Source organism: Fibrobacter sp. UWH5 (assembly GCF_900142505.1).
GTDB lineage: Bacteria > Fibrobacterota > Fibrobacteria > Fibrobacterales > Fibrobacteraceae > Fibrobacter.
In genome coordinates, this window is sequence record NZ_FRBB01000001.1 from 115,344 (window position 1) to 576,716 (window position 461,373).

Consider the following 461,373-nt stretch of genomic DNA (forward strand, 5'->3'; position numbering starts at 1 on the left):
TGTGACTTCGATAAACGAGATTGAACACCCTGAGGTCTATCACGAGCTGATTGAGGGAGTGTTGAAGTTGCCTGTTCGGCCTTGACAGTGTTTGCTGTGGATTGTTTTATCGTCGCTTTGATGTCGGAAAATGAGGTTATCGTCGCTTTTGTCGTCGGTTTATGTTTGATGAAATTCGCGTTAGGGATCGAAGTGGCGAAGCCATTCGGACTCGCGAAGCGAGGCTGAACGGAAAAATTTTCGTGTAAGATGTTCTGGCTAGATGTTTGCGAAAATTTTATAACGCGAGAGCCCGCCCCGGCTTGCCGGGGAACGCCCAAAGTCTCGCCACCATCATATTATGACCCTTCTTGAATGGATACAATGCGTTTACACCTACCCAAACAAATCGTCCAAAACAACCTCGTTTTGCACTACTCCGGAATGGGAATTTTTCATAACGCCGAATGTTGTTACAAAAGTATTGAGCAAGGCCATTTTGCACTTAGAGGCAACCCTAAATATTTCTATGCGGTTGCGGAGTTTGGTCTCGTAACTTTTATCGATGATGAATTCGCCCTGCGAGAATTTCATTTCACAGACATTAATAACACGGTCGGCCCGCTTAATCAGAAGGTCTATTTGTGCTCCATCAGTATTGCAATCAATTGTGCGGCTGGTACATCTCCAGGCGGAACACTCCGTTGCAATGCCGTTTATTCCCAGCGATTTCTTTATCTGGTCTAAATGAGCAAAACAAACCTGCTCAAATGAAATTCCCTGCCAAGATACAATGCCGGGATTCATCAGGTTGTGTTGCCAATATTCCTTGTCCTTGGACTTCTGTTTTTCGCAAAAATGCAAATGGAACAGTGTAAAGAAATCTGTCAAACGATATGTCCCGTTATTACTCTTGGAGCCAAACTGGGAAAAGCATTCTACGAAATCGCAACGCTCCAAGTTGGCAAGCATGCGCGTCAATGTTCCCCCAGAAATTTTCGTTATTCTAGCAAGTTCTTGCCTACTCATTCCGCTCTGTTTTTTAGACAACTTTTCGACAATCCTTATGTAACTGTCAGCTCCGGAAAAAAGCGCGTTGTATAGTTCATTAAATTCATCATGCAAGGCACCGTCTTTGTCGAAATAAAGCCGGTCAATATTTTGCGCAAGGCTATTGTTAACATCTAGCAGATCCAGATAAAAGGGGACTCCGCCGAGAACCATGTAACATTGCGTAATCTGGAACCGATCCCAATAACAGTTCTTGTTTTTCAGGAACAGTTCGCATTCCCGTAGGGAGAATGGGTGCAGATTTATTTTTCGGGTAATCCTGTTATGAAGTCCTCCCTGATTCTCAATTAACTTGTCGACCATCCAGGAAGTTGCGCTTCCACAGGCAATGAACAGAATGTCGTCACGATTTGCTGCCCAAGAATTCCAGAAGTATTCGAAGGCGGATACAAAATCAGACTTGAAGGTATCAATCCAGGGCATTTCATCGAAAAAGACGATCTTGCGTTTTGCACGGCTTGTGCACAAAAGCTTTTCTAGGGCAGAAAACGCCTCATTCCAATTTTTCAGTGTAGGTGCAAAGGTGGATTTGCTGTACTCCTTAAGACATTCTGCGAAATTCTGAAGTTGCTCCGCTTGGGATTTGTTATGAGCACCAGTGTAGGAAAACGAGAAGCGTTCCCTAAAAACACTTTGAATCAAGAATGTCTTCCCGATTCTTCTTCTGCCGTAAACCACAGCCAGTTCAGACTTGCCGGAAGAATACGCTTCTTCAAGCAACTTTATCTCTTTTTCTCTACCAACCATCTTTTTCATATACCCAAAATATACAAATTTATTGTTGTTTTGGGTAAGGAAAGGATTTGTTGTTTACCCAAAAAGTGTGTTTTTATGTCTATTTTGGACACGTTTTCAAATACGAGTTGATTGAGGATGTGCTGGGTGGTTGAGTTTAGTTTGCGGTGCAAAAGTTACGATTATTCCCGTACGGGAATAATTTGCCGCAATTCTTGCTGTTTGACGTTGATTTTCCCGTACGGGAAAGTTATATTTGAGGTATGCAGGTGCAACAGGTAAATGATATCTCGATTTCCGTAAAAAAAAGAAGAAATCAGCTCAAATTGACGCAAGCGGATTGTGCGGCCTTTTGTGGTGTCGGAGTTCGTTTCTTCTCGGAACTGGAAAATGGCAAGGAAACGCTACAGCTTGATAAAGTATTGCATGTTTTGCAAATGCTTGGATTAAACCTTCATGTTGTGGAAAGGGAAAATGATCGATGAAGTTAAAGGTTTATTTTGCAAATAAGCTTGCTGGTAGTTTGTTTTCTACTCCCGATAAAGGGATTGTGTTTGCTTACGAAGATTCCTATGTTAGGCAAAATGGAAATTCTCTTTCGATTTCGCTTCCTGTAAGATCTGATGATTTTTCGCAAAAGGAATGTTTGCCGTTTTTCTCGGGAGTTCTTCCGGAAGGAGATGTAAAACGCCGGATTTCTGAGTATCTTCATGTTTCTGAATCGAGTACGCTCAAGTTGCTGCAGGAACTTGGGGGTGAATGTGCCGGTATGATTTCGGTATTGCCAGAAGATGCCGAACCTAATCAGAAGTTGATTTATAGACTGGATTCTGACAATTACGAGGAACTGTCAGAAGATGTTTTACTTGGTTATATAAAGAACGCAGAAACGAGACCTTTGCTGAAGGCTAATGAAGAGCTGAGACTTTCTTTGGCTGGGGCTCAGGAAAAGTTGCCTCTGGCATATTTTGACGGAAAATTTCATTTTCCAAAGAATGGTGCTCTATCGACACATGTCATCAAACCAACGGGCAAGGGAGAATTGTCGTCGCTTGCTGTAAATGAATATGTGTGCATGAAACTTGCTAAATATTCGGGCCTCAGCGTGCCTGATGTGGCTTTGAAGAAAATTCAGGATGAAACGTTCATGATGGTGGAGCGCTATGATAGAATCAAAAGAGGTGATTCTGTTGTTCGTTTACATCAGGAGGATATGTGCCAGGCGTTGGGAATTCTTAGCGATCGAAAATACCAGAATGATGGTGGTCCGGGCATTGCGGATATTTTTCAGCTGATTAGTCGAAGAACTTCAGTTCCACTTTTGGACGCACGGGCATTTATTCAGTACGTCCTGTTTAATCTCGTTATTGGCAACTGCGACGCTCACGGGAAAAATTATTCTTTGCTCTATGATGGCGGTGTCTTGAAACTATCTCCGATTTACGATGCCGTCTGTACGCTTTTGTATCCGACTCTAACAAGAAAGGTTTCCATGAAAATTGGAAGCCATTATGAGATTGATAAAATCAGAAAGGTAGATCTCGTTCTCCTGGCGGAACAACTGAAATTAAGACAGTCCGTGATTCTGAATTTGTATTCGGATTTGAGAAAGAAAGTTCTTCTTGGTTTTGCTTCAATCCGTGAAGATGAATGTCTTGACGGCTGCACAGAAACGATTGATGAAATCGAAAAAATCGTGCAAGAAAGAGATATAACAAGTGATTGCTAGGCTTTCTTGGCCTTACACCGTATCCATAAAGGTCTTCTGGATTCTATTGAACACGATAATGCCCAATGCCAACAGGACAATCATAAATCCTGCGCTGTAACCTAATGCTTGCCAGCTGAATTCGCCTACGCCGAGCCCTGCAAGAATCATAATCAACACGGGGGTGAGTAGCAAAAACTCAGCCAATAAAAAATCGATCCCGGTGGGCCGGAATCGATTTTTCACGTTAAATTGGTGTTAGCCTCTGGTTACCCTGAACATGAAGCTGATTACGTTCGAGTCAAAGGTGTTTTCACTATCATCACTGGCGCCAAACGTATACAAATAGCCGATGCTCAATCCGACGGACCATGTGTCAGAGATCCACCAGTCCTTGCCGATTTCTACTTGCATTTCGTAGTCGAGCATTTCGAATGTTTGATGGAGGTTCTCTTTGTTGTGGTTTATGTCTTCACCGAAGAATGCAAACCCATTTGCGATGCTAAAGAAGGCGCCGTTCATTACGGAATGGGGATTTCTAAAGGGGTAGAATGTAAATCCTACTCCTACAAAACTATAAAAGCCATAGGCATCGTCATCCTTGCTGTTTTTTTCTTTAAGGTTTTGTGGCGAAGATCCTAAGACCGAATATTGATTATCGAAGTTACGTTCGTAAGAAGTTTCACTATACTTGCCTTCGCCTATCAGCATGGCAAAGTCTAGTTCAAAGAACAGCGCCACGAGGTTCCCAAAGGATCTACCGAATCTCAAGCCGAGAGTCGGTATGGCGAAATCGTTGAATTCATAAACTTCCTCTACTACTCTTTCGTACGAATATGAATAGTCGTTGTTATTATAGTCATAATGATGTTTGTATTGGTAATCGGATTGCTTGTAATTAAAACCTACATAGGTTGCGCCAAGGCTTGCGTTAAAGTAGAATCCACGATGCTCCCTTGGCGGTCGATAAAGTTTTACCGGCTTTTGGAGGGTAACGGTTTCTTCGACTGTTTCTGCGGGATTTTCTTCGGATTCCTGTGCAAAGACTGTGGTCGCTGCAAGCATTCCGGCAAGAACCATCTGGACGAAGTGACTATGAAAATTTTTCATATTCGTCTCTTAGCCTCTTGTCAAGCGGAACGAAAGGGTGTACACTGTTTCTGTACCTTTAGCTTCATCAAAATTTGTTGAAGAATGGTTGTATGAAAATCCAATACCTATGGACAAGTGGTTGCTTACCCACCATTCCTTGCCAATTTCTGCGATAAAGCTTCTTCCAAAGGAGGCGATGTTTCCTGCGGAGTAGTCGTCCGCTACAAAACATGCATAAATAACGTAACCAAAAGATCCGCCGATAAAGAAACCGTTCATGGCTGAATTTGGATTTCGGAACGGGTAGATTGTCGTGCCGAAGCCAACGAAGGTTCTTAAATTTACTGCATCGCCCGAAAATCCTTCGGAATCGTAAGCTCTCCAATCTTCCGCGTAAACCTTATCCCCTTGTTTGTCATAGAGCGGATTGCCGTTCTCGTTTTGGGCGATCTCTCTATCGTAGTTAACCTCTTCGTAGTCCATAACGCCTGAATAGATCGCGAAATTGAATGTTGTATGAAAGGCAATCAGGTTTGCAATGGCTGTACCGAACTTAAAGTCGAATGAAGGGGTTGTGATTCCCCAAAAATCAAATGATGCGATATCTTTTTTATCAATTCTGGAGTTGTCCAGATCTTCCCATGTACTTTTGGCGCTGATTTTGTTGTAGCCAATGCCAAAGCCTACGCTATTGTAGAAACCGCGATGTTCCCTTGGGACAAAAGATGAAGTAAGATCTTCGGCGAAAATGCCAGAAACAAGAATTGCAAAAATAAAAAGGAATGTATTTTTTAACATAGCGCGAATAAAATAAAAAATTATTATGTTTTTGTGTAGACGCGTGTAAATGGGTCTACATTTGGTTTTAGGATTAGATATGAAATTTGGCATTTTTCTTTTTGTGGCAGGTGTGTCCTGCGCGGTGGCCGCAGAAGCGGATAGTACTCTTCGTCAGTTGGCGGAGGCTCGTGGCCGCATGGTGGGTTCCATTCTGAATTCCAATTGGTTTAGCTATGGTCTTGGGGACGATGCCGAGGTTTATGAGAATACTCATAAGTCTCAGTTTAATATTGTGGTGGCTGAAAACGAAATGAAGTTTGACGCCACGGAGCCGGCCCGAAATTCCTTCAACTTCAAGAATGGCGACAAGCTGATGGCGTACGCCGCAAAGAATGGCATGCAGGTTCGCGGTCATGCGCTGGCCTGGCATAGTCAGGTTCCTCAGTGGGTGCCTGATCTGGCAGCGAGTGTGGCTGCTGCGGGCGGCTCTGCCAAGGACACCTTGCTTGCGGTTTTGAAGAATCATATCGAAAATGTGGTAGGGCACTACAAGGGCAAGGTCCGCGAGTGGGACGTGGTAAACGAAGCTATCTCCGATGGTACTCCTGCGGCTTGGCGTGATGGCGCTTCTTCTGTCTGGTACAAGTATATCGGTCGCGAGTTTATTGACTCAGCCTTTGTGTGGGCCCATAAGGCGGACCCGGAGGCGAAGCTTTATTATAACGATTATTCCCTGGAGTGGGGGGTGGCTGCAGGGGCGAAGGGTAAGTTCGCTGTGGATTCCGTGGCAAAGCGCCTGAAGGCTGCGGGCATTTACATTACGGGTCTTGGGACGCAGACTCATATTTCTGATTACCATGTGACGACGCCACCTAACGTAAAGGCCTTGGCTCAGGCTCTTGAAGCGGAAGGCTTGACTTTGCAGATTACTGAGTTGGACATTGGCTTTGATAAGAAGGACGTGTCCAAGGCAGATTTTGAAGCACAGGGAAGCTTGTACCGTCAGTTTATGGATGTGTTCCTGGAGGCTCCCAACATGGAGGCTTTTGTTATCTGGGGATTTTCTGATAAGTATAGTTGGCTTGCTGATTTGTATAAGTATAATGGTCTGGTTTTCGATTCCAGTTTTGCAAAGAAGTCTGCTTACGATAGTTTGGTTGCTAGTTTGAAGGCTCATAGTGCAGACAAGGTTTCCAAGGTTAAGGATATTGTCCCCCTGGTTTGGGAGGATGCTTCGCCTTTTGGAAACGGTTCCTACGTGATTGTGGATTACAGCCAGGCCGGTGCTGAATCTCGTGGAGAGTGGTCTGGCGATGTTAAGAATGGCAATGGCAAGTTTGAATCAGAACCGCTGGCTGGCAAGACGGGCTACATGAATGTTCCGTTGGCGGGTTGCGACCAGAATGCGGATTATTGCGGCTACCAGCATGCGATTTACACGTTGCCTCAGGATGTGGTGGATTCCAATTTCCTGTCGAAGTGCGAGGCTCTTGTATTTACCGCCTATGGGCCTACGGGGAGTACCGCCTACGTGAATATTGGAACTGGCGATCCCAAGATGACTTTGCAGAATGGGCGGCCCTTGAGCGCCAAGGTCTGGAGCGGTATGACGGTGGACCTGCAGGCTGTTCGCGATGCTATGGCCGGTGATGCCGCTGTTAGGCCCACGCAGTTGACTTTCAACAGCAGCAATACTTCTGCCATGTACATTGCAAAGATCGAGGCCGTGGGCTGCCCTGATGGTTCCGAACGTCCGGCTGCGATCCGTGGTGTTTCTGCTAGGGACGAATTGAAGGTCGTGATGAGTGACCGCACCTTGAATCTTGTAGGTGTAGCGTCTGCTCGTGTGGACGTGATGGATTTGCAGGGACGTCCGGTATTTTCCGCTAATGATGTTCGGGGCTCGCAGAACCTGGAGGGGCTTGCAAGTGGAACTTACATCGTTCGCGTTCAGAGTGGGGGTCTGCAGCGTGTTGGTCGCATGACTTTGAAGTAGCTGAAAAAGGCGTCCTTTCATGGACGCCTTTGCTTTGACTGTAATCCGCATTTTTTGGGGGAGCTACTAACCAAATAATCCTGTTTGTGGAATTTGGTTAGTAATATTTGCCTCAAAAATCCCGTTTTACACTCGAATTACTAACCAGGTTGGCTAATGGAGCTTGATTGGTTAGTATATTGCTTGTTAATTTGTATTAAATTAGGCGTTTTTTACTAACCAAAATTCCCTTTTTAAGCGGCTTGGTTAGTAACACCTGTAGCCTTTTATTTAATTCGCAGGCGGGCGTACTCGTACAATCCTAGGGACAGTGCCACGGAAGCGTTGTAGGAGTGGGCTTCGGGCATCATGGGAATGCGGAGGATGGAGTCGCACTGCTTCTTGATGAAGGGAGGCAGACCTACGTCTTCGCCACCGACTGCAATAACGGCCTGATCGCTGAACTGGAAGTCAGCCAGGTTGGTTTCGGTGTCGGCATCCAGACCGAGAATCTGGTAACCGGCCTGCTTCAGTTCGCCAACGGCAGCTTCCAGGTTGTTGGGGCGGCAGATGCGCATTTTTTCAAGAGCGCCTGCGGAGGTGCGGGCTACACTGGGTGTAATGCCGCACATGCCCTTGGCGGGGAGCAGCAAGATGTCGCAGCCCAAAGCCAGACAGCTACGGATGCAGGCGCCCAGGTTGCGGGGGTCTTCGATGTTGGTTGCGACGGCGATCAGTTTCTTTTCGCCCTTTTCCTTGGCGGCAAAGAGTTCGCCACGGACGTCTTCCCAGACCAGCAGTTCCTTTTCGTTCATGAGGGCGACCACGCCGTGGTTGGGGGTGGCGTAGCTGTTCAGGATCTTGGAGTCCACCTGCTGTACGTGTACGTGTACGCGCTTGGCCAGCTTCTGCAGTTCATAGAGCTTGGGGTTGCCGGACTTGTGCATGAAGAGCACGCGGTGAACCTGCATGGGGCTCTTGGTCAGGAGTTCGGTGACTTCCTTGATGCCGCCTACGGCGACCTGGGGTGCTGCGTCTGCGTCGCCTACTGCGGGGATCACGCCGTCTTCATAGGCGCGGGCGGTGTCCTGGGGACGTTCTTCAAAGCGGGGCTTAAAATCGCGGCGGTCATTGAAGTCGCGACGGTCATTGTTGCGGAAACCTTGAGTAAAGTCGCGGGGGCCATCGCCCTGGGGGCGTGCGGGGCGGAACTCGTTGTCTTCGCGGACGCGGTAGTTCTGACGGGGAGCGCGGCCGAAGCCTCGGCGTTCGCTTGTTTCGCGACGATCGTTAAAATCGCGGCTTGATTCACGGCGGTCACCAAAATTTTTGTTGTCTCTATCAAATGCCATGGTTGTTTCCTTTCTTCTTGTTTAAAAGTATGCGTTCCCTTTTTGCGAACCCATTATTCTTTCGCTCTGCACACAATTACCTGGTTCATACGGATGTCGGTTTCCTTTTGTTCCAGAGGCTCCACCTGGATTTGTTTCGGGGTGGCGATGCCTGCCTTGTAGGCGTCGGGGTGTTTTGCTAAAAAGCGGTCGTAGTAGCCCTTGCCGTGTCCTTGGCGCTGGCCTGTTACGTTAAACTTTGTACCGGGGACCAGGAATACGGTGAAGGGGCCGGTATAGGGTTCCAGTCCTTCTCGGGGTTCCATGATGCCGAAACGTCCGGGGGCCAGGTCCTTTTTCAGATTGTCGATGGGGTAGAACTCCATGGTGGTCTCGCCGGTCACTCGGGGCAGGAGCAGACGGTTTTCGCGGACCAGCTGTTCCAGGACGGGAGTGATGTTGGGTTCACCTTTCAGGGGGTAGAAGGCTGCAACTTTACGGGATTCCTTGTAGCCAGGTATGGCGTGGATTTCTTCCCAGGGGTTGTTGATCAGCTCTTCGCCGGGGCGCTTTCTTTTGGCCGGGTCAAAGAACCCGCGGGCGCCCAGGACCACGATGAAGAGGAGTATGAGGAGTGCTGCTTCCATAATTTTTTTGCAGGCGCTGTGCCCGCTGTTGAGTTAGTCGGGATCGCCTACGCGCTTGGCCTTGGGAAGGTTTTCCTGGAGGATTTCGTTCCAGATTTTCTTCTGCCAGTTCATGAGGTGGGCTTCTTCGTAACGTTCTTCCCAGGGCATGGTTCCGGGGGCGGCCAGCCAGATGAGTTGCGCCCTGTTGCCCAGCATGGAGGGGTCCAGGTTCAGGGTGGCTGCCTTTTCGTCGCGCCAGGTCTTGAGTACCGAGAGCAGGTCGGAATTGGGGACTACGGGCGGGGGCGGTGCCTTGGGGAGGCGTTCGGGCCAGTCGCTTTCGGGGGTGGCCATGGCGGTTTCCATCATGTTGACGAAGGAATCCAGGCGTTCGTCCCTGAAGTTGCGGGGGAGGCGGGGCAGGTGGTCCAGCAGTACCTGGGGGTAGGTGTCGACGGCGTGGCGTACGATGGCTAGCATCAGGTCGCCGGGCATCACCTTGTAGGGCGGGCGGTCCATTTCTTCGGCCTGTTTTTCGCGCCATTCCCAAAGGTACTTCAGGATGTTCAGGGCGCAGGGGCTAAAGACGCTGCTGCCGGTAATGCGCCAGGGATCCTTTTTGGGCGGGGCCGGATTACGGGAATGCTCGATAAGGGCGTCACACTGTTCGGTGAGCCAGCTCATGCGTCCGGCGGCCTGCAGTTTTTCTACCAGGATGGCGCAAAGTTCATGAAGGTAAAAGGTGTCGTGGATGGCGTATTCGCACATTTCCAGGGGCAGGGGACGAGTGGTCCAGTCGGCACGCTGGTTTTCTTTTTTCAGTTCGTCGCCAAAATATTCGCGGACCAGGTCGGCCAGGCCTAAATGGGGTTCGCCCAGGATCTTTGCGGCAAGCATGGTGTCGAAGATGTGGGTGGGGCTAAACTGGTAAGTCTGCCAGAGCAGTCGCAGGTCGTAGTCGGCCCCATGGAAAATCAGGGTCTGCATGGCGCGTGCCTTGAACAGGGGGGCCAGATCCAGGCCGCAGAGGGGGTCTACGATATAATGGTGGTCGCCAATGGTGATTTGAATAAGGCAAAGGCGTGCTGTGTAGTGATACATGGAGTCAGCCTCGGTGTCCACCGCGGCCATGTCATAATTCTCCAGGTCCAATAGAAGGTTGGCTAGTGTCTCCTCGCTATCCACCAATATGTACTTTTCGTCTTGCATCATTTGGGTAGAAAATGTAATAAATGTATTTGTCATTACGAAAATGTTTCTAAATTTGCGCCTATGAAAAAGATTTCTCTTACCGGTATCAAGCCGACTGGCACTCCGCACCTCGGCAACTATGTGGGCGCAATCCGCCCGGCTCTCGAACTTACTAAGACTTACGATGCAGTCTACTTCATTGCAGACTATCACGCTCTGACCACCGTGCAGAACGGCGCCGAAATGCGCGACAACATCTACAAGGTGGCCGCCACTTGGCTGGCTCTTGGCCTGAACCCGGAAGAGACTTTGTTCTATAAGCAGAGTGACATTCCCGAAATCTTTGAACTTAGCTGGGCTCTCAGCTGCTTTACCCCCAAGGGCTTCATGAACCGCGCCCACGCCTATAAGGACAAGGTGGCAAAGAATGAAGCCGCCGGCGAAGATGTTGACGCAAACGTGAACATGGGTCTTTACTGCTACCCCTGCCTCATGGATGCCGACATTTTGATGTTCAATGCAGACATCGTTCCCGTTGGCAAGGACCAGAAGCAGCATGTGGAATTTGCCCGCGATATCGCCATCAAGTTCAACAAGCATTTTGGCGAAGATGTGTTCACCGTTCCTGAACCGGTTTTCCAGGAATCCACCGGCGTGATCCCGGGTCTGGATGGCCGTAAGATGAGTAAGTCCTACGACAACTACATCGACATCTTCCTGGATTCCAAGGCTCTCAAGAAGCGCCTGGGCAAGATCGTGACCAACTCCCAGGGTATTGAAGAACCCAAGGATCCGGATACCTGCAACGTGTTCAAGCTGTACAAGCTTTTCGCAACTCCGGAACAGTGCGACGCGCTGGCTGCCCGCTACCGCGCAGGTGGCCTGGGCTGGGGCCACGCCAAGCAGGAACTGCAGAACGTCCTCGAAGAACATCTGGGCGCCGCTCGCGAAAAGTACTTCGACCTTCTGGCCCACACCGAAGAAATCGACAAGATTCTCGCCTACGGTAAGGAAAAGGCCCGCGTCAAGTCCAAGGCAATGATGGACAAGGTCCGCTCCTTGCTGGGTACTTACTAGTCGGCGACTCCGGCTCACAGTAATCCTTAGAAGCATTTTTACAACAGCCCCCGGCAATACGCCGAGGGCTTTTGTGTTATACTTTTTATTATAATTATCCACGATATGAAATCAGTCCTGTCCGTCATCCTTTTTTTAGTACTGAATGCGTTTGCAGTATCCGCAAATGGTTCTTTTGGGGTGACTGCAGATGGCTCGATAAGTCCCTTGGGAATGGTGCTGATGGGAGCTGCCACGGGATCGTTTAATGCGGATTCGGTCATGGCGGCTGAAGCGGAAGGTGCAGAATCTTGCGAAGGCGATGACTGCGAAGATGATGACGATGACTGCGAGGGCGAAGATTGTGAAGAATCGGAAGATTGCTCCGAAGAGGACTCTGAAGATTGTCTGGATTCCGCTGCGGTTGCCGCCCGCAATATGAAAAATGTTCCTCTTCCACGTCAGACTGCCTATACTGGCAAGGGCCTGTCTATTGGTCTTGGTGGTGGAATTTACAATCCTACGGAAGATTGTGATTGCATGGGTATTTGGCAAGGACAGCTGGAATACTTTTATGCCGATTGGATTAGTGGCGGTATCGATGTCCGTTTCTTTGGGGGCGACCTGGATAGCGATGTGATGGTCATGTACCAGCGCTACCGTACGAACCTCAGGTTCCATAAGGCCTGGCAGAAATTGGATATTTACCTGGAATCGGTGTTGGCCTTTGAAAATACAAGCATTTCTGAATTGCGTGACCAGATCAATAGCCGCGGAAAGTATTCTACGGAGGTCGTTGGCGATTTTACCGATGATATGCCGGATTGGGTTGTTGGCGTTACCACGGATACAATTCTCGTTGAAGACACGACCTTTGTGAAAGACAAGGAAGCTTGTGAACGGATGCTGTCGCTGGATGGTTTTTCTGTGGGCGTGGGTGCTGGTTTTGGTTTGAATCTGACTCGCCTCTGGGGTGTGACTGGAAGTGTTCTTTTCGAATACAATTTCTCGAAGGTTATGGAACTCTCCTTGGTGCCCGGTGTGGCCTTCAATTTGCGCGAAGTTTGGGGTTGGGCCAAGAAAAATCTGCTTTCTACCTGGATTATGGTGGAATTTGGCGCCCAGCGATACTTCAATAATGGTGTAAAGGATTGGGCGAATTACGGTCTTGTGGGCATCCAGTTGGGCATTTAACCCTTGGACTGCCCCTTCCAGTTTGACAAAACGGTTTGATTTTCTATATTTGAGCCACCGATTTTTATCGGAACCCTCCCGGGGCCAATGTTGGTAACCTGGGCGAAAGACCAAAGGGATCTCATTATGAGACAGTATGAAACTATGGTGATCATCGACGCTATGATCTCCGACGACGCCATCAAGGCTGAAATCGAGACCATCGCCGCTGCAATCACTAAGGGTGGCGAAATTGTTCGTCGCGATGATTGGGGCAAGCGTAAGCTCGCTTATTCTATCAACAAGCGCCAGCACGGCTTCTATGTTATCTTCTACTACAAGGCAGAAGTTGCAACTGTTGCCGCTATGGAAGCAGCTCTCAAGCTCAATGAAAACGTTCTCCGTTGGATGACCCTCGCTGATTATCCGATGTCCGAAATCGTTTACAATGCAGACATGGCTCAGTCTACCGAAGAAATCGTTCCGGTTGACGCAGAAGAAGGGGAGGCTGAATAATGGCTTTTGAAGATAAGAAGCAGGCAACCCGTATTCGTCGCAAGAAGACTTGCTGGTTCACCGAAAACAACGTTCAGTTCATTGACTACAAGGATGAAAAGACTCTCCGTCGCTTCATCTCTGAACGCGGTAAGATTATTCCTCGCCGTATTTCTGGCACCTCTGCTAAGTATCAGCGTATGCTGAACGAAGCTATCAAGCGTGCTCGTCAGATGGCTATCCTTCCGTTTGTCTCTGACAGCATGCGCTAATAAGGAGGAACTAGACTATGGAAATTATTCTTAAGGCTAACGTACCTCACCTCGGTAAGATGCTCGACGTTGTGAAGGTTAAGAATGGTTATGCAAATAACTACCTCTTCCCCCGCAAGCTCGCTGTTCGCGCTACCAAGGAAGCTATCGCTGAAATCGAAAACAACCGCGCTGCTGTTGAAGCTGCATTCCAGAAGGAATTGGCTGCTGCAGGCGACGTAGCTGCAAAGCTCTCTCAGATTTCTGTGAACATGGAACGCCGCGTTGTTGAAGGCGAACGTCTGTACGGTTCTGTATCCGCATCTGACATCGCTGACGCAATCACCAAGCAGGGTGTCAAGGTGACCCGTGCTCAGGTCGAACTGGCTGAACCCATCAAGCAGCTGGGTGTCTACACCGTGACCATCAAGGTCTTCGGTGACGTCGAAGCTCAGGTTAAGGTTTGGGTCGTTAAGGAACAGGCTTAAGTCAATCCTTAAAGACTAGATCTTTCGGACCGCTCCCCTCCTAATCGGGGGGGGGGCGGTTCTTTTTTTGTTGGAAAATAGTTGGTTGGAAAAGGCGGTGGAAATATTTGAAAAAGAGGGTTTTACACCGCCTTTTTATTATGTTGTATAAAAAAATAGACGGTTTTGGAAGTACTTTTTGGGCTTTTGACCTCCGTAAAAGCCTAATTTTGCGATTTGTTATGGACACTCTCCCCCTAAAAAGATGTTTTATTGTAGGCAAACTAACGAAAAGGCGGTGGCGGGGCGGCTGTTTTCGGCTTTTCCACTGCCTTTTTTCTGAATTTTTGCGGAAAAACATATTTATAGGCCGTTGCGGCCGCCTGAGGTTTGGTTTATGGTGGGTGAGTTTTCTATTTTTGGGGCATGCGCAAGATTTCGTTGATGTCTTTTGTTAAGATTATGGCCTGTGCGGCCAGTTTGTTGGCTGTTCAATCTTTTGCACAGCCCCGTGATTTATTTGCTGAATTTGAGGAAGAAGCCGCTGTGGCCGATAAGGCCGCCGCTGATTCTGTAGAGGCTGCCAAGAAGGCCGAGGCGGATAAGAAAGCCGCCGAAGAAAAAGTCGCCGCCGAGAAGGCCGCTGCCGAAGAAAAGGCCGAGGCGGATAAGAAAGCCGCCGAAGAAAAAGTCGCCGCCGAGAAGGCCGCTGCCGAAGAAAAAGCCGAGGCGGAACGCGTAGCCGCCGAAAAGCAAGCCGCCGAAGAAAAGGCCGCCGCCGAGAAGGCTGCAGAGAAGGCCGCCGCTGATAGCGCCGCTGCTGCCCAGGCTGCTGCTGCCGCTCCCGCAAAGACCGAAGAAGAATTGGCTGCTGAACAGGCTGCAAAAAGAGCTGCTGCAGAAAAGGCGGCTAACATCATGCGCTCAACGGCAGAAGGTGCCGCTGCCGAAGCAGAAAAGGCTAGGGCTGCGTCCGATTCCTCCGCTGCCTCGCAGGACCCCTACGAAGGTGTAGACCGCAACGAACTTTACGCCCGCGAAATGCAGCGCATCAGTGATTCCCTGCAGTATATCAGCGATTCTATCGCTCTTGCTCAAATGACTGCCGATAGCATTGCCGCTGTCGAAAAGGCTAGGAACGATAGCATCCAGGCTTATAACGATTCTATTCAGGCAGCCAGCGCCAGTTCTACAGCAATTCCCTCTTCCAGCTCCATGAGCCGTCGCGACATTCTTGGCCCCGTCAAGGTTTCCAAGGTGAATGGCCTCGACGATATGAAGGGTAAGTACAGGAGCCCCCGCAAGGCCATGTTCATGTCTCTGGTGGTGCCGGGCGCCGGTCAGCTGTATGTGGGCGGATCCACCTTTACCAAGGTCCGCGGTGGTGTTTATCTAGCTCTCGAAGCCGCTCTCTGGGGTAGCTGGTATTACTATTCCGTGTACAAGTATGATCGACAGGTAAACAGATACAAGAACTTTGCCAACGACCATTTCTCCATTGGTACCTACGAAACGAAGATGCGTAAACTGTATAAGGATGTTTCTGAGAATGGGGCTGAATTCCGTTCCCGTTACCTCGGTTCTCGTGAGTCCTTCTGCGAAGCCATTTTTGGTGATGCGAATAGAGAAGGTTGCTACAACGATTCTTACGTCTACTACAAGGATACTGACTATAGAAATCGTTTTGTTAATAATCCTAAGTCGCTGGGTGATGATCGCAAGAAGAACGGCTTCTACGATGAATCTGCTGTGTACCAGCATGTGTCCGATGGCTCTTACGTGCTGGGCTGGGACGACGTGAAGGATGAAGCTGTTGCTGCAAGCCTTGATCTTGAAACTAACGGTTCCGAAGTTGTGGCCCTAGGTACATCCTCCAATCAGGACACCTACCGCAGCATGCGCAACAAGGCTAACGACTATGCCGATATGCAGGCCTGGTTCTTTGGCGGCATCATCCTGAACCACATTGTGTCTGCCGTTGATGCTGCCTTTACGGCCCACGCTCATAACAAGGCTCTGTATCAGGAAGATCTTTCCTGGTATGACCGTCTCCACTTTGACGGTGGTGTAGTTCTTGGTGAATCTGTTGGCGTAAATGTAATGGCTAGCTGGGGATTCTAATGAAGACTTTTGGAAAGGTCCTTCAAGTTCTACTTCTTGCCGCCGCGGTCGCTTTTTCGCAGGTGGTCATCTCTGTTGATGACAATGTTTCTAAGAATAGCGACAAGAGCTGGTGGAAAGCCATGGGTGCTTCGGCACTCCTTCCGGGTATGGGCGAACTGTACCTGGGCGAGCAGGAATTTGTGCGGCCTTTCGTGTGGACCGACGTTGCCCTGTGGGTGACTGCCATTGGATCCTATTTTATTGGTGAACGCTATGTGACATCCGCTCACGGATATGCGGTTCGTCACGCAGGGCTTAATACTTCCAGCAAGAACGTCGATATGCTGAATACCGTGGGCGATTATCGTAGCCGTGGCGGTGTTGACGGTCAGAACTCTTCACCTGATATGGATGAAGATTACAATCAGGCCATGATTCGTGCTGGCAAGAAAATCGATGAAGACCTGTCGGCTGAAATCCAGTGGGACTGGGGTAGCTCCGACAATCCCGAAACTTCGGAACACATTGATGAATATAAAAGTCGCTTGCGCCATTATCGTGTGAGCCGCATCGTTTTCCAGGCTAGTGTTGGTGCGTTGGTCTTGAATCGTGTGGTTTCTATGCTGAACACGATCCGTGTTTATCGACGTACTTCTTCTAAGGCCTTCTCGGAACGGATTGAGTTTGTTCCCGAGTTCTATGAAGATGGAAGCGGCTTGTTGATGAACGTTAAATTTTAGGCGGATTTAGGCAGCTGTTTGAGACCGCGGAGCACCTAAACAACATTATAGGATTGAACAAATGCATGCAGGTACTTCTAATTTTTTAAAGGCATTCCCCATAAAGTTTGCGATTCTAATTGCGACGTTCATTTCGTTGTTGTTAGTGGGGTGTAGCGATGAAGCTCCTGGTGCAAAGGTGCCTGCTTTCAAGGCTCCTGATTCCAAGGCTGCGGCCAAGAGTGGTGCGCCCGGTGGTAAGGGGCCCGGTGGCCCTGGTGGTCGTGGCAACAAGACTTTCGCCGTTGAAGGTTATATTGCAGAATTCCACAAGCCCAGTGGATCTTTCCAGACAATGGCTACCTTGGAAGCTTTGAACCGTGTGGAGTTGTCCGCTGCCGCCAACGGTCGTCTGGTGAATCTTTATGCAAAGGATGGCGCTTCTGTACAGAAGGGTTCGCTCCTTGCCAAGATTGATGATTCCGAATTGAAGGCACAGTTGAAGCAGGCTGAATCCAGTCTGCATCTGGCTCAGCAGAAAATGGAACGTACCAAGGGTTTGGTCGAAAAGAACGCCGCGACGACGACGGATATGGAAGCTGCTGAAGCCTCCCTCAAGTCTGCCGAGGCCAGCGTCGAATTGATAAAGGCTCAGATTGCAAAGACTGAAGTCCGTGCCCCCTTTAGCGGTAAACTCGGTTTTGTGAATGTTTCTGTGGGCGCCTGGGTGACCACGGGCACTTCCATTGCGACTTTAAGTGAAGTGACGAAATTGAAGGCCAAGTTCGCCTTGCCGCAACGATATGCGACTACCTTGAAGGTGGGCAATCCCATTACCTTGATTGACGAAGAACGGGCCATCCAGAAAGTGGGGAAGGTGACAGCCCTTGACGCCACGATTTCGGAAAGCAGCCGTACCCGCCAGATTATGGTGACCGTGGATAATTCCAAGGGCGAATTGATTGCTGGCGGTTATGCCAAGGTTAGCGTTGAATTGCAGTCTGGCCGAACCCAGACAATTCCCGTTCCCGCCGAAGCTCTTACGCTGGACAAGGATGGCGCCTATATCTTTGTGGTGCAGGATGGCAAGGCTTCTATGCGCCGTGTGGAGACGGGCCTTCGCACTCCCATTGCAGTTGATGTAATTTCTGGACTGAATGAAGGCGATACCGTTATTACTTCGGGCTTGATTAGCATCCGTCAGGGAAGTTCTGTTCGTATCCGAGAAATCCGTAACAACACCGATTACGAAGTGGATTAGACGAGAGACGAAAGAAAAATGAGTGTTGCAAATCTATCTGTTCGTAGACCTGTCCTAATGACGGTGATGGCCTTGGTCATCATCTTGCTTGGCGCCTTCGGTATGAGTGAGTTGGGTATTCGTGAATACCCGAACGTAGACTATCCCATTATTCAGGTTAGAACTTCTTATCCTGGCGCAAACGCTGCCGTGGTGGAAGCCGAAGTTACCGAAGTCCTGGAATCATCCATTAACAGTGCCCCGGGTATTAAGGCCCTGACCTCTACCAGCTCCGATGGCTTTTCTTATATCAGTGTGGAGTTTGAAACGGGCATGGATCTGGAGGATGCCGCCAACGATATCCGTGACCGTGTAAGCCGTGTCCGCCGTAAATTGCCTGACGATGTGGACGAACCGACGGTGAACAAGAGCGACTCCGATTCCGACCCCATCTTGATGATCAGCTTGGTCAGCGATAAGCTGGACGCCATGGACGTTTCTGAAATCGCACGCAATCATGTGAAGGAACGTCTGCAGACCATTAACGGTGTTTCCGAAGTGGTTATCTGGGGTGAAAAGCAGCCTACAGTGCGTCTGTGGATTGACCCCATCCGTATGCAGGCCATGGGCGTTACCGGAAGCGAAATGAGTGCCGCCCTTTCCAAGGGCAACCTGGAACTTCCCGCAGGCTCTATCGAAGGTTCCGAAACAACCCTTTCTATTCGTACTCTGGGCCGAATTTCTGACCCGGAAGCTTTTGCAAACATTGCGGTAAAAACTGCGGCCGATGGCACTGTAATTCGCGTGTCCGACGTTGCTAACATCCATTACGAACCGCTGGATACCCGTAAGGGATTTAGACGTAACGGCAAGAACACGGTGACCTGCGCTCTGGTGGCTCAGCCTGGCAGTAACCATGTGAACATCGCTGACGAATTCTACAAGCGTGTGGAAGAACTCCGCCGGGAATTGCCTGAGGGTGTCGAGATGCTTTATGGCCGCGACACTTCCATTAATATCCGCGCTTCCATCAAGGAAGTGGTGGAGACCATCTTTGTGGCGTTCCTTCTGGTGATTGCCATTATCTTTGCATTCCTGCGTGAAGGCCGTACGACGATTATCCCCATGGTGGTGGTGCCGGTGGCTGTGATTGGAAGTTTCTTTGTGCTGTACCTTTGCGGCTTTAGCATTAACGTTCTGACGCTTCTGGCCATGGTGCTTGCTATTGGCCTTGTGGTGGATGATGCTATCGTGATTGTGGAAAACATTTACGACAAGATTGAAAAGGGCATGACACCTAAGCAGGCTGCCGTGGCGGGAACAAATGAAATCTTCTTTGCCGTGATTGCAACGTCTGTGGTCTTGATGGCTGTGTTCATTCCGGTGCTAGCCCTGGGCGGTACCACGGGTCTTCTATTCCGCGAATTTGTGGCGGTGATGATCGGGACGGTCTTCCTTTCTACCACTTGCGCCTTGACGCTTTCTCCCATGCTCTGTTCGAAGTTCTTGCGTCATCAGAAGAAGGGATCGTTCTACAAGATAACGGAACCGTTCTTTGAAGGTCTGAATAAAATTTATGCCGTGCTTCTGGGTGGCTTCCTTAGATTGCGTTTCTTGTTGTTCCCGGTGGTAGCCGGGCTCCTGTTTGCGGCTTATTTCTGCTTCAACAACATGAGCTCTGAAATGGCTCCCACAGAAGATTCGGGCTCTGTCATGGTGAACGTGAATATGCCCGAAGGTGTGACCCTTACCCGTACCAAGCGCATGGCCGATGCGTTTGTGGATGAGGTCATGACCATTCTGGATAGCGGTGAGTATAAGGAAGTGCAGGCTGGCGCCTGGAATGCCGGTAACTCCAGAATTCGTTTGTCCTTGAATGACGACAAGACGGCTCGTCGCCCCCAGAGCGAAATTGCCCATGCCATCCAGATTCTGGGTAACGAATACCCGGACTTGCGCGTGATGGTGTTTGAACCTCAGAGCATCAGTACCCAGCGAGGTGGTCTGCCGGTGCAGTTCGTGTTGCAGGCGGGGTCCATCGAAACTTTGCGTACCTTGGTTCCCAAGTTCATGGAAGCGGCTAGCAAGAGCCCCATATTCAGCGTGGTGAACACCAACCTGAAATTTACCAAGCCTGAATTACATATTGAAATCCTGCGAGACAAGGCTGACGAGGAAGGGGTATCCGTAAATGATATAGCCCAGGCTGTTCAGCTTTCTATCAGCGAAAAGAGCTATGGTGAATATTATCGTGAAGGCCGCCAGTACGACGTGATTGGTGCCGTGGGTTATCAGTACCGCAGCTCTCCCCAGAATCTTTCTCTGTTGACGGTGAAGAACCGCAAGGGGGAGGCCGTTAGCCTGGATAACTTCATCACTTATAAGGAACGTTCTGCATCTCCGTCGTTGCCCCGTTACAACCGATTCAGTTCTGCGACCATTCAGGCAGGGCTTGTTCCCGGGATGACCATCGGCGATGGCGTTGAAGAAATGCGCAGAATCGCAAAGGATGTACTGAAGGAATACCCCAACGTGAGCACGACCCTTAGCGGTGCTTCCAAGGAATTCGAGGAAAGTTCTTCGGGATTGTATATCGTGTTCTTGCTGGCTCTGGCGCTGGTGTTCCTGGTGCTGGCGGGTCAGTTTGAAAGTTTCCGCGCTCCCCTGGTGATTTTCTTTACGGTGCCCCTGGCTTTGGCCGGTGCGTTGGCTTGCCTCTACCTGACAGGTCAGACCTTGAATATCTTCAGTGAGATTGCCTTGATTCTGTTGATTGCCCTTGTGACCAAGAACGGCATCCTGATTGTGGAATTTGCAAATCAGATTGCGGCGGCTACCGGATGTACAAAGCTTGAGGCGGCTAGGCAGGCGGCGACCCGCCGCTTCCGCCCAATCCTTATGACGAGCCTTTCTACGGTATTGGGCGCAGTGCCCCTGATCCTCACGGGCACGCCTAGCCGTATCGCAATGGGTATTGCCATTGCGGGCGGTCTCACCTTTGCGACCTTCATGACGCTCTTTGTGGTGCCTGCGGCCTACAGCTACTTCGCCGGCAAGGTGGAGCACGTCAGCTCTACTGACGCAAGTAAGATGGCTTAAAATTATTCAACTAGCTGGAAGACGACTTCACCCTTGCGGCTCATGCCATAGCGTGTGCGGAGAAGCCCTTCCTTGTAGAGGGAGTCGGTCTTCAGTTGCTGAATCTGCACTTTGCGCTTGTCGATCACCATCTGCAGCGAATCAATCTGATGCTGGTAGCTGGCGATCTCGCGGTTGATTCTACGCTGCTGTCTGATGCTGTTCTTTCCGAACATCATCTGGGCCACTACGATGATGGCGAAGATAAACAGTGCGAGAATGACTAAGTGCTTCTTCAAGCTCAAAACTAAAGGCTCCCATTAAAGTAGAACTGCATATTGTCCTTCGTCTGGACCAATCCTGCAATCTCAAGTTCCGTTAATATAGCTAAAATGTTGCCAGTCTTAAAGTTACAATCCGCCTGAATTTCTGAAAAAGTCTTGCGGAATCCGTTGAACTTTGTAAAAATCATGGTGGCCTCCTGGGAAAGCTGGCAGCCGGTGTGGGCGAGATTCTGCAAAGAGGGAGCTTCCTGGCTATGGGCGGTCAAGGGAATTCCTGCCTGCACTCTCAGACTTTCCGGTAAAAAAATTGGCTTTGCCTTGCCGCAGTCCAAATAAAGATTGGGGCCGCAGGCCACTTCGCTGTCAAAATCTCCCGGCACGGCTAATAGCAACTTGCCCTCGCCAAGGCAGTAATCCGCCGTGATCAGGGCCCCGCCCTTGTTCTTGCTCTGTACCAGTACCGTAGCGCGGCTAAGACCGCTGATGATGCGGTTACGGGCCGGAAACATGCCCTTCAGGGAGGCCTGGTCGCCGGCGTACTCGCTAAGGATGGCGCCTCCGGATTCCAGGATGCGGCGGGCCAGGTCGGCGCGTTCTCCGGGGATTCTTGCGTCGATTCCCTGGGCGATGACGGCGATGGTGGGGAGGCCCGCCTCCAGGGCGGCTTCGTGGCAGTAGCTGTCGATGCCTTGAGCGAGCCCCGAGACGATGACCGCCTTGGTGCCTTTCAGGGAATGTACCAGCCTGCGGCAAAGTTCTGGGGCGGAACTGCCTGGACGTCGGGTGCCTACCATGGCAATTCCAATGGAGTCTTTTTCTGGCAGTGCGCCCTTGTAGAATAGGCGCTTTGGCCTCAAAGACGATTCGCCCAGCAGTAGCGGAAACAGTTTCGGTTCTAATTCCTGGCTGACGTACTCTTCGGCTTTTCTATTTTTACCCATATGAAGTATTCCTTTCAAGATCTTGTGAATATCATGGCCACCCTCCGCTCGGAAAATGGCTGCCCCTGGGACCGTAAGCAGACGCACCAGTCCCTGCTCCCCTACTTGGTGGAAGAATCCCACGAATATATCGACGCAGCCCAGGCCAACGACAAGGTTCACATGGCCGAGGAACTGGGAGATGTGCTCTTCCAGGTGGTATTCCATTCACAGGTCGCGAAGGACAATGGCGATTTCTGTATCGACGACGTTGTGCAGGGAATCTGCGAAAAAATGGTCCGACGTCATCCTCATGTGTTTGGCGATGCCAAGGTGGATGATGCCTCCGAGGTGACCCGTAGATGGGAACGCATCAAGGCTGCGGAAAAGAACAATCAGGACATGGTCGGCAAGTCCGCTATGGATAAAGTAAGCAAGAGCATGCCCACGCTGGCCCGTGCCCAGGAAATCCAGCGGCGTGCCGCCAAGGTCGGATTTGATTGGGTCGAGGCAGAACCTGTATTCAACAAAGCTGTGGAGGAATTTAGCGAATTCCGTGCCGAAATGCAAGCCTCCTCTGCGGAATGCAACAACATCGACCGCATGGAAGATGAGTTCGGCGATATCTTGTTCAGCCTGGTGAACGTGGCCCGCCATTGCGGCTTCAATGCGGCCCTGGCACTGGAACGGGCCAACACCAAGTTCGAAAAGCGCTTCCGTATCGTGGAACAGATGGCTCGCGACGAAGGCAAGGAAATGAAGGAGGAAACTCCTGAACGTCTGCAGGAATTCTGGCGCGCTGCCAAGAAGGCCACAAAGGTGCTGCCCTAGGCCGCCGATTTAATACAAATTGGAACGTTCTTTTTGGGAATAGGGGTTTAGCAGAAAAAGCTTCCGCTAACCGTTTTGCGAGGTATATTATTATCGTGCTTCCAATCTATTTCTGGTTCTAGAGAAGGGATGCCGGATCGAACCATACGGGTAGGAATAGATAGGAAGCACACTTGTTCTCTTCTAATTCCACTGAGTCCCGCGGGCTTGTCCCGCGGGGCTCTTGTGTATTTATGGGAGGGTGTCGGTAAAACACCCTTCCTTGTGTTGTGTACATGTGAAAAAGTCCCGCGGTTTCCCGCGGGACTTCTTCTAATTCTGAGTTGAACTCAATTAAACGTTTGGGGCCGTGAGCAAAAAAAGACCTCGGTATTAACCGAGGTCTTTTCAGCGAGAGTGAGGGCCTGCCAGAACTTGCATTCTGAATGGGCCCGAACGGTCTCCCTGTGAGCAAAAAGACCTCGGTATTAACCGAGGTCTTTTTAGCGAGAGTGAGGGCCTGCCGGAACTTGCATTCTGAATGGGCTCGAACGGTCTCCCTGTGAGCAAAAAGACCTCGGTATTAACCGAGGTCTTTTCAGCGAGAGTGAGGGCCTGCCAGAACTTGCATTCTGAATGGGCCCGAACGGTCTCGTTAAGCGCGTGCGCCAGCCTTGTCGCCGTACTTCTTGATGAGTTCTTCCTGGATGTTCTTGGGAACCGGAGAGTACTTGCAGAATTCCATGGTGAATTCTGCCTTACCCTGGGTCATAGAACGCAGGTCAGTTGCGTAGCCGAACATTTCGGACAGCGGAACTTCAGCGGTGATGGTGGTCATGCCCAGTTCTTCGTTAGTACCAGCGATGGTACCACGACGCTGAGAAACGTTACCAACAACGGAACCCTGGAATTCGGTCGGGGTCTGGATTTCAACCTTCATGATCGGTTCGAGGATCTGAGCGCCGGCCTTAGCGAAAGCTTCGCGGAAAGCCATACGAGCAGCAACCTGGAAGGCCATATCAGAGGAGTCAACCGGGTGGAATGCACCATCCTGAACGTCCATTTCGATACCCACAACCGGGAAGCCGATCAAGGAACCTGCTTCCATGCAGCTCTGGAAACCCTTATCGCAGGACGGGATGTATTCCTTAGGAATACGGCCGCCAACGACGGAGTTAACGAAGTTGTAAACCTTTTCGGAGTCGCCTTCGACAGCCATCGGACGCATTTCGCCGACAACCTTAGCGTACTGACCGCTACCACCGGTCTGCTTCTTATGAGTGTAGTCGAACTTGGAAGAACGAGTGATGGTTTCGCGGTATGCAACCTGCGGAGCACCAGTCTGGACGTCAACCTTGTATTCACGACGCATACGTTCGATGTAAACGTCAAGATGAAGTTCGCCCATACCCTTGATGATGGTTTCGCCAGATTCCTTGTTAACTTCAACCTGGAAGGTGGGGTCTTCCTTGGTGAAGCGGTTCAGGGCCTTAGACATGTTGTCCAGGTCGTCACGGTTCTTAGCTTCGATCACCAGTTCGATAACCGGGTTAGGAACGTGCATGGAGGTCATATTGTAGTGGTTCTTGCCATCGGTAAAGGTAGTACCGGATGCGCAGTCAATACCGAACAGAGCAACGATGTCGCCTGCACCAGCTTCGGTGATATCCACCATTTCATCAGCGTGCATACGAACGAGACGGCCAACGGAAACCTTCTTGGTGGTTGCCATGTTGGTGATCATGTCGCCCTTCTTGATGGTACCCTGGTAAACGCGGATGTAGGTCAGCTGACCATAGCGGTCGTTGACCAGCTTGAATGCGTAGCAAACCAGCGGTTCAGCATCTTCGGACTTCAGGACAACTTCTGCTTCGTTGTTGTCGATGTCCAGAGCCTTGTTTTCAACTTCGGTCGGGTTCGGGAGGTAGTCCACAACACCGTCGAGGAGCTTCTGGATACCAATGTTCTTGTGAGCGGAACCCATGAACACCGGAGTGATTTCGAGAGAAATGGTAGCTTCGCGGATGGTCTTCTTGATGAGATCCTTGTCGATTTCATCAACGCCATACATGCCTTCCATAGCCTTTTCCATGATTTCGTCGTTGTAGTCTGCGCAGCAGTCAACGAGCTTTTCACGGTATTCCTGAGCCTGGTCAACCAGTTCAGCCGGAATTTCCTTTTCGATCATGTCGTCGCCGTTGGCGCCTTCGAAGTAGTAGGCCTTCATTTCAACCAGGTCGACCACACCCTTCAGTTGGTCTTCGAGACCGATAGGAATCTGCATAACGCAGGGCTTGTGGTTCAGCTTTTCCTTGAGCATAACTGCAACGCGGAGCGGATTTGCACCGGAACGGTCGCACTTGTTGACAAACACAACGCGGGGCACATGATAGCGGCGCATCTGGCGGTCAACGGTAATAGACTGAGACTGAACGCCTTCCACGCCGGTAAGAACGAGGATAGCACCGTCAAGCACACGGAGAGAACGTTCAACTTCGATAGTGAAGTCCACGTGCCCCGGGGTATCGATGATGTTGATGGTGTCAGCTTCGCCAGACTTGGTGTGAGTCCAGCTTGCGAAGGTAGCAGCAGACTGAATGGTAATGCCGCGTTCGCGTTCGAGTTCCATGGAGTCCATCGTGGCACCGACGCCGTCCTTACCACGAACTTCGTGGATAGCGTGAATACGCTTGGTGTAGTAGAGGATACGTTCGGTAAGAGTGGTCTTACCGGAGTCGATGTGGGCAGAAATACCAATGTTTCTGTGAGTTGCAATGTTTTTCATTTTTTATTCCACAAATGGAGTTGATGTTATTTGAGTTGCGCGCAAAGATAGAAAAAAAAGGGGGTGGGGTCAAGGGCGGGGTATTTTTGGGGCCATTAAACAGCGAAATCCAGGCCTTTTTGACCCGGATTTCTTGAAATTTTTAAAAATAAAAGGTTTTTTATAGGTTTGCGGGACCGACCTGCTAACCCTATATATTAATCTTGGGGCTCGGCAGGTTCTGCATCCTGAACTTCCGGATCCTGGTCCGAAAGGGCCTTGAAGTAGGCAGCAGCCGTTTTTCCCACCTCGTTGGTGTCGTAGAAGGTGTAGGCTCCATTGCCGATGGCGCCGATGGCTGGGATGGCTCGGAGGGCCACTCGACCAAGCATCTTGGTAGAAACTTTCAGACCGATTTTCTGGAGGATCTTTTCCAGAGCGCTGAGGGAAAGCTTTTGCACGATAATGCGACTGCCGGTGCGGACTGCCAGGTCGCGGAGGAGGGAGGCGGCGCTGTGGCGGAAGAGGCACCAGACCATGGCTTCGCGGCTGAGGAGGGCTACCTTGCCATAAGTAGCGGCAATGTCGGAGACCAGCTGGGCCTGTATACGCCAGACGGAGGCAATGTCGGGGATGGAGGTCAGGACTCCGGTAAAGCCAGCGGGGATAGAAAGTGTGGCACTGACGGCTGCTGCCTTGATGGCTGCCTGCTGGGTCAGTTTCTTCACTTTTTCGCCGGGGTCGGCTGTTTCGACATAGAGGGATTCGGGAATCTCGGTAATCAGTTCGAAAAGAAGCTTGGAAAATTTATCCTTAAGCATGTCGGCGGTCTTGTCGTTTATTTCCATAGAGTCCTCTTGAATCCTTCTGGTGCAAAAAAATGTGAGTGCCCTTGAAATATACAATAGAATTTGAGGATCGTTCATGAAATGCGCAAACATCAGTGTCTTATTTTGCGGAGGTTTTCGTTTCGTTCTACGATTATCGGAATTCTGGAAAGTAATCTAATGGCGGTTTGACAGCGAAGTGGAAAGATTGCTCGTGAAGTGATGATTCTCACGTTTGTGAGAGTTCCCTTTAAGAATTTTCGTTTTGTACGATATATCTAAAAGAATGATTGATAGGACCCTTGTAGACATGATGCAACCTATAAACTGACTTTCAAAAAGGAAGATGGTTCACCCGACAATGCCATGGCAGAAAAGGTTTTTGACTGGTGCCGGAGCGAATACGACTGGTTCCTAGAGTGGGGCGATGCTCCTTTTGGCAGATCTTGATATTGAGAAAAGCTTTAGTAATTGTCCCGATGTTAAGGGGATGAAATTCCTTGGGATTATATTCGGGGCCTTAGAAAAGCCGATTTTCCTTGAAGAATGGGAGAAAGGTGCGAAGCCTGCTGCCAAGAAACCTGCAGAAAAGAAGGTGACAGCGAAAAAAGGTAACAGCAAAGAAATCGACTGCTGCGAAACCAAAAACCGCAAAAAAGAAATAATGGCTTAAACTGAAAAATCTCCGCCTCACTGGGGCGGAGATTTTTTTTGAATGTCTCGTTTTCGGATCTATTTATTGATGGACTAGAACAATACCTTGGCCAGGCCTCCGGCTAATCCAGGAAGTGTATAGCGCAGAGTCTTATCGCCCAGCCAGTATTCCAGGGCTTCATCAATCCACTGTCGTTCGCTGGTAATCTTGCGGATCACGATGTCGGTACCTTTATCGGTATCATCAAAGTAATAGTAACCGCGGAACTTGATTGGGAAGATTTCTCCATGGAGCAACACGGAAACGTCTGCAGTTCCTTTGTCTGAATCTATAGACACGGACTGGACATCACCGAACTTCTTGACTAGTTCGTGATTCTTGACGAAGGCTACCACAGCTTTGTCGCGGAGATTACTGAGCAGAGACATTGTTGTGAAGAGTGAATAGTGAACAGTGAATAGTTGTGAGCGATGAGTAATGAGCTGTGAGCTAAAGTTAGGCGCCTTTGTCGCGATTATCTAGCTGAAAGGAGCCGAAGGCTCCGTCCTCATACCTTGCGCCTCACACCTTTTCGATTAGCGGGGGAGGGTCAGAATTTCGATGCCGTCCTTGGTCTTGACCACGGTGTGTTCCCACTGGGCGCTGAGGGTGCCATCGCGGGTCACTGCTGTCCAACCGTCAGACAGAGTCTTGGTGCCGGGCTTGCCTGCGTTTAGCATGGGCTCGACGGTGAACACGTTGCCGGGTTCAATGAAACTGGTCAGTTCGTTGTTGCGGAAGTGGAACACCAGGGGCTCTTCGTGGAAACCACGGCCGATACCATGACCGCAGTAGTCTTGAACCACGCTGAAACCGTGTTCGTCGGCAATGTCATTGATGGCGTAACCGATGTCGTTCCAGCGGGCACCCTGTTCGCCTGCAACGCGGATGCCTTCTTCCATGGCGAACTTGGCGGTGTCCACCAGTTCCTGTGCTAGCTTGCTGACCTTGCCTACGGTAAACATGGCGGAAGTGTCGCCGTGATAACCTTGGAGGATGGTGGTGATGTCGATGTTTACGATGTCGCCTTCCTTAAGGATGGTCTTGGCGTCGGGGATGCCGTGGCAGATAACTTCATTGATACTGATGCAGGCATAGCGGGGGTAACCGTGGTAACCCTTACAGGCGGAAATGCCCTTGTGCTGACGGGTGTAATCACCGATGAATTCATCGATTTCCAGGGTGCAGACACCGGGCTTGCACATTTCGCCTGCGCGAATCAGGGTTTCAGCTGCCAGAGCGCCTGCGTCGCGGATCAGTTCAATTTCTCTTGCGTTCTTTACTTTAATCTTAGCCATTTTGAGGTGTGAGCTCGCGCTTCGCGCTTTGAGGTATGAGGTCGCTCGCGTTGCTCGCTTTGAGGTGAGATTTTAAGGAACTATGTGGTAGAGTTTTTGGATATACCTCAGAGGCTCCTTTAGGAGCCGACCTCATACCTCATAGCCCAAGACCTATTTTTTCCAAACATACCGGTCCAGCAGGTAGGCTAGGAGCATCTGCTGATCCTGGGTTCCGTTAGCCAGTTCCTTGGCCAGGGGGATGAAGTGGCTGATGCGTTCCTTGGCCTTCTGTCCACCGAAGTGCTTGCTAACCTCTTGCAGTTGCTTGAGGGTGCGTTCGCCAACCTTCTTGGCGATGGCTTCGTTGGTCAGAGGTTCCTGCTTGATGAAATTGATACCGAAGTCTGCTGCAGTCTTCTTGATTTCAATTTCTTCCACCGGGGTAATCAGGGAAATGCAGACTCCGCTACGGCCTGCACGGGCGGTACGTCCACTACGGTGTACGTAAACTTCATGATCGTCCGGGTGGTCGTAAACGATAACGTGGGTGACGTGGTCCACGTCAATACCGCGGGCGGCAACGTCTGTACAAATCAAGATGCGCAATTTCTTTTCGCGGAAGGCGTTTAGGGTCTTTTCGCGGAGAGACTGGCTAACGTCGCCAGACAATGCGCCAACGTTAAAACCGTAACCGGAAAGAACCTGTTCCAGATAGCTGACGTCGCATTTCTTGTTGCAGAAAATCATGCAACTTTCGGGGTTCTCATATTCCAGAACCTTGATGGTCATGGAATCCTTATCCATTACGTCGCAGGAATACCAGCGGTGTTCAAGATTGTTTGCGATAACCTTGTCATAAGACAGAGAAAGGAACTCTGCGGAGGGTCGCTGGAATTCGCGGGCCAGGCTCTTGACGGTCTGGGGAATGGTGGCACTGAACATGGTACAGGCCAACTGCTTGGGAAGATACTTGCGGATCTTCTGCATGTCGGGGTAGAAACCCATGGAAAGCATTTCGTCGGCTTCGTCCAGAACCAAGTCGCGGATGTCCAAAAAGTCTACGTTACCGCGCTGCACATGGTCCATCAGACGGCCCGGTGTGGCTACGATAATATGCACGCCTTCCTTAAGAGCCTTCAGCTGGGGTTCGTAAGAAACGCCACCGAAGATGGCCACAGACTTGATGCCTGTCCCTGCAGAAAGTTTCTGAACTTCGTCCTGCACCTGAATTGCCAATTCGCGGGTGGGCACCAGAATCAATGCCTGGGGAAACAGGTGGTCACGAACGATGACCTGCAAAAGGGGCAGCACGTATGCGCCGGTCTTGCCGGAACCTGTCTTGGACTGCACCAGCATATCGCGGGCGGCCAGCATATAGGGCATGGTCTTACGCTGGACGGGCATCAGGTCGGTCCAGCCGTGGCTTGCGAGAATGGCCTTCTGTTCGGCCGGCAGCATGTCAAAAGTATAGTCGGGGAGCTTGTGCTCGGGCTCAATAATATTAATCGGAGTCAAAAACGGATTGACTTTTGTTTCCTTGGAAACGTTTTCTTCTTTTACTTCTTCGCTCATAATGAGCGCAAAGTTAGAAAATTTTGTTCCAGTGGTATTCAATACCGAAGCTGATGAACCAGTCTACAGTGGATGCGCCAACTGTTGTGGGCTCCGCCGCAGCCTCGGGAGAGGGGTCTGTGTAGACATCGCGTCCGCGGCTAGAAATTCCTGTACGGACACTAAATCCATAATGGTCGAGGAATACGAATTGCCCACCAAAACCTAGTAGGGCTCCCTTATAGGCGTCTTCAAACTTGACTCGGGATTCGTAAGATCTAGAAGGCTTGCTGACCGTATTCTTGACCGCGATATCTTCGGAGTAGAAACTGTATTGGAAACCCAGGAAGGCAAAACTGTGAATGTCGAGCCATTTGAAAGGATCGAAGGATTTAGAAAACATGACGTTTAGACCGACTTCGTGTTGCGTAAAGTCCCAGTGGTCCAACTCGTTATATATGGTATCCCTATCATCTGTTTTTGCGGCGTGTTTGGAATAACGATAGAATATTTCGCCGCCGATAAAGCCGTACCAAGTTCCGCCTGCGTACAAAGTAAATAATGGTGTGGAGTCGTCAATGAAATTCCACAGAGAAACGGAATCCTTGGTGGTGCGGTAATTGTGAATGCGACTTCTTGTGTGGCTGTTGTACCAGCTGTCCGGAGTAAAGGGAATTTGGGCCTGGGCGTAACCGGCTGAAATACCGGCCCATGCTCTGAAATCGGGAACTTCCTTGTAGAAGTCATCGGGTTCGGTTAGCTTCTTGGCCCGTTCTTCCTTGCTGAGCCTGCGGGTTGTATTGCGGTCGAAAAAGGTGCCTGCAATGTCGTCGCCAAGGGCGATCTTGTCGGCTTTCTTTGGTACTGTTCCCGCAGATCTTGGTTCAGAAGAGGTCTCGTCAAAAATGGCAATCAGGAGCTCGCTACCCTTGTCCGAAATGAACATGACGATCTTGTCTTCGACAGACTGAATCTTTGCACTCATGGAAGGGTGTCGTGCCTTGAGGTGGCCCGACGTTAGACCCGGCTCGATGTTGGCGCTGAGCCAGCTTCCGTAACGGACCGCGATAGAGTCTCGTTCCCATTCGCCTAGGGTACGGCATTTGGGTTCGCCGATGCCCATGTTGGTTCTGCGGAGGGAAAGGCAGAACTCCTTGGGGTCGATGGGAAGTTCCTTATCGATGTTCCAGATAAGAATGTCTGCATTCTGCCAGAGGGTCCACCTGGAATCGAAGTAGACGTTGCCTGCATTGGCGATGGTTATGAAGACGAATAACAGCAAACCGATTAAAGAACGGAAGGACTTCATTTATTCACTCCCGTATAAAGGTTGCTGCGAATCTGTCGCACGGAGGCTCGAACAAGAAGCTCCAGGTCCTGCAAACTGAACTTGACAATGGGGTGCTGAATTTCATCGACGGCGCTAAACAGCGGACGTTGCTTCAGATTGTCCCATAAAGTGTAGGATACGATGGCGCTGATATTCTGGACTACGGATTTTTCCTGACTTTCATTGTGGATCAGGGCGTAATCAAAGTAGTCTTCCCGCTTCAGGTCGGTTCCGACGATAACTTCATGAATCAGTAAAATCTCGGGCGGCACTTTGCCTGCGCTGTCCTTGACGACGACTCCCTGTTCAGGAAGTTTGCCCTTCATGAAAATGCGGTCGTCCAGTTTCTGACTTTCTTCGGGGAAGCCGGCGAGGACTTTTTCCGAAAGGACATTCAGCTTGCTATATCCGCCGCGAAGTTCGTCCAGCATAATCTGGGCGCAGAATTCCGTTGACTTGATCTGGGTGCTGTCTCCAAAGTCAAGTCGCTTGGCAAACCAGCTGGTGCGTGTCAGGACAAATGCGTCCTGTACGCCGGCAACGGCCAGTTCCCCGTAGGGGGCCTTATGGTATGCGGGATGAGACTTGGTCCAATGATAACTTTGGCTGCACCCTACAAGAGTGCAAACCAGAATAGCTATCATCAGAACAAGAACATTTCTCATAGCGATATTAGCGTAAAGCGTAAAGGTTAAAGTGTAAAGAAAATCTTTCTCCTTTAACCTTCATTCTTTAACCTTTATCCTAAACAGCGCCCCACTGTTCACGGTAGGCGTAAACCTTTTCCAGGATGCCTTCCGGAGCGTTGATGGCCTTGCGGTTTTCTTCCTTTTCCAGGAAGGCGATGATGTCGTTGATGTTCACGATGGAGTGAGCTTCAATTCCGTATTCTTCCTGAACGGTCTGCAGGGCAGACTTGCCGTTGTCCAACTTTTCCTTGCGGTCCACGGAAATCAGAAGACCGATCACATTTGCGTTTTCGATGTTCTTGAGGATCTGGAGGGTTTCGTTCACGGAAGTACCAGCGGTAATCACATCTTCGATAATGACTACGTTGGTCTTTTCAGCATACTTGTAGCCTACCAAGGAGCCGCCTTCACCGTGGTCCTTCACTTCCTTACGATTGTAGGTGAAGGTCAGGTTCTTGGCGTACACGTCGGAAAGCTTCATGGCGGTAGCTGCGCACAGGGGGATGCCCTTGTAGGCGGGACCATAGAGGTTGGTTGCCTTGCCGTCAAAATGTTCGACGAAAGCGGCGGCGTAGAATTCTGCCAGCTTGGAAAGGGATGCGCCGGTACGGAATTCTCCGGTGTTGATGAAATACGGGGTGTTACGGCCGCTCTTGGTTACGAAGTCGCCGAACTTGAGGGCGCCGGATTCTACCAGAAAATGGACGAATGCATCAGTCTTTGTCATTTTAAAACTCGCTGTTTTTTATGGATATACAAAATTTGGGTTCTATGCGTTTGCCCCGGTCAGCATGGCGGCGATATTTGCAAAGACGCCAGTCTGTTCGGTCAGGATTTCTGCGGCAATCAGGATGGCTACCACCAGCACGCAGACTCCGATATAAACGTAGAAGGATTTCTTGAAACCCTTAATCTTAAGCTTGAAGATCAACCAGACTACAACGCTCAGCACGGCGCTGAAAACCCATGCGGCCATGGCGCCCAGGCTTACGCCGGGAATCATGTTGATGACATAGGTGAGGGCGATGCCCGGTGCGAAGTAGAAGAGGATGCACAGGACGCACAACAGGGCGAAACCCACATAGTGGGAAAATCCGCGTTCCCTCTGGACGATGACCTGAGGTTGTGTCATGGAGGGGTCGTAAGTCGGTTCTGCAACAGGTTCGGCAACCGGTTCCACGGGAGCAGTTGCGGCCTGGATTTCGGCTTCCTGATTTTCAACTTCCTGATTGTTCTGTTCTTCGGACATAATTCCTCCTTAGAGAATAAAGGTACGGCCGTTATAAACGAATACGCGATGTTCCAGCCAGAGCTTCAGGGCCTGGGACAGGGTGCGCTTTTCGATATCCTTACCCAGTTCCACCAGTTCATTGATGCTGGCGGTTTCGGGCACGCGCTGGATGTCCTGGGCGATAATGGGGCCCTGGTCCAGGTCTTCGGTTGCGAAGTGGGCGGTGGCACCGATAATCTTCACACCCTTGTTCCATGCCTGATGGTAGGGCTTGGCACCCTTGAATGCGGGCAGGAAGCCGTGGTGGATGTTGATGATGCGGTACTTGAATTCTTCGGTAAAGGCGGCAGAAAGAATCTGCATGTAGCGGGCGAGCACCACGGTGTCGGTCTTGGTTTCTTCGATAATTTCGCGGAAACGGTTTTCCGGAATGTTCTTGTCGGGATTAGACGGAACATAGTAGAAAGGCACGCCGAAGGAGCCGCCTACAGCTGCCAAGTCAGTGTGGTTGCCTACGATACAGCTGAATTCGCAGGGGAGATCACCGTCGCGGTGCTTCAGGAGCAGGTCGTAAAGGCAGTGGTCTGTCTTGGAAACGAAAATAGCGACGCGTTCCACCTTGGTGGTGTCGAAAAGTTTCCAGTTCAGCTGGAGGTGACCTTCCAAGGTTTCCAGATGCTTGCGGACTTCTTCGATATTTTCTGAATCTGCTTCGAAAACTGCACGGAGGAAGAACGTTTCGATGTCCTTGGCGGTATGCTGCTGGAGATCGATGATGTTTGCACCGGCCTTGGCAAGAACTTGCGTGGTGCCGGCAATAAGGCCCTTTTGGTCAGGGCAATGAATTTGCAAAATGTAACGTGTGATAGCCATGGATAAAAAGTTAAAAAATCCCTGTTGACTTTATTGTTTTGTTTACAAAAAACAGGCCCTTTTAGGCCGTTGTTTATTTTGGGTCCTTGTTGATTTTAGTTTATAAAAAGATGGTTTGAAAGTGTACCGAAAAATGCTATAATTATATCACAAATCTCTTTTGGAAAAGAAGGAACAATGAATTTCAATCGCATGATCAAGAGCGCTGTCTTTATGGCATTTGGCATGGCTGCAGTCTGCTCTTTTGCAATTCCTCCCAAGACTTGGGACGCTATTTACAACGCAGAAAACGAAGGTGATTACACTTCTGCAAAAATCGAAGGCGATATCCGCTTTGGCAAGTACACCCATTACAAGGCTGTGCAGCCGGTGTCCTTCAAGGTTGAAGAAGGTCCGTTCGCATTCTCTGTAGCCGGTAATCTGACTGTCGTTGCAGATAAAATTGAAAAAGAAAATTTCTATGAAGTCTGCGGCGAAACCAAGGAAGCCTGGATTTCCTATTTCAACAAGCCTCGTACTTTTGTAACTGGCAAAGGTAAGGAAAAGTCTGAAGTAGAACAGATTATCAATATTGCCGGTGTGGATCTGGCTTGCGGTAATGAGCTGTTTGCTGTGTCCGATCTTCGCATCAAGTTTACCAACGAAGCTGCCCAGGAAGCCTGGAAGAAGGAACTGGAAGGCCGCGAAAAGTACCGCCGCGAAAAGGTGGCTGAATTCCGCCTGGCCGAACAGGAAAAGCGTGCTTCCCTCCGCGAAGTTTCTGGTATGTTTACCGACCCCCGCGATGGTCAGGTTTATCGTACCATTAAGGTGGAAGGCCGTGAATGGTTTGCCCAGAACGTGAACTTCAACGTAGATGGTCATTCCTGGTGCTACGAAGATAAGGAATCCTACTGCATGCGTGGTGGCCGCCTCTACGATCTGGAAGGCGCTCGTAAGGCTTGCCCCGAGGGCTGGCATCTGCCCCGTGACCGCGAATGGCAGGACATGATTACTGGCCTTACCCACTGCTATGATGGTGTTGACAAGTGCGAAGCTTTTGCCAAGAAGATGAAAGCTACCACTGGCTGGCAGGGCGGTGGCGGTACCGATGAATATGGCTTCTCCGTATTCTCTTCCGGTTACCGTAAGATGATTGGTAAGTCTACCGTTCGTTACGAAGACATGGGTGAATACGCCGGTTTCTGGTCAGCTCAGAATGGTCGTAACGAAACCATCTGGATTTGGGCTATGGGCCGCATGAGTGACCAGATGGTCCGTCAGCTGGTTCCCAGCAAGACCAACGCCTACTCTGTCCGCTGCATCAACGGAAACTAGTATTGAGTTTTGAACAACGAGCGATGAGCCGTTGTTGCGAATAAAAAAAGAACCGCGGTTTGATCGCGGTTCTTTTTTGTTGAAGGTGCCGCAGGTTTTGGCTGCGGCTTCTGTATTACATGGAGCGAATCGGGAAGAGGCCCAGGAGGTCCAGGACGTTTTCCAGGACGATCTGGGTGGACTGCACCAGGAACAGACGGGACTTTTCTTCGGCGCTGCCGAGAACTCGGTCTTCGTGGATGAACTTGTGGGCGGCTTCTGCGATTTCCAATGCATACTGGGCGAGAACGCTGGGTTCGTCAGCGGCGACAGCGCCGAGAATCTTGTCGGCCTTCTTGGAAAGAAGGTTGATCAAGCTATAGGCGGCATCGTCTGCCAGCTGGTCGTAGTTCACGTCGGAAACGGGAACGGTGTAGCCGGCCTTGCGCATGATGCTGCAGAGACGGACGTGTGCGTTCTGGACATAAGGACCAGTGTCGCCTTCAAAGCTCATGACGGCATCCCAATCAAAACGGACGTCCTTCACGCGGCTGTTCTTCAGGTCGTTGAAGGTCAGTGCGGAAATACCGATCTGGCGGGCAATCAGTTCCTTGTTTTCCAGTTCCGGATTCTTGGCGTCGATGAATTCAAGAATCTTCTTCTGTGCGGCTTCAATGACGTCACGCAAAAGGCTTGCGGTACCTGTACGAGTCTTACCCTTTTCCCACTTGCCGTCCACCAGCTGGAGGATCACGCCAAAGGGAATGTGGTACATATTGGTGTACCATTCGCGGCCCATCTTCTTAAGAACATGGAATACCTGCTTGAAGTGCAGGGCCTGGCCCAGGTCGACCACATAGAGGCACTTGTCGAAGTTGTATTCCTTCATGCGGTAGTCGGCTGCGGCCAAGTCGCGGGTTGCGTACAAGGTAGAACCGTCGCTCTTGCGGATCAGGCAGGGATTCAGGTCGAATTCGTCCAGCATCACCACGTCCAGATCCTGGCTCTTGATCATCAGGTTCTTTTCGCGGAGTTCGTCGAGGATCGCGGGAATCTTGTCTTCGAAGAAGGATTCGCCAGTGTAATGGTCAAAGCCGACGCCCATCATGTCGTAGATGCGCATCAGTTCCTTCAGGGTTGCGGCCTTAAAGGCAGACCACAGGGTGCGGTAGAATTCATCGCCCTGTTCCAGCTTGGTAAATGCGGCGCGTGCTTCGTCTTCGAGACCCGGCTCTTCCTTGCATGCCTTGGAGAAGGCTGCATAAAGGATGTTCAATTCCTTGACTGTCAGGGAATCCAGGGTGGCCTGGTCGGTGGGACGATTTTCGCGGAGGTACATCACGATCAGCTTGCCGAATGCGGTACCCCAGTCGCCCAGGTGGTTGATTCGTTCGACCTTGTAACCGGCGGCCTTGTAAATACGGCTCAGGGAGTTACCGATCATGGTGGAACGGAGGTGGTGGAAAGCCAGTTCCTTACCGATGTTGGGGGAGCTGAAGTCAATGCACACGACCTTGCCGTTGGATTCCTGGTGGCCGTAGGCGAGACCCTTTTCGGCGATAGCTTCGAGAGTGGACTTTGCCAGGAAGTTGCGGTCGATAAAGAAGTTCAGGTAACCGTTCACGGCTTCCACCTTGGAAAGGCCGGCGGGCAGCTTTACCTGACCAGCCAATTCTTCGGCGATAATCTTCGGAGCCTTGCGCATGGTCTTTGCCAGCGAGAAACAGGGAAGGGTGAAGTTGCCGTGGGTGGTATCAGGCGGCACAGAGATAAGCTTCAGGGCGGCGTCGGCTTCGAATGCGCCGGTGGCTGCCAGGGCGTTTGCAATTTCTTGCTCAAACGAGTTCATTGTCGTCTCCAGACTTCTTGGTGGCTTCGCGAACGAAGTCGGCTTCATTCAGTTCTTCAATCTTGCCGTCGGCATACAGACGGTCCAAAGAAATTTCGGCGCGCTTTTCTTCTTCGAACAGGTGTACCATCAGGTCCAGGCCTGCGTCGAATACGGCCCAACGAACACCTTCCTTGTATTCCACACCAAGGGATGAAAGCTTGTTGGCCTTGAATTCCTTGTGGAGTTCATTGAGGATAGCCTGCATCTGGGCTTCGCTTTCGCAAGTAGCAACCAGGAAAAAGTCGGTTACGTCCTTGATGCCGCGAAGGTCGATAAGTTGCACGTTCTGGGCGCGCAGTTCAAAAAGAATGCTTGCTCCCAGCTGGATGGATTCCGGCAGGTCATTTCTTGTTGTCATTTTGTATTTCCCTCTTCGGGTTCGATGATTTGTTTAAAGTCTTTTCCGATATATACCGCTGCGTCTACCACGGCTCGCTTACTTGCCACAACCAGCACGTTGTCGGTCTTGAGCGCCCTGGCCAATGCCTGCGCGCCTTCCCATTCCGGATTTCGCAGCACGATGATCGTCTCGTCGTAATTCTGCAACCGGTCATTGCGGGAACTGACCACGTCAAAACCATTCTGTCTCAGGTAATTTCTCATGGAGGCAGCAGCACCCTGCATACCACAGCTGTTCAGGACTTCTACGTCGCCCTTGTAAGAGCGGACTTCCTGAACTTTCGGGGCTTCAACTTCTTCCTTGCACCCGAAAATTGCCAAACACGCAATGAGACAAAAAGGTATTCTTGCCAGTGATAATCGCATCAGTGACAAAAAATAGAATTTCTCCAGGGGGAGCAGGGACCGTCGTAGTATCTGTGAGGCCCATAAGCCTTAACTGCATCGTTTTCGTTTACCAGCATCAGGCGGACGCGGGTATTTTCGCTGGGTTTATACTCCAGGGCCACGTCGGGAAGGATGAAATCCACCTTTCCCTGACGCAAATCTTCCTTGGCGATGGGCATCCCGAAACGCAAATTGCTGTATAGCGGCATCCAAAGGCCAAGGTCGGCGTAAAGGTGCAGATCCGGGGTGAATTCGTATGCCAGGTGGGCCATGTAGGTCTGCTGGGCGAAACTGCCGAAGCTGCCGCCCACGAAGCTGACGGAGTAGCTGTAGCCCACAGACAGGGCCGGATCCAGCGAGGAATGGCGGAGCAGACGGTCACGGTCGAAACGTTCCCGATTCCAGGGGATGCCGCTTCGTGAGGCCTCCACGGGCAATTCTTCCACATAGACGGTGTCCACGATGGTATCCCTGGAAACCTCCACCGGCGAACTTGCTGCGGACGATAAGGCGAGCTGGCTCGCGACAATGGCGGTTAGGATACCCACATCCAGAATATAGAAAAGCTTGGAGGGGAGGCTTGGCTTTTATATAAGCAGAAAAGCACCCGCCAAGGCGAGTGCTCACAGCCATATGGTAAAAAGAAAGAAATTACTTCTGGACGATTTCGTTCTTTTCGTTCACGTGAACCACGGTGGGAGTCCAGCTCTTTGCTTCTTCAGGGCTCATGGTGGCGTAGGCGACGATAATCACCAGGTCGCCTGGCTGAACCAGTCGGGCGGCGGCGCCGTTCAGGCAAATCACGCCAGACTTGGCGGGGCCTTCAATGACATAAGTATCCAGACGGGAACCGTTGTTCACGTCAAGAACGCCGACTTTTTCGAAAGGGAGGATTCCTGCAGCATCCATCAAGTCGCGGGCAATAGTGATGGAACCTTCGTAATTGAGGTTGGCATCGGTAACTGTTGCGCGATGAATTTTGCTTTTGAGTAATTCTAGCTGCATTTTAAGCGCTTAGAACTTTACGCCGAAGAAACCTACAACACCCTGATCCGGAGTGGGGAGGATTCCATAGCTGAAACGGTTTGCGTCGGGATTGTTTTCCCATTGAGTGCTGAAGAATGCGTCTGCGAAAGACCAGATGTGTGCGCCGGCGACAGCCAGCAAGCCATACCACCAGTCAGAAGCGCCATCAGCTGCAAGATAAACGGTAACACCAATGCCAACTACTTCGAGAGCGTCCATCCAGATGGCCTTCATGGACTGATCGGTCTTCCACTGGTACAGGGACGGGAGCAGGAGGGAGAGGTAAGCATACTGCTGATCGCCAGAGTGATTGCGGTAGGAACGGTCGATATCTGCATCTTCCATGCCACCAGTACGCTGGTTCAGCCATTCTTCTTCGGAAACGCCCAGCTTTTCCCACGGCTTCTGGAGGTATTCAGAGGGGCGAACGCCAGTTTCAACCAGGTGGGTCAGCTTATCGCGAGACAGGCCTTCTTTCTTAGCCTGCTGGAATTCCCACTGGGTGAGACCAATTTCTTCGTAATTAAAACCAGCCCATTCATCGCTGGATGCGGTTGCTTCACCGACTTCTTCGGTGTCATCGGAGCCATAAGAGTAGGATTCTTCGTCGTCGGACTGTGCAAAAACAAGTCCTCCGCAGAGAAGCAGCATACTTGCAATTTTACACAATTTTGACATTTTCCAATCCTTTCTTAGCCCATTCACTCGAATTTAATGCCGGGGGAGGGAATCGAACCCTCACACTCTCGCGAGTACCGGATTTTGAGTCCGGCGCGTCTACCAATTTCACCACCCCGGCTAGGGGTACAACAAATATAGAACACTTTTCTTTTTTTGGGAGGCAGAAAAGCTAAAAAACCGCGATTTTATGTAAAATTATTTTCTCAAAAGGGGCTGGTACTCGATTTTTTGCTTTACCAGTTTGTCTGCGGCGAAGTCAATGGCCGCTTCCTTTGTCGCAAAGTGACCTGTATGCACCAGGTACAGGATCTTTTCGCCGCGGGGCTGCTCCACGATAGTGCAGGCAATTTTCTGCTTTTTCAGGTTGTTCACCATCAAGTCCGCATAGGCCTTTACGCTGTAGGCGCCCAACTGGAGGATCCAGTATTCTTCGGAAGGCTTGTCGGCTGCCGGGGCTGCAGCGGGTGCTGGAGTTGCTGCGGGGGCTACAGCCGGAGCGCTTGCTTGAACTGCAGGTGCCGGCTGGGCGGCAACAGGTGCTGCGGGCTTGGTTGCTTCCACTGCGGGTTTAGGAGCTTCTGCAGGCTTCGGACTTTCTGCCGCGGGTTTTACTTCTGCAGTCTGAGTTGCCGGAGCGGGTTGCGCCGCAGGCTGGGTGGTCGGCTGTGCAGGAGCCGCAGCTTGTACAGGGGCGGTGGCTTGCGTCGGGGCAGGTGCTGCAGCCTGTGCTGGAACGGCAGGTGCTGTTGTGGCGGGTTGTGCCTGTGCGGGAGCTTCGGCGGCTTCAGTCTTTGCCTTCTGCATGGCGGCCAGGGAATCAGGATTCTTCAGCAGTTCGCAACGTTCCTTCAAGTCTTCGTTGCTGCTCTTTGCCTTTACTGCGGTACAAACCTTCTGGAGTACCACGTTGTGGTGGGGCTTGGATGTCTCGATGGCGTGGATCAGGTCCTGGGCGGCCAACTCGTACTTGCCCAGGTAAAGGCGGAACTGGGCGCTGGTCATCATCAGGTCCGCGTACAGGGATTCCTGGGGGCTAACCTTCTGGACCAGACTATCAAGGCGCTTGCCTGCCTTCTTGAAAGAGGCTGCATCGCCGGTTTGAGAAAGGGCGAGGATGTTCCACAAAAGGCATTCTGCCTGCTTTTCCTTGGGCTGCATGGGGCATGCCTTTTCGTAGGCGCTTGCCGCTTCTTTCCAGTTGCCGGAAACATAGGACTTCTGTGCGTTTGCCAGGGCTGTTGCTGCGTCCTGTGCGCTAACGCTAATTGCGGATAAAAGAATTGCTGCTAGGGTTAAATGCTTGCTAATGTAATTCATCCTGATGCCTTTTTTAGTCCAATAAAATCTTAATCGTCCAACAAGGTGCCGCGAAGGGTCCAGCCCTTCATGTCGTCAATTTTCACCTTCACGTAGTCGCCGGGCTTCACGATGCGGGTGGGCTTGAAGATGACCTTCTTGAAGTTGTCGGTCTTGCCCATCAGTTCATTTTCGTCACGGCTGGAGCTTCCCTCCACAAGGAGGGTTTCGGTGCGGCCGATCATGAGCTGGTTACGCTTGGCGGTAATCTCGTTCTGCAAGGCTACCAGGCGGGTGTGACGTGCCAATTTTTCTTCGGCGGTCAGAGTTTCCGTTTCCTTGTAGGATTCAGTTCCCTTGCGGGGGCTGTAGATAAACATGTAGGCGCTGTCAAACTGGCAGGCCTCAAAGGCCTTCATGGTGTCTTCGAAGTCTTCGTCGGTTTCGCCAACGAAACCGCAAATCACGTCGGTAGAAATGCCGTACAGCGGGTCCTTGCTGCGAAGCTGCTCAATAACGCTCATGTACTGTTCCATGTTGTGCTGGCGACGCATCTTCTTCAGCATGGCGTCGCTACCACTCTGGATAGGAATGTGGGCGTAGTGGCAAACCTTGGGATTGTTCAGCAGTACGTCGATTAGTTCGTTGGTGTAGTGCCTCGGATGGGGGCTGGTAAAGCGGATTCGCTGAATGCCGCCAATCTCGGACACGCGGGTGAGCAGGTCTGCAAAATTGTGGTCGCCATTCTTGTAGGCGTTTACCGTCTGGCCCAGAAGCATGACTTCCGTAATGCCCTTGTCTGCGGCCTTCTGAACTTCCGCCAGAACGTCGTCCATGTCGCGGTACTTTTCGGGGCCGCGGAGGTAGGGCACAATGCAGTAGCTGCAGCGCTTGTTGCATCCACGCTGGATGGTAACGAAGGTACTGAAGTCGTGCTTTACCTTGGCGTAATCGCCGATGTAGTTCTGGGTGATGTCTTCGTCCAGGAACATGCGGTGATGGGTCTTGTGCAGCGGGCTATCGGGACCTGCCAGCAATAGCTCGGGAATATTCTTGTATTGGTCCGGACCTACGACGTAGTTTACCACCTTCAGTCGCTTGAGAATTTCCGGGCCGCGGTTCTTGGCCATGCAGCCGCAAACCACCACCTTCAAGTCTGGGTTGGCTTTCTTCAGCTTGCGGTACTTGCTGATGTTGGCGAATGCGGTGTCTTCTGCCTTTTCGCGTACGGAGCAGGTGTTGACGATGATGAAATCGGCTTCGGTAATGTCGCCGGTTTCCATACAGCCTTCCATGTCCAGCTTCTGGGCTATGAGGGCCGAGTCATATTCGTTCATCTGGCAGCCGTAAGTGGCCAAGTAATATTTCTTCATGAGGATTGCAGTCTGCTTATGGTTTTAACGGCGGGTAAGATAGAAAAATTCAGTGTGTGGGCTGCTGCGCGGGGTGCTTGCGAGGGACTTTTCTGCGGAGGATGAGGTGTTTTCCCGAAAAATGGGCTCCATTGGGAGGGAAAGTGGTGATTTGGAGTCCATGATTTTGAATAAATTAGTTGAAAATGGGGCGGTTGAGTAAACTGTAGGCCGGACATTGGACTCCAATATGACCAATATTGTTTATTTGGAGTCTATATAAATACCCATAACACAAAATCTACTATAGACAAAGTAATTTTATGGGCTCCATTTGCCTACTAACTGACTATTTGGAGTCCAAAAATCATCGAAAACTCATTTTGCAACCGTGAAAAAGCTGTTTTTACGAGGCGATTTTTGTAAATTCGTTTTGTGCGTGAGTGCGCACTATTTTGTATATGGCCCATAACCAAAGGTATTTATGAAGACTTTGGAACTTTTACCGCCAGATACAATTCTGGCGTCAGTCCAGAAACGTGCAGAAGAACTGCTCATTATTATAGAGGAAAAGATGCGCTCTTTAAGTAAGGCGCCAGCGGGGCGAATCAAACTGATTCGTCGTGGCGGGAACATTCACTGCTATCATGTGACAAGTTCAGCAAAACCTGCCGGTAAGTACATTCCCGTTTCGGAGCAAAAATTCATCAAGGCGCTTATTCAGAAGGAATACGATCAGACGGTTTTAGCGGAACTGCAATACCAGCTAAAACTGATAGATAATTTCATAAAGAAGTATAATCCTTCTATGGTGCGGGAATTATTCGGATCCCGCGGAGAATTGCGTCGCGGTTATATCTCTCCGGTAACGCTATCCGATGAGGATTATGCGGCCCGCTGGCTTGCCCAATCATACAAGTGCAAATCATTTCGTGAAGGGGAGCCTGAATTTCTCACCAGCCGCGGGGAACGTGTCCGCTCCAAGTCTGAGATGATTATTGCAGACATCCTGGCGAAAAACAACATTCCTTACAAGTACGAGCTCCCTCAGCAAATGAAGGCCGCGGGCGGCAAGCTGATTCCGGTCTATCCCGATTTCACCTGCGTGAATCTCCGGACTCGTCAGGAGTTTTTGTGGGAGCATTTAGGACGTATGGATGATTCGGACTACTCGATGAAAACGGTGATGAAATTGCGCACCTACAGCAAGAACGATTTTATTCCTGGCAAGAATCTGATTCTGACCATGGAATGCGATGGCATCCCGCTGGATCGTAAGGAAGTGGAAGCCCTTGTAAAAACCTTTTTGCGGTAGACCGCGGCTCTCGTCGTCCGAGCTTTCTTATATTATGGACATGGCCCGTTTCTTCTACAAATGCTTAGGTCGTTTTGCCCTTATGACTGCAGCCGCCCTGTGGGCAGGTTGCGACAATGCTGAGAAGAGAGAATCTGTAAAGGAGGAGCCTGCAAGGGACATTTCTTCTAGCTCCTTGCTGAAAAAAGAAATCAAGGATTCCAAGTATCTTCCAAAACAAGAAAGTATTGTTGTCCAGGGAACTACTGTTCTCTACGGAACGATGCCTGTTGTTGGGGATTGTCTTTATGGTTGTCATACACCGATTGGCGAATCAAAAGCGAAAGGGCTAGTGAAGAAATTGACTGAACGGGATCTTAAATTTGAGGGATCTCTTTCTGGTGAGCATCTATCTAAAATTGTATGTCCACGAACACAAGGTCTTCGCCATATCTACAATAAGTTCTTAAAAAAGAAGCCTGGATTTGAAGGCCGCTTGGTGTTGCAGCTGACCATTGCTCCTGACGGCTCGATAACCAATGCTGTCGTAAAATCATCAACCACTGGTTATGACGATTTTGACGCAGAAATAAAGACGGCTGTAAGTCGTTGGAAATTTGAAAAATCCGACGGAATCACCTCTGTGACCGTTCCGTTTGAATTTTCGGAATCGTCGGATAAATAGGGCTGAGCGGCCTATTATACCAGCTTCAGCAAGTCCTTGATGTGCCTAATGGTATAGCGGGGCTCCAGGGGCAAAAGATTTTCGGGACGGCCGAAACCTTCCAGGCAAATAATGCTGTCGATGCCGGCGTTCTTGGCGGCCATTACATCGGGAGTGTCGTCCCCGATCATTATGGCTTTTTCCGGGGCGACGCCCAACTTCTCCAAAATCGCGTAAATGCCGCCGGGGCCGGGCTTGCGTTCCGGTGTGGTGTCTCCGCAGAGGTAAGTGACAATTTTGTCCGCGGCGTCCCCCTGCACGGAATCCCCGTTCCCAATTAATCCAAATTTTTCCAAAATCTTCTTTGCCGGTGCCACGGGCTTGTTGGTCAGCATGGCGGCGATTTTCTTACCTTCGCCGCGACTTTCGCTGCTACAAATCCAGTCTATAAATTCAAGCACACCTTCGTAGGGTTCCGTGTCGATGGTGCAGTGATCCCAGTAATAAGCGGAGTAAACTTTCAGCACTTCATCGATTTTAGCTTCGTCAAAACCTGCGCCTTCTAAAATCGCATTTACCGCTTCCTTGTCGCGAACGTCCAAATGTTCGGCGCTGCTCTTACCTGCAATGGGTTCGCCGGCGGTTTTGCCCGCACCGAACATAATGCCCGACGCTACAGACCTGCGAATCAAATTCCTGGATCCGTTGCCGATGCAACTTCTTACATTGTCCTTTGAAATTTCCTGAATGCCGAACTGCTTTAAGGCGAAATTCACCGCCGGAGCCAAATCCCCCAAGCTATTGAACATGGTGCCGTCCAAGTCGAAAATGAACAGTTCCTTGCGGGCCAATAATTCTTTCAGTTCTTCGCTGCTAGTCATTTCAAAAGCTCTTTGATTTTTTCTTTGACGATTTCGAGATTGTTGTTGGTAAGAATGGGTATCAAACTATTGATTTCTTCAATGGATTTGTCCCACCATTTCCATTCTAGCATCAGGTTGATGAGTTCGTCGTCAAAACGTTTGCGGATGGGTTTTGCTGGGTTCCCTGCGACAATGGTGTAGGGGTCTACGATTCCTGAAACAACACTGCAAGCTCCGATGATTGCGCCATCCCCAATTTGTGTTCCCGGGAGGATTGTCGCATTCTGACCAATCCAAACGTCGTTGCCGATGACTGTATTCCCCTTGAAGGGCATGTCCTCTGGCTTTGGCGGAGCCATATCCCACCCTTCAAGAGTGTAGAAGGGGAATGTGGACACGGAGTTCATTTGATGATTGGCGTCGTTCATGACAAACTCAACACCCGCTGCAATCTGGCAGAATTTTCCGATAATCAGCTTATCTTTGCTCCATGGGTAAAAATGGGTGACATGACTTTCGAATTCAGAATCAGCTATATAAGTAAAATCCCCAACGATGATGTTTGGATTTTTGATGGAGGGTTTTACGTAGATTTCTTTATCGTATCCGGCGATGGGATGAATATTGTTTGGATTCGGATTCATATCAGCTATCAAAAATAAAAAACTATTTTTGCATCCATCAAAAGCTGCTTGGTTTATGTCTAAATTCATAGATTATATAGCCTTCCAGTTCGGAAATCCCCGAGGTTTTGTGGGAAAGGCTTGCTGCCGTTTCATCCGTCAACAGGTGGATTTTGAGAATCACCAGGTCAAGAATATTGTAAAAGACAAAAGCTTTGTGGTTATTTACACCAAGACGTAAAAAGTTTGTATATTCATGCCATGAAGAAATTTTTTAATACCCGCGCAATTATCGGCGCATCCATTTTTGCTTCGGCCCTTGCGGCCCAGGCTTTTGCTATTGATCCCGTTGTCTTTACCCCGGCCGTTTACCCTATCGGTGAAGTGAACCAGGGCGACGTCAAGCATTTTGTCTTGAAGGGGGCTAATGTCTCCGGCAAGGAAATCAAACTAGAAAATGTAATGTGCCAGGGGAATGGCTGCTCCAATTTCAAGTTCCCGGCATCCATTGCCAATAAGGGACCGGTGGTTGTAGAATTCGACATGGACTTCTCTGAAATGGAAGGCCCTATTAGCCCCACCGTCGTGCTGGTGGGCACCGATGGCAAACCCTATACTGCCGCTATGGAAGGTACCGTTAAGGCTCCTTTCTTCTTTAGCGAAAAGATGTTTGACGCTGGTTACTATACCGCCGGCGAGAAGCGTGAATGGTCCTTCTACGTGTGGGAGACCGACAAGAAGGCTCGCCCGGATCTGACCCTTTCAGATGAAGCCGCCAAGGATTTCTCCATCAAGACCAAGAACGTAAAGGTTAAGGTGGACGAAAACGGCAAGGTCACCGAAGGCGGCAAGATTCCGGCCCTCAAGATTACCCTCTCCACTAAGGGGCTATCCCGTGAGGGCTGGGAACAAAAGCAGCAGAGTATCCGCAAATTTGTGGGCTTTAAGAGCAAAAAATACCCCAAGGCCACCCCCGAAGTGCTGGTTGTTGGCTTCTGGAAGTAAAAATTTGAACTTTTTTCGGCGTATTGCCTTGCAAATTTTCAAATATTAACTACCTTTGGTTCACTCTTAATTGAGACCTCGGGATGTAGCTCAGCCTGGTAGAGCGCTTGAATGGGGTTCAAGAGGTCGCTGATTCGAATTCAGTCATCCCGATAGAAAAACCACAACGAAAGTTGTGGTTTTTCTTTTTTTGTGCCTAGTGCGATTATGGGCGTTTAGAAAAGTTCTAATCAGCGTTCAAATGAAAAAGGCCTTGGCTTTTGCCAAGGTCTTCTATAAAGTTTGCGGGACTATTAAGCTTTATTAATATCTTCGTCTGTGAAGTTCAGACCATTTCCCGCAGCGCGTTCCCCAAAATCGGTAACTACGGTCGGGACGCCATTCTTTGAAATTTCATTCATTTCGATGGCTGCCGCTTCGTAGTCTGACTCGGTGGTCCATTCGGGTTGCCATACCACAACCTTGTTTCTGCCGGATTCCTTGCCCTGGTACAGAGCCTTATCGGCCAGCTGGATGCTACGGTCGGCTCCGAGACGGTGGTCAAACTGGGAGACGCCCAGGGTGATGGTAATGTTGATGGTGTAGTCGGCGTAATGGACTGTCATCATCTCGATTTGACGGCGGAAGCGTTCTGCAACGGCGGTTGCCCCTTCCAGATCTGTTTCGGGCAGGAGGGTCAGGAATTCTTCGCCACCATAGCGGGCAAAGACGTCGTACTTGCGTAATAGTCCGCGGATAGTCTGCGATACGGATTTTAGGATGACGTCACCGCAAGCGTGGCCGTAGGTGTCGTTAATTACCTTGAAATGGTCAATGTCCACGAAGATGAAACAGAATGGCTTTCGACTGCGCAGGGTCCTTTCGATTTCATTGGCTATAGTCTCATTCATGTCACGGCGGTTGGGGAGTCCGGTCAGTTCGTCTGTTCTTGAAATCAGGTCCAGTTTCTTGTTGGCGATTTTCAATTCCTTGGTTCGTTCGGAAACTTCCTGTTCCAAGCTCTTACGATGGGCTTCCAATTCGCGGATTTGTCGCTGGATTGTTGAAATCATGACGTTAAAGGCTTTGGACAGCATGCCGATTTCGTCATTGCGGTTACCCACATGAATCTGCTCCATTTCCTTGCCTTCGACGATTTCGTAGATATGGTAGGTCAGATTGTTCAGAGGCAGGCCCATCTTGGCAAACATCCAGGCGGCCAGGAAGAAAATGATGAACATGGAAGCTACCAGGATGACCCAGTTGCCCACGGAAGACGATGTCACCATGTTGTCAATTTCGCTCTTGGGCTGGAAGGAGAATAGGGCGAAGTCGTAGGCAGAATCATATCTGAAATTGGTCAGATAAGTGACTCCATCGGCCAGGGTGTGGTATTCTGCACTCTTCGTGTCAAAATTTTTGGGGTCAATATTTAGTCCCAATTCTGCAATCTTGTGGGTTCCCGTGAGCCATTGTTTCAAGTCCGGATGGTAGAGGATTTCGCCTAGGCTATTGACTGCCATAACGAAACCATTCTTGCCGACCTTATACTCTACCAGGTGCTTCCAGATGCGGCGCAGAGAGAAGGTGGCTACCAGGCTACCGTCACCGGCAGCGCGGTTGACGATACCGATTGCAAAGATCCTCTGGGGAGGGGCGTCTTGTGACGTTCTAAACCAGGGGGTAATGTAGGGGCGGTGGGGGGTTATTCTGGAAAATTCAATGGGGTAGGGGGATTCCGTGGGGGAACTGACCATGGCGTTGTCGCATACGAACTTGTCTTCGCGGTCGTAAACGGTAACTGTTTCTCCTGAGATAAACAGGGACGAAACGCTGTAGCTTTTAAGGAAGCTTGCCGCTGTTGTCGGCTCCATGCCCTGCAATTCGGACGTCTTGGTCAAGAGCGAAAGCCTGTCACCGAACTGTCGCATTTCGGTTGTGGCTGTGTTCATGATCTGGGCTAGCTGGGCTTCGTTATTGTTGAAGTTCCACTCTAGCATCAGGTCGTTCTGTTTGTCGTTCATGAAGAACGTACTTCCCGTGACCACAATGGTCATGGAAACTAGCAGGACCAGGATCACCTTGAAGATGATACTTCTGGAAAACCTTGTTGCCAGGGACTCGTTCATAAGTTCAGTTATCTCTTTGTTTTTCTACGGAAATTAAAGGCGAAACCAAGGGCTATCATAACGATAAATACCAGGGGTGCCTTTTTAAGATTGTCGTTGACGATGTTGTTTTCTGCAGTGTTTGTGTCCGCGGTTGCGGTGGCGGACGGATCTTCTTTTTTCTTGTTCAGTTTTCCCCACAAATCCATGAACTCGGCCTGGGTCATGATATTGTTGGACGGGTAGTTAAGCTTTCTGTCGATTTCGATGGTGTACTGCTTGAAAACATCGTACAGCTTTTCTTCGGAGTACAGGGAAGGAATTTCAACCTGTTCCCAGACGGAACTGAACATGGCGACAAATAACTGTTCCAGATCGCCCCATTCAGGGATGGCGACGTAAGTTTTGCCGGTTGCGAGTGCGTTTATCAGTTCGCGGTAGTCTTCGTCTTCGGACCACTTTTCAAGCACTTTCTTGGAAGTGGGCAGGAAGCCGATCTGCTTGGTATAGGCGTCCTGATTTTCGTCTTCGACCAGGAACTTTAGCAGGGCCTTTGCCTCTTTACGTTCGTTTTTGGCGGGAATGGCCAGGTTGCTTCCGCCGATGAAGCTGACAGAACCAGCGGAACCTCTGGGGATAGGAACCACCATGACGCTATCTGTGCCGATGCGGGCGTTGGATAGACCGCCTTGGGTGCCGTGGATTCGGGTCTGCATCACGATTTCGGAAGTGCTGATGATAAAGGCCAATTCGCTATTGTTGAACTGCTGGGCGATTTGGGCTGTGTTGGCCTGAAGGGCTTCGGTTTGGACCAGGCTGTCCAAGATGAAGTTCAGATAGAGGGAAATGCCGTGGAGAGTTTCCTTTGAGAGAATATTGGCGTGCCACTTGCCGTTATTGTCTTTTTCGATGAACGATCCGCCGTTGCTCCAGATCCAGGGGGCGAAGTTGTGGGGGATGTTCCAGTCGCTCTTGCCCGGGAAGGCGTAGCCGCGGATGGTGGAGCCGTCGTCCTGCACTTCCTTGGCGGCATTGACTTCACGGATTGCCTTGACAAAGCCATCGTAAGTGGCTAAGTCGTTCTTGGAAATGTTGTGCTCCTTGAGGATGCGCTTGTTGGCGAGAATGGGGCGAATATCGATAAACCAGGGCACGGAATAGATGGTGGTATCACCGTCTATATGGGTGGTATTCCAGCTAACAGAAACGAAACGGCTAGGGTCTACTTCGTTAATCCAGTCGTTTAGGGGCTTGATTTCGTTGCGGGAGGCAAAATAGGGAATCCAGGTGGTGCCCAACTGAAGTACGTCGGGGGCATCCTGACCGGTTGCCAGAGCCTGTGAAATGCGGTTCCAGGCTTCTCCCCAGTCTAGAACCTGAACTTTTGTGGGAATACCGGTTTTCTTGGTGAACTGTTCAAGTCGTTGCTCAAGTTTTTCCTGAGGGGTGGCTCCGTTCGGCATAATCCACACGGTAAGGGGCTGATTAGCGGCCCAGACTGCGGTAGATGTTACCATTGCCATGATCGTGGCTGTAACGGTTTTTTTGAGATAATTGAACATTCCAACTCCTTGACAAACACTCAAAAACGGGGGGTGTGTGTACCACCCGCAATGTTAAAAGTATATTATTTTTATAATAAAATGGGCGCTTTGTGCATAAAAATGGATTTTTTCGCCGGTTCTTCGAGGTCCTCTCCGTGAGCCAAATCAAGGTGAAAAAAAAATACCGGACTGATGACGAAAATCTTATTTTTTTTACCTATATTTTCTTATGTCGAACCTAACCGACAATTTCTTTACTAAGGAGTATACAATGAAAAAAGGTCTCATTACCCTTCTCTGCGCAGGCATGATCGTTCTTACCGGTTGCTATGGCAAGAATGCTTGCTTCAACAAGATTCACCAGTGGAACGGCACCCTCGGTGACAAGTGGATCAACTCCATCGTCCACTTCTTCCTGATGGTTATCCCGGTTTACGGTATCGCTCTCGGCCTGGTTGACGGTCTCGTTCTTAACACTGTTGAATTCTGGACTGGCTCCAACCCCCTCGCTGCTGACGACAACTACTATGAAAAGGATGCTCAGGGCAACGAAATTGCTGCTGTGAAGAACGCAGACGGCACCATGTCTGTTGAAATCACCACCGCTAAGGGTGAAAAGGCTAACCTCATGCTCCAGCGCGATGAAAACGTTGTCCGCGCTCTCGATGCAGAAGGCGACTTGGTTGCTCAGTACGATATCGCTAAGTAATTCTTAGTTATAACGAGCTTAAAAGGCCTCCCGCCATGGCGGGGGGCTTTGCTTTTATTATCTTAGAGCTATAATGTTAGGGCGTGTTCATAAAAATGCAGGTTGGGTGTCTGCAGTTCTTGCCATGGTCGCTTTGTATCTGGCGGCCTGCGTGGACGATTATGTCGCCCGCGGCAATGCGGCCCTGCGTATCGGCGACTTTGAACGGGCCATTTCCAATTTTTCGAAGGCTCTTGACGAAGATCCGGCTAATCGGGATGCCCGTTATGGCCTGGCTCTATCTTATTATACTACAGCTGAAGATGGGGAGCGTCTGCGGCTTCCGTCTTTTGACCTGTGGAGTCGAGCCGCCCGTGAATTCAAGATCCTTTCTAGAGTGGATAGCAGCGGACGGATTAACGCTAACTATTCGACCTGCCTTTTTTACCTGGCCCGTGCGACCTTGGCCCAAAACGAGGGGGCCAATGTGCTTCCGTTGTTGGACCAGTCGATTCAGCTGGATAGCGTCAACTACTTCAGCTACAATCTGAAGGGGCTGATACTTTCCCATCGGGGACGGGGGAACGATTTGGAACAGGCCAAGAAGATTTTTATCCATATCGTGACACACGACCCGGATTTTATTTCGGCCTATGTGAACCTGGGCAATGTCTACTGGGAAGAGGGCGATGTGGAATCGGCCTGGGATATCTGGTCTATGGGGCTGGAGAAGGCTCCCAATCATGAGGATTTGCTGCGCTGGACCCGGGTGGCTGAAGACTCTCTGAAGGCCATGGTCTTGTCTGGGGAACTATGACCGAGGTGAGGTTCCCTAAAAAGTCCCTGTTGGATTCGGCGACCAGGTGCTTCTTGCTTCATGAGGGCGGGGAGGCCTGCGTCTATGGGCTTTCGGTGGAGGGCCGCGGCAACCTTGTGCTGAAATGGTACAAGTCCCATGCCCGCTTTGACGGGAGCGTGATTTCTTCGATTGCAAACAGTCCTGTGGACGGTCTTTACCGGATTCTGGAGTTTGGAGAGCGGGAGGGTACGCCCTATGTTCTCTATGAATTTATTGATGGGGTGGCATCGGCGGAGTTTGATGTAATTCCTGTGGCGGAGTCGCTAGTGGCCCTGCGGCAGGTGGCAAAAACCTTGTCTGCGTTAAGCGAAAAAGGCTCCCATCATGGAGACCTGAGTCCGTCTAACGTTCTTTTGACTGCAACTGGAGATACTGTCCTTATTGACTTTGGGCTGGTGGGTCTTGGGGCGTATGCCTATGCGGCGCCCGAACGGTTCCGCGGTCGAACCTCAGATGCCCGATCCGACATGTATAGTCTTGGCTTGCTGCTGTACCACTGGATCTGCGGAAGGGACTTGGTTGAGACGGATGTTGTCTTGAAGACGACAGGAAAGTTGGACAGTCTCGATCCATTTGTTGAGTTGAAACCTACCGAAAAACTTTATGAGACCGGGATTTTTTTTCCTGGAGAACTGGCGGCTCTCGAACCGATCTGGACGGGACTTTTGCGGAATAGTCCGGAGGAACGCTTTGAGGATTTTGACGAACTGGACGAAGTCCTTGAGATTGCCCTTTATAAGGTATGCGGTGGTGAAATTGCGATCCTAAAGAACAAGCAGAATCTTGCCGGACGAGTTGAAAAAATGCTACAAAATGTTCCGGCCTTTTCGGAACCCTCGGATTTTTGCCCATTTCCCTATCATGTTGCCCAGGGAGTGGGAAAAAAATTCCCAGTGAAACTATCGGTTTTGTGCGGCTTAGGACTTATATTATTGATTGTAGTGGCTGTCCTTGTTTTTGGGGACCGGAATCCAGATATCGATGATGTGGCTTCCATGGTTCTTGAAAATTCCAGGAATCTGGAACTGAAGGATCTGCCTGCTTCGGAAGTTAATCCATAGCTTATTGAGGTGCTCATGAAATCTGAATCGATGCTTGCCACGGAAAAAATGTTGGATGTGGTGAAGACTCTTTTAGATGAGGAGCAGCCCGAGAGTCTTTTCCCGAAAATTCTTGAAGTGGCCCGCGGGGTCCTTCATGCCGATGCCGCTGTGCTGGATATTGGTGGCGAAAAGCCGCTCCACCTGAGCAACCCGGAATCGGTGGCTATTTCTATTTCTGCCGTAAGGCTGGCCAAGGCCGAAAAGCGGGCCGTGGTGTGGAACCAGCTGGATGACGAAAACGCTGACCTTTCCAAGTCCATTGTGCAGAATCAGCTGACCAGCATTATGGTGTCGCCGTTCCGCACGCCTGAATCCGAGGCGGGATATCTGTACTTGCAGCGTGCCGCCCGCGAGGAACCTTTTACGGAAGACGACAGTCAACTTTTTGACTCCTTTGTGGCGGTGTGCGAAAAGTTTGCCTTTGCCATGTTTGACAGGCTCCGCGATAAGGAATCGCTGGATGTCTTGAAGAATGTTGTTCACAAGGACGGGGTGGTGTACTCCAGCAAGGTCATGTCGGACCTGATTGCCCTGGCCGATAAATTGGCCACTTTGCCGTTGCCCGTGATTGTCCGTGGCGAAACGGGTACAGGGAAGGAGGTCGTTGCCCGCTATATCCATAAGCATAGCCCCCGCAGCGACAAGCCCTTTATTGCAGTGAACTGCGGCGCCATTCCGGAACACTTGATGGAATCTTTGCTGTTTGGACATGCCAAGGGTTCCTTTACCGGAGCTATTGAAACTCGCAAGGGTTTCTTCGAAGAGGCTGACGGCGGCACGATTTTCCTGGATGAGATTGGCGAGTTGCCTATGAACATGCAGGTTAAACTTTTACGCGTTCTGCAGGAAAAGCATATTACCCGTGTAGGTGACAATCGCGAAATTCCTGTAAATGTCCGCGTGATCAGTGCGACCCACGTAGACCTGGAAACAGCCGTCAAGGAAAAGCGCTTTAGGGAAGACTTGTATTTTAGAATCCAGGTGATGCCTGTGGTGATGCCCGCCTTGCGTGACCGCGAACAGGATGTGGTTCTGCTGGCACAGGAATTTCTGACCCGATATGGTGCGGAATATGGCCGCGGTAAGTTCCGTCTGAGCCGTAATGCAGAAAAGGCCATGCTCAGTTATTACTGGCCGGGCAATGTCCGCGAACTGGAAAACAAGATTCAGAAGGCCTTGGTGCAGGCTGTTCATGGCGTGGTGCAGCCTAAGGACCTGGGATTGGACGACATGCAGGCTCAAGTCAAGGATTCCCCCAGATCTCTGAAGGAGGCCCGCGAGGCGGTGGATCGTGAAGTTATTGGCAGGGCCCTGCGGGATAGTAACGCAAACCTTACCCTGGCCGCATCCATTTTGGGAATTGACCGCAAGGTGTTGCGCGAAATTATGGAACGTCTGGGAATGCATAAGGAAGACTTCAAGAACTAGTTGTTATATTTTGGCAGACCTATGAAAGGGTTTTGCCTAAACGGATAGTTGGCACGGATATTGCGAAAGTAGGATGATGAATAAGAACACTTTCATTTCGATACTGATGATGGCTGCGGCGCTGAGTTTCGGTGCCGAGTCTTCGATGCGTCCGATGTCTTCTGTCCCGACCCCCGCCGAAAGAGCTGAAATTTCGAAAGAAACGCCAGATTTGGGTGCGAAGGAAAGTGAAGACTGGCAGAAGATGCGTGCCGAAAGACGTAAGGCCCGTGAACAGATTCTCTCTGATTTGCGAGGTCGTTCTGCAATGGAAAAACAAAATTTCCGTCAGAACACGGTGAAAAAGCGGGACGAAAATGCTCACTTTGAGGGGGAATTCCCAAAAAATCAATCTCGCGAGCGCAACCCTTTTTATGAGCGTCCTGAGTCTCAGTACGGTTATCCTCAGCGAGAAAATCGCGGTCCCGGTTTTGAGGGGGATCGCCACCGCTATTAATGCGTTCGCTGGCAGTAGTTGTTCTATTGCTTGTGTCTGCGCTTTGGGCCGAGACTCAGCAGGCGGCATATTACCGTGCCATGCAGGCTGAGGAGGCTGGTAATCTAACCGAAGCCTTGACAGCCTTTGAAGAGGCCGTACTTATACCTGGTCCCTATACCGAAGAAATCCAGGAAATTATAAATCAGTATAAACTGGCGCTGGACTTTACTGATTCGTCGGAAGTACTTGTTTCTGACAGAAGTTCTTCTTTGTCGTTCCGTTTTTTGGGAGACCTTGGTTTTTACGGTCTTCATTACACAGAGAGTGGCTGGGTCGAAAAAATAAGCGAAGATGGCGGTGACCTGTTCTTTACCCTTTCCTCTTTTGCCGATTATGCGGTTGGCGATTATATCCATTCCCTTGGCGTTTCCGCTATGACGGACTGGTTCTTTGATAATGAGGATATGCCCGCTCTGGATACCAGCGACTGGAAACTGACTCTTGGCTTGGAATATGTGTTGGTGGCGCCAACTTTTGTTCTTGATATGGGCGTGGATTTTAATACGGCCCCAAATGAAAGTTTTTCCCCTTCTTTTTATTCCTGGTTAGAAAAGGATTTCTTTAAGTTTGAAAAACAGCGGGTAGGGGCGGCTCTCTGGGGATACTACGATACAGATGGTCCCCTATCTTTCGCCGTGTATGGATCTTGGCATCGTTCTTCTGTGTACGGATGGAATGGAAATGTCTACCTGGGCGTGCGACTTGAGGCAGACTCCGTTGTGGACGTCAAACGTTACATGGCTGATTACGAGGCGGCGTACAATGCTGCTTACGATGAGATGGACGGTTTCAATAATGAGGTCCCCTTTAATGGCGGATTCAATAATTGGGAATCTTCTGATGGGTGGAATGCTCCGTCTTATATGGGAGGCTATGGCGGTTATAACGGTTATGGCGGATTTTATGACAATGAAAATCCTTGGGGGAATAATCCCTTCAATGGAAACCCCAATGGATGGGGGGCGTTCGAGGAAAACTTGGGGGACTCCTCTTCTACGGTATCTATTGATGTTCCCATGTACAAGTCTTATGGCAAGTGGATTGGACCTTCCCTGCGTTCAAAATTATCCTATAAGTTCCGCACAAAAATTACGCTGGAAGGCGTAATGAACCTGTACTATGGTGTTGTGGTTGCCGGTCCAGACGATGATTACGAACAACTTAAAAAGTTCAGTGGCGTATGGGGAGCGACCTTGTCTTGGACTCCCAGTTGGCTTACGGTCTACCTAGGTATGGAAATGCTTTACCGTTGGTATGACTTGCCGATCTACTATAAAGGCATTTACGCCAAGAGCGGTTTCCTTTCAGAAATCAAGACTGGCGTTAAATGGAATTTCTAATGGAGATAGTGGGAGTCGAACCCATGACCTACTGATTGCGAACCAGTTGCTCTACCAACTGAGCTATATCCCCAGGTTTTGCACAAGATAAAATTATTTCTTCTTGCGTGATTTGAAGTCTTCGACAATCGGTCTGATGATCGAGGCTAGATTCATTGCCGTTCCGATAAGAATCAGGGCTGATGCTGCATGAAGGCCGATTCCCGGTTCTACCTTAAGTAGGGGAATGCCCATGGCTGCGTTTAGTTTACTTAGCTGGGCGACAAAGGCCCACGAGGCGACCATGGTAAGCATGCCGATTGTGATGGAGCCTAGCGGGGTAATCAAGGCGAACGCTGCTGCCAGGACCGCTCCGACTAATAAGGCGTAAAGTACTGGCATGGTAGGTAACTTTGGAAACTCGGGTATGGTCTCCTTGAACTTGTCCATAGCCTTGGGATTACCGGCCTGCATTTTCTTCAGGGTGCCAAGAGCCGGTTCTTTCAGTTCTTGTTCCAGGTCGAGACCTGTGGCAAGCTCATAGAGGGTCGGCTCTGCGATGACCTTGTCGTCATTGCAGGATACGTTAGCCATAGGCATCAGAAAGGCAAGGATCACCAGCAGGTAGGGGATGGCTGTGATCTTCTTGAAGAATCTCATCTCTCTGCTGTTGCGAGTTTCAGACTTTGTCATTTACTACCTGCGAAAGGTGTCCAGGAGGTTTCTCCGCCTAGAGCGTTATTCATGGTCTTTTCGGGTTCGGTTGCGGCGGGGGCTGCATCGACTTCGCGCATATCGAAGATGCTTCTGGAAAATGCGCAACGGAAACCGATTGCGTCAGACCAGTAACGGGGGTCTTCATCATCGCGTTCGGTCAGGTTCAGAACGGATTCCTTGTCTTTCCAGGAACCACCCTTGTAAACCTTGTTGGAGCCCATCATGGAACCGGTGGGGTTAGAATCCTCAACCCAGAACGAGAACATGGAGTAGCTGTCGAGAGTCCATTCTGCCACGTTACCGGACATGTCGTAGAGTCCCCATTGATTGGGCTTCTTGGAACTGACCGGCTGGGGACCGTAGTCAAAACTGCTCTTGCCTTTCTTGTAGGAATTGTCGCGATAGACAGCATAGATGTTCACGTTGGGATTTTCATCTAGATTCCACAGGGAGCCCTCGTTGTTGTCGGCTCGGCCTGCAAATTCCCACTGGGCTTCAGTGGGCAGGTCACCACCAATAGCCTGGCAGAACTTGCGGGCGTCTTCCCAGTTGATGTTGTGTACCGGTTTGCGGGGGGCCAGGAAGGTGGAACGGTCTTCAATTCTCTGGGTGGAGTCGATCTTGGCCATGACTTCCTTGAACATCTGCTGCGTCACTTCAGTGGTGTGGATGGCGAAAGGAGACATGCTAACGACTTTGCCGTAATAACGAAAGGCCCCCGAGTCAATGAGTGCCACGGAGCCACGGATCTTGTCTCTGATAATGCGGGGAGCGTTGGCGTTGACTTCTAGATGGAAGCCTTCGTCGGCCTTGGCGGTTTCAACCTTGCGTTCCTCGCTGATTTCCTGAGGAGGAGGTTCTATGGGGCGGTTGAGCCAGTCCTGGACTTCGGTCATATCGTAGATGTAGCCCGGCAGTTCAAAACTACCGTGGCTGGGCAGGATGTTCTTATCTACTTCCAGTTCCAGCTTTGAGTAGCGATACTGGTAGCGACCTTTGAGCAGGCCTTCCTGGTAATGCCAGACGGGCTTGTTGTTTTCGAGGGTGATGATGGCGCGGACGCTGGCGCCTGCAACGATCATGGCGTAAAGAGAATCGGGAGTGTATCCGTCTACATAGCCGTTCCAGGAAACGTCGTAACGTTCATGGTCCTTGCCCAGAAAAACTCGGATGCCCACGACGGCCTTTTCGTTTGTTGCAGGGTCAATTCCGTAAACCGGTTCCATTTTCGAAGGGATCATGGCTCCTCGAAGAGGGAGGGCCTGCAGGCTGTCCAGCTTACGACGGAGGGCCTTGTTTACCAGTCTAGCGGGACCCATCTTGCTGGAACGCCATAAGTCTAGAGCTTCAAGACGCTTCTGCTTGAATCTTACCATGTAGTCGTGGTAGGGCTGTTCGTCTTCGGCGATGTTCAAGGTCAGGGGACGCCTGGGGGTGGGGTAAATCTTTGAAAATTCGTTTGTGTCTACCAGGTCTACGTTACGCTGCAGTTCGTATGTGAGCTTATCGTACAGGTATTCAGTCTGTTCCAGAGTCCTGGCTGCGGCAACGCTATCTAGGGTGACGGTTGTCTTGGGCGGATTGATGGCTGTGGTATCAACTGCGATCAATTCCGGTTTCAGTTCCACAACACTTCCGCTAGGAACATAAACGGCGTCTACATAGGGGAGGTAGTCCGGAGCGCTAAAGGCGAAGGCGTACATACCCGGCTTGACAGGGTAGATTCTGGAAGGTACCGAGTCCACCATCTTGATGGTGATGGATGTGGTCTGCAGGTCCTTTATTGGAGAGCTGATATTGATTACGCCGGGAAGGTCCGTTTCCTTGAGCATCTGCCAGCGGTCATTCTTGCGGAAGAACAGCTTGGGGACGCGGGGAGAGTATATGTATTCCTTGTCAAAGTAGATGTCTGATTCATCCTGGAATGCCTTGGTGTTGGAAGAACCGTAAAAACGCATACCGATGACTTCGGAGGATTTCAGGTAATTTTCCTTAAGGCTGAAAGCGTGGAGTCGGGTAAAGTTGTTGACATCCAGCTGACCAGAGAACCAGTGGTATTCCTTGGGACCCTTTTTCTGACGGAGGTAGATGGTGTTGGACTTAAGAGGAATGGTCGGCGTTTCAGAAATGGAGAGCCCGCCTTCACGCACGATGGGCATGTCTGCCACTTCATGCATTCCTACGCCTTTCTTGAACAGGTTGGGAGCAATCTTGTAGTTGCGGTCACTGTCTGCCATGGAGAGTGCTGGGAGCAGCATCAAGAGCGGCAAACAGCGGGCGCACAGGTGTGAAAACTTCATATTTTCTCCTCTAATCAAAGCTCTTTTAGGGATGTTCTAAAACATCGCAATTTTATTACATAAAAATAACTTTTTTGTGTAAAATCATAAAATGAGAGCTCTAATTTCTATTCATTAATGCCCATTTCCAACAAATGTCCGCCTTCAGATCCGCCTACGGGGCCCAATTCCACCTTCCAGTCGGCCAGACGGATAATGTCGGGGTGGTGCTCGATGACGATTACCGTGTCGCCACGGGCAGAAAGTCTGCGTAGCAGGTTCCATAGAATCTGGATATCTTTTAGGTGGAGGCCGGTGGTGGGTTCGTCTAACAGGTACACCATTTCGGTGGCGGGACGTTTGGCCAGTTCCGCTGCCAGTTTTAGGCGTTGTGACTCGCCGCCGCTGAGGGTGGTTACGGGCTGTCCTAACTTGACGTAGGGTAAGCCCACATCACGGAGGCATTCCAGCTTGGGCAAAATCTTGGGTTGGTCCTTGAAGAATTCACAGGCTTCAACCACGCGCATGTCCAGGACGTCGGCGATGTTCTTCCCCTTGAAAGTGACGGTTAGGGTTTCCTGGTTGTAACGCTTGCCACCGCAAACTTCGCAGGGTTCCCAGATGTCTGAAAGGAAGTGCATTTCTACGGAGATGGCGCCTCGCCCTTCGCAGGCTTCGCAGCGGCCTCTGGCCAGGTTATAGCTGAATCGGCCATAGTCAAAGCCCTTGACCTTGGACTGTTCCAGCTTGGCGAACAGTTTGCGGATATCGTCGAATACGCCGGTAAAGCTGGCGGGGGTACTGCGGGGAGTGCCCGAAATGGGGCTCTGGTCTACCAGAAGTACTTCACCAGTTTGCTTTTTCTTTCCGCGGGCCTGGAATTTTTTCTTGAGGGCGGGGTAAATCTCGTCCATGACCAGGGAACTCTTGCCGGAACCGGAAACTCCGCAGACCACGCTGACGGCGCTCTTGGGGAACTTTACGGAAAGGTTCTTGAGGTTGTTGTGGCAGAGACCGCTAAATGTATAGAATTCCGTGGAGTCGGTAATGCGGATGGGGGCCACTTCGTTGGCCACGGGGGTTTGGTGGGTTAGGAACTTTACGGTTTCACTGCGGGGGAATTGCTGCAGGGCGTAAGGCTTGGCCAGCAAGGTGGGGGAACCTTCGGCTACCACTTCGCCACCGAAGTCGCCTGCGCCAGGACCCATATCGATAATGTGGTCGGCGGCTTCCATCATCTTCTGGTCGTGTTCAACAACCACCAATGTGTTGCCCAGGTCGCGGAGTCGGTACAAGGTGTCTAGCAGTTTTGCGGTGTCACTTTCGTGAAGACCGACGGTGGGTTCGTCCAGAACGTATAGCACACCTTCTAGGCCGCTGCCGATCTGGCTTGCTAGGCGGATACGCTGGGATTCGCCACCGCTCAGGGTGTCGCCGGCGCGGTCCAGGCCGATGTATCCCAGACCCACAGATTTCAGGAAGTCCAGGCGGCCGATGATTTCGCGGAGCAAGGGCTCTGCTACGGTGCGCTTGCCTTCGGCGTTCTTGTCGTTGTCGAAGTTCACGTTGGCGAACCAGTCACGGGCATTGGCGATACTCATGTGATGAACGTCCATGATGTTCTTGCCGTTGATTCGTACGGCAAGATATTCCGGCTTTAGACGTTCTCCATGGCAGCTGGGGCATTCCTTGGGGGAGTCCTTCTTGCCGTCTTTTAGGTAACCAAGGCCAAGGCAGGTTTCGCAGGCACCCCAGTGGGTGTTGAAACTGAAGAACTTGGGATTCAGGGCGTTGTCCATGTACCAGCCGCATTCAGGGCAACCCGGTTTTTCGCTGGCGGAAAGACGTTCTTCCCCTTCGCAGTCCATGTACAGGATGCCGTTCCCGTCGCGGTAAGCCCTTTCAAAGGCTTCGACCAGTCGGGCTCGGTTATCTTCCTTGACGACAACCTGGTCCACAATGGCCAGCACCTGTTTTTCGCGGGTGGGAATCTTGGGCAGCGGCAATTCTACCAGCTGGTCGCCCATGTACACCTTGCGGTATCCCTTTTCTGTCAAAATTTTTGAAAGTTTCAGGATGTCCTTTACCTGGAAGGGGGCGAGGACGGTAACCATCTTGTTCAGGTCGCGGCTGAAGGCCAATTGGATCAAGTCGCCGGCGGCATAGGAATCCACGGGCTTGCCGCAATGGAGGCAGTGGGGCGTACCTGCGCGGGACCAGAAAATACGGAAGTAATCGTAGATTTCGGTGAGGGTGGCCACGGTGCTGCGAGGGCTCTTGCTGGCGCTTTTCTGGTCGATGGCGATGGCGGGGGCGAGACCTGTAATGGAATCGATGCTTCCGCGGTCGGGGCGGCCCAGGAATCGTCGGGCGTAAGTGCTGAGGGTTTCCACAAAGCGGCGCTGGCCTTCGTTGAACAAAGTATGGAATGCCAGGCTGGATTTTCCGGAGCCGCTAACGCCTGTTACCACCGTCAGTTTGTGGCGGGGAATGGTAACGTCAATGTTCTTGAGGTTGTGCTTGCGGGCGCCTCGAACTTCGATGTCAAGGGAAGGGCCGTCAACTCCCGCCTTCTTGGCGGCTGCGTTATAGATGGCGCGGTTTTCGGCAACGGCTCCCATCTGGCTGACAGGAACGTTCTCGCCGTGTTTTTTTGCCAGTACCGGAGCCAGGTAGCGGCCTGTTTCTGACTTCTTGCATTTGGCGATTTGTTCCGGTGTGCCGGTGGCGATAATCTTTCCGCCGTGAATGCCTGCATCGGGGCCCAGGTCGATAATCCAGTCGGCGCACTTGATTACGTCAAGATTGTGTTCGATAATGATGACGCTGTTGCCCAGGCTGCGCAAGCGGTTCAGACATTCCATGAGCTTGCGGATGTCTTCGAAATGGAGACCTGTGGTCGGTTCGTCTAACAGATAAAGGGTCTTGCCGGTACCGGGCCTGCGCAGTTCAGAAGCGATCTTGATACGTTGTGCTTCGCCGCCGCTCAAGGTTGTGGAGGGCTGTCCTAAGGTCAGGTAACCAAGGCCCACTTCGCAAAGCAGATTCAGCGGCTGGGCGATTTTGGAAATGTCCTTGAAAAATTCTGCGGCTTCGCTGATGCTCATGTCTAGAATTTCGGAAACATTCTTGCCCTTATAATAAACTTCGCGGGTGGCGTCATTAAAACGCTTGCCGTTACAGACTTCGCAGGTCACCTGGACAGAAGGCAGAATGTGCATGTCCACTACTTTTACGCCGGCACCTTCGCAGGCATCGCAGCGGCCGCCTTTCACGTTAAAGCTGAATCGGCTCTTGCTGTAACCGCGGATCTTGCTTTCTTCCATGCTGGCGAAAAGGTCGCGGATGTCGTCCCAGATTTTTGTGTAGGTGGCAGGATTGCTGCGGGGGGTGCGGCCAATGGGTGTCTGGTCGATTTCAATGACCTTGTCGATATTTTCGAGGCCTTCCATGTGGTCGAACTTTCCCACAGGTTCTTCGGAGTTGAAGAATACGCGGGCCAGTTCACGACGCAAAATCTGATTAACCAAGGTGCTCTTGCCGGAACCCGAAACGCCGGTTACCACCGTGAGGGCGCCGTCCAGCGGAAATTCCACATCGATGTTTTTCAGGTTGTTCTCGGCGGCTCCGCACACCTTCAGTTTCGGGGTGTCCTTGGTAATTTTCTTCCGTTCTGCAGGAATCTCGATTGCCTTACGTCCGCTCAGGTATGCGCCTGTGAGAGAAGCTTTATTCTTTTCTAGTTCATCAACGGTTCCTGCGGCGATGATTCGTCCGCCTTCTACACCGGCGCCGGGGCCCACGTCAATGACGCAATCGGCGTGACGCATGGTGTCTTCGTCGTGTTCCACCACAATCAGGCTGTTGCCCTGGGCTCTCAAATGTTCCAGCATTCCCAGCAGCTTGTCGTTGTCGCGGGGGTGCAAACCGATACTGGGTTCGTCAAGAACGTACAGCACACCTTGAAGCCCGGCGCCCACAGCACTGGCCAGGCGAATTCGCTGTGCCTCGCCACCGCTCAAGGTAGAGGCCTTGCGAGAAATGTTCAGGTAACCAAGACCCACCGCATTCAAGAAACTCAGACGGCCGCGAATCTCCTTCAGCACTTCCTTGCCGATTCGCAATTCCTTTTCGCTCAACTTCAAATTGTCGAAAAATTCTACAGACTTTTCTACAGACCAGTCGGTCAGTTCCGTAATGTTATGACCGTGAAAATCTACGGCGTTGGCGATGGGGTTAATGCGGGTGCCCTTGCATTCGGGGCAGACTCCAATTTCCATGAACTTGCGGAAGTGGAAAATATGCCACATGTCCCACAGTTCCTGCATGATGCTGATGACGCCTCGTTCGCTGCCGCTAGGAGTGCCGTACAGAATGGCATCCTGCTGTTCCTTTTTCAGCTTGTTCCAAGGCGTGTCAAACGTAAACTTCATTTCGTTGGCGATGGTTCGCAAGTTGCGCCAGCCGAAATCGCTAAAGATGATATTGCCATCGTCCTTCTTCTGGCAGGCTAGGGCTCCCTGCTTCAAGGACAATGTCTTGTCGGGAACTACCAGATTTACGTCGAACTTGCAGCTTTCTCCGAGACCGCGGCAAGCGGGGCATTGCCCCTTGGGATCGTTAAAACTGAAGAATCGCGGTTCCAGTTCCGGGATGGAGATGTTGCACTTGGGGCAAGCTAGCAGCGTACCCTGCAGACGGTATTCCTCGGCGCCGTTCGCACCAGAAACTTCTGCAGAACCCGTTGCACCGGTAGCACCGAACAAGAAACTCACCAGTTTACCTTCGGTCAACTTTAACGCCCCTTCCAGGGCTTCGCGGAGGCGGCTCATGTTCTTGCGTTCTAGAACTAGGCGGTCAATCACCGCTTCGATGGTATGCTTCTCGTATCGCACCAATTGCGGCACTTCTTCAATTCTATAAATCACCCCGTCTACACGGGCGCGAACAAAGCCCTTCTCCTTAAGCTCTGCCAGCTCCTTGCGGTATTCGCCCTTACGTTCCTGTACAATGGGGGCCATGACTGTCAGCTGTTTTCCTTCGTCCCCGGCATAGAGATTATCAACAATCTGGTCTACCGTTTGCGCCTGGATTACGCGTCCACACTTAGGGCAATGAGGCACGCCAAGGCGTGCAAAAAGTAGGCGGTAATGGTCCAGGATTTCTACCACTGTTCCCACGGTACTACGTGGGTTTCGGTTCACCGTTTTCTGGTCGATGCTGATGGTGGGAGAAATGCCGCGGACACTTTCCACTTCGGGGCGCTTCATCCGTCCAATAAACTGGCGGGCATAAGCTGAAAGGGATTCCACGAAACGACGCTGCCCTTCCTGGAACACCGTATCGAAGGCCAGGCTGGATTTTCCCGAGCCCGAAACGCCGGTGACGACTACGATGGAGTCGCGGGGAATGGATAGACTTACATGTCGGAGGTTATGCTCGTGAGCGTCGCGGATGTCGATGGACTTTGTCATACCTCAAATATAGTGAACATTTGAATAGAAATCAATGACTTGTGGGCTAAATAAGCCATATTGGATAATGGAAATTGAAGACTTGATGGATCATTTTAATTGTTTGAATGTATCATTAGTATTATGGATAATGTAGAGCAGAACAACGAACGTGAAATGCTGGAGCTGGTCTTGCAGGCGACGGCGTCTTCTTACGTGTCGATGCATATCTTGAACATGCTGGACTTTACCTTTGAACCGGTTAAGACCACGCCGAATATTGATGCCATTATTCAAAAATTCGGTAATCAAGATATTCGAAGACTCCTTCCCTTTGTTCTGGGTATTTTGACAGACCCGATTTCTAGGAACGAGGTGTCACTGTTTAGTGATATTGAAACCCTAGATGAAAGGTTGAAGGACGTCAATCAGATTGCTCTTGAGTTTCTTAGCTGTACCATGGGTTGGTGCCGTTGTCGATTTATTGCGGTGACCAGGCAGGCTAACGGACTTCTGGAAAAGGTTCTGTGTGTTGTAGAAAATATCGACCAGACCCGAAGGGAAAGCTACCTGCAGGTAGGAATCATCAACGTTCTGGCTGAAAACTTTACCAATATCTTTACCGTAAATGCCAAAACCCGTGAGGCTCGAACCTTCCGATATTCTGAAAAGGCCGTGGGTGTTCAGCAGACCATACAGAATGCTCCCCTTTACGAAAACATTATGGGGGCTTACATCCAGAACAATGTTTATGAAGCAGATCGAGAAGACATGCTTAAGACATGCGAGTTCAGCAACCTGGTAAGAGTGATGCGTGAGGAGGGAACATTCTCCTATCATTATCGTATGGTGTTGAATGGGGAACCGCACTTCTACCTGTTCAAGGCGGTTCGACTTGGCAACGCCGAAAATTTTGAAGTGATTGTCATCGGTGTCGCTTGTGAAGACGAAGCAAAGAAGCAAGAGGCTTTGCTAGAAGAGTCCTTGAGAGTTGCAGAACAAGCCAACAAATCCAAGAGTACCTTCCTCTTCAACATGAGCCACGATATCCGAACGCCCATGAATGCCATTCTGGGTTTTGCAAACCTCCTGGAAAAACATAGCGACGATCCTGAATTGATCAAATCCTATGCCAATAAGATCAAGGGCGCTGGGTCCTATCTGCTGAACCTCATTAATGAAGTTCTTGAAATGGCGCGAATCGAAAGCGGAGCCACATCCGTGAACGAAAAACCGACAAATCTTTTCGACATTGCGTCGCAGATTAGAGCGGTCTTTGATGAAGAATATCGCAAGAAAAAGATTGTGGTGACAGATGAAATTTATCCCGATCATCCTTACGTTCTTTGCGATATGACCAAGATTCAGGGAATTCTGCTGAATGTGATCAGCAATGCCGTCAAGTATACTCCCGAAGGGGGCCGTATCAGGATTTCTGTCAGGGATTACCCCCATGAACAGGAAGGGATTCGCCTGTTTGAAACTATTGTGGAAGATTCAGGAATTGGAATTTCCGAGGATTTTATTCCTCATATTTTTGATAGTTTCTCTCGCGAAAAGAGCGTTACCGAAAACCGTATTTTGGGCACTGGCCTGGGAATGGGCATTACCAAGAAATTGGTTGACCTGATGAACGGATCCATCAACGTGGAAAGTCAATTAGGTAAGGGTACAAAAATATCGATCAAGGTACCTCTAAAGGTTATTGATAAATTTGAATGCTCGCAGAAAGAAAATGCAGACCTTGATGTATCTCGCCTAAAGGGAATGCGAATTCTTGTGGCTGAAGATAACGAACTGAACCGTGAAATTGCCGGTGAGCTGTTGCATGAAATGGGCTTCGAAGTTGATTTTGTAGAAGACGGAGTCAAGTGCGTTTCTGTTGTTCAGAACCTAGAGCCTTTTAATTACGATTTTATCTTGATGGATGTTCAGATGCCTCATATGGATGGCGTCGAGGCGACTCGACGTATCCGCAATATGACGAATCCTGCCAGGGCGAGCATCCCCATTATCGCTATGACCGCAAATGTCTTTGACGAAGACCGTAAAAAAGCCTATGATGCGGGTATGAACGGCTTTACCTCAAAACCCATTGAGTTGGATAAACTCTACAGAGAAATCGTAAGAGTTCTGGGCAAGTAAAAAATGAGGCTGGATTACCACCAGTCCTCATCATCGTCGTCATCTGAAGTTGTGTTGGCGGCAGTATTTACTGCTGGAATAGAACTTGCTGCAACGGGAGTGTGGGTTTCTGAGCTATCGGCTTCTTCGCTGTTGGTTGCGGTGTTGCCTGATTCCTCGTCGTTTTGCACTTCGTTATTCGTATCTTCGTCGTTGTCTTCTGTACTGGGAGTTTCTTGAGATTTCTCCGCTTCTCTTAGGGCACGGATTCTGGCAGCCTCGATTTTTTTACGGCGTCTTTCCCGGATTTTGGCCTTGACGAATTTCTTTGCCTTGTTGGCTTCTTCTATCTGGACTTCGCTGACGGTAGAGTCGGCCTTGGCTTGATCAACTTGTTCTATGGTGGACCTGGCGTTCTGACCAAAGTCTGGCTTGATGTTTCCTGAAATGGCGTGTACGCAGAAAATGATGAATAGGGTGGCTACCACGTAGAATACTAAGCTGTGTCTGTGGGGAATGTTTTCTGCATTCCTGCTTCTCTTGGTGGTAAAGATGTTCATGAATTCTGTAATCACGTCTAGGAACAGACTTTGGTGTTTGGCGTTGACTTCACGGCATCGCTTGTTCCAAACGAAACCGTCTAGGATGAGGGAGGCGAATACGGCGATGGGAATGACCCAGGTGGCTTTAGAATAATTGATGAATAGGGTGGTGAAGAGAACTGCCAAAGCGATCTTGATGCAGTTTAGGAACGCTACGAAATTTCGGTAGAAATCAGGAATGGAGGAGTCTGATTCTCGACGTAGAGCCCATTCTAATGTTGTGAGAGTGACTGTAAGAAATCCTAGAACCGCAATGACGCCTAAAATGGCGAAGTATAGGATTTCCATGGTGAAGCAGTAACCTACGGCGTTGGCGTCGCAGACGGCTCCAGTATTCTGGAAGATTAGTTTTCCCGTAGCATCGACAGTGTGCAGGAATACATAGGCCAGAACCATGAAGATGCTGAACAGAATGGCAAATAGCTTTAACAAAAGGGTGGAACCCTTTTCTTCTTTAATGAACACTCCGACTACCTCCAAACAGGTTTGTTTCAATGATAGCAAAAATACATATGAAATGTGATTTTTATCACTAGTTTATGCAAAACAAAAGTAATTTGTAAGAAATGGAGCCTAGGGGATGGATGTCAGATATAAGTTGCCAGATGTTAGATACAAGATGTGAGTTGTCATAATCGCGCCGGAGGCGCTAGAGATAGATATGAGTTATTAGATATGAGATATTGGATGTTTGGTATGAAACTGCTAACTATAAACGAATTGATGAATTCCATTAATTCATATTTCGTATTTCATAATTGAAAAAAGCCCGCAGTCGAGAAACTGCAGACTTCTTTAATCTTTCAGCTATGCGCTTTAAGCTAACTACACGTTGAAGCGGAACAGCATGATGTCGCCGTCTTGCACCACGTATTCCTTACCTTCGGTGCGGAGCACGCCTGCTTCCTTGGCGGCGTTCCAGCTGCCGTACTTTTCGAAGTCGGCGAAGGAGAGGGTTTCTGCACGGATGAAGCCGCGTTCGAAGTCGGAGTGGATGACTCCTGCGCACTGGGGAGCCTTGAAGCCAGCTTCAAAAGTCCATGCACGGCATTCCTTTTCGCCTGCGGTAAGGAAGGTACGGAGGCCGAGAATTTCGTAACCCTTACGGACAACGGCGTCCAAACCGGATTCCTGGAGACCCAGATCCTTCAGGAATTCCACCTTGTCGGCGGGATCCATCTGAGAAAGTTCTTCTTCGATCTTGCCGCTGATCATGATGACTTCGTGACCGTTCTTGGAGGCGTAATCCTTGAGGGCGTCCACGTAGGCGTTGCCGGTCAGGATGTCGTCTTCCTTCACGTTGGCACAATAGAACAGGGGCTTTGCTGTGAGGAGTGCCAGATCCTTGATGACCTGGTCCATTTCTTCGCTGTCGCCGATGAGACCGCGGGCGGCCTTACCTTCCTGGAAGGCGTCGCGGAGCTTTTCGCAAGCGGCCAGACGTGCCTTGGCTTCGGCACCGCCCATACGGGCGTTCTTGGCTTCGGTGGCCAGGCGTTTTTCAACGGATTCCAAATCCTTCAGGATCAGTTCGGTTTCGATGATTTCAACATCGCGGACCGGATCCACGGAACCATGGACGTGAACGATGTCGCCGTCGTCGAAGCAACGAATCACTTCCATGATAGCCTGGCATTCACGGATGTGGGTCAGGAACTGGTTGCCAAGGCCTTCACCCTGGGCGGCGCCCTTTACGAGACCTGCGATATCGACGAATTCGGTAACGGCGGGAACGATAGACTTGGGATTATAAACTTTTACCAGGGCGTCTAGACGTGCGTCGGGAACGTTCACCATACCTACGTTGGGATCGATGGTGCAGAAGGGGTAGTTGGCGGCTTCGGCGCCGGCGTTGGTGATTGCGTTAAAGATGGTGCTCTTGCCCACGTTGGGAAGACCTACGATACCACATTTAAAACCCATGATGATCTCCGTTTATAACTGCCGGAATGTTCCGGCTTAATTTTTTGCGATGTAAAGTTAGTAAAAAGGGGATGCCGAGAGGTGGTTAAAAAGCTAAATTTGCGGGCCGAAAAAGGTGATGTATGGCTACTGCTAAAAATATGGATTTGCTCTCGGGCTCGATTTGGGATAAGATCCTGAAGTTTGCCGTGCCCTTGGCTGCCAGTTCCATTTTCCAGCAACTTTTTAATTCTGCCGATGTGGCAGTTGTGGGTAAGTTCGCTGGCGATGCGGCCCTTGCCGCGGTGGGTGCCAATACCTTCGTCATCAACCTCATGGTGAACCTTTTCGTGGGCCTCTCTATCGGGGCCAACGTGGTGGTGGCCAACGCTCTTGGAGAACGCAGCTCCCGATCTGTTTCGCGAGGGGTTCACACCGCGGTGGCGGTTTCCGTGGTTTGCGGTATCCTGCTTGCCTTGATAGGGTTGTTCTTTGCCCGACCGATTCTTACGGCAATTTCTACTCCGTCAGACATCCTCGATGATGCCGTTTTGTATTTCCGGATTTATTTCGTGGGTATGCCCTTCATCATGCTGTACAATTTCTGTGCGGCGTTGCTCCGTAGCAAGGGGGATACCAAACGGCCCTTTTATGTGCTTCTGGTGGCCGGTGCCATTAACCTGCTTTTGAACATTGTGTTCGTGGTGGGGCTCCACATGGATGTGGATGGGGTGGCTATCGCAACGGTCATTTCCAACGTGATTAGTTCTGTTACGTTGTTGTATTTTTTGAAGACGGAAACGGGACCTTTCAGATTCCAATTCTGGAAACTTAGGGTGACTCCCTTTGTGCTCGGCCGCATGATCCGTATCGGGTTGCCGGCGGGTGTGCAGGGAGCGGTATTCTCCTTCAGCAATGTGTGTATCCAGTCGGCGATAAACACCTTGGGTTCTACGGCGGTGGCGGCTTCGGCGGTGGCCATGAATCCGGAGCTGATTGTGTATTTCTGGCTCAATTCCTTCGGCCATGCCTGCGTTACTTTCGTGGGACAGAATTACGGCGCCCGCAACTTGGATCGTATCCGCAAGACGGTTCGCTGGACCTTGTTGCTGTCGGGACTTTCCACTTTTACCCTTGGTGCCTTGGTTAGCATTTTTTATCACCCGATTCTTTCCATTTTTACCAATGACGAAAGTATTGTGGAAACGGGAGCCTTCCGCGTGTATATCGTAATTGGTCTGGAATTCATCAACGTGCTTATTGATGTGTGCTCCGGAGCCTTGCGTGGCATGGGCAAGTCCATGTTGCCTGCGCTAATTTGCGTGTTCGGTATTTGCGGTGTGCGTATTTTTTGGGTGTTCGCCATGTTCCCCAAGTTCGGTACTTTTGCCTCCCTTATGGTGTGCTATCCCTTGAGCTGGATCACTACGGGGACGATTTTAGTGCTTGTATACCTGCGTTTTATAAGGAAAACCAGACTAGAGTGGTCTAAGGATAAATAGGCAGTTTTATATATTTCTCCTTGATGAAGAAATTTATACTCACCGCATTTTCGGCCTTTATGGGCCTGACCGCCTGTGTATACGAGCCCGAACAATTTGACGGAGACTCGGGTAAGAAGTCGTCTACGGCAACTTCCGATATTGGAAATCTGTACCCTATTAACGAGGGAAAGCAAATCTGTAACGCCTCTGTTTCGCAGGATACCGTCAATTATCCAGGTTCCATGTTGTGGCTGAACTTTGGTGGCAAGCTGAACGTGATTGCGCCGGACTCCCAGTATACGACTTCAGGTGTGGTGCAGCACGACCGTCTTACGGTTTCCGATACGTCCAATACGGTTCGCTGGTACTTGATGCGTGATACCGCTGCAGGTGAATGCCAGTTTCAGGACCCCGAATGGAGTACCCATGCTAACTTTATCGTAGCTCTCCGCGCTTACGACAAGAGCGGTAGCAAGTCTTGCGAAAATCTAGATTACGGCATCTTTGCCGCCCGTATGCAAGACAAGAAAAAGTTCTGGTTCTACGAAAAGAATATCGGCGAATTTGCAACGCCCCATGTGTGGGTCTCTCCGGATGCCGTGGTAGATACTACTGCTGATGCATCTACGATAAAGGGATTCTTTGGCACCGACGATGTGCGTCTTGTCTATGTCAATGGCAACAACGAAATCGTATTTGTAGATCTGTCTTCTGGTGATTTGAAGAAGGCAGTTTCTAAGGCCAAGACCTTGAAGAAGCCCGCTGGTGTGGATGGCTGGATGATGGATAGCCCCCTGATTTCTCCGGATGGTCGCTTTGTCGTTTATAACGTAGTGAATTCTTCTATGAATGGTTGGAATTCCTATGTGCAGGAATTGTCTGAAGATTCTAAGCCTATCCAGATTCCTGTGACTGAAGGTATGATGGGTTCTCCCGCCCAACCTCATTGGTTCAAGTACGGAGAACGTGTTTTCGTGACTTGGGCAGAGTTCCCCCAGGGTGCTCAGTTTGTGAACAAGAATGACTTGACCGATGTTTCTGCCCAGGATGGTTCCGCAGGCCGTACAGCCATGCGCGAGGTTTCCTTGAATGCAGGCGCTCCTGCAGACTTGCAGATTTTGTGGGGTAATGACATTTACGAATTGACTTCGGTTCCCATGATTGGCGGTCGTTCTCCTGATGGCTACTTCCTGACTACAGGAACGAACCGTGCCTATGTCTTGCAGCTTCCGTAAGGGTTCCCTATGAAGATGAATTACAGAAACATTTGCGGAATGGCTTTTGCCGTGGTGGCGGGAATTGCCGCCTTTGGTCTTGGTTTTAGTGGACCTGTAGAAGTTGCTACCCCCTGGGAATCCATCGGCGGTTGCGGTGCTGGCGGTTCTGGCGGCGGCTCCGGTGATGGTATCAAGTGGATTGGCCAGGGAGTATCTGGTGGCTATCTTGAAACGGAAGTTTTTACCAAATATAATGTGGGACAGAACTTCTCCGGCATGACTGTGTCCCCTCACTTTTCCATTAAACCCACCTGGTCAACTAAGTTGGGTGTGACGGTTCCCTGGATGAGCCATCAGGGTGAAGTCCAGTATCGTAGCAACCAGATTCCGACGGACCGTACCACGGGTGGTATGGGTGACGTTTCCTTTGACTTTAGCAAGACGATTGGTAGTGGTGGTGCCGCTTCCCTAAGTGCAAGTCTTACGATTCCCACGGGGCAGTACGACATCAAGCGCGGTACCGATGCTTCTGAGGAAATTCTGCCTAGCAGTTTCCAGAAGGGTTCTGGCCTATACAGTCTGACCCTGGGCTGGGATTATAGCCGTGATACCGACAAGGGCATCTGGCTTTATGGTTTGAGTTATACTCATCCTTTTGCCATGCATCCCTTCTCCGGCGAAAATGAATTTAACGATACCTATTGGAAGGATCTGGATCATAGCGGAAAACGTTTTGATTATCGATTCAAGTTCTACGGTGAAAACGATCTGGGCGCCTATACACCGCCCTCTGTTGGAGGCTCTGTTGCCTATGGTTATCGTGGTCGCCCGGGAATTGTGCAGTCCTTCGGTATGAGTTTCTCTGTGCCTCTGGGCGTTGCCTGGATTTCTTCTGAAAAGGCAGGAACTTATGATCCTCGTCCCGATCCGGATCATCAGGCGTGGTCTGTGGCTTTTGCTTACGGCATTGAATTTTCGAACTCGGATTTCCCGGTGTATATCGGATTCTCCCTGCCGCTCCATGACAAGAGCAATGCTGCCGATCCCAAGGATGAATACGACGAGAGCCCTATGAAAAAGTGGGACGCCCCTGACTGGGATGACTTTGGACAGCAATGGACTATTGCTGTAGGCATTAAAGGAAGTTTCTTCTAAAAGACGCAAGGCAAACTTGCAAAACACCGATTTACAAAAGTCCGCGCAAGTGCTCGGGCTTTTTTTGTGTGAAAAAGTAAATTGCCTACCCGGAAATTTCTGAGTATTAAATGCCCCGATATTTTTGAATTACGCAAGGGGGAGTGCCCCCCTTGCATCATCTTACGCGCGTGGGTGTGTTTTTTTGAAGGCTTCGCGGAGGCGTTCTGCGCTAACGTGGGTGTAAACCTGGGTTGTGCTGATGCTTTCGTGCCCCAGCATTTCCTTGACGCTCATGATTTCGGCTCCGTTTTCCAGAAGGTGGGTGGCGAAACTGTGTCGCAATACGTGCGGGCTGGCCTTGCCTTCCCATCCGATGTCACGGAGCAAATCGTGAATGTCCTTGCGTAAGATTACCACATGGATGGCGCCGCCGTTCTTGGACTGGAATACAAATCCCGTAGGGGTAGGGGACATTCCGTTTTCAATTTCGGCTTGTTTGAACATTCCGATGTATTTGAGCAGAGATTCTGTGATGGGGACGATTCGTTCCTTGCTACCCTTACCGATGACGCGTACCGTATGCTCTGTTTCTGAAATCTGGTTCCAGTGCAAACTTTGACATTCGGAAATTCGCAGGCCGGAACCGTAAATCAGTTCCAATAAAAAACGGGCGCGAACTTGTTTGTAAGTCGGATTTTCAAGTTCAGGAAACTTGGTTTCGTCTAGATCTTTCTGACTCAGAAAATTTACCAGGCGTTTGGGCTTCTTGGGCATGGGTACATTTCCGGCAGGATTGGTCTTGAGGACCATGGAACGTACTAAGTATTTGCCGAAGCTTTTTAGGGCTGCGAGGTGTTCGCAGATGCTGGCGGGGGCTAGCCCCTGCTTCTGTTTCATGTCCCAGACGAACCCCTTGACGTTTATTTCTGTAAAGTCTTCTAGGGTAAGGTTTGCGTTTTTACCATTGGCGTCCAGGAACGTGCGAAATTTTTCTAGGGAATGACCGTAGGTTTCGACGGTCATCTTGGCGAACTTGCGCTGGTTTTCCAGATAATCCAAGAATTTGACGAAGTAATCCGAGAGGTTCATGCCCTTGTTGTCCTAATGATCCCATTAAAGTGAGAAGTTCTTTGTCCGCGACACAAAAATAATCTATCTTGTGTGTCAAGTTATGGCAATGGCAAAAAAATATTCGTTCCGTGGTCTGGTTAGTGCTCTCCTGGTTGTATTGGGGACGGTTTATTCCTATGCTGCGGATCGTGTCGTTGGGGCCAATGCCTCCCTGGATGTGGAGCCCGGAGCTCGTTCTGCGGCGTTGGGTTCTGCGACTATGGCTGTGGATGGCGACTACCTGGGTCTGCTTTCCAATCCGTACCAACTGGCCGACATGAATTATGCCTGGGGCAGTTTCTCCCATACGGAGTACTACGAAGATACCAAGTATGATTTCGCTTCTGCCACCATGCCCCTAGGGAATGGTCTTGGCCTGGGCGTGGCTTTTGCCCGCTATGGCGCAGATGACATTCCTTACATCAAGGATGGGGAACCGCTGCCTGAAGGTTCGGACTACAATACCCTTTCTATTGCCGACTACGTCTTTTCTGTTTCTGTGGGTAAGCGCCTGACGGATAGGCTTTCTCTTGGTGTAAGTTTCCATGGTCTGTACCGCGAACTGGACCAGACGGGCTATGGCTTCCGTGGTGACGCGGGACTCCGTTACCGGGTTGTAGACAACTTTGTTCTGTCTGGACTTTTAAAAGGATGGACTTCTTCGGCGGCCTCCTGGGAATCCGGAGAATTCGAATACAGTGCGCCTGAACTCTACCTGGCTGCCAGCTATGGCATTGACGTGCCTTACCTGTATGGCAAGCTGAACTTCTATTGGCAGGGGGCAGGACTTCTGCATCATGAAGCTCGCGAAATGGATTTTAACGAAGATAATGACGGCGATGGCCGTATCTGGGATGATCCTCTGGCTTGGCTCTCAGGTGGTCGCGGCGGTCTGGAATTTACCTTTGACTTCGGTCTTTCGTTGCGTGCAGGTCTTAGCAGCTTTACCACCTTCCAGAGTGTAACTGCTGGTGCAGGTCTTACAATTGCCAAGTTCCTTAAGGTGGACTACGCCTTTGAATCCCACCCGGTGCTTTCTCCTGTGCATCGAGTCAGCTTCAGCTTCAGCCCCTACCTGTTCTCTAGGAAGCCTAAGGACGGAACTCCCGAAGCCCAGATTCGCAAGCGCGCGGTCCTGACCGAGGAACCGGATGATTTTGTAGATGGTGCCGATGACGTGGAAGGTGCTGCCAGTGCTGAATCCTTGGCGGCGGAATCTGCGGGAACTGCAGTCGCTTCCGAGTCTCAGGGGGCGGGACTGACTGAAAAATCGTCGGAAGTATCTGGGCAAACTGCCGAGGAATCGTCTGCAGAAAAGCCTACAGAAAAAAGAGCTGGCGTTGAATCAAGGCCTGTTTTTGTAGAAACGGACGACGAAATTCTCGAATAGAGGGGTTCTAGGTATCATTTTTTAGTGAGTTAGCTCACGGGCGTTTAAATTTTAGGTTATATTTTCTGTCATGCCTCAGTTAAAGAATTATCGCGAAGTTGGAATTTTTGATTTGATCTCGGCCCCCTTGAATCCTATAGGGGCTTTTGACGCCGAACAATTCAAGAAAGACGTTCGTGCTCTCCTGGACCAGAAGAAGGATGAGCGGTTCCTTGCTGTGGATTTGACTGGCCTTGATTTCGTCTACAGCGATGCCTACAACGCCTTTATCCAGTTCCAGCAGGAAATGGCTTCCAATGGCGGTATGTTTGCAGTCCTTACTAGCAACCAGGTTATTGTAGATGGTCTGAAGAAGGCCGGTCTCGACAAGACAATCCGCGTTTTCGCCTTCGAAGCCGACATGATGTCCTTCTCCTTGCATAAGGATGTTCCCGAGGCTGATGCTGAACCGGTGGAAATGCTGGCCAAGCCCGCCCCTGTGGCTTCCCAGAACAATATTTCTCATATCGAGGTGCCCAGGACCGCTCCCCTGGATCGTCACACTGGCCCTCACCGTCGCTTTACCAAGAGCTTCAATGCTATTGTCAAGGACGATAAGGATAAGCCCAAGAAAGGTCTCGATGTTCCTTTCGATGATGAACCGTCTTCCGCAAAGACTGTGGTGATTGTGGTTCTCCTTATGCTGGCTGCCATTGGCGGTACCCTGGCTTTCTTTACCTTCTAGTTGGCTCTAGTTTAAGATGGCCGCTGACTTTCAAGAGTACAAGGGCAAGCAAAAGCCTATAAACTCTACCCACAAGTTTCCTCTGTTGCGACTGCTGCTGATTGCCGTGGCCGCCTTCTTTGTGTACTGGTCTGGCCTGGTGACGAAAATTGCCGACACCCTTTCCCAGATCGGCAACGAGAGTGAACCGGCGGAGCTGAGTTGGGATGAGAAATGTTTGGCCTATGGCGGTACATCCTTCAATTTGGAACGCGGCCTGGGACAGTGCTCCTGGGTGATTGACGATTCTACTGAAGTTAGTCGTCTGCCCAATTCCTTCCTGCGCTATGTGTCGCAGCTCCGCCATTCTTCCAAATCAAAATTGCACTGGATCGCTTCCCGCAAGAATTTTAGTGATGCTTCTCTGGTTGTTCACGACGATAGTACTCAGTCGATTTTTTTGCGTTACATGAAACCCGATTCCAGTTTTGTCTGGATTAACAAGGCCACCGGCTGCCGTTATCCGGGTGTGTGCCCCCGTCAGCCCTTGAAGTGGTCTGCTCTCCCCATTACCGAGGACTTCGACTTCGAAGGTCAGGAATCTCTGCTGGGAATGGACGTGTTCCGTGGTATTGGCGAGGCTCCTGTTCACCCGGTGCTTTCGGGTAAGGTCTTGGGAACGGGCAAGGATTCCCTGGGCTATTTCGTGGATATCGACCATGGCTACAATGTGATGAGTAGGACGTCTGGTCTAGGATCCCTAAACGATGAGGTCAAGGTCGGGAGCGAGGTATTCTTTGAAACCCGGTTGGGCAGTCTTCCTCCCCAGGATAGTGCAACCTTCTTTTTGACGGTTCGTCAGAACGGTCTGTTTGTTCGTTGGACGGACTTTTATGAGGCAACCCATCCCGTCCAGGATGAACATATTCGTGCTTTCGTGAAGAGTTTGGGTTTTTAGTTTATGAAGTGGTTGCGTTCGACAAAAATGTTGTTTGTAACCCTGTGTGCTATTTGGGTGCTGGGGTTCTATGTGGGTTGTGAAAAGGATACGGATGGCCCCCTGTCTGCAACCTACAGTGACGATGTCTTTGCGGGCAAGGGCTATTTCCTTTCGGCGTCCCTGGATTCCGGTAAGGCGATTCATCTGGTGGGGGATACCCTTTATTTGCAACTTGGAAAAATGTGGACTTTTTCTAATTGTGCATTAAAGTCTATCAATCTTGGTTTTTCTCGTACTGATTCTGTGGGCTGGATTAAGCCCGATATTGACATCCTGGTTACAGACAAGGATTGTTCCGCCCCCTACTACAGACCCGATACGCTCATTAAGCAGATTGTTCGCGATGAGGATGTTCGCGGGGTCGGTATGCTCAAGGTGCAGAACGATGCTGACTCCGTTTTGGATTCCATTCTGGTTCGTCGCGGATCGCTTTCCAAGGATACGTTCTTTATTTACATGGATTCCAGTTTTGCCGACGCCCACAATTATCCGCTACGTACCAAGGGCAAGGATAAGCTGGGACAGCCGACCATCATTCGTGTACTGGATTCCCTGACGCCTCGCGAATTTTATTGGCGTGCCATGAAATCGACTTGTACCTACCGCATCGACATGTGCAAGAACGTGGTGCCTGATACAATCTATCCCACCAGCTGGAATTTGTCTGATACTAACTTGGTGCCGGTGCATTACGCCTGTGCCGATACGGATTCCGTGTACTGCACCAAGAACAAGTGGGAAAACGATTCCACGGATCTTGGGGAACTTCAGGTACGCCCTGATACCATATGGCATTACAGCACTTACTATATGGAAAAGATCCCCAAGTGCGGAACCTTCGCCGCCTTTGCCACGGCCTACTATGGAGTGGGTCAGCGAGTCCGTTTTATTAGACAGTTGTTTAGCCCTGGGGAAGACGAAACGTTTTGCGGACCTTCTACCGGGAGTCAGTGGATGCTGTATAATTTGTCTGGAAACAAGATGGTGGTGGATTCCCTGGGTCGACTGGATAGTCTGATTAAGGTCTGGAAGAATGCCGATATTGCTCCTGATACCCTGATCGTGGATTCCGCCGCTTCAAAAAAGTAGGCTTTAGATGATCGAATATTCTTTTGCGGCAGAGATTGCCGAATCTGACAAGGAAGTTGTTCTTAATTCGAGAATTTATACGGACTGGCTTGCGGCTTCCGAAAAGAAGTTCAAGGTGGCCAAGGTCCATTTTGCTTCTGTGGATTTTCTGAGAAAGGGCCGTCAACCTTTATTTATAAAGCTGGAGGCTACTGCTTTCTTGCCGGATGGACGTCCGGTTCACGGGATCGTACTGGTGCGCGGTAACGCAGTGGGCGTTCTGATTGTGCTCCGCTGCGAAGGTAAGCCTTACCTGCTGTTGGTTCGTCAGCCCCGTTTTGCAATTTCGGAACAGGATTCTCTTGAAATTCCTGCAGGCATTCTGGACTGGACTGGGGATTACCGCAAGGTGGCCCTGTCTGAACTGGAAGAAGAAGCCCAGATCAAGGCAGACGATTCTGAACTGATTGACTTGATGGACTTCTGGTATAAGGGCAAGAGCGAAGGCTTTGCGGCCAGTTGCGGACTTCTGGACGAACGTATCCGCCTGTATGCCATTGAACGCGAGGTCACTCCCGAACAGCTGAAGGCCATGGACGGAAAGGACCAGCAGTATACCGAAGAAATCGAATGGATCCGTACTGAAGTTCTGCCTTACGAAGAGGCCGCCCATCAATTTATCGACGGTAAGAACTTTATCGCCATGTTCCTGTACGAACGTTGGCTGAAATCTCAGGGCCGAGAGGTTTAGCGTATAGCGTAAAGCGGAAAGGTTAAAGAAATTTCCTTTAACCTTTAACCTTTAAACTATGTTATTGATCGTGAGGCCGACGAAGAAGATAATCAGGTATCCGTACCACAGGCCGGTGAGGACGTAGTTCATGCCGCGCTTGTAGGCCTTGGGTTCATTCTTATTCTTTTCCTTGATGACAATGATGTTCTTGCGGAGATAGAATGCGCAGGCTGCCAGGCCAATCAGGGATGCGAGAATAAGGAGTACGTACGTCATAGTGGCCCTAAAATAGCTTTTTTTACTGGATCATTCACAATTAGCGGTGTTTTACCCGCTTTTTTTATCTTGGGTGGTTGAAACACCTCTTTAAAATTTCTCTATTTGTGCTGGTTTTAGACTATCCGTGGAAAACGCCTCGCCTCGAACTGAGTTTCTGTGCAAGGAGTCTTCCGTAAGCGGATGGCAATTTTTATATAAGAGGTCTATTTGGCAGCCCCGAACTTAAAGTTGGATGCACTGATCGCCGAAGCTTGCGCTGCAGCTGGCGTTACATTGGTGGAACAGGATTTGTTCCGCGCCGGAAAGAGAAAGACTCTCCGCCTTTACATTGACAAGCCCGAAGGCGTATCTATCGATGACTGCACTGCTGTCAGCCACCACCTCTCTGACGCTTTTGACTTGGATCCCGAGATTATTGAAGGTGCTTTCACCCTGGAAGTGTCTTCTCCCGGGTTGGACCGCCCCCTGAAGTCGGTCGCCGATTTTACCCGCAACAAGGGTCGCAATATCCGCGTAACACGCAGCACAGGTAAGCCTGTCGTTGGCACTCTGGTTGATGCGGATGAAGAAAATTTGACGCTAACCGTAAAAGGCAATCCCGAGAATGTGGTCATTCCTCGGTCCGAAGTGCTGGTAGCGAAAGTAGATGTACAAATATAATAGGAAGGTCATGTTATGAAGAACGAACCGAAAGTTAATTTGCTCGAAGTGCTGAAGGGCGTTGTCGAAGCCAAGGATATGGAAGATTCCGTTGTCCTGAATGCTCTCAAGGAAGCCCTGGTCACTGCAGCTCGCAAGTACCTGCATATCGAGAAGAAAATCGATGTGGACTTCGATATGGAAACCAACGAAGTTCATGTGTTCCTTCGCGTGGCCGTTGTTGACGACTATCCGGATTACGATCCTGAAATGACCGCTGACGAAGTGGAAGAACTGGACAAGGGTTACATGCTGGTTGAAGAAGCTCGTGAATTCAACGAAGACGCTCAGCCCGGTGACTCCCTGGAAATGGAAATTCCTATTTCCACCTTCGGCCGTCAGGCTATCCAGACTGCTAAGCAGCTCCTGAACCAGCAGATCCGCGACGTCGAACGTCAGAAGATTATGGATACCTATCGTAGCCGTATCGGCTCCATGGTCAGCGGCGAAGTTCTCCGTCTCGAACAGAGCAACATCATCGTCAAGCTGGGCAAGCAGACCGAAGCTATGATCCCGTTCCGCGAACAGATCAAGCGTGAACGCTGGACCCAGGGCGCTTCCATCAAGGCTGTTATCGCTCGCGTCGAAGAATCCTCCAAGACTGGCGCACAGGTAATCCTGTCCCGCGCTAACGGTGACTTCCTCAAGGAACTGTTCCGTCAGGAAGTTCCCGAAATTTACGAAGGCACTGTCGAAATGAAGGGTGTCGCCCGCGAACCGGGTTTCCGTGCTAAGATTGCCGTTTACTCCCGCGACGAAAAGATCGACCCCGTTGGCGCTTGCGTCGGCATGAAGGGTGCTCGCGTTCAGACTATCGTCCGCGAACTGGGCAACGAACGTATCGACATCGTTCAGTGGAATCCGGATCTGGATGTGTTCATCCAGCGCGCTCTCGCTCCGGCAAACGTCATTAAGTTGATTCACGTTCCTGAAACTCGCCGCACTGTCGTTATCATCAGCGACGAAAACCTGGCTCTGGCAATCGGTAAGAACGGCCAGAACGTCAAGCTGGCTGCAGAACTCGTTCAGCGTAACCTGGATGTGTTTGGCGAAAAGGAATGGTCCGAAAAGGACGATGAGACCAAGGCTAAGATCACTTCTCCCTCTATGGCCGATATGCACCAGGCTGCAGGCCGTAAGGGTCGCTAATCGAAGTTAGCGTAGATCGCTGAAGGTCAAAGGGGCCTGCACAAGGGGTGTAGGCTTGAAAGAATTGAAAAAAGGAATATGGAAAGCTAATTCATGGCAATTGAAGATCAAATTAAACCTACAGATTGGGCTGAATCCCACGGCGTCAAGGTTGACGTTGTTATGAAACTGCTTCGCGACGCGGGCGTAACTGTCCGTACTCACATGTCCAAGGTTGCCGCCGCAGACTATGAGAAGATCGAAGCCGCTGCCGAAGCTGAAAAGCAGAAGGCCGAAGCTCGTAACAAGAATTTGAAGAAGAATACGGCTGACCATGCTCCTAGCGCAAGCGCTGCCAAGAAGCCCGCTGCCCCCGCCGCTGGTGGTCGTACTCTGAAGGCAACTCTCATTAAGGGTGCCAAGGTCACCATCAAGAAGGGCGCTGCTACTCCTGCCGCTGCGGTTTCTAAGCCCGCTGCTGCCCCTGTTGCCGAAGCTCCCAAGGCTGAAGTTAAACCTGTGGCTCCTGCCGCACCTGCTGCAGTTAAGCCTGCTGCCCCTGCCGCTCCCGCAGCTCCCAAGGTCGAAGCCAAGCCGGTCGAAGCTCCCAAGGCCGAAGTTAAGCCTGCTGCTCCTGTCGCTTCCGCTGCTCCTAAGGTTGAAGCCAAGCCGGTCGAAGCTCCCAAGGCTGAAGTTAAGCCTGTGGCTCCTGCCGCTGTTAAGCCTGCTGCACCGGCTGCCGCTCCCAAGGCTGAGGCTCCCGCTGCCAAGCCGGCTCCTGTCGCTCCCGCAGCTGCCAAGCCTGCTGCAGAAGCTCCCGCCATGGTTACTCCGGGTATGGAACTGAAGCAGCCTCCTATGAAGGCTCAGGTCTTTAAACCCGATGCAGCAATTCTTGCTCGTATCGAAAAGTCTCGCCAGATGGCTCAGCAGAACCGCGGCGGACATCGTGGCCCCGGCGGTCCCCGTGGAAACGGCAATGCCCAGGGTTACACTGGAACTTTTGGCCGCCTGAACAACAATGGCGGTCAGGACAACCGCAATGGCGGTAACCGTCGTCCGGGCCAGGGTGGCCCCGGTGGTGATCGCAATAACAACAATGGCGGTCGTTCCTTTACTGGCCGCACCAGCGGCTTTACCGGCTCCTCTATGCAGGATGCCTTCAATGCAAGCAACAACCAGGCCTTTGGTGGCCAGGGTGGCTTTGGCGGTCAGAACCAGAATGGCAAGGGTGGAAAGCCCGGTCAGCAGAATGGTCGCCATGGTCAGAACGACAAGAACCGTCGTGGAAACAACGGTAAGGATCGCGACCAGCAGAAGGAACAGCAGCAGGAAGCCGTACGTCAGAACGTTTCTCGCGTGATGGCTGACCTTTCCAAGAAGCCTGTCAAGAAGGTTTACCGTAAGGAAAAGGCCGAAGGCGAAGTTTCTGAAGAAAAGAAGATTCTTAAGACTTCTGACTTCATCACCGTTGGCGAACTTGCCGGCCTGATGGAACAGATGCCTGCTCGCGTTATCGCAAAGTGCATGGAAATGGGCATGATGGTGACCATCAACGCTCGCCTTGACTTTGAAACCATCCAGCTCCTGGCCGACGAATTCGGTTTCGAAGCCCAGCTGATGGAAGAATACGAAGAAGAAGCACTGGGTGTTGAAGAAGAATCCACCGAAAATCTGCAGCCCCGCCATCCGGTGGTGACTGTGATGGGTCACGTTGACCACGGTAAGACTTCTCTCCTCGACTGGATCCGTAAGACTCACGTGGTCTCCGGCGAATCCGGCGGCATTACCCAGCACATCGGTGCTTATGAAGTTACCACCAGCCAGGGCAAGGTTACCTTCCTTGATACCCCGGGTCATGAAGCCTTCAGTGCTATGCGTGCTCGCGGTTCTCAGGTGACTGACGTTATCGTGCTGGTTGTGGCTGCTGACTCTATGGTCATGCCCCAGACTGTTGAATCTATCGAACTTGCAAAGCGCGAAAAGGTTCCCATGGTCGTGGCCATTACCAAGATCGACCTTCCCACTGCTAACCCCGACAAGATTCGTGCCCAGCTGGCCGAACGCGGCGTAGAAGTGGAACAGTGGGGTGGTACTACTAGCTGTATCGAAGTCTCTGCCCGTACCGGTCAGGGTATGGATCAGCTCCTCGAAACTCTGGCTCTTGAAGCCGAAGTTCTTGAACTTAAGGCTAACCCGGATGCTCACGCTCGCGGTGCTGTGGTTGAATCCAAGCTTGACGTGGGTAAGGGTTCCATGGCTACGATCCTCGTGCAGAACGGTACTCTCCATGTGGGTGACCCGTTTGTCTGCGGTATCTACGCTGGTCGTGTCCGTGCTATGTTCAACGAACGTGGCGAACAGCTCAAGGAAGTTCCGCCTTCTGCACCTTGCCAGGTGCTTGGCTTTGACGGTACCCCTCAGGCTGGTGATGACCTTATCGTTGTGGAAGACGAAAAGGCCGCACGAGAAATTGCTTCCAAGCGTCGTATGGCCGCCCGTGAACGCGACCTCCGCGCCCGTAAGACCGTTTCTCTTGAAAATACGTTTAACGAAAAGAAGGATGGTAAGCTCTCTGAACTCAACCTCATCGTCAAGGCTGACGTGGGTGGTTCTGCCGAAGCTCTTGCCGCATCCCTCGAAAAGCTTACCAATAAGGAAGTCCGCGTGAACATCATCCGTAAGGGTGTTGGTACTATCACGGAATCCGATATCTTGCTTGCTACTACCGCTCAGGCTATCATCGTTTCCTTCCACTTGATGCCGTCTCTCGCTGTCCGCGAAATGGCCCAGAAGGAAGGCATCGAAATCCGCAACTACCGCGTGATTTACGACTGTATCGAAGATATTACCAACGCTGTGGAAGGCTTGCTCAAGCCCACCATGCGCGAAGAACTCAGCGGCGAAGCCGAAATTCGCCAGGTCTTCAAGGTTCCCAAGGTCGGTCTCATCGCCGGCTGTATGGTTACCGATGGTTCCGTGGACCGCGAAAGCCATGTCCGCGTATACCGCAATGGTGTAGAACTGGGTACTACCGTGGTTCAGTCCCTCAAGCGTCTTAAGGACGATGTCAAGTCCGTTGCTCGTGGCTTCGAATGCGGTATCGGTCTTAAGGGTTACGACGATATTCGTGAAGGCGATAGCTTGATCTTCTTCAAGGAAGTCTCCGTTGCACGTACCTTGAAGGATGTGGCCCGCGAAGAAGCCGAAGAAAAAGCCAAGAAGCAGGCTGAATCTTCCGAAGCGTAAGCGATTACCATAAGGAATATAAATGAGTCGTAGAACCGACAGATTAGGCGAACAGTTCCGTGAGGAAATCTCCAAGCTCTTGCAGAAGGGCTTGAAGGATCCTCGCGTCAGTACGCTTTCTAGCATTACCCGTGTAACGATCACCGATGACCTGAGCTATGCAAAGATCATGGTATCTGTCATGGGTTCCGATAAGGAAAAGCGCGATTCCTTGATCGGCCTCAACAATTCCGCTGGCTTTATCCGCGGCGTTTTGGGCAAGGCCCTCAAGATTCGCAAGATTCCCGAATTGAACTTTGTGCTAGACGAGAACCTGGAACACGCCATGCATATCGAAAGCATTCTTGCCGACTTGAAGCAGAAAGGGGAACTCTAATTGTCCAATTCTGGCTTCGTCTTATTAGACAAGATTGCTGGTGAAACTTCTTTTAAGGCCCTTTTCCCTCTGAAAAGGGTCTTTTCTACGAAGCGTGTTGGTCATGCCGGTACGTTAGACCTACGTGCCTCCGGCCTGATTATTGCCGCTACGGGTCGCGTCACCCGTCTGCTGCCTTTTGTAGAGGCCAAGGACAAGTGTTACAGCTTTAGACTCCATCTGGGCTACCAGACCGATACCCTGGAATGGGACGGCGAAGTGGTGGAGAGTGAAGAGCTTAAAGCGGAAAGTTTAAAGGTTAAAGGGGTTTCCGTTGCGGATCTTGAGGCTGTGCTGCCTCAGTTCACTGGCAACATCGAGCAGATTCCTCCCAAGTACTGCGCCGTAAAGATCAACGGTGTCCGCGCCAGCGACCTGATGGAACGTGGCCGAGATATCGAACTGAAGCCCCGCAAGATTAACATCAGCTCCCTGAAGGTGCTGGGTGCTGTTGCCAACGATGCCACTGAAGGATGCTCTGGCAAGGCTTTTGCCACTTTCGACTTGATTTGTGAATGCTCCAAGGGGACTTATATCCGTGCCCTGGGCCGTGATATTGCCCGTGCCCTTGGAACTTTTGGCTGCGTTTCCCATATCCGACGTCATCGTATTGGCGAGGTTACCTTGGATAAGGCTGTCCGTGGCGATGATCTGACCCGCGAACACTTGCTGCCTGTGGACCAGGTGCTTGATTTCCCCGTGGTCCGTCTTGACGACGCGCAGCTGGCGGTCATCCGTCAGGGAAATTATCTGCCCTGGAAAACTCCCATTGAAGGTGTGGATGCCGAAGGCAACGTCTTTGTAGCCAACATGCAAGGCGAAGTCCTCAGTTTCTGTCACTATGAACCTGGCCGCATCAGGCCCAAGATCTACCTAGCCGAAGATGAATAAGAAACGTGCTGTTACCATGGGAAATTTTGATGGTTGCCATCTTGGCCACCAGGCTTTGTTCCGCTCCCTTAAGGCTGTGGCTGAAGCTAACGGTTTACTTCCTACGGTTATCAGTTTTGAACCTCATTCCAACTACGTACTTCGCGGCCCGGGAAATCCGCTCCTGCTGACTACGACTGCTGAAAAACGTGATTTTATCAAGAGCCTGGGATTGGATTTTGTGGTGATCCCTTTTACCCGCGACCTGATGCACTTGCCCTTTGATGAGTTTATTCGTACAGAGCTGATTGAAAAACTGGACGTGTGCTCCATGTTCTTCGGTCATGACCACTGCTTTGGCGCTGGTGGCAAGGGCAATTACGAATCCATTACGGCCGCCTTCCCGGAACTTTCTACCCAGATGCTTTCCATCGTGCTCCACAAGGGGGAACGCGTCAGTTCTTCTGCCGTGCGAACCGCTCTGGAAATGGGGGATGTTGATCGTGCCCAGACCTACCTGGGACGTCCCTATCGACTTTCCGGTCATATTGTTAGCGGTAAACGCCTGGGACATACCATTGGGTTCCCTACGGCAAACCTGCAGGTGGAACAGTACAAGTTCCTGCCTAAGCGCGGGGTCTATGTGGCGACGGCCCGACTTCCTGAAGAGGACGGCTCTGAACGTGTTTTCCGTGCTGTGGTGAATATTGGTATTCAGCCTTCTACGGGGAATCAGCCTCTGGCCATCGAGGCCTATTTATTGGATTTCAGCGAAGATATTTACGGCAAACCCATGTATCTGGATCTGATGGGCTATCTTCGTCCTGAGCAGAAATTTGCCAGTTTAGACGATCTTGTACGTCAAATTGGTATGGATGCCGATACGGCCCGCAATTACAACGGCAACCACTGGGCTGAATAGTCTCTCGTTGTAATGTTATCGTAAGATTTAAGTATGTTTCAAAGCCATTATAAAACAACTTTTTTGTGCTTAGTCACATTGTGTTTATAGGTGGTTGATAAAAGTTGCTAAACGCAGAAATATAACGTATCTTTGTTAAAGAGGTGTGTGAAGATGCGTAAATTAAACTTTACTTGGATTGCCGTTCTGGTGGCTACCGTCATGGCAGCTGCACAGGATGCCGGTCTTTATTTGAATTTCTCAGACGATGGCGCTGGAAATGGCGTCGTTTCTCAGTCTGTAGAGATGTGCGATCTCTGTACGACCTCTCGTCAGATTACCAATGGTAGTGTTTCCCATGAATTGAATGATATTCTTTCCACTCTGTGGAGTGGTAAGACCGCAGGAAGTGGTACGCTGACCTTCAAGTCCGATATCGATTTCCAGGAAATTGGCGAAAACGGTGAATGTGTTACTCAGCATGAACCCATCAAGATTCGCAATAAGGTCTCGATTGAGGGCAACGGCTACACCTTCAAGAATGTTTGCTACAAGAAGACCATAGACTATACCGATAGGACTACTCTTATGAGTGGCCATGTTGGTGTTTTTGATACCCTTTTCAATGCTACTGTTTCTAATATCAGGATCGAAAACGTCGATATTGAAATCAGCGCAAATGATACTGACAACATTCCTAGCGACGCCTTGAAATATTACTATGGCGTTGGAGCCTTGGTTGGTCATGTTGATAGCTCCGATATTTCTGGCATCACTCTGAAGAACGTCCGCGTTTCTAGCCTTGTTGTTGGTGGTGTTGCGGGTATTGCCCAGAGGGTAAACTTTGATGGCATTACAAGCGAAGATATGCTGGACATTTCCAACACCATCCTGATGGAAAGGAACACTGGTGCCGTCAAGGGTACGAATAGGTCAGGTCGTTATTATGCCTGTGTTGGCGGTCTTGTGGGTTATGGTCTGAACCTGTCTGCCAAGGATGTGGATATCTCTGCAGAACTGAATAGTTCCAAGGGTGCTTTTGTTGCCATGGGCGGCCTTGTGGGCCAGATGTTCATGGACAGCCGGAGGAGCAGCAAGGTTCTAAATTTCCATAATGTGAATGTCGGGGCCGGATCTTCTATTAAGGGCGGCGCTGTCATGGGTGGCCTCTTTGGTGGTTTCTTCCCCAGTGAAACTAGTTATGGCCTGGAATCCTCTTTTGATAAGGTTTCCTTTGACGGTTCAATTTCGAACTCTAGCGCTATTTCTGACTCTGTATATATTGGCGGTCTGATTGCCCGCTCCTATCAGATTATTCGCCCCCTGAAGATTTCTGAAAGTTTCGTAAAACTTTCTGTTGATGATACCCGTTCCTCTAAGGCTATCTACTATAACGCTGGTGGTCTTGTTGGTGGTATGGGTGGTAATGAAAAGGCTGTTGATACTACCGGCTATCTGTCTATCTATAATACCAAGGTCGATGGAAAAATCAAAGTTGTAGACAAGAACGCAAATAGCAGTTCTAATAAGGGCTATGTGGCTATGGGTGGCGTGGCTGGTGTGGGTTACCTTGCAGCAACAGAAAAAGCTTTTGCGAATAACACCGTCAGAGTTTCTATGGATGCAGCCCTGAATCTTTCTGAAGCAGATTCCCTGGATATGGGGGGCTTCTTTGGGTATGTGGGCATGCGTGATGAATCTAATGCGGGACTGCGGTTAAAGTCTTCTGCTTATTATGGTTTTATCAAGGTTACCGGTGTAAATAACGGAAATTATGTTGGTGGAGCCGTAGGTGAGTTCCGTAAGGGTGAAAGTGGTAATCATATTGTTTTTGATCGTATAAAGCTTTCTGCAGAAAACGCAACGTCTCTGATTTCTATTAATGCGGATGATGATGCCTCTATGAAGCGCACTGGTTATGTGGGGGGCGTTTGCGGCTACTGCAGAAGTCCGTCTATGGATAGGGTTGCCGTTCATGGCGATATTGATGTACTTGGAAACGTTGATAATGTGGATGCCCTTTATGTGGGTGGTTTTTTGGCTTACATTTCTACTGGTGCTCCTGACCGTGATTTTTACATTACGAATTCCTATCTCAAGGGAACAATCCATGTGTCGACGCCTGCTACCACAGATCATCCGTTCTATGTTGGCTATATGGGCGGCATGCTGTCCTTGAATAATTCTACTGCAGCACATACTATCATGTCTAACTATCATTTGGGTAGTGATGCTTACGATGCCTTTGGATCTTTCGTTAGCGTCACTATGAAAAGTTGGCTCGCCTCTGTTAAGTCCTGCTCTGGTGTAGAAAAAGTTTTTTGCTGGGATATTCAGTATAACGTTCGCAATGGTTCTAACAACCTGGACGAAAACGAAAACGGAACTCTTGCCGCTAGTGACATGAAGTCTTCCTTGCTCACCACATTGAATATGCCTTACCGTTTAGGTAAAGTGGATGAAAAGATCTGGACTATTGATGAAACCGGTGTAACCAACGAAGGTTATCCCTATTGGATTGGTGAACCCGAAGGTGACGTTCCCGTTGTACTTGAACCGGGAAGTTCCAGCTCCGAAGAAGTTGTTGAATCTTCCAGCAGCGCTGAACCTGAGTCTTCCAGCGAAGTTGAACAGTCTTCCTCTTCCGAAGAACCTGAATCTTCTAGTTCCAAGGAACCGGAAAGTTCCAGCTCTGTAGAAATCGTTGAATCTTCTAGCAGCGCTGAACCTGAGTCTTCCAGCGAAGCTGAACCTGAATCTTCTAGCGAAGTTGAACAGTCTTCCTCTTCCGAAGAACCTGAATCTTCTAGTTCCAAGGAACCGGAAAGCTCCAGCTCTGTAGAAATCGTTGAATCTTCTAGCAGTGTGGCCGAACCTGAGTCCTCTAGTGCAGTAGAACCCGAGTCTTCTAGTAGTGAAGTGGAAGAATCTTCTTCTTCTGTTATCGAGGTGGTTGAAGTGTCTTCTTCTAGCGAACCGCTGGTTTGGCGTGCTGGTGCCTGGAACATGGTTTCTCTGAAGGCTCTGAAGAAACATCAGATTATCCCCACGAAGGGCGATTACCTGTACTGGTGGGATGAAAGCGCTACCATTGGCGAATTCTGGCAATATCAGGCCTACGGATTCAAGGGTGATGAAAATGATGTTACTGGCTATTGGTATCAGAGCACCAAGGATATCGTAATCAATGGCAATGACCCGATTCCTGAAGGTGCAGAAATTGTTTGGGAAGTGGATAGCATCAATAGCGGTTGGAACATGGTTGCTAATCCCTATGGTCAGGCAATCGATCTTTCTTGCGATGAATTGAAGGATGTTGCTATCTGGCGTAGAAATGCTGAAGGCACAGACTATGATCCCGAGGTTAAGGTACTTGGCCCCTATGAAGGAGCTTGGATTAAGGTAAATTCTCCGAGAACGATTCGCTTTAGTGCAAAGCCGGTCGCTGCTAAAAAAGCATTGCAGAAGGCAAACTTTGCTGAAGCAGAAGGTTGGAGTCTGAAGGCAGTCCTGTCTGACGATTATGGTAGAGTTGATTCCTGGAATGTTATGGGTGTTGCCTCTCGTGAACAGAAGATGGAAGAACCTCCTGCCGGTATGGGTGGCTATGTTCGCCTGTCTATCGTTGAGGATAATGTCTTGCTGGCAAAGAGCCTCAAGTCTGAATCCGATGAAATGAGCTGGACTGTTCGACTGAGTGCATCCAATAACCATGAAGGAACTCTTCAGCTTGAAGGTGTCGAAAAGGTAAGAGCGCTGGGCAAGAAGGTCTTTGTATCTGTAGATGGTCGCACTACCGAAATGACGGAAGGTAAATCTATCAAGGTGGCTCTCAAGACCAGCTCCAAGACGGCTACGGTAACCGTAACTTCTGGCAATAAGCCTGTGGTTGCATCCAATGCCATTCGCAATATCCGCGGAATCCGTTCTGCTGAGGGGCTGAATGTGAACTTTGATGTGAACTCTGATCTGATGGGTCAGACGGCTCGAGTAGATGTGGTTAGCGTTTCTGGTAAGGTTGTGGCTACGGCTAAGTTTAACGCAAATGCCGGTGCCAACAGCGTAAACCTGAATGTCAAGGACCGTGGACTTTACATCGTCAGCGTCCGCGTGGGCAGCCAGAGTTCTGTGAAGAACATTGCCGTCAGGTAATTCAGTTTAATTAAAAATTAGACGTTATAAATCAGCGATTATACATCACTAGAATCTTCGGCGAACTTAGCAATTTGTTCGCCGATTTCGTCTGCAAGTCGGGGGTCTTCGTTATAGACCGCCACGATTTTTTTGCAACCCAATTCCAACAGTTTGCGGACCATGGCGTTGTCGCGCCTGGCTCGTAAATCGCGGATGGCCAGGTCTATCAGCTTGACGTCGGCCTGTACCGGGTAGCCCTTCATGAACTGGTAGAACTGCTTGATTTGCACTTCGTATTGTTCATCGGATTCCAGGGCTAGAAGGAACGGAATCACTCGGGTGTTTAGAAGTTTGCCCATGTCACCGACGAAGGTATTCAGGGTAACGCCCCTAGGGAACAGTTCCTCGGTGTCTTTCTGCAAATCGTCGGTATCCACAAATTCGCCAGTCTCGATCTGGGCCAGAGCTTCGTTCAGGAAATCCATTTCCTTGCGGCGGGCCTGTTCGCGGTAGACTGCCTGGTAATAGATGGGCAATGTGGTAAGGCAGTAATGAGCCTGACCTACTCCCATGAATTCGCCGATGTAGTAAATGTCGGCGTCCTCTTCCAGAATTTCGGATTCGCTAGTGAAATTTCCAATCCTTGCGGGAATGGGAATGACTTCCATGTTGGAAAGTTCGTGAAGGCGTTCGCGCATCTTATCTACGTCAACGTTTTCGGGAATCTCGATTCCTTCGGATTCCATACGTTCCAACATATTGTCAAACTTTTCGTCCATGGCGTCGGACAGGGCGCGGCGCTGGCTCTTGGTGGGCAGAGACTGTCTAAAGTCTCCTTCCAGAGTCAGGATGCCGTTCTTGATCATGTCATCAAAAGGCGAACCGCTAGTCTCGTTGTCGGGATTGGGTAAAATGCGGGCGTATGCGATCATGCGACCGCACAAGTTCTCATCATTGCCTTTTTTCTGTTCGATACCTAACATACAAGGCAAATATACAAAATGTCTTGTCTTGTAATGTCTAGGATGCGTTTTGTCGCGTCATTCATAACTTGTTTTTCCAAGTCTTCCTGAACGTGTTCGCCATATCATCTTGAACGTACCCAACGTCATCCTGAACATGTTTCAGGATCTCACTGCACACGGATAACTTGCAGTTTCTTATAACCGGGCGCTACAATGCGTACCAGATAATTGCCAGCCGGCATACCAGACACGAATTTAGAAAGTTCATGAATGTCGGAAACGTTCATATTGCGAATAAACTTTCCTTGAATGTTGTACAGCTGGACGTTAAACGTTCCGTTAACCAGATTCATCTGGTGGTTTGCTATGCCGAGGGTTGTATCCGCAGGTGTTTCGCCGCCGTTAGGATCCTCTGGATCTTCTTCCGTGATGGTTTCTACCTTCAGAGGCGTCAGCACAATCTGATCCAGGTTCGGGCCGTCATTGTTTCCTACTACAGCAAACAGGATGTAGCTTGCTCCGCGGGGCAGTTCAATTTCGATTTCCTTGGACGGGTAGGTTTTCCAGTCTGCGGTCTTTTTGAAAGTGACCTGCTGGGCCTCGGCAGGATCTGCTGCCTTGATAATTAAATCACGGTCTGCGGAACTTCCGTTGGCGTAATACATCTCCATCTTGTAGGTTCCGGCAGCTTCCACATAAACAGGAACGTTCACGTAGGAATTGCCTGCGCCGAAGTTGACATAGCCTGTACCAGCAAAGCCTGCATTGGTGCTTTCGTTGACGCCATTTTCGATAACGCCACTTTCGGCCTGGAATGTGTCTACGCCCTTTGCTGCAAAAGTGGCGCCGAGTTCAATATCGCCGGTGGCGGTAATCTCGAGGGGGTTGCTGGCAGAAGTGGCGGAAGCTCCGGTCCAGCCTTCAAAAGTCCAACCTTCGATGGGCTTGGCGGTGAATGTTGCCTTTTTGCCTTCTGCAACCTTGTTACCGCTGAGGGAACTTTCGATGGTTCCACCGATGCTGTTATTCAGGGAGACCTTGTAGTAAGTGGCATTGCTTTCTACAACGGAAACTTCGTTGGAGGTGGCGCCGAGACCGCCCATGGAGTTGGCTGCACGAACGGTAACTTTTGATCCTACAGAAACTCCCTCAAGATCAAAACTGTTGGAGGCGACGCTAGTCTTGAATTGTCCGTTTACGAATATGGCCCAGCAGCGAGCGTTTTCGTTGTCGTCCCAGACAATTTCATTTCCTTCCTGGGAAATTTTTGGGGCAGCCATTTGAACGGTCAACTTGTTGGGTTCCCAATTATCGGAACCGCCCATGACGTTTTTCAAGGTGTAATTTGCGGCATCACTGGCAGACCAAACTGTTTTCAGGGACTTGGCAGAGGAGGCATCCTTGCCGCCGTTGAAGTAAGTCTTGCGGCGGCTCACGTCAATGGCTCCGCCGTTGCCGTTCTTGCTGTTGTATTCACCGAAAACGGTGGGGGCAGAATTCATGTCGGCACCCCAACCTTCTGCTGTAGGCTGGGCGTACATGGTGGTGTTCAGGAAGGCCACCTTGGCGTGGTTCCAGGAACGTCCCAGATAGAAGGTGCCGTTATAGCTGCCATTGGAAACGTTAATCTTTGCGTTGTTGAAAACGTAGCCCCATTCGGTAGAGGTCTGTGCGGCTGTAATGTACCCGCCATTGCGAGTCATTACAAGATTCGTTCCTTCGAAAAAGACGTCTCCATTACCGCAAATGAAGTCTACGGTACCCTGGATTTCACCATCTTCCCAGTAGGTTCGGCCCTTGTTGGTATAATAGGTGTCCTGCCCACTGACCAGCTTGACGTTCTTGAAAATATTCTTGTCGCCGGAATTCTGCTGGATAGTCACCTGGCGGCATGCAGAGGATCCGCAATAGGTGCTCTTGTTCTGGATGGTCAGATCCTGCAGGTACATGCCCTTGTTTCCAGAGAGGTACAAGGTGGCTGTGTGGCCGATGCTTTCGGTATCGGTCTTGTTGGCAATAATTGCCTTGTCGCGGGTCTGGCCAATCAACGAAACGAATGAGGTGGAGAATGTGGTTTTTCCGTGACGGTCTGCCGTCACTTTGGTCAAGTCGTATTCACCATCAGGGAAGAATATGACAAAGCGTTTTGATTCGCTGGGGGAGGCGGCGCTGGCTGCGGCCATGGCGGCCTTGAAGTCTCCATCAACGCCCACAACGAAATCAAACTTTCTTTTTTCCACTGCCATGGCTGTAGAGGCAAGCCCCAGACACAACGGCGCGATAATAAAGGCGGAATTTCTTTTCATCTTTTATCCGTGTGTGAACTTGCAACTTTACTTGTTTACTCGTACCATGGAGTTCATCAGGACCTTTCCCTTTTGGGAAACTTTTACCAGGTAGGCTCCAGCCTTCATTCCCTGCATGTTCAGGTCGCGAGTTTCGCTAGTGTAGTTCTTGATAAGGTTGCCCTTAACATCGAGAATCTGGATGTTGTAAGAAGCAGATTTAACGTTCAGCAATAATGTGTTATTGATGGCCATTTCTTCCTCCTCATCGCTATCGTCATCTTCGTCAGGTTCTTCTTCAGAAATTTGTACCATGCCGGGCTTTAGATCGTCGCTCATCCAGCCGATCACATCGATATTGGCCATGCCATCCTTGCCAAGGCTGGTGAACTTGATTTCACTGTAGCCCACGGGCAATTCCACTTCGATAGGAATGGTCTTGTAGGTGGTCCATGCGCTGGTACTTTCCATGGATCCGCTTTCTACCAGAATATTGTCGCCGATGGAAAGTTGATAGTCTCTTGCAGCGGAGCCGCCGTTGGCGTAGCGGATGTATAGGGTGTATGTGCCTGCCTTGGTGGCGGTAACGCCGTAGGTCACGTAGCTTCCGATGGCGTTTGTAACGTTGGCGTATCCTTCTCCTACGAAACCTGCATTGGTTGTTTCCTTAACGCCATCGATGTCGATGAAGTTAACACCGTCAACAACAGTCTTGCAGGAATCGTCACCGCACATGGCTACGGGAGGGGGAGGCGGAACATAGGTGCCGTTCATCTTTTCGATGGCTTCCAGGTATGCCTTCTCGGTGCTGATTAATGCGGTGCCGTATTCGCCGGCCCATTGGTAACCCTTGCGGCGTTCTTCGCTAATTGCCATAAAGTTCTGGGTTTTGGTGCTGGCACCACCGCGGTCGCAGAAGAAGTAGTTGTCATTATTCACTTCGTAGAAACGATACCAAAGGACGTTGCCGGCTCGTTCTTCAAAAACGCCCTGCTTCTTGTTGAAGTAAAGTCCTGTGACCTTGGTTTTCTTGTACCAGTTAATGGCGCTGGTAATAGACTTCTGGATGGCTTCTGTCTGGTCGGGCCAGTTCATCAGGAACCATACAACGCCTGCAGATTCGCTGCCGGACTTGCTTTCCAGTTCGTAAGCGCGGGCGGGGCGAGGGGCGTAATTGGCGGTGTCATGCTGGGCGCACCAGACGGTGGGCGTGCCATTATTTATGATCTGGGCTTTCAGCAAGTAGTCGATGGCTTTTTCCAGAGCGCCTTGCATCTTGCTGCGGGTGGCGTCATCGATAATATCGGAATCGAAAGGAGCAACGCCGTTGGCGATGTCCATCATGGTCACCATGGCGCGAATCATGGCGTTGTCATTCAGGGTAATATGGTCGCTATAGTCGTTGCGCTTGGGCCAAACCTGAGGCAGACCACCGCTCTTGCGCTGCATAGTCAGCAGGAAGTTGACGGCTTTGTTAAAGCTGGACTTGAATGTGTTCTTGTAATTGCTGTTGGTGGTTTCCTTGTAACGTACAGCCAACAAGCGCATTTCCTGGACTGTAGCGTCGTTATCGATGGTGCCCACGTCGCCGCCGGTTGCAGAACGCCAACCGGATTTTTCACCGCCGGTGTAGGCACTCTTGTACTTGTCGGCCATAGCTTTGTAGAAACCGCCGTTGTCGATTTGCCAGGTGGTCATGTTATAGGCGTACTGGTCAATATCCATGCCCTTGGCGGCGGTGGTCAATTCAGAATAGCCACGGTAGCTATTCATCTTGCTCACGGCAGTTGACGGCGGCTCGTACGTGGCGCCAAATGCGCTGGTAACGCCTGCTGCAATGCCTGCAAATCCGATAAACTTCAAAACCCAATTCTTCATGCACACATCCTTTTTCTTTGTGGCAGCACCATCCTGCCGTCATGCTTAACCATTCCGCGTGGGCTGTATAACCCCAACCTACAATCTATACGTTTTTTGTAATGGTTAGCTTTTACACTCCGCGAAACCATTGTCTACAGACTACACTTCCAGGAAAATAAAACTATACCGATTTTTCGGCTTTTTTCATTGAAAAAACAGATTTCTCTTGTCAATTTATCAATGGAACGTGCTAACTGTTTTTGGTTCATTTTTGGCATGAAATTTGCGTTATCAAATATGATTCTTCAGACTTTATAAAGAACCTTAAATTTTCTAGATTTTTCGTCGAAAAATTTAACGAGGGAAACCATGAATCCTAAGATCTATTACACCATTACCGACGAGTCTCCGTTTTTGGCAACTCAGTCCCTCCTGCCCATCGTAAGCGCTTTCGCAAAGACTGCCAATATCGATGTGGAAACCAAGAATATTTCTCTGGCTGGCCGTATTTTGGCTGCTTTCGGCAAGGCCGAAGACGACCTGGCTTTCCTGGGTAAGCTCTCCCTGGATGCAAGCGCCAATATCATCAAGCTCCCCAACATTTCCGCTTCCGTTCCTCAGTTGAAGGCCGCTATCGCCGAACTGAAGGCTAACGGCTACGACCTGCCGGATTATCCGGATGCTCCTGCTACCGAAGAAGAAAAGGAAATCCGCGCCAAGTACGACAAGGTGAAGGGCTCCGCAGTGAACCCGGTGCTCCGTCAGGGTAACTCTGACCGTCGCGCTCCCAAGGCTGTTAAGAACTACGCCAAGAAGAACCCCCACAAGATGGGTGCCTGGACTGCCGACAGCAAGACTCATGTTTCTTACATGACCGCTGACGATTTCTACGGTAACGAAAAGTCTGTCACCATCGCTGACGCCGACACCTTCAAGATTGAATTTGTGGCTGCTGATGGTTCCGTTACTGAACTCCGCGCTGCAAAGCCCACTCTGGCTGGCGAAATCCTGGATGCTACCGTGCTCCGCATGGCTGCTCTCGAAAAGTTCGTTGCCGACCAGATGGCTGATGCCAAGGCTAAGGGCGTGCTCTTCTCCGTGCATCTGAAGGCTACCATGATGAAGGTTTCCGACCCCGTCATGTTTGGCGCTTTCGTTCGCGTGTTCTTCAAGGACGTTTTCACCAAGTATGCCGACCTGTTCAAGGAACTGGGCATCGACGCCAACAACGGTCTGGGCGACCTCTACAAGCGTCTGGAAGGCAATGCCAAGGAAGCTGAAGTCAAGGCTGCAATCGATGCTGCTCTGGCCAACGGCCCGGCTCTCGCCATGGTGGATTCCGACAAGGGTATTACCAACCTCCATGTTCCCAGCGACGTGATCATCGACGCTTCTATGCCGGCTATGATTCGCAACTCCGGTATGATGTGGAACAAGGAAGGCAAGCTCCAGGAAGTGAAGGCTTGCATTCCGGACCGCTGCTATGCAGGTATCTACGAAGCTACCGTTGATTTCCACAAGAAGAACGGCGCATTCGATCCCACTACTATGGGCTCTACCTCCAACGTGGGCCTCATGGCTCAGGGTGCCGAAGAATACGGCTCTCACGATAAGACCTTCATTGCCAAGGGCAAGGGCGTTATCCGTGCTGTGAACAGCAAGGGTGAAGTTCTCCTTTCTCAGGACGTTGAAGCTGGCGACATCTTCCGTATGTGCCAGGCCAAGGACGCTCCCATCAAGGACTGGGTCAAGCTGGCTGTGAACCGCGCCCGCGTTTCCAACACTCCCGCTATTTTCTGGCTGGACCCCCAGCGTGCCCACGACCGCGAAATCCAGAAGAAGGTGGAAGTCTACCTGAAGGATCACGACCTCTCCGGTCTCGACATCAAGATTATGGACCCCAAGTCCGCAGTTACCGAATCCCTGACCCGCGCCAAGGCCGGTCTCGATACCATCAGCGTTACCGGTAACGTCATGCGAGACTACCTCACTGACCTGTTCCCGATTTTGGAACTTGGTACCTCCGCTAAGATGTACTCCATCGTGCCGCTCATGGCTGGTGGTGGCCTCTTCGAAACTGGTGCAGGTGGCTCCGCTCCTAAGCAGGTCCAGCAGTTCCTTGCTGAAAACTACCTGCGTTGGGACTCCCTGGGTGAATACTTCGCCCTGGTTCCTTCCTTCGAACAGATTGCCTCTACTACCGGCAATAAGAAGGCTAAGGTCCTGGCTGACACTCTGGACGAAGCTAACGGTCGCATTCTCGAAAACAACCGCACTCCGGCCCGTAAGCTGGGCGACCTGGATAACCGCGGTTCTCACTTCTACCTGGCTATGTACTGGGCCGAAGCCCTTGCCGCACAGACTGCCGATGCAGAACTGGCTGCAAAGTTCGCTCCCGTAGCCGCAGCCCTTACCGCTGGCGAAAAGGACATCGTTGCCGCTTACGCTGCAGAACAAGGTAAGCCCGCTGACATCGGCGGTTACTACCTGCCCAAGGCTGAACTCCTCAAGAAGTGGATGCGCCCTGTGGAACAGTTCAACAAGGTCATCGACGCTATCTAATTAGCGGGCGGCGCGGCGAATCATTTCGCCGTCATCCTGAGAGGCGAAGCCGCGAAGGATCCAATGACGAAAAAAGAACCGGAATAGAATTCCGGTTCTTTTTTTACAAGGAGAGAGAGAATCTGCGTTTAAGTCCAACTTGAGCAATAGCCTTTGCCTTTCCAACTGTTATTACCGCATTCGCTGGCTCGACGCCATTGACTGCAACCGGCCTTGCCGGTGTTTTGACCGGCACAAAGGACATCCACGTATCCGAAGTATGCCTTGGCTTCTGCTTCAGAATTGGTATAGCAGATTTCCTTGGCAGCCGGTTCTTCAGAACTGTTGTAGGCCTCGGTGCTGATTTCTTCGCTGCTCTGGCTGATTACGTTTCCGTTGATGGTGACGTTCGTGCCGGACTTATTGACCTTGCAGTTGTTCTTGTTCTTGCAAGTCAGCAGTCCCTGGTCTGCGGCTTCCTGGATAAGGTCCTGTCTGGCGTTGTAGCATTCGTTCCACTTGTGGCCGGCTTTACTCCAGCCGCCATGGTTTGAACTGACGTTGCCGTTCAGCTTGCACCAGCTCGGCGGACACTTGTTTCCTCCGGTGGTATACATTACACCGCAAGAACCGTCATCTTCTTCAGTCCAGTTTTCATCGGCATCGTAGAAGGTATTGGCTGTCTGAGTGTTAGACGAACTTGACGGAGTATTCTCATTTCCGTTATTTCCACTATTGCCGTTGTTTCCGGTGTTTGTGGAGCTAGAGGAATTGCTGCCGGTATTGTTTGCCGGTGAGGACGGATTCGAGGAGGCGTCTGCTACGACCATATCGCTGGGCGGAGTGTCCATAGAAATGGTGCTCTGGAAAAAGGCCCAGTCGCCCGAAAGGGGGGCGCATTCGGCTGAAGTCTCCTTAGATTCGATATACGGCTTGAATTCAATTTCAGTGTCGCTGATTGCAATAGCCTTCAGTTTCCACTGGTTGCCTGCCTTGCATCCGCTCAGGCTTACAAAGTTTTCGGCCTGCCAGCTTACCTTGCCTGCACTCAGATCCTTGGAAATGTTGTCAGTTTTGATCGAGGAAATGACTTCGCCTCTGGTGTAGACGAAGGTGTCGGTCTTACCTCTTTTGCCCGGGGCTTCGTAACCGATCTTTTTCCAGGTGCCAAAGGACTTGTGTTCATACAGGTAGGCGGCCTGAAGCTTGGTGTAGGTTGCGGCGGCGGGAGTCAATTCGGTGGCCTTGGATTTGGAAATGGAGCTGGAAAGCTTAGGAACCGCCACGGCAGTAAGTAAGCCGGAGATGGAGATGGCTACCATCAATTCTGCGAGTGTGAAACCATGCTTTCTCATAAGAACCCCCAAAGCCTTATCAAAAGTCTTGTTGTAAGTTTTTTGTCATAATTTGAATGTAATATTGTATTCTTACAATTGTTCTTTTTTTCTTACAATTTGACTTCCACTTTGGATTAGACTAAGTGATTATGGGCATGCCCAGTAAGAAAGTCTGATTTTAATGGGAATTTAGAGCTATATTGTAAGGTATGAACAATCCTACCGCACATAGAAATGTTTCTGGAGCCAAAGGTTTTACCCTTGTAGAAGTATTGGTGGTTGTGGCCATCATGGGCATTCTTTCTGCTATGGGTGTGGCGGGCCTTCAGGGTGCCGTAGAAAATAACCGCGTCAAGGATGCCGCTCTAAACACAGCTGCCTTCCTAGAACGTGTGGCCAGTGATGCTAACAGAAGATCCGAGACGCTGTGCCTTAAGAAATCCGGCGATCGAAGGATTGAAGTGTACATCGGTGATGATTGTTCTAAGCCTACTGGTGATCCTGTTGACCATATGGATCTGGATCCGCCTTTGACGTTTGTTACTGACAAGACCTTTGATTTTACCAACGCGTTTGAGTGTGCGAGTTGCGAAGAAAATTGGCTGGCTGGTGCTGGTGTTTTTACACCTAGGCTTGGCCTTTCTGCGGCTCCCATTGCAGGATTTGTTGCCGCTCAGTATGGATCCACTTCGCACTATGCCATTGCATTAAAGTCTCCCACAAAGAATAAGATTATGGCCATAGATGCAGATGATGATGGTGGATTTGATTATAATGAACTCTAGGGTTCAAATCTAACGGTCTAGAGTGCCATCGTCCAGGCTATGGCGAATAAACCGTAATAGACGGCCAGACCGACAATATCGACGAATGTAACCGGCGTTCCCCAGCGGAGCGCCTTTTTCGTTGGAATCAGTCCGCAGAATAGGCCTGCGATGAATCCGTAGCCGTGTCCTAGAATGTCTGCATTTTCTCCTAGACCGAGAAATACGGCCAGGGAAGTGGCTCCACAGAGGGGTGCAAAACGGCGCAGGAGTCCGTGAGATTCCCTAGGCATCAGGCGGAACTCCATGACGGCGAGACAGCCGATGGCGGCGAAAACGAAGGTGGAAAATCCCAGGGCGCTGAAGTTTGTCTTGACGGTCATGGAAACGCAGATGTTGGCGACGGCACTGGAGATTGCCAAAAAGGGAGCTAGGCGCAACAGGGGGATGCGGTAGGTAATCATGTTCATGACAATGTATCCGCACAGGATGTTGGAGGCCAGGTGTCGCGCGTCGCCGTGGAGGGTGAGTGCGGTAAGGCTTCTCCACCATTGTCCTTTTAGAACTTTGCTTGCGTCGGATACGCCGGGTAAATGCAAGTTGACTACGTCGGCAAAATCAAGTAGGGTGGCGATGAGTACCGGAATAAAAATCCAGAGAGGCTGTAGGCTGAAACTCAGTGGCTGTGGCAGATTCTCTTCCTTGGGCGGATTTTCCTTTTGGTACAGGGCGATCTGGTCGCGGGCGAATTCTTCAAATTCCGGCAATACGAAAATCTGGAAGGGGCCTTCCTCGCTGCGATCTAGACGATGCTCTACGCCCTGGGAAAGAAGGACTAGGCTGTAATCGCGAATTTGTCTGAAAGTACCTTCGGCAATGCAACTGGATTCAGGGAAGGACTGCTCGGAGAGGGACTGCTCTTCGTTGGCGATTTGTTGTTCGTTGGAGTCCAGGGTGTTGTTGGCTGGGGGGTGTGCCGTGCTGGTTATGGACGTGATTTTTATATGGGGGTGAATTTCCGAGGAGTCCCGCAAGTATCTGGGGCGTAGTGGCGACATGAACCTTGACATTGAATCTCCTTGGAAAACCTCTGACATAATATACAAAGGTTTAGGTTTGATGCCTGAAGATTACGAATTGTTGCGGAAAGACTAGATGTTCTTTTTATGGATTGCCGCAGATGTTAACGCATACTTGTAACAAGAAGTAAGACATTCTGCACGGAGGTAAGCAAAGTCTTCGAAGGGGACCGTAATGTCTGTGGCGGGGCGGGCGGCCACCTGGCTTGCCAGGTGGAGCTCTTCCTTCGGAGCGAGCTTGCCGTTTAACAAACGGCGCCGCCCGTATATGCGGACATAGCGGAAGGCTTCACCTGTCTCGGGCGTGCTGCGGGCATGGAACGTTACAGCGGATTCGCCCCGGTCTGTCACGCGCTCCCACCAGAGGGCGGGTCCGTCAGTAATGTAACAGTTGTCGCCGCAGAAAGCTGCGTTCACGTCGTCAAGAGTCAAGGGCTGTTCCTTGTGGCATCCGTCTGCCTGGGGAATATTTTCTTCGGCGCTCGTCGGATTCTCGCAAGGCTTTTGCGCTAGGCGAACCACGGTTCTGACGTACCCGAATACGTGATGCCTGTTGTTCTTTAGTTCAATTAGCGGTAACCTGACTGCGGTCGTATCATTCATATCGCCGTGGGCATCGTTTCCGCCGATGGGCAACAGGTAGTTTTCCTTGCCCAGTTCCTGGATCCACCATTCTCGCCCCAGCTTGAATCCTTCGTCACGGATGCCGTTCCAGAATTGGATGCCGCGGATGGGGTGGGTGCTGCCGGTCTGCAAATCCACCGAGTGCCAGAAACCGCGCCGGAAGATGAACTTCTCCAGGCCGCTCATTTCCTGATAGGGGTGTGCCGCAAAGCAGTGGCTGCCTGTCATTTTCAGCAGGTCGGGAATCTTCAGGGTGGGGCGGTTCTGGAGCCAGTTTCGTCCGCAGTCCCCAAGGCCCGGCAAATAGCAGTCGGAGCCAAGGACGGTCATGTGGACATTCTCTCCCTTGGAATTGCCTGCGGAAACTTCTTCGCCGGCGATCATCAGGGGCTTGTCCTCGGCCCTGTTGCACAGGTCCACTTCCTTCTGCAAGGCTTCGAAGCGTGGCATGGGGGAGGGAGCTGCCTGGGTGTAGTCTTCGGTGAGGAAGGCGAAATCGTAGGCGTGGTCCGTTAGACTTACGAAATCCAGACCCACGGCCTTTGCTGCCTGCTGGAATACGGCGGGGGTTGCACCATGTTCTACGTGGTCGGCGGAGTAGTGGGTGTGGCAATGCATTTCGCCGGCGATGTAGCCCTCGGGCTTGGGCAAGTCCTGTGCCAGCACCTGGATTTTTAGGGGGGCGGGCTTTAGCAGGGGGTGGTTCCAGCGGGAGAATTTTTTGACCTTGCCGTTTTGCTTACTGCGGACGGTGACCTTGCAATGGATGCTGTAGGTCCCAGGTGCAAGGTCTCCCAAGTCTACGGGGTAGAATCCGAACTGCTGGTTGGCCTCGATTTGAAGGTTCTGCTGTCGCGGGGCGGATTCGTCTTGGGCGGTGGCAGGCTGGCAGTCTATTTCAATGTTTTCGATAACGACGGGGAACCGGTGGGCGTCCCTGACCACGATCCACAAGGTGGGCCTGGAACCCGGTACAAACTGGAAGGGGGCGTCTACAAGAATCTCTGGCCAGGGCCTGTAAAGCAGGGACCAGGGGAGTTTAAACTTGAAGTGGGTTTCTGCGTATTGCAGGGGCTCGCCGGGAATCAGACTCATTTTGCCTCGGGGGCGGGCTCTTCGGCGGGTGTGGCTTCAGCGGGCTCTATTTCTTTTTCTTTATCGTTTGCGGTCTCGTTTTCGACGTCCGTCCCTATCTTTGTGGATGCCTTGTTTTCGGTTTCCTCGACAGGTTCCGGTTCGTTCCACAAACCAAAGCTTACTCGTACCTGCATCATCAAGCCGCCGATGTTCCATTTAGCCTTTTCCTGGGGGCCGTCAGGTACGATGTCGGCGAAAGTCTTGTTGGATTCTACGGAGATACTGCTGAAGCCGATGTCTCCGTACACGTTAAAATTTTTCCAGCTGGCAATCAGGTAGCCGACTCCCACGCCGAATCCTGCACCGGTAACGGGTGTCTTGGCGTCTAGCTTGCCCCAGGTGGTGTAGATTTCCGTGCCGGGAAGTACCCAGTACCAACGGACCGAAATGCTGAAGAGGCTTTCGCCGGAAAGTGTCATCAGGTTTTTGGGGATGCCCAGACGGTATTCCAGGAACAGGGGCATGCCCTGGATGGTGTAGCTGTAGTTGTGGGTTCTGCCCTTGCGGTCGGTCAGCACCACGGATTCGTTATCGTAGATGAATCCGACACCTGCGCTAATGAACTGGTCCCTAAAAATCTGGAACTGCAGACCTGCGCTAACAGGGAAACAGAAGTTCACCTTCTGAAAATCCTGCTTGGCCACGTTCAGGGAATCGGTTTCGGTCTGGGCGTCTTCGCGGAAACTATAGTAGATGGTGTCGATGGCGTCCTGAAAGTATTTGCGCTGGTCAAAACTGAGGAACGATACGGAGGGCTGCAGGAACAGGGATAGCCTGGAACGGTCATGTTCCACCTTGTCTTCGTCTGCGAAGGCTGAGATTGCCATCAGCAAGATGGCCAGGGCTATATTCCGGTAGAACTTCATTATCAGTTCTGCATATCCTTTTCTTCTTTTTCGATTCGCTTACTTTCGGAATCCTTCTTCATGCGCTTGGCGAAGGCGACTTCGGCCTTGTCGATTTTACCTTCGATCTTTTCGATGTCCTTGCGGAAGTCCTTGTCGTCTTCCTTCAGTTCGTTGCGGGCGATGTTCAGGTAAAGTCTTGCGGTTTCAAACTGGTCCAGTTCGATATAGGACTTGGTCAGGAAAATCAAGGCTTCTTCGCGACGCTTGGCGGTGGGGTAGGTTTCCAGGAATTCCTTGAAGTAGATGACGGCGGCCTGGTACTTGTCCATGCGCCAGTAAAGGCGGCCCTTCTGGAATTCCTTTTCTGCCAGACGGTCAATAAGCAGCTGGTAGTAATAGTTCACGGAATCGCGGAGGGGGGATTCCGGATAGTTGGAAAGGTAACGTTCGAAGTCCCTCATGGCCACGTTGGTGTTGGCTTCGTCGCGGTCCACACGGAATTCCATGTTGAAGGAGGAAATGGCCTTGCGGAATTCTGCGGTCTCGATGAAGGGGGAGCCGGGGAAGTTCAGGATAAAGCTACCATATTCTCCACGGGCTTCAATCCAGTCTTCCTGATTGAAGTAGCTTTCTGCCAACAGGAATTGGGCCTGTTCCATGAATCCGGTACCGGCGCAGGTAGAGAGGATCTCTTCCAGCTTTTCTGTGGTACGGCCATACTTGCCTGCCTTGAACAATTCTTCTGCCTTGTCGTAGCGAACCTTACACCATTCTGTGTGTTTCATCTTGGGACCGCTGGAGGAACATCCGGCGATCAGTGCTGCGGTAGAAAAAATGCAGAGGAACAGGGGAATCTTTTTGAACAGCATCATTTTTTTTCTTTGGTTAATTCTAACTTTACCGCCGTAAATTAGCAAAAATTGGCAGTCCAGAAAAATGATTTTAGTCCGCTATGTCTTGAAAGAGCTGATCGCCCCCTTCCTGGCGTCTCTTTTTGGCATTACGTTTCTATTTGTAGTGGATTTTTTGGTCAAAATTCTAGACAGTGTCTTGTCCAAGGGGCTTCCCACTTCTACGGTGGTTGAAATCTTTGTACTGAACCTGGCCTGGATGCTTTCCCTTTCTATTCCCATGGCCGTTCTTGTGGCGAGCCTTATGGCCTTTGGCCGACTGTCCGGAGACCAGGAAATTACGGCCTGCAAGGCCGCCGGTATTTCTCCCCTTTCCCTGATGAGGCCAGTGCTGATTGTTTCGCTCCTGGTGTCGGTGCTGATGGTGGTGTTCAACAACTGGGTCTTGCCCGAGGCCAACCACCGTTCCGTGGAACTGATGAGTGCTGTGTCCCGCAAGAAGCCCCATGCCTTTATTGATGCGGGTCGACTGATTACCCAGTTCCCGGGGGTCCAGCTTTGGGTAAACCATATCGATCCCACTACGGGTACCCTGTATGGCATTCAAATTTTTGAAATGGAAAAGAAGGGGGCGCCTCGTATTGTCTATGCCGACAGTGCCTCCATGGAATACGCTGACAATGGAGCAACTCTTATGCTCCGCCTGCGCAGTGGCGAAAACCATATGACAGACCCGGATAATCCGGAAAACTATTTCCGCATCCGATTCTTCAGTCAGGATCTGGCCATGAAGAATGTGGATGACCGTCTGGAACGCCGCAACCGCAGTTATCGCAGCGACCGCGAAATGCCCATTGAGATGATGCAGGATGTGGTGGATGACGCGCGAAAGAAGTACGTGGAGTTCCGTAAGGACGCCCTGGAAAAACGTCTGAGTACGTTGGTGGCTCTCCAAAAGAATGTGGTCGGTGACTCCGTTGTCCCTGACATCAAGGAAAGTAATATCGAGATTGATTCCGTCCAACGCCGCCGGTCCCTGCAGCGCCTGCGAGTACAGGAGGTGTCTGCCCTCCGCACCACGGAACGTGCTTTTGGCCGTGTAGAGGCGGAATTGAAACGAGAGGCTCAATATACGGTCGAAATCCAGAAGAAAATCAGTACCGGCGTGGCCTGCTTTATCTTTATTCTGATTGGGGCGCCTTTGGGAATCATGGCTCGCAAGGGTGGTATTGGTACAGGTATCCTTTACAGTCTATCGTTCTTTGTGATTTACTGGATTTGCCTTATTGGTGGCGAAAATCTGGCTGACCGTCTGGTCGTCAGTCCTTATCTGGCCATGTGGGCTTCCAATATCATTATCGGAATTTTTGGTATCTTCATTACGATCGCCATGGTCCGTGACCGCTTCTCGGGAGACTCCAAGTTCTTCAGGGGTGTTCGTGCGGTCAAGGGCTTCTTTGGTAGGGGCTTCAAGAAAGTCTTCGGGAGGTTCGGGTGAAGTTTACAAGGTACATGCTATGGAACTTCTTCAAGATGTTCCTTATTGTGCTTCTTGGTGCAGTCCTCATGTTCGTGGTTATCGACTTTGTGGGAAACATCAAGACCTGGTCTACCCGCGAGACCAAGGATGCAGTGGACTATTACGTCTGCTACTTGCCGTACATGGTGTATTTGATTACTCCCGTGGCCTGTTTTATTTCAATCCTGGCTTCCGTAGGCAATATGGCTCGCCACCTGGAAATGAGCGCCATGCAGAGCTCTGGACAGAGCCCGCTCAAGACACTGTTCCCCATTTTTGTTTTTGGAATTCTTGTGTCGGTGGGTTCTTATGAAATGAGTGAATATTGGCTTCCTGACGCTAACCATAAACGTCTGGAAATTATGGAAACTAACGCCCAGAAAAAGAAGAATCCCCGCATCAAGGAAAAACAGGAATTTACCTTTATCGACAGTGAGAAGGCTAGCTGGTTCTTTAGACATTATTCTGGCAAGAGCAAACTGGGACGAGACGTGCTCCTTTTGCTGCGCGACGAAGGTCGCCTCCAGGAACGCTTTGATGCCAAGGTGGTCCGTTGGCTGGAGGATGAAGGATGCTGGCAGTTTGAACGGGGACATCGACGCGTCTTCCAGAAAGATGGCTCTGTGAAAGTCTACAAGTTCGTTCGCGAAAAGGCCTGTGACCAAGTTTCTACCCGTCCAGAAGACCTCATTAATGAACGTCAGGTTTCCGATGAAATGGATTCCAAAATGGTCAAGAAGAGGATCGAGGTATTGAAGCGCTCCGGTGAAGATACCCGTACCATGGAAACCGCACTGCACTTTAAGCGGTCTGCTCACTGGATGAACCTGATTGTGCTCCTGATTGGTGCCGCACTTTGCCATCGTTATAGCCGTTCTGGGGGGCTTTCCCAGAAATTTGGCATTGGTCTGTTGATTGTATTTAGCTATTATATTCTTGAACGAATAGGATTGAAAATGGGAGAAAATGGTGCGTTGTCGCCTTTCTGGGCGGCATGGATCAGCCACTTCGTCTATGGTGGCGTGGCGACAGTAATGTTGTACCGTTCCTTCCGATTATAGGGTGTCTATGTCTGTTGCCGAAATACTTTTTATCGTGGCAGGTCTTCTGCTTGGCTTGGCGTTCCATGGTGGAATGCTCCTGTTCCTGATTCCCTTTGCCATTGTGGCCTTTGTACTGGCCTGGTTGAATCGTCCTCGTCTGGCAGGTGGTCCTAACAGCCAGAATCCGACTAGCAATATTCCCATTATCTCTATCGGGCCCCGATCTACCAACACTAATCCTGTTGTGTCCCCCGATTTGATTTCCGAGTTCCGCAATGATCATGACAGGGCTAACGAACCTGAGGCCGCCTTCAAGGTGAGCCAGGTATGGGCCCGTGCCAATGCTGATATTAACCGTGCCATGACCGACATGCTTTGTGCGTTGAAGGTCATCGTTCCCGGAGTGAATACCGCCATTGTGTTTACCCAGCAGAATAACCCCAGGGAATGGGGTGTTCGCAATTATGTAAACGACAAGGAAATGTCCGTGAATCCCAGCACACGCCTTTCGGAAAGTGGAAGCCTGCTGAGTCAGATGTTCAGATCCGGTGTGAGCCGCATCCTCGAAGGCGATTTGCCTAGTAGCAAGGTTCTGTCGTTCTACCTGGACAATCCTCCGGTGAAGTCTGTGGTGGCTGTCCCTATGCTGGACCATAGCGGCAACCGCGTCGGTATCCTGGTTCTGGATTCCACTGCGCCTAACGCATTTACCGATAAGACGGCCCAGGCCCTGGTTTATATTGCCAAGGCGATTTCCATGCTTGATTACAAGGGCTTCTACTCTGCCCAGAAGCATATCGCCCTGCAGCAGTACGCTGGTCTTTACAACTATCAGCGTAAGTTCTTCCAGACCATGACTGTGAAGGACATCTATAAGCAGATTATCAACTACGTGAAGGCTAACGTGGCCTACGACCGTCTGACGATTCTTGCCATGAATAAGGTGAATGAAAGTGCTGGACGTGTGGTGTACTGCGATGGTATCGAATCCAGTCAGTTCTCCGAGAAGCGTTTTACCCTTTCTGACAAGGGTATCTTCGTGCTGGCCATGATGCGCAACCGTCCGGTGGAACGCAGCTTTACTCCGGGTTACAACGAATATGTGCCCCGCCTTAGCGATAACGAAAAGCGTAACTTGAATTTGCGTCAGCTGTTCGTGATGCCAGTGGCTACCGAAACAGATGCGGCTACTGCAGATATGGCCATCTGCCTTGAAAGCAGCAGCTCCAGACCGTATAGCGAACACGAAAAGGAACTGCTCAAGGCCTTCGCTGGCGTCGCAGGCTTCGCCTACGATCGCGCTCGAAAGTTCGAGCATGGCCGTGACCTGGCCATGCGCGACGGCCTCACCGGTCTTATCAACCACCGCACGCTCCACGAAAGTCTGCGCTCCGAAAAGGTTCGCGCCGACCGCAAGAAGTACAACATCGGCGTTCTCATGATGGACATCGACCACTTCAAGCGCGTCAACGACACCTACGGACATCCCATCGGTGACGTGGTTATCAAGAGCATCGCCGACACCGTCAGCTCCGAAATGCGAAAGGATATCGACGTGGTGGCCCGTTACGGTGGTGAAGAATTCGTGGTGGGCATGGTGGAAACCACGGCTGAAGGTATGATGGAAAAGGCTGAACGCATCCGCAAGGCTGTCGAAAAGCTGGCCATCGACGTCCATCAGACAAAGCCCCTCAAGGTTTCCGTCAGCATTGGCGCCTTCCTGGTCACTCCGGACTTCCACGACATGAAGAAGGCCGTGAACAACGCCGACCAGGCTCTGTATCGCGCCAAGGAAGGCGGCCGTAACCGCGTTGTCCGTTACGAACTTGACGAAGAATCCATGGCTCCCAAAGCATAAAGCCCTTCAGGAGGGAAGATGTTTACTTTAGTTGACTGGCTGGTCCTGGCCGCCTATTTGCTGTTTTCCCTCTTCATCGGCCTGTGGGTTTCCCGCGGCAACAAGAACTTGAAGGAGTACATGCTTGGCGGTGGATCCATGCCCTGGATTGCCGTTGGTATTAGCCTTATCGCCACCTCCGTCAGCGCCACCACATTCCTGGGGGCTCCTGCCGATGTGTATGGCGACAACATGACTTTCCTCATGTTCCAGATCGGCGCCTTCATCAGTATCTTCGTGGTGGGGAAGGTCTTCATTCCCCGATTCCAGAATTCCGGCATTAGTAGCGCCTACGAATTGTTTGAAGTTCGTTTCAGCAGACCGGTCCGTCGTCTGGCGGCCATCTTCTACTGCATGCACTTGTTGCTCCGCACAGGAATTCTGCTGTACGCTCCGTCCCTGGTGCTCGCTCAAATTTTGCACATTGACCTGAAGGTGGCGATTATCGTTTCTGCGGCAGTGGCCATTTTCTACACCTGGTTCGGCGGTATCAAGGCTGTCATCTGGACCGACGTGATGCAGTTCATCGTCTTCTTTGGCGGTGGCGCCTTGGTGCTTCTCATCATTTCCAATTCTGTAGGTGGCCTTGGCGAAATGGCCCGCATGGCAGGGGAGGCCGGCAAGACAAAGTGGTTCGACGGTAGCCTGGATATCTCCAATGCCCGCACCCTGATTTCCGCAGGCTTTGCCTACGCCGTTCTTGAAATCGCCATCCGCGGTTGCGACCAGCAGTTTGTACAACGCTACCTCAGTTGCAAGGACGTGAAGGCGGCTAACCGTTCCAGCGTGCTGTCCATGGTGCTGGGTGTTGTGGTTTCTATCCTATTCTACTGGGTTGGTGCCGCCCTTTATGTTTACTACCAGACGGCCCACGCGGCTCCTCTTCCTACAGGTCTCGGACAGAATGACGTCTTTCCTTACTTTATCGTAAATGGTCTGCCCCAGGGTGTAACCGGCTTGATTGTTGCCGCTATCTGTGCAGCCGCCATGAGCTCTCTTTCAGGCGCCATCAATTCTCTCAGCAATACTTCTGAAAGAGATTTCTTTGGCTGGAAGGAAAATGAAGGCCTGGGCGGTCTCAAGCGCGCAAAGCTTTGGACGGTGCTGTGGGGTGTTCTGGGCGTGTTCGGCGCACTCTTTGCCGCTACCCAGCAGGGGAGCCTTTTGAAGAACGCCGTGTTCTTTACGGGCCTCTTTACAGGACCGCTGCTGGGCATGTTCCTGCTGGCCTTTTTCGCCAATAAACTGTTCGGTGGCGACGAAAGTCCCAAGAAACTTCGTGGCTGGTGCGTCATCATTGCCGTTCTCTGCGGTATGGGTAGCCTGATTCTTGTTCAGGGAATCCCCGCTTTCGGTGTACCTGCAGTTCTCGGCGGAATCTTTAGCTGGCCCTGGATGCCCTTGATCAGCATGACCACTACCATTGTGGTAGCCGTAGGGGTAAATTTCCTGGCTAATATGTTGAATCGCAGGTAAAAAAAGCAAACTTTAAAAAAAAGTTGAAAAAATGGCCCATATCCCTTTACAAGTGAAAAATAAATAGCTATATATGGGCCATCCTCGCGGGAATAGCTCAGTTGGTAGAGCACGACCTTGCCAAGGTCGGGGTCGAGGGTCCGAGTCCCTTTTCCCGCTCTAAAACAAGAGAGCCACTCATTGAGTGGTTCTTTTTGTTTTATCGTAAGAATGGAGTCGGGCGCGAGACCCCTCGGAGACTGCGGACGAACATTCCCTTTTCCCGCCTACGGTGTCCGCGGCTGCGTTTCGTCATACGAAAAGAGGATTCCGTTGCCGGAATCCTCTTTCTATTCTTTAAAGTATGACTTTTTACTTCAGAAGGATCTTCTTGTTCATATTTACGGATTTGCCCGAAATACGAACCATGTAGATTCCTGCCTTGAGGCCTGCCAAGTTGATGGATGCTTCGACCTTGCCGCTCTTTACGACCTGGCCCTGGACGTTTGCAATTTCGTAAGAGGCGCTCTTGATTCCGCTAAAGGAAAGGATTCTGCCAGAAAGGCTTACGTTTGCTGCAGAGACTGCCTTCTGAGAAATGGCGTCTGGGTCTGCGTGATGGTCACAGGAGTTTGCAGACTTTTCTTTCTGGGAAACAGCCTTTTCTCCCTTACAAGTTCCCTTGGGACCGACCTCGAAAATGCGCAATGCGCCCTGGGCGTCGGAAGCCTGTCCGTCAATTTGGAATTTGACCGCGGTTGCCTTTGCAAAAGCTTCAGCACAACTGGAAGCCTTCTGTGCTGCAGGTGTCCACGTGGGTTGGCTGAATTTGCTGAAGTCCAGATCGACCAAAGTCGGGGTGGCTGTTTTGGTTAGCTTGGCTGAACAGGAGGCGTTGCCTGTGCCGTCTGCGTCAATCGTCAATGTGACGTCATTATCTGATGTGTATGTGGCGCAGAGACCCTCGGCGGAGGTTATGTCGAGGGGGGCCTGTGCTGCACCTACAAGGTTGAAGCCCATTCCGACGAAATTGTATGGGTATTCTTCATTTTGACCTGTGGTAGTTGGGTCCACAAGTACATACTTTACAAAGATGTAACCCAAACTGTCGATCATTGGCTGGATGAAAGAGCCGTAATTGCCAGTAGAATCGTAGAGGTACTTAATGTAGGAACCGCCTTTATCGTTGGCACGGTCGTCGTAATCATACCAGTAAGAGGAATTCTCGTAATTGGGTTCCAGGCTTTCTTTTGTGGTGTTGGCGATTTGACTTGTTCCGTTGAACCAGATATCGTTGTTGACGGTTTCTGCCATGGAAACGGCGGATAATGCTGCGACTGCAGCGACAATGATTTTTTTATTCATTTTTGTATCTCCTTAACCATCCCTAAGGTTATACCCTGAGTATACTCTATTTTTGAGAAAAAGCAAGACTTTTGTAAAGAAAAAGTTTAATTTTAGTTTGTAGAAAACTTACGAAAATATTACTTTAGTCTAACTACTTATGATATAAAGAGTTAGCGATTGATGCGTTAAAAATATGCTGTGTTTACAGATTGTTGATAGGCTTGCCGTTGAGGAAAACTCAGAAAATTTTTTGAAAATTTTAAGAAATAACATCCACAAGGGAGTTATGTTTTATTATCTTGTAGGCCACATCTTGTGGTTGGGTGTGGTGCTTGAACACAAGATGTAGTGAAATCGCGAAATAAAAAGTTTATTGTAAGAAATTGGCGTTTTGCTTGAGTATTCAGGAAAAAAGGCGGTTTTGGTAGACTGATTTCGGTGATTGACACGATAGGATTGAAGAGAATATTACGATTTTTGCGGGGCTAGATTCGATATTTTGTGTCGGCTGGCCGAAGGGATGACGATGATTGTTTCTGTTAAGAAGCGCGACGGCAGAGAAATGCCGTTTAATATCGAAAAGATTGCTGACGCCATTGTTAAGGCATTCCGTGCCTCCGGCGAACTTGATGATCAGATCAAGGCCGCGCAGAGCCAGATGAGCCTCCTCGGCAACGATGATATTCTTAACAGCACCGCTCTCAAGGTTTCCGCCGAAGCTGTTTCCCTTTTGGAAGCCAGCGGCAAGAGTTCCCCCGATATTGAAGAAATCCAGGATGCTGTAGAAAAGGCCCTTACAGAAGGCGGCTATGCCGATACCGTTAAGAGCTACATCCTATACCGTGCAGAACGTACCCGTGTTCGTGAAGTGAACACTCGCCTTATGCACACCCTCCGCGACATTACTTTCAGTTCTGCAAAGGAATCCGATCTCAAGCGCGAAAACGCAAATATCGATGGCGATACCGCCATGGGCACCATGCTCAAGTATGGTTCCGAATCTGCTAAGCATTTCTACACCATGATGATGCTGAAGCCGGAACACAGCCGTGCTCACTCCGAAGGCGATATCCATATCCACGATCTGGACTTCTACGCCCTCACCATGACTTGCTGCCAGATCGACCTGCTGAAGCTTTTCAAGAATGGCTTTAATACCGGTCATGGCCACCTCCGTGAACCCAAGGATATCCGTAGCTACGCCGCATTGGCTGCTATTGCCATTCAGTCTAACCAGAACGACCAGCATGGCGGTCAGGCTGTTCCTAACTTTGATTACGCCATGGCCGATGGCGTCCGCATTACTTATCGCAAGGCCTACCTGAACAACATGGTCAAGGCCCTTATGCTTCTGGCTGGCAAGAGCGAAGAAGAAGTTCGCCCCGTAGTCAAGAAGCTTCACGAAGAAATGGCTGAAATGGGAATGGTTGCAACTTTGGTTCCCAACGAACGCTTCGTTGAAACCGAAACACACGAACTTTCCAAGACCTACGGCGTTGAAACTACCATGCATGCCCAGAAGTTTGCCGAAAAGCAGGCTTACGAAGAAACGGACAAGGCTACCTTCCAGGCTATGGAAGCTTTCGTGCATAATTTGAACTCTATGCACAGCCGTGCCGGTGCCCAGACTCCGTTCTCCAGCATCAACTACGGTATGTGTACCGCTCCCGAAGCCCAGATGGTCATGCGCAACCTGCTCCTTACCACTGAAGAAGGTCTGGGTGGTGGCGAAACCGCAATCTTCCCCATCCAGATTTTCCGTGTCAAGGAAGGCGTCAGCATGAATCCGGGTGATCCCAACTATGACCTGTTCAAGTTGGCCTGCCGTGTTTCCGCAAAGAGACTTTTCCCCAACTTCAGCTTCCAGGATGCTCCGTACAATCTGCAGTACTACAAGCCGGGCCATCCCGAAACTGAAATTGCTTACATGGGGTGCCGTACCCGCGTTATCGGTAACTCTGCACGCCCCGATCACGAAATTACCTTCGGTCGTGGCAACCTGAGCTTTACTTCCATCAACCTTCCTCGCATCGCAATCAAGATGAAGAGCCTGGATCTGTTCTACAAGGAACTGGAACGTATGCTGGCTCTGGTCCGCGATCAGCTCCTGGAACGTATGGAAGTCCAGTGCCGCAAGCGCGTCAAGAACTTCCCCTTCCTCATGGGTCAGGGCATCTGGATTGGTTCCGATAAGCTTGGCTGGAACGACGAAGTTCGCGAAGTTCTTAAGGATGGCACGCTTTCTATCGGTTTTATCGGCCTTGCCGAAACTCTGGTGGCTCTCACCGGAAAGCACCACGGCGAATCTGAGGCTTCTCAGCGCCTGGGTCTCGAAATTGTACAGCACATGCGTGAATTCTGCGATAGCGAATCCAAGCGTCTGGGCGTGAACATCACCCTGTTCGCTACTCCCGCAGAAGGCCTCTCTGGCCGCTTCCTCCGTATGGACAAGAAGAAGTTTGGCGTTATTCCGGGCGTTACCGACCGCGATTACTATACCAACTCCTTCCATGTGCCGGTATACTACAAGATTAGCGCATTCAAGAAGATTGAACTTGAAGCTCCGTACCACGCCCTCACCAATGCGGGCCATATCAGCTACATCGAAATGGATGGCGATCCGACCCAGAATCTGGATGCTTTCGAAAAGATCGTTCGCTTTATGGCAAAGTCCGGCATTGGCTACGGCTCTATTAACCACCCGGTTGACCGTGACCCCGTTTGCGGTTACGTCGGCGTCATCAATGACTGCTGCCCCCGTTGCGGTCGCGCAGATGGTCACGCCATCGATCCTCAGAAGATCGAGGAACTTCGCAAGAAGTTCCCGGGCATGCCCGCATTCCTGGGAATTCGCTAGGGCGGTTTTTGGCACGGAATTGGCTATAATGGCCAAAGAGGTTTGAAGGGAACAAGATAAGAGGAAAACGAACTAGGCTTGAATTAGTCAAGGAGAAAAAAATGAGCGAAAAAGAAAAATCCATGTATGGCGAAGGCGTAAGCTTCGAACGTATCCGTCGCATTACCGGTTACCTGGTGGGTACCGTAGATCGTTTTAACAACGCAAAGCGCGCTGAAGTCGCTGACCGTGTCAAGCACGGCTGCTGCGGCGACGCCTAATTGAATGCCTGCGGCATTTCTTGCGTTTTGTAAGGGAACCCGTGGGCTTTTTTTGTATCTTTGAGATAGGGAGCCGTAAATTGTAAAGGCTCCCTGTTGAATATTCGTCGGATGTAAAGGTGCAAAGATGGACTATCAGGAAGAAGATCGTGAAGATTTGGGCTTGCCCGTGCCCGAAGGTTTTGAGGGCAAGAATCTCCGAATTGCTGGCATCGAGGCGGAATCCTTTGTAGACGGTCCCGGCATTCGTTTTTCCATCTTTACCCAGGGCTGTAAGCACCATTGTCTGGAATGCCACAATCCCCAGACCCATGATTTCAATGGCGGCCATTTGATTTCCCTGGCGGAAATCCTTTCCATGATCGAAGAGAACCCTCTGCTGGATGGTGTTACCTTTAGCGGTGGCGATCCTATGGAACAGGCGGCCACTCTGGTTCCCCTGGCCCGCGAAATCAAGGAACGTGGGCTGAATCTGGTCGTCTTCACCGGCTATACTTATGAGTACATCGTCGCGCACCAGGAACAGCGTCCGGATTGCATGGAACTGCTGACCTTTGCGGATATCCTGGTGGATGGGCCCTTCGTTTTGGCCCAACGCAGCCTTAGTCTCAAGTTCCGTGGTTCCAGGAATCAGCGCCTTATCGATGTCCAGAGCAGCTTGACTCAGGGCCGTGCCGTCCTTCATCAGATTCAGCTGGACGAAATGCAGGAACACCCGGATTTATTTGAATAGAAAACCCAGGATTAAATCCTGGGCTTTTTTATTAAGGCTGTGAGTTTAGTTTTCTTTAGTTGAGCTAATCTTGTATGCAGCGGACGGGGCATCCTCCGTTTTTGTCGTAGCTTCCTGTGGTTGCATCAGGGGTTCCAGGTCTACACCACCTTCGATCTTCAAAAGTCTTTCTTTAGAAACGATGATTCGGGATAGGGCTTCTGCACAGGCGTCAATTTGCTGGGTGCGCTGTTCCAAATTGTTCGACATGGTCATGGATCCTAGACGGATTTCTCCTGTCACTTCCATGTAATTCGCTTCGGATTCCGGGAGTTCCACTGCATAGAACTTGCCGCAACTATCATCGAGAATGTCGTTGATAGAAAGCATTTGGCATCGGTCGTTCATGATGCCGATACGGTTAGCCTGCTCAATTAACTTGTTGAGTGCTTCGTTTTCTTCTCCAAGGCATTCCTTTAGTTCAGAAAGGTCGGCTCTTAAGTTTTCAATTTCGGAAGCGTCCTTCACAAATATGGAAACTGTAGGATCGGCAAAAATCGAAATTGCAAAAAAGGCAAAAAGAACCACTCAATGAGTGGTTCTTTTGTTTTCGAGCGGGAAAAGGGACTCGGACCCTCGACCCCGACCTTGGCAAGGTCGTGCTCTACCAACTGAGCTATTCCCGCGGGGTGACCCATATATAGATATTTTTTTGAGGTTTGTAAAGGGATGTGGCGTTTTCTTTAAATTTTTTTTGAGTATTGTCTGCACCTCCGACCCCGAGGGGTCTCGCGCCCGATTCCACCTCATCACGACATAAAAAAGAAAAGACATCCATTCGGATGTCTTTTCACATTTTCGAGCGGGAAAAGGGACTCGGACCCTCGACCCCGACCTTGGCAAGGTCGTGCTCTACCAACTGAGCTATTCCCGCGGGGTGTGCCATATTTAACTATTTTTTTTTAGCTTGTAAAGGGTCTTTTCAGATTTTATTTAATTTTTTTTGAAAAATTATTCTTCCGTGATTTTAAAAGAGTCCGGCAGCTGCAAGGAGAATATCAAAGTGCCGTTTCTCTTTCCGCGAAGTTCAAAAAGACCTGCCTTGGAACACATGAAATTGTGAGGCAAGGGGAGGGGGAGCTTGGCGAACAGGTCTTCCGAAATCAGGAAATCCTGGCCTAACTTTGAACAGAGCGTCTGGATTCGGGCGGTCGTATTCAGAACGTCTCCATGGTATGCCATTTCACTTCCGAAGTTTCCCACCTCAGTGGCGATCACTTGTCCGCAATGGGCCGCAGCCTTAAAGTCTGGGGCAATTCCGTAGCGTCTCAAAAAGCGTCTTTTGGTGTTGTGTAGGCATTCCTTGAAGTCATAGAAGCAGTTCAATGGTCTTGCCCTGCTGCGACAAGCACTTGTTTTCCAGGTAATAAAGGCTCCATCGCCTGCAATCTGATAGATTTCTCCATGATTTTCTTCGCAACAGTTCGATAAAAGCTTGTAGTAGTCTCGAATAAAGTTGCTGTATTTGATGTTGCCCAGTTCTTCACAGATGGTGGTGGAATTCTTCAAGTCGATGAACATGAATACCAGGTCCTCTTCCACTGGATCCTGGTATTTGCCTAGGACCGTGTTGATGAAGACTCTAGATCCGAATTTTTTGTGGACAGAACGGACGAATGTAATCAAGTGGCCCAGGAGGAACAAGCCGACAATCAGAACCTGGTTACCGTGTTCCTTAAATGCGGCCTGTACCTGGCGCAGTGCATTCTCGTTAACAAGACCTTCGCGGCTGTCGATGTACCAGATTAGAATGCAGAGCATCAAGTTGACGCAAATGCTAGACAAGAAAAACCAGGAACGGATTAACAAGGACGTGGCCACGGGGCGGCTGTCCATTTCGTCCTGAAGAATCACCACGTCGTAGATGCCGTGGGACAGACCTGTGAACAGGGACAACTGCAACATGAATAGCAATCTGGTGGGGTCCATGCCGTCGATGTTTCCGTAGGTAGACAAGGCCGTCGCACCCATAGAAACTACAATCCACGACAGGATGTAGAAACAGATCGCCTTGAATTTACGCTGTGTCATGCGTGTCATTGCCATAGGAGTATCCCGGTCAATGAATGAATAACGGCAGGGCCCAGATCATGGCAATGATGACGATGTCTTTGTAGGAGTCGTCCAGCAGAAGGGTTGATGCCAAGAAGAAAATGACGGTAGAAAGCGTCAAAAAGAGAATGAGGGGAAGGCGCTTCCTCATTTTCTTTTTCCAATTCTTCTTTTCGTTATTCTCCATATACCTTATATAATCTAAATTTCAGTGAATGTTTCTCTAAAAGTAGTAGATTCTGTTGTAAAAAAAATGTTTGGACTGTATATTCACATCCCTTTTTGTGCGAAAATTTGCGATTATTGCGATTTTCACGTGATGCCTGCGTTTCCGAAGCTCTATCAGGAGTATACGGATCTACTTTGCCGTGAGGTTGAATTTTTTGATGCCGCCCATCCGGGATTGCTAAAGACGGCGCAAACCTTATACCTCGGTGGGGGAACCCCGTCGATTCTTCCGTTGGACTGCCTGAGCCAGATCTTTGGCTGTTTGAGGTCTTTGGGGGTGGATGTTGACTCCCTAAAAGAAGTTTCCATGGAATTTAACCCGGAATCTACCCGAAAGCATACGGTAGAGAAGGCTTTGGAACTTGGAGTTCGACGTTTTAGCCTGGGGTTACAGACATTTGACGGGAATTTGTTGACTACCATAGGCCGTTCCCACTCTGTGGAAGCGGGTATCCAGGCTCTTGACTTGTTGACTTCTTCCGGCGCTCAGGTTTCTGGGGATTTGATGTTCAATCTTCCCGGTCAGACTGTTAGAAGTTTCCTGAATGATGTGGATCGGCTGTCCGATTTTAACTTGAATCACATCAGTTTTTACGGTCTAACTGTTTCGCCTAGGTCTATGTTAGGGCAAAAGGTGTCAAAGGGGCTGCTGAATATCGATGAAGATTTGTATGAAGAAATGTACTTGAACGGCGTTGAACTTCTTGGTCGAAAAGGATTTGAACGTTACGAAGTCTCAAATTTTGCCCGCCCTGGTTACGAAAGCATCCATAACCGGAACTATTGGTCCCGGGGAGAATATGCCGGTTTTGGCCCGGGAGCCCATAGTTTTTTGGGAAACACCCGTTTCTATGCACCGGAGATGTACCCTCGATGGAGGGATTTTGTCCGTGAGGGGGCACCGGAATCCCGACTTACTACTGATAAATTAAATGATGAGGATGTGCTCATGGAACTCCTCTGGCTGTCATTAAGACAGTCGTCAGGCCTTGATCTTCAAGGATTTAGCTCATTTGGAGTGCGTCTGCCGCCCTCTTCATACGAAAAATGGCTTAAGAAGGGGTTCGTTTCGATGGAAAATCATGACCGCCTAAAGCTTTGCGGCCGAGGTTGGATTTTTATGGATGAAATCGTTACGGACTTGGCTAATTCCTATTCTGAATTGGAATAAATGAAACTGTAAAATAGCGTGAGATTCAAGTCACAAAGGCGTAAACCCCTTTTGCTTTTTCTTAAAAAAAACATATCTTTGTAAAAGAGAATTTGCATAAAGAAGGATGCCTTTTTCTCCTGTTATTGAATTTTGAATTGGATTAGAGGTTTAAGATGCAGTTGTTTAAGTCACATATCTCCGCTATGTGGGCGTTATTGCTCCTGTTGATTTGCTCGACAGCGGCCTTTGCCGAAAATGTAGACTGCGTCAACTACAACAAGAATGACCCCAAGGCAACACCGGACGTCCGCTGCAAGTACGCCCGAATCTGGTCTACCCGAACAGCAGTGCTTTATGTGGTGGATCCGGATTCTGCCATCATGAGAAAGAATGCTATCCCTTACAAGGACTTCCTGGTTTACATCCCTAAGGAAGTTAGCACTGACACTCTGATCGTTACCAAGGCTTCTGACTCCACTCAGATAAAAAATCTCACTCCTGTGAATTCCGGTGCGGATTCTGTTGTCGAAGTCAATATTTATGGCCACTACGCTTATGAGAACTTCCAACTGGGTACTGCAGTCTCCGAATCGGATATCGATCCCATTGTAAGTCTTGTCTATAACTTCTATGCCCCGGAACTGGAATACAGCATTGATGGTAAGGTCATAACCGATGTGTCTAAACTGGACTACAAGGTTGGCGATACTGTAAAAGTTGACGTGCGTGCTGTTATTCCCTATGGCCCCCAGGCTGACAGAACGGACTCCACTCTTGAAAGGACTTTCTTCTTCTCTGCTTTTGGCGATAGCAAATCCCTCAAGTTCCTGAGCCCCAGTGGTTCCGACCTGACCTTGAGTGATGGATCAGTCCGTCTGAAAATCGAAAACGGTAAGTCCAGCTTCCTGGTTGTGGCAACAAAGGCCGTTACCGATGGTTCCACCTTCACTCTTGGTGGCTTTGATGATGGTAAGGACTCCTCTGGCAAGACCAAGTTCCTTGTGGATGAGAAGTTCCCCGGCGAATTGCAGTTCAAGAATCCGGATATGCCTTCTCTGGACGGTGCTGCCATTTATGATACCGATGGTGATGGTATTGGCGATAGCATTGCTACCTGGTTCAGCGGCAATATGGATTCTGTATCTGTGGACAGCTTCTACTACAGCTGGCCTGATGATGAATCTTTCAAGAAGTATTCCGGCGATGTCAAGGAAAATAAGAATGGGGATATCTTTGGCCTGCCCGATGTGAGCGTGAAACTTCAGAAGGATTCCGCTACCGGTGCTGTTAAGGCCTATGTATGTTCCACCTTGGGCAACCGCTGCGATACCCTGAAGACCGATCTGAAGGATAGCATCGGCGCCGCCATCCAGTCTGCATCCCTGATCAAGGGCAATGGCAAGACTGACACCCTGGTTGTCCGTTTCAACAAGGACATGGATGAATCCTGGACTTCTGGTCGTGGCCTGGTCCTGAATGGAGAAGCCATTGATGTCAATGCCGTCAAGAAGGATGGCAATGTCTGGACCTTCGTTGTGAAGACTGGCGTGGTTGAAGTTGGTGACATGATCAAGATTGAAACCGTTTGCGGCAAGGATAAGTGCCCCGACGGCATCCTGACTTCAGCTGACGGTGTGCCTACGTCCAAGAACAATAAGGAAGTTCCTGTTGACAACGCTGGCCGTGTTTATGCAGACAACGAAAACAACGGCTTCTATGATCGAGATGGTGACGGCCGTATGGATAGTGTTTCTCTGGGCTTCAGCACTCCTATTACAGAAGATGACTTGAAGAATCTGGAATTGAAGTTCTACTGGTTGGATAAGGATGGTGATGTTGTTGAAATTGTTCCGACTAGCATCTATGACCTGGTCATTTCTGACGATGGACTGGTGGTTGGTTATGCCCTGGATCCAGATAAGTACAACATCAAGCCGATGCTGACTTCTATTGATTCCGTTTCTTCTAAGGGTAAGGAATATGGCTATGCCAAGCTGATCAATAAGGTTACTATTGACGGCGAAAAGACCGAAGAAGAAACACTCTGTGGAATGCACGACTATATGCCGCCTGTTATTTCCACGACCTTCCTGAATCCCGAGTCTTTCCAGGAAATGGAACCGGATCGCTTTACCGTTACCTTCTCTGAACCCATCGATTATAAGAACTTTAACTTGACCGATGACTGCCTCGCCTTCTATGTGGATGGGGAATGGGTCCATTACGACTTGAGTGACGCTCAGTGGAGTAACGATGGACGTACCGTTACCTTTATGATGGAAGCAGGAACTGATCTGACTAGCCGTATGAATCCTGCAGATTCTGTTCGCTTTGACAACTTCACTTCTGGCTTGAAGGATCTCGAGGGCAATAACGTTGCCGAAGTCACTCCTCCTGTGATGGTGAAGGGCGATCCTCGTGTGGTTATGAAGACAACCTCTATGGCAGACTTGAACCGCATGGAAGAACTGAGCGAAAGAGCAAAGCCCTTTACTCTTGACCATGTGGAATCTGAACTGAGCGAAGAACAGAAGGCTTCTCTGGGTGTCCTGATGGATGTCAGCTTTGCAACCATTATGAAGAATGGTTCTGATGGAGTATCCAAGGTGGATATCGATAAAATCGGATTGAAGTGGGAATTGTATGTGTATACAAACCTTGGCGCATATGTTGGACACGCCTCGGGCAAGATTGATTGCGACGATCCGTTCTTTGACGGCAATTGCCTTGAAAATCCGGATAAGTTGTATGTCCGCTGGAATATGCGTTCCGACAATGGCCGTAAGGTTGGCGTCGGTATCTATTTGGCAAAGTTTAATATTCGCGTGTACGGCGCAGAGGAAGATTTTAAAGTTGAAAGAGTCTTTAGATGGGGCGTTTCCGCAACTAAGCACTAGGGACGATTTCAGAGGGTAGTGATATGAAGAAGATTACAAGATACATAACAGCTATGCTCATGGCGGCTGGTTCCGCTGTGGCCGCAAATATGCCCGCCCCGGAAAATCCGGCGACCGGTATTTGGATTCAGCAGGTGGGTGACATTGTCCCTCATCCCTCTTCCAAGGCTACTCTGTACTACACAAAGTACCAGAATGATGGGGTCGGTGACCGTGTCAAGGGTATCAGCTATCAGTACAACGGTGCTGGCTACCTGCTAATGAAACCTTCTGATAAGAAGGTGGTTTGTTCTTACAATGATGGTGTTCATGGTGCCGACGGTATTGTTCAGCATCCTGATGGTGATTTGCTTGTTGCAGGTCAGGAACAGAAGACCATCTATAAGGTGAGCAAAACTGCTGGTAATGGAAACAACTGTGTTGTGAAATCAGGTACTCCTGCTCAGGAGACTTCTGGTATTTGGCACTTGATGATGGATCCTACCCAGAAGATTTTGTGGGGTTCGGGTATTCCTGGGCCTCTGTTTAGGTTCTCTACCGAAACGGATGTGACCGAGAAGAACTTCTCTTCTAAGGGTTATCACGTTGAACTTAGACCGAATGCTTCGAATCGCCGAAAGGATAAGAATCTTGCTACGATAGTTTGGGATGGTGATGGAACTGCGTTCTTTACCTATTCTGACTATATGGGTGGTGGTTGCGAACCGAATCACGAAAATTGTACTGCCGATAAAATTAAAGAGAGAAGGGGTGGCGCCTATTTCGGGTATTTCACTGATACAACCTATGTAACGGTAACTGAAGGAAATATCGGTACCTATGGTGGAAAGGTGGGCGAAAAGGTTATCAAATCCTTTGGCACGAAGATCTTGATTGACTCTTTGGAAGGTGCTCATGGTGCCACTTATGATGAATACTCCAAGACCATCTTCGTATTCGGTGGTTCCAAGATTGTTCAGATTCAGCCCTACCGTGAAAACGGTGCCTTGAAGGCCAAGGTGGTCGCCACCATCGATATGCGTGAATATTTCTTTGAGGAAACTCTTGAAAATTTGACTCTCCCGAGAACGAAGGATGGTGCTTATACCGGTTGGCGCCTTGACCAGGGTACTGTCGATGGCTATGGTCATTTGTTTGTTGCCAGTAACACAGGCCACATGGTCTTTGTGGACTATGTAGGCAATTCCCAAAAGCTGATCAAGGATAATATCCTTATCCATGTGCAGTGGATTGACAACTTTTTGGACGATTTGGCCCCTCTTAAAGGTGTTATTGTCGACCGCGCAGGTGGTACGTCTGGCGCAGACGAAGATCTTTCCGAAGAAACCAATCAGAGTAGTTCTGCTTTGATTACCTATAATGGATCTAGCAGTAGCCTGGGTGGAAGCAGCTCTTCTAAGGGTGGCTCCAGTACTTCTGGCAAGTCTAGCAATTCCAACGGAAGTTCTAACTCTAATGGTAGTTCCGGCTCTAACGGTGGCAATGGTTCCAGCGGTTCCAATGGTAATGGCAGCTCTGGTTCCAATGGTGGCAATGGCTCCAGCGGTTCCAACGGCGGCAATGGCAGCTCTGGTTCCAATGGTGGCAATGGCTCCAGCGGTTCCAATGGTAATGGCAGCTCTGGCTCCAATGGTGGCAATGGCTCCAGCGATTCCAACGGCGGCAATGGCTCTAGCGGCTCTAACGGTGGCAATGGTTCCAGCGGTTCCAATGGTGGCAATGGCAGCTCCGGCTCCAATGGCGGCAATGGCTCCAGCGGTTCCAATGGTAATGGCAGCTCCGGCTCCAATGGCGACAATGGCTCCAGCAATTCCATTGGCGGCAATGGCAGCTCTGGTTCCAATGGCGGTAATGGCGGCAATGGCTCCAGCGGTTCCAACGGCGGTAATTCCGGTAGCAATTCCTCTTCTAGCAGAAGTATCGGAGCCGGTGAAGATGTTGACGGAAAGTCCAGCTCCTCCAGAGTCTACTATGGTGCTGATGATTACATCCAGAATGAAGGTTCTGATTACGAAAGCTATCCTTCTGCAGATGACTTTGACAAGGGTGACTCGGCCGTGGCTAGCGTAATCGTCTTGAATCCCACGACTCCGGGTACTAAGAATTCCGTGGTAATTAATGGTAACAGTTACCTGCTGAATGATAAGCCCAAGGGTGATTCTCTGAATCTGGAATACAACTCTGGAAAGAATACCGCAAAGGTTGGACAGGTTCTGGCAATTACTCTGGACTCTTCTAAGGTGAAGGAATACTTCGGTGATGTGGATTCCCTGGAAATTATTTCTGAATCTGTAATCGCCTTGATCGATAAGGAAAATGGCGGTACCAAGACTCAGACCATCAAGGTTAACTCTGATGGTTCCGTGACCTTCTACGTAACTTCTGATAAGGTGGTTTCTGGTGGTGCCATTAAGGTTAGAGGTGGCGGTGAAATGATTATCATCGACAACATCACCTTCTACGATCCTATTCCTGATGCTCGTGTCGGTTACATCAAGGATACTGATGGCAACAATACCTTGGACTACATGGAAATTCTCCTGAACGATTCCCTCTCCGGCAACTATGATCTGGATAGCGTGAAGATCGTTCTGGGTAAGGATACTATCAAGTGCGCTAATCCGAAGCTTAATGATTCCAAGGATCGAATCCTGGTTGACGTAAGCAAGGTCAAGGGCTTGCCGGCCGTGGGCGAATTCCCGAAGGATGCAAAGGCTCTGATTTACTACGGTGATGGTAAGGGTGCTACTTATGGTAGAGAATCTTCCATTGTTGAAGTGGGTAGCTTTGTGATTAAGGATGCATATGCAATCCGCAATGCTAACGGTATGGACTCCCTGTTCCTGCAGTTCAGTATTGATCTGATTCCGGCTGACGTTGGTTCTCCTGAAATGCTGATTATGCTCAAGCAGGAAGCTGAACGTTATGGCTTCGACGTGGGTCAGATTAAGAAAGTGTACATGCCTACAAAGGATATCGTGATCCTGGTTGCAAAGACCTTTGATCTCAAGGGCGGCAAGAAGGATAGCGTGTCTCTGTATCCTAACGTGACCTTCAGCAGCTTGCCGTACATTACTTCTGATGAATACGATCGTGAAATCCCTGTGACGGTAACGGACCGCTTTGCTTCTGCAAAGAACTCGGAATACTGGGATACCGATGGAGACGGCGTTCTGGACCAGATTGTGACCGTGTTCGACAAGAAGCTGACGGCTGCAGATCTTGAGTCTGTGTACATGTCCTTCCCGTGGTATAGCAGCAGAGGCTTGCTGATTCAGCTGCAGGCTCAGCCTGGTGAACTGCGTATTGATCCTAAGGACTCTACCCGAGTCATCTGGGATGTTCATGCCGCAACTCCGCTGGCTTCTGGAGTTACCAGCATTCGCGAAGATCTGCCCGAGGCTACCATCTACACGTACTACAGCGTGTTTAATGAAACCTTCGTGAATGAAGAAACCGTGCCTCCGGTTGACAAGATGTCTCCTGTGGTTTCTCAGGCCTTCCTGAGCTATGGTTCCAAGGCTGACACCTTGATTGTGACCTTCTCTGAACCGATTCTTACCAAGAACCTCAAGGGCGAAGACTTCTTCTCCTATATTCATGGAGGAAAGACTATCGAGCTGGATCCCATGCGTATGGAATGGTCCTCTGATGGCTACTCTGTCAAGTTGATTCTGGATGGTGGCGTATCTACCATTATGCCGGGCGACTCCCTGATTGTCCGTAAGGGTGCCAAGGATGCCATTAAGGATAACTATGGCAACGTTGCTGGCGACGATCCTCAGCCGGTTATTATTGGTGGCTTGCTGAACCATTTGGTTGAGGCTACTAATATGGGTACCTTCGATGCCAATGATGATCGCGTCGTTGACGAAGATGGCGATAAGAGCTACACTCTCCAGACTGTAAGCTCCGTGAACCTCCGCTATGTGCCTGGGTCGACGACTAAGGAAGACCTGCAAAAGGAAGGCGCCTTGGGTCAGCTGGTTCAGTTGGGTGAACGCTTCGTGCCGCAGCTCCTGGATCGCGCTCAGGTCGGTGTAGATGGTTCCTACGATCCTTCTGTGCTGGATTCCCTGAAGCCTGAAGATGTCTACATCTCGTTCATCGTGAACTTCTTCGACCATTTGGGCCAGTATGTGAATGACACCATTATTACGGTTCCCTGTAACAGCCCCAAGTTTGGTGGCAACTGCCTGGAAACCGATAAGAAGGTCTTCGTGAACTGGAACTTCAAGGATCATAACGGCCGCTTTGTTGGAACTGGTGTGTACAACGTCCAGTTCAAGATGGTGGTCCGCTATGAAAACAAGAAGATCGAAGAAGAGATTAAGGATAAGTGGGGCGTTCGCCGCAAAAAGAGCAAGAAGAAATAATCCGCTATCCTAGAAAATTGAAAAGGCTTCCGCAAAAATCGCGGGAGCCTTTTCTGTTCAATGAGGTGGGCGGAGCCCCCTGCGTCAAAGCGATCGCCGGCAGTACCTACAAAAAACGCAGACGATAAAAATCGTCTGCCAAGGGGTCTAGGGCTAATGAACACTTGGCAACTTAGTTGCCTTAGTGAGAATTGTCCTCATAGGGGATGTGCAGGGGCCCCTGCATCTAAGCGGCCATTACTTGTTAATGGCTGCCAAAAATGCGTCTTTCTTTTCCTGGAGGAATTCCTTGCTGTTGTACTTGCGGATACGGCGGAGTGCCTGGTCACGCAACTGACGCACGCGTTCGTGGGAGATGTTCATGGATTCGCCCACTTCACGGAGGGTCTGAGGAGCTTCCTGGTTGATACCGAAGATGCCGGTAATAACCTTTGCTTCGCGTTCCGGCAGCTGTTCCATAAGGTCGCGAGCCAATGCTTCGACGCTCTGGATTTCGGATTCTGCTTCGGGATTGGAAGCGCCGCCATCGGGGAGCACTTCGGCGTAAGTTGCCTTGGAGTCTGCCTTCAGGGGGCTGTCGAAAGAAACGCCGCGCTGACCGATCTGGATAAGTTCGCGGATTTCTTCGTTGATTTCCTTACCGCGGGACTGTTCGTGCAATGCCTTACGCACACGTAGGTGCTGGTTTGCAGGGAGACGAATCAGGTTGCCCTGTTCGTTGATAGCGCGGGTAATATAAGCCTTGATCCACCACACGCCATAAGAAATGAACTTAAGGCCACGGGTGTGTTCGAAAGATTCGATTGCGCGGACGAGGCCCATAGCACCTTCGCTAACCAGGTCCGGCAGGGGGATGGGGCAACCGCGGTACTGGATTGCCACCTTCAAAACGAAACGCATATTTGCAGAGATCAGCTTTTTACGGGCGATTTTATCGCCTTCTTTTGCTTTCTGGAAAAGAATCTGTTCTTCATCTCTGGAGAGGGGAGCGGTGCGACGAATATCTTCTAGGTAACGCTTTAGAGTAGTATCAGTAGAATCAATATGCATGTTTAAACCTTACTCCTTTAATATCGCATTTTTTAAAGCAAGTTGCGTGCCAATAGTGTAAATTTTTGCGAAATAAAGGGCGAAAAGGGCATTTTATTTCACGACGTGTAACGAAATTTAGAAAAATTAGATGTTTTGTCTTGAAATTTAAACAAAATTTGTCATTATTTTATGACTTATGGCAGGATGTTCGTATTTGTTGCATTCGTAAATCGGGGGCCCACTTCTTTTTGACAAATTCGTATATTTAGCTCGTTATGTCAATTAAAGAACCCGATCAATCTGTCTGGAACAGGTTTTGGAAAAGAAAGAACGATATGGACAAGGTTTACCCTTCGTCCCCGTCGGTCATTGAAACGATTAAGAAGAATTTTAAGCTGGAAGGGCTGAAGGTTCTGGAAGTGGGGGCCGGTACTGGTCGCGATAGCGCGGAACTGGCCCGCCTGGGAGCCGAAGTCTATGTCCTGGATTTTGCCGAAAATAGCCTGAAGATTGTGAATTCCCTTCGTGAAAGGGAAAACCTGACCAATCTTCATCTGGTTCGCGGCGATGCGTTCAAGGCTCCCTTCCCGGATAATACCTTTGACCTGGTTTTCCATCAGGGTCTGGCTGAACATTTCAAGGATTCGCTGCCCCTGCTTAAGGAAAACTACCGCATTGTGAAGCATGGTGGGCATTGCCTTTGTGACGTGCCCCAGACGGTTCATCCTTACACTGTTATCAAGCATATCCTGATTGCTATGGATAAGTGGTTTGCCGGTTGGGAAAAACAGTTTACCATGCCCCAGCTGAAGAAGCTGATGAATGACGCCGGCTTTGAAAATGTCTACCAGTATGGCGACTGGATGCGTCCCAATCTGTATTATCGCATGGTTCGTGAACTGGGCTTTAAGGTGGGCATTGAACTGCCTAAGTATCCCTTGCAGGGTACGGCCTACCAGAAGATCAAGGATTCCTTGCTGGATTCCCTGGAAACCAATCCGCTTATGCATTACACTCAGCTTTGCATTGGAGTCTTGGGTCGTAAGCCCTAGCTGATGAACATACTTGTCGTTAACTATCGCGATCGACTGCACCCCGCTGCCGGGGGCGCCGAAAAGCACCTACACCGAATTTTTTCGTTAATTGCCCAGATGGGCCACAAGGTGGTCCTGTTTACGACCGCGTTCCCTGGATGTAAGTCCCGGGAAGAAGTGGACGGAATTACCGTAATCCGCAAGGGTGGCGATTTGCTGTTCCAGGTGAATACGGCGCTGAACTTAAAGAAGTTGGATCGGGAATTTGATTTTGATGTGGTGGTGGAAGACCTGAACAAGCTTCCCCTGTTTACACCTTATCTGACGAAGAAGCCTGTGCTGGTGCAGATGCATCACTTGTGGCGTGGTTCCATTTTCCATGAGGCGTCCTTCCCGGTTGCCTTGGGCGTGTGGCTCTTTGAGACCATCATTCCGTGGTTCTACCGAAAGGAACCCTTTGTGGTGGTGAGTCCCAGTACCAAGCGCGAACTGAACGAGATCGGCGTGGATGAGTCCCGTATTTCTGTAATTTATAACGGTTCCGATGATTGCCGCGTTGAGGATAGTTCTTCCGTTGGCAGCGTTGCCTCTGCGGGTATGGGCGTGCCTTATTTCTTGTGGCTGTCCCGCGTTCATCGCTATAAGGGAATCTGGACGGCTCTTGAGGCTTTTGAAAAGTTTGCCAAGAATCATCCGGATGTGAAACTTGTGGTGGCGGGTGATGGCCCGTTGTTGAAGAAACTTCCTGCTTGGTTGCAACAGCATAATCTTGAAAGTCAGGTGGACCTTCTTGGCTTTGTCAGTTCTAAAAGAAAACGTGAACTGCTTGCCGGAGCCACGGCCTTGCTGCAGACTAGCTATAAGGAAGGCTGGGGTCTTACGGTTGTGGAAGCGGCGAAGCTTGGTACGACGACCATTGCCTGCGATGTGCCTGGTCTTCGTGACAGTGTGCGTAATGGCGAGACGGGCCTGCTCTTTCAGGCGGGTGATACGGATGCCTGCGCTTCTGAGATGGATCGCCTGTATAGTAACGATGACTTGAGGACTCGCCTGGAGGCCGGTGCCGCTGCTTATGCCGATGAATTCCGCTGGGATATTGCGGCTGACATGACTTTGAACTTGATGCAGAATCTTGTGATCCAACATCAGGTTGGGGGTGACGATGAAGAATAATCGTATGAAGCCCTTTATGGTGTTCTGCCTGAAGCTGGTGGTGACGCTGGTTCCTGCTTACTTTGTGTATAGGAACATAGTGTTGGCGCCCGATTGGAACGTCGGGGACTTGTACGAATTGTTCAATGTCAAGAGCGTGCTCCCGTTTGTGCTGGCGCTTCTTTGTCTGGGTTTGTCCAACTTTACGGCTTGCTTGCAGTGGAAACTTTTGCTGGAGCGTCAGAATGTCCATCTTTCTTATGGACGTCTGTTGAAGTTGTATTATGTCGGCTTGTTCTTTAACAACTTCATGCCCGGTAATGTTGGTGGCGACGCCAAGAAGGTTTATGATATCCGCATGCAGGGCGGGCAGGATACTGTCGGGGCTGGACTTACGGCGACGTTCTTTGATCGTCTGTTTGGATTGTTCTTTATTACGTTGTTTGCACTCGCTGTCGGTTTTCTGTTCTTTATGCATGATGCGGAACAGCGTGCCTTTATGTGGCCTTCAGTCTGGATATGCCTTGGATTCTGCGCCTTATTCGCCTCCCTCTTTAGTCGTAGGCTCGGCCGACTGCTTTGTAAGATCATGGCGAAAGTTTTCCCGGAGAAGGTGAATGCTCGCATGCTCCGTATGTTTGAACGTTTTCAGCATTTCCGTTCTGTGAAACTCTGGGTTTCTATTAGCAGTTTGTCGGCGGTGACGCAGGCTTTGCGAATCCTTGTGCATTTCTTTTGCGGAATTGCAGTCGGTGTAGATCTTTCGATTTCCTGGTATTTCTACTACATCCCGCTGGTGGCGATTATTAGCGCCTTGCCTATTTCCATTGGCGGATTTGGCCCTCGTGAATTGCTGGCTCAATCTTTGTTTGCGAAAGCCGGTGTCCCTAACCTGGAATCGGTGGTGATCCAGCTCCTGGCTTACTTCGTAAGTTTGATTCTCAGCTTGTTTGGGGCTTTCGTTTTCTTGCTTGGTGGATCTGCGAAAAATGCGGATCCTGCCGAGAAGGCCGACTAGGGCTGTCTTAACTTGTCCGTTTATAGAACGGTTAGACGTTCTGTTATGCGGTCTTTTTATATACCGGTGGTGATTTACATGTAAATCATCCCATTCCATACGGGTTTGTATGGACATGAAATCTGCCGAAAGTCCGGCTGAAAAAATTCTCTCTGGTTTGAATTCTGACCAGAGGGCCGCTGTTTTGCATGATCACGAATCTGGGGCTCAGCTTTTGATTTTGGCTGGTGCGGGGTCGGGAAAGACATCCGTGTTGACCAAGCGCATCCAGTACCGCATACTTTGCGGTGTGGCTCCCGAAAAAATTCTAGCACTGACTTTTACGGCTAAGGCGGCTGCTGAAATGCGGGAGCGTGTACAGGCCTTGTTCCCTAATGCGGGGGTGCGCCTTTGCACGTTTCATTCTCTTGCGCTTTATATGTTGAAGTGTAAGGTTCCTGCAAATGGGGATGGTTCTTCGGGGGAGGTGTGTGCGTACGAGTTGCTGGGGTTTAAGAAGATTCCCTCTCCGACAGAATCTGCAGAGAGAAACTTTGCCCATCGGCTTATGGAACTTAAAATAAAAAGTGGAACAGTCCTTCGTGAAAATCTCTTTTCTTATGGGTTGTCGGCAAAACTGCAAAAGAAGTTGGCACCCCTCCGGGAGGAAGTCCATCAGACTGGTCGTGTGGTTTTTGAAGATTTGATATTTGAGGCGATTCGCCTGATCGAAGAGTTTCCCTTTGTTCGGGACTATTTTCAGAGTCTTTGGTCTGAAATTCTTGTTGATGAATATCAAGATATCAATCCGACTCAGTACCGTATGGTTAAAGGTCTGCTTGGAAATCGGAAATCCCTTTTTGTTGTGGGGGACGATGACCAGGCTATTTATGGTTTCCGCGGGGCTGATATCGGCAATATTAACCGCTTCCGAGACGATTTTAGGGAGAGCACGCTGATTCGCCTGGAATGGAATTACCGGTCCGTTCCCAATGTACTTCATTTGGCGAATCAGATTTTTACGAATAAGCCCATTCATTTGCGGAAGGTCCTGCGTGCTGGAAATCCTTCGGGCTCCAAGGGGAATCCCATCTTCAAGGAAAATCGGAAACCTGAAGTGTGGGTGTCCGATAATCCGGTGGAGGAAATGCAGAAGGTCGTTCAGTCCATTAAGGAACTTCGGATGGGCTATGACTTGGAATGGAAAAACTTTGCCATTCTTGTAAGGTATAACCGCCAGCGTCTTTATTATGAAGAGGCCCTGCGGGATTATAACATTCCCATTGCGGGAGGGCCTGCAGAAAATGGTGAGGAAGGGGCCGTCCTGGAAAACGGGGTGCATGTGGAAACTGTGCATGCGTCAAAGGGGTTGCAGTACGCGGTGGTCTATTATGCGGGGCTTGCCGAGGGGTTGACTCCTGGGGCGTGTACGGGATCTAGGTCTCAGCGGAAAAGGCAGTTGGAAGAGGAGCGTCGTCTGTACTATGTGGGGGTGACTCGTGCGGAGGCCTGTCTGATTTTGTTATATTGCAAACGTAGATTTTGGAAGGGGCAGTTGTGTAAGTTCAAACGTTCCAGTTTTTTACCGAAGGAAAGCTCCTGTAAGTCTAAAGGTTTGATGATGCCTCTCGTTTTTTTTAGAATTTATGTCGTCCTGATTGTTCTTGGCTACTTGTGTGTGCAGATGATTCGTGTGCCCTATGCCAAGTGGCGGCATGGCGGAGATATGACTCCTTGGGTCGATGGCCGTATCCAGTTCTTTTCTGCTTTCTGTTTGAAGATGCTCCGTGTGGAATTGAATATTGAAAATCAGGCTGCGCTCGGCAAAGTGGATTGGACTCGCCCCGTATTTGCGGTTGGAAACCATGGCTCATTTTCGGATATCCCTATGGTTTTTCTTGCCCTTCAGCGGACATTTGGTTTTGTGGCCAAGGAGTCTCTGGGCAAGGTGCCGTTCCTTCATTTTTGGATGAAGCAGATTGGCTGTGCCTTGGTGAACCGTTCCAAGGGTGGTGCCGCAGCCGCCGTACGACGTGTTATCGCGGAACGAGGAACTGCTCCCCGCTTGTTTATCTTCCCTGAAGGAACCCGCAGTAAAGACGGAGCTTTGGGTCCTTTTAAGAGTGGCACTTTCTATTTTGCCCACGAAAATGACGGCTTCATTCTTCCCTTGGTCATCAAGGGCTCTGCCGCTGTCTGGGAGAAACGAAAGAATGCCGGACCGTGCAAGGTGACGGTGAAAATTCTTGATCCTATTGACGTGAAGGCGTTGAAGGAATCCAATCCCGATATTGATCCGAAGCAGGATTTGTGTCCTATGGTTCATGATCGTATGGAAAGTGCATTGAGGTTGGGACTGCTATGATTGGTGTTTTTGATTCCGGTTTTGGCGGTCTAACTATTTTGCGGGATTTGCAAAAGGTGTTGCCGCAGTACGACTACCTGTATCTGGGGGATAATGCCCGCGCTCCCTATGGTTCCCGTAGCTTTGAAACCATTTACCGCTATACGTTGCAGGCGGTTCGTGAACTGTTTAGTCGTGGATGCCCCCTGGTGATCCTAGCTTGCAATACAGCTTCTGCACGAGCCCTTCGCAGTATCCAGCAGCAGGTGCTTCCTTTTGAATTTCCTGATCGCAGGGTACTGGGGATTATCCGTCCCACTGCAGAAGAAATTGGACGTGTCAGTAAGACGGGGCATATCGGGATTTTTGCGACGGCAGGAACGGTTTCTTCGGGAAGCTATCCCATCGAGATCAACCATTTTTATCCGGAGCTGAAAGTGACTCAGCATGCGTGCCCCATGTGGGTGCCCTTGGTTGAGTATGGCGAACGGGAATCCGATGGTGCTCGTTACTTTGTTAAAAAGGAAGTGGAGGCCGTTTTACGTGAGGATCCTGAAATCGACACCATCCTTTTAGCTTGTACCCACTATCCGCTGCTGGAAAAGGCTATCCGCGAATCTACTCCGCCGGGGGTGAACCTGGTGTTTCAGGGGAGTATCGTGGCGGACAAGACTGTCGACTATCTGAAACGTCACCCGGAAATAGAAAAACGACTTGCGAAAAACGGTAAAACCAGTTTTTTGACTACAGATACGGCCGAATTCTTTGAAAAAGGCGCCTTTTTCTTTGGAATGCAGGACATTTCTGCTGAATCGCTGACCTTTTAACCTACAAAATTAGTATCTTATACAAAAAACGACGAACCATCTAGGATGGTCCGCCCGTGAGAGTTTTAATTAAAGGGGGGACCTCGGGCCGTAGTCCGGGGTTCTCGAAGTCTAACCAAGTCGAATCTATTTCGAGTATAATTAACGGATTGTATAAAAATGCCGAAGACACAGATTAATCTCGATGGTTGGCAGGACTACCGCGGTAACGCCGCAGGCAGCTTGCTTTATGTAGAAACTAGCCACCAGTCTGAAATGCCGGTGCGCGACCAGCTCAACGAAAATGGCAAGGGCTTCCTTTCTGAACCGAACTACGAAACCAGCACCTATGGCCTCGTGAGCTGCTACAATGTGAAGGCTGTGAATGCTATCCTCAAGGCCAAGAGCCGCTACATTCTTTTCGGTACCCGCTACGAAGGTCTCAGCGATTCCGAAATGCGCAACAAGTACCTGATCATGGGTTATATGCGCATCGATAAGATCAAGGACGTTCGTACCCGCCACATCCAGCGCTACATGGCTAATCCGGAACTTCAGGAACCGGAATGCATGCAGATGGAACACAACTGGGCTGTTTATGGTCCCATGCGCTTTGTCTCCATGAACGATTCCTTTGTCGTTACCGACGAAATCCTCAAGGAATGGGGGTACCGCGGTCACGCTTCCCGTCAGCTGAAGGCTGTATTCCAGAAGGAACATCTTGAACAGATCCTTTCTTACCTGGATTCCAAGGAAGATATGATCGACGAATATATCGCTACCGTCGACGAATACAAGGAAGCTTTGGAAGAAGGTTAATCCTTTAAATTTTTATGCGAAAAAGGCCGTGGATGAAATCCACGGCCTTTTCTGTTTCTTTATTGTTAGACTTTATTTTTTGACGGCCCTAATAGAACTGGAGCTTGTCTTCAGGATGTATGTTCCCTGGCGGACGTCGAGGCGGAGAGTGCCGTTGTCGTTCAGTGCCTGGTTCTTTGTGCCTGTCCAGAGGAGGTTGCCGTTCAGGTCGAAGAGCTTGGCCTGCATGTGGTTGTCGTTGAAGGCGTACTTAAAGTTGGAATGGATGGATGTGGTGCCGCAGCCGACGGCTTCGATCTTGGCAATGTAAATGCCGGATCCGTTGCTGTTGAAGGTGAGGCTGTTGGAACCGAAGGGTGCGCCGGATTCATCTTTTTCGTTTGTTAGAGGAATGGTGACTTCGCTCCATTCGGAACCGCTTGCGTCGTTGCCGTACTGGTAGCTAGTCCATTCGGATCCGCCTGCGCCGCCGATGTTCACGGAGTTGGTGGAATCCACGCCGCGCATGGTGATGACGAGGTCGCTGCAGACCTGGAGAGGATCGTAGACGAGGGCCATGTCGCTCAGGGCGTAAACGCCGTGCTGGTAACCGCAGTCATCCTGATTGCAACCTGCCAAGGGAAGCTTGACGTACTGGGACACGCCGTCCAGCGGGGTGGTGACCAGGGTGCCTTCGAATTCGCCACTCCACTTACCGGCGGAGGTTTCCTTGCTGAAGTCTACGATGGTAATGCTGGAGGGAATGTTGCTGCCGCCATTGCCGCCTTCTTCAATGGGGGCGTCTTCGCAGTTGCCGATATTGGCGCCAGCACTCATGGTGTAGACCAAGGTGGTGATGGAACGGGCCGGAAGATTGTAGCTGACGCTAGTTGTGATTTCCTTGCTCTTGGCTCCGCTCTCTACAGACTGAACTGCGTAGATGGCGTTGTAGCCATTGATGCTGGGAGCGTTCAGGCTTACGGGGGCGTTGGCGGTGTTGATGGTGATGACGGAGATGGAATCGCAACCTACACTACGGAAGGCTACCACCTTGAGTTCATCCTGGTCGGAAGTACTGGTGATGACGCGTGCGTTGGGATTTACGAACTTGGAGTAGTGTCGCATGGCGTGGTACTCCGGTGCGATAACGATTTCGTCCTTGGTGCAGTTGCCCCAGTTGGCGGCGCAAACGCCGATGAACTGACCCTTTTCGCCCCAGTACAGTTCCCAGGCGATGTAGGCGTTGAGCTTGCCGCTGGTGAAACCGACTTGCATGATGTGGGCGAGGCCGACCATGTCTGCTTCGCGGATGTCATTTTCCATGGTGCAGAATTCGGTCATGATCAAGGGCTTGGTATCGCTACCCCAGCGGGAGGCGATGGAACTCATGGGCTTGCGGAAATTTTCCGGGTTCAGGTAGTTCTGTCCGGAGTTGTCGTTACCGTCGCCGGCGTGGTACAGATGGTAGGCGTAGCCTCCCAGCTTGCTGTCGTCCAGCTTGGCCATGTAGTTCTGGAAATTGTTGAAGCCGATGCCCAGCGGTTCGGGGCCGATAATCTTGGGCGGGTTGGCCAGGCTGTTCAGGGAGTCGCTCACTGCCTGAAGTGCTTTGTCGTAACCGGCGATGCCATCCTTTTCGGACGGTTCGAAAAGCGTTTCTTCGTACTCGGCGTTCATGTCCGGTTCGTTCTGCAGGGAGATGTAATCCGGTGCGATGCCCATGGCTTCGTAGGCCTGGTAGGAAGTTTTCCACCAGTGTGCGAAGTCGGCGTATACGAAGGCACCGTAGGGGTCGGTGGATGAAGTCTTGAGGGTGTTGTTCTTCTTGTCGCCGTTGCCTGCGCTACCATTGATGCTGTTGCTGGGCTTGAGGCTCGGAGGGGCGCTCCAGGAAGACATTTCGATTTTCAGCTTGTTGCCGAGGCGCTGTCTTGCTGCCTTGATGATCGCGGCGTCGTTGGCCAGGCTCTTTTCGCTGTCCTGCTTCCAGTTGCCGATACGCAGGATGGAAAGATTTAGACCGGTAAAGGCTGTATCGTAAAATGCTTGCTGGGTAGCATTACCCATGGCGGTAACCCAGTCCTGGTAGTAAACGCTACCGGCTCCGAAACCAAGAATTTTTTGCTTGGTGTCGGCAGGATCTATGGTAATCGTTGCGGCAGATGCAACTACAGCGGAAGCCAAAGCTGCGGGTACTAATTTCCTGATCATGTTGTTTCCTTTCTATACACCAAGACAAAAATAATTTTTTTGTATTTGCAATGGAAAAACGTTAAACTAAAAGTAAGAACGTAAAAAACGGCCCGTTATAAACGGACCGTCCTTTCGAGATTCCTGGTTCCAAATTTTTTTATAGGGCCCGTTTTTTCCTAAATAGGCTCCAGGAGCCAATTATTTAGGCCTACTTTTTAATAGGCTCCGTCGCCCTTGAACACGACCTTGAATGTCTTGAGGATGAGCTTGATGTCGTCGCCCAGCTTGCCGTCGCGGCGGATGTAGTCGTTGTCCAGGCGCATCTGACCTTCGAAGCTAATGTTGCTTCGACCGCTGACCTGCCAGATGCAGGTAAGGCCCGGTGTGACGGACAGACGCATACGGTGCCACGGTTCGTACTCTGCCACTTCCGAGGGAATAGGCGGTCGCGGACCGACGATACTCATGTCGCCCTTGATGATGTTGAAGAACTGAGGCAGTTCGTCGAGGCTGAACTTGCGGAGAACTCTGCCGAAGGGGTAGATTCTCGGGTCGTTCTTCATCTTGAAGGTCTTGCCGCCGGTTTCGTTCAGCTTCATCAGTTCCTTCTTGCGTTCTTCGGCGTCGGCGTACATGCTGCGGAACTTGTACATGGTAAACAGTTTGCCGTTCTTGCCTACGCGGACCTGCTTAAAGATGACAGGACCCTTGGGATCGCTGATCTTGACTGCGGCGGCGCAGAACAGAAGCAAGGGGGAACAGAGAACGATGGCTGCGCTGGTGCAGACCACATCCACGATGCGCTTGATAATGTGGCGGAAGCGGATGCGGTGGGGGTGCTGCCAGATATGGTCCAGGTTCAGGCGCTGCAACGAGAAGAAACTTCCGTTGGTGCTGTTGAACTCGTCAAGCTTGGCCTGCATTTCCAGGTTGTTCTTTTCCTGGGAACCCATATAGAGGTGGGCTTCGAAAATGGGCTTTCTGGGCTTGATTCGCAGGGACTGGATGAGGCCGGCGTCGTTCAGCTTATGGAGGATTTCCTTACGGATGGACTCCAGGGTTGACATGTCGGAGTTCAACAGGATGATACCAAGGCCGTTTCCGTCGGAGAGGTAGCCGAGGACATCAATGAACCTCAAATGGGAGAACATGGTGAGTATGCTGATTCGCCATGTGTTTTCTACGGTCTGGTTGGGGCTGCCCCAGCCAAAAAAATCGTACTGATGAGCGTAAATCTTGATGTAAAGGAATGGCTTGCAGGTTCGGTTTGCACGAAGGAATTCCTCGTTGAGACGGGCTCTGAACAATCGTGCTGGATACACGATGTTCTTCAATTTCTGCTCGTCGAGAATAGAACCGATTGCCGGATTTACAGATTGCTGATCCATGGACGCAAATATAAAAAAAGAAGAATTTACTTCGGTGTAGCAAAAAGGGGTAAGGGTTTGTAATTGGCTGTTTTAAGGAAAAAACTCCAAAAAACATTTTGTTAATTTGTATGAACATAAAGGTTTGCTGCAGAATAGGGACGTTATACCGGTAAAATAGGACGTTCGAAGGGCCTGCTTTCGTGAAGAAATGCGGAACTTTTCTAATTTTGGGCTGTATAATTTTAAAATGGAGACGCTCTATGTTGCGTATTGGTCTTATTGGTACAGGTACCGTCGGTGGCGGTGTTATTCAGATTTTGGAACAGAAGATTGCCGAATACAAGGAAAAGCTCGGTGTCGAAATGGAACTGGCTTGCATTTGCGCCAAGTCCGACGAAGAAGTGGCTCCCTTCAAGGCTAAGGGCTACAAGACCTCTACCAATGCCGACGAAATGATCGCTTCCAACGACATTGACGTGTTGGTGGAACTGGCTGGTGGCTACAATATGCCCCGCAAGTGGATCCTGGCTGCCCTGGAAAGTGGCAAGCATGTGGTTACCGCTAACAAGGCTTTGCTGGCTAAGTACGGTCACGAAATTTTCCCGCTGGCTGCAAAGAAGGGTTTGCATGTTCTGTTTGAAGCTGCTGTCGGTGGTGGCATTCCTATTATCCGTAGCCTCCAGGAAGGCCTGCTGGGCTCTACCGTCGAAAACCTGAGCTGCATCATTAACGGTACTTGTAACTATATCCTGTCCCGTATGGCTGAAGAAGGCCTGGACTTCGATGTGGTTCTTAAGGATGCTCAGCGTCTCGGTTTTGCTGAAGCCGATCCTACCTTTGATATTGAAGGTATCGACTCCGCTCACAAGACTGCTCTCCTGGCTTCTCTCTGCAGCGGCCACCGCGTAGACTTTGAAAAGATTCACGTGACCGGTATTTCCAAGATTACCGCCCAGGATATCGCCATCGCCAAGGAACTTGGCTGCTGCGTGAAGCTTCTGGGTATCTACCGCCGTGAAGGCGATCGCGTGGACGCCCGTGTCCATCCGTGCCTGGTTCCCATGGAACATCAGCTGTCTAGTGTGAACCGCGTTCTGAACGCTGTCTACCTGCAGTGCGACAATCTGGGTGAAACCCTCCAGACCGGTGCTGGTGCTGGTCGTCTGCCCACCGCTTCCGCTGTTGTGGCTGACCTGGTCTCTCTGGCCCGCTCTACCGACTGCGGTTCCCGCAAGGCTCTCCCCATGGGCTGGTTCAATGTTGAAAATTCTGCCACCCTGGTTCCCATTTCCGAAACCAGCGCCCGCTACTACCTGCGCTTCACTTCCCGTGATGCTTGCGGCGTTCTGGCTAAGATCACCAAGATCCTGGCCGATAATAACATTTCCATCGAAACCATCATCCAGAAGAACGTCAAGGATCCGGGTAAGGTTTCTGTGGTTGTCATTACCGAATGCACCCAGGACAGCAAGGCCCAGAAGGCAGTGGATGCCATCGACGCTCTCGCTGAAATCGTGGAAAAGAGCCAGGTTATCCGCTTCTTGGCTTAAACGCTTTAGGATGGTTCCCGTCACGGGTTGATGGGAACCTTTCCTCTTGTTTACTTCTTCCGTTGGATTGTGTATGATTCGAGCGACCACATTGGAACGTATGCTTGTTGTCCTGTCGGACTTTGTTGCGTTGTCCATTTGCTTTGGCTTGGCCTTCTGGGTGCAGTTCCACAGTGGGTGGATTGCTGACAAGTTTGATCCTAGCCGAGCTTTTGCTGATTACTACCACATGGGTATTGTGCTTAATGTGGGGTGGCTCTTTCTGTTTGTTTGCGCGGGACTTTATCGTTCCTGGCTTCTGCAGTCTAGGACTCATCAGATTTTGCGGGTGCTGCGTGCGGTGGTCCTTGGAATTATCCTGGTGATTCTTTGCCTGTTCGGTGCGGAATTCCTGGGCAAGGTTATGTCTAACGAACCCTTGAACAGCGGTTATCTGTATGGATCTCGCTTCCCCTGGATTTTTATATACGGTGGTTTTGCACTTTGCCTGGTGGTCAGTTTTAGAATGATCATCTACCAGTGCCTTCGCGGTCTGTTGCGTCTCGGTTATGGTGCCAATAACATTCTGGTACTTGGTGCAACCGAGGCAGGTCGCAAGATTGCCGAAGAACTCGCCAAGACGCCTCAGCGTGGTCAGCGTGTTATTGGTTTTGTCGATGAACGTTATCAGGTCATGGACAAGGAATTTGCCGGTGTCCCCGTTCTTGGTAAGTATTCTGACTTGCCCGCGTTGATTAAGAGTAAGAAGGTTTCTGGCATCATTATCGCCCATGATAGTACCTCTCCGCAGGAAATTATGCGAGTGCTTGTGTGGGTTTGCGAATGCGCTGTACACATCTACCTCGTTCCGGAACTTTATCAGGTGATTCATGGTCAGTTCAAGGCAAATCTGGTATATGGCTTTGAACTCCAGGAACTGCTGCCTTTTACCATGCCGCCCTGGCAGGTCCGCGTCAAACGTATGGTGGACATTTGCTTCGGTACCTTCCTTGGAATTTGTTCGTTGCCCATTTGCCTGCTTGCGGCTATCGCTATCAAGCTGGACGATCGTGGCCCGGTTTTCTATTCCCAGGAACGAATCGGTTTGTATGGAAAGCCTTTCTTTGTGTACAAGTTCCGTACCATGCGTACCGATGCCGAAAAGTTTGGCGCTCAGTGGGCTACCAAGAACGATCCGCGAATTACCCGCATTGGACGATTCCTGCGTAAGACCCGTATCGATGAACTTCCCCAGATTCTGTGCGTGCTGAAAGGTGATATGAGTATGGTGGGCCCCCGCCCCGAACGAGCTGTGTTTATCGGTAAGCTCCGTGAACAGATTCCCTTCTACATCAGCCGTCTGAAGATGAAGCCGGGGTTGACTGGTTGGGCTCAGGTCTGCCATCATTACGATACCAGCACCGAAGACGTGAAGATTAAATTGCAGTACGATATGTATTACTACGAGAATATGAGCCTCTTGCTGGATTTCCAGATTCTTGTACGTACTGTTTATGTTGTTTTAACAGGAAAAGGCGCTCAGTAGGTTTGAGGGCGTTCGCTCCGCTCACTTTGAGGGGTGAGGTCGGGCTACGCCCTAGAGGTTGTAAGTATCCTCATACCTCAGAGCGAATGAAATGAGCGACCCCATACCTCATACCAAAACGTTTATATAAGGACCTTGATTATGTACGGTGATAATTCTACTCCGGTGTTTCCCACAGAAGATGCTTTGACTATGATCCGTCTGGCTTTGGCTGAAGACGTTCGCACTGGTGACGTGACCAGCATGTGGACCATTCCTGCCGACCAGAAGCAGCATGCTCGTTTGATCGCTAAGGAAGATGGCGTTGTGGCTGGTCTTCCCATTATCGAACTGGTGTTCCAGGAAATGAAGGCTAATGCTACCGTGACCCTCCACAAGAAGGATGGTGACGTGGTAAAGAAGGGCGATCTGATTGCCGAACTGGATGGTACCACTCACGAACTTTTGACCGGTGAACGTACCTTGCTGAACTTCATCCAGCAGCTTTCCGGTGTGGCCACTGTGGCTCACACTTTCCAGGAAGCATTGAAGGGTGGTAAGACCAAGGTCCTGGATACCCGTAAGACTATTCCCGGTTTCCGTACCTTGCAGAAGTATGCTGTTCGCGTTGGCGGCGGATCCAACCACCGTATGGGCCTCTTTGACATGGTGCTGGTGAAGGACAACCACATTGCTGCCGCCGGTGGCGTGTTGGAAGCTCTGGCAGTTGTCAAGAAGAATAACACCCAGAACCTCATGGTTGAAATGGAAGTGGAAAATTTCGACCAGCTGCGCGCCTTGCTCAATAAGGGTGTTGACGTGATTATGCTGGACAACATGAGCAACGAAACCATGGCTGAAGCCTTGAAGATCATCAAGGAAAGCGGCGACAAGTGCCTGGTGGAAGGTTCCGGCAACATGACCCTGGAACGCGCCAAGGAAATCGCTACCCTCGGCCTGGACTTCATCTCCGTGGGTGCCCTTACTCATAGCGTGAAGGCTCTCGACATTTCCATGAGAATTTAAGCTTTGAGGTCGGGCTTCGCCCTTTTAGGTGTGAGGTCGCAGCAGAGCTGCTTAGAGGTATCGAATTGATTTCGTACCTCATACCTCAAAACGAACGAAGTGAGTGACCTCACTCCTCATACCCGGATAAAAGAGACTATGGCAGATTCTGTAACATTAGTTGTTGACGTAGGAAACACCCACACGGTTCTTGGCATTTTCAAGGGAACCAAGGTGGTGGATTACTGGCGCCTGACAACCCGTAAGGAAACCACTTCCGACGAGGTGATGAACCGTATCGGAGGTCTTCTCCGCTTTTCTAAGATTAATCCGGAAGAGATTACCCATGTGGGTCTTTCGACGGTGGTGCCCGCTCTTGAGCGCCCCTGGATCAAGGCTCTGGATTCTCTGCTGAAAAAGCACGTTCAGGTTGTCAATTCCAAGAACTGCCTCGGTTTGAAAATTGAATACCAGAATCCTTCCATGGCTGGTGCCGACCGCCTCTGCAATGTGATTGCGCTCCGTGAAGAAGGCCTGAAAAACGGTGTGGTGGTGGATATGGGAACTGCAACCACCTTTGATGTCATGAAGGATGGCGCTTTTGTTGGGGGCGTGATTATCCCCGGTATTAACGCTAGCCTGGATGCCCTTACCGAAAAGGCTGCTCGCTTGCTTCCGGTAACCATCGAATGGCCCGAAAACGTGGTGGCTGACAATACGGATGATGCTATTCGAGCTGGTCTTCTTTATGGTTTCCTGGCTCAGCTGGAAGTGCTGATCGGTAAGATCAAGAAGGAAGTGGGCTGCGAAGACCTGCCTGTCTATGCGACGGGCGGTTGGGGCAAGACCATTGCCCGCCGGACAACCCTTATTGACAAGTATGACCCTTTCCTAACTTTGCGAGGAATCCGTCTGGTGGCTGTCAAGGGAAATTCCGTTGCAGAAGTGGAACGGGATACCGAAGAAGAATAGCCAGAACATCTGTTTTTGAAAGCCTTATCCTGAGGAATAGGGCTTTTTTTTATGGGAAAAAAGCAGAAATGTGCTTATCGCAAATTAAACTTATTATATTATTACATAAGTTAAGAAGGTGAAAATCGTGCTGGCAAAATTCCTTAAGATGTTATCGCAGAACAGAACGTGGATCTTTTTGGTCATGTGTCTGTCTGTCCATATATTCAACGCAATCTATTTTTATTCCATTGGCTTAACTCCGCTGGTGGTGCTGAATATTGGTAGTTCTTGTCTGTATGTCTTGTTCCTGACCTTGTTCAGGAAGAATAGTGACCTGCAGATTGTATTTGCCTATTTCGAAATAATCATATTCTCGTTCTTTAGTGAAGTTGTGGCCGGCGGTCACTTTAGCTATGTGAACTTTATTATCGGCATGGTGGCTGTGGTGTTCTTTCTGCTGCCCTTTAGGAACAAGAAGAAACATATTTACCAGTTCATTGGTGTGGTGTCGGCCATTGGTGTAAGCCAAATTACGGTGTTCGAATATTCCATGTTCCCGGAATACTTACCTATTGTTCTTGAACATAAAGTATTCATTTCCTGTCTGAATCTTATCATTACCTTGTTTACCCTTTTCTATGTTTCCAACCTTTATTTGGTAGAGCTGAACGAGGCCAGGGCCAAACTGGATTATTCAAGTAATCATGACGTGCTGACCGGTCTTTATAACCGCCGCTTTTTTGAAGGCATCATGAAACGCAGCAAGGAAGAAAACGAGAATGCCTTTTCTGTGGCCATGGTGGATGTGGACGACTTTAAGCATATTAACGATACTTACGGTCACGAGGCCGGCGACAAGGTTCTGGAACGGGTGAGCCACCTGCTGGCCGATGTGCTTCCCAAGAATGCCATTGCCGTCCGTTGGGGTGGCGAGGAATTCGTGCTTTACCTGCCCATGATGAGTGTGGACAGTGCCCGTGGAGTCCTGGAAAATTTCATTACGAGACTTCGCGAAAGTTCCGTTATTTACCGGAATCAGGAAATCAGGATTTCTGCGACAATCGGCGTGTGTACCGGTGACAGTATTTCGGAATATGAGAATTACATCCGCCAGGCAGACGAAAAACTCTACTGGGGAAAGAAACACGGCAAAAACCAGATTGTGAGTTAGAAGTGTTCTACTCGTAAGTTTTGAAAACTTCAAAAAAAGTTATATTATCGGTGATTAAATATTGGAGCGTGTATGCGTTGTTTAGTTACCGGTGGTGCTGGATTTTTGGGTAGCCATCTCTGTGAACGTCTTCTGAATGATGGTCACGAGGTTATTTGTCTTGATAATTATTTCACTGGCCGAATGGCTAATGTGGCCCACCTCCGCGACAACAGGTGCTTCGAGCTGATCCGTCACGATGTAACGGAACCGATTCTTCTTGAAGTGGATCGTATTTTTAACTTGGCATGCCCTGCCAGCCCTGTGCATTACCAGTATAATCCGGTAAAGACCATCAAGACCAGCGTCATGGGTGCGATCAATATGCTGGGACTTGCCAAGCGTGTGAAAGCCCGCATTCTTCAGGCCAGCACCAGCGAAGTTTATGGCGACCCTGCTGTGCATCCGCAAACAGAAGACTATTGGGGAAACGTGAACCCCATCGGTATCCGTAGCTGTTACGACGAAGGCAAGCGTGTTGCCGAAACTCTCTTTATGGATTATCACCGTCAGAACAATGTGGATATCCGCATCGTTCGAATTTTCAATACTTACGGCCCTCGCATGCTTCCTAATGATGGTCGCGTCGTTAGCAACTTTATTGTGCAGGCCTTGAAGGGCGATGATATTACCATTTATGGTGATGGGTCCCAGACCCGTAGCTTCTGCTATGTAGACGACCTTATTGAAGGCTTTGTCCGCATGATGAGCCAGGACAAGATTATCGGACCGGTAAATATCGGCAATCCCGGTGAATTTACCATGCTGGAACTTGCAAGGGAAGTTCTGGACTTGACCGGTTCCAAGAGCAAGATTGTCTTCCAGCCGCTGCCGGGTGACGATCCCAAGATGCGCAGACCTAACATTGACCTGGCCAAGAGTGCCCTGGGTTGGGAACCGACGATTCCCTTGCGTCAGGGGCTTGAAAAGACTATCGTCTATTTTGATGAACTGCTGAAAGAATAAAGCAAACTTTTAAAGGCGAGCGGAAACGCTCGCTTATTTTGTTTTGCAACCGATGGTGCTGCAAATGGGACATTGATCCACTTTGTGTCCCATGGCCTTGCAGTAGGTTCGTCCGAAGAGAATTATTTGCAGATGCTTTCGTTCCCAGGATTCGGGAGGAAAGATTTTCTTTAAGTCTGCTTCAGTACGTTCTACGGAACTTCCGTCGCTTAAGCCCCAGCGGGCGGCCAGTCGATGGATGTGGGTGTCTACAGGAAAGGCCGGTATCTTGAAGGCGTGAATCATCATGACGCTGGCGGTCTTGTGGCCGACGCCAGGGAGGGCTTCTAGTTCTTCAAAGGTCTGCGGGACTTTGCCGTTGTATTTTTCAACGAGAATCTGGGACAGCTTGAAAATGTTCCTGCTTTTATTCTGGTAGAGTCCGCAGGGTTTGATGTATTCCGCAATTTTATCCACGCCGAGGGCTACCATTTTTGCGGGAGTGTCGGCAACTTTGAAGAGCTCTGCGGTCACCAGGTTTACTCGGGCGTCGGTACATTGGGCACTCAAGGCTACCGCGACTAACAAGGTGAAAGGATCGCGGTAGTTTAAGGGAATCGGCGGGTTTGGAAACAACTCGTCCAACTTCTGGTTGATGAATGTGATGCGATCTTTTTTGGTCATGCGTCGCGGGTGAAGTCCTGCTCCATGTTGAAGCTGGGCATTTCATCGTGGGGACGACCAACTTGAACGGCAGGCACTCCAGCGTACGTTGTGTGTGCAGGAACGTCGCTGACCACAACGGCACCCGCACCAATCTTGGCACCGTCGCCAATATGGATGTTTCCCAGAAGCTGTGCATGGGCGCCCAACATGACACCGTTACCAACCTTCGGATGACGGTCGCCGATTTCGTTACCAGTACCGCCTAAGGTGACTCCATGAAGGAAGGAAACGTTGTTGCCGACGACAGCGGTTTCGCCAATGACAATGTTTGTAGCGTGGTCAACAAGAATTCCGTATCCAATGTTTGCTGCAGGATGAATGTCCATGCCGAACTTGCGGCTGATGATGCTCTGCAACATTTTTGCGGGGAAGGTGCGTCCTTCGCTCCACAAAATGTGGGCAGCACGGAATGCCTGTAATCCTTGGAAACCCTTGAAGAACAGCAGCGGTTCCAGATAGCTGGTGCAGGCGGGGTCACGGAGCACGGTGGCGTGCAAATCCTTGGCGGCGCTCATCAGAAGTTCGGGGTACTTGCTGTAAAGCCCGCTGAACATCTTTTCCAGTTCAACTCTGTCGATGACTTCGCCTGCCAGCTGACAGGAAAGGGTGACACCCAACATTTCGCAGAAACTGTTACGACATAGAATTTGTTCGTTCAGCATCAATACAGAGAGGGGCTCCTTCTGTACCAGAATTTCGGCTTCGTCACGAATTGATTTTTCTATGTCTGCAATATTCATTTTTTATCCTTAGAGGGCTCGTCGTCGTCGAGGGTGGGAATAACCTTGTTTTCCTGGCAAAGGTTTTCTTCGCGGATTTTAAAGGTAAAGTCAACCAGATTGTTTTCGAACATTTTCTGGTAAGGCTTCTTCTTCTGCACGCTCTGCAGGGCGCAGGTACAGTAATTTATGCGCTGGATGAGGATGTTGTCGTTACGGGGAGCGCCCTGGGCGAACACGCATTCATGCATGATGGCGTATTCCATGGCGCGGTCGTAACGGTACTTGCACTTGTTTGGCAGATCAGGTTGGGCAGCAACTCTTTCGATTGTTCCCTTGGCAGGAACGTTGTGCATAATGCTGCTAGTGATGAATCCAGCGACAAATACCAGGAAGCATCCTACTAGGAGCAACAGGAACTTCTTGCCGCGGCTAATGTTGTTGTAGCTTCTGCCTACCGCCTCAAAGGCTTGGGTGGCGTGTAACTTGACGTCATCTAAATCTTTGTTTTTTGCCATATTACTCTCTCTTCACCTAATCCAAAACTAAACTTCTATCAGTGTCCAGACCTCGGGCAATGTTCTGTAGTCTTCGTTAAAGTCTAGTCCGTATCCCACGACGAATTCGTTGGCTATCTCGAATCCGACATAATCGGCGTGGAAATCAACAGTTCGACGTTCTTCCTTATTCATAAGAACGCAAGTACGTAACTCTGTAATTCCTGCTTCCTTTAACATGCCTACCAAGGTGAACATGGTGTTGCCTGTATCCAGGATGTCGTCCACAACCAGTACTCGCTTGCCCTTTAGTTCCTGCAAGTCCAGACCACTCACCTTCAGCTTGCCGCTGGATTCCATTCCGGAACCATAGCTAGAAGCCTTGATGAACTTAATCTGATGCTTGGGGTTGGCCATGGCGCGAACCAGGTCCGTGGTGAACATGAACGCTCCGGTGAGAGCCGAAAGGACAATGTCGAATTCAAAGGATCCGCCGACTTCTGTAGCCAGCTCCTTGACGCGGGTCTGGAGCTGCTGTGCAGAAATCATGGGCTTTGCGGACATCTTGTACATTTACACCTCGAAGTTCAGCCAGCTGAACATGGGCTTCAGGGCGGCAAGCTTGCCTTCGGGATTCTTGTTGTATTCCTGGAAGAAGGGGAATACCTTGTTCTCGAGGCTTGTCTTGTCGATGCCCAGACGGAGCCAGTCGGCCACGGTAATGAGGCCGGTGATGTGGCTGACGGACTTCTTATCCAGTTTGACGGAGACTGCATCAATCAGTTCCACCAACTTGGCGTGGAACATACGTCCGGTACCGCCGAAGGAGAAGTGGGTGTTCAATGCAGTAGCTTCTTCAACCAGGTCGTGGATTTCGTCAAAGACCTTCTTGTCGTCGGTTTCCATATAGGAAAGGGCGAGGTGGTGGATCTTGGAGTTGATTTCCAGAGACAGGATCTTGCGCATGGTGTCGGGCAGGGTATGGTCGGGGTCGGCCATGCTGTCGATGGAAAGACCATGGGACAAGGCGAAACTGCTGAAGGATTCCGTAAGACCGGAAAGGTACTTGCGGGTAGAAATCTGGTTGATACGCTTCAGGGAGTCGCTCATGAGGTTGCGCATGCGGACCACATAGGCGGTGGGGTACATTTCCTGGAGCTGTTCGGTTCCCATATTGGGATCTTCTACGAACTTAAGACCGTTCTGTTCGTTTTCGCCATCGGCAACCACCAGGTTGATTCGGCCCAACTGGTCGGTAATGGCAAGAACGGAGGATACTCGGGATTCGCCGACGAACTTGTCGTTGAATTCTGCACGGACCAGAGTCTGACGACGGCGGGAAGCAATCTTTGTCGCAGTGATGCGGGCATCCTTGTTGTCGTAACCGTCTTCCAGGTCCAGGTGGAAGATGGCGGCACGTTCTGCCATTTCCTTGACAACCACGGGAACCTGTTCTTCGGCATAGCGGGTAAAGACTTCGGCACCGTTCCACTTGTGTTCGTTACTGGTGGCGCGGGCGAGGATGCTAATGAACTCGTTACGGATATGGTGGCCGTAGGGCAGGAACGGTTCCAGCAGTTCCATGGCGCGGAGGGCGTAACGCATGTTCTGCACCGGTTCCAGACCTTCGATATCGTTGAAGAACCAACCGCAGCTGGTGAAGCTGAACAGGCAGAACTTCTGGATTTCGAGAAGGCGGATGGCGCGGGCGCACTGTGCTTCGTTGGAGGGGTTCTTTACTGTAGCTTTCAGGAAGGCTTCCACGCGGGATTTGTCTTCGGGAGCGACCAAGGTCTGTACGTAGTTGTTACGTGCGTCCCAGGGGTTTACGTCGGAAATCTTTTCGAATTCGCGGACAAAAACGTCGTCTGCCAGTTTCTTCAGATGGTTGAAGGCGTCGCGGAGAGGACCGCGCCACTTCTGGTTCCAATCGGGGCCACCGCCAGTGCAGCAACCGCAATCGCGGTACCAGCGGCCAACGCCGTGGGCGCAACTCCAGGCGCAACCTTCGCTATGGAAATTCTTCAGAAGGACTTCGTGCTGGGGTGGGAACTTTTCCAGGAACCAACCGTAGTTCACGGGAACCATGTTGTTCTCGGGTGCAAAGTGGTTATAGAGCCAGGCAGCGCACATGTCGCCGAACGGTTCGTGGTGTCCGTAGGATTCGCCATCGGTACCGATGCTTACCAACTGTGCGTCTTTGCGATTTTCATCCCAGGCGCTCTTGATCTTGTTGCCGAAGGTGCCTGCGTCACGGAGCAGGTGTTCGAAACCCACTGCAGAAGAAAGCCAGGGGTTGTAGAAAAATACATCCAGGTAGCCGTCGCACACCAGGTTGCCTTCCTTGTCGCGGGGGTAGATGCGGTAGGGGCGGGTGGTGTCGATATCGGTGTTGGAGCAACCTTGCCATTCTTCGCTGCCCAACTTGCGGAAGCTATCTGCCTGGGTGGGGGAGAGAATGGTGAACTTGATGCCGGCCTTGATGAGGGCCACAACCGTTTCGAAGTTGATGGCTGTTTCTGCCAGCCACATGGCTTCGGGCATACGTCCGAAATGGAACTTAAAGTCTTCGATACCCCATTCAATCTGGGTCTTCTTGTCTTGTTCGGAAGCAAGAGGCATGATGATGTGGTTGTACACCTGGGCGATGGCGTTACCGTGGCCCAAACGTTCAATGCTTCTCTTGTCAGCTTCCTGAATGCGCTTGTAGGTATCGGGAGTGTTGGTGCGGATCCAGCCCATCAGGGTGGGACCCATGTTGAAGCTCATGAAATCGTAGTTGTTGACGATATCTACGATGCGGCCGTTGGGGGAAAGAATACGGCTTGCGGAGTTGGGGCTATAGCACTGACTTGCAATGCGGTCATTCCAGTCGTGGAACGGACGGGCGCTGGGCTGGTTTTCGATGACTCCGGTCCAGGGGTTTTCACGGGGCGGCTGATAAAAGTGGCCGTGGATTGTAAAATACAGAGGATGTTTTTCAGACATAATTACACACCAAAAACGTTTTGGCGAAAGATAGAAATTTGCCATATGCAGCGTGGCTGCGTGGGCGTGTTGTAGGGGCTTTCAGATACGAAAAAACGCAGCGGTTAGGCTGCGTTGATTTGGGGTTCGCTTAAAAGGAATCGCTAATTGTTTTTATTTCAGCTTGATGACTCTGGAAACACTGTATTTTCCGGCAGATGCGCGGAGTACATAGCTTCCATGGGTCAGTGCACTCAGGTCAAAACGATGGCTTCCGGCAACGAGATTGCCTTGGGCAAGAGTTGCAATGCGATGGCCCATCATGTCGAACAGCGCCACCGTTCCTCGGCCTGCCTGGGGAATGTACAAAGACAAAGTTTTTTCTTGAACGGATGCCGTTATGTTGTTTGCGAAAGGTACAGTGTTGCGAATGGAACTGGGGGCGACGATGGCGCCTGCGCTATTGGTGTCTGCAACCACATTGTCCCAGCCCGGCATATTGTCCAAGGCGATTACTCGTTCGTCATCCAGGTTGCGCTTCCACATATCGGCGGGAGTCTTTTCCAGGAAGTTTCCGCTCCATGTCTGACTCCAGGTCATCCAATAGCTCCAATAGGACTTGTCTTCGGCGATGCTGTCGATGTCGGGAATGGCGCCGTTTTCGCTGAGGGCGATCATCTTATTGGTGCCCACTTCATCGATAATCTTGTTCCAGTAATCGGCTGCAGAATAATGGTTGTTCAGCGGGTCGTAAATGTCGACGGCAACGATATCCACGTATTCGTCTCCCGGATACCATTCTCCATTGAGGGCAGAATAGTCGTAACCAAACTTAGGATCGGTATTGATGTTCCAGACCCAGATCAGGTTCCTGTTCTTGTTTACATTAACCATGCGGTTGAATACAAGATGCCACAGCTGAACATAACATTCCGGAGAACCGACGCCCCACCAGAACCAGCCGCCACTTGCTTCGTGAAGAGGACGCCAAAGAACGGCAATACCCTTTTCTTCTAGCTGCTTGAAGTAACCGGAAACAATATCTACATCGGCGACGATGTCCTTGTATACCTCGGAAGTGGGGTCGGCGTCAAGGCATACTGTCTTGGTTGCTTTGCATTCGTTTTTGGTGGAGTCCATATCCGTACATACGGATTCCGTCTTGAATGCCTTGGTGTAGTTGAAACAGGTGTTGTTTTCTGCGGTTCCAGCAACGTCTTCGGTACAGCCTGCATTCTTGAAACCCTGCATCTGGGTGTAGAAAACGGTGTCTTCGCCCACCTTCCAATGCCAGGTGTATGTGGGGATGCCGCCCATGCTCCACAGGTCTTCGGTCATGACCAGATTGTTTTCTGTATAGCCCCGGAACCATCCTTCTTCGTGATGCCCGCCTGCAGCGAAGAGCATGTCAAAACCACCGATAGCAGGATAGTGGCCGGAACGCTTGTAAAATTCGTCGATGTCGGTCTGGCCTTTCCAGGTATCTTCACCATTCAAGAACTTACAGGAGTCTGCAGGAGTGCATTCTGCGGCGGAAAGCAACTTCATGTTGCCGTAATCGTAGTTGAAATTCTGGTCGCTGATCATCATGCCGCTGATAGTCTTCTTCATGAAGTTGTCGCGGAGGAAGGTCTTGACCTTCATGGCGCTTTCGGTGGCGCCGGGAGTTATGGGCAATGCACTAATCTTGAATTCCGGATCAGGAACCCGTTCCACGATAATGTAGTCTACGCCGATGGAGGCATTGCCGACGGTAACCGTATTCTCGCCAGCCTTCATCTTAGAAGTGGCGGATACGACGTAGGCGGAATCGCAGTTGCGGGGTGTGGTCAATTCAGAACCAGCCAGCTCCCCATTGACCATGATTTTGGAGGTGGTCCAGTCGTACTGTTTAATCAGAACCTGGGTGGTCACCTTATAGATGGCAGTTTCGTCAACCTTGATGGAGAACGTCATTCCGTCAGAACCGGGAACCACATACTTGCCACCAGAAAAACTGGCGTCTTCCTTGATGTCGGCGGCTGTTACGCCGGGCTGATCTTCGGCTTCATACTTGGTGGCTGTGGTTGCTGCAAAGCTTGCTGTGGCGAGCCCCATGAAGGCAACGAAAGAGAATGCGCTCTTGATGGCGCTGTTAAAATGTAATCCCATAAACACTCCTTAATTAAACCGCCTTAAATCTATATTTGAAAACCGAATTTTTAAATGGAAGATCGCCTCGAAAAGCTTAAATCGTTGAAAAGTTCGCATCAATTGATGCTTTTTTTTAATAAAGATTGCAGAAAAGGCCGCGTTTTTCGCGGCCTTCGATCGTCTAATTTTACAAGGAATTAGTTATTGGGAAATTTCTTTCCTGTAAGGTCAAAAATTTTGGGTTGATCCTTGTTTTGATCGACCTTGTGGACCTGAACTTTATTTCCCTTGATTATGAGTCTTGTTCCTGCAGATTTAAAGTTCGTTTTGGTCTCTTGCTTACCCTTAAGGCTTGCAATTTCAGACACGTCTGCCAATTCGTACTTGTCCCAACCCGGCATATCTTCCAGGGTGATTACGAAGTCGTTGTTCATGACGGTCTTCCAGGTTTCTGCCGTATTGTCGTTGGCCCAGCCTTCCATGGCGTAGTCACCGTACCAGGGCATGAACCAGCTCCAGTTGGCTCCATCGGCCTTCATTTCGTCGGGGAAGGGAACAGAACCATTTTCACTTAAGGCGATAATCTTCTTGCCGCCGTAAATATCCTTCACGGTTTCAAAACTGCCCACCAGGCTGGAGTGGTTTGCTTCGCGAGGATAGTAATAGTAATCGCGGCCCACAACGTCTACGTATTCGTCGCCAGGGTACCAATCGATGGCGTCCTTGGCTTCGTCGGTGGTCCAGACCCAAATGAGATTATGCAGGTCTTTTTTGTTGACGAAAATATCGAACATCAAACGATAAAGGGCGACGCAGGCTTCGGCACCATCGGTACCCCACCAGAACCACTTACCGGCGGCTTCGTGAAGGGGGCGCCACAATACGGCAACACCGGCTTCCTGTAAAGTGTGAAGGCTGTCGGCAATCATTTCCAGATCGCGGACAATGGCCTTGTATTCGTCGGATTCTGTTTTCCACTTTTTGGTAGTCAGGTCGTAAGCCTTGGTGACGCTGAATGTGGTGAATGGATCGTTTCCGCTGGATTCGGTGTAGAAGGCTTCCACATCCCACATGGGGTCTTTCCAGTGCCAGTTAAATTGAGGGATGCCTCCCTGCTTCCAGACGTACTTTGCCATTTCCAGGGTGGCGTGGGTGTAGCCCTGATGCCACATGCCGTCGGAGCCGCTGCCGCTGGCGTGCAAGAAGTCAAAACCTACCAGCACCACGTTCTTGCCGGAGGCATCTGCGATGTACTTCAATTCAGTCTGAGTTTCGTAAGTCTGAGGCGTGTACTTACCGTCATTTTCGAAGGGACGTTCCGTCATGACGCCGCTAATGACTCGCTTTCCAAAATTTGTCAGCAGGAAGTTATAGAGCTTCTGTGCGCTTTCGGTAGGTTCCGGTGTCACGGGACTTGCGCTCAGACTGAATGGGGCAGCTTCGTATTCGGTAAGCTCGATGTAGTCCAGATTCACCCAGCCCCAGGAATGTACAATACCGATGGTGTTGTCGCCCTTGTTCAGCTTGATTTTTCCTGCACCCTTGATGGTGGAAAACTCGTCGTTCATGCCGAAGGAAATTTGACCTGCGGAGATTCCGTTGATAGTCAAGTTCTGAATTTTGTCAGTCCCGTCGGTAGGGAGCATGTAATTGGCCCACAGGGTGTAATAACCTGTTTCAGGAACGTTCACCTTGAATTCCAAATTGCCCTCTTTCATAGCCACATAAGAGCCTCCAGAAACGCCTGCCTTGGAAACAACTTCAACTTTATGGTCGTCGGCGAGAACGGCGTCTTCGGCTTCTAGGCGAATTGCTGCGGCGTTGGCCGAAACCAGGGCGGCCAATCCAAAAAACGGGGCTTGTTTAAACATGTTCATTCCAAAACTCCATGTATACATATTCTTTTAGAAAAAAACGCCGCGGTGTCCCGCGACGTTTTCCCACACATCAAACTTGATGAATTACTTGATGATGATCGGCTGGGTTGCGGTGATGCCTGCGCCCTTGACGCGTACGATGTACTGACCCTTGGACATGTCGGTCATATCGAATGCGTGGGTGCCTGCAGACAGGGTTCCGCGATAGAGGGTGGCGACGCGCTTGCCGTTCATACCGAACACATCTACGTTAACCAGGCCCGCGGAAGCGGCAGTGAACATGATGCTGTTTCCGTTTACAGACATCTTTGTAGCAGGTGCTGCTGCGGTAGCCTTGATTGCTGTCGTTGCCGGAGTTCCGTCAAAGTAAGTTTCCACCTTGGTAATGGTGGCTTGTTCCGGGGAGAAGGTGTCGAATTCTGTATCGAAGTTGTTGATGACAATTGCGCCGTCGTCAACAACGACATTGTCGATTAGAACTTCGCCGCTGAAGGCATCCGTAGTCATCTTGATAATGACTTGACTGAGGTTGCCTAGATTGCTGGTGATGGGGAAGTCGTCTTCCCAGTAGGCGAACTTGTCGATGGGGAAGGTGCAAGTTGCGGTTTCGCCTGCTGCTACGTCGCAGTAACTGTTGGCATTGTACCAGCCCCATGCGGTATGAGTGTCGCTGGCGTTAGTCTTCAATGCCATGGTGTACTGAAGATCGCTGGTGGAGTTGTTCTTTACGGTAAAGGTAATAGCCTTTGCTGTTCCCAGGTTGGTTGTGAAATTGTATGTCAGGTTTGCTCCTTCAGAAGCGTCGACGCCAGCGTAGGTCACCTTCATCCAGCCGTTCTGTCCACCGGCGGATGCTGCAAAGTCAGAGAGCTTGACCTTGCTGGAATCTAACTTGTAGATGGTGGTTAGTGCTTCTGCGGAATTGGCTAAGCTCCACATCGCGTTCAGGTAGAAACTGTTGCCGGCTTCTTCATGGAGTGTCCAGCCCATGGCGCCAGAGTAGCCGTTTTCAAAGGCGTACTTGTAGGCGTTTGCAATAGTCATCTGGCGAGATCCAGCAGGGTCGCTGCTGAGGTTTCCGCCATTGGTGTTCACCTTAACCCAGTCGGCACCCGGGAGCTCGCCTACCACCATGGGCTTATCCAGCAGATAGTAGCTGTACGGATTGTGGAAGGGGCTTGCGCTGTTGGGATTCCATTCGGGATAGTAGTGAACTTGGTAGAAGTCCAGGGTTCCCTTGGGGTACTTGTTTTCGCCGGCGGCCAGGAGCATGGCGTCGGTATAGTAGTTCTTGCCGCACTTGTCGCTGGTCATAGTGAAGCGGGCGCTACCGTTAGAAACCAGGTTGTTGGGGGCTTCCTTGTGGATGGCGTCGGCAGTCATGTTGATGACGCGCTGGATGTACTTGATGTCCACCAGCTCGGTGCCCCAGCCGTTGCCGAAGTTCTCGGTGCTGGTCATGCCTTCCGGTTCATTGAATACTTCCCAGGCGAGGAGTGCGGGATGATTCTTGTATGTCTTTACCAGCGGAAGCACAGCCTTGTCAATGAAAGCCTGTGTGGCGGCTTCTTCCTTAAGAATCAATTCGTTGGCGGTAAAGTCAAAACGACCGCCCCAACTTGTTGTGCTTTCGTAGTCCTTCTTCATCATGTCGAAGGAAAGAAGGCAGAGGTCTACCACGATGCCGTATTCTTCGGCGATATCCAGAACCATACCGACGTTCTTGATGGTCTGTTCTTCGATGCCTGTGGCGTAATGGGTGGTGGGATCAAAGCTTGGGTCCATGGTGTTGTTGGTGAAAAGCCACCAACGAATGGAGTTACCGCCTGCAGCGCGAAGATCCTTCAAATCCTTACGGACTGCATTTTCGTCGATGGTCATCAGCTTGCCGTTGGCGTCCTTACCAACGTCCTGGCTGAAATTCCACCAGGCGATATTCATGCCGTTGAGAAATACTTCATTGCCGTTGTAGCAGAGCTTGCTCTTGTCGTTTGCGCAAATGCTCATTTTATAACCATCGCCGTTTGCGGCCATGGCTGAAGTTGCGAAAAAGGCGCCGCCCACCAGGGAAAGCGCTAAAGCTTTTTTTAAAATTTTGTTCATAAGTATACTCCAAACAAGCGTCTTCAGAGACGCAAAAATACCAAACAACAGAGTTAATATAATTTATTTTGGTAGTTTAAATCAAAGTGTTTTTTTTTTTTATCAAAACAAAAAATGCTTCGGAATTTTATCCCGAAGCATAAACTTTTACCTTTGTAGAAAAAGGGATTACTGTGCGCCACCGATAATGGCTGCGTCCATGAACTGTCCTTCCTGGACTTCAACTGTGGCGGGTTTGTTGAAATCGCTCAAAGCTGTTCCGTCGTCTGCGACAACATCGTCGTAGAAAATCGTTCCGTTTACACCCGGGGTGGAAATTTCCAGGAGGATTGTGGAAACGTCTGCGAGATAGGCTGTCAGTTCTTCACCTTCAAGAACGGTCTGGTTTGCGGCTGTTGTTGCAAGATCAATTTCACAGGCTTCCTTGGCGCCGCCGTTAATCCAGCAGCCGTCGGGCTGAGCCCATTTCCACTTGGAGTCCATGAAGGCGATGGTGAACCACAGACCGTCTCCGTTATTGGAATTGTCAACATTGAATGTGAGCTTGGTTGCCTTGGACAGGTCGACGACGGAACCTCCGTGGAGGACTACGTTGCCGCGAACGGTGTCTTCTGGAGAACTTGCTGTCATGACAACCTGCAAGTATCCATTGGTGGCGATGTCTTCAGGAAGCACGAGGGGTGCCTTTTCAACGGCGGTATCCAGGTCTGCAAGGGCGTATCCGACGACGCATGCTGCTGCAGGAGCGTTGCTGATGGTGTAATTGTCCCAACCGGGCATGTCTTCCAGGGCGAATACGCAAGGATCTGCCAGGTTTGCTGCCCAGACGGTGTTCTTGGTCTTGCTGACGTACTTGCCGTCCCAGCTTTCATACCAAGGCATGTTCCAGCTCCAGACGGCGTTGTCGGCGTGCATCAGGGATGCGTCAGGGATAGGACCATTTTCAGAGAGTGCGATGATCTTGTCGCCATGAATAGTCTTCATGTTGCTGAATACAGCTGCGTTGCTCTGATAGTCATAGGACTTGTTGTAGATGTCTACGGAGAACACGTCGTAATAGGCACTACCCGGATCCCACGTTGCATCGCTGAAGATTGTCTTTTCTGCATTCCACACCCATACCAGGTTCTTTACACCGTTGACCTTGACCATGCGGTCATATACAAGGCGGTAAAGGGCTGCGTATTCTGCGCCCTGGTGCATCTTGTCGGTGGCGCTCCACCAGAACCAGGCTCCACCGGATTCATGAAGGGGACGGAAGATTGCAGCTACGCCCTGTTCCTGAAGCTGGAGGAAGTATTCAGAAATTTCATCAATGTCGGCGACAATCTGCTGGTAGGCTTCGGATGTTTCATCCCATTCGGTGGTTCCTGCCTTAAAACCTGCAGCGTAGTCAAAAGTGGTAAATTCGCTGGCGTTACCCTTCTTGGTGTAGAAGGCGTCGATAGCGTGGCTGGGGTCCTTCCAGTGCCAGGAGAAGGCCGGAATACCGCCCTGCTTCCAAAGGTCCGCTGCTGCTTCCACAGCCATCTTTGTATAACTCTTGTACCATGCATCTCCGGCATTGACACCGTTTGCGAACAGGAAGTCAAAACCCACCAGCGCGGGATATTTGCCTGCGGCTTCGTATACGGCCTTGACGTCGATCATTTCCTTGACGGTGGCTGTGTTGACGTCACCGGTCTGAACACCGGAAACTGTACGAGAACCGAAGTTGGTGGCGAGGAAGTTGTAAAGCTTCTGGGCGCTAGCAGTAGCTCCTTCTGTAACCGGAGCGTAGCTGAAGGTTCCGGGCACGTTGGTAATCGGAGTGTTGTTTCCTTCGTTTCCGTTGTCAGATACTGCAGTGGTATCGATGGTCGTGTTAGATGTGTCGGTAGGAGTGCCAGAAGGTGTGCCGGTGCTGTCGCTAGGTGTGGCGGCGGGATCATCTCCCACAACGGTAGTCTGTTCTTCAGGACCGCTGCTAGAATCGTCTGAGCATGCTGTTGTCAGAATAGCTGCAGTTGCAGCCAAGCCAAATGCCAAGAGGGATTTCTTGATATTCATAAACACTCCATACAAAAAGATTTACTTGACTAAAATTATATTCCTGAGAGGAGAGAATTCTTTTTTTGATGTTCTATGTTGTAATAACGTTGAATGGAACACAACAAACTTTTTAATGAAAAAAATGGCGTTTTCTTTCGAAAAAAGCCATTTTCTTTAAGTGTGTTGCGAAATAGAAAAGCTATTTCTCAATAAAGTTGAAGCCGAACTCAAAAGTGCGGGATTCGCCCGGAGGAATCACGATGAGACCGCGGTGATGGTTCAGGGCATCCGGTTCCGTGGTCATGGGCTCGATGGCGATGCTCATGCGGTCGGGGGGAGTGTACATCTGGATGGCGTTATACTGTTCGATACCGGCGCGCTGCCAGATGTCCAGCAGGTACTTCTCGCTTTCCAGCAAAACGTGTGCGTTGTTGATGAAATCTGCATCGGCGGGAGTCTGGGCGAATTCCTTGCCCAGGCAGAAACAGTCATTGATGAATTCATCGGAAATCTTGCGAGACGGGACGAAACGGGTGTCTTCCTTGAAGTTGCCGGTGGGGAGGTCTGCGGAATCCAGCACGGCCAGATTTGTCACAGGCATGGAGAGGGTTAGTTCGTCAATCTTTTCGCCCAGGCTGAAGTAGGGGTGCCAACCTTCGGAATAGGGCATGTCCTTCTGGCCCAGGTTTTCGACCTTGGAGTAGATGGTCACCTTTTCACCTGTGTAGATGATGGTGTTGGTGGCGCGGAAGGGGAAGGGGAAGCCGGCGTAGGCGCCAGACCAGTCGCAAGTGAATACTGCTGTGCAGCAGTCGTTATCGCTTTCAAAACTCTGGAAAGTCCATTCCCTGTTCTGCAAGAAACCATGAAGGGCGTGGGGAGCCCAGCTAACGTTGTTTTCCAGCTGGTATTCGTTGCCGTTCCAGTTGAATTTGGCAAAACCGGTTCTTCCCGGGAAGGGGGCCAGTCGGCAGCCGGCGTTGGTATCAGGGCCCACCTGGTGGATGGTGGAACCGTCGCGGTAACCGAACAATAGATCAAGCAGTTCGCCGTGTTTTTCATTTACGGGTACGCGCCAGGCGTTAAGGCCTCCACCGTAGCCGCTAAGGATTTCGAATTCTGCACCGTCATCGCGCTGCAATACATAACACTGGACAGTACCCAGGGGGCGAGAAATAATCTTGAACTGACTCATATGTAGGGAATCTAGATAATAAAATCAGCATTCCAATAGTGAATATAGCCGAGTAATAAAAATGTATTAGTCTTGCCAATTTGTGGAAGTTTTTTGTAAGCATGATTTGCCGTAAATCACAGTTAACACAATTCCGTCAATGGTCCATTTTGTTGTATTGGACAGAGAAAAATGAATTTCTATTTTTCACACCATGGAAAAACAGACTATTGTAGCCCCGATGACCCCCAACGGCGTAAGTGCCGTGGCTGCCATTCGTGTCAGCGGCCCCCAGGTGAAATCCGTGGTGAAGACCCTCTTTGGTGAAAAGGCCGTGGCTGGGCTTAAATCCCACATGGCAAAACTGGGTACAGCCAAGTGGCCAGCTTCTGTTGAAGGTGGATGCCGTGCCGGGGCTGTGATTGATAGTCTGCTGTACTTGTATTTTGAAGGTCCCAATTCTTATACTGGCGAAGATGTCCTGGAACTTTACCCCCATGGCAATCCCCTAATTGTCCGTGACCTGCTTCAGGCTTGCCGAATGGTAGAGGGGGTGCGCCTGGCTGAACCGGGTGAATATACCCGTCGAGCTTTTTTGAACGGGAAGATGGACTTGACCCAGGCGGAGTCTGTGGCTGACGTGATTCACAGCGCAAACCGTTCCGAATTGGAAAACGCCCACCGTTTGCTGGGAGGCGCCCTTTCTAAAAAGGTTTCTGCCCTCACCGAGCAGGTGAAGGATATTTCTGCCCGCATGGAACTGGATGTGGATTTCGCCGAAGAAGAGGCGGATCCGGATTACGCTGGCTGGGAAACCCGCTTTGTGGCCATTCGCCAGTCGGTTCAGGGAATTCTGGATAGTTTCCGCGGCAAGGCTGAAGTGGGCCGCTTGCCTCTGGTGGTCTTGTATGGAGCCCCTAATGCAGGTAAGTCCAGCTTGGTAAATGCATTGCTAGGTGAAGACCGTATTCTTGTCAGTGACATTGCGGGAACCACCCGCGACTTCGTGGAAGTCCGTCTGTTCCTGGATGGTGGCGAAATCCGTCTGGTGGATACCGCTGGCCTTGCCGAAAAGGCTGCCGACGCTCTGGATGCCTTAAGCATGGAAAAGAGTAAGCAAATTTTGGCTGAAGCGGATATGAAAATCTTGTTAGTTGATGGAACAACTAGCGTCATCCTGAACCCCGAAGGGGTGAAGGATCCAGTAGGCATGAATGTTCATCCGGATCTTGTTCTGCAAACGAAGGCTGACCTTTCTAGGGATGTCGCTCTGAACTCGGTTCAGGGGCAACTTGCCATATCTTCAAAAACAGGCGCAGGTCTCGCTGAACTTAAATCCGCTCTCAACGCCCGCCTTTTCAAGAATCGCGAAAATTCCGAAGACCTCTGGATTACAAGCGAACGCGAAAAGGCCTGCCTCGAAGAAGCTCTTGCCGGCATCGATCGCGTGCTTCTACAGTTGCGTTCCAATCCCGCAGTAGAACTGCTGGCCTTTGAAATGCAAATCGTTCGCCGCGCCCTCCAGAGCATTACCGGCGAAATCTCATCTGAAGACGTTTTACAATCCATCTTTGCGGGGTTCTGCATTGGGAAATAGTTATATCGGCGCGCTGCTCGCCATTTTCATATTTGGCTCCTACATGGTGCCGCTGAAGAAATGGTCTTCCTATTCTTCCTGGTCCTTCCTTTCCATGATGACCACGGGGGCGTTAATTTGTTCCCTGGTGATTGCCTTTGTGACAGGATCTTTCAACTTGAACCCCATGGGCCTGCTTTGCGGTCTTTTGTGGGTGGCAGGCGGGGCTTTCTGCTTCTGGGCGGTTCAAGCCGAGGCTGACCTTGCTGGAGCAGGTGTCCGTGCCATGGGAGTGAGCATCCTGGCTTCCTTCCTTTCCGGTGTTCTGCTGTTTGGAGAACCTTCCAACTTTGCGTTGTCCATCCCGGCGATTGTATGCTTTCTGGTGGGCCTGTCCCGCTTGACGCCTTCCTCAGGAGGCTCCGTTTTTAAGAACTGGCGTTCTTTTTTGGGCGGTTTTGTTTTCGGTACTTACCTCATACCTTTCAAAATAGCGACTGCCCATGGCCTTCAGCTTTCCGACCTGGAATTTATGTGCCCCCTTTCTATCGGCATCTTTGTGGGAAGCCAGATTCTGGTGGGTATCCTCATGCTCAAACGTAAGAAGGCATTTGATTTCCCGCTGGTGCCAAGCCTCATTTGCGTGGGTACAGGTGCCCTTTGGACTTTTGGCATGCACGGTTGCTTCTGGGCTATCGCTCCTATTGCTGCAGGCGGTTCCTTGGGATATGCCGTTGGCTATCCCTTGACTCAGCTTAATTTGCTGGTGAACCTTTGCTGGGGTGTGATTGTCTTTGGCGAATACAAGACTGCCAAGGAACGCATCAAACTTCTGCTGGCGACATTTGTAATTCTCGCCGGCGCAGTGCTCTTGACCCTTTCCAAGGGGTAATTGAATCTTGGATGTACGCGAAAAAGGCGGTGGAAAACCATTGTTTGAAGCTCTTTCCACTGCCTTTTCTTTATTTTGTGTGTAAAAATCCTACGCGAATTTGGACCGTAGCGGTGAAAATTGCTCCTTTGGGAGCTATTTTTGTATGTGTTTTACCTTATTTTGTGGATAACGTAATAAAAAGGCGGTGGATTTCTCCTGTCTAGGACTCTTTCCACTGCCTTTTTGAGTGAGTACTCTTGAGCGACCTTACTTGACGGCAATCTTCTTTACGGTATTACCTACCTTCACCATATAAACGCCGCTCTTCAGAGTCTGCAGGTTCAGAGTGGCATGGCCTGCAACTGCCGGCTGGTTCATGACTTTGCGGCCCTTCAAGTCTGTCAACTGGATACTAGAAGACTTTGCATTCTGCAGGTTTACAATCAGGGTTCGGCCATTCAGGCTCATGTTGAAGCCTGTTGCGATTTGAGTAACGATTCCGTCCTTTGCGCCTGTTGCTTCTCGAGTCACTTCGTCATAGCGGGTGGCTAGTGCCATCAGGTACCAAGTGCTGTGGGGGAGCCACTGTTCAATCCAACGCCAGTTGTCCCAAGATTTTCCGTTAATGGCGTTGACGTCGTCCCACACGATTCCGCTACCGTCTGTGTTCAATCCGGAAATGCCGTTGGCGATACCGCCTTCGAGGGTGGCGTCGTAATTGGAAGATCCATCATAGATGGCGGGATTCTTCTTTCCCTTCTTGTACATCATGCACACGCCGTAAGGGTTCTTTCCCAAAATCCAGTCCAGCTGATCGGTAGCGTACTTGTTGATTTCTTTTTTGTTCGGGGTGTCTCCTAGAACTTTTGTTGCGTATACGGCTGCGGCAGAAAGGCTGGCCAATCGAGCGTCTTCGCCTTGCCACCAGTAATTACTTTCGTTATCGTGGGGGATAAAGAAGGTGTTCTTGATGGTGTTTTGTGTCTTGGCGGTTTGACGTGCGTAACCGAAGGGATTGCCCACTTCGTTTGTAACGGAGATAAGCCAGTTTAGATGCTTGCTGATAGCGTCTTTAACCACGGGAAGTTCGCGGGAGGCGCAACCGCCACCGGGGCACAAGTCCATTTCGTGTGCTAACTCTGCAAAACGGCATAGCGCGACTAGAGGAAGCCCTGCGTCGCTGGCGTGCCAGAAGGGACGAGTCTTAGCGTCATCGCTCCAGAAGAATCCTTCATCACTGAGTCGGTCAATCAGGTGTTCTGCGCGTTTGAGGGCTTCGTTGTAGTAGTCATGTTTTTCCGATGAAGCACCTGCGCTATATAGTTCCATTGCTGCCAACAGCGCGGTGTAATCGTCGATGATGTTTTCCTTGCCGTCGTCGCAATAGGCGCAGCTTCCGCCAATAGACTGCTTGGACTGCAAATGTTCAAAGCCCTTCTTTGCTGCGGCCAGGTATTGTTCGCTGGTGTAGTCGCCGTTCTTCTTCAGCATAGAGGCTCGGGCAAGGCCTGCAATCGCCATGCCGCCACCTTCGCGGAATGCGGTCTGGTACTTGGAACTTCTTGTGCCTTCGCTTCCGCTAAAGGCGCAGACGCTACGGTCGGCTTGTCCCCAGCTATCGAATACGGTCATGTAGAAGTAGCCTTCTTCGCTCAGCATGCGGACTAGGAAGTCTGCGCCGTAGATGGCTTCATCCACTGCGGTAACGGTAGACGGATTGGCGCTCAATGCGGCGGGCATTTTTTCTGCGGCGAATGCCAAGGCCCACACCGTTAGCGGAATTTGCTGCGGGTTCAAATAGTTTGCATAAGACAGGTGGCTAAGGTACTTACTCACGTCGCCGCTGGCGTCATACCAACCGCCGTGAACGTCCACCTTGGTGCCGCTCCCTTCCAGAGGAACGCTCTTGTCCCAGCCCACGATAGGATCCTTGTCGGCGCGATCCTTGTAGAAGTAATCCATCACGGACTTCAAGGTGTTGGCGGCCAGGGCGTTTTCTGCAACCACGAAATAATCTGATGTAGAAGGGGAGCCCTCGTTGACGCTGACGTAGTATGTGCCTGCTTTAAGGGAATCGCCCAAGTCGATGACATAGTATTTGCCGTTCTTGCTCCAGTTATCCGGATTGACGCCTGCGCCAAAAGTTCCGCCCTTGATGCTGCCGCCCAGCGTTCCATCGGAACCGCCGCCGAACAAAGTCCAGTTGACCCCTTCCAGGTTCTTGTCGCTTTCCACGATAACGGAAACGGGCTGACCTACGTCATAACCCACCTGGTTGTAGTAAAAGGCGTTGTCTGCGTTGGCGATGGAGGCCAGCGCTGCTAAAGTCGATACGGTAAAAATCTTTGTTCTCATGAGATAAAATTTAATTCCGTAGTTCAAGAAGATTAAAAGGGCATGGATGGACATCGGGAGAACAAAGCTAACCTTTTAGATTAATAATTACGCAAAAGTTGCGTTAAAATAAAGATGGGTTGGCCCGTCATAGGCTTGTTGACCTTGATGGATTCTATGGATTGTGTTGAAAATGAGGTGATTTTATGCTTTTGTAATGTCCTGAATACCATCAAAAATAGGGTGTTAGGGTGTTATTAACGCAAAAAATGCGTTTAAAATGCATAAAGTTCTTCTCTAGGTTAGCTGTCCCCTTGTGCGAACCCACCTATTAATCTACCTTTACCCTCATAAGAAATCGGGCCGCAGGCCCTTTAACTTTTACACTTTAACCTTTAACCTATAAGCTACTATGTACTACGAAAGCATTAAGGTTCTCGACTGCACCATCCGCGACGGTGGTCTCGTCAACAAGCACGACTTCTCCCTGGAATTCGTCCGTCGTCTTTACACCCTCCTGTCCGCCGCTGGCGTCGACTACATGGAAATGGGTTACAAGAACTCTCCGGAACTGTTCGACCCCAAGGAATACGGTCCGTGGAAGTTCTGCGATGACGATCTGCTGTGGAAGGTGAAGGACGGCATCGATTCCAAGATGAAGATGGCCGTGATGGCTGACGTGGGCCGCGTGAACATGGACGCTGTGAAGCCCGCTGACCAAAGCCCCTACCAGATGTTCCGCGTTGCTTCTTACGTGAAGAACATCGACAAGGGTATCGAAATGGTGAACGCCTTCAACCAGATGGGTTACGAAACCACTCTGAACATCATGGCTGTTAGCCGTGACCGCGGTCCGGAACTGGATGAAGCTCTGCACCAGGTGAACGAAGAATGTAAGGCTGACGTTCTGTACCTCGTAGACAGCTTCGGCGCCTTCTACCAGGAAGACATCGATAAGGAAATGGCTCGCTACCGTGGCATCGTGAAGAACAAGCAGTTCGGCTTCCATGGTCATAACAACCAGCAGCTGGCTTTCTCTAACACCATTCAGGCTATCATCAACCACGTTGACTTCCTGGACGGTTCCGTTTCCGGTATGGGCCGTGGCGCTGGCAACTGCACCACCGAACTTCTCCTTGGCTTCCTGAAGAACCCCAAGTACGATCTCCGTCCGGTTCTCGATGCTTACCAGGAACTGTTCCTCCCGCTCCAGGCCAAGTACGAATGGGGCTACATCATTCCGCAGATGATCACTGGTATGCTGAACCGTCACCCGCAGGATGCAATCGCCGTCCGCAAGACCGAAGACAAGGACAACTACTCCAAGTTCTACAACCATATGATGAACGACTAAAGAGGTTTTGGTGCGCAGGCAAGTAAACTTGCCTGGATAACAAAACCTTTGGCCGTAGACTCGCAGCCCGCGGGGCAAGAGTCCCACGATTAAGAGCCGAGAGTCGCTTCATAAAAAATCCCGAGTTCCGTTTTCATTCACGGACTCGGGATTTTTTGTTAGAAGGAGTAGATGAATTCTTGATTACTGCAGCTGCCACTGCTTCAGGAATGCCCAGGCAGATTTGCCGTCAGCATAGGAGTGGCCTGCGTTAGGATCGTTGCGGAATACAACCTTCACGCCGTCCATGCAGTTGGAGTATTCCTTCACGGTGACGTTGCCGTCTCGGCTTTCTGTGGGGTTGCCGGTACAGCCATTCTTCTGGCCCCAGAAGGTGAAGTTCTTTTCGGCGCCGAGGAAGTTCAGGCCGTCGCCGCGACCGCTGTCGCCACCCTGATAGACGCAGACGCCATCGCTAGTGCTGCGGTACATGATAATGGGAATGGGGCGAGCCGGGTTGCAGGATGCGCTGTTGACGGTATTCAGGTCCATTGCGGAAGGTGCCACGGCGGCCAGTTCATCGGCCAAGTTGCAAGCCAGATGATTGGTCATGCCACCGCCCATAGAGAAGCCGCTGGCGTACACGCGCTTCTTGTCGATGCAGGCGGATTCGCTGGCCGCCTTGATCATTTCGCGGGTGAACTTTACGTCGTCTGCGGTAGAGCAGCAGGGGCCTACGTTCCAGGCTGCGCTTGCTCCGTCGGGGTACAGGGAGATGACGCCTTCAGGATCAGTCTGAGCCCTCAATTGGGTTCCGCCCATCTGTCCCTGACCATTACCGCCGATACCGTGGAAGTCAATGACCAGAGGGACTGCCTTGTCGCCCTTGTAGGCGCTGGGAACGTGCATGATGAAGGTTCGGGTCTGTCCATCTACGTTTACGCTCATGGTCTGATCGCCGGCCTTTGCAGTCTTGCTGGCGCAATTTACAATCAGTTCGACGCTGGAGCTGGATCTTGCTGTGGAGGCGGAACTCTGGGATGCGGAACTTGCCGGTCCCCAAGTCATAGAAGAAGAGCTAGGCTGCTCCCAAGTCATAGAAGAACTGGATGCTGTCAAGTCCTGCTTTTCCAAGGTAAAGACTTTTCCAGTTTCCTCCTCTTCGGCCATGGTATAGCTGAAAATCTTGTATCCGGTAAGAGAGAATGCCAAGTAGGGCAGAGGGTCGCCAGCCTTCATCAAGGCACCGCGACTTACGATGTAGTTGTCGTTTACGCTATTGCTGGACACCTTCAGAATCATGAATTTCTGACCAGCGAATTTCTGAATGTCGATGGAGGTGTTCTGTGAATTGAACTCCTGCTGCATCATCATCTTGCCAAGAGCGTCCATCATAGAAACCTTGAAGGAATTACCGCTGGGGTTGGCAATGCTCAAGACGTTTCCATTTTTGGCTACGGCAATTTTGTTTTGAATAGAGGCGTCTGCAATTGCAGTCGTTATTTTATCGCCGATGGAAAATCTTCCTTGGGCGTCGCTTGTTGCGGTGTAGCCACCATAGTTGTAGCAGGTGATGTTAACGCCTTCCAGAGGCTCGTTGTCTGTGTTGACCACGGTACCGTCAAGGTTCCACGCGGAAGCTGCAATTGCGGTGACAAGAACGCCACCCAGGGCATGCTTCAAAAACATAAAATCTCCTTTAGAGTTTTATCCCGAACGCACCTTGATTTACAAAACCAAACTCAAGTTAGAATAATTACGCAGAGAATCCCCTGGAAAAAGATGATAAATAAAACTGACATTAAGAAAAAACGGGGTGGTTGTTCTCGTTTGCGTTTCCTTCGGGAATAATGTTCCCGAATAATAAAAAAGTCTCCGCCGTAGCGAAGACTTTCTCTCTCTCTTGCCGCGCAGATCCTGGTCTGCGTGGGATTATTTCTTCTTGCGTTTTCCCGGAGGGCCAGGCATAAAGGGGCTGCTTGCCTTTTCCTTTTCGGCCTTGACTTCGGTCTCGATTTTCTGGCCGGTAATCACGACGTCACCAACGCTTAGACCCTTCAGGATTTCCACGTTCACGCCGTCGCTAATGCCAATCTTGATGGGGCGGGGGGCAGCCTTCCCGTTGACGCTGACCCAGACCATGTTTCTGCCTTTCTGCTTGCCGGGCTTACGCTTTCCGCTAAAGCCACCCTTGCCGAATCCGCCAGGACCGCCGGGACCCATTCCCGGGGGAGGGCCGCCAGCACCAGGACCGCCAGGAGGAGGACCATCCATTCCCGGGGGCGGCGGGGGCATTTCGCCTTCCTTGAATCCTGGCGGCGGGCCGAAACCTTCGGGAGGCATAGGCGGGCGTGGCATATCCTTGAAGTCCGCCATGGGAGTGCTTTCGTTGGGTGTAAACTTCAATGCCTTTGCCGGAATGGAAATGGCGTCCTGAACTTCCTTCGTTACGATGGTACAGGTGGCGGTCATGCCCGGCAGCAATTTCTGATCCGGATTGTCGGCGGTAATAACCACGGTGTAAGTCACCACGTTGCTTGTGGTGGTGGGGTTCAGGCGTACTTCCTGAACCTTGCCGCTGAACTTGTCGTCCTGGAATGCGTCCACTGTAAATTCAACACGCTGGCCGGCTTTTACCTGTCCGATATCCGCTTCGTCTACGTCGGCCATAACCTTCATTTGGCTCAAGTCCTTTGCGATAATGAACAGGGTGGGGGTGCTCATGGAGGCGGCCACGGTCTGGCCCACGTCTACGGCGCGCTTCAAAACTACGCCGCTAATGGGGCTCTTGATGGTGGCGTAACTGAGATTCAGGCGGGCCTGGGCCACTTCGTTCTTGCGCTGTTCCATGGTGAACTTGGCTGCATTTACGCTGTACTCGGCAGATTCCAGTTCCACGGCGCTGGCGCTGTTGCTTTCGGCCAACTTCTTGGTACGTTCAAAAGTTTTTGTCTTGTAGTTAAAATCGTTTTCGGCTGACTTGTAGGCGATTTCGGCCTGGTTCAAGGTGGCCTGTAACTTGGACTTGTCCAGCTCCGCAATGACCTGTCCCTTTTTGACCTTGGAATTGAAATCCACGAAAAGCTTGCTGATATCGCCAGAAACCTGGGTGCCCACTTCCACCTGGTCTACGGGTTCCAGGGAACCTGTTGCAGAAATAGTGGTAGAAATGGTGGCCAGGGTAACTTCCGAAGTGACCAAGGTGGCAATCTTCGCTTCGGCCCCCTTGTCAAACACAAACGTCTTGACTCCATAGCCAACGCCCGCCAAAATGGCGATTACAATTAAGAATTTCAATAGCTTCATCATACTTTACGGAGAAAATTTAGAAAGTATTAGACTTTTTACAGCTATTTAGATGCGCTGGCAAGGGGATTCGTTGCAAAGAAAGACGCTGGCGGGAGACGCTTAATTGTCCCCTGAGGAACTAATTTGAAACATACCCGGTGTTTCCTTCTTTTGATGCGCAATTGCACAGATGCAAACCCGTGTAAAAGTTCTGCAAATTCACTATTGCACTTATGCATTGCCATGTATTCATGGGTTGAACCCGCTATTGCGTACACGTATACCCTGGTATTTATGGCTAGAAAGCAGATACGAGATACAAGATATGAAGTGTCATCTAGAGCGAAGCGAAGGATCTAGATATCGGATATGAGTTATTATAATCGTGCCGGAGGCGCCCTTACCAGCGGTGAGTTTTCAGTTGTGAGCTATGAGTTTTTATAGTCGCGCCAAAGGCGCCTTACTTTTAGCTCACTACTCACTACTCACCACTCACTACTCACAACTCATAACTCATAACTAAACTGCTCAAGGTCTCGTGCGTTTATGAGATTCTGAAACAAGTTCAGAATGACAGTTTGCGAATGTTCAGGACGACACCCCACTATCCATTGTTCACTCATATCTACCCCGCAGTTTATGTCCTTCCTTTCCCCTTAGTCCTAGTCTTTTTTTGAACAGGTTGCTAAATTAGGGGTATGACTCGCATCGTTAAGCAAGATGACAGCGCCGAAGTGCGCCATGTGACCTGGGTTGGCCTGGGTTGGAACGTGGCTCTGTCTGTGGGCAAGTTCTTCGCCGGTTTTATCGGTGGTTCTCAGGCCTTGATTGCCGATGCTATTCATAGTGCGTCTGACTTTTTGACGGATATTGCCGTTATTGCGGGTTCCAAGTTGTGGAACTGTCCGCCGGATGCTAACCACCCTTATGGCCACCGCCGTTTCGAGACCCTGATTTCTGTGGGGATCGGTGTGGCGGTTTGCGCTGTTGGCTTGGGGCTTGGGTACGATGCCATTCAGACCCTGCGATTGGGAGAAGAGGGCGCGTCTCATCCGGAATGGATTGCTGCTGTTATGGCGGCACTTTCCATTGCCATTAAAGAGGGCTTGTTTCGTTATACGCGCAAGGCGGGCAAGAACATCCGCAGTCAGGCTCTCGAAGCCAACGCCTGGCACCATCGCAGCGATGCCTACAGTTCTATTCCCGTGTTGATTGCGGTGGGGATCGGCATCCTGTTCCCGGAACTTTGGTTTGCGGATTCCGTGGGCGCTCTGATTGTGGCTTGCTTTATTCTGCATTCGGGCTACGAAATTGCCTGGCCTGGAATTCACCAGGTGGCAGATATTGGTGCCCCTGAGGAAACGGCGACGAAATTAAAAACGTTAGCCCTTGAAACTCCCGGCGTCATTAGTATCCATGGTTTCAGGACCCGCTTTGTGGGTAGTGACCTTCATGTGGACCTGCATATTGTGGTTCCTGCCGATATGACCCTCCTGGCTGCCCATGATCTTTCCGAAGAAGTGGAGCGCCGAATCCTGGAAGCGGGCGAAAATGTGGTGGATGCCATGGTCCACGTAGACCCCTTCGACCCCAAGAAGGCCTTCAAGTAAAAAATTTTTCTGTGCAAATTGCATATTGCCCCGAAATGGTATAGATTTCTCTAGAAAACTTGCCTTCAAAGGAGTCGTGCATGGTTTTAGATGAAGTTTTCAAACTGAGCAATGGTGCCCGTATTCCGAAAGTTGCCCTTGGCACTTGGCAAACCCCGAACGATGTTGCAGCCGACGCTGTTGTGGCCGCCATCGATGCAGGTTATAAGCATATCGATACCGCCGTTGTTTATGGTAACGAGGCTGGGGTTGGCGCCGGATTGAAGGCTGCCCTCGAAAAGACGGGAATCCACCGCGAAAGTATTTTCTTGACCACAAAGGTGCCCGCCGAAGTCAAGAGCTACAAGGGGGCGGAACAGTCTATTCAAGAAAGCTATGAACGTTTGGCTACGCCCCATATCGACATGATGCTGATCCATTGGCCCAAACCCTGGATCGAAATGAAGGACCCGAATGCGCCTTCTTACAATGCCGAGAATCTGGAAGTGTGGCGCGCCATGGAAGCCGCCTACGACGTGGGCAAAATCCGCTGCCTCGGTGTTTCTAACTTCAGCATTGACGATATCAAGAACATCCAGGATAACTGCAAGGTCCAGCCGGTGGTGAACCAGATTCGCGTTCACATTGGCCATGTGCCTCTGGAACTGATCGAGTATTGCCGCTACAACGGAATCCGCGTGGAGGCTTATTCGCCCAATGCGACGGGCCGCCTGATGAACGTTCCTGCGGTGTGCGAGATGGCCAAGAAGTATGGCGTGTCTGTGCCCCAGCTGGCAAACCGTTTCTGCCTGCAGTTGAACCTGGTGACGCTTCCCAAGTCTACCCACGCCGAACGCATCCGCGAAAACGGCGCCCTGGACTTTGAAATCAGTGCCGCCGATATGGAACAGCTGCTGGAAATGCCTGAAATTTAAAGAAACATCTTAACTTTTTCGGGATTTCAGTAAGTCGATATAATCCTCGGAATTGATTTTTGCTTCAAAGAATGACATGATAAGTATGCTATCATGGTCAAGGATTCTCAAGGGAATAAGCTTGGTTATGTTCCCCGGAAAAATAATGTTGTGGTGGCCAATTTGATGGATGCGGGAAAGATGGTTTATGCGTCTGTTCATGAAAATCGTTGGTACGCCATGACTCCGGATGTAACTATTGATTTGTATATGGAAGATTAGGGGGTATCTCTTTGGCGTATTCAATCAAAAATGCTATCTTCGGGGTATGAAGTTTTCTTTCAAGAATTTTGCCGTGTGCGCAGCCTTGGCTTGCTGCGTGTCCAGTGCTTTTGCCGAAGTGAATCTTGCCGTGCATAAGGAAGTTTTGCCTAACGGTCTGACGGTTCTTTTGCACCCCAATAAGCAGGCTCCTACGGTGAGCTGCCGCCTGTTCTATGTGACGGGTTCTGTCCACGAGGTTCCGGGAAAGTCTGGCCTGGCTCACCTGCTGGAACATGAACTGTTCAAGGGAACCAAAAAGGTAGGCATTACGGATAGCATCGCCGATGTCCGCTTTATGGAACTGCAGGATAGTCTGCAGGCCTTGATTCGTCCGGCAAAGAATGCAGGTGATACGGCCACGGTCCGCAAGTTGACTGCGGAGCACGATTCCATTGTGAACGAACACCGCAAGATTTTTGTGAAGGATGAATTGTGGGGCGCTTACCAGGCCGCCGGCGGTACTGGGCTGAACGCCTTTACCACGGACTTGATGACGGCTTACATTGTGACCTTGCCCAAGAACAAGATCGAACTGTTCATGTGGCTGGAAGCCGACCGTATGCAGAATGCGGTGCTCCGTGAATTCTATTCCGAACGTGATGTGGTCCGCGAAGAACGCCGCATGCGTTACGACGACAAGCCCACGGGCCGCTACTACGAAAGTCTGAATTCCCTGATTTACGAGGCCTTCCCCTATCGCGTGCCTACCATTGGCTGGCCCAGTGATATTGCCAACCTGACCCGCGAAATGGCCGACGAACATTACCGCAAGTATTACAAGCCCCGCAATGCCATCTTGGTGTTGGCTGGCGACCTGGATACCACCTCTACCATGGAAATGGTGAAGAAGTATTTTGCGGATATTCCTGCCGGCGAAGCTTTTCCGCCTTTGACCATCCGCGATCCGGAACAGGCTGGCGAAAAGCGCCTGACGGTAAAGCGCCCCGATGCTCCCAACCTGTTTACTCTGGTGTTCAAGACTCCCGAAGTGGGCGACCCGATTCTTTACCCTCTGGATATTGCCGAGGGCGTGCTGAATGGTCGCAGCGGCAAACTTTACAAGCGTCTGGTGGAACAGGAAAAGCTGGCGGTGAATGCTGGCGCAAGCAACAGCCCCAACAAGTATGTGTCTGAATTCAGCGTCACCGTGAACATGCGCCCCGATGCCGACCCCGCCAAGGTGGAAGCTATCGTTTGGGAAGAACTGGAAAAACTGAAGACCGAAACGGTTAGCGAACGTGAATTCCAGAAGGTGAAGAACCGTGCCTACGCTGGCCTGGTCCGTAGCCTTACCGACATGGAAAACGTGGCAACCAATCTGGCCTGGTATGAAATGTTCGGCGACTATCGCATGTACCTCACCTGGGCCGACGAACTGAACAAGGTTAGCGCCGCCTCTGTGCAGGAAGCCGCCCAGAAGACCTTCGTCCGCGATCACAGCGTTGCAGGCCTGCTGCTGAAAGAAAAGCCTGTGGCTGCAAAGCCAGCAGAAACGGCTGTGAAAACTGCAGAACCCACTGCTGTAAAAACGGTGGAACCTGCAGCAAAGGCTGCAAAAAAATCTGACAAAAAATAAAATGGGTTAAGTCGGAAATTAAAACCGCAAACCTGAAATAAAAAAAGAGGAAGTTCCTTGGGAACTTCCTCTTTTTCGCATTAAAGACCGCGTTGAATTACTTCAGCTCTTCAAGAGCTTTCTGGTTCTTAGCGATGATATCTTGCTGGGTTGCGAGCTTCACGCGTTCGGCGTTGACCACGGCTTCCGGGGCACCAGAAACAAACTTCTCATTGGAAAGTTTGCGTTCGATAGATGCGGCAAAGCTCTTGGCCTTTTCGATTTCCTTTTCGAGGCGTGCGATTTCTGCAGCCGGGTCAAGGATGCCTTCCAGCGGGATGAAGAGTTCGCCACCGGGCACAACGGCGCTGGCGCTGAACTTGGGCTTTTCAGCCTTAACGCCAACGGTAATGCTTTCAATGCCGCCCAGTTCGGTGATGATGGCGAGGCATGCATTCACGGAAGCTTCGGTTGCTGCGTCGTCCACAGAAACAACGGCCTTCAGCTTGGTTGCCGGAGAAACGCTGTAACGGCCACGGACACCGCGAACTGCTTCCACCACGGCGAATGCCTGGTCGAATGCAACTTCGATGTCCTTGTTGATGAGAGATTCATCAGCGGTGGGCCACGGGCGGCTGATCACCATTTCGGAACCCTGGAACAGGATGCTGTTCAGTTCTTCAGTGATGAAGGGCATTACCGGGTGGAGAAGGTCAAGCACATTCTTCAGCACGTAGCTGAGGATGGCCATGGCGTTCTTCTTTTCGGCGTCCAGAGTTTCCTGGTTGATCACAGCCTTCTTGATTTCCAGGTACTGGCTGCAAACGTCATCCCACACGAAGCGGTAGAGGAAGCCGGCAAGTTCTGCGAAGTGGTATTCTTCCAGCATGCGGGTAGCATCCTTGATGGTGGTCTGCAAACGGCTGAGGATCCACTTGTCTTCCAGTGCAAACAAATTCTTGTCCATGGGAAGTTCAGCGGCAAGAGCGCCAGCCTGTTCCAGCTGCGGGTAGAGGAAGCGGCAAGCGTTCCAAATCTTGTTAGAGAAGTTACGACCGATTTCGAACTTTTCGGAAGTGTTGATTTCGGTACCGTCTTCCTGCTTTTCCTTCTTCACCGGCAGACGAACGTCCTGGTTGTCGGTGCAGAGGCTGGCCATCACGAAGCGGAGCGCGTCAGTGCCGTACTTCTTTTCGATGTCCATGGGGTCCACGCCGTTACCCTTGGACTTACTCATGGTCATGCCATTGCCGTCCAAAATCTTCGGGTGGATGTAAACAGTGTGGAACGGAATAGTACCCATGTTTTCCTGGCTGAACAGCACCATGCGAGCCACCCAGAGGGTGATAATGTCGCGGCTGGTCACCAGCACGGAAGTGGGGTAGTACTTCTTAAGAGTGTCGGTGTTTTCTGGCCAACCCATGGTAGAGTGGGGCCAGAGGCCACTGGAGAACCAGGTGTCCAGAACGTCGTCTTCCTGCTTGAGAACGTGACCCGGAACTGCGTCTTCTGCAAGGTTTTCTTCCTGAGAGCAGACCAGGTAGCCGCCGTTTTCTGCCTTGTAGAAGAAAATGTCTTCGCGGTTGCCGAATACGGCCTTCAGTTCTTCTTCGCTTGCGTCGGTGTGCCAGATAGGAATGCGGTGGCCCCACCAGAGCTGACGGCTAATGCACCAGTCGCGCTTTTCGCCAAGCCAATCCAGATACTTGTTGGCGTAGCGTTCCGGAATAATCTTGATTTCGCCGGACTTCACAGCGTTCATTGCGTTTTCGGCAAGAACGTCCATCTTCACGAACCACTGGTCGCTGAGGTACGGTTCAATAACAGTCTTGGAACGGTCAGAGTGGCCCACGTCCATTTCGTGGTCTTCCACCTTGATGAGGAGGCCGAGTTCTTCGAGACCTGCAACCACAGCTTCACGAGCTGCCTGGCCTTTCATGCCCTGGAACTTGCCAGCGTTTTCGTTCAAGGTACCGTCGTCGTTCATGATGTTAATCATGGGGAGCTTGTGACGGAGGCCGGTAGCATAGTCGTTGGGGTCGTGTGCCGGAGTCACCTTCACGGAACCGGTACCAAAGTCTTTGTCCACGAGAATTGCGTCTGCGATCACCGGAATTTCACGGTCAACGAAAGGAACCTTCAGGGTCTTGCCGATGAACTGTGCATAGCGTTCGTCGCTGGGGTGCACGGCAAGAGCGGTATCGCCCATGATGGTTTCGGGACGGGTGGTAGAAACGGGAATAAAGCCCGAACCGTCGGCCAGAGGATACTTGAAGGTCCAGAAGTGACCCTTCACATGTTCGTAGTAGATTTCGTCGTCGGCAACGGCGGTCTGGAGCTTGGTATCCCAGTTCACCAGACGCTTGCCGCGGTAGATGAGGCCCTTCTTGAACAGGTTGAAGAATGCGTGGCGAACAGCCTTGGCACAGATGGGGTCCAAGGTGAAGCGCTGACGGCTCCAGTCGCAGCTCACGCCAAGGCTCTTCAGCTGCTTGGTGATGCGGGCTTCGTATTCTTCCTTCCACTTCCAGATGCGTTCAACGAGAGCGTCGCGGCCAATGTCGTGACGGGTCTTGTGTTCGTCCTGGAACAGGCGCTTTTCCACAACAGCCTGGGTTGCGATACCGGCGTGGTCCGTACCCGGAATCCACAGGGTGTCGCGACCGGTCTTACGGCGGTAGCGTACCAAAATATCCTGAAGGGTGTCGTTCAAGGCGTGGCCCAGGTGCAGGGCGCCGGTCACGTTAGGAGGCGGAATGACGACAGAGAACGGTTCGCCCTTACCGCTAGGTGCAAAGCTATTTTTTTCAGCCCAGGTCTCATGCCAGCGGGCTTCAACTTCTGAAGAATTATAACGTGTTTCCATAATACCTATTTCCACAAATAATTTCTTAATGCGGGCAAATTTAGATAATATCGCGTTTTTTGACATTAATGGCTGCACGTCATAAGCACAAAAATCCCTCCTAGAATAAGAAGAAATGGAATGACCTTGATTAATAAGGTGATCAGGCAGGCGTCTTCGGCGCTGCCAGCTCCGAGTAATGTTAGAATCCCAAGGACAATAAGGAATGTAGTAAGCATTGTGTCCCACCTTTTTTCTAAAAAAATAATTTGATTTGAATGACATATTTTGTCATTTTATAAATCTTGTAGTAAAGACAGAAAAAATCTATTTTTAACGCATGAAAACAATAGAAGTTGTAGCTGGCGTTATTCGTAAGATGGAACAGGACGGTTCCATAAAATTTTTTGCAACCCAGCGTGGTTACGGAGAGCAAAAGGGCGGGTGGGAATTCCCGGGTGGAAAAATGGAACCTGGCGAAACTCCTGAGCAGGCCCTGGTCCGCGAACTGAAAGAGGAACTGGCAATAGATGTGAAGGTGGGGGAGTTTATTACCACGGTTGAATTTGACTACCCCAAGTTCCACTTGACCATGCATTGTTTCTTCTGCGAAATCCTTGACGGGAATATTACTTTGTTGGAACACGAGGCGGCTAGGTGGCTTTCCCGTGGGGAACTTCGGGACGTGGGCTGGCTCCCTGCCGACAAACTCAAGCAGGGCGGCTACCTGGTGCTGCGCAACGGCAACGTGATTCTCAACTGGCAGATTTTCAAATAAAAAAAGATGGATCGAGATGAAACTTAAGTTGGTTTGTCTATTCTCAATTTTGCTTGCGGCCTTTTCCCTTACCTCTTGCATATTCGACGACGAGGGTGAAAGCTGGAGCGCCGAGAAGGTGTGCCCCGACATCGGCACGAACGCCTACGGCATGCCGAACCGCGGCACTTTCACCGACGAACGCGACGGCCGCGTTTACAAGTACACGACCATCGGAGACCAGGTGTGGATGGCCGAAAATTTAAAGTACGAACTGCCGTATCCGTACAGCATGTGCTATGGCAAAAAGACGTGTTATTGGAAACAAAGATGGCGTGGTGATTCTGTTGGTGATACAGTATGTGTTGAAGATACATCCAAGCTCGCCGAAATCGGCCAACGCATGAACACCACCTGCACAACAAACGAATGCATCGCCGACGAATTCTGCGAACGATTTGGGAGGTATTATAACCTTTATGAAAATGGGGAAAAGGAGGGGTTCTTGGACAGGGTTCTGTTGGATACGATATGTCCGCAGGGGTGGCGTGTGCCGTCCAAAGCAGAATGGGAAGTTTTGATGGAATCTGTTCAAAATGATGAGTTGAGACTTTTAGAAGAAGAATCCTATGATAGACTTGATTCGGAAACGAAAAAATGGTATAAAAGGCCAGATAATTCTTGTGGCTATTCGGTGCCACTTAATGGATACCTTTTTATGAATGGCGCAATGCAGCGATTTTCAATTACATCTGCATTTGCAACAACGACGGCTAAAAACGAACTCTTTGCGTGGAATATGATTATGGAATTTGGGAATATGGCTTTTACATCGCATAATTTTATCTCCATCCGTTGCCTCAAGGATTGATCATGCCAAAATTTTTGCTATCCATCCTTCTTTTTTCCGTTTCCTCCTTCGCTCTTACCCTTGACCAGGTGCGTGCCGACCTTAAATCCCGCGCCCTCTCGCAGGATTCTGTGGAAATGAGCATCCGCACCACGGTGAACACGCCGGCAGGCAGGCAGGTGGTTTCCATTTACATGGTTCAGAAGGGCCGTTCCAAGACCTACACCGAGATGAAGACGTCGTTCATGAACCAGCGCAGCATCGTAAACGGCTCTCGTATGAAGGTCATTGACTTGAACACGAATAAGTTCCAGATTTTGCCGTACAACGGAGAGGCTTTGGAGGCCCAGAAGTACACGAACTTCAACCCCCTCGACGCCGGCGAATGGAAATCCCCGGTGAGAGTGTCCGAAAACTTATACAAGATCGAGGGTGCCGAGGGTGCGCTTTACTACAATTCCCAGAAAAAACGCATCGAAAAGCTTGAAAACGATGATGCAGAAAAGTCCGTGCATACGACGTTCGCCTACGATTCCGAGAATAACCTGAAATCCATGGTGGTCTCCGTGATGGTTTCGGGTATCGAGACGAAGGTGGTAACGAAAATCCTCGCGCTCCGCAGCTCCGCCAAGTTTCCGGATAAGTTGTTTGAATTCTAGGAAACTGAAAAAAGGAAACTCTTATGAAAAAGGTAATGGCTTCGCTTTTGTTCGCCTTGCTGGCACTGTTTTTCTCTTCTTGCCTCACTGACTCCGACGAGGCATGGAGCGCCGAGAAGGTGTGCCCCGACATCGGCACGAACGCCTATGGCATGCCGAACCGCGGCACGTTTACCGACGAACGCGACAGCCGCGTTTACAAGTACACGACCATCGGAGACCAGGTGTGGATGGCCGAGAATCTGAATTACAAGACTGAGGCATGGAGCGTATGCTACTTTGAAGAGGATGGCTGTAATACTGTGGGGCGTTTTTACCTGTATGACAGTGCAAGCTGCCCACTTGGCTGGCATTTGCCATCTATGGATGAATGGCAGATTCTTGGGAAAAGTGTTGATGGATCAGGGAATGCCGCCTTGCATTTGAAAAGTGTGTCTGGCTGGATTCCTTTGAACCCTGGAGACTCTGCTAATGGGTATGATGATTGCGGTTTTAATATGCAACCATCTCTCGCCAAGAGAAGGGATGATGGCTTGTATGCGTACTTTTTGACGTCAACATTGGATTCTTCGATTCGAACAAATGACGTTCCCAATCACGTTTGGCGAGCGGTTTTTGCTTCTCAACGAACGTCTCTTCACTTTGGCTCAGTTCTACGTGAAGGCGATGTCTCCAATGTCCGTTGCGTAAAGGATTGACCTTTATTACATTTTTCTCATGAAAACAATAGAAGTTGTGGCCGGTGTTATTTGCGACGAATCCGCCGGGACGAAAAAGTTCTTTGCAACCCAGCGTGGCTACGGCGATCAAAAAGGCGGCTGGGAATTCCCCGGTGGAAAGATGGAACCTGGGGAAACGCCAGAACAGGCTCTGGCCCGAGAGCTAAAAGAGGAATTGGCCGTTGATGTGGAGGTGGGGCAGTTCATTACCACGGTGGAATATGATTACCCTAAATTTCACTTGACCATGCATTGCTTTTTCTGTTCCATTGTGAATGGAAGTGTTACTTTATTAGAACACCAAGCGTCTCGTTGGTTGGGGCCCCAGGAGCTTCATGGTCTGGATTGGCTTCCTGCGGATGTGGGGGTGGTGAAGGCCATATTGGCATTGTAGTACCTTAAGACAGGCGCATAAATATTCTATATTTCGCCTCATAATGAAGTTACCTATTGTATGTATCATTGGACGCCCCAACGTAGGCAAGTCCTCCCTGTTTAACCGCATTCTCGGCCGTCGTGCCGCCGTGGTTAGTGACCGTGATGGTGTTACCCGCGACCGTCATTACCAGAATGCCCGTTTCAAGGGTCATGAATTTACCGTGGTGGATACTGGCGGATTCCTGCCCGACGACACCATCGATGTGCTGGCCGATAGTGTCCGCACCCAGATTTTTAATGCAGTCAATGAATCCGACTTGGTGCTGTTCATGGTGGATGTCCGTGTGGGCATTACCAAGCTGGACCAGCAGTTCGCACGCCTGATCCGCAAGCTGGACAAGAGGGTGATTCTTGTGGCCAACAAGAGCGAAAACGGTGGCGACCGTCAGGAAAGCTATGAATTCCTGAAGCTGGGTTTTGGTCAGCCCCGCACTATCAGTGCCCTGACCGGTTACGCCTGCCTTTCCCTTCTCGATGAAATCATCGCTGTGCTTCCGACTCCGGTTCGCGGTGAACGTCGTGAAGAACGCCCCATCAAGTTTGCCATTCTCGGTCGACCCAACGCCGGCAAGAGCACCTTGCTCAACCGCCTGCTGAACGAAGAACGTGCCGTGGTCAGCGATATTCCGGGTACCACCCGCGATTCCATTGACTGCGACTTTGTTGTAGATGGCAAGAAGTTTGTTGTTACCGACACCGCTGGCCTCCGCAAGAAGGCCAAGGTCGACGACGAAGTGGAAATCTTCAGTAACATGCGCACTCTGGAAAGCATTCGCCGTTCCGACGTGTCTGTGCTGATGGTGGACTGCACCCGCGGTCTCGAAATTCAGGATTTCCGCATCATCACCGAAATTCGCAAGGCTGGCAAGGGCCTGGTCCTGTTGCTGAACAAGTGGGACATTCTCCCCAACAAGACCGAAAAGTCCTTTGACCACATGGTTAAGGAAATGATGGAACGCGAACCCATGCTGGAATACGTTCCCATTCTCTCTATCAGTGCCAAGGAAGGCCAGCGCATCAACCGCGTCATTCAGGCTATCCAGACCGTGTATGCCAACTGCCGCCGAGTTCTTGGCCGCGACAATGTTGCCCAGGCTTTCGCTAAGTTCATCGAAGAAAATCCGGTGCCTAGCCAGAACGCCCGTACGGTTCAGCTGACCCGTGCCTGCCAGATCATGGTGGAACCCCCTGTAATCGCTATCGAGACCCGCACCCCTGATTTGGTGGCCGAGTCTTACAAGCGCTACCTGATGAAGAAGTTCTTTGAGGAATTCCAGCTGCAAGGCGCTCCTCTCCGTTTGAACTTCGATATGAAATTAACCCTTAGAAAGGATGAAGAACTTGAACAGTTTACTGAGTCTTCCAATAGCGTACTTGCTGGGGTCGATACCCAGCGCCATATGGATCGCAAAAATCGCGAAAGGTAAGGACTTCGATATCCGCGAATACGGATCGAAGAATGCCGGCCTTACAAATACATTCCGCGTCTTGGGCTGGAAGCCCGCCCTGCCGGTTGTGTTCATGGACTTGCTGAAGGGTTTCTTTGGACCTTTCATTGCCGCTCTCATGTGCAAGGCCCAGGTTGAAGCCGGTGGTGCCGACTGGTCTAGCTGGGTTCCCCTGGTTGCTGGTCTTCTGGTGATTCTTGGCCATAGCTTCACTTGCTTTGCCGGTTTCCGCGGCGGTAAGGGTGTTCTGGCTGCACTGGGCGTGTTCCTTGCCATTAGCCCCATTACCGTGCTTATCGGTTTTGCCACCTGGATTATCCTGACCTTCTCTACAAAGTATGTGTCTGTGGGTAGCATTGGCGGCTGCGCCGTTCTGGGTCTTCTGTCTGTGTACGGCTACCTGGTTCCCGAACATTATCTGGAATCCATCAATCTCGGTCAGATGATTCTTGCCGTGATTGTTGCTGTCTTTGTGATTGTAAAGCATAAGTCCAACATCAAACGTTTGATGAATGGTACCGAAAACGGTTTTGGTAGCAAGCGCAAGACTCCCAAACAATAAACGTTAATTTTGTAGATTGTTTTGTAAACGAGGTTTTTATTATGAAAGTTACAGTTTTGGGTACCGGCGGCTGGGGTCTTACCCTGGGCCAGGTGATTTACGAAAATAAGAACGACATTACTTTTTGGACCAATTCCCAGGCTGAAGTCGATCTGCTTTCTACTGAACATCAGTACAAGGATAAGCTTCCCGGTGTAATTTTCCCCGCTGACTTTAAGTATACCACCGACATGAATGCCGCCCTCGAAGGCGCAGAAATGGTGATGATCGTGGTGCCTTCCCAGTTCATGGGCGGTGTTGCCAAGAATCTTGGTCAGTGGACCCCTGAAAAGGGTAAGGAACCGGTGGTGGTTTGCGCTACCAAGGGTATTCTCGAAGGTACCAATCAGCTCATGAGCGAAGTCCTTCTTGAAAATGTTCCTTGGCTCACCGACGACAAGATGGTTGCCTTTAGCGGTCCGTCTCACGCCGAAGAAGTTAGCCGCCATGTGCTTACTGCCATCGTTGCCGCTTCTACTAGCGAAGAGTCTGCAAAGCTGGTGCAGAAGGCTATGAGCTGCTCCTACCTCCGCGTGTACACCTCTACCGATATTATCGGTGTGGAACTTTGCGGTTCCGTGAAGAACGTGATTGCCATCGCATCTGGTGTGCTTTATGGTGTTGGCGCTGGCGACAATACTCGTGCAGCCCTCCTCACTCGCGGTCAGGCAGAAATGTGCCGCCTGGGTCGTGCCATGGGTGCCAATCCCGAAACCTTCGCTGGCCTTGCCGGTATGGGTGACTTGATTGTGACTTGCCTTTCTCAGCATAGCCGTAACCGTTATGTGGGTGAACACATCGGTAAGGGAGAAACTATTGATCAGGTTCTCGGCGGCATGAAGATGATTGCCGAAGGCGTCCCCACTTGCCGTAGCACCAAGGCTCTGGCCGACAAGCTTGGCGTCGAAATGCCTATCGTCAATGCAGTCTACGACCTTCTCTTTGGTGGCAAGACCGTGAAGGAAGTTTTCGACGAAATTTGGGGCCGTGACCTGAAGGCCGAAAACTGGAACTAACTTCCACCCTAAAGCTTAAGCAAAAAGTCCTGGTGAAATACCAGGACTTTTTTGCTTTGTTATGAATTACGAGTTATAAAACCAGGCGCCTCCGGCGCGATTATTTGTTCCCTTTGAGGACTGCAAATGCTACAGCCCCCTGCACGGCCTGGAAAATCATGGGGATGTAGCCGATCAGGGCCGCGGCCAGGACGATGTCTGCGGGAATTCCCAGCAGACCTGTAAACAGGCTGACGTTCACACTTTCGCGAAGTCCTATCCCATTGATGGAAATGGGCAACATGGAAACCGTTATGGTGATGGTCATGAATATGGTTATGGTGGCCAAGTCAACAGGGGAGCCTACGGCCTGGAAGTAGGCGTAGTGGATTAGAATCGAAGAAATCTGCAGCCAGATGGAATCCACACCCGAAAGGATGAAGGCTTTCTTGTAACCGCGGTAAATGCTGAAGGCGTTTTGCAGTTTCAGGAGGAATGGAATCTTCTGGCCTAGTGTGTCGGGAATCTTTATTTTGTCTGAAAATAGCCCGGCCGTAATGATCAGGATGCTGAGGAGGGCCACTCCGCAAACCGCTCCCGTGTAAATGGCGGGAATTTGCAGTCTGGTAATGACAAAGGGGAACATGGCGAAGAAGCAGAGGAACATGGCCAAAAGCCCCATCACTCTCGATATGACGACGGCGGCGACGGAATTTGCCGTGTTGCCGAAACGCTTGCCGAAGGCGATTGTCTTTACGGCATCCCCGCCAAATCCGCTGGGAAGCAAGTTGTTGAAGAAATAGCCCAGGGCGATGTAACCGTAAAAAATTCTGAAGGGGACTTTCTTGCCTTCGTCAAGAAGCAGACAACGCCATCGGTTGGCTTGGATTGCCATGCTAAAAACGGTGCAGATCAGGATAAGTCCAATCCAGGGGAGAGCCTGTTCCGTCCAATGGCTGCAGACCTTTGCGAAGGGAACCTTGTAAAAGATAAAGCCAAGGCCGCCCACACTTACAACGACCTTCAGCAGGTTCAGCAGTTTTTTCTTTAGGTTGGATTGGCTCTGCATGGATTATTTCCCTGCGACTTCTGCGGCAATTTCTGCAAGTTCCCTGGCGCTCTTTTCCCAGGTAAACTGGCTCACCCAGGCATCAATCTTGTCGTCAAACATTCCCTTGGAGTCAATGGATTTTTCGAGAGCCTGTGCTACGCTGGAAGGATCCTTGGGGTCAAAATAGGTGGCCACGTCACCGCCAACTTCAGGCAGCGAAGATGTGTTGGAACAGGCGACCGGAGTACCGCAGGCGAATGCCTCCAGAACGGGAAGGCCGAAACCTTCATACAGGGAGGGGAGCACAAAAAGGTCTGCCAGGTTGTACAGATTTACCAGGTCGTCCTGGCTTACCATGCCTGCGTGAATTGTCAGGTCAGCGATTCCCAAGTCAGATTCCTTGGTGGCGTTGGTGCGCCCGGCAAAGGCCTTGCCTACGAGAACGAGACGGCAATCTTCCTTGCCCTTCATCTGGGCGAAACCGTCAAGGAGTCCGTTCAAATTCTTGTGAGGAAGAAGGTTGCCTACATACAGGAGAATCTTCTTGTCGCGGGGAATGTTGAACTTTTCGTAAAGGTATTCCACGTCTTCCTTGGGCTTGCGGATGAATTCCTTACCGGCTGCCAGAAGAACCTTGGTAATCTTGCTTGTGTCTGCGTTGTAGAAACGGACCAGGTCGTTCTTTGTGCTTTCGGAATCGACAATGATACGGTTGGCGCGCTTGCAGACAAACCAGAAAATAAATTTAAAGTAGAGGTGGACAATTTTTGAGGGCAGGAATTCTGGATAGACCAGGTGGGTCAAATCGTGAATGGTGACCATCATTTTGCCGCGGTAGAACAGGGGCACATTGCAATGGGGAATGTGCAGGACGTCTGGCTTTTCACGGCGAAGTTTGCAATAGGGGAACTTCAACTGTTCCTTGTACCCGTAAATGCCGCTGATGAAAGGGATGTGCTTTGGAACTTCAGGATATTCTGCAAGTTCCTTGGGGTCGCCCAGAGCGATTTTGTAGCCGACGTCCTTCAGCCAATGCTGAATGCAGGTGCCAATGCCGGAACGGCTGACCATGCGTGCGTCAATTGCGATTTTAGGCATTTCTTTCATTGTCAAACATCCACTTCAAAGTTTCTTGGATGGGAGTGCCGCGCCAGTAGCCTGCGTTTACAATGCGGCTGTTATCCGCACATTGGTAGGGCATGTCGACAGGGCGCATCCTTTCGGGATCCTGTTCTACGTTGATCTTGACCGTTGCAAAACTCACGATGGTCTGTAGCAAGTCCTCGACCTTATGGGCCTTTCCGGACCCCACGTTATAGGTGTGGAATTCGTTCTTGTTTTCAAGAAGCAGACGGTAGGTTCGAACCACGTCGCGGACATCGGAAAAATCTCTGTAGGCGCTTAGGTTGCCCACCTTGATGGTTCCTTCCTGGCCGCTTTTTTCGATGCGGGCAGCCTGTCCGACGAAGCTAGGAATGGCGAAGGCTTCTACCTGTCCTACGCCAGTGTGGTTAAAGGAACGGGTACAGATAATCTGCATTCCGTATTTCTTGCGAAAAAGGTCTGCAAAATTTTCCTGGGCAATCTTGGAAATTCCATAGGGGTTTGATGCCTGCAGGGAATCGCTTTCCTTGAGGGGGGATTCCTGTTGGGCGTATTCCTCGGCGCTTCCGATCAGGAGGGTCTTGGCGTGGGGGGCCAGTTCCTGGATTGCTTCCAACAAGTACAGCGTACCTTTAACATTGACATCCATTGTCAAGGTCGGATTTTTCCAGGAGGCACCAACAGAACTGATGGCGGCCAAGTTTACGATGTAGTCGGGATTGCTCTTGCGGATGGCAGCTTCTAGGCTGGCCTTGTCAAGAAGGTTGACTTCGGGCATGTCCGTTGGAAAAACAGTGTGCCCGGCTTCTTCCAGTTCGCGGGTCAGGTATTTGCCCACGAAACCTGCTGCTCCGACAATGAGAGCCCTGCCCATTAAATTTTACCTTCGGCCAAAAGCTTGATGTCGCTTGCGACCATGCGGGAAACCAGGTCTTCGTAGCTGATTTCGGGTTTCCAACCGAGAACCTTGCGGGCCTTGCTGGAATCGCCGATGAGAAGGTCTACTTCTGCGGGGCGGAAGAACTGAGGGTTGACCTTGACCACGACTTTGCCGTTGTCTTTGCGGGTGGCGAATTCGTCGACGCCCTGTCCGTGCCAGGTCAATTCCATACCGGCAGCCTTGAAGGCCATAGTCACAAATTCGCGAACCGTATGAGTTACGCCCGAAGAAACGACGAAGTCGTCTGCAGTGGGCTGCTGGAGCATAAGCCACATGGCGCGTACATAGTCTGCGGAATGACCCCAGTCGCGGCTGGCGTCCATATTGCCCAATTCGACGCAATCCTGAAGGCCTGCCTTGATCTTGGCAACGGCGATGGTAATCTTACGGGTTACGAATTCGGCTCCGCGGCGTTCGGATTCGTGGTTGAAGAGAATGCCGGAGCAGGCGAACATTCCGTAGCTTTCGCGGTAGTTCTTGATAATCCAGTGTCCGTACAGCTTGGATACGCCATAAGGGCTGCGGGGGTAGAACGGCGTTTCTTCGTTTTGCGGAATGGCCTGGACCTTTCCGAACATTTCGCTGGTGCTTGCCTGGTACACGCGGGTGTCGGGCTTGCACAGACGTACCGCTTCCAGAAGCTTTGTAACACCGATGGCATTGATGTCTGCGGTAGAGAGGGGCGTTTCCCAGGATGTAGTCACGAAGGACTGTGCTGCCAGATTGTAGATTTCGTCGGGCTTGGCGATTTCCATGGCTCTCAGCAGGGAGGCGGAATCGGTCATATCACCGAAGATAAACGTTACCTTACCCTGGAGGTGCTCGGCGTTGTTAAAGTCCAGTTTGCTCTTGCGACGGACTAAACCGAAGACTTCGTAGCCTTTCTCCAAAAGAAACTCTGCCAAATAGGAGCCGTCCTGGCCAGTAATACCTGTAATCAATGCTCTTTTCATAGTTTTAAAGATAGTAATATTCGGCGAATTCCTTCGCGAAAGGGGAGGCTGCTTTTTTTATATTGCGGCTATGGCTTTTGTACATCTTCAGACCCATTCCGAATTTTCTGTTCTTCAGGCATCTGCCCGTCTTGATGATATTCTTGCTGCCGCAGCAAAAGATAACGCACCGGCTATCGCCCTTACCGACCATGGTGCCATGTTTGGTATTCTGGAATTCCAGACTCGTGGACAGGGGCTTAACAAAAAACGCAAGGGTGACGGCCAGCCTCCTCTGAAAACTCTGTACGGATGCCATGTCTATATTGATACCCCCAGCGCAACCAGCAAGGATAACCTGACATATGAACGCCTGACCCTTCTGGTTGAAAATGAAAAAGGGTATTATAACCTGCTCCGTATCGTCAGTTACCGTTACGAAGATGGTGACCGCTGGGCTGAAATTCCTTCTGTTCCCCTAGAGACGGTGGAAGAGTTCAAGGAAGGTATCATTGCCATCGCAGGTGACTTTTTCAGTAAGTACGGTCAAAGTGTTGCCGCAGGTCGTAATTCCGTTGCCCGCGAATACATGGAAAGTCTCGATAAGATTTTCGATCACGACCATCTGTATTTCGGGGTGTGCGACAACGGTGTTCCTCAACAAAAATTGGTAAACGATTTTACGGTTCAGCTGGCAAATGAATTAGGCCGTGAGGTTGTGGCCGTAGGCGATGTCCACTACATCAACAAGGAAGATGCCCAGGCTCATAAAATCCTTCGTTGCATTTCTACAAAGACGACTTTGAATGATGCCGGTGACAAGAGATTCCCTACCGATGGATTCTACTATCAGACCGAAGAAGAAATGGTGGCCAAGTTTGGCCATATTCCCGGTGCCATCGAAAATACCGTAAAGATTGCAGAACGTTGTAACTATACCGTCAAGACCGGTATCGGTGATGAATTCTGGCCTCGATTTGCCATTCCCAAGGACTTCCTGGAAGGTGAAGAATATCAGAACATCAAGGCCATCATGAAAGCCGAATACGATGCGGAATATCCCGTAGTTCGTGAACGCGAATTGAAGGGCGTCATCAAGGACAAGAAGAAAAAAGTCCAGGAACAGTATTGTGCCGAAAAGGGAATCGAACCTGACGCTCTAACTGATGATGACAAGGCTGAAATTGATCGTCTGTCGGCTCCCGAATTCTTTAACGAAGAGGATAACAAGGCTTGGGACAAGGCTGTTCATCGCTGGTGTAAGCCGGGCTCTGACTCTGACATTTATATCATCCATCTTTGTAATGGCTTCTTGAAGTGGCGCTTCCCTGAAGAAAATTTCAAGTTCCCCGAACATACGACGGACGTGGGCGCCCGTATGTACAAGGAGCTGAACTGTATCCGAAACATGAACGTGGCGGGCTACCTGCTCATTGTGTGGGACTTCATTAACTGGGCCCGTAACAACGGTATTCCCGTGGGCCCGGGTCGTGGTTCTGCTGCAGGTTCTCTTGTTACCTACATCATCGGTATTACGGACATTGACCCTCTAAAGTTTGACTTGCTCTTTGAACGATTCCTGAATCCGGAACGTGTGTCCATGCCCGATATCGATACGGACTTTGCCGACCGTGACCGTGGCCGCGTGATTGATTACGTGACCCAGAAGTACGGCAAGGAATGCGTGGGCCAGATTATTACTTACGGTATGCTGAAGTCCAAGGCGGTAATTACGGACGTGGCCCGTGTTCTTGGAATTGCTCCTGCCGATGCCAAGGCGGTTACGAAACTGTTCCCCCAGCGTACTTTGAACTTCAGTTTGAAGCAAGCCTGGACCGGTAAGGACAAGAAGGGTAACAACCTGGAAGATGATTATAGCCCGGAACCGCTGCAGGCTCTGATCAAGTCCCGCGCCATGTATCAGACCCTTTGGGATACGGCTCTGATGTTGGAAGATTTGCCCCGTCAGACAGGCGTTCACGCTTGCGGCGTTGTGATTACGCCGACCCCCATTTATAACTTGGCTCCCCTTTATCGCGCCGCCCCCGAAGATACTCCGGTGGTGATGTACGATAAGCATTACGCAGAAGACATCGGCCTTCTGAAAATGGACTTCCTTGGTCTGATCAACTTGTCCATCATTCAGGATACGGTCCGAATGGTCAAGCAGAATCGCCAGATTGAAGTGGACATGAGCCATATCCCTCTGGATGACAAGGCGACCTTCGACCTTTTGAGTAAGGGTATGACCACTACGGTGTTCCAGTTCGAATCTCCGGGTATGCAGAAATACCTCCGTGAACTGAAGCCCAACCGTATCGGTGACTTGATCGCTATGAACGCCCTGTATCGTCCGGGTCCTATCGATCAGATTCCCCACTTTATTGCCCGTAAGCTGGGTAACGAAGAAATCGACTGTTACCATCCGGACTTGGAAGAAGTTCTGGGTGAAACTTACGGCGTTATCGTGTATCAGGAACAGGTGATGAAGCTTGCCCAGATTCTGGGTGGCTACACGCTGGGTGGCGCTGACAATATCCGCCGTATCATGGCCAAGAAGATGCCCGAGAAGATGGCTAAACTTGAACCGGAATTCTTCGAAAAGTGCGTTAACAAGGGCTACGACAAGGCCATGATTCAGAAGGTCTGGAACGCCGTGCTTCCCTTCTGCGGATACGCCTTTAACAAGAGCCATGCTGCTGCCTACGCTTACGTTGCCTATCAGACCGCTTACCTGAAGACCCATTACGGCCCCGAATACATGGCCGCATCCATGACTTCCAAGATGGGTAAGACCGAAGATATCGTGACCATCATTTTGGAATGTAAACGCCTGGATATTGAAGTGGTTTCGCCTAATATCAACGCTTCTGTGGGTGAATTTATCGCTAATGAAAAAGGTCAAATTTTATTTGGCCTTGCAGGTATCCGCAATGTGGGTTCCGCTGTTGTGGAAGACATCGTTGCAGAACGTGAACGTGGCGGCAAGTATACCGATCTGTTCAGTTTCTGCAAACGCGTTGTAGAATATCAGGCTTCCCAGAAAGAAAAACGCCCGCCCATGAACAAACGCCTGATTGAAAGCCTTGTGATGGCTGGTGCGTTGGACGATTTCCCTGGAAGCCGCGCCGCCTTGATGGCCTCTGTAGACAAAGCTATGGACGTGGCTGCGAAAAAGCAGGAAGACCGTGACCGCGGTCAGATTTCCCTGTTCGATATGGGCGGTGGCGAACCGGCTATGGATAGTTCCGCCGAAGTTCTTGAAGAAGCGGAAGAATGGACCGCCATGGAAATGCTCAACAAGGAACGGGATATTCTGGGCTTGTTCCTGTCGGGCCACCCGCTGGATGAATTCCGTCCGGAACTTCAGGGCTTTAGCACCTGTTCCCTGGCTGAAGATGAGCTGAGCCATCATGTGGGTGATGCCGCCGTGGCCGTTGGCGGTGTGGTCATCAAGTTGAAGTCCATCGAAACGAAGAAGGGCGATACCATTGGTGTTGGCACCATTCAGGATTTCCACGGAGACCTGGATGTCTTCTTCAAGAAGGATATGTGGGAACAGTTCCGCGATACCGTGACCATCGATGACCGCGTTCTGATGAAAGGCTCCCTGGAACCGCAACGAATGTCTGATGGCCTCCAGCTTGTTGTGCAGGAAGTCATTCAGTTGGATCGTGTCCGCTTCGATATGGTGAAATACATCCATATGGCCATTCTCTCGAACATGGTGGATGAAGAATTTGCCGAGAAACTGCAGGACTTGATGGAACGTAACGCCCCCTTCGTAGAAGAAGGAGAACGGGGTTGTGACCTGATTTGTCATGTGGAATCTGAATCTGGCAACGTACATGTGCTTGCTCTTAAAAAGAGCAAGGTGGTTTATTCTCCGGAACTTCTTGGAAAACTTCGTAAAGAACTCGGCGCTATCAAGGTGTGGGTTTCTAGCAATGCAAGAAGGTAAACCGTACATCCTCTTTTGTGCGGGTGAAGATTCTGGAGACTGCATTGGTGAAAGCCTAGTCTCTGCCTTTTTCAAAAAAGGGGCGCATCAGTTTGATGCCTTGGGCTCAGGTGGCCCCCGCATGCAAGGGGCGGGTCTGCGCGCTCTTGTGGAATATGAGGATTTGCCGGTATCCGGTTTTGGCGATGTGCTTCCTAAGTATCTGAAACTTCGTCGAGACTATAAGACTCTGGAAACGGTGTTGGCTAATCCTGCCTGCAAGGGGCTGGTGGCCATTGACTATCCCGGGTTCAACATGAAGCTAGTCCAGCTGGCGGGGCGTCTCGGAAAACCAAGCCTTTATGTGGCGCCGCCCCAGGTGTGGGCCTGGAAGGCGAAACGTGCCAAGCAGTTGGCGGTTGTTCCTCAGACACGACTGGCTGTGTTTTTTGAATTTGAGAAAGCCCCTTATGAGATGGAAGGATGCTCCGTTTCTCGTTTGCGGCACCCTTTTGCAGAATCCACCCATGAAGAAGTGACGAACTCTTCCGAACAAAAAAATCTTCACGAAAAAATCCTGCTGATGCCGGGTAGCCGTAAGGGGCAGACTCTGCGCAATATTCCTGTTTTCCTGAAGATTGCATCGAAGTTCCAGGATCAAAATTTTGCTTTCGTCGCGGCCCGAAAAAGTTTGGTGGCCCTTATTCAAGACTGCCTAAACCGTTATTTCCACGGAAAGGTTCCCTCCTGGATTCAGGTGGTCGAGGCTCCCTCTCTGCCCCAGGAACGGTGTGCTTTCTATAGAAATTCCCAGGGGGCGATTTCTGCTCCGGGAACGGCTACCTTGGAACTTGCCTTGTCCGGGGTTCCCCTGGTCGTCTGTACCAAGCCGGATGCATTGACCTATGCCCTAGGGAAACGTCTTGTCAGGACGTCCTATTTTTCTCTCCCTAATATTGTTTTATCGCAAGCGAGTACTGCTGAATTTATAAAGTACCGTTGGAATGATTCGTCTTACGAACAGACCGCCGAAGCCTTAAAGTCGGCCATGTCATTACGCGAAAAAAAATCCGCAAAACTGGAATCAGAATTGCGGAATAATTTGTCTGAAGGACTGTCGTCAGAACAGTTAATGTCTGAATTTCTTGCTCAGTTCTTCTAATGTCAAACGCATCAGGGTCGGCGTTCCGTAGGGGGATTTCAACGGTTCGTCGGTGGTCATGAGCTGGCCCATCAATGTGGCCATTTCTTCAGGTTTCAACTTGTCTCCAGCCTGGTAGGCGTTGGTCTTTGCCCAGGCCTTGGCGATAATGTCTTGCACCTTTACCATGTCGCCTTCGCTGTTGCCGTCGATGCTGTCCAGAAAGTCTCGTACCGCCTTGATGGCTCGTGACAGCGGCAATGCGCTGGGGATAGAACGGATCTGGTAAGTGTCTCCGCCAAAGTGTTCGATGTAAAAGCCCAACTGCTGGAACTGGCTTTCGACAGAACTGAGAACCTGGGCCTCGATCTTGCTGAGTTCCAGATGTTCCGGGAACAGAAGTTCCTGGCTGTCCAGGGCGGAACCGTTTCGCAAAGTCTCCAGAGCCTGTTCGTACAGGATGCGGGAATGGGCGGCATGCTGGTCGATGATGAGCAAACCGTTGACGTCTTCGCCGGCAATGTAGGTGTTGGCGATCTGGAAAAAGGCAGGGGGATTCCAGACGGGAGGAGCCTTGACCTCGGCCTTCTTCTCTGTTTCCAGGGAGATGACCTTTCCTGCTTCGGGGGTGCTGAACAAGTCCTGGTTCAAGTCGTCTTCGCGCTGTTGCTTTACCGGCTTAGGAGAAATCCAGGACTTGCTGAACGAAGGGGGCGTGTAAGAGGGCGTGTAAGGCTGCTTAGGGCCAGGATCCTTGAAACTTGTAGGGGGTGTGGGTTCGCTGACAGGTGCCGCAAACTGTAAGGGAGGGGCAAAGGAACTGGTCGGTGCCGCAGTCTCCGCAAACGAAGACGCTGCGGGGGCGGGCGAACTCATTTCATCGCTCAAGTCGATAAACGGGGAATTTGCTTCCATGTCCTGCTTGAACGTTTCGCGGATGGCGTGGAGGACGACCAGAAAGACTAGGTTCCCGTTGGCAAAGCGGACTTCTCGCTTGGCCGGGTGAACGTTTACGTCGAACTCCATGTCGGGCATGTCCAGGAAGAGTACCGATACAGGTTTGCACTGGGCACCGTAAGGCTCGTAGGACTGGGTAACCGCCTTGCTGACCATCTTGCTTTCGATGGGGCGGTTGCGGATGAACAAATACTGGTTGTTGCGCTTGCCGTTTGTTTCGGTCGTGGGGGAGACAAAGCCTGTGACGTGGATGCCTGCTTCGGTGTAGTCCACGGGGAGCAGCGCCTTTGCAATTTTAGAACCGATGGCTTCGGCGATTCTGCTTCGGAGCTCTCCGGGGACGCCTGTAAATACGGATTTGCCTCCAACCTTATAATCGAAGCGGATCTCCGGGTGGGCGATCGCTGTCTTAAGGATGACGTCAAAAATTCGAGTGCTTTCTGAAGTTTCGCTACTCAGGAACGTTCGACGGACTGGAGTGTTGTAAAAAAGATCTTCTACCAGGAAGGTTGTTCCGCGACTTGCCTGAATATCCTGTTTTTCTACCAGTTCGCCTCCTTTAAGAATGAGACGTCCGCTTTCGCCATCGTCTGTGGCGCTGGTGATTGTCAGCTTAGAAATGGCGGCGATTGAAGCCACGGCTTCGCCTCGGAAACCGTTTGTTCTTAGATGAAAAAGATCGTCGGCATTGTTTAGTTTAGATGTAGTATGCCTCAGGTAGCAGATGTCCAGGTCGGCGCTGCTCATGCCCTTCCCGTTGTCCGAAACCTGGATTTTTTTCTTTCCGCCTTCTTCGATAGTGACTTGAATACGGGTGGCTCCCGCATCAATTGCGTTCTCGATGAGTTCCTTTACAGCGGATGCCGGACGCTCAATAACTTCACCTGCAGCGATTTTATTGATGATTTCGTCTGGCAAAAAGTGGATTTCGGCGGTTTTCATGCCCAAAATATAGCCATTTGTGTGATGAATCTTGTTTTTTTTGCTAATTTAGTGGAACCAACTGGAATTTTGTGCATCTAGTCGAAAGAAACCACTGGAGTGAGGTTAAAAGTGCTTTCAAATCTATTTTTGCAGTTTACTCATATCGAACTGTTGATTTCCTATCCTGTGAAGGATATTCTTACGCTCGTTAAGCGGGACTCTCGCTTTAACGTGAAGATGCTTAATGACATCTACTTTGAAGATTCCTTCGTAGATGAAAGTGCACATCGCCTGGTTATGAACAATGTGGTGAGCTGGCTGTACGAACGCGGTGAAAATCCGGATACCTTCGTTCAGCGCATCATCGACCGCTGCGCCGCCTTCGAAGCTGTTCCGGCTCGTAGCGTGCTCCGTTCCTACCTCCCGTACGTTTCCCAGTTCTACGCTACCGAAGATGTCCGTCAGCTCTGCCTCGACATCATTCCCAAGCGTTATCCGCTTTTGAACGAATCAAAGTTCCTGCGTCGTGAACTCGTTGATGGCAACCGCAAGGAATACTTCTCCTTCCGCTTTGACTCTCCGGGTGTTCTGGTGACCAACCCCATGCGCTGGTTTATCGGCCTCGTCCAGATTGGCCCCATCCTCCTGAACACTCCGGCTTACGAACACATTGAGTTCAAGGCTGCACAGACCTCCTTCATTGAAGCTCTTGAAAACCGTGCCACCGCAGAAATGCGCGATGATGGCTTTATCTACGTTTCTGGTATCAAGGTCGGTAAGTACATGACCTTTGGCGACTGCCTGTCCGAGTACGGACTGGAATGGGAAGTCGAAGCCGAAACTAAGATGGCTTGTATCAAGGCTATCGAAGACGTGGTGGACGAAAAGACTGGTGCTGTACTGATCCACAAGGGTTGCTACTACGGCTGTCCGGCAAGTGTGGTCTTCCTTGACTATAAGGCAAACGTTGTTGCACCGGAGCCTTTCAACAAGCTGATGAGCGCTGTTGTTAAGCAGGAATTTGATTCCTGGCAGCCCATCCAGCGCGCTCAGGAACAGCTCCTGGAAGCCATGAACGACTCCGTGACCATTATCTACTACAAGAGCGATGATTCCATTTCTGTGAACAGCAAGCACTTGATGCGTAACGTTCCTGCTCGAATCCTCCGCAACTTGCTTCGCGAATATACTGCTACCGGTCGTGAAGAATACGAAAACCGTGAATTCAAGCGAGATCCGGCAATCTGCATGGATCCGCTGCGCCCCAACTTTGAAAGCCGTCTGAACCGCGTGATTGCTCACATTAACGGTTCTGATGATCCGGATAAGCCGACTGAAGGCGTTAAGAAGTTCTTCGAAATTGAACGTCATCGCCGCGGCGGTTTCCGCTTTGTTCCGAAGTGCAAGATTATTTTCCGCGAAGAATAATCCTGTAGCGTAAACGATTCTTAAAATAAGCCGTGTACGACTAGTTTGTTGGAAACGGCTTATTTTTTATTGCAGTAAAGATGACTGAAAAAATATGCTTATTCTTAATAATTTTATGTAATTAAAAGTAAGATAATTGGTAGTTCTCTACTGCATAAAGAATGGTATATTTAGAATCGTGAACGGGAGAAGGGTAAATCCTCAAACAACTCTATCATTGCTCCCCTCCTGGTAAGTTCAAGGTTCCGGATTCCGCTCATATTTTCTCCTTCTTAGGAAAGGGTTCCCTTCGGGGAGCCCTTTCTTTTTTGATGGGGCTTGTAGCCCCATCAAAAAAGCTAACCCTCGGCTCGGAAATGAAAATGAGCAAGCTCATTTTCGCTTCGCTCGCCTTGCGGGTTAGTCTTTAACAAGACTAAGGGCCCAAATGGCCGAACCCCTCCAAAACAAGCTTGTTCTTCGCCTCGGTCCTGTGAGTCCGCAAGCGACCTCCCGCGACACTCGGCTGGTACGTATATTGGGAAATTTTTTAACATTGCACTCGTTTTTGTGTTTTTCTGGAAATGAATGTATTTTGGGTGCGTATAGGAGGATCATTATGCGAGTTTTTTTTGTTCGCTTTTCTTTTTGTTTCGTTGGTTTTTGCTCATGAGCAGAATGCGGTTGGGAGGAATGGACCATCTGTTTATCCCTCCGCAAAAGACACTTTGACGGATGAACAGGTGTTGGAACTCCCGCCAATGGACTGGAGCATTGATAGTACGGAAATTTATCGTCAGCTGGTTTTGAACGAAATTCCCGAAGCCCGCTATGGCCAGAATGTTTTTGGTATCTTTGGTTGCTTCTGTTCCGCTGTTGCTTGTTGGTGGCCCGATTTTAGGGTATAATATCTATTACTTGAATGAACATCGTGCTCATGCTAGACAACTTGATGAGTATTTGAAATCTGAAAATGCCTACAAGCGTCGTAGGGCTGCCGGAAATCCTAATGCAGTTAGTGTCAGTATTGTTCCTACCATAGACTTTGCTCATGCTGGTGGTGGAATGAATTTAATGGTGGCATTTTGATTCATCCATAGTGCGGTCTTTTTGCAACGTCTTTAGATAGAAAAGCCCCGGATTTTTTCCGAGGCTTCTTCAATTTTATTGTGTTGCGCGGAACCGGTCCGCGAAAAATTAGCGCTTTACTAAGCGCCATTTGCTCGGACTTCGTCCTTCGCCAATTAGCGCTTACGAGCAGCCATTTCCTTCTTCAGGATATCCATGACGGGGCCGATTTCGGCGGGAGCCTTGAAGATGGGGTTTGCGTACTTGCTGCAGATGCCTTCCAGCTTCTGTTCGTGGTAGCCCACCTTGAATTCGGTGAACTTGAGGCCATGAGCGGTGCTGATGACAACAACGTCTTCGTCCTTGTCGATCTTGCCTGCAGCGCAGAGTTTTTCCAGGGCGCCGAGAGCCACGCCAGTGTGGGGGCAGCAGTACAGACCGATGCGGTCGCCGCGGTGTGCTGCGTTTGCCAGTTCTTCTTCAGAGACGCTGACCACCATACCGTTGGTCTTCTGGATAGCGCGAACAGCCTTGGGGTAGCTGACCGGGTTGCCGATCTGGATGGCGGAAGCGAGAGTCTTCTTGGCCTGCATGGGAACCAGCTGGTCGAAACCGCGTTCGTAGGCCTGGTAGAAGGGATTTGCGTTTTCGGCCTGAGCCACGATAATGCGAGGAATGCGGTCGATGAGGCCCATGGCCTTGCAGTCTTCGAAGCCCTTGGCGAGAGCGGAAACGTTACCCAGGTTGCCGCCCGGAATGATTACGGTGTCGGGAACCTTCCAACCCATTTCCTGGCAGATTTCCGGAGAGATGGTCTTCTGACCTTCTACGCGGAGGCTGTTCATGGAGTTGGCGAGATAAATGCGGTTGTCCTTGGTGACTTCCTGAACGATCTTCATGCAGCCGTCGAAGTCGGTGTCCAAGGCGAGAACGATGCTGCCGTTGGAGATGGGCTGGATCAGCTGAGCAACGCTGGTCTTGCCGGCGGGCAGGAACACGATAGAGGGAATGCCTGCCTTGGCGCAGTAAGCGGAAAGGGCTGCAGAAGTATCACCGGTAGAAGCGCAAGCGACGGCGTCAATGGGGTGAATGTTCTTCTTGATGATGTGGTTCACCTGGCTTACCAGAACGGTCATGCCCAGGTCCTTGAAGGAACCGGTGTGGGAGTTGCCGCAAAGCTTGACCTTAAGGCTCTTGATGCCCAGTTCCTTGGCGATGGGAGCTGCGTCAAACAGGGGGCTCCAGCCTTCGCGCATGGTGACGATGTCTTCCACGGGCATGTCGGGGAGAACCATTTCGCGCTTGCTCCAGATACCGCTCTGGTCAGCCGGTTCAAAGCTCATGCGGCGTTCGGCAAACAGCTTCTTCCATTCTTCGGGGCTGCGTTCTGCCAGGGCCTTGCGGTCGTGTTCCACTTCCAGCAGGCTGTTGTCGACTTTGGAACGGTAAATAACGTCGGTTACCGGGTAGGTATCGTCGCCGTTGATGTTTCTAAAATGAGCGTTGAACTGAGTCATAATTTCCTCTAAATTTTAACGTATGCAAATTTAACAAATATTTGGTGCTGCGTACAGGATGTAGCCCCTTTATGGGTGCCTTGTATCGTTAGATGTTCTTATTTGCTTACCCTAAACTTGCTATATTTGGTCACGAAGTTTTAATAACCGATGTTATATAGATTGTATTCGGAGTTCCGAGTGAAAAAGAGAAAAAGCATTTTTGTTAGCGGATTGTTGGGTGTTCTTGCCCTTGTCTTGACGTCCTGCCTTTTTGAATCTGACGATAATGGGTTGAATAGCTGGTTGTCTGACCACGGAATGCCTTCTTCCTATAAGGTCAAGACTTTGAGCGTTGATGGCCTGTCCCCGGTGGCTTTCGAAACTTTTTTGGATACTTCTGCCCATTCAGCCAATACTTATGGCGTTCTGGGAAAACAGTCTAACCTGGTTCATGATCTGGTTTTTGATTTCGCTTTCCACAACAAGGAATTCTTTGCTGATTTGTATAAGTCGGATTCTGCAGCTTCCTTTATTGCGCTGTATCCCTTGCTTGAATTCTACAACAACAAGAATTTCCCGAAGGATTCCCTGCCGCTGAAGGAAAAATTGAACCTTGATGTCAGCTGGATTCTGCACAAGGGTTCTTCTGAAAAGTTTGTGGACAGCATCGGTGGAGTCTCTGCTTCCGTATGGTACGAAAACCTGGCCAGCTGGAATGCCGATACTACCGTCGACACGACTTATTCCATTTCTTTGGGCAAGAAGGATACCGTGTTGAAGATCGACCTGCCGATTGCCCTTGTGGAACGTCTGAAGAAGGTCGGCCCTGCCTGCCGCTTGCAGCTCCGTCTTTCTGCACCGGAAGCTTCCAGAATCTATCGTTTCTACGGTGCAAGCTCCTCTAAGCATGCTCCGATTTGGCGTATAAGGACCTTGTCTGATTCTGCATACAAGGATTTCTATCCCTTCCGAATGGCTTCTCTGATTTCTAACCTGGAAGATGAGGATGCCCTTGTGCTGCATGGCGGTGTTTTTGACTCGTTGGTGGTGGAATACCCCTCTACAGAAATTCTCAAGGCACTGTCTGAATTTTATGGTGACGAGTTCCCGTTTGTGACGGGGGACAGCAACGACGTCCGTCAAGCTGTTATTCTTGCCCGTATGACGTTCGCCCGTGATGACTCCAAGGGGAGCAGTGAACTAGGACTTCCTATTCAGGTTGTGGTTGGCTCCTATGTGGATAGTGCAGACGGCCAGGTTCGTCGAATGGAAGAATACCGTCTGGATTCTGCAACCATCAAGGACCGTGGTCACCAGAACTTGATTTTCCACGAAGGGGATTCCTTGACCTTGCAGATTTCCTATGGCGTTCGTGATTTCATCAATAAGGCCAGCGATGGCAGAACGCTCAAGATGATGATTCGTATGGGTTATCCGTTCCTGCAGGAAAAGGATCCCACTTACCTGGATTACTACAACAAGACTACAAAGGATACTTCCTTCAGGTATCTGCCTTACATGGATTACGCCCGCTACGATTTTGGAACTTCTATGAAGAGTCCTGCAACGCTGAAACTTTGGTTGGCTACTAAGCGGGGGGATGAATAATGAAAAAGCTTATTAGTACACTTTGCGTTTTGACAGGACTGTCCTTTGGTTCCATGATCGGTATGGATGCCCTGGGCGAAGAACAGGTTATGGGAGGAACAGCCTCCGCTGCTGGTCGTGGTTTTGCCGGCAATGCCAAAACGGGTGACGCCGAAGGCCTTTCTGTGGTGAACCCGGCCCGCCTTGCTTTCGATACCAAGGTTGTCTTCAACTTGAACTTCCTCCTGGAAATGGATGCCGCAAGTAACGACGGTGCCAGCTACATCGGCAGAAATCTTTCTATGCCCTCGTTCAATTTGTCTTTCCCCATGGGAGGCTTTGGCGCAATGGGCCTTTCTTTGTGGCAGCACTATGCCGCCACGATGAATGAAGAATATACGGATGATGATAAAAACACCGCGAAGATCGAGTACAAGGGTAGCGTGTATGAGCTGGTTCCCACTTATGCTCTTAGACTGCCTTTCCTGAGATCTATTTCTCTTGGTGGATCCGCTCACTTTGTTATGGGTAGCAACTCCCGCAGTCTAACCTTGAACACCGATACAGGTGACCTCGAAAAGAAGGATGTCTGGGGTGCTCGTGGTTATACCCTGACCGACTATGTCGAAGGCTCCTGGGAACTTAAGGATCATCCGGCCTATTACACGATGGCATTGCAGTATCGTGGTCGTGTCGCATCCTATTTCTTCTCTTATACGACCGGTTACACTTTGTCGAATGCATTGGAATATGATTTCAGATTCAATGAAAACGACACTTTGGCAACCACCCATTATACTCGCGAAATTGACGTGCCGGCTATGTTTGCCACGGGTATCAACTACCGTCTGAACAAGCGCCACAATATCATGTTCGACCTGCAGTGGCGCGCCTGGGATAGCGAAATTGAAAATCTTGCTGGCGGTTGGGACATGACTAAGGTTACCGATACCCAGAGTGATTTTATGGCATCGGTAGGTTATCAGTGTGATGGAAGTCCCTTGTTCTATGACCCGTATTGGACACGTATCAATTATCGTGTAGGTGCATGGTACAAGAGCTGGTACATTAAGGATGTTTATGAAGCAGGGGGCTCTCTGGGAGCAGGTTTCCCCCTGGGCCGCAAGGGAACGACTTTAGATTTGGCGTTCCAGGGTGGCATGCGATTTGCTGACTCCAATAACGAATGGGACGAAACGTTCTTTGCCATTCGAATTGGATTGACCGGTATTGGAAACTGGGGTCAGACTCGCAGATAGAAGTGTTTATGAAGGAGGCCGAAAATGGCAACTAAGAAAGAAACAGAAGTAAAGTCTAAGATCAAGAGCGCTGTGAAGAGCGTTGCTGAAAAGACTGCTGAAGTAGTTAAGAAAACTCGTACGACCAAGAAGGCTGCAGGGGAAAAGGCTGCCTCCAAGGCTACCGTCGATACCCTGAAGGAAGCTGAAGCCAAGGCTGAAAAGGTCGTGGCAAAGGTTTCCAAGGTGGCAAAGGCTGCTGCAACTAAGGTGAAGGCTGTTAAGGCTTCCGTTAAGGCAGAAAAGACTGAAAAGACTGAAAAGGCTACCAAGACTACCAAGGCTGCAACCGCCAAGACCGCTGCAAAGACTACTAAGGCCACTGCAAAGACTGCTAAGGCAACTAAGGCTGCCGCAGAAAGTGTAAAGGCCAAGGCCGCTTCTGCAGAAGTTGAAAACGCTTCTGAAAAGTCTGCTGACGTTGCTTCCATGGCTCAGTCCTTTGACGCTGAATACCTGGTTCTCATGCAGAAGGATCCTAACTGGATGCATGCCTTCTGGGAAGTTTCCGAAAACCGTATCAAGCAGGCCAAGAAGGGCAAGAGAAAGCTGGTCCTCCGTTTGTTCGACATTGCTTCCGACCTGACTGTCCAGCGTAGCAAGAAGCGCAAGTTCCGCGATATCGAAGTTCCTGCTGATGCTCGCAGCTGGTACGTGGAAAATCCGTCCAACAAGTCCTGCGTCGCCGTTCTTGGCGCTGTTCAGGGCAACAACTTTATGCCTATCGTGGAATCTGCTCCGGTCATGACTTTCGACAAGTCTGCAGCAGCTCCCGCTTCTGATGATGCTTTTGCCAAGGCTTCCCTGGGCGGCAATACTCTGGGCAACTTCATGAGTTCCGGCTTCTCTAGCCAGACTGCTGAATCCTGGCTCAAGTCCTTGAGCGAAAACTTTGGTAGCTCCTCTGAATCCATGTTCTCTGGCGCACTTTCCAGTGCTGCCCTCCAGAGCAACGGTTCTCTTTCCATTGCCGCTCCTAAGGATTCCGTTAGCTACGGTAAGGATTTCTTCCTGTGGGTAAAGACTCGTCTCATCGTTTACGGTGGCACTCGTCCCGACGCCCATCTCCAGGTTCGCGGCGAAGACTTCCCCCTGAATCCGGATGGAACCTTCAGCTTTGAAGAAGACCTGCCCGATGTGACCAAGGTTATTCCTGTCTTTGCTACCGATAAGGATGGCGATTTCCCCACAACAATCGTTCCTATCGTTGTAAAGCGCACGGAGTAAGCCTGCGGCTTAATTATGAATTAAGAAGTACGAATTATGAGATTTGTAACGGTGGTTTAGCCGCCTTATAAGATCTCGTAATTCATAACTTATAACTCGTACTTGTCTATGTCTGCTCCTGGTAAAATCCTTTTCTTGATGCATGCGCATTTACCTTATGTGCATCATCCTGAATACGATCGTTTTTTTGAAGAAAACTGGCTTTTTGAAGCTATGGCAGAAACGTATCTGCCATTGGTTCAGGCTATGCGTCGTCTTCTGGAAAAGGGGGTTCCCGGGACTTTGAACTTGAGTGTTTCGGCACCGCTGATCGAGATGCTTTCCAATGAACGTCTCATAGATAAGTTTTCGGAACATCTCAACAAGCAGTTGGAACTCATTCAGAAAGAAGTTCGCCTTAACGAAGGTAAACCCCAGGAATCGTTGTCGAAGTTCTATCTGGAACGTCAGAAAACTTTGATTGATACGTGGGAACGCCGTATTAACCGTAACTTGCTGGGTGAATTTCTTGAACTGGAAAATGCGGGCAAACTGAATTTGCTGACCTGCGTAGGAACGCATCCGTTCCTGCCGGCATACCAGAGCGATCCTGAATCGATTCGTCTACAGTTAGATGTTTCTGTTAGATGTTTTGAAAGGGCCTTTGGCCGTAAGCCGCAGGGTGTATGGCTTCCGGAATGTGGTTATTTCCCGGGACTGGATAAGTACCTGGCTGAATTCGGTATCCGCTATTTCTTCCTGGAAACTCACGGTGCCCTGCTTGCTTCTCCGCCTCCTAAGTATGGCGTTTTTACTCCGCTTAAAACCACTCAGGGCCTGTATTGTATGGGCCGCGAGCAGAAGAGCTCCATGGAAGTGTGGAGTCGCCGAACTGGTTATCCGGGGCATCCTGAATACCGCGAATTTTTTAAGGATATCGCTCAGGAACGTCCGAAGGATTATCTCGGGGATTATTTCTTTGCCGGTGAAACACCCATTGATTCCGGTTTTAAGTACAATCGAATTACGGGTTCCGAAAACAAGGAGCTTTATAGGCCTTGGAATGCCATGTGTCTGGCTCGCGATCATGCCCACCTTTTCGTAGTTAATCGAGAAACCACAATTTCTGAGTTGCTGGTGAACATGGAAGGAAATAAGGCTTGCATGCTTTGCCCCTACGATGCTGAACTTTTTGGCCATTGGTGGTTTGAAGGTCCCTTGTTCCTTGAAGCGATGCTGGAACGTGCCGCCTCGTCTAATGTGATTGAGTTTGCTGGTGCTGATCAGGTGATGACTTCGTCTGCAGATCCCGAAGTTCATGAACCGGCTTTTTCTAGCTGGGGTGAAGGAGGCTTTGGTTCCGTATGGATTAACGGCGAAACGGATCAGTATTATCCGCAGTCCTATCGTCTTCGCGCCATGATTCAGCATTTGAAATCTATTCAGGAACGAATGGGTGCCCTTGGTAAGAAGAACGGCAAATTGATGAGCCGTTATATCAAGCAGATGGAACGTGAACTGATGCTGTTCCAGTCTTCTGACTGGGCTTTCATGATCCACAATCATTCTGCGGAAGGCTATGCCCGCCGCCGTCTTGATGAACATTACAACAATGGGCATGCCCTGTTTGCAGAAGCCTGCAAGGCTGTGCTCAAGAATTCTGATAAGCTGGCGCCTTCGTCTATCCTTCCCAAGTTGGAAAAGGATGACTGCATCTTTAGCTGGCTTTAATTAATAGATTATAATAAAATCCTTTGTTTTCCCGCTGTTTCCGACTCTAAAGCGGTAAACTCCTGGAGCCATCAACTCTCTCACTCGGGATTCCTCGAGGCAGAGTGTTGAACCTTCATATTTTTCTCGGGAAATCAGGTTTCCGCGACGATTGCGGATTTCTATGAAGTGCTTGTCGTGGGGGAGCGGGGTAAAGCACAGATAACCTTCTCGCCAGGGAACAGGATAGGCTCGCAGGGTAGAATCCTTGAGGACGGTGGGGAGGTACTCTTGACTATTGAAATTGCTAAAGATCCATGCGATAGAATCGATGCTTGAATTTGCCGAGGCTTGGGCGTAGAATAGATCTGCATCGTTGGTTGTCTTAAAATTCTCAATTTGAGCGGACTTTCCCTGGTAAGCGACTGCAGAAACCTGCCCCAGAAAATCTTCTAAAATGGGGGAGCCATTGCTGTAAAATTTATAGGCTAGGTCGTTGATCGCGGGCTTTGCCGATTTGTTGTCGCCGTTGGTTTTTAACTGGATGTATGAGAATTCTGGCCACCTGGGTTCATCCTTGCAAATGAGTTCCGTGGAGTCTATGAATGTACTGCGGTTCCCTGCAAAAGAAAGTCTTGTCGCAAAGTCCTGAAACAAGGAATCTACAGAAAGTTTCTTTTGATCAATCACCGCTTTGAGCTGTTCGGGGAAAAGCTTGTTGGGATTTTTCTTGTAGTTTTCCCATATGGCCTTGTCAATTTTCTTGTCGACGAAATTATAGAGGTAAATCAGTAGAATGCCTGCGCCGTAGGGTTGGCCCATTTGGTTAAGTGGCGTTCCTACCTTGGTTGACATGGAGGAAAGGTAGCTGAAGTAATCATCGATATCGGGGTTTGCGATTTCTTCGATTCCCGATGCTGATGCTTCGAACCAAAAGGTTTCCTTTGTGAAAGGGTGATACCCGAGTTGTATGGCGTGGTACAGTTCATGAATGACGGTAACCCGGATGCCTTCTTTCCAATGTTCGGCATAGGAGTAACCGTGAGCCTTGTTTTCGAACTCGACGGTGGGACGGGGGTAGACGCAACCTTGATTGTCTTTTGAAATGGTGTCGTAAGCAACCTGGAGGGAAGGCTGATGACGGAAATCGTTTTCAATCATCAATTCGCTCTCGTTATTTTCTTCGGGAGAATATGTTGCTCCATAGCATTCATTACAGATTTGCCCGAAAACGGAATGTGAATTTCTCACAAGAGAAATGTCCAAAATTTCAACGGGATAGAGCCCCTCTTTTACGGGTTTCTGGTAATGATGCGTTTCTGAAATGCCTTGAGGGGGTTGCATCCCCATTTTTTCGGTGTGAAATTTTCGTGCTTCTTCCACATAACTCGCCAAGTAATCTACAAAGGCGGCTGTTGTTTTGTGGGGGCCAGAAAGGGTGTAGAAAATCTGGAAGTGGTCTGTCGTTCTTGTATAGACGCTGTCGTAGAGGTCTTCGCTGTTGCAGAGTGAAATTGATGTTGATTGAACAGACGGTTTTGCAAGGCTTTGACCATGACGATTTTTGATCATCAATTCTGTTCCGCAGACACTACGAGAATATGCAGATGTACAAAGCACCATTGCAATAAACAGAAGTGTTGCGATGTATCTAGCAATCATGTTAGAGTTCCTGCTTAAGAATTTCAGCTGCACGTTTTTTTATTTCGTTGGGAATCGTCAGACTTTTTTGGTGATGAGGTTTTACTCGGGCGTCTACGATTATCGGCGCATGACAACCCCAATGTTTATTTTGTATGAAACTTTGTAGGCCGAATATATCACGGGCCGGGTCTGAACGGGTGAACGTTAACCACAAGAAGTCGGGTAGCTTGCTTCCATCCAGACGTTCGTTGTCGATTTCGGATACCTGGTCGACAATTGAAATCCAGGGATAATTCTCTCTAAACTCCCATTTCTCCAGGGCGGATTCCAGTTGCATGAAAATGGCTTCTCTTTCATTTTCGTCAAACGCAGGCGCTTGAATGATAAGAACTCCTGCCATGGGCATCTTGATAAGATTTCTTGACGTCTTTCCTTGTGAATTGGTAAATGCATCCGGTAACTGCAGAATTTCTATGTCCTGCATATCATGGCGAAGATTCCTACGCTTTTCTCCGGCGGCAGCCATAATCAATTTGGAACCGTGGTTTAAACGTCCTCCTGTATAGTCCAATGTGTCGATTGTGGTGGCGGTCTGGAAATGCAGATCTCTGCTGAAATCCAGGCGCTCCAGCACATGGGCAAAGAAGGCGGGTACATCGTTGACGTTCAGGTTGGCGTTGTCTTCCTTGGCGGCGATTAAAAGGTATTTGCTGAGACTTGCCTGGTTGAACCCTAAAATGGCGTTGGCGGTTTTCAGCAGCTCCATGGGTTCCCGCTCCTTGGCGTAGGGCACGAATCGTTCACTGGCCAATGCTAGGCAAAGGGGATGAACTCCGGCGTCATCTACAGCGTGAATGGCGTGAAGCCCCGGAATCGATGCGGGAACCATAGGCTTTGTTATCTGATGGATAAAGCTGCCGAAAAGAGTGTCTTCCTTGGGGGGCCTGCCTACGACGGTAAAGGGGTAGATGGCGTTCTTCTTGCAAAGGACTTTTTTTACCTTAAGACAGGGGAAATCATGTTTGTCGGAATAGTATCCGATATGGTCGCCGAAAGGTCCCTCGGGTTTCAGCTCCGGTTCCATTTCGCCAAGAATGCAGAAGTCGGCATCAGAAGAAATCAAGTAACCATCGTGAATGAAATACCGGAAACGTCTACCCCCCAGCATCCCTGCAAAAACCAGCTCAGAAAGGTTTTCGGGCATGGGCATGACTGCGGCTACAGTTTGCGCCGGAGTGCCGCCTATAAAGATGCTGACTTTAAGGGGGCGATTTTCTTCAATGGCTTTCCGGTGGTGTCTGGCGATGTCGCGCTTGATTTGATAGTGAAGGCCGCATTCTTCGTTGGGAACGTACTCGTTTCCGGAAATCTGGATTCGGTACATGCCGACATTGGTGGTCATGACGCTTGCGTTTTCGCTAGGGCGGGTCGCTACCTGCGGTAACGTAATGAAGGCGCCGCCATCCAAAGGCCAGCTCTTGATTTGCGGAAGGTCCGCCAGGGTACATTCTTCAAAATCCTTGATGGATCCTCTGCGGCGGGGGAGGGCATTAATGCCTGTGCAGGCCGCTCTCAGCAATTTGACCGGATTGGGGTTCTTGAAGAACTGGACGGGGTTAGATTTGAACTGGACTGCCGTCTGGGTTCCCTTTATGGTTTTGCGGAATAGGAAGTCCAATCTTTCCTGGGTTCCGAAAATATTGCAGGCCGCTCTAAAAGGGCTTCCCTTGACCTTCTCAAAAAGAAGGGCGGGACCATTGTTTTCAAAAACCTGGCGGGCAATTTCTGCCATTTCTAGATTAGGGTCCACTTCCTGGTGGATGCGCTTCAACATGCCGGCCTTTTCTAAGTCCAGCAGAGCCTGCTCAAGGGATTTGTACATGGGAACCCCGATCTTCGGTATTAACCGGCGGTAGAGGATTGATTTAGTGCGCTGAAACTCTGGGTCTGCTTCTTGGCGACGATGGCTGCCTTGATGCTGATGGCTTCCTTGCGGCTAGCAACAGCATATACAAGGTTAGCCTTGTTTATCAGACCTGAAAAAACTTCTTCGGGACCGCCGATAAAACCCTGGAATTCAAAACTGTCGAAACAGCGGGTCAGACTTCCGTCTGCGACAAACTCATGCTTTGCCGTAAAACCACGGAAGGGACCGTTGCCCAGGCGAATCGTTAACTTGTTGTCGCTGAAGGCACTGATGAGGCCAGTCCAAGTGATTTTCTTGAATCCCACCATCATAGTGTACTTGACCACATCACCCTTTTCCAGAGTCTCGGGAAGGGTATAGTAGATGACGGGAGTGGTACCTACAGCCACTTTCATAGGGGCGCAACTAAGTGTCTCTAGCAGGTTTGCGAGAGAGTATTCTTGCCACGAAGTCTGACTGAATTGTACCATGACCCGTAATGTAGTAAATTTTTTGGCTCCGTTGGGAATTTCTCTTCAAAAAGCTATCTTGTACCTCCGAAATGAATTCTGTACAGACTGATCAAAAATTTTTACGTAAAAGTACCCTTTTTACCTTTGCCGGTTCCGCCTTGAAGGTTGCCGCTCCAGTCCTCACGATTGTGGTGGCACGAGTTTTTGGTAAGGAAATATTCGGAATATATGTTTCTACTCAGCTTTTGATCTTGAGCCTTAGTCGTGTTGCGGTGATTGGCCTTGATAAAGGTATGCTGCGATACATTCCGCAAAACAAGGTTTGCGGTCGTCCGGAGCATGAGGGTATTATTGAATCCTTGTGGCGTACGCTTTTCTTCGCCTTGGTGATTTCTGTGGTCATGTGGGGTGGTGCCGCCTTTGACCTGCAGCGGATTACCACGGGCCTGGCCATGCTTTCGTCGGCAGAAATCTCGCTTTATGTTCTTTCTATCATTCCCTACACGTCCTTGCTTTTGTTTGCTGCTTCATCCGAAGGGAACCGTCGTCCGCAATACAAGATTTTTATCAATGAGTTTGCTGTAACGACTCTCGCTCCTGTTATTGCCCTGGCTTTGCATTTTACCGGATTCCAGGATAAGCTGGCCCTGCCCTTGGGATTCTTTGTTTCTAACCTGTTTGGCGTTATAACCTACATCTTCCTGATCAATAGACAGTTTACCCAGATCCGCTGGTTTATCAAGGATAAGATTCCGTCGGAACTTCTGAAGTTTTCTATTCCCCTGGGTGTTACAGAAATTGTCGCTTCCTTCCTTTTGCGCATGGACTTGTGGATGGTGCTGGCCTTGATTGGACCTGAAGCCGCCGGTGTCTATGCGGTGATGGTTACCATTTCTAACGGCCTCAAGACAGTTCGCAGTAGTTACGATCCTATTTTGCAACCTGTGGTCGCGGGAATGTCCAAGGAACGCCTTGACACGGACTTAAAGCCGGTGTTTTCCTATTGCGTTTCCATGGTGACCTTGATCCAGTTGACCATTGGCTTTTTCATTGTGCTGTTCCCCGAGCAGACCATGATGATTGCGGGAAAGTCTTTTGTGACCGACGAAAACCCGGTTGCCGTACTAGGCATCCTGATTATCGGTAACTTGATAAATGGTTTCTTTGGCCTTACCGGATCTGTAATCAACGCCTTGGGCAAGAGCCGTTTTATGCTCTTCATGAATATGGTTTCCCTGGTGTTTGCCACGATCATGAACCGTATGTGTATTCCCATTTTTGGCATTGCTGGCGCCGCCATTTCTTCTATGGCCTATCAAATTCTGCAGAATGTCTGGATGTGTCTGTACCTGCGCAAAATGGGATATTGGCCCTTTAGGCTGAACCTGTTGATTCAGATTGCCTGGATCCTGCTCCTGATTGTTTCTTACGTTGTCTTGAATACGGTCTGGGCTCCTTCCCTTTGGATAAAGGCCGCCATTTATGTAGGCATCATTCTTTTGATTGTGTTGACCTTCTTTAAACAGGGTCTTGCTGGCGAAATGGGGTCTCGTAAGAAAAAGAAATCTTAGTCCACCTCGTGAATTAGGTATATTGTTGATATGATTCCGAAAAAGATACATTACATTTGGCTTTCTAACGATCCGCTGCCTCCTCTTGCAAAACTTTGCCTTGATAGCTGGAAGCGCCGTTGTCCCGATTATGAAATCATCCATTGGGATATGGCTCGTTGCCAAAAGATTATTGATACGGTTCCTTTTGTTCGCGAAGCGGTTAGCATGTCTAAGTGGGCTTTCGCAAGTGACTACATTCGACTTTATGCGGTTTATACAGAAGGTGGCGTGTATCTGGATAGTGACGTTTTTGTCTACCAGAGCTTTGATGAATTTTTAAGTAACGGCTACTTTACCAATATTGAATTTACGTCTCATTTTAAGAGAAATAAGTCTTGGAAGATGTTGAACGAAGATGGCACGAAAAAGGATCCCAACAAGATTCCCCTTCCGGGACTTGCCTTGCAGGCTGCCATTTTTGGTGCCGAGGCCAATCATCCCTTCTTGAAGAAGGCCATGGCTTACTATGAACGAGAAAAGTTCATCTTGCCTAACGGAAAGCTGAACATCGAAAATATTGCACCTTATGTGTATGCCCATACGGCGCAGGATTTCGGTTTTGTGTACAAGGATAAGTTGCAGCAGCTTGAAAATAACATGATGATTTTGCCCAGCAAGGTCTTCTTGCCCAGCTGCGATGAAACGAATTTTAAACCGTATGCGATTCATGTAACCAGTGGTAGCTGGAGACCTTTCACTCATCGTATCGTGCGATTCTTTAGACGTTTGCCGATTATTATTTGCAAGATCGGTAAAAAGAATAAGTCTCTCGAAGAAACCCTGAATGATTACGAATCTAAGAGCCTGATCAAGTATTAAGTCTATGACAAAGTATCTTTTTGTTTTGACCAGTTCCGAGAAGGATTTCTTCTGCGAACAGACTTTGGTGGCCATTGCATCTTTGCGTGTTCACAACCCGGGAGCATTTGTTACGCTTCTGACTGACGACAGAACTGCAGCGACTCTCGTTGGCCCCCGAGCCGCCCTGAAAGAGACTGTAGACGAACTGGTGGCTCTGGAAATCGATGAAAAATTTACTCCCATGATGCGTTCCCGTTATCTGAAGACGGTGATGCGTAACGTGGTGGATGGCGATTTCCTCTATATGGATTCTGACATCGCCATTGTGGGCGACCTTTCCATTCCTGATGAATGGCGCGGCGGAATTTATGCGGTGCTTGACTTCCACACCAATTTGCATAAGGCCATTAATCGCAAGAAGATTCTGAACAATGCCAAGATGCTGGGATTCTCTCCGATTCTGAACGATGAGATTTTCAACGGTGGCGTCATGTTTGCCAGCGATACGCCCGAGGCTCGAGCCTTCTTTGAAAAGTGGCATGAACTGTGGCTGTATTGCCTGACCAAGAACTTCCCCTATGACATGGCCTCTCTGGCCGAAGCCAACTTCAAGTTCAATTATGTCACCAAGAAAATGCCGGGTGAATGGAACTGCCAGATGGCTTATGCCCGCGATTACATTCCCACAGGAAAGGTGTTCCACTTTTTCGGATCTCGCATTATCAACACCTGTGGCCGTAAGGTTCCCGATAGCATGGACCTGTTCCTGCCCAAGATCCTGCGCAAGAACTTCTACACCGACCTGAAGAATATTCCCGTGAAGGTCAATGCCGACAAGAGCATTACCATCAACGAATATTACGATGACGTCATTGCCCATGCCAAGGATGCTTTCCTCTATCAGACAAAGCATGCCGGTAAATTGGGCGCCGATATTATCCGTTCCTACGCATTTGCCAAGTCTTTGGGTTTTGTGTACAAGAAGATGCCTTTTGTCTTGCCGTTGCTTTCCTTGATTGGTAAGATCCTATGAGTCTGCTTTTCAATCTGGAAGCGGTTCAGCCCATTCACAGCGCCAAGTTTCATGGCGGGGGCTCCTATGGCGAAGTGATTTTCTGGGCCATGGTGAATCGAGGTGCAAAATTCAGCTGTATTTATGACAGCCGTAAATACCTGTCTCCCGATATCCTTGCCGCCTGCGAATCTAATGGCGTTCCGCTTTATGATCTGAGCGTCAGCTCTCCTCAGCAGATTATCGACGAAAATAACATTACTGATTTTTACACTCCGCTCTATTCTCTGAGTCCGAAGTGGCAGGTGAATGTTAAACGTTTTGTGTTTACCTGGCACGGCGTTCGTGCATTGGAAATGCCTTACGAATGTCAGGGTGTCGCCTTTGCCAAGAAGTTGTCCCAGAAGGTAGAGGCCCTTTTCCGCTACCGTGAATGGTGGAAAAAGTACTACTATAAGCCTAAATATCAGGCCCTAGCTAAATGCATTGCCGAAGGCGGTGTCGATACCATAACCGTCAGCGAACACAGCCGTGCGTCTATCAAGTCCTTCTTCCCGGAACTGCTCCATAAGGAAATTCCCGTATTCTACAGCCCCATGACCGAATACGAACCGGAAGGATTCCTGCCGCCGAATGTTTTGCCCAAGAAGTATTTCTTGCTTACTAGTGGTGCCCGCTGGGAAAAGAATAACTTGCGTTCCGTAAAGGCTTTCGACCAGCTGGTTTCCATGATGGAATCGCAAGGGGAAGCTTTTGATTTCAAGCTTGTCATTACTGGAGCGACCAATCCTAAAGTCTATCTGAAAAATGTCAGGCACAAGGATCGCCTGGTACTCCTGGGTTACGTGGAATCCAAGGAACTGGAATTTTTACACAAGAATGCCTACGCCTTTATATTCCCCAGTTTGAACGAAGGCTTTGGCTATCCTCCCATGCAGTCTATGCGTTACGGCGTGCCTGTGGCAGCCAGCGGTTCTACGTCCATTCCCGAAATTTGCGACAATGCGGCTCTCTATTTCGATCCTTATTCTGTGAGCGAAATGAAAAACCGCATGATCCAACTTTTGGACGGATCCATTTACGGCCTTTATGCGGAGCGTGCCCTGAAGCGTTATGCCGAGGTGAGCAAACGTCAGAAAGATGATTTGCAAAAGGCTGTTTCCTGGATTTTGAAGTCAGAAACGTAAACCGCATACGGTAAAAAAGAACATAAAAAAGGAGCGCCCTAGGGCGCTCCCTTTACGTTTTATTTTCTGTATGCTTTATTCCTTGGGCTGCATCGTATCGTTGCGCAGCAGAGAACGTAAAACCTTGCTGGCTCCCACAGCTTTTGTTTTCCAGGCCAAATCGTTTTTGTCGGTGGTTTGTGCAAAGTGTTCCTTTTCGCCGCGATAAACTTCTTCGTTATCCAGGCCGCCCATAATCACATGGTCCCGGAATCCCAGATAGTAGGAGTTCTGGGAGAAGAACATAGACGGTTGATTTGCGGGGCGTTCCTGGGCCAGCAAATCGTAACCCCAGTAGTGGTTGGGCTTGCGAACTTGGGCCAAGTCCATAATGGTGGGGCCTACGTCATGTTGCGAGGCTACGTCTTCGCGAACGTTCAGACCCTGTACTAAGTTTGTGTCGGCAGAGAAAATTCCCATGAAAATTCGCGTGGTGGCAACGCCCAGAGGCTGGGGAACAGCGTAGTCAATGGAGTCCACCGGTGTGTCGTGGTCACCAAGAATGATTACGACGGTGTTTTCGTAATCCTCACGAGTTGCAAGCTTTTCAAAGAAACGTCCCAATTGCTGGTCGGTGTATCGCAAGGCGTTGCGGTAACGCTCCATGGCATCGTCAGGCTTCGGGGCGAATTCATCCGGGTAGCCAAAGAAGGGGATGTGGGTGGCGATGGTATTGAATGTCAGCAGCCAACGGGAATCTGTAGGAAGGCTGTCTAGAACTTCAATGGCCTTGTCTACGCCGAGGCTGTCTGTTGTTCCTGGGATTTTCGTGTCTTCGGGGAGTCTCCAGTTGTCGCCGAAGAATTTTTCTACAAAGGGTAGCGTGTGGTCAAAAACAGGGTTCGATACGGTGACGTAGTATCGGGTGTAGTTTTCCAGCAGTTCCGGGAATCCGGTAAAATGGTTTGAAGCGTAGAAACTGGGCAAGTCGCGGTTGGGGTGGGAGGGGAATCCCAGATAGGTTGCCATAGTTCCGCGAACGGTTGGGTAGCCACCGCTAAAGGCGTTCTTGAACCAGAAACTACCGCGATTGGCGAGATCCCAGAGGCTTGGGGCGAGTGTTGTATCCCCTTCTAACATCTGGTTGATGATGCGGCCCTTGAAGGATTCGCCGAATATGAAAACGATGTTGTAGGGGTGCTGGGCCTTGTAGGCGTGGGCTGGCGTCTTTCTATAGCCGGGGAATTCTGCATCTTGACGTGACTTGCTGAAATCTGCCGGCAAAAAGGAGTCCAGGTTATTGATGAGTTCGTCTGTAATGCTGTAGTTGTCGCGGACGAATTCAAAGGTTTCCACAGCGGCAATGTGAAGGATTGGTGCTGTTAATGTATGCTTGCCTAAGGTAAAGCGGATGTCCACCTTTGTATTGATGACGGGAATCGTGTATTCGCCGCGAGCCCCAGTCAGGAACAAGATGAGCGGTATAATCGAAAGAATCAGACCTGATGTAAGGAAACTGATAGGAAGTTTTTTTGTAAAACTGTATTCGACTAGCGTTCCCTGCTTCTTGGATTTCTTTCTTTTTAATGTTTCGTATATACAGTATGCGGTACCGCCCAGCACAATCAATAATAACAGACCTACCCACAGGATGGTTCCTTTTAGGTCGCCACCCAAGGTTGTGATTGTAGTTTCGTCAACGATGTTGGACAGGTGAAAATAAGTACGTATAAAGGAATAGGAAAGTCGCTGGTGTGAAAATCTGAAAACCTCGTAGTCGGCAATGGCTATGAAGAAATAGAACACGTAAAAGATCACCATTGCCCGGGGTTTCTTCAGGAAGGTGAAAATGGATGACATTACGAGAACGGCGCCAAATGCCATGCAGATCTGCCAAATGGTGCGACCCGAAAACATTTCCGAAAGGGAGAGTCCCAGCGGGTCGGGTAGGCTATAGAAAAGCACCAGCATGTAGCTCTGGATTACAAGAGCTATGGCTGTTATAATGACAAAGGGATTCAGTTTTTTCAAGTTAAATTCCATGTTCCAGAGAGTAGTCAGAAATTGTAATCAGGGAGTCCAGCATGGCTTTCAGTTTCGAAGTCGTCTGCGCTTCGGAATCGGCCAGGTTCTTTTCTTGATGGGTATCGCCTTCTGCAAAAAGGCCCTGTACGTCACCGGTGCCCAGGGGCAGTTTTTCGATAAGTCTGCGATTTTCGTAACCGACTGCAGCGACTCCTGCGTAGGCTCCAAGAGAAAGTCCGTCGCCGTAACCGCGAAGCAAGTTGTGTCCCATGAAAATATTTGGCGTTGCAATACCTGCCAATTCAAGAATGGTGGGGGCAATATCCATTTGTGCTGTCGTTGCCGTGTCTCTTGCCGGTTCGATGCCCTTGCCGTAAATGAGGAACGGAATCCAGGTGGCGTTAGAATAGGCTCCGCCATTCATTGTAGATACTCCGTTTTCGCCTAGGGGGAATCCATGGTCTGCCATGATGATGACATAGGTGTTTTCGAACCAGGGTTGCTTTTCTACGGCACGCATAAAATGGGACAGCTGACGGTCGGCGTAGTTCATGGTGACGTTGATGCGCTCGGTTAGAGGCAGCTGCTTTTGTTCATCCGTCATACCCGCTGCAAAATTGAAGGGGTAGTGGTTGGATCGAGTCATCAATGTGGCCAGGAAGGGCTTCCCTTGTTTTGAAAGTGTGTCCAGAACGTATTCCGTGGCGTGATCAAAGAAGGTGGAGTCGTCTTCGCGGTTTCTGTCGTAATGCTGTGCTGTGTACCACTTAGACATCCATACGCCCAGATTATCCCAGGCCGGGTCGGCTGCCGAGAAATAATGGGTTGCGTATCCGGAATCCGTCAGGGTCGAGGCGAAGCTAGGCAAGGTGATGTGTGCCAGATCTGTTGCCTGTGCTAGCGTTGAATGGTGGGGAATGCCGATGTGGGTTGTCAGTACGCCACCTGTCGTGGGAAGCCCGCTGGTGTGCATTCTTTCCCAAATGCGGGAGTGCTGTGCCAGGGAATCGTAATAGGGGGTAGGGGATGTTTTTCCCTGGTTCAGGAAACCGGTATTCCAACCACGGTGAGATTCCATAAAGACCAAGATGAAGTTTGGCTTTTGGGCTCGCTGGGATTGCAACTTTTCACTTTGTAGAAGTTCGTTAGAAGGGGTGCGGTAAAGGGGATTGCCCTTTTCGTCATTTGTGAAATTCCAGAGGGAATCGCCTTCTACCTGTGTCCATAAATTTTGATAGAACCTGCTGTAGGCCTTGATGTCATTGTACGTCAAACCTTGATGATGGTCCGAAACGATTTCGTTATAAATCAAGGTTACAACGGGGCGAAGTTTTGTCATGCGGGCGTTTCCTGTCCATATGACATTGATGAACAGGGAGGACATAATAAAGAATATCACCATTCCGATGGAAATGCCCTTTACCTTTTGTTCTGCCTTACGGCCTAGTATTTTGTAGATGACAAAAATGAATGGGATGATGGCGAAGGGGAGAATGAATTGCAAAAAGGGAATGGAATAGTCGTTGGCGACATAGTCCCAGAGCATGACCAGCGAAGATGTGTCCTTGTAGGTATTTGCGATGCCGAAAGTCAGGTGGCATCCAAGGAATCGTTGAACTTCGTTATCAAATAATGTCAGGTCAAAAAGCAGGTACTGAAAAACTGCGTAGATAACTAGCAGAACGTTTGAAAAATTCTTTTGAGGCTTGATCGCCTTTAGGATTCCTGCAATAACAAGGAATATGACAAGGGCTTTGGAAATCCAGATAAAGTCCAGACAAACGGCATGGAAAATGTACCAGTCCGGCTTGCTAACAAAAGGGAATCCGTAGGGGTTACTTCTAAACAGAAGTAAAACGCGTAGAATGATGTGAGCCACCCAAAAAGCCAGAGACAGGAATACGAGATTCCTGTGACTCTGGATATGGCTCTTTATCTTATTCAGTAAAGAAATGATAATTGCCATTTTTTATGAATTAATATTCGAAATCGACAGCGCGGCGTTCTACAACAACCTTCTTCACAAAGCCTACGATAGCCTGGTGATCCGGATGACCCTGGTAGAAGTCCAGAGCTTCCTTGGTGCGGAAGGTGGTATCCAGTGCGATATCGTATTCAATGTCGCCGTTGCCCAGTTCGCTCTTGTTGAAGTTCAAACCGGATTCGATGCTGACGAGACCGGGAATCTTACCTTCAAGGGCGTGGAAGGCGGCAACAAGCTTTTCGCCGTTTTCCTTAGCGGTTGCACCTTCAGCTTCGGCCTTCAACTTCCACCAAACGATATGTCTGATCATGTTATTTCCTTTTTTTAGTTGTTCTTATTTGTTGAAATTTCTTTATACAGGTCCAGCTGACGTTTAAAGCAATCGTTCCAGCTGAATTTTTCTGCGTACTGACGGGCCTTGAGTTTCTTGTCTGTCAGGTCAGACTTGTAAAGTTTGATAATCGCCTGGGCCAGCGCGTGAGGCGTTCTTTCTTCAAGAATGATTCCCGCTCCGGATTCCTTTACGTGCTCGCAAGCGGCTCCTGTAGCGGCTCCAATCTGGGCGTTCCCGCTGGCCATACTTTCAAGAATCGAGAGACCGAAGGTTTCCCAGCCAGAAAGGGCTAGGCCTAAATCAACGCTTGCATAATGGCGGGCCATTTCGTCGATAGACTTGATAAATCCCACGTAACGGATATGGGGGTGGGTCTTGACCGCTTCTTGCACCTGCGGCAAGTAGGGCCCTGTTCCTGCGAGGATCAATTCCGGTTCCACACCAAGTTCTGCGGTCAATTCGTCATAGGCACCAAGTAAAAGTTCGATTCCCTTTTCTTCGCAAAAACGGTGTGGGAAGAATATGGTCAGACGATCGGAATTGCCGCCTTTAAAATCGGCAGCTAACGTAGCGTCATGCTTCTCGGGAGAGAACATCCGGATGTCGCAACCAAGAGGAACCCAGTAGGGGTGCGGCAGATGGTTTCGTTCCAGTCGTTCCATTACTTCCTTGCAAGAAACTTCTACTGCGTCAAAGCGTGTGAATTCGCGGCGGGCGTACCAGAAGGCAATCTTTTCTGCAACGGAACCTAAAGCCTTGCCCAGTTTATTTGCGACGGGGCGGCCCACATAGGTAACGGGGAAGTCCGCATGCCAGAAACTGAGAAGGGCTGCCTTGGGGCAAATCTTTTTTGCGGCGTGGCGAACGACGGTGGGCAGTATGTAGGGGCTGCCAACTTCGATGACCTGGGGCATGTACTTCTTGAGTACGGGCTGAATCTGGCTCTGTCTCCACATGAAACGGTATTCCCAGTTGCCTGGGAATCTATAGGCTTCCACATGTTCGATAATCAGACTGTCGCTAACCTGTTCTGTATACGTTTTCCCATCGGGCATCACAAACACCAGAAGAACATCTTTCTGCTGCTTGTAGAATTCCATCTTCTGCAGATGGTAACGACGAACGCCGCCTCCCGAGGGACTCCAAAAGTTGTTGAAGTCGACTACAGTAAACACGGTTCCTCTTCCATACGGTTAGAAAGAGGGTCTATGTGCAGGTTGCCCTGATATAGCTTGTTGTTTCCGAGACGCTTGGAATCCACACTCAGTACCATGTCTGCACCCTTCTCTTCCAGCCAGTAGGTCGCATCGGAATCGCGGAGGTATGCGCGAGGGCCAACCAGTTCGCCATCGGAATCGATCAGCTCGCCGCCAAGGAACATGGGAATGTCCAATGTCTTGTACAGGTCCAGAATGACGGAGGAACGTCTCTGGTAAATATCCGACAGGTCCATATGGGTAGAAACCTTCAGGTGATCGATGCCGTCGATGATGACTACCAGGTTCGGGTGTTCCTTTACTTCGTCCTTAAGGATGTCTGCCAACTCGATGTTGTCGAGGGTAGGCTGGTCTTCCCAGATTTCCAGACGGTTGTTGCGGACGAATCCCATCAAGTCTCGTGTGGCTTCCAGAATCTTCTGGTTAATAGCTTCGTCTTCGTTTTGCTTACGAACGGTAAGGACTGATTCGCCAATCATCATGGCCACCATGCGGTCAAAAATCTGGCGGCGGGGCGTTTCCAGGGCGATATAAATCAACTTCAAGTTGGGGTTGCTCTGGAGCAGGTCTAGACCGATGCTGGAAAGCAGGGTGGTCTTCAAACCGAAGGGCTTAGAAGAAACGTAGAAGCAACCGGACTGGATACCGTCGATTTCTCTCGTCAGCTTGGGGAAGGTATTCAGCGTGTAGCCGACGGAGACCTCCGGCGGGCAACCCATGGCCGTATCAAAGTTTTCCTTGATGTCCTGCAGGAGCATGGAACGACGGTGGGTATGGACCGTATCTTCTTCAGTCTGGTCCACAAGAGAGATGAGCTGGTCGGCACCGTTCTTGCGTACCACCTGGTCTACAGTTTCGCCTGCAGGAAGGACGATGGACTTGAACTTCAAATTCAGTTCTTCGGCCATCTTCAGATACTTTTGAATTCGGAATTCCTGTTCGCGACGGTCTTGCTCACGACGGAGGATAACCGTAACGGCATCCGCACCACAAGCCTTCAACTTATAGAGGTGGCTTAGGCTCAGTTCCTGGTACATGGTGGACACGACGCCCGGAATGCCGGCCAAGTCTGCAGTCAGCGCGTCAAAGAATCCTTCGACAATGACGGGCTTAGAAATTTCCGACTGGATGTTGAAAGGAATGTCGCTGGGACCCGAGGCGTAGGACACATACGGGTGAGTAGCCTCTGCATCATCAATCAGACGGCCATAAACAGAATGGATCAGACCCTTGGAGTTGCGGGCCGGGATCGTGATGCGGGGTTCGTGGTAGGCTTCCAGATTGTCCAGGTAGAAACTAATCTGGTGTCTTTCGATACCGGAGAGCATACAGTAGCTGATGAACGGTTCCGGGTCGCCACTATAGTAACCGATACCATAGAGCTGGGCCTGTCCGATACTCCAGCCGCGGGAAGCTAAAAATTCTGCAGAAGAGGGACTCTTGCAAGCGGCCCAGTGACAGTATCGAACGAAATTTTCCAGAACCTTGGATTTCTCGCCACCGATTTCCTTGATCCATGGGTGTTCATCAGGCTGGGTTTCGTGCTCCTGTTCCAACGTACCTAAAAAGTCTAGCGCTTCAGTTCTGGCGGCCTGCTCATCCAAACCGTTAAAGCGGCTGCGCATTACAAATTCAACAAGGTCTCCTTCGCTACCGCATTGCAGGCAACGATAACGCCAATAACCCAAGGCATCGTAAAAGAACAGGGATGTCTCTTCCGGAGAATGGAAGGGGCAACAGGCGATAAGGTTCCTGCCCCAACGAGACAGGGGAATTCCTAGCTGGCGGGGATGAGTTTTCGCCCGCATAATCATACCCATGCGTTCTTGATCGATAAGCATTGTATACCTCTTACTTTCTAGAAAGACAATCTAGATTTTTTTAACTTTCAAGACATGATTATCCTTGGGATTGACCCCGGTTCTATCACTACCGGCTATGCTTTTTTAGATTCAGACGGCAAAAACTTGAAAGTTCTGGAATATGGAGTGCTTCATGCGCCTGCAGACCACGAACTAGAAGACCGCCTTTTGCATATTGTCTCTAAACTGGAAGTTCTTCTAGACAAATATCGCCCCGATGCGTTGAGCATGGAAGGCGTATTCTTTGCGAAAAATGCCCGCAGCGCCCTTGTCCTCGGCCACATCCGTGGCGCAATTTTGGTGGCCTGCCGCAAGCGTGGACTTTCCTACAGTGAATACCCGCCCAAGGTGGTTAAACAGGCCGTTACCGGAGATGGAAGTGCCGCAAAGGAACAGGTCGCAAACATGATTTTTGCCCGCCTGGGAATCTCTGGAAGTGACCTTCCCCTGGATGCGTCCGATGCCCTGGCCATTGCCTGGACCCACGCCAATCCGAGCCCCATGTCTACGGCGATCCTGAGTGCCGGCGGCAAGAAGAAATCCCTGACCAGCCGAAAGAAAAAGGCGACTACCAAACAGTGGATGGACCTGATTGAGAAAATGGGAGGCACGATCCAATGAGTTGTAAAAATGAAAATTTAATTTGTTATGGATTACGTGAGGCCGGTTCGTCTGACTTTATAGAAATGGAAGGATACATGATGGATAAGAACGTCCTTCCCGCTTACAATAAATTAAAAGAAACTCTGGCGAAGGAAGGCTTTTTACTCCGGTTGGAATCCGCATACCGCCCCTTTGAACGTCAGCTCAGCATTTGGAACCGCAAGGCCTCTGGCGAATTAAAGCTGTTAGACGCCAACGGAATCCCCATGGAACGCCCCCAGGATGAAGAACAGCTGATGTATGCCATCTTGACCTGGTCCGCCCTGCCGGGCGCCAGCCGCCATCACCTAGGCACCGACCTGGACGTTGTCGACGGTAACGCCTGCCCGCCAGGTTATGAAGTGGAGCTGACTCCTGCAGAATGTAACGGGATGTTCGCCCCCTTCCATAAACGTCTGACGGAATTGATGGACTCCGGGGAATCCGCCGGCTTCCAGCGGGTTTTCGTTCCCGGCCGCGGCAAGATTCAGCCCGAAATGTGGCATATCGCCCATTTGCCCACATCCAGACGCTACCTTGAAAATTTCTCCCTAGACCGCCTCAAGCAAATCTACGAGAAGACAGAAATCGCCTGCAAGTCCGCTCTTTTAGATAATCTGGATAAGCTGGCGCAAGAATATATCTACCCCTATTTTGTGTAGTGCTATGAATCTGGATGAACGGACTCGCGGTTTTTTCAGGCTACCGCTGGAAACCTACGGCAAATCAGTTCTGGGGACGGATCTTCGATATGTCCCTTGCAAAGGCAAATGCGAACTGCTTGTCATTGCGGGAATTCACGGTGAAGAACCTGAAACGACTTTTTTGCTCAGTCGTGTTTTGCGCTTGATAAGTGCGCCCCTGGAACGCGCCGCCTTTGTCCTCTGTGCCAATCCCGATGGCATGACCTTGGGCACCCGAGGGAATTATAACGGCGTGGACCTGAATCGAAACTTTCCCGTATCCGTAAAGCCGGAAGGCTATGTCTATTCCCGTTCCGTGTTGGAGGCTCCCCGAGATACGCTTTTACGTTCTTGCAGTGCGGATGGATTTCCCGTAGAACCTGAAGTCCTTGGCTTGCTGGATCTGCTAGAAAAGCTGAAACCGGAAGAAATCCTTTCGATGCATGCGCCCATTGGCTGCCTCGATGCACCTGAGCGCACTTCTCTGGTTGAAGGTCTGTGCAACGTTTTTAACCTTCCCTGGATGCCCGATATTGGCTATCCCACTCCCGGCAGCCTAGGAACCTGGTGCAAAGAAAATATGGCGTCTGGCGGCCCGAAACAATGCGTTACGCTGGAGTTGCCTAGAATGTCCCTGGAGGGACTTTTTGACCGGTTTGGAACGTCCCTTGCCGAATTTTTGGAAAGCAAATATTAAAAGTTAGATTGAAAAAAAACTGCGAGTCATTGACTCGCAGTTTTCGCATTAAACCTTTTATAAGAATTACTTCTGTGCTTCTGCTTCTGCAATAATCTTCTTGCGCTGCACAAGGCCAAGAGCAAAACCGATAATCATGTAGAGGCTCATCAAGAGCAACAGGTATTCGGTAATGAACGGAATCTTTTCAGAAACGAACAAGAAACCGCTAATGTAGGTGAGTACAATCAGAACTGCCTGGAACAAGTTGAGAGCGACGCTCTTGCGGGGCTGCAGCTTGGGGAGGAACAGGGGGCTCACCATCAGAAGACCGGTAACGAGCATAACCAGGATCGGCACGAAGATGAAAGCGCCGTTGGGATCTGCAAAAACGCCCTTAGACTTCAGGTAGACTACCAGGATGGCGTTAACAGCACCTGCGAAAGTGGAGGGAAGGCCAGAGAAGTGGTGGTGGAACGTGTCGGAGTCGCAAGCGTTGTACTTGGCCAGACGCATAGCGGCGCACAATACGTAAATAGAGAAAGTCACAATCAAAAGCACAGCGTTGGTCTGGAACCATTCCGGAGCGCAGTTCTTATAGGCAAAGAACACGGTGAATGCCGGGGCGACGCCGAAAGCGATAAGGTCTGCAAGGCTGTCGAACTGAGCGCCGAACTCGGAGCTGGCGTTAACCAGACGTGCGGCAAAACCGTCCAGCTTATCCAGCAGAACACAAAGAACGATAAAATAGCCACCCATACGGATAGGGTCTGCCGTGGTAAAGGAACTGAATGCACCCGTTGCCCAACAAACAGCGAATACTCCCAGCAAAAAATTCATACTGGTGAATGCGTTAGGCAAAATGAAACGAGTCTTTCCCATTATATCCTCCACTATAAAAGTGCTGGCTGAAAAATAGCTTATTTTTTATCCATTTTACGAAAAAAAACGTTCCCGAGGGAACGTTTTCTGAAAAAAATCGTATTTGACGCCTTATTTGGCGGGCTTGATTCCCCAAAGAGCCTTGACGCCTGCTGCAATCACCAGAATCTGGGGCGGAGCGTAGGGGTTTTCTTCGCTGGGGAAGTTGGTCCAGTGCTTTGTGGAGAATTGGTAGTACTGGGTCGGGCGGTACATAACCGGCAGGGCGGGAATGGTCTCCATAAAGATTTTGTTCAATTCTCTGTATGCCTCGGTCAGTTCCTTTTCGTCGGTCATTGCAGGAATAGCGCTAATTAACTTGTCTGCATCGGCGTTCTTGTAACGACCCTGGTTGGCGAAGGCTTCTTCTCCCACAGGCTTGTAAGAAACGCTACCCATAATCTGGTCGAATCGGTTCCAGGGGGAAGCTGCGGACATTTCTGCTGTCTGGGTCTTCATGGCCAGGTCGAAGGTTCCGAGACGGAGGTCCTTGTCCCAAGTGCTGTAGTCCACAAACTTTTCTTCTGCAGACAGACCCAGTTCCTTGAGGGATTCCACGGAAACCTTGATGACGTCTTCCCAGTCGGTCCAGCCTTGGGGGCATTCGATAGTGAAGTTTCTAAGGGGCTGACCGCTCTTGTCCAGTAACTTGCCGGAGTCGTCCCAGCTGTAACCAGCTTCTGCGAGAATGGCCTTGGCTTTTTCGATATCGTAGTAGTAACCGTACTTGTCGGCGTCTTCCTTGAAGAAATACTTAGATTCGGTGCCGAAAGGCAGGATGAAACCGGGCTGAACGGCGGGGGTATAGTTGGAAACTGCCCTGGACTTGATCTTTTCAAAGTTGATGGCGTGCATCATGGCACGGCGAAGTGCAACGTCGTTAAACGGAGCGCTTTGCTGCTGGATAAGGAGGGTAGTGATGGACCCGGGCTGGTGGTACGGTTCGTTTCTGCTCCAGGCACGGATGCTATCGCGGGCCTTATCCCAAATGCGCGGCAGGAACACAGACGAGATGTCCAGGTTGCCCTTGGTCATGGCGCTGTTGAAATGATTGTTGCCGTTGTAGAGGGAATGTATGATATAGCGAGGCGTGGGCTTCTGGTTGTTATACTTGGCGTTGCCCCAATAGTTGTCATTACGTTCCAGGACAATCTGGTCGGGAGAGTAGGCCTTCAGATTGTACGGTCCGGAAACAACAGGCTGATCATCATTCTTGAACTCGGTAATCTTGGCCATATCATAATCCTTGCCGGATTTAGCCGAGTTGATCAGAGGTTCGAATACGGACTTGGGAAGAATGGAGGTTTCCGCAATGGCGTTCAAGATGATGAGCGGGTTCTTGTTCTTGCCGAAGTGGAAGGTCACATTGTTCTTATCGTCTGCGGTAATCTTGCTCAGGAAGTTCCAGTTGCCGTGTCTAGGAGTGGGCAGCAGGGAGTCGATGCGGAACGTGAAGAGCACGTCATCGACTGTAACCGGTGTACCGTCGCTCCACTTGGCCCTGGGGTCCAGGTGAACAGAAATGGAATTTTCGCTGCTCTTATAGCTGTCGGCAAGCATGGCTTCCAGTTCGCCGCTAAGCTGGTTATAGGCTAGAAGGGCCTCGTAGGAAAGTCTGCAGTTTCCGTCAATCGGGAAGTTGGGGTCGTAATCCAGCGGATTGAAGGTGGACGGGGGGGCCCAGTCAAAGCCGCCGATATAGAGCGTTTCGCTGCGGGGGTATTCTGAGGATTCTGTTTCTACGACTTCATTCTTGTCTTCATTGCAGGCCACCAAACCGACCGCGGCGATTGCCATGATCGTTTTTGCGAATGCAGAGAAAACGCTAGTTTTTAAAAGTTTGCTCATCTTCCAATGCCCATAAGAAATATTCGTTAGAAATTTAGTGAGTTTTTTATGAAAAAGTTATCAAATTTTGTTTACAAGTCCTAAAATTTGGGCTATTTAGAGGATGTTTCTAAAAAATTTACAGAGAGAAACCGTATAATATGCGTTTCGGGGAGGCGCTGAACAGGGTTTGATTCATGACAAACGGGGTTCCTGCACCTCCGGGGGTATTGAATTTTCGGATGAATTTCCCGTCATTTAACGAAATAGAAACAATTTCATTTCCCTGGTCGATCCATATTTCTCCATCTTTGACAAATGGGGTCGTGAAAATGGAGTTTTCACCCTTGTATTTCCATATGGGTGCGCCCTCCTTGGAATAAAGCATTAGAGTCTGGTCTGACAAACCTATAATCAGTTTGCTTTCATCATTATGTCTTATCGATTGTAGCGAAACGATAGGGGCTTCCACCAAAATTTGGACAGGCTGTTTTTCTCCTTGATGGGGGTTGAAAAGGATCAGTTTATTGTTGCTAGAGGCTATTGCCATTATTGAATCGGCGGTGACCATATGGGAAACAGGTCCCTGGATCCGTCTGGAGAATCCACTGATGATTTGCCCCGATGCGTCATCCAAAGCGTTGAACTCGCCTTCCAGATTGCAGGTGTATAGGTAATTGTGATCCTTAACGGCAAAGAAGGGGGTGGAATAAATCTTTCTTGACCAGGCCAGCTTATTGTCGGGTTTCATTGCCTTGAGAATAAATCCGTTCCATGTAGTAATGTATGTTGCCTGGTCGAGAATCTTGGCTTCGAAGGCTTTTCCGGGAAGCTGGATGTTTGTGGGTACAGACTCCTTACTGAACTCGAAAAAGTTGACTGTATAGCCGGAGGCAACCACTAGGTTCCTATCATCGCTTGCGATGACAGGTGTATTTTCAAGATGGCTGATTTTCTTAGACCACTTCAGCTCCCCGTTTTCGGTGTTGATGCAGAATAGTCTATCGGCTGCAGGATCTATCGTAAATAGGTCCTTCTTGTTGCCGAAAAGTTGGGGGTAGCGGGTTTTCGGTGAAATCGGAAGCAGGTTGATGTGTTTTGCTCCAATGGATTTCCCGTACTGGCTCAGAATAAGGTTTGTAGCGCGAGGATTGCTGGCCGAAAGTCGTACTGCTTCTGACCAGGCTTTTTGCTTTTCCTTATTGCTGCTCTTCTTGTTTTCGAGGTAGAGGGCTTTTAGGAACCAACCTTCTGCGTTGCCGGGTTCCAGGCTGAATAGAGTGTCTAGCACGGGGGCCAGGGAATCCCACATGCCCCTTTCGTAAAGGCCGATGGCCTTGTTTGCGAATACTTCGGAACGAAGAATTTTCTTACCGTAGTAACGGGGTTGAATGGGGTACAGTTTTCGTTCGCCAAAGTAAAGGAAGATTCCGTCTTCAGTATGGACGGGGGGGGCGTCAATCGGGGTGGTGAAGCTAAAATTCCAAAGAGGGTACAACAAAGTGTCTACGGCTGTAATTGTACCTTCTTCGCTGAATAATCCTAAGGTTCCCTTGGCGAGGGGATAAATCTTGGTTGCGTCACTACGGATTGACGCCCGAGTGAAGCCGCTTAATTGGTCAAAAAGGGAAACCTTGCCTGAAGCTTCCAGTACGACAAGGTTGCGTTCAAAGCTGAACATGGACTCCACGTTGTTAATGGAGGTTTTCCAAATGGGATTGTTTCCTTTTTTGGGTACATAACAATAAAGGTTTCCGTTTGAAACGAGGAATAGCAAGTCCCTACTGATGATAGTCTGCTTAATAACGTCAAATTGGGCTATGCTGATGTTTTCATTTCCGGTTTCGGAAGACACAAAATGAAGCGCATTGTCGGCGCAGTTGAGTATGAAATCGTTTGTCGGTTTATAGAAGCCTTCAATAGTGCAGTTTGAGTATTTTTCAGCGATGTTGGCAACAATACCTTTTTTATTGATAATGTACAGTTGCGTATTGGTTTGAATGATGGCGTGATTGTCAAGGAACAGGTAGTCTGTTGCCTTGGCTATGCCGTAGCTGACTTGAGGCACGCTTGCGTGGAATTTCTGAAAATGCAGGCTGTCTCCATCTGCGGATTGATACCAAATACCCTTGCCGGTAATAAATAGTATCTGAGAGGCGCCGGGCAGTGTTGTCGGAATAGGGATTATCTTCCCGTTGTCTATTCTGCCAACCGTTTCGTCCTGGAATAGACAGTAAGTTGGCCCCTCTCCAAAAAACCTCTTGATGCGGGTTCTTAAGTTGATTGGGGTGAGTAGGAAACTTTCAATCTGTTTGCTGGTGGCCGCATCACGTTCGGCAAGCCAATAAGATTTAGTTGTTTCGTTGGTTCTTGATAGACTTTGCTTGTAATAGAAGTTCGACGAGGAATTGTTTCCGGACAATTCCTGGATTTTTCCCAAATAGAAGTAGGCGGATTCCTGATCTTCCTGATCACCTTCTGCGGCTACATTTTCCAATATGCGGATAGCTTCCGTCACGTCCCCTTTCATTTCAAACATGTAAACGGCTTCTTGTATCAAGCTTTCCATTTTACTTGCATGAGAAAAGACACTTAAGGTCAGTATGACCATAAGCTGCAGGATGAGTGCGGAACCGGCAAATTGTTTGAATCTATTCAACATCGAACTTGTAGCCTGCTCCTCGAACAGAAATTATGATTCTGGGGTCTGTCATGTCGTCTTCGATTTTCTTACGCAGGTTTCCAATATGGTTGTCGATCGTTCTTGTAGATGGCATGTTCTCATCTGTATAACCCCAGATGTCCTTGAGTAGGTCTTCTCGTTCAACAACTTCACCACGGTGCATCCAGAAATATTTAATAATCTGGTATTCCCTGGTTGTAAGGTCCAGGGGTACGCCCTTCTTGACGGCCGAGAATTTCTTGATATCCACTTTCAAGTCTGCAAATTCAAGAACGTCCGGCACCACATTTCCGTTACCGGCCTGGGGTTCGATTCGACGTCGGAAAGCCTTGACTCTAGCCAGCAATTCCAGAATAGAAAACGGCTTGGTCACGTAGTCATCTGCGCCCATTTCCAGGCCTGCAACTTTGCTGGCTTCTTCGGTTTTTGCCGTGAGCATGATGATATAGCATTCCGGATGCTTGTTGCGGATATAGCGGCATACTTCAAAGCCGCTTTTCTTGGGAATCATCAAATCAAGCAGAACCAACTGCGGCTGGAATGAATCAGTCTTTTCGATGGCCTCTTCTCCATCACAGGCTGTTTCTACTTCGTAATTTTCCATTTCGAAGTTGTCTTGCAAACCAAATCGGATAATCTCTTCATCCTCAACAATGAGAATTTTAAAATTTTGTGCCATTCTTACTCCGCCCTTTTAAATTTTATGGTGAATGTGGATCCTTTCCCTGGTTTGCTGACGAGAGAAATTGTGGCCCGATGAGTTTCTGCCACTCTTTTTACAATGGCAAGACCTAGGCCAGAGCCTTTGGTACTGCGAGTCATTTCGTCACCAACTCTATAGAAATCATTAAATATATTTTTTTGTTCTGAACTAGCGATGCCGACACCAGTATCTGCTACAGAAAAAACGGACCATGAATCTTCTGTGTAGGTTTTTATTGTGATGTCTCCGGGAGCGTTCGTATATTTGATTGCGTTTTCGATCAAGTTTTGTGCGAGACTATATAATGCGGTGTAGTCGCCCATGACGAATACGTTAGGGTCGAATATGGTGTGGAACGTAAGTCCCTTCTCGACTCCGATGTCTTCAACGGCGTCAAAGACTTTTCTGGCGCAAATAGAAAAGTCTAACCGTTCCCATTTGAATGCTCCGGTTCCATGTTCCATGCGGGTGTAGTTGAGAATAGCCCCAATGAGGTTTTCCAGTCGGGTCGCTTCCTTACCAATAAGGTTTGAGTATTCTTGTACCTTTTCCACTTTTTGAACTCGTCCCCTGGCCATCATTTCGGCAAACATCTTGATGGAGGTCAGCGGTGTTTTCAGTTCGTGAGAAACGCTGGAGAGAAAGTTTGCCTTCATGGACAGGAGTTTTCGTTCCTGTGTAATGAACTTAAACATGAAGAAAGATCCGAATATTACCGTAATCAGGGCGAATAGCATCAAACCATACATTAGGAACATCCGATGGCGGGTTTCCTTTCGAATATCCTGCATGTCTTTCTCGTAAAGGATCAACTCAAGACCGAGTGCGTCTTCCAGGTGTACTTGGTTGATTATCGTTGTGCTGTCGAGGGCGGTTCCCAGAAGGACAAGATCGTTTTTGTCAATAACGGAGAAGGGGATGTTCTTCCAGCTTTGAGCTACGCTTTTGAGTTTGCCGAGGATTCTGTCTTTGTAGGATTCCTTGTCAATTTTGGCAATGACGACCTGGTCCCCAGAAAGGTAGGGGTATGACATCTTGAAGAGAATGATATCTTCATTGGATTTGAACGATATGCCGTCCTTACTTGCGGGGGTATTCTCTAGGATGTCCTGGAACTGGTCCTTGTGCTTGTAGAGGATGTCCATGTATCCAAGTTGCCTGTTGAAATTTTCACGTAAATTCCAGAAGGCTTCGCGCTTGTCCTGGGGAAGTTTTTCAAATGACAGAATCTGTGTAAAGGCGGATTCAAAGAAAAATCTGGATGATGCAATATTTTCTAGACTGGACCCTTCAAAGAATTCTGCCAGCACGGCAAGGCAGTAGTCCTGGGCTTCCTGATGCTTTTTCTGTTTGACAAGAATCTCGAAGTGCAACAGTCGGACCGACCATGTAAGGTCGGCGTGAAGGTAGCCCTGCTGGTGGGGATTTTGTTCCAGAAACTCCACTAGCTTTAAGGCGTCGTCATATTTTTTTTCTTTGTAGTACAGTCGGATCAAACCCAATAAATCCTGGGTCTGTTCGGAGGGGTCGAACAAATAGAGGCTGGGCCTAAGCGATTTTGAACGCTTCTTGATGTAGTTCTTTCGGCTGTTTTCTTCTGTAAGTCCGGAGAATTCTTCGCTGAACAACTTTTTCTCTTTTAAGGTGGCGACCTTGTTTGAGAAATTTGTGGACTTGAAAAAGTGCCTTGACGAAATGTCGGGATAGATCAGCGCACCTTGATTGAAAAGGAATATGGCTTCAATTCCGTCGACAGACTTGAATTCGGACGCATGCCCAAAGTCTAGAAGTCGCTGGGGCTGTTCATAGAGAAAAAGTGATGCGTTCTTTGTTTCCAGAAAGACCTTGTGTTGCTCTTTTAGAACGCTTTCTTCAACGTCATTCTGAAATGCAGTCCTGTTTTCGTTGAAATTCTTTTGCGCCAGAAAGATTTCGTTTTGAATATTACGAAAACTGAGCACCGCCAGGATGGCGGTGGGTAGAATGATGCCTCCGACAAATAAGAGGATAAATAGCAGATTATTGCGGGAAACCTGCATAAGCTTCTTTTATAGCGGAAGGTATACTGACAATCCCGGGAACTGCAACACGACCAAGCTTCCTGCCATTAGCAGGAGCAGCAAGGCAATTGCAATAAGGGAGATGGACAATAGCGGACGAATCACTTGATTACGTTTGCCCTATGGGTAACAGAAACCTTATGTCCCATTTCGACGCGGCGATTGTTGGAATAAATTTCGCGAATCAGCACCGAGGACTCGTTTTCTGCTGCGCGAGCGATGACGCCTCTACCGAGAAGGCGAGGAGGCATGCTTGCATCAGACTTGTCTTCTTCCCAGATTGCCACAGCATCGCCGGTATTGTATCCCTTTGCGAAACCACCATCAATCAGAACGTAAGAATAAGCTCCGATAATCAGCATGGGGTCCATGGAATAACGAATAATGGCAAGGGAATCCATCTGGGCTGTCTTTTCTGCCGTATAACCTGTTACGTTAATGGGTGCAAGAGGCTGCTTCAGACGTGCTTTAGACTGGTTGATTTTGATTTCGCGGAAACTTTGTACAATCTGGGCGCGAGACAAGGTGTCGCCGATAGCGGTTATTCTTGCAATGCCTGACAGTCTCAACAAGGCGAACTTGTCAAAACTTCTTCCCTTGGATGCGGGAACGTCAATAGCCTTGGCATCGACAATTTCAATGAGGTCTCCCTTCTTGAGATTGCTATTGGTCTTTTTACCGATTCCTACGACAACTTCGCTTTCGGGAAGGTGGATCAGAGGTTCTTTCTTTTCTCCAGAACGGATAGAGAAGAAGGCGCTGTCCTTCTTAAGGGAGTCCAGGGTGTAGATCTCGGGTGCCAGAATCTGGTAGTATCCATTGAACAGCTTGGGTTCGGGGCGCTGCTTGTAGTAGTAGGAATCTGCAGGTTTCTGCTTCTTTTCCTTCTTGTTCTTGCTACGAAGATCGCCTAACATGCTTTCGAAGTCTGCGTTTCTTTCGTCACCGTCATCGCAGCCTGCAGAAGTAATTCCCTTCGGCAGGTTGGAGTCGGCCACTGCAGCGTCGCAGGGATACTTTTTCATTGCAGGGTCAATGTGGAGAACCGCTTCTTCGCGGGTGCTGTCGCCGAGGTAAATGGAGTCACCCGGGTAAATCCAGTGCGGGTCCTGGATGTGGCGGTTGTTTTCCCAGAGATCGGGCCATGCAAAGGGATCCTTCAGGAATTCGTCACTCAAGTCCCACAGGGTGTCGCCTTCCTTGACGATATAGGCGGATGCAACAAGGGCTGAAAATCCCAAGCCGATTGTTAGATACTTCAAAAGACGCATATTTGAAAAACGCATATAAAACCCTGCAGGCTGAAATAGCTTTTTATTGAAATTTAACCTTTTCTCTGTTTGAACGTGGGTGCACTTTGGGCAAAATGCGGCCTTTCTGCGCTATTTTGGCGGTTTACACGTTCCTGAGGACGCTGAACATTACGAGATTTTGCCTTTTGTGCCGGGTTCTGTCCAAGAATTCCGGCTCTGTCGGGCACAAACAGGAACAGTATCTCGAATTTACCGCTTCCCGGTTCAAGGTACAGCGGGATGCTCTTGCGAAGCATATAACCTTCACGACGGAAATGCTTGATTTCCTTGGTTGCCACTTCCAGGTTAGATGTTTGCAGAAGAATTCGTTCCGGCCTGGACTGGGCTGCCATCTGTTCCACATTGGAGGCCAGGGACTCGTCTCCGGGCAGGTTGAAATAGAACGTCCAACGACCTTCGTTTTCTTCCTTGTTAAAGAACTTGGTGAAAAAATCCGCATCCACATGACCGCGATAGAATCGCATGTTTTCGTCGGGGACGTTTCGACCATTCAAACGTGAAGACTGCATGGCGTATTCGCGGCAGTCCAGCGAGGCCACCTTCTTGAATCGGTTTGCCAGGGAGGCACTGACAAAGGAACAACCCGAGTAGAATTCAAAGAAACAGTCGTCCTGGTTCGGGTGAATGGCACTCTCGATTCGCATGGGAAGGCCGATCCATGCATTCCTTGCCTTGGGAGCCCAGTCGAGCACATGCATATAGATGCCGGTTCCGCCAATAGAAATGAAGTCGCTGCCGAAGGCGCTCTTGGCTTCAACTTTCATGGGGGTGGTTCCGGTGGGATCGAACATGTAATCCGGAGTGCACTGGACGTGGTGACAACTGATAATTTCCGGGCAGGAACGTTCCAGGAAGTCTACAAATGTCTTGTAGCCGTGTGCGGAATTTCTACCTCTGAGATTGACCTGGACCAAGAGGGCGAACTGGCCGTCTCCTGTAGCCCTAAAGCAAATTTGACGGAGGGCCTTGCCGAAAATACGGAGGTGGTCCTTTTTCAGCTGTTCATTAACTCGTGTAACGACTTCAGGACGTTCCATGTCCTTGACGGGAGCTTCAATAACGAGTTTTTCACTTGCGCCCTTGATGATTTTTACAATGCGCCAGTCGCAATTTTCTGCAGGAGTTTCCGCAGTATACCAGGCTTGGATTTTTCCAGGAATTTTTTCGGTTTCTGCCCAGGCGGCGAGTTGACGCTTAAGATCTTCGAAAGTTGGAATGACTCGTTCGACGGGTTTTGCCGGTTTTACTTCTTCGTCAACCGTGGCCTTGGCAGCAACACGTTTGTTGGCAAGAGGCGCGGCAGGACGTCTTACGGTTTCGCGTCTTTCATTTGTCTTAAAGGGCTTTCTTTGCGGCTTGTACATGTCAATATCTTTTTGTTAAATCTTTTCTATAAAGTATGGAGCTTATACCAGGAATCGCGGATAAATCCAGGAGCATTCGCGAGCGACCATCTTGGGGAATTCTCTGAAGTTTCCGTTAATCTGGTACAAGTTGAGGCTACCTTCAACCGGGGTCAGCTTCATGACAGAGTCTGCACGGGCTTCCAGGTATGGGAATTCGTCAATGTTGCAGCTGGATACAACGGCGCATCCGGTAAGTGCAATGATTGTATCGATCATCTGCATCAATATCTGATGGGGAGAGCCGCTCAGTCGGGTAGACTTGGGATTGTGCAACACAGAAGAAATCGGGTCGATCACGACAACGCGGTAATCGTGGTTTTCCAGTTTCTTGGCCCCCTGGATTCTCTTGGCAATCAGCTGTGCTGTTTCAATCGGAGAAAGTGCAGTTCCGCGAAGATTCAGGAAACCGAACTTCGGGGTGCTGGCATTCAGGTCACGCTTAGATCCCAACAGGTGAAGGCGGTTGAGGAACACCGATTTAGTAAGTTCGAAATTAATGAAGAGAACGTCACTGGATGTGGTGGTATTACCGAACCAGTCTTCCCCGTAGCAAATGGACAGACCAAGGTCCATCAATGCAAGAGACTTGCCGCTCTTGGGAGGTGCCGTAAAGAGGAAAAATTCGCCAGCGCGGAGCATGTTTTCCACGATGGTCTGGTCTTTTTTCGGCGCTTCTTCACTGTCGCTAGCCAGCTCAATCAGCGGCTTGCCATCCAGAGAATATTCCACCCATTCACGCCATTCCTTAAAGTTCTTGGCGCCCTGTTCCAGTCCGATAAGGTACTGCTGCTTACCGCCACGAAGTACGCCCGGCATGCGGACCATCATATGGGGATTTCGGTTGGACGAATCTACTTTAAAGCCCTGGGAATCCAAGGTCTTGAAGAGGAAGTCTACGCGTTCGTTATATTCTTCTTCGTCATTTGCAAAAATCTTGATCCAGGCCTGCACGGAGTTGGCGCCTGTGTTGACCAAGGCGGCACAAGGCAGGTTCAAGGCCTTGTAGTAAGCCAACTGCTTGGCAAGACTCATCTTGGGGTTGTCGACGACGACATAACGGTAATGCCAAGATTCATCGGAGGCATCTTCTCCACCCTTAACGGCATTGATGCACAGAAGAGCGCCTTCAGGACTGTCCAGGCTCTTCATTATTTTCTTAATGGCGTCATCCTGGCCAACGATGTTGGACACCAGTTCTTCGGTACTGTTGGAGGTGTTGGAAATCTTGAACTCGATGGTTTCATCTTGTTCGAAAGTAGATTCCAGCAACTTGGCCAAGTCTTTTCGCCAGTCGGCTGCAGGCCAGGGAATGGAAAGGGCTTCGGGGTCAATCTTGAAGTTTTGCAGAAGTTCAAGAGACTGGGTGTCCAGACCCATGGCGAGCATCTGTTCCATGGAAATCATTCCCGCCGAAAGGGGGGAGATTATGGGCATGGCTACAGTCTGGGGAGTGGCCGGTGCTGCTCCACCTTCCACTGCAGGGGCCTGTGCTACCGGAGCTGCTGCGGGTGCCGCTTCTGCGGGGCGTTCAGAGGAACGTTTTTCTGCAGAGAATGCTCGACGGAGCGTCTGTTCGACTTCGTCGCCATCCATGCCTTCATCGCGAGCTTTGCCACCCAATTGGAAACTGGCGTCCATAAAGGTCCATTCTTCTTCCATGGCGGCAACACCGGCCTTATACAGTTCGGCCTTTAGTTCGTTTCCGCTGAATTTACCTTTCAAAAACTGATTAATTATTTTTCTTGCGCTTTCCATAGGGCAGCCTCAAACTCAAAAAAATACTCAAAGTTAATGTAGCTTATTTTTTAACTAGAAATTTACAGAAAGTGATTGGTTAGACATTATAGGGTATTTTTCCATGAAAAATGGCTGAAGTACGGTTTCCTTTTCCAAAAATGCCGTTGTTTCTCCTTACAACGCGAAAACGAAATTCGATTAATCTTTTTTTTGTACAAACTTTAAATTTAGGGTAGGAATGTTGTTATTGGGAGAACATAATGAAAAAGGACTTCAAGAATCGAATTCTTGCAGGTATGTTTGGCTTGGTCGTTGCTAATGCGGCTATAGCCCAGACCTACGACTTGCCCATTATCTTTGTGGATACAAAGCAAAAATGTCTGGACAAGAACGTTTCCGAAAAAATTCCTGCCACTATGAGGGTTTTGGATGCTGCTACAAATTCTGTAGCTGATAGCGCCAAGGGAAAACTCTATGATATCGGAATTAAGGTGAGAGGGCAATCTTCCGCCCTGTTCCCAAAGCCGGGTTATAGTGTTGAAGTTCGTGATTCCATTGGTGGAGAAATCGATGTAAGCATGTTAGGTCTCCCCGCAGCAGACGACTGGGTGTTCCATGGTCCCTACGTGGACAAGAGCATGATGCGTAACTCCCTGGCCCATTGGCTTTTTAGGCAGGCCGGCCGCTATAGCCCCCGTACCATGCATTTTGACTTGTATATCAATGGTGTTTACCGCGGTGTGTATGTGCTAATTGAAAAAATCAAGCGTGGTAAGTACCGTGTGGATGTGGCCAAACTCAAGGAAGAAGACATTGAAGGTGATGAATTGACCGGTGGTTACATCTGGGCATTCGACAAGACCGGCACTAACACCGGCGGCGCAGGCAGCGGTGATGTCAATAACGAAGGTTTCAGTACTTCAGACGGTTTGAATGTCATTCTCCACTATCCTAAAAAAGACAATATCCAGGAGCAGCAGGAAAATTACCTGAAGAAGTACCTGAACGATCTTGAAGGTCTTTTCAAGGACGGAAAGAGTGGCTCTGGCTACGAGAACTACGTGGATGTAGGATCCGCTGTCGATTACGTCCTTCATCAAGAAGTTACGAACAATGCCGACTCCTACTGGTGTAGCTTCTTCTTGCATAAAGATAAGGATAGCAAGGGCGGCAAGGTCACTTTAGGTCCTCCCTGGGACTTCAACTTGGCGATGAGCAACGGTACCTCTCCCGAAGGCCAGAACAATGGCGGCGGTATGTGGGGCGGCTTTGGTGGCATGGGTGGTTTCGGTGGCATGGGTGGTTTCGGAAGTTCGGGAACCACGGGCTGGCAAATCGAAAACAGCAGTAAGCAAATTGCCGACGGAAATGGCGGTGGCGGCATGTGGGGTGGCTTCGGAGGAAGTTCCCTGAAGGCTCCTCGTTGGCTTACCAGCATGTGGAAAAATCAGAGTTACCAAAGCGAATTGAAAAAACGCTGGGCCGAATTGCGTAGTGGCGTATGGCATACCAAGACTATGGATGCCTATCTGGATTCCATGAAGGTCTACTTGAAAAATGCTGCCGACCGTAACTTTGAACGTTGGCCGAATTTAGGAAAGTCTAGCGGTCAGAACGATAATGATCCTCAGCCTATGAAGTACTGCAATCAATCTGGCGGAGGCATGGGAATGGCCATGGGTGGTTACAACGCTGACACTTGGGACGGTGAAGTGGAGCACCTTCGCAAGAAGATGAAGGAACGTATGGCCTGGATGGATGAACAGCTCGGTTTCACCGAGCCCGCCAATCCCATTGTGACGGAACCGGTGATTCATATTCCCACCATCGAAGATAAGAAGGATACTGTATCTTCGCAGACGTTGGCTGTGGATTACAGCCGGTTGTCTCCCACGAATTTCTTTGTCGTAAACGGATCAAACCTGGAAATTCAAACAGATATTGGCGGCACATTCGCCATTATGGATTTGAACGGAGCTATTCTTTACAAGACTAGAATTCAGGTGGGCTCTACATCCATGAAGGTTCCTGCCAAGGCTCAGAATAAGCATTGGATCGCTATCCTTAACGGGAAGATGCTTTCCAGATAATTTGTACGGATTTTTCTTCCAACAAAAAAAGTCCATCGGCAAAGCCGATGGACTTCTCTTATATTTTTTTTCAAGAACGTAGAATCGTTCCGCAAATTACTTTGCAGGATTGAAACTGTCCTTCAGGCCAACGGTGCGGTTGAATACCAACTTACCCGGCTTGGAATCGTCGGAATCCAGGCAGAAGTAGCCGAGACGCAGGAACTGGAAGCGGTCTTCCATCTTGGCGTCGGCCAGGCTGGGTTCCAGCTTAGCCTGCTTAATGACCATGGATTCAGGATTCAGGTAGTTGTGCCAATCTTCGCCTTCGGGAACATCAGACGGATCTTCAAGAGTGAACAGGTTGTCGATGAGACGGACTTCTGCATCTACAGCATGAGCGGCGCTCACCCAGTGGATGGTGCCCTTCACCTTACGACCGTCAGGAGATTCGCCACCCTTGGAGGCAGGATCGTATTCGCAGTGAATGACGGTCACCTTGCCGTCTGCGTCCTTTTCGACGCTCTTGCAAGTTACGAAGTAGGCGCCCTTCAAGCGAACTTCGCCTTCCGGCTTCAAGCGGAAATACTTCTTGGGAGGTTCTTCCATGAAGTCTTCGGCTTCGATGTAAAGTTCCTTGGAGAACGGAACCATGCGGGTGCCTGCGTTAGGATCGTTGGGGTTGTTTTCCACTTCCACCATTTCCACCTTGCCGTCTTCCCAGTTGTCGATGACAACCTTCACCGGATCAATCACAGCCATAGCACGCTTGGCGCTCTGGTTCAGTTCTTCACGGATGCAGAAGTAGAGCAAGTTTACGTCCACCATGGATTCTGCCTTGGACACGCCGATACGGCTGCAGAATTCGCGGATGGAGCTGGGAGTAAAACCACGACGGCGGAAACCGCAAACCGTGGGCATACGGGGGTCGTTCCAGCCAAGAACAGCCTTGGTTTCCACCAGTTCAAGAAGCTTACGCTTACTCATCATGGTGTAGGTAAGGTTCAAACGGGAGAATTCAATCTGCTGGGGGCGGTTTTCCAGACCCAGTTCAATGAGGAACCAATCGTACAGCGGGCGATGGGCTTCAAATTCCAAAGTACAGATAGAATGAGTAATGCCTTCGATCCAGTCGCTAATGGGGTGAGCGAAGTCGTACATGGGGTAGATGCACCACTTGTCGCCAGTGCGGTGGTGAGTGCAGTGCTTGGTACGGTAGATCACCGGGTCGCGCATGTTCATGTTGGGGCTAGAGAGGTCCACCTTTGCGCGGAGGCACTTTTCGCCATCGGCGTACTTGCCGTCACGCATTTCGCGGAACAGCTTCATATTTTCTTCAACGCTACGGTCGCGGTACGGAGACGGCTTGGAGGGCTTACCAGCATCGTTACCACGGTATTCCTGCATTTCGTCACGGGTCAGGTCTTCAACGTAGGCCTTGCCCATTTCGATCATCTTTTCGGCGAATGCATAAATCTGATCGTAGTAATCAGAAGCGAAGAATTCTTCCTTCCACTGGAAACCGAGCCACTTCACGTCTTCGCGGATAGAATCCACATATTCCACATCTTCCTTAGTGGGGTTGGTATCGTCGAAGCGGAGGTTGGTGAAACCGCCAAACTTCTGGGCGGTGCCGAAGTTCAGGCAGATAGACTTGGCATGGCCAATGTGAATGTAGCCGTTAGGTTCCGGCGGGAAACGGGTCAGCACCTTGTTGCGCTTGCCGGTCTGCAAGTCGTTGACGATAATGTCTTGAATAAAATTCGAAGATTCAGGAATGTCCATTTTCTAACCTTTTAGGTTTTTGCCATAATTTTACGGGAAAAATGTAGAAAAATCCCTTTACTTTTCTGTCCACAGCCAGGTGCTGAGGTAGCGTTCGCCGGTATCAGGGAGCAGGGCCACAATGCGTTTGCCCTTGAACTCAGGACGCTTTGCCACGGTAAGGGCACATTCCAGGGCTGCACCGGAAGAAATACCCACAAAAATTCCCTCTTCTGCCGCTGCATCGCGGGCGGCCTTGCCAGCCTTTTCGGTGCTGGTCAGGTAGACTTCGTCCACCACCTTGGGGTCATAAATCTTGGGGATGAAGTTTGCCCCGATACCCTGGATCTTATGGGGGCCAGCAACGCCCTTGGAAATCATGGGGGAGTCGTCGGGCTCGATAGCGATTACATGCAGGTTGGGATTCTTTTCCTTGAGGTACTTTGCGGTTCCGCTGACAGTTCCGCCTGTGCCTGCCGTAGCGATAAATACATCCACCTTGCCTTCGGTATCTCTCCAGATTTCGGGACCGGTGGTCTTGTAATGGGCGTCGGGATTGGCGGGGTTTTCAAACTGCTGGGGAATAAAGCTCCCAGGATTTGCTGCCGCAATTTCGTTTGCCTTTTCGATACAGCCGGCCATTCCCCTGGCACCTTCAGTAAGGACTACTTCTGCTCCCAGGGATTTCAGCAGCATGCGTCGTTCCATGCTCATGGAGTCGGGCATGGTAAGCACAACCTTGTAACCCTTTACGGCTCCAACATAGGCGAGGCCTACGCCGGTGTTTCCACTGGTGGGTTCGATAATCAGAGCGCCGGGTTTCAGTTTGCCTTCCTTTTCTGCGGCTTCAATCATTTCTAGAGCCACACGGTCCTTGGCGCTGCCCAGGGGGTTGAACATTTCAAGTTTGACGTAGACTTCGGCATCTCCCTTATTCAGTTTGTTTATGCGGACAAGGGGGGTATTACCGATAGTTTCAAGAATGCTGTTGTATAGTGACATCTGGTTACCAAGTGATAATTGGGAAAAAGGAAAATCTAACGACGAATGCTTCTGCGGAAACCGCCATTACCTTGGCTGTTTGATTCTCGTGAACGATCGTCTCCGTTGCGGCGATCGTCATATTTACGGTCGTCGTTATAGGTTGAACTCTGGGAAGAATTCGTCTTCTTGTTTCTTGTCAAGTTCTGCGGATTGCTGACAGGTCTATATTCTTCCTGAGGATGTACATTTTCTGTTTTCGTGTATGTAGGTCTTTGTTGTTCCTGCTTTGCAGGCTGCGGTTTTGTTGAAGGCTTGGGACTAGTTTCCCTAACAGGAAGGCGATGATGGCTCTGGGGCTGGGATGGGGCCGGTGCGTAGGAATGTCCGCCATGCCTTGGGGGCTGTGCATTGTAATGGTGGCGCGGTCTAGGTGGACGCGGATGGTGACGGATGGTGTGGCTATGCCATTCGAACCAGGTGTCGCCCCAAACCCAATCGTTATACCAGTATCCAGTCCAGACCACATGGCCATAGTGCATCGGTACATAACGGTCTGTGTGAACATAATACACTACAGAGGGGTTATAGACAGGAACATAAATGTATTCCTTTTTCACCGGTTCAATTGTAATGTATACATCCCGTTCGACTTTTATGTATTGGTCAGAGTTCAGATTCCCGTGGTCATAAGCAGCGTGGCGCATACGCTGGACTGCAAACATAACTTCGCCATTCTGATTCTTTACGGCTCTGCCCAGCTGAGATGTCCAGGTGGAGTATTTTGCCATGGTGGCAAGAATCGTCGGGAAGGGAATCAGGGCTAGAACACTGGCGTCGTAATCAAGGCCAGCGCGCTGCATTTCCGCCGTGAGTGCTTCACCTTTGAAACCCTTGTGGGCGTTTGCCCAGAGGCTTGCCGATGGAATTTCGTCATTGTGGGTTGATGCCGTTAAAACGTGGGCCAACAGCGGATCTGGATAAAGTGCGATGGTTGCGACCAATGTATCCAATTCCTCTGCGGAATAGTCTGCCGCCTTGGCGCTTCCCGAGAAGGTCATGAGTGCAAAGGTTATTGCCAGGAACCATTTGACTAAAATGTTTTTCTGAAAAGACTTTTCCATAAACAACTCCTGTACCTCAATTTACAAAAAAGGCCTCTTCATGGATTTAATCCGCGGGAGTTTTTGTGCTAGAGGTAATTTTTGACTCTTATTTCAGGATTCAGATTTTCTTTGGGTAATTTAGGCACGTATAGCTTTACCGCATAGGCGTAGGAGTCGTTTTCGGCAATGATATCACCTTCCTGCAGGTCTTCATAAACTTCAATTTCGATTTCTACTCCGTCCCTGGCGGTCTTGCGATTCATTCGCATCGACAGTTCTTCCTTGGTAAAGAGGACGTCGATGACTTTCTTATAGCTGCCGTGATGGGTTGTGCCTAAAATTCGGGTACATTTCATTGGGCAAAACTCGAATTACTTGGTGTCGAACTTTACTGTAGGAGCGGTGCTTGCGCCTGCGTCTGCAGAGAACTGCACTTTGGGGCTGGCTCCTGCAAATCCGGCAATCAGACTGTTGGGGAACATGCGGATGGTGGTGTTGTACTGCATGACCACTTCGTTGTAACGCTTACGTTCCACGGCAATGCGGTTTTCTGCACCTTCAAGCTGCACGCGCAGTTCCTGGAAACTGGTGTTGCTCTTCAAGTTCGGATAGTTTTCGCTGACAGCCATCAAACGCTGCAAGGCGCCGCCCAGGGTAGCCTGGGTTTCCTGAAAGCGCTTCATGGCCACTTCGTCGTTCAGGACGTTTTCGTCAACTTTAACGACGCCGCCCATATGGCTGCGGGCATCCACAACGGCAGTCAGGGTGCTCTTTTCAAAGTCGGCTTCACCCTGCACGGTAGCCACAAGATTGGGAACCAGGTCAAAACGGCGCTGGTAGGTGTTCTCGACTTGAGCCCACTGGGCCTTTACGCCTTCGTCCAAGGCGATAATACTGTTATAGACGCTAACGGACTTGCCAACAATGATTGCTGCAAGCAAGATGACGGAAACGAGAGTGCCGATAATTACCTTTTTCATACCACCTCCATGGTGTCGACGAGGTTGACTATTTCTGTGACGGTACTAATATAGCTATTCACGCTGTCCAGGAACAGTTTTTCGTTTTTGCTGCTGATGGGAGTCTGCAAGGCTGGGTAGTCGTTAAAGATCTGCTGGTGATTTTCGGGATATTCCCTGTGGTTCAGGTAGTATACTCCGTACATGGTAGGAAGCATGGTGGAACTTGCCCGTACGAAGAATCCCAGGGGGTTGCGATCTTCCTTGAGGTAGGTAAAGGCCCTGCGCAGATGGACTAGCAAACCGCGCAACTCGCGTTCGCATTCCAGACGCAGACATTCCATGTTGGGCTCGTAATTGGGGAGGGGAGCTGCACCGGCAATGACTGCGTTGCGATGGGCGATGTGCAGAAATTCCAACGGGAAGACGTCTTCTGAAGACTGGATTTCCTTTAGGGTGAAGTAATAGCGGAATTCAATATTTTCTTTCTTGGCCTTTTTCAGCAGGTTCTGCAGGGGGGCGATCTTTTCGCTGGAGTTGTCCCTCAGAATGAAGCTGATAGTCCAGGGGGATTCCATGGAATTGAAACCTTCCATCAGACAGTCGCCGTGGGCGAAAGCCGAAATCAGGTTGTCGCCTAAAGTTTCCTGCAGAAGGCGGGGCCAGTCGGAATTCTGTAGTTCGATGACGCTCAAGTTCTTTTTCATATATCAAATGCCTATTTAAAAATTCAAGTTATATCCATTTATGGATTGCAAAAATCATATGGGGCTTTTTGTTTGTGTTGCGCTAAATTATTACCAGCTTCCGCCGGAACCGCCGCCACCAAAGCCTCCACCTCCGAAGCCGCCACCAAAGCCTCCTCGACCGCCGAATCCTCCGCCAAAGCCACCGCGGCTTCCGCTGTTTCGGCTAGCGTTACCGATGGCATTGCCCAGCATAAACCAGAGGCAACCATTTCCGCGGCCTCCACTAAACTTGGCCATCATCAGCATAAAGGCGACAAACATGATGAACAGCACCATGCGTGCAGGAACTCCGCTTTCTTCGGGAACTGGGTTTTCGCCGATATTTAGCTGGATGTTCTTTTCTTTTGCGATGACTTGTGCAATTTCCCAGGCGAGAGCTAAAATTCCCGTTCCGTATTTTTGTTGCCTAAATGCAGGAACTAGTGTTGCCTGTTGCAACCTTTCTGCAAGGGCGTCAGGCAGGTATCCTTCGGCTCCATAACCGACTTCCACGCTACGTCGACGTTGCTTCTGGGCGACGAAAATCAAAATTCCTTCATTGGATTTTCCACCGACGCCCCAGTTCTGCGCCGTACGGACTGCGAAGTCCCTGTAGTCGTTGTTCCCAATGTCGTTCATAAGGGCGGCCGCTAACCCTACACCGGCCTTCCTGTATAATTCTTCTGCAATCAGATTGAACTGTTGCACTTCCTGTGCGCTCATTAAACGATTTTCGTCGTAGACATAGCTGTTTACAGGACGGGCTGGCAGTTCTTTATCGCTGCCGTTTTTTAAGCCGATCCCCGCAAAAGCAGTTGAGGCCAGGGCTATACATAAAAGTATCGCCCACATTGCTATTGATGAAACGGAACTCTTCTTTCTCATTGGTTTGAAAATAGAAAGTTCATGGACTGATGTTAGACCATGAACTTTTTTTTTCAAAAATGTAGGGTGTATTTTTGCGTTTAAATGTGTTTTTTATCTTATTTACAATAATCGTCTAATTGTTTCTTTAACGGCGTAAAGTTGATCTTCTTTATGACAGCAATAGTGGCATCCATTTCTCGTTTGCTGTTTTCATGGCCCGATGTAAGGAAAGTAATATTGTCTCCCTTTAGGGACAGATTCACGTCATAAGGTGTTGTGAACTTTCCCGGAACATATTCTATGGGTTTTCCTGCACTTGTTGAAATGTTTAATTTTAGAATGGGTGATTTTGCATCGGAATCAATAAAAATTGATTTTTTTGCCAACCCTTTTTCAAGGGCACTGCAAATCGTTGCGTCTTCCTTACATTGAACATTTATGTTGCAGCGGGTCTGGGAAACCTTGAAATCGATTTCAATTTTCTTGCGTAAGCCAGATGCGGTGAGGTAATCTTCAGGCAGGTTTGGCTCGATTACAATGACAAAGGGACCTTTGTCGATGTCAATGTTTTTTATGTTGAATCTTGCGGTTCCGTCCTTTTGAGTTTGTCTTTCATCTAGAACTGTTCGCCCCTGTTTTGCGACGAGCGTGAAACCTTCGATGAATTCTTTTTCGTTAGATACCGTTACTTCAAGGGGCGAAATTTCAGGTTTTGACAGTTGTAGCGGTTGACTAGGACCTTCAAATTTTAATTTGGAAAGTTCACGGACGATGTCTGATTTTATTCCCTGGAGGTCATGCTTTAAACGATGACTTTCGTTTATGGGGTATACCTTGCCCAGTTCATTGACCAGGACATTGTATTGCGCAGGAAGGGGTTTTGCTTTTTCGATGGCCTCGATTGCACTATCGAACCTTCCCTTGTTTAGTGCGTCCCTTGCCGTTTCTTCCAGTTTTGTAACGTCTAACTGGATAGATTTCATCTTGAATTGAATGTCTGCGGTGAATTCATCAAGGTCCAGTGTCGCCGTAGCCTTGAAACCTTTGGCGGCAGGTTCCTTTTTTACAACGACTCCCTTAACCTGGATGTCGCTGGAAACCTTGCTGTTAGAGAGAAAACTTTCGCTGAAGGAACTCTCTTTTCCAGATGTAATTTCTTCCTTGTTTAAAGTCTGATTGACTTTGACTTGTGCAGAAATTTGCTTTGCAACGCCTGCGATGGCGGCATTGTTTGCCTCTTCCTGGGATTCCTGCGAAGTGGCTGTATAGGTAATAATCTTGCCTGCCTGGGCGTAGGCGACAAGCATAGTACACAGCGCTACCATTTTAAGAGTCTTCATAGAACATCCATTATGATCAGCTTCTTGGTGATGTTGATCTTCTTTGTGGAGGCGGTTGATTTTACGGCTTTGCGAATTTGGCTATAGACGTCGTTTACGTCGTCAGAGTCGCTGTAGACAACCATGTCGATGGTTTTGGCAGTCATGGTGTTGACTTTTGCCTTTTTGAACTTGGCTTTCACGTTCTGGACAATGTCCTCTTCAACATCCTCAATTTGGCTGTCGTCGTAATCGCCGCGGATGTTCATGATGACCTTGTATTTATTGCCTTCTCGAAGGTCATCGGCCCAGTAGGCGTAAATTTTGGATTCCAGTCCGGGCATGGCTTTTTTCGCGGCTGTTTTCAAATTTGCCTGCTGGTCAATTTTCTCCATTCTGCCATGGCTGTCGATTGTGGAGTTCTGGGTTCCTAGAAGTCTAGCCGTTGAAGACTCGTAGGCGTTCAATTCTACGGTAACAATACCACGGCGGTCTACAGAGCCTGAAAACTTGATGTAGACATCGGCATTGAGCACGAGACTGGCCAAGTAGGCCAAATCCTCATCGGAACTGGCCAGACTGTTATGTACCTGGATGACTTTATCTAGCGCTTCATTTCCTTCTAGATACTTGACTTCATACCGACGTTGAGTCAAGTATTCGTTAATTCCGTCCATGGCCGCCCTGGCAAGGGGATTGTTTGTTACAACTTGAAGACCGCTTAGCCCCTTAGAATTTAAGGCGGGAATGACCATAATGACCGGATGTGGAAAATCTTCGGGAATGGATGTTATGACCTGGGGCTGACTCTGGGGTTGATCCTTGGGAGCGTATTTTCCCTCATATTGGGAATAGCGATCTGTATGCTTGATTTCTCCACCGCTTTTCTTGGCGGTTGAGGAGCCGTCTAATTCCTTATATGCGGAATTTGCGTTCTTACGTGTAGAAACCGTGCCGTTATCTGCTGCGGCAATCGATGCAAAAAGTACCAGAAATCCAATTGCGTAATTTACAAAGTTCATATGAATAAAATTACCCAATCATTTGGCATATGTCAAAGTGGAAGTAAACTTTTTTTAATGAACAATGCGTTTTTTTAATGACAAGTATACCATTCCCTAAAAACACTATATATTTAAAACAGGTTTAATGGTTTAATAAAGACGTTGCATGAGGATGCTATAATGGAAAAATGGTTTTGGCTTCCCGACTGGGCTTCGGATTTGAGTCTGTGGGAGGATGATCTTATCAGTGCAAATCCGGAGGCTGAACACGTCTTTGTCTCGTATGGAGACATGGTTTCCTGTTTAGACGGAATGTATGGCCTAAAGGGTCTTTCCGAGGCGACAACTGTTGTCGCTTGGGGGCTTGGCGCCTTGGCTTTGCTTAAGGATGCCAAGAATAAGCCTTGCGGTCAGAAGTGGATTCTTTTGTCGCCTTATGCAGATTTTTGTGATGAAGAAAGCAACTGGACCGATCAAACTTTGACTTTTATGGCCAGGCAGGTTCGAAATGCTGCTGAACCGACCTTGAATGCTTTTATGGAGTTCCTGGAAAATGAGTTTGGCGAATGGCAGGATGAATGGTTCAGTGCCGCCTTGAAAATGGATAAAAACGCACTTGGTGATGGCTTGAATTATCTTGTGCGAAATAAAATTGATTCAAAAATTGAAGATAACGGAGAAACAAAGGTCCTGTTTGGACGTATGAACCAGGCCGTCTTACCTAGTTTGACGTTGGGTTTGAAAGAATTCTTGCCCAATGCTGAATTTAAGGAACGCCCCAAGGCCGGCCATTGGCCTCCGATGCTTATGCTTTAATTTTACGAAAGCAACGGCAGTTTAATGTCAGGGCGATAATCAAGTACGCCAGGAAGAATATTAAAAGGCCTGTTTCTACATGATCGCCGATGTGGCTATATAAGGTATCTCTTGTCTTAAGAGGTACCTTTCTCTGTATGACGGCATCGGTGAAAAGTTTAGTGTTTAGATCGAAGTGCCCATATTGGTCGATGAATACAGAAACACCGCTGTTGGCCAATCTTGCTACGGGCATTCCATTTTCTATGGCGCGGTAGCGAACCAGGTTCAAGTGCTGGTAGGGGGCCGTACTTCTGCCGAACCAACCGTCATTGGTGATGTTCACCATAAGGCGGGAACCGCTGCGGATGGCTTCTCGAATTAAATCACCAAAAATGGCGTCATAGCAAATGTATGGAGTCCAGTCGTAAGGTCCGTATACGGGGGTTTCCTTGCCAGGAACAAAATCACCTTCGCCCAGGTCCACATAATTCAAAATGGGGAATATATCGTCAAAGGGGATTCTTTCGCTGAAAGGTACCAAATGCTTCTTGATATATCGGCTGTATCCCGATTCGCCGGGTCTGAACAGGAAAGAGGCGTTATAAATGTCAAACTTGCGAATGCTGCCAGGAGGGTTTCTTTTATAATCTAGGGCTCCGGTCATCAGTTGTGCGTTTTTCAGTGTGGCCGTCTTGTTGAGGAGTCGGATGACTGCGGGCTGCCTTCTGATGTGGTCGGGAATGGCGGTCTCTGCGAGGACGATAAGGTTTGCTCCCGCACGCACGCTGTCGTTTACCATGCCGATTGTCTTGTTGACGATGGAGTCAAAACGGTCCTTGCTCCATTTGGCACCTTGGGCGATACTGGGCTGGACCAGGGCAATTGATGGATTTTCGGGGGAATCAGCGTTGTTGAAAGGTTGGGCTTCCTTTGAAGAAAGAACAATTGAACCCTGAATTAGAAGCAGTATGAAAATGACTGCGGGAACCGAGAAAATGGGAAGTGCCTTTTTGAGATTTTTGCAGTTGGCCAAGGCATGGGCGACGGCCTGGTTGGAGGCAACGACCATGATCGTGTAACCAAAGATGCCGACCCAAGGGAGCATTTGCAGAAGTTCCAGATGGTTTCCGAAGGTGTAACCTAGGTGGCTCCATGGAAAACTGAAATCCCCTCGGGTACGAGTCATTTCAAGACCTGCGTAAAATACGGGGAAAAGGGGGAGCAGTAAACGATGGCCTTTGATGGAGGCCTTTGCTGCTAGAGTGTAGACGTACGCGGCAAGAACGTTGTATATGCTGAAGTAGGCGATGAGTAGGAACAGTCCGAACAATATCAATCCCGACGGAGCTGTTTCTACATGCATTACATTGTAAATCCAGTAGTAGTTGATTGTATTGTATAGGATGGCTGACCAGAATGTGGCGAACAGGGCCTGTTGCCTTCCGTAACGGTTAAGGACTATAAACCAGGGAACTAGCTGCAATAACGCTGCCGGGCCAAGGGGCATGGGTGGGTAGGCGAACGCATAAAGTCCCCAGGAGAAAGTACATAGCATCAAGGCGGTTCGTGAATCCTGTTCCTTGATTCTGCGTATGTTCCAGCGGAAAAAATTGACTAGCCAGAACAGGCCGACTGGGCAGAACGTCATGGCGATCTGGACGATACCAGCATGGCCGGCTCCATTATAGTTGGCAGTATTGTAGTCTATGGCCAGATTTAAAAAGGATAGGACGCTGTACGTGTAAATCCAACGAGTAAAGTTCTTTCGGATTGTTTTGACAAAAAGAAACGGAAGTGCCAATATAAAGGGAATACACTGGATGTTCTGGGTGTAGAGTCCAGGTTCGTCAGCCCTTGCTGCAAAAATAATGATTTCAGCAATGAAGGTTACCGCAGCGTAAAACTTGTAGGCTTTCGGCAATTCGCAAATATATCGTTTGACCTTTTCCATGAAAAAACTCGTTAAAGACCGCTCTTGTCCTGAGGGTTGAAAACTAATACGAATTCGCCTTTGGGCGGATGACTTTTAAAGTGGGCAGAAATTTCTGTCGGCGTCCCGATAAGATGTTCCTCGAACTTCTTGGTCAATTCTCGCATGAGGGCGATCTTGATGTCTCCGAATACGAGCTTGATTTCTTCGACGAACTTGTCGATGTTGTGGGGGCTGGCGTAAAAAATCTGGGTCGCTTCCTCATCCTTCAGTTTTTCTAGTAAGTGGATGCGCTGGGCGCTCTTCTTAGGGGAGAAATACTGGAATGCAAAATGGTCGGTAGGCATACCGCTACTGATCAGGGCGGTAATCATGGCGCAGGGGCCGGGGATGGCTCGAACGTCGATTCCTTCACGGACACATTCTCTAACTAGGTTAAATGCCGGGTCGGCTACGCCTGGGGTTCCTGCGTCGCTTATCAGCGCAATGTCGCCCTCGTTTTTTAGAAATTCAACGTACTTGGGCGTGACCTTTTCCTTGTTGAAATCGTGATAAGGTTCCATGGTCGTGTTGATGCCGTAGGCATCGAACAGGATTCGGCTGTGACGGGTATCTTCTGCCAGAACCAGAGGAACTTCCTTGAGAATACGGACTGCTCGATAGGTGATGTCTTCCATGTTGCCGATGGGAGTCGCGACAATGTATAGTGTATGAGCCATGGTAAAAATCTTTATAATGAGGTGTTGTAGCTGAGTACGGAATTTAAATCTGCCTGACGGGAACCCTGTAACTCGAAGCGGAGCCTCTGGATTAATTTGCGGTGCATTTCCTTGGCGGCGTTGTTAATCAGGTCGCTTCGCATGCGGCCGTATACGGTGGCCTTGATCTGTTCCTGTTCCGAAAATTCAACGTGCTTGACCAGAGTGCCATTGCAGAAAATGCGGGCGCGGAGGGTAAAGCTTAAGGTTTCATCTACAGGGAGGATTGGCCAAAAGGGGATAATCACGGCTCCCAAAGTCCATGAACTCGGGGCCGATTCCTGCTTGACTGATGCGATGATTTCGGCGTTACCTCGGCACGAATTTCTTGGATAATCCTCTGGCGTTGCCGCTGCCGTGTAAGCACGTAGCAAATCTTGGCTTAATTCCAGGCTGTCTCCGCCATAAACGAAGGGAATATTTCCAAAGAAACTGAACTTTTCCTGAGTTAAGGGAATGTTCTCTAGATTTCCTTGTTGCAGATTTACGGAACAGCCCGATAAAAAGGCCAACAGTATCGTAGCGATCAAAACGCTGATTTTTCTTTTGCTTCTCGTGTAAAACATCATTTGTAAAGATACAAAAGTATGGGAGTTCCTATTGTTTTATTAAATTGCGGATATGGATTTACCAGTAGTCTTTATATCTGATGCCCATCTGGGTGTGAACACTCCGTTCTGTGTTGCTAATCGCGAAGAGAAACTTGTGCAGTTTTTAAATCAGCTACGCGGTAAAATTTCTCACTTGGTCATTGCGGGCGACCTGTTTGAATTCTGGTTTGAGTATAGAGATTACGTTTGCCGAAACCATTTTGAACTGTATTTTTCTCTTCGGGAATTGGTGAAATCCGGTGTGGAAGTTCATCTTCTTCAGGGAAATCATGATTTTGCCTATGAGGATTTCTTCCCCAAAACGCTGGGCGTTCAAGTCCATAAGCAGGTTATTCTTGAGGTTCAGGGGAAAAGGGTCCTCTGTTGCCATGGCGATGGCGTTGCCAAGTCTGATAAGGGTTATCGCGTCATGCGAAAAATCCTTGATTTTCCGCTAAACCGCAAACTTTTTAAGTTGATCCATCCGGATTGGGGGATGAGTCTCGCTCGATTTGTTGGCAGTAGTAGCCGCAAGGCTGGCGAAACAAGAGTCATCAATATGGACGAGTATCTGGAATGGGCCGGCGGCGCTATGAAAAAGAACTGCTGTGACTACTGCGTTCTGGGGCATCACCATATAGCGGGAGTATGGCCTGTTAAGAATGGTGTTGTCGCTTCTGCCGGGGACTGGATGAAAAAACTCACCTACGTCCAGATGGAAGCAGGTGAGTTAGTTTTAAAGGATTTTTTGTAGGGGCTTAGTTCCCGTTGAAGGCGTCTGCGCGACTCTCTGTGGAATGCATCATCTTCTTGCTAGAGTTTGAACCCCAAATCTTGGCGACGAGATCCATGCTAGCAAAGCTATCCCAGTAAGCGTCTACCCAGCACCAATGGTGAACTTCGCCCTTGGCGTCGGTGATAGTCCAATTCTTGAGCGCTGAAAAAGTCATCACAATCGGATCGGGCTTGCTGGAAAATCCATAACTGTTGGTTTCTTCGGGAAGCTCTATAGTTATGGTCCAGGCGTTTCCGTCGGTCCTCTTGAAAATGAAAACATTCAGTGCGATAATAACCGCGAGGGCTATAAGTGCGCCTCTAAAGTTCTTTTTCGTGAGAAAAAAGATACAAAGAAGCGCGAGGAGCACGCAAATGGCTCCAAAGTTATAGTGTACGGTATAAAATGCCTTAAGAACATCTATCATGACGATCCCCTCACTTAAGGCTTACTTCTTGTTAGCCTTTGCTGCCGCTCTCTGTTCTGCGACCAGGGAGGCAACGCTGAAGGACAGGACCTTGCCTTCGATCTTGCATTCGGTGCGGTAGCTCTGTCTCGGGAGAGCGATTCCATGAGAAGAAAGAGTTCCCATGAAGGAGGCGTTTGCGTGGCTAGCGATAGTACGAACGTTGATGAATCCCTTGTCCTTGCTGAAAGTCAGGGAGAACACCTTCTTGGTCTTGTCGTATTCTGCAACCATGGTCTTGTTTACGGCCGTGTTGACTGCATTCTTGGAGTTGCGGTCGAAAATGATGGTTCCACGGGAGTCGATGGAGAGCATGGTCTTGTTTGCAACAGAGTTACGGCATGCGATAAGCTTCCATTCGCCCTTCTTCTTGGAGGAGGCGTTCTTGCTTGTGAAGATGTACTTGTTGCCTTCCTTTTCCAGGATGTAGGGGCCAGTTACGATCTTTTCGCCGATGGCGTTAAGGGCACCCTTGAAATACAGGAACTTGGACTTGGAACCGTTGACACCCAGAATGAAGCGGAAAGAAGTAGCCTTTGCTTCCTTAACGGGAGTGATAGCCACGCGCTTGCCTACCGGGTCAACTTCGATATCTGCATAGGGGCCAACATCGATTGTTTCGCCACGGGGGCCAGTTGTCTGCTTGGCCATTTTGTCGAGTTTCATGGTTCGAATAGCTTCTGCCGGGAAGCGGATGAAGCCACGAATGTCCATTTTAACAATAATTCCGTCCATTATTACACCTCTTTTATTTGTTGTTTTGCTTGTAAATTAACAATTTTTAAACCTTAAATGCAATGATTATAAGAAAAAAAACAATAATGCCTGTTGTGAAGGCTACATTATGTAAGGTAAATCACATAGATAACTGGGGAAAAATGCCTTTTTTTACCTTGTTTGGGCAGTAAGATGTTGTAAGGCTTGGTTTAATTTATTACTTAAGGGATTGCCTTGAGCCTTGATTTTTTTGAAATTGGGGTGTTCTTTTTCGAAAATCAAGTTGCTTTCTTGCCTATTTTGTCTATCCTGAATGAGAATAACCTGTTCTGGAATAGCTATTTCGTTCAAGTCGGGCATGTCGACTTTTGTCCGTATCAAAAATTTGGGATAAAGAAGTCTGTATTTTTCGTTGATCTTGTCGGCAATGCTGCTGATGGGGTCAATTAAAAATAAACTGCTTTTTTTTGTGTATTTAAGTTGTTCTGCGGCTAAAATAGCTCCGATTCCCCTTCCGGCGACTATTTCAGGCGCCCTGCCGGTAATTTGGCTTGCGCAAGCGGTGATTTGCCTGGCGTCATCTAGAAAATTCTCTGAGGAGGGGGTTCCCTTGTTGTTTCCGCTGCCTCTATAATTGAATGTGACTAGCGTGCTTTGTGCATTTTCTCCCGCTTCGGCGAGAAATTGGGCCCCATCTTCATCTGTGTCGGGGAAATAGAGCAGAATGGACTTGTTATCCGAACCGAGCTGCCAACCGCTTAAAATGTTGCCGTCTTCCAGCGTGCAGGAAATCTGTTTTGCCTTGCCCTGAATCGCTGCGTTGGCTTCTTTGTGGGTAATTGCCCGCGGAAATGCGATTTGGCGTTCTGTAAGTGCAAGGTAGAATACCATGCTGCAGTAAATGAGGGCGAGAGCACCTAAAAGTCGTAATATTCTAAGGAAAAAGCCCTTTATAGATGATGGATTGAACGAATTCATGTATACAAAGATAGAAAAATAAGGATGAAATAATAAAAGTAACTTATAAAGTTCTGTATACGGACGTGGACTGTTCCCGTATGGAATCTTACAAGGAAAATTATAAAGAAAAAAAGGACTTCCGCTTGGAGTGAAGCGGAAGTCCGAGGGATGGGATTGGGTGTTCCCTAAATATAGGCTAATTTTTTTAAGGTGGGTATAGGAAAAATGCATGGTGTTCACGAAAGTGTTCTCTAGGTGTTCTCTAGGCTGATACTAGTAGTAAAGCGGCTTTTTTTACATCGTCAAGGGGGTGCTTTTTACAAAGAAGGTGTTCCCAAAAATGTCCGAAAAAATTATATTTCCTGCTGATGAACGTTTATGCATATTACAATTACAGGAAGTACCTGCAGGACTATTATGACTACCGGAAGTCTGTCCAGCGGTATTTTTCCTATAGGTCTTTTGCCAAGAAGGCGGGGTATTCGTCTTCTGGATTCTATCTAGACCTGATTCGTGGCCGTAAGTCTCTTACGCCCCAGATGCTGCCGAAGTTTATTGCGGCGCTGGGACTGAACGAGAAGGAAGGCCGCTATTTTACCTTGATGGTTGATTTTACTCATGCTACTACTCCGGCATCCAAGCAGGCTATCTTCGAGCAGATGTCCGCTCTGTTGCCCAGTGCCATCAAGTCTTTGACCAAGAACCAGCAGGAATACTACAGCAAGTGGTATTATGTGGCTGTTCGCGAAGCCCTTTCCGTGCTGAATATTGGCGAGAAGAATATTCAGGAACTGGCGCTGTTCCTGAACCCGAAGATCACGCTCCCGCAGGCAAAACAGGCTATTCAGCTCCTGTTGAACCTGCAGTTGATCGAATTGGATATTACCGGTTGCTATCGTTCTGTGAACAAGGCCATCTTCAGTGGGTCCGAAATCGCTCCGCTGTTCGTTCATCAGTTCCAGAAACAGATGATTGATTTGGGTAAAGATGCCCTGGATCACTACAGCACCGAACGTAGAAATGTATCTTGCATGACAATGAGCGTGTCTGCCGAAGGTCTGGAACGTATTATCAGCAAGATTGACTTGTTCCGCAAGGAAGTTGTCGACATTGTCCGTTCCGACGAAGGCGAGACTATGATTGCCCAGATGAATATTCAGTTCTTTCCGCTGAGTAAGGAAAAGGTTGCCTTGCCTCCGGAACCTGATGAGGAGGATGCATGAGGACTCGCTTTTTGAATTGTTTGATGCTGGTGGCGTTTTGCGTCGCCGGGCTCGCTTTCGTGAGTGCCTGTTCCAGTGACTCCAGTACTGCAGGAACTGTGACTGATACGGGCAATACCATTGCTACAACTGAAGCTGAAGTGGCCGGCGTGGTCCATCGTGCCGATGGCTCTGTTGCCGTGAACGCTACTGTCAGGATGGCCAGGTTGGCAAGCTCTGAGGCAGATTCTTATGAAATCCCCGAGTCTAGGGATACTGTGACGGACTCTGCAGGTCGGTTCGCCTTTGCCGTTGCAATGGCTGACACCTTCCAGTTGGCTGTTTTTGATTCCTTGGCATCTGAAATTTTCTACCTGCCGTATACGACTTCGAAGTCTGACGATTACGATTCCATCAGGCTAGAAAAGGCCGCCTTGTTTAACGGCGTTCTCCTTTATGAAGAAGCCGATTCTGCAGTGAAGGTTGGCTCCCACTTTATTGTTAGCCTGACAGGAACGCCCTTCTTCCAGAGCGTATTTGCTGGCGATTCGTTCAGCTTGATGATTCCCGCTGGTACTGGCTGGATGTCGTTCTTCCCCTGGGACCCGGAGATTGTTGCCAAGCTGCAGGATTCCGGTGTCGCGGACAGCCTGATTTATCGCCGCTGGGAACTGAAGGACTCTGTTGCTGCCGGAGATACCGTTACACAGGGACCGTTCATCTGGAGCATTAAGTCTGACGTGGATTCCCTGATCAAGGAAGAGGAAGAAGTCGCTAAGGTCGTATCCCGTATTAGCGGTACCGTTATTTGCAAGAGCGGCAAGCCTTGTGACAGTGTGGAAGTCATGCTGATTACGGATCTGTACGGCTTTGACTTTGTCGAAGGTGATTCTGTTGAATTTGTTGTAAATGCGAAGACGGATAGCCTTGGCCGCTGGTGGTTGCCTGTTCCGGAATCCGTTCCCGAAGATTCCTTCAGAGTTGAATATCGATTGATGATGGATGGCTTCCCGGTCCAGGTTGGCGTGTCCCGCTATGTGATGGCTGGTGAAGTCAAGAATCTGAAGGACACGCTGGATGTCGGTGTAGACACGTTGAGCAAGCCGTCGGGACTGTCTTATGGTGTTGCCCTGGTTGTTGACCGCGAAGATACGACCCAGTCTAGTGACTGCATGCTGAATAGCGTTGTTGTGGGTATTAAGGGTACATCCCATTTTGTTCGCGACGTCACTTGCTACGATGAGGCTTCTCTAGTGGATCTGCCTATGGGCGTACAGGATGTGATTCTCTATTCCGGCGACCCCAAGGTCGTGGCAAAATTGCGTGAGATGGAGGTCCCCATGATGTACTATGTGACCCAGAATGCGGTGTCTTTGCCCGAGGGAAGTGTCCAACAGGTACAGTGGATGACCTATAGTCCAATCAATCTCAGCATTTTTTCTGAAAAAAATGAATAAAACCCCTTGCCAAGGTTAATTTTATTAGTTAACTTTGGCTCACCAACGATGAGTTATGGTGTAACGGTAGCACAACAGATTCTGACTCTGTTTGTCTAGGTTCGAATCCTGGTAACTCAACGAAAAAAAGAGAGATTCCCTTTGGGAGTCTCTTTTTTTGTATCCAAAAAGTTTGCGTTGTCCTTTTGAGGCTTCGTCTATATTTAAAGGGTGTAGGTAAAGCCTACGCCCCACAGTACATTTTGGGCGTCGTGATCCTTGAACTGGTAAAACGGCACGCTGATTTGTGTATATAGACCGTACATGTGGACCCACATTTCCATGGAAATGTCCAGTTCTTCCTTGTAGTTGAACGGGTACACGTACTTTTTCTTGTTGGCGTTGTTTATGGCCTGGTGCATCTTGTTGGGGGCTTCGGCGTATTCGTAGCCTGCGCCAATGCCGACATCGAATTTGAAGGGGAGTTCGCTAAAACAAGTCCAGAGGAGGCTTCCCCTGATGCTGGCCCAAAAATCATTTTCGCCGTAATGCATGCCCATGCCCTGCACTCTAAAGGCAAGGCTTCTGAAGTCAAGGCCTGCGACCAGTACCAATGGAGCCTGGTTCCGTGTGCCGATCCCAACTTCGATTTTTATATCGGAGGGCTGTTTGGGTGCTTCGGCAGCGCCTGAATGAACCGCCCCCAAAAGGGTTAATCCGAAAGGTATTATCATTTTGGGGAGGAGATTCATACTGACAATTATAGTAAACCTCGTGATTATTTGCACAAATGAGGGCGTTGATATAAAAAAATGGGGTTTATAATAAAAATAAAAGTTCTATCTTTTCGTTAACTTAACCGCCGCGGCGTATGCCAGGCTCAAAAAAAAGGAAAACATATGAAGTTGAAGAATTTCTTTATGTCTTGCGTTGCAGCATGTGCTTTGGCTGCTCCTGCTATGGCAGAAGGTGGCATGTTCGAAGGCGCTCTGCCCGAAAACTGGACTGCTGATGTTGTTGCCGGTGTCAAGTATAACTATTACAACTTCCACAACTGGCAGCAGGATGGTACTTCCAACTACACTTGGTTGGTGACCTTTGATGCAGACGTGCAGGGTAAGTGGAAGGTTGCCAACTGGCGTAACCTGGTGGATATCGATCTCGGACAGACTTGGACCGATGGCCAGGGCCGTCGTAAGTCCTCTGACCGTCTTTTCTGGGAATCCATGCTTGACTTCAACATGACCGAAGTGCTGAAGCCCTACGTCGGAAACCGTTTTGAAACTCAGATGATTGCCGGCTACACCTATAGCGAAGATGAAGATGGTAACGAAGTCAAGAAGGCTGTCTCCAGCTTTATGGACCCTGCTTACGAAACTCAGGTTGCCGGTCTTGCCTATATCCCCAATGATATGTTTAGCCAGCGTCTCGGTTTTGCAAACCGCATGACCATTTCTAACGGCTACGGCTACGCTGATGAACACGGTGCCGAAAAGATTGCTCGTGGCGAACGCGACCATCTTAAGACCGTGAAGGATGAACCGGGTCTGGAATCCGTTACTGAATTCAAGTACGGCTTTTCTGATGTGGTTAGCTTCAAGAGCCGTCTGTGGGCATTCACCAACTTTGAAGGTGTCAACGCAATTGACGGTCGTTGGGAAAACTTGCTGACTGTTCTGATTGCCCCGCTGATCGAACTGCAGGTTGGCTTCGATATGGCTTACGACCTGGATCAGGATGAAGATGCTCAGGTTAAGAACATGGTGCTCTTCGGTCTGACCTGGCGCTGGTTCTAATATTTAGAGAATCCGATAAATATAAGAAGAAGGCTCGCTTCGGCGAGCCTTCTTCTTATATAGTGCAAATTTTTTACGGTTCGTAATTTAATAATTCCTGAATCCAGGCGTCCTTAGCCTTGCGGATCTTTTCTAGGGAGGCGTCATCTGCGGCGCTGTTGTCTCTCAGTTCGGCTAATTCAGTGTACTGCCTTGCCAGGAGTTCCGCCTTAGGGTAGTGGGGGATGAGGCTTGATAGGCGTTCCTGGATTGCCTTGTCGGAATAGAGCCGGTTGATTCCTTCTAGCCAAAGGCAGATGTGTGCTTCCTTGTTGCCGTTCTGCCGTTCTTGGTCGGCTTCGCTGAATTCCGGGGGCGTTATCTGGTCTAGCCAGTCCGCTTCTTGCTCGAACAGTTGGTTGTCTTCTTCCAGGGCGTTTGCCTTATTTCGTAATTCCAGCTGCTTTTTTAGGAAGGGACGGTAAGACTCCACATCTTGGTCTAGACCGTTTTTTTTCAGAAAATTCCCAAGATTACGCAGATTTGATTCTGACGGATTGTTCAGGAGGCATTCCTTTAGCACGGCTAGCTGATCTTTAGAAGGCAACTTTTTGAAATTTTCGTTATGTGCGTTTGCTGCCTTGACGCGAAGCCAAAAAATTCTCAATAGAATTAGTGCGGTTATGATGGGTAAAATAATGGTAAATGACATAATGGGTGCTATTTTAGAAAAATGAAGGGGGAAAATGCCTTTTTTGAAACGAAAGTTCCTGCTGTGGGCGAAAAAAGGTGTGTTTTTATGGCTTTGAACGTTCCTTATTGCTTTTTTACAGATATTTTTCAATTTTCGTTTTTAATATATAGTCTAAAATGGTGTATATTTAGCGTTGAATATTCATAACCTGTGCACAGGTGGAGATTGGACTATATGAAATTGGATCGTTTTAAACGGATATCTCTTACCGCGATGATGTTTGGACTCGCTGGGGTGGTTTCGTCCTTTGCGGTTGTTGAAGATAACCAGAGAGAACTGGATATTGTTGTCCGCGACTTTGACGTGGGTCATCCCGACTTTGAAAACTTCCAGGAAGAAGCTTATTACAGCATCTTTTCTGGCAAGGATGATGCTAAGCCGAGTTCCTGGTTGGCTACATACAGCACGGATCCGACGTGGACTGGTCGTCGATCTAACTATGGTAAATATGGTTGCGGTAATACCCAGACTCCTGATTACGGTCTCCCCGTAGGTACCGAAGGCTATCCCAAGGCTAACGCCGATGGTTCCGTGATGACCAAGTCCGGTGCCGTTTCTACGGTTCCCGACTATATTACCGCTATTTCTAGAGTTACAAACCAGGGTTATGCCTGGTACGGTGAATTCAAGGATTGCTCTTACGATGCTAAGCTGAATCCCCTTAGCCTAAAGACTATGCGTGGTCTTGTGTCTGAATTGTGCTCCGACGCTTCTTCGACTTGGGCCGCCAATATGGCCGACAGCAAAAAGGAGTGTACCGCAGGTAAGGTCTGTAAGGGTCACTCCTGGTCACAGATTGTGTACGTGACTCCGGGCCTTGTTGAACGAAACCTGCAGTTCGTTCAGGATCCCAACGATCCTAACGGCGGTCTGGACATGTATTCTCCCATAATTTCCGCTAAGCGTGAAGGGTGTGATAACCAGTATTTCAACCAGTGGTATGCGGATGTAGATAATGTCAACCTGCGTACCAATACCACCTTGATCCTGGATCAGGATCCTAGTGATCCGAAGTACTTTGAAATCGATAAGAACTGGAACAATGGTGGTTACTTCCCGCTGGATTCCATTTCTGATGATGGCGAATTTACCTGGCTGGGACCCAAACCCCAGTATCCGAATCAGTACGGCGCTCAGTCTCTTTCCATTTTCTGCCCGCCTTATGAATATCGATATGCAAAGGACCAGACCGACTTTAAGGGTTCGAATACTGCAGAACTTTGCAATGCCTGGAAGCGTAATGGTGGTCCCAAGGTTGGTGCTGCCGCATATCAGGCTGCTGCCACTTCTGAAATTGGCCTGCGTCACCTGCGCAACTATGGCTTTACCATGATGGGTTACGCCGCATTTAAGTACAAGAAGGGTGCTGGTGAAGTGTTCGAATTCACTGGTGACGATGACATGTGGATTTACGTGGACGGCGTTCTGGTGGTTGACCTGGGTGGTACTCACTTGGCTGCAGCTGGTAAGGCTGACATGGACTACCTTTCTGGTCAGAAGTTTGGTGTCGCCGGTTTAGGTGGCTTTGCTCATGGTTGCTGGCCGGGCGATCCTCTGGAACAGGCTGACTCCTGCTCTATCAAGCTTGATGCTGATGGTACCTGGAAGGATGGCTCCTGGCATCATATCCACTTCTTCTATGCTGACCGTCAGACCGATGGTTCTAACCTCCGTATCCGCAGTTCTCTTTCTGAACTCGCTCCGTCTCGCTATGGTCAGCCCTCTGTAAGTAAGTCTGTGGTGACTACCGACAGTACTGGTAAGCAGACCGTCAGCGTGACCCTGAATACTACTCTGGATGAATCCTCCTTGATTAACATCAGAAACGCTGCCACAACAGGCACCGCTCCGGTCTTGCTGGTGATGAGAACGGTCTATGATTCTACCGGTGCTTCTTCTACTAAGGTTTATGGCTACTACATTACCTCTATTTCTGATGGTATTAACCTTGGTTCTTCTGGTATTCAGTACGATATGGAAGGTATCTTGGTCGATGCTGATGGTAATGTTATGACTTCTGGCATTTCCGGTAACGACAAGATTGCATTCAATTTCCGCGATCCTGAAAACGAAATTGCCAACGACGAAGAACTGAAGGCTGCTTATGTGTCTACCGTGGGTCTTGATGCTTGGAATCAGATGATTTCCTGGACCAAGAAGATGGACGCCGCTGGTTTCGATATCAAGTCTTCTTCTGGAAAGAAGGTGATTGGTTTCCCGGATACTCCTAGCGATTGGTCTGTTACTCAGTTCGTGGGTAACCCCAACGTCGAAACCTTCGTTCTTGACAAGAATATTGACCGTCCTGAATTTGATAAGCAGGCTGCTGTATTGACCGAAGTTGCCAAGAACAACAGTGGTGAATTGCCTGCTGACTTTACCGCTGACTTGATCATTACCTCTATCCCCACTTCTGCTGGTAATGGTAACCCGCTGGTGCTGTCCAACGAAGATAAGAGCTCCTTCTCTAAGGCTGGTGCTAATGGTACTGTTGGTGCCGGTTCTGTGGCTTACGTCGGTGGTAAGGCAAGCGCATCTTCTATGTGCTTCAGCGATGAATCTGGTGTTGAAAGCTGCACAAGTATTTCTTATCCGGTTTCTGGTCCGTTCCGCCTTAACGTTCGCGTGTTCGACCATATGGGCCATTTTGTTAGCCAGTACCAGAAGCGTATGAGTGCTGACGAAATTCATAAGGCTCTGGGTGGCGAAACTGCTAAGCTTGGCGCCTGCGGCGAGGAATATCCGCTGTACGGTTCTACTGGCTTGGGCTGGATGACTATCAAGATGTATCCTGTTTCTCAGAGCGGCCGTATGATTGCAACTGGCCCGTACATCTACCAGGTTACCTTCATTCAGGAAGACTACAAGTACTGCGTGAAGGGCGGCGATGCTGACGAAGCTGGTCAGATCAAGACCAACACTTACAAGCGTACCTCTGATACTTATCGTTTCGGTTACCGCCGTCATAAGAATAAGTAATAGCGGTTAGCAAAGTTTAAAAAGCCTCGGCTCAATGCCGAGGCTTTTTGTATAGAGAAAACTACCGGCGTAGCCGGTAGTTCCGTAAAAGCCTTCTGGCAGACATGCAAAAATGTTGGAATTAAACTATAGAACCAATGAGGGCGAATGGTTCGGCGGCCGTTATTTTGACTTGTAGGCGGGTGCCAGCTTTTATTGGTTGAAGACCTTCGCTCAGAGCAACTGGGCGGTAGGCGTCGTTGCGGGCGATGATGGTGCCTTGGCGATAGCCTGCTTTTTCTACGGTCACACGCTCTGTCTGACCAATCCAGCGGGCGTTATTTTCTGTAGCGATGGCCTGGAATGCGGCGGCCAGTTCTGCAGATCGACTGTGTTTAACGGTGTCGGGCACGATTGGCTCTAGACGGCTTGCTACCGTACCTGGGCGGCTGACGAAGCGGGTTATGTTGCAGACCGTAGGGTGTGTTTCCTGGAGGATGTTTAAGGTGTCCTTGAAGTCCTGGTCCGATTCGCCGGGAAAGCCGACAATAAGGTCTGTGCTGAGGGTGAACAAGCTGAATCGCTTGTTAAACTCGTTTGCCAGCTCCAGGTAATCCTTGGCGGTATGTTTGCGGTTCATCAACTGCAGAACGTGCTCGGATCCGCTCTGGACGGGAAGGTGGATGAATTTGTAGACACGGTCGTCCTGGAAGCATTCCATGAGCGGTTCCAGGTAGCTTTTGATGTGCCGCGGGTTGCCCATGCCTAGGCGGATGCGGTAATCGCCTGGAACTTTGACGAGTATCTGCTGAACCAGTTCAGCCAGGTTTTGGGCGGGAAATTCTGCGCGGGAGTTCCCTGCAAAATCAAATCCGTAGCAACCGCAATCCTGGCCTGTAAGCTGTATTTCGATGCAACCGTCAGAAACGAGTCGCTGTACCTGCTCTACGATAGATTCTGCAGAAAAACTACGCAGTCTCCCTTTGACTAGGCGGGTGGAACAGTAGGCACATGCGTCTAGGCAGCCTTCTTCGATGTTGACGATACCTACGAGAGGGGATTCGCGAAGAACGGTTCCCGGCTTGAGGATAAGTGTTTCTTGGGATGTTCTTTCTTTGCTTAATTCGTTGAGGCTTGTAAATCTGACGTCCTCAAAAAGTTTGCGAACCTCTTCCTGCAGATCCCTAGGGGCGCAGCCTGTTACAAAGAAAGTTGCCTGGGGTGCAATGGCTTTTGCCTCGCGCAGTAATTTTAGTGCCGTTGAATTCCCCTTGACCGTGCATACGTTCAGGATAAATGCGGCTGGTTCTAGGCCTTCTTTGGGGAGGCCAAAGGTGACGTTAAATTCGTTGTCAAAAAGTCGAGCGATTTTTTCGCCCTCTCCAAAATTTGCAGCACATCCCTGGCTAATGACGGAAAGGGTTGGTTTATCGGTCGAATTTTTCAAGGGTGATTCCCGGGTAGTAGTGGGTGAGGATTTCCTGGTAGGATTGTCCTGCCTGGGCACGGGCGCGGACTCCCATCTGACACATGCCGACTCCGTGGCCGAAGCCGGTACCTGTGAGGATCCATTCCTTGCCGCTTTGCTTGATGGTAAAGAATGATGAAGGGAGGATGGAGTTGTTCTTTTTAAAGAGCCAGCGGGTTCTGTCGGTAAGAACTTCGATGTCGCCCTTGTCGGTTTTTACAACCAAGGTCTGAATACGACCGCTTTTTAGTTTGTTCTTGACCGTGATTTCCTTGACTTTCTTGAAATCTTTGGTTGCGACGGAGGATAGCTTGGCTTTTGATTCGGTTAAATTGCGCTTGATTAGGTCGGCGATTTCTTTGTCTGCAAAACGGCGTTCCCATTTCATGTAGCTGGATTCGTTGCAGAAGGGGGTGCCATCGTTACGACGGTCTGGCTTGCTCTGGAGGTAGGGGAGGTTTGGACGATTCCAGGTGGCTAGGGTTTCTGTGGTTCCGCCGCAGGTGGAATGGTAATAGGCGATTATGAATTCTCCGTTGTACATCATGGTAACGCCTGCGGTGGCCTTGACGGCGGCGTCTGTAAGGGGGGTGGCGCCTTCTAGTCCTTTATAGACTTGGTCCTTGGTGTCGGCATAGACGTCAAACCCTTGGGCTTCGCGGCTATTGTAATGCTTGTAGGCGTATGTGCGGGCTGCGACAGCTTGGGCCTTCAGGGCTTCGATGCGACCGCTGTCAAGTTTGCCGATTTCGTAGGGAATGACGCCGCGTAGGTAATCTTCTACGTCTACGGAGTTGATAGCATCTACCTTGCCGTTGCTTGCCCTGAAAAGGACTGTACCCGGATAGCATGCCCGCTGAAGACTTTTGGTATCTGCTGCAAAGGCGATGCAGGATCCGTCTTCGTTGCCGAATTCACGGGATTCCATTTCCATGGACTGGCCCTTGCTGGAAAGTTTTATGCTTTTCCCGTTGGCGGTAATTTTGATAATTTCGTCGGCGTATTTTAGGTAGGCTTCCTTGGCTCCAATAAGCACCCCGACTCGGAGAGGGCGGTCTAAATCCTGGGGAACCTTGCGCTCTTCGAATTTTACCGCGGTCTCCTGAAGGGGATCTGTTCCTTCGGTGGAAATTGCGGAAATTGGGACGAATGGGGAACTTGTTGCTACGCTGGCGGAACTGCTGACGGCATTGGCTGAACTGGCCACCATGTTGGCTGAGCTGGCGATAGAATTTGCTGCGGAACTACCTGCCGAGTTGGCAGCGAGGCTTGAACTAGAAAATTGGGCTTCCGCAGTGTTGGAGGCTTCGATGGGAACAAAGCGTATGACTTCGGTTTCTTCTACATCTCCTGGCAGATCGAAACCGTCGGATACAGAAACAGCCTGCGGTTCCGCATAAACGGAACTTAGCAGGCTGGCTGCAAACCAGAGGGATGTCAACAGTCTGGCCAACAAACCCTCTGTTATTTAATGCTTGCCCTTGAGCTTTGCCTGGGTGTCCTTGGCCATCTTCTTCAGCTTGGACTGGGTCATGGTGCGGTCTGCTGTAGAAATCTTGTCTACGAACAGGTCGCCACTCAGGTGATCCACTTCGTGCTGGATGCAGCGTCCGAAAAGGCCGTCGCAGTTATGGATTTCCTGGGCTTCTCCATTGATGTCGAAGAAGCGGACACACACCTTGTTGGGGCGAACCACATTGCAGAAGATGTCGGGAACGGAGAGGCAACCTTCGTCATAGTCCACCATTTCTGCGTCAGGTTCGGCTTCCCATTCCGGGTTGAACATGATGTAGGGGTTGGGTTCCTCTTCGTCGGGAATGGACGTGTCGATAACCACCAGTCGGATGTTCAGACCGACCTGCGGTGCGGCAAGACCACAGCCGGGAGCCTTGTACATGGTTTCCAGCATGTCTTTTGCCAACTGGCGCAGCTCCGGAGTGATTTCGGTGATGGGGGTGCACTTCTTGCGAAGCACCGGATCGCCATAAGTTCTAATAGGGAGCAATGCCATAGATTACTTCTTTTCTTCGGTCTTTTCGACAGGCTTGGCTTCGGCGTTCAGAACGCGCATGATTGCTGCCTTTTCGAAGTCGATAAGGGTGGTGGAACCGGTACGTACGGTAACAGTGGTAGAGGTTTCGTCGATGTTGGTGACGACGCCGATGATACCTGCAGTGGTCATAACCTTGTCACCCTTCTTCAGAGCCTTGCGCATGGCTTCCATCTGCTTCATTTCCTTATTCTTGGGGCGGATGAAGAACAGCCACATTACGACGAAGAGAAGAATCAGGGGGAGGAAACCGGCGAGACCACCCTGCTGCTGTTCTGCAGCGGCGTCTTGTGCGAATGCGGCAACGGAAGCGAGGGTAACGAGAAGAGCAGAAATTTTCATTTTTGGAACCTTTCCTTGATGGTTGAATTATTCATTAAAAAGATAGTAAACTAAGAAACTAGATGTTTGTCTAGCATGGGGAAAATGCGGTTGAGTTCCAGTAAATCCAGAACCTTTTCGAAGTCCCCTCTAAAGGACTGGATGCTTTCCAGGGGGTCGTCGGAATTCGGGGAGGCTACCTGTGCAGAGGGAATGAGAAGACCGCGTTGAATCAAGGGCTGTATGGTCCGCAAGGTCAAGGTCAGATGAAGTGACTTCTTGGCGATAGACATCAGTGTTTCGGTCTGTATGGTGAATGTTCCGTTTTTCAGCGGGTCTCTGCTTTCCTGGACCGTCTTGGTAACTGCGGTAAGAACCATCTGTTCGGTCATGGATAGGATGCTAGGCGAAACCTTCTTATGGATGGCTCGGTAGCAGATGGTCTTATACAGCAGAGAAATGACGCGAGGGCTCTCAATACGAATTTCGTCGCCTAAGACCTTGAGGACATCTATGCTCTGCAGAGTCTGCAGTAGTCCCATTGTTTCGTCGTCATCGATATTGAAAAGCTGGTGGACTTCTTCGCAGATTTCCTGCACCGGTGTGACAGTACCTCGGGAACTTAGTAGATAAAGTAATGCGGGGAGAGCTTTTACCTTATTGCTCTTTATAAGGTTGTTCTTGGCGATGTGGGTTCTGCTGGCCAGGAAGGTGATGATGGACATAAGCCAGCTGGGTTCCTTGGCCAGGGCGTCCTGCAGTCCCGCAGGGTTGATGACCTGCAGTTCACACTGTGTTTTTGCCTTGAGGGTTTCCTTGGCTGCGGCTCCTTCCAACAGGCTGAATTCGCCAATGATAGAACCCGGTCCGTATAGCCGGATCTTGGGCTTTTTAGAAGACGATCCTTCCAATTCGCCGCTCTTGACAATGAAGAGGGTATTGTTCTTGTCGCCTTCGGTGCATAGATATTCGCCAGCGTTCAGAATCATTATAGAACTCCTCGAACATTGGTTTCGTATCGCAGGGCCTTCAGGTAGTATTTAATCGTCCCTAAATTGATGCTATACTGTTGATTGCCTGCAGGCTTGAACCAGCCTAACTTCTGCAGACGGATCCATTCCGAAACGTCGGCGTTGGTGTCGTGCTTTCTGATGAACGCAAGCCAGCCGGGGCTGTCCATAAGGGTGTCTTCGGACATGGCCGAAAGAAGAACCAGCATCTTTTTCTGGTACAGAGTCAGTTTATAGGGCTCAAATGGCTGACCTGCGTCACTTACTTCCTGGAAGTCTACGAATATCCTCAAAAGTTCGGCGTCTATAATCTTGCAGACGACGACTCCCTCTTTTTTGGAAATTTCAATGAGGTGGCGACGGAAGAGGCTCTTAAAGTCTAGCTGGACCGTGGTAAAGTCTAATTTTGTAATCCAGCAAAATTCCTGAATCAGTTCTGCAACGTTGTATAAAATAGGACCGTTGGAACTTTTTGATTTTTTCTTGCTTAGGAATAGGGCGAGACTCTTTATTGAGTTTTCGACGCGGGGCTGCTGGGCGGCCTGCTTAAGGCGTCGAGTCTTGCTTGACAGACTTTTGATTACGGCAAGGAGCCATAGGGGAAGGCGTTTTAGTTCTGATTCCATACACTCTTCGTTCACTAGAGTGATGTCGGACTTTTTGGTGGCGGCGATTTCGTATTTGAACGGTTCACGCTCCAAAAGGGCGGCCACGCCAACGAGGTCACCTGGATGCATTGTAAATACGATGTCTTCTGGGCTGTCCTTCTCTCTTGCGATAAGTTCCCCGTCATTGAGGATGACGATGCTCCTTTCGGGTTCCTTTTTAGGGTTTACGTCAGAAGAGCCTGCGGCAACGCTAACTTGATTGGGTCCGTTGGGAGTATATACAACAAATCCCGCCTCCACGTTTAAACGGGTGGGCGGGATGATTTGCTGTCGGGAATCTCCTGATTTCTTGGAATTCATGGAGAAAACCGCCTATACGCGCCTTAAATACGCCTTGCGATTACTGGCGTTCGTCGATACGAGCAGCCTTACCGCGGAGGTCGCGCATGTAGTAAATGCGAGCCTGGCGAACCTTACCCGGGCGATCCAGAAGGATGGAAGCGATACGGGGAGAGTTAACCGGGAAGATACGTTCAACGGCAACACCGTTGGACATCTTGCGGACGGTAATGGTCTTGGAGATACCAGAGTTCTTGACCTGGATGATGACGCCCTTGAACGGCTGGATACGTTCCTTGGTGCCTTCAATAACCTTGACGTTCACGGTGACGGTGTCGCCAGAGCGGAATGCCGGGAGGTCGGTCTTCACGTTTTCATTCTGGATTGCTTCGATATTCAGGGACATAATGTACCTCGTTAATTATTTGATGCCAAATTTAGTATCTCTTTCGAGATTTTTAAAGATGTCTGGGCGCCTTTCTTCCGTTCTTTTTAACGATTCTTGACGCCTCCAAGCCGCTATGTTCTTGTGATGGCCCGAGAGAAGCACATCTGGAACTCTTTTCCCTTCAAAAACTTCCGGACGCGTGTAAACCGGCCAGCCGAGGACTCCCTGGGCGAAAGAATCGGTGTCTCCGGATTCTCTGTTACCCAGTGCGCCGTCGATCAGGCGGACAACTGCGTCTGTTACCAGCATGGCGGGCAATTCACCACCACTGACAACGAAGTCGCCTATGGAAATTTCAAGATCCACTTCGGACTGGCGGATGCGGTCGTCGATTCCCTTGTAGTGTCCGCAGATCAGGACCAGGTGCTTTTCTTTCGAAAGTTCCTGGGCCATCTTGTGGTTAAAGGGAACGCCGTCTGCAGTCAAGTAAATGACCTTGCCGCCGTCTTCCTTGACGCCTGTACTGCGGATTGCGTTTGCCAGGGGTTCCGGTCGGATGACCATGCCCGGTTCGCCACCGTAGGGGACGTCGTCTACCTGACCATAATCGTTGATTGCGAAGTCTCGCAGGTAGACTGTATTGAATTCCATAAGCCCCTTATTCTGAGCCCTGCCCATGATAGAAGTTTTCATGGGGGTGAACATTTCCGGAAAAATGGTGATGCAGTCAATTTTCATAACTGGACTATTTTTCCCCCGGACACATGCTCTTGAGGTAGTCTGCGTCGCAGGTAATGCTCTCGTCCTCTTCGTCGACTTCTACAACACAGTCGTCGACCCAGGGGGCTAGAATGGGTTGAGCGGAAAACTCTTTCTGGTACTCCAGATCAAACTTGATCTGAAAGGCATAGACGGTGGGGAGTTCTTGAACCTCAATGACCTCGCCAACTTCTCTGCCATCTTCCAGTTTGACACGGAATCCTTCCAGGTCGTCAATGTAATATTCGCCCTCGGGGGCGGGAATGCGCTCGGATTCAGGAATCATCAAGTCGCCATTGACAAAGTGGGTAATGGATTCGGGGGTGTCGTACCCCTTGAATTTCAGCAACCACAAGTTGTTTGCCAGCTTGGAATCTTCCACCGTCAGTTTAACCAGTTCGCTATTGGTCTTTTTTAGCATCACATCCTTGAGCTTCTCGTGACGGGTAAGGTCGTGAGTCAGAGGCATCGCCTTGATATAGCCCTTTACGCCATGTGTGCGCATGAGCTGGCAGACGGTGATGAACTCTTCTTGTGCTTCGGATTCAGACATTAAAGACGTGGGTGGGAATCTGACTACAGTAAACTAAAAAGCGGATACTGTTTATGGAAGGTGATTGCAAAGGGGCTGGAACCTTTCGATTCCGTTTAAAAAAGCCTCGCGCAGGTTCACTGCACGAGACCCTTTCAAAATGCTTGAATTAAGCTTCTGCAGGTGCTTCTGCGGGTGCTTCAGCAGCGGCAGCGGCTTCAGCTTCGGCAGCAGCCTTGGCAGCCTTTTCAGCTTCGATCTTGGCGAGAGCCTTAGGACCGAGCTTTGCCTTCTTTTCCTTAACAGCCTTGGGAGCAGCAACCTTACCTTCGATGGAACGGCCAGCCTTCATTTCGTGGAAGAGTTCCATGATACCAGCCTGCTTCATCAGGTTACGAACGGTGTCAGAGGGCTGAGCACCAGTGGAGAGCCACTTGAGAGCCTTTTCCTGATCGAACTTGATTTCGGGGGTCTTGGTGTTGGGGTTGTAGAAACCGACCTGTTCGATAAAGCTATCGTCGCGTGCCTTACGGCTGTCGATAACGACTACGCGGTAGATCGGGTTGTGACGCTTACCAAAGCGAGAAAGACGGATAGCGGTTGCCATTTTAACCTCTTTAAATATTGTCTCGGGGATGAACCTGCCGAAACGGGGTTGTTCAATTGTTTTGGCCAAATATAGTAACATTGCTTTTGTGTGTAAAGGACGGCAACGAAAAAAAATCCGTTCTTTGCATACAAAGTATTTGTTGGATGGAGCTGATTTTGAGGCGTTTAAGCTGGTAATTGGCGAAATTCGCTCAAAAATTGGGTTTTTGTGTGGGAAAAACGCCTTGCTGTCGGACTAGCCGCAGGACTTCTTTTCAGACGTTTTTCTGTGCGTTTTCAGCATGTTTTTTATGGTTTGACCTTGCTTTTCTGACGAAAACCATTGTTCCAGGCTGGAATTTTCCATTGCGTAATATTACCCGGTGTAATATTCCAACGGTTAGTACTCGTTGATTTTTTATCAACAAGACATGGATTTGTCTGTGTGAAAATTCTCACACCAGTGGGTAAATTATAAGTGTAAGCGGGTGGTGCCGCGGTAAACTTTAAAACGAGGTTTTGGATATGGAAAAGAAAACTGTAAAGATGTATGCTCCTATTGTTGAAACCATTTGGGGAGCATTGGTCGTAGTGGGCTTCTGCTCCTACATCTTCCTTGTTTAATTAGACTCGCCTTTAGCCAAGTTTGGTGGTTGAGAAGAAAGGAAGTCGCCCTAGGCGACTTCCTTTTCACATAGTCAGACTTTAAAAGAAAAAGATTAGTGTTTTTTGGCCCTTCGGACCCAAAAACGTCGGCTCGGAAATGAAAATGAGTTACCTCATTTTCGCTTCTCTCACCTTAGTGCTTTTTTTTCTTCTTGTTCTTATCCTTGGGGGGAGTGTAGTTGGAGCCGATCTGGGCGCCGCCGTTCTGTCTCTTGGCGAATTCGCCAACCTTCTTGAACATTTCCTTCATGGTCTCGTACTGCTTGAGCACGGCGTTCACGCGACCGATTTCGGTGCCGGAACCCTTTGCCACGCGGTCCTTGCGGCTGCCGTTGAGGATGCTGGGGTTCTTGCGTTCCTTGGGGGTCATGGAACTGAGGACGGCTTCTACGTAGACAAGTTCCTTTTCGTCAATCTGGTCGATGGGCAGCTTGTTCAGGCCGGGGATCATGCCCAGGATGTCCTTGAGGCGGCCCAGCTTCTTGATGGTGCGGAGCTGGTTCAAGAAGTCATTCAGGTCGAAGGTGTTGTTCAGGATCTTCTTCTTGAGGTCCTTGGCGTCCTTTTCGTCGATGACCTGCTGTGCCTTTTCCACGAGAGAGACCACGTCGCCCATGCCGAGGATACGGCTAGCCATACGGTCCGGATGGAACAGTTCGATTTCGGGGAGTTTTTCGCCGACACCGATGAAGCAGATAGGTACGCCGGTCATCTTCTTGATGGACAGGGCTGCACCGCCGCGGGTGTCGCCATCCATCTTGGAAAGGCAGACGCCGGTGAACTTCAGTCGCTGCCAGAAGGTTTCGGCGACATTTACGGCTTCCTGACCGATCATGGCGTCGGCAACGAAGAGCACTTCGTCGGGGTGGACGGCTTCCTGGGCCTGTTCCAGTTCCTGCATCAGTTCTTCGTCGATCTGCAGACGGCCTGCGGTATCGTAGATTACCAGGTCAAAGCCGTTGTCCTTGGCGTACTGGTAACCATGCTTGATAATTTCTACGGGATTGCCCTGGCCTTCGTCGTAAACGGGAATGCCGATGGACTTGCCCAGCACCTGCAGCTGCTTGATAGCGGCGGGGCGGTATACGTCGGCTGCCACCAGGAGAGGCTTACGCTTCTTCTTGGTTCGCATCCACAGGGCGATCTTTCCTGCGAAGGTGGTCTTACCGGAACCCTGAAGGCCCACCATCATGATGCCCACGGGAGCGGGGGCGGAAAGGTTGATTTCCTTAGTTTCGCCACCCATGACGGCAACAAGTTCGTCGTGGATTATTTTCACAATCTGCTGACCCGGGGTCACGGAGGTAAGCACTTCGCTGCCGAGGGCCTTTTCCTTGACGGCCTTCACGAAGTCGCGGGTTACGTTAAAGTTTACGTCGGCTTCCAGGAAGGCGCGGCGGACTTCGCGAAGGGATTCCGCAACGTTTTCTTCGGTAAGCTTGCCCTGGCCACGCAGGTTCTTGAGGGTATTTTCTAGAGAATCAGTCAACTGTGAAAACATAGTGGGGGCAAATATAGTAATTATGAATTATGAGTTATGAATTATGAGATGAATTACGAGTTACGAATTACGAGAGAGGGGGAAGGTAAAATCTGATTTTTTAGAAAAAATATGGTTGGTTCAAAAGTTTATTGCTAAATTGTGCACCTGCTTTGAGACTGTCTCATGATTGATGAATTTACCGGACATATCGAAAAAACTCCAAAGATCAAGTTCAGAAAGAACGGCGACATCAAGGATGTGCTGGTGGTGGCGTTGCCCATGCTGCTTTCCATGTCCTTTGATACCTTGATGACCTTTGTAGACCGTCTTTTCTTGAGTCGGTTGGGTCCTGCCGAAATGAACGCCAGCCTTGGTGCGGGCGGCATGAATCTTGTCCTGATCACTTTTTTCACGGGTATGATCAGCTATACGACGGCAATGGTTGCCCAGCGTTTTGGTGCCGGAAAGAAGCAGGAATGCGCCAGCGTGTTCATGCAGGCCGTGTATTTATCCCTTGCCTGCGTGCCCTTTCTCTATTTGATGATCCCCCTGGGGCATTTGATTTTTGAACAGCAGGGATTGGCGGCGGACCAGCTGGCTTATCAGAAACTGTACTTTAATATTTTGATGATTGGCGGAATTGTTTCTCTGGTTCGAAATGCGGCTCCTTGTTTCTTTAGCGGAATCGGTGAGACGAAGATTATCATGAAGGCTGCCTTTTCGGGTATGCTGGTAAATATCGTCTGTAACTATTTCCTGATTTTCGGTGTGGGCCCGTGTCCGCGTCTAGGTGTGGCGGGAGCGGCCTATGGTACAGTCATTGGTAATATCGTCTCGACGGTGATGTTGTTTGTGGTCTATTTTGGCAAGCGGTACCATTCGCTTTACGGAACAAGGTCGAACCTAAAATTTAATCTGGCTCAGGTGAAGGAACTGCTTAAACGAGGCATGCCATCAGGCGTAGAAATGTTCCTGAATATGGCGGCGTTCCAGCTGATGATTTTGCTGTTCCACGGCCTTGGTGCCGAAGCGGCCACGGCGGCCTCCATCATGTTTAACTGGGATATGGTGGCCTATGTGCCATTGATGGGTCTGGAAGTAGCGTCTACCAGTTTGGTCGGACGTTATGTTGGTGCAAAAAGTGCTGCCGCGGCCTCCCGCTCTACGTATTCAGGTCTAAAGGTGGGGTGGGGGTATTCCCTGCTGATTGCTGTCCTTTTGATATTCTTGCCAGGCGTTCTGGCCGACGTGTTTAGGCCCGACGTGACCGCCTCTGCAGAGGCTATAGCCATATTCGAATCTGCCCGTCCCATGGGGATCTTTATGCTGCGTTTTGCAACATTGTATATCTTCGTGGAAGTACTGCTGGTAGTTTACTGTGGTGCCCTGCGCGGTGCTGGAGACACGGTGTGGGTCATGTGCGCCTGTGCCGTTATGAACTGGTTTAACACCATAGCCCTATACGTAGCGGCCTATATCATAAAAGTGCCGCCCCATTATGCGTGGATTATCGTGGTGTGCGTGTATAGCACGGCGCCAGTCCTGTTCTACTTGCGCTGGAAGAGCGGCAAGTGGCGGCGCCATGTGCTGGATAAGAATTAGAAAAGCCTAGTTGGTGCAACCGGCTGCGGTCATTCGTTCCATGAATCGGCCGGCGAACAGGTCCGGACTTGTCTGCATTAGCAAGGAGTTGTTGGCTTCCTTGCGGTAGGCGTCGTACTGTTCGCAAAGGTCGAAGTCGCAGGTCATGGTGACAGAAGCCTTGCCACTACCGCAAGTTTGCGTTCCAGTGGCAGATGCTGAAGAACTGGATTCGCTACATCCGCAAAGAAGAGCTAATCCCAATACTGCGATACAAAGTAAAGTTTTTCCCATAATCTTTTGTCCTCTTGACTCCCAAAACTATCTAATAATTTGTAGAAAAGCAAGTTTGTTGAAGTTAAAATGATTTTTCAGAGAGGTCGACCAACTCGAAACGGTATTTCTGCTTGACTTCCGGGTATTTTTCGTGGTCCACTTCGCTTAAAAACATGGACTTTTCGCGGATCCACATGGCGTTGTCGCCGTAAAGTTTGCGGTAAATGACGTAATCTTCCTGAGTTTCGGAATGCTTGGCCACCCCTTCTACGATGTAAAAACGGTTTTTGAAGTGCCTATAGATTCCGTGGACCTTGATTTCCCGAATTTCCTCTTTGTTTTCCATATTGTATGCAGTCCTTTTTTGCTTTCACCCATTTATAGGAAAAAATATGGGGAATGCGGGCCGGGAACGCAGATTTTAAAAAATAAAGTAGAGGAATCGGCTTGGAACGCCCAAAAAACGTAATGCTTTTTGCCGTATCACTCGCCTTTTATTATATTTACCCCCGTAAAAACTTTAAATACTACTCAAAAGAGGTTAAATAATCATGGGTATCAATTACTTCAATTCCATTCCTCTGCGTCGTCAGCTGGAAGAAATCGGTCACTGCCGTTTCATGGATTCTTCTGAATTTTCTCGCGGTGTAGAAGCCCTCAAGGGCAAGAAGATCGTGTTCGTCGGTTGCGGCGCTCAGGGTCTCCATCAGGGTCTCGACCTGCGTGATAGCGGTCTCGATGTTTCCTACACCCTCCGTCCGGAAGCAATCGCTGAAAAGCGTCAGTCCTGGAAGAACGCTACCGAAAACGGTTTCGCCGTCGGTACCTACGAAGAAATGATCCCCACTGCTGACCTGGTTTGCAACCTCACACCGGATAAGCAGCACCACAACGTGATCCCCGCTGTCATGAAGCTCATGAAGAAGGGCGCAGCTCTCTCCTACAGCCATGGCTTCAACATCGTTGAAGAAGGCCAGCAGATCCGTGAAGACATTACCGTTATCATGGTGGCTCCCAAGGGTCCGGGTTCCGAAGTCCGTTCTGAATACGTTCGCGGTTTCGGTATGCCCTGCTTGATCGCTGTCCACCCGGAAAACGACCCCGAAGGCAAGGGTTGGGACTATGCCAAGGCTTACGCCGCTGGTCTCCATGCCGACCGTCCGGGCGTTCTCGAAAGCTCTTTCGTCGCCGAAGTGAAGTCTGACCTCATGGGCGAACAGACCATCCTCTGCGGTATGCTCCAGACCGGCACCATCCTCTGCTACGACAAGATGGTTAAGGAATTCGGTGTTGAACCGGCATACGCAACCAAGCTCCTCCAGTACGGTTGGGAAACCATTTCCGAAGCCCTGAAGCACGGTGGTATCACCAATATGATGGACCGTCTCTCCAACCCGGCTAAGGTTCGTGCAAACGAACTCTCCGAAAAGATGAAGGTCATCATGCGCGGCCTCTATCAGGAACACCAGGACAACATCATCTCCGGTAAGTTCTCCTCTACCATGATGATCGACTGGGAAGCTGGTGACAAGGACCTCCTGGCATGGCGTGCAGCTACTGGCGAACTGGAATTCGAAAAGGTTGCAGCTACCGATAAGGCTATCTCTGAACAGGAATACTTCGACCGCGGCGTCCTCATGGTCGCTATGATCAAGGCCGGTGTGGAACTGGCATTCGAAACCATGTGCTCCGTCGGCATCAAGCCCATGAGCGCATACTACGAATCCCTCCACGAAACTCCGCTCATTGCAAACCTCATCGCTCGTAAGAAGCTGTTCGAAATGAACCGCGTTATCTCCGACACCGCAGAATACGGCTGCTACCTGTTCGCTAACAAGTGCGTGCCTCTGCTGAAGGACTTCATGGCTAAGGAAGTCACTAAGGAAGATATCGGCGCTATCTTCGGCGAAGGCAAGTCCACCGCTGTTGATAACGAAGAACTCATCAAGGTCAATGCAAGCATCCGCAAGCACCCGGTTGAAGAAATCGGTGCATGGCTGAGAGCCAGAATGAGTGGTATGACCCGCGTGGTGTAATACCAACATTCGTTTGTTAACGATTTTATGTCCCGTTAGGTTTTGCCTAGCGGGATTTTTTGTTTCGTTTTGGTTACGTATATTCCTGATTGGAATATAAAGAACCTTTAGAAAGTCCTTGTGCACTATTTTTTTTTAGGTGGGATTATTGTAGTTTAGACCATAGGGAATCTTTTGGGTTAAGTGCTATGATCAGTTCAAAAGAAATTTTGGAGAATCTGGACTCGGCTATAGCCGGCGAGGAGTTTCAAGTTTATTTTCAGCCGCAGTATAACCATTCTACTGGGATGCTGATTGGTGCGGAAGCGCTCGTTCGTTGGGCGTCCCCTAAGTTCGGTTTTGTTTCTCCTGCTGATTTTATTCCTGTTCTTGAAGAGCAGGGACGTATTCCCGAGATTGATCTCTATGTCTTTGAACGGGTCTGCAGATTTCTTCGCCATAGCATAGATTCTAATTTGCCTTTAGTTCGCATTTCGGTGAACATGTCCCGAAATGATATCTTGCGGGAGGATTACATCCAGAGAATGGAAGCCCTCCGTTGCAAGTATGATGTTCCTACAAAGCTCATTCATGTGGAATTGACAGAAACGGCTGCAATTTCGGGCTCCCAGATTATCATTGATACCATCGATAAATTGCATCGACTGGGATACACTGTCGAAATGGATGATTTTGGCAGTGGGTATTCTTCGCTGAATGTGCTGAAGGATATTGATTTTGACGTTCTCAAGTTGGACCTGAAATTTATTGCGGGAAGTATCGGTAACGAACGCGGCGGAACGATCTTGAGCTCCATTGTGCGTATGGCCAAGTGGCTGCAGCTTCCTGTAATTGCCGAAGGTGTTGAAACCGTTGAACAGGCCGATTTCTTGAAGAGTGTCGGTTGCGATTACGTACAAGGTTTTCTGTACTCCAAGCCTGTTCCTATCTCTGAATATGAGAAACTTTTGAATGGCAATTCTGTGGGCTCCATTGTACCGCAGATGAATTTGAACAGTGTCCTGGATGCGGGTAAATTCTGGGATCCTGATTCTCTTGAAACCTTGATTTTCAGCAACTTTGTGGGAGCCGCCGCTATTCTTGAACAGCGTGGCGATTCTCTGGAAGTTCTCCGGGTGAATCCTAAGTTCCTTCGCGAAATGGGTATGAACTTGTCTGAAAAAGACTTGGTGAACTCGAATCCGGTCAAGACGATGGATGCTTCTAACATGAAGATCTATATGGAGTGTCTGGAAAAGGCGGCAGAAAAGAGAGAGGAACAGGAATGTGAAACCTGGAGAAATGTGCGCTCGGCCTGCTGCGGCTTTGAACGGCTTTGCGTGCGTAGCTGCATTCAGTTGATTGGCGTGAGCAAGGTTAGCCGTCTCTTCTTTGTGACGATAAGAAACATTACAGTCGAAAAGAATATGCTGCTCCAGATGCAGGCTGCAGAGCGTCGCTTTAAGGCCGCCAGTGAACAGGCTAATATTTATTTCTGGGAGTACTCTGTGGCTACCAAGGAAATGCGCCCCTGTTTCCGCTGTCAGCGTGACCTTGGCTTGCCTCCCTTGGTTCGTAATTATCCGGAGCCTGTTATTGAAAATGGATTTTTCCCTGCGGATTTTGCGGATATGTACCGTGAATGGCATCGAAAGATTGACGCTGGCCTCGCTAGTGTGGAAGGCATCATTCCGTTGACCGAAAAGAGGATCCCGTTCCATGTCCGTTATACCACGGAATTTGATGAAAATGGTCGCCCTGTCAAGGCCTATGGATCTGCCACCATGGTGGTGGATTGATGACCGTGGGGAATAAGAAATAATTATTTCATTCTATGTAAAATGTCTGACCTTAAAGGCGCAATTCCTTGTGAATTGCGTCTTTTTTTTAGATTACAACCCTAGGGGAGACGGCTCCAATTTTTTATTTTTGACCCGATAAATTTTATGCATGTGGAGCATATATGTTCAAAGTTGGATTTGATAACGACGCGTACTTGAGAACGCAGTCCGAGAAGATTGCCGAACGTATTGCAAAGTTCGGTGGAAAGCTTTACCTTGAATTTGGCGGAAAGCTCTTTGATGACCACCACGCAAGCCGTGTACTGCCTGGCTTCGCCCCAGATTCCAAGATCCGCATGCTCGAAAAGCTGAAGGACAAGGCCGAAGTTATTATCGCCGTCAATGCCAACGATATCGAAAAGAACAAGGTCCGCGGTGACCTGGGCATTACCTACGATCAGGACGTTCTTCGTTTGATTGACGCCTTCCGCGGTTACGGTCTCTATGTGAGCAGCGTGGTGCTGACTCGTTGGCAGGACCAGCCTAGCGCCCTGGCTTACCAGAAGAAGTTGGAAGGTCTAGGTCTGAAGGTTTACCGCCATTATCCCATTGCCGGTTACCCCAACAACATTCCGCTGGTGGTGAGCGACGATGGTTATGGCAAGAACCAGTTTGTAGAAACCACCCGCGAACTTGTGGTGGTGACCGCCCCGGGTCCGGGAAGTGGAAAGATGGCTGTTTGCCTCTCCCAGATTTATCACGAAAATACCCGCGGCGTCAAGGCCGGTTACGCAAAGTTCGAAACGTTCCCCATCTGGAACATTCCTCTGAAGCATCCGGTGAACTTGGCTTACGAAGCTGCTACCGCAGACTTGAACGATGTGAACATGATTGACCCGTTCCATCTGGAAGCTTACGGCAAGACCACCATCAACTATAACCGTGATGTTGAAGTGTTCCCGGTTCTGAACGCTCTGTTCACCCGCATCCTTGGTGAATCTCCGTACAAGAGCCCCACTGACATGGGCGTGAACATGGCTGGTAACTGCATCATCGATGATGACGCTGTTAGCGAAGCCGCCAAGCAGGAAATCATCCGCCGCTACTACAACACCCTCTGCGATGTCCGTAAGGGCAACGCTGATCAGGATCAGGTTTACAAGCAGCAGCTGGTCATGGAACAGGCTCACATTAGCACCGCCGACCGTCCGGTTGTTGCCGCCGCTCTCAAGCGTGCCGCAGAAACTAACGGCCCCGCCGTTGCTATTGAACTTCAGGATGGCGCTGTGATTGCCGCAAAGACATCCTCCTTGCTGGGCGCATCCTCTGCCATGCTTCTGGATGCCCTCAAGCACCTGGCTGGTATTCCTGATGAAGTCCGTCTGCTTTCTCCCATGGTCATTGAACCTATTCAGAGCCTGAAGACCAAGCAACTGGGCCACACCAATCCTCGTCTCCATATGGACGAAGTGCTGGTGGCTCTGTCTGTCTGCGCCCTTACCGATTACAACGCAAAGATCGCTCTGGAAAAGCTTCCGGAACTCCGTCATTGCGAAGTCCACGCAAGCGTTATCCTGTCTCAGGTGGATGTTGGCGTGTTCCGCCGCCTGGGTGTGAACTTGACCTCTGAACCGAATTATCAGACATCCAAGTTGTACCACACCTAAGCAAGGTAATCCTTCGCTTTAAAGCTTCGGCTTACCGTCGCACAGATTTCAATTAAAAAAGTCCCGGAGTAATCCGAGACTTTTTAGTTACCATGAAAGTAAAACAATTCCTGTGGTACCAAGGGCGATTAGACCTGCTCCAGCTCCGATGCCTGTTGCACTACCACTGTTTAAACCTACGTCAACACCAATCACCATAATTCCGCCAAGTATTCCTGCGACAGAATAAAAGTAACCCATAAATCTCAAAAAAGGGCTGTGATCGGAATAATCACCGTCGTAATTTGTGTCGTGGACGTAATTCTCAATATTCGTTGGAATGGATTGCACAATTCTAGATTCATGCGTTACAATAGGGGTGGCCGCAAACGAATTTAATGCGAGTAGGAGAATCAACAAGATTGTGCTTACGGATTTCATGATAACCAATATAAAAAACGGCCGGCGCAAACCGGTCGTTCTTTAAAGCTTCGCTAGTCTGATATTACTTAGCCTTTTTCGGGGGGTGAGCTGCAATCTTCTTGGTGCCCTTTGCCTTTTCAGCTTCGAGTGCTGCCTTTTCTTCGGCTTCGGCTGCAGCTTCAGCTTCGTCGAATGCGGCCTGCATTTCTTCCAGAGCGCCAACGGGATCGTCTTCGATGATTTCGGAAGCTTCGTCTACCAGTTCGGCGAATTCGTCGTACCAGTCTGCGAAGATTTCCACTTCCAGGTGGTCAACACCGGGAACGGTGAGACGGACGCCGCAGCTTTCGCCAACGCGGTCCATGTAAGAAGCGATTTCCGGCTTCAGGAGGGACAGGTCCAGACCGTCCAGGTCTTCCGGTTCCAGCCATACGCCATCTTCTTCCTCTTCTTCAACCTTAGCGGCCTTCTTGGACTTCTTGTCTGCCTTCTTTTCGGCCTTGTCTTCGCAGCAGCAACCGCACTGGCAACCGCAATTGCAGTCGGCGCCGTAGGTTTCCAGATATTCTTCGTCATCCATACCGCTGTCATAGAAGAATTCGTCTTCTTCAAGGTACAGGGTTTCGACAAAGATGCTCTTTGCGCCCAGGGACTTTGCGGCTTCGATGAATTCCTTCAGGTCGCCACCAAAGTAGCGGGTTGCTTCCACTTCTTCGTTCAGGGTCTGAACGGGGATGGGGAGGAGCTTCTGCTTGCTGATGTAAGCGCAGACTTCGTCGCTAATGGACTTCTGAACTTTCTGATTCTTAGCCATGATATTCTCCTTGTGAGGTATGAGGTTCGAGGTCGCTCGCAGTGCTCGCTTGAGGTATGAGTCAAATGATCGCGGCTTTGCCGCCTTACTTTAACTCAAAGGTCCGAAGGACCGTCCTCAAACCTGAAAGCACCGAAGGTGCGCCCTCAAACCTATTAAACGTGATACTTCTTGAGGCTTTCTGCCTTTTCGTTGATGAGCTTCATGATGCGTTCTACGGCTTCTTCGCCGCGGGCGGTGTCCTTGACGCTGGTCATGGGCTGGAACAACGGGCTGTTGAACATGGTTCCCAGAGGAATGGGGTTCTTGCGGCAGAAGGTTGCTTCCACGTAGTCGCGGGCGGCGCTCTGCAGGTCCTTGGCCTTGGAGGAGTCGCCGGCTACATAAGCCTTGTAAAGGTCAGAGAAGATCTTTGCTGCTTCGGGGATGTTACCGGTTGCGGTAATGAGGCCCTGGCCACCCATTTCGAGCATGTCGATGAAGAAACCATCTTCGCCAGAGAGAACGGCAAAGTCGTTGTTCTTGGTTTCGTTGATGACGCGCTTGGTGTCTTCGTGGAACTTTTCGCCGATACGGAAGTCAACTGCCTGCTTGAGACCGATGATGTTCTTGTCTTCGGAAAGGGCGATGAGGGTGTCGGGGTGGACGTAGCTAGCGGTACGGCCCGGAACGTTATAGATGATGATCTTGGCGCCAGTTTCTTCGCTCAAGGTCTTGAAATGCTTTTCGATGCCTTCCTGGGACGGGTTGTTGTAGTAACCGGTCACGCAGAGCATGGGAACTTCAGCAATCTTCAGGATTTCCTGAATCATTTCCACAGATTCACGAGTGCAGTTGGAGCCTGCGCCTGCGATAACGGGAACGCGGCCGCCTACGTAGTCCAGAGTGAACTTGATGATGTCCAGATGCTGCTTGTGAGTGACGGTGGCGCTCTGACCAGTGGTGCCAACCGGGAGAATACCGGAAACGCCAGAGGCAATGAGGTCGTCAATCATCTTTTCCATCTTCTTGTAGTCGATGGAGTTGTTAAGGTTCTTAGGATCATCGTTCATCAGCGGAGTGAACAATGCGGGAAAAACACCAGTAAGTTGAGAAGCTTTTGTAATTTGCATGCCTTAAAAATAGCTATAAAATGAAGATTTGGACCTTGCAAATGTCGCTTTACCCCCATTATTTTTCGCGAAAATCGGTGTAAACGGGGGATTTGGTGCCTTTAAGGACGTAATGACCTGGATTTTTACCTTTCTTTTTACCGTATGCTGTTCTTTTTATGTCAAAAAATAACGTTAAAATATACAGGGGCGAGATAAGCCCCTTTTTGGTGGGGAGGGGTATCGTTTGTAACAAAATTTTTGTAAATTAATGCCCGAAAACTTTAAAATAGGAACCACTATGGAAAACATTACTCAGATTTGGAAGAAGATCCAGTCCCCCGAATTTAACCCCGCTACCGACATGGCTCTGGTAGAACAGGTCAAGCAGGTGGCTCTCACCTCTCAGGAACCGGCAAAGGTTAGCTTCGGCACTTCCGGCTGGCGTGGCGAAATCGGTTCTGAATTCACTCTCCGTAATCTGCAGGTCGTAGGCGCAGCTATCGTCCGCCTCTACAAGGAAGCTGATGCTGCTATGTTCGAAGCTCTTGGCGTCAAGGACTTCGCTGAACTTCAGAAGCGCGGCGTTGTGGTTGGCCACGACAACCGTCTCCTGGGTCACGAATTCTGCGAAGCTGTGGCTGACCAGTTCGCCAAGGCCGGTGTGAAGGTTTACTACGGCAACGAAATGCCGACTCCGGAATTCTCCGCTGCAATCGAAATGCTGGGTGCTGCCTGCTCCATCAACATGACTCCTAGCCACAACCCCAGCCACTACAACGGCATCAAGTTCAACCCCGCAGACGGCGGTCCTGCAGGTCCGGAAATCACCAACGTGATTACCAAGCTCTCTAACGAAATGATGAGCACCTGGAAGTTCGAACCGGTCTCCAAGGTTGACTGGGAAATCATCGACTCCCTGAAGATCTACAAGGAATTCCTGATCAAGCAGGGCACCATCAAGTTTGACCGTATCAAGGACTTCATCAAGAAGGATCGTCTGACTTTGGTCTGCGACCACGTTCACGGTTCTACCCGTCGTCGTCCGGCCGCTCTCCTGGACAATCCCCAGTGCCTCGTTACCATCCGTAACGAAGACGACAGCCTGTTCGGCGGTGTTGCTCCGGAACCGTCTTCCAAGAACCTGGAAATGGTCCGCAAGGCTCTGGACGAAAGCAAGTCCTTCTTCCGCCTGGGCGCAATCTTTGACCCGGATGGTGACCGTATCCGCTTCTACGATGGTTCTCGCGAAATCGACATGAACCAGTTCGGCGCAATCGCTTTCCACTACATGGCTACCTGGCGCAAGGAACAGGGCGTGGTTGCAAAGTCTGTTGCTACTTCTAACTTCGTGAACATCATTGCTGAAAAGCTGGGCGTTCCCGTTATGGAAACTCCGGTGGGCTTCAAGAACTTCCGCCCCTGGTTGTCTCGCAATGCCAAGGATAAGGCTCTGGTCGCCTTCGAAGAATCTGATGGTATTTCCGGCCTCAACAACACCCTGGAAAAGGATGCTCAGTTCGGCCTTCTCATCGCTCTCGAAATCATGGCTACCACCGGCAAGAACCTGGGTGAATACCTGGATGCCCTCTATGCTGAATATGGCCGCTTCTACCCCAGCCGCGCTGGTTTCGAAGTGGACAAGTCCCTGGTCGGTGCTCCGCTCATCGCCAAGGTGAACGCTGTTGCCGAAGCCGCACAGGTCGGTGCTAAGGTCATGGTTGGCAACACCGAAAAGACCGTTAAGCAGTTGCTCACTCTCGACGGCGTGAAGATCATTTTCGAAGACGATTCCTGGATGCTGGTTCGCCCGTCCGGTACCGAACCCAAGGTTCGTATCTATACCGAATGCCGCAACCCGGATGAAAAGGATCCCATGTTCGAAGCAGCCAAGGCTCTGTTCTACAAGAACTAAGTCTTGATTAGTGGATTGGGTTTCTAACCCGAATTAAAAGAGGATTAGAATTATGAAGAAGTTACTTGCATTTCTCTTTCTGGCCTTTGCAGTTGTTTGCTCTGCTCAGAACCTGAAGCCTGAATTCCAGGCTTTCTCTGGGGCGCTGCTTAAACTGAAGAAGGTTGAAAAGGGTTTCCACAAGTTCCAGTTGACGGTGGATGTCGCTCCGTGGGCCTTCCAGGCTACGGGTGAAGTCCAGGCTCCGGGTGGAGACGGCGATGTCTTGATTACCGGTCTCTTTGACGGTGAACTTTATGCGGTTCTCGCATACGTTCCCTCTACGGCTGCTGGTACCGACGGTCAGGAATATCAGGTTGGTTTCTTTGACATGATGCTTTATTATGAAGAAGAACCTACCCGTATTCGTAACCTGAAGTTCAAACTGTTGCCTCCGGCCAACGATGAATGGGCTAAGGGCATTCTGAAGGATGCTCTGGAATCCGGTTCCTTGATTGGTAACGTGTGGGGCGGTAAGTATGACCGCGCCATTACCAAGGCTTCCGCTGATCCTATGGACAAGAAGAAGTTGCAAGCTCTTCAGAAGAAGAACGGAAACCGCAAACTTTCTGATGACGATGGAACCATTTCTACCCGCAAGCGTCGTGTAGAAGCTGAAGAAGCTCCCGTTACGAAGCCGGCCAAGAAGGGCAAGGCTGTAAAGGATGAGGCTCCTGTCAAGAAGAATAAGCACAAGAAGGTTTCTTCTGGTGATGGCTGCGATGATCCGAGCCTGAGCGTCAAGGAAAAGCGCCAGTGCGCTATGCGTAAGAAGAAATAATCTTCTTTGTAGTTCGAAACTTATAAATGCCGCTGCCTTTCGTAGAGAAGGGTGGCGGCTTTTTTCTTGATTTTTTATATAAAACTTGCGGAATTTAAGGACAGACGTCCAAAAAAAAATTATTTTTTGACCCGAAACTTTTGCAACCTATATGAGGTAATTTATGTCCGGTCACTCCAAATGGGCCACCACCAAACGTAAGAAAGCTAAGACTGACGTTGCCCGTGCTAAGGCATGGAACAAGTTGATTAAGGAAATTTCTATCGCTGCTAAGCTTGGCGGCGGCAACCCGGATGCAAACCCGCGTCTCCGTGCTGCTATCATCAAGTCCAAGTCTCAGAGCTTGCCCACCAAGAACATCGAAAGTGCTATTGCCAAGGGTACTGGCGCTAACGGTGGTGCAGACGTTACCGAACCGCTGTACGAAGGTCGCGGTCCTGCAGGCATTGCCATCATGGTGCAGTGCATGACCGACAACAAGGTTCGTACCGTTGCTGAAATCCGTAACATCTTCAACAAGAACGGCGGCGCCATGGGCGAAACCGGTTCCGTTACTTGGGCATTTACCTACAAGGGTATGATTGTTATCGATGCAGAAAAGTACAGCGAAGATCAGGTTATGGACCTGGTTCTGGAAGCTGGTGCAGACGACATGAGCACTGAAGACGGCATCCACGAAGTTTCCACCTCTCCGGAAGCATTCGACGCCGTTACCCGCGCTCTTGAAGGTGCTGGCATCGAAATGATGAGCGCTGAAATCACCTACGTCGCTAACGACCCCGTCAAGCTGGGCCACGACGACGCTGTGAAGCTGCTCAAGCTCATCGACAAGTTCGAAGATCACGACGACGTTCAGGACGTTTACCACAACGCTGAAATCGACGAAGCTGACATGGACGCTGAGTAATCCTCTGTAACCTATAAAGCGAACTTCGCGAATTTGAGAAGTCCTCGGTTTAGACCGAGGACTTTTTACTCATACGACGTAAAAAATAGGTGCCGCGGACTTGTCAAAAAGGCGACTCCACCGGAGTCACCTCTCTTTATACTTTAACCTTTAACCTTTAACCTTTAACCTTTAACCTTTACCTGCCCAGGGTTTCGCGGTAGTTGTGAACGGCTTCCTTGTAGCTGGTGACTGCCTTGGAAATGCGTTCTGCGATATCCTTCTGGCCGGCGTCGCTCATCATGTAGGCTTCGTCTTCAAGGTTGCTGATGAAGCCGATTTCGTAAAGGACTGCGGGCATTAATGCACCCACCAGGACCATGAAGCCTGCACCGCCTACGCCACCTGCCTGGCGACGGATCTTGCCGCCGTCCATGGCCTTTAACATTTCTTCGGTGAACATGTAGCTGTTCTGCTTGTACTTTTCTAGGCGGGCTTCCAGCTTAAACCATTCGATGGGGGAGAGTTCTTCCTTGGCGTTCTTTTCGCCGTAGAGGGTGGCCACCTTGTTTTCGCGGCGGGCGATGGCCTTGTCTTCTTCGCTTTCGGGAGCGCGGAGTACGTAGACGTGGTAGCCCTTGATAATCTTCTTGCGTTCGGGAGTGGCGTCAACGGCGTTGCAGTGGAGGCTGATGAAGAGGTCGCCATCCCATTGGTTTGCTAGATTGGCCCGCTGGCCCAGTTCGACAAAGTAATCCTTGTCGCGGGTCATCTTGACGATAAAGCCTTCCTTTTCCAATTCCTTCTTGAGGAGCTTGCCTACGGTAAGGACAATGTCTTTTTCTTGAGACTTGGAACCGATGGCGCCTGAGTCCTTGCCGCCGTGGCCCGGGTCGATAACGATGGTCTTGACTTCGCGGGTGCCTGCGGTTTCATTTTTTGCGGGGGTGGGTGCTTGGGCTGTGGTTGTTGTATTTGTTGCTGCGGGGGCTGCCTTTACACTGCTTGATGAAACGGCTGCCTGTTGGGCGGAACTTTTTGCGGTTTGTTCTGCCTCAAAAAATTTTGCTGCGTCGACGGAATCAATTTGGATGCGGCCTGCAGAAAGAACTGGAGCTGCTGCAAGGTTGATTGTCTTGCCGTGGAGACTTGCGTAGGGGAGGCCGATGGCGAACTTGACCGTGTCCTTGTTTCTTTCTAGGGTGAACGTTTTTTGAACGGGATACCAATGGAAAGAGGCGCCCTTACTTTGGGCGAAATTCTCTACGTCCGTTTTACCGGCCCACACCGCAGAGACGGTTGCTAGGCAGAAAAGCAGTACCCACAAAACCTTGTTCATTACTTGTGTGCCTTTGCTGCGCGATCCATTTCCATCTTGGCGTCGCGTTCCATAATGGTCTGACGTTTGTCGTGCTGGTCCTTACCGCGGCAGATGCCCATTTCCAGCTTGGCGCGACGATTCTTGAAGTACAACTTCAGAGGAATCAGGGTGCAGCCCTTCTGTTCCTTGGCCTTGCGCATCTTTTCGATTTCGTGGCCATGGGCCAGGAGCTTGCGGCGTCTTGCAGGAATGTGGTTGAAGCGGTTGGCGAATAGGTACTCGTCGATGCGGGCACCTACCAGCCAGAGCTCGTTCTTCTTTTCGTCAATGTCAATCCAGGCCTCGCCAATGGTACACTTGCCGTCGCGAATTGACTTGACTTCGGAACCGATGAGCATGATGCCCACCTCGAAGGTTTCGTCCACGAAGTAAAGGTGGTTTGCCTTTCTATTCTGGATGACGGGTGTTGACTGTTCCTTTTTTGCCATGGACTTTTACCTTACTTGGACTTTTTTGCGGCAGTCTTCTTTGCGGGAGCCTTCTTGGCAGGAGCCTTTGTGGTCTTGGATGCGGGCTTGGCTGCTGCCTTGCGTTCTGCCTTGGCAGCAGTCTTTGCGGCGGCCTTCTTGACAGGTGCTTCTACCTTCCTGGTTTCCCAGCCCACCTTTTTCTTTTGGACGTGGGGGACTGCCTGATCCAGGGCGTCACGGAGTTCCATGCAACCTTCACCGGTAAAGGCAGAGGTGATGATAACCTTTTCCTTATGTTCCGCAAACTGTTTGATGGCCTCTTCGATGCCCAGGTCACTTTTGTTCAGGGCGATTACGTAGGGCTTCTTGGCTAGCTTCGGGTGGAATGCCGCCAGTTCTCCCTTCAGAACCGTGAACTGTTCGTAGGCGTTTTCTGCAAAACCGTCAATTACGAACAAAAGAGTGTGGGTGCGTTCGATGTGCTTCAGGAACTGGTGACCCAGACCCTTGCCTTCGCTGGCGCCTTCCAGGAGACCCGGAATGTCGGCCACCACAAAGCTGTGTCCGTTCATCTGCACGATGCCAAGCACCGGTTCCAGAGTGGTAAAGGGATAGTCGCCCACCTTGGGACGTCCGCTGGAAATCTTGTTCACCAGACTGGACTTGCCTGCGTTGGGGAAGCCAACCAGACCGACGTCTGCCATGAGCTTCAGTTCCAGGAACAGTTCGCGCTTTTCGCCTGCTTCGCCCGGAGTGCATTTGCGAGGTGCCTGGTTAGAAGGGGTGGCGAAGTGCTGGTTGCCCATGCCGCCCTTGCCGCCACGGGCAGCAATCCAGCGCTGGCCGTCTTCGGTAAGGTCTGCAAGAATTCGACCTTCGGCATCCTTGACGATAGTTCCCTTGGGAACGTCTACGATGAGGTCTTCTGCAGATCTGCCGGTGCAGCGCTTGGCGCCGCCGGCTTGACCGGGGCGTGCCTTGTACAGACGTGCGTTACCCATGTCCAGCAGGGTGGAATACTGTTCGTTGACTTGGAGGATAACGTGACCGCCACGGCCGCCATCTCCGCCATCGGGGCCGCCCAGAGGTACAAACTTTTCACGGTGGAAACTGCAGATGCCGTCACCGCCCTTGCCGGAGCGCACTTCGATTGATTTTTCGTCTAAAAACATAACAGGTTTCGAGGTCCGAGGTATGAGCTCGTCGCTTCGCTCCTTTGAGTTTGAGTTAGGCGGCTTCGCCGCAGGGTTAGAGTCCTAACGTTTCGTCGAGACCGAGAGCGATGTTCATGTTCTGGATGGCGGCACCGCTGGCGCCCTTGCCCAGATTGTCGATGATTGTTGTAACCTGCATGACGGTTTCGTTACCGAAAACCTGGATGCAAGCATTATTTGTGTTGTTGCAGATGGTGGGGTTCAGACGGCCGTTGATCAGTGCCGGAGTCTCTGCAGGGGTTGCTTCGTAAGGCATGACGGTTACGAAGTTGGAGCCTGCGTAGTGTTCCTTGAGGATGTCGGTCAGGTCCTGAGGTCCAACCTTCTTGCTAAGCTGGTTTGCAAAGAGGGCTACGGTTACGGCCATGCCCTTGTAGTAGGGGCCAAGCACCGGATTGAAGAAGGGCATGTTTTCCAGTTCGCAGTACTTCTTCATTTCGGGAATGTGCTTGTGGGAAAGGGCCAGGGCGTAAGGTGCCGGAGCCATGATGGGGAGGGATTCTCCTGCCTTGTGGCCAAGAGCGCTTTCGTCTTCGTATTCGGCGATGAGCTTCTTGCCGCCACCGGAATAGCCGGTGATGCTGTAGGCTGCCAAGTTTGTGGACTTGGGGAGAATGCCGCTTGCGACCAGCGGGTGTATGCCAAGGATAAAGCCTGTGGCGTGGCAACCGGGGTTAGCAATGCGCTTTGCTGTGCTGATGGCCTTGCGCTGTTCTGCAGAAAGTTCGGGCATGCCGTAAGTCCAGTCCGGGTTCACACGGTGAGCCGTGGAAGCGTCGATGATTACGGTGTTCGGATTGGTGCAGAGCGCTGCACTTTCCACGGCGGCTGCATCGGGCAGGCACAGGAAAGTCACGTCGGATTCATTGATCAGGCGCTGGCGTTCGGCGGTATCCTTACGCAGTTCCTGGGAAATGCGCAGAACTTCGATATCGTTACGCTTTGCGAGTCGATCATAAATCTGAAGACCGGTGGTACCAGCTTCGCCATCAACAAAAATCTTGAACATTGCTTTATTCCTTAGGAAATCAGGGATGAGGTCGCGACGATGTCGCTTTGAGGTCGCTCGCTGTGCTCGCTAGAGGTAAGTTAAATTGTCGCAGCGAAGCCGCTATTCCTTAGCTCAAAGGGCCTTTGGCCCGCCCTCATGCCTCAGAGCACCGCAGGTGCGTCCTCATACCGTTGTTACTTACCAGCGCCGCAGCACTTCTTGTACTTCTTGCCAGAACCGCAGGGGCACGGATCGTTACGGCCGACATCCGGACCGGTCTTCTTCACGGTTTCCTGCTTGACTGCACGGCCGTCATAGAAGAACCATGCGCCACCAACCTTGTGGAATTCGCCCAGTTCGTGGTGGTTACGGGTGATGTTGCCCTGCTTGAAGCGAGCTACGAATTCGACCCAGCCGATGTTCTTTTCTTCTTCGGTCTTGGTCTGCTTGATTTCGATGCCCAGCCATTCGGATTCCTTGCTCCATGCTTCGACGCTAGCTTCGTCGAAATCGGAACGCTGAGTAGCTTCCAGGGATTCCTTGAGCCATGCGATTTCGTGCTTGGCGTAAGCGGTGTAGCGAGAACGCATCAGTGCTTCGGGAGAAGCGGCGAGAGCAGTCTGCTTGATGACCGGTTCGCAGCATTCGCAATATTCTTTACCGGAACCACAGGGGCATAAATCTTGAGCCATAATAACCTCGTTAAAAGTGTGAAAAATTTACAGCGAAAAAGATAGAAAAAAGGTTAAAGGATAAAGTTTAAAGTTTAAAGGCGGTAGGCTGTTTACGGCGAAAAAAAAGGGCGCGGGATGACCGCGCTCCTTTATCCTTTCGCCTATAACCTTTATGCTACTACAGGCACTTCTTGAGAATCCAGAATTCTTCCTTACCTGCACGGTCGGGGAGGCTGTTTACGGCCGGGATGCGTTCAACCACATCGAAAACGCCGCCGAGACGAGCCATCAGTTCGCCTTCGCTGGTGCAGTGCGGAGGACCCTGCAGGGTCTTGCCGTTCATCAGCGGGTACATGAGGGAAATCAGCACGCCGTCGTCCTTCAGCATCTTGTAGCAGACTTCGAAGAATTCGTCGCGACGACCCGGATGGATTGCAGTGAAGGTACCGTAATCGTACACGATATCGAACTGCTGGCCGCCACGCTTCTGATCCTTGGGAGAAAGGGTGAACAGGTCCAGGTCCAGGGAACGGAGGTTCTTGTGCTTGCGGCTCAAGTGGTCCAGTTCATCGACTGCGGTTGCTGCGAAATCTACTGCCAGAACGTCATGGCCGCGCATGGCCCATGCTTCGGCGTCGTAACCAAAGCCTGCGCCAGGAACCAGCACGGAGCCGGTAGCGGGGCAGGAGGGGTTCTTGAAAAATTCCAGCAGGGCAGGGGTAGCCTTCTTGGTGTTCCAATAGTCCTTGCCTTCTGCGTAAAGATTATCCCAAAATTCCGGGAGGTTTTGTGTCAACATTATTTACCTTCCTGTTTGTTTCTCTTGCTAATTACTTATCCTAATTCCAAATTTGATTCCGTCCTGGAGCCCTGTGCCGAACCTTGTCAGTCCTGCCTGGGCTTTGCGTCGGGGAGGCTGTGGCCTCTTTCAAATGCTTCCTGGTTGTCCTTGTTCTTCTTGTAGGCCAGCTGTCCGCAGGCGGCCAGAATGTCGCGGCCACGGGCGGTACGGATGGTGATCTGGACCTGGGCTGCTCGGACCGCGGCGAGGAAGGTGTCCACTTCTTCGGGGGTAGGGGCGTGCAGGTTCGGGTCGTCGCCATCGTTTAAGATGATGGCGTTCACCTTGACGCGTCGGGGAGCGCAAATGCGGATCAGTTCCTTGGCGGCCTTGGGCGTACAGGTGATGTTCTGGATCAGAACGAATTCGAACGTCACATAATTATCGGTTCTACGGATATATTCGTCTACCGCTTCCAAAAGTTTTTCGATGGGCCAGAGGTCATTTACCGGCATGACGGAAGAGCGGTATTCGTTATTGGTGCTGTTCAGGCTGATGGCCAGGCAGCAGGGCGTGTTGCGGTCCACCAGTTCCTTGATGCGGGGGACGACGCCGCTGGTGCTGACGGTCATGCGCTTGGAGCCCATGTTGAACAGCTTCTGGTTGTGCAGAGTGCAGCAGACTCGGTGTACGTTTTCCAGGTTGTTCAGGGGTTCGCCCATGCCCATGAAGATGATGTTGGTGACCTGGGCGATCTGACCTTCTTCGTTGAAGATGTTGTTGTCTTTCAGGTACCAGTTGACGTTCAGGATTTCTTCGAGGATTTCGCCGGCTTCGAGATTACGGAAGAAGCCCATCTTGGCGGTGCGGCAGAATGCGCAGTTCATGGCGCAGCCCACCTGGGTAGAAACGCAAACAGAAAAACGACCGTTGGCGGGGATCATCACGGTTTCGATGTGATATCCGTCATGGGTTTCGAACAACCATTTGACGGTTCCGTCTACGGAAACCATGTGCTGGTCTTCCTTGAGGGAGCGCAGCTCAAACTGGTTTGCCAACTTTTCGCGAAGTGCGGGTGAAATATTCACCATTTCGTCGTAGGAACGGACCTGCTGGCAGAACAGCCATTTCTGAATCTGGTCTGCTCTAAAAGGCTTTTCGTCGACGTCCCTAAGCCAAGCTTTCAGTTCGTCTGTGGTAAGTGTTTTTATGTTGCGCGGCCATTCCATAGGTCGCAAAGATAGTAAAAAATAGCCTTTTTGTTAAGGGTCGTAGATTACGGCTGTGACTTGTGTCTGATGTTTTCGATGTAGTCGTTGCAACGGTTTGGCGAAGCTGCGATCTTGGCCGGTTCCGAAGCCCTGCAATTGTCTTCCATTTCGTAAAAATTGTACAGTTTGTCCACTTCCTGGAATAGTTCGGTCAGGGTCATTTTGCAGGCCGTGGCTAGGACGCTCATGGTGAAAATAGAGGGGGCTCTCTTGCCGCTTTCGACTTGGGAGATGAACTGGCGGGTAATATGGGATTTGAGGGCGAGTCCCAGCTGGGTTAGCCCTGTTTTTTGACGTTTGGCGAGAAAAATGTGCTGGATGACTTTCGATAAGATGATTTGCTTGTAGATCATTCTTCCTCCACGGCGTGGTATGGGTAATAATGTGTTCCTGTTTTTAACCTTGTATGTAAATTTAGAATAAAATTAAACGCGCCGTGCAAACAACTGTTTGCAAAATGAAGGACTGTTTGAAAAGTTTTTGAAACAAAATGCCTGGGGAGGTATAAAACGAAAAAAAGCAGTAAGATTTCTCTTACTGCTTTTTTCTGCGGGTGCCAGGACTCGAACCTGGAGCCTTTTGGTTCGTAGCCAAACGCTCTATCCAGTTGGGCTACATCCGCGTTTTTATTTTGTTGTTTGACTCTCGTCTTTCAACGCGCACAAAGATAGATTATTCACGATATTTGTCAAGGGTAATTCCTAAAAAAATGATTTTTTTTTGAAAAAAGTTTTTATGGGGGGCTTTAGACCCCTCTTTTCATGTTCCTTAAAGGTATGATGTTCTCGTATTAGCTATCTTTGTCCCAAAATTTTTAACCTTATATATTATAATGAATAAAGTTAAAGCTGTCCTAATGAATGTCCTTCAGATTTTGAAGGGCTGGTTCACCGATAAAAAGGTGCTGATTTGGCTCGGAATCCTGGCTTTGCCGGTGATTATCGCTTTTGTGACGGTTGTGGCGGTGTACAACCACTTTGCGCCGGAGCTGCCCTCCCTTTCTCAGCTGGAGCAGATCAATCCCAAGCTGGTCACGAAGATTAACGACATGAACGGCGAAATTGCCCACGAGTATTTCGTGGAACGTCGCGAATGGACTCCCTTCGACTCGATTCCGGAAGATGCGATCCATGCGGTGATGGCCACCGAAGACCGTGCCTTCTATGATCACTGGGGTATGAACGTGTGGGCGATTCCGTCTGCCATTCTGGAAAGTGCGACCTCGGGCAAGAAGCTCCGCGGTGCCTCTACCTTGACCCAGCAGCTGACCAAGCTCCTGTTCCTGACGCCGGAACGAACCATTTCCCGTAAGATCAAGGAAATGATGACCGCCATCCGCATCGAACAGACCTATACCAAGAAGGAAATTCTTGAATTCTACATGAATGAAGTTTACCTGTCTGGCGGTAACTATGGTTTCCAGGCTGCAGGCAAGTTCTACTTCGGTCGCCCCCTGGACAGTCTGACCATTCCTGAATATGCTGTTCTTGCCGGTATGCTCCAGCGTCCGGAAGCTTACCGCCCCGACCGTCATCCCAAGGCTGCACTGGAACGCCGCAACACGGTGCTCTATGCCATGCGCGATGCCGGCTACATCAATAATGATGATTATCATAAGTATATCGAAACTCCGATCACCCTGGCCAAGAAGGAAGTGAATAACGATGCCGGCCTGTACTTCTACGAAGAAATCCGTAAGTACATGGAAAAGAAGTATGGCGAAAACTCCCTCTATGCCGATGGTGTGACTATTAATAGTACCATCGACCCGGCCATCCAGGCTTATGCCGATAGCGTTGCCCGCGTGCAGGTGGAAAAGGTTCGCCGCCGCGTCAAGTACCGCACCACACGCCGTCTGCTCTTGACCAAGAAGTATGATATGCCCGAAGATAGCGTGGTGGCTCACTTCGACAGCATTTATGCCGATTTCAAGAAGAATTATCTGGCTGCCGATACCGCTGCCGACTTGACCAAGCGCCGTTATCCGGATAGTATCCGCTATCATCATGCCGAAGTGGCCGCCATCCTTATCGAAAACGAGACGGGCGCAATCCGTGCCATGGTGGGTGGTAGCGACTGGAACGCCTCCCGCTGGAATCGTGCCGTACAGTCCTTGCGTCAGCCCGGTTCCTCTTTCAAGCCCATCGTCTATTCCACCGCAATGGATAACGGTGCAAGCCCCTGCGACTCCGTGAACGACCAGCCTGTGAGCATTCCCGACCCGGATGACAAGAACCCCAACAAGGTGTGGCGTCCGGCCAACTTCGAACATGACTTCGAAGGTATGATGACGCTCCGCCGCGCCCTGTACCGTTCCAAGAACCTGCCTGCTATTTTGACGGGTATGAAGTACGGCCTGAACAATGTGGTGAACTACGCCCGCAAGTTCGGTATCGTTCGCGCTCCGTTGATGGCTGTGCCTAGCTTGGCTCTGGGTTCCGTGGGTGCAACCCTGATGGAAATGACGTCTGCCTATACAGTGTTCCCCAATGGCGGTAACCGTATTGAACCTTACATGATCGAATCTATCGTGGACCGCAACGGCGAAGTGATCGAACGTAACTCCAAGGTGGAACACGAAGTGCTGCGCCCGGCTTCTGCCTACCTGATGGTGGACATTCTGAAGGACGTGAACATTCGCGGTACTGCCGCCCGTGTGTATGCCAACGGCTTTACCCATCCCAGTGGTGGTAAGACGGGTACCACAAACGATTACACGGACTGCTGGTATATCGGTTTCACGAAGCAGTACACCATGGGTGTCTGGGTTGGCTCCGATAATCCGGGTTCCCTGGGTGCAGGTCATACCGGTACTGAAGATGCCCTGCCTGTCTGGATTGCCGTGATGAAGGAACTGCATAAGGATCTGCCCCGCAAGCCCTTCCCGGTTCCCTCCGGCGTTGTAAGCAAGGGCGTTTGCAACCACACGGGTAAGGCTGCCGGTGAGTTCTGCTCCGAAAAGACCGTCTGCCTGTATACCGCTGGTTATGCTCCTACTGAAACTTGCGACGGTAACCACTTCGAAGTGAAGACCAAGTCTGCTGACGATGCCACCCTCTTTAGTAACAAGGGTGCGGTAAGCAGCCCGGCCACGTCCGCCGGTGGGGCTAAGAAAGCCCGCAAGATGTTCTAGGAAAAGTGTTTGAAAAGAAGAGGATAGGAGGTCTTCTGATGGATGGTAAAATGAATAAGAAATCGTTTACTGAAAAATTTTCTGGCTGGTATATCCCGCTGATTTGCAGAAACAAGTTCAAGGCTCTGGCCTTCTACCTGGTGTTGGCGGTACTCTGTGCCATTCCCATCCTGTTTAAGCCTGGTCTTAAGCTGGATGCGGACTTGTCCCACTTGCTGCCGGAAGATACGCCTAGCGTCAAGGCTCTGCAGGAATCCTTCAGCCGTTTCGGTAGTACGGACCGTTTCATGATTGCCATCCAGAGCGAAGACGTCGAACTCGTTGCCGCCCTGCAGGATTCTATCAGTGCATACATCCACAAGAACTGGACTGGCGATTTCGTCTCGACTCAGGTCGATAACGACAACCAGTTCTTCAAGGATAACGCCCTGCTTTACCTGCCTTCGAAGCATCTGGAACGCATCCGCGACAATCTTGAAGATCTGCAGCTGGAAATCGGCCGCAAGAATGGTCCTCTGGTGGTTGACCTGATGGATGGTCTGTCCGACAGTTCTGCCTCTGCCGAAAAGAAAGAACGTGTCTGGTTTGACGCCAACCTCCCGCAGGAACTGGGCCTCCCCGAAGAAGCGGTTAGCGCCTTTGATTCCTTCTTCAAGAAGAAGGCCAAGGATGATACCTTGCAGCAGGCAAAGTCTGGCGAAGAATGGAATCCCAAGGCTTTCTTGCCGGCTCATCTGAAAACTCGCCTGATCGGCACTCCTCCTCCGGAAGACTATGATGGCAAGATCCTCTTTAACGGTGTGGTGAACGCCAAACTGATCAAGCCTTCTACCGACTATGAATTCGTGACCCATATTCTGGCAAGCACCGATTCCCTGTTGAGCTACTTCGGTTCCAAGACTTACCCCGTGCCTACCCGTTTTACTGTTGAAGGTACTTACGAAGGTCTGAAGGAAGTGGATGAAGTGGCTAACGACAGTATCTTCTCCTTCGGCATTAGCCTTGTCCTGATCTTCATCTTGACCATGGTGTTCTTCCGCAGCGTGAAGGGTCCTGTGCTGGTGACAGCCTCTGTGCTGTACGCCTGCATTCCTACCCTGGCATTTACCGCCCTGCTGTACGGTAAGATGAACCCCTTTACCGTTTTTGTGGCTTCCATTATCTTGGGTATCGGTATTGACTACTCCATCCATATTTTGGGTACGGCACAAAAGCTGCTGAGCAAGAACGCCTCTTTGGAAGAAGTGCTGGAAATGGCCCAGCAGAAAATGATGAAGCCTTTCATTCTGGCAAGTTTCACCACCATCGCAGCCTTCCTGACCTTGCTTGCTGCACACTTCCGCGGCTTCTATGAATTCGGCGTGGTGGCTTCTTGCGGTGTGCTGTTCAGTATGCTGACCTCCTTGCTGGTGCTGCCTGTATTTATCAGATGCATGGGCGGTATTCCCGCTGCACCTAATAACAGTCTGCTTCCCAAGTCCTGGAGCGACAAGCAAGTCTTTAACTTCTTTAAGTATGCGGCCATTATCGGCTTCATTCTTGGTGGCATCTCCCTGTACTTTGCCCAGGATGTGGACTTCGAACACAACATGCGCAACCTGCGCCGCGTTTCTACCACGGTAAAGACTTCCAAGAACAAGATTTCTACCAAGGTGACCCGTGCCACCAACCGTGCCGTGACATCCACTCCGGCCGCCGTCATGGGTTCCAAGCCCGAACAGCTTGATATGCTGTACGATACCTTGATGGTCCGACTCCATGTGGAAAAGGATTCTACCCTGGGTAGCTTCCTGACCTTGAAGAGCTTTGTGCCGCCTATGGATTCCCAGAAGGCCCGCCTCGAAATCATCGAGGAAATTCGCGACCTGGCAGAAGCCCGTGTCTTTGACCGCGCCGAAGGCGAGGATTCCGCAAACATCGCTTCTCTCCGTCAGCTGGCCAAGGTCGAGGAATCCTTCACTCCCGAAGACGTTCCTAGCTGGACTCTGGACCTCCTCCGCGAAAAGGATGGCTCCTATGGCAAGATCGGCTTTATCTACGGTGACTTCCCCAGCTGGGATGCCCACGCCCTGCACCGCTTCCAGGAACGTTATGGCCACTGGAACTTCGACGGCGAAGACCTGCGCACCTTCTCTTCCCAGTTCATTCTCTCTGACGTGATTGAATCCGTGAAGCAGGACAGCTTCCGCCTGGCCCTGGCCATCATCCTGGTGATCTTCGGAACCTTGGCCGTGTCCTTCCGCAAGCCCAAGCTCTTCATTAGCGGCTGCATTTCCTTCGGCATGGGCACCTTGCTGACTCTGGGCGTACTTGGCGCCTTGACCCACTTCCTGGATTTCGGCAAGATCAGCATTTATAATGTGATCGTCATTCCCATGACCCTGGGTATCGGCATCGACGCCACCATCCACTTCATTACCTCTTGGATGTCCGACAAGAACATGACCCTCCGCCAGCTTATGGACAACACCGGCCGTAACGTGATGGCCAGCTCCATGACCACTATCGCCGGCTTCGTGGGCTTCCTCTTTACCACCCATCGCGGCCTGAAGGGCATCGGTGACCTGGCTTGCCTAGGCATCTTCATTTTCCTGATTACCAGCGTGGTATTCTCCATGTTCCTTTGCCAGGCATGGCTTAAGAAGAAGTAGCCAGAAAGAACAAAGCGTACAGAAAAAGGGCTGCGGTTTTAAACCGCAGCCCTTTGTTCGTAAAGGGAAAAAATCCTAGATCGCGGGGGAGACCCCGCGAGAAGGCTTTATTACATCATGCCGCCCATGCCCATGGAAGGATCCATAGCGGGTGCTGCCGGCTTGGCTTCCTTCTTTTCGGTGATCACGCAGTCGGTGGTCAGGATCATGGAAGCGATGGAGGATGCGTTCTTGAGAGCGGTACGGGTAACCTTAGCCGGGTCGATAACGCCAGCCTTGATCAGGTCTTCGTAAGTATCGGTCTTGGCGTTGTAGCCGAAGCCGTCCTTACCTTCCTTAACCTTGTTCACAACGACGGAGCCTTCGCCACCAGCGTTTGCGACGATCTGACGGAGAGGTTCTTCGATAGCGCGCTTGATGATAGCGGCACCAGTCTTCTGGTCGTCGTTGGTGAGCTTGAGGGCTTCGACAGCCTTGGCTGCGCGGATGAGAGCAACGCCACCACCCGGAACGATACCTTCTTCGACAGCGGCGCGGGTTGCGTGCATAGCATCGTCAACGCGGTCCTTCTTTTCCTTCATTTCAACTTCGGTAGCAGCACCGACCTTGATCACTGCAACGCCGCCAGCGAGCTTAGCGAGACGTTCCTGGAGCTTTTCGCGGTCATAGTCGCTAGTGGTAGCTTCGATCTGCTTCTTGATCTGGGCGATACGGCCCTTGATGGAAGCGGCGTCGCCAGCACCTTCGACGATGGTGGTGTTGTCCTTGGTGATAACGATGGACTTTGCCTGACCGAGGACGGTAACCGGAGCGTCTTCCAGCTTAGCGCCGGTGTCTTCGGAAACCAGCATACCGCCGGTGAGGATAGCGATGTCTTCCAGCATTGCCTTACGACGGTCGCCGAAGCCCGGAGCCTTAACGGCTGCCACCTTCAGGGTGCCGCGCATCTTGTTCACAACGAGAGTTGCGAGAGCTTCGCCGTCAACATCTTCAGCGATGATGAGGAGAGGCTTGCCCTGCTTTGCGACGAATTCCAGCATGGGGAGGAGGTCCTTCATGGTGGAGATCTTCTTGTCGTAAAGGAGGATGTAAGGAGCTTCGAGGGCTGCTTCCATGCTGTCAGTGTTGGTGACGAAGTAGGGAGACAGGTAACCGCGATCGAACTGCATACCTTCGACGACGTCGAGGATGGTTTCTGCAGTCTTGGATTCTTCGATGGTGATAACGCCGTCGTTACCGACCTTTTCCATAGCATTGGCCAGGAGGTCGCCGATTTCCGGATCGTTGTTAGCGGAAATGGTAGCAACCTGAGCGATGTGTTCCTTGCCGTTGATCTTCACAGCCATCTTGCCGATTTCTTCGATGACAGCGTCAACTGCAGCGTCCATACCGCGCTTGATGTCCATGGGGTTTGCGCCTGCGGCAACGTTCTTGAGGCCTTCGCGAGTGATTGCCTGAGCGAGAACGGTTGCGGTGGTGGTGCCGTCGCCAGCGGTGTCAGAAGTCTTGTTTGCTACTTCCTTGGCCATCTGTGCGCCCAGGTTTTCGTAAGCGTCTTCCAGTTCAACTTCCTTAGCGACGGAAACGCCGTCCTTGGTGACGTTGGGTGCGCCAAATGCCTTGGCGATCATGACGTTACGACCCTTGGGGCCGAGAGTAACCTTAACTGCGTTTGCCAGCTTATCGACGCCGTTCATGAGGGATTCACGGGCAGCCACATCAAACTTCAACTGTTTTGCCATTTTTCTTTTTTCCTTATTTAAAATTCTTGGGATGGGGTCGTGCCTGCGGCACTTTGGGGCTTGAGGTCGGCGCTTCGCGCCTGGAGGTTTATGATTGCGGCTTATAGCCTTTTAACCTCAAAGCATTCCGCAGGAATGCGCCCTCATACCTCAGAGCGAAGCGACCTCGCTTCTATTAAAGAGTTGCGAAGATGTCGGATTCCTTGATGATCAGGTAGTTTTCGCCTTCGACGGAGATTTCGGTGCCGCTGTACTTGCCGTAGATAACCACGTCGCCAACCTTGACTTCCATAGCAACGGTTTCGCCGTTTTCAGTCTTGCGGCCCGGGCCTACTGCCACGACCTTACCCTGCATGGGCTTTTCCTTGGCGTTATCCGGGATGAAGAGGCCGGAGGAGGTCTTCTGTTCGGCTTCAGCCGGCTTTACAACGATGCGATCTGCTAAAGGCTTGATCATTTTTCTGTCCTTTGTTGCGGGCTCCACGTTCGGGAAACCCTATTGTTTAAACTGTTGGCCTTGGGGGCCTATTTTTGTTTCGCCCAAATTTAGCAATTTTTGTGCCAATGCCGTAAATGGGGGCTGCAGCCCTTATATATGGAGTAAATGTTCACTTTTGAAACGAAAAGCTGTTTAATTCTGAAACAAAAAAAAGAGCCGGGGTACCGACTCCTTTTCGCCGCGATTCACGGCCTGCTTCGATTCACGGGTTGCCCGCGACTCTCGGCTTGTAATTACTTGATGGTGCTGGTCAGGCGGAATGCCAGGCCCACGTCGCTCACTTCGTCTTCGCTGTAGACGCTGAACTGGAGCTTGGACTTGCCGATGTTCTTCACGAGAGCCACGGTCCATGCCAGGTCATCCATCTTGTTGTCCTTGGCGAAGTGGATCTTTTCTTCGCGGTCCTTGATGTATTCCATTTCGAACATCAGGTTGCTGAGGATGCCGAAGGTGGGAATTTCAACGCCGGCGTAGAAGGGCTGGACGTAGTCACCCTGGGTGAAGTACTTGGATTCCGGAGCGATGTAGTTTTCGACGGCGGTATTGATGTCCTGGTCTTCGGTGTAGAGGCAGGCGTATTCACCGTAGAGGCGGAGGTTGGGTGCGAAGGTGTAGCTGGCGTATGCTGCAACACGGTGTGTGATGGCGGCGGTGTTCTGGACCACGTCGATGAGGTTAGAACGGTAAGCGACCTTCATTTCAAGGGGGAAGGTGAACTTCATGTCGTCTTCGACACGGATGTAGCCCTGGTTGGCGGTGCCGTTCTTGGTGGCGACCATGGCGTTCAACTGGTTCAGGCCGTGCTTCCAGCCCAGTTCAACAGCGTTGTGGCTGTAATCGCGCATCCAGAGGCCGCGCTTGGTCAGGTCCTTGTCGATATAGGTACCGAAGTTGGTGGACTGAGACCAGTCAGTCTTCCAGCGACCGATCTTCAGGTTGACGTTGTCGTTGGCGGTGGGAGCCCACTTGTAGTTTACCCAGTAGAGGTCTGCCAGGATCTTGTCGTAGTTGGAGGCCTTTTCGCCGTTGGAGAGCTTGTTTCCGAATTCCGGAGCGAAGATGCGGAGCATGATCAAACCGTCAAGGCTTTCGCTCTTGTACTGGCCGCCGATGTTGGCGCGGATCCAGCCGGAGCTGAAGTTGTTGTCTTCGTCGGCGATGGACTTGGTGACCTGGGTCTGGACGTTGCCCTTGAGACTCATGTTGTCGGTGGCGTCGGCGGCGAATGCCGCGGTGCTTGCGGCAAGGCTCATGACGAGGGCTGCTGCGATCTTGTTGAACTTCATAAGAACTCCTATAATAAGGCGAAAAATTTTCGATGGTAAAATTAGCTTTTACAATAACATTTGCAAGGGTTCAAGCCTAGTTCTTGCCTCAAGAATTAATTAAATTTGGGTCGCAAAATGGAATTGCATACATTTAAAGGGATGTGCTATGAATAGGAATTTTTTTGCTCTTGCGATGTCCGTTCTGGTTGGCTTTGGTGCCGCTTTTGCCAGGGACCTTGTTCCCAACAAGACTCACGCTGTCTTGAACGTGACCTACACCAATTACGACGATGTTCCCCAGTCTCACAAGAAGCTGACTTTCGTCGGTCAGAACAATCCCAAGAACAAGCTTGTCATTACCACTGACCAGTATGGCGAAGCCTGCTTCCACATTCCCCGCGAAGAAACTTACACCATCCTTTGTGAAAGTTTGACCGGCCCCTTCGAATGCGGTAATACCCCTTATGTTTCCAAGACCGCAAGCTCCGGCGGCATCACCGTTACCTTCGACGATACCCGTGCCGAACTGACTGGCGTCACCTTCAAGGCTGGCAGTGCCGAACTGGTGCCCACATCTCTCAAGACTCTGGACGCAGCCATTGCAGGCCTGAAGCGCAACCCCAAGGCCCTCGTGGAAATCCAGGGCCATACCAGTTCCGAAGGCAGCGACGAACTGAACGATCGCCTGAGCCAGGAACGCGCCTACAGCGTCAAGGATTACATGGTGAGCAAGGGTATTTCCGAAGGTCGCCTCAAGGCTAACGGTTATGGTTCCAGCCAGCCCAAGGCCGACAACTCCACCGAAGCAGGTCGCAAGGCCAACCGCCGTATCGAACTGGTGGTCCTTTCGGAAGAATAATTTCCAAGAATTATTTTTGACTTCGGGTCAGAACGTCTAACTATTAAAAAAGGACTTCCTTATGGGAAGTCCTTCGTCTTTTTATAAGCTGTTTTATAGACTGCTTTTTAAACCAGGCTGATTCCGTCTTCGCTGATGTAAATCTTGCCATCGCGGAAGAGGGTGCCCAGAAGCTTCTTGAAAGTCTTCTTGGACATGCCGAATTCCTGGCGGATCACTTCGGGGTCGGTGTGGTCGCCGTAGGGGAGGCTGCCGCCCGCTTCTTCAAGCTTGCGGAGGATGGCTGCCGGGCTGTCGCTCTTCATAAGGCCCTTGTAGCCGATGGGGGAAAGGTTCAAGGTGATCTTTCCGTCGGCGGTAAAGCGCTGGATAAAGCCGGGCATGGTGTCGCCGATGTAGATACGTTCCATGCCGGGAGTGAGCATGAGGCGGCCGGTGTAGCGGTAATCCACCAGGAAGTCTACGTGGTCCTTGGTGACTTCGTAGGCGGCCAGCTGGACGCGCTGACCCACATGAAGTTCGCTGGTGTCCGGATCCAGGAAGCTCTTGATTTTTTCGGTGGCCACGATTCGGTTACTCTTGTCGTCAACAAGAATGAACACCACGCAACGGTCGCCACGCTGCAGTTCGCCCAGCTGCTGCTTGAAGGGGAGGAACAGGTCCTTGTTCAGACCCCAGTCCAGGAAGGCGCCGAAACGGTTTACGTCCTTGACGTCAAGCACGGCGAATTCACCTACCTGGGCGTAGGGCTTTTCCAAAGTGGCGATGGGGCGGTCTTCACTGTCGGTGTACACGAACACGTCCAGGATTTCGCCTTCTTCAAGAGTGAATTTTTCGCGGTTGCCGGGGAGCAGCACGCGGTCGCCGCTTTCCAGTTCCAGGTAGTAGCCCTGGGGGGTAATTTCTTCTACGCGGGCACGGTTATATCTTCCGAGATCCATAAAAAAGCCTTTCCGTTCAGTTTTATTTGTTGCAACTGTGATATTTCACAGCCGACTTCTACAAAATATAGTATATTTGGCGCCCCCTTCCTAGATGAGGTGGGGGAGTGTTAGGTGGTAAAAACAAATGGAACTTAGAATAGCTCAAGAAAGAATGTCGGCGCAGAATCGTGTGCGCACCGCAAAGCCTGCGGTTGAAACCATCGGCCTGCAGACTTTTATCGAAGACGATTTTGTCTGCTCCGAAAAGCATCGCGCCTTTTTCAAGATGCATATTGGCAAGGCATTCTCTTTCAATGTGCAGTTCCAGAACTGGCTGAAGTCCAATGCAGGCCGCACCTACCAGGAAGCCATCTGCGCCTACGAACGCATCCTGAAAGAAAAGAAAGATCACAAGTCTCCTGTAGGAAACCTGCAGGAATACAACGCCTACATCCGCGACTTCTTTGCCGACAACAAGGGCCGTTCCCTGGAAGATGCCGTCTGTTGCTGGAAATACAAGAAGTCTTTAATCGGACATAACCGTTACGAAAAGACGGACCTGGTGGCGCTAAAAAAGTAAATCCGACGGATATACCCAACTTGGAAAACTTTGTCTTCGTCTCTTTGAATTTTTCACTAAAGACTTCTCCCAAGAGCATCATGCGTTTAATTCATAAATCATGACTCTCCAATCATAGGAAATCGCATTCTTCAGATAATTCAGGTAAACAAAATTTTTCTACAAAAAACTGAGTCATCAGGAATTTTCCTGCGTGTTAATAGTATGCAGAACTTTTAACGTGGAGGAAAAATGGACTGCAAAAAGAAGAAATACAAGCCTCTAGAAGAACTCACCATTCGCGACAATTTCATGTTTGTGAAAGTTTTCAGCGACGAGGCGATTGCAAAGCCTTTCCTAAAGGCTCTTCTGAAAATTGAGATCGAACGCGTAAGTGTCGTCGGCGAGGCCCACCAGCAGGCCGACCCGAACAAGAAATACATCCGCTTCGACGTTTTGGTCAAGGAGGAGTGCAATGGAATTGGTCGCACTTTCGATCTGGAGATGCAGATGGTCGATACCAAGGAATTGCCGTTGAGAGCTCGATACTACCAGGGAATTAGCGATACTGAAACCATGGGAAACACTCACAAGTACAAGGAACTCAAGGAACAATACATTATTTTTCTGTGCCCTACGGACATCTTCGGACAGGAACGTCCCATCTACGAATTCGAAAATCGTGAGAAGAACGATCCTAGCTTGACTTTGGGCGATCTCACCTACAAATATTTTTGTAATTTTAGCAGGTACGGCGCTGTAACCGATGAATCCGTTCGCGACTACCTCAAGTATTTCGCAACCGACGAAGCCTCATCTGCAGCAACGAAAGCCATCAGCGACAAGGTGGATTTCTACCACAAGGACCCTAAGACAAGGAGCGACTACATGACGTTTAAAGACATGCTTGAAGACGAACGTGAAGAGGGTCGTGAAGAGGGTCGTGAAGAGGGCCGTGCCGAGGCCTGCAAGGAACTTGCCAAGGGCTTTCGTGATGCGGGAATTTCATTAGAAGTTATCGCCAAACAAACAGGCCTTACCCCCGAAGAGATAAAAGCCCTGTAATATAAATTCTTAAAAAGCGTAAAAGGTCGCACCAATAATGGCGCGACCCTTTGTTTAAATTATTTTAAGAAAAATTTTCGCTTTACCCATCTAAACTCTCTTTAAAATCAAGAGGAATGGTTTCTGAAAATTAGAATCCCTTGATTACCAGAAGGCTTCCGATGCCGATGGCGAGCCACAGGATCACGCCCTGGATAAAGGGCTTGGGACCGCACTTCTGGAGAGCAGCCTTGGAGAGGCCTGTACCAATAAGGAACAAAGTAACGGCAAAGCCACGCTTGGCGATGGCGACGATGGTGGTGCCGACTGCTGCAGGAACGCCGATGGCCGGGAACAGGTAGGTGTTAATGACCATGGCGATGGCGAACAGGAAGATGAACCAGGGGACCACATTCAGCTTGCCCTTGCCGGCGTTCTTGCGGAAGAACAGCATGGTAACAAGAGCCAGGGGCAAAATCCAGAGAGCGCGGGTGCACTTGACCATGGCGGCCACCTGCAGGGATTCGTCGCTGTAGGCTGCTGCTGCACCCACCACGGAACTGGTGTCATGGATAGCGATGGCTGCCCATTCGCCGAACTGCTGGTTATCGAGACCGAAGAAGTGGCCCAGGGGAGGGAAGATGAGGAGAGCCAAGGCGTTCAGCACGAAGATGGTGCCCAGGGACATGCTCATCTGCTTGTCGTCGGCGTCTACAACGGGAGCGACTGCCGCGATGGCGGAACCACCGCAAATAGCGGTACCGCTGCTGACCAGGTAAGAAGTCTTGGAATCCACCTTGATGATCTTGCCTACGACAAAACCTAGAACCATGACGGTGGCCACAGAGATGATGGTGAACATCATGCCGTCCTTACCGCTGGCGAGAGCCGCCTGCAGGTTCATGCCGAAGCCCAGGCCAACCACGCAACCCTGAAGCAGATACTTCTGGGTCTTCTTGGCGAACTTGGGGAAGGCTGGACCGCCAAAAACAAAGGCGTAGACGATACCTGCCATGAGGGCCATCCAGGATGCTACGCAGGGGCAGCAGGCTGCAAGAATTAATGCGACAAAGGCGATTTTTGCGATTTTTTCTTTCATGTTTTCCTCTTGATGGATTCGTTAATCCGTAGGGAGTACTCTGTTTTTTCTAATAAAAGCCAGTGTTTCTTTTTCGCCCTTTTCCGCAAGCATGGTCAAGAGGTACAGAAGTTTCTTGTAGGTGTTCTCTTCCATCTTTTCGCGGGCAGTACTCTTGGTCAAGTACATCAGGGGTGCGGTGCGGTCGTAATCCTTGCCGCCGTAGGTCTTGGAGGCGGCCACGCGGTCGCAGAACATTTCCTTGATGTAACGGTCGGGCATCGGCATGGGCACGATTTTCTTCGTTGCCATTTCGTAGTCGTACCAGAATTCAAAATGATGCTTGTTTCTGCCCTTGTGATGCATCCAGGCCAGGCTGTAACCTGTATCCCGACGCTCTCCATTGTTAGGCGATTCCTTTCCGGTATAATATTTGCAACCGGGAATGAATTCCGTGGGGCTGTACTTGGAAAGATCGTGGAAAAGCCCCTGGAAACCGATACCCGCCTTGAAGCAGAGGCGAATCACTTCGTTCCTGTGCCTTGTGATGGTAATGAAATGTCGGATAGGGTGAAACATGAACGCAAATTTAGAAAAGAGAGGGGAATTAGTGAATAGTGGACAGTGAATGGTGAAGAGTGTGGCGTCATTCTGAGCGGAGTGCGAAGCACGGAGTCGAAGAATCCAGGGACTTAGATATGAATTATGAGATATGAACTACGAATTATAAAGTTAGGCGCCTCCGGCGCGATTATGATAACTCATATCTGGTATCTGATAACTCGTATCTGCTTTCTAGCCATGAACACATGGGTATGTATCAGTGCAATAGCACATCAAAAGGGGGAAACACCGGGTATGTTTCAAAGCAATAGTCAAAACGTTCTTCTCTCGCTGGTCTACAATCCGAGCATGGGGTCGAGATAACGGGCGCCGAAGTAGTCCATAGATCCAATCATAGGAGATTTCAGGGACTTGGAACGGTCCTCGATGAGATTTCCCTCGGAATCGTAGACGAAGGTGCCAGGGGCGAACGCGGCTCGGTATACCAACTTCGATTACGAAGCCAAATCAGTTCGTTGCGTCAAGGACTAAAATATAATCCGACATTCAAAACAAGGAGCCAGACGGGAAATCCCGCTGGCTCTTTTCTCAAAACTCTTATATTTGTCTTGTGACTTGTAAGAATTCCTTCGATTTCATTGGCGATATTCACGGGCATTGTGAGTGTCTGAAGGCCTTGCTGAAAAAGCTGGGCTATGTGGAGTCTGCGGGTGCGTTCCGTTACCCGGGCAATGAACGTATGGTGGTGTTCCTTGGGGATTATGTGGATCGCGGCCCAAATGTGCGTTCCACGCTGAATTTGGTGCGGGCCATGCGGGATGCGGGTTCTGCCATTGCCCTTATGGGAAACCATGAATTCAACATGCTCAGTTTTTGGCAGAAGAACGAAGGGCCCCGCTACCTGAAAAAGGTGGGGCAGAATTATCTTCGTGAGCATACCTTCAACAAGGTGGCGGTTCATTCCAGAACGGTGACGGATTTTGTGGGGCGCAAGGATGAATTCAAGGAGATGAAGGAATTCGCCAAGACCTTGCCCTTCTACCTGGAAACGGAAAGTTTCAGGGCTCAGCACGCCAGTTTTCATCCGCGGGCTGTTGAGCTGCTGAAGGCTGCGGGCATCCATTGCTTTGCCGACGGAAATTTTGACGAATTGATTTTCCGTGCCAATGATGAAGACAATGAATATGGGGATTCCCTTTTCTGGCCTATCGATATGCTGTTGAAGGGACCGGAAATGGAACTGCCTAACCGTCAGTTCTTCTTTGATGGTGAAAATGTTAAGCGTTACAGGACCCGCTTGCGTTGGTGGGTGGACCCTGCTAAGGCCTCTTTGCAGGAATTGAGTTTACAGCCGGGTGTGACCATGCCCGAGGGTTGTGACGTAAAACCGGAAATTCGTTCTCGCGGCTTTTATGGGGAGGACGAACGCCCTGTATTCTTTGGACATTATTGGCTGACGGGTGAACCCCGCCTGATTCGTCACAACGTTTGCTGCCTGGACTTTAGTATCGCAGGGCACCTTGGAAATGGTCGGCTGGCCTGCTACCGCTTCGACGGGGAACAAAAGCTGGACGAATCTAAATTCGTGTGGGTCGGACGATGACCCGCATCTCCGCCGCTTTAAGGAAATTTGCCTCCCTGAAGGTAACCTGCGTTTTGCTGGTGGCTTTTTTGTTGCTGACTTTCTGGGGGACTTTAGGGCAGGCTGCTGCTGGGAACGAGGGGGCCGCTTTGGCGGCGGATCGTTTTTTCGGTAGTTATTTTTTATGGGCGTTAGGCGTAGTACCGCTACCTGCTTTTAAAACGTTAGCGGTTGTGGGGGCCTTACATCTTGTTGCCTCCATGATGTACCGCATGCCGCGGATTTTCTCTCGGGTGGACTCGGGCAGGCTTGTTCCCTCAGGTTGGCGTAACCTAGGGCTTTATGGGATGCACATTGCCCTGCTGGTTCTTTTGGTGGGAAGCCTTGTGGGTTCTGAGTTCCGCCAGGAATACAATGGTTTTCGCGCTGCTGAATCCTCAAAGCCCATTACATTCTACACTGTTGACGATAGCTTGAATACAAGTGCGGTGGAGGTAGGGGAGGGCTATCCCTATTTTACGTTCTACAAGGGCCAGGTGGATATGTTCGGCATGAAGGTGGATCTTTACACCGCCACCTACGATCCCTTCAAGTTTGTGCCTTACGCCTTCATGGTCTTGTTTTTGTTAAGTGCCATTTTCCATTATGCTGTAAAGGTCTGCCGTAGTCATGGGAATCGCGTAGGGCCAAGAACGAATGTGGTAAAGGTTTTACCGGCTCTTTTAATCGTCATGGCAGGCATGATTTGTACGCCTAGAGCAGATGCGACTGAAATTGTCTTTATCCCTGATAGTGTAACCGCTGGAGTTCTCGATGCACCCGAAGATCCTGTGCTTGTAAATGGTGTTTTGCGTCCCTATGATTCTTTCGCTCGTGGGGTGTTGAATGAATTTAGCGGTCGCGTGACTCATAAAGGCCGCTTTGCAGATGGCTCTGCTTGTAAGATTCTGTATTTTATTCAAATTTCAGATTTTGAGAAGTTTGTTTTAGAAGAAAAAATCTTTAAGGTTCTGCGCAGTGATGTCCTGCAAGCGCTGAATTTGCCTGAAGGCGAACGTTACGTCAGTTATAATGAGTTGAATAAGTCCCGTGGACAGTTGGAAATTTATGCTAGCCGTAAGGACGGTCATCCCGCCACACAGGAAATGCAACGTCTCCTAGCCAATCTTCAACTTTTTGAAGCTATACAACGTGGTGACTATCATATGGCTGATGTTACGCCAGAACAGACGAAAAAGTTTGGTGTAGAGGTCTTCTACAACCACGCCAATTTTGCCCTTATTGCCTTTATCCTGGCGTTCCTCGGCTGCATCCTGGCTTCCGTCAATTCCGTTTTCAAGAAGCGTGCGCTTGATGTGGCGGCGAACTCGGCTTCAGCGGCTGTGGCGGTGACACTCTCCATTGCCTTCGCCCTGCGTCTTTATATTACGGGCCGGCCGCCTCTTTCTAGTTTGTATGAAATTGTGCTGTTGGTGGCCTTGCTTTTGGAAGCCTTTGAATTTGGTGCGTTCATTTTTTGCAAAAAGCGAACGTTCTCCCTAATTATTCCCGTGACCTTGATGGCTGCGGTTCTGCTGTTCTTCGCTAAGTTTATCTTGGAACCGGGCGATTTGTTCCAACCCATTCCTGCTGTTTTGAATTCCGGTGTGTTCCTAACCCTTCACGTTTTTACCATTGCATTGGGCTTTGCGGGAATGATTCTTTCTGGCGTTGTAGCCCATGTGGCGCTGTTCCGCCAGACTCGATATCCTGAGGCTACAGAAAAAATCCAGAACATTTCCAAACTGCTTTTCGGTACCTTGGTTTTCGGTGCAGGATTCTCCATTTTGGGAACCTTGCTTGGTGGCGTGTGGGCGGATTATGCCTGGGGGCGTTTTTGGGGTTTTGACCCTAAGGAATGCGGAGCCCTTTTTGTTTGCCTGTGGGCCATGCTGACCTTGCATCTTCGTGGCGGTCGCCTTGTTGGCGAACGGACCTTCGCTCTGTTGAATAGCTTTAATGTGATTATCACATTCCTTTGCTGGTTTGGCATTAACTTGCTGGGTGTTGGGCTTCATAGTTATGGCTTCCAAAGCGGAACCGTCATATGGCTTTTGATCTTTATTCTAGCTGATCTTGGTGTGATTTTTTATTTGAATAGTCATAACCGGGGAACTTTAAAATTATGATTTATGAATTACGAATTACGAAATGGAAAATCTCGACGTAGCCGACTAATTTACTCTCGTACATCATAATTCGTACTTCGTAATTTTCTAAATTGTATTCCATGCTACAATGGGATACTTTGCTTTCTGCTACGCGTTATGGGCACCCTGCTGATCAGGACCCGAACCGTTCTGATTTTCACCGCGATTATGACCGCATTGTTTTTTCTACGGCATTTAGGCGGTTGGGCCGCAAGACCCAGGTGCATCCTTTTTCTGTAAATGACCATGTTCACAGCCGACTGACCCACAGTATCGAAGTCAGTAGCGTTGGCCGTAGCCTGGCCATTACAGTTTATCACCTGATCAAGAAGTACCTGCCCAAGTACATTAACGAATACCAGTTCGGTACCATTGTACAGTCTGCTTGTCTTGCCCACGATATTGGCAACCCTCCCTTTGGTCACGCCGGTGAAGCCGCCATTCGCGAATGGTTCCGCAAGAACCGCCATTCCCCGGCCATGCAGGATTTGAAACCCGACGAAATCGCCGACTTCGAAAACTTCGACGGTAATGCCCAGGGCCACCGCATTTTGAGCAAGCTGGAATACCACTTCCTTGATGGTGGTATGCGCCTGACTTATGCGACTATTGGAGCCATGATCAAGTATCCCCAGTTGGCCAAGTTTGGAACTCCCACCAGCCTTTTCTCTACCGAGGCGGATCTTTACCGCATGACGGCCTACACCTTGGGCCTCCCGGAACTGGAAACGGGCAAGTGGGTCCGTCATCCGCTGGTTTACCTGATGGAAGCGGCCGACGATATCTGCTACAGTATTTTGGACGTGGAAGACGCCATTGAACTTGGCATTTTGACTTTCGGTGACGTCAGGGGAATGTTCAGCTACCTGTGTGGACCGGACGTAGATATTGACCGCGAATATCAGGAAAACGGCCAGAACTTCCGTGACTTCCTCAGCAGTATCCGCGGCCTGGCCATCCAGAATCTGATTGATGATGTGGCTGTGACTTTCGTAAAGCATTACGAAGAAATCATGAATGGCGAACCGGTAAAACATCTGACGGACCTGTCTAAGTCCGAGGTGATGGACGGCATCAAGATTGCCAAGCGCCTGGGCGTAGAACGAATTTATCCCGACCGCCGCAAGACGGAACTGGAAGTGGGTAGCTATACCACCCTGAGTACTGTATTGGACGCCTTCATCAATGGTGTTTATGACTTCCGCAAGAACGGTAAGAATTCCTACCGCGCAGACCGAATTGTACGTCTGATCGGCCAGGCGAAAATCGGCCAGAGCGTAACGGCCGCCGAAGCTTACCACCAGGTGCTGGATTTTGTCAGCGGAATGACCGATAATTATGCAACCTACTTGGCACGCCAGATTGGCGGCTTGGCCATGGGTTACTAAGAGTGTGTTATGATTTGGCTATTTGACTATGACCTTACCATTTATGGTGCCGATGAACATAATGTCATCGATTCCCTGGACCATCGCATTTCGTTGATGGTGCAGAAGGCAACCGGTACTGACTTTGAAACGGCTCACCAGATCCGTAAGGATTACCTGAAGCGTTTTGGTACCACATTGGCGGGCCTCCAGGCTATGCACGGTGTGGATCCGGAAACCTTTTTCGATTTCATTCATGAACCGGAATATCTGACTTACCCCAAGCATTCTCCGGCAAAGGCGAACCTGATTATGGGGCTTGCCGGACACCGTTTCGTGTTTACCAATGGCCGCAGGGACTGGAGCGAAGCGGGCATGGAACATATGGGGGTGCGTCAGTGCTTCGAGGATGTTTTCGACCTGAAGCAGATGGACTGGATTGGAAAGCCCCACGACAGCGCCTACGAAAAGGCGGAACGCTGGTTGGCCAAGAAGGTCCCCGAGATGTTCTTTGCCAACGGCACTCCGGCGGATCCTTCCCAGATTGTACTGCTGGACGATTCTGTCCGCAATCTGGAACCTGCCCATCGTCGCGGCTGGACCACCATTCTGGTGAACCCAGTTCCCGACGTGCCTAGCTGGGTGAACTTCTATATTCCCTCCCTTTTGCATTTGACAAGTATCTTGCCGGATTTGGCAAAGAGAATGAAGTAATATGCTTGAACTTTTGTCGATGGAGTTTATGCAGAACGCCTTGGTGGCGGCAGTCCTGGTGGCTGTGGCTTGCGGCGTCATGGGAACTTTTGTGGTGGTGAACCGCCTGACTTCCTTGGCAGGGGGCGTGGCTCATGCCTCTTTTGGCGGCGTGGGTCTGGCGGCTCTACTTGGATTCTCTCCTATGCTGGGCTCCCTGGGTTTTGCGGTGGCCTGTGCCATGCTCATGGGCATTCTCACCTGGCGAGACCGAAAGAACTCCGATACCTTTATTGGCGTCATCTGGGCTGGCGGTATGGCCCTGGGCGTGATCCTCACGGACTTGACTCCCGGTTACAGTGGCGAAATGATGAGTTTTCTGTTCGGTAGTCTTCTGACGGTACCTTCGGAACTGCTGTATTGGATGGTGGCACTCCTTGTGGTGATTCTTGTGGCCGTGGTGGTCAACTTCCGGAAGTTCCTGGCCATCTCCTACGATCCTGAATTTGCCCGGGTGCAGGGATTGCCTGTGCTGACTTACTATATGGTCCTGATTGCGCTGATTGCCTTGACTGTGGTTATTGCGGTGCAGGCTGTGGGCATGATTCTTGTGATTGCCCTGCTGACCATTCCCGCCTATATTGCGGAATGCTACGCCAAGAACCTGGCCCAGATGATGGTCATGTCGGTGGTGTTTTCGCTGGTCCTTGTGGTGACCGGGCTTATGTTGGCCTGCCAGTTGAACTTTGTGGTGGGGCCGACAATCATTGCCTGTGGCGTCCTTGTTTATGCGCTTCACTTTGCTGTAAAGAAATTGCGTAGGGCTTAAGGAGTTCTAAATGAAAAAGTCAAGTCTGTTTTTTGCTCTGTTGGTGGCTCATTGTTCGCTGTTCATTGCGGCTGCGGTGGCCTTTCCGGAACCTGCTTCCCGTAACGGCTTCAGCAACATGACCGTCAAGACCGAGTATTCCGAATTGCTGCAAGAGAAGAATGCCCGCAACGATTCCCTGTTGCCGGCCCTGGATGGCGACAAGGCTTTTGCCGAAGTGCTCCGCCTGAATCCTAACTTCTGGAGCCTGGGCGGTATGATGGATAAGGAAGCCTCCCTGGTGACCAAGCTGAACGCCCGTGTGATCTACATTGACGGTATCCGCGAAGAACCTTTCTGTAACCTGGACAAGAACTCCGGCAGTTCCGCCGGCGAATGGAATGTGAGCATTGGCGTGGACTTTGTGTCTGGCGGTTCCAATACGGTTCATATCCACGTGCAGCAGTGCCTTGACTACGTTCGCGACCAGCTGGGCTATGCCGTCAAGAAGGGCGACAAGGTGGTGGTGATTCCGCCCAAGAAGGTGCTGGATAAAATCAAGGAAAGCGAGATTCCCGATGCCATCGATATCGATATGCAGCAGACCTTGCTGAAGGCCCACGAAGATGTGAACATTTCTGGCAAGTGCCCCAAGGATATCGACGCCTACATCATTCTTCGCAATGTGTATGAACAGGTAAAGAACTTCAAGATGGATTATGTTGTCATTAACGACCAGCTGAACAAGCAACGCAACGGCGCCGGCCGTGTGCAGTCCTGTTCCTTTAGCCGTGAATGGAACAAGAAGTATCAGGAAAGCGCCAGCTTTGAATGCGACATCGACCATGACAAGTGTGTTTACCGTCAGGAAAACGATGGCGACACGGAATGGTCCATCAACTACGAGAAAGACCGCTTCGAATATATCAACGACACCTTCCTTTTCTTTGACCTGAATCCCAAGAGCATCCATAAGGGTGGCAAAATGCTGGACCTGCGACTGCTCCGTCTATCCAGTTCGCTGTACCTGGAAGCTTACCTAAACTCCAAGGGGGAACCTGTTACCCTGGGTCTGGTGATCGTTCCTGGCGAAAAGACCATGGATGATTACGATGATGGCGAAGAAGAAGAGGGGATGATGATGGAATAGCCCTAGGTGCTGTTGACCATCCAAGTAGTTTTTTATATATATCTGTAGAGAAAGTTTAATCAAGGAGAATTTTATGAAGAGTGTTATCAAGGCTTCTTTGTTTGCTGCCGCATTCGGTATGGCAGCCTCTTCCGCTTTCGCCGAAAGTGAATCTTTCGGTGGTATTGGCGTTACCATTTATCAGCTCCGCGATGGTGTTAAGGTTGCCGAAGTGATTCCGGGAACCCCCGCTGCCGAAACCAAGCTCCAGGCCGGTGATGTGATTACTGCTGTAGACGGTGTCAGCCTGAAGGGTCAGGACATTGAATTTTCTAAGGAACAGCTCCGCGGTCAGGTGAACAAGCCTCTTGAAATCACCTATATCAGCGAAGGCGAAACCTATACCGCTACCATCCGCCGTGCCCAGATTACCGTTAAGGATCTGGACTCCAAGAACGTAGAAGCCTGGTATGGCAACAAGACTGAATTCGAAGCTGCCGAATTGGAAACCTACGCCAGCGCAAGTCAGTCCGACAAGCAGCTGGTGGCCGTGCTGAAGCATGGTAATGCCATCGGTTCCGGCGAAAAGGTAAACGCCACCAACCTGAACGGCATCTATGTAGAAAAGGCAAACGAATTTGCTCCCAAGGTCAAGGCTTCTACCGGCAAGGTTGGCTCTGCTGCCTTGAAGGGCTTTACCCGCTCTGCAATCAGCTTCAATGTTAAGTCTGAAGGTACTGCCAACATTACCATCATGAATGCCGATGGTGCCGAAGTGGCCCGCCTCCAGGAAAACGTGGTGAAGGGCTTCAACACCGTGAAGTGGAATGGCGAAGCTACCCCGGCTGGCCGTTACATGGTGACCATCGAACTGAATGGTTCTGTAAGCGGTAAGAATGCCGTGCTGAAGTAATTTCTGCTTAGACAATCTGCTTTTATACAAATTAACAATAAAAGTCTGCGGTAATTCGCAGGCTTTTTTCATATCGTAAAAAACTTCTTTTTTCCCATTATTCTAAATTTCCCCGCCGAAGTGATTTTATCTAGAACCCATAGGCACTTTAGTGCAATTCTGTGGGCTGTTTTGTTGTTTTTGACAGCCTTGGCTCCTGCCGTGTTCGGTCAGGAGTTGACCCGCTTTGAACTGGAGGAGCGGGAACAGGTGGAAGAAGACACCACAGAAGTGGATTGGATGAATGATACCACAGGGACGGATACCATTGAGTATCGAGCCGTGGACCTGGAATATAATGTGGAAACGGCAACGTTCAACTTGAACAACAGCGCCCAGTTGAAGTATAGGACGGCCACCCTGGATGCAGACACCATCATGTTCGACCAGGAAAATGCGGTGCTTATGGCCAGCGGCGATCCGGTGCTGAGGGAGACCAAGAATCCCTCCTTGTCGGGTATGCGGTTGAAGTACAACATGAAGAGCCGCATCGGTGAAATCTATTACGCTACGACATACCAGGATAACCAGCAGCTGAACGGCATGGAAGTGAGACGTTTGCCCGACCAGCGAATTCAGATTGCCCGTGGCGACTTTAGTACCTGTAACGATTCCACGCACCAGCACTTCTATTTCTATGGCCGTCGAATGGTGGTGAAACCCAAGGAAACCATTACTGCCCGACCGGTGGTGCTGAACATTGCCGACGTGCCTGTGGCCGTACTCCCAATGATTGTGGCTCCCCTGAAGAGTGGCCGTAAATCCGGTATTCTGACTCCTAAGTTCGGTGGCGACCAGAAGCAGGGCTACTACATGAGTAACCTGGGTTTCTACTACGCGCCCAACGACTACTGGGATGCCACGGTGAAGGGCGATATTATTGAAGGTGAAGAAGCAAGATTTGAACGTTCAACCTTGACCGGGGAAGTCCGATACAGGAAACGTTATGTGCTGGATGGAAACATCTCCTATACGTCTTACCTGGAAGAGTTTGACTTTGGAAATAGCGGCTACGATATCCGCTTCAGTCATAATCAGAACTTGACGCCCGATGGCAAGCACACCTTGAGCGGTTCCGGCTCCTTCGTCAGTAGCCAGAGTGTCCGTAAGGATAACGCCCTGGATGCCGAAACAATCTTGAACCAGCAGGCCAACGCCCAGTTGACTTACTCCGGAAAATTCGGAACCAACAAGAGCTTGACGGTAAAGGCTAGCCAACAGCACAACTTGGTGACGGACCTTATGGAACGTCAGATTCCTGACGTGCAGTACCGCATGAGCGGCCAGCTTTTCGAGTTCGAAGTCGACGAAGACGAAATCGCTGCCGAAGATGGATCTATCCAGTCGTACCTGGAAAAGTTTAACTATAGCTTTAACAACCGCTTTAACTACTACACCCGCAGGGCCCAGGATACCATCAACGAGACGGATACGACGGCTCAGTATGTGGGTTACACGGGAACTTATTCTTTAGACTATTCCGGTCATCTTTTCGACGTAATCAACCTGACGCCTCGCGCCACCTTCACGGGTTATTGGACGGGTACGGGCTGGATCAATCCCGAAGATTCCCTGAAGTACCGCAAGCGTTATCTGTTGGATCCCGAACACGATGACTACGGTCAGTTCGCCTACAATCACAATTACAGCATTACTGCCGATACGAAACTCTATGGTATCTGGGTTCCCGAAATTGGGCGGTTTACCGGTGTGCGTCATGTGCTTTCTCCCAGCGTTTCTTACACTTACGCTCCTGAAATCGATACGGTCAAGAAGTTCGCTCCTCATCCGTTGCTGGGGCAGACTCCCTATCAGACTAAGCAGAAAACGGTTGGCTTTGGCCTGAATAATGACTTTGACATTAAGTACTTGAAGGTGGCTGGCTACAAGCCCGATACTTCAAAGGGCGATACCGCCAAGGCTGTTGAAGATCAGTATGGTACCCGTCGTCTCTTGACGACTCGCCATAACGTGTCCTACAACTTTGCCGCAGATTCCCTGAACTTCTCGGATATTACGTCTAGCTTTGGCTTCCAGATTCTGCCGGATTACCTGTTTACCATCAATACCCGTCACAGTTTCTATCACAAGTATACCGAGGAACCTAATAAGGTCCAGGTGCCTGAGTTGACTTACTGGGGTTATGACTTCTCCAAGCATTTTAGCTGGAGTGGTGAATTCAACGGTGGTCTTCCGTCGCAGATGGAAAAGTATGAAATGCTGAAATGGACTTTTGGCCTCGATTACAGTTATTCCTTTAGCAGTAGCCGAGTCTCTAGGGATTTGTTCCAGGATCAGGTGACCCATTCTACAGGCATTAGCGCAAGCCTTCAGCCGACGCGTAACTGGGAAATGACTTATAGCACCCGTTACAACTATAACGAAGGCCGCTTTGTGACCCATAGCTTTACCTTTAACCGTGTACTGCATTGCTGGCAACTTGACTTTAGCTGGACTCCCACGGGACCTGCGGCTGGATGGAGCTTCTCCATTTATGTGCGTGATTTGCCTGACCTGAAGCTGAATGCCGGTAGTACGGAAACGTCAAAATAACTGTTTGGTAAGTTTATATGAAAAGTCAGATTGTACTAGGTAGCGGTTCTCCCCGCCGTTCTGAAATTCTGAAGCTGATCGGTGTAGATTTTCGTGTGGTGGTTTCCAACGAAGAGGAAAATCCCAAGTCTACCAATCCTCTGGAATTCCCCAGGGAAAATGCGACCATTAAGGCCCTTGCGGTTTCCCGTATGGAAAGGGGGGCGGTGGTGCTTGGCTTTGATACTTTGGTGTTCCTTGATGGGGTTCCTCTTGGAAAGCCGAAGAGCGAGGCGGATGCTCTTGATATGTTGTCAAAGTTGAACGGTCGTGGCCATAAGGTGATTACCGGGGTGGCTATCGCTCGTGATGGGAAACTTCTTGCGGCATCTGAAGAGGAAACAGAGGTTGTTTTTAGAAACAACACATTACAAGAGCTTCAAGAATATGTAAATTCTAGAGACCCTATGGATAAGGCTGGTGCTTATGGTATTCAGACTGCAGGCGCCCGACTTATACAAGGTATTAACGGATGTTATTACAACGTTGTGGGTCTGCCTGTGGCGCGGACCTTGCAGATGTTGAGTGATTTGAAGGTTGAGGTGTAGAGAAGTCTATGAACGTTGAAGAAAAGAGACCTGAAGAACGTCTGGGCGAATATATTGCGCGAGTTCGTGAATCTCGCGGCATGTCTGTTGAAGAGCTTTCTGCAGCTACCAAGGTGGCTGTGTCTTATGTGAAGTCTATTGAAGCCGGCGACTGGAAGGCTTTCCCGGTGGCTGCCTATGTACGCGGTTATTTGAATTCCATTAGCGTTAAGTTGAATTTGGATTCCGCCCAGGTTTTGTCTAGCTATGCTGCCGAAAGCGGTGCCAAGCTGAGCAATGATTTTGCCGATGTTTCTGACGGAAAGAGAATTGCTCCGGTGACTGAAGCGGAAACCAGGAAAAAGAGTAAGGCAGTGCCTATCGCTATTCTCTTGCTCGTACTGGCATTCCTAGTCGCCTCTCGTTTCCTTGATTTGGAAGCTCTTGCCGAGCAGGCTTCTTCTCCGGCACCGGCTACTGCAGTCGTGGTTGAAGACACCACCGATTCTCAGGAAATTCCTGATGGTGCCGAGGTGATTCCCGCTGATTCCCTGCAGAAGGATTCCGCTGCTGTTGATTCTACCGAAAAGACAAATGTTGTAAGTCAGGCTGTTGTTGACGAAGCTGTAAAGAAGTCTGACCTGCCCGCCTCTGCAACCATCTTTATCTCTTCTGATTCCAAGACTGATTCGGCTAAGGTTGAAGAGACCGCTGCAGAAGAAGCTAAGGCCCCCAAGACCAAGAAGACCAACTTCCTGCTGGTGGGTTCCGGTGAATCCCTTTCCTGGGTTGGCCTCAAGCGTCGTGAAAGCGATAACGCCTTCCTGAAGGAAGCCAACATTTCCCGCGCCGGTGTCAAGATGGTCTACAATACTACTGATACCTTGTGCGTTACCATTGGCGATCCCAAGGCTATTGCCAAGATGTATCTGAATGGCGTTGAAACGGCCCTGCCCGAAATGAAGTTTGGCCGCGTGACCCGTTTCCGCGTGTTTGGTGGCAGAATCGTAAAGTAAAGGATTCCTATGCGTACTTCCTCTATTTCTAGAAAGACTAACGAAACTGACATCACCTTGACTTTGAACCTGGACGATTGCACCCACGGCAAGATTAGTTCCGGTAATGGCTTCCTGGATCACATGCTGAATCTGTTCCAGTGCCATGGTGGTTTCCACCTGGATTTGACCTGCAAGGGTGACGTCGAAGTGGACATGCACCACAGCATGGAAGATATCGCCATTGTTCTTGGTCAGGCTCTGGTTGAATGCCTGGGCGACAAGAAGGGTATTGAACGCTATGGTTTTTACTTTGTTCCCATGGACGAAGCATTGAGCCGCGTTTGCATTGACTTTAGCAACCGCATCGGTTTCGTGTGGAATGTGAAGCTCCCTGGTCCTACCGCCGGTGGTATCGAAGCTAGCATGTTCGAACATTTCTTCAAGAGTCTTGCCGAAAATGCTCGTATGAATCTGCATGTGGAACTGTTCTATGGTAACGACAACCACCATTGCCTCGAAAGCATCTTCAAGGCATTTGCCCGTTCCGTGGCTATGGCTGTGGCTCCCTCTCGCAACGTGAAAGGCGTCCCCAGTTCCAAGGGCGTGCTGTAAGAGAGCAAAGAACTAAAAGATTAAAGCAAAGAAGGCTTGCGGCATTCGCCCGCAAGCCTTCTACGAATTAATAAGCCAGGCGCCTCCGGCGCGACTATAAAAACTCATAGCACACAACTGAAAACTCACCGCTGAAAGGAGCCGCAGGCTCCGCCCTCTAAATCTTCGGGACTCTGACTTTGTCGCCTGCGTTCAGGTGTTCCAATGCGACGCCTGCGTTTACTGACTGCAGGGCCGAAAGTACGTAGAAGCGGGGGAGGTTCTGGACTCCGGCACCATAGGTCTTCTTGAGAAGCTTGAACAAATCGTCGCCGTCGGCTGCGGTAACGGTCTTGTAAAGGCTGGAGTTAGACGGGTCGGACTGCAACTTGGAGAGGGCTTCGCTGAACTTGTTGGCGAAGTTCTCGGCGCCGGCGCTCTGGCTATTGGCGAAGACGTTGTTGTTCTTCTTGGCGGAATTCTTGGCAACCTGGTTTGCGAAACCCTTTTTGGGTTCCTTCTTGCCGGTGACTGAACCTGGCAACTGGAACACGGGAGCCTTGAAAGTGTTCATGGAAATGTTGGCTTCGGCCTCTTTTTTCTGTTTGACCGGCTCCTGTGACAGGATTTCTTCCAGGTTAGCGATGTATGTGCTGTCAGGCCACTCCACTAGGGGCATCTTCTGGTTAATGACGATGATTTTGGCGATGGGGGTGTCATTTCCGCAGGCAACCATGTTTGCGGTTACGAAAAAGGCGGATCCAGCCAGCAAAATACCTGTAAAAAATCGTTTCATGGGTTCAAAAATACTAATTTCCCTTGCCAAAATGGCGAAAAACATCTAAATTTAGGTTCTCTAAACAACTACTTCACAGGAAGTTATACAATGAAAGAAGGTATCCACCCTAACTATCAACCGGTCGTGTTCGTCGATGCGAATACGGGTAAAGAATATATCACCCGCTCCACGAAGTCTTCCGCCGAAAAGAAGACTATCGATGGTGTAGAGTACAGTGTGATCTCTCTCGAAATTACTGCAGATACCCATCCGTTCTGGACTGGTAAGCAGCATCGCGTGGATACCGCTGGCCGTATCGATCGCTTCAACAAGCGTTTCGCCGGCAACATCACTGGTGCAAAGCGCAAGACTCGCAAGGCAGAACGCCCGGCAGCTGACGCTGAATAATTGGACTTGTTCCGCTGCCTCCCTTCCAAACAAAGGGAGGCTTTTTTAATTTTGCAGCACCATAAGATTTATCAATAAACTCAACAAGGATTGTTATGAAGAAGCAACTCACAATTTGCGCCGCTGCTCTCATTGCCATGGCAATGACCGGTTGCGAAAAGACTGGCACCATCGAAGGTGTTGTCCTTGATCCGTTTACTGGCAAGGCTATCGAAATGCCCACCGTTTGGATGGACTCTACCATCTACGGTACCCAGAATCCCAAGTATCCGTACAAGGGTGAACTGAAGGAAGGTAAGTTCAAGTTTGAAAAGGTTCCCGTTGGCAGCTACCTGATCAAGGCTCGTCGTTCTAAGTACATCCTCGGCCAGCAGCGCATTGCTACCGCCGACGAAAACCCGAACATTTCCGTGACCCTGTATGAATACAGCGATCAGGTTAAGCCGGGTCTGTACAAGACTGGTACCACCGAAGGTCCCGAAAAGATTGAAAACCAGTGGGTGATCTACTCTACCACCTGTAACGAATCTGTTGCTGGTTATCGTCTGACCATGCCCATCGATACCGATGCTGGCAAGGTTCCTGGCAAGAAGGACAAGAAGAAGAAGCCGGCTAAGGCTGTTAAGGTTTCTAACCTTCCCGCTCCGTTGGCCATGGGCAGCGCACTTGACGTTTACTATGTGAACGCAAGCTCCGTTACCTCTCCGCTGGTTGCTACTGCTTTCGCCGCTGTTGAAGGCAAGATTGCTGACCACGCTGACTGTAAGGGCTTTGGCGCCGACGAAAAGAACGGTCTCTTTGTTGACAAGTCCAAGAGCACTGCTCTGACTGTTGAATACAAGGCTGAAAACTTGTTCGAAGTCAAGGGCAACCTGCCCGCAGGCAAGCAGATCATCCAGCTGTCTCAGGACGGCAAGACTCTGCAGACCTACTACTTTGAAGTCAAGTAATAGCTAATCGCTTTGAGCCCTGTAACCGTCTAGGTTGCAGGGCTTTTTTAGTACTCTCTGTGTGACCAAAACGTGACCGGACTTGGCTGTCTGGTCGCTTTTTTTGTTGACGTTTGTATATTTTAGTAAGGGGGGATATTGTACGTGAATTATCCCTGAATATGGGGGCCGTGTGGCTTATTGTTGCCATTTGCGCGCCGCAGTCTCTTAAATGTTGCTTTTGGTTGAATTTGATTTTTGTAGCGATAGTGGTTACCGCAAGCTGATTGTGTAACGAAAGAGCACCCGCTACCTATGCGGGCGCTCTTGATTTGTTTCATTACGTTTGCTGACTCCATGAGCCAATTTGGTCTTCATAGAGGTTTACTAGAACAATGCCTGGGGCAAGATATGCAAACTCATAACCATAGAGGGTGAAGTCAATACAGGCAGGTGGTTTAGTGGCTTTGGGGGACTTATAGTAGTCAAATGAGTTTGCTTTAGTTTTTTCTTGCCCCTTTTGTGGTTTCCCTGGGGGAGCTCTTCGAGTGAAGGATTTTCCTAGAAGGGGAAACATAAGATCGTGAATTGAAGAAATGCCGTGCACTACGCTTCGGTAGAGGTGAATAGTTTCACGGAAACCGTAGGCCGCACGATACAGCTTAAAGAACATAGAGCTCTTGTTGGCGCAGGATACCTTTATCAGGATATTCCCCTCGTCGGACACATATTGGAAGCCCATGGAAAAGCGTTCGGTTGTCTTTCCGTTCCATGCGAGAGCATAGACTTTACGAGCACGTTGTTCCCAGTCGATGTATTGCCTTTGGGCGTACTTGTCTTGATATGGTGTAGGACGTTCGATAAGGATCGCTACGATTGTTAGGTTACTCATTGAAGTCTCTTTTTTGCGGCGAGAAGGTTAAGCCAGTCATCAAGTTTTTTTCGCCATTTTCCTTCTAGGGGCTCATGATATTTTTCCTGCCAGTAGTAGTTGGCGTACCTGTAGTCCTTTTGCTCGTGGATATGGCGGAGTACAAGGGGACCTAACTTAATAATGGCGTCGAATTTATTTGCGAAGGGCTCGGATAGCCACTTATCAAAGGTCAAGCTAATCTTTTTGGATGTATAGGCTTTGAAATTTTTGAGAATTTCGTCTTCAACAGGTTGACCCCGGAAGGCGGAGATGTTATTTAGGATCCTATTTTCTGCAACCTTTATTTCTTTTTCTGCGACTGTTATCAGCTCACATGCAATGCTGCTTTGGGTTTGGAAGGTTTCCTTTTCGAGCTCGTGAATGTTTATTGGTGGGACTGCGGGAACTACATCGTTCAGGAGGTGTGCTGTAGGGTATGGTATCCCAGTGGGGTTGTCTATGAATTTGAATAGTTTTAACCCATACTTGTCCTTGACCACGGGCATGTATTGGAATTGATGATTTCGGAAGCAAGAACAGTCTGGCTTAATTCCTTCAATTGTGAATGTTGATTCTGCGTTTTTCTCAAATGCGCGAGTGCGCTGGACGGCCGGAATTGGGGCGTCTAGCCTTAGAACCACTCTTAATCTAGGATTGGTAAAGGAGTGCTTGAAAGTGGTGAAAAGGAAGTAGTCGTAATTCTTAAAGAAGTTCCTAACGGTTTGAATTTTTACGCCGTCGTCGTAGTCGATAATGACGAAGGTTATGGCGGTCATGGTATCCTTATCTTGGCTCTTCCACTTGTTGCATTGGCAGAATCCAATTTGGAATAGGGGCGCTTTTTCCTTGTCTCCTACAAGAGGTGTCTTAAATAGGGTTTTGAGCGTTTCGTAGTTTGGTATTTTGTGAACGTTGAATGCCGAATTCTTCCCATTTTTTCGAATAACAAGAAAACCCAGCGGTGGTTCCGTTTTTGCTTTCTTCATTTTTTTCAATTTTCGGGAAGTCTTCGGCATTTGAGTGTAGTCGCGAGAGGATAAATATTGGCCTTGTGCTATATGATATTCTCAAAAAAAAAGCCGGTCTCTATAACGTTTTCAGAGATTATTTCTTTTGAAAGAACTTTTGACCCGTTTTTGTTGAGGAGATTGATGCTCGTATATGGAGGCAGGTCATCAAGTCTTTTTTGAAGACGCTCTTGTGTCCTGATTTCTTCAATACTAAAGAATAGCATGTCGGAGCAGAATCTGGCACCGCTATATTTATAATTTAACCAGGGGCCTACATTAGAGGAATTGATGGAACTGTAGATGAAGATGAAACAGAAACGTTTGTTTTTGAATTCCCCGTTATCTGCATATAGACGGAACATGTATTTAAGCGCATCATTGAAATTTTCAAATACAACTACAAAAACACAGCGTTTTGTGGGCTCTGCCTGTGGGATTGCGTATGGCAGAAGCGATTCAATTTTGTATTTCCTAATGCTAAATTCGGCTATAATTTCTGCAGTTATGCGGGCACTTTTATCGGGGGTGACTGTAAACGAAAGAATGAAATTATTATTTGTGTTAAGAAAAAAATCGATTTGCATCCAGATTCCTTTGTCGCAAATGAAATAGTCATGTTGGATATCAGATGACATAAAAGTCTCTTTTTTATGGTGTATGGCTAGAAACCCCTGCTTTGTTGGCAGGTTGTTTTTTGTGGGTGTTTGAAATGAGGGCTAACTGGATTGGTACAATTCGTAGTCTGACTTTCGTCTGACTGAGTTTATGTACTGATCCAGATCATCCTTCTTGAATGCGAGTCGGTTTCTCAGTTTGACGGAGGCAATTTCGTGGCTCGAAGCCATTCGATACAGAGTACGTTTTGAAAGCTTTGTGTACAGAGCCGCTCCCTCGACATCAAGGACTTCGGGTGAATCCTTCTTGTTTAGGTGATCCTGCAAAACTTGAAGAACAATCTTTTGCAGTTCCTTCCAGAAGGAGGCATCAAAGTCTTTTGAGGTGAATTGCATCTCGTTTTCCCGTTGAATTAACTCGATGGAAACAAATGTACCTTGTTTTGGAGACGGAAAAAACAGCTTTGAAAAAGAGCTGTTTGTAGCAAAAAACATTGCTTTTTACGTAGAAAAGATGATTTTGAATTAAAAAAGACAGTTTTGAAAAAAACGGGTATATTTATTTAGGAAATGCCCCCGGGGGTATTTTCCCAAAATGTTTAAACTTTTTTGAGGGTTGTATGCAGGGATTGTCTTTCAAAGTGATCGAACTTGGCTTTTATGATGCCAAGGATTTGACCCTGTTCCTTGAACTCAATCCAGGAAGACGTTTTGAATATGTCCGGCGTTTTAAGTTGCCCCGTTTCGAGGCTGTATCCTCCGTTTATGAAAATTGTCTCCTGTTTGATTTTTTTGGTGTAGATCGCGAAGGGTTTGTGATTGGAAAAGAACCTCACGAATATCTTTTTCACCTGCTAAAAATTTTGGGGCTGATTGTCTATGAAAAGGAGTCCACAAATCTCCCAATAGTAAACTATCACGACTTCTTTTTAGAGAATATCGTTGTTGCCCCTTATTCTTTAGGTAACGGAATAGAGACACTTAGAGTTGTCGGTAGTAAGTCTGTTTTCAATGGACGGCTAAATAAGAATGCACTCACAGAGGCAAGAAAGAAAGCTTTACGACTATTTAACAATGAGGAAAAGGATGCCGTTGACGCCAAACGAGCCTACAGAAGATTTATTTCCTCCCAGTTGACTGTGTACAAACAGACTGAAAATCGTGCTTGCGGTTACGTTAAAAAATTAATGGCGTCCTTCAAGAAAGCTGTGTATGTTGGCTCTGACTATAAAACGGGAGGGGAATTTTTTAATCGCCTCAATGTGTTAAATCCGCAGATTGTATACGAGTGGACTTGCGGAATGTTTCAAAGAGAGTCTGAAAATGTGCGTGGGCTAGGAGCCTATTTGCAACAAATAGAGTTGTCCGTTAATCGATTGCTATTCAATAAGACGCCTTTGTCTGGTGTCGAAAAAGAACGGACAAGGATGCTCCTTAAGGAAAACATTGTGTCAGCAAAATCTCTGTTGAGGAACGAAGATCCAGAAGGAGGGTTCGTGAATGCTGTTGAGGCACAAGGTGTAATTCCTTCTGTTACTTCGCTGTTCTTAGATGATTGCTGTAACGAGGGATTGCTAGAATACAAAATCTCCGAAAATGGAGAACGCTTATACAGTATTCGTGATTTGTTCCCGTTGCGGAATTTGGTTTTAGCGATGGCATTTGTTGAAGAAAGACTTCAAGGAAAAGAGCCGGATGACGAAGGTTCTATAAGGCCTAATGAAATGAAGGAAAAATGGTAGTTGCTTTCCGTGAGCTACGTGCCTCGTGATTTTCCGGGCGTGTTCCGTTCCCGCGCTTCGCGTTCCGTTTCACGTTCCGCTTCACGATCCTAGAATATGAGATTTGCCAGATTGCAAATTTGGCGAAATAATCCGATTTTCTGCGAGAATAGGCTATTCTTCTCGTTATTAGTATCCGCTAAAATCTGCATGAAAAGGGCTTTTTTCTAGGAAATTGCAATCTGACTTTAGAACGCAAGGAGGAGGGGTGCCGCTTATGAGCCCTTGTGTTATAAGGGATCACGGCTTGTATTGGTTGTTTTGAGTGCATAGAAAGGCGTATAAATCGGAATATATGCCGGGGCGCGGCGGGCCGGAGCCATAACCCTTTTTCGTCTTTAAGGGAGATTCGTGTGTGAACGCTTTCGGGACTGAGTTATCCTGGACCTGCTTTGTAAACGGAGGCTCTTGGTTCCGCGTTCACGCGGAGCGTTTCTTACGATGAAGCCTTTGTTCCGGGGATTGGAGTACTCCGCGTTCCCCGCGGGATTACGGGTCCGTGCATCGGGAGCGTTTCCCGTTCCCGGACTTACGCGTTCCCCACGGAAGTTCCCGGGGCTTTCGTGTTGCTGATACTTTGGAAAGTTGCAGCAAATGTCGCTCGTTAAGCGACTTCGGGATACGACTCCCGAAGTATATTATACCTACGACTCGTAGAATACTCGGAGGTGATTATGGATAACAACGTTGTCGATACACAGTTCTGCTTGCATTACCACGGAGAGGACGAATGTCCGTTCCGTGACGAGTACAAGGCTCGTGTGTGGATGGCTGAACTACACGCCTGCAAGAGCGACCTCGGGACTCCCCGCGAGTTCCTCTCATTCGTGTGTGCCTACATCTCCAAGTGGGACCCCTATACGTTTCAGGCTTTCCTTGCTCGTTATATCTCCAAGTACCCCGAGGTCTCGGTGAACGAAAAGGCAATGGTCGCTAGAACATACGAGGTTACCTACGATGAGTCCCTTGTCTACGAGAAACCCCGAGGTCGGACTATCTACGAGTCTCGTAATGATGGCGGCTACTTCGGGAGTAACTCGGGCGTTCTGCTCTATACAGATGGTAGACTCTACGAGGTCACGAGCTCTTCACCCGAGCCTAGGATTTCCTTTGGGTTTCCTGCCTACCGCCTTTTGGGTACGTGCCGAGAGATGGGGCAGAAGGTCAAGGCCTATCTCTTGGTGCATAGAACCGAGGTTATGGCGTTGCCTGCTCAGGCCGAGTGCTGGGATATCCTTGATGGGGCCACCTATGAGATAAAGTTCTTGTCCAAGACTTGCAAGGGCTATATGCTTCCCGAGTCGGAGGATGGTGCTGCCGTGGTGGAGATGGCCTCCCGAGTGGTGAGGCTCGTCAGGTCCTTTGGCTACTTGCGCGAAGAACAGTACGGATGGGCGGAAGAATAACTTTTTGTTGATTGACAACTTTTGGCATCGGGTACGATATATATTCGTAGGAAACCAAATGGAGGTTACAATGGCTAGATATCTGATTAAGGATGTGAAGTGTGGTGTCGTCGATGGTGGTGTAGGTCCTTGTGGACCTGGCCCCAGCGTGGTCGTTGCCGAGGTGGAGTTGCAGTCGGAGGCTGGGGGAGCCTTGTTCCTTTCCCTTGCAGAGTGCGACGGCATCCCGAATATGTACAAGACCTCAGCCAGCACTTACGACAAGCATTTCGAGGACACGATTGACGAAGCCTTCTTCGAGGAACTGAATGCAAACGGATACGTTGACGGACTCGGGTGTTCCTACGAGGAGTTCTTTGAGGAGACCGATCACGAGTTCTATCAGGAGTTCCGATACCTGATTTACATCGTTCGCAGCGACTGGGACGAAATCGATCGCTTCAAGGCCGAGACTGTCGGCAAGTGGCTCGGGGACTTCGATATCCCCAAGAGCGATGTCGAAGAGGATTGGGAGTACGAAAAGGAATGCGATGACGCCGAGCCCGAGCCTGAGCCCGATTACGCATCTATGAAGCCTGCCGAAGCCTTTGAGGCTATGGTCGGCCACTTCATTTCTGACTCTAATCGTTGCCCCTTTGCCAAGGAAAACGGTGGCTCCTGCGACCGTCAGGCGAAGGCGTTTGATGGCTCCACTGAAACTTGCACGAGTATGCTGAAGTGCCACTTGCTCTACAAACGCTACAAGGAGTTCTCCGAGAACTAGCTTACCTCGACTCTCGGGGGCCCTACTCTTGTGTGGGCTAGGTCGTTGCCTCGTGCGTATCGTGGCTCTCGAACGCCTTTTGCTATGCTTTTATTTGACAAAACGTCGAGCATCTGTTGATATCAAAAAAGACGAGACTTGCATGGAAATCTTTTTAGTTATATTGCTTATGGTACATTGATGTTTAGTACGCTGTTTGTCGCACCTGCGAATTGTGCCGGGGCTACCACTGTGGTAAGCCCTTTTGTGGCATGTTCCCCTCGCTCTAGGGGAGGTTTTTGTTGATGCCTGAAGTTCTGTATAAATCCTCTTTGACTAGAGAGCCTTTCCTGTTCTACGAAATGCGTACAGTGAGTCGCCTTTTGGAGACTGGAATGGACCGATCCAGCATTGTTGAAACGATTGCTAAGCAGAACCTGTTCCAGTATCCGACGGAACGCTCCTCACAGCGTATGGCGAAGGCTTGCCTAGCTCGTATAGGATTCTTGCCTGATGCGGCACTGGTCCCGATTATCGCCTCTGGTCTTGTGGATGAGGCTAAACAGGCTTGTCTGTATGCTTTGATGCGGCAATATCGGTTGGTTTTGGACTTTATGGTCACGGTGGTTGGAGAGAAGTTCCGCACGATGGACCTGTCCTGGGGGCCTAGTGAGGCTCACAATTTCTTGACCCGATTAAGGGAGCAGAACGAGTCGGTTGCTGAATGGAGCGAGTCTACCACGAGGGAAGTTCGTCGCGTTCTGGTGAGGACGTTGATGGAAACTGGCTATTTGTCCGGATTAAAAGCCTCAAGCATCGAGCCTGTGACAATTTACCCGTCCGTAGAGAATGTTATACGCGCTGCCGGTGACATGACATATTTATCCGCTTTTAACTGCTTTGTGTAGGTTTGCAATGAAAGGTGATATCACTGAACGACTGGATAAACTTCGTGAGAAATTCCAAAATGCGGACTTTCTACAGGGCCATGGCCTCGCCAATGAGGTTAATATCAACATATTCTGCTATGACCCGAAAGATGAAATGGTCGTCCGCCATTTTGTATCTCAGGCTTTGTCTGACGCATCCTTGGCTTCTAAATGCAATCTGAAAGAATGCAACCTGTACAGGATTTTCCTTTCTATTTGCGATGACTTTGCAATTACGGCGGGAGCCCCTGATGTTGAAATTAAGCGTGGACGCGAGCACATGCTGAAGGTGTTGCAGCGTGCTGCCAACAATAAGTCCTTTGTGGCCAAAATGCAGTACCCGGATCATAAACTGGGTGATGTGTTGCTTTTGACTGGTGTAGGGGAGGCTTACCCGTACATGCGCATGCATTCCCTGCTGGAGGCTATCCAGCCTGAATTTTCCGATATCCCGGTGGTCGTTATGTATCCGGGTAAGTTCGACGGTCGAAGCTTGAAGTTGTTTGACAAGCTGATTCCTAACTCCTATTACCGAGCTTTTAACATTATCTAAGGTAGGTCACGATGGCTATGATCATTAGAAGTATGTTCCGTGATGACATTAACCGCAAAATTGGTGGTGTTGTCAAGGTGGGCGAAACTACCGATTCCGTTCTTGCCCAGGAAATGAGCGAATACGTCGTGACCCGCGAGCTCCGCAGGCACTTTTCGGATTTCTTTAGCGCCTACGCAGATGCCTTTGACTCGCCGACAGACGATGTCGGCGTATGGATTTCCGGCTTCTTTGGATCTGGTAAATCTCATTTCCTCAAGATGCTTTCCTTCATTTTGGCAAATTGCGAATTTGGAGGTACAAAGGCTGTAGAGGTGTTCCGTGAAAAGTGGGCCGATGCAGGCTCCTTCATGAACGTAGATAAGTCAACCAAGGCACCTACGGATACAATTCTCTTTAACATTGACATTGAAGGCTTCGCGTCAAAGGATAAAACCGCCGTCCTCAAGGTCTTTGCCAAGGTGTTTTACAACTTCCGGGGCTTCTATGGGGAAGATCTCAAGGTTGCCCGACTAGAACAGCATCTTGAATCTGAGGGCAAAACCCAGGCTTTCCATGACGCCTTCCGTGCGGCGACAAATAGGGATTGGTTTGACCTCCGTGCTACTGCGCTGGACTTTTCCCCTGCGGCGGTGGCAACTGCTATGTCCCAGGTTCTTGACATGACCGAGGAGGATGCTTACAAGTGGATTGATGGCGAGGCAAATGTGGAGACCTCCATCAAGCAGTTGGTAAGTGAGATAAGCAAGTTCGTATCCAAGAAGCCCAAGGACTATCGTCTTCTATTCATGGTGGATGAAGTCGGTCAGTATGTGGGTGCCGATACGGATCTTCTCTTGAATCTTCAGTCTGTGGTTGAAGAAATTGGTAGTAAGTGCCAAGGCAAGGTCTGGGTGGTTTGTACCGGTCAGGAAGCTATTGACGAGATTATCAAGGCCCGAGTGAACGAATTCTCCCGAATTCAGGCTCGTTTCAAGACACGTTTGTCTCTGTCCTCTAGTGCTGCTGACGAAGTTATCCAGGAACGTATTCTAAAGAAGAAGGACGAAGCAGCAGATGCTCTTCGCCAGGTCTATGAGACAAATGACTCCGTTCTTCGAAACCTGTTTACTTTTAAGGACTGCGTACTTGATATCAAGGGGTATGTTGGTGCGGAGGACTTTACCCGCAACTTCCCCTTTGTCCCTTATCAGTTCCGTCTTTTGCAGAAGGTCTTTGGCGAAATTCGTAAGCATGGAAACTCCGGCACTCATTTGGCTGGTGGTGAACGTTCCATGCTTTCGGGCTTCCAGGAAGCTGCTGTGAAGATCCAGGAGAAGAATGAGTTTGCCCTGGCGCCCTTCTATCTGTTTTATGACACGGTTTGCTCCTTCCTCAACAGCGATATTCGCCGAGTAATCGAACGCTGTAGGGAAGCTGCTGAAAATGGAAACGGTATTGAGATTCAGGATGTTGATGTCCTCAAATTGCTCTACTTGATTCGATACGTAGATGATATTAAGGCTAATCTGGATAATATCATTGTCCTTATGGCCGACAATATCCAGTTGGATAAGATTAGCAAGCGAGAAGAAATCCAGCACAGCTTGGATAGGCTTCTTTCTCAGAATTACATTGGCCGCAATGGTGAGATATACAACTTCCTTACCAATGAAGAGCAGGAAATTCAGCGTGCCATTGAAAATGACACTGTAGTCGATACTTCCGATGTGGTTTCTAAAATTGGCTCGATTATTTTTGACCAGATTTACGATATCAGGAAGTTCCGTTACGGAAATGGCAAATACGATTTTGACTTTGACCGCATAGTCGATAATCAGACTATTTCTGGTGGCTCGGGTGGCATGATTTTGCAGATTTTGACTGCTGCCACGGATCCTGCGGATAAGCGCGATGCCATCTTGATGAACAACTCCGTTGGCCGAGCCATTGTTGTTTTGCCTGACGTCAAGTATTACGAACAGCTTGAACGTGCTATGAAAATTCGCAAGTACGTGAAGCAGCGTAATGTAGCCCAGTCCTCCAAGCTGGTGCAGGATATTATTCGCGGTCAGATAGACAACGCTGGATCTCTTGAGGCAAACGCCCAGGAACTCCTCACAAAGGCCATTGAGGGTGCTGTCTACTATGTTGACGGTAATAAGATTGATTGTTCTGGGGACGCTCGCAAGAGGCTGAACCAGGCCCTGGAAGTCCTTGTTGCCCACATCTACAAGAATCTCGGCATGGTAACCCGTAATTACGAATCTGATTTGGATATTGTATCGATTCTAAACGGGGAAGCTCCTTCCTTTGACGGTACTGAACCCAATGTGGAGGCAATGACCAAGGTTGAGGAATACCTTGACATGCAGGACCGTATGAAGGCTACTACGTCCATGGCTGACCTGCATCGTCGTTATGGTGAGAAACCCTACGGCTGGCGCGAAATTGATATTGCCGGCATTGTTGCCTACTTGATTTACAAGCAGAAGGTTACCATCAAGTATGCTGGGAATACTGTACAGCCTAATGACGCCAAAATGCTTGATATGCTCCGTCGCAAAAGCGAAACCGGCAAGACGATTGTTAGCAAGCGTCTATCGGTGTCCTCGATGAAGATGAAAAATGCAGTTAGCTTCCTTCGTGAATACCTGCATGCAATGTCTGTCCCCACCGATGAAGATGGTCTTGTAAAGTTCATTCTTGATAACCTGGATCTCCAACGCAACAATTACGCTCAGTACAAGGCTCGTTACACCGGTCGTTCCTATCCGGATTTTGGAATTGTTTGCAAGGCTATTGAACTGATGGAGAACATCACATCCCAGAAGTCCGATAACATTGCCCTGGTAGACCGTCTCCTTGAAAAACAGGACGAACTTCTTGATAGCCGCGAGCGAATGGAGCGGGTCAGCAATTTCTTGACAACCCAGTATTCTCTATTCGATTCTGCGGTCAAGTTGGCTCAGGACCTTAAGAATGACCAGGAATACATCAATGAAAATAACGAGGCCCGTAGAGCACTGGAAGAACTCAATAGCATTATTGAAATCCCTGCAGGGGAACCTTACTGCTATGGCCGTATTCCCGAACTTAACGAATTGATTTCCAGGCTTAAGACTCTACATAGCGAGATGTTGAAGGCCAAGCGTAGTGCTGTGATAAATTCTATAGCTCAAAGTAGGGAACTTGTGAAGCAGGCTGCTGGCGCCGAGGAAAGTGGCAAGGTTGCCTATTTGGTAAACGAAGCCTATAACTTCCTGGAAGCTAAGAAGGAATACGCGGATAAGTTGGCTAATTTGGCTCTTCTGGACGCCCTCCTTCCTCAAATATCAAGTAAGGTGGATGGTTTTTGCCTGCGTATCGAGGATGCTCTTAGGCAGACCGCAGAACCTATTCCCGCTCCGGATGTTCCCAGTTCCCCAGAACAGCCGAAGCCTGCGCCCAAGAAGTATGTGAAGGTGTCTCGCATGCAGGTGTTCCGCCCGAAACATTTGGAAACAGAGTCTGAGGTGAATGCTTACGTAGAAGAAATCCGTAAGCAGATGTTGAACTTGCTGAAGGGTAACGACGGTATTGAACTGAATTAAGGAGGAGTTATGTCAGATACATCAATTAACGTTAACAAACAGTGTGTAAAGGCCTTCCTTGAAACGGGTAAGGAAAAGCAGTTCCTTATACCTGATTACCAGCGCCCTTATGACTGGACCTCTGATGAAGTGGATACCTTGTTTAACGACGTATGGAACTTTGCCAAGACTCGTGGTGGATCGACCCGTGAAGCAACCTATTTCCTTGGTTGTGTGGTGTCATACATCAAGGATGGCAAGCAGGAAATTATTGATGGTCAGCAGCGCATAACCTCCCTTACGTTACTGCTTCGTGCTATCTACACCAAGTTGCAGGCTTCTTCTGACGAAAATGCGGCCAACTTTAGGAACGAAATTGAACCGACACTTTGGCTGAAGAACAAGTTGAATGGCAAGATAGACTTCAGTGCTATTTTGCTGGAATCCAAGGTTATCAGCGACAAGGATCGAGAGTCCCTCCATACGATTCTGCGGACTGGTGTCGCACCCGAAGGCGCAACGGACAAGTATTCCAAGAATTACAATCAGTTTGTAGAACTGTATGAAAAGGCCTCTAAGGATGATGCTCTTCAGGTATATGACTTCATCTACGCTTTGCTGAATCAGGTCATCGTGATGCCTATAACGGCTGATACTCAGGAGACTGCTCTCACCATATTTACGACGTTGAATGACCGAGGCCGTCCTCTGTCTGATGCTGATATCTTCAAGGCTCAGATTTACAATCGCTTGCCTGATGCGGAAAAGAAGGAGGCCTTTATCAAGTCTTGGAAGGAACTTTCCAAGGATGCCGAAGAGGCTGGCGAGAGTATTCAGCGCTTGTTCTACTACTATATGTTCTATTTACGTGCGTTAGAGTCTGATGTAGACACGACCACGCCGGGTGTTCGTAGATATTATCTCGAGGAAAAGAAGGATAGGCTCCATAAGCAAGACTTGATGAGTAACCTCAAGGCCGTATTGGGCTTGTTCCAAGTGGTCAATTCTCAGGCTGTCGCTGAGGGTGAAGCTTGGAGTTCCGATATGGGCGTGCTCAAAGCCTTGGACGTTCTGTCTTCTTACCCCAATGAATTTTGGAAGTATCCAGTGGTGACCTACTACCTCAAATACCGTGGTAGCGATGACTTTGCAGCGAAGTTCTTGTTGTTTATCCGCAAGATGATTGTAGAACTGTTGCCGAAGTATTTGGAAACCCATACCATTAACTCGGTTAAGACGGGTATTTTGAAGCTTAATACTGCAATCATATCCAGTGATAAGCCGACGTTTGACTTCAACGTATTCTCTAATGATGATCTTCGTAAACAGTCTAAGACGCCCCATAGCAATGCTGTGCGTATGTTGCTGAAGCTTCTTGCCTATGATGAGCAGGATACTCTTCTGCCTTCCAAATGGGAAATTGAACACATTTTGCCGCAGAAGTGGCAGAAAGGCTATTTCCCGAATAATCCTGACGAGGAAGTTAAGGAAAAAATCGAACACCTTGGAAATAAGGTCCCCTTCGAAAAGAAGTTGAACATTGTGGCCGGTAACAACTACTTCACCAAGAAAAAGGACTTGTACAAGGAATCCAAAGTGGCTGTAACCAAAGCTATTGGTGAAAATGAGTCCTTGGAGGTTTGGGGCCTTGACTCCATCATTGAACGTGATGTTGCTGTAGCCGAAAGTGTAGTCTCAATCCTTGATGGTTGGCGTAAGGACTATGCCGCTGGAGGTGCTGTTGCGCAGCCTTCTGTGACTGCGGAACAGCAGGCTTTGATTGACCAACTTAAGGCTACTGGCTTTGATATTTCTGCATTGAACAAGTAACGGATTTGGTATAGCTATGGATAAGAACGCAATCAAGAATTATGCTGTGTGGGCTCGTAGGGAGCTCATTTCCCGAGTGAGTCAGAAGGCTTTGCAGTATGGCATTGATGCCGATAGTGATGTAACGGCGAATGTGTCTACTGTGAATGGCAAGGTGCTTTCCGAGGCCGAAAAGCAGCAGCGTTCCGCCTTGATTGCGAAAATCCGTAAGGAAGGCTATGAGCAGGTAATGGAAGAAGTTGCCTATACTTGGTTCAACCGCTTCTGTGCCCTTCGCTTTATGGAAGTGAATGACTACTTGCCTAGTCACGTCCGTGTGTTCAGCGACGATGAAGGCACCTTTAAGCCTCAGATTATGGCAGAGGCTATCAACTTGGAGATGGAAGGTCTCGATCAGAGCAAGGTTTATGCCTTTAAGAGCGACGACAACGATGGTGAACTATTCAAGTACTTGGTAATCACTCTGTGCAACGCCTTGAACAAGGTTTTGCCCGGAATGTTCCAGCGTATTGCTGACTATACGGAATTACTGTTCCCAGACTACCTGCTGGAGCCCAATAGTGCTGTGGGTAAGCTGGTGGCAGATATTCCCGAAGAGGATTGGAAGGATGCCGTACAGATCATTGGTTGGCTGTATCAGTACTACAATACGGAGCCTAAGGACAAGGTGTTTAAGGACCTTGAAAAGAATATCAAGATAACCAAGGAGAAAATCCCTGCTGCGACACAGCTGTTTACGCCGGACTGGATTGTTCGCTACATGGTGGAAAACAGCCTTGGCCGCTTGTGGTTGGAGGGGCATCCTCAGCATGCTGATGTCTTGAAACCAAAGTGGAAGTATTATTTGGAGGAGGCCGAACAGGAAGATTCCGTAAAAGACCAATTGGCGGCTATTCGTTCTGATTATGCGAAGCTAAAACCTCAGGATTTGCGCTGTATTGACCCTTGTGAGGGTAGTGGACATATCATTGTGTATATGTTTGATGTTTTGGTGCAAATTTATCAGGCTTATGGCTATACTCCAACGGATGCAACAACCCTTATTGTGAAAAACAATTTGTTTGGCTTGGATATTGACGATCGTGCGGCTCAGTTAGCTTACTTTGCCGTGATGATGAAGGCTCGCCAATATGATAGCCGGTTTTTTAGCCGTGGAGTTCAACCGCATATTTATTCCATTATGGAAAGCAATGACCTTGATAAGGCGATGCTGGAATACTTTGTAAATGGTGATGAAACGCTTAAGAACTCCCTGAGCACCTTGGTTAAAGATTTGTATGATGCCAAGGAATATGGCTCTATACTAAATGTTTCTTCGGTTGACTTTGACGCTATCTATGGTCGTGTTGACGAAGTAAGGAATGAACCTAGCATTTACCAGTTGCCTGTGGTAACACAGCTTTTGCCTTTTGTGCAAATAGCTGAGACGATGGCTCAAAAGTATGATGTGGTTGTGACGAATCCGCCGTATATGGGTGTTAAGGGAATGGGGCGATTGCTTACAGATTATTTGAAATCGCACTATCCGCAATCGAAGTCGGATTTAAGCACCGTATGTATGGAAAAAACATTGAGCATGTGTAAGGGAAATGGCGTAACGGCTATGATAAACATTCCTGTATGGATGTTTTTGACAAGCTATGAGAAATTGCGTGAATCTATATTATCGTGTAGTACGATTTGGAGTATGGTTCATCCGGGGAGGGGAATCTTCGGCTCTGATTTTGGAACAACAGCCTTTGTTATTGGAAAAAAAGCTATTAGCGGATATTCAGGCATTTACGCAAGGTTGTTTGATAAGCAAGGCGAAGTTGAAAGCGTTAGTAGTCGAGAACAGGCTTTTCTCTCAAAGAAAGGCCGTTTCTCGACTCAACAGAGCAAATTTTCTAAAATTCCTGGAATGCCTGTTGCCTACTGGGTGAGTGATAAGGTTTTTAACATTTATGCTGAGTTTGAGAAAATAGAAGACGTTGCTTCCCCGAAGCAGGGTTTTGCAACTACCGATAATGATGTATTTCTTAGACTATGGTTTGAAATCCCTTTCGACAAGTTTTCTACAGGGGTTCAATCATTTTCAGCGGATACAGGTCCGATTAGCTGGGTCCCCTATAATAAGGGGGGGGCTTATAGGCCATGGTATGGTAATTTAGACTATGTGTGTTATTGGAAAAATTCTGGATTGAAGTTGAAAAAACATCCTAAGGCTGTTCTTCGAAATCCGGAATATCAGTTTCAAAGGAGTATCACATGGTCATTGACGAATAGTAGCTTCTTTGGAGCTCGATTTAGAGAAGAAGGTTCCTTATTTGATACTAATGGGATGTCGTTATTCGCGTCTGATGATTTGTTCTATTACTTGTTGGCGTTCTTGTGCTCTAAACCCGCAACTGAATTTATGAAGATAACAAATCCAACTTTGGCAAGCCAAGTAGGGGATATTGCTCGTTTGCCTGTTGTTGTTTCGGATAAGAATGTTATCAAATCTGTTGATGAAATTGCAAAACGAACCATTCTATTATCACGAAACGACTGGGACTCTTTTGAAACATCTTGGGACTTCCGTAAACATCCGCTCGTTCCATCTCGTGAGGAATGGAATGAAAATGCAAAGTCTCAGTTTGCTAATGATCGATTGAGTAAATTAGGCTCTGTTCGATGGAATTATGAAAATTGGGAACGGGAATGTGAATCACGCTTTACCACCCTCAAATCCAATGAAGAAGAATTGAACCGTATCTTCATTGACATCTATGGTCTTCAGAATGAGCTGACACCTGACGTAGAAGAAAAGGATGTTACCGTCCGTAAGGCTGATTTGGAAAGAGATATCAAGAGCCTAATCAGTTATGCTGTGGGCTGCATGTTTGGTCGCTACAGCTTGGATAGGGAAGGCTTGATTTATGCTGGTGGTGAATGGAATCCCGCTGAGTATAAATCCTTTGTGGCTGATACCGATAACATTATCCCTATCTGTGATGATGAATACTTCTCCGACGATATTGTCGGTCGTTTTGTGGAGTTCATTAAAGTTGCGTATGGCGCAGACCAACTAGAGGATAACCTAAAGTTCATCGCCGATGCACTTGGCGGTAAGGGTACGGCTCGCGATATTATTCGCAATTATTTCCTCAATGATTTTTTCAAAGATCATTGTAATACCTATCAAGTAAATGGCTCCGGAAAACGTCCGATTTACTGGCTCTTCGATAGCGGTAAGAAGAATGGCTTCAAGTGTCTCATCTATATGCACCGCTATCAATCCGATACCATTGCACGAATCCGTACCGACTACGTTCACGAACAGCAGAGCCGTTACGATACCGCCATCGATGGCATAAACTCTCGCCTCAATGAGGTCATTTCTTCCAGTGAACAGGTCCGCCTTAAGAAACAACTTGCCAAGCTCATGGCACAGAAGGAAGAACTTCATGCCTATGAAGAAAAAATCCACCACCTGGCCGACCAAATGATCTCCATCGATTTGGACGATGGAGTTAAGGTCAACTACGAAAAATTCAAAGACGTTCTCGCAAAGATTAAGTAGGTTTGATATATGGCACTAATGATAGACATAGAAAACCTGCTGAGCAAACAGAAGGTGGAAAGTAACCGAGTGGAATTCAAGGAAGGCTGGAATCCCGATGCGATTTACCATTCCATCTGTGCCTTTGCCAATGATCTTGACAACCTAGGAGGGGGCTATATCCTTGTTGGTGTTAAAGAGGTTAATGGCGTTGCTGAACGCCCTGTATTAGGGGTGCAGCTGGATGAATTGGATGAAATCCAAAAAAGCATGACGGGTTTCAATAATAAGTTTGATCCTTATTATCTTCCTCGAACATCTGTAGAAGAGGTGGATGGGAAGAATGTCTTTGTAATATGGGCTCCAGCGGGTGCGAATCGACCGTACGAGATACCGACGCATGTAACCGTTAGTAAGAACTGCCCAAAGGCCTTTTATGTTCGCTCGGGAACCAGCTCCATTGAGGCTAAGGGGGAGGTCCTTGATGAACTGCGCGATATGGCAAGTCGCGTTCCTTTCGATGAACGAGGAAACCCGTCCGTTAAGCTCACGGACATTTCTCCTGTGCTTGTTTATGACTACTTGCGCAAAGTCGGCAGCAAGTTGGTTTCTGCATCTCAACCGTCGGATATGCAGTCTATCTTAGAGCAAATGAACCTTTTTGATGGACCTGTGGAAAATAGGGCCATTAAGAATGTTGCCGCAATGATGTTTTGCGAAAATCCTCAGCAATTCTTCCCCGTGTCTAGGGTTGAGATTGTCATTTTCCCGGATGGTCGTGAACAGAATCCAGATAATATCATTGAACTGTCGCCTATTGAGGGACCGGTCACGAAGATGATTGCCGATACCTTAACCTACCTTAAGACCAATGTGGTCAAGGAGGCGGTGGTCAAGCAAAAGGATAGTGAACTCTCTTTAAGGTATTTCAATTATCCTTATCAGGCTCTTGAAGAAGCTGTGGTTAACGCCCTGTTCCATAGAGACTATAAGGACCGTGAGCCTGTTGAAATAACAATTGAACCCGATAAGATTAGCATTTTGAGTCATTCCGGACCTGATCGGTCTATCTCCAGGGAGGCTATCAAGGAAGCTAAGGTTTTGAGGTCTCGTAGGTACCGAAATCGCAGATTGGGTGAGTTCTTAAAGGAATTGGAACTGACTGAAGGTCGTGCTACAGGTATTCCCACTATCCAACGCGGTTTGGCGTTGAATGGCTCTGGAAAGGCTGCCATAGACACTGATGATGAAAGAACTTATTTCTTGATTGATATTCCGTGTCATCCGGAGTTCTACAAGGCTTATTTGAGAAGTAAGGGCTTTAGTCGTGAGCGCCTGTTGAAGTGCTTAAAGGGGTACATGCTCCAGGTTAATAATCTGCTTATCATCCGTAACTTTGGTGGTGGTGAAGAACCTAAATATATCCCGGTGTTTAGTCAAACTGAACTTGAAATTCTAGGAAAGGTTTCCTCTGAAGATATTGCTGGTATGGCGGAACTGGTTTTCTCCATGGAAGGGGCTATGCCTATCGTAAGTCTTATGCATGCTGCCCATGAGAGCAATAGGAGCCGTTTCAGGAATAAGATGTTGACGCCTCTGTTGACGCTCCGCTTGATTGAAATGACGATTCCAGATAAGCCCAATAGCCGCAATCAGCAGTATAAGTTGACGGACTCGGCTTATGAGCTCTTGGCCCATTTTGAGCAAGTCGAGTAGGCCTTGTCCCAAGTCGTGTCCCAAGTTAATTTTACGAGAAAAAGATGAGACTTTTACGAGCTTTTTTGATACTTTTTATCTAGAATTGTTGAATTTTGCTCAAAAAAGGCGTTTTTGCCTCGTAAAAATTACGAGAGATTACGAAAAATTACGAGAAAATACGAAAGATTACGAGAAATTGTCCCAAGTTATGTCCCAAGTTAATGCGTGAGTCTTAAATGGATATAGAGCAGATTGTATTAGAGTTGAATAAAAGGTTTGCACAGCCCCTGCCGACGTTCTACCGCCGTCGTATTATCGTGTGGAACGATGCCGATGGGGAATTCAAGGACGCTGTCGATGAGCTCTCCTTGGATAACGCCAAGGTGGTCAAGCTGACCGGCAACAACAACTTTGCCGTAAGAAAACTCCTGTCCGTAGATGATCCGGATAGCAATATCCTGCTCTATAATCCGATTGCGTACGACAATCCGGACGATAACTGGCTTCTGGATATCGAACTTTATGGCGAAGAATTCCGTGCCGATATGGTGTCGATATGGATGGAGGAACTCCATATCGCAGACAATCCGACCTTACGTGAAATTGTCAAGCGTTACCGAAAGTTCTTTGGTTCTAAGGAACGCCGAGACCGCATTACAAGATATTGTTTTGACCTAGGTTCCCCCAGTAAGATAATCCTTGCTGTAATGGCGGCTATTGGCAATATGCGTTCTGCAAATGCAAAGTATGTCATTCGCAAGGTTCTCATGGCCGGTTTGAATGTGGGCGAGAACGATGTTATTGCAGAGTTCTCCAAATATGGGGTTGATGACGACTTTGCGAGAGTTATAGCTAACCTAGGCTATAGCGAGACGGACTTGAACCTGGAACATCTTGCTTGCCATATCCTGCTTACCGCTGCAAGCCAGTCCATTGATCCAGACAATTTGGCTGGTTTGGAGAACTATGTATCCGAGCCGCATCAGCAGCCCTGCTATGAAATCGTATCGGAATGGATGCATTCTGATGATATTGAATCGTTGAAGGAAATTGCGGATCGGGTCGAAAAGGTTACTGACTTGACCAATATCCTTCGAAAGCTGGATGTTGACGATATTCTGGGAACAGAATGTCTGCCCTGCATTGATGAGGTTATTCTCGGCAAGATCATGGTGGACGTGGCTGACCAGAACGTGGATATAGAACTTATCAGACGTGCCGTTGAAAAACGCCGTACCTGCGTATGGTACGATTCCTGGCGCCCTATGTACGAGGGCTTGCTGCAGGTGTCCAATATGCAGGCGTTCTATAAGGCTCATGCTGCTGCGGGCTTCCATATTGTGGAGCCTAAGAAGATTTGGGAAGCCTATACCACAGAGTATTACAAGATGGATACCTATTACCGCAATTTCCTTAAGAATTTTGCGGAGTATTCCTATAATGCCGATCTTGACGATTTGTTTAAGAAGGTTGCGGATCAGGTTGAGAACCTTTACAAGAATTGGTTCTTGGGCGAATTAGGTGCCAACTGGACCAATTCCGCTGCCGAGGAATTGGGCAAGTTGGGGTATATTGACGGGATTGATCGTCAGTGCGACTTCTATAATCGATATGTGGCCTCAGCGAAGAGCCGAGTCATTGTAATTATCTCTGACGCCCTACGTTATGGTGTTGCAACATCCTTGGAAGAACAGTTAAAGAGGGAATCGCTCTGCAAGGTGAAAATGAGCAACATGCAGGCTGTTTTCCCGACCATTACCAAGTTCGGTATGGCAGCTTTGCTTCCTCATAGCAATTTGACTGTAGAAGTTAAGGGCTCTGATAAGACTGAACATTTGGCTGTTCTTGCAGATGGAATGTCTACGGACGCTGGCAACAGAGATGCTGTTCTAAAGAATGGTAATGCCAAGAGTGTTGCCATGAAGGCTGACGACTTTAAAGCTATGAACCGTTCGGACCTGCGTCAGATTGTGGAAGGTATGGAAGTTGTGTATGTATACCACGATACAATCGACGAGGCAGGTCATAAGGGTGATATATCCGTAGCCTGCGATGTTGCCGTTAAAGAAATTGTGGACTTGATGAAGCGTATTTTCAACATGTTCACTGCGCCTAGTGTCATTGTTACTGCGGACCATGGCTTCCTATATACCCGTAGCGCACTTTCTGAAGATGAAAAGGTGGATAAAACCTCCGACAATTCCATGGACGTTGAATATGGACGCCGTTATGCCATTATGCAGAAAGGGGCGACTCCGGATTATCTGATGCCGGTCAAGTTCCTCTATAATGACGATATGGAGGCTTTTGCTCCTCGTGAAAATACCCGCATAAAGATGCGCGGTAATGACGGCAATTTTGTACATGGCGGCGTCAGCCTCCAAGAAATGGTTGTTCCGGTGGTAGAATGCTATTTCTTGCGTGGAGGAAACAAGGAACTGGTGAATAATCGTTCTAAGTACGAAACTAAGCCTGTGTCAATCAATTTGCTTTCTACTGGCCGCAAGGTAAGCAACTTGATCTTTACGCTGGATTTCTTCCAGGAAAATCTGGTATGTGACAATCGAGAAAAGGCTGAATATAAGGTCTATTTCGTGGATTCTGCTGGCAATAAAATTTGCGAGGAACAGAAGATTGTTGCAGACAAGAAGACCGAGGATGAAAAACTTAAGCCCTTTAAGGTCAATTTCAAACTGAAACAGGCCAAGTACAATAATACGGATGATTATTATTTGGTCATTGCAGACGATAAGGGACTAGAAGTTAACAGAATTAACTTCCAAATCGATATACCCTTTGCTACAGACGACTTTAACTTCTTTGCTTAATTAGGTAATGGTATGAGTGACGTTCGTGAAACTATTAAGGTGAAGCTCCGTGAAAACTTTGCGGGTAAGATTGTCCGTAAGGACCTTACGAAGAAGATTAAGGAAGGGGCGAACGTTCCGGTATATGTCCTTGAGTTCCTTCTAGGTCAGTATTGTAGCTCCGATGACGAGACTATCATTGAACAGGGGGTTCAGCAGGTTAAGAAAATCCTTGCTGATAACTTCGTGCGCCCTGATGAAGCGGAAAAAATTAAGTCGCGTCTTCGCACCAAGGGAACCTATACTGTAATTGACAAACTCTCGGTTACGCTCAATACGAAAAATGACTGCTACTTTGCCGAGTTTTCGAACTTGGGCTTCAGCACTGCGGAGGGGATTGTTGTTCCCGACGAGTATCCTGAAAAGTACGACCGCCTGCTCTGTGGTGGAATTTGGTGCATTGTTCAGCTTGACTATGAGTTCGTTGAAGAGGAAAAGGGGGTGACCCCTATCCGAATCCGCAAAGTGACTCCGATACAGATGCCTCGAATCGACATTGACGAATTGAAGGCTGGGCGTAAGGCGTTCTCCAAGGAAGAATGGATCGATGTTATGCTCCGTTCCACGGGTATGGAGCCTGATTCCCTCACGGATCGCGAAAAGTGGCTCCTGATGGCTCGTATGCTGCCTTTAGTGGAGAACAACTATAACCTTTGCGAACTAGGCCCTAGAAGCACCGGTAAGAGCCATATTTACAAGGAAATTTCACCGAATAGTATCCTTGTGTCTGGTGGTCAAACCACTGTTGCAAACCTCTTCTACAATATGGGTCGTAAAACCGTGGGACTTGTTGGCCTTTGGGACTGTGTCGCCTTTGACGAAGTTGCAGGAATCAACTTCAAGGACAAGGATGGTGTTCAGATCATGAAGGACTACATGGCTTCAGGTTCTTTTGCCCGTGGCAAGGAAGAGAAGGCCGCCAGTGCTTCTATGGTATTCGTTGGCAATATCAACCAAAGCGTGGACGTTCTTCTTAAGACATCCAGCCTGTTTGATCCGTTCCCGCCTGAAATGGGGACTGATACGGCTTTCTTGGATAGAATCCATTGTTATGTACCTGGTTGGGAAATCCCTAAGTTCCGTCCGGAACACTTCACTGGGGACTACGGCTTCATTACCGACTATTTGGCCGCATTCGTCCGCGAGTTGCGTAAAGAGCAGTATGGGGATGCCTTGGACCGTTATTTCCATCTTGGCAAGAACCTTAACCAGCGTGATACCATTGCGGTCCGTAGAACTGTTGGTGGCTTGTTGAAACTGATTTACCCTGATGGAGAGTTCTCCAAGGAACAGCTAGAGGAAATCCTTAAATTCGCCTTGGAAATGCGTCGCCGCGTCAAGGAACAGCTGAAGAAGCTGGGTGGCATGGAATTCTATGACGTAAATTTCTCCTACATCGATAATGAGTCCTTTGAGGAACATTATGTGTCCGTGCCCGAGCAGGGTGGTGGAAAGTTGATTCCCGATGGAGTTTGCAATCCCGGTCAGGTTTACACGGTTAGCCTAGGAAAATCGGGCATGCTGGGCGTATTCCGCCTAGAGAGTCAAATGCTTCCGGGCAATGGCAAGTTTGAACGTACGGGTCTCGGTAGCGAGCGCGATGCCAAGGAATCCTCTAGTGCTGCGTTTAACTTCTTGAAGGCAAATGGCAACCGTATTAGTGGCTCGATTAGCACGACCTCCAAGGATTATATCATCAACTATCAGGACCTTCAGGGTATTGGAATGACATCCACGCTGGCTCTGCCTTCGTTGATTGCCTTGTGCTCCATTGCATTGGACAAGCCGACCATCGGCACTATGGCTGTGCTGGGTGAAATTAGCATGAGCGGCACCCTGATGAAGGTGGAAAACCTTGCGAATGCCCTCCAGGTATGCTTGGATAGTGGTGCCAAGAAGGTTCTGCTGCCAATCACCTCTGCCGCCGATTTAGGAACGGTTCCACCGGAACTTGTCGGCTGCTTCAATCTCATCTTCTACAGTACCGCCGAGGACGCCGTATTCAAGGCACTCGGGGTGGAGTAAGAAAATGGCTAAGGTTTTTATTAGTTATGCTCATGAGCCGTCTATTAATGGTAAGGTATTTGATTTTGCAAATAGACTCCGTACTGAATTTGCGATAGATGCTGAAATTGACCAATATGAAGAGGCTCCAGCGGAAGGGTGGCCCAAATGGATGATGCGACAAATACAAGAGTCTGTTTTTGTGCTGGTTGTTGCGTCTAAGTTGTATAATGAGCGTGCATCTGATTTCTCTGGCAGTAAAGAGGGTGCTGGTGTTAAATGGGAAACCAATATGGTTTTGCAAGAGCTGTACTTGAATCCTGCAAGTAATACCAAGTACATTCCGATATTGTTTAATGAGTTTGACACAATCAACATTCCACTACCTTTACAGCCCTATACTTATTATGATGTGACCGATCCGGATCAGTTGAATAAATTGGTAAATCGATTAAAAGGCTTGTCAAAATCAAAACGACCTCCATTGGGTTCTAAAGTTGACATAGATGAATCTCTGGATGCCAAGCCAAGAAAGTCATTGTTCTTTTCTACGATTATTGATGTTGATTTGTGGAATGAGGCTAAGTGGGGTGGCGTTGTTTATGCATCTTTTCAAGATGGTTCAGAACCGCCAACCATGGCTTTATTCTTTGCAAATTATGAGTATGGAAGGAAAATCTTTGAAGGATGGAAAAATGTTTTCGGCCAAAATGATGTAAATGATGAAATTAGAATTTCCATTGTTGAGGATATTTTTGCTGAAAAACCAATGGCGTATGGGGTGTCTATTGGAAGTAATCCTAGGGTAATCGCGGATAAAATGTCTACCATAGGAATGGACTTACATAATGACTTGCAAATAAACTTGTCTAGAATACATTTTATGTATCCAACAACAACAGAAAATCTTGATCGCTTTAAGAGAGACTGCAAACAACACAAAAAGTTTAATTTGGCTCTTGCTATTGTCGACAAAGAGTCTCTTGCTGCAAAACTGGATCCTAGGTATTCTATTGAAAAACGAGAGATTTCCTTCAAAACAAGAGCGGAAGTTGAAAGAAATCCAAACGATATAGACCAAAGTATGCTAAACCCCTGTTCCTAGGTGGTGTGTAATGATGAATTTACATCCTTTGTTGAAAATGGCGTGTATATTTGGTGCGGTGCATGTGAGAAGCTATCCGAGTGGATAGACCTCTTTGCTTTTTTAGAAAAAGGAGAACGAATGATTGAATGGTTGTCAAATAACATCAATTGTGGTACTATTGTCTCTGCTTTAGTAGGTGCTATTATTGGTGCAGTTGTTAAACATTTTGTAAGCCTTAAGACAAAAAAAAAGGAAATTGAACTAGAAAATGAAAATGACAAGAAAAAACGGAAAATTGCTTATCTTGATGAGTTGAAACATTCCGCTATTGCCATAGGACGTGAGTTGAATGATATAACTCTATGGTTTGGACTATCGGATTTCCAAGAAAAAACAAAAGATTTCTATGATTCAATTGAAGAATTTAAACAAACCGTTTTGTCTGCCCCATCTTGCGTAGATGGGGTTGAAAAAAATCTGTTGACAAAATTAATCATCAGTCTTAATCGGTTTGCTGAATGCTCAAAAATTGCAAATGTGTTTTTGCAAAACATGAACGCATTTTCTAAAATACCTTATGAGGATCCAAAATTTATATCAATGCAACCTCGTCATCAAAGAAATATTGATGGTTTTGATAATTGCAACAAAGCATGTGAACAATTAAAGTCCGAAATTCAATCCACTGTTGATGAAATTTGGCCGGAAAAGTGATTTACCAAAGTCCTAGATTTTTTTTCTAGGGCTTTTCTTTTTTTTGAAATTTACTTGTAAATTGAGAAAATCATATAGCAGCAAAAATATAATCTTCTCGTAGAAGAGTTCCGTTACTAAAAAGAATACGGAAAAAATATAAATTGTCATCTATTGACATTGGACCTAATATATCTTTACTAGCATGGCGCAGTATAGATATGCAAGGAATGATAAAGGTGTCCTCTATGACATAGAGGACGTTACTCCGGATATCCGAAAGAATACCAATTTCTTCTGTGTTGGATGTGGTTGTTCGATGCGAGCAGGGCTAGGGAAGGTACGTGAGCATTATTTTGCTCATCAAAATTCCGATGCTGAACGCCAATGTAATCAAGAAACTTATCTCCATAAGCTTGGAAAACGCAAGTTTCTGGAACTGTACCAACTGCATAAGGCAAACGGAACACGCATGGCCGTTGCATTTAGGCGCCCTAGTGTGTGTGATGTTTCAGATTGTCCCTATGGGCAGACGGAACCTTGCCGTAATTCCGTTGTGGAAATGTATGAACTCTATCCCAGGTATTCTCAGGCTGTCGAGGAAGAATGGGATGAAATCTATAAACCCGATATTCGCTTGACAAATGAAGCTGGCGAAACCCTGTTTATAGAAATCTTCGTAACTCATCCTTGCTCGGAAGAGAAAATCAATTACGGAGTTCCTATAATTGAATTCTCGCTCCAATCTGACGAAGACTTAAATGTTATTTCGGATGAGGCTATGGCGGATGTGGATAATCCGCAAATTGAGTTCTACAATGCCCCATCGGAACCGGTAGTTGTTCCCCCTACATGTACAGAAAAAGTTGAAAAGGCTAGGATCGCCTTTCGTGATGAGCACCAGAGAAGCGTCAAAAGTAATACCGAACTATTGCTGCCGTACACAATAAAGCATATATGCCCGGACAAGGAGTGTCCTTTTCTTAAACAACCCGGTTGCTCCTGCTATGAAGCTCATAAAAATATTGATTTGACAGAGGCGTTACCTTACGTCGATGAAACGAATGGGCTTGTTTTGACTAATGGTCGAAAGCGCTTAAAGATTGATATGGTATTTAAATTCAATGAACGAAATCAGTATCCTGAAGGCGTTCAAGCGGCACAATACCTTGTTGACGATGTTTTAAAAGGTGATTTTGACCGAGTTAAGTATTTCAACTTTACATCAAGTAGAACTTGCAGAGCATGTGAAGACTGTGAATACATTCTTATTGTCCAACGTGAAGATGAAGGTATTCAAGCGTATAAGGAAAATCATCTCCCGCAGGTGTATGAACTCTTTAAGCAGGTAAAGTCAGGAATCTTGAGCTACATATTGGTAAATGTAGACGAGTTCAAAAGAAAGGTTGAGTTCGTGGAATGGGACGATCCAAATATCTTCAATGCGATGTTGTATAAGGCCTCAGTGGGTTATTTCGCTGGTGGAGCATCTGTGAAAAGTTGTTTTCTGTGTAGGCACATGACAGATAATAAGTACAGAAGTCAAAACAGCAATCAACCTATATATTGTTTCGCCACGCATTCTAGGTGCGATTCCACACAGGCTTGCTGTTGTGATCGATTTGAACCAGATAGGCGCCATTGGCTCAAACTAGTTCGTTTTGAAGATTGGCAAGAAGCGTTAAGCGAGTGCTGTGCAGAAACAATGTGGTTTAAGGACGAATAGCAATACTGTCGTTTTTCTTAAGTTTTTCAAAACACTTGAGTTTGTGCGATTTCCCAGATATATTTATGATGAACACCAAGGATTGTTCTTGTTGAAAGTGGTGTGCAGACTCATTTAGACATAGGGGAGGGGCTTATGGAACCTATTGTTAGCCTCGTCAATAACGTGAACATGCCGCAAGGTGGTGCGGTAGTAGATTATCAAGGCCTTGACTTTAGTTTGCTTTATGAAAGGTTCTTGGCTTTTCAGGAAATAGCTCCAAAAAGTTCTGATACATATAGAAAGGCAATTAAACAATTTCTTGCGTATCTTTCCGATTGTGGTATAAAAGCCCCTTCAAGAAGTGACGTTGTGGCTTATAGAAACAAGATGAAAGATGAGGGAAAGAAACCTTCTACGACGCGTTTGTATTTGACTGCGGTCAAGGTGTTTTTTCAGTGGTTGGATCAGGAAGGTATTTACAAGAATATCACCCAGAGAGTCAAAGGGTGTAAGTTGGATCATTCGTTTAAAAAGGATTATCTAACCTCGAATCAAGCTCGCAGACTTCTTGAAATCATGCCTCGTGAAACGGTTGAACAGAAACGAGATTATGCGATAATCCGATTGTCCTTAACAACGGGGTTAAGAACAATAGAAGTTGCTAGGGCTAATGTCGAAGATCTTCGTACGGTGGGCGACGATTTAGCTTTGTATGTTCAAGGCAAGGGTAAAGTGGAAAAATCCGTATTTGTGAAAGTGGCGCCTAAAGCGGAGGAGGCTATTAGAGACTATCTTGCTGCTCGAGGACATGTTGCTCCCGAGTCACCATTGTTTTCTAGTGGCGCAAATCGTAATCATGGAGGACGCCTGACAACAAGAAGTGTTAGCAGAATTGAAAAGACTGCGTTGCTCCGCGCTGGCTTGGATAGTCCGCGTCTGACTGCCCACAGCCTTCGTCATACTGCGGCGACACTCAATTTGCTTAATGGTGGCTCTTTAGAGGAAACTCAGCAGCTGCTTCGCCATAGCAATATCAATACGACTCTTATTTACGTTCATAGTCTAGAAAGGGCTCGAAGTGAGAGCGAAGCGCGTATTGAAAGGGCTTTGGGATAAAGATTTCTTTCAAAAAGGAAAATACATGAAGTGTTACGCTGGCATTGGTAACCGGAATCTTGATGGCGCTGTTTGCGATGCTCGTAATCAAAAAAATCGCTCCGATTATGTTTCGATTTGAAAGAAGCTCAATCTCGTCTGTATCTTTCTTTTTTTTGCCTTATGTAGGGCTTTTTCTTTGCCATGGTAGGCTCCTTTTTTTTTATTCCATAGTCTTTTTTTTGAGGTTCAAAAAAAGGAGTGGTTGCAATATATTTTTTTTGACAATTTTTCCTTTTATCTCGATATATATATATGATACAACCTCGGTCGCGTTTTTTTTTACAATATGTGTTATATTAAGTATAAAACAAGGAGATTATATGAGCGCATTTGATAGTGTTGTTTGCACCCAGGCTCGTCCGTTACCGGTCATTATTCTGGCTGATAATAGCGGCAGTATGGCCGATGATGGAAAGCTCGACTCGCTCAAGCATGCACTTGTTGACATGATCAAGTCATTCAAGGGTGCTTCATCCTCCAGCCTGGAAGCTGAAATCTATGTTTCAGTGGTGTCTTTCGGCAATAACAAGGCAACAATGGTCATTGAACCCAAGTCCGCAAGCGAAATTGCCGACAGCGCACCCTTGCTGGACGCAATCAATGGTATGCAGGCCAGCGGCAACACCCCCCTTGGCCTTGCCCTCACTAAGCTCGTCGACATGCTTGAACACAGGGAATCATATCCTTCCCGTGCATATCGCCCGTTCCTTGTACTTGCCTCCGACGGCATGCCCAACGATGAATGGGAAAATCCGCTTAAGCAGCTTCTTTCCGGCGAACGCGGCAAGAAGGCAACCCGTCTTGCGTTGTCCATTGGCGCCGATGCGGACGACTCTATGCTGGAAAAGTTCGTAGACAACAAGGAAATCCCGGTATTCAAGGCAACCGGAGTCGACGGAATTCGCAAGTTCTTCAAGTGCGTGACTATGTCCGCCATCAAGTCCAGCCAATCCGTCAGACCGGGCGAAATTGCTGCCGGGGAGGTCGTGAAAATCCTGGCCGATGACGACGGTGGACTTTTCGAGGATTAGTCGTTGCTTTCCAAGCTTCTAGCCAAGTTTCGGTGGAAACTCCTAACCGCATCCGTGCGTGGTCCGGGGCATGTCAAGGATGACAAGCCCAATCAGGACTGCGCCTTTGTCGGTTTTGTAGGCAAGTTTCTGCTTGTGATGGTATGTGACGGTCTTGGTTCCCATTCACATAGTGACTATGGCGCGAAGATACTCTGCGGGTTGTTTCCGGAATGCTTTCTTGAGTGGAGCAAGTACAGACCTAACAAGATTGACGACCTCCTGAGACTGCTACAGTCTCGCTGGCTGATCCGCGTGAGAAGCCTAGGCGTAGATACCTGTGGCTGCACCTGCCAACTTGCCATCCTGAACCCCAAGGGCAAGGGGTGGACTGCGCAACTGGGAGATGGAATGACCCTAGTTTGCCACGACGGTGAAATCAGCAAGTTCACCGAGGGAAAGAGTGGCTACGGGAACGAAACTGTCGCTATGGGAGATTGCAACCTTCAGCCGTACTGGAGAAAGAGCAAGGTAGACCTGTCCTCTCCGGGAGACAGGTTGCTGATAATGACCGACGGGATAAGCGAGGACATATTGCCACAGGCAGAAGGGAAATTCGTATCCACGTTCGACCTATTTTTCGGAAAATCCCGGTCCAGTGGAGAGAACGAACTTACCAAGGAACTGATTAACTGGCCGACCCCACACCACTTAGACGACAAGACCATTGTAGCCATTGAGTATAGGTAGATTATGATTTCGATGAAGGATATTCTGGACAAGATGCTGCTCACACAAGTAGGGACTGAAAACTCGGAAGTCTTCAAGCTTGTCGAATGCATTGGCGAAGGTGGCCAGGGTGCGGTCTACACGACGCAAAGAAAGAACCTTCTTGTCAAACTCAGCATCGCCAAGGAAGGTGCCGATGACGTCATCAAGGCAAAGTATAGGCGCTATGGTTCGTTAAGGGGTCGTCGCGACCTTCCGCAGTATCTGGCAAAACCCCTCAGTGAAATCACCCCCGTAGTCAAGGATGGATTCATCGTCTATGGATACGTAATGGAAATGATGGAGGACATGGTTTCGCTCCATTCCCTCTTCCGCAAGAATGGCGAAGACCCCACGGCATATATAAGCCGAATGGGTGGTATCCAGCGGACGTACGTCATCCTTCGAAAGATTGCCGAAATACTGGACGGCATCCACTCTATCGGCTATGTATACGGCGACCTGAATCCCAATAACGTCTTCATCTCGAAGGACCCTGCATATACCGAGGTTCAGCTGATCGACTGCGACAACCTGATGGTTGCCGCGGACTATGACGGGTTCATCTATTACCCAGGATACGGCGCTCCGGAAATACTCAAGGGAATGGCAAGGAACAGTTCCATTACCGATTCCTGGAGCTATGCTGTCCTTGCTTTCTACACCCTTCGACAGGCAATGCCTTTCCAGGGCAAGATGGTCATGGACGCAGGGACGATGGAACTATCTCAGCTGGAGCGTAAGGCCGAAGCAGGAGAACTACCCTTCATCGACGAAGACCAGAACAATGCTGCCGCACATGCTCTGCCCAAGGATGTGATGGAATCCCCGGCCTTGCAGCAGTTGTTCCAGAAGGCATTTGGCAATGACTCGTCACTGAGTTCGCGCCCCGTACTCCAGGAGTGGATCGCCGAGTTCCAGAACTGGGAGTATCGGTTTGTAAAGTGCGCCAACAAGGCCTGCGGCTCTGTTTACCTGAAATACAAGGGTGTTGACAAGTGTCCATTTTGCGACGAGAAATCCATCGAGCCATTCGTCGTTTGTCGCAAGATGATTCGACACGACTTATCCTGCAGCCAGTATGACGCCCCAATTATTGCGGTCGACTCGCCCGTGAAAGTCGAAATTTCCATTTCCGAATACAGGATGCTTCAACTGGAAGTGAGGCTGGACGCCAATTCGAAGAAAGTCTATATCAAGCAGCTTGGCGACGAGGACATTACGGTTGAATGGTCAATCAAAGCCATTGGTGCGGGAAAGAAGGTCGTTCTACGTCCCAACACCCCAATCGGTCTTTCCGTCCTAAACAAGGAAGACAACTTCCTTCAGTTTGCTGAGTACGCCTTCTGCGAAGGCAATAAGGCTCGGGGAGTTCTAAGGTTCACCTGCGGAGGCCTCAATGGTTAACAGCGAACTCTACAACATAGCCTGTTCCTGCGCGAACGAATCCTGCTACACTGACATCGTCTTTGACGGAGATTCGATCCAGCTAAAAAAGTTCGACATCTTGGAATACACGTCAAGTGGCGCCTTTGTCAATATCCATGCACGGGACATAGCTCTGTGGCCGGAATCGACAAACGAGACTTTCAATGCAGATTCGCTTTACATCGTCGAATCAGCCGAGTCGGTCAATGGAAAGACCAAGGTCGAGCTGATCAACTGGACTTTTGGCGGTGAAACCATCATGGGTGCGGACGAAATCGTCCAGGATGTCGTAGTGACCGATTCACTGATGGAGAGGTTGCCCAAGAACCTGCCGGTCACCAGCGTTAACACGATGGTTTCTTGGTTGAAGACTGAATTCCTATTCGACCTGGGCTATGAGGAATCGATGTTCTTCCGTGTAGTCGGTGGAAACGGTTCCCAGGATGGTTATTGGTTGGGAAGAAACTGGCTTGCTGAAGTCGTGGAAAAAAGGATCGGACAGACGGACTATCTAGTAGTCGAACGTCTGCTGAAATCACCGCAGAAAGCGATGAACGTACAGCGAGGCTGTGCAAAGATCCGCTTCGTCGATGAAAAGAACGCTGTCGAGGCAAATCCGATATTCAAGGCTCAACTGGCCTTGAGTTCTTCCGACCCGAATTCCATCATCAACCTGTGGCAGCGCTACAACGACGCCGACGAGGGCATCCTCAAGAGCCAACAGGAAATCTCCGGCATACTCCGCGTAGATAGCTTTTTCAAGAAGGATGGAAAGACCTGCGCCAATATCCAGAATAGTTCCGAGAGCATCGAGAATTTCAAGGGTGTGTATGAGGCACTGAAGGAAGACTACTCAATCTCTGTCAGTTCCCCATCCGTCAAGGACCCGTTGCAGGTAAAGAATGTTGTCTTCAATAGCGAACAGAGAACTATTTCCTGGGAATGGGAGGACAGGCTCCCGCACGAAAGGCTTACTGACGTCGAAATCAGGATTGATTTCAAACCGTGGGCAGTCCAGTCCAAGAGAAGAAAGGATGCTTTGGACGCAATCAAGTCCAGAAACATACCTATTCCAGCCATTACGGACTTGCTCAACAAGACCACGGTACCCACATTTGACTCCCAGCTGCCCAAGAACAGAATCCCAAGCGAATTGAGTTTGCGCAAAGCCTTTGGTGACAACAAGCCAAACGATGCCCAGCTTCGCGCACTAAAGGTTTGCCTTACGTCTCCGGATATCGCATTGGTCCAGGGGCCTCCTGGCACCGGCAAGACGAGTGTCATCCGTGCGCTCCAAAACGTCCTCCTGACAGCCGATCCGAGGCATTCTAAGTCTGTACCCAGCATTCTTCTGACAAGCTTCCAGCATGTGGCTGTAGACAATGTCGCCTCCGGAAGCAAAATCTGGGGGTTGCCGGTATTTCGATTCTATGGCGCCAAGAAGGACAGGGAACAGGTCTTTGAAGGTCTGAAGGCCTGGCAGACAGAGACTGCCGCTGCCGTCGACAAGCAGATAGACTCCCTCCAGGCCGATGCTGAATATGCGGAGTACGAAAAGCTGATGCGGAGTCTGCGTTGTGCAAAAGACGCCGAATCCGCCTACGAGATCCGATCCCTTCTCTCGGAAGTCCTGAAACTTGCTGAGAACGAAAATTTCCTGGCTCAGGACGAGGTCCAGGACCTGCAGGAGTGGAAACGGAGATTCTCGGACAGCAAGAAGGACGAAACCCTGTACTCACTTCTCATGGGCATCCGCATTTCCCCCACCAGCTTTCAGGACGACGGCAAGGTCAACATATCCCGTCTACTACGGTACTATGATCTTCGAAGAGACGTCATCGTCTGTCCTGCACTGGAACGTGAATACGACCGACTGAAGACTTTTGCCGACTCGGAACCGAGTCAGGCCGACTACACATGGCTACACGACCTAAGGAACGAGTGCGTGAACCAGGTGAACCCGGAGGCGATCGGGTCATTGGACAAGACCCTACTCCGGATGCTTCAGAACTATATCGACAAGACATTGATCCCGAACATCGAGGAACGAGTCAAACACAGCGACATCCATATGATGCAGGTACTCAAGGAGTACCGTGAATCCGTAGAATTTAAGTCCATCCGTAACGCAATGATGAAGTATGCAGTTACCTTCGCGGCGACGACTCAGCAGTCCAAGAGCGACGCATTCATCAATATGCTAGGCAACGAAAATTTCGGCTTTGACTACGTGATTGTAGACGAAGCGGCTCGTGCAAATCCCCTGGACCTGTTCATCCCCATGACATTGGCCCGAAAGAAGGTCATTCTGGTCGGCGACCACAGACAGCTCCCTCAACTTGTTGAGCAGAACATCCTGGAACAGATGGAAGGCGAGACCGAAAAGTTGGCAGAGCTGAAACTGTCCATGGAGCAGTCTCTGTTCGAATCTCTTTGGAACTATCTCAAGAACGAGAGAAACGATGGCATCGAACGAACCGTGACGTTGAATGTGCAGTACCGTATGCCCAAGAAGCTTGGCGATTTCGTCAGCAAGTATTTCTATGGAGAGGGGCAGGAAATCCTGACCAGCAAGGATCCTCTTGACTGCGAACATTTCGTATCCCGCTACAAGAAGCTTAATGGCGAAAGCAAGTGTGCAATATGGGAGGATGTGGACGGAAAGGAATCCGGACGAAAGAGCAAGCAGAACGAAGCAGAGGCTTCACGAATCGTGGAGCGCCTGAAGGAAATCGTTCAGGAGACGAATGAAACCATTGGTGTAATCGCCTCCTATAGCGCCCAGGTAAGACTCATCGAGAAGATGGTCCAGGAAACGCCCGTGCTGAGCGATGCTGTGGCCCGTCACCAACTGGAAATCGGCTCCATCGACGCTTTCCAGGGAAAGCAGTTCGACATAGTCTTCTTCTCGGTGGTCAGGAACAACAGCCACTCCGGATTCGGCTTCCTTACCATGGACAACCGACTCAACGTGGCTTTCTCCCGCCAGAAGAAACTCCTTGTAGTTGTCGGCAGCCGCAATATGTTCAGCTCAGGCGAGGCGAAGGAGAATGTACCCGCCTTGAACGCATTCATTGACCTTGCGGATTCGGAGGCTTAGTATGAATATAGGTGCCTTATTCTGTAATTCTGACTATCTGCCAAAGGGACATTACGTCGCCCTTCCGGTAATCGCCTGGGACATCGTGGTTGAAAAGGCTGCAATCCCCAAGAACTACTTTTCCGAATTGATCGTAAAGATCCTATCCGTCGGTGATAAATCAATCAAGGAACTTCACGACCTTACCAATCTGGACGAGGGACTTATCCGCCATATCCTGGATCACGATCTGAAAAAGGTCGTGTCACAAACCGTAGACAAGTTGCACTTGAAGGGAAACGCGACATCCGATGTCGTCGAAATTGTAAGGTCCAGGGTGACGGTGCTGCAATCCATGGTGACGGGGCATCTGATTCCGCATCCGGTTCATCGAAACGCATTGACTGCTCTTGACTACGACATCAACGAGAAGGGCCGTCCGAAGATCTGTGGCGGGACAAAAGGTAAGCCCAGCACAATCAGTCCCTACATGATTTTTCCAGAAAATATCCAGCTTCCCGACGTCACGGCGGACGACATCGACACGATGTGGGACGAATACGAATACAACGACAGCGAACTTGCCACATCGGACTATGACGGAATCAAGTCAGAATATATCGAACAGCCAGAAAGGATTGTTTCCGTGACGAGACGGTCCGTGGAAGAAAGCTCCGTAGACTATCTGCTGGTGAAGGTGAACACCTTTGCCGAAGACGAGGGCTTTGAATGCGTCGATCTCCTTGAACCAACGACAAGCATATCGATGGATTTCCTTACTAGGGAACTGAAGATGTGTATGGAAAATAACGAAGGCATAGCCGTTTCTCTCGGCTTGAAGGAAATCGAAATACCTCTTGAACTGGTGGACGTGATTAGCAGTAAGTATCCGAACTTGACCGATGACGTGGTCAACGAGGTATGCCGATTGCTGACGCTGAAGGACAAGGTTGATGAAAATGCAAAGGACGAAGACCGTATTGACGACCTTCTGCTATCTAGATTTCAGTCACTGTATGAATGCATACTGAGAGGAAGGGATGTTATTCCTGTTTCAGATGGCGTTGGACTTTTGCTGGACGACGTTTCCAATAAACGTTTATGGCCCAAAAATGCATTGGAGAATGGTTTATTACGCAAGAACCTGTCCCTTGATGCTGATACCCTGCGTTTATTGACGCCGAAATCAGTTTGGCGTGATGTCGAAGTTGATACAGCTTCGCTAAAGTCTCTGGTACTTCGTCATCTATTGGCTTATTTCTATGCAAACCAGAATGACGCATGGTTCATAACCCAGCTGGCCAGCAAAGGTGTATTCAATGAAACCTTGATGTTTATCTTGGATATGGCTCAGATAAGAAATACGTACCAGCATTACCATGCCAACAGGCAGAGACTACCATATAGCTACGACGAGTTTTTTGGTATCGTGGAAAAGCAACTTGAAATTATTAACGAGGTATACTAATGTCTAACAAAAAGAAGAAAGATGGCAAGAAAGGTAAGCTTCCTCCTCCGCCGATATCTGTATCTTCGTTAAACGATATCTTCGCCAAGAAGGCTGAAGATGTAGTCGGCTCCGCACCCAAGGATATCGAATCCGAGAACCAGCCGAGAATCGAGGAAATCCTGGCAAATGCCACAGCCTTGGATGCTATAAAGGAGTTCTTGCCGGAAGACGATAAGAATACCCTTAACCAGCTTTTTGCCGATCTAAAGGACGCCATCGCCGCATACAAGCAGGCCAAAGGCTCTGTTGAGTCTAGGAATGCCGAACTTGACAAACGTTCGGGTACTTTGGACGACAAAGAATTCAAGCTGGAAGAAAGAAAGGAATCGTTGGATACCCGCGAGTCTTCCTTGTCCGATCGTGAAACGTCCATATCCAATCGTGAAACATCCCTGCAAGACCGCGAAAACAGCTTGAACGCAAGGGATGAATCCATCTGCGACAGGGAACGCAACATCGATACCAGAGAGGCTGATGTCGCCAAGCGCGAAGCCGAGGCTGATGCCGGTTTCATCGCCAAGGAAGCAATCTGGAAACAGGATGCCGCGGATAAGCTCAACGAAAAACTCCAGGCTATCAGGGATGACCTGAAAACCAAACGTGACCAGTACAATGCCGATCACGACCAACTTGTCAAGGACCAGGAGCAATGCCGTCTGGAACTAGGCGCCTACGAAGCCAAGAAGGCTGCACTCAAGGAAACCGAAGACAGACTTGTTAAAGAACACGAAGATGCTGTTGCTGACCTGAGGGCGGAATACGACCGAATACTGAGCAGCTACGAAGCGGATTACAAGAAACAGTACGACCGACTAGACAAAAGAAATGCTGCCTTGCAGGAGCAGATTTCCCAGTTCAGCGACATTCGTGCAGAACTCGGTGGACATTCAGCCTCGGAAATTAACAAGATTATTTCGGGTTTGAAAGCCGAGGTGACAAGGCTGAATCTGGAAGTCCAGAACGTCGGCAGTGCGGAGTTCCAGCAGACTCTCGAAGAGCAGGTCAAGCAGTACAAGGACGAATGTGAAGCCTTGACCGTAGAGAAGAACGAACTTGACGCAAAACTTCTCCAGTTGCGAAAGAAGGTTTTCGATGTCGATGGTCTCAAGGCTCTGAACAAGACCCTCGAAACTCACAACAAGGCTTTGGCTGAGGCTCAGAACCAGCTGCAAAACAAGCTGGACGAACTGACCTCCAAGGATAACAACAAGGATATCTTCGCCGAGTTCCGCGGCATCGACGCTCGCTGTTCGACACCGTACAATGGATTCTCGCAAGCTGACGGAAACCTGAAGACATTCGTCAATGCGCTCGGCTATCAGCTGAGCCAATACACGCCGAACCTCTTCTATACTCCGCAGACCTTGCAGTTGTTTGTCGGTGGCCTCGCAATGAGCCGATTAATCCTGCTTCAGGGTATCAGCGGCACTGGCAAGACTAAGCTTGCCCAGGCATTTTCCTCCATAGTCGGTGACAATCTTGACGGTTCGCAGCCGTTCAAGGGACAGGAAAGATGCAGCTGCATCGTTCCGGTGCAGGCTGGCTGGCGCGACAACCAGGATCTACTTGGTTACTATAATGCGTTCGAAAAGAAATTCTACGAGAAACCGTTCTCGAAGGGGCTGTACGCAGCCTCCACGCCGGCCTTCAAGAATCGTCTATTCTTCCTCATCCTTGATGAAATGAACCTGTCCCACCCGGAACAATACTTTGCCGATTTCATTTCGGCAATGGAACAGGCCAATTCAGTGAGCGACAGTTTTGAGGTCGACTTGCTGTCCGGCATTCCGAACGAGATCATGGAAGACAAGAACCGCTGGCCTCTCTTCCTCAACAAGGAACGCATTGTCGTCCCGCCGAACGTTTGGTTTATCGGTACCGCAAACCACGACGAAACGACCATGGAATTTGCGGACAAAACTTACGACCGCGCCCACGTGATGGTGATGGACAAGAATACACAGAAGCCGAACTACACCCGCGTCGGAAAGGGGGCCGCTCACTGGGCTGCATCGGACCTGAGAGAGGCTTTCGACAACGCACAGAACAGTACTGACGGCAAGAGCAAGGCTGACTGGGTAAAGACCAAGCTTGACTCGCTCAAGGATGTCTTGAAGAAGGAATTCGACGTATCCTTTGGTAATCGACTTGAACGCCAAATCGGCAACTTTGTTCCAGTTGTCTGTGCCGCCGGTGGAACAAAGGAACTAGCCCTTGACCACCTCATTGCCACCAAGATTATCCGTAGAGGCAAGATTACTGGCCTGTTCGGAGTCCAGAAGGAATCGCTGGAGACCCTCCGCGACGAAATCCTCACCGGGATTGGCCTGACGCCAAACTCTCAGACCATAAAGTTGCTTGAACAAGACATCGCCGCCAAGGAACGAGGCGCATAATGTTTGACGTCTTCTTGCAAAGGGAAACGAACCTGGAAAGTCCCGACTGTGGGGGAATCTACTCAAAGACGGTAGATCCGGTCCACAGGGAGGACCTTCTGTTCCATTACGGCGAATCCGAAATAAAGGATTCGTCCCCTATCGCGCAGGAAATCCAGAGTGCGTTTTATCTCCTAGCCAACGACGAAGAGAGTTTCTTCTCCCTGTGTGACGATCCGGAGAAACTTGACAGAAACAAACTCGAGAAGTATCTACAAGGCGATCCAGACAAGGTCTCCCGCAAGGATCCCCTCGTACATATGAAGGAAATTGTCTCAAGGCCGATTCTGGACCTGAAAGAGGACGAAATCAAGCAACCCACCAGCAGGGTGAAGAAGTTTGCTCCAAGGGCATTGGAGTATCTCGCAAGCCATTCCGAAGACTGGAGAAACAAATCCTTTGTCGGTGTACATCCGCAGCAGCTGTTATCCCTCGTTCGCGAGGACAAGTGGGAAACCTACGAGAACCGTCTGCTGTACACTCTCTGCAGGACGCTGAACACCTTGATAAACCAGCGCCTAAGGGAGCTGAGAGGCGTTGACGATGCCTATGGAGAGATCCAGCGGTACTACGAGATCGTCAATTCAGTCGATCACGATGCGATGCAGAACGAGGTCGACCGGCTTCTGGTCAACTATAGCAGTGACCAAGTCGATGAGAACAGGGAGCTGCTAAGCAAGACCATTGAATTTCTTAAGCGCCTGCAACAATCCATAGGCTCCTTCTGGAACTCGCAGCTGTTCGGAAACCTGAAAAAAATTCCAAACGTCGAGGTGGACATCAACCGATTCATCATGACAAACATCTTGATGAATAACCAGCACTATCTGTACCTGCCCAAGATTCAGAAGGAAATAGTCAACTACTGTTCCAAGGAGCGATCTAAGCAGGAGAAACTTGAAGAACAGCGTCTCTTGCTGGCTAATGAAATCAGATACGTCAAACGCTGCATAGACGATTTCGCGAGCGAACGTCAGTCATTTTGGTGCCTACTAAAGCCAACGGTGACTACAAGTGAAATTGGAATTGAACTGGAGTGCGGAGGAAAGAGACTACGGTTCGCGTTCGCAACATCCAAGCCAAGCGACGCCTACGTATCCGGACTGGACAGTGTCCACGGCGAAGATAACACTATCTCCATCCTTGTATATCCTCAGGAAACTCCCTACCTGGATGGGAACGACGATAGCCTCGCAAAGCTTTCATCGATGTTCGGTAGCCAACTACCGCAATGGGGTACATTCTCGTTGCTCGCCATATCCCCGCAGTCCGTTTTTTCCAAGCTACTGATTCAGCGGATACTGCTTCAGTGGGCGTGGCCTATGTTTATTGCAGGCTATCCTGTAAAGATACCGCAAAACCGATTCATCAAGGAATTTGTCATCGGAGACAATCTCTTCAACCAGTATGATGTATCCAGGTTCGAAACCGCAGTCAATCAGAAAGAGCATTCAGATAGAATCAAGAAGAACGACCTCCCGACCTTCCGTAAGGCACGCGACGAGGAAATCAAGGTGCTACAGAACGCAAACGAGCTGATTGCCGTCGCACAGCAATGCCCTTGCTGTGGACAGAAAGCCGTGCTAAGTGACCATCCCACGCCACAGAACTTTATGCTGGCCTGTAGAAGCTGTGGATGTCGCTGGAGCCGTAACGACAATATTTTCAAGTGGATCAAGGCTGAATCATATGGTTTGGAGAAGTTGTTTGGTAAATTGGAGTCTTTTGAAGTGCTCTTGACTTTAAAGGGGTGATTTTGCCTTCATTGTCCGTAAATTGGCGTTAGCGGACAATGAAAAGTCGAAGAAAAGGCCTCCTTTAAGGGGAGGCTTTTTTTCGTTTGTGAAACGAGGTGTATTCCTAATTAAAGTTCAGGAATACTTTCCACGGCTTTTTTCTTACCCTCGTCAAGAACTTTGACGTAAACCTGGGTTGTTTTGACATCGGTGTGTCCTAGAATTTTACTGACCGTGAATAAATCCGCTCCGTGGCTTAGGGCTAGGGTTGCGAATGTATGACGTCCTAGGTGGAAGGTAATGTCTTTTCCCAATGCCTTTTGACTCCAGCGTTTTAGGACTTCATTTACCGAATTGTTGGATCCTAGTGGGAAATAGAGGTTATTTTTCTCTGGGGTTTTGGGGAGGTATTTCTTTGCGTTTTTGCTTATTGGGACGCGGACGGGGATACTGGTCTTGTATTGTCGTAAGACAACTTGGTTGTCTTCAATCATTTCCGGACATAGGCGTTTGATGTCCGAAAATCTGATCCCTGTGAAGCAGGAGAACAGGAAGGCGTTCTTTATTCTCGGTACGGAGCAGGGGGTGTCTATTAGCGCTTTTAGCTGCTCTAGGGAGAGGTAATCCAGCATCGTTGTAAGAAATCTGGGTGAAAGACCCGAAAAATCGGGCATTTGGGGGATGATTCCTTCTAAAACGGCTTTATGTACGTAGGTTTTTAGTTGAGAACTGGCTATGGCAATAGAATTCTGCTGTAGTCCTAATTCTTCGTGGAGATGATTGATGAAACCCTGCATGAATTCTCTGTCAATTCCCGCGACGAGAACGTTTGGACGATAGGCGATAACCTTTCGTGCACAGTCCTGCATATTGAACTTGGTGCGTGGATTCTTGTATTCTTTTAATATTTTGGGGAAGTAATCGGCGAATAATGTTCTTTGAGGACGGGGAGGAAGTTTGATCCCTGCTTCCGCCATGTTCAATTCGGATTCTCGCTTGTCTCGAAGGGCCTTTCCCAGTCGCCAGGCTTCTTGGTTTTTGACCTTGTCTGCCGCGGTTTTTTCGGGGACCAAGAAAATCTGAAGGTTCTCTCTTATGCGTTTTCCGTCTACTCGGTAATCAAGGTACAGAGACTTGCCGCCAGTCCTTAATGGACGGGCAGATAGTGTGATTCTATCGCCGTTTTGCATGTGTGTCCCCTATGTTTGTGCGTGACCAAAACGTGACCACGAGGTGTAATCCTGTCTCTAATATAACATCGTAGTCCGTTAAAAAGTGGCGAAAAAAACGAAATTTGGCAAAAAGTGTGTCTACGAGTGACTGGCGTTTACTTGATAGTTACTTCGACGTCAAGTAATCGTAAACCGAGCGTCGCGCGAGCACTTGTGTTCGCATGACCGAGGTGCAGATTACTGCACTCGTAGAGTGCAAGTAGTCTAATCTGACTTTGAGCCCTGTAACCGTCTAGGTTGCAGGGCTTTTTTCGTTTCTAAAGTGTCCAAGAAGTGTCCAAGAAGTGCCCAATTTGGGTTTAGGCAGAAGAAAAAGGTGGCTTTGCAAGCCACCTTCTTTACGTTATATTTTTTAATAAAAAATTAGAGGTTCTCGTATCGCGTTAAAACCCGTCCATTTCCTAGAGCGGCTCGGATCAAGTGCTTTATACGGGCTTGGTGAGTTGGGAAGTCTGTGGGGTGCAACGCAATTCGCAAAATTCCGGCGGGAATCTTTGTGAAAAATTCGCCTAGGTTGAACATGGGGTTTACGGCAAAGTCGGGGATGCCTGCAAAGCTTGCCACGGGGGAGGCGTAGCGCTTGCCCTTCTTGTTGGTCAAGGAGAATCGGTCTTCGTAGAGCATGCCTTCGCCGCGGACCTGCAGGTGTAGGTACTTGTTGCTCCACCAGGTGGGCGGCACGAAAGCGATCGGTTTGGTCGGGGTGCCCGACGCGGTTTCAAATAGATTGTTCCATGCGGCGAGGCCTTGTTGCAGAAGTCTGCTGGATTCAAATTCGCTCAGACCGGCAAATTCCGCCTCGCGGTTGGTCATGGACATGGCGGCAAGACCGGCGTAGCTTCTGCCCTGGCTGAATTCGGCCTTATGCTTAAAGCCGTGGAGGGCAAGCTCGAAGCCTTCGTCTTTTAGTTGGGCGAGTGCTGCCTTGAAGCCTGCGGTTGCGGGCTCTTCTGCGTTTTCGGTGTCGGGAATGACCAGTACGCTGAATGGGGCGCCGACGAATTCCTTTAAGTCTTCTAGAATCGGCATGACGGTCTGGTAGTTCCAGACGCTAAAATCGTGAAAGCACAGAAGAAATTTTTTTGCGGCCATGGCTCTAAGATAATAAAAACTATATTTCCGTCCATGATTGAATCTATCATTTTAGGTCTGTTGCAGGGCCTCGCAGAATTTCTCCCTATCTCTAGTTCGGGTCACCTGGTTCTCGGCAAGGAATTGCTGGGCATGGAAGAAGCGGGCATGTTCTTTGACATCATGCTTCACGCAGGAACTCTCCTTTCCATTTTCGTTGTGTTCCGCAAGAAGATTGTGGACATGATCGTAGGTTGCATCCGCCGCGACAAGACTCAGTTGAAGGAAGTGGGCTACATCGTGCTGGCCTCCATTCCCACAGCCATTATCGGCATCGGTTTCAAGAAGCCTCTGGAAAGCCTGTTTGAAAATCCCCGCGCCGTTTGCTGCGCCTTGCTGGTGACAGCTACCTTGCTGTTCGTTTCCCAGTGGGGTAAGACCGGCAGTAAGCATCCGGAATGCGAAGGAGTCCAGATGAACTGGTGGCGCGCTCTGGTGACCGGCGTGGTTCAGGGAATCGCCTGCATCCCGGGTATCAGCCGTAGCGGTTCTACCATCAGCGGCATGATTTTCCTGGGTGTCAACCGCAAGTATGCCGGCGAGTTCAGCTTCCTCATGAGCATCCCCGCCGTGGGTGGCGCAGCCCTCCTGGATGTGATCAAGTGGGTGAAGTGCCAGGATCCCGAAACCGTAGCACGCTATGCTATCGAAAAGCCCGAAAAGGCCTTGGCCTGCGCCGATGCCAGCGGCTTTACTCCGGAACTTCTGGTGGGCATGATTGTTGCCTTCATCTTCGGCATTATCGCCCTGAAGTGGCTCATGGCTTTTGTACAGAAGGGTAAGTTCCACTACTTCAGCTACTACCTGTGGGCTGCCGGTATCTTGGGATTGATTTTTATTAAGTAGTTTGCTGCAAGGCCCTCGCAAGTGCGGGGAATCGCGAAAAGGACCGCTTCATCGGCGGCCTTTTTTCTTTATCCTTTCTCCTTTCCGCTTTCTGCTAATCTTGGCACGGTTCTTGCAATTGTACCTGCGAAAACAAAGAAAAACGGCAGTTTTGTTTCAAAATGAAATGCAAACTGCTGTAAAATTGTATAAAAATGAACAGAAGGTTGTTTTCCCGGCTTCACTCCTCAAAGTGACCCCGTAGGGGGAACGACCTCACACCTGAAAGCGAAGCGTGCTGAAAGCACGAAGTGCGACCTACTAGGAGATAAAAATGGCAACTGAAAAAATGGAGTTCCAAACTGAAGTTCGCGACATGCTGAACTTGATGATCAATTCCCTTTACAGCAACAAGGAAATCTTCCTTCGTGAACTGGTTTCCAACGCTGCAGACGCACTGGACAAGCGCCGCTTCCTGTCCCTCTCCGATGCAAGCCTTTTGCCCAATGGTACCCAGCTCCGCATCGATATTGATGTAAACAAGGAGCAGAAGAAGCTGACCATTACCGATAACGGTATCGGCATGAACAAGGAAGACTTGATCAACTGCCTGGGCACCATCGCCCGTTCCGGCACCAAGAACTTCATCAAGAACCTGAAGGATTCCGATAAGTCCAGCGTGGATCTCATCGGTCAGTTCGGTGTGGGCTTCTACTCCATCTTCATGGTGGCCAAGAAGGTTGAAGTGCTGACCCTCAAGGCTGGCGAAACTCAGGGTTACCTGTGGAGCTCCGAAGGTACCGGCGAATTTGAAATTTCCGAATGCCCCCGTAACGAAGTGGGTACCAAGATTACCTTGTACCTGAAGGACGACGAAGACGCTGAAGACTTCACCAGCGAATGGAAGATCAAGGACATCGTCAAGAAGTACAGCGGCTTTGTGAACTACGGTATTTACTTCCACCCGGAAGCAACCAAGAACGACAAGGGCGAAATTGAAGTCAAGGAAGAAGAACGTCTTAATGACAAGACTGCTCTCTGGCGTCAGTCCGAAAAGGAAGTGAAGGAAGAAGAATACAAGGAATTCTACAAGGTCATCGGTCACGATGGTGGCGAACCCGCTTGCTGGAGCCACAGCCACGCCGAAGGTTCCCTGGAATTCTGGAGCTTGGTGTACATTCCGTCTAAGGCTCCCTACAACATTTGGCAGAACGATGCTCTCCATGGTCTGAAGCTCTATGTGAAGAAGACGTTCATCATGGACGACTGCAAGGACCTCTTGCCGCCTTGGCTCCGCTTTGTCCGCGGTGTGGTGGAATCCGAAGACTTGCCCCTGAACGTGAGCCGCGAAATTTTGCAGTCCAACAAGATTGTCACCAACATCCGTAAGCATGTGATCAAGAAGGTTCTTGACGCTCTGCAGAACATGGCCGACAAGGAAGCCGATAAGTACACTGCCTGGTGGAAGGAACTGGGCATGGTGCTGAAGGAAGGCTTCTACATGAACTGGGAACATCTTGATGAACTGAAGAAGCTGCTCCGCTTTGAAAGCACCAAGACCGAAGAAGGCAAGCTTGTTAGCCTCCAGGAATATGTGGACCGCATGCCGGAAGGTCAGAAGGAAATCTACTACCTCATTGGCGACAAGAACGCCGTGAAGTCTAACCCCATGCTGGAGGCTTTCAAGGCCAAGGGCTACGAAGTGCTTCTCATGAGCGACGGCATTGATGAATTCATGATGTCTTCTCTCACCGAATTCGGCGACAAGAAGTTCCACGACGTTTCCCGCGGTGATGTGGACTTCGAAAAAACTGAAGACGAAAAGAAGGCTGAAGAAGCCAACAAGGGTATCTTCAAGGGCCTCTGCGAAAACCTCCAGAAGGTTCTGGACGAAGACATCAAGGAAGTCCGCGTATCTAGCCGTCTGAAGGACAGCCCCTGCTGCCTCGTCACCAGCGACGACGCCATGAGCGCCCAGATGGAACGCATGATGAAGGCCATGGGCCAGGCCAACGTGCCTAAGTCCAAGCGCATTCTCGAAATCAACCCCACGCACCCCATCTGCGAAATGCTGAAGGCTAAGGCTGAAGCTGGTTCCGATCTGGGTGATTGGCCCAAGGCTCTCTACGGTCAGGCTCTCTTGGCTGAAGGTAGCCCGCTGCCTAACCCGGCAGAGTATGTAGCAGCAATTACAAAGCTGCTGACTGCTGCTGCTAAATAAACCGCGAACGGCCTCGCTCCCACCTAAAGGTCGCCTTTAGGTGTCGTCCTGAGATGCCGTAAGGCATCTCAGGATCTAGCGATAATTTCCCGCAAAAAAAGACCTCGTTCAAAAAACGAGGCCTTTTCTTTAATGTCAGACTTTTTTATTCTGCGGGATCCACAACCGGGGTGATTTCTGCGTCACCGCCGCCGAATCCGCCCCAGGAGCCTTCGCCCCAGTTAAAGCCGCTGTTGTCGCCGTCACCGCCGAATCCCCAGCCGCTCAAGTCCATGGTCCATTCGCCATCCTTGCAGACGTAGGTGAAGCTCATGCCCAGGCCGGTGTCCACTTCCTTGGTGGCGCCTTCTTCGGTGCAGGAGTTATCGCCTTGTTGCCATTCGCCGTCCTTGCAGACCATCGAAAATCCCATCATTTCCTGGGTTGCGCCCTCGGTGCAGGAGTTATCGATGCCCCATTGGCCGTCCTTGCAGACGTATGTTATTTCCATGCCCATCATGGTCGTGGAGGTGGTTTCGCCTTCATTGGCGGCGGTGCATTCCGGCATGTTTTCGAACTGGTTTGCGAAGTCGCCCCAGCCCGTGGTATCGATGTTGTTGAAGAGGGAGTCGAGAGTGCTTGGGTCAAAGTCCCCAATGGGGTTGTCGCCCTTATTGCCTTCGTCCTTGTTGTTTTCGCTCGGGTTTTCTTCGGCCTGAGTGGCGGAAGATGCCGGAGTATCTGCTTCTGCAGCAGAAGATGCCGGGTCGGTTGCGTCTGCAGAGGAAGTGGGCTGGTTCGGGTCTTCCGCAGGTTCGACGCTGGAACTTGAAACTTCAGGTTCTTCTGCAGAGGATGAGGTGGATGAATCGCCACAAGCTACAAGTCCGAAAGTTGCAGCCAGTGCGACGATAGAAGAGATTCCCTTGATATTCATTTTAGGCTCCTTTATAATTCCCTAAACGTGTACGGAAAATATATGCTGTTGGCGGGTGGTTTGCCAATGGAAAAATGATTGCTCTAATGAAAAACGTTGTAGTGCTTTACAATGCAAAAAAGACCTCCGGAGAGGTCTTTTATAGGTTTAACTTTGCGATGGTCGCTACGTTACATTCCGGGAATCGTGATGGTGTAGCTGGCCTTGTGACCGGCTTCATCCTTGATCTGGATGGTGATGTCTTCGCCGGCGTCGGGGAGCTTTTCGCTTTCCAGGACGATTTCGCGAGGTTCGGAATCGTATTCGACTGCGATCCACCTGTTACCTGCCTTGACGGTGATATCGTTGCCGGATTCAATGCCGTCGTACTTATACATCAGGGGAATCCTGAGGGCTGTCTGGCGGGTGCCGCTGATGATCATGTCGGCCCAGTAGGGGAAGCCCAGAGTGGGTGCGTCGGGATTGTCGATGTTGGCAATGTCGCGAAGTTCGTTGGCGCTGGCGCAGCGCTTCTTGCCCTTGTTCTGCTTGCTGAAAATGAACCAGTTGCGGCTGGTTTCGCCCAGCCAGTAGAGCGGAGCGGAATTGTCGGGGTTTTCGATACAGACGTTCCAGTTCTTCAGCTGCAATCCCTTGGGGTGGAATTCGATGAAGTCCAGGCTGTCGGTGTGGTTGCGGGTGACTGCCAAGACGCGGATGGCGGTATCGCCTGCAACGGGAATGCCGGAAATCTTCTGGCTGATTGCTACGTTGCCCAGCTTGGTATTCCAGTTGATGCTGGTCTGGTATTTCTTGTAGGTGAACAGCTGGATGTCTTCGTCAACAGCCTTGCCATCGCCAGACTGAGAAGCGCTTGCGGAATAGTGGATGGTTGTCATGTTGGGGTAGGTGTCTACCACCTTGGCCAATGCGATAGGCTTGTGTTCAAAGACTTTGCACAGGTCTTCTGCGATGACACCGTCCTTTCCGATGGCGGAGAACTGCATGCCGTTCTTGCAGTTAAAGAAGTCGATCATGGGGCGGGCAATGGCCGTGAACAGCGGCGTTGTCTGGGTCTTTGTCAACTGCAAATCTCGATTGTCCTTGCACTTGGAACGGAAGCTGAATTTCTTCTTGGTGACGTTTCCTGCAAAGTCCTCGATTTCCATGGTGTAGGTGGAAAGGGGGGCAATCTTTGCGTTGATGTAATGCCAGTCGCCTGCGGTGTCCGCCTCTTCTGTCCAGAGGAGCTGATTGCGGATATTGGTCATGCGGCTGAAACGCAAGGTATCCAGACGTTCGTCGAAAATCTTTTCGTCGTAACGCCACATGGTGATGCGGCGGACTGACATGGGATTTTCTTTGGGAGTGCGGCTGTAGTCGGCGATCTTTACCGCCAGATTCAGGCTGAATTCGTTCTTGACCGGGGTGACAATGCAGCCCTTTTCGATGGCTTCGGGGGCGGTGAATGCCAATTCATTGTCCTGCCAGACGGCGGCGCCGAAAATCTGGGGGGCGATGGTGTCCGAAAATTCGATGTTGGACAGTGCCGGGTTGATGACGCGGTCGTTGTCCAGGCGGGTTTCGATATGAAGATGGGGGTTGCCGATGCCGGTGCTTCCGGAATAGGTCAGGACGTCGCCCTTCTTGTATGCGGTTCCCGGTCTGACGGTTACATCATTCTTCTTTGTGGCGTACTGCTGCTTGGATACCAGGTCGTCCAACACGCCGAAGCTGCTCTGGTGGGCGAATACCCAGGTCTTGCCGCTACGACCCTGGAAGTACATGGCCTTGCCGTAGCCGAAGGGGGAGACCTTCAGTTCCTTGACCACGCCGTCTTCGGGGGCGTAGATGGGCCAGCCTTCTTCCATCTGGGTGGAGTAATCCAGACCGGCATGGTAACGGGTTCCGCGATTTTCACCGAAACTTGAAGTCAAGTAGGCGTCCCGTCCAAAAGGATTGTATTTAGGTTCGACCTTGTTGGCGGCGGCTTCCCTTTCTTCCTTTTCTGCCTTCAGGGCGGCGGTGCTGCTGAAATCTTCGTTATTGACGGAGATTCCCTGCTGCTCCTTGACGCAATCTTCGTAGGCGAAGGCGTCCATGGTTTCTTCGTTGCATTCTTCGGCGAATGCGTGGATGGGGAGTAGCGCGGCCGCAAGGACCAGGGCTCCTCTCAGAAAATTGTTTGTCGTTAACCTAACCTTATTCATAGTGACAGGAAAGATACAAATTTGCTACAATGACTGCAACAGGCGTAGGGGAGGGATGGTGGAAAATCCGTTTCTCCCGGTAAACATCGAATGTGGTATAAAAGAAAAAGACCCGCGTTTCTGCGAGTCTTTTTTAGTGGAGCTAAGGAGATTCGAACTCCTGACCTCCTGCATGCCATGCAGGCGCTCTACCAACTGAGCTATAACCCCATTCGGGTACGCCAAATATTGAAAATTATTTTGAAGTTGTCAAGGGGGAATGCAAAAAAATTTGATTTTTTTTGCAGTTATGAATTACGAATTATGAGAAAACATAAGTGAATGCAAAAAAAACGCAGGTATTACCCTGCGTCCTTTAACCTTTATCCTTTCCGCTTTACGCTTTCTCGATCTTCACGGATTCGATGATCACGTCTTCGTAAGGTGCGTCGCGACGGTCGGTCTTTACGCCGGCGATTTCATCCAGAACTTCGAAGCCTTCGTAGAGCTGGCCGAAAACGGAGTAACCTTCAGCAGGGCCGCCGTTTGCCGGATGGTCCAGGAAGTGGACATCTTCGCCGTGGACGATGAAGAACTGGGAACCGATGGAGTGGGGCATCATGGTCTTTGCCCAGCTGAGAGCGCCGCGCATGTGGGTGAGGCACGGATCGTACTTGTCGCCGATGGTGGTGCCCGGACCGCCTGCAGCGTGGCCGCCGGTACCGTTACGGTTGGTGAAGTCGCCGCCCTGGATCATGAAGCCAGAGATGATACGATGGAACGGAGCGCCATCGTACTTGCCCTGCTTGGCCAGTTCAATGAAGTTGGTTGCGCATTCGCCGACGCGTTCTTCGAAAAGACGCAGCTTCATCACGCCGTGGTTGGTGGTCATAATGGCGATGGTTTCGCCTGCCTGGGGCTTGTCCAGCTGATTAAAAGCCATGGAAATCTCCTGTGGATTATTGTTTTGGAACCCTCAAACGTCATTGCGTGCCGCAGGCGCGGCAATCCAGGTCCGAAATCGGGTCTACAAGGTTGTTTTTTACGCAATATATATATAAAAAGAAGAAATTTCCGAATATGCTCCCATTTTTTGCCGATTTCGGCAAAAATACTTGGCATTGTTTTTCTTTGTTTACGTTTGTGTGAGCGGATGTATTAACTTGGGAAAAAAATATGGATTTTTCTTTAATTTCGAATATAGCGGAAGGTGCCCAAATCGCGGGTGTCGGCCTTGCTATTTACGGTGCCAGGAGGGCTTATAAACAGTGGCAACATGAAAAAAAGTGGAGCGTAATAATCAAATGCGCTCGCTCATAGGGAGTCTCCTTGGGGATGAACGGATTAACAAGATTGTCCTCGATATAGATCATGACCGACTGGAAAAAATTCAAGGCTCAGAAAACGAGGGGGCTGCGAAGCGTCCCCGCCATCCCGGCAACGGCAAATCCTTGATATTGATACCCCAGAGGCACAAAACCCTGGGGTGTTTTTCTACGAGAAAAGTTCGTCGCTGGCTAATAAAAAGTCGGCTAGTCCAATGTGGTAGATTCCGTTGTCATCGTACCAGGGGGAGGCTTCGAACCTTGTTACCACGATTTTCTTGAAGGAGTTTCCGACGTCCTTGTACGGAGCCTGTTCCGAGGCAATCTTTCTTTCGTCGTCCATGCGGAAGGCGGATTGGATGTAGCACTGGAAATTTCCGCGGTTCACCACAAAGTCGATTTCCCTGTCGATGCGGATTGTCTTTCCGTTTTCATCTTTTTGGTAAATGAAAAGGGAGACCCTAGGGACGGCATTTGGATGATGGCAAAACGAATTAATTCGCTATCCAACTAGATACCCAGAGCCTTCGCCCGGTCCTCCACCTGCGCCTTGAACAGCGCTTTTCCTTGCTTGCTTAGATAACTTCGGTCTATCATTGCGTCCATTTCCCTTAAATGGCTGCAAGTTTCTGCAATGAAGCGTTTTGCACGGATTTCCTTGATGCCGATGCGGCGGGCTAGTTCCATAAAGTCCGGCTTGCCGTAGAACCCGTTTGCCTTCAAAAACTCGGTTTCAAAGTCATCCACAAAAAGTTCCAACGCGGTTCGGCCAAACTCTTGAACGTGCAATGATGTGTTCAGTAAATCGTAGGCGGGAGTCAGTTTGTAAACCCCATCTGCATTCGGGGAGTAGATGGAAAAGTTCTTGACGTGGGCGTCGCCGTTACAGACCAAGTAGTTGAACAGAATCAGCCTGAAATATTTTTCAACGTCGGTAGGGTAGGTACTTACATATTGCTTCATCAGGTCGGCAATTTGCTGATAGCTAAAATCGTACTTGTAGTTGGAACCATTTTCGCCTGGGGTAAGGCCAGCCACCTGGGCAAAGTCTTCTTGGCAGATTCTGTTGCCGTCGGGTAGAACATCGAATCGCTTGGTGATGTAGGCGGGTGTGCCGTCTTTAAGATAAACTAGCGCATTGTCTGCTGCGTCAATCTTGAAAATCTGTCGGGCCATTTGCATGGTCAGGTGCTCGTTGGCGGGCATGTCTTTTGTGTTGTCGAACAGTCCTTCTACCGCGGGCTTTAAGATGAAGGTGCCGCCATTTTCGGTAGACTCTAGCCGGCCTTCGTTCACCATTAGCGAAAACTTGGGCTGTGCGCCAGAAATGGAAATCCTACGAATGGAACCTTTGTTGGATTTGATTTCGGGTAAGGAAAAATCCAGCGTGGCGTTAAACTTCTTTACGCCAAAGAGCCGCTTGGCGCAGGCAGGGCAAAAATCTCGCGGTGTCTCCTTGAGACAGCTGTGGCAACGGTTCTGCATGGTGGGGGAGGTGGCGCCTGTCATACGTCCTCCATCACGGTGATGGCGCCGATGGTTTCCTTTCCCGCAAGTTTCAGCAACAGCCTGTAGGAATCCCTGGGGTCTATCTTCAAGGACATGCAGTAAAGTTTGCGGTTTTCGCCCTCAGGCAGCAAACCCTCAAAAAACGGGAAAAGCTCTTTGGACTTGTAAGGCTCCTGTCGCTTAGGCAATGTCAGTGCAATGGCAGGGCGCCTGGACGCAAGGTAGATTTCGTCGTAAGTGAAAATGAAACTGTCCCTAGTCTTGGTCAAGGCCCCGGCTAGAAAGCCGTTGTAGAAAACCGATGCCTGCTTAACCATTGACGACTCTCTCTGTTAAGGAAAGTTTCAATCCCAGCTGTTCCGCAAGCTTGCAAAGTACCTCGATGGACGGGTTTGCGCCGCCGTTTTCGATGGCGTTGATGGTCCGCAGTGAAACTCCGGACATTTCCGAAAGATCCCTCTGGCTTAACCCAAGGGACTCCCGCCGTTTTTGCAAATTTTCAAAAATTTCGTCCATAATGTGCAATATGTTGCTTAATTTGGCTTCAAAATACAAAAACGCACAGGTTTTGTCAATGAATGCGCAATATGTTGCGTGTTGTTGGTACGAAAGTTGTTTTGTTAAATCAATCCTGCCATATATAGCGGCAGGTGTAAGATTTCTCCGTAGTCCGTTTTGCGGACTTCAAGATCCTTGGTGTACAGGATGTAGGGGGGAGTCAGGTTCTTGTGGAACTTGCCCCAGAACTTGTCCAGGGAAACATGCTGCTTGTAACTGCCGGACTTGACCTCGATGGGGCAGATCTTTTCCTTGAGACCAATTTGGGTTCTAAGCAGAAAATCGATTTCGATGTTGTTTTTTCGGTTTGCGGAATCTGATCTTGAATAAAAGTAAAGTTTGTGTCCGTTTGCGACAAGCATTTGCGCAACGATGTTTTCCATGAGCATGCCTTCGTTTATATCCAGCTTGTCGAAAAGGATTGCCCGATATAACTCGTTGCTTGTACAAGACTTTTCCATGAAGGTCTGTGTAACTAGTAAACCAGTGTCCGCCATGTAGCATTTTTGAGTTGCCACATCTGCGCTTAAGGCAAGGCCTACATTGGGGTCTGTTGCGTTGAAACAAGAGTTCGCTATCATAGCCTCGTTGAGCCAGGTAAATGCATTTTCGTAGGTCTTGAAACGACTATTTTGCTTGAGGCTTGCAAATTTGTAACGTTTTTCCTTTTTAGAAAGCTGCCCGGGAATGTTGTCAAAGACAGAAAGAACCTTTGATTCGTAGCCCTTGGCGAATATTGGAACGTCATCGCGATAAAGTTTTAGAATTTTTCTTTTTATGGAGTCAACCTTGGCAAAGTCATGGGTTTCTTGATAGGCGAGGACTGATTGCGGCATACCGCCAACCAACATGTACTCTCGAAATCTGTTAAGCATTTTTCTGTGAAGGGCGGGCCCTAGCGGCATCCGCTTTTCAAAGCACATCTTTAAGAATGGGTAGCTGACCTCGTCACCATCGGCCCAAAGGAATTCCTCAAAATCCATAGGGTACAAATTGATGGAATCCTCTTCGGAAGGGATGAGAATGTCTTTGACATTTTGCCTAAGCGAAATCAGGGAACCGCTTTCCAAATAGTCGTATCTGCCGTCTGCAACAAGGTGCTTGATCATTTGCCTGGCTCTAGGGTAAAATTGTACTTCGTCAAATACAAAAGCGGACTGTCGCTCAAATAACTGAACGCCATAGATGACAGAAAGCTTGCTAAAGAAAAGGTTGAAATCGTCGGTGTTATGTTCAAAAATGTCAATGACGCTTTTGGGCGCGTTGGAAAAATCAATGAAAATGTGGGATTTATACTCGTTTTTGGCGAATTCCTTGATAAGGAAACTTTTGCCCACACGCCTAGCTCCGTTGACTAGCATGGCCGTTGAACCTTGGCAGGTGTTTTTCCATTCTAGGAGAGCGCTGTAGGCTTTTCTTTTGAGCATTTTAATCCTTTTCAATGAAAAAATGATGACGTAAAGTGCAAGTATAAAATTAAACGAAATGACTGAAAATGCAAGTATAAATTCAAGCAAACCGACGCAAAATGCAGGTAAAATTGCGTGTGCCTTGTCTAGGATTGTTTTTATCCCTACTTTCTCTTATAAAACCCGCCAAAACCTCACGAAAATGCTAATTTCATAAAAAAAGTGATTAGTGGTTAGTGTTTAGTGGCTGGTAAGAATGTCATTACAGAACCGCGAAAAACTGACCACTGTCTACTAACCACTGTTTACTAATATTATGAAAGACAACTGCAAGATTATTCGTGAACTGCTGTCTGCCCAGGCCATGGAATTTGCCCTGGACGAGATGGCTGCAAAGATCGCAAAGATCCATCCTGCCGCCGACAATCTGGTGATTCTCGGTATGGCTAGTCGTGGCATTCCCCTGGCCAAGAAGCTGAAGGCCCGTCTGGATGCCAAGTTTGGTAGCCCTGTCGCATTCGGTAGCCTGGACGCTACTTTCTACCGTGATGACTTCCATTTCCGCAACCACGTTTCCACCGAAATGCGCGTTACCGAAATGCCTGCCTCCGTGGAAGGCAAGACCGTTATCCTGGTAGACGATGTTCTTTATACTGGCAGGTCTACCTTGGCTGCCATGCGTGCCATTCTGGACCTGGGTCGTCCTGCTGCAATTCGTCTCTGTGTGCTGGTGGACCGCGGCCACCGTGAACTTCCCATTGCTCCGGATTGCGTGGGCCTGGCTGTGGAAACCGCCCAGAATCAGGAAGTCCGCGTAAAGATTGAACCTATTGACCAAGAAAATTCTGTTACTCTCGTAGAAGTGGAGGCTTAAAGTGAGCGCTTTGCAAATCAAGCATTTGTTCGGGCTCCAGGGCGTGTCCAAGCAGGACATTCGCACCATTTTGGATAATGCAAAACAGTTCCGTGAAATTCTGGAACGCCCCGTCAAGAAGGTGCCCAGCCTTCGCGGTCTTACCGTGGTGAACCTGTTCTTCGAAAACAGCACCCGTACCCGCACCAGTTTTGAGTTGGCCGAAAAGCGTCTGTCCGCTGACACTGTGAACTTCACTACTGCAAGCTCCAGTGTGAAGAAGGGTGAAACTCTGGTGGACACCCTCCGCAATATCGAATCCATGAAGATCGATATCGTGGTTGTCCGTCATAAGGGTACTGGCGTTCCCAAGTTCCTGGCAGACCATAGCAATGCAATTGTCGTGAATGCTGGCGATGGCGCCCACGAACATCCCACACAGGGCTTGCTGGACATGTTGACCATCGAAGAAAAGCTGGGTACACTTGAAGGCAAGAAGGTGGCGATTATCGGTGATATCCGCCATAGCCGTGTGGCCCGTTCCAACATTTGGGGTATGACCACCATGGGTGCCCATGTCACCCTTTGCGGCCCTTCCACTCTGGTTCCCCGCAATACTGAACTTCTCCAGTATCCCGAACTGGCTGGCTCCGTCAGCTGGGAAACTGACGTAAAGAAGGCTGTTCAGGATGCCGATGCTGTTATCGCCCTGCGTCTCCAGAAGGAACGTATGGATGACGCTCTTCTCCCCAGCATGCGTGAATACCGCAACTTCTTCGGTATCACGGAAGAAGTTCTTGCCTGCTGTAAGGACAAGGTGATCATTATGCATCCGGGTCCCATCAATCGTGGCGTGGAACTGGATTCCGACATCGCCGATGGTGAACATTCCGTAATTCTTGATCAGGTGACCAACGGCGTTGCTGTCCGTATGGCCGTACTCTTCCTGTTGGCTGGAGGTCGCGCAAATGAACAAGCCTAATGTTATGAATAATGTTGTTTTGAAGAACGTCCGCATGTGGGACGGCAAGCAGTTCGTGATGAACGATAAGGTGGCCATTGCCGATGGCTATCTTGCCGACAAGAATTATTTCGATAACGCAAGTGAACCTGCCGCTGTTGTGGATTGCGAAGGCGCTCTTGCCATTCCCGCCCTGTTTGCTCTGGGTGTGGATTTCCAGGAACCGCTCCGCGATGACGTCTATACCATCAAGGATGGTATCAATGCTATGCGTAAGGGTGGCTTCTACGGAGCCCTCTATGAAAGTGCTGCCAACCCGGTGGATGACAGCGAAAAGCTGGCCGCTCTTGAAAACCGTCTGGCAGGCAAGGACCTGAAGTTTGCTGTTCTTGGCGCCTATAGCGTTGAATTCGGCAGCGATCATTTGGCTGAAATGATGGAACTGGCTGAAGGTTCCGAAGAACTGGATGTATGTGGCGTGGCTGGCTTCGGCGATGGTAACGCAAGCATTCCGTCTACCCGCTTTATGCGTCTCGCCATGGAATACGGCAAGATGACCGGCAAGCGTTTCTTCTTCCTGCCCATGGACAAGACTTTGCGCAAGAGCGGTTGCGTTCACGAAGGGGCTTACTCCGACATGCTTGGCATGAAGGGCATTCCCCGTATTGCAGAAACCATTTCCGCTTACACCGTTCTGGAACTGGCCCGTTTCCTGCAGGTTCCCGTTCACTTCAAGCAGGTGACTTGCGGCGAAACTCTGGACCTGATCCGCGACGCTCGTAAGAAGGGCATCGACGTAACCTGCGACGTGAACATCTATCATCTGATGTTTGACGATTCCATCCTGACTACTCTGGATTCTGCTTACCATGTGCTGCCGCCGTTCCGCGCCGCCACAGACCGCGAAGCCCTGTGGGCTGGTCTTGCCGACGGTACCGTTAACGCCATCAGCATGAATCACACTCCGATCCTCCATCAGGATAAGGATGTGAACTTCGAAGATTCCCTGCCTGGCGCCGTTTCTCTGGAAGTGGCCCTGCCCGCCATCTGGAAGGAACTGGTGGCCCGTCTTGGAGAAGCTAAGACTATTGAACTTCTTTCTACCGCTCCGGCAAAGATTGCTGGCGTAGAACCGGACGCAAAGCGTGTGAACTTGGTTGTACTTTCCGAAAAGTCTCACGTGGTGAAGGCTTCTGAAATTGCTGGCCATGTCTGCAACACGCCGCTCCTTGGCAAGGAAGTTCCTGCGACTATCATCGGCTCCTACATCGGTGGTGTGTGGACTGAATGATTTTACCGATTCAATTAGTCTGGATTGCGTTTGTCGTGGTCCTGGTGCTTATCTTGTTGGTGCTGTTGGAAATCCATCGCATCAATTATCGCCGAGAAAACGAAGAAATTTTCGGGGCGAATGAGTTCGATGAAAAGGTGAAAGCCTTTGGACTCACAGACAAGGAGCGCCGGACTTTAGAGAAACTGGTTAGAGCTTCATCCTTTGAAAATAAGGATGCGGTTCTTAATTCGTCTGGACTTTTTGAAGCTGCGGTAACGAATTTCTATGACTTTCGTGATGTGTTTACCGTTCGCGATGAAACTGTAGCCGCCGTAGAAAGCATTCGAAAAAAAATGGATTTTACGGCGTCGAATTCATTGACGCAAGTTTGTTCTACAAGACAGTTTAATGTTGGCGACCGCATCGATCTTTATCTTGAAGAAGGGTCGGTGTTCAAGCATTCCATGATTGTTGCAAGGAATGAACGAGATTGGGCTATTTCTTACGATGGTAGTTGCGGCCCTGCGGAATACTTTGTTGAAAGAGAAGTCCTGGTCCGTTGGACTAGGCCCGATGATGCCGTTTACTCGACCAACCTGGTGGTGCGCTCCTGTATTCCCGGGCGATTGATTCTACCTCACTCGTCTGTGCTCGATAAGAAACAGCTTCGTCGTTGGGCTCGTGAACCGGTTGAGATTCCTGTTGAGGCGACTTTCCTTGACGGTACTGCTTGTGGCGGAATGCTCTTGGATTTGTCTGCTGGTGGTATTATGTTGGGCCTTCCTTCTGACTGTTTTTCGGGCCAGCAGGTGCGTCTAAGGTTTGACCTGCCTAGCTTTGGCGAAGAAATTGTGGATGTGGAGATAAGACGTAATTTGGGACGTCGGAACAAGGATTATCCGGAATATAACTGTTTAACGGCATCCTTTACAGGTGCTTTTGGTTGGACCCAGGAGAGGGTTCTCCAGTATCTGTTTGAGGTAAATAAGTTGAAAAAAGAGTCGGAGAATGCAGAAAAGAGTGCGTAACTACTTAATTTTCAATGAGTTAGCTGAAAAGCTGCTTGACATTTACCTCTTATAAAGGTAGAATTTACAAGGTATTGTTTCCAATCGGAGTTTATTTTGGCTTTAGGACTGATTGCAAAAATTCGCGGTGAGCGCGAGACTGTCGGGATTGATGTTGGCCATTACAGCATCAAACTGGTCAAAGTCTTGCACAATTCTCGCGGTGGCAAGATTGTGGTGGATGCCGACCTAGAACGGGTGCCGGATGGTGCTATCGTCAATGGCGAAATTGTCGCGGCAGAAGAAAATGCCGAATCCGCCGAAAAGAATGAATCGAATTCTGGCGCGAAGGGCGTTGGCGAAGCCTTGAACAAGCTTTTGCTGCGTCATCCTATCGACGATTCCTGTGATGTTGTCGTTTCTGTGAATTGCGGTGCCGGTGCCGGTGGCGTGCTGGTTGACCATTTGTCTGCCAAGGTTCCCAAGAACGGTAATGAAGCCGCCATTATTCTTCAGACTGCACAGTCCCGTCCGCCCTTCGATGATCAGGATAACGTGATTGACTACGAAGTCTATTCCCGTGAAAATGAAGATGTCAAGGCGAACGTCGTTGCAGCCAAGAGCGGACTTCTGGACTCCTGGGCAAAGTTCTTTATTCGAAAGGGCGTAAAGCTTTCCGCTATGGATGTGGATATTTTCGGCCTCCTGAATGCCTATACCGTTACGATGAATCCTGCCGATGCCGAGTCTACCGTGGCAATCTTCAATATCGGCGAAAAGAAAATGAGTGTGGCATTCTTCCAGGATGGCAAGTTCCATTCAATGCGTTCCATGGCCGGCGGTTCGCTGGACATGGTGATCAGCAAGACTTGCATGAACCTGGATATCGATGCTGAAAAGTGCCACGAAATTTTTGACAAGGGCGATCTGGCTATTGTGGATGGATTCTCTGAAGCCGAAGTGGAAGCTGCCCTGAAACTTGCCTACGAAGACCTGATGGCCCAGATCGAGATCGGTATTCGTTACTTCTCTTCTTCTGAAGATTCTAAGTCTTTGAATAAAATATTACTGGGTGGCGGCGGTGCCGCTATTCCGGGCCTTAAAGAATTTGTTGCTGAACGTTCTGGTGTAGAAACCGATACCGTTAATCCTTTCCGACTGGCTGAATGCGATGCCAAGATTTTTGGAGCGAACGGTATTTCGGTTGCGTTGTCTAACATCTATGCTCCTGCGTTGGGCTTGGCTATGAGGAAGTTCTAATGGCGTCTAAGAAAAAAGAACCCACAAGAAATGCCTTGGCCATTTCTATTAACTTGCTTCCTCCGGAATATCGCAAGAAGCAGAAAGATTTCACTTGGCTGACCGACCGACGTGTTATCTGGCCGACGTTGCTCCTGATCGCAGCATTTGTGTGTATTGGCATGCTTTACACGTTTACTACCGAAACGATAACTGCCTTGCAGAGTGAAGTTGCTAGAGTCAAGAGCGAAGTTGAACGTGAACGTCCGTTGCTTACAAAGATCAGCGATCTTGAACAAAAGCAGGGTGTCGTCAACACGAAAATCAACGCACTGAAGTCTATTCAGGTTAGCAAAAAACGCTGGATCGTTCTTTTCGAGAACATCTCCTCTGTCTTGCCGCCCAACATGTGGGTGACCAGTATTGGTCAGATGGGTGAATATGACCTCGAAATGAAGGGTATGACTTATGACTTTTCTGAAGTTGCCGAATACATGGTAAAGTTGGAAAAGCAGGTCAGTGTCCAGAATGTTTCCCTGGTGACTATTTCTACCACTAAGGTAGATGGTGAAGAAGCCTATAACTTTACTATCAAGGTTGTCTTGAATAGAAACCTTGGCGCAGGGGAGGGCTAGTATGGGTAATATTGATTTTAAAGATAAAAAGAACATATACGCCATTGCGATTATTGCAATTTTGCTTTTGGCCGGGTATTATGTCTATGACTACGTGTGGAATCCGTTTGTCAAGGATCGCAGTAACCTTGAAAGCGAATTGAACACAGCCCAGTCCGAACTAGACAAAATCAATGCCAAGAGGCATCGTGTCCAGGAATTGGAAATGATGCTTGTCCAGGCAGAAAAGGATTTTGAAAAGCTGAAGGAAATGTTCCCCGAAGAGGAAAAGGTCCCTCTCCGACTGCAGGACCTGTATTCTGTGCTCCGCAGTTCTGGCGTCCAGATTCAGAAGTTTAATCCGGAAGGCCGTTCTGAACGAGAACATTATATCGAGAACCGTTATTCCATCGCTGTCAACTCGGGTTATCATATGTTGGGATACCTGTTTGCGGAAATTGCAAACTTCAACTATCCTACGACAATCACTAACCTGAGATTGAATCGCTATTCTGGAATTGCTGCGGAAATCCAAAAGGCTGAATCCCATGGCTGGACTCCTATTACCATGTCCGTGTCTTTTAACCTGACCACTTATACATCCAAGAAGGTGGGAAGATGATGAAGCTGAAATTCCTTGTTTTGTTCCTAGTAGCCGCTGCGGCTAGTTATGCTGCGCAGATTAAGGATGTTCGTTTTGCTTGCGATGGTAAGGGCTGCCAGATGGTATTTGCCTTTGCATCCGACAAGAATCTGCCGACGTTTTATCAGAAGTATGATGCCGCCGGTAAGAAACTGACTTTTGGTTTTTCTGAAACGAGCTTTGCCCTTGGTGAAGGTACCTACGATGTGGATGCCGATTCCAAGTTCGTGAAGGCCATGCGTGTGTACAGAGAGAATTTCCGCGGAACCAATTTCTTGAAAATTGAACTTTCTGTTGGTAATTCCATTTCTTCTGACAAGAACGATATTTCTCTGGACAAGTCCAGCTTCCTGGTTAAGTTCAAGAATAAGGGCGGTAAGTCCTGGGTTCTGTCTAAGCTTTTTGCTGAACGTAAGAAGGCTGCAGACAAGCAGGCCGCTCTTGACAAGAAAGCTGCAGAAAAGGCTGCCCTTGAAGAAAAGAAGCGCTTGGCTGACGAGAAGAAGGCTAACGAGAAGATGACTCTTGCCGAAAGAAAGGCTGCTGAAAAGCAGGCCGCCTTGGATAAGAAGGCTGCTGCTAAGGCCGCCCTTGAAGAAAAGAAGCGTCTTGCCGAAGAAAAGAAGGCTGCCGAAAAGCAGGCTCTCCTTGACAAGAAGGCTGCCGAAAAGGCTGCCAAGGAACAGGAAAAGCTTGTTGCCGAACAGCAGAAACTGCTGGACAAGGCTATTAAGGAAGGCGGTGCAATATCTGCCCTTCTCCCTGGCATCAAGGAAATGACCGTCTTGATTGGCTCGGGTATGGAACAGTTCCGTCTGGTTACCGAAACTCCGATCAATATCAAGAACGTTTCTAATCCGGACAAGGCTTTCGCCATTACCGTTGGACTGCCTGGTCCTCAGAAATCCCCTGTGTTCAAGATTGGTGCCGGTTCTCTGGTGAAGTCCGTTACCTGGGGTGCTAATGGCATCAAGATTCAGTTGCAGACTGGTGTGAACCCGGTGGTATTGGTGCAGGATGGCGCCTTGATTCTTCAGGCTGCTGAAACTGCTGTCAAGAAGGATGGATTTATCTTCTGGTCTGCTCAGCCCACAGGTATCTTCATTCGTGACTGGATGAAGGCCAACGAAGAAAAGCCTAACTTTGAAACTTTCGTGAAGAAGCTGGAAAAGGATAGCAAGAAGATTGTTTCTGGTTCCCAGACATTCCACCTTCGTCCTGTCGTTCGCGAATTGATCGTTGTTGCCGATGAAATTGAATTCTACGCTGCACCTAACGAAAATGCTCAGGTTCTTCAGCGTCTCATTTTTGGTGACCGCCTGGTTAGCCTGGATATGACTGGTCTGTATCGCAAGGTGCAGTTCGGTAATCGTATCGGTTATGTGAACCGCCGTGCAGTAAGTTTCTTTGATGAACTGTCTGCTGTACAGATGGAGCGTCTTAAGCAGGTCGATAAGGATCGTGGCAGTGATGGTGAAAATCCCGGTACTGTTCCTGGTAGCCAGCTTGATGGTCTGTATGAAGATCGCGTTACCTATAGCTCCTTTGGTCGTCGAGATCCCTTCGTCGAAATTAAGGGCCTTGTAGAAGAAGGTATCAATATTGACCAGGTTGAACTGGTTGGTATTATTTGGGAATCTGACGTTCCGATGGCAATTCTTGTTGAAACCAAGAATCCTGCTATTTCCTACACTATTAAGGAAGGCGATAAGATCCTTAATGGTAAAGTCTTGAAAATTACACAAACTGACGTTCTCTTCCTGATTCAGGAATTCGGGGTGAGCCGTCGCTACTCCATGGGCCTTCCCGATAAGTTTGGGGGTAAATAGTAATGAAAAAGTTGACAAAAATTCTGACTGTTCTTCTTCTTGTTGCCGGTATCGCAACATCTTGGAGTGCCCCTGCCGAAGGTTCTGTTGCTCCGAACAAGAAATTGTATGATTTCAATTTCGTGAACATGGACTATGAAGCCATATTCCGTTCTGTTTCCGTTATTGCCGGTGTGGACATTTTGCTGGCTCCCGATGTAAAGGGTAAGACAAGCCTTCGCGTCACCAAGAAGACTTGGCAGGAAACTCTGGACATTATCTGCAGCATGAATGATCTGACCTGGGTCATTCAGGATAAGTACATTACCATTCAGCGCTTGGCTACCTATCAGGCAAAACAGAAGAAGATTGCCGATGAAGAAGCTCAGGCTGAACAGAATGCTCCTCTGGTCCGAAAGAACTTCCAGGTTCATCATGCCAAGGCTGACGAACTGGTCAAGGTGCTTGAAAGCATGAAGTCTAACCGTGGCCGTATTACCACGGTCGAACGTACCAATTCCATTATCGTCTACGATACCGATACCAAGATTGATCAGATGGAAAAGGCTCTGGAAGAACTTGATGTTGAAACCCTGCAGATCATGATTACCGCTAAGCTGGTCGTGGTGAACAGCGAAAAGGCCCGCGAACTTGGTGTGGACTGGACTGCTACCATGGGTAACACCGCTCTTACTCCGGGTACCGCTGCCGCTGCAACTGGTAGTGCTGCCGGTGCTTCTCGTACCAGTGCCGTTATCCAGTCTTTCCCCAACGGTTCTTCTCCGGCTGTGGGTTCTGGTTCCGGTGCTATTACTGCTAGCCTCTTGGATAATAACCTCCAGATTGCAATCAGCAACCTTATGGGTGACGCTTCTACCGAAGTTCTCGCTAGCCCCCAGGTTTCTACCTTGGATAATACCGAAGCTAAGGTCTTCATGGGTGATAAGGTTTCTATCCGCGTTATCGATAACAGCGGTGAATCTTCTACCCAGATGGTGGAAACTGGTATCAAGCTGACTGTTACTCCTCACGTTTCTGGCGACAACCGCATTTTGCTTGACCTCCATCCCGAAAACAACTCCTACGATTATGACTCCAAGGGTGAAGTTGTGATTAGTACCCAGGAAGCTGAAACCAAGGTCGTTGTGGCTGACGGTGAAACTGTGGTAATCGGTGGTTTGACCCGTAACGAAACTCAGGAATCTGAACGTGGTATTCCGTTCCTGAAGGATATTCCGCTGCTGGGTAACCTCTTCAAGTATTCTCGTAAGTCCGTCGTGAAGAAGGACCTGGTAATCTTCGTTACTCCGAGAATCATTCGCAACTACATTGGCAATGTGGATCTGTCTCAGGCTCCTCAGGCAGCTCCTGCTGCACAGCCGGCCGCCCAGCCCGCTCCCGTAGCACAGCCGGTGGCTCAGCCCGCTCCTCAGGCTCAGCCTGCTGAAGTTCCTGCCCAGCCGCAGGCCGCTCCCGCAGCTCAGCAGAGCGCTCCTCAGCCCTCTCCGGTAGAAACTGTTGTGGATGAACCGGTCGAAGAATCTCTGATGGACGAACCGGCTTCTGCTCCTGAAGCTCCGGCTCCTGCAGATGAAGATGACTGGGAATAACGCCTTGTAAAACAGTATGACAGAGGCTCCGCTTTTGCGGAGCCTTTTTGCTTAAAAAAATGTGGAAAATTATTGCGGAATTAGGACGTTAAACTGAGTGTAGCTTAACGGACGACCAGGGCGGCCAAGGCCAGTTCCTGGCTGATAACGGTCCAGCTGGAACTCTTGAATTCGTAGCTCAGGTCTGCCAGTCTGCGGATGGCTCTGCAGAGGTTGGCCTTGCCCCATCGGGTGCAGCAGGCAGCGGCGTTCCCCTGCTTTACAAAAACGTATTCGTTCTTGCCGATGGCCTGGGCTGCTTCTGCCTGGCTCATGCCTTTTGCGGTAAGGGACATGAAGTTCAGAAGGTCCACGGCATGCTTGTAAAGGGAGTTGACGACCTGGATGGCATCGCCTCCGCCGTAGAGGATTTCGTGGAGCTTTTTAGTGTAACCGTTGGCGTCTCGCATTCCAAAGAAATTCTGCAACTCATAGGGCGGAATTTCTCGTTGGGGCATGATTAGCAGTTTTACGAGATCGTATGTGATCTTGGTGCAATCCGGTTGGTACAGCAGAACCTTTTCCAGTTCTTCGCTAACTAGCTTGGTGTTGGTGCCAAGGGCGTCGGCCAGATACTGGCTTGCAGCGGGTTCAATAGGCTTCTTGAAGTGGGCCGGAACCATTGTAGCGATCCACTTCTGCATATTGTACTGCTTGGGTTCTTCGTACTTTTCGACTTTGCCCACCTTGGCAAGAACCTTGTAAAGTTCTGTGCTGGCCTTGAGTTCGCCAAAGTCAAGCAACAGCTTGCACTCGGGAGCGTCTTTCAGCCAGCGGGCCAAAGTCTTTGTGTCATCGGCTTTCATGGCTTCGGCGTTGCGGACAACGACGGCCTGTTCCGGTGCGAACATAGACACCGTACCGCAGCATTCCATGATGACGTTTGCTACAGAGGATATGTTGGTATCGGTAGCGAACACGACCTGCTTAGACAGCGGGTCATCCTTGTTTTCGCCAAGGGCATCCTGCAGGAATTGTTCTACCTGCTGGTCCTTGGAAAACTGGTCTTTGCCGATGAGGGCTACAATCATAGCGCTTACTTGAAGTCGACTATTTCGAAACGGTTCTTACCCTTGGGGGTAACGACTTCGACGATGTCGCCCTTCTTCTTGCCCATGAATGCGGAACCCATGGGGCTCTTGAAGCTGATCTTGCCGTTCATGGGGTCGACGCCTTCGGGGCTTACCAGCTGGTAGGCGACTTCCTTCTTGGTTGCCAGGTTCTTTGCGGTAACGGTGGCGCCAAAACGGACGGTGTCGGAGTTCGCGTCAAATTCGATGATGATGGAATCAGCAATCTGCTGTTCCAGTCTGGGAAGTTCAGAATCGATATGTGCCAGCATTTCCTTGGCGGCGTGATATTCTGCGTTTTCGCTCAGGTCGCCCTGCTTGCGGGCTTCTTCCATTTCGTCGACAACGCGGGGACGTTCCGTCTTTTTAAGGAAATTGTAACGTTCAACCAGCTTGTCGTATGTTTCTTGAGTACAGGGTGTTTTTGCCATGGCCTTAAATTAGAATTTTTTTAGGGGGCAATGCTAGGAAAGGTCTAGTTTAGTCGCTTTTTTTGTTGTATATTTAGCGCGTAAAAACAATAGGAGACACTATGTACACTGTGTTGGAAAAAGGCGGCGTCTGCTCCCCCAAGGGCTTTACCGCTTCTGGTATTTGCGCTGGCATCAAGGCTAGCGGCAATGCGGATATGGCCCTGCTCAAGAGCGAAAAGGCTGCCCGTTGCTTTGCAGTTTTCACAACCAATAAGGTGAAGGCCGCTCCGGTTCAGTACGATAAGGCCGCACTGGAACATGCTCACTTTGCTACTGCTGTTATCGTGAACAGCGGTAACGCCAACGCCTGTACTGGTGAACAGGGTCTGGCTGATGCAGAACGCATGGCTACCCTTACCGAAGAAGCTCTGAAGCTCACTCCCAAGAGCGTTCTTGTCTGCAGTACTGGTGTCATTGGCCACCTGATGCCCATGGATAAGATTGAAGCCGGTATTCCTCGCCTGGTTGAAGGTCTTCATGCTGATGCTTCCGAAGAATTTGGCCGTGCTATTTTGACTACCGACCTTGCTCTGAAGTCCCATGCCGTTGAAATCCAGACCGAAAAGGGTGTGGTGACTATCGGCGGTGCTTGCAAGGGTAGTGGCATGATTCACCCCAACATGGCTACCATGCTGGCTTTCATTACCACTGACTTGGCTCTGCCCATTGATTTCTTTGCTGAATTCCGTGCAAACATTGCAGACTCCTTCAACGCCATTACCGTTGACGGCGATACCAGCACCAACGATACTTGCATTATGCTGGCAAACGGCATGAGCGGTCTCAAGTACGAAGATCTTTCCCTTTCTGAACAGGGTGAATTCCGCGCCGCTCTGATGCTGGTGATGAAGTCCCTGGCAAAGGACATTGTCCGCGACGGTGAAGGTGCTACCAAGCTTATTGAACTTTGCATCGAAAAGGCTGAATCTCACGAAGAAGCTTTGAAGATGGCTCGTTTCATCGGTACCAGCAACCTGGCCAAGTGCGCCATGTTCGGTGAAGACCCCAACTGGGGCCGTATCCTGAGCTCTGCTGGTTCCAGCGGCTGCAACATGATTGCAGAACATACCGACCTGTTCTTCGGTGACGTCCAGGTTCTGGATGGTGGCCGTCCGGTGATTCTGTCTAAGGAAAAGCAGGATGCACTCCACGCTGTTGTCCGTCAGCGCGAATACAAGGTGACTTTGGTACTGAACATTGGTCATGCAAGCGCCAGCGCATTTACTTGCGACTTGAGCTATGACTATGTGAAGATCAACGCTGAATATACAACGTAATTTCTGTCGTTCGTCAGAGGGATAAAACCTCCGGCTACAGAAATTACACGCAGGAACACAGCGCGTACACTCAGAGAAATTTCTGTCGTTCGTCAGAGGGATAAAACCTCCGGCTACAGAAATTACATGCAGGAATACATCGCGTAATTTCTAATTGCAAAAAGAAACCTTCGACAATTTGATCGAGGGTTTCTTTTTTTTATTGGATTTCTGTTAGGGCGTCTTCTATGTCTACCAGCTCCGGGATGGGGTTCTTTTCGCTTTGCTTTGCCCCTAGCTTGATGAGTTTTCCGCATGTGGTAAGAACGCTCTGACCTGTTGGAGCCAGCTTCTTTTCGCCATCATCAAATGCCTTTTGTGCATTAGCCAATGCGCTTCCCAGGGCTTGGTATTTTTTCATGAACTGACCTACGCGATCGATCATTTCGTTGGCTAGTTCGTAGACCTTTTCGTGATTCTGAGCCTGGGCGATTTGAGTCCAGGTCAGGTCAATGATACGGAGGGCGGCGTAGAGAGTCTGTTCGTCAACGATGTAGACCCGCTTGGCCATGGCTTCGCTCCAGAGGGTGGGGGAGGCGTTCAATGCGGTCCACAGGGCTGCGGAATGAGGGACAAACATGATGACATAGTCCATTTTTACCTTGGGCGGTTTGACGTAGGAGGAATAATCCTTCTTGGCCAATTCGTCTACATGTTTCTTGAGGCTTGCGATGTGGGCTGTAAGGGCTGCGTTGCGCTCATCATCGGTTTCTGCGTTGACGTAATTCATGAAGGCGGTCATGGAAACCTTGGAGTCGATAATGACGTCTCGCTTGTGATCGAGATGGAGGATGACATCGGGGCGTAAACTGCGGCCATCTTCAGTCTTGATGAGATTACCCTGGGCGTCGCGGAGGGTTTCCTGTGTGTCGTAATGGGCACCCTGTCCATCCAGAAGATTGCTGAGGACGGTTTCGCCCCAGTCGCCCTGAATCTTGGAATCGTGCTTGAAAACCCGGCTCAGTTCTTCGGCGCTTGCCTTTGCAGATTCGCTCATTTTTATGGCGTTCTCGATTTGATTCTTTAGAATTCCTCCCAGCTGAAACTGTTCCCTGGCGGAATTATTCATGGCCTGCTCCATCTTTTTGATGGATTCCTTGAGGGGGGAGACGATCTGTTCTATGCTTTGGCCGCTAGATTCTGAGAATTCCTTTTGGCGCTGTTTCAGCATTTCGTTGGTGGTGGATTTAAGCTGTTCCTGGACTTTGGCGATGGTTTCGTCGAATCGGATCTGCTGATCTTGAAGGGATTGCATTCTCAGCTGATGGGCTGCTTCCAATTTGGTTTGCAGGACCGCCTGCTTACTTTTTGAAATCAAGATCCCGATGGTTATTCCCAGGAATACACCGATGATTAAGCCGATGATGATTGCTGCAATTTCCATAAAGACGATCCTCCTTGTAACGTTCTTTCAAAATCTAAATTTTCAAATTGACATTTTAGTGTCAAAAAAACTCCTGGATAAATCCAGGAGTAAAAATCGTTTCAGGAATTTCGTTAGGTTTAATCCTTGATGCAACGGAGGCTTGCGCCGTGTTCGGGGTTGAACTTTTCGAACTTGGCGGTATCCTTGTCGTGGAAGAGAACCACCACTTCGCCGTTAGAAACCCAGAAGTAAGCCTTTTGACCGGCTCCTTCGAACTTGCGATCCTTCATGGGAACGTCGCTCTTGGCGAAATGTCCGCCACCAGCCTTGGCGCCGAATCCCAGCTCGTCCTTGCCGTTGCCGTAGATGCCGGTACCCTTCAGCGTATCCCAGCCGTAGCCAGCCTTAAGGGCGGTGCCAACCTTGCTGCCGGTGCCGGCGTAGGTCAACAGGATGTTCCATTCTTCCTTGGTGGGGAGGTGGAAGCCATCAAGGCATGCCTTCTTGGCGTTTTCGAAATTGTAGAGGCGGCCCCAATGATTGCACTGGGCGCAGACGGAACCGCTGGCTGTTGCGTAGTTCATGTTTTCGGCAACCCAGAGCTGAGAACCGATGCGAATCCATTCGTAGGCGTAACCATCACGAGGGTCCTTATAGCTTCCGCTTGTGAGAGGTTCGCCTTTTTCGTTAAAGTATTCCCCGAATGCAACTTGCTTATTTTGTTTGTATTCGGCCTTGGACGATACGTTTCCGTTCTTGTGGTAACGTACAACCATACCATCGATATAGCCGTCTTCGTAGTTGTATTCGGCCTGCAGGGAGCCGTCGTCGTAGTATTCCTTTGAAATGCCCTGCTTGCGGTCGTTGACGTAACTGACTTCGCGCTTGAGGTTGCCGTTCTCGTAGAATTCTCTTTCTGGTCCCTGCTTTTTGTCGTTGACGTAGGTGGTTTCGGTGCGAACCTTACCGCTAGGATATTTCTCTACGCGGATGTCGTCACCACATGCTGTAAGGCCAATGGAAAAGAGTGCCGAAGCGATTGCAACGCAAGCGATTCTCTTGATGTTCATTCTAACTCCCTTTTTTTTGTTTGATTTTTACTTGTCTCGATTTTTCTCTTTCTTAAAATGAAATTTTTCCGGCGGTGGCCAACAGGCCAATCATGTAGAGCATGCCGTCGTAGTAACGCCAAAATCTAAAGGGGACGGACAGGGCTGCCAAGTCTTTTACAAAGGGCTTGATCAGGGAATCGCCGGAATTGAGAACTTGAGTGGCGGCCGCATTCATGGCAATTAGACCTGGGGTGGCAGGGCGACCGCGACGAGGGTAGTCTCCGCCGTCGACTGCGTAGTCGGACAGGTAAGGTCTCCTGCTTTCGAAGTAGAACAGCTGGCGTTCGCAAATGTCCTTTTCGCTTGGATCGCCATTGAACAGCGCATAGTCTAGGCTCAAATTCAACGCCGCACGCCAGGCGTCGCCGCTGTAGCAGTTGGCTTCGGTATGCCAGGGCTTGGATACCGGTGTTCCGTCGTATTCGGTGTAGTCTGCATAGAGGCCTGTTTCAAAGTGGGCGGCCTTCTTGAGGAACTGTCGGCTGTTTTCAGCGATGGTCAGCCAGGTGTCGTCGCCAGAGGCCTCGGCAAAAGCCTGGTAGAAAGCGGGGGCGTGGTAGCTGGGATTGGTAAAGTCGTTTCCGTCTACCGGAGAGAAGCGAATCATCTTCTGGTTCGGGTCGATGATGGGGCCCACGTTTTCGCAATGGGGTTTGTGAATGAGCCAGTTGATCAAGTCGACGGCTTCATCCTTAAGGTCGGGGCGTCCGAATTTTTCGGCGGCGATCAAAAGTGAAATGGCGAAATACTGTTCAGCGCTGGGGGAGGAACCGGGGTCGATCATGCCGAAGTTCATGGTGGACAGCTGCCATGAGAAATAACCGACGTGGGGACCGCTGTTGTTTCGGACGTAACGTTTGGTGAAGTTCCACAGTTTGTCGAACTGTTTTTCGTGACCGGTGAGTGCGGCAATGAACATGCCGTAACCCATACCTTCGGAGCGGATATCGTCGTGTCCGATGTCGATGATGTAACTCATGTCGTCGGAAGCATCGAAGCAGATTCGTTCGTCAATGGGATCGCCTTCAAAGAGCTTGCTATAGGCATTCTGTATAAGCTGCCTTGCAAAGTTTGGGCCGTAGCCTGCCTCTACAAACATGTCTCTAGGTTTATTACGTTCCATCGTCCTATCCTACTGAAGTAAAACAAAAACTTTATTTCAAAATAAATAAATTATGGATAGAAAAATGAGAGGTATTATGTCTGATGTATTGATTTTGGGTTATGGCCCGGCTGGTGTGTCCGCTTCCCTGTATGCCCTGCGTGCAGGTCTGGATGTTCAACTGGTGGGCAAGGATAGTGGGGCCCTTGGAAAGGCTCATTTGATACAAAATTATTACGGTTTGGAGAAACCTCTGACCGGTGAAGAATTGCTCCAGGTTGGTAAAAAACAGGCGCTGGATCTGGGTGCCAAAATTGCCGAAGATGAAGTGACCGACCTGATGTTCAACGGTTCCGAATTTGTGGCCACGGGCTTGAACGGCGAGTATCGCGGAAAGGTCTGTATCATGGCCACAGGCGCTGCCCGCAAGAAACAGCCCCTGCCGGGAATGGCCGAAATGGAAGGCCATGGCGTAAGCTATTGCGCAGTGTGCGATGCCTTTTTCTACAGACAGAAAAACGTGGCTGTCATGGGAAGCGGCGAGTATGCCCTGCACGAAACCATGGAACTTTTGAACGTGGTGAATTCCGTGACCCTTCTGACCAATGGGGTTCCCCTGACGGCAAACTTCCCTGAAAATGTGAAGGTGGTTGACCGCAAATTGAAAGGTCTAACTGGAGAAGGTTCCTTTAAGGGTGTCGTTTTTGACGATGACTCCACCGCTGAATTTGACGGCTTGTTCGTTGCGCTGGGAAGTGCCAATGCGACGGATCTGGCTTTGAAGGCTGGCGCCGCTTTTGACCAGGGCAAGCTTGTGCTGGACGAAGATCTGCAGACCACGATTCCTGGGCTTTATGCGGCTGGCGATTGCACCGGCGGCATCTTGCAGGTTTCTGTGGCTGTGGGCGAAGGCGCTCGCGCTGCAATGGCTGCTATCAAGTACCTTAGGGAAAACCGCTAGGATTCAGCCTTGGTTGCCGTTCGTCGCATAACCCTGCTGACTAATCCGGATGTCTGCAATTTGCGCTGCCCCCTGTGTTTCCTGTATCAGCGGAGGGCGACCTTCGGTGAAATTTCTGGAATTACCGGGGAGATGCCTTTTGACGTGGCCAAGGCGGCCATTGAAAAATATGGGTTGACGCAGGATGAAAACGGCAAACGGATTTTACGAGAAGTAATTCCCAGCACCATGGGCGAGCCCTTGCTTTATTCCCGCTTTGAGGACCTGCTGGAATTGTGCGGTTCCCTGGGGGTGCCCATGAACTTGACCACAAACGGGACCTTTCCTGGAATGTGGAATGAAAACGCCAACATGATCCGCTTGCTGCAGGGTTGCAGCGATATCAAGGTTAGCAGTCTTGCTTCGGAATGCTTTGATGGCTGGAAGCGGAATGTGGAACGTCTGTTGAAAATTCGGCAGGGCTTGCCTAAGGCGGCCTTCGTTTCGATTCAGGTGACGTTACATCGAAAAAATCTGATGATGATTCCCGAATTGATTGCCTGGGCGACCGTTATTGGCGTTGAACGGATCAAGTGGAATATGGTGGTTTTCCTGAGTGAGGCCGATGTTCTGTTGCGGCGTGAATTTGAGCTGGACCGGAGTGTAGGCGAACTGCGGGAATACATTTTAAATTGCTGCAGAATGTGCGGGAGTTCGCTGAGAAACGAGGGTAGTGTATTTGCCTTGACCTCTGGCGAGAACGCCCGCGGATATTCTCTTGAGGCGGGAACTTGCCCCTTTGCAGAAGAATTGTGGATTTTGCCCGACGGCTCGGAACAGCATTGCCCCAATCCCGAAAGACGTTTTGGAAATAAGGAAGCGCCGGAAGCCAGGTGCTGTTTTATTAGGTAAATTTGAGGGACTTGAAAGTCTAATTTTTTAAGGTTCAGTATGAAATTTCGTGGATTTGTCGTAGGCGTGATTTGCCTTATGCTTGTGGGAACATCTTTTGCCGCCCCAAAGGCAAAGAAAAATGAAATCAAGGATAAGCGGGATAAGCAGAGCTACCGCACCATTACGGTGGATAACCGCGTATGGATGGCCGACAACCTGAATTTTAAGACCGAGGGCAGTTTCTGCTACAAGGATGAAGAAGATCAGTGCATGGCTTATGGACGCTTGTATACTTGGGAGGCTGCTCAGAAGGCCTGCCCCGCAGGCTTCCGTCTGCCAACTCATGAAGATTTTGAAAGCTTGTGGACTGCGGCCGGTGCCGACTTTAACGCAGGCTACCTGCTAAAGACGGATTACGGCTGGAATGGCGATACCAATGGGAACGATACTCTAAAGTTTAGTGCCATGCCGGCGGGGAATCGTTTTGACGATGAGACTTATGGCAATATGATGAAGTTTGCCTTTTTCTGGAGCAGCGACGATAAGCTGGAAGGGATTGCTCCGGGGAGTGCCCGTGTGTGGTATCTGACCAGCAAGAGCATGGCCTTTGGGTATATGAGCAAACCCAAGGAATTCGGATTTTCTGTGAGATGCGTGAAGTAGGGGTGGACTGCTAACTGAACGGCGCGAGATGGGGCTACGTCTTCGGGGGGACAGCGCGAGATGAGGCTACTTCGTAGCCTCTGACGCTTCACCTCGGTCATAAAAACGAGCAAGTTCGTTTTTGCGACACTCGGTTCGCTTGCAGTCGAACTCACTTCGTGAGTCCTCCTGCATCTCGCTATCCTGCGGTATAAAACGAAGAAGACCACTCTTTGAGTGGTCTTCTTCGTTCTAGTCGGAATAGCGAGATTCGAACTCACGACCTCTTGCTCCCGAAGCAAGCGCTCTACCAGACTGAGCTATATTCCGTTTTGGTGAGACCAAATATAGAATGTGTCAGGAACTTTTTAAAGGGGTTTAGGGTAAAAAAATCATTTTTTTGCCCTGGGCTTGCCTTTTGAGTTGAGTTTGGGGGTGGGTTTGCCAAGTTTTATGATGCTGGAACCGGCGTTGTCGGGTTCTACCTTGTAGAGGGTAATGCGGTTGCTCCATTCGGAACGGGCCTTGCGGTCGATAATATGCTTGACGTTGCCGTATTCGGGGTTTCCGCCGCCGTGGATGACTCGGAGGACGCTGAGACCGGCAATGAGCAGGTCATCGATGCGGCGCTCTACGGCTGCTGCTGCTTCGTCGGAGGTCATTCCGTGGAGGTCGATTTCGTCTTCGGGGACGGGAAGATCCCAGCTGGAGGGGCTGCGGCGCATTTTCTTGCCGCGGGGGCCGCGGGTCTGGGGGCGAGAGGCAAGCTCAGCTTCTTCTGCCTGCTGGCGAGCCTTGTCCTTGTCTTCCATGCGGTGGTTCATGATCCATTCTAGCTGAAACTTTTCATCTTCGTTCAGATCCATAAGTGCGTCCCTTCTTCTTAGCGGCACCAAATGTAGAAAACAAACGTTTTTTTCCCAAATGTTTTTGGATGTTTTTATTCTAGTTAGCGTTTTTAAATTATACGTCCATCAAATAAATAAAGAAGACTGTTCTTATTACTTATATTTGAGGCGTTATTTTTTCATAGGAATCGGATTATGGTTCGTAACGCTTTTAAGATGGTGGTGGCCCTTGCCTTGGCCATTTCTTCTGTGGCTTTTATGGGCTGCTCGGCTGGTGGTGATGATGCCTTGGCAAACCGCGTGCACAAGGTTTCTGACTTGGCCCACAAGAAGGTGGGTGTGCAGATTGGTAACACCGCCGATATTTATGCTTCTGAATATGGTGGCGATACTGCCAAGATCGATGTGGAACGTTTCACCAAGTTGGCCGATGCTGTTCAGGCTCTAAAGCAGGGCAAGATTGACGCTGTTCTTCTGGATGACCAGCCGGCAATTTTCTTTGTGAAGCAGAATCCCACTCTCCGCGTTCTGGAAGAGACTTTTGTCGAGGAAACTTACGCTGGCGTTATTGCCAAGGGTAACGAAGGTCTCTTGGATACCTTCAACCTGGTGCTGAAGGAAATGCACGAGAATGGCATTTTCGATTCCTTGATGGCTACTTATATCGGCGGTACCGGTTCTTACCATTACACCCAGAAGGTGAAGGAAGGAAAACCTCTGGTGCTGGCTACCAATGCCCAGTTCCCGCCTTACGAATATCACGAAGGTGAATTCATCGTCGGTCTTGAAATCGAGTTGGCTTATTACCTGGCCGATAAGATGGGTCGCGTGCTGGAAATCCAGGACATTGAATTTGATGCTGTAATCAATGCGGTAAGTTCTGGCAAGGCTGACCTTGGCTTGTCTGGTTTCACTGTTACTGAGGAACGCAAGAAGTCCATTAACTTTACCGACAAGCTGGTGGATAATAAGGTGGTCGTCATGGTTCGCAGCGATGTTAAGGCTAGCGAACTTGACAATAAGGTTTTTGCAGTTAGCGATCTTGGTCATAAGAAGGTGGGTGTGCAGATTGGTAACACCGCCGATATTTATGCTTCTGAATATGGTGGCGATACTGCCAAGATCGATGTGGAACGTTTTACCAAGTTGGCTGATGCTGTTCAGGCTTTGAAGCAGGGCAAGATTGATGCTGTTCTTCTGGATGATCAGCCGGCTATTTTCTTTGTGAAGCAGAATCCCACTCTCCGTGTTTTGGATGAAGCTTTCGTTGAGGAAACTTACGCAGGTGTTATTGCCAAGGGTAATGAGGGCTTGCTGGATACCTTCAATCTGGCTTTGAAGGAAATGCATGAAAACGGCATTTTTGATTCCTTGATGGCTACATATATTGGCGGCACCGGTTCTTACCATTACACCCAGAAGGTGAAGGAAGGAACGCCTCTGGTGCTGGCTACCAACGCCCAGTTCCCGCCTTATGAATATCATGAAGGTGAATTCATCGTCGGTCTTGAAATCGAGTTGGCTTACTACCTGGCCGATAAGATGGGTCGCGTGCTGGAAATCCAGGATATTGAATTTGATGCTGTAATCAATGCGGTAAGTTCTGGCAAGGCTGACCTTGGCTTGTCTGGTTTCACTGTTACTGAGGAACGCAAGAAGTCCATTAACTTTACCGACAAGCTGGTGGACAACAAGGTGGTGATTCTTGTCCGTACTGGCGAAGTGGAAGCCTCCCAGGAAAGTTTTGGCGAAAAGTTCCACAAGAACTTCATCAAGGATAACCGCTGGAAGTATATTGGCGAAGGTCTCCGCAATACTTTGGTGATTTCTTTCTGTGCCGCACTTCTCGGTATTTTGATTGGTTTCATTGTGGCCATGGTCCGCGTGAACCACGAGTTTAACGGCAAGTGCAAGATTGGCAACTGGATTTGCAAGGCTTACCTGGCCGTGATTCGCGGTACGCCTATGATGGTCCAACTGTTGATTATCTACTACATCGTGTTTGCTTCTGTGAACGTGAATAAGCTGCTGGTGGCGATTATCGCTTTCGGTATTAACTCCGGTGCCTACGTTTCTGAAATTATCCGCGGTGGCATTAAGGCTGTGGATCCGGGGCAGATTGAAGCTGGCCGCAGTCTTGGTCTAAAGTTCAGAACTGTGATGATCCATGTGGTTTATCCCCAGGCATTCAAGAATTCTCTGCCGGCTTTGACTAACGAATTTATTTCCCTCATCAAGGAAACTTCTATTTGCGGCTACATCGGTTTGACTGACTTAACCCGCGGCGGCGACATTATCCGTAGTTTGACTTACGAAGCCATGTTCCCGTTGATTTCTGTGGCTATCGTTTACTTCATCATCGTGGCAGGCCTTTCCGCTTGCGTCTCCCGTCTTGAACAGAGACTGAAGAAGAACGAACGTTAAGGAGGTGCGACAATGAGTGAAAAGCAAGTAATGATCGAAGTGAAGGATCTTTGCAAGTCCTACGGCGAAAAGCAGATCCTGAAGAATATCAATGTTGAATTTCATAAGGGTGACGTGGTGGCCATTATCGGACCTTCCGGTTGCGGTAAGTCCACTTTCCTGCGTCAGCTGAATTTGCTGGAAAAGCCTACCAGCGGCGATATTCTGCTGGACGGCAAGAGCATTTTGGACAAGAAGGTTTCTAAGCCCACTATCCGTGCCCGTGTAGGCATGGTGTTCCAGCAGTTCAATCTGTTCAAGAATATGACTGCCTTGGAAAACATCATGTTTGCTCCTGTAAAGCTTGGTCGTGTGACTAAGGCTGAAGGGGAAAAACTTGCCAAGGAATTGTTGGAACGTGTTGGCTTGGCTGATCGTGGGGATCATTATCCCGCTCAGCTTTCTGGTGGCCAGCAGCAGCGTGTGGCTATTGCCCGTGCCGCTGCCATGAATCCCGAAGCCATCTTGTTCGATGAACCCACCAGTGCTTTGGACCCTGAAATGGTGGGTGAAGTTCTGAAGATTATGAAGGACTTGGCTCAATCCGGCATGACCATGCTGGTCGTGACTCATGAAATGGGCTTTGCCCGTGAAGTGGCTAATCGCGTGCTGTTCTTTGCTGACGGTATTATCAAGGAAGATGGCACCCCTGCTGAAATCTTTGACAATCCCAAGGACCAGCGCCTAAAGGATTTCTTGGCTGCTATTAAGAAGTAGCCGGCACTGTCGTTACGAACTTGAAAAGGGTCGCTGGTGCGGCCCTTTTTTAATGTTCTTTGAATTGGTGGATTAACGGATTCGAATGACGGATTGGCGCAGTGCCTTTCCGTTTTTTGTTACGCGCATTAGGTAGACGCCGGCCTGCTTGGGGGAAGCCTTTAGGGCGTTTCCGTTCATGTCAAAGTACTGGATTGTGGCATCGGACAAATCCAGAGAATTGTGGCGAAGCTGGGCGATGGCTGTGGTGCTGGAGTCTGAAACAACTGTAGAATCCTTGCCAGAATTTTCGCCAGAATCGCTGCCGGTTTCTTCGACGGGAATTTTTATGGTAATTGTGAATGTCACCTGTTTGTTTTTGTAGACAACAGCCTGCTTGATGGTGAAGGTGTCACCCGGCTTTACCAGGTTAGGCATGTGTCCAACCTTGGTAGTCATGGTGTTGAGATTTACGTTGGAGAATACGATACTGGGGCCGTTTGTATTCCACTGGGCAACGGCGCCCTTGGTATCAAACCAGTGGCCGGTGCCTTCGCCGGTGGTTTCGCTGTTCAGGTAACCATCGGGTTCAACGGCGTAGAAACTAGCCTTGGTTGCAATTTCGTTTTGTGCAATTCCGAGAGCTTCGGCGACCTTTGCTCCCTGCAAATCGACGGTCACAGGGGCGTAGCTGTCGCTGATGGGCAATTCGGTGGCGAGGGTAATTTCGGTTTCTACGAAAGGTTCTGCATTGTAATCGGTGCAATCGCCACCGAGGCAGAAACTGAGGCTGTTTCCGCTAACACTGGCGTCCGTGAATTTCAGCCCAGTTTCTGCGCCACTGTACCAGCGGATTGCCGGGTAGAGCGCATCTGAAAATGCACTGTAGGAATTTGTAGCATTAAAGAATGCGCTGGTTCTGCTGCCGGGAGAGGGCCACTGGTCGTTTTCGGGATCGCTGCTGTTGCCCTTGGAATCTGCGTGTACAATTCGCAGCCCCAGTTTATCTGCGGCAGAATTCCCAGAGATGGAAAAGTCGTAGTGCTGCATCAGAATGCCGCTGCCTGTCAGCGATTTGTTTCGTCCATCGTTTTTAACGTAGGACCAGACTAAGCCTTCCTTGTCGGGACGGTTCGGGTTCTTGAAGCGGTAACATTGTTCCCCTGCAGTTGTAGAAATCTTGCCGAGATCTTCTGCGGTTACATCTACAAAGGGAATCCAGCCCTGGTCGGCTCGATAGAAGTCGTTGATTGCAACCGGATTCCAGTCGTTTGCGCGGTTGCCCATGGTGCAGTAGTCACCGTACCAGTAAAGGTCGGGCCAGCCAAAGACCATGTGTCCATTTTCATGAATGAAAACATAGATGGAAAATTTGCCCGGCATGTCGGTCATCTGGTGCTTTTGCAGGCGGACGCCGTCGCGAATTTCGTTGGACCAGCCAGCGTGAGGCCAAAGTCCCTGCCCCCATGTTAGACCGGGACCAGCGTACACGATATTGATGGCTTCGGTAATGCCGTCTTTGTCGTTGTCGTAGCGGGAGTAATCCACTTGGGAATCGAAGTACTCGAATATTTCCTTGACCAAAACATCGGAACCGGAATATCCTTCCAGTTCTTCGTAATAAGACTTGGGATACTTTGCTCGATACCAGCCGAAGACTTCGTTGGTAAAATCCAGTTGGCCATTGGAGACATCCAGATAGTAATCACGGACGGAACCGTTACAACCATCGCGGTTGAAACCTTCCTTGTTGAGCCAGTCGGAAATTTCTTCCTTGGTGACAGGGGCGGCTTGGTCTGAAAAGTCCACCAGCAGGGTGAGGCCGTAGATTTTCCCCTTGGGGGAGGAGTAGTGGCTTTTTTCCATTGGTGGAGCAAACATCACGCTTGTCGTCCCTGAATTTTTCCAGGCGCCTCGCGAGTTGTCAAACTTTGTGATTGCTTCGTCGGGCCAAGCTTGAACTCGCTTTCCCTGATAGACAATGTCTGCAAAGGACGTGCCGCAAAGAGCGAACACTAATCCGCCAAATAACCAATTCTTCAAACATCCCATAATTACACCTTTTTATACAATATACCCAAAAAATGGAACGTCGATTCACTTGTTTTCAATTGTACACTTGATTTGGTGTATTTTTAGTGAATTTAGACCTGATTTTGCTTAAATTTAGGATATGAAGAAAAATCGTCTCCTTTCTGCTGCTATTACCTTGTTTTTGAGCACAGCAGCCAACGCTGCTGTTCAAGGTTCTGTATTTGATGAATCGGGAGCTCCCATTAAGGATGCTGTGGTTAGCATTAAGACCTTGCCCAATCTTTTACCCGATGCCCGCACCCTTTCCAATGCTAAGGGTAAGTTCACTATCAAGGACAAGGTTGCCGATCCTCAGGTTTTGATTGTCCGCAAGACCGGTTTCTTGCCGGAAACTTTGTCTGTGGCCGCTGTCGTCGATCCCAAGAACCCGGCCAAGATTATTTTGAAACGCGATCCCATCGAAGACCAGATTGACTCTTTGATGTCTGGCATGACCATCGATGACATGATTGCCCAGATGACTCAGGCCTTGGTTCCTCATGTAAATTGTGGTAATAGCATTTGCGGTTCTGCTCTTCAGGGCGGTGGCGCTTACGCTGCTGAATTCTACAAGAATGCCTGGGCTCAGAAGATTCCCGTGACTTATGGAAAGGATTGCGTTCATGGTGCCGCTGACCTTGTTAATGGCACGGTGTTCCCCCATAACATTGGTCTTGGCGCTACTCGAGATTCTGCCCTGGTTCGCCGTATTGGCCAGGCTACCGCAGAAGAAATGTGGGCGGCTCACATTGACTACAATTTCGCTCCTGCCTTAAGCGTTCCTCAGGATGAACGTTGGGGCCGTACTTACGAAGGCTTTGGCGAAAAGCCGGAATTGGCCATTGAACTGGGTTCCGCATACCTTCGCGGTTTGCAGGGGGATCATTTTGACGCAGAATGGCGTGTTACTGGAACCATCAAACATTTTATTGGTGACGGTGGTACGGCCAAGGGATGGGATCGCGGCGACGTTAAGGCTACTGACGCCCAGATTCGTAAAACCCATTTGCCGCCTTACATTGCTGCTGTAGAACAGGGCGCCCAGAGTGTGATGGCCAGCTTCAATACGGTGCGCGGAGTTCATCAGCATGTGGATTCCCTGCGCCTTACAGGTTGGCTGAAAACGGAACTTGGCTTTGACGGTTTTGTGGTTGCTGACTGGGAAGGCATTCAGCATTCCATTACTCCGGGCAATGCCGGGGATTACTCTGGTAAGATTACCAATATTTCCAGCGAAGAGGCTATTCGCCGTGCCGTTAACGCAGGCATTGACCTGGCCATGGTTCCGTCTTCTGCGGAATCGTTCGTAAGCACTCTGACGGAATTGGTGAAGAATAAGAAGGTTTCCGAAGATCGTATTAAGGATGCTGTCCGTAGAATTCTTCGCGTGAAGATTCGCGCAGGCCGCCTGGAAAATCCCAATGGTCCTGCAAAGTATGTGGGCGTTGTCGAAAATATCGGTAGCGCAGAACATCGCGCCATTGCCCGTGAAGCCGTGCAGAAGAGTCTTGTTGTTCTGAAGAACGAAGGCATTCTGCCCTTGGCTAAGGATGGCAAGATTTTTGTGACCGGATCTCATGCCGACCATACGGGTCTTCAGAGTGGTGCCTGGACTTTGGGCTGGCAGGGAACCCGTGGCGAAGTTCCTGGTGCAACTTCCATTTTGGCTGGCGTAGATCAGGTGGCTAAGGGCGCTCGTGTAGAATCTGCTGACAGTGCCAATACGGTTCTTTATGTGATTGGTGAATCCCCTTATGCTGAATGGTTCGGCGATTTCCGTGAAAAGGATTTTAATAATAAGTTGTTTACAACGGAACGTTCCCACACCACGCACTTTGAAAGTACCGACGTGAACCTCAAGGAAATCAAGGCTTGGAAGGCTGCTGGCAAGAAGGTGATTCTCGTTCTGGTGGCTGGCCGTCCGTTGCCTATTACCAAGTTGATCGATGCCGTTGATGGTTTCGTGATGGCTTGGCTTCCGGGTAGCGAAGGTGCTGGCGTTGCCGATGTTCTCTTCGGTGATGTAAAGCCTACGGGCAAGTTGCCTCACACTTGGCCCAAAGACGCCAAGCAAATTCCCATTAACGATGGCGACGGAAAGAAGGGCCTGTTCCCTTACGGCTTCGGCTTGACTTATTAAGAATGCCGTGAATTACACGCGAAAATTTCCGTGGTAGTTCCAGCTCCATTCCGACGGATTTTCAGAAATCCAATTTTCAATTTCTTTGGCGATACTGGACGTTAGGCTGGTACCGCTAATTTTTATTTGATTCGTGGAATTATTCCGCTGATCAAATTTCGGAGGATAGTACGTTTCAAAACGGATGACGATTTCGATCTTGCCGCGGTGTTGATTGCCGCGACACCCTTTTTCGCGGAACCCTTCGCAGTTGCTTGCTGCGCGGGTGAAGGTGCGGAAGGTGACGATACCCGCACCCATCTGGTTTACTTTTTCGGGTAGTCGCAGGTAGAGCGTACTTGGCATTCCGAATAGCGTTTCCGTACAGCCTTTGGTATGGCGCCCTTGATCCACCACCATGGCGAGAATGGCATTTCCTTTCTTGTTCAACTTTGCTGGCGGCGCAAATAGGTTCCGCAACAGTTGGGACAGTTCGTCGGGGGGATACTCTGTCAGATGTTCATCACTGCGCAGTTCCTTCAGAAGTTGTCGCGTTGCTTCGTCACCGACGGAATCCGTAATCAGGTGGACGTTGTCGCTGTAACGGCAAAGGCTGCGATGCAATAATTCAAAGGCTCCCTGATGAATGCTGATTGCGGCAAGGGGCAGGGGCGTTCCGTCAGAACTTTTACTGCGGGTCAGGGCTTCCATCATGACGTTTTCGTTTTCGTAGACGATCCTGTCTGTGGTTCGCTTAAGTCGTGCTAGCCCGCGGTAAGAATCGATGGCGTTCCAGTAGATTCCCCGGAAAACATCGTCTGCGGTACACTTTGCTGTAAAACCCCTAAAGGCTCTTGCTTTCTGCAAATGCGCGACCGTTCTCCCGTAAGCCCGCTTCTGGTGAAGAGCCTTGTATATGGGAAATGCCACAATAAAAAGAGCTGCGAAAAACCAGTTCGGCATTCGCAGCAAAATATTCAAGGCTGTTTTGTAAAAGGTCAGCTTCACTTTTGCGGGGCTTATTCTTCGTCAAACTCCAGGATGCTCTTACCCAGTTCGCGTTCGAAAACTCGGCGGGAAAGTCCTTCGCCGGCATAGCTAAGGGCGGGGGAGATTTCGTAAAGCTTGTCGGCCTTCACTTCGCAGTGAGCCTTCTTCAGCCATTCCTTGTGGAGCTTACCGATCATGATACGAGCGGTCTTGGGACTGTCGTTTCCTTCGGCATTCTTAACCGGGCTGAATTCCTCTTCGCGGATAACACCGAAGGGCATCATGGTTCCCAGCTGGGGGAATGCGTCAAACAGGAACTGTTCAAACTTCCAGCACTGTTCAATGCCGCAAACGGTCTTGCGGGCAGTGTGCCAGGGGAGCTTGCTGGTCTGCAGCTTACGAAGACCTTCCAACTTGAAAAGGTGAACGGCAATATTTCCGCCATCGAAAGTCAAGCTTCCGTCGGGGTTCTTCATGTCGCGATATTCTTCGGGAAGGTCGCTGTATTCCACGACGCCGGGCTTCTTGTTCTGGAAGGCAAAAATGCCAACCTTTTCGTTGGGGCCGGCCTTGGGAACGACCTTGGAGGCACTCATGCTGCGGCCTTCGCTGGCGAGAGCGCCAATAAAGGCAGGGTCGCAAATGCGGCAGAGGGCGTTGTCGACACTGTAGAGGAACACGTAACGAACTCCACGCTCAATGAGCCATGCCAAAGAACCGCTCTGGGCCAGGGCGCGGAAGCAACCTCCGTTTCCATCGGGAACCAGGGCCAGATGATCTTCGCCATCCAGCACAGCCTTTCCGTCGGGAGTCAAGGCGCAAATGGTGCCCTGTTCAAAGAAACGGATGTTCTGGCGGTCCATGCCAAAGAAATTATTTTCGGTAAAGAAGTTGACTGTGGCCTCGTGGTTGAGAGGGCTAGTCATAATGCACCAGGGAATGGGATGGCCTACCTGGGCTGCCAAGTTCTGCAGACGTTCTGCCTGCAGCTGGAACAGACTCTTGTGGCTGGGGAGGCCGATGTCGAACATGCCCTTGGGACCTTCAAAGCCAAGGCGGGAACCTTGTCCACCGGCTACCAGGAATGCGGCTACTTGACCCTTGCCCAGAAGAATTTCGCCCGTTTCCTTCCAGAAGTCGTAGCGTAAGTCATCTGCTGCAATCTTGAAAGGCATAGGCTGCAGGTCTGCAGAAACATTGTCGCTTAAGTTAGCGGCGGATTTTTCTGCGTGCAGGGCCTTCAGTTCGTTCCAGTCCTGGCTTGCGATATCGCGTTCAAGATTCTTGCGGGCATCGCCGCTCAGGGTTTCCAAATGCTTCAGCAGGTCGTCCTGACCGGCTGCCTTCAAAACTTCAATAATATCTGCCATTATCAAGTTACCTAATACCGAAGAAAATCACCATGCTGACAATCAAGGCGAAGATGCTGATCAAGTGCATTCTCCACACGATCTTGGAATTCATCAGGGGCTTGCTGGGGAAACGTCCGTCCCACTTCTTCTGGAAATGATGGTGCAGAGGGGCGCAAAGGAAAATGCGTCGACCTTCACCAAAGGCCTTCTTGGTAATCTTGAACCAGGTAATCTGGAGAAGCACGGAGCAGGCTTCAGCAATGATGATGATGCAGACGATGGGAAGGAAGAGACCTGCCTGCACGAGAATGAACATAATGCCGATAGCTGCACCGAAGCCCACGGAACCGGCATCGCCCATGTAGATTTCTGCCGGAGGGCTGTTAAACCATAAGTAAGCCAGCAGAGAGCCTGCAATGGACATGGCCAGGGGGAACAGTTCATCGCAACCCGGCAGGTAGGGAACGTGCAGGTAGTTACTGAAAATGAAGTTACCGCTGACGTAGGCCACCAGACCGACAAAAACCATGCTAGAAAGAATAGGCACAGAAACAAGGCTGTCTAGACCATCGGTAAAGTTGGTTCCGTTGGCGGAAGCCGCAATGACGAAAGTCATGAAGCCCACGAAAATCCAGTTGGGCAGGTGAATCTGGAAAACGTTGATGGGGCAGAAGGGAATGGTCAGGTCGCCCTTAAGTTCGGGAATGAACTTATAGCAGAAAATTGCCACCACCAGACTAAACAGGAAATACAGGAACAGACGCAGGGAACTGGAAATGCCGTCAGCCTTGTCCATATAGTCGGCTGCAGTGAGCTTGCCCAGCTTGATCAGTCGTTTGGCTCGTACCTTGGCGATATCGTCGATGGCGCCAACCGCAGAGAAGGCGGCCAGCACGGCCAGAGTCGAAATGGTGTAGCCGTTCATCTTGCAAACGAGGAGGGAGACAATTTCTACCACGACTACAAGAAGGAGACCGCCCATAATGGGGGGAGATTTGCTCTTTCCGTCCTTGTCGAAGTCGCTGGTGGCATCCAGCGCCTGCAACTTGCGGATGTAAATGGGCATGAAAACCATGACCATGATGATGGAAAGCATGGCGGCAACACCTGCGCGGAACAGACGGCCGTCGAAAAGATCAATGCTGGTTAAGTGATAAAGCCACTGGCAAAGCATAATTCAGTTATCAGTTAACAAAAAACTGTTTTACAAAAAAAGAAAAAATACGGGTCCACATACACACATCAAATAGGTAGGTCAAATTTAAAAACATTTGTTCGTTCTGTTATTTTTCTAAATTGTATTCTATGGAAAAATTGCATATTGATTGCCCTCACTGTGGCGCCTCTTTTGATGTTGAACTTCAGGGCGAAAAGGCTAATATGATGGTCTTTTGCTGTGCCCGATGCAAAACACCCCTGATGTACTGTCACGGGGAAGTGGGCGAACTGGATCGCGATGAATTTGCAAACCTGCGCAAAAAGTTAAGTCGCGCCATAGAGGCCGCCGTTAGCCGTGATGGCTCCCTGGCTGGAGTTGCCGATGCACTCCGTCAGATGGTGGATGCTTCCAATGCTATCGCCGAAGAAAGGGAACCGGAACCTAAGGCTCCCATTACCGACGAATCCCTGGCGGCCCTCCAGAAGGAACTGGATGAAATGGATGCCGAAAGCTTCCTGGACCAGCTTTAAGGGGCCTGTATGAAAATCCTTTTCTCTGACCTAGACGGTACTTTGCTGACCGACGAGAAGCTTATCCTTGACGAGGATATGGCTGCCATTCAGCATATGTTGGATCAGGGAAACAAGTTCCTTATTACGACTGGACGTCCACTGACAAGTGCTAAAAAATTGGCCAAGAAGTATGGATTCTTCAAACCTGGCTTTTTCCTGGTCAGCTTTAATGGCGGACTTATTTACGATTGTGCCACCGAGCAGCCGATCCTTACCCGACGTATTCCCGTAGAATCCGTCAAGTCCATTATGGATGCCGCCCATTCCTGTGGTATGCACGCCCATACCTATGCCGGTGACCTGGTTATTTCAGAATATGAGACGGACCAACTGAAAAAGTACTGCGAAACGATGATGATGGACTACCTCGTTGTAGACAACGTTGTGGAGTACTTCGCCTCTCTAGAAAGTGAAACGGCTCCGGTTGCCCCCGCAGTCCCTATCAACGTGGTCATAAAGCCGTCTCCCATCAAGGTGAACGTCATTACCCCCTTCGGACACGGAAGCCTCGAAGAATTCCGAACCGAAATGCGTAAAACCACTGCCGGCAACCTGTTTGACGTTTTTAGCAAACCTGAAATGCTGGAATTTTCAAACCTGAAATCCAACAAGGGTGACGCTGTTCGATTCATGGCGGATTTCTATAAAGTCCCTCTGTCCGATACGATTGCCTGCGGTGACGAAGAAAATGACTGTCCCATGATCGAGGCCGCCGGTCTTGGCGTTGCCATGGTCAACGGATCCGAAATTGCCAAGTCCAAGGCAGACTACATTACCGAAGCAGACAACAATCATGGCGGAATTGCCGAAGTCATCCGCAAGTTCGTGATTAGATAAGATCCAATCTTTTCTAGATTTGGGTCCATGAAAAAATGGTTCGCCTCCCTTAACCTTGGGAAGAAGGAAGCATCCATTGCTGCAGCAACGCTTGCGGTTATGGTTGTAGCCTTCTTGATTTTTAACAACCTGACGGTTCCTTTCGCTAGACGTTGGGATATTGACTGGGGTTATTATTCCATCTTGTTGACCTTCATTTTGCTGTTGGTCGGTGTCGTTATAAACATCCCTTCGACCTCTAAGCATTTGAAGTCGTTCCTGCCCTCAGGAAAGCCTATGTGCGGCTTTGTCCTGGTGACCTTGATTTTTTCTGTTTTCATGTTTGGAAACATCGGAAATACCCACCGGGTCCTCAGTGATGAAACTAGCTGGGAGTCTATGGGCCTGCAGATGTATTTCCAGCATACAGGGGGAATTTGCAACGAAGGTATCTGGAATGGCGACGTTCTGGATTGCAAGAATGAAGTAAATAACTTCAAGGGCAAGGCTCTAGGATTTGTCTATTCCCTGGTGTTTAACTTTGCAGAACCGAATCGCGATACGGCCTTGTTGGTCAATTATCCGTTCTATTTGCTAAGCCTGCTGTTCTTCTTCCTGGCATTATCAAAATGGTTTAAGAATGGCTGGACGGCCCTGGCGGCAACAGCATTCCTGGGTGGTATGCCTATATACTTGTTGCAGGCCCGTTCCGCTTCTACCGAAGTGCTTTATATTTTCCTGCTCTCGGTACTTATGGCCTGGTACGCCTTTGTTCCCGCCAACAAGGTGAACTGGAAACATTTCATGCTGACTGTTCCCTTATTGGGCTTCTTTGCCCAGACCCGTCAGGAAACCGTTTTTGCGTTTATTCCCTTTGCCCTTTATTATCATAAGTATTTCCTGGAAAAGGTAAATCGTCTGCCCCTCTTTGTTCTGGCGGTAATTACTGTCAGCTGGCCCTCTGTAAATACCATGGCCGCTTATCGAGGTTATGATTTCCAGGGTGGGGAGCACGCCGCTCATTCCTTTGAAAACTTGTGGTTCAATCTGAAGACTAATATTGAAGTCATGCTGAACCTGAAGGAAGACCCCTCCTTCGGCGGCATTATGATGAACCCCTTCTATACCAGTTTTACCATTATCCTGTTGGTGGCAACGGTGTGGCTTCTGGTTCGTGCAGTTGCCTTTAAGCGTTACCGTAAGGGATTGCTACTCGGTCTAACGTTCTGTCTCCAGATTTTCGTAATCATGTTTAACGTGTCTGGAACTTTTACCATCGACATCAACCAGCGATACGTACTTGTCGCCTTGCCGCTGTTTGCCCTGATCATGGCTTTGGGCCTTTTCGATGCTCTTCAGTTTGCAACTAAAATGCGTCTCGATGCCGCAGGCAAGATTGTCGCCTTGATCGCTTGCCTTATGTCTGTGGGGCTGATGGTCTATCACGGAAACAGCTATCGCAGCAATATGCTTTACTACAAGAACAAATTGCTGGGCGAAGAAGATTACCTGAATACGGCTTTGGCCTCGTATCCCGAAAAGTCAATTTTCATCTATTCTCGTCCCTGGCAGATGCTGGCTTCTGGTCACAGCGCCTTTAGCGAACGAACCTTCATGGGTTGGGATACTGAAACATTCGCCAAGTGGTCCCAGGTTTCCAATGGCAATATCTATCTGGTCCGAGGCCAGGACGGCTATGGTGAATTGAACCGCAAGAGCCGAGTGGTTGGCTTCAAGACTACGACCCAGATTGACGGCATCCTTAACGACTATAAGAATGAACGCGTCCTGCTGGAACCTAAACTGTTTGGCTATCCTCTGGCGATTTACAAGATCATTGCCAAGAAGGGCGTGTCCGCTTACCAGCAGAATATGTTTGTCTCCGAAATGGAAAACAACAGCTTCGTGGTCAGCAAGATGTTCCCCGAGTCCATTACCTGCCAGTATAGCTTGAACGGCGAACTGCAGGAAGATCTCGTGGTCTCCCTGAATTCTGATACGCTGCAGCTTGATTCTGCAAAAATCAGGGCCGGTATGAACCGCGCTAGCCTTGAATGTCTGATGCCCGATAACGACACCATGCGCGTGCTTAAGGACTTCTTTATCGAAGATCCTAATGTTCTGCTTCTTTCATCCCTCAAGATTGATAGTTATTCTCAGGATTGGGGCTCTCCCCAGATTAATGAATCCGTAGAACATCATCGTCTAACGCTAGATGAAGAAGTCTTCCGCTACGGTATCGGTTCCCATGCAAATTCCAGCATCGTGTTCAAGCTGCCTGCATCATATAGCGTGCTGCACTCCGTTATTGGTCTAGATGACGAAAGTGCTTGCGGTGATGGTGCCAGCTTCATCATTACAGGCGACGGGCGTGAATTGTTCCGCAGCAAGCGTCTGTACCCGACAGAAAAGCAGTCTATCGATGTGGACGTCGCTGGCGTAAAAACGATTGTGCTGGGAATCGACATGGGCGGAAACAAGGATTGCGACCACGGTGACTGGGCCAACATCTGGCTGGAGAAGGCTAAGTGAAAGTCCTAGTGGCTCCTTTGGATTGGGGCCTTGGGCATGCCACTCGGTGCGTGCCCGTTATTCGTGAATTCCTGCGTCAGGGCGCCAAGGTCGAACTGGCTGTGGTAAAGTCCAACGCGGGATTGCTGCGTCGGATCTTTCCGAACCTGCGTCAGCATCTGGCTCCCAGCTACAATATTGTATATCCGAAACATGGCTATAACATGGGGCTGTGGCTTTTGAAAAATGGAGCCCATCTAAATAAGGTGATTCGTTTTGAACGGATGTATGCCGAAAAAATGGTGGAGTCCCATGGCTTCGACGTCCTTGTTTCTGATAACCGATTTGGTTTTTACAGCAGGAAGGCGAAGTCGATCTACATGACGCATCAGCGCCGTATTGCGTTCCCTCCGATGCTATCGGCTTTTGAACCTACGGGAATCTTGTGGCATGCTGCCGTCATGCGCCATTTTGACGAAGTCTGGGTTCCTGACTTGCCGGAATATCCGGGCTTTGCCGGAAGAATGTCTCACGTTTCCCTTGCGCCCCGTCCTATAAAGTTTGTGGGGGCCCTGTCTAGATTTGCGGGGCAGGAGACTCGACAAAAAGAACAGGCGGCGCCGAAGTACAAGTTTGTTGCCGTGGTTTCTGGCGTGGAACCGGCCCGAAGCCGTTTTGAAAATATGCTGAAAGAGGCTTTTTCAAAAATTGAAGGACGCCACGCAATTATCATGGGACGTCCCGCTCTGGGTGTAAAGAGCTGGAACGAAGGGAATGTGGATTTCTTTACCCACCTGGAAGATGAAGCCTTTGCCGAAACCATTCAATCTGCAGATTGGATTGTTTCCCGTGGAGGATATTCGACCATTATGGATATGGCCGTTCTCAAGGCGAAGTGCATTTTTGTTCCGACTCCCGGACAATACGAACAAGTTGTTCTTGCCCGTGATTTAGCGGAAGCCAGGTCTGCGTTGACTATTGATGAAAAGAACTTTGATAACCGTAGTTTGTTGCAAATGATCTCTCAATCTTCGGATGACGTTCGGCTCCCTGATACCCCAAAAAATGAACTTTTGAAACAGGCCGTTCTGCAATCCTTTAGAAAAAGAGTTTGATAAAAAAATTGGTACCGTAATAAAAAAAGTCTAACTTTATAAAAAGAGAATTTATGCCTCAGTTTGTATTAGCCTTTCCCATGACCTGCGAAGCTTCCGCTCCGGTGGTTGTCAACGAAAATGTAACCTTGGCCGCCGATGCCAAGTCTGCCATTATCCCTGGCTGTACGGTCATGTTTAATGTGGTTCGCAAGGAACATGTTGATGGACTTGCTGGAATCTTCAGGGAACACCAGGATATTTCTGCCGATGCCGCTTCCGCTATCGAAGCTCACAAATCCTTGCTGTTCCTGCTGGGAGAAGCTAAGAATGTTGACGAAGTGAATCAGGTGAACATGGCAATTCTCAAGATGTTTTCTGCAGGCGCCCTGGGCGTTTACATGCAGCAATCCGGTGCCGCCTGGAGTGTCGAGGGGTTCCGCGAAGAAGTGGGGGATGGAGAATATCCCATGGACCCGTGGATTAATTTCGTAGAAAATGGAGACCTTCTCTATACCCTGGGCTTGGCCTGCTTTGGCTTGCCGGATCTTTGTGTCTCAGCTTCCGAAGAAGATGCCCAGAGCAAGTTGCTTTTTGTGGCAGACGCCTTGTTTGGTGATGGCATTCCGGCAAAATCCGGTTCTGAAGTGGATCTTGAAGAAGACGGTATTTATGTCCTACGTCTTGAAACCAAGAATCCCTTCCCCAAGGATTCACCGGAATTTAACCGTCAGGGTATTTTCCGCATCGTTAAGAAAAAGTAAAACGAAAACAAAAACACCCAACCTTGCGGCTGGGTGTTTTTTTTTGGGGGGTTAGGAGGAGAACAAAGAGTTCTTGATTATTAAGATAGTAATCTCCGTGAAATTTTGGCAACTCAAAGTGGTTAAATTTTTTTTGAGTGTTATTTTTATCACAATGCAATTCGATTATATTTGTCTTATTAGCAGAAAAATTTCTTGGAGAAGATATGAGTTGTAGAATTTTGATGCGCTTTGTAGGCGAAACGGACCAACTTTCTGGTGTTTATGACGAAATTATGGAAAGTTTCCCTGATGCAGAGCTCCCAAGTGAAGACTGCGGCGAATGGTATTCTGTAGACGACGTCATGATGGACGAGTATGAATGCCGTTTTGAGGAATTGCCTGAAAGCGCCCTGATGGCCATGGACGGATCCATTTTTGTGGAAGATGAACTGCCCGAGGAATTCTTTGCTGAACTGATGGAACGCTTCGAGAAAGTCTTCGGAGCCTTTAAGTGGGCCAGCCTTGATGTAGGCGTAGGTTGTGGCACCAGTGATGGCTGGGGAGAATTTAACCCGGAATACGCAGACGATGGTTCTGACGAAGCTAACGAAATTTCAGAAGCTGTTATAGGATTTTAATATGAATTACAATGTAATTACCGCAGAAGAACTTCAAAAGAATCCGATCAAGATGATTGAAGGTTTTGGTCTGCAAGAAACTTTTCGCCCAGAAGTTTGATGAACAAAGCTTCATCGACAAGAGCATTCTTGATCGCTGGTACGCAAACGATTCAATGCACACCTTGTACATTGCTGAAATCGAAAAAGTTCTGGCAAAGTGACGCCTTTAGGTGGCTCGAGACTTTATGAATAAAGGAAAATCTCCCGATAGACAAGAAGAAATACTCAATACTCTTGGGCAAAATCTTGATGAGATGTTGGCGATTCTAGAAGAAGATTCTGACCGGGCTCGCGCAGGCTGGGATCACGCTGCTGCTTCGCTTACCGCATCGAAGATGACGGGGGAGGAACTTCGCCAGAAGTGCAAAAAATACATTCCCGTTCTTCGCAAACTTTTGAAGATTCCACCAGTTTGTTATCTGTTTAGGTCCGTGATTGAGTTGGCTGACAAATACTCCTGGCTAAAAAAGTCTTAAGAATGAAATAAGGAAACCCTCGGTGATGAATGAACCGAGGGCTTTCTTAATTGGTCAACAAAGCGTAATAAAACTAAGTCTTGTCTTCACCGCGGAGCATGATGACCTTACCGGTGCGGATGTATTCGACGATTTCGAACTTCTGGCACAGGCTCTTCATGGCATCGATCTTATCGGTGTTGCCGGTAATCTGGATGATCATGGAGTTTTCGGTCATGTCAACGGTAACAGCCTTGAAGTGATCGCAGAGCTGCAGGATTTCGGTACGCTGTTCCGGAGCGCAACGAACCTTGATCAAGGCAAGCTCCTTTTCCACCACGTTCATGTTGGTATGGTCCTTGGCCTGCACAACGTCAACCAGCTTTTCCAGCTGCTTGATGATCTGCATCAAGATTTCGGGATTACCGTGAGCCACAATGTTCATGCGGCTGAAGTTGGGGTCCAGCGTGGGGGACACGACCAGGGAGTCGATGTTGTAACCACGGCGGGAGAACACCAGAGCGATGCGAACGAGCACGCCCGGGCGGTTTGCGACTAACAAGCTAATAGAATGAGCTGTAGAAATCATTTTTTTATCTCCTTTCCGTGATTAGGTCGATCCAGTCGGCTTGTCCAGCTGAGTCTTGGGCTGTTCAGTAATCATGGAGGTCAAAGGTGCACCTGCCGGAATCATGGGGAACACGTTGTCTTCCTTTTCGCATTCGCACCAGATAACGATAGGACCGTCGTTGTAGTCCAGAGCCTTCTGGATCATGCGTTCTGCATCGGCAGCGCGCTTGATGCGGAGACCCGGGATACCGTAGGCTTCTGCCAGCTTGACGAAGTCAGGGTTGCCCTGCATGTCGACACTGGAGTAACGGTGGTCGTAGAACAGTTCCTGCCACTGACGCACCATGCCCAGGTACTTGTTGTCGAGAACGAAAATCTTGATGGGCAGCTTGTGGATTGCTGCGGTTGCAAGTTCAAATTCGGTCATCTGGAAGCCACCATCGCCGCTGAAGCTGCAGACGGGCCAGCCGGTGGTGTTGCCGAATGCTGCACCGATTGCAGAGGGCAGGCCGAAGCCCATGGTGCCTGCGCCGCCACTGGAGTGGAGCTGGCGGGGGTTGTTGATCTTGAAGAACTGTGCAACCCACATCTGATGCTGACCCACGTCGGTAGTGACGATTGCCTTACCCTGGGTAAGGTCGCTGACGGTCTGCACGATGTGCTGCATACGGAGACCACCCTGCTTGGGGTAGGTCAGCGGGAAACGCTTCTTCCAAGTCTGGCAGGTCTTGACCCATTCTGCGGAGTCCAGCTTAGAAACGAGGGGCAGGAGCTGTTCCAGAACCATCTTGGCATCGCCGCACATGAACACATCCGGCTGGAGAACCTTGCCTTCTTCGGCGGGGTCGATGTCGATGTGCATCTTGATGGCGTCCTTACAGAACACTTCAAGCTTACCGGTGATACGGTCGTCCCAGCGGGAACCGATGGAGAGAATCAGGTCGCAGTCAAGCACAGCCTTGTTTGCGTAAACAGTACCGTGCATGCCCAGCATACCGAGAGAAAGTTCGTGGTCGGTGGGGAAGGTGCCGAGGCCGAGGAGGGTGCAAGCTACGGGAGCCTGGAGCTTTTCTGCCAGTTCCTTAACCTGACGGGCTGCGCCAGAAATCATAGCGCCGTGGCCAACGAGGAGCAGGGGCTTCTTGGACTTCTTCAGGAATTCAGCAGCCTTTTCTACGGTTTCTGCAGGAGCGTAGGTAGGAATCTTGTAGCCGGGAAGGTCCATCTGATCGGTGAACGGTGCGGTGCAAGCGCCGGCAGTCACATCCTTCGGGAGGTCGATGAGCACGGGGCCCGGACGGCCAGTACGTGCAATGTGGAAAGCTTCCTTCATGATGCGGGGAAGATCGTTGGGATCCTTCACTAGGTAGGAGTGCTTGACGGCAGCGAAAGTCATACCGCTGGTATCGCATTCCTGGAAGGCGTCCTTACCCAGGTTCGGAGTGGTGGTCTGAGCGGCCAGCACAACGATGGGGCTGGAATCCATGAGGGCAGTGTAGATGCCAGTAAAGGTGTTGGTAGCACCCGGGCCGGAAGTAACGAGGGCAACGCCGACCTTGCCGGTCTGACGAGCATAGCCATCAGCCATGTGAGTTGCGCCCTGTTCGTGACGGGTGAGGACAACCTTGATGTTGGAATCAAGAATTGCGTCAAACATCGGAATAGCGGATCCACCAGGATAGCCGAAAATGGTGTCGATGCCTTCACGCTTGAGGCATTCGATGATCACTTCTGCGCCGCTTAAGGTTTTATTTGCCATAAAATTTCCTATTTCGGATGGTTTATAACTTTTATAATATGGCGAAAATATAGTCAAACATAGGGTAAATGGTAAGAGTTTGATGAAATTATTTTGAAAAAATGATGGTTTTGGAATGCAAATTTGGGGGAATTGGTCTTTTGTTTGATTAAAAACACGTTTTTATTTCTGTAAATGTTGCCTCATGTTGTTTTTTGTTCGCTGAAAATGAACGTTTTGGACTGATGAACCGTGAAAATAAAAGGTTTGAATGCCTTTTGGGAACTGAAAAACCTTTCCTTGAATGCGGAATTATAAATGAAAGCAAAATGTAAGCGAATCTTTTTTTGAAAAACTCGTGTATAAGAGAGAACCTTTCAAAAAAGGAGTTTTATGGTTCCGTATAATGCGATTTCTGTAAAGGATTGTGCCTTGGTCTATCAGGTCCCTGTTGAAAATTCGTCGCTTCTTCCTCGCGAGAAAATTGAACGGCTTGGTCCCTCGGCTATGAGCAATGAGGAACTGCTTGCGCTGATTCTCGGTAGCGGCTGCCAGAATTGCGATGTTTTTGAATTGTCCAGGCATCTGGCAGATTTTCTTTCTTCTGAATCGACGATTCCTTCGCTTCAGCGTCTGCGTAAGATCAAGGGGCTGGGCCGTGTAAAGGCATCCCAGGTCCTTGCCTGCCTTGAATTGTCGGGGCGCTATATCCTCAGTGGTAACGTGAGCTCCGTTTCTTCGCCCGAAGATTTGCTGCCTAGGCTTTCCTATATGAAGTATGAGGAACAGGAACATCTTGTATTGGTGACGCTGAATTCCTCCAACGACGTCATCCGCGTTCATGAATTGACGACTGGGCTTGTGAATCAGACTCCGGTTCATCCTCGCGAAGCTTTTGCCCGTGCAATCGAAGACCGTGCCGTGTCTGTTATTTTCGCCCACAATCACCCTTCGGGTTCGACGTCTCCCAGTCAGGAAGATATTTCCATTACGCGGATTCTCTGTGCGTCGGGAAAAATTCTCCAGATTCCCGTTCTGGATCATATTATAGTGGGACGTAAGGGGTTTACCAGCATTTGTCGGCTCCACTCGGAACTGTTTGAACGGGGTATGGAAATGTAGAGTGCTTTTGTGATGTGATTTTCGCAACACCGAATTGTATGTAAATCTTTTTTCACAAAGGGGCTGCGCCCCCCCTTTTGTGTGTTTTTAATCGCATTTTGGCTAATGCTTTTATAAGTTTTTTTTGTCAAGAAACTATATTTTACTTAGTTAATTTCTGGGTGCCGTGTTTGGTGGCGCCCCACTCATAAGGAGATGCTATGAAAAAAGTAGCTATGGGTCTTGCCCTCGCTTTGGCGGCTTCTGCCTTTGCAGGTCATCCCCAGACAATCAATAAGGAAGGCTTTGTCGGTGTGAATAACACCCAGTCTGCCCAGTCTCTTGGACATTCCAAGCTGGTGTTTACCCTTTTGGGTGATGCCACATTTGGCAACAACATGTTCCCTGCAGGTGCAGACGGACTTCCTGTTGCTGATTTTACGGGTATCAACGCTAATGTGGGTTTTGCCATCGGTATCTGGCATTACTTTGACTTGGGCGTTACCCTGCCTGTGTACTATGACCAGTACAAGCGTGGCGAAAACGGCGACATGGAAAAGATGGGTTATGTCGGTAACCTGAAGGGTGACTTGAAGGCTCGCTTCCCTCTTCCCGAAGATCAGCCCATGGACGTGGCCGTCTATGCTGGTGTCGCTGCTGGTACTGCTGATGCCAAGAAGCAGGGCCTTTGGGTTCGCTATCCGGAATACGTAAACAAGAACACTGGTGTTGCCTATCCGTATGGTACCAAGAATACCACCCTGGACTTCGGCCTTGCCGTGACCATGGATCTTGAAAAGACTGACGCCTATCCGTTCCTGCTCCACTTGAATGGTGGCTACCGCTATACAACTAATAGCGAATATCTGTCTCTGCCTTACTTGAATGCTGCCGCAGAAATTTACTTCCTGGACTTCCTGTCCCTGTTCCTGGAATATCACTGGGATATCCAGTTGGATGGTATAACCACGAATGTTGGTGGTTGGCCTGTGGAAGATCAGAAATTTGACTCCAAGCAGTTGACCGGTGCCCTGGTGTTCCATCTGCCTGTTGGTCTGGATCTCCATATGGGTGCTTCTTACTATCTGGGTGGGGAAAAGGGTGTTGTCGTCTCTATCCCCAACAAGGATGGAAATGGCAACAAGGTTAACTACATGCCTACTCGCGTGAATCCGGAATACACCGTTTACGGTGGTTTGACCTGGAGCGGCTTCCTGCTTGCCCAGGACCGCGATGGCGATGGCGTCGTGGATGATGAAGATAAGTGCCCGGATGACTACGGTCATCGTCTGAACCAGGGTTGCCCGCTGGGTAATCCCGATGCTGACGAAGATGGCGTTTGCGATGCCTGGGTTGCCGAAAAGGGCTTCCTGGATGAATTCTCCGAAGTTTGCGAAGGCGTAGACCAGTGCCCCAACGAACCGGGTGAAGGCGAAGATGGTTGCCCGCTGGGTAATCCGGACCCGGATGAAGATGGTGTCTGCGATCCTTGGGTATCTCAGAGAAAGATGCAGAAGAAGTTCAAGGATGTTTGCGACGGCATCGATGAATGCCCGAACCAGGCCGGTTCTCCTGCATTCAATGGTTGCCCCACCAAGCAGCCGGACCCGGATAATGACGGTCTCTGCTCTCCGTGGGTAACTGACGAAGGCGTTCTGAACGAATTTGCTGACGTATGTAAGGGTTACGATATGTGCCCGGGCGAAGCTGGTACTAAGGCCAATAAGGGCTGCCCGTGGGATGATCCGGACTCCGATAACGACGGCCTTTGCGACGAATGGGTAACTCAGAAGAAGATGGGCTACTACTTCGAAAAGGCTGCTGAAGATGAAAACCTGAAGGCTGAATACTTCATTGAAAAGACCTGTAAGGGTATCGATAAGTGCCCCACCGAATTCGGTCCGGCAAACAACGAAGGTTGCCCGCTGGGTAATCCGGATACCGACCAGGATGGCTTCTGCGATCCTTGGGTAACTGAGAAGGGCTTGCTGGAACAGTACGAAGGTATCTGCCAGGGTATCGATAAGTGTCCCACTGAAGCAGGTGAAGCCTTTGCTCAGGGTTGCCCCATGGACAATCCGGATGCTGACGGTGACAGCCTCTGCGCACCGTGGGTAACTGAAAAGGGTATGCAGAAGGACTTTGCAAGCATCTGCCACGGCGTCGATAAGTGCCCGGTTGAAGCAGGTCCGGAATGGAATAAGGGCTGCCCGGCTGAAAATCCGGACCCCGACCAGGATAGCCTCTGCTCTCCGTGGGTGAAGAAGCAGGGTATGCTTGACCAGTTCAAGGATGTCTGCCATGGTATTGACCGCTGCGAAGATGAAGCAGGTCCGGAATGGAATAAGGGTTGCCCGATTGACGACGATCCGGACTCCGATAAGGATGGCATCTGCTCTCAGTGGGTTGCTGATAAGAAGCTCCTGGATCAGTTCAAGGATGTATGTACCGGTATCGACCGTTGCCCGGATATTGCCGGTGACGATGGCCACGGTTGCCCCAAGAAGGCTCCTGAAAAGCTGGACGGCGTAACCTTCAAGTCTGGTAAGGCTACCCTTGAATCCAACGCCAAGAAGATTCTGAAGTCCATTGCTAAGAAGCTTGTCGAAAATGACGAATATAAGGATCTGAAGATCGTTATCCAGGGTCATACCGACAACGTTGGTAAGGAAAAGACCAACACCAAGCTTTCTCAGCAGCGTGCTGAATCTGTGATGAAGGAACTGACCAAGGCTGGCGTGAAGAAGGATCGTATCAAGGCAATTGGTATGGGCCCGACTTGCCCGGTCGACGACAACAGCACTGCTGATGGCCGTGAAAACAACCGCCGTATCGAAATGGTCTTCGTAAGCCCGGACGATGACGGTATGAGCTGCCATAGCAACTACGTTCCGTAATCGAACAACGCGATATTAGCGAATGAAGCCCTCGGACAAAAAGTCCGGGGGCTTTTTTGTTATTTTTAATGTTATGACAAAGCTTGATGAAATTTTGACTGCTATTGAAGCTTCTAACCATGACCTGGTGGAAATGGATGCTGAACACCTTAACCATAAGATGGTGCAGAAGGCTCGCCTCGGCAAGAAGCCCGTTCCCCGCCATACGCAGGACTTGATTTTGAATGCCCTGAACCGCCTGCTGGTAGAAAAGGAAGTCGAAGGTGCGAAGCCCTACAAGCGACTGGAACTTTTCGGCAACGAACAAATGGCAGTGAATAGTGAACAGTGAATTGAGCTGTGAGCAATGAATTTTGAACAGTGAATTAAAGTAAGGCGCCCCCGGCGCGATTATAACAACTCATATCTCGTCTCTCGCCTCTCTTAACCTTTAACCTTTCCGCGTTACCCTCTATGCAGCAATATCTCGATCTTCTGAAAGACATTATGGAAAACGGCGTTGACCGCTCCGATCGCACTGGAACTGGAACCCGTTCCGTTTTTGGTCGTCAGTGCCGTTACGACTTGTCCAAGGGCTTTCCCTGTTTGACTACAAAGAAGCTCCACCTTCGTTCCATCATCCACGAACTGCTGTGGTTCTTGATGGGCGACACCAACATCAAATATCTTCACGATAACAAGGTGACCATCTGGGACGAATGGGCTGATGAAAATGGCGACCTGGGACCGGTATATGGTCATCAGTGGCGCAGCTGGCCCACACCTGAGGGCGGACACATCGATCAGATCAAGAACCTGGTGAACAGTCTGAAGAACAATCCCGACTCTCGCCGCCACTTGGTTTGTGCCTGGAACGTTTCCGAAGTGGATAAGATGGCCTTGCCCCCTTGCCACTGCCTCTTCCAGTTCTATGTGGGTGGCGTTGGCGCATCTGGCAAGCGCAAGCTTTCCTGTCAGCTGTATCAGCGTAGCGCAGACACCTTCCTGGGGGTTCCGTTCAATATTGCCAGCTATGCTCTGCTGACTTTGATGCTGGCTCAGGTTTGCGATTATGAACCGGGCGAATTCATCCACACCCTGGGTGACACTCATCTGTATTCCAACCATTTCGAACAGGTAAAGGAACAGCTTTCCCGCGAACCTCGCAAGCTGCCTACCATGAAGTTGAATCCCGAAATCAAGGACCTCTTCGACTTTAAGTTTGAGGATTTCGAACTGGTTGATTACGATCCGTGGCCCACCATTAAGGCTCCCATCGCTGTTTAATCAGTGGTCTGTGGTTAGTAAACAGTTGTCAGCAAATAGTTGACGCTACCTACAAATCACTAACCACTAATCACTAACCACTAACCACTATTTCCTATGTTGATTTCTGCTATTGTCGCTGTTTCCGAAAACAATGTGATTGGCCGTGATGGTCATTTGCCTTGGCATCTGTCTGCTGATTTGAAACGCTTTAAGGCGATTACAACAGGTCATTCCATCATACTGGGTCGCAAGAACTACGATGATATCGGGAGACCTCTGCCGAATCGTACGAATTATGTATTGACTCGAAATCCTGAGTTTGCTGCTCCTGGCTGTGTCGTTTGCGGCGATTTGGAGTCCGCTATTAAGGCTGCAGAGGCTGCAGGAGAGGAAGAATGCTTTATTATTGGGGGTGCGGCTATATATAATGTTGCCATGCCTCTTACAAAAAAGTTATATCTAACTAGAGTTCACGCAAATGTGGATGGAGATGTGTTTTTACCGGACTGGGGTGAGGGCTGGCGCAAGGTTAGCTCTGAAGATTTCCCGGCCGACGAAAAGAACGACTTCGCGACCACGTTCGAGGTGTGGGAACGCTAGTTTTATAGGTTTGTAGGATTAAATGTCGAAGAAGGTAAACAAGATTATCTCGTTCACGGTGACCATTGCGATGATCATCCTGACCTTTTTCTTCTTTAATGCTACAAAGGAAAGCGGAGTCTCTGACCTCGTCATGCCCCTGGACAATGACTGGACTCTTGTTGTAAATGGGGAAACTAAGCATGTCCCGAAAATCGCCGGACACATATTGCCCAAGACGGTGGATAAGGATGAAGTAGTTGTTTTGGAGCGCAAGCTCCCCAGCAATACGTTCCCTCGCTCGGTCATGCGCTTCAAGGTTTACCATAGTGTGGTGAAGGTCTTCGAAGATGAAGAACTGATCTATGCCTATGGCGATAAACTTTACGAGAGTAACCGTATTGTGGGAAGCGGTCTGCACTATGTGTATCTTGGTCCCAATTCTGCCGGCAAGCGTATTCGTATCTCCATTCAGGCTACCGAAGACGGAGCCTTCTCGAATTTCTCTCCCATCGATATCCTGCCATCTAGCTATGCCAATACGGACTTTTTTGCGTCACATGCGCTGGCCTTGTTCGTGGGTATCTTCCTGATTCTGTTCGGACTGCTATCGGTGGTTATCTGTGCTGTAGTCAGTTTTTTCAGTACCGGTTATTTCAGATTCCAGATGATCGGTTTGCTTTCCCTATCCCTGGGAACATGGACTCTCTGCTACACAAAATTGATTCAGGTCTTTTCGTTTAACTTTTCCTTTAACACCACCATTGAATATTTCAGCTTGTATATGTCCCCGATTCCGTTGGGATTCCTGCTGATGGATATGCGTCGTGGTCAGATTAAGACCTGGAGGTGGTGGGGCTTGGTAACGCTGGTTGCCTTTGGCGCCTGCTATGCCCTGGTTACTTCTATTCTGCATTTTACCAACGTTCTGCATTTCCCCCAGACCTTGTTGCCCTTCCATATTTATGTGGGTGTTGCTTTCCTGTATATGGCATTCAGTGGCGTGGTCTACAGCAAGAAGACGGACCTGTCTGGAAAGTTCCTGACATGGGGTGTTCTTTCCTTTGGTGTTGTGGCCTTTGCGGACTTGATCCGATACAACGTCTTTAAGTATTTGGCTATTGAATCTTTTCGCTGGGACGTGACCTGGATTCCCCTGGGAACCTTGAGCTTTGTGATGCTTTTGGTCTTGAGCTATTTGGTTTATTTGTATAAACTGGTGGCCGACAGGACCGAAAAGGAAGTGCTTGCCGCCATGGTGTATATCGACAGCCTGACCGGGCTTTATAACCGCGCCAAGTGCCAACAGATTTTTGATGTGCTTGATAGGTCCGACGGAGATTTCGCCATTGTCAGCATCGACATGAACGGCTTGAAGTATGTGAACGACAAGTATGGCCACAGCACGGGTGACCGTCTGATCAAGGTCTTTGCGAATATCTTGAGAGGCTCCTTTGAGGGTGTGGGTGCGACAATCCGTATGGGTGGTGATGAATTTGTTGCCATTGTCCGTGAAGAACATCTGGAAGATATCAATTTTGCAATCAACTCTATGAAGGATAAGATGCTTGTGGGAAAATCCGGTTTGCCAGTTCCTCTGGAAGCGGCTTACGGTGTGGCGTACCGCAGCGAATGCGGCCCCATGAGTGCAAGTGGGGTGTACTCCGCTGCCGATAAGAAAATGTATGCCATGAAGGTCGGCATGAAGTCGGATTTGATCCGTCGATAGATTTCTTATTTCAAGTTGGACTAAGGATTTGCCCAGATTGTTTAAGGCAAGTCCTTTTTTTTATATGACATGGTTTCCTTTTTTGGAAGGCCGTATATAGATTAGCATTATGCTTGAGTTTAACGTATTCTACAAACTCGTGGCTGCTATTGGTATCGGCTTGATTATTGGCTTGCAGCGCGAGCATACCTATTTCGATGCGACGGATCGTCATCCGGCGGGTGTTCGTACGTTTACTTTGGTAGGGCTTGGCGGTGCCATGGTGGCCATGTTGTGTGGCCTGATGGAAAGTGCTGCACCCTTTGTCGCAGGCTTTATTGTGATTGGTCTTTTGCTGGTGGCGTCCCATATAGCTTTTGGACTGAGCCATCACGTGGAATCGTCTGTAGGTTCTGAAGGGGGTGCTGCCCCTGCGGCGGGCATTACCACCAGCGTGGCTCTTGTAATTGTGTATTTGCTTGGGGCCTTGTGCTGGTACGGCAAACTGTTGGAATCTTGCGTCATTATGGTGGTGATGCTCTGGATTCTTACGGTTAAACAGCAGCTTCATGATTTTGCGAAAAAACTTTCCCGCGAAGATGTGCTAGCCACGGTAAAGTTTGCTGTGATTTCTGCGCTGGTGTTGCCCTTCCTTCCTAATCAGGCTTATGGGCCTGCGGGACTGCAAGTTCTGAACCCCCATACCATCTGGCTTTTTGTGGTGTTTATTTCTGGCATCGGTTTTGTAGGCTACGTGCTTATCAAGATTGTGGGCCCGGGTAAGGGAATCTGGCTGACCGGAGTTCTTGGGGGCATTGCCAGCAGTACGGCTCTCACTTTGAATTTGGCAGGCCGCAGTCGCGAAAACGAAGCGTATGCGTCTGACTTTACCTTGGGAATCGTTCTCAGCTGGTCGGTGATGTATGTGCGTCTGTATTTGATTTGCATTGCCTTGAGTGGAAGCCTTGCTGGCCCCTTGGCATTGCCGTTGCTGGTTCCTGTGGTGCCCAGCTTGGCTTATGCGCTGTTCCTGAAACTGCGTACCAGCCGTAAGCGCCAGGAACATTCCGCTGGATTTTCTAATCCCTTCAAACTTTTGCCGGCTATTAAGTTTGGCGTTGTATTTACCGCGGTGATGTTTGTGGCTAATGCCGCCCGAGTCTATCTGGGGGCCGGTGCTCTTTTGGCCTGCAGTTTCCTTGGCGGTGCCGCCGAGATGGATGCGGTGGCATTCTCCGTAATCGATATGCATTTGAAGTCTGGATTGCCTGTACGGGAACTGGTGCTGGCGTTCCTCTTTGCCAGTCTCGCCAACACGTTGACTAAGGGTGGCCTGGTATTCTTCCTTGGGGCCAAGAGCATGCGCAAGCCTATTGTGCCTGCGGTTGTGCTGATCTGTGTGACGACGGCTGCCTTGATTGCAGTTTATTTCTAGCGGCAGACTGATTTATAATTCATTTCTTTACACAATATGAAATTCTTGTCTGCATAAATATTTTTTATTTCTTCTCCTTTTTAAAAATATGGCCTGTTAGGCTTTTTTTATTTATCTTACTTGTCGTTAGGAATGCTTTTCGAGGATTTCATGGCTGAAAATAACGATATGATTTATGCTTTGACCATTGCCGGTTTTGACGGTAGCGCCGGTGCGGGTTTTATTTCTGACATTAAGACCATGGCTCATTTTGGGGTGTATGGCCAGGCTGTCTGCACGGCTCTGACCGAACAGAATGAAGATGAGTTTGTGGCGCCTGGTTGGGTTATCTGGGAACGAATCGAAGCCCAGTTGGAAACGCTCTTCCGAAAGCATACTTTTAAGTACGTGAAAATAGGTCTGGTAGAAAAGGCCAAGATTCTGAAACGTATTGTGGAGTTTGTTCGTGAAAAGTCGCCGGACGCCTTTATTGTGTGGGATCCCATTGCTAGCGCCAGCGCTGGATTCCATTTTATGCGTGATGCCGCAGAATTCTTGCCGGTCATGAAGATGATTGACTTGGTAACGCCTAATGCAGATGAATACAAGTTCCTCGGTCTGGAAGCGGCGCAGCAAAAAGGCGAAATCCAGATGGGGAAGGATTGCGCGGTGCTTTTGAAGGGCGGACATGCAGAAGGCGCTGATTCCGTAGATACCTTGATTATGGATGGTGCCGAATACAAGTTTGCAAGTCCCCGCTTGCCTGGCTGTGGAAAGCACGGCACCGGCTGTGTCTTGAGTTCTGCCATTCTTGCCAATGTGGCTCTAGGTAAGCCTCTGCCCGAGGCCTGCAAGATTGCAAAGGATTATATGAATCAATATCTGCAGAGCGGGGAAGGCAGACTGGGATTTGTACGTTAAATTATGCATCCAAATGAAAAAAGGCCGGCTTGAAAAAAGCTGGTCTTTTTGTATAAAGAAATACTCAAATTAGACGAGTGGACATTTTGTATAAATGAGATACGAAAAAAAATAATTTTATTTTGTCTGCAATATGATAATTAGTTTGCTATATATGATCACGGTGGTTGCGGAGTGAACCGGACAACCCATAAAATATAGCCCGACCCGTGCGGAGCGCGGGGAACGTCCAAAAGATTACTCCGCTGAACATCGCCCGCGCTCTCAGCGACGAAGGCGTGAAGATTCTCGGTACCAGCATCGATTCCATCGATATCGCTGAAGACCGCGACCTGTTCCGCAAGATGATGGACCAGCTGGAAATCCCCATGCCCGAAAGCGGCATGGCTACCAACATCGACGAAGCCCTGGCTTGCGTCAAGCAGATCGGTGGCTACCCTGTGATGATCCGCCCCAGCTTCGTGCTTGGTGGCCGCGGCATGGAAGTCATCTACGACGAAAACATGCTCCGCGAATACGTTGCCAAGGCTGTTGGCATTACCCCGGATCGCCCGCTCCTCATCGACCATTTCCTCCACAACGCTCTGGAATGCGAAGCCGACGCCCTCTCTGATGGCGAACACGTTTACATTCCGTCCGTGATGGAACACGTGGAACTTGCAGGTGTCCACTCCGGTGACTCCGCCTGCATTATCCCGCCGGAGACCATTACCGAGGCAAATAGCTTGCAAGCGAGTGTCGCAAAAATAAACTTGTTTATTTTTATGACCGAGCGCAGCAGCGGACGCCGTAGGCGTCCAACCTGAAGACCATCAAGGATTACACTCGCAAGATTCTAGAAACACCTCGGCTCGGCAACGCCCGTGCAAGCACAGTCGCTGCACTCGCCTTGCGGTGTTTTGCTGAATCCCTCCACGTTTCCAAAAACGTCTTCGGTTCGGTCATGCCAGCCCGCAAGCGGTCTGTCGCGACACTCACCTTGAGACGTTTTGCGGTCTCATGAACATGCAGTACGCTATTGAAGACGACAAGGTTTTCGTTCTCGAAGCCAACCCCCGCGCATCTCGTACCGTGCCTCTAGTTTCCAAGGTCTGTAACACTCAGATGGCCCGCCTTGCTACCCGCCTCATGATGGGTGAAAAGCTGGAAGATCTGAAGCTGAAGGACAAGAAGTTGTAGAAACCCAATGTGCCTCGGTCATGTGCAAGCAAGCTTGCCCGCGACACTCGGCTTAAGGGTTTTCAAGCACCACGGCGCCAAGGAAGCTGTGTTCCCGTTTGACAAGTTCCCCAAGGTTGACCCGGTTCTCGGCCCTGAAATGCGTTCCACCGGTGAAGTGCTGGGCCTCTCCGAAGACTTCGCCCTGGCTTACTACAAGAGCCAGGAAGCTGCAGGTTCTATCCTCCCGTCTTCCGGTGCCGTGCTGATTAGTTTGTCCGACAAGACCAACCTCTGCGACCAGGCCATCGAAGTGGGTCAGCGTTTACAGAAACACCTTCGCCTCGGCAATGTCCACGCAAGCGTGGCCGCTGCACTCGGCTTACGGTGTTTTCCAGGAACTGGGCTTCAAGATCTACGCAACCGAAGGCACTGCCAAGTTCTACGAAAAGGCTGGCGTCAAGTGCGAAGTGGTGAACAAGATCGCCGAAGGCCGCCCCAACGTTCTGGATGTCATCCTGAACAAGCAGGTGAACCTCATCATCAACACCCCGTGGGCTCGCCGCGGCGCTGTTGCCGATGACAAATGCACAAGGCGAATGCCGCGACAGAAAACTTGTTTTCTGGCATGGCTGAGCCAAGCATTTGGGCTATGCCCATGCGCCATCCGTAAGGCTGCCATCAATAGTACGCAAGGTGAGCGTCGCACAAAAATGCTTGCGCTTTGCAAGCTATTTTTGTATGACCGAACCGCAGTACGGACGCCAAAGGCGTCCAATACAAGACTCCTTACATCACCACTCTCGCCGCCGTTCTCGACACCGTCAAGGGCATTGCGGCCGCCAAGGCTGGCAAGGGCGAAGTGAAGAGCTTGCAGGAGTATCATGCTTCCATTGAGGAAGTGTAACGTAAACGTCATCCTGAGTGCGTAAGCGCGAAGGATCCAGACCTGCGAACCCAAACATTCAAAGGACTGCAGCGATGCAGTCCTTTTTGTCTTGATTTTATGTTGTATAGAGCTATATTTAAAACATGAAGAATTTGTTAATCTGTGTATCCTTTGTTGCATTGCTCTTTTTGGTAGCGTGTTCCTACGAAGAACGGGTGATAGACCGGTTTAATTCTGTTGAGTTTGTAACATTGGTTGATGATACCACTGGACTTCTTTTAGTGGAGTCTAATGAAAAAGTGGAATTCTATTCGTCATACATTTCGGGTATGGACGAAAGAACTGATGTTGTTGGCAGAAAATATGTTTATGTAGATATGCGAGAAGAAAAAATTTATAAGGAGGTTGATTATCCGCTTTCAACACCTATGAATTGGGTTGTTATCTCGGATTCTCTGCTTCTATTTTATTGGTATTATGAAAAAAATGGAAGGTCGGAATTAACTAAAGCCTCGGCGTGGAATTATCATTCTAATGTATTGGAAAATTGGTCTGTAGTTTCGCGAGAGACGCTTCCTACAAATGTCGTCAAAGGCGGTGCTTCAATAAGGAGTGATAATTATTATGTACGTAAGGGGTATGCGAATTGGGGAAATGGTCAAATATCCATGGCTGAATACGTAAATTATGAGTGCAGTGATGTGATGCAAGACGAAAGAGGACTCTATTGTTTGCAGATAAAGGATTGTTATATGATGGTTCTTGATAGTGAGGGGGATATTGTTGACTCTTTGCATGTTGGTGATGAACATTATGTGTTTTTTAAAGGCCGATATATCTATAATGGAAAAATATGGGGCTTGTATGATGGGGAGAATGTATCCTTACACTATTTGTATGATATTGAACATTCTGATTCCGGTAATCTAAAAATCACGGATGGAGTTGGCAATAGTTTTATATACGAATCGGACAAATTGTAAATTTCATGTAAATTTGCAAGAATATAGGGGAAAGCCTTCCCCTGGTTCGCACACGCTTGCGCTTATAGCTCATCACCCCTTCGAGCGGGTGCTCAGACGCCGCACCCGCAACGCCCGGCTTATTGCTATTCAATGTTTTTTTAAAGCATCTTGATATTTTTTTGTTCTTATAACTATCTTTATAATAAGATGAAAAAGATGGTATATTGTTTGTTAATGATCTCTATGCTGTTATTTAGTGCATGTTCTAGAGATGATAAGGTTGTTGATTCTAGAGTACGTGTTTCGCTTGTTGCTGTGTATAGTGACTCATTAGCTTTGTTGAATGTGGATTATGAGAACTTGGTGGAATCCTATTCATCATATCTTCAGGGATATGATACTGAATGGAATTTGGTTGAGTCAAAGTTTTTCTTAGTAAATATGTATAGAGAAGAAGTTCTAAGAGAACTTGTAGCTCCGTCAACACCTTGTGGAGCATGTGTGTTTCAATTAGATAAAACAAATTTGATTTTTTATGATTATAAATTTCCTCCATTTAAAGTGAACAAAGCGTTAAAATGGAATTTTGACAAAAATGTTGTTGAAGATTTGGAAATATCTGATGAAAAAGTTTCTATTGATTCGATAGATAGTAAAATGCAAATAAATACGTTTTATTCCAATGAGGAAGGTTCCGTCTCGGCGGTTAGAAGATTTTATTTCTATCTAGATGATAAAGAGAAATTATTGAAAGAAGTGGAAATGTCGAGTATGATGTGGAAAGGGAGATGTTTAGATTTCTATTACAGGGATTCTTCTTTTATATGTCTTGCCATAGATTCGGATACCTTAAAATTATTGAATGAAAAACAAGAAATTCTTGATTCAATATGGGTGAAGCAAATGTCAGAAATCCGATTCTGGGGACCTAAATTGCAGATAGATGATAGAGTTTATCGGCTTTTGGAAAATGGTGGAATAGATAGGAAAAATTGGCTTGAGATACAATTTGGCCGACAAGGTGAATCGTTTCCGATAATTTTCTCGAATGATAGCGTATCAGTCTTCTATGGTGAAAACAACTTGTAGATTTTGTGTAAATTTGTAGAAAAAACTCTTTACAAATTATATATATTTTTTTTTTATTTTACGTAGTTTTCTGTGTTAGGAGTAAAAATGCGTCCAAACTACGTAATCCTATTTTTATCTTTGGTTGTGTCCCTGTTTGCAAAGCCGATGGAAAGTGCTCAAGGCACTTTGTTTATTCTGTTGGATGGAATGGCTCCTAAGAGTCATGGATTGTATGAAAAATACTGCGCTGACTTTAACTACGAATCTAGCGAAACGTGGGGAAAAACGGGTGTTGCGAAATTTCTTCAGGAAGAAGTGGCGAATTCTAAGGCCCAAATATATTCTAGACCGTATTTCAATCCGTCTCAGAGTCCGTCCGAAATGATTGATGAACTTTCGAAGCATGCCGATGCTTGGTATACAACGAATTGTGATTCTTATAATGCATCGTATGATGCTTCAAAGGGGCAAATTACATATGTAAATTCTAGTAGCAAGGCTAAGGTTGGTTCTATTATGGATGAGGCCTTGGAACATTGGTTTAAGGAAATGCTGAATGAATCTAATCTTCCGAAACTTGATAGTAATACTGCTACTGAAATCAAACAGAAAGCACAAATGAAAAGGAATGCATGGAGTGTTTCAGTTGGTTTGTATGCCCCTCAAACAATAATTAATGCCTCATATGCAAATATGGATGGACGCCTGTATGATTGGATTTCAGGTTTCAAGTCTAAAAAAGGCCGAGTTCCTACACTTGCTGAATTGGAAAAGGAACGCCCAGATTTAGTTCCTTCACGTTATGTTATTATTTCGAAAGGAACCGGAGGTATGGTTGCTCGTGAATATGTACAGGGCGACAAATACAGGGGTGATGTAGATAAAATTCTTTTCTTTGATACTCCTCATGAAGGAACTGGGTTTGCCGATCAGGCAATTTTAAGTAAAGACGAGTTATCAAATTTCCATTCAGAGTTGGGTACGGCATTGGCTGCTGCAGTTCCGATTGTGACTGTTGCTTTCATGGTGGCGGATGGCGTTACGAAAAAGAACTTGTTGGAAATTACACAAACCCTTGTAGATGGTTTGTCGGGACTTGCAAATATAGGTGTGTATGGAGATTTGAAAAGTGAGTATTTCAATGATTACGAGTTCGATGATGGTGTTTTGTGGTATTTGGCGCAAGATGCTGATAAAAGGGATGAAAAATATAAACCATCCATTGCAAAATTAGGTGAGGGAGATGTTGATACTCTTATTGGTCGTACACAACTTTTGAATTCTTATGATATGATTACCACTTATGATAAGCCTATGTTCCGTTTGACGTATTCTTACGGCATGCCGAGTGTAGGAAATGGCCGCCGTATGCGCACCGATTATCTTTTCCAGAAAAAGTATCATATCAACAAGTCTACGTTGAACGATATTATTGTGAAACAGGCGACAAATGTAGTCAAAACAATAATGATTGATAGTGCTAAAATTGATACTATTATTGCATCAAAAATTTCTGACAATCTTTCGGAAGTTCTTACGGGAATAACTGATAATTTGCTTTCTACACCGAATTTTGATGAAATGTGGCAATTTGAGAATCAGAATTTTGAAGAACATTCTAGCATTTTGAAAGGAATTGATGGACTGTCGGATAAAGTAAGAAAACTTGTTCAAAATAATATGAATGGATGGGTGAAAAAAGGCGTTGGAGCGGGAGTAGGCTGGGCTAGCCAGCAAGTTCTTGGTTTCCTTTTTGAGAAAATAGATTTGGGTGAGAAAATAGATGATCTTCCGCAATGGCTTGTTGATTTTATTGCTGTCATGGAAAATTTCCTTCCTCCAACGCTTCAAGACGACATTGTTTCAACTTTTGCCTCTTCCTATTCTCCTAAATATGACGGCATGAAACTTGCTAGTGATAATTGTGCTTCAGGCCTTTCTTTGATGAATCCGCTGACCTATGGTAATGTAACAAATCTTGTTGGAAAAGATTACACAGAAGATTGTACCTATAGTGGCCAAAAGAAATTGGCTCAGGGATTGATTCAGTATTCAATAAATTTCTTTGATCAAGGAACTTATGATATTCCGACAAATAGTTCGTATGGCGGTAGTGTGACTTTGTTCTCAAATTCGGATATTTTGCGAAGAGGTTTTCCATTACATGTAAATTCTAATATGGATTCGTATTACGCTAGTTATAAGTCTGGCCTTGTGGAAATAGGTGCCGTATCTTCTAATCGGGAGTTGGTTGATGAAATTCTTGATGTTACATGTATGGGGGTTAAATTGATTCCTGCCTATGGTGTTGCTTTAGAAAAAGCATGTCAAGTGGCTCGAATGGGGACAAATATGGCTTTTATGGCCGATATTGCGGCTGAATCCGCGAAACTAAATGATAGACATAGTGCATTGAGAGCGTCAGATGTAATGGCTTTAAAGGCTTCTCTTGTTAAGAATTCCGGCGGTATTACTGGTATGGATTCAATGCTTTATGAAAATCCATATATAAGTTTGCAATCGGTGGTGGATTCCTCAGTTGATGGAACGCGTATGTTGCCAATGATGTTTTATGTAACATCGGATAGTGGACCGGCTGTTCCTGAAATTTCAAATTACGTACAATTGAAGTCTGTGCTTGCTGGCAGGTTAGGCGTGGTTGAAGATAGCCTTGAACCTTCAAAAATCTATCCTTACGAGGAGGAAATAGACTCTTATAAGGATAACGGACTTAAGACTTTAAATGATTATCGTTCGTTATCTATCAAATATTTAAGTTACGAAAATGCAGGAAATGACAAATTTGTTAGGAGAATCTCTTACAAGAATCTTCCTGCCATTACGGTTACTGATGAATTGCAAGAATATCGTTTCCAGATCGATGATTTGCGTCCAGATTTAATTAAGGAAATAAAAATAGATTTCAATACTGATGTTCAGTTCTATTTTACTCGTTCTACAACTGGAGTATGGAGAATAGAAATTGCAAGAGCTGGAGGTACACAGAAAACTGTAACTTCTACATATAGACCGGTAGTGGATGCAAATGGACTATTTGTTTTCCGTCCGAAGGACATTGTTGAAAAATTCAATGAAGGTAAATCGGTTGCTGAAACAATTGCCTTTAACAAGGTTCAGCAAGAAGGTCCCAATACGGTTACAATCTCATTGACCAATAATTTGGGTTTAAATGGATATTCGCAGTTCTCGTTCTATTACCAATCTACTTTACCTTATCTTCGAGAGGGTTTCCCGAAGGATCTTCAGGTTGTTTCTAATTTGAACGAGGTTTTCTTTAATGCTAGTAATCTTGGTGATCCTTATGATTTCACAGATGGTACTTTGTCTTTGTTGAAAGCTACGGCTAGTGGCTATCAAGAAGTTGTGTCAAATTTAAAGTCTACCGTACAACCGACGCGGAATTCATTAAAAAGTGTGTATAAGGATTCGCTAGGAAATGATAAGGAGGAATGGGAGCAAAAGTGGAGAATTTCCAATAATCTCGGTGATGATTTCTTGACAAAAAACAGCCTGGAAGATGGTGAGTATGTTCTTCTTTGGAAATTGAAAACTAAAAGTCGCAATTCTTCGCAAGAAAATGATTATGCTATGCGGGTTAGAGTTTGTGTGGATACGAAGGCTCCGAATATATCTCTTGTACTTTTCAAATCTCATTTGACGGGGACTGATCGTGATGGCGTATGGGCTGAAGTTGACAATAGCGCTGATACATCAGCATTGCGTGCTATTCGTGGATTTGTTGTGTCTGAAAGTAGGGATACGATATTCCTGTTCCATAATTATGGAATAGGCTCAACTATGTACGATTTCAATTGGAATGGCAGAGGTGATTCTTTGCCTCAAGGAAAGGCTACAATCTATGTGCAAGCTGTAGATTTTGCGGTGCCAAGTTATGATATGGTTGCTGTTTTAGATAGCTTTGTTGTTGGGGATTCTGTTGCTTTGCGAAATTCCTGGAAAAAAATTCTGAATACTGATGGATCGTTCAAGGCTCATATAAATGATACAACCGTAAGTAGTGAAATTTACATTGATAAGAAAAAGCCGGAATTGGATACGACCTCGGTTGTTGTCGGTAGTGTTGCCGATACGACATTCTTTGCGATGTTCGGGGTTCCGGTATGGTCTCGTACGCAAGGGAGCGTCCCGGTATACAATGATGCAGAGTTGGTGAAACTTACTTTCTCTTTGAAGAATGTTGACGCAAATATGCAAAATGATTCTGTTCGTGTTCAGATATTCTTTAATGATGTTGGACATTCTATTTCTAGAAGTTTCGTGAGAGATTGTGATTTTAAGAGTACTTCTACGTTTGAGTTTATAGAGCCGTTGGCGCAACAGTTGCCTGATGGCAATTATACTGTGTCCGTTATGATGGCTGACGCTGCTGGCAATAAAACGGAAGTCATAGAATTGCCGAAAAAAATCAGAATTGACCGTACTGCACCTTCTGTAAATCAGGTTGTGACTGGGGAACCTGTTTATGCGTCTACAGCTGATGTGGATTCTGCCAATGTATATGTGTCTCAACATTCTGATGTTGCAGAAAATCGTTCAACAATAACTTGTTATCAGCGACTTTCTGATGGAAGTACTTCCAGCGAATGGACGAGTATAGGCTCCGTAGCTGTTGTTGATACTGATATTGTTAGAATTCCGTATTCCATGAAAAATTCCGGGATGGTTTTTGGAGATGGTCAGTACGCGGCGCAGGTGGGGTGTTTTGATGAAGCAGGAAACTTCGGCATGAACAGTGATGCGTTCAGTGTAGGCCATCGTTATCCGACTATTGTTTATCCTTCGTCGGGGACAGCTCCTATTACGGGTAATGTGGTTCAAATAAAAGGTATTGCTCCGGATCCTGTTGTTCCGAATGGAAATGTTCAGACAGCGGAATATAAAGTAGAATGGAAAAATACTGACAGTTCTTCATCGGAATGGCATTCAGATGGAATTGTGTCCATGAATAAACTAGTGAGTTCCCTGGCAACGACATTGGCTGTGTGGAATTTGGATACGTTGCCTCGAGGTAATTACGAAATTAAGTTGTCTGTTCGTGGATGCAGGGATTCTTCTGATAGTAAGTGCTCTTGGATAAGTTCTACGGTCCCAGTGACATTGGATTCCAATGTCACTACTCAGGGAAATAATCCAATAATATCTTTGAAGGTTCCGACTGCGCAAGTACCTGGAGATTCTGCCCATATCATATCCGCTTATTTGAATGGTGCCAACGGATCAAAAGACTGGTCTATGCAGATGAAAATATATGTTACTGATCCTTTTGATACCACGAAACTTGTGGAAGCGACATCTGCCTATGTGGATACTATGAAGGTATCCCCGTTTGATGGAGTCCCCTCTGATTTCAGCGATGATGGTCTTTATGTTTATAATGACAATGGAGAATGGAATATTCGCTATATAGGCGATGTGAAGGTTGGCAGCGCATATGATACTACCGCACTTGTGATGAAGTATGATCATTCAGATTTTGTATGGGTTGATAGTGACTCGATAGCTGTTGAGGAATATTATAATACAAACGATACTACGGCTTATTCGTCATCAATGAATTTGAATTACTTTGTAATTCCGTCCTACAATTATACGGCGGGATGGATTCTCGCTGAACAGTCAAATGACCTTCATCTTAAATTTAAGACTTCGGCTCCGTTTATTGTTGATATGTCTTCTGCAGATACTACTATTTTGAATCACATATATTGTGGAGCTCAAAAGTACAACTATAATGATTTGGATAGCAATTTGCGATATATGCAAACTGTTTATGTGGACTTGAATGCTTACAAACTGGATGTTGTATGGAATGGTCTTACGAAAAATAATGTTTATCCTGGTTCCTCTAAAGTAAAATTGACTGCAGTGGCAACGGAGAATATTGAAAATGGAAGGGTCATTTACGCCGAACGAGAGTGGAATTTGTTGTTTGGGGCGACTAGGGTCATATCTAATTATGGAGTGTCTCCAGACACATTGGGTGAATTTGTGATATCGAAGGATACAAGTGTCGGAGCAATGATGAAATTGGGCGACATTGGGTATGAATTTGGTATAACCGGAAGGAATGCTAAAGTAAGCGTATTTGTCAAGGATGAAGCTGGAAATGTTGTAAGAACTTTGATGAAGGACAAGGATTGTATTGCTGGCGAGCAGAAGGATGCCTATTCCGTATCATGGGACGGTGTTACTGATGGAGGCTTTGCTGCGACAAATTCCGGTAGATACACTTTTGAAGTTTCGTCAATTGACGCCGAAGGCAATACGTCAAGTAAAATTTATCCATTTGACTTGACTTACGCTGGACAATTGCTTCCTGCACCAGATAGCTTATCTGATACAAATGGAGTATTTGCCGCTCTTTCTATGGACGAGGCGGTGTTGGATGAAAATGGAGAACTTCGTTTTGTTGGTAAACCGGATTACAAGTTGACAGTTGATGCAAGTGCTAAAAAATTACCTGAGGAAGAACGTAGTTTGGAATATTATTGGGATTATACGGGGACTCAAGAACCTTCCGTATATAGAGCCAATCGTTTTAGTCTTGGAATTCGCAGAGCTAGGCATAGTTTCCCAGTGACTGTGGTGACTATGATATCAACGTATGGGTATAAACTTACATCTGCTTTTAATCAGAGTAAACGTAGAAATGTATATCGTATTAAAGCACAAAAGGTTGTGTTTGATAAGATGATACATGATGGCTCATATACTATGGAAGACTTTGATTTGGGGCAAGCTAAGGATGATGACGTAATTGTTGGATGTGATGCTGATGGACCGAGTTTTCATGATATTAATATAGAAGTGAAGATTTTTCCTGCGTATGCATATGATTCAATAATTGGAAATTTGGGTGCGTCGGATAAGGCTTTTTACATTTTGACAGGTTCTGACGAAGATAAGTCAAATCAAATATACGTGAATAGATTTAATGAAAATTTTAAACAAACTTTACTATGGTCTGGGAAAGTAACGTTTAAAGATTCTTCTGGTGTGGTTTCATTAAAAAATACTAAGGGGAAAAGTTCCAATACCTGTAAACCAACAGAAGATAATAATTTTGTCTGTGATGATTCTTTAGCAAAGGATTATGATCCAAATAGAGAAATGTTGAATGTTTCGGTCTATCCAGTAAAAGATCGTGCTTTGCTAGTGCATCCTTTTAAAATAAAGGTATATAAAGGATATTGTAATACGAGTTACGATTGTGATTACGTCGTTGCTAAGTGTAGTAATGATGGGAGTAGTACAAATGTGTCTGCGAAAATTGTATTTAAGGTAGATTCTAGTTATTGGAATCCTGGTTTTGGGTATAATAACCTTGCCAATAAATATACTCGCTTTGATCATACCAACAAGACCTTGTACAAGGAAGGAAATTTCTTTGATAAGTGTACGACTATGGATAATTTCCATAATGGTAAAGAGTGGATGCGTAACTCAAAATATGGCCTTGTTACAGCTTTTGAAACACAAAGGTTCATGCTTCAAAAAGATGCCTGTTTTAATGACAATCCGTTGACTTTCTCAGATGAGGCGAATAATTCAACGATAGGCTTGACAGATGGAGTTTCTAATTATTCCATGAAGTTTTTTGGGGAAACTGATAACGATGTGATGTTCCTGGCAAATGTAGCTGGTTATGGAACTGATGGGTCCGTTAAAATGAAGTCTTTCTATTCGTTTAATGATAATGAACAGACATTTGATGGCGTGAGTGACTTTTCAATGAATCGTGATGGTTTCGTAGTCATGGTCGCTCCTTATGTTTCTGCGGAAAAGGCTGCGGAGTTGTCTGGAGTTCAAGTTCCATTCCCGTATTCAGATTCTAAGGATTGGTCTGGTGACGGTGTGAACGGCTTGTGTGAGGAATCTACAATAAGGGATGTTAATGACCAAGATTTGAGATGTTACAAAGCTTATGTCGGGGCTTCACGTATACACTATAGTGTAGGTGACTGGACTGACGATGATTGGAAAAATAAATTTACGGTGGGTGGAATAGTGAAGAATATGCTGACATCACTGGAGTCTCAGGATTATTTGTTCAGCAGATGGAATCCCTCAAATTCGGCTGACTCAGGGACGCATATTGTAAGGGCTGATTCTACCAAATATAATGAAAGCGTTGGTTGGAAGATTCCGAGGAGTGAATTTGAGCAAACGGAGAAATCGTCTTCATGGAATGGTAGTATACATCCTGTTCCGTTGCTGAAATTCTCAAATTCAATGTCCTGGAATTTGGCAGATGATGGTAGCTATGTGTATAATCCGGGCATAGATGTCGCTGAAACTATATCCTATATACGCTCATTGGACACTGTTCCGTTTACATATAACAATTTAAAACCGGATGGTTTTGATGATATTTCTAATGAACGGTTGCTTAAACAAAATCCATTGAGCGAAATATTAGGTGATGCTTGGGTGCAGAAGGCAACTCTCTCTAATCCCGTTATTTACAGCCGTAAGGCCAAGGCCGATTCAACGAATGTTTTCCCGAAGCATCCATATTTTGATGTATCTGTTCAGAATAATATACTTAAAGTAAGTCGCGATACCCTTGTTCCGGATAGTCGTGTGGAGGAAATAGTGACGTTGCGTGGGAGAGTCCCTGGCGCAAATCTTCCATGGAATCTTTCCTATTTGTATGATGGTCGTATCGTTCCGTTGAAGAAGGGATATCAGACGGCAATTCCGTTGTCGGAACCTTATCCGGTTATTGATACTGTCGATGTTAATAGATTGCAAGGAAATACAAGTTTCTTCCTCACTTATGGCAGTGACAATTCCAATGGGGATATTTATTTCAAACAATTGAATGTGCATATTGGGCAATTGGTGAATCCGGATAGTGCTACACTTGTTCAATCCATGTATGCGAACGTATCGGTCCAGTTCCCGGCCAACGCCTATGATGGTCCTACGGATGTGACTGTAAGAACTGCATCTCTGTCGGATTTCCAGTATAGGATTTTTGAAGGGTTAGAACCTATAGGTGTAGTTGTTGAAGTTCTTCCTTCCCATAAGTTTGATGAAGATGATAGTGCGAAGTGGCCTCGTGTATCCGTTGATATATCCGAAGAATCTCTAGGAGGCAAGAATCCACTTGAAGCGAGAATTTACAAACCGGATACGGCACTAAAGACTATTGTCCCGCTTGAGGTTCAGGAAATAGCGTTCTTTGATGGTGAAACTTTCTTGAAAACTTGCGGTGATTCGAGTGGTGTTAGTTGTGGTACAGCTCCTTCGGGTTGGAATAGAATTCACATATCTGGAAAAACGCCCTCGTTCTCTACCTTTATGGTAATGGACACTGCGGTTGCAGCGCAGGTACATGTACGTGACAGTGTGGAGGTCATTCCGGAATTTGCCTGTGAAGATTCTTTGTCGATGAATTCGATTGTTTGGATGGGGTTGGTAAATGGTTATTTGGATTATCCCTATCCCTGTATTGGAGAAAGCAACTACTTGCTTCAACTTATGGATAATGGTAGCATTGCGGGTGAAATTCAGGGGGTTACAAAAGGTAACATCGTATGGCCGGCTCGAATGAATGATGTTGGTGCTGTTGGCGATACCATGAGCTCACGCCTTGCCTTGTATGGAACAAATGGCAAAAATATTCAGGTTGCTGGTCCTCGTGTATTGGCCGATACTTCGCTTCCGAAGATAACTGAAATGACGACGACAATTTCCGATGACGGTTGCAATAAGCAGGTGACCTTGGGTGCTCTGCTGGAGGATGTTGGTAGCGGTGTTGAAAAAACGACCATATCGCTATATTACGGTGGCGACATTCTTGAGAGTAGGACCGTATTTGCGTCGGATTATTTTACCGAATCCTTCTTGATAACGAAGGAAAAAACTATGGAATGTGTAGGCTGCGTTGCTTGGTTTGAAGTTGTATCGGAGGATTATGGACACAACTATGTTAAAAAGAAAATTTCTTCCGAACCTATTTATCCGTATCCAACAACTATGGTGTTGTGGTACCCTTTGAATGAGGGGGCTGGAAATATGGCGAAAGAGATTATGGGTTCTGGTATTGATTTGGATATTTCCATGGATAACCCATGGAAGAGCGGAAATTCAGTCTATATGTGGAAAACAGCGGATATGGCATCTTCCAAATCCAATTGGTCGGGAGTGGATACAGTTCCCATGAGTGTTGAATTTACGTATCGTCCTGGCAGGTATCGTGGTGATATGGAGTATTCTCTCATATCGTGGAATGGACCAAATCCTTGGACGATTTGTGTGAGGAATGGCTTTGTTTCCTTTGACTATATGGGTCGCTCAGTATCTTTTGACAAGGATTCACTCACGGCAAAGGTTGAATCTCATTATGTGCTGGTGGCTGACTGGAAGACTCTGTCTTTGTACAAGAACGGAAAACTTGTAGACCAGAAAAATTTGGGTGTGGAATTCGCATGGGTTTCCTATGGTAGTCCTATTGTTGGTAATAATGGCGAAATGATTGCTATGTCTGGAAATCTGAGTTCTTTGAGGTTCTACAAGGATGCCCTGAGTGCAGAACAGGTTTACTCCATATATAGCGGAATAGTGCCGGATGAGAACGTGGAATTTGTTTATGTGCATGCAGTGGATTTGGATGATCGCTCTGAAATGGTTGTGGATCAATCCTGTGATTTGGCTGGCATGGCGTATTTGCGACAAAAGAATATCTCTTCTGATGCTTCCGTCTCCTGGCATGTGGATGTGCCTTCCGATTTATACAATATGTACGTACTCTCTCGAGGGTATGCGAACATGGAATCTATTCTGGATGTGTTTGTGGATAGCAGTTATGTCGGCTCTTACACGCTTTCGTCTAACGGAATATGGGAAACGCAAAGCTTGGAAGGATTGGTTATGAGTCTCACGTCTGGAGAACATTCCATAACCGTAAAACCGAAGAATATGACGAATATAGCGGCTTTCGCCTTAGTTCCTGCACGGACGAATATTACCTCTGCCAATATGACATGGAACGATAGTACCTGGCTTGCTCCAGAGGCTAAAGTTCAAGTGGAAATGCTATATCCTGCATTTGGTGACAAGGCTTGGATGAAGAGTGATTTCCGTTTGAAAAATCTTACGGATTCAACGATATCTGGTATACGCTTGCGCTATTATTATTCTGGTGAAGGGCTAGATGTCTCTGCGCAAAGTTTCAATCCGCAAGCTGAGGTTAGCATAGGGTCTGATGGAGGCGATGTGTTCTTTGCTGAATTTGCGCTGACTGAATCCTTGATGGGAGGTGCCTATGCTAATTGGGGTTATGGTCCGCAAATAGGCTTGCATAGAAATGACAAGTATAATTCCAATCCTTCTTGGAATTACAATGATGACCCGAGTTTTGATTCTAGTGCAATAGGAAGTTCCTTCCATGTTACAGACCGTATCGCTTTGTTGGATGAAAATGGTAATCTGCTTAGTAATTGGTCTTGCTATGAACAAGGGTCTCCTGCGGAAATATTAATTCCGAGTGTTCGCGCTCTTGCTATGGAAGAAAGCTGGAATACATCCGCAAGAAGTACTATAGCGATGCTTGTGGAAAATACTGGTGCCGTTAAACTGGACGGATTCGAAGTTCGGTATTACTTCCGTGATAGTGGTGAAAAGCCTCAGTTCGATGTGCATTCCAATATGTTTGCTCAGGCTCCAGAATATGTGGAGGTTGGCAATGGATTGTACTACGTATCGTTCCGATATGAAAATGTTATCTTGAATTCTGGTGAAAAATCCGATTTTGGGAACGGTGTGAAGTTTGCGTTGCATCATTCCGACGAGCAAAATTGGAATGTTGCGGATGATCCATCCCATTATGGTTTGACTCATGAGATGTCGCAGGCGGATTCGATAGTTGTGCTGGACCTTTCGGGAAGTTTGTTGTGGGGGGCTATTCCACTGTCATCGACGGTAATGCCAAAGAATAACCGCAAAGCTGTTGCGACAAATGGCTCTATTACTATTGATGGTGACCAGGTTCTAGTTGCAGTAAACGAGTCTGCTTACTATACTCTGCAGGTCGTAGATGCGTCGGGAATTCCGTTACAGACACTATTTAAAGGTGCATGGAATGATGGCGAACATTATGTATCCATTAAAAATGTTACTTTTGCACCTAATAATTATCTAGTCTTGGGCCGCAATGGAAATATTTTAAACAAGGTAAAGATCGAATGATGTGCTCGAAAAAAATATTGATTGCAGCATGTCTTTGCTTCATGGCCATTATGCTGACCGCTTGCCCCTACATTGACCATGGAACATCGAAGGCCGCGGAACTCATTGGCCAAGAAGAAATTCAAGGGTGCTATTATGGAACGAAGTACGAAAATTGGTATGAAACTCAGGTAGTGTATTGCACGAAGTTTTGTATAGATTCTGTGGCTCATGTTCAGTACAAACTTGTTTATGCGAACATGAATGCTGATTCGTCTTTTGTAATTGAAAAAACTTATGATGAAACTGAGTATGATTCAGATTTTTCTGTAGGTAATCAAGAAAAGGATGGCTCCGTATTATATAGTCTCCATGTGGATAAATTAGGCTCATTTGAAAAAAAAACAAATGGATATTTTGAAAAAGATGGTGTTGTGTTTTTGGCAGAGGAAAATAAGTCATGCGGATTCTAGTTCTACTTCTTTTCTTTTGCCTTAGCGCACAGGCGGCCTTTGTCTCTGTAAATATAGGGGACAGTCGTCTTCAATCATCTCATTGGGTTTCGGACCCATCGGGCATTGTTGGCTTTTCGCTTGAAGCAGGATTTTTCAATGAAACCTCAAATCTAATTGATTATAAGCTTTCTTTTGATGTAAAAAGATTTGGCTATTCTTATGACGATGGCGATGAAGCCGTGTCTTTTTGGACTATCGGATTCAGGCCTTTTACTTGGTCTGTGACCTATAAGAATATTATGTTTGAGGCGTATCCAAGTATTTCATGGATATTTGCGTGGAATAATGTAAACCGTGCCATGGAAGAACATTCATTCAATGAAACATTTGACGGTCGTCGATTCTGTTTCGGATATGGTTACCGATTAGGATATTATTTGAACGAAAATCTTTTTTTAGGCCTTAATGCCGATTATCGAATGGTTTATTGGAATTTTCACGGATTGCACGGTGGCGATGATAGTTGGATGTCGATGGGAGGCTGGGGTCTTTCCGCTCAATGGAACTTTTAACAATAGGGATTTATAAATGAAAAAATTTTTTATGGCTGTTGCGCTTATTTGCGTTTCGTCCTTCGCTCTTACATTGGAAGATGTGAAAAGGGGCTTGAGTGCTAATGTGATTAACCCGGATTCCTTGGAATATCGGGTACATACGGTGGTGATCGTTCCTACGTTTGGTTCTCAGGCTACAGATTATCATTATGTGACCAAAGGGAAAAATAAGGTCTATTTTGAAATGCGGAGTTCCCTTGTGAACCAGCGGATGATTCAATCCGGTGAAAAAATGAAAACTGTTGACTTGGTGACTCAAAAAGAGCGGATTACCTCATACAATGGTGAAATAGAAAAATTAGCTTCTGTTCAAAATGTGTCCAATACGTTAGGTTCCGGGAATTGGAAGGAACCCGTACGCATTGAGGGTTCGCTTTATAAGATTGAAGGGGATTCGTCCGTTGTTTATTATGATTCGGCGAAAAAACAAGTGCAGAAAATGGAACAAAATGTAGGGGAAAATTCATCGGTAATGACTTTCGAGTATGATGATGCAACGAAGCAAATCAGTGCCATGCATATTTCTGTGTTGGTTGGTGCGCAAGAGACTAAAGTGGACATGACATTTTCTGTTTATCAGTCATCCGCGAAGTTTCCAGACAGGTATTTTGAATTTTAGTTAATGCTTGTTGTTTCTCGTATTCTTATTTTGTTCGGTTTCCTTGCTGTTTGTGCAGGGGCTGCGACAGTGCAGGTCATTGAAGGGGATGCCGACGGTACGTGGGACCTGTCTGCCAAAAAACTTCGGGCGATGGCGACCGTTTATTTAGCGGAACTCGGGCATGCCCCCAGTCCCGAAATCGAGAACGTCGGCGTTTCCTTTACGGCGTCCGGGCCCGCGAAGCGCTCCGTGCGGATGAAGAAGTTTTCATTCAACGGCCAGATTGAAGAGGATTCTGTCACCGTTGCCGATGCGGACAGCGTCGACGTTGCGGTGGAAAACATGCTTACAAAGTCTTTCGGGACGGCCTCCAAACGCTATAAAAGCGATAGGCCCGCCGAAGTGTTTTTCATGGATCCGGAGTTCATCGGTGTGGACGACAACACGGCGGATCTTGCCGCCAAAAATACGGAAACGGCCCTCGAAGAACTTGGATACGGACTTTCTGATGACCACGATGGGGTCAAGCTCCAGATGACGTTTGTGAAGTTGAAGAACACCTACTGGCTCGGGATGGTGCGCTTTGAAGGGTCGAAAATTATCAGGGCCGCGCATAAAAAATTCCTGCCGGGCGATGACCTTGAAATGGTGGCCTATTCGTTGACGGACAAGATCATGAATTCAAGTACGAAGCTCGATACCCCTTATACCGAAGTGGTGGATTATGAAAATACCCACGAAGCGAGGTGCCGCGCAACCGATGGCGTAAGTTCTGCAACTGGTGCTGTTGCCGGCTTAGCTGCCGATGTTCTCTGCAATATGTCGGACTATATGGGGTTGGAGGTAGCCGCGGGAGGCAAGGACCTTTACGGGGACTGGTATTCGGAAGTTCGATTTGACCTCGCGTGGGGCTTTTCGGATAGTCATTCTTGGCTTCTGGGCCTGGATTATGCCGGGACCATGGGCTATACGAAATCCAGGTGGGCGATTGAATCCATCCACAGGTTTTCGCAGACGAAGGGCCTGTTTTTCGACATCCTGTGGGGCTGGGGCTGTGACGACTGGCGCCGCGGCTGGTACATGGGTGCGGACATCGGGTACAACCTGCTCATGTTCGGGCCGAAGGCGCACTGGTTGTCGCTTATGTTGCGCTATGACTGGAATATCGACGATTCCGTGACCGACGACGGCCGAATCTCTGTCAACCTGGTTTACAATCTTCGCGGCTACTATACCGATTGATTGAAATGCGTTAGGGATAGTGACCCCTTGGGGCGGAGACTTGCGTAAGCAAGGCTCCGTTTTAGTAGGCTGGTTGCGAGCGGAGCGATGTCAAACGGCCACTAAAATATAGCCCGACCCGTGCGGAGCGCGGGGAACGCCCAAAAGAGCATTAAGGATTTCAACAAGAAGACGAAGGAAGAACTTCTCGAAATGATGAAGACCGCTTATTCCGAACGCCACTTCCAGATGTACGAAGCTCTCCGCAAGGGCGCTACCGTCGAGGAAGTGAACGCCGTGACCTACGAAAAGGCATACTTCATTGAACAGATGAAGGAACTCGTCGAACATGAAGAAGAAATGCTCAAGACTCCGGGCATGCACCCGAAGGATGAAATCCTCATCAAGGCCAAGAAGGATGGCTTCGGCGATAAGTACATCGCAAAGATCCTCGGCATCCGTGAAAAGGACGTTCGAGCAAAGCGTATCGAACTTGGCATGGTTGAAGGCTGGTGCGCAGTGCCCGTAAGCGGCGTGAAGGACCAGTACTACTACTATTCTACCAACAACTGCAAGGACGAATCTACCGCCACCAATAACCCGAAAAAGATCATGATCCTCGGCGGTGGCCCGGACAGAATCGGCCAGGGTATCGAATTCGACTATTGCTGCTGCCACGTTGCAATGGCTCTCCGCGAAATGGGTTACGAAACCATCATGGTGAACTGCAACCCGGATAGCCGCGCAGCGAGCCAAGCGACAATAAACTTGTTTATTGTCATTTGGCGAGCCAGGGGAAAGAGGCGAAGCCTCCAACCGTTTCTACCGACTACGATACTTCCGACAAGCTGTACTTAGAACCGGTTACCCTCGAAGACGTTCTCCAGATTTACAAGAAGGAACAGCCCGCAGGCGTTATCGTGCAGTTCGGTGGCCAAATTCCGCTGAACATCGCCCGCGCACTCAGCGACGAAGGCGTGAAGAATCTCGGTACCAGCATCGATTCCATCGACATCGCTGAAGACCGCGACCTGTTCCGCAAGATGATGGACCAGCTGGAAATCCCGATGCCCGAAAGCGACATGGAAGTTATTTACGACGAAAACATGCTCCGCGAATATGTTGCCAAGGCCGTCGGCGTTACTCCGCGGCAATAGTGAGGAATTTGTTGGAATGCTAAGTCCACATATTTGATTTTTCTCTACATATCCAGTATTGTGAAAAACGCTTAAATGGGCGTGGTGTTTGACTATTTTCTATGGTTAACTACTTCTAATTCTATATAAATTAAGGAGTAAAAGATGAAGAAACCGCTTTCTATGATAGCGATTTGTGCTCTTGCTATGGGCGCAAATGCTGAGGACAAGTCATTTGATATGCTTGGCCGCCAGAACAACACTGCAAATTATGCTAAGACCGTAGAAACTGCTGCAGGTAAAAATAATATGCAGCAGAACAAGTCTGCTTTGATGAAGGCTAGCAATGCAAGATACGGCTCTCTTACCATGGGTGAGTATGAATACCAACTTTATCAAGGTAAAGTATACGCAATTGATGGAGAAGAAGTTTCGGAAGACGACTTCTTAGAAAGGTCTAACGATAAGATAGTTTGTACTCGCGAGCTCGATTATGCTGATTATACCGATTGGAAGTATCCGGAATTTTGGATTTATAGTAAGCCTTATTATGGCCCTAAGGACAGGTCTTATGATTATGAAAGCAACATTTTCAAGAAGAGTTCTTTTACTGCAGGAGGTAGTGCAGAACAAATCCATCTTCTTTCGGATTATTATGGCTGTTTAGGAAATCGTAGGGTTGCTCCTATCAATTGGGCTTCAAAATATGCCGGTGATAATAGTTACTCCATATGTGGACTTTCTTCCCATAGCACGGCTTTAGCATACCTTCTTACGGCGGCTACTGCGGGAAGTGTATATTCTTCTTTAAATCGACTCGTTGGTGAAAGTAAGGGAACGAATCATTTCTATCCATTGCCGTATTCTCACGATGTTCCTGTTGGTGTTGCCACGGGGCGAAATGTTTCGGCTGGATTGGAAAAGGCTAGTAAAAACAATGATTTGACTGATGAAATTGATCAGTATGTATATGATTTTCGTGTGACCGAATTTGCTGGTGCTGGCAATAGCGGTTCATCAGGTGAAATGACGTCTTCCAATGCAAATATTCTAATTTTCGATTTAGCAATAAAAATGATTTTATAAATGGCATCCCGAAGTTGTTAAGGCTCTCCTGTTGACATCCAGCACGAATCCTGTGACCAGTTCTACTGATTATACCGCAAGCAAGCTAAATAAGAAAATCCTGAAGGGCGTTCCTAATTACAGCGCTATGATTGGCTTGAATCGTTCTAAATTCTGGACAGGTCCCAACAATGCCATTGATAATTATGGCACTATTCATGTTGAAGAAGCTAATGGTATTGTTGCGGGTAAAACTTATCGTGTTGCTATTGCCTGGCTGGTTAATCCTAAATCTGTTAAACCTTCTAATTCTAAGACTGAAGAAAGAATCCCTATGGTCTTTGGCTTGAATGTTTCTCAGTACAAAGGCAACACTGCAACTTCCCAGATTAGAAATGCTACCTTCCAGTATGTGGAATTTGTTGCGAAGAATAATAATCCGATTAAGATTAATATTTCCCGTACAAGAAATGATGTTGCAACTGATGATATTATTCTCGGTTTCAACTTCTATCGTGTTCCGTAATAATTGTTGTTTTAGTTCTGAATTGTGAAGAAAGCCTGTGGAAATTTTTCCGCAGGCTTTTTGTAGAAATAAGAAAAGACCAACTTTAAAAAGCGGGTCTTTTCTAATCCGAGAAGTGTCGCGGCGCCATTGGTACCGCAAACAACGATTATTCTTCTTCTGCGGGCTTCTTGGAGAGCTGCTTTCTCTTGATGGGATCCAGCTCGGTCTTGCGGAGGCGCAGAACTTCCGGAGTGACTTCGATGCATTCGTCTTCGTTAATGAAGGTAACGCATTCTTCCAGAGTCAGACGGCGATACGGAGTCAGCTGGATCATATCATCAGCAGACTTGGAACGCATATTGGTCAGGTGCTTACCCTTGGTGACGTTCACGGTGATATCCACATCACGGTTGTGTTCGCCAACGATCATGCCCGGATAAACTTCAGCGCCCGGTCCGATGATGAGGTAGCCGCGGTCTTCCAGGTTAGAAAGAGCGTAGCTAGCGGCTTCACCCGGTTCCTTAGCAATGAGCACGCCGTTGATACGAGCCGGGATTTCTCCCTTGTACGGTTCGTAGCCCTTGAAGATGGACTGGCTGATGGCGTAACCCTTGGAGAGGGACAGGAGTCTGGGACGGATACCGATAAGGCCGCGAGAAGGAACGTTGAATTCCAAGGTGACGCGATCGTTTTCATCGGTGGTCATGTTGGTCATTTCGCCCTTACGCTGCTGGATTTCCTGAATGCAGGCGCCGCTAAATTCGTTAGGTACTTCGACCTTGAATTCTTCGACCGGTTCCAGGAGCTTGCCGTTTTCGTCGTTCTTGAAAATCACCTGGGGAGAACCGATGGTGAATTCATAGAGTTCACGACGCATATTTTCCACCAGAATGGTCAGATGGAGAATGCCGCGGCCAGAAACCTTGAAGTTGGAAGCACCGTCAGCCTTTTCCACCAGGAGGGCGGGATCAGCCATGTGTGCGCGTTCCAGACGTTCCTGGAGCTGGTTACCAGTCATGAACTTACCACCGTACTTACCTGCCAAGGGGGAGGTGTTCACGGTGAACATCATGGAGATGGTGGGCGGGTCAATGTGGATACGGGGCAGTTCCACAGGATTCTTCGGATCGGACAGGGTATCGCCGATGTCGAAGTTGTCGAAACCTGCCAGAAGAACAATGTCGCCCGGACCGGCTTCTTCAACCGGCTGGGGAGAAAGACCGTCGTAGCGGAGAACCTTCTGGAGACGGACGTTCTTGAACTTGCCGTCGACAGTGGACTGTGCAACAGTCAGACCCGGCTTGAACAGACCGTTCTGGACGCGGCCCACTGCCAAGCGACCGAGGAAGCCGGAGTATTCCAGAGAGGTAATCTGCATGAGGGGTTCGGCATTCGGATCGCCCTTGGGTGCCGGAATGCGTTCGATAATCTTGTCCATGAGGATGGAGAAATCGCCATCCGGATCTTCCATTTCTGCCTTGCAGATACCGCGACGGCCGGAACCGAACACCTTGTCGAAGTCCAGCTGTTCTTCAGTTGCGTCAAGTTCGCAGAACAGGTCGAAAACCTTGTCCAGAGCGCCATGGGGATTGCAACCGTCACGGTCGATCTTGTTCACGACGACGATAGGAATAAGGCCCATCTGGAGAGCCTTCTGGGTTACGAAACGGGTCTGGGCCATTGGACCTTCGAAAGCGTCCACCACCAAAATCACACCGTCAACGGTACCAAGAACGCGTTCTACCTGGCCACCGAAGTCGGCATGCCCCGGGGTATCCACGATGTTCACGCGGTAGCCCTTGTACATCACGTTGGTGTTCTTGGAAAGGATGGTAATGCCGCGTTCGCGTTCCAGGTTGTCGGAGTCCATCACGCGTTCGTTGACTTCTTCACCTTCGTGGAAGGTTCCGCACTGCTTGAGGAGCTGGTCCACCAGGGTAGTTTTACCGTGGTCAACGTGGGCGATGATGGCGACGTTTCTGATTTTAGATTGATCCATAGGGCCTTCTTATATATAGAAAGGTTTATTTTTGGGCGCAAATTTAGAAAAATAGCACAATCATGGCAAGTTAGCTTTGAGTGTGGAACTGTGAGCATTGCGCAAAAAACACCCTTACAGGCCTCATAGCTCATAACTCATGGCTCATAGCTCGTAACTCATGGCTTTTTTACTATATTTGGGCTACTATGGCAAAGAATAAAGATCTTGATAATTTTGATGACGACGAAATGGACGAGGCCGCCCTCGAAAAGTTCGAGTCCGAAGAAGAATCCTCTGCCCCGGTTGTCCGTGACTACAGCGACCGTTGCATTTTGGTGTGGGAAGAAGACGATGCTCGCCGTGAGGCTTGCCTCGAAGTGCTGACCGATCTTCTGGTTGGCGCTACGATTAAGGCTGTCAAGACTGAGGCCGAAGCCCAGGAACAGCTTGAAAACGACGACTGGGATACCTTTGTGGTTGACTTCTATACCGATGGCGTTTCTAGCAGCGAATTCATCAAGAATGCAAATAACTATCCGGGCTCTATCCTGGTAGCTATCAACATGGCTCCTCTGACTCTTGCTGAAGAACGTGAACCTGCCCGTACAGAACTGCTCCGCAGACTGTTTGACGTGGAACGCGCTAACACTCAGATTAGAGCTTAATTCGCCTAATCGGCTGCAAATTTTAAAACGACCGCTTTCTGGAGCGGCCGTTTTTTTCGTTAGAGGATTCCCGGTGTGGGTGTGGCCAGCTTCCAGGCGGTTGAATCCTGACGGTTTTTCCACTGCTCCAGGTTCAGTTGGGAGGAGGCGCCATTTTTGCCCGAGGGAACTGCGGGTACTACATTAGGGTGTAGCGAGTCTGGTTCCGAGGCGTAGTAAAGCGAATCCAGCGTAATGTCGTCGCACTTGAGGATGACGAACCCTTTGGAATTTCCCATGTCGTTCCAGCCGTCGGTCCCGATGTGGAGGGCGGGTGTATTTTGGCTGTTGGGGTTTCCCAGAACGAGGATCTCGTTAGGCGGAATCTCGCTGACGGTGAGGGGGATGAACTTGGTGGAACTGGAGCTGGTGAGCCCGATGGCGCAGTCGTCAAGAATCAGGGTGTCCAGGCTGCCGTTGTAGATTTCTACAAATTCGTATTGGGTAGTGTCCTTATTGTCGGGGGCGGCCATCACTTCGGTAATCAGGAGTTCGTTGGCCTTGGGCTTGCGGTATCCTGCTGGCAGGGGGAGTGTCAATTCCACGTTCTTTTCTGGTGCGAGGTTCACCATCAGCGAAACCTGGCTCCTGAGCGAATTTAATGTCAGATTTGGAACGGGGCTGTCTTCCGTCAAAAGGAACTTGTCTTTCAGCTTGTAGATGCCCTTTCCATCTTCGCCGAACAGTGTGATTTCCACATCGTAGTTGGCCCCCAGTTTCAACATTCCGCTCTTGAAAATACCGGCGGTTGCCGTCTGGGTCATGGGGATGGTATAACTGTCCTTGTCGGATGTAAGGGTCATGGTTCCCCGGGTAACTCCCGCACTGTTGTTCAGACCCAACGGAACCTCGATGTAGACAAAGCCTACGATGGCGTGCATCTGGATGCTCAGGTTTACGGCAGCGCCTGCAGAAAGCTTGGCTTCCAGTTCTCCCATCTGCTGCAGGTCTCCGTTGGCATAAATCTTTGCCTTGAAACTCCAGTGGTCGCTGGGAAACAGGTCCAGGCTGAAGTCGGGATTTCCTGGGGCATGAATCAAATGGAGCGTGTCCGGGCCGAGGCAGTCAAGAACAAGACTGTCTACCAGAGGGGTTTCGGTATAGGAAAACCTCAGGGAAACGCTGGTCTTTTCGACGTCAACAGACGAAAGCTGGTTGTTGGTGGAGTCTGTCCCGCAGTTCCAGAAAAATGCGGCGCAGAACAAGATGGCGGCCAAGAAACACTTGGTCGAGATGCGGTTAAGAATCGGACTCATAAAACCTCCTGTTTTGAAGTGGTCCACTTCTTAACACGAGTTTTTGATCCAGAAAATCGCCTTTTACGCTGTAAAAAGATTTTTACTTTCGGGGCCTGCGAAATCTTAAAGCTTAAGGGGCTTTTGGCCGTTTTGTTGCCTGTTCCCTTGGAGTTTTGTGGCGCAGGCTTTATCTTGCCGAAGAATTTTAACCAGGGCGCTGGGACTGAGGTTGAATGCGGCTGCTGCGGTCTTGGTATCACCCCCCTTGGCGGCCATAATATCAAATACATGAGCTACGAAAAGGGGGAATAACGCATTGGAGGTCTGGATGTGACCGTTGCTGCCGGGAAAAGGAATTTCCGGGTTTGCTGGTGTTTCTCGAACTTGCAGGGCTAGGGCCATCTGCATTCGGTGCAATGCATGGATCTTATTTTCGTGAGCGCTCCTACCTTCGCAGGATTTGATTTCTAAATTGAATTCACGAAGAGTTAAAAGGACTCCTGTGTTGGTCTTGTTGCGGTGCTGGCCGCCGGGACCGCTGCCTTGATACCCCTTGAGGGTGCAGGCTCGAAGGAGTTCATCCAAGGTCATTTTTAGGTAGGTGTCGCGATGCATGTACTGAAAAATAAAATAGTTTTGGCCGCTGTTGCCGGAATTCTCATGTTTTTTGCTGGCTGTGCTGGTTCCTCTAGCTCGTTAAGCGAATCTGCTGCCGTTAAGGATGCAAAGGCTCAGAATCGCGAAATTGATAAGCAGGCCGCCCTGGAAGCCATGTTCCAGAAGTTCCTTGCCGCCATTCGCGTCGATACTCCTGCAGACACCTTGCTGGAAATGCTGACCGACCCTTCGGAAAACTGGTTGGATGAACTGGAACGTCATGCCATGTCCTACACCGAGGCGGAACTGGATACCTGCCAGTTTTACGAAATTTATTCCATACTCCTTTACCGTCTATACGAACGTGAACACCTGTGGGAAGTTTCCGAAGATCGCATGCTGTGGCTCTACCTTTCTAAGGCGGGAATGTTCCAGCGCTTTACCAGCCTGAAACTTGGGCCCATGAAGGTGAAAAATGACCGCGGCAGCATTGGTCTTGCCAATAGCCCCGAGGTTCCCATTATGCTGTTTGAATGGGATGATAACGACTGGAAGTTAGACCTAGTGGAAACGGTTCCCCTGATTACCAAGGGCGTTGAAGCTACCGCCGTGAAGAAGAACTGGACTGACAAGAAATTGGCCCTGTACTGGCTGGATAGGGAATACCATCTGCAGTATAGCCGACTGGATGAATCCCTGTTCAATCCTATTGGATTCTAACGCTTTTTCGTTGGTTTTATAATGAGTAAAAGCTTTGTTCGTGTGCTTGGCCTCTGTCTGTTAGCGGTATCCTTGTGCGTATCCGCCCCGGCCTCCCCAAAATCAACTAAGACCGGCTATACTTCGGGTTCCGCAAAAATTCTTGGTGCCGTAGATTCCCGCCGACCCTTTAGTGGCGACCGTCTGTTTGCGACGCTGGATTCTGTTGGCGGTACGGGCACGTGGATGGAATGGGATGTGAACGGCGTAAAGGATCCGTCCCTGATGGAAGTGCTGAATCCTATGCTCAAGGCTGAAAATAAGCCGGAAATGGTTTGGGTACTTACGGAACGTCAACTTCCCTTGCTGGCTGTACTCCTGCAGAAAGGTGCTGGTGAAGTGCTGATGTTTTATGAACTGAAAAAGCTGGATGCAAAGCCCGAAAAATTGACAATCAATCCTGTACTTTCTAACTCCGTGGTGTTTAGAGATTATAAACAAGTTTCTGAAAATGAATTTATTCATATAGATAAGCCTAACTTGAAAATCAAGACCATGAGCAATGGATTCCGCTTTACTTATGAAAACCGCGTAGATTCTCCGCTAACCTTGGATCCGACTTATTCGACCAAGACTTTTGTGGAGAAAAAGGCGATGCTTAGGGATTATGAGGATTACTTCAAGTATGAGTATTCCCTGATGCTTCGTGCTTTTGTCCAGTCTGTTCGAGGCGTGTTCAATTGGCAGCCCTGGCATTGGTATATGCAGGAATGGAATGCTAACTATAAAATGCCGTCAGAGGAACTGGATGCCATTCTCAGTAGCGGTGTGATGCCTCCTTTCTTTACGCTTTTTAAGGCCAAGACGGCTCGAGGCGAAGTGGTTGAATTTAGGACCAATGGAAACGGCTATTCCGAATTGCTGGTGACTAATCCCTAGGTGCATTTTTCTATTTTGAAAACGTGAAGTTTTCAATATCAAATTTTGTTCTTGCGGCGCTGTTGGCGGTGCCTGCATTTGCCTCGAAAGTGGTGGAGGATTCCCAAAATCGCTTTGTGATGGATGATGAAGTCGCAAATACGGCTGTGCTGGATTGCGATGGTTACAAGGGTGGTTTTTTCCGACCGGAAAATGCCACTTATTTCGATGGAAACGGTGTTCCGTTTAGAACGTATAGCATTGCCTTGCCGACGAAGGAATTGCCTCAGGTTTTCATATCTGATGAGCGTCTGCTTGAATTGGGCAAGCCTGTCTGTGCTGATCCGGAAAGAATGGAGCCGGTGTCGTTTGGCTTTGGTCCGATTCAGATGTCTGAAGCAGTTCAGCGAGATGGCCTCTGGCTTACGGATATCCGGGTGCCTCTTTACGTGAAAAGAGGAAACTCTGTTGCACTTCGCAAGAACTTTAGACTGAACGTCAAGTTTAACGGACGGGCTGCAGGTGTGAAGCCTGGTCTGAGAGGACTTGCCCGTGCACTGAACGTGAACGGGGCTTCGCGCTTTGGCGCGAACCAGAAGGCTTTGCAGAAAAGCCTTCGCAAGTCCGCCTCTAGCGATTACTCCGACGTTGAATTTCTGGCACAGTTCTTTGTAGGCGATAAAAAGCTTGGCTCGTTCTCTGAAGATGGCCTGTATGCTGTAGAGTATAGAAGTGTTCGTGCGGCAATGGTTTCCGCTCAACGAGAAGACGATCTCGTGGGCATACCTGTAGATAAGATTTGCCTATATGGTTCGTCTCAGGATACCCTTGCGGCAATTGGTCCTGGTGCGGCGGAACGCAATCCCAATCAAATTTTTGAAATCCCCATTGAGGTTAGAGACCATTCTCCTTCTAGTTCCAAGGCTGACGGAACTTTTGGCGAGGGAGACTCCATTGTATTTGTTGGATACGGAAACGGCTTCTGGAAACGTTGTGACCGCGAAAATCCGTCGTTTAAAAACGGCGAGATGGACTACTTCCATTCCTATTCTCCCTATTCCTTTGACCAGGGATTCCTTCTTGGAAAGAAATATACGGGTAAGGGCAAGCGACTCTCGGACTTGGTTGAATCCCCTGCGGGAAAGGGCCGAGATGTGGAGTGGATGCGCTATGTACATGCCGAAGAAGATGCCTTGCTTAGGGATACTTATTACGGAAAGGACCTGAACTGGGAATCCGCTTCAGGTAAGGAATGGTTCTGGCATTGGCACTCGAGGTTTGATTCCACGCGGATTTCTGCTGCGGAGTTAAAAACGGATGAAACGTATACGTTGCCTGGCCTTGTGGAAGGCGGCAGGCAGTATGTTGCCGTAACGTACATGCCCCGCCGTTCTGTAAGTCATTCTTCTGCAGAAAAAGCAAATGACCAGAAAAAAGACATCTATATGTCTAGCCGTAGTTATGCAGAAAGAATGGATTCCATCTTTTTTGCCGTAGAGGTGAACGGAACTAGAGTCCGCCGTGAGGCGACGACTTTGATGCCGGGGGGTAACTTTAGGATCGATGGCGTCGAACTTAAGAAGACTGGCAATTCCATTGCCCTGGATATGCTCCCGGGCGGCACACAGTATGATCGTTTTAACGGATACAGTTTTGCCTACCAGTGGAAGCCTGTTGTTGATTCTGCGGAATGGCTTTTGCCGGGAAATGTTTCGGGTGTGATCAACGTTCCGGTTCCGTCTGGTACGCAGGTCATGAAGTTTAAGAATCTTCAGCCTGTCGGCTATTTGCGTTCATCCAACGGTGTTGCCAAGGATAGCGTGGCCAGCGAGGATGATGTTCGCTATCTTGCCGTTCGTTCGGATGCGTTTAGAGAGGACTTGAGGGTTGCTGGTTTTTCTAGACCCAATAGCGGTGTCCTTAAGGATTTGACTCGCCCTAATTCAAAGTTGGAGTATTTGATCATTGCTCCTCCTGACTTTATTAATGAAGCTGTTGCCTTGGCTGAGTTTAGGGCCGGCGGTTCTGCTGTAAGTTCTATTGCCACCTCTGTAGTAAATCTTGAAGACATTTACAGAACGTACACGGCAGGGCGCCTTTCTCCGGTTGCAATTAGAAACTACCTGTCTTACGTTTACTCTGTATGCCCCGATTTCCGTTATGTCCTTTTGGTCGGCTCGGGAACTTTCGATTACCGCGGCATGAACAGCCGACTGACGCCAAATCATTTCCCGACCTACCAGGATGAAGACTATGTGTCCGAGGATTTTTATGGCGTACTGGATTCGGGTGAAGTGATTCGCTTTGGACCTTATGAGCTGGATGTTGCCGTTGGGCGAATTCCTGCCCAGTCTCCGTCTGCGTTTGCCAACTATGTTCGCAAGGCGAAAGATCATGAAATGCTGAAAACGTTTGACAATTCTAGTTGGCGTTCTGTCATTTTGTTGGCTGCAGATGATGCCTGGAATAATGGCGGTGTCGATAATATCCCTCATACCACTTTTCAGGAAAATACGGCTAAAACAATCAGTGATCGTTCTGAAGAAAAGAATATTCGCTGGGATATGAAGAAAATTTACCTGGTGGATTATGAACGGGATGCTTCTGGACAGAAAAAACTCGCTGCCGAAAACTTTATCAGTATTTTGAACCAGGGAGCCCTGATTACCACGTACTATGGACATGGTTCGAAGACGGACTGGGCTGTAGAAGGTTTGATGAAGCCCAGCTATGTTAAGAAACTTTCTAATAAGGGACGATATACCATATTGGCTTCGTTCTCCTGTACGGTTGGCCGTTTTGATGAAGGAACTGTTCCGTCACTTTCAGAAGAAATGTTAATGGCTAGTGGCGCAGGTTCTATTGTTTCCATTGGTGCGACTAGAGAAACTTTTGCCTCGGAGAATAAAACCTTCGGATTGAATTTCATGAGCTTTGCCTTGACCTCTGATTCCGTCCGTCGCATTGGTGATGCTTACGTAGGTTCCAAACGTTATTCCACTTTATCTGGAAACCAGCGTTATAATGAAGGACGCTATGTATTGTTAGGCGAACCGGTCATTGGTCTGCCGATTTCTGAATATAAAGTGAAACTAGATAAACCTCTGGAACAGATTAAGGCGCTTGACAAATTGACTTTGTCTGGAACTGTAGATGGTCTTGATGATGGATATATCGTGTTGAACTTGAAAGAAGGCCGTTCGTACAAAACGGTTGATTTGCAAAATTCGATGAACGAAGAATTGGAAGTGTTCTTGAATGGTCCTCTGATTTATTCTGAAGAAGTGGCTGTGAAGAATGGACGGTTCTCTACAGAATTTGTCACCCCGCGTAAAATGTCCTTTGGTGATTCCCTGGCGGAATTTACAACGTGGGCGTATTCAAAGAAATCCGCTGCTGTTGGCCGCTCCCTAATTGGACATTTGAGAATCGCAGGAATATCCAACTATGCAGATTCCTTGAAGGATACTGTTCCCCCCACAATCAAGATTCAGTCTTGTATATCGGGGGCAATGGCAACCTACTTTGTTGACGGACAAAACATAAAGCTTCAGGCTCCTGCATGCTTGCAAGTTGAAGTGGAAGATTCTACGGCCCTCGATTTTAGGGAACAGGCTGATGAGGGAATTTCCTTTGAAGTCGAAGGTGTTCAGGATCCGTTCCATCCAAGCCCTTATCTTGAACAGAATTCCAAATATGCTAAGGTCCGTATGAACTTTAGTACGGAACAATATCCTGCGGGATCCTACTTGTTTAAAGTGAGGGCCCTGGATGTTGTTGGAAATGCTGCTACGAAAACGTTGGTGGTCGAAATTACTGACGAGATGGAGACGGGCCTGGCCGATGTTTTCAATGCTCCGAACCCCATGGGTAAAAAGGGAACGACTTTCTACTTTAAGAATTTCGCTGATTCCAGAGTAAACATTTTCATCTACAATCAGAATGGCCGTCTGGTGAAGGTCTTGAAGGATGCCGTATCGGGTGTGACCCGCTGGGATGGCCGCGATGATCGTAACCGCCTTCTTGCTAATGGGCTGTATCACTATGTGGTACGTTGCGAAGTTCCTGCGTCGGAAGGTGTGAAAAAGAAAACTTGGACTAAAAAACAGAAACTATTGATTTCGAGGTAATTATGGATTTGAGAGAAAAACCGGGTAAGATTCAGTCTTTTTTGGAGATCATGCTGCGTATACGCCTGATTTCCATTGTGGCTATCGTCGTTGCTTCCATCAGCTTTATGGCCTCCAGCTGGCAGGGCATTGCCTCCTTGCCCTTGGGAGCGTCTGAAGCGCTGGGAATGTGGATGGCCGAGGTGGAAGGTGTTGCAGGGGTCTGGGCTAATGCTCAGTATCTGAGCGTGGCTGCCATTGCCGCCGTTGTACTGTTCGCTATTTTTGGAAGCGTTCGCGGTGCGGTTGCGTCTGCCGTTTCTTTTGGCTTGGCATTTGGCGCTCTCTACATCTTGGGCGGTAACGAAAACATGCCTGTCATGATGTTTGGCGCTTTGGCGATTGTTTCGCTGGTGGCTCTTGTTGTGGTGAAGGTCCCCTTTGCCTGTGGACTTTTCCCCTTTGTCTTGGCCTGGATTTTCTGGAGCGGACTTTGTGCCGTTCTGCCGGCTAGCCTGGAACCCACCTGGCTTGTGTGGGCTGTGCTTTCTGCTCTTGGATTTGCCAGTGCGATGTCCTTGTCTGCTGTGGCGGGCAAGCATCTGTCTGCCGGTGTGCCTGCTGCGGGTGCTTTGGTAAAGGCTGCGAAGCAGATGTTTGTCCCGGTGCTTGCGGCTTCCTTGCTAGCTGTGTGCGCCGTGGCTTTTGACATGCCTGCCGCTAACGCTGTGGATGCCGCCCAGGCGTCCGATGCTGCTGCAAATGCCGCCGATGCCGCCAAGACTTCTAATTTGAATTACTGGGGCGCAGCCCTTTACTTCTTCGTTTTCAATTTGTGGTTCTTCGTTCTGCAGTTCCCCATTATGTCCTTTGCCCCTTGGGAACGCCTCCGCTCCGGAAGCCGCCGCGTAGAAATGAAGGACAAGAAGAAGGCTGCCGGCAAGAAAAACTCGAAGAAGAAATAGTCGATTCGAACATCTTTGTTTTGCGAAACTCCTCCGCATGGGGGAGTTTTTTATTTGCGGTGGTTGTCTCTGCTGGTTTACAGAAAATGAAAATTACAAAAATATGATAAATAGGATTGAGGGGGTTGAAGGTTGCCTTAGGAGGCTCTTTAATAGGAAATTTTTGTTTGAATTACAAATAGTGTAAATAATTTTATTTGGGTAATTCATAAAGTGTAAGCCTTTTTGGGGGAACGTCGGGGCGGTAAAATCTAACAGATAAAAAAAAGAAGATGCGTTCAAACCCTTATAGAATAAGGGATTGAGACGGTTTCGTCTATTTTTTTTTGCCAACTGAAAATCTGAGTTGGCATGGTCTTTGCGTATGGGTGGCGGAAACAAAAATAAACTCAACACAAGGATGAAATCATGAAGCTCGTTACAGCTTACATTCAACCCGAAAGGCTAAATAGCGTAAAGCAGTCTCTATACGAGGCTGAAATTTTCAAGATGTCAGTCACCAACGTTCTGGGCTGCGGTCAGCAGAAGGGACACACTCAGGTGTATCGTGGCGTTGAAACCGAAGTGAACCTGCTTAAGAAGATTTGTATTCGTATCGCCGTAAACGATGAATTCGTTCAGCCCTGCATCGATGCAATCATTGCTGGCGCCCGTTCTGGTAACATCGGCGATGGCAAAATTTTTGTGACGAACCTTGAACAATGTATCCGTATCCGTACCGGTGAAACTGGCCCGGAAGCTATTGGCTAATAAGGAGGTATAAAAATGGCTGATACACTTTCTACTATCGTCGATACCGCCGCTGCTGTAGCTGATACCGTTTCTAGCGCCGCCGCTGCTGTTGTTGAATCTGTTGCCGAAGCTGCTGCTCCTGTGGCTGCCGCCGTGGAAGCCGCTGCCGCTCCCGCTGCAGAAGCTGCTCCCTCTGTAGGTGAAGCAATCTTCATGACCGAAAATATCTGGATCATGATTTCCGCAATGCTGGTGTTCATCATGGGCCTTGGCTTTGCTTGCGTTGAATCCGGTCTTTGCCGTGCAAAGAGCGCTTCCAACATCTGCTTTAAGAACGTGGCTGTTCCCGCTATCGGTATTTCCGTGTACGCATTGCTGGGCTTTGGCTTGATGTATCCGGGTGAATTTAACGGTTGGCTTGGCTTTGCAGGCTTCGGCATTGGCGACTGGATGAATCCCGCCAACTTCACTGCCGCTTATAACGGTCACTTCTCCCTGTTCACTGACTGGCTGTTCCAGGCTATGTTTGCCGCTACCGCCGCAACCATCGTTTCCGGTGCCGTTGCTGAACGTATCAAACTTTCCTCCTTCCTGGTGTTCACCTTCTTCTACGTAGCATTCGTCTACCCGGTAGTTGGTTCCTGGGTTTGGGGTGGTGGCTGGCTCTCCAACTTCGCTGCATTCGGTGCAGAAGGCTTCCACGACCTGGCTGGTTCTGAACTGGTTCACTCCGTTGGTGGCTGGGGCGCTCTCGCTGGCGTAATCATTCTCGGACCCCGTATCGGCAAGTATGTGAACGGCAAGGCTCATGCAATTCCCGCTCACAACGTTCCGCTGGCAACTATCGGTGTGTTTATCCTGTGGTTCGGCTGGTGGGGATTCAACGGCGGTTCCGCTCTCTCCGGCAACCCCTTCGATACCTCTCTGATTCTTGTGACTACTAACTTGGCTGCTGTGGCTGGCATCATTACCGCAACTGCAACTTCCTGGATTATCGCAAAGAAGCCCGATGCCACCATGGCTCTCAACGGATGCTTGGCTGGTCTGGTTGCAATCACCGCTCCTGCTGATACCGTTTCCCCGCTCAGTGCCTGGATCATTGGTGCAATCGGTGGTGTGATCGTAGTCCTGGCTGTGTACTTCTTCGAAAAGCTCCGCTTGGACGACCCGGTTGGTGCTCTCTCCGTTCACCTGGTCAACGGTATCTGGGGTACCCTTGCAGTTGGTATCTTCGATTACACCGGCCGCTTCAACTTCTCCACCCAGCTTCTCGGTGTCGTTGCCTACGCAATCCCCTGCTTCCTCTCTGCTTGCCTGATCTTCATCGTGATCAAGAAGACTATGGGCCTCCGCGTTAGCGAAAAGGAAGAACTCCGCGGTCTCGATCTTGCAGAACACGGACAGGAATCTTATGGTGGCTTCCAGATCTTCAGCAACATGTAAGATCAGGAAAACCGCCTGGACTTTCGCGGCAAACGTCGCAATAAGTTAAAGCCATAATAAAAACAAGGACCTCGTACCGAATGGTACGGGGTTTCTTTTTCTTCTGTATCATATAAGGTAAGATTTGTTTCATATACTGAATAAAATTTTTAAATGATTGATGAAATTGGGTAAAATTAAAGAAAAACTAATATTTTGTATCATTTTCTGTTGACTTTTTGAAAAAACCTAGTTATATTGAACATGCAAGAGAGGAAATATGAAACCGATTACTGAGTATCAAGATTATCGCTGCTACATGCAGGATTTTTACGAAGAACGGAAGCAAAAGTCCGCTTTTACCTGGCGCGAGTTTTCCAGGATGGCTGATTTTTCGTCACCTTCTTATTTGAAGTTGGTGTGTGATGGTAAAACTTCTCTGAGTCGGGTGGGTGTGCCCAAGGTGGCTGCCGCTATGGGACTGGCTGGTTTTGAGTTGACCTACTTTGAAAAGATGGTTGAGTTTGGAAATGCAAAAATAGACGCCAAGAAAAAGGCTTGTTTCGAAGAGATGACTAAGATTGCCAAGGAACAGAAGGCGCGTGTCATAGACTCTGACACCTTTGCCTATTATGAATCTGCGGTCAACACCATCGTTCGCGAATTGGCTCCTCTGATGCCCGGTGCCTTGCCTCTGGAAATGGCGCGAAAGATAAAGCACACTTTTACGGCTCAGCAGGTCAGGGATTCGCTCGGTCTGTTGACGAAGGCGAATTTACTTCAGGAAACGGGTGTCAATGAATACCGTCAGACGGATCGTGTCATTTCGGGTTCTACGGAAGCGATTCCCTTGGCGTTACGTTCCCTGAATCGCGAGATGATTGATTTTGCGAGGGAAGCTATTGAAAATGTGGATCCTCGAGAAAGGAATATTTCTGGTATAACTATGGGGGTAGATGCCAAAACATTCGAACGCATCAATAAGGAGGTTGATGAATTTCGCAGACGGATTATGGCGATCGCCAGTGAATGCGAGAATATCGATCAGGTCTATCGTTTGAATTTGCAATTTTTCCCGTTGACGGAAAAAATTTAGGGAGAACAATATGAAAAAGAGAAATGGCCTTTTCGCAATTTTTTTGACGGCGATGCTATGCGCCTGCGGATCCGAAGGCGTGGCTGGTGTTGACGAACAGGGTAATTCTATTGCCGATGACCCGACTGGAGGAAATCAAAATTCCAGTTCCAGCGAAGTTATCGAAAGTTCTGGCTCCGGTATGGGTTATTCTAGCAACGATAACGGATCTTCGGATCCTGGTTTTGATCCGGGCTTTGATCCGGGCTTTGATCCCAGCATCCCACAGGGGAACATTCATATAATTGAGTTCTCTGGAGCATCTTTAGATAGCGTGTACAACTACATTCTCTTGCCCCGCGAACTTTATGATATGGCTCCTGATAATTGCGGCTCGCCGGAATGTGATTTCCGTACGGTTAAGGGAGGTACCCAATCTGGTTACTTGTCTCTTGAGGAGCATGATTTTTCTTCCGAAGTTATGTGTGAAGCTGGTTTTACCTACTCCTACAGGGTGGTCAGGGAAGCCGGTGTTGTTCAAAAGATCTTGAGGACAGATGATCAGAATGTTCGGGATGTTTTTGAAAATGCCTGTGCTGCCGAAGACGGAATTCTGAAAGAAGATGTATGTAAGGTTGTGCTTACTGAAGGGGCTGCAAATAAAACACCTTATGTAGATCCTTATTGGGCGTCCTTTGCCACAGAAGTTATAAACAAATGTCACAATTAAAGTAAGGAGGAAACTATGAATTACAAAATGCTAACATGCGGCATTGCCGCCCTGGGTTTGCTTGCCTGTTCCGATAACAGCTCAAGTCCCGAGGAAGTCTCTCCTCAATATACGCCGGCAGCGGGATTGAATGAGGTTGAGTTCTCTGGAGCATCTTTAGATAGCGTGTACAACTACATTCTCTTGCCCCGCGAACTTTATGATATGGCTCCTGATAATTGC

Annotated in this window: 371 protein-coding genes, 10 tRNA genes and 2 pseudogenes (2 of these 383 running past the window's edge); 209 read left to right on the forward strand and 174 right to left on the reverse strand. The window is 49.3% G+C overall.

The annotated features are described in order from the left end of the window. Positions 1-85 carry the 3' portion of a hypothetical protein gene (locus BUB38_RS00545; protein WP_139258139.1) on the forward strand. The gene continues 440 nt to the left of window position 1, outside the view, so the window shows 85 of its 525 coding nt (coding positions 441-525); its start codon lies off the left edge, out of view; it ends in the stop codon at positions 83-85. Positions 86-375: 290 nt separating this feature from the next. Here the strand turns inward: BUB38_RS00545 and BUB38_RS00550 are convergent, their stop codons facing one another. Continuing rightward, entirely contained in the window at positions 376-1,806 is a 1,431-nt protein-coding gene (locus BUB38_RS00550) for an AAA family ATPase (RefSeq protein ID WP_073155597.1), read from the reverse strand. 242 nt (positions 1,807-2,048) lie between these two features. Between BUB38_RS00550 and BUB38_RS00555 the strand changes: the two genes are divergently transcribed. Continuing rightward, positions 2,049-2,270, forward strand: coding sequence for a helix-turn-helix transcriptional regulator (locus tag BUB38_RS00555; protein WP_073155600.1), 222 nt, complete (start codon positions 2,049-2,051; stop codon positions 2,268-2,270). Beyond that, positions 2,267-3,514 (forward strand): type II toxin-antitoxin system HipA family toxin, encoded by a 1,248-nt coding sequence (locus BUB38_RS00560; protein ID WP_073155605.1) that lies wholly within the window; start codon positions 2,267-2,269, stop codon positions 3,512-3,514. Before BUB38_RS00555 ends, BUB38_RS00560 begins: the two co-directional genes overlap by 4 nt. 12 nt (positions 3,515-3,526) lie before the next feature. On the opposite strand, the gene BUB38_RS15920 is transcribed toward BUB38_RS00560, so the two are convergent. From BUB38_RS15920 to BUB38_RS00570, 3 genes are all read right to left on the reverse strand, one after another. Then, complete coding sequence (locus BUB38_RS15920) at positions 3,527-3,664, reverse strand: hypothetical protein (RefSeq protein WP_175547622.1); 138 nt, start codon at positions 3,662-3,664, stop codon at positions 3,527-3,529. Between the two features lie 87 nt (positions 3,665-3,751). Beyond that, the gene (locus tag BUB38_RS00565) at positions 3,752-4,603 is read right to left on the reverse strand and encodes a hypothetical protein (protein ID WP_073155608.1); all 852 of its coding nucleotides are present in this window, start codon (positions 4,601-4,603) and stop codon (positions 3,752-3,754) included. Between the two features lie 9 nt (positions 4,604-4,612). Beyond that, the gene (locus BUB38_RS00570; protein ID WP_073155611.1) at positions 4,613-5,383 is read right to left on the reverse strand and encodes a hypothetical protein; all 771 of its coding nucleotides are present in this window, start codon (positions 5,381-5,383) and stop codon (positions 4,613-4,615) included. A 79-nt stretch (positions 5,384-5,462) separates the two neighbouring features. On the opposite strand from BUB38_RS00570, the gene BUB38_RS00575 reads away from it, so the two are divergent. Then, positions 5,463-7,361: an endo-1,4-beta-xylanase gene (locus tag BUB38_RS00575; protein ID WP_073155614.1), complete on the forward strand. Its 1,899-nt coding sequence runs from the start codon at positions 5,463-5,465 to the stop codon at positions 7,359-7,361. 266 nt (positions 7,362-7,627) lie between these two features. Here the strand turns inward: BUB38_RS00575 and BUB38_RS00580 are convergent, their stop codons facing one another. From BUB38_RS00580 to BUB38_RS00590, 3 genes are read right to left on the reverse strand one after another with little or no spacing between them, the layout of a single operon-like run. Continuing rightward, on the reverse strand, positions 7,628-8,692 hold the full coding sequence (locus BUB38_RS00580; RefSeq protein WP_083541817.1) for a TrmH family RNA methyltransferase: 1,065 nt from the start codon (positions 8,690-8,692) through the stop codon (positions 7,628-7,630). A 53-nt stretch (positions 8,693-8,745) separates the two neighbouring features. Next, positions 8,746-9,318 carry a 5-formyltetrahydrofolate cyclo-ligase gene (locus BUB38_RS00585; protein ID WP_073155617.1) on the reverse strand — a complete coding sequence of 191 codons (573 nt, stop codon included), beginning with the start codon at positions 9,316-9,318 and terminating at the stop codon, positions 8,746-8,748. Positions 9,319-9,351: 33 nt separating this feature from the next. Next, positions 9,352-10,545 carry a ribonuclease D gene (locus BUB38_RS00590; protein WP_254794839.1) on the reverse strand — a complete coding sequence of 398 codons (1,194 nt, stop codon included), beginning with the start codon at positions 10,543-10,545 and terminating at the stop codon, positions 9,352-9,354. A gap of 27 nt (positions 10,546-10,572) precedes the next feature. Between BUB38_RS00590 and trpS the strand changes: the two genes are divergently transcribed. From trpS to BUB38_RS00640, 9 genes are all read left to right on the forward strand, one after another. After that, the gene (gene trpS, locus BUB38_RS00595; RefSeq protein WP_073155619.1) at positions 10,573-11,568 is read left to right on the forward strand and encodes a tryptophan--tRNA ligase; all 996 of its coding nucleotides are present in this window, start codon (positions 10,573-10,575) and stop codon (positions 11,566-11,568) included. 105 nt (positions 11,569-11,673) lie between these two features. Continuing rightward, complete coding sequence (locus tag BUB38_RS00605; protein ID WP_139258140.1) at positions 11,674-12,741, forward strand: hypothetical protein; 1,068 nt, start codon at positions 11,674-11,676, stop codon at positions 12,739-12,741. A gap of 126 nt (positions 12,742-12,867) precedes the next feature. After that, positions 12,868-13,236 carry a 30S ribosomal protein S6 gene (gene rpsF / locus BUB38_RS00610; protein ID WP_073155629.1) on the forward strand — a complete coding sequence of 123 codons (369 nt, stop codon included), beginning with the start codon at positions 12,868-12,870 and terminating at the stop codon, positions 13,234-13,236. Further along, a complete protein-coding gene (gene rpsR / locus BUB38_RS00615) occupies positions 13,236-13,487 on the forward strand; it encodes a 30S ribosomal protein S18 (protein ID WP_073155632.1) in 252 nt (83 codons plus the stop codon). Before rpsF ends, rpsR begins: the two co-directional genes overlap by 1 nt. 17 nt (positions 13,488-13,504) lie before the next feature. Continuing rightward, a complete protein-coding gene (rplI, locus tag BUB38_RS00620; protein WP_073155635.1) occupies positions 13,505-13,954 on the forward strand; it encodes a 50S ribosomal protein L9 in 450 nt (149 codons plus the stop codon). A 405-nt stretch (positions 13,955-14,359) separates the two neighbouring features. Then, positions 14,360-16,054, forward strand: a complete 1,695-nt coding sequence (locus BUB38_RS00625; RefSeq protein WP_139258141.1) for a hypothetical protein — start codon at positions 14,360-14,362, stop codon at positions 16,052-16,054. Continuing rightward, positions 16,054-16,776, forward strand: a complete 723-nt coding sequence (locus BUB38_RS00630) for a hypothetical protein (RefSeq protein WP_073155641.1) — start codon at positions 16,054-16,056, stop codon at positions 16,774-16,776. The genes BUB38_RS00625 and BUB38_RS00630 overlap by 1 nt, the downstream gene beginning before the upstream one ends. A gap of 61 nt (positions 16,777-16,837) precedes the next feature. Then, on the forward strand, positions 16,838-18,016 hold the full coding sequence (locus BUB38_RS00635) for an efflux RND transporter periplasmic adaptor subunit (protein WP_073155644.1): 1,179 nt from the start codon (positions 16,838-16,840) through the stop codon (positions 18,014-18,016). An 18-nt stretch (positions 18,017-18,034) separates the two neighbouring features. Next, positions 18,035-21,094, forward strand: coding sequence for an efflux RND transporter permease subunit (locus BUB38_RS00640; RefSeq protein WP_073155647.1), 3,060 nt, complete (start codon positions 18,035-18,037; stop codon positions 21,092-21,094). Between the two features lie 2 nt (positions 21,095-21,096). Here BUB38_RS00640 and BUB38_RS00645 read toward each other — a convergent pair whose 3' ends face one another. Together BUB38_RS00645 and BUB38_RS00650 are read right to left on the reverse strand one after the other, a co-directional pair. Continuing rightward, positions 21,097-21,372, reverse strand: a complete 276-nt coding sequence (locus tag BUB38_RS00645; protein WP_073156709.1) for an FtsB family cell division protein — start codon at positions 21,370-21,372, stop codon at positions 21,097-21,099. Positions 21,373-21,380: 8 nt separating this feature from the next. Next, positions 21,381-22,298: a DNA-processing protein DprA gene (locus tag BUB38_RS00650; RefSeq protein WP_073155650.1), complete on the reverse strand. Its 918-nt coding sequence runs from the start codon at positions 22,296-22,298 to the stop codon at positions 21,381-21,383. Between BUB38_RS00650 and mazG the strand changes: the two genes are divergently transcribed. Then, positions 22,299-23,108, forward strand: a complete 810-nt coding sequence (gene mazG / locus BUB38_RS00655) for a nucleoside triphosphate pyrophosphohydrolase (RefSeq protein ID WP_073155653.1) — start codon at positions 22,299-22,301, stop codon at positions 23,106-23,108. A 634-nt stretch (positions 23,109-23,742) separates the two neighbouring features. Here mazG and fusA read toward each other — a convergent pair. Further along, positions 23,743-25,872, reverse strand: coding sequence for an elongation factor G (fusA, locus tag BUB38_RS00660; protein ID WP_073155656.1), 2,130 nt, complete (start codon positions 25,870-25,872; stop codon positions 23,743-23,745). Between the two features lie 197 nt (positions 25,873-26,069). Next, on the reverse strand, positions 26,070-26,699 hold the full coding sequence (locus tag BUB38_RS00665; RefSeq protein ID WP_073155659.1) for an EcsC family protein: 630 nt from the start codon (positions 26,697-26,699) through the stop codon (positions 26,070-26,072). 415 nt (positions 26,700-27,114) lie between these two features. On the opposite strand from BUB38_RS00665, the gene BUB38_RS00670 reads away from it, so the two are divergent. Continuing rightward, entirely contained in the window at positions 27,115-27,351 is a 237-nt protein-coding gene (locus BUB38_RS00670) for a hypothetical protein (RefSeq protein ID WP_139258142.1), read from the forward strand. Between the two features lie 74 nt (positions 27,352-27,425). Here BUB38_RS00670 and BUB38_RS00675 read toward each other — a convergent pair whose 3' ends face one another. From BUB38_RS00675 to purU, 8 genes are all read right to left on the reverse strand, one after another. After that, positions 27,426-27,761, reverse strand: a complete 336-nt coding sequence (locus BUB38_RS00675) for a hypothetical protein (RefSeq protein ID WP_073155664.1) — start codon at positions 27,759-27,761, stop codon at positions 27,426-27,428. Between the two features lie 147 nt (positions 27,762-27,908). Then, on the reverse strand, positions 27,909-28,670 hold the full coding sequence (gene map, locus BUB38_RS00680) for a type I methionyl aminopeptidase (RefSeq protein WP_073155667.1): 762 nt from the start codon (positions 28,668-28,670) through the stop codon (positions 27,909-27,911). Between the two features lie 153 nt (positions 28,671-28,823). Next, on the reverse strand, positions 28,824-30,224 hold the full coding sequence (locus tag BUB38_RS00685) for a DEAD/DEAH box helicase (RefSeq protein WP_073155670.1): 1,401 nt from the start codon (positions 30,222-30,224) through the stop codon (positions 28,824-28,826). A gap of 13 nt (positions 30,225-30,237) precedes the next feature. Next, on the reverse strand, positions 30,238-31,512 hold the full coding sequence (locus BUB38_RS00690) for a hypothetical protein (protein WP_073155672.1): 1,275 nt from the start codon (positions 31,510-31,512) through the stop codon (positions 30,238-30,240). Then, positions 31,509-32,198 carry a hypothetical protein gene (locus BUB38_RS00695; protein ID WP_073155675.1) on the reverse strand — a complete coding sequence of 230 codons (690 nt, stop codon included), beginning with the start codon at positions 32,196-32,198 and terminating at the stop codon, positions 31,509-31,511. Before BUB38_RS00695 ends, BUB38_RS00690 begins: the two co-directional genes overlap by 4 nt. 79 nt (positions 32,199-32,277) lie before the next feature. After that, the gene (gene pyrE / locus BUB38_RS00700) at positions 32,278-32,949 is read right to left on the reverse strand and encodes an orotate phosphoribosyltransferase (RefSeq protein WP_073155678.1); all 672 of its coding nucleotides are present in this window, start codon (positions 32,947-32,949) and stop codon (positions 32,278-32,280) included. Positions 32,950-32,991: 42 nt separating this feature from the next. Continuing rightward, a complete protein-coding gene (locus BUB38_RS00705; RefSeq protein ID WP_073155680.1) occupies positions 32,992-33,471 on the reverse strand; it encodes a hypothetical protein in 480 nt (159 codons plus the stop codon). Between the two features lie 9 nt (positions 33,472-33,480). Further along, entirely contained in the window at positions 33,481-34,326 is an 846-nt protein-coding gene (gene purU, locus BUB38_RS00710; RefSeq protein ID WP_073155683.1) for a formyltetrahydrofolate deformylase, read from the reverse strand. A 177-nt stretch (positions 34,327-34,503) separates the two neighbouring features. Between purU and BUB38_RS00715 the strand changes: the two genes are divergently transcribed. Beyond that, a complete protein-coding gene (locus BUB38_RS00715; RefSeq protein WP_073155685.1) occupies positions 34,504-35,643 on the forward strand; it encodes a fibrobacter succinogenes major paralogous domain-containing protein in 1,140 nt (379 codons plus the stop codon). Positions 35,644-35,758: 115 nt separating this feature from the next. Here BUB38_RS00715 and argS read toward each other — a convergent pair whose 3' ends face one another. The 9 genes from argS to miaB form a co-directional block, all read right to left on the reverse strand. Continuing rightward, entirely contained in the window at positions 35,759-37,471 is a 1,713-nt protein-coding gene (gene argS, locus BUB38_RS00720; RefSeq protein WP_073155688.1) for an arginine--tRNA ligase, read from the reverse strand. Next, positions 37,458-37,871, reverse strand: a complete 414-nt coding sequence (gene rsfS, locus BUB38_RS00725) for a ribosome silencing factor (protein WP_073155691.1) — start codon at positions 37,869-37,871, stop codon at positions 37,458-37,460. The genes argS and rsfS overlap by 14 nt, the downstream gene beginning before the upstream one ends. Next, complete coding sequence (locus tag BUB38_RS00730) at positions 37,868-38,233, reverse strand: LytR C-terminal domain-containing protein (protein ID WP_073155694.1); 366 nt, start codon at positions 38,231-38,233, stop codon at positions 37,868-37,870. Before BUB38_RS00730 ends, rsfS begins: the two co-directional genes overlap by 4 nt. 44 nt (positions 38,234-38,277) lie before the next feature. Then, a complete protein-coding gene (locus tag BUB38_RS00735; RefSeq protein WP_249505360.1) occupies positions 38,278-38,847 on the reverse strand; it encodes a hypothetical protein in 570 nt (189 codons plus the stop codon). A gap of 103 nt (positions 38,848-38,950) precedes the next feature. Beyond that, positions 38,951-39,304 (reverse strand): aspartate 1-decarboxylase, encoded by a 354-nt coding sequence (panD, locus tag BUB38_RS00740; RefSeq protein ID WP_073155699.1) that lies wholly within the window; start codon positions 39,302-39,304, stop codon positions 38,951-38,953. A gap of 9 nt (positions 39,305-39,313) precedes the next feature. Next, positions 39,314-40,003 (reverse strand): hypothetical protein, encoded by a 690-nt coding sequence (locus BUB38_RS00745; protein ID WP_073155702.1) that lies wholly within the window; start codon positions 40,001-40,003, stop codon positions 39,314-39,316. Between the two features lie 37 nt (positions 40,004-40,040). Further along, a tRNA-Leu gene (locus BUB38_RS00750) sits at positions 40,041-40,124 on the reverse strand. Between the two features lie 77 nt (positions 40,125-40,201). After that, complete coding sequence (locus BUB38_RS00755; RefSeq protein WP_073155704.1) at positions 40,202-41,323, reverse strand: SPOR domain-containing protein; 1,122 nt, start codon at positions 41,321-41,323, stop codon at positions 40,202-40,204. Positions 41,324-41,352: 29 nt separating this feature from the next. Continuing rightward, complete coding sequence (gene miaB, locus BUB38_RS00760) at positions 41,353-42,675, reverse strand: tRNA (N6-isopentenyl adenosine(37)-C2)-methylthiotransferase MiaB (protein WP_073155707.1); 1,323 nt, start codon at positions 42,673-42,675, stop codon at positions 41,353-41,355. A 463-nt stretch (positions 42,676-43,138) separates the two neighbouring features. Here miaB and BUB38_RS00765 point away from each other — a divergent pair, with 463 nt between their 5' ends. Both BUB38_RS00765 and BUB38_RS00770 read left to right on the forward strand, forming a co-directional pair. Continuing rightward, positions 43,139-43,969 carry a hypothetical protein gene (locus BUB38_RS00765; RefSeq protein WP_073155709.1) on the forward strand — a complete coding sequence of 277 codons (831 nt, stop codon included), beginning with the start codon at positions 43,139-43,141 and terminating at the stop codon, positions 43,967-43,969. Positions 43,970-44,009: 40 nt separating this feature from the next. Further along, positions 44,010-44,633, forward strand: coding sequence for an AgmX/PglI C-terminal domain-containing protein (locus BUB38_RS00770; protein WP_158535479.1), 624 nt, complete (start codon positions 44,010-44,012; stop codon positions 44,631-44,633). 14 nt (positions 44,634-44,647) lie between these two features. Here the strand turns inward: BUB38_RS00770 and BUB38_RS00775 are convergent, their stop codons facing one another. Further along, on the reverse strand, positions 44,648-45,493 hold the full coding sequence (locus BUB38_RS00775; RefSeq protein WP_073155715.1) for an HAD family hydrolase: 846 nt from the start codon (positions 45,491-45,493) through the stop codon (positions 44,648-44,650). Next, a complete protein-coding gene (locus BUB38_RS00780; protein WP_073155717.1) occupies positions 45,490-46,119 on the reverse strand; it encodes a CatB-related O-acetyltransferase in 630 nt (209 codons plus the stop codon). Before BUB38_RS00780 ends, BUB38_RS00775 begins: the two co-directional genes overlap by 4 nt. A 55-nt stretch (positions 46,120-46,174) precedes the next feature. Between BUB38_RS00780 and BUB38_RS16205 the strand changes: the two genes are divergently transcribed. The 3 genes from BUB38_RS16205 to BUB38_RS00790 all read left to right on the forward strand — a co-directional run bounded on the left by BUB38_RS16205 (position 46,175) and on the right by BUB38_RS00790 (position 47,256). Beyond that, positions 46,175-46,339, forward strand: a complete 165-nt coding sequence (locus tag BUB38_RS16205; RefSeq protein ID WP_175547623.1) for a hypothetical protein — start codon at positions 46,175-46,177, stop codon at positions 46,337-46,339. Between the two features lie 20 nt (positions 46,340-46,359). Continuing rightward, complete coding sequence (locus BUB38_RS00785; RefSeq protein WP_073155720.1) at positions 46,360-47,103, forward strand: hypothetical protein; 744 nt, start codon at positions 46,360-46,362, stop codon at positions 47,101-47,103. A 79-nt stretch (positions 47,104-47,182) separates the two neighbouring features. Next, positions 47,183-47,256: transfer RNA gene (locus BUB38_RS00790), tRNA-Pro, on the forward strand. Positions 47,257-47,396: 140 nt separating this feature from the next. Here BUB38_RS00790 and BUB38_RS00795 read toward each other — a convergent pair. Both BUB38_RS00795 and BUB38_RS00800 read right to left on the reverse strand, forming a co-directional pair. Continuing rightward, positions 47,397-49,211 carry a sensor domain-containing diguanylate cyclase gene (locus BUB38_RS00795; RefSeq protein ID WP_073155723.1) on the reverse strand — a complete coding sequence of 605 codons (1,815 nt, stop codon included), beginning with the start codon at positions 49,209-49,211 and terminating at the stop codon, positions 47,397-47,399. Positions 49,212-49,219: 8 nt separating this feature from the next. Continuing rightward, a complete protein-coding gene (locus BUB38_RS00800; RefSeq protein WP_073155725.1) occupies positions 49,220-50,752 on the reverse strand; it encodes an extracellular solute-binding protein in 1,533 nt (510 codons plus the stop codon). Positions 50,753-51,005: 253 nt separating this feature from the next. Between BUB38_RS00800 and BUB38_RS00805 the strand changes: the two genes are divergently transcribed. From BUB38_RS00805 to BUB38_RS00830, 6 genes are all read left to right on the forward strand, one after another. After that, positions 51,006-51,443: a DUF3332 family protein gene (locus BUB38_RS00805; RefSeq protein WP_073155728.1), complete on the forward strand. Its 438-nt coding sequence runs from the start codon at positions 51,006-51,008 to the stop codon at positions 51,441-51,443. A gap of 73 nt (positions 51,444-51,516) precedes the next feature. Continuing rightward, positions 51,517-52,239, forward strand: coding sequence for a tetratricopeptide repeat protein (locus BUB38_RS00810; RefSeq protein ID WP_073155731.1), 723 nt, complete (start codon positions 51,517-51,519; stop codon positions 52,237-52,239). Between the two features lie 5 nt (positions 52,240-52,244). Continuing rightward, positions 52,245-53,342: a serine/threonine protein kinase gene (locus BUB38_RS00815; protein ID WP_175547624.1), complete on the forward strand. Its 1,098-nt coding sequence runs from the start codon at positions 52,245-52,247 to the stop codon at positions 53,340-53,342. A gap of 15 nt (positions 53,343-53,357) precedes the next feature. Continuing rightward, positions 53,358-54,812, forward strand: coding sequence for a sigma-54 interaction domain-containing protein (locus BUB38_RS00820; RefSeq protein ID WP_073155734.1), 1,455 nt, complete (start codon positions 53,358-53,360; stop codon positions 54,810-54,812). A 73-nt stretch (positions 54,813-54,885) separates the two neighbouring features. After that, on the forward strand, positions 54,886-55,308 hold the full coding sequence (locus BUB38_RS00825) for a hypothetical protein (protein ID WP_073155737.1): 423 nt from the start codon (positions 54,886-54,888) through the stop codon (positions 55,306-55,308). Between the two features lie 26 nt (positions 55,309-55,334). Further along, positions 55,335-56,690 (forward strand): hypothetical protein, encoded by a 1,356-nt coding sequence (locus BUB38_RS00830; RefSeq protein WP_139258143.1) that lies wholly within the window; start codon positions 55,335-55,337, stop codon positions 56,688-56,690. On the opposite strand, the gene BUB38_RS00835 is transcribed toward BUB38_RS00830, so the two are convergent. The 4 genes from BUB38_RS00835 to uvrA all read right to left on the reverse strand — a co-directional run bounded on the left by BUB38_RS00835 (position 56,691) and on the right by uvrA (position 65,139). Beyond that, positions 56,691-56,763 (reverse strand) — tRNA-Ala (locus tag BUB38_RS00835). A 20-nt stretch (positions 56,764-56,783) separates the two neighbouring features. After that, entirely contained in the window at positions 56,784-57,362 is a 579-nt protein-coding gene (locus tag BUB38_RS00840; RefSeq protein WP_073155744.1) for a hypothetical protein, read from the reverse strand. Next, positions 57,359-59,686, reverse strand: coding sequence for a formylglycine-generating enzyme family protein (locus BUB38_RS00845; protein ID WP_073155746.1), 2,328 nt, complete (start codon positions 59,684-59,686; stop codon positions 57,359-57,361). Before BUB38_RS00845 ends, BUB38_RS00840 begins: the two co-directional genes overlap by 4 nt. 107 nt (positions 59,687-59,793) lie before the next feature. Next, positions 59,794-65,139, reverse strand: a complete 5,346-nt coding sequence (gene uvrA / locus BUB38_RS00850; protein WP_073155749.1) for an excinuclease ABC subunit UvrA — start codon at positions 65,137-65,139, stop codon at positions 59,794-59,796. A 123-nt stretch (positions 65,140-65,262) separates the two neighbouring features. On the opposite strand from uvrA, the gene BUB38_RS00855 reads away from it, so the two are divergent. After that, positions 65,263-67,263 carry a response regulator gene (locus BUB38_RS00855; protein ID WP_139258144.1) on the forward strand — a complete coding sequence of 667 codons (2,001 nt, stop codon included), beginning with the start codon at positions 65,263-65,265 and terminating at the stop codon, positions 67,261-67,263. Positions 67,264-67,277: 14 nt separating this feature from the next. Here BUB38_RS00855 and BUB38_RS00860 read toward each other — a convergent pair whose 3' ends face one another. Both BUB38_RS00860 and ychF read right to left on the reverse strand, forming a co-directional pair. Next, a complete protein-coding gene (locus tag BUB38_RS00860; RefSeq protein WP_073155754.1) occupies positions 67,278-68,309 on the reverse strand; it encodes a hypothetical protein in 1,032 nt (343 codons plus the stop codon). Between the two features lie 360 nt (positions 68,310-68,669). Beyond that, entirely contained in the window at positions 68,670-69,767 is a 1,098-nt protein-coding gene (ychF, locus tag BUB38_RS00865; protein WP_073155757.1) for a redox-regulated ATPase YchF, read from the reverse strand. Positions 69,768-69,889: 122 nt separating this feature from the next. Here ychF and BUB38_RS00870 point away from each other — a divergent pair, with 122 nt between their 5' ends. From BUB38_RS00870 to BUB38_RS00880, 3 genes are read left to right on the forward strand one after another with little or no spacing between them, the layout of a single operon-like run. After that, positions 69,890-71,248: an MATE family efflux transporter gene (locus BUB38_RS00870; RefSeq protein WP_073155760.1), complete on the forward strand. Its 1,359-nt coding sequence runs from the start codon at positions 69,890-69,892 to the stop codon at positions 71,246-71,248. Positions 71,249-71,271: 23 nt separating this feature from the next. Further along, entirely contained in the window at positions 71,272-72,465 is a 1,194-nt protein-coding gene (locus BUB38_RS00875; RefSeq protein WP_073155763.1) for a hypothetical protein, read from the forward strand. 9 nt (positions 72,466-72,474) lie between these two features. Next, entirely contained in the window at positions 72,475-73,602 is a 1,128-nt protein-coding gene (locus BUB38_RS00880) for a hypothetical protein (RefSeq protein ID WP_073155766.1), read from the forward strand. A gap of 162 nt (positions 73,603-73,764) precedes the next feature. Here the strand turns inward: BUB38_RS00880 and BUB38_RS00885 are convergent, their stop codons facing one another. Then, complete coding sequence (locus BUB38_RS00885; protein ID WP_073155769.1) at positions 73,765-74,673, reverse strand: tyrosine-type recombinase/integrase; 909 nt, start codon at positions 74,671-74,673, stop codon at positions 73,765-73,767. Positions 74,674-74,755: 82 nt separating this feature from the next. On the opposite strand from BUB38_RS00885, the gene BUB38_RS00890 reads away from it, so the two are divergent. The 5 genes from BUB38_RS00890 to BUB38_RS00910 all read left to right on the forward strand — a co-directional run bounded on the left by BUB38_RS00890 (position 74,756) and on the right by BUB38_RS00910 (position 79,606). Further along, positions 74,756-76,084 (forward strand): PorV/PorQ family protein, encoded by a 1,329-nt coding sequence (locus tag BUB38_RS00890; RefSeq protein ID WP_073155772.1) that lies wholly within the window; start codon positions 74,756-74,758, stop codon positions 76,082-76,084. Positions 76,085-76,154: 70 nt separating this feature from the next. Continuing rightward, on the forward strand, positions 76,155-76,808 hold the full coding sequence (locus BUB38_RS00895; RefSeq protein WP_073155774.1) for an STAS domain-containing protein: 654 nt from the start codon (positions 76,155-76,157) through the stop codon (positions 76,806-76,808). Between the two features lie 16 nt (positions 76,809-76,824). Further along, positions 76,825-77,745 carry a M23 family metallopeptidase gene (locus BUB38_RS00900; RefSeq protein ID WP_073155777.1) on the forward strand — a complete coding sequence of 307 codons (921 nt, stop codon included), beginning with the start codon at positions 76,825-76,827 and terminating at the stop codon, positions 77,743-77,745. A gap of 3 nt (positions 77,746-77,748) precedes the next feature. Next, complete coding sequence (locus BUB38_RS00905) at positions 77,749-78,876, forward strand: hypothetical protein (protein ID WP_139258145.1); 1,128 nt, start codon at positions 77,749-77,751, stop codon at positions 78,874-78,876. Between the two features lie 7 nt (positions 78,877-78,883). Further along, a complete protein-coding gene (locus BUB38_RS00910) occupies positions 78,884-79,606 on the forward strand; it encodes an NUDIX domain-containing protein (RefSeq protein ID WP_073155782.1) in 723 nt (240 codons plus the stop codon). A 51-nt stretch (positions 79,607-79,657) separates the two neighbouring features. Here the strand turns inward: BUB38_RS00910 and BUB38_RS00915 are convergent, their stop codons facing one another. Then, on the reverse strand, positions 79,658-79,864 hold the full coding sequence (locus BUB38_RS00915; RefSeq protein WP_073155785.1) for a hypothetical protein: 207 nt from the start codon (positions 79,862-79,864) through the stop codon (positions 79,658-79,660). A gap of 210 nt (positions 79,865-80,074) precedes the next feature. Here BUB38_RS00915 and rimP point away from each other — a divergent pair, with 210 nt between their 5' ends. From rimP to BUB38_RS00950, 7 genes are all read left to right on the forward strand, one after another. Further along, positions 80,075-80,527, forward strand: coding sequence for a ribosome maturation factor RimP (gene rimP, locus BUB38_RS00920; RefSeq protein ID WP_073155788.1), 453 nt, complete (start codon positions 80,075-80,077; stop codon positions 80,525-80,527). Between the two features lie 15 nt (positions 80,528-80,542). Further along, the gene (gene nusA / locus BUB38_RS00925) at positions 80,543-81,715 is read left to right on the forward strand and encodes a transcription termination factor NusA (protein ID WP_073155790.1); all 1,173 of its coding nucleotides are present in this window, start codon (positions 80,543-80,545) and stop codon (positions 81,713-81,715) included. A gap of 93 nt (positions 81,716-81,808) precedes the next feature. Beyond that, positions 81,809-84,943, forward strand: coding sequence for a translation initiation factor IF-2 (gene infB, locus BUB38_RS00930; RefSeq protein ID WP_073155793.1), 3,135 nt, complete (start codon positions 81,809-81,811; stop codon positions 84,941-84,943). A 22-nt stretch (positions 84,944-84,965) separates the two neighbouring features. Then, positions 84,966-85,319 (forward strand): 30S ribosome-binding factor RbfA, encoded by a 354-nt coding sequence (rbfA, locus tag BUB38_RS00935; protein ID WP_073155795.1) that lies wholly within the window; start codon positions 84,966-84,968, stop codon positions 85,317-85,319. Continuing rightward, the gene (truB, locus tag BUB38_RS00940) at positions 85,320-86,249 is read left to right on the forward strand and encodes a tRNA pseudouridine(55) synthase TruB (protein WP_073155798.1); all 930 of its coding nucleotides are present in this window, start codon (positions 85,320-85,322) and stop codon (positions 86,247-86,249) included. Next, positions 86,242-87,150 (forward strand): riboflavin biosynthesis protein RibF, encoded by a 909-nt coding sequence (gene ribF, locus BUB38_RS00945; protein ID WP_073155801.1) that lies wholly within the window; start codon positions 86,242-86,244, stop codon positions 87,148-87,150. The genes truB and ribF overlap by 8 nt, the downstream gene beginning before the upstream one ends. 153 nt (positions 87,151-87,303) lie before the next feature. Further along, positions 87,304-91,281: a T9SS type A sorting domain-containing protein gene (locus BUB38_RS00950; protein ID WP_073155804.1), complete on the forward strand. Its 3,978-nt coding sequence runs from the start codon at positions 87,304-87,306 to the stop codon at positions 91,279-91,281. A 38-nt stretch (positions 91,282-91,319) separates the two neighbouring features. Here BUB38_RS00950 and BUB38_RS00955 read toward each other — a convergent pair whose 3' ends face one another. The 3 genes from BUB38_RS00955 to pelA all read right to left on the reverse strand — a co-directional run bounded on the left by BUB38_RS00955 (position 91,320) and on the right by pelA (position 96,391). After that, the gene (locus BUB38_RS00955; RefSeq protein WP_073155807.1) at positions 91,320-92,246 is read right to left on the reverse strand and encodes a hypothetical protein; all 927 of its coding nucleotides are present in this window, start codon (positions 92,244-92,246) and stop codon (positions 91,320-91,322) included. A 149-nt stretch (positions 92,247-92,395) separates the two neighbouring features. Further along, positions 92,396-94,534, reverse strand: coding sequence for a pectinesterase family protein (locus BUB38_RS00960; protein WP_073155809.1), 2,139 nt, complete (start codon positions 94,532-94,534; stop codon positions 92,396-92,398). Between the two features lie 27 nt (positions 94,535-94,561). Beyond that, positions 94,562-96,391, reverse strand: coding sequence for a pectate lyase (gene pelA, locus BUB38_RS00965; protein WP_083537978.1), 1,830 nt, complete (start codon positions 96,389-96,391; stop codon positions 94,562-94,564). A 351-nt stretch (positions 96,392-96,742) separates the two neighbouring features. Between pelA and BUB38_RS00970 the strand changes: the two genes are divergently transcribed. Beyond that, positions 96,743-98,935, forward strand: a complete 2,193-nt coding sequence (locus BUB38_RS00970; RefSeq protein WP_073155812.1) for an NADP-dependent isocitrate dehydrogenase — start codon at positions 96,743-96,745, stop codon at positions 98,933-98,935. A gap of 128 nt (positions 98,936-99,063) precedes the next feature. Here the strand turns inward: BUB38_RS00970 and BUB38_RS00975 are convergent, their stop codons facing one another. Further along, positions 99,064-100,269, reverse strand: coding sequence for a type II secretion system protein (locus BUB38_RS00975; RefSeq protein WP_073155816.1), 1,206 nt, complete (start codon positions 100,267-100,269; stop codon positions 99,064-99,066). A gap of 191 nt (positions 100,270-100,460) precedes the next feature. Between BUB38_RS00975 and BUB38_RS00980 the strand changes: the two genes are divergently transcribed. Then, positions 100,461-101,036: a pilus assembly FimT family protein gene (locus BUB38_RS00980; RefSeq protein ID WP_073155818.1), complete on the forward strand. Its 576-nt coding sequence runs from the start codon at positions 100,461-100,463 to the stop codon at positions 101,034-101,036. A gap of 17 nt (positions 101,037-101,053) precedes the next feature. Here BUB38_RS00980 and BUB38_RS00985 read toward each other — a convergent pair whose 3' ends face one another. The 4 genes from BUB38_RS00985 to BUB38_RS01000 form a co-directional block, all read right to left on the reverse strand. After that, on the reverse strand, positions 101,054-102,085 hold the full coding sequence (locus BUB38_RS00985; RefSeq protein ID WP_073155820.1) for a rhomboid family intramembrane serine protease: 1,032 nt from the start codon (positions 102,083-102,085) through the stop codon (positions 101,054-101,056). Between the two features lie 81 nt (positions 102,086-102,166). After that, positions 102,167-103,813, reverse strand: coding sequence for a PHP domain-containing protein (locus tag BUB38_RS00990; RefSeq protein WP_073155822.1), 1,647 nt, complete (start codon positions 103,811-103,813; stop codon positions 102,167-102,169). After that, positions 103,810-104,721 (reverse strand): hypothetical protein, encoded by a 912-nt coding sequence (locus BUB38_RS00995; RefSeq protein WP_073155825.1) that lies wholly within the window; start codon positions 104,719-104,721, stop codon positions 103,810-103,812. The genes BUB38_RS00990 and BUB38_RS00995 overlap by 4 nt, the downstream gene beginning before the upstream one ends. 2 nt (positions 104,722-104,723) lie before the next feature. Next, positions 104,724-105,575, reverse strand: a complete 852-nt coding sequence (locus BUB38_RS01000) for an outer membrane protein assembly factor BamD (RefSeq protein ID WP_073233637.1) — start codon at positions 105,573-105,575, stop codon at positions 104,724-104,726. Positions 105,576-105,639: 64 nt separating this feature from the next. On the opposite strand from BUB38_RS01000, the gene BUB38_RS01005 reads away from it, so the two are divergent. The 5 genes from BUB38_RS01005 to BUB38_RS01025 all read left to right on the forward strand — a co-directional run bounded on the left by BUB38_RS01005 (position 105,640) and on the right by BUB38_RS01025 (position 111,648). Beyond that, positions 105,640-107,052, forward strand: a complete 1,413-nt coding sequence (locus tag BUB38_RS01005) for an LptF/LptG family permease (protein ID WP_073155830.1) — start codon at positions 105,640-105,642, stop codon at positions 107,050-107,052. Next, positions 107,049-108,134 (forward strand): LptF/LptG family permease, encoded by a 1,086-nt coding sequence (locus tag BUB38_RS01010; RefSeq protein ID WP_073155833.1) that lies wholly within the window; start codon positions 107,049-107,051, stop codon positions 108,132-108,134. The genes BUB38_RS01005 and BUB38_RS01010 overlap by 4 nt, the downstream gene beginning before the upstream one ends. Positions 108,135-108,141: 7 nt before the next feature. Next, on the forward strand, positions 108,142-109,974 hold the full coding sequence (locus tag BUB38_RS01015; RefSeq protein ID WP_073155836.1) for a diguanylate cyclase: 1,833 nt from the start codon (positions 108,142-108,144) through the stop codon (positions 109,972-109,974). Positions 109,975-109,992: 18 nt separating this feature from the next. Continuing rightward, positions 109,993-111,489, forward strand: a complete 1,497-nt coding sequence (locus BUB38_RS01020; RefSeq protein WP_073155839.1) for a sodium:solute symporter — start codon at positions 109,993-109,995, stop codon at positions 111,487-111,489. Positions 111,490-111,575: 86 nt separating this feature from the next. Further along, a tRNA-Gly gene (locus BUB38_RS01025) sits at positions 111,576-111,648 on the forward strand. A gap of 192 nt (positions 111,649-111,840) precedes the next feature. On the opposite strand, the gene BUB38_RS01030 is transcribed toward BUB38_RS01025, so the two are convergent. Then, positions 111,841-112,833 (reverse strand): T9SS type A sorting domain-containing protein, encoded by a 993-nt coding sequence (locus tag BUB38_RS01030; protein WP_073155842.1) that lies wholly within the window; start codon positions 112,831-112,833, stop codon positions 111,841-111,843. A 508-nt stretch (positions 112,834-113,341) separates the two neighbouring features. Between BUB38_RS01030 and BUB38_RS01035 the strand changes: the two genes are divergently transcribed. The 3 genes from BUB38_RS01035 to nrdG all read left to right on the forward strand — a co-directional run bounded on the left by BUB38_RS01035 (position 113,342) and on the right by nrdG (position 116,665). Next, positions 113,342-115,672: an anaerobic ribonucleoside triphosphate reductase gene (locus BUB38_RS01035; RefSeq protein WP_073155845.1), complete on the forward strand. Its 2,331-nt coding sequence runs from the start codon at positions 113,342-113,344 to the stop codon at positions 115,670-115,672. Between the two features lie 101 nt (positions 115,673-115,773). Next, positions 115,774-115,932: an anaerobic ribonucleoside-triphosphate reductase gene (gene nrdD, locus BUB38_RS01040; protein ID WP_073155847.1), complete on the forward strand. Its 159-nt coding sequence runs from the start codon at positions 115,774-115,776 to the stop codon at positions 115,930-115,932. Positions 115,933-116,059: 127 nt separating this feature from the next. Further along, on the forward strand, positions 116,060-116,665 hold the full coding sequence (gene nrdG / locus BUB38_RS01045) for an anaerobic ribonucleoside-triphosphate reductase activating protein (RefSeq protein WP_083541819.1): 606 nt from the start codon (positions 116,060-116,062) through the stop codon (positions 116,663-116,665). 45 nt (positions 116,666-116,710) lie between these two features. On the opposite strand, the gene BUB38_RS01050 is transcribed toward nrdG, so the two are convergent. The 5 genes from BUB38_RS01050 to BUB38_RS16210 all read right to left on the reverse strand — a co-directional run bounded on the left by BUB38_RS01050 (position 116,711) and on the right by BUB38_RS16210 (position 118,907). Continuing rightward, positions 116,711-117,232: a hypothetical protein gene (locus BUB38_RS01050; RefSeq protein WP_073155850.1), complete on the reverse strand. Its 522-nt coding sequence runs from the start codon at positions 117,230-117,232 to the stop codon at positions 116,711-116,713. 25 nt (positions 117,233-117,257) lie between these two features. Then, positions 117,258-117,330: transfer RNA gene (locus BUB38_RS01055), tRNA-Gly, on the reverse strand. 175 nt (positions 117,331-117,505) lie between these two features. Continuing rightward, positions 117,506-117,578, reverse strand: a tRNA-Gly gene (locus BUB38_RS01060). Positions 117,579-117,655: 77 nt separating this feature from the next. Next, entirely contained in the window at positions 117,656-118,750 is a 1,095-nt protein-coding gene (locus tag BUB38_RS01065) for an adenylate/guanylate cyclase domain-containing protein (protein WP_073155852.1), read from the reverse strand. 13 nt (positions 118,751-118,763) lie between these two features. Then, the gene (locus tag BUB38_RS16210; RefSeq protein ID WP_158535411.1) at positions 118,764-118,907 is read right to left on the reverse strand and encodes a hypothetical protein; all 144 of its coding nucleotides are present in this window, start codon (positions 118,905-118,907) and stop codon (positions 118,764-118,766) included. 102 nt (positions 118,908-119,009) lie between these two features. Between BUB38_RS16210 and hemW the strand changes: the two genes are divergently transcribed. From hemW to BUB38_RS01085, 3 genes are all read left to right on the forward strand, one after another. Next, complete coding sequence (gene hemW, locus BUB38_RS01075; RefSeq protein WP_073155858.1) at positions 119,010-120,155, forward strand: radical SAM family heme chaperone HemW; 1,146 nt, start codon at positions 119,010-119,012, stop codon at positions 120,153-120,155. A 155-nt stretch (positions 120,156-120,310) separates the two neighbouring features. Then, complete coding sequence (locus BUB38_RS01080) at positions 120,311-123,034, forward strand: hypothetical protein (protein WP_139258146.1); 2,724 nt, start codon at positions 120,311-120,313, stop codon at positions 123,032-123,034. 23 nt (positions 123,035-123,057) lie between these two features. Beyond that, positions 123,058-127,410 carry a hypothetical protein gene (locus BUB38_RS01085; RefSeq protein ID WP_139258147.1) on the forward strand — a complete coding sequence of 1,451 codons (4,353 nt, stop codon included), beginning with the start codon at positions 123,058-123,060 and terminating at the stop codon, positions 127,408-127,410. 237 nt (positions 127,411-127,647) lie between these two features. On the opposite strand, the gene BUB38_RS01090 is transcribed toward BUB38_RS01085, so the two are convergent. Then, positions 127,648-128,460, reverse strand: a complete 813-nt coding sequence (locus BUB38_RS01090) for a sigma-70 family RNA polymerase sigma factor (RefSeq protein WP_073155865.1) — start codon at positions 128,458-128,460, stop codon at positions 127,648-127,650. A gap of 317 nt (positions 128,461-128,777) precedes the next feature. Here BUB38_RS01090 and BUB38_RS01095 point away from each other — a divergent pair, with 317 nt between their 5' ends. The 6 genes from BUB38_RS01095 to BUB38_RS01120 all read left to right on the forward strand — a co-directional run bounded on the left by BUB38_RS01095 (position 128,778) and on the right by BUB38_RS01120 (position 135,594). After that, the gene (locus BUB38_RS01095) at positions 128,778-129,494 is read left to right on the forward strand and encodes a class I SAM-dependent methyltransferase (RefSeq protein ID WP_254794841.1); all 717 of its coding nucleotides are present in this window, start codon (positions 128,778-128,780) and stop codon (positions 129,492-129,494) included. Between the two features lie 3 nt (positions 129,495-129,497). After that, positions 129,498-130,649, forward strand: a complete 1,152-nt coding sequence (locus BUB38_RS01100; protein ID WP_073155871.1) for a glycosyltransferase family 4 protein — start codon at positions 129,498-129,500, stop codon at positions 130,647-130,649. After that, the gene (locus tag BUB38_RS01105) at positions 130,639-131,646 is read left to right on the forward strand and encodes a lysylphosphatidylglycerol synthase transmembrane domain-containing protein (protein ID WP_073155874.1); all 1,008 of its coding nucleotides are present in this window, start codon (positions 130,639-130,641) and stop codon (positions 131,644-131,646) included. The genes BUB38_RS01100 and BUB38_RS01105 overlap by 11 nt, the downstream gene beginning before the upstream one ends. Positions 131,647-131,755: 109 nt before the next feature. Next, complete coding sequence (locus BUB38_RS01110; RefSeq protein WP_254794842.1) at positions 131,756-133,990, forward strand: UvrD-helicase domain-containing protein; 2,235 nt, start codon at positions 131,756-131,758, stop codon at positions 133,988-133,990. Beyond that, positions 133,987-134,796, forward strand: a complete 810-nt coding sequence (murI, locus tag BUB38_RS01115) for a glutamate racemase (protein WP_073155876.1) — start codon at positions 133,987-133,989, stop codon at positions 134,794-134,796. The genes BUB38_RS01110 and murI overlap by 4 nt, the downstream gene beginning before the upstream one ends. A 159-nt stretch (positions 134,797-134,955) precedes the next feature. Beyond that, entirely contained in the window at positions 134,956-135,594 is a 639-nt protein-coding gene (locus tag BUB38_RS01120) for a hypothetical protein (RefSeq protein ID WP_073155879.1), read from the forward strand. A 72-nt stretch (positions 135,595-135,666) separates the two neighbouring features. On the opposite strand, the gene BUB38_RS01125 is transcribed toward BUB38_RS01120, so the two are convergent. Together BUB38_RS01125 and BUB38_RS01130 are read right to left on the reverse strand one after the other, a co-directional pair. Next, positions 135,667-137,784, reverse strand: a complete 2,118-nt coding sequence (locus tag BUB38_RS01125; protein WP_073155882.1) for a glycoside hydrolase — start codon at positions 137,782-137,784, stop codon at positions 135,667-135,669. Between the two features lie 197 nt (positions 137,785-137,981). Then, the gene (locus BUB38_RS01130; RefSeq protein ID WP_073155884.1) at positions 137,982-139,154 is read right to left on the reverse strand and encodes a sugar transferase; all 1,173 of its coding nucleotides are present in this window, start codon (positions 139,152-139,154) and stop codon (positions 137,982-137,984) included. 242 nt (positions 139,155-139,396) lie between these two features. On the opposite strand from BUB38_RS01130, the gene BUB38_RS01135 reads away from it, so the two are divergent. The 6 genes from BUB38_RS01135 to BUB38_RS01160 all read left to right on the forward strand — a co-directional run bounded on the left by BUB38_RS01135 (position 139,397) and on the right by BUB38_RS01160 (position 146,325). Next, a complete protein-coding gene (locus tag BUB38_RS01135) occupies positions 139,397-140,686 on the forward strand; it encodes a homoserine dehydrogenase (RefSeq protein WP_073155887.1) in 1,290 nt (429 codons plus the stop codon). A 73-nt stretch (positions 140,687-140,759) separates the two neighbouring features. Next, positions 140,760-142,211: a sugar transferase gene (locus BUB38_RS01140; protein ID WP_073155890.1), complete on the forward strand. Its 1,452-nt coding sequence runs from the start codon at positions 140,760-140,762 to the stop codon at positions 142,209-142,211. A 141-nt stretch (positions 142,212-142,352) separates the two neighbouring features. Next, positions 142,353-143,216: a carboxylating nicotinate-nucleotide diphosphorylase gene (gene nadC / locus BUB38_RS01145; protein ID WP_073155893.1), complete on the forward strand. Its 864-nt coding sequence runs from the start codon at positions 142,353-142,355 to the stop codon at positions 143,214-143,216. Between the two features lie 138 nt (positions 143,217-143,354). Beyond that, the gene (locus BUB38_RS01150) at positions 143,355-144,167 is read left to right on the forward strand and encodes a type III pantothenate kinase (protein WP_073155896.1); all 813 of its coding nucleotides are present in this window, start codon (positions 143,355-143,357) and stop codon (positions 144,165-144,167) included. A gap of 184 nt (positions 144,168-144,351) precedes the next feature. Continuing rightward, positions 144,352-145,320, forward strand: coding sequence for a GGDEF domain-containing protein (locus tag BUB38_RS01155; RefSeq protein WP_073155899.1), 969 nt, complete (start codon positions 144,352-144,354; stop codon positions 145,318-145,320). A 72-nt stretch (positions 145,321-145,392) separates the two neighbouring features. Continuing rightward, positions 145,393-146,325, forward strand: coding sequence for a UDP-glucuronic acid decarboxylase family protein (locus BUB38_RS01160; protein ID WP_073155902.1), 933 nt, complete (start codon positions 145,393-145,395; stop codon positions 146,323-146,325). 33 nt (positions 146,326-146,358) lie between these two features. On the opposite strand, the gene nth is transcribed toward BUB38_RS01160, so the two are convergent. The 10 genes from nth to BUB38_RS01210 form a co-directional block, all read right to left on the reverse strand. Further along, positions 146,359-146,988, reverse strand: coding sequence for an endonuclease III (nth, locus tag BUB38_RS01165; protein WP_073155905.1), 630 nt, complete (start codon positions 146,986-146,988; stop codon positions 146,359-146,361). Further along, positions 146,985-147,770, reverse strand: a complete 786-nt coding sequence (gene cysE / locus BUB38_RS01170) for a serine O-acetyltransferase (protein WP_073155908.1) — start codon at positions 147,768-147,770, stop codon at positions 146,985-146,987. Before cysE ends, nth begins: the two co-directional genes overlap by 4 nt. After that, the gene (locus BUB38_RS01175; protein WP_073155911.1) at positions 147,767-148,267 is read right to left on the reverse strand and encodes a hypothetical protein; all 501 of its coding nucleotides are present in this window, start codon (positions 148,265-148,267) and stop codon (positions 147,767-147,769) included. The genes cysE and BUB38_RS01175 overlap by 4 nt, the downstream gene beginning before the upstream one ends. A 27-nt stretch (positions 148,268-148,294) precedes the next feature. Beyond that, the gene (gene hpt, locus BUB38_RS01180; RefSeq protein WP_073155914.1) at positions 148,295-148,819 is read right to left on the reverse strand and encodes a hypoxanthine phosphoribosyltransferase; all 525 of its coding nucleotides are present in this window, start codon (positions 148,817-148,819) and stop codon (positions 148,295-148,297) included. After that, on the reverse strand, positions 148,820-151,234 hold the full coding sequence (locus tag BUB38_RS01185) for a DUF3536 domain-containing protein (RefSeq protein WP_073155917.1): 2,415 nt from the start codon (positions 151,232-151,234) through the stop codon (positions 148,820-148,822). A 153-nt stretch (positions 151,235-151,387) separates the two neighbouring features. Next, the gene (locus BUB38_RS01190; RefSeq protein WP_073155919.1) at positions 151,388-153,364 is read right to left on the reverse strand and encodes a glycosyl hydrolase; all 1,977 of its coding nucleotides are present in this window, start codon (positions 153,362-153,364) and stop codon (positions 151,388-151,390) included. Positions 153,365-153,543: 179 nt separating this feature from the next. Next, a complete protein-coding gene (locus BUB38_RS01195) occupies positions 153,544-155,223 on the reverse strand; it encodes a glycosyl hydrolase (protein WP_249505560.1) in 1,680 nt (559 codons plus the stop codon). 84 nt (positions 155,224-155,307) lie between these two features. After that, positions 155,308-157,326, reverse strand: coding sequence for a T9SS type A sorting domain-containing protein (locus tag BUB38_RS01200; protein ID WP_073155922.1), 2,019 nt, complete (start codon positions 157,324-157,326; stop codon positions 155,308-155,310). A 168-nt stretch (positions 157,327-157,494) separates the two neighbouring features. Further along, a complete protein-coding gene (locus tag BUB38_RS01205; RefSeq protein WP_073155925.1) occupies positions 157,495-159,375 on the reverse strand; it encodes a glycosyl hydrolase in 1,881 nt (626 codons plus the stop codon). Positions 159,376-159,556: 181 nt separating this feature from the next. Beyond that, a complete protein-coding gene (locus BUB38_RS01210) occupies positions 159,557-160,552 on the reverse strand; it encodes an aldose 1-epimerase (protein ID WP_073155928.1) in 996 nt (331 codons plus the stop codon). A 193-nt stretch (positions 160,553-160,745) separates the two neighbouring features. Here BUB38_RS01210 and mnmE point away from each other — a divergent pair, with 193 nt between their 5' ends. Then, positions 160,746-162,128 carry a tRNA uridine-5-carboxymethylaminomethyl(34) synthesis GTPase MnmE gene (mnmE, locus tag BUB38_RS01215; RefSeq protein ID WP_073155932.1) on the forward strand — a complete coding sequence of 461 codons (1,383 nt, stop codon included), beginning with the start codon at positions 160,746-160,748 and terminating at the stop codon, positions 162,126-162,128. Continuing rightward, on the forward strand, positions 162,118-162,999 hold the full coding sequence (locus BUB38_RS01220; RefSeq protein WP_073155934.1) for a GRP family sugar transporter: 882 nt from the start codon (positions 162,118-162,120) through the stop codon (positions 162,997-162,999). Before mnmE ends, BUB38_RS01220 begins: the two co-directional genes overlap by 11 nt. 249 nt (positions 163,000-163,248) lie before the next feature. Here BUB38_RS01220 and BUB38_RS01225 read toward each other — a convergent pair whose 3' ends face one another. Next, positions 163,249-165,336, reverse strand: a complete 2,088-nt coding sequence (locus BUB38_RS01225; RefSeq protein WP_249269437.1) for a glycoside hydrolase family 9 protein — start codon at positions 165,334-165,336, stop codon at positions 163,249-163,251. A gap of 391 nt (positions 165,337-165,727) precedes the next feature. Between BUB38_RS01225 and BUB38_RS01230 the strand changes: the two genes are divergently transcribed. Beyond that, on the forward strand, positions 165,728-166,669 hold the full coding sequence (locus BUB38_RS01230) for an aldolase catalytic domain-containing protein (protein ID WP_073155937.1): 942 nt from the start codon (positions 165,728-165,730) through the stop codon (positions 166,667-166,669). A 183-nt stretch (positions 166,670-166,852) separates the two neighbouring features. Here the strand turns inward: BUB38_RS01230 and BUB38_RS01235 are convergent, their stop codons facing one another. Next, entirely contained in the window at positions 166,853-168,337 is a 1,485-nt protein-coding gene (locus tag BUB38_RS01235; protein WP_073155939.1) for a PHB depolymerase family esterase, read from the reverse strand. A 243-nt stretch (positions 168,338-168,580) separates the two neighbouring features. After that, the gene (locus tag BUB38_RS01240; protein ID WP_254794860.1) at positions 168,581-169,954 is read right to left on the reverse strand and encodes an efflux RND transporter periplasmic adaptor subunit; all 1,374 of its coding nucleotides are present in this window, start codon (positions 169,952-169,954) and stop codon (positions 168,581-168,583) included. Between the two features lie 680 nt (positions 169,955-170,634). On the opposite strand from BUB38_RS01240, the gene BUB38_RS01245 reads away from it, so the two are divergent. The 4 genes from BUB38_RS01245 (at position 170,635) to BUB38_RS01260 (ending at position 174,339) form a co-directional block, all read left to right on the forward strand. Next, the gene (locus BUB38_RS01245; protein WP_073155945.1) at positions 170,635-171,546 is read left to right on the forward strand and encodes a cation diffusion facilitator family transporter; all 912 of its coding nucleotides are present in this window, start codon (positions 170,635-170,637) and stop codon (positions 171,544-171,546) included. Between the two features lie 80 nt (positions 171,547-171,626). Then, a complete protein-coding gene (locus tag BUB38_RS01250) occupies positions 171,627-172,460 on the forward strand; it encodes an aldo/keto reductase (protein WP_073155947.1) in 834 nt (277 codons plus the stop codon). A 93-nt stretch (positions 172,461-172,553) separates the two neighbouring features. Then, positions 172,554-172,721 carry an HIRAN domain-containing protein gene (locus tag BUB38_RS15925; protein WP_139258148.1) on the forward strand — a complete coding sequence of 56 codons (168 nt, stop codon included), beginning with the start codon at positions 172,554-172,556 and terminating at the stop codon, positions 172,719-172,721. Positions 172,722-172,767: 46 nt separating this feature from the next. Further along, complete coding sequence (locus BUB38_RS01260) at positions 172,768-174,339, forward strand: M16 family metallopeptidase (protein ID WP_083541821.1); 1,572 nt, start codon at positions 172,768-172,770, stop codon at positions 174,337-174,339. Positions 174,340-174,436: 97 nt separating this feature from the next. On the opposite strand, the gene BUB38_RS01265 is transcribed toward BUB38_RS01260, so the two are convergent. After that, the gene (locus BUB38_RS01265) at positions 174,437-177,184 is read right to left on the reverse strand and encodes a valine--tRNA ligase (protein WP_073155950.1); all 2,748 of its coding nucleotides are present in this window, start codon (positions 177,182-177,184) and stop codon (positions 174,437-174,439) included. Positions 177,185-177,503: 319 nt separating this feature from the next. Here BUB38_RS01265 and BUB38_RS01270 point away from each other — a divergent pair, with 319 nt between their 5' ends. From BUB38_RS01270 to BUB38_RS01305, 8 genes are read left to right on the forward strand one after another with little or no spacing between them, the layout of a single operon-like run. Further along, the gene (locus BUB38_RS01270; RefSeq protein ID WP_073155953.1) at positions 177,504-177,941 is read left to right on the forward strand and encodes a (deoxy)nucleoside triphosphate pyrophosphohydrolase; all 438 of its coding nucleotides are present in this window, start codon (positions 177,504-177,506) and stop codon (positions 177,939-177,941) included. A 16-nt stretch (positions 177,942-177,957) separates the two neighbouring features. Next, positions 177,958-178,791 carry an FISUMP domain-containing protein gene (locus BUB38_RS01275; RefSeq protein WP_073155955.1) on the forward strand — a complete coding sequence of 278 codons (834 nt, stop codon included), beginning with the start codon at positions 177,958-177,960 and terminating at the stop codon, positions 178,789-178,791. Positions 178,792-178,793: 2 nt separating this feature from the next. Beyond that, positions 178,794-179,429, forward strand: coding sequence for a hypothetical protein (locus BUB38_RS01280; protein WP_073155958.1), 636 nt, complete (start codon positions 178,794-178,796; stop codon positions 179,427-179,429). A 23-nt stretch (positions 179,430-179,452) separates the two neighbouring features. Further along, positions 179,453-180,127 carry an FISUMP domain-containing protein gene (locus BUB38_RS01285; RefSeq protein ID WP_073155960.1) on the forward strand — a complete coding sequence of 225 codons (675 nt, stop codon included), beginning with the start codon at positions 179,453-179,455 and terminating at the stop codon, positions 180,125-180,127. A gap of 19 nt (positions 180,128-180,146) precedes the next feature. Further along, the gene (locus BUB38_RS01290) at positions 180,147-180,542 is read left to right on the forward strand and encodes a (deoxy)nucleoside triphosphate pyrophosphohydrolase (protein WP_073155963.1); all 396 of its coding nucleotides are present in this window, start codon (positions 180,147-180,149) and stop codon (positions 180,540-180,542) included. Positions 180,543-180,585: 43 nt separating this feature from the next. After that, complete coding sequence (gene der / locus BUB38_RS01295) at positions 180,586-182,013, forward strand: ribosome biogenesis GTPase Der (protein WP_073155966.1); 1,428 nt, start codon at positions 180,586-180,588, stop codon at positions 182,011-182,013. Beyond that, a complete protein-coding gene (gene plsY / locus BUB38_RS01300; protein ID WP_158535408.1) occupies positions 181,961-182,596 on the forward strand; it encodes a glycerol-3-phosphate 1-O-acyltransferase PlsY in 636 nt (211 codons plus the stop codon). Before der ends, plsY begins: the two co-directional genes overlap by 53 nt. Positions 182,597-182,637: 41 nt before the next feature. Beyond that, on the forward strand, positions 182,638-183,651 hold the full coding sequence (locus tag BUB38_RS01305) for an NAD(P)H-dependent glycerol-3-phosphate dehydrogenase (protein ID WP_073155970.1): 1,014 nt from the start codon (positions 182,638-182,640) through the stop codon (positions 183,649-183,651). Between the two features lie 100 nt (positions 183,652-183,751). Here BUB38_RS01305 and BUB38_RS01310 read toward each other — a convergent pair whose 3' ends face one another. Genes BUB38_RS01310 through gmd form a run of 4 tightly spaced genes read right to left on the reverse strand, consistent with a single transcriptional unit; the run spans position 183,752 to position 187,678 of the window. Then, entirely contained in the window at positions 183,752-184,699 is a 948-nt protein-coding gene (locus BUB38_RS01310) for a lysylphosphatidylglycerol synthase transmembrane domain-containing protein (protein ID WP_073155973.1), read from the reverse strand. A 3-nt stretch (positions 184,700-184,702) separates the two neighbouring features. Next, positions 184,703-185,788: a glycosyltransferase family 4 protein gene (locus BUB38_RS01315; protein ID WP_073155976.1), complete on the reverse strand. Its 1,086-nt coding sequence runs from the start codon at positions 185,786-185,788 to the stop codon at positions 184,703-184,705. Next, entirely contained in the window at positions 185,772-186,659 is an 888-nt protein-coding gene (locus BUB38_RS01320) for a GDP-mannose 4,6-dehydratase (RefSeq protein ID WP_073155979.1), read from the reverse strand. Before BUB38_RS01320 ends, BUB38_RS01315 begins: the two co-directional genes overlap by 17 nt. Next, positions 186,659-187,678 carry a GDP-mannose 4,6-dehydratase gene (gmd, locus tag BUB38_RS01325; protein WP_073155982.1) on the reverse strand — a complete coding sequence of 340 codons (1,020 nt, stop codon included), beginning with the start codon at positions 187,676-187,678 and terminating at the stop codon, positions 186,659-186,661. Before gmd ends, BUB38_RS01320 begins: the two co-directional genes overlap by 1 nt. 70 nt (positions 187,679-187,748) lie before the next feature. On the opposite strand from gmd, the gene dnaE reads away from it, so the two are divergent. Together dnaE and BUB38_RS01335 are read left to right on the forward strand one after the other, a co-directional pair. Continuing rightward, complete coding sequence (gene dnaE / locus BUB38_RS01330; RefSeq protein ID WP_073155985.1) at positions 187,749-191,618, forward strand: DNA polymerase III subunit alpha; 3,870 nt, start codon at positions 187,749-187,751, stop codon at positions 191,616-191,618. Beyond that, the gene (locus BUB38_RS01335) at positions 191,605-192,759 is read left to right on the forward strand and encodes a lipid-A-disaccharide synthase (protein WP_073155988.1); all 1,155 of its coding nucleotides are present in this window, start codon (positions 191,605-191,607) and stop codon (positions 192,757-192,759) included. Before dnaE ends, BUB38_RS01335 begins: the two co-directional genes overlap by 14 nt. Here the strand turns inward: BUB38_RS01335 and mutL are convergent. Further along, positions 192,727-194,637 carry a DNA mismatch repair endonuclease MutL gene (mutL, locus tag BUB38_RS01340; protein WP_073155991.1) on the reverse strand — a complete coding sequence of 637 codons (1,911 nt, stop codon included), beginning with the start codon at positions 194,635-194,637 and terminating at the stop codon, positions 192,727-192,729. The two genes, BUB38_RS01335 and mutL, sit on opposite strands and share 33 nt — an antisense overlap. 111 nt (positions 194,638-194,748) lie before the next feature. Between mutL and BUB38_RS01345 the strand changes: the two genes are divergently transcribed. Together BUB38_RS01345 and BUB38_RS15930 are read left to right on the forward strand one after the other, a co-directional pair. Continuing rightward, positions 194,749-196,047, forward strand: coding sequence for a hypothetical protein (locus BUB38_RS01345; RefSeq protein WP_073155994.1), 1,299 nt, complete (start codon positions 194,749-194,751; stop codon positions 196,045-196,047). A gap of 810 nt (positions 196,048-196,857) precedes the next feature. Then, positions 196,858-197,115 (forward strand): hypothetical protein, encoded by a 258-nt coding sequence (locus BUB38_RS15930; RefSeq protein WP_139258150.1) that lies wholly within the window; start codon positions 196,858-196,860, stop codon positions 197,113-197,115. A 155-nt stretch (positions 197,116-197,270) separates the two neighbouring features. On the opposite strand, the gene thrC is transcribed toward BUB38_RS15930, so the two are convergent. Next, complete coding sequence (thrC, locus tag BUB38_RS01355; RefSeq protein ID WP_073155999.1) at positions 197,271-198,611, reverse strand: threonine synthase; 1,341 nt, start codon at positions 198,609-198,611, stop codon at positions 197,271-197,273. Positions 198,612-198,791: 180 nt separating this feature from the next. Here thrC and BUB38_RS01360 point away from each other — a divergent pair, with 180 nt between their 5' ends. The 4 genes from BUB38_RS01360 to BUB38_RS01375 all read left to right on the forward strand — a co-directional run bounded on the left by BUB38_RS01360 (position 198,792) and on the right by BUB38_RS01375 (position 204,415). Then, positions 198,792-200,201, forward strand: a complete 1,410-nt coding sequence (locus tag BUB38_RS01360; RefSeq protein WP_073156001.1) for a hypothetical protein — start codon at positions 198,792-198,794, stop codon at positions 200,199-200,201. Beyond that, complete coding sequence (locus tag BUB38_RS01365) at positions 200,201-201,439, forward strand: porin family protein (RefSeq protein WP_073156003.1); 1,239 nt, start codon at positions 200,201-200,203, stop codon at positions 201,437-201,439. The genes BUB38_RS01360 and BUB38_RS01365 overlap by 1 nt, the downstream gene beginning before the upstream one ends. Positions 201,440-201,463: 24 nt before the next feature. After that, a complete protein-coding gene (locus BUB38_RS01370) occupies positions 201,464-202,705 on the forward strand; it encodes a DUF4912 domain-containing protein (protein ID WP_073156005.1) in 1,242 nt (413 codons plus the stop codon). A 138-nt stretch (positions 202,706-202,843) separates the two neighbouring features. Continuing rightward, complete coding sequence (locus tag BUB38_RS01375; RefSeq protein ID WP_254794861.1) at positions 202,844-204,415, forward strand: glycoside hydrolase family 57 protein; 1,572 nt, start codon at positions 202,844-202,846, stop codon at positions 204,413-204,415. Here BUB38_RS01375 and BUB38_RS01380 read toward each other — a convergent pair whose 3' ends face one another. From BUB38_RS01380 to BUB38_RS01390, 3 genes are read right to left on the reverse strand one after another with little or no spacing between them, the layout of a single operon-like run. Then, positions 204,416-206,056, reverse strand: coding sequence for a hypothetical protein (locus tag BUB38_RS01380; protein ID WP_073156008.1), 1,641 nt, complete (start codon positions 206,054-206,056; stop codon positions 204,416-204,418). A 1-nt stretch (position 206,057) separates the two neighbouring features. After that, the gene (locus BUB38_RS01385) at positions 206,058-207,920 is read right to left on the reverse strand and encodes a UbiD family decarboxylase (RefSeq protein WP_073156011.1); all 1,863 of its coding nucleotides are present in this window, start codon (positions 207,918-207,920) and stop codon (positions 206,058-206,060) included. A gap of 20 nt (positions 207,921-207,940) precedes the next feature. After that, positions 207,941-208,360 carry an SRPBCC family protein gene (locus BUB38_RS01390; protein ID WP_073156014.1) on the reverse strand — a complete coding sequence of 140 codons (420 nt, stop codon included), beginning with the start codon at positions 208,358-208,360 and terminating at the stop codon, positions 207,941-207,943. A 146-nt stretch (positions 208,361-208,506) separates the two neighbouring features. Between BUB38_RS01390 and BUB38_RS01395 the strand changes: the two genes are divergently transcribed. The 4 genes from BUB38_RS01395 to BUB38_RS01410 are packed head-to-tail and all read left to right on the forward strand — an operon-like array spanning position 208,507 to position 213,030. Then, a complete protein-coding gene (locus tag BUB38_RS01395; RefSeq protein WP_073156017.1) occupies positions 208,507-209,988 on the forward strand; it encodes an oligosaccharide flippase family protein in 1,482 nt (493 codons plus the stop codon). Positions 209,989-210,018: 30 nt separating this feature from the next. Next, positions 210,019-210,849, forward strand: a complete 831-nt coding sequence (locus BUB38_RS01400; RefSeq protein WP_073156019.1) for a glycosyltransferase family 32 protein — start codon at positions 210,019-210,021, stop codon at positions 210,847-210,849. A 4-nt stretch (positions 210,850-210,853) separates the two neighbouring features. Continuing rightward, positions 210,854-211,864: a glycosyltransferase family protein gene (locus BUB38_RS01405; protein ID WP_073156022.1), complete on the forward strand. Its 1,011-nt coding sequence runs from the start codon at positions 210,854-210,856 to the stop codon at positions 211,862-211,864. Then, positions 211,861-213,030, forward strand: a complete 1,170-nt coding sequence (locus BUB38_RS01410; RefSeq protein ID WP_073156025.1) for a glycosyltransferase — start codon at positions 211,861-211,863, stop codon at positions 213,028-213,030. Before BUB38_RS01405 ends, BUB38_RS01410 begins: the two co-directional genes overlap by 4 nt. A 75-nt stretch (positions 213,031-213,105) precedes the next feature. Here the strand turns inward: BUB38_RS01410 and BUB38_RS01415 are convergent, their stop codons facing one another. Genes BUB38_RS01415 through BUB38_RS01435 form a run of 5 tightly spaced genes read right to left on the reverse strand, consistent with a single transcriptional unit; the run spans position 213,106 to position 220,410 of the window. Beyond that, positions 213,106-215,052: an LTA synthase family protein gene (locus tag BUB38_RS01415; RefSeq protein ID WP_254794843.1), complete on the reverse strand. Its 1,947-nt coding sequence runs from the start codon at positions 215,050-215,052 to the stop codon at positions 213,106-213,108. Continuing rightward, positions 215,042-217,000: an LTA synthase family protein gene (locus BUB38_RS01420; RefSeq protein WP_073156027.1), complete on the reverse strand. Its 1,959-nt coding sequence runs from the start codon at positions 216,998-217,000 to the stop codon at positions 215,042-215,044. Before BUB38_RS01420 ends, BUB38_RS01415 begins: the two co-directional genes overlap by 11 nt. A gap of 10 nt (positions 217,001-217,010) precedes the next feature. After that, positions 217,011-217,328, reverse strand: a complete 318-nt coding sequence (locus BUB38_RS01425; protein ID WP_073156029.1) for a Dabb family protein — start codon at positions 217,326-217,328, stop codon at positions 217,011-217,013. Positions 217,329-217,342: 14 nt separating this feature from the next. After that, positions 217,343-218,527 carry a glycosyltransferase gene (locus tag BUB38_RS01430; protein WP_073156031.1) on the reverse strand — a complete coding sequence of 395 codons (1,185 nt, stop codon included), beginning with the start codon at positions 218,525-218,527 and terminating at the stop codon, positions 217,343-217,345. Further along, complete coding sequence (locus BUB38_RS01435; protein WP_073156034.1) at positions 218,515-220,410, reverse strand: CHC2 zinc finger domain-containing protein; 1,896 nt, start codon at positions 220,408-220,410, stop codon at positions 218,515-218,517. Before BUB38_RS01435 ends, BUB38_RS01430 begins: the two co-directional genes overlap by 13 nt. Before the next feature lie 54 nt (positions 220,411-220,464). On the opposite strand from BUB38_RS01435, the gene ruvC reads away from it, so the two are divergent. From ruvC to mpaA, 3 genes are read left to right on the forward strand one after another with little or no spacing between them, the layout of a single operon-like run. Beyond that, positions 220,465-221,052, forward strand: a complete 588-nt coding sequence (ruvC, locus tag BUB38_RS01440) for a crossover junction endodeoxyribonuclease RuvC (RefSeq protein ID WP_073156036.1) — start codon at positions 220,465-220,467, stop codon at positions 221,050-221,052. Further along, the gene (locus tag BUB38_RS01445) at positions 221,049-221,735 is read left to right on the forward strand and encodes a M15 family metallopeptidase (protein WP_073156039.1); all 687 of its coding nucleotides are present in this window, start codon (positions 221,049-221,051) and stop codon (positions 221,733-221,735) included. Before ruvC ends, BUB38_RS01445 begins: the two co-directional genes overlap by 4 nt. A 4-nt stretch (positions 221,736-221,739) precedes the next feature. Beyond that, positions 221,740-222,453 (forward strand): murein tripeptide amidase MpaA, encoded by a 714-nt coding sequence (gene mpaA / locus BUB38_RS01450; RefSeq protein WP_073156042.1) that lies wholly within the window; start codon positions 221,740-221,742, stop codon positions 222,451-222,453. A 66-nt stretch (positions 222,454-222,519) separates the two neighbouring features. On the opposite strand, the gene BUB38_RS01455 is transcribed toward mpaA, so the two are convergent. From BUB38_RS01455 to BUB38_RS01490, 8 genes are all read right to left on the reverse strand, one after another. Further along, on the reverse strand, positions 222,520-223,314 hold the full coding sequence (locus BUB38_RS01455; protein ID WP_073156045.1) for a CDP-alcohol phosphatidyltransferase family protein: 795 nt from the start codon (positions 223,312-223,314) through the stop codon (positions 222,520-222,522). A gap of 111 nt (positions 223,315-223,425) precedes the next feature. After that, positions 223,426-225,201, reverse strand: coding sequence for an ABC transporter substrate-binding protein (locus BUB38_RS01460; RefSeq protein WP_073156048.1), 1,776 nt, complete (start codon positions 225,199-225,201; stop codon positions 223,426-223,428). A gap of 118 nt (positions 225,202-225,319) precedes the next feature. Continuing rightward, positions 225,320-227,749 carry a PQQ-binding-like beta-propeller repeat protein gene (locus tag BUB38_RS01465; protein WP_175547625.1) on the reverse strand — a complete coding sequence of 810 codons (2,430 nt, stop codon included), beginning with the start codon at positions 227,747-227,749 and terminating at the stop codon, positions 225,320-225,322. Between the two features lie 82 nt (positions 227,750-227,831). Next, positions 227,832-228,542 carry a response regulator transcription factor gene (locus tag BUB38_RS01470; RefSeq protein ID WP_073156053.1) on the reverse strand — a complete coding sequence of 237 codons (711 nt, stop codon included), beginning with the start codon at positions 228,540-228,542 and terminating at the stop codon, positions 227,832-227,834. 2 nt (positions 228,543-228,544) lie between these two features. After that, entirely contained in the window at positions 228,545-230,605 is a 2,061-nt protein-coding gene (locus tag BUB38_RS01475) for a sensor histidine kinase (protein WP_073156056.1), read from the reverse strand. A 122-nt stretch (positions 230,606-230,727) separates the two neighbouring features. Further along, complete coding sequence (locus tag BUB38_RS01480; RefSeq protein WP_249269317.1) at positions 230,728-231,912, reverse strand: LysM peptidoglycan-binding domain-containing protein; 1,185 nt, start codon at positions 231,910-231,912, stop codon at positions 230,728-230,730. Between the two features lie 38 nt (positions 231,913-231,950). Next, on the reverse strand, positions 231,951-233,303 hold the full coding sequence (locus BUB38_RS01485; protein WP_073156059.1) for a hypothetical protein: 1,353 nt from the start codon (positions 233,301-233,303) through the stop codon (positions 231,951-231,953). A 42-nt stretch (positions 233,304-233,345) separates the two neighbouring features. Further along, positions 233,346-235,100, reverse strand: coding sequence for an AAA family ATPase (locus tag BUB38_RS01490; RefSeq protein WP_073156061.1), 1,755 nt, complete (start codon positions 235,098-235,100; stop codon positions 233,346-233,348). 242 nt (positions 235,101-235,342) lie between these two features. Here BUB38_RS01490 and BUB38_RS01495 point away from each other — a divergent pair, with 242 nt between their 5' ends. Further along, the gene (locus BUB38_RS01495) at positions 235,343-237,172 is read left to right on the forward strand and encodes a CotH kinase family protein (RefSeq protein WP_083538071.1); all 1,830 of its coding nucleotides are present in this window, start codon (positions 235,343-235,345) and stop codon (positions 237,170-237,172) included. Between the two features lie 96 nt (positions 237,173-237,268). Here the strand turns inward: BUB38_RS01495 and BUB38_RS01500 are convergent, their stop codons facing one another. From BUB38_RS01500 to BUB38_RS01540, 9 genes are all read right to left on the reverse strand, one after another. Continuing rightward, positions 237,269-238,936, reverse strand: coding sequence for a glutamine--tRNA ligase/YqeY domain fusion protein (locus BUB38_RS01500; RefSeq protein WP_073156064.1), 1,668 nt, complete (start codon positions 238,934-238,936; stop codon positions 237,269-237,271). 57 nt (positions 238,937-238,993) lie between these two features. Beyond that, the gene (gene cysK / locus BUB38_RS01505; protein WP_073156067.1) at positions 238,994-239,917 is read right to left on the reverse strand and encodes a cysteine synthase A; all 924 of its coding nucleotides are present in this window, start codon (positions 239,915-239,917) and stop codon (positions 238,994-238,996) included. Positions 239,918-239,952: 35 nt separating this feature from the next. Further along, the gene (locus tag BUB38_RS01510; protein WP_073156070.1) at positions 239,953-241,020 is read right to left on the reverse strand and encodes a DUF3300 domain-containing protein; all 1,068 of its coding nucleotides are present in this window, start codon (positions 241,018-241,020) and stop codon (positions 239,953-239,955) included. A gap of 68 nt (positions 241,021-241,088) precedes the next feature. Further along, positions 241,089-241,358 (reverse strand): hypothetical protein, encoded by a 270-nt coding sequence (locus BUB38_RS01515; RefSeq protein ID WP_073156072.1) that lies wholly within the window; start codon positions 241,356-241,358, stop codon positions 241,089-241,091. Between the two features lie 15 nt (positions 241,359-241,373). Then, a complete protein-coding gene (locus tag BUB38_RS01520; protein ID WP_073156075.1) occupies positions 241,374-241,982 on the reverse strand; it encodes a LemA family protein in 609 nt (202 codons plus the stop codon). Then, positions 241,979-242,668, reverse strand: a complete 690-nt coding sequence (locus BUB38_RS01525; RefSeq protein WP_073156077.1) for a hypothetical protein — start codon at positions 242,666-242,668, stop codon at positions 241,979-241,981. The genes BUB38_RS01520 and BUB38_RS01525 overlap by 4 nt, the downstream gene beginning before the upstream one ends. Positions 242,669-242,758: 90 nt before the next feature. After that, positions 242,759-243,574, reverse strand: coding sequence for a TPM domain-containing protein (locus BUB38_RS01530; protein WP_073156733.1), 816 nt, complete (start codon positions 243,572-243,574; stop codon positions 242,759-242,761). A gap of 98 nt (positions 243,575-243,672) precedes the next feature. Next, positions 243,673-244,896 (reverse strand): hypothetical protein, encoded by a 1,224-nt coding sequence (locus tag BUB38_RS01535; RefSeq protein WP_073156080.1) that lies wholly within the window; start codon positions 244,894-244,896, stop codon positions 243,673-243,675. Then, the gene (locus tag BUB38_RS01540) at positions 244,893-245,897 is read right to left on the reverse strand and encodes a hypothetical protein (protein WP_139258151.1); all 1,005 of its coding nucleotides are present in this window, start codon (positions 245,895-245,897) and stop codon (positions 244,893-244,895) included. Before BUB38_RS01540 ends, BUB38_RS01535 begins: the two co-directional genes overlap by 4 nt. A 162-nt stretch (positions 245,898-246,059) precedes the next feature. On the opposite strand from BUB38_RS01540, the gene BUB38_RS01545 reads away from it, so the two are divergent. Further along, positions 246,060-246,695 carry an alpha/beta hydrolase gene (locus BUB38_RS01545; RefSeq protein WP_249269319.1) on the forward strand — a complete coding sequence of 212 codons (636 nt, stop codon included), beginning with the start codon at positions 246,060-246,062 and terminating at the stop codon, positions 246,693-246,695. On the opposite strand, the gene lnt is transcribed toward BUB38_RS01545, so the two are convergent. From lnt to BUB38_RS01560, 3 genes are read right to left on the reverse strand one after another with little or no spacing between them, the layout of a single operon-like run. Beyond that, positions 246,685-248,628, reverse strand: a complete 1,944-nt coding sequence (gene lnt, locus BUB38_RS01550) for an apolipoprotein N-acyltransferase (protein ID WP_083541824.1) — start codon at positions 248,626-248,628, stop codon at positions 246,685-246,687. The two genes, BUB38_RS01545 and lnt, sit on opposite strands and share 11 nt — an antisense overlap. An 11-nt stretch (positions 248,629-248,639) precedes the next feature. Then, positions 248,640-249,326, reverse strand: coding sequence for a 16S rRNA (cytidine(1402)-2'-O)-methyltransferase (gene rsmI, locus BUB38_RS01555; RefSeq protein ID WP_073156085.1), 687 nt, complete (start codon positions 249,324-249,326; stop codon positions 248,640-248,642). A gap of 11 nt (positions 249,327-249,337) precedes the next feature. Further along, a complete protein-coding gene (locus tag BUB38_RS01560) occupies positions 249,338-249,895 on the reverse strand; it encodes a hypothetical protein (RefSeq protein WP_249269320.1) in 558 nt (185 codons plus the stop codon). Positions 249,896-249,986: 91 nt separating this feature from the next. Here BUB38_RS01560 and BUB38_RS01565 point away from each other — a divergent pair, with 91 nt between their 5' ends. After that, positions 249,987-250,709 carry a UDP-2,3-diacylglucosamine diphosphatase gene (locus BUB38_RS01565; RefSeq protein WP_073156088.1) on the forward strand — a complete coding sequence of 241 codons (723 nt, stop codon included), beginning with the start codon at positions 249,987-249,989 and terminating at the stop codon, positions 250,707-250,709. Positions 250,710-250,713: 4 nt separating this feature from the next. Here the strand turns inward: BUB38_RS01565 and BUB38_RS01570 are convergent, their stop codons facing one another. From BUB38_RS01570 to BUB38_RS01580, 3 genes are all read right to left on the reverse strand, one after another. Next, the gene (locus BUB38_RS01570; protein ID WP_073156090.1) at positions 250,714-251,157 is read right to left on the reverse strand and encodes a hypothetical protein; all 444 of its coding nucleotides are present in this window, start codon (positions 251,155-251,157) and stop codon (positions 250,714-250,716) included. A 21-nt stretch (positions 251,158-251,178) separates the two neighbouring features. Beyond that, positions 251,179-251,931: a hypothetical protein gene (locus tag BUB38_RS01575; RefSeq protein WP_073156093.1), complete on the reverse strand. Its 753-nt coding sequence runs from the start codon at positions 251,929-251,931 to the stop codon at positions 251,179-251,181. 153 nt (positions 251,932-252,084) lie between these two features. Beyond that, positions 252,085-252,804, reverse strand: a complete 720-nt coding sequence (locus BUB38_RS01580) for an alpha/beta hydrolase family protein (RefSeq protein WP_073156096.1) — start codon at positions 252,802-252,804, stop codon at positions 252,085-252,087. Between the two features lie 437 nt (positions 252,805-253,241). On the opposite strand from BUB38_RS01580, the gene BUB38_RS01585 reads away from it, so the two are divergent. The 3 genes from BUB38_RS01585 to BUB38_RS01595 all read left to right on the forward strand — a co-directional run bounded on the left by BUB38_RS01585 (position 253,242) and on the right by BUB38_RS01595 (position 255,652). After that, the gene (locus BUB38_RS01585; RefSeq protein WP_073156099.1) at positions 253,242-254,096 is read left to right on the forward strand and encodes a TIGR02147 family protein; all 855 of its coding nucleotides are present in this window, start codon (positions 253,242-253,244) and stop codon (positions 254,094-254,096) included. Further along, positions 254,093-255,532, forward strand: a complete 1,440-nt coding sequence (locus tag BUB38_RS01590; RefSeq protein WP_073156101.1) for a hypothetical protein — start codon at positions 254,093-254,095, stop codon at positions 255,530-255,532. Before BUB38_RS01585 ends, BUB38_RS01590 begins: the two co-directional genes overlap by 4 nt. Before the next feature lie 49 nt (positions 255,533-255,581). Then, a tRNA-Gln gene (locus BUB38_RS01595) sits at positions 255,582-255,652 on the forward strand. A gap of 83 nt (positions 255,653-255,735) precedes the next feature. Here BUB38_RS01595 and BUB38_RS01600 read toward each other — a convergent pair. After that, on the reverse strand, positions 255,736-256,245 hold the full coding sequence (locus BUB38_RS01600) for a hypothetical protein (protein ID WP_073156743.1): 510 nt from the start codon (positions 256,243-256,245) through the stop codon (positions 255,736-255,738). 165 nt (positions 256,246-256,410) lie between these two features. Between BUB38_RS01600 and BUB38_RS01605 the strand changes: the two genes are divergently transcribed. Beyond that, a complete protein-coding gene (locus BUB38_RS01605) occupies positions 256,411-257,307 on the forward strand; it encodes a DUF3078 domain-containing protein (protein WP_073156104.1) in 897 nt (298 codons plus the stop codon). A gap of 73 nt (positions 257,308-257,380) precedes the next feature. Here BUB38_RS01605 and BUB38_RS01610 read toward each other — a convergent pair whose 3' ends face one another. Then, positions 257,381-257,953 (reverse strand): hypothetical protein, encoded by a 573-nt coding sequence (locus tag BUB38_RS01610; RefSeq protein WP_101478802.1) that lies wholly within the window; start codon positions 257,951-257,953, stop codon positions 257,381-257,383. Positions 257,954-258,214: 261 nt separating this feature from the next. Here BUB38_RS01610 and BUB38_RS01615 point away from each other — a divergent pair, with 261 nt between their 5' ends. Continuing rightward, positions 258,215-261,019, forward strand: a complete 2,805-nt coding sequence (locus BUB38_RS01615) for a fibro-slime domain-containing protein (RefSeq protein WP_083541826.1) — start codon at positions 258,215-258,217, stop codon at positions 261,017-261,019. A 121-nt stretch (positions 261,020-261,140) separates the two neighbouring features. On the opposite strand, the gene BUB38_RS01620 is transcribed toward BUB38_RS01615, so the two are convergent. The 11 genes from BUB38_RS01620 to ffh form a co-directional block, all read right to left on the reverse strand. Then, on the reverse strand, positions 261,141-262,445 hold the full coding sequence (locus tag BUB38_RS01620) for a MiaB/RimO family radical SAM methylthiotransferase (RefSeq protein WP_073156112.1): 1,305 nt from the start codon (positions 262,443-262,445) through the stop codon (positions 261,141-261,143). After that, positions 262,426-263,919, reverse strand: coding sequence for a SpoIID/LytB domain-containing protein (locus tag BUB38_RS01625; protein ID WP_254794844.1), 1,494 nt, complete (start codon positions 263,917-263,919; stop codon positions 262,426-262,428). The genes BUB38_RS01620 and BUB38_RS01625 overlap by 20 nt, the downstream gene beginning before the upstream one ends. A gap of 15 nt (positions 263,920-263,934) precedes the next feature. Continuing rightward, positions 263,935-264,477, reverse strand: coding sequence for a peptide deformylase (gene def / locus BUB38_RS01630; RefSeq protein ID WP_073156114.1), 543 nt, complete (start codon positions 264,475-264,477; stop codon positions 263,935-263,937). A 3-nt stretch (positions 264,478-264,480) separates the two neighbouring features. Next, complete coding sequence (gene yajC, locus BUB38_RS01635) at positions 264,481-264,858, reverse strand: preprotein translocase subunit YajC (RefSeq protein ID WP_073156117.1); 378 nt, start codon at positions 264,856-264,858, stop codon at positions 264,481-264,483. Between the two features lie 50 nt (positions 264,859-264,908). After that, the gene (locus BUB38_RS01640; RefSeq protein WP_073156120.1) at positions 264,909-265,826 is read right to left on the reverse strand and encodes a cyclic nucleotide-binding domain-containing protein; all 918 of its coding nucleotides are present in this window, start codon (positions 265,824-265,826) and stop codon (positions 264,909-264,911) included. Further along, positions 265,826-266,815 carry a cyclic nucleotide-binding domain-containing protein gene (locus BUB38_RS01645; protein ID WP_073156122.1) on the reverse strand — a complete coding sequence of 330 codons (990 nt, stop codon included), beginning with the start codon at positions 266,813-266,815 and terminating at the stop codon, positions 265,826-265,828. Before BUB38_RS01645 ends, BUB38_RS01640 begins: the two co-directional genes overlap by 1 nt. A 40-nt stretch (positions 266,816-266,855) precedes the next feature. Further along, positions 266,856-267,200 carry a 50S ribosomal protein L19 gene (gene rplS / locus BUB38_RS01650; protein ID WP_073156125.1) on the reverse strand — a complete coding sequence of 115 codons (345 nt, stop codon included), beginning with the start codon at positions 267,198-267,200 and terminating at the stop codon, positions 266,856-266,858. A gap of 15 nt (positions 267,201-267,215) precedes the next feature. Then, positions 267,216-267,920 (reverse strand): tRNA (guanosine(37)-N1)-methyltransferase TrmD, encoded by a 705-nt coding sequence (gene trmD, locus BUB38_RS01655; protein WP_073156127.1) that lies wholly within the window; start codon positions 267,918-267,920, stop codon positions 267,216-267,218. A gap of 7 nt (positions 267,921-267,927) precedes the next feature. Beyond that, the gene (rimM, locus tag BUB38_RS01660; protein WP_073156130.1) at positions 267,928-268,494 is read right to left on the reverse strand and encodes a ribosome maturation factor RimM; all 567 of its coding nucleotides are present in this window, start codon (positions 268,492-268,494) and stop codon (positions 267,928-267,930) included. A gap of 148 nt (positions 268,495-268,642) precedes the next feature. After that, the gene (rpsP, locus tag BUB38_RS16880) at positions 268,643-269,080 is read right to left on the reverse strand and encodes a 30S ribosomal protein S16 (protein WP_073156133.1); all 438 of its coding nucleotides are present in this window, start codon (positions 269,078-269,080) and stop codon (positions 268,643-268,645) included. A gap of 780 nt (positions 269,081-269,860) precedes the next feature. Next, positions 269,861-271,228, reverse strand: coding sequence for a signal recognition particle protein (ffh, locus tag BUB38_RS01670; protein ID WP_073156136.1), 1,368 nt, complete (start codon positions 271,226-271,228; stop codon positions 269,861-269,863). 165 nt (positions 271,229-271,393) lie between these two features. On the opposite strand from ffh, the gene BUB38_RS01675 reads away from it, so the two are divergent. Then, positions 271,394-272,812: an MATE family efflux transporter gene (locus BUB38_RS01675; RefSeq protein WP_073156139.1), complete on the forward strand. Its 1,419-nt coding sequence runs from the start codon at positions 271,394-271,396 to the stop codon at positions 272,810-272,812. A 6-nt stretch (positions 272,813-272,818) separates the two neighbouring features. Here the strand turns inward: BUB38_RS01675 and BUB38_RS01680 are convergent, their stop codons facing one another. Then, positions 272,819-273,085: a hypothetical protein gene (locus tag BUB38_RS01680; RefSeq protein WP_139258154.1), complete on the reverse strand. Its 267-nt coding sequence runs from the start codon at positions 273,083-273,085 to the stop codon at positions 272,819-272,821. Between the two features lie 64 nt (positions 273,086-273,149). Then, the gene (locus BUB38_RS01685; RefSeq protein ID WP_073156144.1) at positions 273,150-273,413 is read right to left on the reverse strand and encodes a DUF1653 domain-containing protein; all 264 of its coding nucleotides are present in this window, start codon (positions 273,411-273,413) and stop codon (positions 273,150-273,152) included. 205 nt (positions 273,414-273,618) lie between these two features. Between BUB38_RS01685 and ilvC the strand changes: the two genes are divergently transcribed. From ilvC to BUB38_RS01700, 3 genes are all read left to right on the forward strand, one after another. Next, entirely contained in the window at positions 273,619-275,103 is a 1,485-nt protein-coding gene (gene ilvC / locus BUB38_RS01690) for a ketol-acid reductoisomerase (protein ID WP_073156147.1), read from the forward strand. Between the two features lie 188 nt (positions 275,104-275,291). After that, the gene (locus tag BUB38_RS01695; RefSeq protein WP_073156150.1) at positions 275,292-276,881 is read left to right on the forward strand and encodes an EAL domain-containing protein; all 1,590 of its coding nucleotides are present in this window, start codon (positions 275,292-275,294) and stop codon (positions 276,879-276,881) included. 164 nt (positions 276,882-277,045) lie between these two features. After that, positions 277,046-278,530 carry a DUF1846 domain-containing protein gene (locus BUB38_RS01700; RefSeq protein ID WP_073156152.1) on the forward strand — a complete coding sequence of 495 codons (1,485 nt, stop codon included), beginning with the start codon at positions 277,046-277,048 and terminating at the stop codon, positions 278,528-278,530. Between the two features lie 87 nt (positions 278,531-278,617). Here BUB38_RS01700 and BUB38_RS01705 read toward each other — a convergent pair whose 3' ends face one another. The 3 genes from BUB38_RS01705 to dapA form a co-directional block, all read right to left on the reverse strand. After that, positions 278,618-278,950, reverse strand: a complete 333-nt coding sequence (locus BUB38_RS01705) for a hypothetical protein (protein ID WP_139258155.1) — start codon at positions 278,948-278,950, stop codon at positions 278,618-278,620. Positions 278,951-279,014: 64 nt separating this feature from the next. Beyond that, positions 279,015-279,746 (reverse strand): hypothetical protein, encoded by a 732-nt coding sequence (locus tag BUB38_RS01710; protein ID WP_073156158.1) that lies wholly within the window; start codon positions 279,744-279,746, stop codon positions 279,015-279,017. A 155-nt stretch (positions 279,747-279,901) separates the two neighbouring features. Next, complete coding sequence (dapA, locus tag BUB38_RS01715; RefSeq protein WP_073156161.1) at positions 279,902-280,858, reverse strand: 4-hydroxy-tetrahydrodipicolinate synthase; 957 nt, start codon at positions 280,856-280,858, stop codon at positions 279,902-279,904. 280 nt (positions 280,859-281,138) lie between these two features. Here dapA and BUB38_RS01720 point away from each other — a divergent pair, with 280 nt between their 5' ends. From BUB38_RS01720 to BUB38_RS01730, 3 genes are all read left to right on the forward strand, one after another. After that, complete coding sequence (locus BUB38_RS01720) at positions 281,139-282,752, forward strand: phosphohexomutase domain-containing protein (RefSeq protein WP_073156164.1); 1,614 nt, start codon at positions 281,139-281,141, stop codon at positions 282,750-282,752. A 52-nt stretch (positions 282,753-282,804) separates the two neighbouring features. Next, positions 282,805-283,572 (forward strand): hypothetical protein, encoded by a 768-nt coding sequence (locus tag BUB38_RS01725; protein WP_073156166.1) that lies wholly within the window; start codon positions 282,805-282,807, stop codon positions 283,570-283,572. Between the two features lie 163 nt (positions 283,573-283,735). Then, positions 283,736-284,479: a YebC/PmpR family DNA-binding transcriptional regulator gene (locus tag BUB38_RS01730; RefSeq protein ID WP_073156169.1), complete on the forward strand. Its 744-nt coding sequence runs from the start codon at positions 283,736-283,738 to the stop codon at positions 284,477-284,479. Between the two features lie 178 nt (positions 284,480-284,657). Here BUB38_RS01730 and BUB38_RS01735 read toward each other — a convergent pair whose 3' ends face one another. From BUB38_RS01735 to BUB38_RS01775, 9 genes are all read right to left on the reverse strand, one after another. Beyond that, on the reverse strand, positions 284,658-285,797 hold the full coding sequence (locus tag BUB38_RS01735) for an N-acetylmuramoyl-L-alanine amidase (protein WP_083541827.1): 1,140 nt from the start codon (positions 285,795-285,797) through the stop codon (positions 284,658-284,660). After that, positions 285,797-286,267 (reverse strand): SsrA-binding protein SmpB, encoded by a 471-nt coding sequence (gene smpB / locus BUB38_RS01740; protein ID WP_073156171.1) that lies wholly within the window; start codon positions 286,265-286,267, stop codon positions 285,797-285,799. Before smpB ends, BUB38_RS01735 begins: the two co-directional genes overlap by 1 nt. Positions 286,268-286,278: 11 nt before the next feature. Beyond that, positions 286,279-287,421 carry a GTPase ObgE gene (gene obgE / locus BUB38_RS01745; protein ID WP_083541828.1) on the reverse strand — a complete coding sequence of 381 codons (1,143 nt, stop codon included), beginning with the start codon at positions 287,419-287,421 and terminating at the stop codon, positions 286,279-286,281. Positions 287,422-287,497: 76 nt separating this feature from the next. After that, the gene (gene argC / locus BUB38_RS01750; RefSeq protein WP_073156174.1) at positions 287,498-288,472 is read right to left on the reverse strand and encodes an N-acetyl-gamma-glutamyl-phosphate reductase; all 975 of its coding nucleotides are present in this window, start codon (positions 288,470-288,472) and stop codon (positions 287,498-287,500) included. 176 nt (positions 288,473-288,648) lie between these two features. Then, entirely contained in the window at positions 288,649-289,146 is a 498-nt protein-coding gene (locus tag BUB38_RS01755; RefSeq protein WP_073156175.1) for a YchJ family protein, read from the reverse strand. Between the two features lie 160 nt (positions 289,147-289,306). Beyond that, entirely contained in the window at positions 289,307-289,927 is a 621-nt protein-coding gene (locus BUB38_RS01760) for a methyltransferase (protein WP_073156181.1), read from the reverse strand. An 86-nt stretch (positions 289,928-290,013) separates the two neighbouring features. Continuing rightward, a complete protein-coding gene (gene rlmN, locus BUB38_RS01765; protein WP_073156184.1) occupies positions 290,014-291,138 on the reverse strand; it encodes a dual-specificity RNA methyltransferase RlmN in 1,125 nt (374 codons plus the stop codon). A gap of 47 nt (positions 291,139-291,185) precedes the next feature. Next, on the reverse strand, positions 291,186-291,533 hold the full coding sequence (locus BUB38_RS01770; RefSeq protein WP_073156186.1) for a helix-turn-helix domain-containing protein: 348 nt from the start codon (positions 291,531-291,533) through the stop codon (positions 291,186-291,188). Positions 291,534-291,728: 195 nt separating this feature from the next. Beyond that, positions 291,729-291,802 (reverse strand) — tRNA-Arg (locus BUB38_RS01775). A gap of 210 nt (positions 291,803-292,012) precedes the next feature. Between BUB38_RS01775 and BUB38_RS01780 the strand changes: the two genes are divergently transcribed. Next, positions 292,013-294,313, forward strand: a complete 2,301-nt coding sequence (locus tag BUB38_RS01780) for a penicillin-binding protein 1A (RefSeq protein ID WP_073156188.1) — start codon at positions 292,013-292,015, stop codon at positions 294,311-294,313. A 50-nt stretch (positions 294,314-294,363) separates the two neighbouring features. Beyond that, the gene (locus BUB38_RS01785) at positions 294,364-296,964 is read left to right on the forward strand and encodes an efflux RND transporter permease subunit (RefSeq protein ID WP_073156751.1); all 2,601 of its coding nucleotides are present in this window, start codon (positions 294,364-294,366) and stop codon (positions 296,962-296,964) included. Positions 296,965-297,074: 110 nt separating this feature from the next. Here BUB38_RS01785 and groL read toward each other — a convergent pair whose 3' ends face one another. The 3 genes from groL to BUB38_RS01800 all read right to left on the reverse strand — a co-directional run bounded on the left by groL (position 297,075) and on the right by BUB38_RS01800 (position 300,491). Beyond that, a complete protein-coding gene (gene groL, locus BUB38_RS01790; RefSeq protein WP_073156191.1) occupies positions 297,075-298,706 on the reverse strand; it encodes a chaperonin GroEL in 1,632 nt (543 codons plus the stop codon). A 175-nt stretch (positions 298,707-298,881) separates the two neighbouring features. Beyond that, the gene (groES, locus tag BUB38_RS01795; RefSeq protein WP_073156194.1) at positions 298,882-299,163 is read right to left on the reverse strand and encodes a co-chaperone GroES; all 282 of its coding nucleotides are present in this window, start codon (positions 299,161-299,163) and stop codon (positions 298,882-298,884) included. A 275-nt stretch (positions 299,164-299,438) separates the two neighbouring features. After that, positions 299,439-300,491: a hypothetical protein gene (locus tag BUB38_RS01800; RefSeq protein WP_073156196.1), complete on the reverse strand. Its 1,053-nt coding sequence runs from the start codon at positions 300,489-300,491 to the stop codon at positions 299,439-299,441. A gap of 148 nt (positions 300,492-300,639) precedes the next feature. Here BUB38_RS01800 and BUB38_RS01805 point away from each other — a divergent pair, with 148 nt between their 5' ends. Beyond that, positions 300,640-301,332: an OmpA family protein gene (locus tag BUB38_RS01805; protein WP_073156198.1), complete on the forward strand. Its 693-nt coding sequence runs from the start codon at positions 300,640-300,642 to the stop codon at positions 301,330-301,332. 107 nt (positions 301,333-301,439) lie between these two features. On the opposite strand, the gene BUB38_RS01810 is transcribed toward BUB38_RS01805, so the two are convergent. Continuing rightward, positions 301,440-302,273, reverse strand: coding sequence for a CvfB family protein (locus tag BUB38_RS01810; RefSeq protein ID WP_073156200.1), 834 nt, complete (start codon positions 302,271-302,273; stop codon positions 301,440-301,442). 127 nt (positions 302,274-302,400) lie between these two features. On the opposite strand from BUB38_RS01810, the gene BUB38_RS01815 reads away from it, so the two are divergent. Next, positions 302,401-302,835 carry a DUF6434 domain-containing protein gene (locus tag BUB38_RS01815; RefSeq protein ID WP_175547626.1) on the forward strand — a complete coding sequence of 145 codons (435 nt, stop codon included), beginning with the start codon at positions 302,401-302,403 and terminating at the stop codon, positions 302,833-302,835. Positions 302,836-303,066: 231 nt separating this feature from the next. After that, positions 303,067-303,879: an Rpn family recombination-promoting nuclease/putative transposase gene (locus tag BUB38_RS01820; RefSeq protein ID WP_073156202.1), complete on the forward strand. Its 813-nt coding sequence runs from the start codon at positions 303,067-303,069 to the stop codon at positions 303,877-303,879. A gap of 130 nt (positions 303,880-304,009) precedes the next feature. Here BUB38_RS01820 and BUB38_RS01825 read toward each other — a convergent pair whose 3' ends face one another. Together BUB38_RS01825 and BUB38_RS01830 are read right to left on the reverse strand one after the other, a co-directional pair. Next, entirely contained in the window at positions 304,010-304,957 is a 948-nt protein-coding gene (locus BUB38_RS01825) for a YeiH family protein (protein WP_083539596.1), read from the reverse strand. A gap of 21 nt (positions 304,958-304,978) precedes the next feature. Next, the gene (locus tag BUB38_RS01830) at positions 304,979-305,515 is read right to left on the reverse strand and encodes a DUF5662 family protein (RefSeq protein ID WP_073156207.1); all 537 of its coding nucleotides are present in this window, start codon (positions 305,513-305,515) and stop codon (positions 304,979-304,981) included. Positions 305,516-306,110: 595 nt separating this feature from the next. On the opposite strand from BUB38_RS01830, the gene BUB38_RS01835 reads away from it, so the two are divergent. From BUB38_RS01835 to hisB, 11 genes are all read left to right on the forward strand, one after another. Beyond that, on the forward strand, positions 306,111-307,103 hold the full coding sequence (locus tag BUB38_RS01835; RefSeq protein ID WP_073156210.1) for a metallophosphoesterase: 993 nt from the start codon (positions 306,111-306,113) through the stop codon (positions 307,101-307,103). Further along, positions 307,100-309,250: a cytochrome c biogenesis protein gene (gene ccsA, locus BUB38_RS01840; RefSeq protein ID WP_083541829.1), complete on the forward strand. Its 2,151-nt coding sequence runs from the start codon at positions 307,100-307,102 to the stop codon at positions 309,248-309,250. The genes BUB38_RS01835 and ccsA overlap by 4 nt, the downstream gene beginning before the upstream one ends. A 119-nt stretch (positions 309,251-309,369) precedes the next feature. Then, positions 309,370-310,659: a deoxyguanosinetriphosphate triphosphohydrolase gene (locus tag BUB38_RS01845; protein ID WP_254794845.1), complete on the forward strand. Its 1,290-nt coding sequence runs from the start codon at positions 309,370-309,372 to the stop codon at positions 310,657-310,659. A gap of 9 nt (positions 310,660-310,668) precedes the next feature. Continuing rightward, the gene (locus tag BUB38_RS01850; RefSeq protein WP_073156218.1) at positions 310,669-311,352 is read left to right on the forward strand and encodes an HAD family hydrolase; all 684 of its coding nucleotides are present in this window, start codon (positions 310,669-310,671) and stop codon (positions 311,350-311,352) included. A 1-nt stretch (position 311,353) separates the two neighbouring features. Next, positions 311,354-312,160, forward strand: coding sequence for a metal ABC transporter permease (locus tag BUB38_RS01855; protein ID WP_073156221.1), 807 nt, complete (start codon positions 311,354-311,356; stop codon positions 312,158-312,160). Between the two features lie 10 nt (positions 312,161-312,170). Continuing rightward, positions 312,171-313,289 carry a hypothetical protein gene (locus BUB38_RS01860; protein ID WP_073156224.1) on the forward strand — a complete coding sequence of 373 codons (1,119 nt, stop codon included), beginning with the start codon at positions 312,171-312,173 and terminating at the stop codon, positions 313,287-313,289. Between the two features lie 73 nt (positions 313,290-313,362). Then, entirely contained in the window at positions 313,363-314,181 is an 819-nt protein-coding gene (locus BUB38_RS01865) for a S41 family peptidase (protein WP_073156227.1), read from the forward strand. 171 nt (positions 314,182-314,352) lie between these two features. Further along, a complete protein-coding gene (locus BUB38_RS01870) occupies positions 314,353-316,773 on the forward strand; it encodes a putative LPS assembly protein LptD (protein WP_254794846.1) in 2,421 nt (806 codons plus the stop codon). A 17-nt stretch (positions 316,774-316,790) separates the two neighbouring features. After that, complete coding sequence (locus BUB38_RS01875) at positions 316,791-317,360, forward strand: Maf family protein (RefSeq protein ID WP_073156231.1); 570 nt, start codon at positions 316,791-316,793, stop codon at positions 317,358-317,360. Positions 317,361-317,368: 8 nt separating this feature from the next. Further along, positions 317,369-318,355 (forward strand): helix-turn-helix domain-containing protein, encoded by a 987-nt coding sequence (locus BUB38_RS01880; protein ID WP_073156234.1) that lies wholly within the window; start codon positions 317,369-317,371, stop codon positions 318,353-318,355. Positions 318,356-318,364: 9 nt separating this feature from the next. Further along, positions 318,365-318,949: an imidazoleglycerol-phosphate dehydratase HisB gene (gene hisB, locus BUB38_RS01885; protein ID WP_073156236.1), complete on the forward strand. Its 585-nt coding sequence runs from the start codon at positions 318,365-318,367 to the stop codon at positions 318,947-318,949. Positions 318,950-319,106: 157 nt separating this feature from the next. On the opposite strand, the gene BUB38_RS01890 is transcribed toward hisB, so the two are convergent. Continuing rightward, positions 319,107-319,724 carry a hypothetical protein gene (locus BUB38_RS01890; protein ID WP_249269325.1) on the reverse strand — a complete coding sequence of 206 codons (618 nt, stop codon included), beginning with the start codon at positions 319,722-319,724 and terminating at the stop codon, positions 319,107-319,109. Positions 319,725-319,814: 90 nt separating this feature from the next. Between BUB38_RS01890 and BUB38_RS01895 the strand changes: the two genes are divergently transcribed. Beyond that, complete coding sequence (locus tag BUB38_RS01895; RefSeq protein WP_073156242.1) at positions 319,815-320,114, forward strand: type B 50S ribosomal protein L31; 300 nt, start codon at positions 319,815-319,817, stop codon at positions 320,112-320,114. Positions 320,115-320,209: 95 nt separating this feature from the next. Then, the gene (locus tag BUB38_RS01900; protein WP_073156244.1) at positions 320,210-321,064 is read left to right on the forward strand and encodes a hypothetical protein; all 855 of its coding nucleotides are present in this window, start codon (positions 320,210-320,212) and stop codon (positions 321,062-321,064) included. A gap of 319 nt (positions 321,065-321,383) precedes the next feature. Here BUB38_RS01900 and BUB38_RS01905 read toward each other — a convergent pair whose 3' ends face one another. From BUB38_RS01905 to BUB38_RS01920, 4 genes are all read right to left on the reverse strand, one after another. Next, a complete protein-coding gene (locus BUB38_RS01905) occupies positions 321,384-321,935 on the reverse strand; it encodes a hypothetical protein (RefSeq protein WP_073156247.1) in 552 nt (183 codons plus the stop codon). After that, positions 321,932-322,942 carry a hypothetical protein gene (locus BUB38_RS01910; RefSeq protein WP_073156250.1) on the reverse strand — a complete coding sequence of 337 codons (1,011 nt, stop codon included), beginning with the start codon at positions 322,940-322,942 and terminating at the stop codon, positions 321,932-321,934. The genes BUB38_RS01905 and BUB38_RS01910 overlap by 4 nt, the downstream gene beginning before the upstream one ends. Before the next feature lie 68 nt (positions 322,943-323,010). Then, complete coding sequence (locus BUB38_RS01915) at positions 323,011-323,601, reverse strand: hypothetical protein (protein WP_073156252.1); 591 nt, start codon at positions 323,599-323,601, stop codon at positions 323,011-323,013. A gap of 81 nt (positions 323,602-323,682) precedes the next feature. Further along, entirely contained in the window at positions 323,683-323,976 is a 294-nt protein-coding gene (locus BUB38_RS01920; RefSeq protein WP_170932279.1) for a helix-turn-helix domain-containing protein, read from the reverse strand. A gap of 224 nt (positions 323,977-324,200) precedes the next feature. On the opposite strand from BUB38_RS01920, the gene BUB38_RS01925 reads away from it, so the two are divergent. The 22 genes from BUB38_RS01925 (at position 324,201) to BUB38_RS02030 (ending at position 361,094) form a co-directional block, all read left to right on the forward strand. Beyond that, complete coding sequence (locus BUB38_RS01925) at positions 324,201-325,322, forward strand: hypothetical protein (protein WP_073156258.1); 1,122 nt, start codon at positions 324,201-324,203, stop codon at positions 325,320-325,322. 713 nt (positions 325,323-326,035) lie between these two features. Then, positions 326,036-326,767 (forward strand): hypothetical protein, encoded by a 732-nt coding sequence (locus tag BUB38_RS01930; protein ID WP_073156261.1) that lies wholly within the window; start codon positions 326,036-326,038, stop codon positions 326,765-326,767. A 70-nt stretch (positions 326,768-326,837) separates the two neighbouring features. Beyond that, positions 326,838-327,530 (forward strand): hypothetical protein, encoded by a 693-nt coding sequence (locus BUB38_RS01935; protein WP_073156263.1) that lies wholly within the window; start codon positions 326,838-326,840, stop codon positions 327,528-327,530. A 284-nt stretch (positions 327,531-327,814) separates the two neighbouring features. Continuing rightward, positions 327,815-328,417 (forward strand): DUF1819 family protein, encoded by a 603-nt coding sequence (locus BUB38_RS01940; protein WP_073156266.1) that lies wholly within the window; start codon positions 327,815-327,817, stop codon positions 328,415-328,417. Positions 328,418-328,424: 7 nt separating this feature from the next. Beyond that, a complete protein-coding gene (locus BUB38_RS01945) occupies positions 328,425-328,991 on the forward strand; it encodes a DUF1788 domain-containing protein (RefSeq protein WP_073156269.1) in 567 nt (188 codons plus the stop codon). Positions 328,992-329,008: 17 nt separating this feature from the next. Next, positions 329,009-332,563: a BREX system P-loop protein BrxC gene (gene brxC, locus BUB38_RS01950; RefSeq protein WP_073156756.1), complete on the forward strand. Its 3,555-nt coding sequence runs from the start codon at positions 329,009-329,011 to the stop codon at positions 332,561-332,563. Between the two features lie 9 nt (positions 332,564-332,572). Then, entirely contained in the window at positions 332,573-334,372 is a 1,800-nt protein-coding gene (locus BUB38_RS01955) for a DUF262 domain-containing protein (protein ID WP_073156272.1), read from the forward strand. A 16-nt stretch (positions 334,373-334,388) separates the two neighbouring features. Continuing rightward, positions 334,389-337,916 (forward strand): BREX-1 system adenine-specific DNA-methyltransferase PglX, encoded by a 3,528-nt coding sequence (gene pglX / locus BUB38_RS01960; protein WP_073156274.1) that lies wholly within the window; start codon positions 334,389-334,391, stop codon positions 337,914-337,916. Between the two features lie 9 nt (positions 337,917-337,925). After that, positions 337,926-339,611 (forward strand): AlbA family DNA-binding domain-containing protein, encoded by a 1,686-nt coding sequence (locus BUB38_RS01965; protein WP_073156277.1) that lies wholly within the window; start codon positions 337,926-337,928, stop codon positions 339,609-339,611. Positions 339,612-339,829: 218 nt separating this feature from the next. Beyond that, positions 339,830-342,421, forward strand: coding sequence for a BREX-1 system phosphatase PglZ type A (pglZ, locus tag BUB38_RS01970; RefSeq protein WP_073156280.1), 2,592 nt, complete (start codon positions 339,830-339,832; stop codon positions 342,419-342,421). A 12-nt stretch (positions 342,422-342,433) separates the two neighbouring features. Next, positions 342,434-344,485, forward strand: a complete 2,052-nt coding sequence (brxL, locus tag BUB38_RS01975) for a protease Lon-related BREX system protein BrxL (protein ID WP_073156282.1) — start codon at positions 342,434-342,436, stop codon at positions 344,483-344,485. Positions 344,486-344,489: 4 nt separating this feature from the next. Beyond that, entirely contained in the window at positions 344,490-345,569 is a 1,080-nt protein-coding gene (locus BUB38_RS01980; RefSeq protein ID WP_073156285.1) for an SEFIR domain-containing protein, read from the forward strand. 120 nt (positions 345,570-345,689) lie between these two features. After that, positions 345,690-346,265, forward strand: a complete 576-nt coding sequence (locus tag BUB38_RS01985; protein WP_139258156.1) for a hypothetical protein — start codon at positions 345,690-345,692, stop codon at positions 346,263-346,265. Between the two features lie 184 nt (positions 346,266-346,449). Beyond that, positions 346,450-347,970: a competence protein CoiA family protein gene (locus tag BUB38_RS01990; protein WP_139258157.1), complete on the forward strand. Its 1,521-nt coding sequence runs from the start codon at positions 346,450-346,452 to the stop codon at positions 347,968-347,970. 135 nt (positions 347,971-348,105) lie between these two features. Continuing rightward, positions 348,106-349,068, forward strand: coding sequence for a tyrosine-type recombinase/integrase (locus BUB38_RS01995; protein WP_217650852.1), 963 nt, complete (start codon positions 348,106-348,108; stop codon positions 349,066-349,068). A 362-nt stretch (positions 349,069-349,430) separates the two neighbouring features. Then, positions 349,431-350,141: a vWA domain-containing protein gene (locus tag BUB38_RS02000; protein ID WP_073156293.1), complete on the forward strand. Its 711-nt coding sequence runs from the start codon at positions 349,431-349,433 to the stop codon at positions 350,139-350,141. Between the two features lie 3 nt (positions 350,142-350,144). Continuing rightward, entirely contained in the window at positions 350,145-350,870 is a 726-nt protein-coding gene (locus tag BUB38_RS02005; protein ID WP_073156297.1) for a PP2C family serine/threonine-protein phosphatase, read from the forward strand. 3 nt (positions 350,871-350,873) lie between these two features. Then, positions 350,874-352,295 (forward strand): serine/threonine protein kinase, encoded by a 1,422-nt coding sequence (locus BUB38_RS02010; protein ID WP_073156300.1) that lies wholly within the window; start codon positions 350,874-350,876, stop codon positions 352,293-352,295. Continuing rightward, positions 352,288-355,416, forward strand: a complete 3,129-nt coding sequence (locus BUB38_RS02015; RefSeq protein WP_073156303.1) for a DEAD/DEAH box helicase family protein — start codon at positions 352,288-352,290, stop codon at positions 355,414-355,416. The genes BUB38_RS02010 and BUB38_RS02015 overlap by 8 nt, the downstream gene beginning before the upstream one ends. A 1-nt stretch (position 355,417) precedes the next feature. Further along, a complete protein-coding gene (locus BUB38_RS02020; RefSeq protein ID WP_073156306.1) occupies positions 355,418-356,863 on the forward strand; it encodes a hypothetical protein in 1,446 nt (481 codons plus the stop codon). Then, positions 356,863-359,301: a hypothetical protein gene (locus BUB38_RS02025; RefSeq protein ID WP_073156309.1), complete on the forward strand. Its 2,439-nt coding sequence runs from the start codon at positions 356,863-356,865 to the stop codon at positions 359,299-359,301. The genes BUB38_RS02020 and BUB38_RS02025 overlap by 1 nt, the downstream gene beginning before the upstream one ends. Continuing rightward, positions 359,301-361,094: a hypothetical protein gene (locus tag BUB38_RS02030; RefSeq protein ID WP_073156312.1), complete on the forward strand. Its 1,794-nt coding sequence runs from the start codon at positions 359,301-359,303 to the stop codon at positions 361,092-361,094. Before BUB38_RS02025 ends, BUB38_RS02030 begins: the two co-directional genes overlap by 1 nt. A 110-nt stretch (positions 361,095-361,204) precedes the next feature. Here BUB38_RS02030 and BUB38_RS02035 read toward each other — a convergent pair whose 3' ends face one another. Then, a complete protein-coding gene (locus BUB38_RS02035) occupies positions 361,205-362,266 on the reverse strand; it encodes a site-specific integrase (RefSeq protein ID WP_073156315.1) in 1,062 nt (353 codons plus the stop codon). Positions 362,267-362,671: 405 nt separating this feature from the next. Then, positions 362,672-363,400, reverse strand: coding sequence for a DUF2334 domain-containing protein (locus BUB38_RS02040; protein ID WP_073156318.1), 729 nt, complete (start codon positions 363,398-363,400; stop codon positions 362,672-362,674). 33 nt (positions 363,401-363,433) lie between these two features. Between BUB38_RS02040 and BUB38_RS02045 the strand changes: the two genes are divergently transcribed. Both BUB38_RS02045 and htpG read left to right on the forward strand, forming a co-directional pair. After that, the gene (locus BUB38_RS02045) at positions 363,434-364,285 is read left to right on the forward strand and encodes an undecaprenyl-diphosphate phosphatase (protein WP_073156321.1); all 852 of its coding nucleotides are present in this window, start codon (positions 363,434-363,436) and stop codon (positions 364,283-364,285) included. A 313-nt stretch (positions 364,286-364,598) separates the two neighbouring features. Then, positions 364,599-366,485 (forward strand): molecular chaperone HtpG, encoded by a 1,887-nt coding sequence (gene htpG / locus BUB38_RS02050; protein WP_073156324.1) that lies wholly within the window; start codon positions 364,599-364,601, stop codon positions 366,483-366,485. Positions 366,486-366,630: 145 nt separating this feature from the next. On the opposite strand, the gene BUB38_RS02055 is transcribed toward htpG, so the two are convergent. The 9 genes from BUB38_RS02055 to BUB38_RS02095 all read right to left on the reverse strand — a co-directional run bounded on the left by BUB38_RS02055 (position 366,631) and on the right by BUB38_RS02095 (position 374,388). After that, positions 366,631-367,401 (reverse strand): hypothetical protein, encoded by a 771-nt coding sequence (locus BUB38_RS02055; RefSeq protein ID WP_073156327.1) that lies wholly within the window; start codon positions 367,399-367,401, stop codon positions 366,631-366,633. Positions 367,402-367,571: 170 nt separating this feature from the next. Beyond that, the gene (locus BUB38_RS02060; protein ID WP_073156330.1) at positions 367,572-369,590 is read right to left on the reverse strand and encodes a M23 family metallopeptidase; all 2,019 of its coding nucleotides are present in this window, start codon (positions 369,588-369,590) and stop codon (positions 367,572-367,574) included. A gap of 137 nt (positions 369,591-369,727) precedes the next feature. Beyond that, positions 369,728-369,800: transfer RNA gene (locus BUB38_RS02065), tRNA-Ala, on the reverse strand. Between the two features lie 166 nt (positions 369,801-369,966). After that, the gene (locus tag BUB38_RS02070; RefSeq protein ID WP_073156333.1) at positions 369,967-370,512 is read right to left on the reverse strand and encodes a peptidylprolyl isomerase; all 546 of its coding nucleotides are present in this window, start codon (positions 370,510-370,512) and stop codon (positions 369,967-369,969) included. A gap of 551 nt (positions 370,513-371,063) precedes the next feature. Further along, complete coding sequence (locus tag BUB38_RS02075; protein ID WP_139258158.1) at positions 371,064-371,282, reverse strand: hypothetical protein; 219 nt, start codon at positions 371,280-371,282, stop codon at positions 371,064-371,066. A gap of 122 nt (positions 371,283-371,404) precedes the next feature. Next, positions 371,405-372,403, reverse strand: coding sequence for a HipA domain-containing protein (locus BUB38_RS02080; RefSeq protein WP_254794847.1), 999 nt, complete (start codon positions 372,401-372,403; stop codon positions 371,405-371,407). Further along, on the reverse strand, positions 372,400-372,720 hold the full coding sequence (locus BUB38_RS02085; protein WP_073156338.1) for a HipA N-terminal domain-containing protein: 321 nt from the start codon (positions 372,718-372,720) through the stop codon (positions 372,400-372,402). Before BUB38_RS02085 ends, BUB38_RS02080 begins: the two co-directional genes overlap by 4 nt. Next, the gene (locus tag BUB38_RS02090; protein WP_073156764.1) at positions 372,713-372,919 is read right to left on the reverse strand and encodes a helix-turn-helix transcriptional regulator; all 207 of its coding nucleotides are present in this window, start codon (positions 372,917-372,919) and stop codon (positions 372,713-372,715) included. The genes BUB38_RS02085 and BUB38_RS02090 overlap by 8 nt, the downstream gene beginning before the upstream one ends. A 104-nt stretch (positions 372,920-373,023) precedes the next feature. After that, positions 373,024-374,388, reverse strand: coding sequence for an ATP-binding protein (locus BUB38_RS02095; RefSeq protein ID WP_083541860.1), 1,365 nt, complete (start codon positions 374,386-374,388; stop codon positions 373,024-373,026). 298 nt (positions 374,389-374,686) lie between these two features. Here BUB38_RS02095 and pyrR point away from each other — a divergent pair, with 298 nt between their 5' ends. From pyrR to BUB38_RS02140, 9 genes are all read left to right on the forward strand, one after another. Beyond that, positions 374,687-375,244 (forward strand): bifunctional pyr operon transcriptional regulator/uracil phosphoribosyltransferase PyrR, encoded by a 558-nt coding sequence (pyrR, locus tag BUB38_RS02100; RefSeq protein WP_073156341.1) that lies wholly within the window; start codon positions 374,687-374,689, stop codon positions 375,242-375,244. A 1-nt stretch (position 375,245) separates the two neighbouring features. Beyond that, complete coding sequence (locus BUB38_RS02105) at positions 375,246-376,205, forward strand: aspartate carbamoyltransferase catalytic subunit (protein WP_073156343.1); 960 nt, start codon at positions 375,246-375,248, stop codon at positions 376,203-376,205. Next, positions 376,192-377,475: an amidohydrolase family protein gene (locus tag BUB38_RS02110; RefSeq protein WP_073156346.1), complete on the forward strand. Its 1,284-nt coding sequence runs from the start codon at positions 376,192-376,194 to the stop codon at positions 377,473-377,475. The genes BUB38_RS02105 and BUB38_RS02110 overlap by 14 nt, the downstream gene beginning before the upstream one ends. Then, positions 377,472-378,485: a PilZ domain-containing protein gene (locus BUB38_RS02115; protein WP_073156349.1), complete on the forward strand. Its 1,014-nt coding sequence runs from the start codon at positions 377,472-377,474 to the stop codon at positions 378,483-378,485. The genes BUB38_RS02110 and BUB38_RS02115 overlap by 4 nt, the downstream gene beginning before the upstream one ends. Before the next feature lie 96 nt (positions 378,486-378,581). Continuing rightward, positions 378,582-379,724 (forward strand): pilus assembly protein PilM, encoded by a 1,143-nt coding sequence (gene pilM / locus BUB38_RS02120; RefSeq protein WP_073156351.1) that lies wholly within the window; start codon positions 378,582-378,584, stop codon positions 379,722-379,724. Continuing rightward, positions 379,724-380,338, forward strand: coding sequence for a PilN domain-containing protein (locus tag BUB38_RS02125; RefSeq protein ID WP_073156354.1), 615 nt, complete (start codon positions 379,724-379,726; stop codon positions 380,336-380,338). The genes pilM and BUB38_RS02125 overlap by 1 nt, the downstream gene beginning before the upstream one ends. 1 nt (position 380,339) lies before the next feature. Further along, complete coding sequence (locus BUB38_RS02130; protein WP_073156357.1) at positions 380,340-380,939, forward strand: type IV pilus inner membrane component PilO; 600 nt, start codon at positions 380,340-380,342, stop codon at positions 380,937-380,939. Further along, positions 380,936-382,789 (forward strand): hypothetical protein, encoded by a 1,854-nt coding sequence (locus BUB38_RS02135; RefSeq protein ID WP_249505611.1) that lies wholly within the window; start codon positions 380,936-380,938, stop codon positions 382,787-382,789. Before BUB38_RS02130 ends, BUB38_RS02135 begins: the two co-directional genes overlap by 4 nt. Before the next feature lie 2 nt (positions 382,790-382,791). Further along, positions 382,792-384,378, forward strand: coding sequence for a secretin N-terminal domain-containing protein (locus BUB38_RS02140; protein ID WP_249505612.1), 1,587 nt, complete (start codon positions 382,792-382,794; stop codon positions 384,376-384,378). A gap of 104 nt (positions 384,379-384,482) precedes the next feature. On the opposite strand, the gene holA is transcribed toward BUB38_RS02140, so the two are convergent. Together holA and greA are read right to left on the reverse strand one after the other, a co-directional pair. Next, positions 384,483-385,448, reverse strand: a complete 966-nt coding sequence (gene holA, locus BUB38_RS02145) for a DNA polymerase III subunit delta (RefSeq protein WP_073156359.1) — start codon at positions 385,446-385,448, stop codon at positions 384,483-384,485. 5 nt (positions 385,449-385,453) lie between these two features. Next, on the reverse strand, positions 385,454-385,918 hold the full coding sequence (gene greA / locus BUB38_RS02150) for a transcription elongation factor GreA (protein WP_073156362.1): 465 nt from the start codon (positions 385,916-385,918) through the stop codon (positions 385,454-385,456). Positions 385,919-386,019: 101 nt separating this feature from the next. Here greA and argJ point away from each other — a divergent pair, with 101 nt between their 5' ends. Further along, entirely contained in the window at positions 386,020-387,237 is a 1,218-nt protein-coding gene (argJ, locus tag BUB38_RS02155) for a bifunctional glutamate N-acetyltransferase/amino-acid acetyltransferase ArgJ (RefSeq protein WP_073156364.1), read from the forward strand. 199 nt (positions 387,238-387,436) lie between these two features. Here the strand turns inward: argJ and BUB38_RS02160 are convergent, their stop codons facing one another. The 3 genes from BUB38_RS02160 to BUB38_RS02170 form a co-directional block, all read right to left on the reverse strand. Then, positions 387,437-388,660 carry a DNA recombination protein RmuC gene (locus BUB38_RS02160; RefSeq protein WP_073156366.1) on the reverse strand — a complete coding sequence of 408 codons (1,224 nt, stop codon included), beginning with the start codon at positions 388,658-388,660 and terminating at the stop codon, positions 387,437-387,439. A gap of 119 nt (positions 388,661-388,779) precedes the next feature. Then, positions 388,780-389,712 carry an FISUMP domain-containing protein gene (locus BUB38_RS02165; protein ID WP_254794848.1) on the reverse strand — a complete coding sequence of 311 codons (933 nt, stop codon included), beginning with the start codon at positions 389,710-389,712 and terminating at the stop codon, positions 388,780-388,782. A gap of 52 nt (positions 389,713-389,764) precedes the next feature. Further along, positions 389,765-390,877, reverse strand: a complete 1,113-nt coding sequence (locus BUB38_RS02170) for a glycosyl hydrolase family 8 (RefSeq protein WP_073156367.1) — start codon at positions 390,875-390,877, stop codon at positions 389,765-389,767. A gap of 76 nt (positions 390,878-390,953) precedes the next feature. On the opposite strand from BUB38_RS02170, the gene BUB38_RS02175 reads away from it, so the two are divergent. Genes BUB38_RS02175 through BUB38_RS02185 form a run of 3 tightly spaced genes read left to right on the forward strand, consistent with a single transcriptional unit; the run spans position 390,954 to position 393,353 of the window. Then, complete coding sequence (locus BUB38_RS02175) at positions 390,954-391,817, forward strand: NAD(P)/FAD-dependent oxidoreductase (protein WP_073156369.1); 864 nt, start codon at positions 390,954-390,956, stop codon at positions 391,815-391,817. Positions 391,818-391,826: 9 nt separating this feature from the next. Further along, positions 391,827-392,708, forward strand: a complete 882-nt coding sequence (locus BUB38_RS02180; protein WP_139258159.1) for a radical SAM protein — start codon at positions 391,827-391,829, stop codon at positions 392,706-392,708. Between the two features lie 39 nt (positions 392,709-392,747). Then, positions 392,748-393,353 carry a fibrobacter succinogenes major paralogous domain-containing protein gene (locus tag BUB38_RS02185; protein WP_073156375.1) on the forward strand — a complete coding sequence of 202 codons (606 nt, stop codon included), beginning with the start codon at positions 392,748-392,750 and terminating at the stop codon, positions 393,351-393,353. Positions 393,354-393,588: 235 nt separating this feature from the next. On the opposite strand, the gene BUB38_RS02190 is transcribed toward BUB38_RS02185, so the two are convergent. Further along, positions 393,589-393,662 (reverse strand) — tRNA-Pro (locus BUB38_RS02190). Between the two features lie 62 nt (positions 393,663-393,724). Beyond that, positions 393,725-394,198 (reverse strand): Smr/MutS family protein, encoded by a 474-nt coding sequence (locus tag BUB38_RS02195; RefSeq protein WP_073156378.1) that lies wholly within the window; start codon positions 394,196-394,198, stop codon positions 393,725-393,727. A gap of 177 nt (positions 394,199-394,375) precedes the next feature. Here BUB38_RS02195 and BUB38_RS15730 point away from each other — a divergent pair, with 177 nt between their 5' ends. Continuing rightward, positions 394,376-396,604, forward strand: coding sequence for an ABC transporter permease subunit (locus BUB38_RS15730; RefSeq protein WP_083541832.1), 2,229 nt, complete (start codon positions 394,376-394,378; stop codon positions 396,602-396,604). A 12-nt stretch (positions 396,605-396,616) separates the two neighbouring features. Next, positions 396,617-397,360, forward strand: a complete 744-nt coding sequence (locus BUB38_RS02210) for an amino acid ABC transporter ATP-binding protein (protein WP_073156380.1) — start codon at positions 396,617-396,619, stop codon at positions 397,358-397,360. Between the two features lie 72 nt (positions 397,361-397,432). Here BUB38_RS02210 and BUB38_RS02215 read toward each other — a convergent pair whose 3' ends face one another. Next, a complete protein-coding gene (locus BUB38_RS02215) occupies positions 397,433-399,382 on the reverse strand; it encodes a M6 family metalloprotease domain-containing protein (RefSeq protein ID WP_254794849.1) in 1,950 nt (649 codons plus the stop codon). 130 nt (positions 399,383-399,512) lie between these two features. On the opposite strand from BUB38_RS02215, the gene BUB38_RS02220 reads away from it, so the two are divergent. Then, positions 399,513-401,552, forward strand: a complete 2,040-nt coding sequence (locus tag BUB38_RS02220) for a glycoside hydrolase family 3 N-terminal domain-containing protein (protein ID WP_073156386.1) — start codon at positions 399,513-399,515, stop codon at positions 401,550-401,552. A 12-nt stretch (positions 401,553-401,564) separates the two neighbouring features. Here BUB38_RS02220 and BUB38_RS02225 read toward each other — a convergent pair whose 3' ends face one another. The 4 genes from BUB38_RS02225 to BUB38_RS02235 are packed head-to-tail and all read right to left on the reverse strand — an operon-like array spanning position 401,565 to position 405,047. Beyond that, positions 401,565-402,398, reverse strand: a complete 834-nt coding sequence (locus BUB38_RS02225; protein WP_254794850.1) for a lysophospholipid acyltransferase family protein — start codon at positions 402,396-402,398, stop codon at positions 401,565-401,567. Next, positions 402,376-402,564, reverse strand: coding sequence for a hypothetical protein (locus BUB38_RS16690; protein ID WP_249269463.1), 189 nt, complete (start codon positions 402,562-402,564; stop codon positions 402,376-402,378). The genes BUB38_RS02225 and BUB38_RS16690 overlap by 23 nt, the downstream gene beginning before the upstream one ends. Then, a complete protein-coding gene (locus BUB38_RS02230; protein WP_073156389.1) occupies positions 402,551-403,891 on the reverse strand; it encodes a UTP--glucose-1-phosphate uridylyltransferase in 1,341 nt (446 codons plus the stop codon). The genes BUB38_RS16690 and BUB38_RS02230 overlap by 14 nt, the downstream gene beginning before the upstream one ends. Before the next feature lie 7 nt (positions 403,892-403,898). After that, positions 403,899-405,047, reverse strand: coding sequence for an MraY family glycosyltransferase (locus BUB38_RS02235; protein ID WP_073156392.1), 1,149 nt, complete (start codon positions 405,045-405,047; stop codon positions 403,899-403,901). A 131-nt stretch (positions 405,048-405,178) separates the two neighbouring features. Between BUB38_RS02235 and BUB38_RS02240 the strand changes: the two genes are divergently transcribed. The 8 genes from BUB38_RS02240 to BUB38_RS02270 all read left to right on the forward strand — a co-directional run bounded on the left by BUB38_RS02240 (position 405,179) and on the right by BUB38_RS02270 (position 411,927). After that, complete coding sequence (locus tag BUB38_RS02240; protein WP_073156777.1) at positions 405,179-405,562, forward strand: MJ0042-type zinc finger domain-containing protein; 384 nt, start codon at positions 405,179-405,181, stop codon at positions 405,560-405,562. A 9-nt stretch (positions 405,563-405,571) separates the two neighbouring features. Further along, entirely contained in the window at positions 405,572-406,441 is an 870-nt protein-coding gene (locus tag BUB38_RS02245) for a Cof-type HAD-IIB family hydrolase (RefSeq protein ID WP_073156395.1), read from the forward strand. 27 nt (positions 406,442-406,468) lie between these two features. Beyond that, positions 406,469-408,952, forward strand: a complete 2,484-nt coding sequence (locus BUB38_RS02250; protein ID WP_073156398.1) for an NPCBM/NEW2 domain-containing protein — start codon at positions 406,469-406,471, stop codon at positions 408,950-408,952. A 50-nt stretch (positions 408,953-409,002) separates the two neighbouring features. Further along, the gene (locus tag BUB38_RS02255; protein ID WP_254794851.1) at positions 409,003-410,046 is read left to right on the forward strand and encodes a glycosyltransferase; all 1,044 of its coding nucleotides are present in this window, start codon (positions 409,003-409,005) and stop codon (positions 410,044-410,046) included. Between the two features lie 53 nt (positions 410,047-410,099). After that, positions 410,100-410,789, forward strand: coding sequence for a hypothetical protein (locus BUB38_RS02260; protein ID WP_073156404.1), 690 nt, complete (start codon positions 410,100-410,102; stop codon positions 410,787-410,789). Positions 410,790-410,995: 206 nt separating this feature from the next. Then, positions 410,996-411,409 (forward strand): hypothetical protein, encoded by a 414-nt coding sequence (locus BUB38_RS02265; RefSeq protein WP_073156407.1) that lies wholly within the window; start codon positions 410,996-410,998, stop codon positions 411,407-411,409. Between the two features lie 56 nt (positions 411,410-411,465). Then, positions 411,466-411,612: a hypothetical protein gene (locus BUB38_RS16215; RefSeq protein WP_158535404.1), complete on the forward strand. Its 147-nt coding sequence runs from the start codon at positions 411,466-411,468 to the stop codon at positions 411,610-411,612. 24 nt (positions 411,613-411,636) lie between these two features. After that, on the forward strand, positions 411,637-411,927 hold the full coding sequence (locus BUB38_RS02270; protein WP_073156410.1) for a hypothetical protein: 291 nt from the start codon (positions 411,637-411,639) through the stop codon (positions 411,925-411,927). A gap of 73 nt (positions 411,928-412,000) precedes the next feature. Here BUB38_RS02270 and ilvN read toward each other — a convergent pair whose 3' ends face one another. Together ilvN and ilvB are read right to left on the reverse strand one after the other, a co-directional pair. Then, on the reverse strand, positions 412,001-412,495 hold the full coding sequence (gene ilvN, locus BUB38_RS02275; RefSeq protein WP_073156413.1) for an acetolactate synthase small subunit: 495 nt from the start codon (positions 412,493-412,495) through the stop codon (positions 412,001-412,003). 21 nt (positions 412,496-412,516) lie between these two features. Further along, on the reverse strand, positions 412,517-414,235 hold the full coding sequence (gene ilvB / locus BUB38_RS02280) for a biosynthetic-type acetolactate synthase large subunit (protein WP_073156416.1): 1,719 nt from the start codon (positions 414,233-414,235) through the stop codon (positions 412,517-412,519). Between the two features lie 372 nt (positions 414,236-414,607). Between ilvB and radC the strand changes: the two genes are divergently transcribed. The 20 genes and pseudogenes from radC to BUB38_RS02385 all read left to right on the forward strand — a co-directional run bounded on the left by radC (position 414,608) and on the right by BUB38_RS02385 (position 445,999). Next, positions 414,608-415,336, forward strand: a complete 729-nt coding sequence (radC, locus tag BUB38_RS02285; RefSeq protein ID WP_083539601.1) for a RadC family protein — start codon at positions 414,608-414,610, stop codon at positions 415,334-415,336. 200 nt (positions 415,337-415,536) lie between these two features. After that, positions 415,537-418,212: an OmpA family protein gene (locus tag BUB38_RS02290; protein WP_083541835.1), complete on the forward strand. Its 2,676-nt coding sequence runs from the start codon at positions 415,537-415,539 to the stop codon at positions 418,210-418,212. A 73-nt stretch (positions 418,213-418,285) separates the two neighbouring features. After that, entirely contained in the window at positions 418,286-418,543 is a 258-nt protein-coding gene (locus BUB38_RS02295) for a hypothetical protein (RefSeq protein WP_073156782.1), read from the forward strand. A 122-nt stretch (positions 418,544-418,665) separates the two neighbouring features. Continuing rightward, positions 418,666-419,478, forward strand: a complete 813-nt coding sequence (locus BUB38_RS02300; protein WP_073156421.1) for a thymidylate synthase — start codon at positions 418,666-418,668, stop codon at positions 419,476-419,478. A gap of 96 nt (positions 419,479-419,574) precedes the next feature. Next, the gene (locus tag BUB38_RS02305; protein ID WP_073156424.1) at positions 419,575-420,060 is read left to right on the forward strand and encodes a dihydrofolate reductase; all 486 of its coding nucleotides are present in this window, start codon (positions 419,575-419,577) and stop codon (positions 420,058-420,060) included. 22 nt (positions 420,061-420,082) lie between these two features. Further along, entirely contained in the window at positions 420,083-421,768 is a 1,686-nt protein-coding gene (locus BUB38_RS02310) for a GGDEF domain-containing protein (RefSeq protein WP_073156427.1), read from the forward strand. A gap of 109 nt (positions 421,769-421,877) precedes the next feature. Next, on the forward strand, positions 421,878-423,182 hold the full coding sequence (locus BUB38_RS02315) for an MgtC/SapB family protein (protein ID WP_073156430.1): 1,305 nt from the start codon (positions 421,878-421,880) through the stop codon (positions 423,180-423,182). 150 nt (positions 423,183-423,332) lie between these two features. Then, the gene (locus tag BUB38_RS02320) at positions 423,333-424,082 is read left to right on the forward strand and encodes a hydroxymethylpyrimidine/phosphomethylpyrimidine kinase (protein ID WP_254793639.1); all 750 of its coding nucleotides are present in this window, start codon (positions 423,333-423,335) and stop codon (positions 424,080-424,082) included. Positions 424,083-424,321: 239 nt separating this feature from the next. Beyond that, positions 424,322-425,222, forward strand: a pseudogene (locus BUB38_RS16930) (hypothetical protein); the annotation flags it as partial. Between the two features lie 368 nt (positions 425,223-425,590). Next, the gene (locus BUB38_RS16700; protein WP_073156437.1) at positions 425,591-426,106 is read left to right on the forward strand and encodes a hypothetical protein; all 516 of its coding nucleotides are present in this window, start codon (positions 425,591-425,593) and stop codon (positions 426,104-426,106) included. A gap of 166 nt (positions 426,107-426,272) precedes the next feature. Next, complete coding sequence (locus BUB38_RS02340) at positions 426,273-427,112, forward strand: hypothetical protein (RefSeq protein ID WP_073156440.1); 840 nt, start codon at positions 426,273-426,275, stop codon at positions 427,110-427,112. Positions 427,113-427,301: 189 nt separating this feature from the next. Then, positions 427,302-428,183, forward strand: a complete 882-nt coding sequence (locus BUB38_RS02345; RefSeq protein WP_139258161.1) for a hypothetical protein — start codon at positions 427,302-427,304, stop codon at positions 428,181-428,183. 87 nt (positions 428,184-428,270) lie between these two features. Next, on the forward strand, positions 428,271-440,402 hold the full coding sequence (locus tag BUB38_RS02350) for a hypothetical protein (RefSeq protein ID WP_073156445.1): 12,132 nt from the start codon (positions 428,271-428,273) through the stop codon (positions 440,400-440,402). A gap of 41 nt (positions 440,403-440,443) precedes the next feature. Beyond that, positions 440,444-440,854, forward strand: coding sequence for a hypothetical protein (locus tag BUB38_RS02355; RefSeq protein ID WP_139258163.1), 411 nt, complete (start codon positions 440,444-440,446; stop codon positions 440,852-440,854). Then, positions 440,842-441,408: a hypothetical protein gene (locus BUB38_RS02360; protein WP_073156451.1), complete on the forward strand. Its 567-nt coding sequence runs from the start codon at positions 440,842-440,844 to the stop codon at positions 441,406-441,408. Before BUB38_RS02355 ends, BUB38_RS02360 begins: the two co-directional genes overlap by 13 nt. Before the next feature lie 16 nt (positions 441,409-441,424). Further along, entirely contained in the window at positions 441,425-442,069 is a 645-nt protein-coding gene (locus BUB38_RS02365) for a hypothetical protein (protein ID WP_073156454.1), read from the forward strand. A gap of 3 nt (positions 442,070-442,072) precedes the next feature. Next, positions 442,073-443,293, forward strand: coding sequence for a hypothetical protein (locus BUB38_RS02370; RefSeq protein WP_073156457.1), 1,221 nt, complete (start codon positions 442,073-442,075; stop codon positions 443,291-443,293). 153 nt (positions 443,294-443,446) lie between these two features. Next, positions 443,447-444,420, forward strand: a pseudogene (locus BUB38_RS02375) (carbamoyl phosphate synthase large subunit); the annotation flags it as partial. A gap of 153 nt (positions 444,421-444,573) precedes the next feature. Continuing rightward, positions 444,574-445,494: a hypothetical protein gene (locus BUB38_RS02380; protein WP_073156459.1), complete on the forward strand. Its 921-nt coding sequence runs from the start codon at positions 444,574-444,576 to the stop codon at positions 445,492-445,494. A 52-nt stretch (positions 445,495-445,546) separates the two neighbouring features. Next, entirely contained in the window at positions 445,547-445,999 is a 453-nt protein-coding gene (locus tag BUB38_RS02385) for a hypothetical protein (protein WP_088666629.1), read from the forward strand. Positions 446,000-446,147: 148 nt separating this feature from the next. Here the strand turns inward: BUB38_RS02385 and typA are convergent, their stop codons facing one another. After that, the gene (gene typA / locus BUB38_RS02390) at positions 446,148-447,980 is read right to left on the reverse strand and encodes a translational GTPase TypA (RefSeq protein ID WP_073156465.1); all 1,833 of its coding nucleotides are present in this window, start codon (positions 447,978-447,980) and stop codon (positions 446,148-446,150) included. Positions 447,981-448,168: 188 nt separating this feature from the next. Between typA and BUB38_RS02395 the strand changes: the two genes are divergently transcribed. Beyond that, entirely contained in the window at positions 448,169-448,627 is a 459-nt protein-coding gene (locus BUB38_RS02395) for a hypothetical protein (protein WP_073156469.1), read from the forward strand. Between the two features lie 59 nt (positions 448,628-448,686). Here BUB38_RS02395 and BUB38_RS02400 read toward each other — a convergent pair whose 3' ends face one another. Further along, on the reverse strand, positions 448,687-449,922 hold the full coding sequence (locus BUB38_RS02400; protein ID WP_073156472.1) for a lamin tail domain-containing protein: 1,236 nt from the start codon (positions 449,920-449,922) through the stop codon (positions 448,687-448,689). Positions 449,923-450,027: 105 nt separating this feature from the next. Beyond that, complete coding sequence (locus BUB38_RS02405; RefSeq protein ID WP_073156475.1) at positions 450,028-450,519, reverse strand: peptide chain release factor family protein; 492 nt, start codon at positions 450,517-450,519, stop codon at positions 450,028-450,030. On the opposite strand from BUB38_RS02405, the gene BUB38_RS02410 reads away from it, so the two are divergent. The 9 genes from BUB38_RS02410 to BUB38_RS02450 form a co-directional block, all read left to right on the forward strand. Next, a complete protein-coding gene (locus tag BUB38_RS02410; protein WP_073156478.1) occupies positions 450,514-451,221 on the forward strand; it encodes a hypothetical protein in 708 nt (235 codons plus the stop codon). The two genes, BUB38_RS02405 and BUB38_RS02410, sit on opposite strands and share 6 nt — an antisense overlap. 21 nt (positions 451,222-451,242) lie before the next feature. Then, positions 451,243-452,139, forward strand: coding sequence for a hypothetical protein (locus tag BUB38_RS02415; RefSeq protein ID WP_139258165.1), 897 nt, complete (start codon positions 451,243-451,245; stop codon positions 452,137-452,139). 23 nt (positions 452,140-452,162) lie between these two features. Continuing rightward, entirely contained in the window at positions 452,163-456,248 is a 4,086-nt protein-coding gene (locus BUB38_RS02420) for a C25 family cysteine peptidase (RefSeq protein ID WP_073156484.1), read from the forward strand. 2 nt (positions 456,249-456,250) lie between these two features. After that, positions 456,251-457,192 (forward strand): hypothetical protein, encoded by a 942-nt coding sequence (locus tag BUB38_RS02425; protein ID WP_073156487.1) that lies wholly within the window; start codon positions 456,251-456,253, stop codon positions 457,190-457,192. A 408-nt stretch (positions 457,193-457,600) separates the two neighbouring features. Further along, positions 457,601-457,942 (forward strand): P-II family nitrogen regulator, encoded by a 342-nt coding sequence (locus BUB38_RS02430; RefSeq protein WP_073156489.1) that lies wholly within the window; start codon positions 457,601-457,603, stop codon positions 457,940-457,942. A gap of 15 nt (positions 457,943-457,957) precedes the next feature. Next, positions 457,958-459,367, forward strand: coding sequence for an ammonium transporter (locus BUB38_RS02435; RefSeq protein ID WP_249269445.1), 1,410 nt, complete (start codon positions 457,958-457,960; stop codon positions 459,365-459,367). A 259-nt stretch (positions 459,368-459,626) separates the two neighbouring features. Further along, positions 459,627-460,442, forward strand: a complete 816-nt coding sequence (locus BUB38_RS02440; RefSeq protein ID WP_073156491.1) for a TIGR02147 family protein — start codon at positions 459,627-459,629, stop codon at positions 460,440-460,442. Between the two features lie 10 nt (positions 460,443-460,452). After that, positions 460,453-461,151: a hypothetical protein gene (locus BUB38_RS02445; protein WP_073156494.1), complete on the forward strand. Its 699-nt coding sequence runs from the start codon at positions 460,453-460,455 to the stop codon at positions 461,149-461,151. 15 nt (positions 461,152-461,166) lie between these two features. Continuing rightward, on the forward strand, positions 461,167-461,373 hold the beginning of the coding sequence (locus tag BUB38_RS02450) for a hypothetical protein (RefSeq protein ID WP_073156496.1). It continues 339 nt past the right edge of the window; the window shows 207 of its 546 coding nt (coding positions 1-207); its start codon is at positions 461,167-461,169; the stop codon falls past the right edge of the window.

Excerpts from the sequence above, each read along its gene's own strand:
- BUB38_RS01545 (WP_249269319.1), top strand. The coding sequence starts at position 246,060 with ATGGAAAAATGGTTTTGGCTTCCCGACTGGGCTTCGGATTTGAGTCTG.
- rpsP (WP_073156133.1), bottom strand. The coding sequence starts at position 269,080 with ATGGCAACCGCTATCCGTCTTTCTCGCTTTGGTAAGCGTCACAACCCG.
- BUB38_RS00745 (WP_073155702.1), bottom strand. The coding sequence starts at position 40,003 with ATGTCAAAATTGTGTAAAATTGCAAGTATGCTGCTTCTCTGCGGAGGA.
- BUB38_RS00990 (WP_073155822.1), bottom strand. The coding sequence starts at position 103,813 with ATGAGTCTGATTCCCGGCGAGCCCCTGCAATACGCAGAAACCCACTTC.
- BUB38_RS01445 (WP_073156039.1), top strand. The coding sequence starts at position 221,049 with ATGAGTTGTAAAAATGAAAATTTAATTTGTTATGGATTACGTGAGGCC.
- smpB (WP_073156171.1), bottom strand. The coding sequence starts at position 286,267 with ATGGCAAAAAAGGAACAGTCAACACCCGTCATCCAGAATAGAAAGGCA.
- BUB38_RS01500 (WP_073156064.1), bottom strand. The coding sequence starts at position 238,936 with ATGGACATTCCTGAATCTTCGAATTTTATTCAAGACATTATCGTCAAC.
- BUB38_RS02295 (WP_073156782.1), top strand. The coding sequence starts at position 418,286 with ATGACAAAGCTTGATGAAATTTTGACTGCTATTGAAGCTTCTAACCAT.
- BUB38_RS01710 (WP_073156158.1), bottom strand. The coding sequence starts at position 279,746 with ATGGCTAAGAATCAGAAAGTTCAGAAGTCCATTAGCGACGAAGTCTGC.
- BUB38_RS01955 (WP_073156272.1), top strand. The coding sequence starts at position 332,573 with ATGTCAGATACATCAATTAACGTTAACAAACAGTGTGTAAAGGCCTTC.
- BUB38_RS00590 (WP_254794839.1), bottom strand. The coding sequence starts at position 10,545 with ATGACAAATACATTTATTACATTTTCTACCCAAATGATGCAAGACGAA.
- BUB38_RS00770 (WP_158535479.1), top strand. The coding sequence starts at position 44,010 with ATGGCCCGTTTCTTCTACAAATGCTTAGGTCGTTTTGCCCTTATGACT.
- BUB38_RS01880 (WP_073156234.1), top strand. The coding sequence starts at position 317,369 with ATGAACGTTGAAGAAAAGAGACCTGAAGAACGTCTGGGCGAATATATT.
- BUB38_RS01585 (WP_073156099.1), top strand. The coding sequence starts at position 253,242 with ATGAACGTTTATGCATATTACAATTACAGGAAGTACCTGCAGGACTAT.
- BUB38_RS02350 (WP_073156445.1), top strand. The coding sequence starts at position 428,271 with ATGCGTCCAAACTACGTAATCCTATTTTTATCTTTGGTTGTGTCCCTG.
- BUB38_RS00970 (WP_073155812.1), top strand. The coding sequence starts at position 96,743 with ATGAATCCTAAGATCTATTACACCATTACCGACGAGTCTCCGTTTTTG.
- BUB38_RS00775 (WP_073155715.1), bottom strand. The coding sequence starts at position 45,493 with ATGACTAGCAGCGAAGAACTGAAAGAATTATTGGCCCGCAAGGAACTG.
- BUB38_RS00675 (WP_073155664.1), bottom strand. The coding sequence starts at position 27,761 with ATGTCTCTGCTCAGTAATCTCCGCGACAAAGCTGTGGTAGCCTTCGTC.
- BUB38_RS00885 (WP_073155769.1), bottom strand. The coding sequence starts at position 74,673 with ATGAACCTCTCGGATTACTTCGTCAAATTCTTGGATTATCTGGAAAAC.
- BUB38_RS00650 (WP_073155650.1), bottom strand. The coding sequence starts at position 22,298 with ATGGGTAAAAATAGAAAAGCCGAAGAGTACGTCAGCCAGGAATTAGAA.
- miaB (WP_073155707.1), bottom strand. The coding sequence starts at position 42,675 with ATGAAGAAATATTACTTGGCCACTTACGGCTGCCAGATGAACGAATAT.
- BUB38_RS01105 (WP_073155874.1), top strand. The coding sequence starts at position 130,639 with ATGAAGAATAATCGTATGAAGCCCTTTATGGTGTTCTGCCTGAAGCTG.
- BUB38_RS01865 (WP_073156227.1), top strand. The coding sequence starts at position 313,363 with ATGAAGAGTGTTATCAAGGCTTCTTTGTTTGCTGCCGCATTCGGTATG.
- trpS (WP_073155619.1), top strand. The coding sequence starts at position 10,573 with ATGAAAAAGATTTCTCTTACCGGTATCAAGCCGACTGGCACTCCGCAC.
- BUB38_RS01425 (WP_073156029.1), bottom strand. The coding sequence starts at position 217,328 with ATGATCAGACATATCGTTTGGTGGAAGTTGAAGGCCGAAGCTGAAGGT.
- BUB38_RS00845 (WP_073155746.1), bottom strand. The coding sequence starts at position 59,686 with ATGAAGTTTTCACACCTGTGCGCCCGCTGTTTGCCGCTCTTGATGCTG.
- BUB38_RS02040 (WP_073156318.1), bottom strand. The coding sequence starts at position 363,400 with ATGGCCGCAAAAAAATTTCTTCTGTGCTTTCACGATTTTAGCGTCTGG.
- BUB38_RS00985 (WP_073155820.1), bottom strand. The coding sequence starts at position 102,085 with ATGTCAAGGTTCATGTCGCCACTACGCCCCAGATACTTGCGGGACTCC.
- BUB38_RS01850 (WP_073156218.1), top strand. The coding sequence starts at position 310,669 with ATGATTTGGCTATTTGACTATGACCTTACCATTTATGGTGCCGATGAA.
- BUB38_RS00905 (WP_139258145.1), top strand. The coding sequence starts at position 77,749 with ATGAAGTGGTTGCGTTCGACAAAAATGTTGTTTGTAACCCTGTGTGCT.
- BUB38_RS01190 (WP_073155919.1), bottom strand. The coding sequence starts at position 153,364 with ATGGGATTACATTTTAACAGCGCCATCAAGAGCGCATTCTCTTTCGTT.
- BUB38_RS00960 (WP_073155809.1), bottom strand. The coding sequence starts at position 94,534 with ATGAAAAGAAATTCCGCCTTTATTATCGCGCCGTTGTGTCTGGGGCTT.
- BUB38_RS01525 (WP_073156077.1), bottom strand. The coding sequence starts at position 242,668 with ATGAAAAAGAACTTGAGCGTCATCGAACTACAGAATTCCGACTGGCCC.
- BUB38_RS01705 (WP_139258155.1), bottom strand. The coding sequence starts at position 278,950 with ATGAAATCCGTAAGCACAATCTTGTTGATTCTCCTACTCGCATTAAAT.
- BUB38_RS01100 (WP_073155871.1), top strand. The coding sequence starts at position 129,498 with ATGAACATACTTGTCGTTAACTATCGCGATCGACTGCACCCCGCTGCC.
- BUB38_RS02055 (WP_073156327.1), bottom strand. The coding sequence starts at position 367,401 with ATGAATATCAAGGGAATCTCTTCTATCGTCGCACTGGCTGCAACTTTC.
- BUB38_RS01235 (WP_073155939.1), bottom strand. The coding sequence starts at position 168,337 with ATGTTTTTGAAGCATGCCCTGGGTGGCGTTCTTGTCACCGCAATTGCA.
- BUB38_RS01385 (WP_073156011.1), bottom strand. The coding sequence starts at position 207,920 with ATGTACAAATCCCTTGAGCAGGCTCTGCTGGACTTAGAAAAGGCCGGC.
- lnt (WP_083541824.1), bottom strand. The coding sequence starts at position 248,628 with ATGGAAAAGGTCAAACGATATATTTGCGAATTGCCGAAAGCCTACAAG.
- BUB38_RS15930 (WP_139258150.1), top strand. The coding sequence starts at position 196,858 with ATGGCCAGAATGTTTTTGGTATCTTTGGTTGCTTCTGTTCCGCTGTTG.
- BUB38_RS02395 (WP_073156469.1), top strand. The coding sequence starts at position 448,169 with ATGGCAAAGAATAAAGATCTTGATAATTTTGATGACGACGAAATGGAC.
- BUB38_RS01930 (WP_073156261.1), top strand. The coding sequence starts at position 326,036 with ATGGATAACAACGTTGTCGATACACAGTTCTGCTTGCATTACCACGGA.
- BUB38_RS02300 (WP_073156421.1), top strand. The coding sequence starts at position 418,666 with ATGCAGCAATATCTCGATCTTCTGAAAGACATTATGGAAAACGGCGTT.
- BUB38_RS02320 (WP_254793639.1), top strand. The coding sequence starts at position 423,333 with ATGGCTGAAAATAACGATATGATTTATGCTTTGACCATTGCCGGTTTT.
- nrdG (WP_083541819.1), top strand. The coding sequence starts at position 116,060 with ATGGACTATCAGGAAGAAGATCGTGAAGATTTGGGCTTGCCCGTGCCC.
- BUB38_RS01130 (WP_073155884.1), bottom strand. The coding sequence starts at position 139,154 with ATGGATCAGCAATCTGTAAATCCGGCAATCGGTTCTATTCTCGACGAG.
- BUB38_RS01785 (WP_073156751.1), top strand. The coding sequence starts at position 294,364 with ATGAATAAGAAATCGTTTACTGAAAAATTTTCTGGCTGGTATATCCCG.
- BUB38_RS01725 (WP_073156166.1), top strand. The coding sequence starts at position 282,805 with ATGAAGAAGTTACTTGCATTTCTCTTTCTGGCCTTTGCAGTTGTTTGC.
- rimM (WP_073156130.1), bottom strand. The coding sequence starts at position 268,494 with ATGTCTGAATCCGAAGCACAAGAAGAGTTCATCACCGTCTGCCAGCTC.
- BUB38_RS00820 (WP_073155734.1), top strand. The coding sequence starts at position 53,358 with ATGAAATCTGAATCGATGCTTGCCACGGAAAAAATGTTGGATGTGGTG.
- purU (WP_073155683.1), bottom strand. The coding sequence starts at position 34,326 with ATGGCTATCACACGTTACATTTTGCAAATTCATTGCCCTGACCAAAAG.
- BUB38_RS01580 (WP_073156096.1), bottom strand. The coding sequence starts at position 252,804 with ATGGTATTCTACCTTGCACTTACAGAACGCCAAATCGCATTTCCGCGG.
- BUB38_RS01945 (WP_073156269.1), top strand. The coding sequence starts at position 328,425 with ATGAAAGGTGATATCACTGAACGACTGGATAAACTTCGTGAGAAATTC.
- BUB38_RS00875 (WP_073155763.1), top strand. The coding sequence starts at position 71,272 with ATGAAGAAATTTATACTCACCGCATTTTCGGCCTTTATGGGCCTGACC.
- obgE (WP_083541828.1), bottom strand. The coding sequence starts at position 287,421 with ATGTTTTTAGACGAAAAATCAATCGAAGTGCGCTCCGGCAAGGGCGGT.
- holA (WP_073156359.1), bottom strand. The coding sequence starts at position 385,448 with ATGATTGTAGCCCTCATCGGCAAAGACCAGTTTTCCAAGGACCAGCAG.
- BUB38_RS01615 (WP_083541826.1), top strand. The coding sequence starts at position 258,215 with ATGAAATTGGATCGTTTTAAACGGATATCTCTTACCGCGATGATGTTT.
- BUB38_RS01435 (WP_073156034.1), bottom strand. The coding sequence starts at position 220,410 with ATGCTTATCGATCAAGAACGCATGGGTATGATTATGCGGGCGAAAACT.
- BUB38_RS02245 (WP_073156395.1), top strand. The coding sequence starts at position 405,572 with ATGAAAATCCTTTTCTCTGACCTAGACGGTACTTTGCTGACCGACGAG.
- ribF (WP_073155801.1), top strand. The coding sequence starts at position 86,242 with ATGAATAAGAAACGTGCTGTTACCATGGGAAATTTTGATGGTTGCCAT.
- nusA (WP_073155790.1), top strand. The coding sequence starts at position 80,543 with ATGAAGAACGAACCGAAAGTTAATTTGCTCGAAGTGCTGAAGGGCGTT.
- BUB38_RS00570 (WP_073155611.1), bottom strand. The coding sequence starts at position 5,383 with ATGTTAAAAAATACATTCCTTTTTATTTTTGCAATTCTTGTTTCTGGC.
- BUB38_RS01380 (WP_073156008.1), bottom strand. The coding sequence starts at position 206,056 with ATGATTGCTAGATACATCGCAACACTTCTGTTTATTGCAATGGTGCTT.
- BUB38_RS00955 (WP_073155807.1), bottom strand. The coding sequence starts at position 92,246 with ATGTTAGGTATCGAACAGAAAAAAGGCAATGATGAGAACTTGTGCGGT.
- BUB38_RS01565 (WP_073156088.1), top strand. The coding sequence starts at position 249,987 with ATGGATTTACCAGTAGTCTTTATATCTGATGCCCATCTGGGTGTGAAC.
- BUB38_RS01520 (WP_073156075.1), bottom strand. The coding sequence starts at position 241,982 with ATGAAAAAGGTAATTATCGGCACTCTCGTTTCCGTCATCTTGCTTGCA.
- dnaE (WP_073155985.1), top strand. The coding sequence starts at position 187,749 with ATGGCTTTTGTACATCTTCAGACCCATTCCGAATTTTCTGTTCTTCAG.
- BUB38_RS00810 (WP_073155731.1), top strand. The coding sequence starts at position 51,517 with ATGTTAGGGCGTGTTCATAAAAATGCAGGTTGGGTGTCTGCAGTTCTT.
- ilvB (WP_073156416.1), bottom strand. The coding sequence starts at position 414,235 with ATGGCAAATAAAACCTTAAGCGGCGCAGAAGTGATCATCGAATGCCTC.
- BUB38_RS02415 (WP_139258165.1), top strand. The coding sequence starts at position 451,243 with ATGAGTAAAAGCTTTGTTCGTGTGCTTGGCCTCTGTCTGTTAGCGGTA.
- BUB38_RS02240 (WP_073156777.1), top strand. The coding sequence starts at position 405,179 with ATGGAAAAATTGCATATTGATTGCCCTCACTGTGGCGCCTCTTTTGAT.
- BUB38_RS01335 (WP_073155988.1), top strand. The coding sequence starts at position 191,605 with ATGCAAGAAGGTAAACCGTACATCCTCTTTTGTGCGGGTGAAGATTCT.
- BUB38_RS01575 (WP_073156093.1), bottom strand. The coding sequence starts at position 251,931 with ATGGACGGAATTATTGTTAAAATGGACATTCGTGGCTTCATCCGCTTC.
- BUB38_RS01370 (WP_073156005.1), top strand. The coding sequence starts at position 201,464 with ATGGCAACTAAGAAAGAAACAGAAGTAAAGTCTAAGATCAAGAGCGCT.
- BUB38_RS01890 (WP_249269325.1), bottom strand. The coding sequence starts at position 319,724 with ATGAAACGATTTTTTACAGGTATTTTGCTGGCTGGATCCGCCTTTTTC.
- mutL (WP_073155991.1), bottom strand. The coding sequence starts at position 194,637 with ATGAAAACCGCCGAAATCCACTTTTTGCCAGACGAAATCATCAATAAA.
- BUB38_RS02140 (WP_249505612.1), top strand. The coding sequence starts at position 382,792 with ATGAAAAAGTTGACAAAAATTCTGACTGTTCTTCTTCTTGTTGCCGGT.
- dapA (WP_073156161.1), bottom strand. The coding sequence starts at position 280,858 with ATGCAAATTACAAAAGCTTCTCAACTTACTGGTGTTTTTCCCGCATTG.
- BUB38_RS01855 (WP_073156221.1), top strand. The coding sequence starts at position 311,354 with ATGCTTGAACTTTTGTCGATGGAGTTTATGCAGAACGCCTTGGTGGCG.
- BUB38_RS02345 (WP_139258161.1), top strand. The coding sequence starts at position 427,302 with ATGAAAAAGATGGTATATTGTTTGTTAATGATCTCTATGCTGTTATTT.
- BUB38_RS00765 (WP_073155709.1), top strand. The coding sequence starts at position 43,139 with ATGAAGACTTTGGAACTTTTACCGCCAGATACAATTCTGGCGTCAGTC.
- BUB38_RS01985 (WP_139258156.1), top strand. The coding sequence starts at position 345,690 with ATGATTGAATGGTTGTCAAATAACATCAATTGTGGTACTATTGTCTCT.
- BUB38_RS01515 (WP_073156072.1), bottom strand. The coding sequence starts at position 241,358 with ATGAAATGTACCCGAATTTTAGGCACAACCCATCACGGCAGCTATAAG.
- BUB38_RS01510 (WP_073156070.1), bottom strand. The coding sequence starts at position 241,020 with ATGGAAAAGTCTTTTCAGAAAAACATTTTAGTCAAATGGTTCCTGGCA.
- BUB38_RS01675 (WP_073156139.1), top strand. The coding sequence starts at position 271,394 with ATGATTGATGAATTTACCGGACATATCGAAAAAACTCCAAAGATCAAG.
- BUB38_RS01465 (WP_175547625.1), bottom strand. The coding sequence starts at position 227,749 with ATGGAAAGCTTGATACAAGAAGCCGTTTACATGTTTGAAATGAAAGGG.
- BUB38_RS00880 (WP_073155766.1), top strand. The coding sequence starts at position 72,475 with ATGAAGATGAATTACAGAAACATTTGCGGAATGGCTTTTGCCGTGGTG.
- BUB38_RS01375 (WP_254794861.1), top strand. The coding sequence starts at position 202,844 with ATGCATGCGCATTTACCTTATGTGCATCATCCTGAATACGATCGTTTT.
- BUB38_RS00855 (WP_139258144.1), top strand. The coding sequence starts at position 65,263 with ATGGATAATGTAGAGCAGAACAACGAACGTGAAATGCTGGAGCTGGTC.
- BUB38_RS01760 (WP_073156181.1), bottom strand. The coding sequence starts at position 289,927 with ATGTTGACACAAAACCTCCCGGAATTTTGGGATAATCTTTACGCAGAA.
- BUB38_RS01110 (WP_254794842.1), top strand. The coding sequence starts at position 131,756 with ATGGACATGAAATCTGCCGAAAGTCCGGCTGAAAAAATTCTCTCTGGT.
- BUB38_RS02170 (WP_073156367.1), bottom strand. The coding sequence starts at position 390,877 with ATGGAACGTAATAAACCTAGAGACATGTTTGTAGAGGCAGGCTACGGC.
- BUB38_RS02425 (WP_073156487.1), top strand. The coding sequence starts at position 456,251 with ATGGATTTGAGAGAAAAACCGGGTAAGATTCAGTCTTTTTTGGAGATC.
- BUB38_RS01995 (WP_217650852.1), top strand. The coding sequence starts at position 348,106 with ATGGAACCTATTGTTAGCCTCGTCAATAACGTGAACATGCCGCAAGGT.
- BUB38_RS01990 (WP_139258157.1), top strand. The coding sequence starts at position 346,450 with ATGGCGCAGTATAGATATGCAAGGAATGATAAAGGTGTCCTCTATGAC.
- BUB38_RS02445 (WP_073156494.1), top strand. The coding sequence starts at position 460,453 with ATGAAAAAGAGAAATGGCCTTTTCGCAATTTTTTTGACGGCGATGCTA.
- BUB38_RS01735 (WP_083541827.1), bottom strand. The coding sequence starts at position 285,797 with ATGAACAAGGTTTTGTGGGTACTGCTTTTCTGCCTAGCAACCGTCTCT.
- BUB38_RS01155 (WP_073155899.1), top strand. The coding sequence starts at position 144,352 with ATGTGTCTGTCTGTCCATATATTCAACGCAATCTATTTTTATTCCATT.
- BUB38_RS01570 (WP_073156090.1), bottom strand. The coding sequence starts at position 251,157 with ATGATAGATGTTCTTAAGGCATTTTATACCGTACACTATAACTTTGGA.
- BUB38_RS00665 (WP_073155659.1), bottom strand. The coding sequence starts at position 26,699 with ATGGAAATAAACGACAAGACCGCCGACATGCTTAAGGATAAATTTTCC.
- hpt (WP_073155914.1), bottom strand. The coding sequence starts at position 148,819 with ATGTACAAGATGTCCGCAAAGCCCATGATTTCTGCACAGCAGCTCCAG.
- BUB38_RS01390 (WP_073156014.1), bottom strand. The coding sequence starts at position 208,360 with ATGAAAGTGGCTGTAGGTACCACTCCCGTCATCTACTATACCCTTCCC.
- der (WP_073155966.1), top strand. The coding sequence starts at position 180,586 with ATGAAGTTACCTATTGTATGTATCATTGGACGCCCCAACGTAGGCAAG.
- ilvN (WP_073156413.1), bottom strand. The coding sequence starts at position 412,495 with ATGATTTCTACAGCTCATTCTATTAGCTTGTTAGTCGCAAACCGCCCG.
- BUB38_RS16700 (WP_073156437.1), top strand. The coding sequence starts at position 425,591 with ATGTCCACGCAAGCGTGGCCGCTGCACTCGGCTTACGGTGTTTTCCAG.
- BUB38_RS02210 (WP_073156380.1), top strand. The coding sequence starts at position 396,617 with ATGAGTGAAAAGCAAGTAATGATCGAAGTGAAGGATCTTTGCAAGTCC.
- BUB38_RS01315 (WP_073155976.1), bottom strand. The coding sequence starts at position 185,788 with ATGAAAGAAATGCCTAAAATCGCAATTGACGCACGCATGGTCAGCCGT.
- BUB38_RS01480 (WP_249269317.1), bottom strand. The coding sequence starts at position 231,912 with ATGCGTTTTTCAAATATGCGTCTTTTGAAGTATCTAACAATCGGCTTG.
- BUB38_RS02270 (WP_073156410.1), top strand. The coding sequence starts at position 411,637 with ATGAATAAAGGAAAATCTCCCGATAGACAAGAAGAAATACTCAATACT.
- infB (WP_073155793.1), top strand. The coding sequence starts at position 81,809 with ATGGCAATTGAAGATCAAATTAAACCTACAGATTGGGCTGAATCCCAC.
- BUB38_RS02340 (WP_073156440.1), top strand. The coding sequence starts at position 426,273 with ATGAAGAATTTGTTAATCTGTGTATCCTTTGTTGCATTGCTCTTTTTG.
- nth (WP_073155905.1), bottom strand. The coding sequence starts at position 146,988 with ATGACCAAAAAAGATCGCATCACATTCATCAACCAGAAGTTGGACGAG.
- BUB38_RS01030 (WP_073155842.1), bottom strand. The coding sequence starts at position 112,833 with ATGAATAAAAAAATCATTGTCGCTGCAGTCGCAGCATTATCCGCCGTT.
- BUB38_RS00625 (WP_139258141.1), top strand. The coding sequence starts at position 14,360 with ATGCGCAAGATTTCGTTGATGTCTTTTGTTAAGATTATGGCCTGTGCG.
- BUB38_RS01590 (WP_073156101.1), top strand. The coding sequence starts at position 254,093 with ATGAGGACTCGCTTTTTGAATTGTTTGATGCTGGTGGCGTTTTGCGTC.
- BUB38_RS01475 (WP_073156056.1), bottom strand. The coding sequence starts at position 230,605 with ATGCAGGTTTCCCGCAATAATCTGCTATTTATCCTCTTATTTGTCGGA.
- BUB38_RS00825 (WP_073155737.1), top strand. The coding sequence starts at position 54,886 with ATGATGAATAAGAACACTTTCATTTCGATACTGATGATGGCTGCGGCG.
- BUB38_RS00780 (WP_073155717.1), bottom strand. The coding sequence starts at position 46,119 with ATGAATCCGAATCCAAACAATATTCATCCCATCGCCGGATACGATAAA.
- BUB38_RS01085 (WP_139258147.1), top strand. The coding sequence starts at position 123,058 with ATGAAGAAGATTACAAGATACATAACAGCTATGCTCATGGCGGCTGGT.
- BUB38_RS00605 (WP_139258140.1), top strand. The coding sequence starts at position 11,674 with ATGAAATCAGTCCTGTCCGTCATCCTTTTTTTAGTACTGAATGCGTTT.
- BUB38_RS01065 (WP_073155852.1), bottom strand. The coding sequence starts at position 118,750 with ATGGCAATGACACGCATGACACAGCGTAAATTCAAGGCGATCTGTTTC.
- BUB38_RS01485 (WP_073156059.1), bottom strand. The coding sequence starts at position 233,303 with ATGTACAAGCCGCAAAGAAAGCCCTTTAAGACAAATGAAAGACGCGAA.
- BUB38_RS16210 (WP_158535411.1), bottom strand. The coding sequence starts at position 118,907 with ATGAGGAAGCGCCTTCCCCTCATTCTCTTTTTGACGCTTTCTACCGTC.
- pyrR (WP_073156341.1), top strand. The coding sequence starts at position 374,687 with ATGAAAGACAACTGCAAGATTATTCGTGAACTGCTGTCTGCCCAGGCC.
- BUB38_RS01805 (WP_073156198.1), top strand. The coding sequence starts at position 300,640 with ATGAATAGGAATTTTTTTGCTCTTGCGATGTCCGTTCTGGTTGGCTTT.
- greA (WP_073156362.1), bottom strand. The coding sequence starts at position 385,918 with ATGGCAAAAACACCCTGTACTCAAGAAACATACGACAAGCTGGTTGAA.
- BUB38_RS01600 (WP_073156743.1), bottom strand. The coding sequence starts at position 256,245 with ATGATAATACCTTTCGGATTAACCCTTTTGGGGGCGGTTCATTCAGGC.
- BUB38_RS01125 (WP_073155882.1), bottom strand. The coding sequence starts at position 137,784 with ATGATCAGGAAATTAGTACCCGCAGCTTTGGCTTCCGCTGTAGTTGCA.
- BUB38_RS02360 (WP_073156451.1), top strand. The coding sequence starts at position 440,842 with ATGCGGATTCTAGTTCTACTTCTTTTCTTTTGCCTTAGCGCACAGGCG.
- BUB38_RS00580 (WP_083541817.1), bottom strand. The coding sequence starts at position 8,692 with ATGGCATTTGATAGAGACAACAAAAATTTTGGTGACCGCCGTGAATCA.
- BUB38_RS00950 (WP_073155804.1), top strand. The coding sequence starts at position 87,304 with ATGCGTAAATTAAACTTTACTTGGATTGCCGTTCTGGTGGCTACCGTC.
- BUB38_RS01275 (WP_073155955.1), top strand. The coding sequence starts at position 177,958 with ATGAAACTTAAGTTGGTTTGTCTATTCTCAATTTTGCTTGCGGCCTTT.
- BUB38_RS01285 (WP_073155960.1), top strand. The coding sequence starts at position 179,453 with ATGAAAAAGGTAATGGCTTCGCTTTTGTTCGCCTTGCTGGCACTGTTT.
- htpG (WP_073156324.1), top strand. The coding sequence starts at position 364,599 with ATGGCAACTGAAAAAATGGAGTTCCAAACTGAAGTTCGCGACATGCTG.
- radC (WP_083539601.1), top strand. The coding sequence starts at position 414,608 with ATGGTTCCGTATAATGCGATTTCTGTAAAGGATTGTGCCTTGGTCTAT.
- BUB38_RS02265 (WP_073156407.1), top strand. The coding sequence starts at position 410,996 with ATGAGTTGTAGAATTTTGATGCGCTTTGTAGGCGAAACGGACCAACTT.
- BUB38_RS01260 (WP_083541821.1), top strand. The coding sequence starts at position 172,768 with ATGAAGTTTTCTTTCAAGAATTTTGCCGTGTGCGCAGCCTTGGCTTGC.
- murI (WP_073155876.1), top strand. The coding sequence starts at position 133,987 with ATGATTGGTGTTTTTGATTCCGGTTTTGGCGGTCTAACTATTTTGCGG.
- BUB38_RS02125 (WP_073156354.1), top strand. The coding sequence starts at position 379,724 with ATGGCGTCTAAGAAAAAAGAACCCACAAGAAATGCCTTGGCCATTTCT.
- BUB38_RS01000 (WP_073233637.1), bottom strand. The coding sequence starts at position 105,575 with ATGATGCTGTTCAAAAAGATTCCCCTGTTCCTCTGCATTTTTTCTACC.
- BUB38_RS01415 (WP_254794843.1), bottom strand. The coding sequence starts at position 215,052 with ATGGAATTTAACTTGAAAAAACTGAATCCCTTTGTCATTATAACAGCC.
- BUB38_RS02355 (WP_139258163.1), top strand. The coding sequence starts at position 440,444 with ATGGCCATTATGCTGACCGCTTGCCCCTACATTGACCATGGAACATCG.
- BUB38_RS00555 (WP_073155600.1), top strand. The coding sequence starts at position 2,049 with ATGCAGGTGCAACAGGTAAATGATATCTCGATTTCCGTAAAAAAAAGA.
- BUB38_RS01455 (WP_073156045.1), bottom strand. The coding sequence starts at position 223,314 with ATGGGAAAGACTCGTTTCATTTTGCCTAACGCATTCACCAGTATGAAT.
- BUB38_RS15730 (WP_083541832.1), top strand. The coding sequence starts at position 394,376 with ATGGTTCGTAACGCTTTTAAGATGGTGGTGGCCCTTGCCTTGGCCATT.
- BUB38_RS02130 (WP_073156357.1), top strand. The coding sequence starts at position 380,340 with ATGGGTAATATTGATTTTAAAGATAAAAAGAACATATACGCCATTGCG.
- BUB38_RS01095 (WP_254794841.1), top strand. The coding sequence starts at position 128,778 with ATGGACAAGGTTTACCCTTCGTCCCCGTCGGTCATTGAAACGATTAAG.
- BUB38_RS01535 (WP_073156080.1), bottom strand. The coding sequence starts at position 244,896 with ATGAAGACTCTTAAAATGGTAGCGCTGTGTACTATGCTTGTCGCCTAC.
- BUB38_RS02440 (WP_073156491.1), top strand. The coding sequence starts at position 459,627 with ATGAAACCGATTACTGAGTATCAAGATTATCGCTGCTACATGCAGGAT.
- BUB38_RS01365 (WP_073156003.1), top strand. The coding sequence starts at position 200,201 with ATGAAAAAGCTTATTAGTACACTTTGCGTTTTGACAGGACTGTCCTTT.
- rpsF (WP_073155629.1), top strand. The coding sequence starts at position 12,868 with ATGAGACAGTATGAAACTATGGTGATCATCGACGCTATGATCTCCGAC.
- BUB38_RS02095 (WP_083541860.1), bottom strand. The coding sequence starts at position 374,388 with ATGCTCAAAAGAAAAGCCTACAGCGCTCTCCTAGAATGGAAAAACACC.
- BUB38_RS00910 (WP_073155782.1), top strand. The coding sequence starts at position 78,884 with ATGATCGAATATTCTTTTGCGGCAGAGATTGCCGAATCTGACAAGGAA.
- BUB38_RS01720 (WP_073156164.1), top strand. The coding sequence starts at position 281,139 with ATGGAAAACATTACTCAGATTTGGAAGAAGATCCAGTCCCCCGAATTT.
- BUB38_RS00980 (WP_073155818.1), top strand. The coding sequence starts at position 100,461 with ATGAACAATCCTACCGCACATAGAAATGTTTCTGGAGCCAAAGGTTTT.
- rpsR (WP_073155632.1), top strand. The coding sequence starts at position 13,236 with ATGGCTTTTGAAGATAAGAAGCAGGCAACCCGTATTCGTCGCAAGAAG.
- BUB38_RS01980 (WP_073156285.1), top strand. The coding sequence starts at position 344,490 with ATGGCTAAGGTTTTTATTAGTTATGCTCATGAGCCGTCTATTAATGGT.
- BUB38_RS01230 (WP_073155937.1), top strand. The coding sequence starts at position 165,728 with ATGTACTACGAAAGCATTAAGGTTCTCGACTGCACCATCCGCGACGGT.
- BUB38_RS02090 (WP_073156764.1), bottom strand. The coding sequence starts at position 372,919 with ATGGACGAAATTTTTGAAAATTTGCAAAAACGGCGGGAGTCCCTTGGG.
- brxL (WP_073156282.1), top strand. The coding sequence starts at position 342,434 with ATGAGTGACGTTCGTGAAACTATTAAGGTGAAGCTCCGTGAAAACTTT.
- argJ (WP_073156364.1), top strand. The coding sequence starts at position 386,020 with ATGTACACTGTGTTGGAAAAAGGCGGCGTCTGCTCCCCCAAGGGCTTT.
- BUB38_RS01205 (WP_073155925.1), bottom strand. The coding sequence starts at position 159,375 with ATGAATATCAAGAAATCCCTCTTGGCATTTGGCTTGGCTGCAACTGCA.
- BUB38_RS01420 (WP_073156027.1), bottom strand. The coding sequence starts at position 217,000 with ATGGCAATTATCATTTCTTTACTGAATAAGATAAAGAGCCATATCCAG.
- BUB38_RS01460 (WP_073156048.1), bottom strand. The coding sequence starts at position 225,201 with ATGAGCAAACTTTTAAAAACTAGCGTTTTCTCTGCATTCGCAAAAACG.
- BUB38_RS02410 (WP_073156478.1), top strand. The coding sequence starts at position 450,514 with ATGCATGTACTGAAAAATAAAATAGTTTTGGCCGCTGTTGCCGGAATT.
- BUB38_RS01290 (WP_073155963.1), top strand. The coding sequence starts at position 180,147 with ATGAAAACAATAGAAGTTGTGGCCGGTGTTATTTGCGACGAATCCGCC.
- BUB38_RS00550 (WP_073155597.1), bottom strand. The coding sequence starts at position 1,806 with ATGAAAAAGATGGTTGGTAGAGAAAAAGAGATAAAGTTGCTTGAAGAA.
- BUB38_RS01185 (WP_073155917.1), bottom strand. The coding sequence starts at position 151,234 with ATGTCTGAAAAACATCCTCTGTATTTTACAATCCACGGCCACTTTTAT.
- BUB38_RS01240 (WP_254794860.1), bottom strand. The coding sequence starts at position 169,954 with ATGAAGCTATTGAAATTCTTAATTGTAATCGCCATTTTGGCGGGCGTT.
- pglZ (WP_073156280.1), top strand. The coding sequence starts at position 339,830 with ATGGATATAGAGCAGATTGTATTAGAGTTGAATAAAAGGTTTGCACAG.
- thrC (WP_073155999.1), bottom strand. The coding sequence starts at position 198,611 with ATGACTCAGTTCAACGCTCATTTTAGAAACATCAACGGCGACGATACC.
- BUB38_RS01495 (WP_083538071.1), top strand. The coding sequence starts at position 235,343 with ATGAAAAAGGACTTCAAGAATCGAATTCTTGCAGGTATGTTTGGCTTG.
- BUB38_RS01770 (WP_073156186.1), bottom strand. The coding sequence starts at position 291,533 with ATGATCTACAAGCAAATCATCTTATCGAAAGTCATCCAGCACATTTTT.
- mpaA (WP_073156042.1), top strand. The coding sequence starts at position 221,740 with ATGAATCTGGATGAACGGACTCGCGGTTTTTTCAGGCTACCGCTGGAA.
- BUB38_RS01920 (WP_170932279.1), bottom strand. The coding sequence starts at position 323,976 with ATGCAATTCACCTCAAAAGACTTTGATGCCTCCTTCTGGAAGGAACTG.
- BUB38_RS02370 (WP_073156457.1), top strand. The coding sequence starts at position 442,073 with ATGCTTGTTGTTTCTCGTATTCTTATTTTGTTCGGTTTCCTTGCTGTT.
- mnmE (WP_073155932.1), top strand. The coding sequence starts at position 160,746 with ATGGAAAAACAGACTATTGTAGCCCCGATGACCCCCAACGGCGTAAGT.
- BUB38_RS02195 (WP_073156378.1), bottom strand. The coding sequence starts at position 394,198 with ATGGATCTGAACGAAGATGAAAAGTTTCAGCTAGAATGGATCATGAAC.
- BUB38_RS02165 (WP_254794848.1), bottom strand. The coding sequence starts at position 389,712 with ATGAACATCAAGAGAATCGCTTGCGTTGCAATCGCTTCGGCACTCTTT.
- BUB38_RS01860 (WP_073156224.1), top strand. The coding sequence starts at position 312,171 with ATGAAAAAGTCAAGTCTGTTTTTTGCTCTGTTGGTGGCTCATTGTTCG.
- ffh (WP_073156136.1), bottom strand. The coding sequence starts at position 271,228 with ATGTTTTCACAGTTGACTGATTCTCTAGAAAATACCCTCAAGAACCTG.
- BUB38_RS00635 (WP_073155644.1), top strand. The coding sequence starts at position 16,838 with ATGCATGCAGGTACTTCTAATTTTTTAAAGGCATTCCCCATAAAGTTT.
- BUB38_RS01530 (WP_073156733.1), bottom strand. The coding sequence starts at position 243,574 with ATGAGAAAGAAGAGTTCCGTTTCATCAATAGCAATGTGGGCGATACTT.
- panD (WP_073155699.1), bottom strand. The coding sequence starts at position 39,304 with ATGCAGCTAGAATTACTCAAAAGCAAAATTCATCGCGCAACAGTTACC.
- groES (WP_073156194.1), bottom strand. The coding sequence starts at position 299,163 with ATGATCAAGCCTTTAGCAGATCGCATCGTTGTAAAGCCGGCTGAAGCC.
- rbfA (WP_073155795.1), top strand. The coding sequence starts at position 84,966 with ATGAGTCGTAGAACCGACAGATTAGGCGAACAGTTCCGTGAGGAAATC.
- BUB38_RS01320 (WP_073155979.1), bottom strand. The coding sequence starts at position 186,659 with ATGGGCAGGGCTCTCATTGTCGGAGCAGCAGGTTTCGTGGGCAAATAC.
- BUB38_RS02010 (WP_073156300.1), top strand. The coding sequence starts at position 350,874 with ATGATTTCGATGAAGGATATTCTGGACAAGATGCTGCTCACACAAGTA.
- BUB38_RS02290 (WP_083541835.1), top strand. The coding sequence starts at position 415,537 with ATGAAAAAAGTAGCTATGGGTCTTGCCCTCGCTTTGGCGGCTTCTGCC.
- BUB38_RS02060 (WP_073156330.1), bottom strand. The coding sequence starts at position 369,590 with ATGAATAAGGTTAGGTTAACGACAAACAATTTTCTGAGAGGAGCCCTG.
- rsmI (WP_073156085.1), bottom strand. The coding sequence starts at position 249,326 with ATGGCTCATACACTATACATTGTCGCGACTCCCATCGGCAACATGGAA.
- BUB38_RS02250 (WP_073156398.1), top strand. The coding sequence starts at position 406,469 with ATGAAAAAATGGTTCGCCTCCCTTAACCTTGGGAAGAAGGAAGCATCC.
- BUB38_RS01685 (WP_073156144.1), bottom strand. The coding sequence starts at position 273,413 with ATGGAAAACAAAGAGGAAATTCGGGAAATCAAGGTCCACGGAATCTAT.
- BUB38_RS01015 (WP_073155836.1), top strand. The coding sequence starts at position 108,142 with ATGTCTGTTGCCGAAATACTTTTTATCGTGGCAGGTCTTCTGCTTGGC.
- BUB38_RS01250 (WP_073155947.1), top strand. The coding sequence starts at position 171,627 with ATGGTTTTAGATGAAGTTTTCAAACTGAGCAATGGTGCCCGTATTCCG.
- BUB38_RS01135 (WP_073155887.1), top strand. The coding sequence starts at position 139,397 with ATGTTGCGTATTGGTCTTATTGGTACAGGTACCGTCGGTGGCGGTGTT.
- BUB38_RS00690 (WP_073155672.1), bottom strand. The coding sequence starts at position 31,512 with ATGAAGTCCTTCCGTTCTTTAATCGGTTTGCTGTTATTCGTCTTCATA.
- BUB38_RS01090 (WP_073155865.1), bottom strand. The coding sequence starts at position 128,460 with ATGCATATTGATTCTACTGATACTACTCTAAAGCGTTACCTAGAAGAT.
- BUB38_RS00895 (WP_073155774.1), top strand. The coding sequence starts at position 76,155 with ATGCCTCAGTTAAAGAATTATCGCGAAGTTGGAATTTTTGATTTGATC.
- BUB38_RS01005 (WP_073155830.1), top strand. The coding sequence starts at position 105,640 with ATGATTTTAGTCCGCTATGTCTTGAAAGAGCTGATCGCCCCCTTCCTG.
- BUB38_RS01175 (WP_073155911.1), bottom strand. The coding sequence starts at position 148,267 with ATGGCAAAAAACAAAGATTTAGATGACGTCAAGTTACACGCCACCCAA.
- BUB38_RS01605 (WP_073156104.1), top strand. The coding sequence starts at position 256,411 with ATGAAGTTGAAGAATTTCTTTATGTCTTGCGTTGCAGCATGTGCTTTG.
- BUB38_RS01810 (WP_073156200.1), bottom strand. The coding sequence starts at position 302,273 with ATGGATCTCGGAAGATATAACCGTGCCCGCGTAGAAGAAATTACCCCC.
- BUB38_RS02235 (WP_073156392.1), bottom strand. The coding sequence starts at position 405,047 with ATGCTTTGCCAGTGGCTTTATCACTTAACCAGCATTGATCTTTTCGAC.
- def (WP_073156114.1), bottom strand. The coding sequence starts at position 264,477 with ATGGCATTGCTCCCTATTAGAACTTATGGCGATCCGGTGCTTCGCAAG.
- BUB38_RS02430 (WP_073156489.1), top strand. The coding sequence starts at position 457,601 with ATGAAGCTCGTTACAGCTTACATTCAACCCGAAAGGCTAAATAGCGTA.
- BUB38_RS01695 (WP_073156150.1), top strand. The coding sequence starts at position 275,292 with ATGATCAGTTCAAAAGAAATTTTGGAGAATCTGGACTCGGCTATAGCC.
- BUB38_RS02400 (WP_073156472.1), bottom strand. The coding sequence starts at position 449,922 with ATGAGTCCGATTCTTAACCGCATCTCGACCAAGTGTTTCTTGGCCGCC.
- BUB38_RS00560 (WP_073155605.1), top strand. The coding sequence starts at position 2,267 with ATGAAGTTAAAGGTTTATTTTGCAAATAAGCTTGCTGGTAGTTTGTTT.
- BUB38_RS00685 (WP_073155670.1), bottom strand. The coding sequence starts at position 30,224 with ATGAGCGAAGAAGTAAAAGAAGAAAACGTTTCCAAGGAAACAAAAGTC.
- cysE (WP_073155908.1), bottom strand. The coding sequence starts at position 147,770 with ATGAATATTGCAGACATAGAAAAATCAATTCGTGACGAAGCCGAAATT.
- BUB38_RS01820 (WP_073156202.1), top strand. The coding sequence starts at position 303,067 with ATGGACTGCAAAAAGAAGAAATACAAGCCTCTAGAAGAACTCACCATT.
- BUB38_RS01900 (WP_073156244.1), top strand. The coding sequence starts at position 320,210 with ATGAAGAAGCAACTCACAATTTGCGCCGCTGCTCTCATTGCCATGGCA.
- BUB38_RS01305 (WP_073155970.1), top strand. The coding sequence starts at position 182,638 with ATGAAAGTTACAGTTTTGGGTACCGGCGGCTGGGGTCTTACCCTGGGC.
- BUB38_RS01540 (WP_139258151.1), bottom strand. The coding sequence starts at position 245,897 with ATGAACTTTGTAAATTACGCAATTGGATTTCTGGTACTTTTTGCATCG.
- BUB38_RS01400 (WP_073156019.1), top strand. The coding sequence starts at position 210,019 with ATGATTCCGAAAAAGATACATTACATTTGGCTTTCTAACGATCCGCTG.
- BUB38_RS02045 (WP_073156321.1), top strand. The coding sequence starts at position 363,434 with ATGATTGAATCTATCATTTTAGGTCTGTTGCAGGGCCTCGCAGAATTT.
- BUB38_RS01965 (WP_073156277.1), top strand. The coding sequence starts at position 337,926 with ATGGCACTAATGATAGACATAGAAAACCTGCTGAGCAAACAGAAGGTG.
- BUB38_RS01490 (WP_073156061.1), bottom strand. The coding sequence starts at position 235,100 with ATGGAAAGCGCAAGAAAAATAATTAATCAGTTTTTGAAAGGTAAATTC.
- rplS (WP_073156125.1), bottom strand. The coding sequence starts at position 267,200 with ATGTCCCTGAATATCGAAGCAATCCAGAATGAAAACGTGAAGACCGAC.
- BUB38_RS02135 (WP_249505611.1), top strand. The coding sequence starts at position 380,936 with ATGATGAAGCTGAAATTCCTTGTTTTGTTCCTAGTAGCCGCTGCGGCT.
- BUB38_RS00575 (WP_073155614.1), top strand. The coding sequence starts at position 5,463 with ATGAAATTTGGCATTTTTCTTTTTGTGGCAGGTGTGTCCTGCGCGGTG.
- BUB38_RS00585 (WP_073155617.1), bottom strand. The coding sequence starts at position 9,318 with ATGGAAGCAGCACTCCTCATACTCCTCTTCATCGTGGTCCTGGGCGCC.
- BUB38_RS15920 (WP_175547622.1), bottom strand. The coding sequence starts at position 3,664 with ATGATTCTTGCAGGGCTCGGCGTAGGCGAATTCAGCTGGCAAGCATTA.
- BUB38_RS00995 (WP_073155825.1), bottom strand. The coding sequence starts at position 104,721 with ATGAAGTTCTACCGGAATATAGCCCTGGCCATCTTGCTGATGGCAATC.
- BUB38_RS00840 (WP_073155744.1), bottom strand. The coding sequence starts at position 57,362 with ATGACAAAGTCTGAAACTCGCAACAGCAGAGAGATGAGATTCTTCAAG.
- BUB38_RS01195 (WP_249505560.1), bottom strand. The coding sequence starts at position 155,223 with ATGAACATGTTTAAACAAGCCCCGTTTTTTGGATTGGCCGCCCTGGTT.
- BUB38_RS02405 (WP_073156475.1), bottom strand. The coding sequence starts at position 450,519 with ATGCATCGCGACACCTACCTAAAAATGACCTTGGATGAACTCCTTCGA.
- pelA (WP_083537978.1), bottom strand. The coding sequence starts at position 96,391 with ATGAAGAATTGGGTTTTGAAGTTTATCGGATTTGCAGGCATTGCAGCA.
- BUB38_RS01120 (WP_073155879.1), top strand. The coding sequence starts at position 134,956 with ATGCCGAAGACACAGATTAATCTCGATGGTTGGCAGGACTACCGCGGT.
- yajC (WP_073156117.1), bottom strand. The coding sequence starts at position 264,858 with ATGAAAATTTCTGCTCTTCTCGTTACCCTCGCTTCCGTTGCCGCATTC.
- BUB38_RS01210 (WP_073155928.1), bottom strand. The coding sequence starts at position 160,552 with ATGAGTCAGTTCAAGATTATTTCTCGCCCCCTGGGTACTGTCCAGTGT.
- BUB38_RS01405 (WP_073156022.1), top strand. The coding sequence starts at position 210,854 with ATGACAAAGTATCTTTTTGTTTTGACCAGTTCCGAGAAGGATTTCTTC.
- BUB38_RS02085 (WP_073156338.1), bottom strand. The coding sequence starts at position 372,720 with ATGGTTAAGCAGGCATCGGTTTTCTACAACGGCTTTCTAGCCGGGGCC.
- BUB38_RS02000 (WP_073156293.1), top strand. The coding sequence starts at position 349,431 with ATGAGCGCATTTGATAGTGTTGTTTGCACCCAGGCTCGTCCGTTACCG.
- BUB38_RS16205 (WP_175547623.1), top strand. The coding sequence starts at position 46,175 with ATGTCTAAATTCATAGATTATATAGCCTTCCAGTTCGGAAATCCCCGA.
- BUB38_RS00565 (WP_073155608.1), bottom strand. The coding sequence starts at position 4,603 with ATGAAAAATTTTCATAGTCACTTCGTCCAGATGGTTCTTGCCGGAATG.
- BUB38_RS02030 (WP_073156312.1), top strand. The coding sequence starts at position 359,301 with ATGTTTGACGTCTTCTTGCAAAGGGAAACGAACCTGGAAAGTCCCGAC.
- BUB38_RS02015 (WP_073156303.1), top strand. The coding sequence starts at position 352,288 with ATGGTTAACAGCGAACTCTACAACATAGCCTGTTCCTGCGCGAACGAA.
- hemW (WP_073155858.1), top strand. The coding sequence starts at position 119,010 with ATGTTTGGACTGTATATTCACATCCCTTTTTGTGCGAAAATTTGCGAT.
- BUB38_RS01225 (WP_249269437.1), bottom strand. The coding sequence starts at position 165,336 with ATGAGAACAAAGATTTTTACCGTATCGACTTTAGCAGCGCTGGCCTCC.
- BUB38_RS01925 (WP_073156258.1), top strand. The coding sequence starts at position 324,201 with ATGCAGGGATTGTCTTTCAAAGTGATCGAACTTGGCTTTTATGATGCC.
- BUB38_RS02175 (WP_073156369.1), top strand. The coding sequence starts at position 390,954 with ATGTCTGATGTATTGATTTTGGGTTATGGCCCGGCTGGTGTGTCCGCT.
- BUB38_RS02365 (WP_073156454.1), top strand. The coding sequence starts at position 441,425 with ATGAAAAAATTTTTTATGGCTGTTGCGCTTATTTGCGTTTCGTCCTTC.
- BUB38_RS01815 (WP_175547626.1), top strand. The coding sequence starts at position 302,401 with ATGGAACTTAGAATAGCTCAAGAAAGAATGTCGGCGCAGAATCGTGTG.
- BUB38_RS00805 (WP_073155728.1), top strand. The coding sequence starts at position 51,006 with ATGAAAAAAGGTCTCATTACCCTTCTCTGCGCAGGCATGATCGTTCTT.
- BUB38_RS01160 (WP_073155902.1), top strand. The coding sequence starts at position 145,393 with ATGCGTTGTTTAGTTACCGGTGGTGCTGGATTTTTGGGTAGCCATCTC.
- typA (WP_073156465.1), bottom strand. The coding sequence starts at position 447,980 with ATGGATCAATCTAAAATCAGAAACGTCGCCATCATCGCCCACGTTGAC.
- BUB38_RS00915 (WP_073155785.1), bottom strand. The coding sequence starts at position 79,864 with ATGACGTACGTACTCCTTATTCTCGCATCCCTGATTGGCCTGGCAGCC.
- hisB (WP_073156236.1), top strand. The coding sequence starts at position 318,365 with ATGCGTACTTCCTCTATTTCTAGAAAGACTAACGAAACTGACATCACC.
- BUB38_RS02315 (WP_073156430.1), top strand. The coding sequence starts at position 421,878 with ATGCTTGAGTTTAACGTATTCTACAAACTCGTGGCTGCTATTGGTATC.
- cysK (WP_073156067.1), bottom strand. The coding sequence starts at position 239,917 with ATGTCACTATACAACAGCATTCTTGAAACTATCGGTAATACCCCCCTT.
- BUB38_RS02380 (WP_073156459.1), top strand. The coding sequence starts at position 444,574 with ATGAAGAAACCGCTTTCTATGATAGCGATTTGTGCTCTTGCTATGGGC.
- ccsA (WP_083541829.1), top strand. The coding sequence starts at position 307,100 with ATGACCCGCATCTCCGCCGCTTTAAGGAAATTTGCCTCCCTGAAGGTA.
- BUB38_RS01825 (WP_083539596.1), bottom strand. The coding sequence starts at position 304,957 with ATGAAAGAAAAAATCGCAAAAATCGCCTTTGTCGCATTAATTCTTGCA.
- BUB38_RS00890 (WP_073155772.1), top strand. The coding sequence starts at position 74,756 with ATGGCAATGGCAAAAAAATATTCGTTCCGTGGTCTGGTTAGTGCTCTC.
- BUB38_RS01680 (WP_139258154.1), bottom strand. The coding sequence starts at position 273,085 with ATGGGAAAAACTTTACTTTGTATCGCAGTATTGGGATTAGCTCTTCTT.
- BUB38_RS01140 (WP_073155890.1), top strand. The coding sequence starts at position 140,760 with ATGATTCGAGCGACCACATTGGAACGTATGCTTGTTGTCCTGTCGGAC.
- BUB38_RS01830 (WP_073156207.1), bottom strand. The coding sequence starts at position 305,515 with ATGTTTCACCCTATCCGACATTTCATTACCATCACAAGGCACAGGAAC.
- BUB38_RS01470 (WP_073156053.1), bottom strand. The coding sequence starts at position 228,542 with ATGGCACAAAATTTTAAAATTCTCATTGTTGAGGATGAAGAGATTATC.
- BUB38_RS01910 (WP_073156250.1), bottom strand. The coding sequence starts at position 322,942 with ATGAAGAAAGCAAAAACGGAACCACCGCTGGGTTTTCTTGTTATTCGA.
- BUB38_RS01700 (WP_073156152.1), top strand. The coding sequence starts at position 277,046 with ATGTTCAAAGTTGGATTTGATAACGACGCGTACTTGAGAACGCAGTCC.
- BUB38_RS02080 (WP_254794847.1), bottom strand. The coding sequence starts at position 372,403 with ATGACAGGCGCCACCTCCCCCACCATGCAGAACCGTTGCCACAGCTGT.
- rplI (WP_073155635.1), top strand. The coding sequence starts at position 13,505 with ATGGAAATTATTCTTAAGGCTAACGTACCTCACCTCGGTAAGATGCTC.
- BUB38_RS01640 (WP_073156120.1), bottom strand. The coding sequence starts at position 265,826 with ATGATTCTGAACGCTGGCGAATATCTATGCACCGAAGGCGACAAGAAC.
- BUB38_RS02260 (WP_073156404.1), top strand. The coding sequence starts at position 410,100 with ATGCCTCAGTTTGTATTAGCCTTTCCCATGACCTGCGAAGCTTCCGCT.
- ilvC (WP_073156147.1), top strand. The coding sequence starts at position 273,619 with ATGGGTATCAATTACTTCAATTCCATTCCTCTGCGTCGTCAGCTGGAA.
- argC (WP_073156174.1), bottom strand. The coding sequence starts at position 288,472 with ATGTTCAAGATTTTTGTTGATGGCGAAGCTGGTACCACCGGTCTTCAG.
- BUB38_RS01875 (WP_073156231.1), top strand. The coding sequence starts at position 316,791 with ATGAAAAGTCAGATTGTACTAGGTAGCGGTTCTCCCCGCCGTTCTGAA.
- BUB38_RS01310 (WP_073155973.1), bottom strand. The coding sequence starts at position 184,699 with ATGCAGAGCCAATCCAACCTAAAGAAAAAACTGCTGAACCTGCTGAAG.
- BUB38_RS02035 (WP_073156315.1), bottom strand. The coding sequence starts at position 362,266 with ATGCAAAACGGCGATAGAATCACACTATCTGCCCGTCCATTAAGGACT.
- BUB38_RS01410 (WP_073156025.1), top strand. The coding sequence starts at position 211,861 with ATGAGTCTGCTTTTCAATCTGGAAGCGGTTCAGCCCATTCACAGCGCC.
- rlmN (WP_073156184.1), bottom strand. The coding sequence starts at position 291,138 with ATGGAATGGCCGCGCAACATAAAAACACTTACCACAGACGAACTGAAA.
- BUB38_RS01755 (WP_073156175.1), bottom strand. The coding sequence starts at position 289,146 with ATGGCTCAAGATTTATGCCCCTGTGGTTCCGGTAAAGAATATTGCGAA.
- BUB38_RS00640 (WP_073155647.1), top strand. The coding sequence starts at position 18,035 with ATGAGTGTTGCAAATCTATCTGTTCGTAGACCTGTCCTAATGACGGTG.
- BUB38_RS02115 (WP_073156349.1), top strand. The coding sequence starts at position 377,472 with ATGATTTTACCGATTCAATTAGTCTGGATTGCGTTTGTCGTGGTCCTG.
- nadC (WP_073155893.1), top strand. The coding sequence starts at position 142,353 with ATGTACGGTGATAATTCTACTCCGGTGTTTCCCACAGAAGATGCTTTG.
- BUB38_RS01730 (WP_073156169.1), top strand. The coding sequence starts at position 283,736 with ATGTCCGGTCACTCCAAATGGGCCACCACCAAACGTAAGAAAGCTAAG.
- BUB38_RS00695 (WP_073155675.1), bottom strand. The coding sequence starts at position 32,198 with ATGAGAAATGTTCTTGTTCTGATGATAGCTATTCTGGTTTGCACTCTT.
- BUB38_RS02305 (WP_073156424.1), top strand. The coding sequence starts at position 419,575 with ATGTTGATTTCTGCTATTGTCGCTGTTTCCGAAAACAATGTGATTGGC.
- BUB38_RS01645 (WP_073156122.1), bottom strand. The coding sequence starts at position 266,815 with ATGAATTCCAAGAAATCAGGAGATTCCCGACAGCAAATCATCCCGCCC.
- mazG (WP_073155653.1), top strand. The coding sequence starts at position 22,299 with ATGAAGTATTCCTTTCAAGATCTTGTGAATATCATGGCCACCCTCCGC.
- BUB38_RS02310 (WP_073156427.1), top strand. The coding sequence starts at position 420,083 with ATGTCGAAGAAGGTAAACAAGATTATCTCGTTCACGGTGACCATTGCG.
- BUB38_RS02230 (WP_073156389.1), bottom strand. The coding sequence starts at position 403,891 with ATGGCAGATATTATTGAAGTTTTGAAGGCAGCCGGTCAGGACGACCTG.
- BUB38_RS01035 (WP_073155845.1), top strand. The coding sequence starts at position 113,342 with ATGATTGTTTCTGTTAAGAAGCGCGACGGCAGAGAAATGCCGTTTAAT.
- BUB38_RS00630 (WP_073155641.1), top strand. The coding sequence starts at position 16,054 with ATGAAGACTTTTGGAAAGGTCCTTCAAGTTCTACTTCTTGCCGCCGCG.
- BUB38_RS02220 (WP_073156386.1), top strand. The coding sequence starts at position 399,513 with ATGAAGAAAAATCGTCTCCTTTCTGCTGCTATTACCTTGTTTTTGAGC.
- BUB38_RS00705 (WP_073155680.1), bottom strand. The coding sequence starts at position 33,471 with ATGTCCGAAGAACAGAACAATCAGGAAGTTGAAAATCAGGAAGCCGAA.
- BUB38_RS00800 (WP_073155725.1), bottom strand. The coding sequence starts at position 50,752 with ATGTTCAATTATCTCAAAAAAACCGTTACAGCCACGATCATGGCAATG.
- BUB38_RS01895 (WP_073156242.1), top strand. The coding sequence starts at position 319,815 with ATGAAAGAAGGTATCCACCCTAACTATCAACCGGTCGTGTTCGTCGAT.
- BUB38_RS01935 (WP_073156263.1), top strand. The coding sequence starts at position 326,838 with ATGGCTAGATATCTGATTAAGGATGTGAAGTGTGGTGTCGTCGATGGT.
- BUB38_RS00795 (WP_073155723.1), bottom strand. The coding sequence starts at position 49,211 with ATGAACGAGTCCCTGGCAACAAGGTTTTCCAGAAGTATCATCTTCAAG.
- BUB38_RS01395 (WP_073156017.1), top strand. The coding sequence starts at position 208,507 with ATGAATTCTGTACAGACTGATCAAAAATTTTTACGTAAAAGTACCCTT.
- map (WP_073155667.1), bottom strand. The coding sequence starts at position 28,670 with ATGGCTAAGATTAAAGTAAAGAACGCAAGAGAAATTGAACTGATCCGC.
- BUB38_RS00715 (WP_073155685.1), top strand. The coding sequence starts at position 34,504 with ATGAATTTCAATCGCATGATCAAGAGCGCTGTCTTTATGGCATTTGGC.
- groL (WP_073156191.1), bottom strand. The coding sequence starts at position 298,706 with ATGGCAAAACAGTTGAAGTTTGATGTGGCTGCCCGTGAATCCCTCATG.
- BUB38_RS01780 (WP_073156188.1), top strand. The coding sequence starts at position 292,013 with ATGAATAAAGTTAAAGCTGTCCTAATGAATGTCCTTCAGATTTTGAAG.
- BUB38_RS00975 (WP_073155816.1), bottom strand. The coding sequence starts at position 100,269 with ATGAGAAAGCATGGTTTCACACTCGCAGAATTGATGGTAGCCATCTCC.
- BUB38_RS00870 (WP_073155760.1), top strand. The coding sequence starts at position 69,890 with ATGGCTACTGCTAAAAATATGGATTTGCTCTCGGGCTCGATTTGGGAT.
- uvrA (WP_073155749.1), bottom strand. The coding sequence starts at position 65,139 with ATGACAAAGTCCATCGACATCCGCGACGCTCACGAGCATAACCTCCGA.
- rsfS (WP_073155691.1), bottom strand. The coding sequence starts at position 37,871 with ATGACAACAAGAAATGACCTGCCGGAATCCATCCAGCTGGGAGCAAGC.
- pyrE (WP_073155678.1), bottom strand. The coding sequence starts at position 32,949 with ATGACAAAGACTGATGCATTCGTCCATTTTCTGGTAGAATCCGGCGCC.
- BUB38_RS01080 (WP_139258146.1), top strand. The coding sequence starts at position 120,311 with ATGCAGTTGTTTAAGTCACATATCTCCGCTATGTGGGCGTTATTGCTC.
- ychF (WP_073155757.1), bottom strand. The coding sequence starts at position 69,767 with ATGGGTTTTAAATGTGGTATCGTAGGTCTTCCCAACGTGGGCAAGAGC.
- BUB38_RS01245 (WP_073155945.1), top strand. The coding sequence starts at position 170,635 with ATGACTCGCATCGTTAAGCAAGATGACAGCGCCGAAGTGCGCCATGTG.
- BUB38_RS01915 (WP_073156252.1), bottom strand. The coding sequence starts at position 323,601 with ATGTCATCTGATATCCAACATGACTATTTCATTTGCGACAAAGGAATC.
- BUB38_RS00785 (WP_073155720.1), top strand. The coding sequence starts at position 46,360 with ATGAAGAAATTTTTTAATACCCGCGCAATTATCGGCGCATCCATTTTT.
- BUB38_RS02070 (WP_073156333.1), bottom strand. The coding sequence starts at position 370,512 with ATGGCTTTTAATCAGCTGGACAAGCCCCAGGCAGGCGAAACCATCGCC.
- BUB38_RS01905 (WP_073156247.1), bottom strand. The coding sequence starts at position 321,935 with ATGAGTAACCTAACAATCGTAGCGATCCTTATCGAACGTCCTACACCA.
- BUB38_RS02435 (WP_249269445.1), top strand. The coding sequence starts at position 457,958 with ATGGCTGATACACTTTCTACTATCGTCGATACCGCCGCTGCTGTAGCT.
- BUB38_RS02025 (WP_073156309.1), top strand. The coding sequence starts at position 356,863 with ATGTCTAACAAAAAGAAGAAAGATGGCAAGAAAGGTAAGCTTCCTCCT.
- BUB38_RS02110 (WP_073156346.1), top strand. The coding sequence starts at position 376,192 with ATGAACAAGCCTAATGTTATGAATAATGTTGTTTTGAAGAACGTCCGC.
- fusA (WP_073155656.1), bottom strand. The coding sequence starts at position 25,872 with ATGAAAAACATTGCAACTCACAGAAACATTGGTATTTCTGCCCACATC.
- trmD (WP_073156127.1), bottom strand. The coding sequence starts at position 267,920 with ATGAAAATTGACTGCATCACCATTTTTCCGGAAATGTTCACCCCCATG.
- BUB38_RS01265 (WP_073155950.1), bottom strand. The coding sequence starts at position 177,184 with ATGGAAACACGTTATAATTCTTCAGAAGTTGAAGCCCGCTGGCATGAG.
- BUB38_RS02185 (WP_073156375.1), top strand. The coding sequence starts at position 392,748 with ATGAAATTTCGTGGATTTGTCGTAGGCGTGATTTGCCTTATGCTTGTG.
- BUB38_RS01940 (WP_073156266.1), top strand. The coding sequence starts at position 327,815 with ATGCCTGAAGTTCTGTATAAATCCTCTTTGACTAGAGAGCCTTTCCTG.
- BUB38_RS01020 (WP_073155839.1), top strand. The coding sequence starts at position 109,993 with ATGTTTACTTTAGTTGACTGGCTGGTCCTGGCCGCCTATTTGCTGTTT.
- BUB38_RS01150 (WP_073155896.1), top strand. The coding sequence starts at position 143,355 with ATGGCAGATTCTGTAACATTAGTTGTTGACGTAGGAAACACCCACACG.
- pglX (WP_073156274.1), top strand. The coding sequence starts at position 334,389 with ATGGATAAGAACGCAATCAAGAATTATGCTGTGTGGGCTCGTAGGGAG.
- argS (WP_073155688.1), bottom strand. The coding sequence starts at position 37,471 with ATGAACTCGTTTGAGCAAGAAATTGCAAACGCCCTGGCAGCCACCGGC.
- brxC (WP_073156756.1), top strand. The coding sequence starts at position 329,009 with ATGATCATTAGAAGTATGTTCCGTGATGACATTAACCGCAAAATTGGT.
- BUB38_RS01800 (WP_073156196.1), bottom strand. The coding sequence starts at position 300,491 with ATGAAGTTCAACAAGATCGCAGCAGCCCTCGTCATGAGCCTTGCCGCA.
- BUB38_RS15925 (WP_139258148.1), top strand. The coding sequence starts at position 172,554 with ATGGTCAAGGATTCTCAAGGGAATAAGCTTGGTTATGTTCCCCGGAAA.
- BUB38_RS01270 (WP_073155953.1), top strand. The coding sequence starts at position 177,504 with ATGAAAACAATAGAAGTTGTAGCTGGCGTTATTCGTAAGATGGAACAG.
- BUB38_RS00900 (WP_073155777.1), top strand. The coding sequence starts at position 76,825 with ATGGCCGCTGACTTTCAAGAGTACAAGGGCAAGCAAAAGCCTATAAAC.
- BUB38_RS02160 (WP_073156366.1), bottom strand. The coding sequence starts at position 388,660 with ATGGAAATTGCAGCAATCATCATCGGCTTAATCATCGGTGTATTCCTG.
- BUB38_RS02020 (WP_073156306.1), top strand. The coding sequence starts at position 355,418 with ATGAATATAGGTGCCTTATTCTGTAATTCTGACTATCTGCCAAAGGGA.
- ruvC (WP_073156036.1), top strand. The coding sequence starts at position 220,465 with ATGATTATCCTTGGGATTGACCCCGGTTCTATCACTACCGGCTATGCT.
- BUB38_RS01280 (WP_073155958.1), top strand. The coding sequence starts at position 178,794 with ATGCCAAAATTTTTGCTATCCATCCTTCTTTTTTCCGTTTCCTCCTTC.
- gmd (WP_073155982.1), bottom strand. The coding sequence starts at position 187,678 with ATGAAAAGAGCATTGATTACAGGTATTACTGGCCAGGACGGCTCCTAT.
- nrdD (WP_073155847.1), top strand. The coding sequence starts at position 115,774 with ATGAGCGAAAAAGAAAAATCCATGTATGGCGAAGGCGTAAGCTTCGAA.
- BUB38_RS00755 (WP_073155704.1), bottom strand. The coding sequence starts at position 41,323 with ATGAATTACATTAGCAAGCATTTAACCCTAGCAGCAATTCTTTTATCC.
- BUB38_RS01200 (WP_073155922.1), bottom strand. The coding sequence starts at position 157,326 with ATGAACAAAATTTTAAAAAAAGCTTTAGCGCTTTCCCTGGTGGGCGGC.